The sequence below is a fragment of the Methylocystis bryophila genome (assembly GCF_027925445.1).
Taxonomy (GTDB): domain Bacteria; phylum Pseudomonadota; class Alphaproteobacteria; order Rhizobiales; family Beijerinckiaceae; genus Methylocystis; species Methylocystis bryophila.
Map to the genome: position 1 here is coordinate 57,672 of NZ_AP027149.1, position 455,797 is coordinate 513,468.

Annotated in this window: 411 protein-coding genes, 6 tRNA genes and 7 pseudogenes (2 of these 424 only partly in view); 215 read left to right on the top strand and 209 right to left on the bottom strand. The window is 62.2% G+C overall.

All coding sequences use genetic code 11. The features are described 5' to 3' along the window. Positions 1-638, bottom strand: partial view of a serine hydroxymethyltransferase gene (glyA, locus tag QMG80_RS00235; RefSeq protein ID WP_085770994.1) — the 5' portion only. It extends 628 nt beyond the left edge of the window; only the first 638 of its 1,266 coding nucleotides appear in the window; the start codon lies at positions 636-638; its stop codon lies off the left edge, out of view. Between the two features lie 228 nt (positions 639-866). On the opposite strand from glyA, the gene QMG80_RS00240 reads away from it, so the two are divergent. Then, complete coding sequence (locus tag QMG80_RS00240; protein WP_085773569.1) at positions 867-1,133, top strand: acyl carrier protein; 267 nt, start codon at positions 867-869, stop codon at positions 1,131-1,133. Positions 1,134-1,202: 69 nt separating this feature from the next. Here QMG80_RS00240 and QMG80_RS00245 read toward each other — a convergent pair whose 3' ends face one another. Beyond that, positions 1,203-2,306, bottom strand: coding sequence for a glycerophosphodiester phosphodiesterase family protein (locus QMG80_RS00245; protein WP_199769040.1), 1,104 nt, complete (start codon positions 2,304-2,306; stop codon positions 1,203-1,205). A 64-nt stretch (positions 2,307-2,370) separates the two neighbouring features. Then, positions 2,371-3,189: a bestrophin-like domain gene (locus QMG80_RS00250; protein WP_085770995.1), complete on the bottom strand. Its 819-nt coding sequence runs from the start codon at positions 3,187-3,189 to the stop codon at positions 2,371-2,373. A gap of 103 nt (positions 3,190-3,292) precedes the next feature. Between QMG80_RS00250 and QMG80_RS00255 the strand changes: the two genes are divergently transcribed. After that, the gene (locus tag QMG80_RS00255; RefSeq protein WP_085773571.1) at positions 3,293-3,769 is read left to right on the top strand and encodes a TOBE domain-containing protein; all 477 of its coding nucleotides are present in this window, start codon (positions 3,293-3,295) and stop codon (positions 3,767-3,769) included. Here QMG80_RS00255 and QMG80_RS00260 read toward each other — a convergent pair. Genes QMG80_RS00260 through QMG80_RS00270 form a run of 3 tightly spaced genes read right to left on the bottom strand, consistent with a single transcriptional unit; the run spans position 3,681 to position 5,610 of the window. Next, entirely contained in the window at positions 3,681-4,130 is a 450-nt protein-coding gene (locus QMG80_RS00260; RefSeq protein WP_085770996.1) for a winged helix-turn-helix domain-containing protein, read from the bottom strand. The genes QMG80_RS00255 and QMG80_RS00260 overlap by 89 nt on opposite strands. Next, positions 4,127-4,723, bottom strand: a complete 597-nt coding sequence (locus QMG80_RS00265) for a DUF2478 domain-containing protein (RefSeq protein ID WP_085770997.1) — start codon at positions 4,721-4,723, stop codon at positions 4,127-4,129. The genes QMG80_RS00260 and QMG80_RS00265 overlap by 4 nt, the downstream gene beginning before the upstream one ends. 17 nt (positions 4,724-4,740) lie before the next feature. Further along, a complete protein-coding gene (locus QMG80_RS00270) occupies positions 4,741-5,610 on the bottom strand; it encodes a xanthine dehydrogenase (protein ID WP_085770998.1) in 870 nt (289 codons plus the stop codon). A gap of 585 nt (positions 5,611-6,195) precedes the next feature. Here QMG80_RS00270 and QMG80_RS00275 point away from each other — a divergent pair. The 4 genes from QMG80_RS00275 (at position 6,196) to QMG80_RS00290 (ending at position 8,364) form a co-directional block, all read left to right on the top strand. After that, entirely contained in the window at positions 6,196-6,645 is a 450-nt protein-coding gene (locus tag QMG80_RS00275; protein WP_085770999.1) for a group III truncated hemoglobin, read from the top strand. Positions 6,646-6,693: 48 nt separating this feature from the next. After that, positions 6,694-6,921, top strand: a complete 228-nt coding sequence (gene nifW, locus QMG80_RS00280; RefSeq protein WP_085771000.1) for a nitrogenase-stabilizing/protective NifW family protein — start codon at positions 6,694-6,696, stop codon at positions 6,919-6,921. 138 nt (positions 6,922-7,059) lie between these two features. Then, positions 7,060-7,425, top strand: a complete 366-nt coding sequence (locus tag QMG80_RS00285) for a 2Fe-2S iron-sulfur cluster-binding protein (RefSeq protein WP_085771001.1) — start codon at positions 7,060-7,062, stop codon at positions 7,423-7,425. Positions 7,426-7,620: 195 nt separating this feature from the next. Next, positions 7,621-8,364 (top strand): class I SAM-dependent methyltransferase, encoded by a 744-nt coding sequence (locus QMG80_RS00290; RefSeq protein ID WP_245300119.1) that lies wholly within the window; start codon positions 7,621-7,623, stop codon positions 8,362-8,364. Between the two features lie 183 nt (positions 8,365-8,547). Here QMG80_RS00290 and QMG80_RS00295 read toward each other — a convergent pair whose 3' ends face one another. The 4 genes from QMG80_RS00295 to QMG80_RS00310 are packed head-to-tail and all read right to left on the bottom strand — an operon-like array spanning position 8,548 to position 10,171. After that, positions 8,548-8,988, bottom strand: coding sequence for a DUF1810 domain-containing protein (locus tag QMG80_RS00295; protein ID WP_085771002.1), 441 nt, complete (start codon positions 8,986-8,988; stop codon positions 8,548-8,550). Between the two features lie 19 nt (positions 8,989-9,007). Beyond that, positions 9,008-9,406 carry a hypothetical protein gene (locus QMG80_RS00300; protein ID WP_085771003.1) on the bottom strand — a complete coding sequence of 133 codons (399 nt, stop codon included), beginning with the start codon at positions 9,404-9,406 and terminating at the stop codon, positions 9,008-9,010. 23 nt (positions 9,407-9,429) lie between these two features. After that, positions 9,430-9,585 (bottom strand): hypothetical protein, encoded by a 156-nt coding sequence (locus tag QMG80_RS00305; RefSeq protein ID WP_158658648.1) that lies wholly within the window; start codon positions 9,583-9,585, stop codon positions 9,430-9,432. Between the two features lie 52 nt (positions 9,586-9,637). Then, positions 9,638-10,171, bottom strand: coding sequence for a PQQ-dependent catabolism-associated CXXCW motif protein (locus tag QMG80_RS00310; RefSeq protein WP_245300244.1), 534 nt, complete (start codon positions 10,169-10,171; stop codon positions 9,638-9,640). A 284-nt stretch (positions 10,172-10,455) separates the two neighbouring features. Between QMG80_RS00310 and QMG80_RS00315 the strand changes: the two genes are divergently transcribed. Further along, entirely contained in the window at positions 10,456-11,259 is an 804-nt protein-coding gene (locus tag QMG80_RS00315) for a lysophospholipid acyltransferase family protein (protein WP_342586573.1), read from the top strand. A gap of 43 nt (positions 11,260-11,302) precedes the next feature. Here QMG80_RS00315 and thpR read toward each other — a convergent pair whose 3' ends face one another. Continuing rightward, entirely contained in the window at positions 11,303-11,860 is a 558-nt protein-coding gene (gene thpR / locus QMG80_RS00320; protein ID WP_085771005.1) for an RNA 2',3'-cyclic phosphodiesterase, read from the bottom strand. A gap of 110 nt (positions 11,861-11,970) precedes the next feature. Further along, positions 11,971-12,753 carry an arylesterase gene (locus tag QMG80_RS00325; protein ID WP_085771006.1) on the bottom strand — a complete coding sequence of 261 codons (783 nt, stop codon included), beginning with the start codon at positions 12,751-12,753 and terminating at the stop codon, positions 11,971-11,973. Between QMG80_RS00325 and QMG80_RS00330 the strand changes: the two genes are divergently transcribed. Then, positions 12,728-13,417 carry an ABC transporter ATP-binding protein gene (locus tag QMG80_RS00330; protein ID WP_199769041.1) on the top strand — a complete coding sequence of 230 codons (690 nt, stop codon included), beginning with the start codon at positions 12,728-12,730 and terminating at the stop codon, positions 13,415-13,417. The two genes, QMG80_RS00325 and QMG80_RS00330, sit on opposite strands and share 26 nt — an antisense overlap. A 119-nt stretch (positions 13,418-13,536) precedes the next feature. Here QMG80_RS00330 and QMG80_RS00335 read toward each other — a convergent pair whose 3' ends face one another. Next, positions 13,537-14,298 (bottom strand): tRNA1(Val) (adenine(37)-N6)-methyltransferase, encoded by a 762-nt coding sequence (locus QMG80_RS00335; RefSeq protein WP_245300120.1) that lies wholly within the window; start codon positions 14,296-14,298, stop codon positions 13,537-13,539. Positions 14,299-14,399: 101 nt separating this feature from the next. Between QMG80_RS00335 and QMG80_RS00340 the strand changes: the two genes are divergently transcribed. Continuing rightward, entirely contained in the window at positions 14,400-15,440 is a 1,041-nt protein-coding gene (locus tag QMG80_RS00340; protein WP_425351457.1) for a polyprenyl synthetase family protein, read from the top strand. Between the two features lie 128 nt (positions 15,441-15,568). Beyond that, entirely contained in the window at positions 15,569-16,081 is a 513-nt protein-coding gene (locus QMG80_RS00345; protein WP_245300122.1) for a hypothetical protein, read from the top strand. 64 nt (positions 16,082-16,145) lie between these two features. Here the strand turns inward: QMG80_RS00345 and QMG80_RS00350 are convergent, their stop codons facing one another. Next, positions 16,146-17,363 carry a DUF2252 family protein gene (locus tag QMG80_RS00350; RefSeq protein WP_085771009.1) on the bottom strand — a complete coding sequence of 406 codons (1,218 nt, stop codon included), beginning with the start codon at positions 17,361-17,363 and terminating at the stop codon, positions 16,146-16,148. A 532-nt stretch (positions 17,364-17,895) separates the two neighbouring features. On the opposite strand from QMG80_RS00350, the gene QMG80_RS00355 reads away from it, so the two are divergent. The 9 genes from QMG80_RS00355 to QMG80_RS00385 all read left to right on the top strand — a co-directional run bounded on the left by QMG80_RS00355 (position 17,896) and on the right by QMG80_RS00385 (position 25,634). Then, a complete protein-coding gene (locus QMG80_RS00355; protein ID WP_085771010.1) occupies positions 17,896-18,153 on the top strand; it encodes a hypothetical protein in 258 nt (85 codons plus the stop codon). Further along, positions 18,150-19,589, top strand: coding sequence for an AAA family ATPase (locus QMG80_RS00360; protein ID WP_085771011.1), 1,440 nt, complete (start codon positions 18,150-18,152; stop codon positions 19,587-19,589). Before QMG80_RS00355 ends, QMG80_RS00360 begins: the two co-directional genes overlap by 4 nt. A 286-nt stretch (positions 19,590-19,875) precedes the next feature. Continuing rightward, entirely contained in the window at positions 19,876-20,214 is a 339-nt protein-coding gene (locus QMG80_RS00365; protein ID WP_085771013.1) for a hypothetical protein, read from the top strand. 214 nt (positions 20,215-20,428) lie between these two features. Next, positions 20,429-21,811 (top strand): terminase large subunit domain-containing protein, encoded by a 1,383-nt coding sequence (locus tag QMG80_RS00370; protein ID WP_245300123.1) that lies wholly within the window; start codon positions 20,429-20,431, stop codon positions 21,809-21,811. Then, positions 21,802-22,131, top strand: coding sequence for an HNH endonuclease (locus tag QMG80_RS21625; RefSeq protein WP_085771014.1), 330 nt, complete (start codon positions 21,802-21,804; stop codon positions 22,129-22,131). The genes QMG80_RS00370 and QMG80_RS21625 overlap by 10 nt, the downstream gene beginning before the upstream one ends. Further along, positions 22,131-23,387 (top strand): phage major capsid protein, encoded by a 1,257-nt coding sequence (locus tag QMG80_RS00375; protein WP_085771015.1) that lies wholly within the window; start codon positions 22,131-22,133, stop codon positions 23,385-23,387. The genes QMG80_RS21625 and QMG80_RS00375 overlap by 1 nt, the downstream gene beginning before the upstream one ends. After that, entirely contained in the window at positions 23,387-24,016 is a 630-nt protein-coding gene (locus QMG80_RS21630) for an HK97 family phage prohead protease (RefSeq protein ID WP_085771016.1), read from the top strand. The genes QMG80_RS00375 and QMG80_RS21630 overlap by 1 nt, the downstream gene beginning before the upstream one ends. Then, positions 24,016-24,570, top strand: a complete 555-nt coding sequence (locus QMG80_RS00380; RefSeq protein ID WP_158658650.1) for a hypothetical protein — start codon at positions 24,016-24,018, stop codon at positions 24,568-24,570. Before QMG80_RS21630 ends, QMG80_RS00380 begins: the two co-directional genes overlap by 1 nt. Next, the gene (locus tag QMG80_RS00385) at positions 24,570-25,634 is read left to right on the top strand and encodes a phage portal family protein (RefSeq protein ID WP_085771018.1); all 1,065 of its coding nucleotides are present in this window, start codon (positions 24,570-24,572) and stop codon (positions 25,632-25,634) included. The genes QMG80_RS00380 and QMG80_RS00385 overlap by 1 nt, the downstream gene beginning before the upstream one ends. Before the next feature lie 185 nt (positions 25,635-25,819). Here the strand turns inward: QMG80_RS00385 and QMG80_RS00390 are convergent, their stop codons facing one another. Further along, positions 25,820-26,038: a hypothetical protein gene (locus QMG80_RS00390; RefSeq protein WP_085771019.1), complete on the bottom strand. Its 219-nt coding sequence runs from the start codon at positions 26,036-26,038 to the stop codon at positions 25,820-25,822. 66 nt (positions 26,039-26,104) lie between these two features. On the opposite strand from QMG80_RS00390, the gene QMG80_RS00395 reads away from it, so the two are divergent. Together QMG80_RS00395 and QMG80_RS00400 are read left to right on the top strand one after the other, a co-directional pair. Further along, positions 26,105-26,659 carry a MerR family transcriptional regulator gene (locus tag QMG80_RS00395; protein WP_085771020.1) on the top strand — a complete coding sequence of 185 codons (555 nt, stop codon included), beginning with the start codon at positions 26,105-26,107 and terminating at the stop codon, positions 26,657-26,659. A 187-nt stretch (positions 26,660-26,846) separates the two neighbouring features. After that, entirely contained in the window at positions 26,847-27,935 is a 1,089-nt protein-coding gene (locus QMG80_RS00400; protein WP_085771022.1) for a tyrosine-type recombinase/integrase, read from the top strand. A 32-nt stretch (positions 27,936-27,967) separates the two neighbouring features. Here QMG80_RS00400 and QMG80_RS00405 read toward each other — a convergent pair. Both QMG80_RS00405 and recA read right to left on the bottom strand, forming a co-directional pair. Further along, positions 27,968-28,043: transfer RNA gene (locus QMG80_RS00405), tRNA-Trp, on the bottom strand. 92 nt (positions 28,044-28,135) lie between these two features. After that, positions 28,136-29,209, bottom strand: coding sequence for a recombinase RecA (gene recA / locus QMG80_RS00410; RefSeq protein ID WP_085773577.1), 1,074 nt, complete (start codon positions 29,207-29,209; stop codon positions 28,136-28,138). Between the two features lie 476 nt (positions 29,210-29,685). On the opposite strand from recA, the gene QMG80_RS00415 reads away from it, so the two are divergent. The 3 genes from QMG80_RS00415 (at position 29,686) to QMG80_RS00425 (ending at position 32,257) form a co-directional block, all read left to right on the top strand. Next, positions 29,686-30,753, top strand: coding sequence for a hypothetical protein (locus QMG80_RS00415; RefSeq protein WP_085771024.1), 1,068 nt, complete (start codon positions 29,686-29,688; stop codon positions 30,751-30,753). A gap of 98 nt (positions 30,754-30,851) precedes the next feature. Further along, positions 30,852-31,253: a response regulator gene (locus tag QMG80_RS00420; RefSeq protein ID WP_085771025.1), complete on the top strand. Its 402-nt coding sequence runs from the start codon at positions 30,852-30,854 to the stop codon at positions 31,251-31,253. A gap of 77 nt (positions 31,254-31,330) precedes the next feature. Next, positions 31,331-32,257, top strand: coding sequence for a DUF2865 domain-containing protein (locus tag QMG80_RS00425; RefSeq protein WP_085771026.1), 927 nt, complete (start codon positions 31,331-31,333; stop codon positions 32,255-32,257). Between the two features lie 6 nt (positions 32,258-32,263). On the opposite strand, the gene recO is transcribed toward QMG80_RS00425, so the two are convergent. Both recO and QMG80_RS00435 read right to left on the bottom strand, forming a co-directional pair. Then, on the bottom strand, positions 32,264-32,986 hold the full coding sequence (gene recO / locus QMG80_RS00430) for a DNA repair protein RecO (RefSeq protein WP_085771027.1): 723 nt from the start codon (positions 32,984-32,986) through the stop codon (positions 32,264-32,266). Positions 32,987-33,125: 139 nt separating this feature from the next. After that, positions 33,126-33,332 (bottom strand): DUF1737 domain-containing protein, encoded by a 207-nt coding sequence (locus tag QMG80_RS00435; protein ID WP_085773578.1) that lies wholly within the window; start codon positions 33,330-33,332, stop codon positions 33,126-33,128. A 202-nt stretch (positions 33,333-33,534) separates the two neighbouring features. Here QMG80_RS00435 and hspQ point away from each other — a divergent pair, with 202 nt between their 5' ends. Continuing rightward, positions 33,535-33,867 (top strand): heat shock protein HspQ, encoded by a 333-nt coding sequence (hspQ, locus tag QMG80_RS00440; RefSeq protein WP_085771028.1) that lies wholly within the window; start codon positions 33,535-33,537, stop codon positions 33,865-33,867. A 131-nt stretch (positions 33,868-33,998) separates the two neighbouring features. Next, positions 33,999-34,715 carry a glutathione S-transferase family protein gene (locus QMG80_RS00445; RefSeq protein WP_085771029.1) on the top strand — a complete coding sequence of 239 codons (717 nt, stop codon included), beginning with the start codon at positions 33,999-34,001 and terminating at the stop codon, positions 34,713-34,715. On the opposite strand, the gene QMG80_RS00450 is transcribed toward QMG80_RS00445, so the two are convergent. Continuing rightward, on the bottom strand, positions 34,682-35,545 hold the full coding sequence (locus tag QMG80_RS00450) for an alpha/beta hydrolase (RefSeq protein WP_085771030.1): 864 nt from the start codon (positions 35,543-35,545) through the stop codon (positions 34,682-34,684). The two genes, QMG80_RS00445 and QMG80_RS00450, sit on opposite strands and share 34 nt — an antisense overlap. A 218-nt stretch (positions 35,546-35,763) precedes the next feature. Here QMG80_RS00450 and QMG80_RS00455 point away from each other — a divergent pair, with 218 nt between their 5' ends. The 3 genes from QMG80_RS00455 (at position 35,764) to QMG80_RS00465 (ending at position 38,499) form a co-directional block, all read left to right on the top strand. Beyond that, a complete protein-coding gene (locus tag QMG80_RS00455; RefSeq protein ID WP_085773579.1) occupies positions 35,764-36,969 on the top strand; it encodes a glycosyltransferase family 4 protein in 1,206 nt (401 codons plus the stop codon). Between the two features lie 96 nt (positions 36,970-37,065). Next, positions 37,066-37,530 (top strand): GNAT family N-acetyltransferase, encoded by a 465-nt coding sequence (locus QMG80_RS00460; protein WP_085771031.1) that lies wholly within the window; start codon positions 37,066-37,068, stop codon positions 37,528-37,530. A 354-nt stretch (positions 37,531-37,884) separates the two neighbouring features. Beyond that, positions 37,885-38,499 carry a phosphatase PAP2 family protein gene (locus tag QMG80_RS00465; protein ID WP_085771032.1) on the top strand — a complete coding sequence of 205 codons (615 nt, stop codon included), beginning with the start codon at positions 37,885-37,887 and terminating at the stop codon, positions 38,497-38,499. Between the two features lie 145 nt (positions 38,500-38,644). On the opposite strand, the gene QMG80_RS00470 is transcribed toward QMG80_RS00465, so the two are convergent. Together QMG80_RS00470 and mutY are read right to left on the bottom strand one after the other, a co-directional pair. Further along, positions 38,645-38,911: an Imm74 family immunity protein gene (locus QMG80_RS00470; RefSeq protein WP_085771033.1), complete on the bottom strand. Its 267-nt coding sequence runs from the start codon at positions 38,909-38,911 to the stop codon at positions 38,645-38,647. Between the two features lie 70 nt (positions 38,912-38,981). Then, positions 38,982-40,136, bottom strand: a complete 1,155-nt coding sequence (mutY, locus tag QMG80_RS00475; protein ID WP_085771034.1) for an A/G-specific adenine glycosylase — start codon at positions 40,134-40,136, stop codon at positions 38,982-38,984. Here mutY and QMG80_RS00480 point away from each other — a divergent pair. The 3 genes from QMG80_RS00480 to bfr all read left to right on the top strand — a co-directional run bounded on the left by QMG80_RS00480 (position 40,135) and on the right by bfr (position 41,713). Then, positions 40,135-40,695 carry a DUF721 domain-containing protein gene (locus QMG80_RS00480; protein WP_085771035.1) on the top strand — a complete coding sequence of 187 codons (561 nt, stop codon included), beginning with the start codon at positions 40,135-40,137 and terminating at the stop codon, positions 40,693-40,695. The two genes, mutY and QMG80_RS00480, sit on opposite strands and share 2 nt — an antisense overlap. A gap of 275 nt (positions 40,696-40,970) precedes the next feature. Then, positions 40,971-41,198 (top strand): (2Fe-2S)-binding protein, encoded by a 228-nt coding sequence (locus QMG80_RS00485; RefSeq protein WP_085771036.1) that lies wholly within the window; start codon positions 40,971-40,973, stop codon positions 41,196-41,198. Positions 41,199-41,233: 35 nt separating this feature from the next. Next, the gene (gene bfr, locus QMG80_RS00490) at positions 41,234-41,713 is read left to right on the top strand and encodes a bacterioferritin (protein ID WP_085771037.1); all 480 of its coding nucleotides are present in this window, start codon (positions 41,234-41,236) and stop codon (positions 41,711-41,713) included. 145 nt (positions 41,714-41,858) lie between these two features. Here the strand turns inward: bfr and QMG80_RS00495 are convergent, their stop codons facing one another. Continuing rightward, on the bottom strand, positions 41,859-43,673 hold the full coding sequence (locus QMG80_RS00495) for a hypothetical protein (protein WP_085771038.1): 1,815 nt from the start codon (positions 43,671-43,673) through the stop codon (positions 41,859-41,861). A gap of 192 nt (positions 43,674-43,865) precedes the next feature. Here QMG80_RS00495 and QMG80_RS00500 point away from each other — a divergent pair, with 192 nt between their 5' ends. After that, the gene (locus QMG80_RS00500) at positions 43,866-44,483 is read left to right on the top strand and encodes a helix-turn-helix domain-containing protein (RefSeq protein ID WP_085771039.1); all 618 of its coding nucleotides are present in this window, start codon (positions 43,866-43,868) and stop codon (positions 44,481-44,483) included. Positions 44,484-44,563: 80 nt separating this feature from the next. On the opposite strand, the gene QMG80_RS00505 is transcribed toward QMG80_RS00500, so the two are convergent. Beyond that, positions 44,564-45,682, bottom strand: coding sequence for an aminotransferase (locus tag QMG80_RS00505; RefSeq protein WP_085771040.1), 1,119 nt, complete (start codon positions 45,680-45,682; stop codon positions 44,564-44,566). A 232-nt stretch (positions 45,683-45,914) separates the two neighbouring features. Between QMG80_RS00505 and QMG80_RS00510 the strand changes: the two genes are divergently transcribed. Then, complete coding sequence (locus tag QMG80_RS00510) at positions 45,915-46,955, top strand: sterol desaturase family protein (protein WP_085771041.1); 1,041 nt, start codon at positions 45,915-45,917, stop codon at positions 46,953-46,955. Between the two features lie 239 nt (positions 46,956-47,194). After that, the gene (locus QMG80_RS00515; protein ID WP_280950014.1) at positions 47,195-47,320 is read left to right on the top strand and encodes a hypothetical protein; all 126 of its coding nucleotides are present in this window, start codon (positions 47,195-47,197) and stop codon (positions 47,318-47,320) included. Positions 47,321-47,692: 372 nt separating this feature from the next. Here the strand turns inward: QMG80_RS00515 and QMG80_RS00520 are convergent, their stop codons facing one another. Continuing rightward, positions 47,693-48,271, bottom strand: a complete 579-nt coding sequence (locus QMG80_RS00520; protein WP_085771043.1) for a L,D-transpeptidase — start codon at positions 48,269-48,271, stop codon at positions 47,693-47,695. A gap of 154 nt (positions 48,272-48,425) precedes the next feature. On the opposite strand from QMG80_RS00520, the gene mepA reads away from it, so the two are divergent. Beyond that, entirely contained in the window at positions 48,426-49,334 is a 909-nt protein-coding gene (gene mepA / locus QMG80_RS00525; RefSeq protein ID WP_085771044.1) for a penicillin-insensitive murein endopeptidase, read from the top strand. Positions 49,335-49,342: 8 nt separating this feature from the next. Here the strand turns inward: mepA and QMG80_RS00530 are convergent, their stop codons facing one another. The 5 genes from QMG80_RS00530 to QMG80_RS00550 all read right to left on the bottom strand — a co-directional run bounded on the left by QMG80_RS00530 (position 49,343) and on the right by QMG80_RS00550 (position 54,175). Then, positions 49,343-49,654, bottom strand: a complete 312-nt coding sequence (locus QMG80_RS00530) for a type II toxin-antitoxin system RelE/ParE family toxin (protein WP_158658652.1) — start codon at positions 49,652-49,654, stop codon at positions 49,343-49,345. After that, positions 49,651-50,121, bottom strand: a complete 471-nt coding sequence (locus tag QMG80_RS00535) for a hypothetical protein (RefSeq protein ID WP_085771046.1) — start codon at positions 50,119-50,121, stop codon at positions 49,651-49,653. Before QMG80_RS00535 ends, QMG80_RS00530 begins: the two co-directional genes overlap by 4 nt. Before the next feature lie 100 nt (positions 50,122-50,221). Next, a complete protein-coding gene (locus tag QMG80_RS00540; protein WP_085771047.1) occupies positions 50,222-50,917 on the bottom strand; it encodes a fumarylacetoacetate hydrolase family protein in 696 nt (231 codons plus the stop codon). Positions 50,918-51,210: 293 nt separating this feature from the next. After that, positions 51,211-53,667 carry a TonB-dependent receptor gene (locus tag QMG80_RS00545; RefSeq protein WP_085771049.1) on the bottom strand — a complete coding sequence of 819 codons (2,457 nt, stop codon included), beginning with the start codon at positions 53,665-53,667 and terminating at the stop codon, positions 51,211-51,213. Between the two features lie 67 nt (positions 53,668-53,734). Next, positions 53,735-54,175 (bottom strand): hypothetical protein, encoded by a 441-nt coding sequence (locus QMG80_RS00550; protein ID WP_085771050.1) that lies wholly within the window; start codon positions 54,173-54,175, stop codon positions 53,735-53,737. Between the two features lie 329 nt (positions 54,176-54,504). Here QMG80_RS00550 and pheS point away from each other — a divergent pair, with 329 nt between their 5' ends. Further along, positions 54,505-55,587, top strand: a complete 1,083-nt coding sequence (pheS, locus tag QMG80_RS00555; protein ID WP_085771051.1) for a phenylalanine--tRNA ligase subunit alpha — start codon at positions 54,505-54,507, stop codon at positions 55,585-55,587. A gap of 270 nt (positions 55,588-55,857) precedes the next feature. On the opposite strand, the gene QMG80_RS00560 is transcribed toward pheS, so the two are convergent. Beyond that, positions 55,858-56,055, bottom strand: coding sequence for a hypothetical protein (locus QMG80_RS00560; RefSeq protein ID WP_085771052.1), 198 nt, complete (start codon positions 56,053-56,055; stop codon positions 55,858-55,860). Between the two features lie 177 nt (positions 56,056-56,232). On the opposite strand from QMG80_RS00560, the gene QMG80_RS00565 reads away from it, so the two are divergent. Continuing rightward, on the top strand, positions 56,233-56,475 hold the full coding sequence (locus tag QMG80_RS00565; protein ID WP_158658653.1) for a hypothetical protein: 243 nt from the start codon (positions 56,233-56,235) through the stop codon (positions 56,473-56,475). A 119-nt stretch (positions 56,476-56,594) separates the two neighbouring features. Here the strand turns inward: QMG80_RS00565 and QMG80_RS00570 are convergent, their stop codons facing one another. Next, positions 56,595-58,256: a hypothetical protein gene (locus QMG80_RS00570; RefSeq protein ID WP_085771054.1), complete on the bottom strand. Its 1,662-nt coding sequence runs from the start codon at positions 58,254-58,256 to the stop codon at positions 56,595-56,597. Between the two features lie 631 nt (positions 58,257-58,887). Between QMG80_RS00570 and QMG80_RS00575 the strand changes: the two genes are divergently transcribed. Then, positions 58,888-59,124, top strand: coding sequence for a hypothetical protein (locus QMG80_RS00575; protein WP_158658654.1), 237 nt, complete (start codon positions 58,888-58,890; stop codon positions 59,122-59,124). 95 nt (positions 59,125-59,219) lie between these two features. Here the strand turns inward: QMG80_RS00575 and QMG80_RS00580 are convergent, their stop codons facing one another. From QMG80_RS00580 to QMG80_RS00590, 3 genes are all read right to left on the bottom strand, one after another. Beyond that, complete coding sequence (locus tag QMG80_RS00580; RefSeq protein ID WP_085771055.1) at positions 59,220-60,998, bottom strand: OFA family MFS transporter; 1,779 nt, start codon at positions 60,996-60,998, stop codon at positions 59,220-59,222. 114 nt (positions 60,999-61,112) lie between these two features. Further along, positions 61,113-61,373, bottom strand: a complete 261-nt coding sequence (locus QMG80_RS00585) for a hypothetical protein (RefSeq protein WP_085771056.1) — start codon at positions 61,371-61,373, stop codon at positions 61,113-61,115. Between the two features lie 197 nt (positions 61,374-61,570). Continuing rightward, positions 61,571-63,493, bottom strand: a complete 1,923-nt coding sequence (locus QMG80_RS00590) for an OprO/OprP family phosphate-selective porin (protein WP_085773580.1) — start codon at positions 63,491-63,493, stop codon at positions 61,571-61,573. Positions 63,494-64,426: 933 nt separating this feature from the next. Between QMG80_RS00590 and QMG80_RS00595 the strand changes: the two genes are divergently transcribed. The 13 genes from QMG80_RS00595 to QMG80_RS00660 all read left to right on the top strand — a co-directional run bounded on the left by QMG80_RS00595 (position 64,427) and on the right by QMG80_RS00660 (position 84,567). Then, positions 64,427-67,306 carry an outer membrane protein gene (locus tag QMG80_RS00595; protein WP_158658655.1) on the top strand — a complete coding sequence of 960 codons (2,880 nt, stop codon included), beginning with the start codon at positions 64,427-64,429 and terminating at the stop codon, positions 67,304-67,306. Positions 67,307-67,701: 395 nt separating this feature from the next. Continuing rightward, on the top strand, positions 67,702-70,872 hold the full coding sequence (locus QMG80_RS00600) for an efflux RND transporter permease subunit (RefSeq protein ID WP_085771058.1): 3,171 nt from the start codon (positions 67,702-67,704) through the stop codon (positions 70,870-70,872). A gap of 16 nt (positions 70,873-70,888) precedes the next feature. After that, positions 70,889-72,067, top strand: a complete 1,179-nt coding sequence (locus QMG80_RS00605) for an efflux RND transporter periplasmic adaptor subunit (RefSeq protein WP_085771059.1) — start codon at positions 70,889-70,891, stop codon at positions 72,065-72,067. Further along, the gene (locus QMG80_RS00610; RefSeq protein ID WP_245300131.1) at positions 72,064-73,677 is read left to right on the top strand and encodes an efflux transporter outer membrane subunit; all 1,614 of its coding nucleotides are present in this window, start codon (positions 72,064-72,066) and stop codon (positions 73,675-73,677) included. Before QMG80_RS00605 ends, QMG80_RS00610 begins: the two co-directional genes overlap by 4 nt. Beyond that, positions 73,664-74,098, top strand: coding sequence for a hypothetical protein (locus QMG80_RS00615; RefSeq protein ID WP_158658656.1), 435 nt, complete (start codon positions 73,664-73,666; stop codon positions 74,096-74,098). The genes QMG80_RS00610 and QMG80_RS00615 overlap by 14 nt, the downstream gene beginning before the upstream one ends. A 937-nt stretch (positions 74,099-75,035) precedes the next feature. Then, positions 75,036-76,091 carry a zinc-binding metallopeptidase family protein gene (locus QMG80_RS00620; protein ID WP_085771061.1) on the top strand — a complete coding sequence of 352 codons (1,056 nt, stop codon included), beginning with the start codon at positions 75,036-75,038 and terminating at the stop codon, positions 76,089-76,091. Positions 76,092-76,230: 139 nt separating this feature from the next. Beyond that, positions 76,231-76,566 carry a hypothetical protein gene (locus QMG80_RS00625; RefSeq protein WP_158658657.1) on the top strand — a complete coding sequence of 112 codons (336 nt, stop codon included), beginning with the start codon at positions 76,231-76,233 and terminating at the stop codon, positions 76,564-76,566. A 325-nt stretch (positions 76,567-76,891) separates the two neighbouring features. Next, complete coding sequence (locus QMG80_RS00630; protein WP_245300133.1) at positions 76,892-77,737, top strand: hypothetical protein; 846 nt, start codon at positions 76,892-76,894, stop codon at positions 77,735-77,737. A gap of 262 nt (positions 77,738-77,999) precedes the next feature. Beyond that, positions 78,000-78,896 carry a ubiquinol oxidase subunit II gene (gene cyoA / locus QMG80_RS00635; protein ID WP_085771063.1) on the top strand — a complete coding sequence of 299 codons (897 nt, stop codon included), beginning with the start codon at positions 78,000-78,002 and terminating at the stop codon, positions 78,894-78,896. Between the two features lie 2 nt (positions 78,897-78,898). Continuing rightward, a complete protein-coding gene (gene cyoB, locus QMG80_RS00640; protein WP_085771064.1) occupies positions 78,899-80,911 on the top strand; it encodes a cytochrome o ubiquinol oxidase subunit I in 2,013 nt (670 codons plus the stop codon). Next, complete coding sequence (locus QMG80_RS00645) at positions 80,908-81,558, top strand: cytochrome (ubi)quinol oxidase subunit III (protein WP_085773583.1); 651 nt, start codon at positions 80,908-80,910, stop codon at positions 81,556-81,558. Before cyoB ends, QMG80_RS00645 begins: the two co-directional genes overlap by 4 nt. Next, positions 81,555-82,670, top strand: coding sequence for a cytochrome o ubiquinol oxidase subunit IV (gene cyoD, locus QMG80_RS21555; RefSeq protein WP_158658658.1), 1,116 nt, complete (start codon positions 81,555-81,557; stop codon positions 82,668-82,670). The genes QMG80_RS00645 and cyoD overlap by 4 nt, the downstream gene beginning before the upstream one ends. A gap of 109 nt (positions 82,671-82,779) precedes the next feature. After that, a complete protein-coding gene (locus QMG80_RS00660; RefSeq protein WP_085771065.1) occupies positions 82,780-84,567 on the top strand; it encodes a glycoside hydrolase family 15 protein in 1,788 nt (595 codons plus the stop codon). On the opposite strand, the gene pgl is transcribed toward QMG80_RS00660, so the two are convergent. The 10 genes from pgl to QMG80_RS00710 all read right to left on the bottom strand — a co-directional run bounded on the left by pgl (position 84,559) and on the right by QMG80_RS00710 (position 99,453). Further along, complete coding sequence (pgl, locus tag QMG80_RS00665) at positions 84,559-85,296, bottom strand: 6-phosphogluconolactonase (RefSeq protein ID WP_085773584.1); 738 nt, start codon at positions 85,294-85,296, stop codon at positions 84,559-84,561. The genes QMG80_RS00660 and pgl overlap by 9 nt on opposite strands. Positions 85,297-85,321: 25 nt before the next feature. After that, positions 85,322-86,137 carry a Cof-type HAD-IIB family hydrolase gene (locus tag QMG80_RS00670; RefSeq protein WP_085771066.1) on the bottom strand — a complete coding sequence of 272 codons (816 nt, stop codon included), beginning with the start codon at positions 86,135-86,137 and terminating at the stop codon, positions 85,322-85,324. After that, entirely contained in the window at positions 86,134-87,699 is a 1,566-nt protein-coding gene (zwf, locus tag QMG80_RS00675; RefSeq protein ID WP_085771067.1) for a glucose-6-phosphate dehydrogenase, read from the bottom strand. Before zwf ends, QMG80_RS00670 begins: the two co-directional genes overlap by 4 nt. A gap of 3 nt (positions 87,700-87,702) precedes the next feature. After that, entirely contained in the window at positions 87,703-88,710 is a 1,008-nt protein-coding gene (gene gnd / locus QMG80_RS00680) for a phosphogluconate dehydrogenase (NAD(+)-dependent, decarboxylating) (protein WP_085771068.1), read from the bottom strand. Between the two features lie 18 nt (positions 88,711-88,728). Next, on the bottom strand, positions 88,729-91,560 hold the full coding sequence (locus tag QMG80_RS00685) for a bifunctional transaldolase/phosoglucose isomerase (protein WP_085773585.1): 2,832 nt from the start codon (positions 91,558-91,560) through the stop codon (positions 88,729-88,731). Between the two features lie 69 nt (positions 91,561-91,629). Then, positions 91,630-93,681 (bottom strand): transketolase, encoded by a 2,052-nt coding sequence (gene tkt, locus QMG80_RS00690; protein ID WP_085771069.1) that lies wholly within the window; start codon positions 93,679-93,681, stop codon positions 91,630-91,632. Positions 93,682-93,886: 205 nt separating this feature from the next. Then, positions 93,887-94,351, bottom strand: a complete 465-nt coding sequence (locus tag QMG80_RS00695) for a hypothetical protein (RefSeq protein ID WP_085771070.1) — start codon at positions 94,349-94,351, stop codon at positions 93,887-93,889. Positions 94,352-94,525: 174 nt separating this feature from the next. After that, positions 94,526-97,063 (bottom strand): patatin-like phospholipase domain-containing protein, encoded by a 2,538-nt coding sequence (locus tag QMG80_RS00700; RefSeq protein ID WP_158658659.1) that lies wholly within the window; start codon positions 97,061-97,063, stop codon positions 94,526-94,528. 401 nt (positions 97,064-97,464) lie between these two features. After that, positions 97,465-98,163, bottom strand: coding sequence for a YoaK family protein (locus tag QMG80_RS00705; RefSeq protein ID WP_085771072.1), 699 nt, complete (start codon positions 98,161-98,163; stop codon positions 97,465-97,467). Positions 98,164-98,205: 42 nt separating this feature from the next. Further along, complete coding sequence (locus tag QMG80_RS00710) at positions 98,206-99,453, bottom strand: cupin domain-containing protein (RefSeq protein ID WP_085771073.1); 1,248 nt, start codon at positions 99,451-99,453, stop codon at positions 98,206-98,208. A gap of 269 nt (positions 99,454-99,722) precedes the next feature. On the opposite strand from QMG80_RS00710, the gene QMG80_RS00715 reads away from it, so the two are divergent. After that, positions 99,723-99,962: a hypothetical protein gene (locus QMG80_RS00715; RefSeq protein ID WP_085773586.1), complete on the top strand. Its 240-nt coding sequence runs from the start codon at positions 99,723-99,725 to the stop codon at positions 99,960-99,962. A gap of 530 nt (positions 99,963-100,492) precedes the next feature. Here QMG80_RS00715 and QMG80_RS00720 read toward each other — a convergent pair. Beyond that, complete coding sequence (locus QMG80_RS00720; RefSeq protein WP_085771075.1) at positions 100,493-101,611, bottom strand: PrnB family protein; 1,119 nt, start codon at positions 101,609-101,611, stop codon at positions 100,493-100,495. Positions 101,612-102,048: 437 nt separating this feature from the next. Here QMG80_RS00720 and QMG80_RS00725 point away from each other — a divergent pair, with 437 nt between their 5' ends. The 8 genes from QMG80_RS00725 to QMG80_RS00760 all read left to right on the top strand — a co-directional run bounded on the left by QMG80_RS00725 (position 102,049) and on the right by QMG80_RS00760 (position 113,022). Further along, positions 102,049-103,770 carry a DEAD/DEAH box helicase gene (locus QMG80_RS00725; RefSeq protein WP_085771076.1) on the top strand — a complete coding sequence of 574 codons (1,722 nt, stop codon included), beginning with the start codon at positions 102,049-102,051 and terminating at the stop codon, positions 103,768-103,770. Between the two features lie 226 nt (positions 103,771-103,996). Further along, the gene (locus QMG80_RS00730; RefSeq protein WP_245300135.1) at positions 103,997-105,013 is read left to right on the top strand and encodes a fatty acid desaturase; all 1,017 of its coding nucleotides are present in this window, start codon (positions 103,997-103,999) and stop codon (positions 105,011-105,013) included. Between the two features lie 289 nt (positions 105,014-105,302). Continuing rightward, complete coding sequence (locus tag QMG80_RS00735; protein WP_085771077.1) at positions 105,303-105,608, top strand: hypothetical protein; 306 nt, start codon at positions 105,303-105,305, stop codon at positions 105,606-105,608. Positions 105,609-105,915: 307 nt separating this feature from the next. Beyond that, positions 105,916-107,385 carry a Fe-S cluster assembly protein SufB gene (gene sufB, locus QMG80_RS00740; RefSeq protein ID WP_085770674.1) on the top strand — a complete coding sequence of 490 codons (1,470 nt, stop codon included), beginning with the start codon at positions 105,916-105,918 and terminating at the stop codon, positions 107,383-107,385. Positions 107,386-107,424: 39 nt separating this feature from the next. Continuing rightward, a complete protein-coding gene (gene sufC, locus QMG80_RS00745; RefSeq protein ID WP_085770675.1) occupies positions 107,425-108,174 on the top strand; it encodes a Fe-S cluster assembly ATPase SufC in 750 nt (249 codons plus the stop codon). Positions 108,175-108,176: 2 nt separating this feature from the next. Next, entirely contained in the window at positions 108,177-109,406 is a 1,230-nt protein-coding gene (gene sufD, locus QMG80_RS00750; RefSeq protein WP_085770676.1) for a Fe-S cluster assembly protein SufD, read from the top strand. Then, positions 109,403-110,656, top strand: coding sequence for a cysteine desulfurase (locus QMG80_RS00755; protein WP_085771078.1), 1,254 nt, complete (start codon positions 109,403-109,405; stop codon positions 110,654-110,656). Before sufD ends, QMG80_RS00755 begins: the two co-directional genes overlap by 4 nt. Before the next feature lie 281 nt (positions 110,657-110,937). Beyond that, positions 110,938-113,022, top strand: coding sequence for a thioredoxin domain-containing protein (locus tag QMG80_RS00760; RefSeq protein ID WP_085771079.1), 2,085 nt, complete (start codon positions 110,938-110,940; stop codon positions 113,020-113,022). A gap of 26 nt (positions 113,023-113,048) precedes the next feature. On the opposite strand, the gene QMG80_RS00765 is transcribed toward QMG80_RS00760, so the two are convergent. The 3 genes from QMG80_RS00765 to QMG80_RS00775 form a co-directional block, all read right to left on the bottom strand. Next, positions 113,049-113,444 carry a hypothetical protein gene (locus QMG80_RS00765; protein WP_085771080.1) on the bottom strand — a complete coding sequence of 132 codons (396 nt, stop codon included), beginning with the start codon at positions 113,442-113,444 and terminating at the stop codon, positions 113,049-113,051. A 72-nt stretch (positions 113,445-113,516) separates the two neighbouring features. Further along, positions 113,517-114,140 carry a cysteine dioxygenase family protein gene (locus QMG80_RS00770; protein WP_245300136.1) on the bottom strand — a complete coding sequence of 208 codons (624 nt, stop codon included), beginning with the start codon at positions 114,138-114,140 and terminating at the stop codon, positions 113,517-113,519. Beyond that, complete coding sequence (locus tag QMG80_RS00775) at positions 114,133-114,816, bottom strand: alpha/beta hydrolase (RefSeq protein ID WP_245300137.1); 684 nt, start codon at positions 114,814-114,816, stop codon at positions 114,133-114,135. Before QMG80_RS00775 ends, QMG80_RS00770 begins: the two co-directional genes overlap by 8 nt. A 184-nt stretch (positions 114,817-115,000) precedes the next feature. Here QMG80_RS00775 and QMG80_RS00780 point away from each other — a divergent pair, with 184 nt between their 5' ends. The 4 genes from QMG80_RS00780 to QMG80_RS00795 all read left to right on the top strand — a co-directional run bounded on the left by QMG80_RS00780 (position 115,001) and on the right by QMG80_RS00795 (position 117,532). Beyond that, on the top strand, positions 115,001-115,486 hold the full coding sequence (locus tag QMG80_RS00780) for a molecular chaperone DnaJ (protein ID WP_085773590.1): 486 nt from the start codon (positions 115,001-115,003) through the stop codon (positions 115,484-115,486). Between the two features lie 144 nt (positions 115,487-115,630). Continuing rightward, positions 115,631-116,596, top strand: a complete 966-nt coding sequence (locus QMG80_RS00785) for a PDR/VanB family oxidoreductase (protein WP_085771081.1) — start codon at positions 115,631-115,633, stop codon at positions 116,594-116,596. Positions 116,597-116,625: 29 nt separating this feature from the next. After that, on the top strand, positions 116,626-116,829 hold the full coding sequence (locus QMG80_RS00790) for a hypothetical protein (protein ID WP_085771082.1): 204 nt from the start codon (positions 116,626-116,628) through the stop codon (positions 116,827-116,829). A gap of 79 nt (positions 116,830-116,908) precedes the next feature. Next, positions 116,909-117,532, top strand: a complete 624-nt coding sequence (locus tag QMG80_RS00795) for a DUF938 domain-containing protein (RefSeq protein WP_085771083.1) — start codon at positions 116,909-116,911, stop codon at positions 117,530-117,532. 97 nt (positions 117,533-117,629) lie between these two features. On the opposite strand, the gene QMG80_RS00800 is transcribed toward QMG80_RS00795, so the two are convergent. From QMG80_RS00800 to QMG80_RS00810, 3 genes are read right to left on the bottom strand one after another with little or no spacing between them, the layout of a single operon-like run. Continuing rightward, the gene (locus QMG80_RS00800) at positions 117,630-118,079 is read right to left on the bottom strand and encodes a hypothetical protein (protein WP_085771084.1); all 450 of its coding nucleotides are present in this window, start codon (positions 118,077-118,079) and stop codon (positions 117,630-117,632) included. Continuing rightward, a complete protein-coding gene (locus QMG80_RS00805; protein ID WP_085771085.1) occupies positions 118,076-118,294 on the bottom strand; it encodes a type II toxin-antitoxin system HicB family antitoxin in 219 nt (72 codons plus the stop codon). The genes QMG80_RS00800 and QMG80_RS00805 overlap by 4 nt, the downstream gene beginning before the upstream one ends. Continuing rightward, entirely contained in the window at positions 118,294-118,533 is a 240-nt protein-coding gene (locus QMG80_RS00810) for a hypothetical protein (protein WP_085771086.1), read from the bottom strand. The genes QMG80_RS00805 and QMG80_RS00810 overlap by 1 nt, the downstream gene beginning before the upstream one ends. Before the next feature lie 99 nt (positions 118,534-118,632). On the opposite strand from QMG80_RS00810, the gene QMG80_RS00815 reads away from it, so the two are divergent. From QMG80_RS00815 to QMG80_RS00830, 4 genes are all read left to right on the top strand, one after another. Beyond that, positions 118,633-118,965 (top strand): Rieske 2Fe-2S domain-containing protein, encoded by a 333-nt coding sequence (locus QMG80_RS00815; protein ID WP_085773591.1) that lies wholly within the window; start codon positions 118,633-118,635, stop codon positions 118,963-118,965. Between the two features lie 158 nt (positions 118,966-119,123). Next, positions 119,124-119,438 (top strand): hypothetical protein, encoded by a 315-nt coding sequence (locus tag QMG80_RS00820; protein ID WP_085771087.1) that lies wholly within the window; start codon positions 119,124-119,126, stop codon positions 119,436-119,438. Positions 119,439-119,595: 157 nt separating this feature from the next. After that, positions 119,596-120,465 (top strand): xanthine dehydrogenase, encoded by an 870-nt coding sequence (locus QMG80_RS00825; protein ID WP_085771088.1) that lies wholly within the window; start codon positions 119,596-119,598, stop codon positions 120,463-120,465. Between the two features lie 134 nt (positions 120,466-120,599). Continuing rightward, a complete protein-coding gene (locus QMG80_RS00830; RefSeq protein ID WP_085771089.1) occupies positions 120,600-121,037 on the top strand; it encodes a group II truncated hemoglobin in 438 nt (145 codons plus the stop codon). Positions 121,038-121,506: 469 nt separating this feature from the next. Here QMG80_RS00830 and QMG80_RS00835 read toward each other — a convergent pair whose 3' ends face one another. The 10 genes from QMG80_RS00835 to nifH (QMG80_RS00880) form a co-directional block, all read right to left on the bottom strand. Continuing rightward, on the bottom strand, positions 121,507-121,800 hold the full coding sequence (locus QMG80_RS00835; RefSeq protein WP_085771091.1) for a ferredoxin family protein: 294 nt from the start codon (positions 121,798-121,800) through the stop codon (positions 121,507-121,509). Between the two features lie 41 nt (positions 121,801-121,841). Further along, positions 121,842-123,149 (bottom strand): FAD-dependent oxidoreductase, encoded by a 1,308-nt coding sequence (locus tag QMG80_RS00840; RefSeq protein WP_085771092.1) that lies wholly within the window; start codon positions 123,147-123,149, stop codon positions 121,842-121,844. 13 nt (positions 123,150-123,162) lie between these two features. Continuing rightward, positions 123,163-124,266 carry an electron transfer flavoprotein subunit alpha/FixB family protein gene (locus QMG80_RS00845; RefSeq protein WP_085771093.1) on the bottom strand — a complete coding sequence of 368 codons (1,104 nt, stop codon included), beginning with the start codon at positions 124,264-124,266 and terminating at the stop codon, positions 123,163-123,165. Between the two features lie 21 nt (positions 124,267-124,287). Beyond that, positions 124,288-125,130 (bottom strand): electron transfer flavoprotein subunit beta/FixA family protein, encoded by an 843-nt coding sequence (locus tag QMG80_RS00850; protein WP_085771094.1) that lies wholly within the window; start codon positions 125,128-125,130, stop codon positions 124,288-124,290. A gap of 28 nt (positions 125,131-125,158) precedes the next feature. After that, on the bottom strand, positions 125,159-125,488 hold the full coding sequence (nifW, locus tag QMG80_RS00855) for a nitrogenase stabilizing/protective protein NifW (protein WP_199769044.1): 330 nt from the start codon (positions 125,486-125,488) through the stop codon (positions 125,159-125,161). An 11-nt stretch (positions 125,489-125,499) separates the two neighbouring features. Continuing rightward, the gene (cysE, locus tag QMG80_RS00860; protein ID WP_085773592.1) at positions 125,500-126,288 is read right to left on the bottom strand and encodes a serine O-acetyltransferase; all 789 of its coding nucleotides are present in this window, start codon (positions 126,286-126,288) and stop codon (positions 125,500-125,502) included. Positions 126,289-126,296: 8 nt separating this feature from the next. Then, a complete protein-coding gene (gene nifV / locus QMG80_RS00865; protein WP_085771096.1) occupies positions 126,297-127,493 on the bottom strand; it encodes a homocitrate synthase in 1,197 nt (398 codons plus the stop codon). A 122-nt stretch (positions 127,494-127,615) separates the two neighbouring features. Beyond that, entirely contained in the window at positions 127,616-127,936 is a 321-nt protein-coding gene (locus tag QMG80_RS00870) for a HesB/IscA family protein (RefSeq protein ID WP_085771097.1), read from the bottom strand. A gap of 153 nt (positions 127,937-128,089) precedes the next feature. After that, positions 128,090-128,791 (bottom strand): nitrogen fixation protein NifQ, encoded by a 702-nt coding sequence (locus tag QMG80_RS00875; RefSeq protein WP_245300138.1) that lies wholly within the window; start codon positions 128,789-128,791, stop codon positions 128,090-128,092. Positions 128,792-128,967: 176 nt separating this feature from the next. Beyond that, a complete protein-coding gene (nifH, locus tag QMG80_RS00880) occupies positions 128,968-129,852 on the bottom strand; it encodes a nitrogenase iron protein (RefSeq protein WP_085771099.1) in 885 nt (294 codons plus the stop codon). Between the two features lie 439 nt (positions 129,853-130,291). Between nifH (QMG80_RS00880) and QMG80_RS00885 the strand changes: the two genes are divergently transcribed. Beyond that, positions 130,292-130,690, top strand: a complete 399-nt coding sequence (locus QMG80_RS00885; protein WP_158658660.1) for an ankyrin repeat domain-containing protein — start codon at positions 130,292-130,294, stop codon at positions 130,688-130,690. Positions 130,691-131,020: 330 nt separating this feature from the next. Here the strand turns inward: QMG80_RS00885 and QMG80_RS00890 are convergent, their stop codons facing one another. After that, a complete protein-coding gene (locus QMG80_RS00890) occupies positions 131,021-131,371 on the bottom strand; it encodes a (2Fe-2S) ferredoxin domain-containing protein (RefSeq protein WP_085771101.1) in 351 nt (116 codons plus the stop codon). Positions 131,372-131,739: 368 nt separating this feature from the next. Here QMG80_RS00890 and QMG80_RS00895 point away from each other — a divergent pair, with 368 nt between their 5' ends. Both QMG80_RS00895 and QMG80_RS00900 read left to right on the top strand, forming a co-directional pair. Beyond that, positions 131,740-132,126 (top strand): iron-sulfur cluster assembly protein, encoded by a 387-nt coding sequence (locus QMG80_RS00895; protein WP_245300139.1) that lies wholly within the window; start codon positions 131,740-131,742, stop codon positions 132,124-132,126. Between the two features lie 127 nt (positions 132,127-132,253). Next, positions 132,254-133,009, top strand: a complete 756-nt coding sequence (locus QMG80_RS00900; protein ID WP_085771102.1) for a dienelactone hydrolase family protein — start codon at positions 132,254-132,256, stop codon at positions 133,007-133,009. A 195-nt stretch (positions 133,010-133,204) separates the two neighbouring features. Here QMG80_RS00900 and QMG80_RS00905 read toward each other — a convergent pair whose 3' ends face one another. Both QMG80_RS00905 and QMG80_RS00910 read right to left on the bottom strand, forming a co-directional pair. After that, positions 133,205-133,957, bottom strand: coding sequence for a hypothetical protein (locus QMG80_RS00905; RefSeq protein WP_085771103.1), 753 nt, complete (start codon positions 133,955-133,957; stop codon positions 133,205-133,207). Between the two features lie 58 nt (positions 133,958-134,015). Continuing rightward, positions 134,016-134,438, bottom strand: a complete 423-nt coding sequence (locus QMG80_RS00910) for a Rieske (2Fe-2S) protein (protein WP_085771104.1) — start codon at positions 134,436-134,438, stop codon at positions 134,016-134,018. 146 nt (positions 134,439-134,584) lie between these two features. Between QMG80_RS00910 and QMG80_RS00915 the strand changes: the two genes are divergently transcribed. Next, the gene (locus QMG80_RS00915) at positions 134,585-134,908 is read left to right on the top strand and encodes a hypothetical protein (RefSeq protein WP_085771105.1); all 324 of its coding nucleotides are present in this window, start codon (positions 134,585-134,587) and stop codon (positions 134,906-134,908) included. A 212-nt stretch (positions 134,909-135,120) separates the two neighbouring features. Here the strand turns inward: QMG80_RS00915 and QMG80_RS00920 are convergent, their stop codons facing one another. Further along, positions 135,121-135,606, bottom strand: coding sequence for a hypothetical protein (locus tag QMG80_RS00920; RefSeq protein WP_085771106.1), 486 nt, complete (start codon positions 135,604-135,606; stop codon positions 135,121-135,123). Positions 135,607-135,778: 172 nt separating this feature from the next. On the opposite strand from QMG80_RS00920, the gene QMG80_RS00925 reads away from it, so the two are divergent. Both QMG80_RS00925 and QMG80_RS00930 read left to right on the top strand, forming a co-directional pair. Continuing rightward, positions 135,779-136,021: a hypothetical protein gene (locus QMG80_RS00925; protein WP_085771107.1), complete on the top strand. Its 243-nt coding sequence runs from the start codon at positions 135,779-135,781 to the stop codon at positions 136,019-136,021. 35 nt (positions 136,022-136,056) lie between these two features. Beyond that, positions 136,057-136,329: a hypothetical protein gene (locus QMG80_RS00930; RefSeq protein WP_085771109.1), complete on the top strand. Its 273-nt coding sequence runs from the start codon at positions 136,057-136,059 to the stop codon at positions 136,327-136,329. Positions 136,330-136,383: 54 nt separating this feature from the next. Here QMG80_RS00930 and QMG80_RS00935 read toward each other — a convergent pair whose 3' ends face one another. Further along, positions 136,384-136,551: a hypothetical protein gene (locus QMG80_RS00935; RefSeq protein ID WP_199769045.1), complete on the bottom strand. Its 168-nt coding sequence runs from the start codon at positions 136,549-136,551 to the stop codon at positions 136,384-136,386. 133 nt (positions 136,552-136,684) lie between these two features. After that, positions 136,685-137,128 (bottom strand): Rieske (2Fe-2S) protein, encoded by a 444-nt coding sequence (locus QMG80_RS00940; protein ID WP_085771110.1) that lies wholly within the window; start codon positions 137,126-137,128, stop codon positions 136,685-136,687. A gap of 220 nt (positions 137,129-137,348) precedes the next feature. Between QMG80_RS00940 and QMG80_RS00945 the strand changes: the two genes are divergently transcribed. Further along, positions 137,349-137,633, top strand: coding sequence for an aldehyde dehydrogenase (locus QMG80_RS00945; RefSeq protein ID WP_085771111.1), 285 nt, complete (start codon positions 137,349-137,351; stop codon positions 137,631-137,633). A gap of 55 nt (positions 137,634-137,688) precedes the next feature. Here the strand turns inward: QMG80_RS00945 and QMG80_RS00950 are convergent, their stop codons facing one another. The 13 genes from QMG80_RS00950 to QMG80_RS01010 all read right to left on the bottom strand — a co-directional run bounded on the left by QMG80_RS00950 (position 137,689) and on the right by QMG80_RS01010 (position 145,740). Further along, entirely contained in the window at positions 137,689-137,919 is a 231-nt protein-coding gene (locus QMG80_RS00950) for a hypothetical protein (RefSeq protein WP_085771112.1), read from the bottom strand. A gap of 14 nt (positions 137,920-137,933) precedes the next feature. After that, positions 137,934-138,242 carry a 2Fe-2S iron-sulfur cluster-binding protein gene (locus QMG80_RS00955; RefSeq protein WP_085771113.1) on the bottom strand — a complete coding sequence of 103 codons (309 nt, stop codon included), beginning with the start codon at positions 138,240-138,242 and terminating at the stop codon, positions 137,934-137,936. Between the two features lie 41 nt (positions 138,243-138,283). Beyond that, on the bottom strand, positions 138,284-139,471 hold the full coding sequence (locus QMG80_RS00960; RefSeq protein ID WP_245300141.1) for a DegT/DnrJ/EryC1/StrS family aminotransferase: 1,188 nt from the start codon (positions 139,469-139,471) through the stop codon (positions 138,284-138,286). A gap of 8 nt (positions 139,472-139,479) precedes the next feature. Further along, on the bottom strand, positions 139,480-139,743 hold the full coding sequence (locus tag QMG80_RS00965) for a DUF6129 family protein (protein WP_085771115.1): 264 nt from the start codon (positions 139,741-139,743) through the stop codon (positions 139,480-139,482). A 24-nt stretch (positions 139,744-139,767) separates the two neighbouring features. Further along, positions 139,768-140,136 (bottom strand): DUF3024 domain-containing protein, encoded by a 369-nt coding sequence (locus QMG80_RS00970; protein ID WP_085771116.1) that lies wholly within the window; start codon positions 140,134-140,136, stop codon positions 139,768-139,770. Continuing rightward, a complete protein-coding gene (locus QMG80_RS00975) occupies positions 140,133-140,381 on the bottom strand; it encodes a nitrogen fixation protein NifZ (protein WP_085771117.1) in 249 nt (82 codons plus the stop codon). Before QMG80_RS00975 ends, QMG80_RS00970 begins: the two co-directional genes overlap by 4 nt. Further along, positions 140,378-140,698 carry a nitrogen fixation protein NifZ gene (locus tag QMG80_RS00980; protein WP_085771118.1) on the bottom strand — a complete coding sequence of 107 codons (321 nt, stop codon included), beginning with the start codon at positions 140,696-140,698 and terminating at the stop codon, positions 140,378-140,380. The genes QMG80_RS00975 and QMG80_RS00980 overlap by 4 nt, the downstream gene beginning before the upstream one ends. 30 nt (positions 140,699-140,728) lie before the next feature. Further along, positions 140,729-142,240, bottom strand: coding sequence for a nitrogenase cofactor biosynthesis protein NifB (gene nifB / locus QMG80_RS00985; RefSeq protein WP_085773594.1), 1,512 nt, complete (start codon positions 142,238-142,240; stop codon positions 140,729-140,731). A gap of 502 nt (positions 142,241-142,742) precedes the next feature. After that, on the bottom strand, positions 142,743-143,609 hold the full coding sequence (locus QMG80_RS00990) for an SIR2 family NAD-dependent protein deacylase (protein WP_085771120.1): 867 nt from the start codon (positions 143,607-143,609) through the stop codon (positions 142,743-142,745). Between the two features lie 5 nt (positions 143,610-143,614). Next, positions 143,615-143,830, bottom strand: a complete 216-nt coding sequence (gene nifT / locus QMG80_RS00995; RefSeq protein ID WP_085771121.1) for a putative nitrogen fixation protein NifT — start codon at positions 143,828-143,830, stop codon at positions 143,615-143,617. A 36-nt stretch (positions 143,831-143,866) separates the two neighbouring features. Then, positions 143,867-145,054 (bottom strand): cysteine desulfurase NifS, encoded by a 1,188-nt coding sequence (nifS, locus tag QMG80_RS01000; protein WP_085771122.1) that lies wholly within the window; start codon positions 145,052-145,054, stop codon positions 143,867-143,869. A gap of 12 nt (positions 145,055-145,066) precedes the next feature. After that, positions 145,067-145,366: a NifU family protein gene (locus QMG80_RS01005; protein WP_085771123.1), complete on the bottom strand. Its 300-nt coding sequence runs from the start codon at positions 145,364-145,366 to the stop codon at positions 145,067-145,069. Positions 145,367-145,419: 53 nt separating this feature from the next. Then, on the bottom strand, positions 145,420-145,740 hold the full coding sequence (locus tag QMG80_RS01010) for a HesB/IscA family protein (protein ID WP_085771124.1): 321 nt from the start codon (positions 145,738-145,740) through the stop codon (positions 145,420-145,422). Positions 145,741-145,973: 233 nt separating this feature from the next. On the opposite strand from QMG80_RS01010, the gene QMG80_RS01015 reads away from it, so the two are divergent. After that, on the top strand, positions 145,974-146,564 hold the full coding sequence (locus tag QMG80_RS01015) for a hypothetical protein (RefSeq protein ID WP_085771125.1): 591 nt from the start codon (positions 145,974-145,976) through the stop codon (positions 146,562-146,564). A gap of 122 nt (positions 146,565-146,686) precedes the next feature. On the opposite strand, the gene QMG80_RS01020 is transcribed toward QMG80_RS01015, so the two are convergent. Both QMG80_RS01020 and QMG80_RS01025 read right to left on the bottom strand, forming a co-directional pair. Next, positions 146,687-147,127 (bottom strand): Rieske (2Fe-2S) protein, encoded by a 441-nt coding sequence (locus QMG80_RS01020; protein WP_085771126.1) that lies wholly within the window; start codon positions 147,125-147,127, stop codon positions 146,687-146,689. Continuing rightward, complete coding sequence (locus QMG80_RS01025) at positions 147,127-148,743, bottom strand: flavin monoamine oxidase family protein (RefSeq protein WP_085771127.1); 1,617 nt, start codon at positions 148,741-148,743, stop codon at positions 147,127-147,129. Before QMG80_RS01025 ends, QMG80_RS01020 begins: the two co-directional genes overlap by 1 nt. Before the next feature lie 152 nt (positions 148,744-148,895). Here QMG80_RS01025 and QMG80_RS01030 point away from each other — a divergent pair, with 152 nt between their 5' ends. The 4 genes from QMG80_RS01030 (at position 148,896) to QMG80_RS01045 (ending at position 150,867) form a co-directional block, all read left to right on the top strand. After that, a complete protein-coding gene (locus QMG80_RS01030; protein ID WP_085771128.1) occupies positions 148,896-149,348 on the top strand; it encodes a hypothetical protein in 453 nt (150 codons plus the stop codon). 69 nt (positions 149,349-149,417) lie between these two features. Next, a complete protein-coding gene (locus QMG80_RS01035; RefSeq protein WP_085771129.1) occupies positions 149,418-150,275 on the top strand; it encodes a sulfurtransferase in 858 nt (285 codons plus the stop codon). A 17-nt stretch (positions 150,276-150,292) separates the two neighbouring features. Then, on the top strand, positions 150,293-150,556 hold the full coding sequence (locus QMG80_RS01040; RefSeq protein ID WP_085771130.1) for a hypothetical protein: 264 nt from the start codon (positions 150,293-150,295) through the stop codon (positions 150,554-150,556). After that, complete coding sequence (locus QMG80_RS01045; protein ID WP_085771131.1) at positions 150,553-150,867, top strand: hypothetical protein; 315 nt, start codon at positions 150,553-150,555, stop codon at positions 150,865-150,867. Before QMG80_RS01040 ends, QMG80_RS01045 begins: the two co-directional genes overlap by 4 nt. A 316-nt stretch (positions 150,868-151,183) precedes the next feature. Here the strand turns inward: QMG80_RS01045 and fdxB are convergent, their stop codons facing one another. The 18 genes from fdxB to QMG80_RS01135 all read right to left on the bottom strand — a co-directional run bounded on the left by fdxB (position 151,184) and on the right by QMG80_RS01135 (position 167,942). Beyond that, on the bottom strand, positions 151,184-151,507 hold the full coding sequence (gene fdxB, locus QMG80_RS01050) for a ferredoxin III, nif-specific (RefSeq protein ID WP_085771132.1): 324 nt from the start codon (positions 151,505-151,507) through the stop codon (positions 151,184-151,186). Then, positions 151,507-151,707, bottom strand: a complete 201-nt coding sequence (locus QMG80_RS01055; RefSeq protein WP_085771133.1) for a CCE_0567 family metalloprotein — start codon at positions 151,705-151,707, stop codon at positions 151,507-151,509. Before QMG80_RS01055 ends, fdxB begins: the two co-directional genes overlap by 1 nt. Before the next feature lie 9 nt (positions 151,708-151,716). Continuing rightward, positions 151,717-152,187 carry a NifX-associated nitrogen fixation protein gene (locus tag QMG80_RS01060; protein WP_085771134.1) on the bottom strand — a complete coding sequence of 157 codons (471 nt, stop codon included), beginning with the start codon at positions 152,185-152,187 and terminating at the stop codon, positions 151,717-151,719. A gap of 9 nt (positions 152,188-152,196) precedes the next feature. Next, on the bottom strand, positions 152,197-152,592 hold the full coding sequence (nifX, locus tag QMG80_RS01065; RefSeq protein WP_085771135.1) for a nitrogen fixation protein NifX: 396 nt from the start codon (positions 152,590-152,592) through the stop codon (positions 152,197-152,199). A gap of 19 nt (positions 152,593-152,611) precedes the next feature. After that, positions 152,612-153,985: a nitrogenase iron-molybdenum cofactor biosynthesis protein NifN gene (nifN, locus tag QMG80_RS01070; RefSeq protein WP_085771136.1), complete on the bottom strand. Its 1,374-nt coding sequence runs from the start codon at positions 153,983-153,985 to the stop codon at positions 152,612-152,614. Positions 153,986-153,990: 5 nt separating this feature from the next. Next, positions 153,991-155,661 (bottom strand): nitrogenase iron-molybdenum cofactor biosynthesis protein NifE, encoded by a 1,671-nt coding sequence (gene nifE / locus QMG80_RS01075; protein WP_085771137.1) that lies wholly within the window; start codon positions 155,659-155,661, stop codon positions 153,991-153,993. An 85-nt stretch (positions 155,662-155,746) separates the two neighbouring features. Next, complete coding sequence (gene nifK / locus QMG80_RS01080; RefSeq protein WP_085771138.1) at positions 155,747-157,306, bottom strand: nitrogenase molybdenum-iron protein subunit beta; 1,560 nt, start codon at positions 157,304-157,306, stop codon at positions 155,747-155,749. 71 nt (positions 157,307-157,377) lie between these two features. Continuing rightward, positions 157,378-158,880 (bottom strand): nitrogenase molybdenum-iron protein alpha chain, encoded by a 1,503-nt coding sequence (gene nifD / locus QMG80_RS01085; protein ID WP_085771139.1) that lies wholly within the window; start codon positions 158,878-158,880, stop codon positions 157,378-157,380. Positions 158,881-158,947: 67 nt separating this feature from the next. Continuing rightward, the gene (gene nifH, locus QMG80_RS01090) at positions 158,948-159,832 is read right to left on the bottom strand and encodes a nitrogenase iron protein (protein ID WP_085771099.1); all 885 of its coding nucleotides are present in this window, start codon (positions 159,830-159,832) and stop codon (positions 158,948-158,950) included. A 286-nt stretch (positions 159,833-160,118) separates the two neighbouring features. After that, complete coding sequence (locus QMG80_RS01095) at positions 160,119-160,871, bottom strand: 4Fe4S-binding leucine-rich repeat protein (RefSeq protein WP_085771140.1); 753 nt, start codon at positions 160,869-160,871, stop codon at positions 160,119-160,121. Then, positions 160,864-161,397 carry a hypothetical protein gene (locus QMG80_RS01100; RefSeq protein ID WP_085771141.1) on the bottom strand — a complete coding sequence of 178 codons (534 nt, stop codon included), beginning with the start codon at positions 161,395-161,397 and terminating at the stop codon, positions 160,864-160,866. Before QMG80_RS01100 ends, QMG80_RS01095 begins: the two co-directional genes overlap by 8 nt. A 16-nt stretch (positions 161,398-161,413) precedes the next feature. Then, on the bottom strand, positions 161,414-161,755 hold the full coding sequence (locus tag QMG80_RS01105; RefSeq protein WP_085771142.1) for a HesB/IscA family protein: 342 nt from the start codon (positions 161,753-161,755) through the stop codon (positions 161,414-161,416). Positions 161,756-161,765: 10 nt separating this feature from the next. Then, positions 161,766-161,990: a 4Fe-4S binding protein gene (locus QMG80_RS01110; RefSeq protein ID WP_085771143.1), complete on the bottom strand. Its 225-nt coding sequence runs from the start codon at positions 161,988-161,990 to the stop codon at positions 161,766-161,768. Between the two features lie 53 nt (positions 161,991-162,043). Then, positions 162,044-163,555, bottom strand: a complete 1,512-nt coding sequence (gene nifB, locus QMG80_RS01115; RefSeq protein WP_085773594.1) for a nitrogenase cofactor biosynthesis protein NifB — start codon at positions 163,553-163,555, stop codon at positions 162,044-162,046. A gap of 615 nt (positions 163,556-164,170) precedes the next feature. Further along, entirely contained in the window at positions 164,171-164,365 is a 195-nt protein-coding gene (locus QMG80_RS01120) for a 4Fe-4S binding protein (RefSeq protein ID WP_085773595.1), read from the bottom strand. A 226-nt stretch (positions 164,366-164,591) separates the two neighbouring features. Next, positions 164,592-166,328, bottom strand: coding sequence for a nif-specific transcriptional activator NifA (nifA, locus tag QMG80_RS01125; RefSeq protein ID WP_085771144.1), 1,737 nt, complete (start codon positions 166,326-166,328; stop codon positions 164,592-164,594). 261 nt (positions 166,329-166,589) lie between these two features. Next, positions 166,590-167,075, bottom strand: a complete 486-nt coding sequence (locus tag QMG80_RS01130; protein WP_085771146.1) for a tetratricopeptide repeat protein — start codon at positions 167,073-167,075, stop codon at positions 166,590-166,592. Positions 167,076-167,261: 186 nt separating this feature from the next. Beyond that, positions 167,262-167,942 carry a flavin reductase family protein gene (locus QMG80_RS01135; RefSeq protein ID WP_085771147.1) on the bottom strand — a complete coding sequence of 227 codons (681 nt, stop codon included), beginning with the start codon at positions 167,940-167,942 and terminating at the stop codon, positions 167,262-167,264. A gap of 174 nt (positions 167,943-168,116) precedes the next feature. Between QMG80_RS01135 and ada the strand changes: the two genes are divergently transcribed. Further along, a complete protein-coding gene (gene ada / locus QMG80_RS01140; protein WP_085771148.1) occupies positions 168,117-169,217 on the top strand; it encodes a bifunctional DNA-binding transcriptional regulator/O6-methylguanine-DNA methyltransferase Ada in 1,101 nt (366 codons plus the stop codon). 48 nt (positions 169,218-169,265) lie between these two features. Here ada and QMG80_RS01145 read toward each other — a convergent pair whose 3' ends face one another. Continuing rightward, positions 169,266-170,150: a hydrogen peroxide-inducible genes activator gene (locus QMG80_RS01145; protein ID WP_085771149.1), complete on the bottom strand. Its 885-nt coding sequence runs from the start codon at positions 170,148-170,150 to the stop codon at positions 169,266-169,268. 189 nt (positions 170,151-170,339) lie between these two features. Here QMG80_RS01145 and katG point away from each other — a divergent pair, with 189 nt between their 5' ends. Continuing rightward, the gene (gene katG / locus QMG80_RS01150) at positions 170,340-172,532 is read left to right on the top strand and encodes a catalase/peroxidase HPI (protein WP_199769069.1); all 2,193 of its coding nucleotides are present in this window, start codon (positions 170,340-170,342) and stop codon (positions 172,530-172,532) included. A gap of 190 nt (positions 172,533-172,722) precedes the next feature. On the opposite strand, the gene QMG80_RS01155 is transcribed toward katG, so the two are convergent. Beyond that, positions 172,723-172,797, bottom strand: a tRNA-Gly gene (locus QMG80_RS01155). Between the two features lie 148 nt (positions 172,798-172,945). Here QMG80_RS01155 and hemW point away from each other — a divergent pair. Together hemW and QMG80_RS01165 are read left to right on the top strand one after the other, a co-directional pair. Further along, entirely contained in the window at positions 172,946-174,115 is a 1,170-nt protein-coding gene (gene hemW / locus QMG80_RS01160; RefSeq protein ID WP_085771150.1) for a radical SAM family heme chaperone HemW, read from the top strand. A gap of 57 nt (positions 174,116-174,172) precedes the next feature. Then, positions 174,173-174,249: transfer RNA gene (locus tag QMG80_RS01165), tRNA-Met, on the top strand. A gap of 156 nt (positions 174,250-174,405) precedes the next feature. Here the strand turns inward: QMG80_RS01165 and QMG80_RS01170 are convergent. The 3 genes from QMG80_RS01170 to QMG80_RS01180 all read right to left on the bottom strand — a co-directional run bounded on the left by QMG80_RS01170 (position 174,406) and on the right by QMG80_RS01180 (position 177,487). Next, a protein-coding gene (locus QMG80_RS01170) for an IS630 family transposase (RefSeq protein ID WP_425351460.1) occupies positions 174,406-175,348 on the bottom strand; the annotation gives its coding sequence in 2 pieces (ribosomal slippage) (positions 174,406-175,012 and positions 175,011-175,348; 945 coding nt in all). Between the two features lie 91 nt (positions 175,349-175,439). Further along, complete coding sequence (locus QMG80_RS01175; RefSeq protein ID WP_210190843.1) at positions 175,440-176,735, bottom strand: sensor histidine kinase; 1,296 nt, start codon at positions 176,733-176,735, stop codon at positions 175,440-175,442. A gap of 71 nt (positions 176,736-176,806) precedes the next feature. Next, positions 176,807-177,487: a response regulator transcription factor gene (locus QMG80_RS01180; protein WP_085771152.1), complete on the bottom strand. Its 681-nt coding sequence runs from the start codon at positions 177,485-177,487 to the stop codon at positions 176,807-176,809. A 700-nt stretch (positions 177,488-178,187) separates the two neighbouring features. Here QMG80_RS01180 and QMG80_RS01185 point away from each other — a divergent pair. The 8 genes from QMG80_RS01185 to QMG80_RS01220 all read left to right on the top strand — a co-directional run bounded on the left by QMG80_RS01185 (position 178,188) and on the right by QMG80_RS01220 (position 190,066). Next, entirely contained in the window at positions 178,188-183,734 is a 5,547-nt protein-coding gene (locus QMG80_RS01185) for a TonB-dependent siderophore receptor (RefSeq protein ID WP_085771154.1), read from the top strand. A 29-nt stretch (positions 183,735-183,763) separates the two neighbouring features. Continuing rightward, positions 183,764-185,029, top strand: a complete 1,266-nt coding sequence (locus QMG80_RS01190) for a PepSY-associated TM helix domain-containing protein (protein ID WP_085771155.1) — start codon at positions 183,764-183,766, stop codon at positions 185,027-185,029. A gap of 678 nt (positions 185,030-185,707) precedes the next feature. Continuing rightward, complete coding sequence (locus tag QMG80_RS01195; RefSeq protein WP_245300143.1) at positions 185,708-187,828, top strand: DUF3363 domain-containing protein; 2,121 nt, start codon at positions 185,708-185,710, stop codon at positions 187,826-187,828. 66 nt (positions 187,829-187,894) lie between these two features. Beyond that, positions 187,895-188,140, top strand: a complete 246-nt coding sequence (locus QMG80_RS01200) for a type II toxin-antitoxin system prevent-host-death family antitoxin (protein ID WP_085771156.1) — start codon at positions 187,895-187,897, stop codon at positions 188,138-188,140. Continuing rightward, a complete protein-coding gene (locus QMG80_RS01205) occupies positions 188,137-188,592 on the top strand; it encodes a PIN domain-containing protein (protein ID WP_085771157.1) in 456 nt (151 codons plus the stop codon). Before QMG80_RS01200 ends, QMG80_RS01205 begins: the two co-directional genes overlap by 4 nt. A 173-nt stretch (positions 188,593-188,765) precedes the next feature. Then, positions 188,766-188,996, top strand: coding sequence for a hypothetical protein (locus QMG80_RS01210; protein WP_085771158.1), 231 nt, complete (start codon positions 188,766-188,768; stop codon positions 188,994-188,996). Between the two features lie 172 nt (positions 188,997-189,168). Further along, a complete protein-coding gene (locus QMG80_RS01215) occupies positions 189,169-189,402 on the top strand; it encodes a recombinase family protein (protein WP_245300144.1) in 234 nt (77 codons plus the stop codon). A 79-nt stretch (positions 189,403-189,481) separates the two neighbouring features. After that, on the top strand, positions 189,482-190,066 hold the full coding sequence (locus QMG80_RS01220; RefSeq protein ID WP_085771159.1) for a hypothetical protein: 585 nt from the start codon (positions 189,482-189,484) through the stop codon (positions 190,064-190,066). Positions 190,067-190,274: 208 nt separating this feature from the next. Here the strand turns inward: QMG80_RS01220 and QMG80_RS01225 are convergent, their stop codons facing one another. Both QMG80_RS01225 and QMG80_RS01230 read right to left on the bottom strand, forming a co-directional pair. Further along, the gene (locus tag QMG80_RS01225; RefSeq protein WP_102938184.1) at positions 190,275-190,616 is read right to left on the bottom strand and encodes a zinc ribbon domain-containing protein YjdM; all 342 of its coding nucleotides are present in this window, start codon (positions 190,614-190,616) and stop codon (positions 190,275-190,277) included. Positions 190,617-191,129: 513 nt separating this feature from the next. Further along, the gene (locus QMG80_RS01230) at positions 191,130-191,666 is read right to left on the bottom strand and encodes an SRPBCC family protein (RefSeq protein ID WP_102938185.1); all 537 of its coding nucleotides are present in this window, start codon (positions 191,664-191,666) and stop codon (positions 191,130-191,132) included. Between the two features lie 235 nt (positions 191,667-191,901). On the opposite strand from QMG80_RS01230, the gene QMG80_RS01235 reads away from it, so the two are divergent. Next, positions 191,902-196,056: a chemotaxis protein CheB gene (locus tag QMG80_RS01235; protein WP_085771162.1), complete on the top strand. Its 4,155-nt coding sequence runs from the start codon at positions 191,902-191,904 to the stop codon at positions 196,054-196,056. A gap of 149 nt (positions 196,057-196,205) precedes the next feature. Here the strand turns inward: QMG80_RS01235 and rplT are convergent, their stop codons facing one another. Both rplT and rpmI read right to left on the bottom strand, forming a co-directional pair. Then, positions 196,206-196,580 carry a 50S ribosomal protein L20 gene (gene rplT / locus QMG80_RS01240; RefSeq protein ID WP_085771163.1) on the bottom strand — a complete coding sequence of 125 codons (375 nt, stop codon included), beginning with the start codon at positions 196,578-196,580 and terminating at the stop codon, positions 196,206-196,208. A 38-nt stretch (positions 196,581-196,618) separates the two neighbouring features. Then, positions 196,619-196,819, bottom strand: a complete 201-nt coding sequence (rpmI, locus tag QMG80_RS01245) for a 50S ribosomal protein L35 (RefSeq protein WP_085771164.1) — start codon at positions 196,817-196,819, stop codon at positions 196,619-196,621. 399 nt (positions 196,820-197,218) lie between these two features. On the opposite strand from rpmI, the gene QMG80_RS01250 reads away from it, so the two are divergent. Further along, complete coding sequence (locus QMG80_RS01250; protein ID WP_245300146.1) at positions 197,219-197,617, top strand: hypothetical protein; 399 nt, start codon at positions 197,219-197,221, stop codon at positions 197,615-197,617. A 198-nt stretch (positions 197,618-197,815) separates the two neighbouring features. Continuing rightward, the gene (serB, locus tag QMG80_RS01255; protein WP_085771165.1) at positions 197,816-198,730 is read left to right on the top strand and encodes a phosphoserine phosphatase SerB; all 915 of its coding nucleotides are present in this window, start codon (positions 197,816-197,818) and stop codon (positions 198,728-198,730) included. A 49-nt stretch (positions 198,731-198,779) separates the two neighbouring features. On the opposite strand, the gene QMG80_RS01260 is transcribed toward serB, so the two are convergent. The 4 genes from QMG80_RS01260 to QMG80_RS01275 all read right to left on the bottom strand — a co-directional run bounded on the left by QMG80_RS01260 (position 198,780) and on the right by QMG80_RS01275 (position 202,336). Continuing rightward, positions 198,780-199,166, bottom strand: a complete 387-nt coding sequence (locus tag QMG80_RS01260) for a type II toxin-antitoxin system VapC family toxin (RefSeq protein WP_085771166.1) — start codon at positions 199,164-199,166, stop codon at positions 198,780-198,782. 6 nt (positions 199,167-199,172) lie between these two features. Next, positions 199,173-199,403: a type II toxin-antitoxin system Phd/YefM family antitoxin gene (locus QMG80_RS01265; protein WP_085771167.1), complete on the bottom strand. Its 231-nt coding sequence runs from the start codon at positions 199,401-199,403 to the stop codon at positions 199,173-199,175. Between the two features lie 147 nt (positions 199,404-199,550). Continuing rightward, entirely contained in the window at positions 199,551-201,137 is a 1,587-nt protein-coding gene (gene serA / locus QMG80_RS01270; RefSeq protein WP_085773599.1) for a phosphoglycerate dehydrogenase, read from the bottom strand. Between the two features lie 26 nt (positions 201,138-201,163). Then, on the bottom strand, positions 201,164-202,336 hold the full coding sequence (locus tag QMG80_RS01275) for a phosphoserine transaminase (RefSeq protein ID WP_085771168.1): 1,173 nt from the start codon (positions 202,334-202,336) through the stop codon (positions 201,164-201,166). Between the two features lie 333 nt (positions 202,337-202,669). On the opposite strand from QMG80_RS01275, the gene QMG80_RS01280 reads away from it, so the two are divergent. Continuing rightward, a complete protein-coding gene (locus QMG80_RS01280) occupies positions 202,670-203,137 on the top strand; it encodes a DUF2147 domain-containing protein (protein WP_085771170.1) in 468 nt (155 codons plus the stop codon). A 62-nt stretch (positions 203,138-203,199) separates the two neighbouring features. On the opposite strand, the gene QMG80_RS01285 is transcribed toward QMG80_RS01280, so the two are convergent. Next, the gene (locus QMG80_RS01285; protein WP_085771171.1) at positions 203,200-203,637 is read right to left on the bottom strand and encodes an iron-sulfur cluster assembly scaffold protein; all 438 of its coding nucleotides are present in this window, start codon (positions 203,635-203,637) and stop codon (positions 203,200-203,202) included. A 210-nt stretch (positions 203,638-203,847) separates the two neighbouring features. Between QMG80_RS01285 and folE the strand changes: the two genes are divergently transcribed. Beyond that, positions 203,848-204,483, top strand: coding sequence for a GTP cyclohydrolase I FolE (gene folE, locus QMG80_RS01290; RefSeq protein ID WP_085771172.1), 636 nt, complete (start codon positions 203,848-203,850; stop codon positions 204,481-204,483). Positions 204,484-204,565: 82 nt separating this feature from the next. Continuing rightward, positions 204,566-204,642 (top strand) — tRNA-Met (locus QMG80_RS01295). Here QMG80_RS01295 and QMG80_RS01300 read toward each other — a convergent pair. Next, positions 204,599-206,221 (bottom strand): recombinase family protein, encoded by a 1,623-nt coding sequence (locus QMG80_RS01300; RefSeq protein ID WP_085773600.1) that lies wholly within the window; start codon positions 206,219-206,221, stop codon positions 204,599-204,601. The genes QMG80_RS01295 and QMG80_RS01300 overlap by 44 nt on opposite strands. A gap of 1,803 nt (positions 206,222-208,024) precedes the next feature. On the opposite strand from QMG80_RS01300, the gene QMG80_RS01305 reads away from it, so the two are divergent. Then, entirely contained in the window at positions 208,025-208,186 is a 162-nt protein-coding gene (locus QMG80_RS01305) for a hypothetical protein (RefSeq protein WP_158658661.1), read from the top strand. Positions 208,187-208,966: 780 nt separating this feature from the next. Beyond that, positions 208,967-210,352, top strand: coding sequence for a glycosyltransferase family 4 protein (locus QMG80_RS01310; protein ID WP_085771173.1), 1,386 nt, complete (start codon positions 208,967-208,969; stop codon positions 210,350-210,352). 12 nt (positions 210,353-210,364) lie between these two features. Here the strand turns inward: QMG80_RS01310 and QMG80_RS01315 are convergent, their stop codons facing one another. Beyond that, entirely contained in the window at positions 210,365-212,563 is a 2,199-nt protein-coding gene (locus tag QMG80_RS01315) for a glycosyltransferase family 2 protein (RefSeq protein ID WP_085771174.1), read from the bottom strand. Positions 212,564-212,689: 126 nt separating this feature from the next. Between QMG80_RS01315 and QMG80_RS01320 the strand changes: the two genes are divergently transcribed. The 3 genes from QMG80_RS01320 to QMG80_RS01330 are packed head-to-tail and all read left to right on the top strand — an operon-like array spanning position 212,690 to position 215,462. Then, positions 212,690-213,343, top strand: coding sequence for an ABC transporter ATP-binding protein (locus QMG80_RS01320; RefSeq protein ID WP_085771175.1), 654 nt, complete (start codon positions 212,690-212,692; stop codon positions 213,341-213,343). Positions 213,344-213,353: 10 nt separating this feature from the next. Further along, positions 213,354-214,628 (top strand): KpsE/RkpR family capsule polysaccharide export protein, encoded by a 1,275-nt coding sequence (locus QMG80_RS01325; RefSeq protein WP_085771176.1) that lies wholly within the window; start codon positions 213,354-213,356, stop codon positions 214,626-214,628. A gap of 27 nt (positions 214,629-214,655) precedes the next feature. Next, positions 214,656-215,462, top strand: a complete 807-nt coding sequence (locus QMG80_RS01330; RefSeq protein WP_085771177.1) for an ABC transporter permease — start codon at positions 214,656-214,658, stop codon at positions 215,460-215,462. 2 nt (positions 215,463-215,464) lie between these two features. Here QMG80_RS01330 and QMG80_RS01335 read toward each other — a convergent pair whose 3' ends face one another. The 9 genes from QMG80_RS01335 to QMG80_RS01375 all read right to left on the bottom strand — a co-directional run bounded on the left by QMG80_RS01335 (position 215,465) and on the right by QMG80_RS01375 (position 228,509). Next, complete coding sequence (locus QMG80_RS01335; protein ID WP_085771178.1) at positions 215,465-216,568, bottom strand: NAD(P)/FAD-dependent oxidoreductase; 1,104 nt, start codon at positions 216,566-216,568, stop codon at positions 215,465-215,467. A 59-nt stretch (positions 216,569-216,627) separates the two neighbouring features. Further along, positions 216,628-217,566 carry an NAD-dependent epimerase/dehydratase family protein gene (locus QMG80_RS01340; RefSeq protein ID WP_085771179.1) on the bottom strand — a complete coding sequence of 313 codons (939 nt, stop codon included), beginning with the start codon at positions 217,564-217,566 and terminating at the stop codon, positions 216,628-216,630. Beyond that, positions 217,563-218,129 carry a dTDP-4-dehydrorhamnose 3,5-epimerase gene (rfbC, locus tag QMG80_RS01345; RefSeq protein ID WP_085771180.1) on the bottom strand — a complete coding sequence of 189 codons (567 nt, stop codon included), beginning with the start codon at positions 218,127-218,129 and terminating at the stop codon, positions 217,563-217,565. The genes QMG80_RS01340 and rfbC overlap by 4 nt, the downstream gene beginning before the upstream one ends. 27 nt (positions 218,130-218,156) lie before the next feature. Further along, positions 218,157-219,203, bottom strand: coding sequence for an NAD-dependent epimerase/dehydratase family protein (locus QMG80_RS01350; RefSeq protein ID WP_085771181.1), 1,047 nt, complete (start codon positions 219,201-219,203; stop codon positions 218,157-218,159). Positions 219,204-219,212: 9 nt separating this feature from the next. Further along, positions 219,213-219,983: a glucose-1-phosphate cytidylyltransferase gene (gene rfbF / locus QMG80_RS01355; protein ID WP_085773601.1), complete on the bottom strand. Its 771-nt coding sequence runs from the start codon at positions 219,981-219,983 to the stop codon at positions 219,213-219,215. Positions 219,984-220,062: 79 nt separating this feature from the next. Then, positions 220,063-223,737 (bottom strand): rhamnosyltransferase WsaF family glycosyltransferase, encoded by a 3,675-nt coding sequence (locus QMG80_RS01360; RefSeq protein ID WP_085771182.1) that lies wholly within the window; start codon positions 223,735-223,737, stop codon positions 220,063-220,065. A 411-nt stretch (positions 223,738-224,148) separates the two neighbouring features. Then, the gene (locus tag QMG80_RS01365; protein WP_085771183.1) at positions 224,149-225,210 is read right to left on the bottom strand and encodes a class I SAM-dependent methyltransferase; all 1,062 of its coding nucleotides are present in this window, start codon (positions 225,208-225,210) and stop codon (positions 224,149-224,151) included. Positions 225,211-225,374: 164 nt separating this feature from the next. Beyond that, a complete protein-coding gene (locus QMG80_RS01370) occupies positions 225,375-226,043 on the bottom strand; it encodes a class I SAM-dependent methyltransferase (protein ID WP_085771184.1) in 669 nt (222 codons plus the stop codon). A gap of 261 nt (positions 226,044-226,304) precedes the next feature. Continuing rightward, a complete protein-coding gene (locus tag QMG80_RS01375) occupies positions 226,305-228,509 on the bottom strand; it encodes a hypothetical protein (RefSeq protein ID WP_158658662.1) in 2,205 nt (734 codons plus the stop codon). A gap of 326 nt (positions 228,510-228,835) precedes the next feature. On the opposite strand from QMG80_RS01375, the gene QMG80_RS01380 reads away from it, so the two are divergent. Both QMG80_RS01380 and QMG80_RS01385 read left to right on the top strand, forming a co-directional pair. Then, on the top strand, positions 228,836-229,813 hold the full coding sequence (locus QMG80_RS01380) for a sulfotransferase family 2 domain-containing protein (RefSeq protein WP_158658663.1): 978 nt from the start codon (positions 228,836-228,838) through the stop codon (positions 229,811-229,813). A gap of 188 nt (positions 229,814-230,001) precedes the next feature. After that, complete coding sequence (locus QMG80_RS01385) at positions 230,002-230,781, top strand: methyltransferase domain-containing protein (protein ID WP_158658664.1); 780 nt, start codon at positions 230,002-230,004, stop codon at positions 230,779-230,781. On the opposite strand, the gene QMG80_RS01390 is transcribed toward QMG80_RS01385, so the two are convergent. Further along, a complete protein-coding gene (locus tag QMG80_RS01390; protein ID WP_281926158.1) occupies positions 230,747-231,937 on the bottom strand; it encodes a hypothetical protein in 1,191 nt (396 codons plus the stop codon). The genes QMG80_RS01385 and QMG80_RS01390 overlap by 35 nt on opposite strands. Here QMG80_RS01390 and QMG80_RS01395 point away from each other — a divergent pair. Continuing rightward, positions 231,936-233,366, top strand: coding sequence for a glycosyltransferase (locus tag QMG80_RS01395; protein ID WP_281926159.1), 1,431 nt, complete (start codon positions 231,936-231,938; stop codon positions 233,364-233,366). The two genes, QMG80_RS01390 and QMG80_RS01395, sit on opposite strands and share 2 nt — an antisense overlap. 44 nt (positions 233,367-233,410) lie before the next feature. Here the strand turns inward: QMG80_RS01395 and QMG80_RS01400 are convergent, their stop codons facing one another. The 10 genes and pseudogenes from QMG80_RS01400 to QMG80_RS01450 form a co-directional block, all read right to left on the bottom strand. Next, entirely contained in the window at positions 233,411-234,730 is a 1,320-nt protein-coding gene (locus tag QMG80_RS01400; protein WP_085771190.1) for a KpsE/RkpR family capsule polysaccharide export protein, read from the bottom strand. A gap of 72 nt (positions 234,731-234,802) precedes the next feature. Beyond that, the gene (locus QMG80_RS01405) at positions 234,803-235,837 is read right to left on the bottom strand and encodes a hypothetical protein (RefSeq protein WP_085771191.1); all 1,035 of its coding nucleotides are present in this window, start codon (positions 235,835-235,837) and stop codon (positions 234,803-234,805) included. Between the two features lie 40 nt (positions 235,838-235,877). Next, on the bottom strand, positions 235,878-237,881 hold the full coding sequence (locus QMG80_RS01410) for a glycosyltransferase family 2 protein (protein WP_085771192.1): 2,004 nt from the start codon (positions 237,879-237,881) through the stop codon (positions 235,878-235,880). Between the two features lie 16 nt (positions 237,882-237,897). Next, complete coding sequence (locus QMG80_RS01415; protein WP_085771193.1) at positions 237,898-239,349, bottom strand: putative sugar O-methyltransferase; 1,452 nt, start codon at positions 239,347-239,349, stop codon at positions 237,898-237,900. Between the two features lie 51 nt (positions 239,350-239,400). Further along, positions 239,401-240,231: a class I SAM-dependent methyltransferase gene (locus QMG80_RS01420; protein ID WP_245300148.1), complete on the bottom strand. Its 831-nt coding sequence runs from the start codon at positions 240,229-240,231 to the stop codon at positions 239,401-239,403. A gap of 711 nt (positions 240,232-240,942) precedes the next feature. After that, positions 240,943-241,911, bottom strand: a complete 969-nt coding sequence (locus QMG80_RS01425) for an outer membrane protein (protein WP_085771195.1) — start codon at positions 241,909-241,911, stop codon at positions 240,943-240,945. Positions 241,912-242,651: 740 nt separating this feature from the next. Further along, complete coding sequence (locus tag QMG80_RS01430) at positions 242,652-243,518, bottom strand: alkaline phosphatase family protein (protein ID WP_085771197.1); 867 nt, start codon at positions 243,516-243,518, stop codon at positions 242,652-242,654. A gap of 408 nt (positions 243,519-243,926) precedes the next feature. Further along, complete coding sequence (locus tag QMG80_RS01440; RefSeq protein ID WP_199769101.1) at positions 243,927-246,338, bottom strand: hypothetical protein; 2,412 nt, start codon at positions 246,336-246,338, stop codon at positions 243,927-243,929. Between the two features lie 152 nt (positions 246,339-246,490). Continuing rightward, positions 246,491-246,702 (bottom strand): annotated as a pseudogene (locus QMG80_RS01445) (ISKra4-like element ISMet1 family transposase); the annotation flags it as partial. A gap of 248 nt (positions 246,703-246,950) precedes the next feature. Then, entirely contained in the window at positions 246,951-248,507 is a 1,557-nt protein-coding gene (locus QMG80_RS01450; RefSeq protein WP_158658667.1) for a sulfotransferase family protein, read from the bottom strand. Between the two features lie 633 nt (positions 248,508-249,140). Between QMG80_RS01450 and QMG80_RS01455 the strand changes: the two genes are divergently transcribed. The 12 genes from QMG80_RS01455 (at position 249,141) to QMG80_RS01510 (ending at position 261,333) form a co-directional block, all read left to right on the top strand. Continuing rightward, positions 249,141-250,085 carry a glycosyltransferase gene (locus QMG80_RS01455; RefSeq protein WP_158658668.1) on the top strand — a complete coding sequence of 315 codons (945 nt, stop codon included), beginning with the start codon at positions 249,141-249,143 and terminating at the stop codon, positions 250,083-250,085. 782 nt (positions 250,086-250,867) lie between these two features. Next, the gene (locus QMG80_RS01460; protein ID WP_085771202.1) at positions 250,868-251,440 is read left to right on the top strand and encodes a thermostable hemolysin; all 573 of its coding nucleotides are present in this window, start codon (positions 250,868-250,870) and stop codon (positions 251,438-251,440) included. Next, positions 251,433-252,887 carry an AMP-binding protein gene (locus QMG80_RS01465; protein WP_085771203.1) on the top strand — a complete coding sequence of 485 codons (1,455 nt, stop codon included), beginning with the start codon at positions 251,433-251,435 and terminating at the stop codon, positions 252,885-252,887. The genes QMG80_RS01460 and QMG80_RS01465 overlap by 8 nt, the downstream gene beginning before the upstream one ends. A 109-nt stretch (positions 252,888-252,996) precedes the next feature. Further along, positions 252,997-253,674, top strand: coding sequence for an iron-containing redox enzyme family protein (locus tag QMG80_RS01470; RefSeq protein WP_085771204.1), 678 nt, complete (start codon positions 252,997-252,999; stop codon positions 253,672-253,674). Next, positions 253,664-254,446 carry an SDR family NAD(P)-dependent oxidoreductase gene (locus QMG80_RS01475; RefSeq protein ID WP_085771205.1) on the top strand — a complete coding sequence of 261 codons (783 nt, stop codon included), beginning with the start codon at positions 253,664-253,666 and terminating at the stop codon, positions 254,444-254,446. Before QMG80_RS01470 ends, QMG80_RS01475 begins: the two co-directional genes overlap by 11 nt. Before the next feature lie 42 nt (positions 254,447-254,488). Beyond that, entirely contained in the window at positions 254,489-255,187 is a 699-nt protein-coding gene (locus tag QMG80_RS01480; protein WP_102938070.1) for a tetratricopeptide repeat protein, read from the top strand. A 7-nt stretch (positions 255,188-255,194) separates the two neighbouring features. Further along, the gene (locus QMG80_RS01485; protein ID WP_085771206.1) at positions 255,195-255,836 is read left to right on the top strand and encodes a class I SAM-dependent methyltransferase; all 642 of its coding nucleotides are present in this window, start codon (positions 255,195-255,197) and stop codon (positions 255,834-255,836) included. 115 nt (positions 255,837-255,951) lie between these two features. Continuing rightward, positions 255,952-257,310 (top strand): aspartate aminotransferase family protein, encoded by a 1,359-nt coding sequence (locus QMG80_RS01490; protein ID WP_085773604.1) that lies wholly within the window; start codon positions 255,952-255,954, stop codon positions 257,308-257,310. Positions 257,311-257,323: 13 nt separating this feature from the next. Beyond that, positions 257,324-258,388: a type III polyketide synthase gene (locus QMG80_RS01495; protein WP_102938071.1), complete on the top strand. Its 1,065-nt coding sequence runs from the start codon at positions 257,324-257,326 to the stop codon at positions 258,386-258,388. Between the two features lie 2 nt (positions 258,389-258,390). Next, the gene (locus QMG80_RS01500; protein WP_158658669.1) at positions 258,391-259,521 is read left to right on the top strand and encodes an NAD(P)/FAD-dependent oxidoreductase; all 1,131 of its coding nucleotides are present in this window, start codon (positions 258,391-258,393) and stop codon (positions 259,519-259,521) included. After that, complete coding sequence (locus QMG80_RS01505) at positions 259,518-260,648, top strand: ABC transporter permease (protein WP_085771209.1); 1,131 nt, start codon at positions 259,518-259,520, stop codon at positions 260,646-260,648. The genes QMG80_RS01500 and QMG80_RS01505 overlap by 4 nt, the downstream gene beginning before the upstream one ends. A 1-nt stretch (position 260,649) precedes the next feature. Continuing rightward, entirely contained in the window at positions 260,650-261,333 is a 684-nt protein-coding gene (locus tag QMG80_RS01510; RefSeq protein ID WP_085771210.1) for an ABC transporter ATP-binding protein, read from the top strand. 291 nt (positions 261,334-261,624) lie between these two features. Here QMG80_RS01510 and QMG80_RS01515 read toward each other — a convergent pair whose 3' ends face one another. Further along, the gene (locus tag QMG80_RS01515; protein ID WP_085771211.1) at positions 261,625-263,247 is read right to left on the bottom strand and encodes a substrate-binding domain-containing protein; all 1,623 of its coding nucleotides are present in this window, start codon (positions 263,245-263,247) and stop codon (positions 261,625-261,627) included. Between the two features lie 210 nt (positions 263,248-263,457). Between QMG80_RS01515 and QMG80_RS01520 the strand changes: the two genes are divergently transcribed. Further along, positions 263,458-264,150, top strand: a complete 693-nt coding sequence (locus QMG80_RS01520) for a hypothetical protein (protein WP_085771212.1) — start codon at positions 263,458-263,460, stop codon at positions 264,148-264,150. Between the two features lie 85 nt (positions 264,151-264,235). Here QMG80_RS01520 and QMG80_RS01525 read toward each other — a convergent pair whose 3' ends face one another. Beyond that, positions 264,236-265,417 carry an RAD23 family protein gene (locus tag QMG80_RS01525; RefSeq protein WP_085771213.1) on the bottom strand — a complete coding sequence of 394 codons (1,182 nt, stop codon included), beginning with the start codon at positions 265,415-265,417 and terminating at the stop codon, positions 264,236-264,238. A 161-nt stretch (positions 265,418-265,578) separates the two neighbouring features. On the opposite strand from QMG80_RS01525, the gene QMG80_RS01530 reads away from it, so the two are divergent. The 4 genes from QMG80_RS01530 (at position 265,579) to QMG80_RS01545 (ending at position 274,403) form a co-directional block, all read left to right on the top strand. Then, positions 265,579-267,282, top strand: a complete 1,704-nt coding sequence (locus QMG80_RS01530) for a S1 family peptidase (RefSeq protein WP_158658670.1) — start codon at positions 265,579-265,581, stop codon at positions 267,280-267,282. Positions 267,283-267,354: 72 nt separating this feature from the next. Next, a complete protein-coding gene (locus QMG80_RS01535; RefSeq protein WP_085771215.1) occupies positions 267,355-268,611 on the top strand; it encodes a hypothetical protein in 1,257 nt (418 codons plus the stop codon). Positions 268,612-268,689: 78 nt separating this feature from the next. Further along, complete coding sequence (locus tag QMG80_RS01540) at positions 268,690-271,791, top strand: virulence factor SrfB (RefSeq protein WP_085771216.1); 3,102 nt, start codon at positions 268,690-268,692, stop codon at positions 271,789-271,791. A gap of 14 nt (positions 271,792-271,805) precedes the next feature. Further along, complete coding sequence (locus tag QMG80_RS01545) at positions 271,806-274,403, top strand: virulence factor SrfC family protein (RefSeq protein WP_085771217.1); 2,598 nt, start codon at positions 271,806-271,808, stop codon at positions 274,401-274,403. Positions 274,404-274,497: 94 nt separating this feature from the next. On the opposite strand, the gene QMG80_RS01550 is transcribed toward QMG80_RS01545, so the two are convergent. Together QMG80_RS01550 and QMG80_RS01555 are read right to left on the bottom strand one after the other, a co-directional pair. Continuing rightward, entirely contained in the window at positions 274,498-277,014 is a 2,517-nt protein-coding gene (locus QMG80_RS01550) for a TonB-dependent siderophore receptor (RefSeq protein ID WP_158658671.1), read from the bottom strand. 77 nt (positions 277,015-277,091) lie between these two features. Next, positions 277,092-277,994, bottom strand: a complete 903-nt coding sequence (locus tag QMG80_RS01555; protein WP_342586574.1) for an outer membrane protein — start codon at positions 277,992-277,994, stop codon at positions 277,092-277,094. Positions 277,995-278,376: 382 nt separating this feature from the next. Here QMG80_RS01555 and QMG80_RS01560 point away from each other — a divergent pair, with 382 nt between their 5' ends. Continuing rightward, positions 278,377-279,054: a response regulator transcription factor gene (locus QMG80_RS01560; protein WP_085771219.1), complete on the top strand. Its 678-nt coding sequence runs from the start codon at positions 278,377-278,379 to the stop codon at positions 279,052-279,054. A 35-nt stretch (positions 279,055-279,089) separates the two neighbouring features. Continuing rightward, positions 279,090-280,580 carry a sensor histidine kinase gene (locus QMG80_RS01565; RefSeq protein ID WP_158658672.1) on the top strand — a complete coding sequence of 497 codons (1,491 nt, stop codon included), beginning with the start codon at positions 279,090-279,092 and terminating at the stop codon, positions 280,578-280,580. Between the two features lie 124 nt (positions 280,581-280,704). Here QMG80_RS01565 and QMG80_RS01570 read toward each other — a convergent pair whose 3' ends face one another. Further along, a complete protein-coding gene (locus tag QMG80_RS01570) occupies positions 280,705-282,075 on the bottom strand; it encodes a sensor histidine kinase (RefSeq protein ID WP_085771221.1) in 1,371 nt (456 codons plus the stop codon). Between the two features lie 2 nt (positions 282,076-282,077). Beyond that, positions 282,078-282,752 (bottom strand): response regulator transcription factor, encoded by a 675-nt coding sequence (locus QMG80_RS01575; protein ID WP_085771222.1) that lies wholly within the window; start codon positions 282,750-282,752, stop codon positions 282,078-282,080. Positions 282,753-283,041: 289 nt separating this feature from the next. Between QMG80_RS01575 and QMG80_RS01580 the strand changes: the two genes are divergently transcribed. The 3 genes from QMG80_RS01580 (at position 283,042) to QMG80_RS01590 (ending at position 287,153) form a co-directional block, all read left to right on the top strand. Next, positions 283,042-283,392, top strand: coding sequence for a hypothetical protein (locus QMG80_RS01580; protein ID WP_158658673.1), 351 nt, complete (start codon positions 283,042-283,044; stop codon positions 283,390-283,392). A 442-nt stretch (positions 283,393-283,834) separates the two neighbouring features. Then, positions 283,835-285,838, top strand: a complete 2,004-nt coding sequence (locus tag QMG80_RS01585) for a TonB-dependent siderophore receptor (RefSeq protein WP_245300149.1) — start codon at positions 283,835-283,837, stop codon at positions 285,836-285,838. Positions 285,839-285,899: 61 nt separating this feature from the next. After that, positions 285,900-287,153, top strand: coding sequence for a PepSY-associated TM helix domain-containing protein (locus tag QMG80_RS01590; protein ID WP_085771225.1), 1,254 nt, complete (start codon positions 285,900-285,902; stop codon positions 287,151-287,153). A 35-nt stretch (positions 287,154-287,188) separates the two neighbouring features. Here the strand turns inward: QMG80_RS01590 and QMG80_RS01595 are convergent, their stop codons facing one another. The 6 genes from QMG80_RS01595 to QMG80_RS01620 all read right to left on the bottom strand — a co-directional run bounded on the left by QMG80_RS01595 (position 287,189) and on the right by QMG80_RS01620 (position 292,864). Next, a complete protein-coding gene (locus tag QMG80_RS01595) occupies positions 287,189-287,806 on the bottom strand; it encodes a 2,3-bisphosphoglycerate-dependent phosphoglycerate mutase (protein ID WP_085771226.1) in 618 nt (205 codons plus the stop codon). 18 nt (positions 287,807-287,824) lie between these two features. After that, complete coding sequence (gene dapB / locus QMG80_RS01600) at positions 287,825-288,643, bottom strand: 4-hydroxy-tetrahydrodipicolinate reductase (protein ID WP_085773606.1); 819 nt, start codon at positions 288,641-288,643, stop codon at positions 287,825-287,827. Between the two features lie 150 nt (positions 288,644-288,793). Continuing rightward, positions 288,794-289,339, bottom strand: a complete 546-nt coding sequence (mog, locus tag QMG80_RS01605; protein ID WP_085771227.1) for a molybdopterin adenylyltransferase — start codon at positions 289,337-289,339, stop codon at positions 288,794-288,796. A gap of 590 nt (positions 289,340-289,929) precedes the next feature. Next, positions 289,930-290,400 (bottom strand): hypothetical protein, encoded by a 471-nt coding sequence (locus tag QMG80_RS01610; RefSeq protein WP_085771228.1) that lies wholly within the window; start codon positions 290,398-290,400, stop codon positions 289,930-289,932. 12 nt (positions 290,401-290,412) lie between these two features. Beyond that, positions 290,413-292,044, bottom strand: coding sequence for an OpgD/OpgG family glucan biosynthesis protein (locus QMG80_RS01615; protein WP_085771229.1), 1,632 nt, complete (start codon positions 292,042-292,044; stop codon positions 290,413-290,415). A gap of 244 nt (positions 292,045-292,288) precedes the next feature. Next, entirely contained in the window at positions 292,289-292,864 is a 576-nt protein-coding gene (locus QMG80_RS01620; RefSeq protein WP_085771230.1) for a hypothetical protein, read from the bottom strand. Between the two features lie 550 nt (positions 292,865-293,414). On the opposite strand from QMG80_RS01620, the gene QMG80_RS01625 reads away from it, so the two are divergent. Further along, positions 293,415-293,750 (top strand): MarR family winged helix-turn-helix transcriptional regulator, encoded by a 336-nt coding sequence (locus tag QMG80_RS01625; protein WP_245300151.1) that lies wholly within the window; start codon positions 293,415-293,417, stop codon positions 293,748-293,750. A 52-nt stretch (positions 293,751-293,802) separates the two neighbouring features. Further along, a complete protein-coding gene (fabD, locus tag QMG80_RS01630; protein WP_085771232.1) occupies positions 293,803-294,750 on the top strand; it encodes an ACP S-malonyltransferase in 948 nt (315 codons plus the stop codon). A 52-nt stretch (positions 294,751-294,802) separates the two neighbouring features. Here the strand turns inward: fabD and QMG80_RS01635 are convergent, their stop codons facing one another. Further along, positions 294,803-296,335, bottom strand: coding sequence for a sugar transferase (locus QMG80_RS01635; RefSeq protein ID WP_085771233.1), 1,533 nt, complete (start codon positions 296,333-296,335; stop codon positions 294,803-294,805). 370 nt (positions 296,336-296,705) lie between these two features. On the opposite strand from QMG80_RS01635, the gene QMG80_RS01640 reads away from it, so the two are divergent. After that, positions 296,706-297,521: a metallophosphoesterase family protein gene (locus QMG80_RS01640; protein ID WP_245300153.1), complete on the top strand. Its 816-nt coding sequence runs from the start codon at positions 296,706-296,708 to the stop codon at positions 297,519-297,521. 458 nt (positions 297,522-297,979) lie between these two features. Here QMG80_RS01640 and QMG80_RS01645 read toward each other — a convergent pair whose 3' ends face one another. After that, on the bottom strand, positions 297,980-300,022 hold the full coding sequence (locus QMG80_RS01645; protein WP_085771234.1) for a M23 family metallopeptidase: 2,043 nt from the start codon (positions 300,020-300,022) through the stop codon (positions 297,980-297,982). A 371-nt stretch (positions 300,023-300,393) separates the two neighbouring features. Here QMG80_RS01645 and QMG80_RS01650 point away from each other — a divergent pair, with 371 nt between their 5' ends. Continuing rightward, on the top strand, positions 300,394-300,654 hold the full coding sequence (locus QMG80_RS01650) for a con-10 family general stress protein (RefSeq protein WP_245300155.1): 261 nt from the start codon (positions 300,394-300,396) through the stop codon (positions 300,652-300,654). Positions 300,655-300,932: 278 nt separating this feature from the next. On the opposite strand, the pseudogene dinB reads toward QMG80_RS01650, so the two are convergent. Beyond that, positions 300,933-302,003: pseudogene (gene dinB, locus QMG80_RS01655) on the bottom strand (DNA polymerase IV); the annotation flags it as partial. A gap of 132 nt (positions 302,004-302,135) precedes the next feature. Continuing rightward, positions 302,136-303,473: a peptide-binding protein gene (locus QMG80_RS01660; protein ID WP_102938074.1), complete on the bottom strand. Its 1,338-nt coding sequence runs from the start codon at positions 303,471-303,473 to the stop codon at positions 302,136-302,138. 85 nt (positions 303,474-303,558) lie between these two features. Here QMG80_RS01660 and purD point away from each other — a divergent pair, with 85 nt between their 5' ends. From purD to QMG80_RS01680, 4 genes are all read left to right on the top strand, one after another. Continuing rightward, positions 303,559-304,857 carry a phosphoribosylamine--glycine ligase gene (gene purD / locus QMG80_RS01665; RefSeq protein ID WP_085771238.1) on the top strand — a complete coding sequence of 433 codons (1,299 nt, stop codon included), beginning with the start codon at positions 303,559-303,561 and terminating at the stop codon, positions 304,855-304,857. 114 nt (positions 304,858-304,971) lie between these two features. Further along, positions 304,972-305,712, top strand: a complete 741-nt coding sequence (locus tag QMG80_RS01670) for a RibD family protein (protein ID WP_085771239.1) — start codon at positions 304,972-304,974, stop codon at positions 305,710-305,712. A 10-nt stretch (positions 305,713-305,722) separates the two neighbouring features. Continuing rightward, the gene (locus tag QMG80_RS01675; RefSeq protein ID WP_158658674.1) at positions 305,723-306,274 is read left to right on the top strand and encodes a cytochrome b; all 552 of its coding nucleotides are present in this window, start codon (positions 305,723-305,725) and stop codon (positions 306,272-306,274) included. 337 nt (positions 306,275-306,611) lie between these two features. Next, positions 306,612-307,913, top strand: coding sequence for a phage tail protein (locus QMG80_RS01680; protein WP_199769046.1), 1,302 nt, complete (start codon positions 306,612-306,614; stop codon positions 307,911-307,913). Between the two features lie 108 nt (positions 307,914-308,021). Here the strand turns inward: QMG80_RS01680 and QMG80_RS01685 are convergent, their stop codons facing one another. The 4 genes from QMG80_RS01685 to QMG80_RS01700 all read right to left on the bottom strand — a co-directional run bounded on the left by QMG80_RS01685 (position 308,022) and on the right by QMG80_RS01700 (position 311,387). Continuing rightward, on the bottom strand, positions 308,022-308,861 hold the full coding sequence (locus tag QMG80_RS01685; protein WP_085771242.1) for an SAM-dependent methyltransferase: 840 nt from the start codon (positions 308,859-308,861) through the stop codon (positions 308,022-308,024). Continuing rightward, a complete protein-coding gene (locus tag QMG80_RS01690; RefSeq protein WP_085771243.1) occupies positions 308,858-309,916 on the bottom strand; it encodes a glycosyltransferase family 4 protein in 1,059 nt (352 codons plus the stop codon). Before QMG80_RS01690 ends, QMG80_RS01685 begins: the two co-directional genes overlap by 4 nt. Beyond that, positions 309,913-310,311 carry a 6-pyruvoyl trahydropterin synthase family protein gene (locus tag QMG80_RS01695; RefSeq protein ID WP_085773609.1) on the bottom strand — a complete coding sequence of 133 codons (399 nt, stop codon included), beginning with the start codon at positions 310,309-310,311 and terminating at the stop codon, positions 309,913-309,915. The genes QMG80_RS01690 and QMG80_RS01695 overlap by 4 nt, the downstream gene beginning before the upstream one ends. Positions 310,312-310,388: 77 nt before the next feature. Next, positions 310,389-311,387, bottom strand: coding sequence for a zinc-dependent alcohol dehydrogenase (locus QMG80_RS01700; protein ID WP_085771244.1), 999 nt, complete (start codon positions 311,385-311,387; stop codon positions 310,389-310,391). Positions 311,388-311,485: 98 nt separating this feature from the next. Between QMG80_RS01700 and mdoH the strand changes: the two genes are divergently transcribed. The 3 genes and pseudogenes from mdoH to QMG80_RS01715 all read left to right on the top strand — a co-directional run. Next, complete coding sequence (gene mdoH, locus QMG80_RS01705) at positions 311,486-313,276, top strand: glucans biosynthesis glucosyltransferase MdoH (RefSeq protein WP_085771245.1); 1,791 nt, start codon at positions 311,486-311,488, stop codon at positions 313,274-313,276. Positions 313,277-313,336: 60 nt separating this feature from the next. Continuing rightward, a complete protein-coding gene (gene fumC, locus QMG80_RS01710; RefSeq protein ID WP_085771246.1) occupies positions 313,337-314,761 on the top strand; it encodes a class II fumarate hydratase in 1,425 nt (474 codons plus the stop codon). Positions 314,762-314,788: 27 nt separating this feature from the next. Next, a pseudogene (locus tag QMG80_RS01715) lies at positions 314,789-316,426 on the top strand (NAD-dependent malic enzyme); the annotation flags it as partial. A 62-nt stretch (positions 316,427-316,488) separates the two neighbouring features. Here QMG80_RS01715 and QMG80_RS01720 read toward each other — a convergent pair. Both QMG80_RS01720 and QMG80_RS01725 read right to left on the bottom strand, forming a co-directional pair. Then, complete coding sequence (locus tag QMG80_RS01720; protein ID WP_085771248.1) at positions 316,489-316,848, bottom strand: YidB family protein; 360 nt, start codon at positions 316,846-316,848, stop codon at positions 316,489-316,491. A 385-nt stretch (positions 316,849-317,233) separates the two neighbouring features. Next, on the bottom strand, positions 317,234-317,851 hold the full coding sequence (locus QMG80_RS01725; RefSeq protein WP_085773610.1) for an aminotransferase class IV family protein: 618 nt from the start codon (positions 317,849-317,851) through the stop codon (positions 317,234-317,236). Between the two features lie 224 nt (positions 317,852-318,075). On the opposite strand from QMG80_RS01725, the gene yajC reads away from it, so the two are divergent. The 5 genes from yajC to QMG80_RS01750 are packed head-to-tail and all read left to right on the top strand — an operon-like array spanning position 318,076 to position 323,451. Then, positions 318,076-318,750: a preprotein translocase subunit YajC gene (gene yajC, locus QMG80_RS01730; RefSeq protein WP_085771249.1), complete on the top strand. Its 675-nt coding sequence runs from the start codon at positions 318,076-318,078 to the stop codon at positions 318,748-318,750. Between the two features lie 44 nt (positions 318,751-318,794). Then, a complete protein-coding gene (secD, locus tag QMG80_RS01735; RefSeq protein ID WP_085771250.1) occupies positions 318,795-320,381 on the top strand; it encodes a protein translocase subunit SecD in 1,587 nt (528 codons plus the stop codon). 11 nt (positions 320,382-320,392) lie between these two features. Next, the gene (gene secF, locus QMG80_RS01740) at positions 320,393-321,478 is read left to right on the top strand and encodes a protein translocase subunit SecF (protein WP_085771251.1); all 1,086 of its coding nucleotides are present in this window, start codon (positions 320,393-320,395) and stop codon (positions 321,476-321,478) included. Beyond that, positions 321,475-321,843, top strand: a complete 369-nt coding sequence (locus tag QMG80_RS01745) for an Mth938-like domain-containing protein (RefSeq protein WP_085771252.1) — start codon at positions 321,475-321,477, stop codon at positions 321,841-321,843. The genes secF and QMG80_RS01745 overlap by 4 nt, the downstream gene beginning before the upstream one ends. A gap of 9 nt (positions 321,844-321,852) precedes the next feature. After that, positions 321,853-323,451, top strand: a complete 1,599-nt coding sequence (locus tag QMG80_RS01750) for an adenylate/guanylate cyclase domain-containing protein (protein WP_085771253.1) — start codon at positions 321,853-321,855, stop codon at positions 323,449-323,451. 60 nt (positions 323,452-323,511) lie between these two features. On the opposite strand, the gene QMG80_RS01755 is transcribed toward QMG80_RS01750, so the two are convergent. From QMG80_RS01755 to QMG80_RS01785, 7 genes are all read right to left on the bottom strand, one after another. Next, on the bottom strand, positions 323,512-324,255 hold the full coding sequence (locus QMG80_RS01755; protein ID WP_085771254.1) for a methyltransferase family protein: 744 nt from the start codon (positions 324,253-324,255) through the stop codon (positions 323,512-323,514). 404 nt (positions 324,256-324,659) lie between these two features. After that, the gene (locus tag QMG80_RS01760) at positions 324,660-325,607 is read right to left on the bottom strand and encodes an outer membrane protein (RefSeq protein WP_085771255.1); all 948 of its coding nucleotides are present in this window, start codon (positions 325,605-325,607) and stop codon (positions 324,660-324,662) included. Between the two features lie 199 nt (positions 325,608-325,806). After that, the gene (locus tag QMG80_RS01765) at positions 325,807-326,361 is read right to left on the bottom strand and encodes a type VI secretion system tube protein Hcp (protein ID WP_158658675.1); all 555 of its coding nucleotides are present in this window, start codon (positions 326,359-326,361) and stop codon (positions 325,807-325,809) included. 805 nt (positions 326,362-327,166) lie between these two features. Then, entirely contained in the window at positions 327,167-327,565 is a 399-nt protein-coding gene (locus QMG80_RS01770; RefSeq protein WP_085771257.1) for a response regulator transcription factor, read from the bottom strand. Positions 327,566-328,085: 520 nt separating this feature from the next. Next, complete coding sequence (locus QMG80_RS01775; protein WP_245300157.1) at positions 328,086-329,096, bottom strand: sensor histidine kinase; 1,011 nt, start codon at positions 329,094-329,096, stop codon at positions 328,086-328,088. A 35-nt stretch (positions 329,097-329,131) separates the two neighbouring features. After that, on the bottom strand, positions 329,132-329,329 hold the full coding sequence (locus QMG80_RS01780; RefSeq protein WP_158658676.1) for a hypothetical protein: 198 nt from the start codon (positions 329,327-329,329) through the stop codon (positions 329,132-329,134). Positions 329,330-329,598: 269 nt separating this feature from the next. Continuing rightward, positions 329,599-330,300, bottom strand: a complete 702-nt coding sequence (locus QMG80_RS01785; RefSeq protein WP_085771259.1) for a VIT1/CCC1 transporter family protein — start codon at positions 330,298-330,300, stop codon at positions 329,599-329,601. Positions 330,301-330,622: 322 nt separating this feature from the next. On the opposite strand from QMG80_RS01785, the gene QMG80_RS01795 reads away from it, so the two are divergent. Next, positions 330,623-330,760, top strand: a complete 138-nt coding sequence (locus tag QMG80_RS01795) for a lmo0937 family membrane protein (RefSeq protein WP_158658677.1) — start codon at positions 330,623-330,625, stop codon at positions 330,758-330,760. A 122-nt stretch (positions 330,761-330,882) separates the two neighbouring features. Here QMG80_RS01795 and QMG80_RS01800 read toward each other — a convergent pair whose 3' ends face one another. The 4 genes from QMG80_RS01800 to cysG all read right to left on the bottom strand — a co-directional run bounded on the left by QMG80_RS01800 (position 330,883) and on the right by cysG (position 334,543). Beyond that, positions 330,883-331,320, bottom strand: a complete 438-nt coding sequence (locus QMG80_RS01800; protein WP_085771260.1) for a hypothetical protein — start codon at positions 331,318-331,320, stop codon at positions 330,883-330,885. 936 nt (positions 331,321-332,256) lie between these two features. Beyond that, positions 332,257-332,484, bottom strand: a complete 228-nt coding sequence (locus QMG80_RS01810) for a hypothetical protein (protein WP_085771262.1) — start codon at positions 332,482-332,484, stop codon at positions 332,257-332,259. 121 nt (positions 332,485-332,605) lie between these two features. Continuing rightward, entirely contained in the window at positions 332,606-332,827 is a 222-nt protein-coding gene (locus QMG80_RS01815; protein WP_085771263.1) for a hypothetical protein, read from the bottom strand. Between the two features lie 318 nt (positions 332,828-333,145). Beyond that, the gene (cysG, locus tag QMG80_RS01820) at positions 333,146-334,543 is read right to left on the bottom strand and encodes a siroheme synthase CysG (protein ID WP_085773612.1); all 1,398 of its coding nucleotides are present in this window, start codon (positions 334,541-334,543) and stop codon (positions 333,146-333,148) included. 429 nt (positions 334,544-334,972) lie between these two features. Here cysG and rpe point away from each other — a divergent pair, with 429 nt between their 5' ends. The 4 genes from rpe to QMG80_RS01840 all read left to right on the top strand — a co-directional run bounded on the left by rpe (position 334,973) and on the right by QMG80_RS01840 (position 338,080). After that, positions 334,973-335,668 (top strand): ribulose-phosphate 3-epimerase, encoded by a 696-nt coding sequence (rpe, locus tag QMG80_RS01825; protein WP_085771265.1) that lies wholly within the window; start codon positions 334,973-334,975, stop codon positions 335,666-335,668. Positions 335,669-335,781: 113 nt separating this feature from the next. Beyond that, a tRNA-Gln gene (locus QMG80_RS01830) sits at positions 335,782-335,856 on the top strand. Between the two features lie 79 nt (positions 335,857-335,935). Then, the gene (locus QMG80_RS01835; RefSeq protein WP_085771266.1) at positions 335,936-336,622 is read left to right on the top strand and encodes a malic enzyme-like NAD(P)-binding protein; all 687 of its coding nucleotides are present in this window, start codon (positions 335,936-335,938) and stop codon (positions 336,620-336,622) included. A gap of 378 nt (positions 336,623-337,000) precedes the next feature. Continuing rightward, positions 337,001-338,080, top strand: coding sequence for a DUF4158 domain-containing protein (locus QMG80_RS01840; RefSeq protein WP_085771267.1), 1,080 nt, complete (start codon positions 337,001-337,003; stop codon positions 338,078-338,080). Here the strand turns inward: QMG80_RS01840 and QMG80_RS01845 are convergent. The 6 genes from QMG80_RS01845 to hypF all read right to left on the bottom strand — a co-directional run bounded on the left by QMG80_RS01845 (position 338,077) and on the right by hypF (position 345,250). Continuing rightward, positions 338,077-338,499 (bottom strand): hypothetical protein, encoded by a 423-nt coding sequence (locus QMG80_RS01845; protein ID WP_085771268.1) that lies wholly within the window; start codon positions 338,497-338,499, stop codon positions 338,077-338,079. The genes QMG80_RS01840 and QMG80_RS01845 overlap by 4 nt on opposite strands. Positions 338,500-338,981: 482 nt before the next feature. After that, complete coding sequence (gene hypB, locus QMG80_RS01850) at positions 338,982-339,914, bottom strand: hydrogenase nickel incorporation protein HypB (RefSeq protein WP_085771269.1); 933 nt, start codon at positions 339,912-339,914, stop codon at positions 338,982-338,984. Between the two features lie 11 nt (positions 339,915-339,925). Further along, entirely contained in the window at positions 339,926-340,999 is a 1,074-nt protein-coding gene (gene hypE / locus QMG80_RS01855; RefSeq protein WP_085771270.1) for a hydrogenase expression/formation protein HypE, read from the bottom strand. After that, positions 340,996-342,126 (bottom strand): hydrogenase formation protein HypD, encoded by a 1,131-nt coding sequence (gene hypD / locus QMG80_RS01860; RefSeq protein WP_085771271.1) that lies wholly within the window; start codon positions 342,124-342,126, stop codon positions 340,996-340,998. Before hypD ends, hypE begins: the two co-directional genes overlap by 4 nt. Further along, positions 342,123-342,815: a D-sedoheptulose-7-phosphate isomerase gene (locus QMG80_RS01865; RefSeq protein ID WP_085771272.1), complete on the bottom strand. Its 693-nt coding sequence runs from the start codon at positions 342,813-342,815 to the stop codon at positions 342,123-342,125. Before QMG80_RS01865 ends, hypD begins: the two co-directional genes overlap by 4 nt. Before the next feature lie 20 nt (positions 342,816-342,835). Beyond that, positions 342,836-345,250, bottom strand: a complete 2,415-nt coding sequence (gene hypF, locus QMG80_RS01870; RefSeq protein ID WP_085771273.1) for a carbamoyltransferase HypF — start codon at positions 345,248-345,250, stop codon at positions 342,836-342,838. A 348-nt stretch (positions 345,251-345,598) separates the two neighbouring features. Here hypF and QMG80_RS01875 point away from each other — a divergent pair, with 348 nt between their 5' ends. The 10 genes and pseudogenes from QMG80_RS01875 to QMG80_RS01920 all read left to right on the top strand — a co-directional run bounded on the left by QMG80_RS01875 (position 345,599) and on the right by QMG80_RS01920 (position 354,232). Further along, a complete protein-coding gene (locus QMG80_RS01875) occupies positions 345,599-346,678 on the top strand; it encodes an NADH-quinone oxidoreductase subunit B family protein (protein ID WP_085771274.1) in 1,080 nt (359 codons plus the stop codon). A 10-nt stretch (positions 346,679-346,688) separates the two neighbouring features. Then, positions 346,689-348,491 carry a nickel-dependent hydrogenase large subunit gene (locus QMG80_RS01880; protein ID WP_085773613.1) on the top strand — a complete coding sequence of 601 codons (1,803 nt, stop codon included), beginning with the start codon at positions 346,689-346,691 and terminating at the stop codon, positions 348,489-348,491. Then, entirely contained in the window at positions 348,492-349,037 is a 546-nt protein-coding gene (locus QMG80_RS01885) for a NifU-related iron-sulfur-binding protein (RefSeq protein ID WP_085771275.1), read from the top strand. A gap of 10 nt (positions 349,038-349,047) precedes the next feature. Continuing rightward, positions 349,048-349,689, top strand: a complete 642-nt coding sequence (locus QMG80_RS01890) for a DUF5947 family protein (protein WP_085771276.1) — start codon at positions 349,048-349,050, stop codon at positions 349,687-349,689. Next, entirely contained in the window at positions 349,682-350,323 is a 642-nt protein-coding gene (locus QMG80_RS01895) for a DUF6084 family protein (RefSeq protein ID WP_085771277.1), read from the top strand. The genes QMG80_RS01890 and QMG80_RS01895 overlap by 8 nt, the downstream gene beginning before the upstream one ends. After that, complete coding sequence (locus tag QMG80_RS01900; protein WP_085771278.1) at positions 350,320-351,567, top strand: hypothetical protein; 1,248 nt, start codon at positions 350,320-350,322, stop codon at positions 351,565-351,567. Before QMG80_RS01895 ends, QMG80_RS01900 begins: the two co-directional genes overlap by 4 nt. Further along, positions 351,564-352,097: a hydrogenase maturation protease gene (locus tag QMG80_RS01905; RefSeq protein WP_085771279.1), complete on the top strand. Its 534-nt coding sequence runs from the start codon at positions 351,564-351,566 to the stop codon at positions 352,095-352,097. Before QMG80_RS01900 ends, QMG80_RS01905 begins: the two co-directional genes overlap by 4 nt. Positions 352,098-352,225: 128 nt before the next feature. Then, the gene (locus QMG80_RS01910; RefSeq protein WP_085771280.1) at positions 352,226-352,504 is read left to right on the top strand and encodes a HypC/HybG/HupF family hydrogenase formation chaperone; all 279 of its coding nucleotides are present in this window, start codon (positions 352,226-352,228) and stop codon (positions 352,502-352,504) included. Positions 352,505-352,725: 221 nt separating this feature from the next. Further along, complete coding sequence (locus QMG80_RS01915; protein ID WP_085771281.1) at positions 352,726-353,064, top strand: hydrogenase maturation nickel metallochaperone HypA/HybF; 339 nt, start codon at positions 352,726-352,728, stop codon at positions 353,062-353,064. A gap of 105 nt (positions 353,065-353,169) precedes the next feature. Next, positions 353,170-354,232: pseudogene (locus QMG80_RS01920) on the top strand (IS630 family transposase). A 17-nt stretch (positions 354,233-354,249) separates the two neighbouring features. Here QMG80_RS01920 and QMG80_RS21635 read toward each other — a convergent pair. Together QMG80_RS21635 and QMG80_RS01935 are read right to left on the bottom strand one after the other, a co-directional pair. Beyond that, positions 354,250-355,017: pseudogene (locus tag QMG80_RS21635) on the bottom strand (Tn3 family transposase); the annotation flags it as partial. A 44-nt stretch (positions 355,018-355,061) separates the two neighbouring features. Continuing rightward, entirely contained in the window at positions 355,062-355,574 is a 513-nt protein-coding gene (locus QMG80_RS01935) for a Tn3 family transposase (protein WP_158658679.1), read from the bottom strand. 1,686 nt (positions 355,575-357,260) lie between these two features. On the opposite strand from QMG80_RS01935, the gene QMG80_RS21640 reads away from it, so the two are divergent. The 9 genes from QMG80_RS21640 (at position 357,261) to QMG80_RS01980 (ending at position 366,517) form a co-directional block, all read left to right on the top strand. Continuing rightward, positions 357,261-357,596, top strand: a complete 336-nt coding sequence (locus QMG80_RS21640) for a transposase (RefSeq protein WP_158658680.1) — start codon at positions 357,261-357,263, stop codon at positions 357,594-357,596. Between the two features lie 242 nt (positions 357,597-357,838). Beyond that, a complete protein-coding gene (locus tag QMG80_RS01945) occupies positions 357,839-358,519 on the top strand; it encodes a DUF2760 domain-containing protein (RefSeq protein ID WP_281926160.1) in 681 nt (226 codons plus the stop codon). Next, positions 358,516-360,357, top strand: coding sequence for an Hsp70 family protein (locus QMG80_RS01950; protein ID WP_085771286.1), 1,842 nt, complete (start codon positions 358,516-358,518; stop codon positions 360,355-360,357). The genes QMG80_RS01945 and QMG80_RS01950 overlap by 4 nt, the downstream gene beginning before the upstream one ends. A gap of 64 nt (positions 360,358-360,421) precedes the next feature. Next, the gene (locus QMG80_RS01955; RefSeq protein WP_085771287.1) at positions 360,422-363,247 is read left to right on the top strand and encodes a hsp70 family protein; all 2,826 of its coding nucleotides are present in this window, start codon (positions 360,422-360,424) and stop codon (positions 363,245-363,247) included. A 516-nt stretch (positions 363,248-363,763) separates the two neighbouring features. Continuing rightward, positions 363,764-364,072 carry a hypothetical protein gene (locus QMG80_RS01960; protein ID WP_245300159.1) on the top strand — a complete coding sequence of 103 codons (309 nt, stop codon included), beginning with the start codon at positions 363,764-363,766 and terminating at the stop codon, positions 364,070-364,072. Continuing rightward, the gene (locus QMG80_RS01965) at positions 364,057-364,239 is read left to right on the top strand and encodes a DoxX family protein (protein ID WP_245300251.1); all 183 of its coding nucleotides are present in this window, start codon (positions 364,057-364,059) and stop codon (positions 364,237-364,239) included. Before QMG80_RS01960 ends, QMG80_RS01965 begins: the two co-directional genes overlap by 16 nt. Positions 364,240-364,271: 32 nt before the next feature. Further along, positions 364,272-364,841 carry a TlpA disulfide reductase family protein gene (locus QMG80_RS01970; protein ID WP_158658681.1) on the top strand — a complete coding sequence of 190 codons (570 nt, stop codon included), beginning with the start codon at positions 364,272-364,274 and terminating at the stop codon, positions 364,839-364,841. A 569-nt stretch (positions 364,842-365,410) separates the two neighbouring features. Further along, positions 365,411-365,791, top strand: coding sequence for a thioredoxin family protein (locus QMG80_RS01975; RefSeq protein WP_085771290.1), 381 nt, complete (start codon positions 365,411-365,413; stop codon positions 365,789-365,791). Positions 365,792-365,794: 3 nt separating this feature from the next. Further along, positions 365,795-366,517: a cytochrome c biogenesis CcdA family protein gene (locus QMG80_RS01980; RefSeq protein WP_085771291.1), complete on the top strand. Its 723-nt coding sequence runs from the start codon at positions 365,795-365,797 to the stop codon at positions 366,515-366,517. A gap of 229 nt (positions 366,518-366,746) precedes the next feature. Here QMG80_RS01980 and QMG80_RS01985 read toward each other — a convergent pair whose 3' ends face one another. The 3 genes and pseudogenes from QMG80_RS01985 to QMG80_RS01995 form a co-directional block, all read right to left on the bottom strand. Beyond that, positions 366,747-367,628 (bottom strand): slipin family protein, encoded by an 882-nt coding sequence (locus tag QMG80_RS01985; protein WP_245300161.1) that lies wholly within the window; start codon positions 367,626-367,628, stop codon positions 366,747-366,749. 648 nt (positions 367,629-368,276) lie between these two features. Beyond that, a pseudogene (locus QMG80_RS01990) lies at positions 368,277-368,810 on the bottom strand (peroxiredoxin). A gap of 264 nt (positions 368,811-369,074) precedes the next feature. Further along, positions 369,075-369,557, bottom strand: coding sequence for a hypothetical protein (locus tag QMG80_RS01995; protein ID WP_085771295.1), 483 nt, complete (start codon positions 369,555-369,557; stop codon positions 369,075-369,077). 682 nt (positions 369,558-370,239) lie between these two features. On the opposite strand from QMG80_RS01995, the gene QMG80_RS02000 reads away from it, so the two are divergent. Next, on the top strand, positions 370,240-370,710 hold the full coding sequence (locus QMG80_RS02000) for a hypothetical protein (RefSeq protein WP_085771296.1): 471 nt from the start codon (positions 370,240-370,242) through the stop codon (positions 370,708-370,710). A gap of 337 nt (positions 370,711-371,047) precedes the next feature. Then, positions 371,048-371,173, top strand: a complete 126-nt coding sequence (locus tag QMG80_RS02005) for a hypothetical protein (RefSeq protein ID WP_245300253.1) — start codon at positions 371,048-371,050, stop codon at positions 371,171-371,173. A 2-nt stretch (positions 371,174-371,175) separates the two neighbouring features. Here QMG80_RS02005 and QMG80_RS02010 read toward each other — a convergent pair whose 3' ends face one another. Beyond that, positions 371,176-371,535, bottom strand: a complete 360-nt coding sequence (locus QMG80_RS02010) for a hypothetical protein (RefSeq protein ID WP_158658683.1) — start codon at positions 371,533-371,535, stop codon at positions 371,176-371,178. Between the two features lie 147 nt (positions 371,536-371,682). Between QMG80_RS02010 and QMG80_RS02015 the strand changes: the two genes are divergently transcribed. Beyond that, entirely contained in the window at positions 371,683-372,786 is a 1,104-nt protein-coding gene (locus QMG80_RS02015) for an OpgC family protein (protein WP_085771298.1), read from the top strand. Continuing rightward, entirely contained in the window at positions 372,738-373,556 is an 819-nt protein-coding gene (locus QMG80_RS02020; protein WP_085771299.1) for an SGNH/GDSL hydrolase family protein, read from the top strand. Before QMG80_RS02015 ends, QMG80_RS02020 begins: the two co-directional genes overlap by 49 nt. A gap of 387 nt (positions 373,557-373,943) precedes the next feature. Here QMG80_RS02020 and QMG80_RS02025 read toward each other — a convergent pair whose 3' ends face one another. Beyond that, positions 373,944-374,123: a hypothetical protein gene (locus QMG80_RS02025; protein ID WP_085771300.1), complete on the bottom strand. Its 180-nt coding sequence runs from the start codon at positions 374,121-374,123 to the stop codon at positions 373,944-373,946. A gap of 37 nt (positions 374,124-374,160) precedes the next feature. Next, positions 374,161-375,132 (bottom strand): DUF4158 domain-containing protein, encoded by a 972-nt coding sequence (locus tag QMG80_RS02030; protein WP_085771301.1) that lies wholly within the window; start codon positions 375,130-375,132, stop codon positions 374,161-374,163. Positions 375,133-375,475: 343 nt separating this feature from the next. Here QMG80_RS02030 and QMG80_RS02035 point away from each other — a divergent pair, with 343 nt between their 5' ends. Beyond that, entirely contained in the window at positions 375,476-376,228 is a 753-nt protein-coding gene (locus tag QMG80_RS02035; protein WP_085771302.1) for a class I SAM-dependent methyltransferase, read from the top strand. Positions 376,229-376,325: 97 nt separating this feature from the next. Here QMG80_RS02035 and QMG80_RS02040 read toward each other — a convergent pair whose 3' ends face one another. Further along, on the bottom strand, positions 376,326-376,478 hold the full coding sequence (locus QMG80_RS02040; RefSeq protein ID WP_158658684.1) for a hypothetical protein: 153 nt from the start codon (positions 376,476-376,478) through the stop codon (positions 376,326-376,328). Positions 376,479-376,662: 184 nt separating this feature from the next. After that, the gene (locus QMG80_RS02045) at positions 376,663-377,679 is read right to left on the bottom strand and encodes a PAS domain-containing sensor histidine kinase (RefSeq protein WP_158658685.1); all 1,017 of its coding nucleotides are present in this window, start codon (positions 377,677-377,679) and stop codon (positions 376,663-376,665) included. Positions 377,680-377,942: 263 nt separating this feature from the next. Between QMG80_RS02045 and QMG80_RS02050 the strand changes: the two genes are divergently transcribed. Continuing rightward, complete coding sequence (locus QMG80_RS02050) at positions 377,943-378,758, top strand: response regulator (protein ID WP_085771305.1); 816 nt, start codon at positions 377,943-377,945, stop codon at positions 378,756-378,758. 92 nt (positions 378,759-378,850) lie between these two features. Here QMG80_RS02050 and QMG80_RS02055 read toward each other — a convergent pair whose 3' ends face one another. Together QMG80_RS02055 and rocD are read right to left on the bottom strand one after the other, a co-directional pair. Next, the gene (locus QMG80_RS02055; protein WP_085771306.1) at positions 378,851-379,324 is read right to left on the bottom strand and encodes a ferritin-like domain-containing protein; all 474 of its coding nucleotides are present in this window, start codon (positions 379,322-379,324) and stop codon (positions 378,851-378,853) included. A gap of 39 nt (positions 379,325-379,363) precedes the next feature. Beyond that, the gene (rocD, locus tag QMG80_RS02060; RefSeq protein ID WP_085771307.1) at positions 379,364-380,605 is read right to left on the bottom strand and encodes an ornithine--oxo-acid transaminase; all 1,242 of its coding nucleotides are present in this window, start codon (positions 380,603-380,605) and stop codon (positions 379,364-379,366) included. A 151-nt stretch (positions 380,606-380,756) separates the two neighbouring features. On the opposite strand from rocD, the gene amaB reads away from it, so the two are divergent. The 5 genes from amaB (at position 380,757) to QMG80_RS02085 (ending at position 386,671) form a co-directional block, all read left to right on the top strand. Then, entirely contained in the window at positions 380,757-382,289 is a 1,533-nt protein-coding gene (amaB, locus tag QMG80_RS02065) for an L-piperidine-6-carboxylate dehydrogenase (RefSeq protein ID WP_085771308.1), read from the top strand. Positions 382,290-382,394: 105 nt separating this feature from the next. Then, the gene (hglS, locus tag QMG80_RS02070) at positions 382,395-383,816 is read left to right on the top strand and encodes a 2-oxoadipate dioxygenase/decarboxylase HglS (RefSeq protein WP_085771309.1); all 1,422 of its coding nucleotides are present in this window, start codon (positions 382,395-382,397) and stop codon (positions 383,814-383,816) included. A 56-nt stretch (positions 383,817-383,872) separates the two neighbouring features. Continuing rightward, positions 383,873-384,862 (top strand): NAD-dependent epimerase/dehydratase family protein, encoded by a 990-nt coding sequence (locus QMG80_RS02075; protein WP_085771310.1) that lies wholly within the window; start codon positions 383,873-383,875, stop codon positions 384,860-384,862. Continuing rightward, positions 384,840-386,096: an aminotransferase class I/II-fold pyridoxal phosphate-dependent enzyme gene (locus QMG80_RS02080; RefSeq protein ID WP_085771311.1), complete on the top strand. Its 1,257-nt coding sequence runs from the start codon at positions 384,840-384,842 to the stop codon at positions 386,094-386,096. The genes QMG80_RS02075 and QMG80_RS02080 overlap by 23 nt, the downstream gene beginning before the upstream one ends. Positions 386,097-386,296: 200 nt before the next feature. Then, complete coding sequence (locus QMG80_RS02085) at positions 386,297-386,671, top strand: PRC-barrel domain-containing protein (RefSeq protein WP_085771312.1); 375 nt, start codon at positions 386,297-386,299, stop codon at positions 386,669-386,671. 69 nt (positions 386,672-386,740) lie between these two features. On the opposite strand, the gene QMG80_RS02090 is transcribed toward QMG80_RS02085, so the two are convergent. Further along, complete coding sequence (locus QMG80_RS02090) at positions 386,741-388,678, bottom strand: aconitate hydratase (RefSeq protein WP_085771313.1); 1,938 nt, start codon at positions 388,676-388,678, stop codon at positions 386,741-386,743. Positions 388,679-388,865: 187 nt separating this feature from the next. On the opposite strand from QMG80_RS02090, the gene QMG80_RS02095 reads away from it, so the two are divergent. Next, positions 388,866-389,162, top strand: coding sequence for a hypothetical protein (locus QMG80_RS02095; protein ID WP_085771314.1), 297 nt, complete (start codon positions 388,866-388,868; stop codon positions 389,160-389,162). Between the two features lie 75 nt (positions 389,163-389,237). On the opposite strand, the gene QMG80_RS02100 is transcribed toward QMG80_RS02095, so the two are convergent. Beyond that, a complete protein-coding gene (locus QMG80_RS02100; protein ID WP_085773614.1) occupies positions 389,238-389,756 on the bottom strand; it encodes a cupin domain-containing protein in 519 nt (172 codons plus the stop codon). Positions 389,757-389,990: 234 nt separating this feature from the next. Here QMG80_RS02100 and QMG80_RS02105 point away from each other — a divergent pair, with 234 nt between their 5' ends. From QMG80_RS02105 to QMG80_RS02115, 3 genes are all read left to right on the top strand, one after another. After that, positions 389,991-391,181: an NADH-quinone oxidoreductase subunit D gene (locus QMG80_RS02105; protein ID WP_085771315.1), complete on the top strand. Its 1,191-nt coding sequence runs from the start codon at positions 389,991-389,993 to the stop codon at positions 391,179-391,181. 153 nt (positions 391,182-391,334) lie between these two features. Then, a complete protein-coding gene (locus tag QMG80_RS02110) occupies positions 391,335-391,727 on the top strand; it encodes a DUF4383 domain-containing protein (RefSeq protein WP_085771316.1) in 393 nt (130 codons plus the stop codon). Between the two features lie 127 nt (positions 391,728-391,854). Beyond that, a complete protein-coding gene (locus QMG80_RS02115) occupies positions 391,855-392,880 on the top strand; it encodes a class I fructose-bisphosphate aldolase (protein WP_085773615.1) in 1,026 nt (341 codons plus the stop codon). Positions 392,881-392,930: 50 nt separating this feature from the next. Here QMG80_RS02115 and QMG80_RS02120 read toward each other — a convergent pair whose 3' ends face one another. After that, a complete protein-coding gene (locus QMG80_RS02120) occupies positions 392,931-394,088 on the bottom strand; it encodes a sensor histidine kinase (protein WP_245300255.1) in 1,158 nt (385 codons plus the stop codon). A gap of 120 nt (positions 394,089-394,208) precedes the next feature. On the opposite strand from QMG80_RS02120, the gene QMG80_RS02125 reads away from it, so the two are divergent. Next, on the top strand, positions 394,209-394,670 hold the full coding sequence (locus QMG80_RS02125) for a response regulator (RefSeq protein ID WP_085771318.1): 462 nt from the start codon (positions 394,209-394,211) through the stop codon (positions 394,668-394,670). A 54-nt stretch (positions 394,671-394,724) separates the two neighbouring features. Beyond that, entirely contained in the window at positions 394,725-396,257 is a 1,533-nt protein-coding gene (locus QMG80_RS02130; protein WP_085771319.1) for an MFS transporter, read from the top strand. Positions 396,258-396,355: 98 nt separating this feature from the next. Here QMG80_RS02130 and QMG80_RS02135 read toward each other — a convergent pair. Beyond that, positions 396,356-397,708 (bottom strand): annotated as a pseudogene (locus tag QMG80_RS02135) (alpha,alpha-trehalose-phosphate synthase (UDP-forming)); the annotation flags it as partial. 831 nt (positions 397,709-398,539) lie between these two features. Here QMG80_RS02135 and QMG80_RS02140 point away from each other — a divergent pair. Together QMG80_RS02140 and QMG80_RS02145 are read left to right on the top strand one after the other, a co-directional pair. Further along, positions 398,540-399,190, top strand: a complete 651-nt coding sequence (locus QMG80_RS02140) for a response regulator transcription factor (RefSeq protein WP_245300163.1) — start codon at positions 398,540-398,542, stop codon at positions 399,188-399,190. An 81-nt stretch (positions 399,191-399,271) separates the two neighbouring features. Beyond that, the gene (locus QMG80_RS02145; protein ID WP_085771320.1) at positions 399,272-402,952 is read left to right on the top strand and encodes a chemotaxis protein CheB; all 3,681 of its coding nucleotides are present in this window, start codon (positions 399,272-399,274) and stop codon (positions 402,950-402,952) included. 25 nt (positions 402,953-402,977) lie between these two features. Here the strand turns inward: QMG80_RS02145 and QMG80_RS02150 are convergent, their stop codons facing one another. The 4 genes from QMG80_RS02150 to QMG80_RS21645 form a co-directional block, all read right to left on the bottom strand. Then, positions 402,978-404,756 carry a glycoside hydrolase family 15 protein gene (locus tag QMG80_RS02150; protein WP_245300165.1) on the bottom strand — a complete coding sequence of 593 codons (1,779 nt, stop codon included), beginning with the start codon at positions 404,754-404,756 and terminating at the stop codon, positions 402,978-402,980. Beyond that, positions 404,753-405,496: a trehalose-phosphatase gene (gene otsB, locus QMG80_RS02155; protein WP_085771322.1), complete on the bottom strand. Its 744-nt coding sequence runs from the start codon at positions 405,494-405,496 to the stop codon at positions 404,753-404,755. Before otsB ends, QMG80_RS02150 begins: the two co-directional genes overlap by 4 nt. Positions 405,497-405,774: 278 nt before the next feature. Continuing rightward, a complete protein-coding gene (locus QMG80_RS02160; RefSeq protein WP_158658687.1) occupies positions 405,775-406,530 on the bottom strand; it encodes an SCO family protein in 756 nt (251 codons plus the stop codon). A gap of 80 nt (positions 406,531-406,610) precedes the next feature. Continuing rightward, complete coding sequence (locus QMG80_RS21645) at positions 406,611-406,979, bottom strand: zinc-finger domain-containing protein (RefSeq protein ID WP_085771324.1); 369 nt, start codon at positions 406,977-406,979, stop codon at positions 406,611-406,613. Positions 406,980-407,111: 132 nt separating this feature from the next. Between QMG80_RS21645 and QMG80_RS02170 the strand changes: the two genes are divergently transcribed. The 4 genes from QMG80_RS02170 (at position 407,112) to QMG80_RS02185 (ending at position 410,579) form a co-directional block, all read left to right on the top strand. Beyond that, the gene (locus QMG80_RS02170) at positions 407,112-407,303 is read left to right on the top strand and encodes a hypothetical protein (RefSeq protein WP_158658688.1); all 192 of its coding nucleotides are present in this window, start codon (positions 407,112-407,114) and stop codon (positions 407,301-407,303) included. A gap of 16 nt (positions 407,304-407,319) precedes the next feature. Then, the gene (locus QMG80_RS02175) at positions 407,320-407,580 is read left to right on the top strand and encodes a hypothetical protein (protein ID WP_245300167.1); all 261 of its coding nucleotides are present in this window, start codon (positions 407,320-407,322) and stop codon (positions 407,578-407,580) included. Between the two features lie 320 nt (positions 407,581-407,900). Then, positions 407,901-408,299, top strand: coding sequence for a phasin family protein (locus tag QMG80_RS02180; protein ID WP_158658689.1), 399 nt, complete (start codon positions 407,901-407,903; stop codon positions 408,297-408,299). 273 nt (positions 408,300-408,572) lie between these two features. Then, positions 408,573-410,579 carry a PAS domain-containing sensor histidine kinase gene (locus QMG80_RS02185; protein ID WP_158658690.1) on the top strand — a complete coding sequence of 669 codons (2,007 nt, stop codon included), beginning with the start codon at positions 408,573-408,575 and terminating at the stop codon, positions 410,577-410,579. Here the strand turns inward: QMG80_RS02185 and QMG80_RS02190 are convergent. After that, the gene (locus QMG80_RS02190) at positions 410,559-411,191 is read right to left on the bottom strand and encodes a response regulator transcription factor (protein WP_085771328.1); all 633 of its coding nucleotides are present in this window, start codon (positions 411,189-411,191) and stop codon (positions 410,559-410,561) included. The two genes, QMG80_RS02185 and QMG80_RS02190, sit on opposite strands and share 21 nt — an antisense overlap. Positions 411,192-411,617: 426 nt before the next feature. Then, positions 411,618-414,341, bottom strand: a complete 2,724-nt coding sequence (gene acnA / locus QMG80_RS02195) for an aconitate hydratase AcnA (RefSeq protein ID WP_085771329.1) — start codon at positions 414,339-414,341, stop codon at positions 411,618-411,620. A gap of 272 nt (positions 414,342-414,613) precedes the next feature. Here acnA and QMG80_RS02200 point away from each other — a divergent pair, with 272 nt between their 5' ends. Then, positions 414,614-415,417 (top strand): CDP-diacylglycerol diphosphatase, encoded by an 804-nt coding sequence (locus tag QMG80_RS02200; RefSeq protein WP_158658691.1) that lies wholly within the window; start codon positions 414,614-414,616, stop codon positions 415,415-415,417. 213 nt (positions 415,418-415,630) lie between these two features. Further along, positions 415,631-417,052 (top strand): oligosaccharide flippase family protein, encoded by a 1,422-nt coding sequence (locus QMG80_RS02205; RefSeq protein WP_085771331.1) that lies wholly within the window; start codon positions 415,631-415,633, stop codon positions 417,050-417,052. 53 nt (positions 417,053-417,105) lie between these two features. Here QMG80_RS02205 and QMG80_RS02210 read toward each other — a convergent pair whose 3' ends face one another. Beyond that, positions 417,106-418,089 (bottom strand): hypothetical protein, encoded by a 984-nt coding sequence (locus tag QMG80_RS02210; RefSeq protein ID WP_085771332.1) that lies wholly within the window; start codon positions 418,087-418,089, stop codon positions 417,106-417,108. Positions 418,090-418,408: 319 nt separating this feature from the next. Then, positions 418,409-419,626 (bottom strand): O-antigen ligase family protein, encoded by a 1,218-nt coding sequence (locus tag QMG80_RS02215; RefSeq protein WP_158658692.1) that lies wholly within the window; start codon positions 419,624-419,626, stop codon positions 418,409-418,411. 936 nt (positions 419,627-420,562) lie between these two features. Here QMG80_RS02215 and QMG80_RS02220 point away from each other — a divergent pair. The 7 genes from QMG80_RS02220 to QMG80_RS02250 all read left to right on the top strand — a co-directional run bounded on the left by QMG80_RS02220 (position 420,563) and on the right by QMG80_RS02250 (position 430,230). After that, positions 420,563-421,609: a polysaccharide biosynthesis/export family protein gene (locus QMG80_RS02220; RefSeq protein WP_245300170.1), complete on the top strand. Its 1,047-nt coding sequence runs from the start codon at positions 420,563-420,565 to the stop codon at positions 421,607-421,609. Positions 421,610-421,976: 367 nt separating this feature from the next. After that, positions 421,977-423,326, top strand: a complete 1,350-nt coding sequence (locus QMG80_RS02225) for an AMP-binding protein (RefSeq protein ID WP_102938189.1) — start codon at positions 421,977-421,979, stop codon at positions 423,324-423,326. Then, positions 423,319-424,044 (top strand): SDR family NAD(P)-dependent oxidoreductase, encoded by a 726-nt coding sequence (locus QMG80_RS02230; RefSeq protein ID WP_085771336.1) that lies wholly within the window; start codon positions 423,319-423,321, stop codon positions 424,042-424,044. Before QMG80_RS02225 ends, QMG80_RS02230 begins: the two co-directional genes overlap by 8 nt. 254 nt (positions 424,045-424,298) lie before the next feature. Continuing rightward, positions 424,299-425,615: an O-acetylhomoserine aminocarboxypropyltransferase/cysteine synthase family protein gene (locus tag QMG80_RS02235; RefSeq protein WP_085771337.1), complete on the top strand. Its 1,317-nt coding sequence runs from the start codon at positions 424,299-424,301 to the stop codon at positions 425,613-425,615. Further along, the gene (locus tag QMG80_RS02240; RefSeq protein WP_085771338.1) at positions 425,612-426,598 is read left to right on the top strand and encodes a homoserine O-acetyltransferase/O-succinyltransferase family protein; all 987 of its coding nucleotides are present in this window, start codon (positions 425,612-425,614) and stop codon (positions 426,596-426,598) included. Before QMG80_RS02235 ends, QMG80_RS02240 begins: the two co-directional genes overlap by 4 nt. 15 nt (positions 426,599-426,613) lie before the next feature. After that, positions 426,614-427,507, top strand: a complete 894-nt coding sequence (locus QMG80_RS02245) for a branched-chain amino acid aminotransferase (protein WP_085771339.1) — start codon at positions 426,614-426,616, stop codon at positions 427,505-427,507. A gap of 371 nt (positions 427,508-427,878) precedes the next feature. After that, positions 427,879-430,230 (top strand): GumC family protein, encoded by a 2,352-nt coding sequence (locus QMG80_RS02250; RefSeq protein WP_085771340.1) that lies wholly within the window; start codon positions 427,879-427,881, stop codon positions 430,228-430,230. A gap of 238 nt (positions 430,231-430,468) precedes the next feature. Here the strand turns inward: QMG80_RS02250 and QMG80_RS02255 are convergent. From QMG80_RS02255 to secA, 6 genes are all read right to left on the bottom strand, one after another. After that, positions 430,469-430,544 (bottom strand) — tRNA-Val (locus QMG80_RS02255). A gap of 115 nt (positions 430,545-430,659) precedes the next feature. Then, positions 430,660-431,034: an HU family DNA-binding protein gene (locus QMG80_RS02260; RefSeq protein ID WP_490722679.1), complete on the bottom strand. Its 375-nt coding sequence runs from the start codon at positions 431,032-431,034 to the stop codon at positions 430,660-430,662. A gap of 244 nt (positions 431,035-431,278) precedes the next feature. Continuing rightward, a complete protein-coding gene (gene lon / locus QMG80_RS02265; RefSeq protein WP_085771342.1) occupies positions 431,279-433,702 on the bottom strand; it encodes an endopeptidase La in 2,424 nt (807 codons plus the stop codon). Between the two features lie 248 nt (positions 433,703-433,950). Then, positions 433,951-435,216 (bottom strand): ATP-dependent Clp protease ATP-binding subunit ClpX, encoded by a 1,266-nt coding sequence (gene clpX / locus QMG80_RS02270; RefSeq protein ID WP_085771343.1) that lies wholly within the window; start codon positions 435,214-435,216, stop codon positions 433,951-433,953. Positions 435,217-435,651: 435 nt separating this feature from the next. Further along, complete coding sequence (locus tag QMG80_RS02275; RefSeq protein ID WP_085771345.1) at positions 435,652-436,878, bottom strand: 6-phosphofructokinase; 1,227 nt, start codon at positions 436,876-436,878, stop codon at positions 435,652-435,654. A 103-nt stretch (positions 436,879-436,981) separates the two neighbouring features. Then, positions 436,982-439,804, bottom strand: a complete 2,823-nt coding sequence (gene secA, locus QMG80_RS02280; RefSeq protein WP_085771346.1) for a preprotein translocase subunit SecA — start codon at positions 439,802-439,804, stop codon at positions 436,982-436,984. Positions 439,805-440,152: 348 nt separating this feature from the next. On the opposite strand from secA, the gene QMG80_RS02285 reads away from it, so the two are divergent. Genes QMG80_RS02285 through QMG80_RS02295 form a run of 3 tightly spaced genes read left to right on the top strand, consistent with a single transcriptional unit; the run spans position 440,153 to position 444,373 of the window. Continuing rightward, positions 440,153-440,887 (top strand): ABC transporter ATP-binding protein, encoded by a 735-nt coding sequence (locus QMG80_RS02285; protein ID WP_085773618.1) that lies wholly within the window; start codon positions 440,153-440,155, stop codon positions 440,885-440,887. Next, positions 440,884-443,337 (top strand): FtsX-like permease family protein, encoded by a 2,454-nt coding sequence (locus tag QMG80_RS02290; RefSeq protein ID WP_085771347.1) that lies wholly within the window; start codon positions 440,884-440,886, stop codon positions 443,335-443,337. The genes QMG80_RS02285 and QMG80_RS02290 overlap by 4 nt, the downstream gene beginning before the upstream one ends. After that, on the top strand, positions 443,327-444,373 hold the full coding sequence (locus tag QMG80_RS02295) for a lipocalin-like domain-containing protein (RefSeq protein ID WP_085771348.1): 1,047 nt from the start codon (positions 443,327-443,329) through the stop codon (positions 444,371-444,373). The genes QMG80_RS02290 and QMG80_RS02295 overlap by 11 nt, the downstream gene beginning before the upstream one ends. Positions 444,374-444,641: 268 nt before the next feature. Here the strand turns inward: QMG80_RS02295 and QMG80_RS02300 are convergent, their stop codons facing one another. Beyond that, positions 444,642-445,133 carry a peroxiredoxin gene (locus QMG80_RS02300; protein ID WP_085773619.1) on the bottom strand — a complete coding sequence of 164 codons (492 nt, stop codon included), beginning with the start codon at positions 445,131-445,133 and terminating at the stop codon, positions 444,642-444,644. Positions 445,134-445,286: 153 nt separating this feature from the next. On the opposite strand from QMG80_RS02300, the gene QMG80_RS02305 reads away from it, so the two are divergent. Then, positions 445,287-445,835 (top strand): hypothetical protein, encoded by a 549-nt coding sequence (locus QMG80_RS02305; RefSeq protein ID WP_085773620.1) that lies wholly within the window; start codon positions 445,287-445,289, stop codon positions 445,833-445,835. 184 nt (positions 445,836-446,019) lie between these two features. Next, positions 446,020-447,405, top strand: a complete 1,386-nt coding sequence (locus QMG80_RS02310) for a M20/M25/M40 family metallo-hydrolase (RefSeq protein WP_085771349.1) — start codon at positions 446,020-446,022, stop codon at positions 447,403-447,405. 78 nt (positions 447,406-447,483) lie between these two features. Here QMG80_RS02310 and QMG80_RS02315 read toward each other — a convergent pair whose 3' ends face one another. After that, a complete protein-coding gene (locus QMG80_RS02315; protein WP_085771350.1) occupies positions 447,484-448,068 on the bottom strand; it encodes a TMEM175 family protein in 585 nt (194 codons plus the stop codon). Between the two features lie 179 nt (positions 448,069-448,247). Between QMG80_RS02315 and QMG80_RS02320 the strand changes: the two genes are divergently transcribed. The 7 genes from QMG80_RS02320 to QMG80_RS02350 all read left to right on the top strand — a co-directional run bounded on the left by QMG80_RS02320 (position 448,248) and on the right by QMG80_RS02350 (position 452,510). Then, a complete protein-coding gene (locus QMG80_RS02320) occupies positions 448,248-448,712 on the top strand; it encodes a flavodoxin family protein (protein WP_085771351.1) in 465 nt (154 codons plus the stop codon). 164 nt (positions 448,713-448,876) lie between these two features. Continuing rightward, positions 448,877-449,194 (top strand): helix-turn-helix domain-containing protein, encoded by a 318-nt coding sequence (locus QMG80_RS02325; protein ID WP_085771352.1) that lies wholly within the window; start codon positions 448,877-448,879, stop codon positions 449,192-449,194. 6 nt (positions 449,195-449,200) lie between these two features. Continuing rightward, positions 449,201-449,575, top strand: coding sequence for a hypothetical protein (locus tag QMG80_RS02330; RefSeq protein WP_085771353.1), 375 nt, complete (start codon positions 449,201-449,203; stop codon positions 449,573-449,575). 33 nt (positions 449,576-449,608) lie between these two features. Then, complete coding sequence (locus tag QMG80_RS02335) at positions 449,609-451,123, top strand: hydrogenase large subunit (protein ID WP_085771354.1); 1,515 nt, start codon at positions 449,609-449,611, stop codon at positions 451,121-451,123. Positions 451,124-451,135: 12 nt separating this feature from the next. Beyond that, positions 451,136-451,645 carry an NADH-quinone oxidoreductase subunit B family protein gene (locus QMG80_RS02340; protein ID WP_085771355.1) on the top strand — a complete coding sequence of 170 codons (510 nt, stop codon included), beginning with the start codon at positions 451,136-451,138 and terminating at the stop codon, positions 451,643-451,645. 72 nt (positions 451,646-451,717) lie between these two features. Beyond that, the gene (locus QMG80_RS02345) at positions 451,718-452,278 is read left to right on the top strand and encodes an NADPH-dependent FMN reductase (RefSeq protein ID WP_245300171.1); all 561 of its coding nucleotides are present in this window, start codon (positions 451,718-451,720) and stop codon (positions 452,276-452,278) included. Between the two features lie 13 nt (positions 452,279-452,291). Then, positions 452,292-452,510, top strand: coding sequence for a hypothetical protein (locus QMG80_RS02350; protein ID WP_085771357.1), 219 nt, complete (start codon positions 452,292-452,294; stop codon positions 452,508-452,510). Positions 452,511-452,641: 131 nt separating this feature from the next. On the opposite strand, the gene QMG80_RS02355 is transcribed toward QMG80_RS02350, so the two are convergent. Further along, a complete protein-coding gene (locus QMG80_RS02355) occupies positions 452,642-452,821 on the bottom strand; it encodes a hypothetical protein (protein WP_085771358.1) in 180 nt (59 codons plus the stop codon). A gap of 242 nt (positions 452,822-453,063) precedes the next feature. Between QMG80_RS02355 and QMG80_RS02360 the strand changes: the two genes are divergently transcribed. After that, the gene (locus tag QMG80_RS02360; protein WP_085771359.1) at positions 453,064-453,282 is read left to right on the top strand and encodes a GCG_CRPN prefix-to-repeats domain-containing protein; all 219 of its coding nucleotides are present in this window, start codon (positions 453,064-453,066) and stop codon (positions 453,280-453,282) included. Positions 453,283-453,530: 248 nt separating this feature from the next. Further along, positions 453,531-455,797, top strand: the 5' portion of a protein-coding gene (leuS, locus tag QMG80_RS02365) for a leucine--tRNA ligase (protein WP_085771360.1). It continues 355 nt past the right edge of the window; 2,267 of the gene's 2,622 nt are visible here — the first part of the coding sequence; it begins with the start codon at positions 453,531-453,533; the stop codon falls past the right edge of the window.

A 455,797-nucleotide genomic window follows, 5' to 3' on the forward strand; every position in this document is an offset into this window, starting at 1 on the left:
ACGAGCCCCGCGAAATGCGCCATGTCGACGAGCAGCAGGGCGCCGACCTCATCGGCGATGGCGCGGAAACCCGCGAAGTCGATGATGCGCGGATAGGCGGAGCCGCCCGCGACGATCATCTTCGGCCGGCGCGCGAGAGCGAGATCGCGAACCTCGTCGAGATCGATCCGCTCCGTGTCGCGCCGCACGCCGTAGTTCACGATCTCATAGTCGCGGCCCGTGAGCGTCGCCTTGTGGCCGTGGCTGATATGACCGCCGGCCGCGACATCCATCGACAGCAAGACGTCCCCGAGCTTCAAGAGGCCAAAGAAGACGCCGGCGTTGGCGTTGGAGCCGGAGTGCGGTTGCACATTGGCGAAACGGCATCCAAACAGGCGCTTTGCCCGCTCAATGGCCAAAGACTCGATCTCGTCGGCAAATTGCGCGCCGCCGTAATAGCGCGCGAAAGGCGCGCCTTCGACGGTCTTGTTCGTGAGGATCGACCCCTGCGCCTCGAGCACGAGGCGCGAGACGATATTCTCCGAGGCGATCAGCTCGACGCCCTCTTGCTGCCGGCGCAATTCCCCGTCGATGGAGCGCGCGAGCTCGGGATCGGCTTCGAGGCCTAGGGAGAAATAGCCGTCGTGGAGGAGGGACATGGCGGGGTCGCTTGCGGCGGGCCTGGCTGGGCCGATGGCCGCAGTCTTAATGCAAAGCTATGCCGTGGCAATAGATAAGCGCAAGCATAGGCGCGGCCGAATACTGGATAGTTTCCAATTTTCCACGGGAATCTGGCGCGTGCGTTGCATGTGCGTTTGCGCACCGACGAAAAGGAGCCGCCCCGGCAGCCTCCCATCGTCACGCTGGAAATCAACGGAACCCGCACAATGATCGCCGCCATCCGTCGCTTGATCGATCAAGAAACGAAGCTCTCTTCGCCCGCGACCGAGATCGCGCCGCAGGCCGATCTTTACGCAATGGGCCTCGATTCCTTCGCGGCCGTCCGGCTGCTTCTCGCGATCGAGCGCGAGTTCAACGTCGAGATCCCCCGAGACTTGCTTAAGCGGGAAACCGTGCGGTCGATCGACGCGATCGTCGAAACGGTCCGGGCTCTGCGGCCCGCTTTCGCCGAGGCGTGGCGCAACGCCGCGTGACGGCCGGGCCCCGCGCGGCGGCGGCATCGGGGCGCGCTTCCCCATGTAGACTCAAAGCGGCTGTCGCCCTCACCCGTCGACCGCGCGCCGTCCAAGCGCCGGGTCATCGGTGAAAAAAGCGTCGACGCCCGCTTTCACAAAGCGCCGGATCTCCGCGACGCTTCCTTCCGGATTGCGCGCGTTTTCACCGGCGCCGTCGCGAAACTCTTTGGGAAGAAACTTGTTCTCGGGGCGGAAAGTCCATGTGCAGACCAGCAGGCCCGCTTCGTGCGCCCGTTCGATCAAGCCTGTCGGCGGCAGGAGCCGATCGTCCGGCCCCCAGGGGATGAGATCGCGCGCATAGGGCGCGACCCAATCCGCATATTGAGCGATTTCGGCCAAACCCTGCTTCGTTTGCAGGCGCTCGCCCCAGCTCCGCATGTCCTGCGCCGCGGCCCGGTCAGCGGGCGGCTCCGCGCTCTCGGTCAACTGCATCAGCTGGAAATTCGGGTCGCCGCCGAGCTGGCTGCGCAAGCGCTGCAGATTGCCGATCTCGAAACTCTGCACGATCACGCGCATGTTGCTCAACACTTTTCGCGGCGGTCGCAGCGCTTGCAGGAACCGCTCCTCCAACGGCAAGCCGATCGAGGCGAAATAGGTCGAATGCTTGAGCTCAGGGATGAGTCCGATAGGCCGGCCGCTCGTGGCGGTCTCGGCCGCGACAAAATCAACGATCTCGTCAAGGCTTACGATCTGAAAATCGCCGTCGTAGGAATGGCTTTCCGGCCGCAATGGAGCGCCGAGCCGCTCCTTTGCGCGCAGCGTCTTGAGTTCGGCGAAGGTGAAATCCTCGGTGAACCAGCCCTCGACCTCTTTGCCGTCGATCGTCTTCTTCGTGCGCCTCGCCGCAAATTCGGGGCGGTTGGCCACGTCTGTGGTGTCGGCGATGTTGTTCTCATGACGGGCGACCAGCACGCCGTCGCGCGTCGCGACCACATCGGGCTCGATGAAATCCGCCCCGTCGGCGATGGCTTTCGCATAGGACGCCAGCGTATGCTCCGGCCGAAGCGCGCAGGCTCCTCGGTGCCCCAACACCAGGGGGCGCTTCGGCCGACCCGATTCATTCCCTTTCACAGCCCGGCCCTCGGCGGGTCCCGCCGGCGCAACGCCGGCCAAAGCCATCGCTGCGCCCATTTTCAGCACGCCTCGTCGCGACAATTTCTTTGCCCTCTTCGCCTCGCCGGCTCGAGCCACTGGCTCATCGGCGCGGCTTCAGCGGACCGGGCAGCGACGGAGCGGAGGCGTCCTGGCTAAGATAGCGCTCCAACGCCTGTTGGGTATCGAGCATGGGCCGCTCGCTGATCGAGATGAAGCCTTCGGTCGGGCGGTCGAGGTCTTGGATCAGGAAAATGACGCCCGCGACGAGCACGCAGGCGACATAGGTCGGCAGACGCCAGCGCCGCCGGTCGAGCGCGCTGGCGTAGCCGGTCAGCCACAGCGCGGCGACCGCGACGCAATAGAGCCCCACGAAGACGATGTTCGGCACGCGGTTGCTTATGATCGTCAGACGTTTTTTCTGATTGTTGAAGGTCTCGTTCAGCGCCTGGATATACAGGCCTGTGGGGACCACGGCGTTGTCCTTGGCCGCCGCCGCCTGGGCTTTGCGCCACAGCGTCTCCTGGAGTTCTCTCGAGCGGCGAAGGGCCTGTGCGGCCGCGTCCAAATTCGGCTCGCTCTCGGCGAGACTGACGCGGATGCGCACATAATCCTTGAAAAGCTCGAGGCTTTCTTCGCCATAGGGAGCCGGCAGCAGGCGCGCCCGCAAAACCGCTGTTTCGATGGCGTTGGCTTCGTTCACCAGCGCCTCGCGGCGCGCTTCGAAGCGATTGAGCGCCATCGAGAAGGTGAAGCCGATGATCAGCGCCAGCAGGCCCAGCACTGAAGCCTCAAGAGTCGCGACATTCGCGCCTTTTTCCACCTTAGAGCCGATCAAATGCCCGGCTTCGATCGCCAGGAAGAACACCGCCAAGCTCCCGATGAAAATAATGGCCAGCGGGACTTGGGCGAGTTCGACCATCCTTCTCGGCCCTGAACTTTGTTTCGACGTCGCTTCACACTAGAGCATGTCCCTTTTGAGCGAAAGCGCGCGTTGGTCCGATTTTCGCTTGAGCGGTCGCGCCATGACCGCGCTTCGAAAAGTTTCTCACGGAAAAAACCTGCCTCTCGTCGCGCGGCTGGACGCGCGCGTCCTGCGTCATGACGAGGGCTACGGGCTTTCGACGCTGCATTTCGCCGACGGCGAGCTGCGCGCGCCTCTCGTCGACGCGCCGCTCGGCGCAGGCCTGCGCGTCAAGATTGACGCGCGTGACGTTTCGATCGCGCTGTCGCGGCCGATGGATGTCTCGATCCTCAATCGGCTGCCCGGTTCGATCGTGGGTCTCGTCCCTCTGCGCCTACCCTTCGTTCGCGTCGCGCTCAGTCTCGGCGCGACCGAGATCTACGCGCTCGTCACCGCCGAATCGGTCGATCGCCTCGCGCTCGAAGAAGGGCTGGGGGTCTGGGCGATGCTCAAGAGCCTTGCGATCGCCGAGGAACGGATTCCGGCTTCGCGGCTTCCGACGCCGCGTCGCTGGCGCGTCGTTCAAAATTCGGATTGAGCGCCGCCGCGATTTCCTCGAGCGCGAGTTTCGCCTGCGACCGCGCGCGGCGTTCGATAGAGGCGTAGAGCGCGACGAGCCGCTCGCCAAAGGGCGTCAGCTCCGCTCCCCCGCCGCGCCGTCCGGGATGCGTGGCGATGACCGGCTGCTCGAAGGCGCGATTCAGCGCGTCCACGATAAGCCAGCAGGTGCGATAAGAAAGTCCGGTGGCGCGGCTCGCCCCGAGGATCGAGCGCTGCTTGCGCACGGCCGCGATGACGCGCAGCTCATCCGGCGTCAGCCGTCCGCCATTCGAGAAATGAAGCGCGATCTCGAGCCGCGTCTCAGCGCGAGGCGCCGTCGGTTTCTGATCGCCGCTCACTGAACGCGCTCGGGCGATTGAAATAGCAGGCTCGCGCTTTCTTCCGATTCATGCCCGAGCCGGGGCGCCTGCTTCGCCCACCAGAGCTCGAGCGCGTCGCAGCTTGCGTCGACGAATTGAAAGAGCGGAGCCGCGAACCGCTCCCATTCTTCCGCCGCGGCCGGCGAAACAACGGTCAAAACCGGGATGTCCGCGCCGAGCGCCGCCCGAAACGCGTCAGCAAGGCCGCTACGCGCCGCCTCCAGCTTGCCGAACTTGCTCAGCACCACGAGATCCGCGCCATCCGAGATCGCGCTCTCGATCCTCCCGCAGGCGTGGATGAGCGCAGCGGGATCGATATTGCAGGCGGTAGAGCCTCGTCCAAGATCCTGCGAGATCGAGATCGTCTCTCCCGATTGAAGATCACGAACGCGGAAGCGCTTGCAAGCGCCGTCATGAGCGCAATCGGAGTCTTCCACGACGCCGGCGACGCGCAGGCCGGCCCGGGCGCGCCGACGCGCGAACTCGTCCAGGAGAGCCTGCATCGCCGTGCTCGGCGCGCCGCGCAGCGCGGCGATTCTCGGGGTCTCGGCGGCGAACTCGTCGGTCTGCATTCTCGCCTCCTTAAAAATCAATGCATGAGCGCAGGCGAAAGCAAGGCTTTGCGCCCACCCGCGCGCGCCGCGACGACCGCCTGCGCGGTCGCTTCGCCGATGGCGCGGCCGCGCTCATCCGTGCCGGTCCAGCAGGCCAAGCGCCCTCGCGGATCAATCTCGACGAGCTTGGCGCCTTCCGGCGCCTGCGCGCCGTCACGCGCCAACCCGCGCAGAAATCCGTCGATCGGCGCGACGAGGGGCGCGCCCCCTTGGCGTCCGACCGTCACGCCTTTGTAGATCCGATCGCCGATGTTGAGCGGCGTGCGCCAGACGCCTGCGCGCGGCGCGCGAAGAAATCGCTCCTCGCCGAGGCCGCCGAGCGCGCGTGGGATTCCATCGGCCGCCCAGGTGCGGCCGGCTTTGACGATTGCCCCGGGGCGCGCGGGATGGGTTTCGATCGCGACGTCGCAATTCTTGCCGACCGTGAAATTGGGTCCGAGGCCCACGGCGATCCCAGCGAGGCCGCGCAGGTCCGGCGTCACGCGGTCCTTCTGCATGCGCGCGTCAATGATCGCCTCCGCCCAGCGCAAGGGAATCAGGTCCGTCGCGTGTAGCGGCGTGACGGCGACGCAGCCGCGGCTTGCGAAGACGTCGAAGAGCTCCACCGCATTTTCCGCGCGACGGCCGACGATCCCGTCGAGTTGCGCGCAATCGTCGAAAAGCGCGTCATGAAAGGACATGCCGCGTCGGAGCACCGGCGGATGCGGATCGTAGCTCAACGCGACGTCGTAGCCCTCCCACAGAAGCCGAACGGCGACCGCAGACGCGATCTCATTCGTGCCGAGAACGATCGCAAACCCGCGACCGACGTTCCGCGGCGCGTTTCCCATCGTTGATCCGTGCATCGCCGCTCTCCTTTGCGTCGGGGTTCGAGGGCGCCACGCAAAGGCCGCGCCAGAGACGACAGATTTGCAGACTCTGTTTAATATTCAGATAGTTGCAGGGTAAGACGCGCGAGCGCGACAGGAGCGGAAGCTATATTGTTATAAATATAGCTGTGTGGCCTCAGCTATGCTGTCTGGAATATAACAAATGGTGTCGGCGCGCGGGGCGCGCGGCGCCTAGAGCGTGTCACGGAAAAGTGCGAAGCGGTTTTCCGGTCATGACATGCTCTAACTTTTTGACGTGGCGCGATTCCTTGTCGCTCGAACGATTCCGTTCGCGCGGGAAACGCGCGAGAGCGCGATACGACAAAGTGGGAACCGGTTTTTCGCGCCAAGCGCGCTCTAAAGCTTTGGAATCGATCACGTTATCTGCGTTTGAGCGATTCCGCTCAAACGCATCGTGATCTCGCGCGAAGCCGCTTTTTTCCGCGTGTTGCGCGCGGATCGCGCAGCTGGCGCCCGCCCTGCATAGCGGCGCGCATCGGCGTTGCGTCCCGCGCCTCGTTTCGGCGCCGCGCTCGCCCCAGCGTTAATGCGAGAGAGCCCATGACCTTCGACTTTCCGAGGATCGACGACGCGGCCGAGAGAGAGCGCATCGAGACGGCGATTGTGGCGTGTGTGCGCGACTTCTATAAGCGCGGCCTCGCCGATCCGATGCTCGGCCCGATTCTGGCGGGGGGCATTCCGGATCTCGAGCGTCACGTCACGACCGTCGTCGCCTTTTGGTCAAAGTCGCTGCTCCACACCGAGCGTTACGACGGCCATCCTTACACCGCTCACACGCATCTCCCCGTCGAACCCGAGCATTTCGCGCGTTGGCTCGAGCTCTTCACGCAAGCCGCGCGCGCCAATCTCCCGGAGACCCAGGCTGAGCAGGCGCTCGCCAAGGCGACGCATATGGCGCAATGCTTCCAGGCGGGGATGTTTCCCTTCACAGGCGCCGACGGACGTCCGAGCCGCACACCGGCCGAGACTTCCGCTCCGCTCAACCACTAGCGCGCATCCGCTTTCACGCCGCTCGCGCCTGCGAAGGAACTCCAAACCATGAGCATTTTCGACGATCTGCGGGGGCTGTCTTCGGCGGAGCTATTCTTGGAGGCGACCGGCGTCGCGGCCTGCGACACAAATCTCGCGCAATCCTATGCCGATTTCGTCGCCTCGACCTCGATCGAGCACGACCCCGCCATGGCGCGCGAGGACGCGGCGAGGGTTACGGAGGAGCCCCTCGTGCCGCTCCATCTGCTCATCCCCCCGGACAGCATAGCGCTCTGAGCCGCGCGCGCCGCTTCGGATGCGGCAAAGCGCCGCAAAGGCGGGCGCAACATTGCTTGGATTTCGGTTTGCTGGCCTAATCGGCCGGCGCCATCGCGGGAACAGCGCGCGCCTATTCAAATAAAGGTGAGGAAATCCATGCCTAACGTGACCTTCGAATCCCCGTTGCTGCACAAGAATCTCACGGTTTACGCCATCGCCGGCGATACCTCGACCGTGCTCTCGGTCGCCGAGGCCAATAAGGTGCCGATTCCCCATGATTGCCGCGACGGCGAGTGCGGCTCCTGCTTGATCGAAGTCGTGACGCTCACCGGCAAAACCATGGGATCGCTGCTCACCGAGAAGGAGAAGGCGCAATTGAAGTCGCTCGGAAAGATCACGCCTGAGGAGATCCGTCGAGCCGAGGTGGAGGACGTCGCGCCGCGCTTTCGCCTCGCCTGCCAATATGTGGTGCGCGACCAGGACATATTGGTGAAGTTCACGGGGGAGCCCGGCGGCGCGTAAGGAAGGCGTTTCGCCATCGAGGCCCGCGGCGATCGCGGGGTCGATGGTCTGTTTCGTCGACTTTCCGACCCTTCGCGTCTGCAAGATGCAGACGCGAAGGCGCGCTCGGGCTTGATCCGGGACGCCGCGATCAGGAGCAGAAGCAGCCGAACGACCAAGCGCATGGGCGCGTCCACAATCGCAAGGAGGATCGACTTGTCTGAGAACGCGTTCAGGAGATACGGCAGGCTCGCGTGGCCGCTCCTTCTTTGCTTCTGCTGCGCCGCGCGCGTCGCGGCGCAAACAGCGGCTCCGCCGCCCACGAGTGACATGCCGCCGTCCCACGCCATGCATCATCATGGGGAGGATGACGACGGCGCCTTCCATCATCGTTTTGAAGGCGCGGAGAACTGGGCGAAGGAGTTCGACAAGGCCGAACGCGACGAGTGGCAGAAGCCGCAAGCGGTGCTCGAGGCTCTAAGGATCGGCAAAGGCGCGATCGTCGCAGACATCGGCGCCGGCACGGGCTATTTCGCGACGCGGATCGCACGCCTCGCGCCGCAGGGCCGCGTCTATGCGGTCGACGTGGAGCCGGGCATGGCGCGCTATCTCGGCGAGAGAGCGAAGCGGGAGGGCCTTACGAATCTCATCCCGGTGCTGGCGCAAGGCGACAGCGCCCCGCTACCGGAGCCGGTCGACCTCGCCTTGGTCGTCGACACCTTCCACCACATTGGTCATCGCGTCGCCTATTTCGCGCGGCTCAAATCCTCGCTGAAGGATGACGGCCGATTGGCGATCGTCGATTTCAAAACGGATTCCCCGAGCGGCCCGCCGCCACAGTTCCGCATTCCGCCCGAGCAGGCCATAGAGGAGCTCATGGCCGCCGGCTACACGCTCGTGGAGACGGGCCCCTCCCTGCCGCGGCAATATATGCTGATCTTCCGCAAGAGCGCGCCTTAGTTCCGCGCATCTAGAGCCGCAGAAGCGTCCGTCATTGCGAGCGAAGCGAAGCAATCCAGGCGCGACAACAGGATTCTTTTGTCGGTTCTTGCCTTTGCAGCAGACGATATCGATCGCGCAGACCGCTCCTGGATTGCTTCGCTTCGCTCGCAATGACGACGGCAGGCGTCCCGCCCGGCGCAATCACTCTGCGAGGTCGCCGACCTTGCAGATCGTCGCCGCATCCATCACGCCGCCGCAACATCGGTCGATCGCCTCGCCGAAGACGGCCTCCTCCGGGGCGACCGCGAAAAAGAGCGTCACGCAGGAGCGGAATTTCATGTCGTCCGGAGAGCCGAAGATCTCGTTCAACGATCGTTGCGACGCAACGACCAGACGAACGCATTCGCGTAGACGTTCGCCCAGCACAGGATGCTCGAGATAGGCGCGCGCCTCGCCAGGCGAGCCGATCGCATATCGAACCGACCTGGCGCTGGAGCCGAGGCCCGCAATTTGGGGAAAGACGAACCACATCCAGTGCGTTCGCTTGCGTCCGGCGCGAAGCTCGGCGAGCGCGCCATCGATCACCGCCGCCTGCGCCGCGAGGAAGCGCGCAAGGTCGAAAGGATCGTCGCCCTGCCGCATGCGCCCCTCCCATCCGCGCTCACTCGCGAGCAAAGGCCTTGTAGCTCAGCACGCCGCCGGCGATCAGAAAGACCGCGCCGATCGCCGGCAGCACGACGTGCAGAGCCGGGGCGAAAGCAGCCCGCGTCATGACGCTGGTCAGCTGGATCGGGAAAACCATGCGGATGAAGCCCGCGACGACGCTGAGCCAGCCGAACAAAGTGATTAGCGTTGGCCAGCCGGCGGTCCAGCGATTATGGAAGCGGAGGATCGCGAGGCCGGGGACGAAGGCCGCGTAGCCGGCCAGCACGATGAGCATAGGGCTCTTGGAGAGCTCCTCGATCATGCCGGGCATCGCTTCGAGATTGAAGAGCACCATCAATGCGGTGGCGACGAGCGTCGGCCCCAGCAAAGCGGCGATGACTTTCGATGTCGTCAAGAGCGGCTCCCCTTCAGATCGGCTCAGTCCCGCGTGCGTCCCTTGTGGACCCGCCCCTTGCTGGCCGGCCGTTCCTTCTTTGACCTCGGAATCCGCTCGGGCTTCAGCGCGCGCAACGCATCAGCAGCGGCGGCGCGGCGCCGCTCGTCCTCGTGTTTTGCGGCTTCGGGCTTTCTCATCGGCAACGCCCGTCATGCATGACGCCTTCATATAGGGCTCAAATATAGGGCTTCAAAAACCCGGCTCCGGCGCACGGTCTTCGAGCGGGTGTCCGCCCTGCTCCCAGCCGTCGGTGCCCTCGGGATACCAGTAAACGTCGGCGTAGCCGAGCGCCAGGGCGCGCTTCGCCGCGTTCCAGGACATCCAGCAGTCCGCGAGGCAGTAGAAGACCAAGGACTTGTTCTTGTCGCCGGCTGTCGCCTTCTCCAGCCCCGTCTCGAAATAGCGCTGCGTCGACTCCGCCAGCGCGCCAAAGCCCGTGTTGACGAGCCAGAGGCTGCCGGGAATGTCGGCCCTCGGCTTGTCTCGCCAGACCGTCTTGGGCGGGAGATCGGCGGGCTTGGGTGGGCGCGGCAGGGCGTCGACGAATACGGCGGACTTGGCCTGCCACAGCTCGAAGGCCTGCTTCGTGTCGATGACATGCGCGCCTCTGAGCGTCGCAGGCGTCGGCGCGCGATAATCGTCGAGCCGGTAGCCCTCGGGCTCCATCGCTGTGGTTTCGGCCGCGAGCGCCGAGGAGCAGCAAGAGAAGGCGAGAAGCGCCAGAGCGCGAAGCGAAAAAGTGGAAACCGGCTTTTCGCGCGAATCGCGCTCTAAGACTTTGGGATCGATCACGTTATCTGCATTTGAGCGATTCCGCTCAAACGCAGCGTGATCTAGAGCGGCGCAAATAGAGGGTCGCGACATCGTCTTTCTCTCTTCCCGAAGGCGTTGGGCGGGCGCCCATTATCGTCGCCGGCCCTGCGGCCGCAAGCTGCTTGTCAGACGATTCCGTTCGAGCGGAAACCGCGCTAGAAGGGCGCCTCCCCCTCCTCTGGCTAGGCTCGTCAATGCTGTTGTTCCTGCGCTCGCTCGTCTTTCACTGCCTCTTCTACAGCTGCACGGTGCTGCTGATGCTCGTTTGGCTGCCGACACTCGTCACCGGGCCGCGTGGGATCGTCCAGGAGCTCGGGCGCCAATGGGGCCGCACCACGCTCTGGCTTTTGGAGAATATCTGCGGCCTGAAGCACGAGATCCGCGGGCTTGAGAACATTCCGAAGGGCGCTGTCATCGTCGCCGCTAAGCATCAATCGACGTGGGACACGTTCACGCTGCCGATCTTCTTTCCGGACTTCTCCTTCATTCTGAAACACGAGCTGGTCTATTTGCCGCTCTTCGGGTGGTATCTGCTGCGAGCCGAGCAGATCGCCATCGACCGCGCCAAGGGCCGCAAGGCCATGCCGCAGCTCATCGCCAAAGCCAAGGCGCTCTTCGCGCAAGGTCGCCAGCTCTTCATCTTTCCGGAAGGCACGCGCCGACCGGCGGGCGCGCCTCCGGCCTATAAATTCGGCGTCGCCTTGATCTATCAGGAGACCGGCGCCCAGGTCGTGCCAGTCGTGCTCAACGCGGGGCTATTCTGGCCGCGCCACGCGCTCCTGATCAGGCCGGGGGTCGCGGTCATGGAGTTCCTGCCGCCGATCGCGCCGGGGCTCGACGCCCGCGCCTTCTTCGCCGAACTGCAAGAGCGGCTGGAGGCGGGAACAGAAAAGCTCCTGCAGGAGGCGGCGGCGAAAGACTCTGCCATCGCGGCGATTATCGAGAAGAACCGGCTTGCGCCGGCGCCGGCGCCCGCCCCGCAGCGCGCGGAGGGGTGAGCCGCGGCGGGAGGACCTCCTGGCGACCGCGGAACTTCCCGTTCTAAGCCACCGCTTCCTCACGCCGCGCGGCGAAAGGATAGGCGGCCTCGACGACATAAGGCCCTCCGCCGACGGAATTCCTCGACGAATAGAGGACGAAGCGCGTCGGCGAAAATTTGAGCGACGGAAAATAGCCCCGCGCGCTCAGATAGTCCGCGACCGCCATCGGAGACGCGCCGCGCAGCCGCGCCAGCGTCACATGCGGCGTGAATTTGCGCGCCTCCGGAGCCGCGCCGAGCCGCCGCATCAGGCGCTCCTGTTCGGCCTGAAGCTCCACGATCGCCGGATCGGGCCGCGCTCTCACGACAATGGCGCGCGGCTTGTCGCCGCCGAAAGCGGAAAGCTCCCCGAGCGTCACGATCGGCGCGGCGCGGCGGACGGCGTAGAGCGCATGCTCGACGTCACGGGCCGTCCGGTCGTCGACGTCCCCGATGAATCGCAGCGTGAGATGGTAGTTTTCCACGTCGATCCAGCGGGCGCCGGAGAGTCCGCCGCGCAGTCGTGCGAGGCTCTCGCCGATTTCGGCCGGGATCTCCAAGGCTGTGAACAGTCTCGGCATGACTTTCCTCCCGCAGAAAACGTGATCGATTTTAGTATCTTAGCGCGCCCGAGGCGCGAAAACATCGCCGTTTCTCCGCATGCCCGCGCCAAAAGCGCGCCGCGCGCAGTTCAATGCGCTTTTTTGGCCCGCGCGATCATGATTTCGCGAAGGCTCTCCTCGACCGCGGGCGCGACTCCCGCCACAATCCGCCCGACGCCCTCGGCGGTGGGATGGAGCCCGTCTTTCTGCAAGAGCGCGGCGTCCTTATCGAGGCCGTCGAGAAAGAAAGGATAGAGCGGCAAGGACTGCGCGCGCGCGAGCCCCGGGTAGATCGCGTCGAACTGCGTCCGATAGGCGTCGCCGTAATTGCCGCTCGCCTTCATGCCGGCGAGCAAGATCGCGGCGCCCTTTTCCTTGATCGCGGCGAGCATTTTTTCGAGATTCTGGCGCGTGAGCTTCGGGTCGACGCCCCGCAGCATGTCATTGGCCCCGAGCTCGAGAATCACGAGATCCGGCTTCTCGCTGAGCGCGTAATCGAGCCGGGCGAGGCCATCGGCGGTCGTGTCGCCGGACACGCCGGCGTTGACGACGCGCACGGGAAAACCGTCCGCGACAAGGCGTCTCTCGAGCTGCGCCGGGAACGCCTGGGCGCTCGGCAATTGGAAGCCCGCGGTCAGGCTATCGCCGAAGGCCACGACCGTCAGGGTTTCGACGCATTTCCGGTCGAGGCCGAGAAAGGGCGGAGCGTCCGCGCACTCCGCCGCCGCGACGGCCGGGGGGAGCAGCACGCCGAGACAAAGGACGTAGGAGACGGCTTGGAAGGCGGCGCGCAAAGCGGCATAAGAGCGCGCGCTCCGTTTAAACGCCCAGATCGAGGCCCCGCAGGTGACGCTCTCCACGATTGAACTCATCGATGTCGACCTCACTCTCGGCGCCGGAGCCGCGCGGGTGCATGTGCTCAAGGCTCTGAGCCTTACAATACTCCAAGGAGAGACGATTGGTCTCGTCGGACCTTCGGGCTCGGGGAAATCCACACTTTTAATGGCGCTTGCGGGGTTGGAGCGTCCCGATTCCGGGATCGTGCGGATCGGCGGCCGCGACCTCGTGCAGATGGACGAAGATCAGCTCGCGCGCTTTCGCGGCGAGAACATAGGCGTGGTCTTCCAGTCTTTCCAGCTCATCCCGACCATGACGGCGCTCGAGAACGTCGCCGCGCCGTTGGAGCTCGCGAATCGCTCCGACGCTTTCGAGGTCGCAGCCGCCGAGCTCGCGGCTGTCGGGCTGGGGCATCGTCTGCGCCATTATCCGCGCCAGCTCTCGGGCGGCGAGCAGCAGCGCGTCGCGTTGGCGCGGGCGCTCGCCCCAGACCCGCTGATCCTCGCGGCGGACGAGCCCACCGGCAATCTCGACTCTGAGACCGGCGCGCAGATCATCGAGCTGATCTTCGCGCAGAAGGCGCGGCGCGGCGCGACGCTGATCCTCGCGACGCATGACCCGGCGCTCGCCGCCCGCTGCGACCGTGTGGCGCGGCTGCGCTCCGGGCGGATCGAAGCCGACGAGAAGCAAGAAGCCTGAGTCCTCAGAGCGCGATGCGTAAAAAGGGAAACCGGTTTTTTCGCGCGAATCGCGCTCTAAGTTTTTGGAATCGATCACATTATTTGCATTTGAGCGGTTCCGCTCAAACGCAGCGTGATCTATAACGGCGCGGGCCGCAGTCCGCGAAGGATCGCGTCGGCGAGCGGCGCATAGGCGCCGTCCGAATGATGCAAGATCAGGGGCGGCAGGATCGAGAGCGGGGCCTTCGAGCCCTTGACTCCACGGATCAGCACACGGGTCGCCGCGGCCCCGTCGCGCGGCGAGACGGGGAGAATCGCGACGCCGCCGAGCTTCGTTCCCATGGCCGCCAAGCATTCAGCGAGCGCCTCGGCGCGATGGATCATCGCGAAGCTTCCCCCGGGCGCGAGCAGCGCCAGCGCCGCGCGCGTCCAATCGGCGAGCGGGACCGCGGCGACATGCGCCAGGGCCCTGGCGGGATCTGGGGACGCGCGCACCCTGCCTTTCGCGTGGTGGGGAGGATTGGTGAGAACGACGTCCGCCTCCTCGTAGACGAGCCCCGAGGCGCGGCGATTCGCCGCGTCTACGAAATCCGCTTCGAAGACGCGCGCCCGCTCCTCCAGGCGATTGAGGCGAATGTTCTCGCGGGCGAGCGCCGCCGCCGCAGGCGCGATCTCCACAAGGCCGATCCGCGCCCTTGGAGCGAGCAGCGCGGCGGAGAGGCCGACGGCGCCCACGCCAGCGCCGAGATCGAGAATGAGACCCGAAACGGCCGCAGGCGTCGCGGCGGCCAGCAAGGCGGCGTCGAGGCCGACACGATGGCCGCGCTCGTCCTGCGCCAATTGTAGCCGCCCGCCCAGGAACCCGGAGATTCGCGTCGCCATGCGTTGAAGCAGTGTCATGGCCGGGGGCCCCTCGGCAAGCCGCTAAACCGGCGCATTCGGTTGAGCTTGCCGCCCGTAACGCAAACAATTAAGTTGCAGCTGCCGTCGAGTGGATGGTCATGAGGCAGGATGGGGGAGCAGTGGGTATCGTCATTTCGCTCGACGAGAGAGAAAAGAAAAGCGGCGCAAGCCTCGATAATCTATTGGCTTTGATCCGCCCCGATCTCGAGCGCACCAATCAGCTCATTATTCAGCGGATGGGCTCGGATGTGACGACCATCCCGGAGGTCGCCAATCATCTGATCTCTGCGGGCGGCAAGCGACTGCGCCCAATGCTTGTGCTCGCGACCGCCGGCATGTGCGGCTACAAAGGCGACGGACATCTGAAATTCGCCGCTGGCATTGAGTTTATGCACACGGCCACGCTGCTCCACGACGACGTCGTCGACGAGAGCGACATGCGCCGGGGCAAGATCGCCGCGCGCATGCTCTGGGGCAACGAGACCTGCGTGCTCGTCGGCGACTTCCTGCTCGGCCACGCGTTCAAGATGATGGTCGAGCCCGGCAATCTCCCTTGTCTCACCGTCGTTTCGAGCGCCGCGGCGGTCATCGCCGAAGGCGAGATCATGCAGCTCAACGCGGCCAAGGACACGCAGACGACGGAAGACGCCTACATGGAGGTGATTCGGCGCAAGACAGCAGAGCTGTTCGCCGCCGCCGCCGAGGTGGGAGTCATTCTCTCCGGCCGCCCGAAGGCCGACATCGCCGCCGCGCGCAGCTATGGGATGAATCTTGGCGTCGCCTTTCAGCTCATCGACGACGCGCTGGACTATGGCGGCTCCTCGGCGAAGCTCGGCAAGAATGTCGGAGACGATTTCCGCGAGGGCAAGATCACGCTGCCGGTCGTGCTGGCCTTCCGCCGCGGCACCGAGAGCGAGCGCGAGTTCTGGCGTCGAACGCTCGAGAAGGCGGAGATCAAGGACGGCGACGTCGAGATCGCCTGCGGCCTCATGAAGAAGCACAAGGCGCTCGACGACACGATCGAGCGCGCGAGCCATTACGCAGCGATCGCTCGCGACGCGATGGAGATTTTTCCGCCCTCGCCGTCGAAAAGCGCTCTGCTCGAGGTGCTCGATTTCTGCATCGAGCGGGTGCACTAGCGCGTTTCCCGCTCGAAGCCACCGCCCCCTAAGGAAGAGCGACGCCGACGAACGGGCCGGGCTTGCGAAGTTAACGGAGAGGCGACAAGCGGCGGTCGCTCAGGCCGCCGAACGCGGGAAGGGCGCGGATGGGCGAGGCGCCGTCGAAGACCGAGATCCTTGTGGCGCGAGCGGCCGTTCTGTTGCTGGTCACCTTCGCAGTGGTCGATATTCTTTACTACGGCCTTTCGACGCAGGAGCTGGACCGGCTTTGGCGTAACATCTCCGCCCGCCCCAGCGGTCCGATGACCTTCCGTTTCTTTCTGCAACCCGCAATGGCGATCATCGCAGCGGCGCGTGACGGCGCAAACGACGCGCGCCGAGGTCGCAGGCCCTATCTCGCCGCCATTCTGTTCGGCGGCGAGAAACGCGGGGCTCGCCTCTGGGAAGGCCTGCTCTCAACCGCCAGAATCCTGATCCTCGGCGTCGTCATGGACGTCGCCTATCAACTCGCCTTTCTCGATTCATTTTATCCAGGCGAGGCGGCAGTCATCGCGATATTGCTCGCGTTTCTCCCCTATGCGTTGCTGCGGGGACCGGCGGCGCGTTTGGCGCGACGTTTGATGGCGGGGCGCAGCCCATCCACAAACCCATTCCGGTGAAGAGCCCCAAAGGCGCTCAAGCGAGGAGCCGCGAGCGGCTGCTCGAGCTCATTCTGAGCCGTCCTTATGTGGTGGAAGCGGCGAGCGCATAGCGGCGGCAATGCTCGAGATAGGCGCGTTCATGCACCGCCAGCAGATCGACCACGCTGCGCCAGAGCCAGGTCGGCGCGTCGAGTGTGCGGGTGCGATTGCGACCAAGCTCCGCGCTCCAGGCGTCTCGGGTCGCGCGGTCCATCTGACGGGCATGCGCCTTTCCGACGACCGCGGCGAGATAGCCAGCGGCTTTGACAGCCTCGTCGACCTCGATGGCGTCGATCTCGAGCTTCAGGTCTTGCGGACGCAGCTCGCGCACGACGATAGGCGTTCCGTTGACGCGAGCCGCGCGCATGCGCTCGCCGAGATGCGGTGAAAGGGCGCGCGCGCCGGTGACGACGCGTTCCGCCGGGTCTTCCGGCGTCATCCTATCGTTTGCGATCGGCGCAGCTTCTTTTTGCGCTTCTTTGAGGTCGAGCAAGCAGAACGTAGGCGGCTTCTTGCGCCGGCTGCGGATCATCAGGAGCGCGGCATAGCGGAGCTTGCCGAGCGAGCTGCAGCCCTTCATCCAATAGGCGCAATCGATGACCTCCGCCGTGGCTCCGTCGTCACGGGTGCGCAACATGGTGACCAGGCGTTGGATATCCTCGCGCTCGAAGAGCGCGAAAATGTCCTGGCGCTCCTCAGCGGAGAGAGGCCAGAACCGCTTTCCCAAGGGAATGTTCGGCAAAGGATCGCGCAGTCGCTGGCGCGCAAGCGTCGCCCAGCTTGCAATCCGCGATTGACGGATCGCGAGCGTCACCGATTTCGGTCGCTCCATCTCCATGTTCTCGTCAAAGCCAGGTTCAAAGGCGCGTTCGTAACCGTCCATCATGGACTCGAGCATGCGGGCCGTCATGACGCCAGGCAGATTGGATCCTCGCGCCGCGGAGGCGAGGGAGAGACCGAGACGAATGAGGTCATGCGCAGGATTGCCGACGACCGTCTGATCAAGATCGCGGATTTGGATCTCGATCTTCTCGTTGGCGCCGGCGATCGGTCCGAGGTTGCCGACATGGCAGTCGCCGCAGATCCAGATGGGCGGCCCTTCCGGCAACTGGCGGCCCTGGATATTCGAAAGCCAGTCGTAAAACTGCTCGGTGGAGCCGCGCACGTAGCGGTGCGGGGAAGCCGCCATCTTGAGGCGGCGAACGGCGTCGAGGCGATTCAATCGCTCGTGCGGCTGTGGAATGTCGCTGACCCCACGCATGCGAAGCTCCCTACGCTTGTCGAGCTAGCGTCCCCGATTTCAAAGACAAGGCCGCGCTGGCCCTCAGGCCAGAGGGCGCTCGAACGGAACCCTTCGCAGCGACGATCTTCGAGGCGCAGCGCGTTACGAACTCGTATTTGCTTGCTCGAAGGCGGCTTTCGCTCAGGGTAGGGAGGGAGGCGCTAGGCCTTGGCGGAGAGAATATCCGCTCGGCTTATGCTGGCAGGAGTGGAGGGGGTATCCAAAACCCCTTTAGATCAGATACTTGCAATCGGCCCACCGTGGGAACTGCGCCCTTTGACTCCAAAGGGGTTTCCCATGCGCTGGCCCACCACGCTGAAGGCCTTCCTGAAAAAGAAATTGCCGCCCCGACTGGCATCGGAAGCGGCAACGCAAATAGGTTTGTTTTGGCGGCTGAAGCTTACTTCGCTTCCCCTCTCGATGCAACGCCCTTGCCGCATGTGCGGGCCGCCCATGAGCGCGATCGGCTGGCGCGCGAGCGCCTGGGCCTCGTCTGTTGGGGAGGTCGCCGATGAACGCGCCTCTCAATCACACGGTCATTTGCGAGCACGTGGCGTCCGAGGCCGAGCTTATCGCTCTGGACGGCATTGTCGAGTTTGCAAGCGTGTTGTGCATGCAGTCGACCGCGCTCTTGGCCGCAGCGGCGACGTCTGACGTGTTGGCGACAGGCGAGCGCCTGTTGACGTGTCATCGCGCGCTGACTGCCGCAATCGCGTGCTGGCGAGAAGCCGATCCTGCCCTCTCTTCGAACGAAGGGAGCGTCGCATGACCTTTCTCGAAAACGGGTTTAATCCCGGCTGGACGCAGGCGGAAAAGGATCGCTGGGCAGCGGAGGGAGCGGCCAAATACAAACCCCCAGCCAACAACGGCAGTTCTGCTCATAAAGCGAAATCGTCCGCAACGCTTATTCGCTGCGCCGACGTGAAAATCGAAGCCATTGACTGGCTTTGGCATGGCTGGCTCGCAAGGCGAAAGTTGCACGTCCTCGCCGGAGCGCCCGGAGGCGGCAAGTCGACGATCGCATATTCGGTGATCGCGATCATTACGAGCGCCGGGACTTTCCCCGACGGCTCGAGATGCGCGTCGGCGGGCAATGTCGTCATCTGGTCGAGCGAAGACGATCCTTCTGACACCATAAAGCCCCGGCTAGTCGCGATGGGAGCGGACGTTAAGCGCGTCTATTTCGTCAGGGGAGCGACCGAAGGCGGAAAAGCGCGCCCCTTCGATCCATCGAAGGACATGGATGCGCTTGCGACCGCAATTGCCGACATAGGCGGCGTTGTGCTCGTCATTATCGACTCTATCGCAGAGGCGGTGAGCGGTGACAGTCATAAGAACACCGAGGCGCGTCGCGGGCTTCAGCCGGTCGTCGACTTGGCGCAATCCGCCAATGCGGCCGTGCTTGGAATCGCTCACTTCACCAAGGGCACATTCGGCCGCTCGCCCATAGACCGCATCACGGGTTCGCTCGCGTTCGGCGCAATGGCGCGCGTCGTCCTGGTCGCGGCTAAGAATGATAGCGACGAAGGGCCTGCCCGCATTATCGCACGCGCCAAGAGCAACATTGGGCCGGATGGCGACGGCTTCGTCTACGACTTGGAACAGCGTCCTGTCCCCTCTCATGAAGGGATGTTCGCGTCGTGTGTCGCATGGGGCGAGGCTCTTGAAGGGTCGGCGCGCGAGCTACTGGCTCAAGTAGAGGGTGATGAGCCTACGAGCGACGGCGACGGCGAGGCCGTGAATAAGGCCAAGGAGTTCATTAGCGAGACCTTAGCCGCTGGGCCAAAGGCGGCGAAGGAGGTTGAGGCTGAAGCCAAGGGCGCGGGCCACTCGGAAAGAACCATCCGGCGCGCGAAGAAAGCGCTCGCTGTGGTTGCAATAAAGGGACGATCCGCGCCTTCCGGCGCGTGGACGTGGTCTCTGCCGGTGCTCGATCTCAAGCGACAAGGCGGCCAAGGCGGCCAACACGGCCAACGGGTGGCCACCTTCGATAAGCCCAACAAAACCGGGCGACACGCCGAAGGCGGCCAAGATGGCCAACTCTACGAGCAGAGGCCGTCTAGATCGTCCGCTCAGGGTAACTTGGCCGCCTTGGCCGCCTTCTCTGAAAGCCCTGAAGAACTGGGCAAAAATCTAGATGGCCAATGTTTGGCCACCTTGGCCACCTTGGCCACCTTCGACAGCCCGGAAGGGGGTCAGCTATGACCGGCCCGCATCAACTTCCGGCTGTATCGACCAAATTCCGCGTCGGAAAGAAGTTCGTTTGCGAGATGAGCTTCGGTCCGTCGGGGCTGGCCTGCGAATGGTCGCCGCGCGTTCCGGATCATCTCAGCAAGAAGGACCTTAGGACGTATCGCCAGCGGCGCGACATGCTCTTGGCTGAGGTCGCGGCCCTAATAGGCGCGCCTGTTGGCGTCGCAGATGGCAGAGGCTGCGGCTTCGTCATGAGCGTCATACGCCCCGAGGACGCGGCACAAGCGGAAGGCCGCGCATGACTATCGCTTCTTATGGCAGGCGCGCTGAAGGGCTCGTCACGAAATACGGCCAGCCCGCTATCCTGCGTCGCGTGACTACAGACTGGGGCGGACAGGTGACGGTCTCGGCTGACTACAGCGTCACGGCCTTGCAGATGGTCAAGCGTGACCAGCCTGACGCCAATGCGCCATCGCCCGCGCCTGAAGCCACGTTCTACTTGCTCTCGTCACTAGAGCCAGGACCACAGGACGTGCTCGTTATCGGCGCTGTCAGTTACGCGATCGTCGATGTGAAGGCGCTAGCGCCTGGCGTCGGCGCGCAAGTCTACGAATGCGTGGGGAGACGGCCCCGATGATGGTTCCAATAGTCAGCTCTTCTGGGTGGGGGGCAAACGGGGGGCGGGCGTTTCCTCTTTCTCTCCCAAATTCCGGGGGTTCTGAATGAGGCCGGCGTCAAAGGCTATTTCGTTCTTGCAGGGGCTCAAGATCCCTGAAGGGCCAAAGGCGGGGCGGCCTTTGCGCTTGGCTCCCTATCAAAAGAGCTTTGTCAAAGGGGCGCTTGCGCCGTCAATGAGCGCTGCTTGCCTGTCTGTTGGTCGCGGCAACGGCAAGAGCGCTCTTTCGTCCGGTTTGGCTCTTGCGGAGCTTGTTGGCGTCTTTGGAGACCAGCCTAAGCGCGAGGTCATTCTCGCGGCCAGGACGCGAGATCAGGGCCGCATCTGCTGGAGCTTTGCCGAGGGCCTATCGCGCTCGCTTCCCGAAGAGATGCAAGAGCAACTCATATTCCGGCGCGGCGCTCGCCTAGAGATCGAGTTTGCCGGCAACGGTGGCGGCATTCTCCGCGTTATTGCGGCTGACGGCCGGTCGGCGCTGGGCTCGGCTCCGACGCTCGCGATCTTGGACGAGCGCGGCCACTGGGAGCGCGACAAGGGCGATGCGCTAGAGCATGCGCTGTTGTCAGGATTGGGCAAGCGCGGCGGCCGAGCGCTGATTATCAGCACGTCTGCGGCGGATGACGCCCACCCCTTCTCCAAGTGGATCGATGATCCGCAAGAAGGCGTCTACCGGCAAGAGCATAGGCCTTCGCCCGGCCTTCCCGCTGACGATCTCGAAAGCCTCTTGCTGGCCAATCCTGGAAGCAAGGCTGGCATTGGTTCGAGCCAGGAGTGGCTACAGGCGCAGGCGCGGCGCGCGATCAAGCGCGGCGGCTCTGCGCTAACGACCTTCAGGCTTTACAATCGCAATGAGCGCGTTTCCGGCGAGACGCGCGACCTGTTGCTGACGGTCGACGAATGGGTGGGGTGCGAGACGGCGGACCTTCCTCCGCGACAGGGACAATGCGTCGTCGGGATTGATCTTGGCGGCTCCGCCAGCATGACGGCCGCGGCGTTCTACTGGCCCGCTTCCGGCCGGCTCGAGTGCTTGGGAACGTTCCCGTCGAAGCCGTCGCTTCTAGATCGCGGGCAGAATGACGGCGTTTCGGGCCGCTATGTCGAGATGCAGGAACGCGGCGAGCTTTCGACGCTCGGCGATCAGACCGTGCCTGTTGCACCCTGGCTTGTAGAGGTTATGCGCCATGTCGAAGATGAGCCGATCGCGGCGCTAACGGCCGATCGATACAAGCAGAGCGAGCTCGGCGAGGCGTTGCAGCGTGCGGGCGTTCGGGCTCCGATCGTCTGGCGTGGGCAAGGCTTCCGTGACGGCGGAGAAGACTGCGAGCGGTTCCGTAGGGCCTGTTTCGACGGTCGCGTGAAGGCGAAACCGTCGCTCCTGCTGCGCTCTGCTTTCGCGGACGCTGTGACGCTCCGCGACCCTGCAAACAATTTGAAGCTGGCGAAGGCGCGAAGCAATGGCCGCATTGATGCGGCTGCGGCCACCGTGCTTGCTGTCGCTGAAGGCGCACGCATTGCCGGCCGCCCGGCAAGACAAGCGAGGGCCGCGCTATGGGTTTGAGAAGCGACTATGCGCGCCACTCTGCGCGCGTCCTTCGTTCGAAGCAATGGCAGGCCGTTCGATTGCTGGCGAAGCGACGCGACGGCTTCAAATGCGTTCAATGCGGCTCTCGATATGGACTTGAGGTCGACCATATCAAGCCTGTGCGGACGCATCCTGAGGGGTCTTACGCCCTCGACAATCTTCAAACTCTATGCGGCCGCTGTCACGCGAGAAAGACGCGGATTGAGGTTGGCATGGGCGTTGAAAACCCCGCGCGTGAAGCGTGGAAAACAGCCGTTGCGGAATTGCAGCGGCATAAACCTGAAAGGCTAAATTGATGTTGGAATCTGTAAAAATCTCTCGCCGTCAGTCGGAAATCCGGCAATCGCTCGCCGGTCTCGTGGGCAAGCCCACCCCGGACGAAAGCGAAATGCGTTCGATCGTCGACCTTGACGCTGAGTTTCAGCGCAATGAGGTTCGTCTTCGCGGCGCGCTTATTGCCGAAGATACCGAGCGGCGCGACGCAAAGCGTGATCTTGAGACGCGCGGCGGCAATGAGTGGGACGATCTTGTCGGCAAATTCGAGCTTCGGCAGGTTGCGCTTGCTCTTGACGAAGGCCGCACGCTTAGCGGCGCGACAAACGAAGTTGTTTCGGAGTTGCGCAGCAAGGGCGGCTATCGCGGCGTTCCGGTTCCGTGGGGCGCTCTCGAAATGCGAACTGGCGAGACGATCGCGAGCGGCGTCGTTAAGCCGATCACGAAGGCTCCGATCATCGATCGCATTTTCGCGGCTTCCGTCGCCGGCCGCATGGGCGCGAACTTCATCAACATTGACACGGGCGAGCGCGATTATCCGGTCGCGACGGCGGGCTGCACTGCCGCGTGGGCCGCGACGGAAACCGGCGCTGTCGGCTCTCCGGCCGCTTATCAGACGACCGATAGGCCGTTGAAGCCGAACCAGACGCTTGGCGTTCAGATGAAATTGACGCGCAATGCGTTGAAGCAGGCGGGCGACGCGGTGGAGCAAGCCGTGAGGCGCGACATGAACGGCGCGATGGGCATTGCGATCGATCAGGCTGTGTTTTTGGGCACGGGAGCGAGCGGCCAGCCCGCTGGCGTGCTTATCGGTTCCTATTCGATCGCTTCGACCGCTGTCGGCGCTGCGGCGACGTGGAGCGCGTTCAGGGCGGCGGTTCAAGCTTTCATGATTGCCAACGCCGCGACCTCGCCCGGCGATGTGAAGCTGCTCATTCGTCCCGAGGTTTGGAACAAGATGGACGGGACGCTCCTCACGAATACTGGCGTCAGCGAGTGGGATCGGATGGTCAACAACATCGGACTTGAAAACATCGTCGGTTCGTCGAACGCGCTCGCCACCCCGACGGGCGCGCCGCTCGCATGCACGGCGCTACTGGCGACAAACGTCGGCGGCGTTCCTCCGATCTTCGTCGGAGCTTGGGGCTCGATCGACATGATCCGCGACCCGTATTCCGATGCGACGAGCGGCGGCTTGCGTCTCACGGCGCTCGCGACGCTGGACGTGACGGTCTCGCGGCCGGCGCAGCTGCAAATCCTGACCGGTGTTCAGGTCTGATGCTCTTTGCTGGTCTCGACGGCGAGCTCGAAATTCGCCGTGCAAAGGGCTCTCCCACGCGTTTGCGTGGGAGGTTCCCTTACGGAAAAAAAGCAGTTTTGTCGGATGGAGGACGACGTGGAAGGCCGCGAAAAGAGATCATTGCGCCAAAAGCTTTCTCTTTTCGCATTAATGATCCAAGCCAGGATATCCACCTTCTCGTGGGCCATAGTTACGATCGCCCTTTAGCGTCGCGCTCGGCTGGGACGTTGGACATTAAAGACAGCGCCGACGCGGTGGAATTTGTGGCGACCATTGCATCTGCGCTCGAAACTGCTTCTTGGGTTCAAGACGCTCTTAGCGCGCTTGACGCGGGCCTTATCGGCGGGATCAGCCCCGGCTTTCGGCTCCCGCCAGAGCGCGCCGTCAAGAAACCCGAGACGATCGAAGAAGAGCCTATCGATCCTGAGAATGGAATGCACGGCGCGATCATTCGCACCGTGAACGACGCGCTGCTTTACGAAATGTCGCTCGTAACGGTTCCGGCATACGACGAGACGCAGATTGAGGCGCGCAATTGGAATGCTCGCGCATGTGACGAAGCGCCCCATGCAGGAATGCGACGCGCTCTTGAACGATGGAGGGCTTGATGACCGCGACGATCAAGGAAAGCGAAGATGCTCCCGCGTCGTATCCGGGAATTTCGTATGCCGGGTTTTCAACCGAGGCGACAGCGATTGGTCCGGGACTCATTTGGGAGCGGATCGAACACTATACGCGGTGGCGCTTCTCGGCGCGCTCAGTCGTGTGGATTGTTGAGGGGTGCGGCGAATGGGCTCCGCCGCTTGCGCCTGCGACGGTGACCGCGACGGAGGTTTGGGAAAACGATGCATGGGCCGCGTTCACGCCAACGCCTGGGCCGCTTGGCGGCTATCGTTTCGATGGACATGGGCCTTATCGCATTACGGCGAATGTCGGGGGCGGGACTGTGCCAGCTGCGGTGCAGGAAGCGTTTCAGCGGCTTGCTGAATATTTCGCGGATGCGCGAGAGAGCGCTTCAACGCGCGGGACTGCCGGCGTTGTGAAGGCCGACGTGACCATCGGGCAGCTTTCGGAAATGACGACGCGCTCGCCGGCCTGGGTCGCGAAGGCGATGGAATTGAGCGGCGCGGGCGATCTTTTGCGGCCCTATAGGAGGACGTGATGCTTGATTGGTTCAAACGCAAAATTGGTTTGGAAAGGCGCAGTTATACCAGCGCCGGCTTCACGGCTGAAATCGTCGCGGCGCGCTCGCAATATCTGAGCGGCAAGAGCGGGCTCGGGGAACTGACAGCGACGGCGCAGAGTTGCGTTAGCTTGTGGGAAAATGGTTTTGCTCTTGCGGACGTTGTAGGGACAGACGTTCTAGATCGTCGAAAGATGGCGCTTATCGGCCGCGCTCTGGCGCTACGTGGCGAAGCTCTTTTCCTGATCCGCGACGGTGACCTCATCCCGTGCTCGGACTGGGACTTGCGCACGCGCGACGCGGAGCCTGTCGCATATCGGCTTTCTATTCCCGAGGCCGGCGGCGGGAGAACTGAAACCGCGCTCGCGGCCGAAGTGCTGCATTTTCGCATAGGGTGCAATCCTGCCACGCCTTACGCGGGCACGGCTCCGCTGCGTCGCGCGATGCTCACGGCGTCGATGCTGGACGCGATCGAAAGCGCGCTCGGGGAAGTGTTCGAGTATGCGCCGCTCGGCTCGCAGATTATTCCTTTTGCCGAAGCCGACGACGTGAAGCTTGAGGCGATGGGGCGCGGCTTCAGAGGGCGACGCGGGCGCGTGCTCTTGCGTGAGTCCGTCAACGTCTCTGCGGCTGGCGGCGCGGCTCCGAGCGTCGACTGGCGGCCTGTTTCAACGTCTCCGGACCTTTCCAGCTCGCAGGCTACAGAAGCGCTTGGGGCGGCCCGTGGCGCGATTTACGCTGCGTTCGGCGTATTGCCTAGCCTCTTCGTCGACGCGGCGCAGGGGCCGCTGGTGCGCGAGGCGCAGCGCCATCTTGCGGCGTGGACGCTCCAGCCGATCGGCGAGCTGATCGCCGAGGAGGCGTCGGAAAAGCTCGGGGGCGAAGTGAAGCTCGATTTGCTCCGACCTACGCAAGCGTTTGACAGCGGCGGCGCGGCGCGGGCGCTCGGCGCGCTGGTCACTGCGATGGCGGCGGCAAAGGAAGCGGGTTTGCCGCCCGAGGCGCTGGCGGGCGCGTTCCAGAAGCTCGACTGGGAGAGCTAGCGCCGTTTGCTAATTCCTTTGACAGACGGCGCAAGGGACCGCCTCTATTATCGCATGGTCAACCCAACTGAAGGAAAGACCATGCGTCTTCTCAAAGCTATCTCTGCCTGCGTGCTCGTCACGATCGCGCTGCATTCGTTTCGTGCAGGCCGTCGCCTCTTAGCGGATGTGTAGCAGAGGGACGCCTAGACATGCTTAGAGAGTTCTTCGACGTCCAGAATGACGTCCTCAGGGCGATCGTTGTCACGGCCTCGCTTGTAAATGAACGTGCGGCCTACGACAGTGTAGGGTCCATGGGTGTCGTACCAGAAGGTGTCACCAACGGCCGGCAATTCTTGGGTCGTCTCGAAATCGCCAACGAATTTCGGGCCGCTCTTGAGAATCTGGTTGACCTTTACAATCATCGATGCACCTTCCCTGACAGAACGTGAGGCTTGCCACGCTTCAGAAAGCGTGGTATATCTCACCTTATGACTATATCGCTACGCAACACCTATACGACCTTCACGGCCGGAGAAGCGGAGAAGATTACGGGCGTCTCCGCCACAACGCAAAGAGACTGGCGGCGTCGGGGCTTCCTCGACGCCCCCCAGGGGTGGGCGCGTTACGAACTTGTTGATTTGTGCGAATTGCTTGTCATGTCCGCTCTACAAGAGCGAGGTATTGGCCCCGCAACAAGCTGTAATATTTCTGCGGCTTCCGCGCTCGGTCTAAGTTTTTTCGTGTTGAGCTGGGTGGATGCTATTGACGATCGAACGAACGGGGAATTTGAGAAACTCGTTCGCCAACGCGGAGAGCCTCGCGGACGTTTCTTTGTGCAGCCATCAGAGACTGAGCCATCTAAATATATTATCGTTTGGGCGAGCGGTGAGGTTGAGTTTGTAAAGGATATTCTCAGGGCGTTCAGCGATCTGAGTTCGAGTCCGAAATATCATGGAGCTATTATTGTTTTGGACCTCGAAGCGCTCGCGGGGCTGCTTATTGAGCGCGCCGGGCGGCCATTCGTTTCGGTTGAGTTGCGATGAAAGGCCCCGTCCGATTCAAGCAAGGCGACGTTTCGAAAGCGCTGAAGGCTGCAAGCGCGGCTGGACATAGCGTCGAACGTTTCGAGATAGGCCCTGACGGTCGCATAATTGTTTTCATTGGCGAGCCGGAACAACCTGCGGAGAGTTCTATCGACAATGAACTGTCGCGCATTTTGGAGCGCCGCCCATGAAATGGCGTTACCTCAAGCGCGACGTGTCGCGACATGGGCAGGTCAGATGGTATTTTCGTCGCGGCTCAGAACCGAAGGTAAGGCTTCCCGATCATCCTGGCGCGTCAAAGCAAGCGGAAGCAGCCTATTTCGCTGCTCTTGACCGCAAGCCGATCGCGCCTTCGCCAATGGCCGATAAATGGCCGGCTGGTTCCTTTGGCGCTTTGGCGACGGCCTATCTCCGATCGTCGAAGTATCAAGCTTTGTCGCCTGTGACGATGGCGGGCTATCGACGCCAGCTTGACCGGCTTCGCGCCGACATAGGCCATTTGCCGTATCTAAGTTTCCGCCGTCGCCACATCGTCCAAATAATCGAGGCTAAGGCGAGCGCTCCCGGCGAGGCGAACAACGTCCTGAAGGCTCTACAGGCGCTTTTCACCTATGCCGTAAAGGCCGATCTTCTCGACCGCAGCCCGGCGGCTGGCGTTGAAAAATTGAAGGTGACCGGCCCTCGGGCCGGCGGCTCCGAAACGTGGTTTCCGGAACATGCGGAGAGGTTTCGCGCGCGCTGGCCTCTCAGCTCGCCGCAAAGGACGCTGTTCGAAATCTGCTGGAACACTGGCTTGCGCATTGGCGACGCCTTGCGTCTTGGGCCGCAGCATATTCGTGACGGCCGCGTGAGGATGAAGACGAGCAAGAGGGGCGTTGAGATTGACACGCTTGTTTTGCCTGAGCTCGCCGAAGCGCTCGCCGCAGCGCCGACGCCGCACCTGACCTACCTCGCGACGCAGGGCGGGCGCACGCGCTCGGCGAAAGCCGCATACACGTGGTTTTCGCAAGCGGCGCGGGCCGCAGGCATTCCGCCGAAGTTTACCTCGCATGGCTGTCGCAAGGGCTTGCTGACCGAAGCCGCAGAGCATGGCGCGAGCGAAGATCAACTCGCCGCGCTCGCCGGTCACGGCTCAACCAAGAGTGTTGCGGCATACACCAAGAAGGCGAGCCGCAGAGCGCTCTCCGACGCCGCGATGATGCATCGTCTTGAGAAGGGAGAAAACGGAACAGAGGCCGGCCCACCTTCAAAAAAAGTGGGCCAAAACGTTAAGTAAGCAGCTGAAAATAAAGGATCTTTAGTCATGAATGGCAGGAGTGGAGGGACTCGAACCCCCAGCCCCCGGTTTTGGAGACCGGTGCTCTACCAATTGAGCTACACTCCTGCGAGGCCTCGACAGGCTGGCTCTCCATGCCGCAATGACGGCCGAGATGCAAGGGCGACGTCGAAAGATCGGCGCGAAGGGCTAATCCCGGACTATTCTTCCGCCTCCCCGGCTCCGTCGTCGTCCTCGAGAATTTTCTCGGCGACGACGCCGGCGTTGGCGCGGATCGCCTGTTCGATTTTGGCGGCCGCCGCCGGGTTCTGCTTGAGGTAGTTCTTGGCGTTCTCGCGCCCCTGCCCCAGCCGCTGGCTATCGTAGGAAAACCAAGCGCCCGACTTATCCACGACGCCCGCCTTCACGCCGAGATCCACGAGCTCCCCGACCTTCGAGATGCCCTCGCCATACATGATGTCGAACTCGACCTGCTTGAACGGCGGCGCCACCTTGTTCTTGACGACCTTCACGCGCGTCTGATTGCCCACCGCCTCGTCGCGGTCCTTGATCGCCCCGATCCGGCGAATGTCGAGCCGCACCGAGGCGTAGAACTTCAGCGCATTGCCGCCCGTCGTCGTCTCCGGCGAGCCATACATCACGCCGATCTTCATGCGGATCTGATTGATGAAAATCACGAGCGTGTTCGAGCGAGAGATCGAGGCGGTGAGCTTGCGCAGGGCCTGGCTCATCAGCCGCGCTTGCAGGCCCGGCTGCACCTCGCCCATCTCCCCCTCGATTTCCGCGCGCGGCGTCAGCGCCGCAACCGAGTCCACGACCAGCACGTCGACCGCCCCCGAGCGCACCAGCGTGTCCGTGATCTCCAGCGCCTGCTCGCCCGTGTCGGGCTGCGAGATCAGCAGCTCGTCGAGCTGCACCCCGAGCTTCTTGGCGTAGATGGGATCGAGCGCATGCTCGGCGTCGACGAAGGCGCAAACGCCGCCCGCCTTCTGCGCCTCGGCGATCACATGCAGCGTCAGCGTCGTCTTGCCCGAAGACTCCGGCCCGTAGATCTCGACGATGCGCCCGCGCGGCAGGCCGCCGACGCCGAGCGCGATGTCGAGCCCCAGCGAGCCTGTGGAGACGGTCTCGATCTCGACCGGCTTCTGGTTCTTGCCGAGGCGCATGATCGAGCCTTTGCCGAAGGCGCGCTCGATCTGCGAGAGCGCGGCGTCGAGCGCCTTGGTCTTGTCCACGGAGGTTCCTTCCACAAGGCGGAGATTGGCTGGGCTCACGGCGAAAAATCCTTCTGACATGGAGAACGCGGGCGGCGCAACGGCGGGCGGAAATCGAAAAAAAGCCCGGACCGTCGAGCGCATTGTGCATGCTTTGTTCTTTTTGACAAGCTCAGATTCTACTTTCGTTCACGACTTTCTCTCTCGGATCGGGGAGAAAGAAGTTGCGGCCGCATTCGAGCTCCTCCGACCGCCCGATCGCGTGAGCCGCGGGCAAGGCGGGGTTTCCGGCGCGACGAAAAAACGACGCCGGACCGACAGAGAGCAAAGCGAGGCCATGCGTCGCGTTGACACAGATCGCGGCGCAGGCGAAAGGGAGTCTGAGGTTCCCGATTCGAACGGCCTCGCCAGCCCTTAGGGGAGGCATCTTTGACCATTAGTTCAAGGCCCCCCGGAAACCTCGCCGCAAAGCGAAGACCCATCGAAGCACGCCGCCGCGAGAACGAAGCTTCCCGTCCCGCGAAAAGGAGCGACGCATGACCTTCCGTTCGAAAAGTCTCCATCTGTTCCATTTGCAACCGAGCCGCGCCGCGCTGGCCCTCGGCGTGACCGCCGCTCTGTTCCTGACGGGCTGCGGCGATACGAAGGACAAGCCCGGAGAAAAGGCGGCGGCGCCGCAAATGCCGGCGGCCCCCACCATTGCGACCGTCGGCAATGACGAAATCAAAGCCTATGAGCTCGCCAATGAGATGCGCCTCGCGGGCGTGCCGCTAGGCAAGGATAAAGAGAAGCCCGACGATCAGATCACGAAGCGCTTCGTGCGAGAGCTCGTGCAGCGAAAATATCTCGTGCAAAAGGCGCTGGCGGAAAAGCTCGACCGGGATCCGGGCTTCCTCGTCGAGGCGCAGCGCCAGCGCGAGCAATTGCTCGCAAGCCTGTATCTGCAGAGAGCGGTCGCCGACACATCTCTCTCGGGCTCGCGGATCGAGGCCTATCAGGCCGACCACCCGATGATGTTCGCCAAGCGCCAAGTCATTGAGATTGAGCAGATCGTCTTTCCGCTGAACGCCTCCACAAAGCAGATTCCGGAGGCGGCCAAGGACGCCAAAACGCTCGATCAGGTGCTGCAACTGCTAAAGAGCCACAACGTCCCGTTCAACCGCGGCGAAAGCGAGCTCGGCAGCGGCGAGATGCCGCCCGAAGCCTTCGACATGATGCAGAAAAAGGCCGCGGACAATGTGTTCTTCACGGCGCGCGGCGGATCGGGCGTGTTCTTCGTGGTGAAGGAAATCAAGCCGCAGCCTCTCACCGGCGAGCCGGCGGCGCAGCTTGCCAAGCGCATGCTCCTCAATGAGGTCGCTCGCGAGAAGGCCACCGAGAAGCCGCCGGCCGATCTGAAAGTGCGTTACGAAGGGGATCTCGAGCGGATCATGGCTCTGCCTGACGTCGCGCCGAAAGCGCCGCCGGCCGCGGAAGCGTCGGCAGCCGCCAGCGAAGCCCCGGCGGCGACAGCGGCGAGCAAGACTGCGCCAGCGGCCGCCTCGCCCACCCCGCCCGCGGCCACAAGCGGCGACGGCAAGGGGAAGGCGCCCTTGAAAAAGTAAGGCGCGGCGCAACGCGTCTCGTTGTGCTCGAAGAGCGGCGCCGAGGCCGTTGACTCGACGCCGCAGGACCTTCGGGGGAGGAGTCCGAACGATCGGCCATGGCAGAACCCATCGACTCGAGCCCTTCGAATCCCCAGACCGTCGGTCTGCAAGGATTGCGAATTCTGATTGTCGAAGACAACCCCTACATTGCGATCGCGCTCGAGGAGATGCTCACCGAGCAAGGCCTCGTCATCGCCGGCGTCGCCGGCGCTCTCGATGACGCCCTGCTGCTCGCCGCCTCGACCGCCCTCGATATCGCGTTGCTCGACGTGAATGTTGGCGACCGGAAGATCGATCCGGTCGCAGAAACGCTCGTCGCGCGCGGAAAGCCGTTCGTATTCGCTACGGGCTGCGGTCGAGCGGGGCTGCCTGAGGCCTTTCTCGATCGTCCGGTGGTCGAGAAACCGTTCTACATCGAGGAGATCCTGCAGTCCCTGCAAAATGCGCTCGATTCTTGATCGCAGCTTGAAACCAATCGGACGCGCGATAAGAAAGCACTCATTGAAGGCCGGCTCGCAAAACTGGACCTTGGCCGATGCCCACGCGTTTCCCTCCGCTCTGCCTCGCGCCAGCGCGCGCCGGCCTCTCGCGCCTCTTTCGTGGTCGCCAAAGGCTGTCGCTCCGTCTCGCAGGCCTCCTGGCGCTGCTCGCTCTGCTGGCGTTTGACGCGCCTCACAGCCGCGCCTGGGCTTTCTTCTTCGACGACTTCGGCGGCTCCGATTCCGGCTATGGGGATTACGGCTATCCGCGCGGGGGAGGCGGCGAGCATTGGGCGCATCGGCGACACCCGCGCAGATCGCGCGCCGCACGCCTGGGCGAGGGTCATGGGCGCCATTGGCTCGGCGCTTGGACGGTGGCCTCAGACCCTCAGAACCTCTCCTCCGTCTTGCATAAATCCGCCTATTCGGCGGCGCTCCCTCCCGGGGCGGCGTTCTCCACGCCACTCTTCACAAGAACCATTTGCGTGCGCGCCTGCGACGGCTATTCCTTCGGCAGAGCCGCGGCCTACGCCGGCTACAACGCCGCGTCGCGCGAGGCCGTCTGCAACGCGGCCTGCCCGGACGCCGAGACGAAGCTTTTCGTCTTGCCTCCCGGCGTCGAGGACGTCGACAAGGCGAAAGAGGCCCACCGCGGCGAGTCTTACGCGCAGCTGCTTGCAAAGTTCAGAGAACGCGACGCCAAGCCGGCGAGCTGCGGCTGCCACGTCGCCTCGAGCTCGAAGAACGACGCGAAGGCGCTGCTCTCCGACCCGACCTTGCGCCAAGGCGACATGGTGGTCACCGAAGAGGGCGTGCAGGTCTTCCTGGGGCGCGGCGCGCTCCCACACCGGACAAGCGAATTCCTCTCGCTCGCCCGCACGAACGCCGTCTCGCCCGCCTATCGCGGCGCGCTGACCGCGATAGATAAGATGGTGAAGCTTCGCCCCGCCCGCGCGCATAGCGAGCTCGACCGCCGACCCTGAGGCGGATCAGGCGGTGACGGCTTTGACGTAGAGTTCCCGCGCATGCGGCATCGGCGCGCCGCGCGGATCGAAGACGTCGCGACGCAGAAAATGGCCCGTGAGGCGGAAGGCCGCGGCAAGCTCCTCGCCGCTCGGCGTCGAAGCGCAGGGCTCGCCGCGCAGAAAGGCCGGAAAGGCCAAGAGCTTTGCTCGCCAGGGCGAGCCGGCCTCTCGCGAGACGGCGCGGCCGCTCTTCGGCGACACATAGACGAGATCGTCGCGCGCGCCGGTGAGCGCGCAAGTCTCGAGGTCGAGACCGAAGCCCAAGGCGCTCAGCAAAGCGATCTCGAAATGGGCGAGAAGCGCCGGCGCGCGTTCCTTGACCACGAGCACATCGGCGATCGCGCGCGCCATCTCGCAGATTTCGGGATGCGGATCGCGTTCCGGCAAGAGGCGCAGCAGCGCGCAGAGATGCCCGACGCCATGCAGCGCATGGCCGTGATCGATAAGCGCCGCCGCGCGCGTGCGCACCGGCTCGACGACGAAGACGCCGAGTTGGTCGGGGAGGCGGGCGCGCCAGACGGCGTCGACGTCATTGCCGGGTTGAAGCGCGACGCGGATGGATTTGCTCGCGCCGCCGCGCACCAAGCCGAGATGACGGCCATGCGCGCGCGTCATCAATTCGATGAGCGCCGACGTCTCGCCATGACGGCGCGCGCCGATGACGAAGCCTTCGTCCCGCCACTGCATGGGGCCGCCTACGCGTCTAGCTCAGGATATTCTGGTCAAGCGGCATTTATATACAATCCCGCATCTCCTTGCCGCGTCATCTAGCGCGAATTCCGCATAAGCTGACAGAATTTTGCGATTCGCCGGAACGCAGCGTGATCTAGAGTTCCGAGAGCTTCAGCTCAGGCGAATATTCGCGGCCCTCCAAATCTTTGGTCACGGCCTGGCCGCAGATCACGCGTCCGTTGGCCGTGTCGAAAGTCAGCGTCGGCGAGCCGTAGAGAGACCATCCGTCGCTGAGCGCCTGGGTCACGCGATGGCAGAACGATGCGTCGTCGGGGCCGGTTAGATAGCGATAGACTGTCAGGGTCTTTTGCGCCTTGGACATGTTTCTCCTCGCGCGAATCTGCTCCTGGCGGAAGATTATACGGATCGCCCCGAAAGCGTAAGGCGCAGGAGGCCCGAGCTTGGCCAAAGCTTCCGCTCTTCACGCGTCGACGCCGTTGACGGGCCGGGGCCTTCGCGTTACCAATTTCTTGAAGAAGGGGCCATAATCCACGTCGAGCGCCATGCCGATACACAGCATCGCCAAATTTGGGATCGGGCAGGTCGTGCGTCACCGCCGCTATCCGTTCCGCGGCGTCATCTACGATGTCGATCCCGTGTTCTCCAACACGGAGGAATGGTGGCTGTCGATCCCCGAGGAAGTCAGGCCGCGCAAGGATCAGCCCTTCTATCATCTGTTCGCCGAAAACGCCGACACCGAATATGTGGCTTATGTTTCCGAGCAGAATCTCGTGATCGACACCTCGGGCGACCCCGTGCGCCATCCGCAGGTCGAGGAAACCTTCACCCGCGCCGATGACGGCGTCTATCGGGTGCGAACGGGCAGCCGCCATTAGTGTCTTGGAGCTCGGCTAACATCTGAGGCAGCCGCGTCATCGCGAGCGTGGCGAAGCGATCCAAAAGGTGAACCAGCGTCACCGCTCGCTCCTGCGGTCGTGGCAGCAACCAATGTCAGGGCGCCGCCGAAATGATCACGCTCTACTGCTTCGGTCGCGGACCCGGCCTGCCGGATTTCAGCCCTTTTGTCATCAAGACGATGCTGCTCCTGAAGCTCGCCGGCCTCGACTATGTCGAGGACCGCTCCGGCCTTCAGCGCGCCCCAAAGGGCAAGCTTCCCTATATCGACGATGACGGCGTGATCGTCGCGGATTCGACATTCATCCGTTGGCACATCGAGAAGACTCGCGGCATTGATCTCGACCGGGGGCTCACCGCGGAGCAGCGCGCGATCGCCTGGGCCGCCGAAAAGATGTGCGAGGACCATCTCTACTGGATCGGCGTGCGCGGGCGGTGGCTCGACGACGCCAATTTCGCGCGCGGTCCCGCGAGGTTTTTCGATCGGGCGCCGGCTTTTGCGCGCCCCCTTCTGCGCCATGTCGTGCGCGGCAGGATTCGCAAGGCGCTCTACGCCCAGGGAACGGGCCGTTACACGGACGAAGAAGTGACGCAACTCGGGATTCGCGACGGCGAGACGCTCGCGACGCTCCTCGGCGACAAGCCCTATTTCTTCGGCGAGGAGCCCTGCGGCGCCGACGCGACTTTTTTCGCTTTCATCGCAGCGACCCTCGCGCCGAACTGGGAGTCGCCTCTGCGCGCGGCGGCGGAGAAAGCGCCCAACCTCGTCGCCTATCGCGATCGGATCCTGAAGACCTATTTCCCCGATATCGCTGAAGCGCGTGCGTAGGCCGCTCCGCTCGAGGCCTCGGCTTCGAGACGCTCCAGCGTTTGAGCGAGCTGCTCCAGGTCTTCGGGACGCGAGAGCCGATGATCGCCCTCCGCCACGAGCGTCACGACGACCGGATCGGCGGCGAGCTTCTCGGCGACACGAAAGGCGTGACGCCAGGGCACGGCCTCATCCCGAACGCCTTGCAGAATGCGCACCGGCGCATATGAGCGCATCTGCCCGCCGAGCAGCAGATGCCGGCGGCCCTCCTCGAGCAAGCGCCGCGTCAAGGGCGGGCTTCCGTCGCGCCCCGCAGGCCTTATGATCTCGCCGCTCCCTTCGTCGAGTTCGCGCCTCTCCGCTTCGGAGAGGGTCGGAAGGATCAGCTCCTCGGTGAAATCGACGGCCGGCGCGATCAGCACAAGGCCGAGGAGACGCTTCGCCTCGCCGATCGCCTCGAGCCGCTGCGCCAGCCGCAGCGCGATCCAGCTCCCCATGGAGCTGCCGATCACGAGTTGAGGCCCTTGGGTCGAGGTCAGAAACAGCGCCAGACTTTGCTCGAGCCAATCGCCAAGCGAGCCGTCCTCGAAACGCCCGCCCGGAAGGTCGAAGGCGGATTCTCCATGACCGGAGTAGTCGAACCTCAGCAGCGCGCGGCCGCTCGCGGCGGCGCGAGCGTCCAAGAAGCTCGCCTTGCCGCCCTTCATGTCCGAGGCGAAGCCGCCGAGCCAGACATAGCCGGGACGCGATTTCCCGCCCTCCGGCGCCGGCCGACGCCGGCGCGCGATGCGCCAAGCGGCGGCGCCGTCGCGCGGGACCGTGACGAAGTCGAGCAAGGCTTCAGTCGTCATCTCGGCACTCTTCCTTAGGCGCGGGCGCGGCCGCCCCGCGCGGCGAGCAATCGCGCTTGATCGTAGGCGGCGCGCTCATAATTGGTTAAGCGTTTGGGAAGACAGTAGCGCCGGAGCGCGCCCATCGCGAGATGATCGCGTCTCACGCGGGCCCTGACCGGGCGCGTTCTCTCCCCCGGCGTGGCGCGCCCCTCGCCTTCCCTCCGCTCATGACGTCGATGTCCTCCGCCTTGTCCTACTTGTCGCCGCCCGAGCGTCGGATCGCCGGCCGAACCATCATGCAGATCATACCCGATCTGCAGTCGGGAGGCGCGGAGCGCACGACTGTCGACATCGCGCAGGCCCTGACCCAAGTCGGCGCCCGCTGCCTGGTCGCCTCGCGGGGCGGGCGCTTGGTGAGCGAGCTTCAAGGCAAGGGCGGCGTCTGGATGCCCTTCCCCGCGGCGACCAAGAATCCGCTCGCGATGGCCTTGAACTCCGTGCGCCTCGCCAGGCTGCTTCGCGACGAAGGCGTCGACATCGTCCATGCGCGTTCGCGCGCGCCCGCTTGGGTCGCCTATTACGCGGCGAAGCAGGCCGGCGTGCCTTTCGTCACCACCTATCACAGCGCCTATTCCGGAACCTCGCAGGTGAAGCGTCGCTATAACGCGATCATGGCTGCGGGGGACATGGTGATCGCCAATTCGGAATTCATCGCGCGCCGCATCGTGGAGCTGCATCCGGAAGCGACGGGTCGCATCGCCGTGATTCCCCGCGGAGTGGATCTGGACGATTTCGCTCCCCACGCCGTCGCGCCGCAGAGCGTGCAAAAGCTGCGCGCCGCTTGGAAAGCGGAGCCGCATTGCCGCATTGTCCTGCTCCCAGGACGGTTGACCGAACGCAAGGGTCAGCTCGTGCTCCTCGAAGCGGCGCAACTGCTCGTCTCGCGGGGGCTCGAGGACGTTCGTTTCGTGCTGGCTGGCGACTGCCGCAGCGAAGCGTTCAAGCGCGAGATCGAAGCGAAGATCCGCCGCCTCGGACTGAGGGATCGCGTCATTCTTCCGGGATATTGCGCCGACATGCCGGCCGCCTATCTTGCCGCAGCGGTCGTCGTCGTTCCCTCGACCGCGCCAGAGGCGTTCGGGCGCGTTGCGGTGGAAGCCGAGGCCATGGGCGCGCCCGTCATCGTATCGGATATCGGCGCCGCGTCGGAGGTCGTTCGCGCGCCCCCACAAACGCCGCCGCTGCACGCGACCGGCTGGCGAACCCCGCCGGGCGACGCGCGGGCCTTGGCGGACGCCATCGCGCAAGCCTTGTCGCTCACCGCCACCGCACGCCAGTCCCTGGCGCTCAGAGCGCGGGATTTCGCCCAGAGCCGATACTCGCTCGAAGGCATGTGCGCGGCGACCCTGGCGGTCTATGAGAGACTGCTGATCGATCGTTAGAGATGCGAAAAACTGGAAGCCGGTTTTTCGCACAAAATCGCGCTCGGAACTTTAGAAGCGACCGCGCATCCGCGGAACGCACGGACGCGGGAGAACATGAGCGTGGTGACGATCCGAGATGTCGCCCCCGGGGACAAGACGGCCTGGCTGACGCTATGGGGCGGCTATTGCGATTTCTACCGAGCCGAGATCCCCCCTGCCGTCACCGAGGCGAGCTGGAAAAGGCTCGTCGACCCGCGATCGGATTTCGTCGGGCGTGTCGCCGAGCTTGAAGGCGAGATTGTGGGTTTCGTCCTTTTGGTCATCCATCCATGTAGCTGGACCATTGCCCCCGTCTGCTACCTCGAAGACCTCTATGTTGCGCCAAAAGCGCGCGGGCTTAGCGTCGGCAGGGCGCTCATCGAGGACGTCCTCAGCCTCGCCCGCCAAAACGCGTGGGCGCGCGTCTATTGGCACACCGAAGCCGACAACGCCGCGGCGCGGCGGCTTTACGACCGCTTTGGCAAGGCGGATGGTTTTGTGCGCTACCAGCTTCGCCTCGACGACGCGTCTTCCGCTTGATGAGATAGGCGCCAGATCATAAAGCCGGGGCGAGTTCTCATCGCACAAGCCTATCAACTCCCGCGGAATTTGCGCGCGCGATGCAACCAAGGCGGAAGCGGCCTTTTCGCGCGGAGCGGGGGAATTCGCCCGGGTGGCCCCACGAGTCAGCGCGCCTTGTCGCAAGCTTGACCTCACAATGGCGCCCGAGGCGCCGACCCCGCGCAGATTTCCACAAGTTCACGCAGCGATCCGAAGCCCGGTTCTTGCGGCGGCGCAACATCACGTCATCGTCGTAAATATGTCATTTCCAGATTCATTGAGGCGACGCATAATCGAGACAAAGTTGCCGTAGCACTTGGCTAGCTTCCCCTTATGACGTTCTTGCCCCACTCCCTTTCGCCAGATGCGCGCTTTCCCCGCCTGGCGCGCCTCGGCGCCGCCGGCCCCGCGCTCTGCCGCTGCGCCGCCCGCTTCCTCGAGGCGGATCTCGAGCTCGTTCGAAAGCTGAACGCCGAAGGATCAGCGCTGCTGCGGCCCGCTGCGGTCGTGATCAGCAAGCTCGGCAACGGCTGGATTTATCTCTTTATCGCCGCCTTCGTTTTCGGAGAATTAGGCTGGAACGGCGGCAAGCTCATGGCCCTGCTGGCCGGGATCAACGCTGCGGCGCTGCATCTGCTCTATCCCGTGATCAAGCAGCGTTTCAAACGGCCGCGTCCTTTCGCGGTCGACCCGAGCCTGCCGTCCCTTTTGCGGACTCTCGACGAGCATTCCTTCCCCAGCGGTCACGCGATGACTCTCGTCGGCGTGCTGACGCCCATCGTCCTGTTATGGCCCGCCGCCTTCTTCTCGGCCGTCATCATGGCTTGCGGCATGGCCTGGTCGCGCATCGCGACCGGCCATCATTATCCGAGCGACGTGCTCGCTGGCGCCGGGCTCGGCATGGGCCTTGGTTACTGCCTCTCCTCGAGCATATTGGCCTTCCTTTGAAGTTGGGGCTCTTCCCCTTTTAGGCTTCCCCGCTGCAAGTCTTGCCTTGAGCGCGAGCCGCGCCCAGGCCCCGGTGGAAGCGATCATCGCGTGATTCCGCGCGATCGGAACGCGCTCTAAACTTATAGAAATCGTTCCCGTTTTCTCACTCGAAGGCGACAGCCAGCCCGCGCTTGTCGCATTCGCGTTCTATCGCCTCCAGAATTTTTGCAAGCTCGTCGAGCTCGACGAGGCGCTCTTCGTCGGGCGGATCCCAATGCTCAATCTCGTCGAGGCCGACGAGCAGATCCGCCTCGTCCTCCGCATCCTCCGGCGCCGGAGCGAAAGGGATCGTCAGAACACGACCCCAAGCGCGCACGCAAAAGGCGTGATCGCCGATTTCGACTGCGATTGAGCTTCCGCGTCGCGTCATTTAGTTTTCTCTCTTGATTGCCGCCAAAGCTTCTGCTGCGTCTCTCGGCGAGCCGTTGTCAGCGCGGACCTCATTTTGTGATTGGCTTCCGTCCGTCAGAAAGACCCGCATGGACCGCGACCTTGCGCATCAGGGTCGGCAAGCCCTGCTCGTCGAGCCTTGCGGTCGAGATCCAAAGGCCTTTCGCGCCGGCGCCCCCTTGCGCGACGTAAACGGCAAGCTCCAGCGAAAAATGCGTGAACACGTGATGCACCGCGCCGTCGAGACGCCGCCAGCGGGCCTTGATCGGCGCATGCGCGAGCTGCGCTTCGGGAGCCACGTCCTCCCCGAGCGGCGTCGTCGGAAAAGCGGTCATCGACCCGAGCAGCCCTGCGCTCGGTCGGCGCAGCAACAAGACTTCATCGTCCCTGAGCAGCACGAAGGCCGCGCCGCGGCGATGCGGCTTCGCGGTCTTCGCGCTCCTCATCGGATAATCCTCGGGCGCTCCGGCGCGGCGCGCTTCGCAAGCGGAGGACCAGGAGCAGCGGTCGCATTGGGGAGCGCGCGGCCGGCAAATCGTGGCGCCGAGATCCATCATCGCCTGCGCGAAGTCGCCGGCTCGCGCAGAGGGCAAGAGCAAGGCGGCGCGCCGCTCGACCTCGCGTTTCAGCGCCGGGCGCGGATCCGCCAGGGTGTAAAGGCGGGAGATCACGCGCTCGACATTGCCGTCCACGGCGACGCAGGGCTCCCCATAGGCGATGGCGGCGATCGCGGCGGCCGTATAGGCGCCGACGCCGGGCAGCTCGCGCAGCTCGGCCGCCCGACGCGGAAAACGCCCTCCGTGACGGCGCGCGACGGTTATCGCGCAGGCGTGCAGATTGCGGGCGCGCGCGTAATAGCCGAGCCCGGCCCAGGCGGCGAGCACATCCTCGATCGGCGCGGCAGCCAAGGATTCGACGGTCGGCCAGCGCGCCAGGAACTTGGCGAAATAGCCTTTCACCGTCGCGACCGTGGTCTGTTGCAGCATGATTTCGGAGAGCCACACCGCGTAAGGATCGGCGCATCGGCCCGGCAACGCCCGCCAGGGAAGATCGCGACGCTCGAGGTCCCACCAACGCAGGAGGCTGTCTCCGAGCGGCGTGTTCGTGGGAAGGCGAGAAATGTTGGGCTGACGCGTCAAGACCGGGTTCTCAAGAGATGCTCGCCTCGCGGCGGCGCAGGCCATATAACCTCCGGCCATGGCCATGCAGAAGCATACGCGATGGGAGACGCGCCGGCTCGCGGAGCTCGTCAACCGGGCGCTCGATCCGCTGATCGCCAAGCAAGGCTTTGGCGAAACGGCGCTGCTGACGCAATGGGAGACGGTCGTCGGCGCTCGGCTTGCGGCGATCTGCGAGCCGGAACGCCTCAAATGGCCGCCTCGCCCTAAAAACCCGCCGAAGGAAGCGCCGATTCAAGCCGCAACCCTCATGCTGCGGGTCGAGCCGGGTTTCGGCCTGGACGTACAGCACATGGCCGGCGCGCTGATCGACCGGATCAATGCGCATCTCGGCTGGCGCTGCGTCGCCAGGATCGCCATGCGGCAGGAACCGCTTCGCCGGGCTGCGCCAAAGCGACGCCCCGAAGCAACGCCTCGCGATCCCGATCTTCGCGCGCGCGCCGAGGCGGCGACCCAGGGAATCGCCGATGAGGCTTTGCGCCGGGCGCTGACAAAGCTTGGCGAACAAACATTCGCGCAAGCGGCTCCTCAGAGTGACAACAGCGCGAGCGAAGCCGTCCAGTCTGGAAGATTTCCAGCTCGCTAAGTCTTCGGGCCAGAAAGAAATCGACGGCGCGCACCCCTCAATCCTTTAAGGAACCGGTAAAAAGGGCAGCGTCAGCCATGGCCCTTCTTCTTGGGTCGACACAGATGAGTCGCAGAGCGGGCCTATGATCCGCTTCCATCGGCACGGCGATTGCTCCATCCTCTCGCAAACACAGCCGCGTCGGAAAAGCGACGAAAGGTTTGCACTTTTGGATGAGACCGCATAAACTGCTGAAAGAAAAGGCAGTTTATAAGGTTTCCAAACTAGGGCCTCCGATGATACTCTGCTCTTGCAACGTGCTCTCGGATCGCGAAATCCAGTCCGCGCTCGCCTCGGGCGGCCGGCGTAGCGTAGGCGGGCTGTTCCGCAGCCTTGGATGCGAAGCGAAATGTGGGCGCTGCGCGCGCAGCATTGCCGCCGCCATAGAAGGCTGCAGCAACGCCGCGGACGCCTGTAGCGACGCATGCCAGTCCTGCAGCGCCGAAGAGCGGGCGGCGGCCTGAGCCGCACGCAAGAGACATTTTAGGAGGAATGAAGCATGCGCGGCGACGCGAAGGTTCTCGACTATCTCAACCGCGGCCTTCGCGCCGAGCTCACGGCCGTCAATCAATATTGGCTTCACTTCCGGATCTTCGACAATTGGGGCTACCGAGAGCTCGCCAAAAAGTGGCGCGAAGAGTCCATCGAGGAGATGAAGCACGCCGACGAGTTCGTGAAGCGCATTCTCTTCCTTGAAGGCTTCCCGAACATGCAGACGCTCGATCCCCTGAAGATCGGCGAGAGCGTCGAGGAGATCATCAAGGCCGACCTCACCACCGAGATGGAGGCGCGCGCCATGTATATCGAGGCCGCCGCCTACTGCCTCTCCATCAACGACCGCGTCTCGGAGAGGCTGTTCCTCGACATCGTCAAGAGCGAGGAAGGCCACATCGACTTCCTCGAGACGCAGCAGGAGCTGATCAAGCAGCTCGGCGTCCAGCTCTATGCGCAGAGCCACATCGGCGAGCTCGAGTCCTGAGGGCTTCACGAGATTCGTTCTCGGAACGTGCAGCGCCCTTTTGACCTTCTCTCGCGCTGGGCCTAGGCGCGCTGCCTGGGCTCAGAGCGACCGACGATATGAGCACAATCAACAAACGGAACGGGCCGACTGGGCAGAAGCTGATTCACTTCTTGAATACGGCGTCAAACTCCTCGGCCGTTAATTCTCGCGAATGATCCCCGTAGTCGTAAAGGCGGGACAAGAGGTCATGTAACGTGGACGACTTCGGGCCAGGCGGAGGAGCCTGGTCCGCGAGCGGCATCCACTCCCGCGGCAAATAGAAATTCTCGGAAACCTCCTTCCCGCGCACCACCAAATAGAATGGCGCGGGTTCGTCGTTCGTCTTCAAGCTGAAGGGAAGGCGGTAGTGGGCTCGAATCCGCGCCCCCGAATACTGCAGAAGTTGCACGAACAAAGTCGCTGCGGAATTTCGTTTGCCGGCCTCCGCTTTGGAGACGTCGAAAATCTCGTCGAGAGTTAGCGCTTTTGTCAAAAGCCGTTTGCTGTCTTTCCTTGTGTCGGCGGGGTCCGAGAAGAAGTGCAAGACGGCCTCAAAGCGCGCATCAACCCAAGGCCTGTATTCGAACACGGCGGCGCCCGCCCCCTTTATCTCTGTCCAGCCGGGGAGCCCCGCCATGTCGATCGGCGAAGGAAGCCGAAGGAGCGCTATCGTCCCTCCGGTCAGGAGATAAGCGCGAGCGAATGGATTGTAGCTCGCATGGACCTGCTGTTTTTGGTCGAGCAACCAAACGCCGCCGACCGCAGCGACTTTCTCGGCGAGGGCAGAGCGAAATCTGGTCATCGCCTGATCGAGACTGTCGCTCGCGTGTTTCGCTTCCGCTTGAGTTGCTAGCCTCTCGATCGCGTTCGTAGCAATCAGCAGAGCTTGAACGCCCTGCGCCGGTGGCGTTTCCTTAGCCGCCCGTCTCTCCCTAGCAGGCCGAACCTCGGCGACCTTCTCGGGCAGCCGACCAAAAGTCGGCGAGCCGCGAAGCGGATCAACGTTGTAGCGATGATAAGCCTGCAAGTCGTCCAGCAGGCGGGGATCATGCCGGAGGCGGTCGTTGCTGATCCCCAGGTTCGCGACAACCACACCCTCCGTCGCGTCCCATTCGACATCCTTAGGGCCGGGAAATACGCGCTCCGACAAGGGAAGATATTGGTACCAGACCTGAACGTCGGCGGTGAAGCCCGGTCGCAACCGCGGAATTTCTATCGCAAATCGGTTCGGCGTCCATTTCTGGCTCTTGGCCGCTTCACCTTCCAGATTGACAGTTACGTCATAGACAGCGCCAGCGACGTTGATCTCCACAACGAAATTCTCTGCGTCGACAGGCTTATCATTTTTGATGCGAAGCGCGAGCACCCTGTTCGGCAGTGTTTGCTCAATCTCCTTTCGGCGCAATTCGAGCCGTTCAAGCGCATCCGCTGTCCGAGGCCCTGTCGTCGCGCGTACAGCGGCGAAATTTTCGGAGTTCTCGGTGAGAAGCATGCGCAGCCGCGCATATTCGACCGCGCCGGGGTCAACGCCTCGACCCGCGACTCTAAGTTTCTCCGTCCGCTGGGGCCATCGCTTGAGCTCGCTTTGGATTGGCTCCGCCTCCAAGGCGTGAATCAACTCCATAAACTCGGTGCGATCTTTGAAAACGCGGGGCGGCCATTGAGATGGGTGGTCGCTCGTTTGGGAGTAGTAGGGAAAAGCTGGAAACGGCTCGATGCCGCCCATCGCAGCGCCAATGGGATCATCGGCGGGATTAACCGCCTCGAGCACCGCAGCGTCATATACGATGCCGGGAGGAGGCGTCCACACGGAAAGCACGAACAACAAGCTGCCACCGGTAAATACAACGAGCACTATCGCCGTGATTATAAGCTTGGGCAGAAAGGGCATTGCAGCCGCCCAATCAATCACCTTTTTAAGTGCTTCCAAGAAATCCATTCATTCCTCCATTCTACCCAATTATTTACACGTCAGGCGCTTCTTGTTGCCGATGAATTACCTTTATCATTAGTAATAACCCCTTTTCGGGCTTCCATCTAGCCAAGATCGTGCTTCAGCGCCTTCTGCTCGTTCGCTATTCCGAACGGAAACCGCTATTCTACCGTCCGCGCAGGGTGGGGAGCGGCCCGGATGGGCGTCGAGGGACGGGAAAAGCAGAAGATCATGGAGGCTGGGGCGCTGGCGCTCTCGGGCCAGCTCGGGGCGACCGTGCAGCGGCTGCGCAAGGCTTACAATCTGTCGCTTTCCGAACTTTCACAGCAGTCCGGCGTCGCGAAGTCCATCATCAGCCAGATCGAGCGCAATGAGACCAATCCGACGCTCGCGACGATCTGGCGCCTCGCGCAGGCGCTCGACGTCTCCATCGAGCGCGTGCTGCAAAGCGCGGCGGACGAGCCTTTCTTGGAGAAGACCAGCAGGGCCGACACGCCGATCCTCGTCTCCGACGACGGCCGTTGCCGGCTCGCGATCATCGGCTGGATCAAGACCGTCGAATGGCTGCAGGTCTATGATTTCGCCGCCGAGCCCGGCGGCGCGCTCGAGTCGGAAGCGCATCAGCGCGGCGCGGTCGAGAGCCTCTCGCTCTCCGAGGGCGAGCTGACCGTCGAGGTCGGCGGCGCGGTCGAGACGGTCCGGGCGGGCGAGACGCTCCGCTATCGCTGCGACCGCGTGCATGTGATCCGCAATCTTGGCCAGGTCCCGGCGCGGGCGACGATGGTGTGCATCCTGAAGGCCGCGGCGATGGCGTGAGAGGCGGCGCCGGCGCCGCGCCGGCTCTGGGCGTCCGCGCGCGCGGCGACGCAAACCCTCCAGCCGACATCGCGTCTTCATCACGCGGAGCGCATGAACGCCGAGATCTTCGCGAGACTCGCGATGAGGACATCGCGGTTGTTGGCGTAGCCGATCCGCACATAGCCCTCGCCTTCGAGCGCGCTGCCCGGCACGAGCAGGACGCCGGTCTTTTGGAGGAGCGAGACGCAAAAATCGCGTGATGGCTTGTCGGCGCCGAGGCGCAGCCACGCTGTCGTGCCGGACTTCGGCTTCACATAGGAGAGCTGCGGCTCCTCGGCGATCCAGGCGTCGAGCAGCGCGAGATGGGCGCGCAGAATCTCGTGGTTGCGCTTCAAAATCGCGGCTTTGTTCTCGAGCGCGATCGCAGCCAGCAAATCGTTCAACATGCCGACGCTGATCGTGTTGTAGTCGCGATGGATCTGGATGCGGCGAAGCGTGTCGACAGGCGCGACGATCCATCCCAGGCGCAAGCCTGCGAGCGACCAGGTCTTGGACATGCCGCCCGTGCTGACGCCCTTCTCATAGACATCCGCGATGGACGCCGTGAAACCGTCGCCGTGTTGATCCGTTCCGCGATAGGCCTCGTCGCTCAAGACATAAGCGCCGCAGGAACGCGCCACTCGCGCGATCTCTTCGAGATGCGCGCGGTCCATCAGCGATCCGGTCGGGTTGTTGGGATTGGCGAAGGCGATGAGCCGTGTCGCCGGCGTGATCATTCCCCTCAGCTCGTCGAGGTCAGGCAGGAAAGCGTTTTCCTCACGCAAACGCAAAATATCGACCTTTGCGCCCATGCTCTCGGGGATAGAATAATGCTGCTGATAGGTCGGCAGGACGGATATGACGCGATCGCCGGGCTCGACGAGCGTTTCATAGACGAGCGCATTGGCGCCGATGCCGCCATGCGTGATCAGCACATTTTCGGCCTGCTGCTTCTCATACAAAGAAGCGACGTTGGCGCGCAGGCGCTCGGACCCGTCGATCGCGCCATAGGTGAGCTTCATCGGCAGAATTTCGCCGAGCAGCGCGTCTTCCTTTCCCGCGATTTTTATGAGCTCGCCGAGCGTGAGCGGCTCGACGCAGGTTTCCGCAAGGTTCAGCTCGCAATCGTTCTCATAGTGATAGAGCCAGCGTTCGACGCCGAATTCTCGAATGCGCATCAGCTCCACCTTCGCCTTGAGGCTGTTTTAGGCGGCCGGCCGCCGCGCGGCGACTATAGGCTTGAAGGAGAACCAGCGGAATGAGCCCTCCCTGCCGCGGACGGCCCCAGGGGCGACGGCTGGAAAAGGAGCAAGGGCGGTTGTATCCTCTGCCGAAGGGACGCGCCGGGGAAAGCCCCATGGCGCGAACAAGGGGGACGAAACCTCCGAACCCGGCATCGGAAACTTGCCAATGGAACTCCACGGCGCGATCCGCTTTTGGCTGAGCCCAATCGCCCATGAGCTCTTCTCACCCGGCTCCATTCTCTCGATCTATTCGCTGGCGACGACCTTTTGCATTGCGGTTTTGGCCTTGGCCTATCGTCACAAGGCGCGCCGGGGCCGCGCCAATCTGCGAGCTATCGCTCGCGCGACATTCAATTTGCGCTTGCTGCGGCATGCATCCTCTTACGCAGACGTGAAGCTCGTGATCGTGAGCGTCGTCATTGCGCCGCCGATCTTTGCTTCTCTCGTGCTATCCTCCAACGCCGTCTCCATGGCCGTTTCCTCCGTGTTGAGGAGCGTCTTCGGCCCGATCTGGTCTTTCTCAGGACATGACGCGGCCATGAGAGCCCTGTCGACGCTGGCTCTATTCCTCGCCTATGAGATTGGCTATTTCGTCGATCACTACTTAAAGCACCGCGTTCCGTTCTTATGGGCCTTGCATAAGGTGCACCACACGGCCGAGGTGCTCACGCCTTTGACGAATTATCGCAATCATCCGGTCGACAATCTGATTTTTGGCTATATGCTCTCGATATTCATCGGCGGCGCCTCCGGCGTGCTGGGCTGGATGTTCGATCGCAAGACCGACATCATTTCAGTCGATGGAAGAAACGTCATCTTCCTAATTTTTCTTTGGACCATCGGACATTTGCAGCATTCGCAGTTTTGGATCCCGTTTGGGGGAATCTGGGGGCGGCTCTTCATGAGCCCTGCCCATCATCAAATCCATCATTCGGACGACCCTCGGCACTTCAACCGCAACCTCGGCAGCGTGCTGGCGATCTGGGACTGGATGTTCGGCACGCTCGAAACGCCTTCGGTCGAAAATCCCCGACTCGCCTATGGCGTCAGGGAAGAGCGCCAGCAAGCGCACTCCTGGGTCGGACTGCTGGTCTCTCCGCTTGTCGAAGCCGGCTCGGCGCTCTCGCGCGCGCTCATCGCGATGAAGCGTTCCTTTCGGCGGCGCACCTCCACCCTGGCCGACGTCCATATTACGCCGCGAGTTTGAGATTGTGAGCCCTTCCGCTCGCAGTATTCCCTGCCGGGCGTCGGTGTCGTCTGTCGGAGATGCGTCGTCTGCCCGGAGCGCAAGAGCAGCACGCTGTGACAGGATGACGCGGCGCCTTTCTCAATCGCAACTTGTGTACGTCCGGCAAGCCATCTACTGATTGAAATGAGCTGCAACTTACATTGACACGCGTAAAGGCGGCTTACGTAACGGGCGTGTCTATCCGAAAGAGAGACAAAATGAGCAGCTCCAACACCGGCGCCGGCACTCTTGCCCGCATGAAGGGTCTTCTTTGGGTGGCCGGCGCGATCGGCGCAATTTTTGCCCTTATTGCGCTCGCGCCGATCATCTCGCACAACTTCTAGTTTCGCGCGCGAGCGCGCGCCGCTCGTCAAGCTGCAAGCGCAGGCCTTCCCGCCGAATCTGCTTGAGCCATATGAGCTACGCCACACAACGCCGCGCAACCTAGGCTGCGCGGCGTTGTGTTATTTTATGGGTCGATCGAATAAATGAGCGCGTCCATGCGTGAGCGCCATGCTCCCGCCGCCTCCTGAGCGCTTCGCGACCAAAAAACCAGCGACACCGATTTCATGCCTGCGCGTCCGCAAGGCGCGCCGGCGAAAAGCGAACGAGAATTCCGCATTTCGGTTTTGAGGAAATCTAACGCCGAGCGTCCTTCAAGGCGTTCGAACCGGCTGGAAGCCATGGGGCCGACGTCGGACTCTCCCGTCGGATCTTCACCACGGATTCCCCGTGAACCCCGTGAAGCCACCGGTCGGATCGGCCTGCCAGGCCCTGACGGAATGGGGAGCCCGGGCGCGTCGCGTGGGAGCATAGGCCAGCGCGCTATTGCCGGCGCGCGGGCCGTGCCGAAGCGCGGCGTGGCGGGCGCGGGAAGCCGGCGACGACCCGCCGATCGAGATGCTCGCGCCTTCGGCCTCGACCATTTGATAAAGCTGCGCGGCGTGCCCGGGAGAAAGGCGCACGCAACCATGCGATGCGGGGCGGCCGAGCTGGCCGACGGCGTTGGTGCCGTGGATCGCCCAGCCGCTACGAAAGAAGATCGCATGCGGCATCGGCGCGTTGTTATAGAGCGTCGAGTGGGTCATGCGCGTCATGTAGGTTGGCGAGAAGGTCCCCCTTGGGGTGACATAGCCGGCGCGCGCCGTCGAGACCGGCCAGGAATAGCTGCCGCTCGAGGACTCGACATGCATGGTCTGCGTCGACAAATCGATGTGGACGCGCACTTTCGCCTGCGCGACGGAGACGCCGAGCCAGGCGAAGACCATCGCGAGCAATATCCCCACACAACGCATGACTGAACTCCCTACATGCCATCGACGCCGCTTCCGCCTTGCTATAAAGGGCTGCTCCATTAAGGGACAATCGAAACGCTTCGTTAAGGTTGACAGGCAGGGCGAATCAGAGCCCTTTCGATCGCCTCGCGTCTCTTTGCGACAGGGCTCGCGCATGTTGGATCGCCACTGCTGGACGTTGATCGTCGCGGCTATTCTCTGCGGCCCGGCCATGGCGCAGGAGAAGGGCACGGTCGATCCAAAGCCCCTGCCACCGCTTGCAAACCCATCGGACCCGAAAACCCCGGCGAGAGAGTTCTTCGGCCGCGCCACGCAAGGTGCGCCGATGGATCCCGATCCGATCGGCTTTTATTCGCACGGCTGTCTCGCCGGCGGCGTCGAGCTGCCCGTCAACGGCCCGCACTGGCAGGTCATGCGCCTCTCGCGCCATCGCAACTGGGGTCATCCGGCGCTGATCGGGTTCATCGAGCGGTTCACGGCCGCGGCAAGCAGCGGCAGCGGCTGGCCGGGCGTCCTGATCGGCGACATGTCGCAGCCGCGCGGCGGGCCGATGATGGGCGGACACGCCTCGCATCAGATCGGCCTGGACGTCGACGTCTGGCTCACGCCCATGCCGCCGCGCGAGCTCACACCTCTTGAGCGCGAGGAAATGTCGGCGACCGAAATGGTGCGCGGGGACAGGCTCGACGTGATCCCCGGATGGACGGAGGGACACGTCGCCGTCGTCCGCGCCGCCGCCGAGGACCCGGCCGTGGAGCGGATCTTCATAAACGCCGCGATCAAGCGCGCCTTGTGCCGCGTCGCCGCGGGCCAGCCATGGATGCACAAGGTGCGGCCCTGGTACGGGCACGACTATCATTTCCACGTGCGCCTCCACTGTCCAAAGGACTCCGAAAGCTGCACGGACCAGGCGCCCGTTCCGCCAGGCGATGCATGCGACGCCTCGCTCGCCCATTGGTTCTCGCCTGAGATCCGGAATTGGAAGCCCTCGGGCAAGACCTGGCCGCCGATGACCATGTCAGGGCTGCCCGCGGAATGCCGCCAGGTGCTCAAGGCGAAATAGCGCGTGGATCAGGGCGCGAGGTTGCGCCATTCCTCGCCTTGTTCCGGCCAGGGCTGCTCCGCCTGGGCGACATGCACCGCCTCGAGACGCTCCGTCTCCTGATTGATGCGGTAGAAGAGCGAGAGCCGCGTCCCCCCGATCCGCAACTCGCGGAGTCCCGAGCCGACGGGACGTCCGATCGCGCGCCCGTCGCGTAGCGCCTCGGCGGCGGCGAGCAGCCGATCCGTCACCTCGATCGCGGCCCGGGGGCTCGCCAGCGCGATCTCATCCGCGTGGTTCAACAATTCATTGAAGGCTCGGCGCAACCAGCGCAGCTTCATGAGGCGGCCTCCTCGGCGAGAAAGGTCTCGCGCGCCGCGGCCCATTCCCGCTTCAAATCCTTGTGCGAAAGCCATTGAGCCGCGGGCGCGTCAGCCTCAAGAAGCGCCGCCTGCAGCGCTTGCGGCAGCGGGGTCTCCGACGCCGCGACTCGGTGCACGCGGCGCAAGGCCTCGGCGCGATCCGGCCGGCGCCGGGATGGCGCCGCCTTCGCCTCAAAATCCGCGGTCTCCACCTGAAAGCGGTCGATCTTGAGACCCCTCAGATAGGAAACGAGACTCTCGAAGCGCGCAAACAGCCGCGGCTCGCCGGACCGTTGCGCGCAGAGCCGAACCCCGGATTGCGCGCCGAAGCTCACCGCGAGAAGCCAGCCGCCACTCTGTCCGACCGCGCGAACCTCGGTCACGGCGCCCGCCCGCGCGAGCTGAGTCAAAGTCGCGTGATTGAGCTTTTGCTCGTCTTCGTCCATGTCGGCGCCGAATCTCCCTTCGGCAAGTTGTGCGATATGAGTAAATTCGCAGTTGACGTTATTATAAATTGCAAGGCGGTCAATTGCTCACTGACGAGCTTCATCCCGCAATCTGCACGCGCACGGGGCCAATACTCGCGATCTCGCCCTCCGCGACATCGCCCGGGCGGAGCGGGCCCACCCCTTCCGGCGTGCCGGTGAAGATCAGATCGCCGGCCGCGAGCCGCACATAGCGGGAGAGCTCCGCGATGATCCCGGCCGTGTCGAGGATCATATCCGACAAGTCGCCTTGCTGGCGGATCGCGCCATTGACGGCAAGCGCGATTCGTCCGCCGCGGGGATGACCGACCTGCGCTGCGGGCGCAATCGCGCCGAGCGGCGCCGATTGGTCGAAGCCTTTGGCGAGGTCCCAGGGCTTGCCCTCGTCGCGCGCCCTCTTTTGCAGATCGCGCCGCGTGAGATCGATCCCGGCGGCGTAACCGAAGACATGGTCCAGCGCCGTCTCCCTCGAGATCTCCGCCCCGCCCGAATGCAGCGCCGCGACAAGCTCGATCTCATAATGGAGATCGCCGGTCATCGACGCATAGGGGATCGTCGAGCCGCTTTCGACGACGGCGTCGGCGGGCTTGGAAAAGAAGAAGGGGCGCTCCTTCGCGGGATCCTTCCCCATTTCCCGCGCGTGGGCCGCATAGTTGAGGCCGACGCACCAAATGCGCCGCACCGGAAAGCGGCGCGATTGGCCTGCGACCGCGACGCTCGGGCGCGGGAGGGAGAACAGAAATTCGGCTTCCGTCATTGAACTCTCATTTGTGCGATTGAGCTCTGAAAACCTCGGCTCCGGCCCAAGCGCTAGGCTTAGGCCCGCGGGTCTTCAGTTTCTTGCGCGCGCTTGCGATCGCCGGCGCGAATTCCTTCGCGGAGGGCCGATATCCCTCCGCCGCCTTGGCGTGCTCAACGCTATAATGCCCTAATGAGGCCGGACTTCGCAATCGAGCGATAATCTTCTCAAAGCGAGCCGCAACTGCGCAATTTCAACCCAAGAAGTGGCCGGGTCGGGCGGCGCGATCGCCGCCCGACCGATTCGCGCGATCAGAATTTCACGCGCGTTGCGACATAGAAGGAGCGCCCCATGCCCGGGACCGCGATTCCCCAAGCGGGTCCGACGGGCAAGGGGCCGGACATTGTCGCGCCATAACCGACATAAGCTCCGCCCAGCGGCAAGTAGTAGAACGAGTTGAAGACGTTCTCCACGCCGAAATCGACGCGGATATTCTTCCACTCATACGTGCTGCGCAGATTGATCAGCGTGTAGCCGCCGGTCTTCACCTCGTTCCTGACTTGCTCCACACGGTTCTTGGCTCCGACGAGCTCGGCCTCCACCGCATTCGTCCAGCCCCATAGCGTCTGCTCGAGAGACAACTTGGAGTTGATGGGCATCATTTGGTACAGGCTCCCGCCGGTGACGGTGTTCTGCCCATTGACATAGCCAAGAATGCCCTTGGCGGTGAAATCGCCGAGGGGGGTGTCCTTCGCCAGGAGCGCGCGCGCCGACGCGTCCACGCCGAAAATCCGCGCGTTCTGATTGATGAACTGCAGAGAGACGAAGCCCGTCAGCCCTGTCAGATTGTTCATCGCGGAGGTTCCGCAGACCCAAGGCGGGCAGCGCTGGACGTCGATATAGTTGGAGATATAGGTGAAATAGGGCGTGACCTGAAGCGAGAGGCCTCGCGCCGGGTCGTGCCAGTCTGCGGTCGCGCTGGCCGTGTGAGCGATTTCCGGCTGCAGGTTCAGATTGCCCACATAGTAGTTCCCGTCTCCGAACCACCCGATCATCTCCATCGGCATGATCGCGGGCGACCAGGCGTAGCGCTCGTAGAGATTCGGCGAACGGGCTTTTTGCGAATAGCCGATCGTGTAGGTCTGCATGGCGTTCGGCGTGTAAACCGTCTGCGCGGTGAGATCCCAGTTCTGATCGATGCGGCTGCGATTCGCGGCGTTGAATTTCGTAGCCGGAAATAGCGGGCCGGAATCATAGCCGGGATTGTAGCCATGCACAGGATCCGTGCTCATAAAGACCGTGTCGTTGCGAACGCCCAGCTGAGTCATCCATTCGGGATTCCAGCGCGACTCGAGTTCCGCGAAGACGTCGATCCGGTTCCGTTGTCCGTTGTTGATGTTCTGGAACGACCACGGAGCCATCCCGCCCGTCTTGTAGCGGGGCGGAAGGATCGCCGGAGAGGGGGGCCACCATTCGTCGTAATGATATTGCTGAACCTCGCCCCCGACTTTCAGCTTATGCACGTCCGTGAGGACGATATCGGCCCTGAGCTTTCCGCCTGCGTTTTGCGCGGCCGTGTCCATCGGCATGCCCGGAGCGAGGATCGTCGTGAGCGATCCGTAGTAGTATTGTTTATCGGCGTTGAAATCCATGATGTGGCGGATCGCCTGATAATAGGCCTGAGCCTCCAGACTGCCCCAGTCATACACCCCTTGGTATAAGGCATTGCCGATGATGCTTCTATTCTCTGTCATGTCCATGCGCTGGTTTGGATAATTCTGGTATGGAATATGTTGCAAGCTGAAATCGACTTTCAGCGAGTGGTTCTCATGCTGGAATGCGGCCACGATATCGTGATTTTGCGCCTGATAAGAAGTCGAGCCGACCTCGTTGGCGTTCAACCACGGCGTAAACGCGCCCGTTATCGTGAACGGAAGCGTATTGTTGGTCCAAAGATAGGCCGGATGCCAGAGCTGGAAATTCCCGCCGGCCGTATAGTTTTGCGACCGCGCATAAGACCCCTTGTAGCTGAGGCTGAAATTCTGCGTGGCTGCGGTCGTCGACAGATTGCCGCCATAGGCGCTGCCGTTGCTGCGGAAATAGGAGCCGATCTCGCCCTTCGTCAGCAGCGGCTGAGCCGGGGAAGCGAAGGCCGGCGGCGCCGGATCGACGAGGATCGCCCCGCCGACGCTGTCTCCGCCGACGCTCACCGGAACAATGTTGTTGAAGACGCGGATATCGCCCACCTGAAATGGAGCGATGTAGGAGAGCGGCGGGTTCATGTGGTTTGCGCAGGCGGACAACACAGGCACGCCCCCGATCGTGACATGCAGCCGATCGTCGCCCAGGCCATCCAGAACCGGGAGGCCGGAAACGCCGCCATTATTGTAAACGGCCGCGCCCGGCACATCGCGCAGCAATTGGGCCGTATCGGAGGTCCGCGGCGCGACGGCTTCCACCTCCTCGTGGGTCACGATGGCGTTGCCGAGCGTGGTGATCACCTTTGGCGGGGCGACAGGGGCTTGTGGCGGCGCGACTGGGGCCTCTGGCGGAGCGACTGGGGCTGAGCTGCGTGGCGCCGGGGCCTCGGCAGTGCGTGCGCTTGGGGCCGGGGGACGACGATTGTTATGGGCGGCGGCGAGCGCCGGCCGGTGCCGGGCGGCTCCGATGTTGACTACGGGGAGCACAGTTTCCGCCTGCGCCGTCGCGGTCGACGCGAGCATGATGATCGCAAGGCTTGCGCCCCGCATGAGTTGGGAACGAGACATAGCTTTCTCCTGCGCCCCGAAGTTCGTGGCGTTCTGAGTTGAGTCGATGCGGTTGAGGGATTGGGACTCAGGAGAAAGAGGGAGGCGCCCGCGCGGAGAACGCCAATGTGCGTTGCCCCCGAGGCAGATCATGGTCTCGGCGCGAATAGGGCGCATCGGGGTCGCCCGTCCGCAGGCTGGCGACGAAGGCCGACCGCGCAGCCACCCCATCGGCGTCCTCGCCGATGGGTAGACAGCAGTCGTGCAAAGGATCGGCGCAGCGCTCGTGGCTGGCGCTATCGGTCTGAGAGGCGGAGCAATCACCGGCGAGATTCTGTTCGCCAGTCGACAAGCCGAGCTGCTCGGAGCCGGCCCGAATCGGCGCCGTCAGCGCGGACGCCGGCAGGAGCGCCGCCAGAAGCAGGAGGCGTAAGCCCCACATCAAGGCCGTCAAGCCGGTTCGAGATTCTTTGTCCACTGCCGCCGCCGATCTGCTCGCCCCGCGCTTGGCCTCCGCGGGTCTCTGCATTACTTGCGCTCTACAGAGGTGACGAGCTTTAGCTCCCATTTCGTTGCACAGAATCTCGAACGCCAGCAATGAAGCCGGACAGCTCTACGCAACGAAAGGGTCGTTAATGAGAAGAATAACAAGCTTCGACTGACTCTGCCTAGATTGAAAGCAGTCTCATTTTTAAATTCTTCACTTATGTGACATTTATGTCACCGCTGTCACAATGACCGGCCGCCCTGTTCTTACGCGCCGCGAGCCGATCAGCGCACGAGCTGTCCCTTCGCCTCGACAGGCCTGCGCGCGCGTGGCAGAAGCGCGCGCATCCGATTTTCACCGAGCGCAGCAGCATGACCGATCTCGCAAGCCTCCAGTCCGAGTTCATCGCCAGGGTCGAGGCCGCCGACTCCGAGGCGGCGCTCGAGGCCGTGCGGGTCGCGGCGCTCGGCAAGAAGGGGGCGATCTCGGAGCTCCTCTCGACGCTCGGCCGCATGGCGCCCGAGGAACGCAAGACGGAAGGCGCGAAGATCAACGCGCTCAAGGACGCGGTCGCAACCAGCATCGCCGAGCGCCGGACCGTGCTGGAGGCGCAGGCGCTCGAAGCGCGGCTCGCCGCGGAGCGACTCGATCCGACGCTGCCCGCGCCGCCGAGCGCCCAGGAGCGGGGCCGTGTGCACCCGGTCTCGCAGGTGATGGAGGAGCTCGCCGTCATCTTCGCCGACATGGGTTTCGCCGTCGCCGAAGGGCCGGACATCGAGACCGACGACTACAACTTCGTGAAGCTCAACGTGCCGGAGGGTCATCCGGCGCGCGAGATGCAGGACACTTTCTATTTCCCGCCCGGACCGAACGGCGAGCGCAAGCTGCTGCGCACCCACACGAGCCCCGTGCAGGTTCGCACCATGCTGACGCAGCCGCCGCCGCTGCGCGTGATTTGCCCCGGCCGCGTCTATCGCTGCGACTCGGACCGCACCCACACCCCGATGTTCCACCAGATCGAGGGCCTCGTCGTCGATGAATCGACGCATATGGGTCATCTCAAATGGGTTCTGGAGGAGTTCCTGAAGGCCTTTTTCGAGGTGAAGACGCTGGATCTGCGCTTCCGCCCTTCCTTCTTCCCCTTCACCGAGCCCTCCATGGAAGTCGACGTGCGCTGCCGGCGCGGAGCCGACGAGGTGCGAATCGGCGAGGGCGACGACTTCATGGAGATTTTGGGCTGCGGCATGGTGCATCCGAAGGTCTTGAAGAACTGCGGACTCGACCCCGACGTGCATCAGGGCTTCGCCTTCGGCGTCGGCCTCGACCGCCTCGCCATGCTGAAATACGGCATGCCGGACCTGCGGGCCTTTTTCGACGGCGACCTGCGCTGGCTGGAACATTATGGTTTTCGGACGCTCGACGTCCCGAGCCTCGCGGGGGGCTTGAGCGGTTGAGGCCGGCCGACTGCTAGCGCCCTCGCTCATCGGCTTCATGCAAAGCCCCCTCCCTATCCCTCCCCCCCGCTTTCACGGGGGAGGGATATGCCTCACAGCAATGACTCGAGTTCTATGACAAGGCGCCGAATCCGCTCCCTCTCCAGCGAAGCGGGGGAGGGTTGGGCAGGGGCAAGAGTCGCGTTCAGGCCGAACGACCGCTCGAGGCCCGCCGCGCGCAAAAGGCCGCGCCTGGGAAAGGCGCGGCCTCTGCCATGACGTTCGTAAATCTTACTTTGCGGCGGCGGCTTTTCGCGTCATCATCTCGATCGCCGTCACGGCTTCGGAGACGTTCAACCAGTTTTCCGCCTGCTCCTCGTTCTTGAACTCCTTGCCGAGATGGGCCGGGGTCTCCTGTCCCGGCAAATGAAGAAAACACGCCCATTTTCCGCTGGGTAATTGCTCGATGGTGACCTTGGGATCTGCCATTTCCTCACCTTGGATGCCGGCGCGTTGTCAGGATTGCGCCAATTCTCCGCGATGGGTTGCGAAAGCAATAATTTCGCCAGCGTGCGAATATGATGCATTTCGCGCGCTGTGGCGCGTTTGCCGCTCGAAGGGAATCGTTCGAGCGACAAAATCGCGCTAAATCAAAGGCTGGCAACAATGCGTCACCCAGGTTTCAGAGCGAGAATCGAGCAGGTCAAACGCGCCAGAAGCGGCCTGAAATTACTTCTTCTCGGCGGCGTTGCGGCCGTCGCGGGCTTTTCGTTGAGCGGGATGGTGACGGTCCCCGTCCGGAGCAATCCAGCGGCCTGGGCCTATCAATGGGCGGTCGTTCTCGTTTTGATTGGCCTCGCCGTATGGGTGGCGGCCAAGATCATCGGCTACCCGCCGTCGTCGGATTAGAGCCCACGGTTCGGCGCCTCGCGAACAAAGCGTCATTCCTCAAGTGCAGTCGCAAAAAAAACCGCCGGCCGCTGACTGCGGCCGGCGATCGCTACTCTTAAGCGCGCGAGGCGCCGTCGTCAGTCGAAGGGATAATAACGGAAGCTGGTCAGGATCATGCTGTCGTGGCCCGAGGACGCGCCGCCCAGATAGCTCCAGAAGCCGTCCTTCCAGGTGTAGGAATATTGCAGACCCGCTTTGATCTTGCCGGCCGGCCCGGCGTAGAAAGTATGCCAGATCCCGCCAGTCGCCTGACGAACGTCCTTGATGTTGCCGCTGCAGGCTGTTCCGGTGAACGGAGCCGGCGTGGCAGCGCCAGCGAACTCGTTCTCGGCGTTGCAGCCCCAGTTGGAGTAGTACGGGCTGCCGTAGCCGCCGACGACGAGCCTCGTAACTCCGCCGACGTTAGCGCCATAATATTGCGCGTTCTTGTTCTGGAACTCGCCGCCGTAGAAGCCGTAGATGTCGGTCTGGCTGGTCGGGTGCAGCGTCGCGCCGACGAGCAGGAAGCGCTCGGTGATCGGCAGAGGCGCGCCGCTGACGCTGATCGCCGCGTCGTTGAGCACGCCGTAGCGGCCGATGCCGCGACCCACGACGCCTTGCGCCTGCACGTCCAGGAGCTTCGGCACGACCTCGAGGATCACGCTGCCGCCGCCGCCACCGCCCCAGGCGTGCTGATTGCCCCAAAGGCTGCGATCGGTGAAGTCGCGGACGATGCCGAAGCCTTCGATATGGAGCTTACGATCGGGCAGGTAGGGCACATCCCAAGCCGCCTTGCCGATGAAATCGGGCATACGGTTGAAGCTATAGTTGTTCGCGGCGTTGAACAGGCCACCGCCAGCCGGAGCAGCGGTGACAAAAGGTCCTGCATAGCCTGCGGGCCACAAGGCGGAGGACGTCGTGACGCTCGAGAAGGGACCGCCCACCCAGCCAGGGTTGTTGCTGATCAAAGCGGGCGTCCCGGCCCAGGTCTGCGCCGAGCCTTCGGCCGAGAAGGCGACCCAGAATTCCTTGTTGAAGTCCTTGGAGATACGGACGCCCGGTTGACGCGACCAGAAGAAGCCGGGGAGGTATTGGGCGTCGATCGTCGGCGGAGTCAGGTAGCTATCGATTTTGGTGCCGACCGAGTTCGTCGTCGCGAGAGACCATGTCTGGCCAGCCGAAAAATGCAGGCCGTAAGTGTCATTGTCGACGTTCCACCAGAACTGGCGCATACGCAGATTGTAGGAGTTGCTCTGGTTCGAATTGGCCGTCTGGGCGGCGCCCAGGAAGTCGGTCTCGACATAGCCAGTGATATGGTTCAGCGGATCGAGGTCGCCCTTCACCTTGAGGGCGAGGCGCGACTGGCGCGCCGAGAAGCGGAACTCATCCGTATGGCCCGCTGGCTGGAAGCCGTAGGGAATGTTCTGGAACGGCGTGTTGATGTCGGCGCCGAGCCAGTTGCTGCGGCGAATGCTTTCCAGCGCGATGAAGCCGCCCGGAGTGATCGTGAGACCCTTGAAGTGGAACGAGTCTTCCCCCACCGGCTCAGGCGCCGGCCCCTTGACGAACAGAGTGGGCGCTTCGCCCGCTTTCGACCTGCGCGCCACGGCGTCCTGCTTGGCGACCTTCGCCTCGAGCGCTTTCACGCGGGCGAGCAGCGCCTGGATTTCCGCGCGATCGTCCGTCGCTTGCGCGGGCGCCACGGCCGCCATTCCGAAAGCGGCGATCAAGATCGCGCGCTGTGCAACTGAGAACTTCATGAGAGGTGCCTCCCTCGGTTGGTGATGCGCGCAAGAAACTGGCGCCGCGTGACGGTTGCGTGACAACTGAATGATTTGAGGGCTTAGGGATACCCCTTAGGCGCAAAAAACGAGAAGCGTGGCATTTTCGCCACAGTAACTGTGGCTAAATAGACACAGAGGAGCGCAACTCAAAGGCCAAGGAGACTGAACTTGACTGTTGCAAAAATGCCACACCTGCAAATGAAACAGCAATAGACTTTGCCCTTGTAAAGATTCCCTTAGCAATAGGCTGCTGCGCCTGGATGCAAGCGATTCGCATCAGCAGCCGGGGCCCCCGATCCGTGCTCACGAATGATTCGTAAGTTGCGCATCGCTGATCTGCGCCCACTGCCTCGCGCTCACCTTGGAGAGGGAGGAGGGTCGACTCCCGGGCGGAGCCTCCCGAAAGACAGTAAAGCCTAAGCTATTTCGTCATATAAATCATAAACAACAGAAATATCATGCAGATAACAGCAATCACTTGGTTTGGACAGACAGCGGTTTTCCGTATTAAATCTTTAAAATTACGTACGGCGGGTTGTTTCTCGAGCCAGGAATCACAGCTTGGGTCCGGAAGGAGGCAGCTTGGTCTCAGAAGGAGGTTGCCGTCATGTCAACAAATACACGCAGAACGGTCGCTGCAGCGCTTGCGCTGCTGGGAACCGTCGGGGTCGCTCCGGCCCATGCAGACTCCACGGCTTGCACGCGGTGGGACGAGAGCGATTCGATACGTTGCTTCGAGTGCATGCAGCGGGTTTGGACCGGTTACGACTGGACTATCGTGAACACCTGCCCGCGGCGCAGCACCGTGCCGCCCTATGCCTGGGGATACGGATACGTCCGTTAGAGCATGTCCGTCGGGACATGCTCTACGGAGAACTCGCGCCAAATCGAAAAGCTGGCGCGAGTTTCGATTTTTAGGGCTTTGAGCGGAACATCCGCTCAATGGAACATCGCCGCGGTCTTTTGTAGCGTGACCCACACGCCCCACGCCAAGGGCGCGCCCACGACGAGCCACGCCAGGCCCATGACGATGACGCCGCCCACACCCAATGCAGGCCTCGTCCCAGCGCGACCTGCGCGAACCGCCCTGCCCTGGCGCTCTTCTTCTTCGAAGTCCTCGAAGTCGGCGGGGCCGCCATCGTCTTCGCGCCTGACAGCCGCGACGGTCGTGTGCTTTTCGGCCGCCACCTCCTCGTCGGTCATGAAATATTTGGCGGCGACCGGGCGCACGAGGAGGTCGCAGATGAGGCCTATGACGAGAAGTCCGGCCAACACATACATCGTCTGGTCGTAGACGGCCGCCTTCGGCGCCCCGGCTGCAAGCTGGCGCTCGCGAAAGGAGGTGACGAGCCAGGGACCGACCACACCCGCGGTGGACCAGGCGGTGAGCAGGCGGCCGTGGATGGCGCCGACCATATGCGTGCCGAACAAGTCCGCCAGATAGGCCGGGATCGTGGCGAAGCCGCCCCCGTACATTGTCAGGATGACGCTGAAGGCGAGCACGAAGACCGCGAGCAGCCCCGCGCGCGCCGCCGCGGGAGCGAGCGCGTAAAGCACGCCGCCGAGCAGAAAGAAGACGGCGTAGGTCAGCTTTCGTCCGAGCCGGTCGGAGAAGCTCGCCCAACCGATGCGTCCGAAGATGTTGCACAAGGAGAGAAGACCGGTGAAGCCCGCGGCGATCGTCGCAATCTGCGTTTTTTGCGTTGCGCTGAGGCTGTCGAAACCGATGTCCAAGCCGAGAAGCCGGCCGCCGAAGACCTCCTGCAGCATGGGCGAGGCCATGCTCAGCACGCCAATGCCGGCGCTGACGTTCAAGCAGAGCACGCCCCAAAGCAGCCAGAACTGCGGGGTTTTCCACGAGGTCTCGAGATGCACGTGGCGATGCGTCACCATGGCGTTGGCGGCGGGCGCGGGCGGCGTCCAGCCCGCAGGGGTCCAGCCGTCGCGCGGCACCCGATAGCCGAAGGCGCCGCAGACCATGAAGACGAAATAGATCAACCCCAGGGCCAAGAAAGTTTGCCAGACGCCGACTTCGTTCGGCGTGGCGAGACGCCTGAAGACGGCGTCGAGGGGCGCAAGCGCCGCTGGCGCGGAGGGCGCGGCGCTCGTGAAATAGCCGATGAGATAATTGGCCAGCGGCGCGCCGATCATCGCGCCGCCGCCGAAACCCATGATGGCGAGCCCCGTCGCCATGCCGCGGCGGTCAGGGAACCATTTGATCAGCGTCGAGACCGGGGAGATGTAGCCGAGGCCGAGGCCAATCCCGCCGATCACGCCGGAGCCGAGCCAGATCAGCCAGAGCTGGTGCGCGTAGACGCCGAGCGCCGACATCAGGAGGCCGCCGCACCAGCAGAAGGCCGAGGCGAGGCCGGCCTTGCGCGGGCCGGCGGTCTCCAGCCAGTGACCGAACACGGCTGCGGAGGAGCCAAGGAAGACAATCGCGAAGGTGAAGGTCCAAGTGAGCGAGCTGATCTTCCAATCGCAATCTCTCGCGATCGCCTCGGCGAAAAGGCTCATGTCGGCCGGACAGGTCTTGGCGCTTGTAACGCCGATCGCCTTCGAGAGCGGCAGCCAAAACACGCTGAAGCCGTAAATCATGCCGATGCAGAGATGGATGGCCAAGGCCGCCGGCGGGACCAGCCAACGATTGAAGCTCGGTCCGGCGACCGTGCGTTCGCGGCTCAGGAAGCCCGGCTTCCCGGCGATCGACTGCAACATCTCAATGTCTCCGAAATTCGTGTGATGACTCGGCTTTAGCATAAATCCTGAAAATGGAGCCAACAAGCAGGCTGCCATCGAGACGGATAGATTTGGCCGGAGACTTCGAGGCTTTCAGCGGCAGCGCGCGTTCAGGCTCTCGGCGATGTTGGCGCCGTAATTGGTCGTCCCCTGCAATTGAACATGGAAAACTTCGCCGGGCTCGACTGAAAACGGCCCGCGAGGCCCAACCACGACAGACCTGCGAACCGGCGTCCAGGATCCGTCGGGGTTTTGGCGAAAGTCCGCGCAGGAGAGTGAGGCGGCCTGCGCGACCGTCCCTGTATAAAGCAGGCTCGCCGCCGCGAGCAGTAAAAAGGAAGTTCGTGATCGCATTGCCGCGCTCCCGCACCGCGCCCTTCCTCTCTGCATAACAAGCAGAGATCGAGAGTCATCGCCGAAGTATCTGCTCCCGCGACAGTGGATTTCAAGGAGCCGCCCCGGCCTCGCGCCAAGCCAAGAAGGGCGCCCCGGCCCTGCCGGAGCGCCCGCTCTCGTAATTGATTCTGGCCAGACATACGAAAACCCGCGACTCACCAATCGACTTGCGTGCGCAGGATGACGGTCGTCGGATGCACGCCATTGAGCCAGGGCTGGCTATAGGGCGCGCTGAGCGCCATCACGCGGGTGACGTTCAGCATGAAGCGTATGCCGTTCTCGGGATACCAATTGACGCCGACCGTCGCATCCTGCTGACGGCCGCCGAGCACGCCGGCGTTGTAAATGGCGAGCTTGTTCGTGCCAAAGCCCTTGCTGGTGATGGCTCCTATGGGGGCCAAGGCGTAGAGGGTGTTGTAATAATTGCCTTGGAACGGCCCGCTGTTCAGATCGACCTCGCTGAGGCGCCCGGTCAGCGCGACGGCGCCAATTCCACCCGCGCTGAGCGGATGCTTGATTGTCACTTGTCGGAAGCCGCCGGGGTTGGAGTTATTGTCGACCTGATAGGCGGAGGCCTTCGATTCTCCGGTCAGGAACCACATGGCGGAGAGGTAATAGCCGCTGAAATACATCGACGCGCCGCCCGGCGAGAACGGATAGGGGTAGAAGCTTTTGGCGGCAGGAGCCCAGTAGCTATTGGTCACCGAGGCCGCATAATTGGCCCGCAGGACCGCATAAGGGTCGCGGTTATATTGCGAGCCCATATATTCCGCCTGGAAGAATAGGGGGCCATAGGCGGCGGCGAGCTCCGCGCCGAAAGTCAGGACGCTCTTCAAGCAATGGCCGGCGATCGCAGTCTGCGAGATCTGCTGACCGAAAAGGGGCACATAGCCCGCGCTGGTCGAGGAGATCAGGCCGTTCGGATCGGCGGTCACACCGAGATTTCCGGTGGGAATGTTCGAGCAGGAGAGGTCCGGTGTGCCGAGCAGGTTCTCCTTGAGGACGTTGCTTTCGGACGCAGTGTTGGAGCCCAGCGCCAGGACCCGGTCGTCGTTGGCCGCGGTCGAGTCGTTCGGGCGGTGATAACGACCCGAGGCGCCGAAGTGCAGAAGCCTGTCCTCGCTCCAGATGGGCGCATAGGTCGCCCTTGCCGTGATGTCATAATATTGCCTGCCGCCCGTCGAGACCCAGTTCGCCTGGCTTCCGACGCCGACGGGCACGGCGGTCATCGCCGCCGGCTTCAGGGACGCGTCTTCGAGGCTCGTCGAGGAGACGGCAGTCTTGAAGGTCCAGTCGGAGCCGTGCGTCAGAAGCGCAAGGCCGACGTGACGCGAGGCCCCGAAAGTGTCGGACATCAGGGAACGCTCGACGAAGTCGATGTAGTTTTTGGATTCGCTGCGCTCCAGCCCATGCGGCAGGAAGAAGTTGCCGACCTGCACCTCGATCGGGTTCGGCAGGAAGGGCGGCTTGAAGCCTGGATAGATGAGCGCGAGATAGGCGTCGCGGATGCCGCCCGCCGCGCCGACGGTCGTCGCGTTGGAGCCGCCGACAAAGTCATATTGGAGCTTGTATTCCCAGATTCTGCGCAGGCGGCCCTCCACCTGCAGACGCGCCTGAGTGATGTTCGCGGTCTCGGACAGTCCCCGCTCCGGCTGCGTCGAAAGTCCGCCATCGACGTAGAAGCGGCCGCCGATGTGGAAGCTGTCGGCCTTGTCGAGCGACTGGACCGTCAGGCCGTGGCTGAGGTCGATCGTATAGGGGAAGGCGGTCGCAGCGATCGGCCCTTTCGTAATCGGATCATGCGCTGAAGCGCTTGTGGACGCCGGGGCGGCTGCGGGCTTGGTCGCCTTGGCGGCGACTTCCTTTATCTTGCGATCCTGCTGCGCTGACTTGTCCTGGTAGCGGTGAAGCTCATCCTTCAACGAGCGCACCTCGCCCATCGTCGCCTCGAGCTGCGCCTTGAGCGCGCGGATTTCCGCCGCGGTGTCCTCAGCCAGGGCCGCGCTGACGGGGAGCAGCGCCGTCGCGCCGAGCGCCGCGGCGGCCAATGTCGAACGTCTTCTTGTCTCTGGCTTCATGACGGGCGCCTCCACTGCGCTTTGCCTTGATCATCCCGCCGCGCGGCGGTTCCTGACGCCAGACAAAAGGCAAGACGGTCTTTTGTCAATTAACTTTATAAACTTTATCGTTTTTATTGTCATAATTCCAATCTCCTGTGTCTTGAACGCCACAGTTGGAGCCTAGCCAGGGCGCGCGCCGCTTCGGAAGCAAGGCGCCCGACCTTGACGAGCCTAAAAGCGAGGACAATTTGGCCTAAATTCCGGACGCGGAAGAGGGAAACCGGCAAAAAAGACTTCTGGTCGATCGCGACACGCCGCGTTAGCCCCCTACAAGCCGCGCCTCCTTCAAAGATCGCTCCTTCGGCAAGCGTCGATCCCTATGGCTTTCTTGCAACACCCTCCGAGAATTTTTCAAAAACGCGAAATTTGAGCTTTGCGGGAGTCCGAAAGCGACTATGTTCGGCGAACAGTAATGGATTTACAGCCTGCGCTCCGCCAGCCATTGGCGGAGCACAGCAATGCTTCGCGGGCGGCGTTCCGGCGCCACATCGCCTGTTGCTATGATTAAATGGCAAGTTTCAGAGAATTTACGCGCAATCAGCTCTCTGCAAAGTGATTTTGCAGAGAGCCGCGCGCTTTTGTTGCCAGAACGAGCTACTTGCACGCCAATTGAGAATATTGCCTAGTAAGTATGCAGTCAGCGTTGCTTTATTAACAGGGTATTATAAGAATAGCCGATCGTTGCATATATGTCACACACGCAGAAATACGTATTTGATACAGGATATGCCGTTGATCGAGCTGTGAATCGCTATATACTTTGAATGCGCGCTCTTCCGACACTAGGGAATGGTCTTAGCAAGCGAAGCGGATCCGGGGACTCGAAACCGCTTCGGGAGGCAGGACCGACAGGCAGTCCTCGAGCCCGGGCAGAGCGTAACGGAGCAGAGAATGAACAAGAGGTTTTCGCAGCGGTTCCGTCGTCTTGCGACGGTGAGCCTCCCGACGCTTCTGGCCGTCGGCGGTCTTGGCGCGACTCCCCTGCCAGCAGGCGCGGTGGATCTTTCCGGCTTGCTGGGAATGGGGACGCAAAGCGAGGAGCCGGCGACGAAGCCGCCGCCGCCGCCGCTCTCCGTGTTCGGGGACAGCATGCCCGAGCCCGGCCATGTGACGCTCTCGGTCATTCCGCACTTCGGCGAAAACGGCCATCTGCGGGTGGGCACGCAGAACGTCACCCAGCAGCAGGTCGCCTCGACCCTTCCCGGCTGGTACTGGGATCCGGCGGTGAACTACACGACGATGCCACAGGCGCAGTTCCTGGAATCACAGAGCGTGACGCTCGCCTATGGCATCATGAAGGATCTGTCGATCGTACTTCTGACCGGCACGCAGGAGAAGCACTCGCATCTTGTGGTCATGAACGCCGCGTCGGTGAACGGCAAGTCGATCGGCCAGTTCTTCACGCTCGACCCGCGCGGCACGAGCTATCCGGGCACCGACAGCCTGCTCGACACGCAGGCGGCGCTCATCTGGCGCGCCTATGAGGACAAGATCAACCGTGTGAAGCTCAATCTCGGCATGTCCTTCCCGACCGGCAGCAACCACAATATGGGCGGCGCCGTCCTGAATACTCAGGGAGGTTACGGCTTCCTTTACGGCGCCAACGGGGTCGGGAACCAAATCAATCAGGCCTTCTATGGCATGCAGACCGGCACCAACACCTTCGACGTGCTGCCGGGCGTCATGTATGCTGGCGCGATCCTCCCCTGGTCCTGGGGCGTCTCCTACCGCGCGCGTCTCCCGCTCACCACGAATCCGGAAGGCTACAAGTGGGGCAATTACCAGGAGGCGAACGGCTGGATCGGCTACACATGGTTCAAAGGCTTCACGACCACCTTCCGGTTGAATTACAGCGTTCAAAGCCAGATCTCCGGCGGCGATTTGTGGCTCATGGGCAAGCTGCCGAGCGCCAACCCCAATAACTACGGCGGCAAGGTGATCCAGGTCTTCGGCGGCGCCGACATTGACGGCGCGCTCCTGGGCGCTCCGGGCTTTTCGGTCGGCCTCGAGGCCGGCGTGCCCGTCTATCAGAACCTGAACGGCCCACAGCTCTCCAGAATCTGGCAGGCCGGCATGGCGCTGCGCTGGCGGGTCGGCGAGGAGCAAAAGGAAGAGAAGGTCTCGAAGGGCGGGATCTTCAAGGGGCCGGCGCCAGAGTCCACCAAGCCGCGCGCGCCGTGGGACGGCGTGTATGCGGGCGTGACCAGCGGCTACACCTTTGCGGCGAACACCGCCACCCACTTCACCTATGCGGGGTCCCCGGGCTCGCCGGGCTTCCTCAGCCTCTATGCGCAGGGGGCGCTTCCTGCGGAAGTCGATCTCAACAGCCAGGGCGTCATCGCCGGCGCAGAGGTCGGTTACAACCGGCAGCTCGCAGAGAAATATGTCGTCGGCCTCGAGGCGGATCTCTCGGGACTGGGCGTCGGCAACAGCAGCAAGGGCTCCTGGCAAGGAACGACGACGCCCGCCTATCTGCAGGCGGGCCGAAATCAGCACTTCTTCGGAACGGTGCGCGCCCGCGCGGGCTATCTCGCAACGCCCGAAGTGCTTGTCTACGCCACGGGCGGCTTGGCCTTCGGCGAGAACGACCTCAACGCGACCTATTTCGCTCCGACCCTGAAGCCCGCCCTTTACCTAGGCGGCAGCCAGTACGGACAGGTCGACATGTTTACCGGCTGGACCGCCGGCGCGGGCGTCGAGTGGCTGGTCAATCCCGCCTGGAGCCTGAAGGCCGAGTATCTCTACTACGACCTCGGCACGGTCAACACAGCGAACATCGGCCCGCTTTGGTACTCCATCACCAAGCCCGGATCCTGGTCGAACGCGGGCTACAGGGCCGACTTCAGCGGCAATGTCTTGCGCGTCGGCGTAAACTATCACTTCGGCAGAGATTCCGCCGATCCGGTGGCGCCCGGCGCGCCGCTTCTCGCCGCGGGTCTGCCCTCGACGAAAGGAGCGCCCGCGTCCGCGCCTCTGCCGCCTCAGTGGCACGGCCTCTACGCCGGCTTGAATGCGGGCGCCCGTATCGCCGGCGACGACGCGGTGAGCCACACGACCTACGCCACCGGCCCCGGCTTCGACGCCGGCACGGTCCTCGCCGGAACCTATCCCGTCAGGTTCTATAACGGCTCTGGCTTCATCGGCGGAGCGCAGGCCGGCTACAACTATCAGCTCGCTCTCGGCAAAGGCATGAAAGATCTGGTGCTGGGCGTCGAGACGGATATTCAGGGTCTCACAGCCTCGGACAGCGAATACGCCTCCAATCTGGCGTTGAGCTATCTGTCCCCCGGCGGCCACGTTTTCACGGGGACCAATTTCAACCGGAGCATCGACTACTTGGGCACGCTGCGCGGTCGTGTCGGCCTCGTGCTGAAACCGACTGTGCTCGCTTATGTGACCGGCGGCTTGGCCTATGGCGGCGTGAGCTTCAGCAGTCGGGGGATGAGCGACGTCATGACGGCGACGAGCGCCCTGGCGGGCGTCGGCTTTGGGGGCTCGAGCCTGTCGGACACGAAGGCCGGCTACGCGCTCGGCGGCGGCGTCGAGTGGGCGTTCCTGCCCAACTGGAGCCTCAAGGCCGAATATCTCTATTACAACCTCGGCACGTACACGAGCCACGCGCCGCATCTCGAGATGTTGCTGGCGACCGGAGCGGCCGCTTCGAACACTGCAGGAGTTGATAGCCTCACTTTCGACGGTCACGTGCTCCGCACCGGCGTGAACTATCACTTCAACGGCTTCGCGGCGGAGCCCGTGCTCGCCAAATACTGACCGAGGCCGCATCTCTCTCGAGGATCGGCTCACATACGACCGGGGGGGCGCGCGGCGTCCCCCGGTTCGTTTTCGAATTGGCGCGCGCAGCAGCGGGGCGCGGCCCTCCCCTCCCCGCTCCGCCGTTTAGACCACTCTTTTGTAGCTCGGCATGTCCGTCCGGATGCTGGCGGCGCTCGCGCGTTTCCCGCGCGAACGGAATCGTTCGCGCGGGAAACGCGCCAAGTCATAAGACAAGCATGTCATGACCGGAGTAACGCTTCGCACTTTTCCGTGACGTGCTCTAGGCTTTCACTAAACGAGAATTTAGTTCCGGATGTCGCGTCGGCAGGCTAGACCAGCCTTGCCCGCCATGGTTCGGGACGCGGTCGGACCGCCACGGAGTTCATCGCAGCATGATCGGCATTGTCCGGATCGCCCTACAACGTCCGTACACTTTCGTTGTCATGGCGATGCTGATCCTGATTTTCGGGGTCAAGGCGTGGTTCCAGACGCCGACCGATATTTTTCCCAACATCGGCATTCCCGTCATCAGCGTGGTGTGGACCTATAACGGCCTGCCGCCGGACGACATGTCGGGACGCATTGTCTATTTTTACGAGCGCACGCTGACGGCGCAGGTCAACGACATCGAGCACATCGAGTCGCAGTCCCTGCCGGGCTACGGGGTCGTCAAGGTCTACTTCCAGCCCAACGTCAAAATCGATTTCGCCATCGCGCAGGTGACGGCGGCCTCGCAGACGGTGCTCAAATTCCTGCCTGCCGGCGTGACCCCGCCCTATGTGCTGAGCTTCAATGCGTCGAGCGTGCCGGTGATCCAGCTCGCATTATCGAGCGACACGGCCTCCGACATCGAGCTCTTCGATTACGCGCAAAACTTCATCCGGCCGCAGCTTGCGACCGTAGCCGGCGCCGCCATCCCATCGCCCTATGGCGGTAAGGTGCGGCAGGTGCAGGTCGAGATCGATCCGGCGAAGCTGCGCCGATACGGCCTTTCGGCCCAAGACGTCGGCGCGGCGCTCGCGCAGCAGAACCTCATCACTCCCGTCGGCACGCAAAAGATCGGCGACTACGAATATATCGTCAATCTCAACGTGTCGCCCAGGGAGATCGCCGAGCTCAACGATCTGCCGATCAAGAGCGTCGGCGGAACCATCGTTTATATGCGCGATGTGGCCTATGCGCATGATTCGGCCCCGCCGCAGACCAATATCGTCCGCGTCAACGGACGCAACGCCGTGCTCATGACGATTCAGAAAATCGGCGCGGTCTCGACCCTTGACGTCATCGAGGGCGTCAAGACGCAATTGCCGAAGATCAAGGCCGGTCTGCCCGAGGGGCTCGATCTCGTCGCCGTCGGAGACCAGTCGCCCTTTGTTCAGGCCGCCGTCACGAGCGTGCTGCGCGAGGCCCTCATCGCCGCCACCTTGACCGGCCTCATGATCCTGCTCTTCCTCGGCAGTTGGCGCTCGACGGTCATCATCAGCATCTCGATTCCGCTGTCGATCCTGACCGCCATCGCCGTGCTTTCGGCCCTTGGCGAGAGCATCAACGTCATGACCCTGGGCGGCTTGGCGCTCGCGGTCGGAATCCTGGTGGACGACGCCACGGTGACGATCGAGAATATCGACCGTCATCTTGAAGACGGAGAGGAGATCGTCGAGGCGATCATGAACGGCGCCAGCGAGATCATGATCCCGGCGACCGTCTCCATCCTCGCCATCTCGATCGTGTTTCTCCCGACCTTCTCGCTGGGCGGCGTGGCGGGCTATCTTTTTCGTCCCATGTCCGAGGCCGTGATCATTTCTCTAATAGCTTCCTATGTGCTGACCTACACGGTGGTCCCCACGCTGGCTCGCCACCTCTTAGGCAAGCAGTTCGTCCACGGCGTGGAGTCGGAAGCGGTGGAGGCTTCCGAGCTGCAAAGCCCCAATCCCTTTGTCAGGTTTCAGCGCGGTTTCATGCATCGATTCGAGCGCGCGCGCGAGGGCTATCGCGAGCTTCTGGAGCGCGCGCTGACAAGGCCATGGCCCTTCGTCGTTGGCCTGCTCGGCGCCGTCGTGCTCTCCTTCGGTCTCGCGCCCTTCCTCGGCGAGAATTTTTTCCCGTCGGTCGAGTCGACACAGATCAAGCTGCATCTTCGCGCGCCCATCGGCACCCGCATCGAGAATGTTGCGATTCTTTGCGACGATGTAGACACCGCGATCCGGCGCCTCATTCCCGCTTCGGCGCTCGCCTCGATCGTCGACAACATCGGGCTGCCGATCAGCGGCATTAATCTCGCTTACAGCAATTCCGGCACGATCGGCGTCGTCGATGCAGATTTGTTGATCACGCTGAAGGAGGGCGAGGAAAGCCATACGCACGAGTATGTGCAGACCATGCGGGAGAAGCTGCCGCAGCTCTTCCCGGGCGCCACCTTCGCCTTCCTGCCCGCCGACATCGTCACGCAAATTCTGAATTTCGGGCTCCCTTCGCCAATCGACGTGCAGGTCATGGGCAATCAGAGAGAGGCCAATCGCGCTTTTGCGATGAAGCTCTACAAGGAGATCGCTAACGTGCCCGGCGTGGCCGACGCCCGCATTCAACAAGCCTTCAACGCGCCAACCTTGCAAGTGGACGTGAACCGCTCCTTCGCGATCGACGTGGGTCTCAATCAAAAAGACGTGGCGAACGCGATGCAAAACACGCTCGCCGGCAGTTTCCAGACCGCGCCGACCTTTTGGCTCAACCACAAGAACGGCGTGTCCTATCCGATCGTCGTGCAGGCGCCGCAATATTGGGTCGACACGATGCCCTCGCTCGTCAACATGCCGCTCACGTCCTCGGGGGAGTTCCAGGTCCTCGGCGGGATCGCCTCCATCTCACGTCAGCGAACGGACGCGGTCGTCTCGCATTACGACGTGCAGCCCGTCGTGGATATCTATGCGACAAACCACGCGCGCGATCTCGGCGCTGTCGCGAGCGACATCGACGCGATTCTCAAGAGCCACGCAAGCGAGGCGCCGCGCGGGTCGACCATCGTGCTGAGAGGGCAAGTGCTGACGATGACGAGCGCCTACATACAACTCTTCGGGGGCCTCGCGCTTGCCGTGATATTGATTTATCTGCTCATCGTCGTCAATTTCCAGTCGTGGCTCGACCCTTTTGTGATCGTTACGGCGCTGCCGACTGCGCTGGCCGGCATCGCCTGGATGCTATTCCTGAGCTTCACAACTCTGTCTGTGCCGGCGTTGCTCGGCGCCATCATGTGCATGGGCGTCGCGACCGCCAACAGCATTCTGGTCGTGAGCTTCGCCCGCGAGCAGCTCGCAGAAGGCGCCGACCCGCACCACGCCGCGCTCCAAGCCGGCTACATGCGATTCCGCCCTGTGCTCATGACGGCGCTCGCCATGATCCTCGGCATGCTGCCCATGGCGCTTAGCGCCGAGCAGAACGCGCCGCTTGGCCGCGCGGTCATCGGCGGACTATCCTGCGCCACAGTCGCCACGCTGTTTTTCGTGCCAGTCGTGTTCAAGCTCGTCCATTCGCGGAAAGCGCGGCTGGAAGAATCGTCGAGCGTCTGATGTTGAGGTGCATCCCATGACGACGACAGAAAAGCAGAGCGAGAAGACAGCGCCGCGCGGATCCCGGCGCCGCTTCGCCCTTGCCGCTCTCGTTGCGCTGGCGCTGGCGGCGGCAGGCATTTTCGTGCGCAGCAAAGACTTCAAAGAGCTCGCCGAAGCGACGAAGCAAGGCGCAATCCCGACGGTCGCGGTCGTCACGCCGCAGCCGGGGCCCGCCGTCGAGGAGATCATCCTGCCCGGCAACGTCCAATCCTTCTTCGACGCGCGCATTCGCGCGCGGGTGCAGGGCTTCGTCCGCGACTGGAAATACGATATCGGCGCCAGGGTAAAGGCCGGCGATGTGCTTGCGACCGTCGAGGCTCCCGAGCTCGACCAGCAGCTGCAGCAGGCGAAGGGCGAGTTCTCTCGGGAGGAGGCGGAGCTTGCGCTCGCGAAGCTCACCTCCAAACGCTGGTCGGCGCTGCGCGCTTCTACCGCCGTCTCGCAGCAGAGCGCCGACGAGAAGAGCGGCGACTACCAAGCCAAGCAGGCCGCGGTGGAGGCCGCGCGCGCCAATGTCGAACGACTCCGCGCGCTGACAAGCTATCTGCAGATCACGGCGCCTTTCGCCGGCGTGGTCACGGCCCGCAACGTCGATATCGGCGCGCTCGTGGGTCCCGACAGCAAGACGGAGCTTTTCTCCGTCGCCGACATCCATCAGGTCCGAATCTATGTCGGCGTGCCTCAGGCTTTCGCGGCGTCGATTCAACCCGCCATGACCGCCGAATTGAAGCTGGCGCAATTTCCCGCGCGGCTGTTCACGGCCAAGGTGCTGACGACCTCCAACGCCATCGCGGAAAACTCGCGCTCCCTGCTCGTCCAGCTTGTCGCCGATAATCCTGAAGGGCTGCTGCTGCCAGGATCTTATGCCGAGGTTCATTTCAAGCTGCCCGGACGCTCCGGCGTCAGGCGCATTCCCGCCTCTGGCGTCTTCTTTCAGAGGAACGCGCTGGCGGCCGCCACGGTGGGCGCCGACGGCAAGGTGACGATCAAGCCGATCACAATCGTGCGCGATCTCGGCGCAACAATCGAAATCTCCTCGGGGCCTTCGCTCGGCGACCGCGTGATCCTCAACCCGCTGCAGACCTTGAACGACGGCGACGTGGTGCGAATCGTCCCATCGCAGGCTGTCGCCAAGGCGGGGGCCAAGGAGTGAAACCCGCTGCGCAAGAGCCGACAGACGCGCCTGCTTCACGCGAGAAACCGTTCTCCACTTTTTCGCATCGCGCTCTAGCGCGCTTTCGCCGCCTTCTGTTTCTGGTCGTTCCTCTCCTGCTCTCCGGCTGCAATTTTGCTCCCTCCTACACGCCGCCGCCGGTCGAGGTTCCCGTCAAATATAAAGAGGGCGGAAAGGGAGGCGGCAGCTGGCAGGAAGCGCGTCCGCGCGACGATCTGCCCCGGGGCCCGTGGTGGCGCGCGCTCGGCGATCATCTGCTCGACGCGCTCGAGGAGCAGGTGGACGCCGCCAATCCCAATCTGGCGGCGGCGGTCGCCTCCTTCGCCCAGGCGCGAGCCTATTCGGCCAAGGCGACCTCCGCGCTGATGCCGCACGTCGATCTCAACAACAGCCTCACGGCCAACAAGGAATCGCAACACCGCCCCTTTCGCAAATCCAACAGGGCCTTCACCCCACAGGGTTATTTCAACGAGCTGACCGACAACCGGCCGCTCAACGAGCCGGACCATTACGGCAACAATCTGCTGACGCTTCAGTCGTCTTATGAAGTCGACCTATGGGGCCGCGTGCGCAACGCCGTCGACGCCAGCGTCGCCAACAGCGAAAGCGCCGCCGCCGAGCTCGAGTCCGTGCGCCTCAGCCTGCAGGCCGAGCTCGCTCGCGACTATGTCGCTCTGCGCGGTCTGGATTCAGAGATCAAGCTTCTCGAAGACACGGTGCGGGCCTATACGCAGGCCTTCGTCTTGGCGAAGACGCTCGTTAACGGGAAGATCGGCGCGCCGGCGGATGAGCCGCGGGCGCAAGCCCAGCTCGAATACACCCGCGCGCAATTGCTCGACATCAAATCGCGCCGGGCGCTTCTTGAACACGCGATCGCCTCGCTCATCGGCAAGCCGGCCTCGTCCTTCACGATCCCGCCAGCCTCGCTCTCCGTCTTCGCGCCGAAGATTCCGCCGGGGGTCCCGCTCGATCTTCTCGAACGCCGTCCCGACATCGCCGCTGTCGAACGCCAGGTCGCCGCCGCCAACGCCGAGATCGGCGTCGCCAAAGCGGCGTTCTTCCCGCGCGTGACGATCAACCTTATGGGGGGCACGCAGGACACCGGGCTGAGCCTGTTCAACTTCCGTAACAGTATCTGGACCCTGGGACCCGCGATCACGCTGCCGATCTTCGATGCAGGCCTGCGCGCCGCCGATCTCGCCCGCGCCGACGCCGCCTATCTCGAAATGGCCGCCCGTTATCGCGCCACTGTCCTTTTGGCCTATCAGGAGGTCGAGGACTCGCTTTCCAACTTGCACTGGCTCGCCGGGGAGCAGCGAAGCCTGGACTCGGCGTCGAACGCGGCGCAAAAGGTGCTGGATATCTCGCTCACGCTCTATCGCGACGGCGCGACCAATTATCTCGATGTCGTCATTGCGCAGACCACGCTGCTCGAGGCGCAACGCGCCGCGCTGGAGGTGCGGACGCGCAGGCTCGAGGCGAACGTCGCGCTGATCGTGGCGTTAGGCGGCGGCTGGTCTGTCGCGAGTCCAGCGCTCGCGGAGCGGGCCGTCGTCCAAGTCAACGAGCCGGCACATGACGGAAACTAGGCCCGAAAGATCCCGCTGCGGCGATTGCGCTCATTGGCAACGCGTGACCGCGCATGTCGGCGCGTGTCGGCTGCGGGCGCCGCCGCCGGGCGAAAATCGCGACGAGGTAGCGCATTGGGCGCAGACCTTTCATGAGGATTTTTGCGCAGAATGGCGCGCCTCCGACGGCACGCCTCCGTCGATGACGCTCTGCAAGCATTGCGCCTACTGGTCTTTCCGCAAGGGAGGCCTCACGCCCGTGGACCGGCGCGACCAGCTAGCCAAATGGTGGGAGCAGGCGGGCCATTGCCAGCGCCACGCTCCTCTGCCGTCGGACATCCCTGGCCACAGCGCCCACTGGCGGGCGACGAACCGCGAAGATGGCTGTTTCGAGGGGAAGCCCCGCGCTGCGCAGGCCCAGCCGCCGGGTCCCCAAAAATAATACTTCAAGCTTCGAAGTGGCGCGCGGCGCGACCTTCGTGTTAAAAGTTTCTACGACTAGAGCATGTCACGGAAAAGTGCGAAGCGGTTTTCCGGTCATGACATGCTCTAACTTTCTGACTTGGCGCGATTCCTTATCGCTCGAACGATTCCGTTCGAGCGGGAAACGCGCTAGCAACATATCTCAATGAAGTTCGCCAAGCTTTTACCGCGCCCATCACGTCGGAGGACTCGCCGAGCGGAAGCTTTCGGGCGGGCTGGGAGGCCTTCTTTGAATTCATGTGCGTCGCCGCCAACGACTTTGAGAATTAACGCAGGGCTCCCGCTGCAACCCTTCCCAAGTTTCGCACGGTTTTCTGTCGCCGCCGAAGGTGAGGGGGAACTTCGGTGACCACCCGCGTGTTCGGCGGCGGCCTTCTCATTGCTGCGAATTTGTTCGGCGCTCCTGCGACGGACGACCCCTCGTCGGGCTTCAATCATTGTGTGGCCCCCCGACCGCCCGACTGTGTCGATGCGCCTGCAACGTCCTACCCTACCGACGAATGCGAGCGCCGGGTCCGATCCTATGTTGCGAACGTGTTCCGCTATCGCGAATGTCTGGGAGCAGAGACCCAGCGCCAGGTTCGGCGCGCCAACGATACATTAGACAAATGGAAGCGCAGGCAATCCTACGAGCGACGATAGCGATGACGCGCTTAGGTCGCGATCACGCTCACGGGAACACGGCGACCATCGAATGACGTAAACTTTTGCCCCAGCAAAATGTTTCCGTTGCTGGCCCAGAGAGGGCGTCCGCAAAGAAGGAGACGTCTTTTTCTTCCTTGACCGAAGCCGGCCAAAACCGGGAACAAGTGAGCCGCCTGCGCGTTAGAAGGGGTCCTGCTTGCAGCGATGCTTGCGGCAAGGAATCACGACCCCGCGAAGCCAACGGCTGCCCCATGAAAAGCTTTCACTGCACATCCTGCTGGCAGACGATCGTCTTCGAGAACACGCGTTGCGAAAAATGCGGCCATCACTTGGGGTTCCTGCCGGAACGCCTGGAGATGACCGCGGTCGAGCCCCGGGGAGACCATTGGATCGCGGCAGCGAGCGGGGATGGCCGCTATCGATTTTGCAAGAACTGGGAATTGCATGGGTGCAATTGGCTCACCGAGCCCGGCGAGGACTTTTGTCTCGCCTGCCGGCACAACCGCACAATCCCCGATCTCTCAGATCCTCGCTGTCAGCTCATGTGGCAGAAGACAGAGCAAGCCAAGCGACGCCTTTTCTACAGCCTGATCAGGCTCGGATTGCCGATCGAAAACCCGCAGGAGCCGCTCGTCTTCGACTTCGTCGCCGACACCGGCGCGGGCTCGAAACCCACGATGGGCCACAGCAACGGGGTCATCACCATTACGGTCGAAGAAAGCGATGACGCGACCCGTGAGGGCCATCGCAACGCGATGGGCGAGCCTTATCGCACGCTGCTCGGACATTTTCGTCACGAGATCGGCCACTATTATTGGGACCGGCTCGTTCGGGACGGCGACCATATCGACGCCTTCCGCGAGATCTTTGGCGATGAAAGAATCGATTACACGACGGCTTTGAAAAGCCATTACGAGCGCAAAATCACCGACCCGGGCGAAGGCTTCATCAGCGCCTACGCCACGAGCCACCCGTGGGAGGACTTTGCGGAAACCTTCGCTCATTATCTCCATATCGTGGACACGCTCGAAACCGCCCGCGCAATGGGGGTTTCGTTGCGGCCGTTCAACAGAATGGAGCTCGCCGTCGCTTTCGACCCGTACCGCGCCGTTGATGTGAACGATCTCGTCGAGACTTGGCTGCACCTTGCCTTCGCCGTTAACAACTTGAACAGATCGATGGGGCAACCGGATCTCTATCCTTTCGTGCTTTCCCCCAAGGTCGCGCAAAAATTCGCATTCGTGATCAAGCTCGTGCAAGAAAGCGCACGCGCCGTGCATCAAGAAAGCGCATGCGCCGCGCACTGATACGTGCGACGCAACACCGTGGATTCCGGCTAGCGCAGAATAACAATTACGTCACGCTTGCTTTGTAAGCGGCGCGCGAGATCTCACCCTCTGCTTAATTCCCTGGCGCGCGGCTCCAGGGAAAGTCGAGGAGCAAATCATGATCAAATCGAAGGCGAGCGTTGCGATCGCGGCGGCCTTGCTCATCTCGAACGGCGTCGCGTTTGCCGCTGGCGGCGGCGGCGGCGGTGGCGCGGGAGCGGGCGGCGGCGCAGGCGCAGGCTCCGGAGCTGGCGCCGGCTCGGGTATCGGCTCGGGCGGCATGGGAACGGGAAACCAGGGAACAGGAGCGGGGCTCGGCTCAGGTTTCGGGAGCGGGACCCAAGGAACAGGGTCCGGTTCGAGTTTCGGTTCGAGCTCCAGCGACCCTGGGTCTTCAACCGGCGTCAATCGCAGTGGCGCGGTCGGTCAAGGCAATAGCTCTACTACCCCCTGAATGTGAGCGTCTACGATCGGGCGCGGCTTCGGCCGCGCTCGCTCTGTGCAGACTCTCTCGCAGCTCGCGGCGCGAAGACGCGTCGCGCAAATTTTTCCATGCGCAGGAACATTCGTTCACGCGGTCGCGTTTGAAGCTCGAATAGCGCGCGGCGCAAAACGAGCAGAGACACGGCTCCGCTCCGCCTGATCTCGCCTTTCAGTCTGGGAGAACGATCATGGACGGCATCATCTATCTCGTGGGGTTGGTGGTCATCATATTGGCCATTCTCTCGTTCCTCGGCTTTCGCTGATCGGCGCGCACAGGACAGAGAAAGGGCTTGCAAATGACCGACGTCGTCAATTCCCCAGCGCTGGCGCAGCCAGAGCGCGCCTATGCATCGCGAGCCCATGGGTTCGTCGATTGGCCCGCGATTTTTGCCGGCGCCATGGTAGCGGTGGCTGTTTCCTTTATCGCCGCGACATTCGGCTCGGCGATCGGCCTTTCTGCGACGTTGCCCTATAGGGGTCCGCAGCCCGTGCTCTTCTATGTGGCGCTCGGCATTTGGATGATCTTCGTGGCCGTATCGAGCTTTGCGGCCGGCGGTTATGTCGCGGGCCGATTGAGACGCCCGAGCGAAGGCGCCTCGCCGCATGCGCGCGACGTGCGCGACTGCCTGCACGGACTGGTCGTATGGGCGCTCGCAGCGGTGGCGGGGGCGCTTCTCGCCGCGGCCACGGTGGGCGCAATCGCGAAGACGGCCGCCGACAAAGGGCTTGCGCCGACAGATCGTTACGTCGATCTCTTGTTGCGCGGCGAAGGCGTCGCGGCGGCCAAGGGAGCCAATCCGGTCTCGGATGCGACGAGAAGCTTCGTCTCCCGCCTGGTGGCGGAGAATCCCAGCGGAGATTTCTCCAACGAAGACAAGTCCTACCTCTCGAGCGTCGTCACGGGCGCGGGCGCGCCGCCGGCCACAGCGGCCGATCGCGTGAACCGCGTCGCGTCCGAGATGAAGGCGGACGCGAACAAGGCGCGCAAGGTTGGCATTTATCTCGCTTTCCTCACCGCGGCGACTCTCGCCGTCGGCGCGGCGACCGCCTGGGGAGCCACGCGGCTGGGCGGAAGACACCGTGATCAGGACGTCGACCTCGGCCATCTTGTGCGAGCGCCGCGAGAGCGTTCACAGCGATAGGAGGACACAATGGGACGCAGCATTCTCCTCTGGATGCTCGGAGTTCCGCTCCCGATCATCATTCTGCTGGCTCTGATCCATCATTGAGGCTCCTGGGACCCTGGCGGGCGATCGCGCGGTGGGCTGCGTCGGACCGCCGCATTTTCGCTCACAGAAAAAATGTTAAGGAGGCGGTGTAGACAACGCCACGCTTAAGCCTAGATGGGCCCGAGACAGCCAACTTGGGCGCGGCTGTAGGATCGGCTTGAGGGAGACTGCGTGAATGATGCAGCCACATTTCCTGTCCCTTGCGCCTTCCACAACCAGAGCGAGCGCCGCTCTTTCAGAGCTCAACCAGGCATTGGTCTCCGGCGGCGTGCTCGAGCCACGCGGGCCGGTCGGCGCAGGCAATGCGCAGATTCTGCTCAACTCCCTGGCGATCATGTTGATGATCGTCGTCCCGACCCTTCTCGCCACGATCGCTTTCGCCTGGTGGTTTCGCGCCTCGAACAGCAGGGCGACCTATCGCCCCGACTGGACTTATTCCGGTCGCGTCGAGCTCATCGTCTGGGGCATTCCGCTCCTCGTGGTCTTGTTCCTGAGCGGCGTGATCTGGATCGGCTCGCATGACCTCGATCCCGCCCGTCCGCTCGCCGGAGAGCAGAAGCCGCTCGAGATCCAAGTCGTGTCGCTCGACTGGAAGTGGCTTTTCATTTATCCGGAGGAGGGCGTCGCCAGCGTCAACGAGATCGCCGTGCCGGCCGATCGACCCGTGCATTTCACGCTGACCTCGGCCACCGTCATGAACATGTTCTTCGTGCCGCAGCTCGGGAGCATGATCGCGACGATGAATGGCATGGTGACCGAGCTTCACCTCAAGGCGGATCGCCCCGGTTCCTATTACGGCCTGTCGGCCCAGTATAGCGGCGCCGGCTTTGCCGACATGCATTTCCTGCTGCGTGCGCTTCCACCTGAGTCTTTCGCCCAGTGGACGGCTGAGGCGAGAAAATCCGGGACCGCTCTGGACGAGAACGCCTATCTGGCGCTCGCGCGCGAGCGCGCAGCGTCCCCACCACGGCTCTACGGATCGATCGATCGCGCGCTTTTCGAAAAGGTCGCGGCGCGCCGACTTCAGAGCGACGCCAGCCTGCCGGCCGGGCATGCTGAACCGATGGAGTGACGATGTTCGGCAAGCTCACGATTAACGCTATTCCCTGGGATCAGCCCATTCCGCTCGTCGCCGGAGCCGTGGTCGTCCTCGCGCTGCTCGGCGTCCTCGCCTGGGTCGTTCTCAAGGGGCATTTTCCTTACATTTGGCGCGAATGGATCACGAGCGTCGATCATAAGCGCATCGGCATCATGTATGTTCTGCTCGGGCTCGTGATGCTGCTGCGCGGCTTCATCGACGCGATCATGATGCGCTCGCAGCAAGCCATGGCCTATCAGTCCCCCGGCTATCTGCCGCCTCATCACTACGATCAGATCTTCTCCGCCCACGGGACGATCATGATCTTCTTCGCGGCGATGCCGATCATCATCGGCCTGATGAACTTCGTCGTTCCGCTGCAGCTCGGCGTCCGCGACGTCGCTTTCCCGACGCTGAACTCGACGAGCTTCTGGTTCACCGCGACCGGCGCGCTTCTCGTCAACATCTCGCTTGTCGTGGGCGAATTCGCGAAAACGGGGTGGCTGCCCTATCCGCCCCTCTCCGAGCTTCCCTTTTCGCCGGGGGTGGGCGTCGACTATTACATCTGGGCGCTCCTGATCTCCGGCGTCGGCACGCTCATGACCGGCGTCAATTTCGTCACGACGATCCTCAAGATGCGCGCGCCCGGCATGAGCTACATGCGCATGTCCATGTTCTGCTGGACCGCGCTCGCCTCCAATCTTCTCATCGTGGCGGCTTTCCCGCTTCTGACCGCGACGCTGATCATGCTCGCGCTCGACCGCTATCTCGGCTTCCACTTCTTCGGCAACGAGGCCGGCGGCAACATGGCGCTTTTCATCAACCTGATCTGGGCCTGGGGACATCCGGAGGTCTACATCCTCGTGCTGCCGTCCTTCGGCATTTTCTCCGAGGTGATCTCGACATTCTCCGGCAAGCCCTTGTTCGGCTATCGCTCCATGGTCGCCGCAACTTTAGGGATCTGCATCATCTCCTTCATCGTGTGGCTGCACCATTTCTTCACGATGGGCGCCGGCGCCGACGTCAACGCTTTTTTCGGCATCGCGACGAGCGTCATCGCCATCGTGACGGGCGTGAAGGTCTTCAACTGGCTATTCACGATGTACGGCGGCCGCATTCGCTTCGACACGCCGATGCTCTGGTCGCTCGGGTTCCTGCTCACCTTCGTCATCGGCGGCATGACCGGCGTGCTGCTCGCTGTGCCGCCCGCCGATTTCCAGCTCCACAACAGCCTCTTCCTCGTGGCGCATTTTCACAACACCATCATCGGCGGCGTGGTGTTCGCGGCCTTCGCCGGCGTCGTCTACTGGTTTCCGAAAGCTTTCGGCTTTCGGCTGCACGAGGGCTGGGGCAAGGCGGCGTTCTGGTTCACGTTCATTGGTTTCTACGTGACGTTTCTCCCGCTTTACGCCGCGGGCCTGCTCGGCATGACGCGACGGCTGCAGCATTATGAGGTCGCGGAATGGCGGCCCTTCGTTTTGATCGCGGCCGTGGGCGTGGCGATCTCAGCCGTCGCGATGATCTGTCAAATTGCTCAACTCGTCTTGAGCATCCGCGACCGCGCCGAGCTTCGCGACGAGACCGGGGATCCTTGGGACGGGCGTTCTCTGGAGTGGTCGACGGCCTCGCCGCCGCCCGTGTTCAATTTCGCCTTTCTGCCGGACGTGAAAGACCAAGAGCCCTATTGGGCGATCAAGCAGCGCGCGATCGAGACGCAACAATTGTCGGCGGCGGGCGAGTATCGGGCGATCGAGATGCCAAAGAACAGCGCCACCGGCTTCGTCAGCGCCTTTTTTGCGACCATCACCGGCTTCGGGCTGATCTGGCATATCTGGTGGATGGTCATTCTGGGGCTCGTCCTCGCCTATGCCGGCTTCGTCGTCTTCGCCTGGCGCGATGAAGACGAATACGCGATCCCGGCGAGCGAGGTTAAGCGGATAGACGGCGAAAGGCGGCGCGCGCGCGAGGAATGGTTGAGGCGCAGGGCCAGCGCGGAGGAAAGGGCATGACGGCGACTGCGACAGCGACCTTGCCCCACGCGACGGGGCTCCACACCAGCGCCGAGGCGCCTGGTCATGGCGAGGGCGGTCCGGCGTCGACGCTCGTGATCGTCGCTTATGGCTTTTGGATTTTTCTCATCAGCGACATCGTCATGTTCTCCGCCTTCTTTGCGGCGCATGCGGTGTTGCAGACGGCGGTGGACGGCGGTCCCACAGGCCGCGAACTCTTTGACCTGCCCAGGGTCGCGATCGAGACGGCGTGCTTGCTCCTATCGAGCTTCACCTGCGGGCTCTCGGCCCTTGCCGCCGAGACGCGGCGCCTGGCCTGGACCCAGGCGGGGCTTCTCGTCACGGGCCTTCTGGGCGCCGCTTTTCTCTATTTGGAGTTCCACGAATTCGCGACAATGATCGCGGCTGACGCCGGCCCTCAACGCAGCGCCTTTCTGTCATCTTTCTTCGCGCTGGTTGGATGTCACGGCGCGCATGTGAGCGTCGGGCTCCTTTGGCTCGCAACAATGATGGCGCAGCTCTTCGTCAAGGGATTTCGCGCCGACATCCGGCGGCGGCTGCTCTGCTTCAACATGTTCTGGCACATGCTTGACATCGTCTGGGTCGCGATTTTCACGCTGGTCTATCTTGTCGGAGTCGCCCGATGACAGCAAATCATAAGGAGCTCTTGGCGCTCGACACAGCTCCCGGCGCCGAAGAGACGCGGGGCCAGGAGCTTTGGCAGGGCGCGCAGGGCTATTTTCTTGGCCTCGTCCTCTCCGCCCTGCTGACGGCCCTCGCATTTTTCTTCACGGGCTCCGACTGGTTGTGGGGCCCGAGCATACCGGTGGCGCTCAGTGTCCTCGCGGTTGCGCAGATCGGCGTGCATCTGGCGTTCTTCCTCCATCTGACGACGGCGCCGGACAGCGTGAACAATTCGCTGGCGCTTGCATTCGGCACGTTGATCGTGGCGCTCGTGATCGGCGGCACGCTCTGGATCATGTATCATATGAACCTGAACATGCCGCCGATGGCGCAAATGGAGCCGATGGCGCAAATGGCGCCGCCGGCGCCGGGCCAATCTCGCGCCGCGAGCGGCGTCATCGAAGCCGCGAGCCCGATACGCGTCGCAGCCAAGGTCTCCGGGCTCGTCCGATCCGTCGACTGCGAGGCCGGCGCGCATGTGCGACAGGGTCAGCTCTGCGCGACGATCGACGCGCCCGCCCTCAAGCAGGCGATGACGCAAAGCGAGAGCGCGCTGCGCACGACGCAGGCGCGTGTAGCGCAAGATCGGGCCGCGCTCGCCGCGGCCCAAGCTCGTAGCGCTCGGCGCCCGGCCGCGGGAGCGCGCGTCGACGCCTTGCGAGCGGCGCTCAGCCGCGATGAGCGCGACGCCGCGTCCGCTCAGCAGGAGCTCGACGCTGCGAAAGCGCGGCAGGATGACGCAAAGATCGTTGCGCCGACGGATGGCGTCGTGCTTGCGCGCAACATCCAGGCGGGCCAAGATGTCGACGCGGATGCAAAGCAGCTGCTCTTTTTGTTCGCGCCCGAGGAGGCCATAATCGCATTCAGGGTCTCCTCGCCTGCCTCTCTAGGGGCGCTTAAGCCGGGCGAGCGGGTGAGCTTCACGGTCGAAGAACTTCGGAAGCAGAGCTTCGATGGCGAGGTCCTCCGCATCGAGTCCGGGCACGGTGGCGGTCAAGTTGTCGTCAGAGCGAAAAACCCCGGCGCGGCGCTGAAGCCAGGCATGAAAGCGAGTCTCCAGACGCCTGCTGAGTGACCGGCTGTTTCAGCATGCTGCCGCCGGGTCGCGACCAGCGACCGCGCCCCGACCTCCACTTTCTTCAGCCGCGCTCTACGGTCTGTAGCATCGAAGTCGGGAGAGCGGCATGGCGACGCCCATCGAGGATTACGGCCTCATCGGCAATTGCGAAACCGCCGCGCTCGTGTCGAAGTCGGGCTCGATCGACTGGTTCTGCCCGCCTCGTTTCGATTCCGCCGCATGTTTCGCGGCGCTGCTGGGAACGCCGGAGAATGGCAGGTTCTTGATCACGCCCAAGGATTCGTCCGCGCGCGTCACGCGAAGATATCGCGACGGCACGCTCATCCTGGAGACGACATTCGAGACCAAAGACGGGATCGCGACTCTCATCGACTTCATGCCGAAATCCGGAGGCTGCGATATCGTCCGCCTCATCGTCGGCGAATCCGGACGCGTGGAGTTTCAAACTGAGCTCGTCATTCGCTTCGATTATGGCGTCAGCATTCCCTGGGTGAGGCAATTGGAGGACGAGCCCGGACTCTACGCCGTAGCCGGGCCCGACGGGCTCATATTGAGGAGCCCGGTCGCGCTCCAGGGCCAGGACATGCGCTCGAGCGGCGAGTTCACGGTCGCGGCGGAAGAAACCGTCTCCTTCGCGCTGAGCTATACGCGATCTTATGGAAGAACGCCGGCGCCTCTGAACCCCAAGCAGGCCCTCGCAGAGACGGAAGCATTCTGGCGCAAATGGCTCCATCCCTGTCCTTCCGTCGGCGACTGGGAGGAGGAAGTGAAGCGATCCTTGCTCACGCTCAAGGCGCTGAATTATGAGCCGACTGGGGGAATCGTCGCGGCGCCCACAACCTCTCTCCCGGAACGCCTCGGTGGCCAGCGTAATTGGGACTATCGCTATTGCTGGTTGCGCGACGCAGCCTTCACGCTCGGCGCGTTGATGAACCTGGGCTACTACGACGAGGCGAAGGCCTGGCGCGATTGGCTCTTGCGCGCGGTGGCCGGCAGCCCCGCGCAAATGCAAATTCTCTATGACGTCACGGGCGCCAAGCAGTTGCCTGAACGCGAGCTGACCTGGTTATCCGGTTACGGGGGTTCGCGCCCCGTCCGGATCGGCAATGCAGCCGTGGATCAGCGCCAGCTCGACGTCTATGGCGAGGTGCTGCACGCGATACATGAGGCGCGGCTCGGCGGCTTGACCACAACGCGCCATAGCGCGGCTGTCGGACGCGTGGTCCTCGAACATCTGGAGTCGATCTGGCGCGAGCCCGATGAAGGGATTTGGGAGGTGCGCGGCGAGCCGCAGCACTTCACGCATTCCAAGGTCATGGCTTGGGTCGCGTTCGATCGCGCGGCCGAGATCGCGGCGAGCAATGGCGATGCGGAGATCGCCGGCCGCTGGCGTCGAAACGCCGACGAGATTCGCGCGGAGGTTTGCGTCCGGGGCTACGACGAGAAGCTCGGCAGTTTCGTTCAGTTCTACGGGTCTCGACGTCTCGATGCGAGCCTGCTGCAAATTCCGCTCGTCGGCTTCCTGCCTCCCGACCACCCGCATGTGCGCGGCACGCTAGCGGCGGTCGAGCGCGTGCTCCTGGATGGCAGCGGGCTGGTGATGCGCTATGAGACCGAGAGCGGTGTCGACGGCCTGCCCCCCGGCGAGGGCGCGTTCCTGGCCTGCAGCTTCTGGCTCGTTGAGAATTACGTCCAGCAAGGGCGCTTCAGCGAGGCGAGCGCCCTGTTCCAAAATCTCCTCTCCATGCGCAACGACCTCGGACTACTCGCAGAGGAATATGATCCCCGAGCCCGGCGGCAGCTCGGCAATTTTCCGCAGGCCTTCAGTCACATCGGGCTCATCAACACCGCGGTCCGTTTCGCGCGCGCGAAACACGGGCAACAGCTACCCTAAAACCGTGCCCGCCGCCTCGACGTCCGCGAAGATGCGCAACGCGCCCTCGGCGCGCAGCCGCCCTGCGGGAATGCCGGCGTCGTCCGCGCGCAGGCGCTTCAACGCGCTCCGCTTTCCGGCGCCGGCGATCAGAAAGGCCGTTTCGAAAGAGCTTTCGAGCGCTGGATAGGTGAGGGTGATGCGCGCCTCACTCGCAACCCCCTCAACCGCTACCACCCAACCGCGAGGCTCTTCCAAGGCGGACGCGCCCGGCATCAACGAGGCAGTGTGGCCATTGTCACCCAGTCCCAAGATCATTGCGTCGAAGATCGGCCTCTGCGGGTCGAGTTCTTGTGCGCCGTAAAAGGACTTGAGTTCCGCTTCATAAGCCCCCGCCGCGGCCTGTGGCGACAGCCCGACCGTCGGAATTGGATGGATGTTGACATGCGGAATCGGCGCGCGTGAAAGAAGCGCCTTCTGCGCCATCAGATAATTGCTGCGCGGATCGTCGTGCGGCACGAAGCGCTCGTCGCCCCAAAACCAATGCGTCCGCGACCAGGGGAACTTATCGCGAAAGGGCGGTTCGGCGAGCAGCTCGTAAGTTCGCTTGGGTGTCGAGCCGCCAGCGAGCGCGATGGCGAGGCGCCCCTCTCTCGATCTGGCGAGATCCGTCAGCCAAGCCGCGGCGGACTGCGCCAACGTCTCATCGTCGAGCAGGATTTTCAGCTCCGCTTGCGACGGCTTCGTCATCTCCATGCCCTCCCATGGGCCTGCGTCACGCCGCCAGAAAATATTTCCGCATGGCCTTGGCGAAGCCCTCGCTTTGGTTGCTGTCCGTCACAGCGTCGGCCTGGGACTTCACCGCGTTGCTGGCGTTGCCCATGGCGATGGAAAAGCCGCTCTTCCTGAACATCAAGACGTCGTTTGGGCCATCGCCGATCGTCGCGATGTCCTTTGGCGAGATCCGAGACAGCTTCGCCAGCGTCTCCACGACGTCGCCCTTGTTGGCCTGCGGATGGGTCACGTCGAGATAATAGGCCTGAGATCGCGTTGCGCTCGCCTTGCCGTCAAGCGCTTCCTGCGCGGCCGTCTCGCAAGCGGCGACACGCGCGAAGTCGTCGGAGACGCCCACAATCTTGACCGTCTGAGCCAGATGCGCGTCGGAGAAACGCGCGACGACTTCCGGATCGAATTTGACGGTTCGCCGTTCGCGCGCGACATGCGGAGCGTCGGGGTCTCGAATAAGCCAAGAGCTTTCGGTGTAGAGCCAGGCGTCGAGCCCCTTGTCGAGGATGAGCCTCAACGCCTCGACGGCTGCCCCAGGGTCAAGCGTGCGCCGCTCGATGACCGAAAGATCCGGATGGACCAACACGCCGCCGTTAAAGCCGGCGATCGCGCCCGTGAGACACAGGGGCTCGATGAGCATCGACATGCCGCGTGGCGGACGCCCGCTGGTGATCGAGAGCTCCATGCCCGCCTCGTTGAGCTCTCTCGCCGCCGCCATCGCCTCTTGCGTCAGAATCTTGTCGTTCGTGACGAGCGTGCCGTCGACGTCGGCGAGCACGAGGCGAGGACGCGAATGTTTGGTCATCTCGCGACTTCCAGCTGCGGCGCCACCGCACGCCAGCGGCGTCCGTCTCGCTTCAGCAGCGCGTCCGCGGCGGCGGGACCGTCGCGGCCGGAGGGATAGTCGGGAAAGTCGGGCCGGGTCGAGCGCCAGGCGTCGAGCACCGGCTGCACGACGCGCCACGCCTCCTCCACCATATCGGCGCGCATGAATAGCGTCTGATCGCCGATCATGACGTCGCTGATCAGCGTCTCGTATCCGACATTGGGCTCCTTGGGGAACCAGTCCTCATAACGGAAGTCCATTCTGACGGCGGCGAGATCGACGACGGCGCCTGGCCGTTTGACGTCGAATTGCAGAGAGATCGCCTCCTTGGGCGCGATGCCGAGCACGAGCCAGTTGGGCGTGAGGCATTCCACCGGCGTGTGCTGGAAGGTGGCGGCGGGCGCTTGCTTGAAGCAGATCGCGACCTCGGTCGAGCGCTGCGACATGTGCTTGCCGGTACGGATGTAAAACGGCACGCCGGCCCAGCGCCAATTGTCGATCTCCAGCCGCATCGCGACATAGGTTTCGACATTGGAGGTCTGCGAGACCCGAGGTTCATCGCGATAGGCGCGCTTTTGCTGATTGAGGACCACGCCGGCGCCATATTGGCCGCGCACGGCGTCTTCCAGCCTTACGGGCGGCATGGCCATGAAGACCTCGGCCTTCTTGGCTCTGATCGACATCGCGTCAAAGCCCACCGGCGGCTCCATGGCGATCATCGACACGAGCGAGAAGACATGGTTCGGGACCATGTCCCGCAGCGCGCCGGTCGCCTCGTAGAAATTGCCGCGCCCCTCGACCCCGACCGTTTCGGCGACGGTTATCTGAATATGATCGATGCGATCCCTGTTCCAGATGGGCTCGAAGAAGCCGTTGGCGAAGCGCAGAGCCATGATGCTCTGCACCGTTTCCTTGCCGAGAAAATGGTCGATGCGGAAGATCTGCTCCTCGCGCAGGACGCGGAGGATGCGTTCGTTGAGGAGCTGTGCGGAAGCAAGGTCGTGGCCGAAGGGCTTCTCGATCACGACCCGACGCCAATAAGGCGGGGCGCCGTCGGCTCGAGGATGATCACGCGCAAGGCCCGCCGCCCCAAGCTCCTCGATGATCGTTTCGAAAAAGCGGTCGGCCACGGCAAGATAGAAGACGACATTGCGCGCCTCGAGCCTTTCCAGCTCGCTCGTCAATTGCTCATAGGTCTCCGCCCGGGTGACGTCGCCTTTGAGATAGATCATTTTCTCCGAGAGCTTGGCCCAAGCCCGCTCGTCGATGCCGGCCGCGCTGAACTCGGCGCGCGAGCCCACGAAGCGCTCGAGCGTAGCGTGCAGATTCTCGCGCCACTGCTGAGAGGAAAGGTCGCCGCGACTGACGCCGATCAGCGCGAATTCTTCCGGCAGACTGTTCGTGCGCGCGAGATTGTAGAGCGCCGGCGTGAGCAGCCGATGCGTCAGATCGCCTTCCGCGCCGAAGATCACCATGGCGCAGGGGTCAGGCCGCTTACGCGCCTGTCGCGGCATGCCGTCCCGACATCCGTCCTCAGTCATGATCTACTCCGCTGCGTCGCGAGACGAGGCGTCGGCCTCCTTCTTTTCGACATGTCCGCCGAATCCGAAGCGCATGGCGGAAAGCAGCCTGTCGCCGAAGCCGTGCCCGCGTCGCGACCGGAAGCGGGCATAGAGCGCGGAGGAGAGCACCTCCGCCGGCGTCGCCTGCTCGATCGCCGCTTCAATGGTCCAGCGGCCTTCGCCGGAATCCTCGACAAAGCCAGAGAAACCCTGGAGCTCCGGATCCTTGGCCAGCGCCGCGGCGGAGAGATCGAGAAGCCAGGAGGAAATCACGCTGCCGCGCCGCCAGACCTCCGCGATATCGGGAATGTTCAGAGCAAATCGCTCGTCCTCGGGAAGCTCGCTCGAGTCCTTGGTGCGCAGGATGTCGAAGCCTTCGGCGTAGGCCTGCATGAGGCCATATTCCACGCCATTGTGCACCATCTTCACGAAATGCCCAGCGCCGGCGGGACCCGCGTGGATGTAGCCGCGCTCGGCGCGCGTATCGGCCGAGTCTCGGCCCGGCGTGCGCGCGATCTCGCCGACGCCGGGCGCGAGCGCCGCAAAAAACGGATCGAGGCGCTCGACGGCGTTCTCGGGGCCGCCGATCATCATGCAGTAGCCGCGCTCGAGACCCCAGACGCCGCCGGAGGTCCCGCAATCCACATAAAGAACGCCTTTCTCCTTCAGCGCTTTCGCGCGGCGAATATCGTCCTTGTAAAAAGTATTGCCGCCGTCGATGATTGTGTCGTCCGCCTCGAGCAGCTCGCCCAGTCGTTGGACGGTTTCCTCCGTTATCTCTCCCGCCGGCAGCATGACCCAGACGGCGCGCGGCTTGTCCAGCGCCCTTACGAGCTCTGCAAGCGAATCCGCTTGCGTCGCGCCCTCCTGCGCTAGAGCCGCGCGCGCCTTTGCGTTGGAGTCGAAGACGAAGGCGCGGTGCCCCGCGCGCATGAGACGGCGGGCGATATTTCCGCCCATGCGGCCCAATCCGACGACGCCGATCTGCATAAAGTTTTCTCCTTGAAGCTAGCGCAGCGCAGCCTCCACTGCGCCGTAAAGATCTGCAAGGCCCGTTTGCGCGTCCTTGAGATGCACGCGGAGCGCGCGGCGTCCTCTCTCGACCATGGCGTCGAAATCGCCGCGCGCCTGCGCCGCCTCCACAACGCCGAAAGAATAGGCGTGGCCGGGAACGGCGATGTCTTTTGCTTCGTGGCAAGTGATCTGCAGAAAGACCCCCGAATTCGGGCCGCCCTTATAGGCCTGGCCCGTCGAGTGCTGAAAGCGAGGCCCGAAGCCGAGGCAAGAAGCTGAAAGCGTGCGTTCGTGGATCAGGGCCCGCAATTCGTTGAGCGCGCGGATGTGCGCCTCATTGCGTTCGAGATAGGCAAGCAGGGCGAAGTAATCGCCTCTCAGCGCGTCGGCTTGAGCGAGATGGCGGCGAAGATATCCCGTCAGCGTGTTGTGCCGGCCGAGCTTGGCCCCGTATTCTCCGTCGGAGTAGAGCGCGAGACCGTTCTCGCTGAAGAGCGGCTCCTGGTCGGGCAGCCGATGCGACTTTTCATATTCCTCGGTCAAGGCGCGCGTGTTCGCCTTGCTGGCCTCGACGTCGGGCTGGTCGAAGGCGTTGACGCCGAGCACCGCGCCGGCGACGACGGTCGCGATTTCAAATCGGAAGAACTCCTGACCCAAATTCCCGACATCCCGCACGAGAACGCGGGCGACCGGATGACCCGCCCGCCCCAACGCTTCGACGAGCTGTTGCTGGCGCATGTCCGCACGCCCTTCGAGCTCGATATAGACGAAGAAGCGATCCTGACCGTAGCGCTCGACCGCGGCAAGCGGCTCGTCCGCGATGGGGATCAAGCCTTTCCCCTGCTTGCCCGTGCTCTCGGCGAAAAGCTGCTCCAGCCAAGCCGCAATGGCCCCGAAAGCCGGCGATGCGATGATCGTGACCTTGTCGCGCGCGCGCCATCGCGTCGCCACGCCAATCGCGACGCCAAGTCGCACGCCGGGGTTCTGCGCCGGCGGCGCATCCGGACCACAGGAGCGCATCATGATCTTGGCGTTTACGAGCAGGCGCCGCACGTCGAGCCCCATCGCCGCCGCCGGCACGAGACCGAAGCGCGACAAGGCGGAGTAGCGGCCGCCAATGCTCGCGTCGCCGAAGAAGACGCGCGCGAAGCCCGCCTCACGGGCGCGCCTCTCCAGCGAGGACCCTCTGTCGGTTACGGCGATGAAACGCTCCCCGGCCCGGTCGCGTCCGCGGGAAGTGGCGATGCGATCAAAGAAATAGTCGAACAGAATGTTCGGCTCGAGCGTGCCGCCGGATTTCGATGACACGATCACAAGGGTCTTGTCGATGTCGAGCGCCCTTTCGGTCGCCTCGATCTGGGCGGGATCGGTGCTGTCGAGCACGTGGAGCTTCGGCCAGCCGGGCTGAGGCCCGAAGGTTTCGGCCATGACCTCCGGCGCCAGGCTCGAGCCGCCCATGCCGAGGAGCAGCGCGTCGGAGCACCCTAGCCGCTTCACTTGCGCGGCGAAATCTTCAAGCTCGGAGACGCGCTCGAGCTCGGCGTCGACGATGCGCAGCCAGCCGAGCCATTGGCTCTCGTCGGCGCCGCTCCAAAGCGAGGCGTCCCCCGCCCAGAGACGCCGGACATTGCCATCCTTGCGCCATCTCTCGAGCTCTTCCTCATAGCGCCTTTGCGCATCGCATGAATTCATGCCGAAGGCGAAGCTCGGCTGCGGGCCGTCAATCAGCCCCAATCGCCGCTGAGCGATTGCCGCGAGCAGCTTGTCGAAAGAGTCGGCGAAGAGCCGGACGCCCTCCTCCGTAAGAGCCTGCGTGACCTCGTCCAAGCTAACGCCATAGTCGGCGAGCGCCGCGAGGTCGGCCTGCGCTTGCGGCAAATCGCGCTCGATCGCATCCGGCGTGACGACGCCATGGTCGCGGAAGGCGTCCAGCGTCGCGGGCGGCAAGGTGTTGACCGTATCCCGTCCAATAAGCTCCTCGACGTAAATCGTATCCTTGTAAGCGGCGTTCTTCGTGCTCGTCGAAGCCCAGAGAAGGCGCTGGACCTTCGCTCCGGCGTCTGCGAGGCGCCGCCAGCGCGCTCCGGCGACAAGCGACTTGAACACCGCATAGGCGACCTTGGCGTTGGCGATCGCCGTCTTGCCCTTGAGCCGCAGCGCGCCCTCGTTCTTTGCGCCGTCCAGCAGCTTGTCCACGGCCGTGTCGATGCGGCTGACGAAGAAGCTCGCGACGCTCGCGACCTTTGAAACGTCGCCGCCCGCCCGCAGCAGATCCTCAAGGCCCGCCATGTAGGCGTCGGCGACCCGTTCATAGACGTCGACTGAAAACAGCAGCGTGATATTGACGTTGATCCCCTGCGCGATCAGCGCGCGAATCGCCGGCAGGCCGGCTTCCGTCGCCGGGACCTTGACCATCAGGTTCGGGCGCGCGACGGCTCGCCAAAGATGGAGCGCCTCGGCCATCGTGGCCTCGGTGTCGTTTGCAACGTAGGGCGAGCACTCCAGGCTGATGAATCCGTCCCTTCCTTGCGTGCGATCGTAGATAGGACGCAGGACATCGGCTGCATTCCGGATGTCCTCGATTGCGAGCGCCTCGTATATCTCCGATATGCTGTGATCGCCTTGCGACTGGACCGCCTTGAGCCCGGCGTCATATTCGTTGCTCTCGCCAATCGCCTTCTCGAAGATTGACGGATTGGAGGTTGCGCCTCTCAGGCTGTCGCGTTCCATGCGCATGCGCAGCTCGCCGCCTTCGACGAAGCTTCGCTTGAGGAAATCGATCCACACCGACTGGCCGCAGGCGTCCAGATCATTCAACGCATTCATGACGCGACCCTCGACATTTCTCCGTGCCTTCTCATCGCTCGAATAGTCCTGCTCGAACAAGCTTTAGAGCTAGAGCAAGGCTTCGACGCGCTTGCATACGTTCTCCACGCTGAAGCCGAACTCTCGCAGCGTGACCTCGCCTGGCGCCGACGCGCCGAAATGATCCAAGCCCAGGACGTCGCCGCGATCGCCGACATAGCGGCTCCAGCCTTGCGTGGCGCCGGCCTCGACGGCGAGCCGCGCGGGGACATCTCGCGGGAAGATCTCGTCGCGATAGGTCTTCGGCTGCGCCTCGAAGAGTTCCCAGCTCGGCATGGACACGGCGCGCGCGTGAATGCCGCGTTCCTCCAACTTCTTTTGGGCTTCGACGATCAGATTGACCTCGCTTCCGGAGGCGATCAGCACCGCATCCGTCTTGCCATTGGGCGCGTCGGCGAGGACATAGGCGCCGCGGCGTAGTCCCTCCGCGGGCGCGTAGCGGCTGCGATCGAGCGTCGGCGCCTTCTGACGCGATAGCGCCAGCGCCACCGGACGATTCTCGGCGGCGACCGCGACGCGCCAAGCCTCTGCTGTCTCATTGGCGTCTGCCGGCCTGATGACCGTGAGCCCGGGGATTGCGCGCAGGCTTGCAAGCTGCTCGACAGGCTGATGCGTCGGCCCGTCCTCGCCGAGCGCCACGCTGTCATGCGTGAAGACGAAGACGACATGCAGCTGCATGATCGACGCAAGTCGGATGGGCGGGCGCATATAGTCGGAGAAGATCAGAAAGGTCGCGCCGAAAGGCAAGGCGCCGCCATGCGCGGCCAGACCGTTGACCACGGCCCCCATCGCATGCTCGCGCACGCCGAACCAGATGTTCCGGCCGGCATAGCTCCAGGCTCCGTTCGTTTGATGCCCCGGCGGCGCGCTCTCCGGCTCGAAATCGCCAAGCCCCTTCAGAGCGGTGAAGGTCGAAGGATTGAGGTCGGCCGAGCCTCCGATGAGCGCCGGAAGCTTCGGCGCGATCGCATTCATGACCTTGCCGGCGGAGACGCGCGTGGCCTCGCCTTTGGCGTCGGCTTGAAATTCGGGGATGTCGCTGTCCCATCCGTCAGGGAGCTCTCCGCGCCACGCCTGTTGCAGAGATTCCGCCAGCTCCGCATATTTTTCTTCGTAACGCTCGAGCTCTCGGCTCCATTCCTCCTCGAGCTTGCAACCGCGCGCGATCGCTTCGCGCATGTGGCTTGCGACGTCTTGAGGCACGAGGAATGTGGGTTCGGTCGGCCAGCCGAGGTTCTGCTTGGTCAGGCGCACCTCGTCCGCGCCCAGCGGCGAGCCATGCGCCTCGAAACTGTCCTGCTTGTGCGGCGAGCCATAGCCGAGATGCGTGCGCACGCGGATCAAGGACGGACGGTCCGCCTCGTCACAGGCGGCGCGCAAGGCCGCGTCCAGCGCCGAAAGATCGTTGCCGTTCGCGACCTCCTGCACATGCCAGCCATAGGCGTCGAAGCGCTCGCCGCAATTTTCAGTAAAGGCCATGTCAGTGCCCGCGGAAAGCGTGACATGATTTTCGTCGTACAGGCAGATGAGCTTGCCCAATCGCAGATGACCGGCGAGCGAAGCGGCCTCGGCGGCGACGCCCTCCATCATGTCGCCGTCGCTCATGATCACAAAGGTGCGGTGGTCAATGACATCAAAGCCGGGGCGGTTGAAGCTCATTGCGAGATGGCGTTCCGCGATCGCGAAACCGACCGCATTGGCGAAGCCCTGGCCGAGCGGCCCGGTCGTAATTTCGACGCCGGGCGTCAGCCCGCGCTCAGGATGGCCCGGCGCCTTGCTGTCCCATTGCCGAAAGCGCTCGATTTCCTGGAGCGGCAGGTCATAACCGGTAAGATGCAAGAGCGAATAGAGAAGCGCCGAGCCGTGTCCCGCGGACAGCACAAAGCGATCGCGGTCGTTCCATTTCGGATTTTTCGGGTTGTGCTTGAGAAACCGAGACCACAGCACATAGGCCATGGGCGCGGCCCCCAGCGGTAAACCTGGATGTCCGCTGTCGGCCTTCTGCACCATGTCGACCGAGAGAAATCGTATCGCATTGATGCAGCGCTGGTCTAACGCAGCGTTTGAGTTGGAGAGCGTCATGACGTCGGTCCACGCGCGACAAGGACACGAGAAAATTAGGGTGGCGAGCCGACCCATCAAGCCGGCCTGCCGCGCGCTCGTCCTCGGCGTGGGGCCTTCCGCCGGCTAGAGCGCGACGCAAATAACAGCGGTCGGCGCGCTCTTCAGCCCCAGCGTCTTTATCGAATGGAGGCCGATAGCGGCGTGCAGAAAGACGCCAGTCGCTTCAGCGGAGGAGAACGAGCGGATCGCCGAGACCGGGAATCGGATGGGCCTGGGGGAACGGAGGGTGTATGGGCACGACATCGTTCGAGCCGCCGCTTACATATTCAAAGAAGGAGATTTTCTGCGCCGTCACGCTCGGATAGCAAGTGACAATATTCGCGCAGCTCACATGGATGAACAACTGCGCCCAGCCGTCGCCCGATGCGACCTTATCGATCGCGATCGCGGTTCCCTCGCTCTTTCCATAAGGCCCGAAAGTTTGGATGCGCCAGGCGTCGACCTTCTCGATCTTGTAGCAGGCGTTTTGCTCGACCCAGGCGATCGCTCTCGCCCATTTGCGGTCGCAGTCGGGTCCGACCCTGCAGGCGACCGAAGTCGGCGTGGCTCCGTCCTCGGCGGCGCTGCCGCAAGCGGCCAGCGCCAAGGAGATCAGAATCAAGCAAAGCCGCGCGAGGCGTTTCGTCATAGCAACGATCCACGTCAGTTCAGGCGCTCGGATGGCGCAGCCAACAGCAGGAGCGGACGGGCAGGACGTTGGCCTATCGACGGCGAAAGGTAAAGCCTGAAGCGCAAGCAGCGTCCGAGGAGGGCGACGAGGCGATCTCCCTGATTGTAGGTCAGAGGTCGAAATTAGAAGCGCCTAATGGCTTCGATCTGTGGTCTCCATCGCCTTGCCGAGCGAGACTTCGAGCTGCTCGAGCTCCTGTTTGTTGCCGCACTCGTGGAGAAGGGGGACAAAGGCTTCGCGTGTCGACTCCGACAACACCCAGCCCAGCGGCGCCTGGACAGGCAGCGGCGCGCCGTCTTTATGCGCCCTGCACATCGCCATATGGGCGAAGTAAGGCGCTTGCAATGTTGCGGTCACTGGAGTGGATTGCGTGACGAGCATCTCCTTCGAGTTGGCGAAGGTCTTGGCAAGGCGGGCTTGAGGGGATGGCGCGCCTGATGAATTCGTTACAGCAGGCTTCAGAAGGTCGTCGAACTCGGCGCAGATTTCCGCGGCGAGCTCGGCCGCGGCTCTGGTGCCATGCGCTTCTCGCACATGCACGAGCCCCTGAAACGGCGCGGAAAACTCGTTGATATAGGCGTTCTCGACTTGTACCGGATCAAGGGAGAGATAATTCGCTGGGTCGCCGACTCTTTTCGCGTCCGTCGAAGCCTCTCCTGGCGGGGTCGGCGGATGTTCACGCTCGGCGTTGCTCAGCAGGCATTTTCCGCCTTTCTGCGCCTCTTTGATGCGCACCAGCGTGCGGGTCTCGTCGAGCCCCGGATCGCTGCTTATCATGAGGATCACGAGCTTGACGCCGGGGGACTTGTCCTTGAGCGCCACACGCGCTGCGCGGGCGAGCTCGAGCGCCGAGAGCGCGCCGTAGTTTTCGAAATATCCGCCGTCGATGACGGAGCCGCTTCCGCGACCCAGATCGCCTGCGGGTGAAACATAGGTGAAGCGCGCGCTATTGTGCGCGGCCGTGCTCGCGCGAACATCGCTGCCCAACATGTGGAGCTCATCGAGACTATCAACGAAGACGTCGCGCTCGATTTTGACATGTCCGGCGATGATCCGCCTGCCCGTCTCCTCATGCGTGCCATTCAGCAAGAGGATCGGGCGCCATGTCTTCGACGTGGTCGCCCTGTCGGGAAAGAAGCTGAGGAAGGGCCGCGCCAGAAAGCCCTTGCTGGCGTGCTCGAAGCTTTGCTCGAGCGCCACGCCTCGGTCTCCTTGGCCAAAATCCGGCAGGATTTGCGACGGCGCGTCGACAAATATCCACGTCGCGAGCGCGGGCGCGAGAAAGTCGTCTGCGAGAAATTCAGTCGCGTGCGGCTTGAGGCCTTCGGCGCGCGCCGCGAGCGACGCCGAGTAGACCGCGGCGCCGACGCTGCCGCCCGATACGCCGCTGATCGCGAATAGATACGGCGACAGACCGCCAGAAGGTTCGAGATCTTTTTCTAATTTCTCGAGGACTGTCGCGGTCCAGTAGGCCGCGCGGATGCCGCCGCCGGCAGTCGCCACAATCACCATGGGAACGGGTTCGCCAGCGTGCAGCTCGCCGTATGCCGTCCGCGCCTGCTCATACCAAGCCTGCGCCGCCTCCTGGACAGTCATCCGGTCTTGGGGCGAGGCTACGAAAGAAAATTCCGGCGGCGTTCGGCTGACAACGCAGTTTTGGCCGTCGCACAGCCGCACTCGATGAAAAGGCCGTAGGACGGCGTTGGCCAAGCCCAGCACCAGCACGAAGGCGATCGTATAGCCGAGCACCACGCGCTTGTTGGCTCCGGCGCCGAAGATTTGCTTCTCTACGGCGAAGTCCACCGCGAGCTCGAAGAAATTGACGGCGGCGAGCACGGCTCCGAAGGCGAAATAAGCCACGACCATTGAGCCGAAGAACCGCCCAATATGCGTAGGGCTGAACCACACGGCCGCAGCGACGGCGACCGCCACCGCAAAAAGGCCGATGGTGAAGCTCACGATCTCCCGCCGTTCCCGCAGCTCATCCTCGTTGCGCATTTTCTCGGTGGCGATGGCGCCAATTGGCTTCTTTCGCCGAAGCCAACTAATCAGAAACAGAAACACGAACGCGGACCCGCTGATCGCGATGGTCGCCGGGACAAACCCATGCGGTACGGTGCGGCGGAATGCGATGATGACGAGGCCGCCAAGCAGCAAAGTCTCGCCGATCACAGCCCCCCATAGCAGCCAGCGCGCCAGCAGCGCCAAGTCGCGCTCTGATCTTTGCGAAAACATCAGATAGTCGACGGTCCAGACGATCGCCGTCGCAAGAATGATGGCGAGCGGCGCCGTCCAAGCAAGCCAGCGCAAAAGGTCATCGCCCCAGGCGGCCTCCGGCAGGGCCCAGGCCGCCAGAGATAGATTGATCGCCGCGAAAAGATGCGCGCAAACGCCGAGCAATCGTGGCGGCCAGTAAAGCCACCGCTCATCGCCTGTGGGATGCGGGAGCGCGCCGGAAGCGACCGCGCCGTTTAGGCCGAGACGCGCGGTATGCCAGTTGTTCGTCGCCCAATAGACGAGCGCGAGGAATAGGAAACCGATGCGCCAGGGTTGGTTTTCACCCATGAGGCTGACGCCGAGATCACGCCCTTGATCATTGACAAAGAGAAGCCAGGCGGCGGCAAGAACGAGGACGACGGGTCGCCACATGGCGCCGAGGGCCCTCAACAAGTCGTGCGCCTTCGATACCCCCCGCAACAGAAGGGCCAAGAAGGCGACAGCGCATAACCACGTGACGAAGGCGGCGTAAATTCCCGCAGCCGTCGGCGGCCAGATTTTGAAAGAGATCAGCGCGCTCCCGCAGAGAAGGAAAATTGCGAGCAGCGATCCCCAAAAAACTTTTCCAACTTGGCTAGACCGCGGCAATTCCGTCATGGCCACCCTCACGCATTTGAAATTGGCTCACCAAAGACTCCTCGAGCAAAAATTGAACGCCTCGCAGAAGTCTTAATGCGAAAACCGACCCGATAATGGACCCGGCCGGAAATCTACCCTCCCTCGATTCCGAGATTTTGGCAAGAGAGCGCAGCTCGGCGTCTAAAAGCCAAGCCCCGCTTTCACAACGGTGACCGCTACCGTCGCTCCGCCGCCCAGTGGAAGCCCGCAGCTCCGACAACGCAAGCGAAAGGCAAGACTGCGATCCAGGCCGGATAGGAGAAGAGCGCGCCGCATAAGCCGGCGCCAAGTCCATAAGTTAGAAACATTGCAATCTGCTGCTTGGTGGCGTGCAGCAGGGTATGTGGCGGCTGCAGCATCGCCTCGGTGGCGGTGGTCACGATCGAGGTCAGCGTGCTGGTGAAGACGACTGTGGAAATTCCGAACCGACCGACCAAGCGCGCGGCGACGCTTTGGATTCCCATTGCCGACGAAGCTGCGATAATGAGCCCGTAGAGGCCGGCGCCCGCAAGCGGCCGGTCGATGAACTGCCACGCCAGCGCGAATCCGGCGAGAAGACAGGCTTCGAAAGCAAGAAGCAGCCATACTGCGCGCGGCGTCGCAAGCTTCGAAAGCCAAAGCGTCACGCAGGCTGAGGCCAAGGCGGCGCCCGCGACAAACCCCGCAAATGCGGTAAAGGGGCGCGAGGCCTGCATCAAATGCCCCCCTCCGAGCGCAAGGCCGAGCAAGGCTGTATTGCCCGTCATGGCTGACGGAAAGACCTCACCAAGATTGAAAAAAGCGAGCGCGTCCATGCTGCCGGACGCAAAGCTGAGCAAAGCCAGCCCTGCGTCCGCCAACTCCGGGCGCTCCTGCGAGGAATCGAAGTCCGTCATGTTCGTTGCCTGCTGTTGCGCCCGGCTGCATGCGATCGCGCGTCACTCCGGCATGACGAGCGGCCTGTTGTTCGGGAATTTTGCAATTGTCGCCTGATCGATGTTCAGGGTCTCTGCGACCATCTCCGGCGGCGAATGCGTGAGCCAATCGGACAGCGAGATATCCGCGTAATAGGAGCTCCTGAACACCTCGATATATTGGAGATCCGTATCGCCGATATTCTTGACATAATGCCCATTGTTGCGCTTGACGTAGCCGATATCCCCGGGACTGAAGTTCAAAGTGACGGCGTTCGGACCCGTCTCGAACGCCGTGACTTGCGCCTTGCCTTTGATCCAATACGCCCATTCGTCGGCATTGGGATGCCAGTGCAGCTCGCGCAAGGCCCCGGGCCGAATCGTGACGAGCCCCACGGCGATCGTCTTGGACACATTGAAATTGTGGCTGTCCGCGACTCTGACCTCTCCGCCCTTTGTCTTTTTCACGGGCGCGGACGACGCGAGAGAATAGGTGAAGGGATAAGGAGGGAAATCGCCCGGTTTCTCCATCGCTTTCTTGACCGTGGCCAAGGCGGCCGGCGTCGGGCCCTGAAAGATGTAGCGATTGTGAAGCGGGATTTTCGAGAAGGCCTCGACGGGAACGCCGAAATTTTCCGCGAGAATTTCGGGAGGCGTGTGCGCGAGCCAATCCGTCACGAGAGTGGTGTTGAATTCGGTGGCCTTGCCGTCATCGAAGCAGATGACGAATTCGCACCCGTCGGGACCGAGCCCTTGCAGCGAATGCGGGAAGCCTGAGGGGAAATACCAGAGGTCGCCCTCTTTCACGTCCGAGACATAGGCGCGGCCGTGATCGTCGAGCACGGTGACTCGGCAGGATCCGTAGGTCACATAGGCCCATTCGGCCGCCAGATGCCAATGCAACTCCCTTATCCCGCCAGCAGTCAACCGCATATTGACGCCGGAGATGGTTTCGGAAATCGCGAAATCCGCCTGCGTCACCTGTCGCGCCCACCCCCCGTTTTGAATGCGCTTCGGCGCATTGTTGAACGAGGCCCAGAACTGAGGGAGGTCTCCGACGTCGGTCGCGGGCGGGGACTGCGCCGCCGGAAATTGGCTGGCTAACGTCTGGTTTTGCGGACCGGGATCGGTCGTGCTCGCGGGGTTTGTCGCGTTGATCGCGCCTTGCGGCGGTTCATCCGGATTGCCGAAAGATGCGGCCCGACCTGTCTTCGCCGCAGCGGCCATCGCGCCCGCGGCTCCTGCCGTAAGAACCTTCCGTCTCGAGATCATTGCCTGCTCCCTCCCAATAGCGACGCGCGGCTAGGCTGCAGCGCCAGAGCTAGGGCCCCGCCCACCATCGTCAAGGCTGCGGTGGCCCTTCGAAAGCGGAGCGAGTCAGCCGACGAGGCCCCGTTCTCGCGGTAGAATCTAGGGAACGATGCGGCGACGATCTACGAAACTGGCGTCGACGGTCGAGGCTAAGTTGGGAAATGGCGGGAACAGTAAGCTGCGATGCGAGTTTTAATTTCCACGATTCACCTCAGCCAAAGGCGCTGCACGTGAGAAGCTTGATCTTGTCAACGCCGGTGGTTGCGGGCTTGCTCGTCTCGGTCTCGCCTTCCATCGCCCAGGGTTGCTTGAAGGGCGCAATCATAGGCGGCGTCGCGGGACATTACGCGGGCCGCCACGGCCTTCTCGGCGCGACTGTCGGATGTCTGATCGGACGTCACGAAGCGTCGAAGGAGGAAAGCCGGAACCGCGATCATCGTCGCAATAATGCTCAACGGTATGCTGATTGAAGATGGCGTGACCGACAGCTGCGCCCGCCCCGATGGCGGGCGCCGCTACGACGCCCGTGAAAAGTTCGAGCGAGACTCGCAGCGCCGGTGTTGCTCAAAAATCTCCCGCGACAAACATATGGTCCGCGCCGTCATCGGCGAGCGCTGACCTCGCCTGCGCCGTGAGTTTTTAGCGCGGCGTGGCGATGCTGAGCAGAGGCGCCGCGGGCTTCACGCGTGCTGTCGGGCGCACGAGCGGGAAGCAACCAGCCGGCAGCGAAAGCGAAGGCGAAGGCGGCGGCTGTCACAAGCGAGAGAAAAGCGGTCCAGCGCAAGGCATAGTCGTTGTTCGAAGGGCATGACATTTCTGCGACCTCCAAAAAATCAATGCGATCTCAAACAGAGCGGCGGCTCGGCGTAGCGAGCGCTTTTCTATAGCATGGTAAACGCGGGTCCTGAAGATCAAAGTCAGCAGAAGCGTTCCAATCACAGCCGCCTCGAGCTCCGCGGCGGCCATTGGAACAGTCGAGTCCGCGCGCGCTCATGGGAGCTTAAATGCGGTGCGCCTCGGTTTCGGTGAGCATCTGTTGCAGCCATCGCATGTAGGGCGTCCCGCCGGTTCCCCGTGGATCGTCCATCCTTCGATTGATGTATTCCTGCGCCCAACTGAAATGCACACGGCGGAAGTCCGCCATCGCCTCCAATATCGCGTTGAACGGCTCCTTGCGCGCAGCCTTCCGGATGTCGGGCATGCCCTCGACCTCGTTGATGAGCGCGCGATGCTCCGCCGGCATGTAGTTGCGCATATCATCGAGGTGATCCGTGAGAACGGAGCGCTGGTGGGGGATTTTCATGAAGGCGATCAACGTCGGCATGATGCTGCTTTGCGCGCCCGTTTCGCCGCGAAATTGCATCGGCCCGCGATCGACCCCTTCATAGGCGACGTTTTCGAAAAATCGAATGTACGGGCGGAACGTCCTGTAGTACAGGGACGAATCCATATGCTCAGGAATGCGTTTGAGCACGTCGACCTGTCGTTGCACAGCATTTTGGATGCCCCACAGCTCGGCGTCGATATCTGCGTTCTCGTCATGCGCCAGCCGGCGATGAATCGAAGCGATCGCCCCGAGGATGTCCGCAGCGATCGCCTCGATCTCCACATGCACGAGGATAAACCAATGCTCGTCGTACATATGGACGAAGTTTTGAATTGTATCGATGTTCCCGAGCGCGATCGGAGCCTCCTTGCAAAAACGTTTCCAATTATAGAGCGCATAGCCGTCGTAGCTGAGGATCGGTGGGCGCCGCAGGCGCTTCGCCGCGTCAACCAAAGGTTCGGCGATGTTACGGGGAAGAATCGCAGCCGGCTCCTCGCCGACCTGATTGACATAGGCGGAGGCGAGGAAACCCACGCGCAGGTAGTAAAGCCGCAGCTGCGGCTGCGCCGGCTCGGACTCCGGGCCGTTCCACCTAGGAATCCGAAGCGCGCGCGCATAGGCCCGAAAGCCTTTGTCATAGAGCAGGCTCGGCAGATCGCGCCCGATCTCGTCGAGCGCCGCGTAGGGCGAATCGGGGGGAAACGCAGCGCGCGGATCGGTTTCCGGCAGGAAACCGCGCCGAGCATAGCTCGGCCTGAGAAGCTCGCTGTCTTGACTCGCGGCGCTCTGCAATGCTCAGCTCGCTGATTTCGAGCTCCTGACCTAGAGCCTGTCACGGAGAAGCGCGAAGCTTTGACTCGCTCCAAGTCTTGATTTGGAGCTTAGTCCTTTTCGCGTAAGAACACGCTCTAGCGGGAGGTCCTATCGCCTAGCGATATGGACAAATAACGCGGCGGCCCGCACCTTCCAGGGCAGGATCGGCTGTGGCGAACGCCGCATTCGCCATCCGCACGCCGAAAGGCTCGACCTCGGCTTTGGCGTCGCCTCGACGATTTCCATTCCGCCTGGCGGAACGTCGAATTCTTCGCCGAATCGCGGTCGCACCCAAGGATGGCGCGAGCGCCACAAGTGACGTAAGGTCCGCCCTCCTCCTTCCTTGGAGCTCGAGTTCCTTCGAACCCAAGGCGGCGCGGCGATAGCCGAGCCGCCGCCTACCCAGCGACTCTGCCGTGACCTTATTCCTGAACGCTAACCCCGCGCTCGCCAAAGCCCTGAACGAGCGCAACTACACTTCGCCGACGCCGGTCCAAGCCGCGATGTTGTCCGACCCGGCGCAGGCCGCGGACGTGCTCGTTTCGGCCCAGACGGGTTCGGGAAAGACCGTCGCATACGGCTTGGCGATGGCGTCCACGCTTCTCAACGAAGCCGAAAGCCTTCCCGTCGCCACGGCGCCCCTTGCGCTCATCATCGCGCCGACGCGCGAGCTCGCCTTGCAGGTCGCTCGCGAGCTGGATTGGCTTTACAAATATGCGTCGGCGCGAATCGTCGCATGCGTCGGCGGAATGGACGCTCGCCTCGAGCGTCGGGCCTTGTCGGCTGGCGCCCATATCGTCGTGGGAACACCCGGACGTCTGCGCGATCACATCGAGCGCGGCGGACTGGATACGACCCGCATCGCGGCCGTCGTTCTCGACGAGGCCGACGAGATGCTCGACTTGGGCTTTCGCGAGGACCTCGAATTCATTTTGGAGGCGACGCCCCGGGAGAGGCGCACGCTGTTGTTCTCGGCCACGATGCCGAGAGGCGTATCGGTTTTGGCCCGGCGCTATCAGCGCGACGCGAGACGGATCGACGTCGCTCGCGGAGAACGCGGCCACAGCGACATCGACTATCGCGCGGTCCGCATCGCGCCGAAAGAGACGGAGCTCGCGACCGTCAATCTCTTGCGTTATTTCGAGGCGCCGACGGCGATCGTGTTCTGCAACACGCGGGAGTCCGTTCGCCATCTACACGCCATGCTTCTCGAGCGCGGGTTCGCAGCCGTGCTGTTGTCGGGCGAGCTCAGTCAGCACGAACGCAACCACTCCATGCAGGCGTTGCGCGACGGGCGGGCGCGGGTCTGCATCGCGACTGACGTCGCAGCGCGCGGCATAGACCTGCCCAGCCTCGACCTCGTCATTCACGCCGATCTGCCGCATGACGCCGAGAGCTTGCAGCATCGCAGCGGCCGAACGGGGCGCGCGGGCCGCAAGGGCGTGAGCGCGCTGCTCATTCCGCCGGCGCGTCGCCACCGCGCCGAGCGGCTGCTTAGAGACGCCGGCGCCCACGCCCATTGGAGCGGGCCGCCCTCGGGCGAGGAAATTCGTGATCTCGATCAGACGCGCATGATGCGGGATCCGCTGCTGCTGGAGCCTCCCACGGAAGAGGATTTCGAGGCGGCGAAGCGGCTCCTTGCTGAGCGGACGCCCGAAGAGCTCGGCGCGATGCTCGTACGCCTCTACCGGACGCGCCTTCCCGCGACAGAGGTCGTCTTCGACCCGGGCCCGGAGTCCGAGCGTCAGGGGACGCGCGAGCCCCGGACGTTGAGCGTGAGCTCCGGCAAAGCGCGACGTCCGGCTCGTCTGGCAAGCGACGCCGCATGGTTTCGTCTCGACATCGGCCGGACGAAGAACGCCGATCCGAAATGGTTGCTGCCGATGCTCTGCCGAAAAGGAAACGTCACGAGACAAGACATCGGAACGATCGAAATCATGGAGCACGAAACGAGGGTTGAAATCGCAGAATCGGTGGCGGCGCAGTTCGCCGCCTGCATGCGCCGCCCGGGAGGCGACAATATTCGCATCGAGCGGCTGGGCGACAGCGTCAGACCCAAGAACGTCAAGGCGGGCGGCGCGGGCGCAGACGCAAGACGGAAGAAGAGCGCCGGCGATAACGCAAAATCGAAGCGATGAACGGGGCGATGCCATCGAGCGTCAGCGCTGCGCATCGGCGACAGCGGCTCCAGAACCCAGCGCTGAAGGTTGACACCGCCTCGCTCAAGGTGAATAGGCGTGTCGCGGCCTATAAATGCAGCCGAATGGCTACACGGGTGTTCCACTGACCCATCATCAACTAATCGTTCCGGTTGCCGGAGTCGATCCAAACGGCGCGCCGGACGCGAAAACACTGGCTCGGCGCATGGCTGAGCTGAGAGCTTGGGCCCGCGAGAAGGGCTATTACAGCGTGCCGCTGTGGGAGAAGGCGCTTCGGGGCCTGGAGCTCGTGGCGGCGCCGGCGCTCGCCTTCGTCCTTCTGGCTCAAGGCGGCGTCGCCGCGGCGCTTGGAGCGCTCATCCTTGGCCTGCATTACCCGCGCACGGCCTATCTCGGACATGACCTCGCTCACGGTCAGTGGGCTCCGCGCAACGAGACGAAGGCGCGCATCATGTTGCGGCTCGTGTCGCTGGGCCAGGGTTTCGGCTCGACATGGTGGGTCGAAAAGCATGAGCTGCACCACGCCTTTCCCAACGCCTGCCGCGTCGGAGAAGACGGAATCCGCGCGCCGATCGACGGCGACATCGACTCGCCCCCTTGGCTCGTCTGGGACAAATCATTAGCCCAATACAACGCCAAGGCGCGCCAAGCAGGGCTTGGGCGAGCGCTAACCTTCCTGTTGCCGCGCTTTCAGGTCTCGCTGTTTTTTCCAATCCTGTCGGTCGCCCGTTTCAATTGGAGCTGGCAAAGCATCGACGTCGCGGTGAAAAACAAGCAATGGACTGAAGCGACGTTGTGTGTCGCGCATTGGGTCGTCGGCTTTACCCTCGCCGGGCTGATAACGCCGGGCGCGGCCTGGACAGGTTGGCTCTGGTTTTTCGCGTCGCAGCTTCTCGGCGGATTCATCCTCGCGTTCGTCTTCGTGCTCAACCACACGGGCATGGAAGTCTATGAGGCGGCGGAGGCGAAGGGCTTCTATGACCGGCAAGCGCGCGCAACGCGCAACACGCCGAGCTCGCCACTTCACGATTGGCTCACGGGGGGCCTCAACAGCCAGATCGAGCACCACATGTTCCCGAGCCTATCCCGCCGGCGCTTGGCCCAAATGCGCGAGGCGACAAAGGCTGCGATGCTTGAAAGCGGCTACCCCTATGTGACGTTGGACAATCGCAACGCAATCCGCGCCGTGCTTTGCGCCCTCGGCGAAGCCGCGCGCGCATGACCTGAGGCTTTCCGGTCACGTTGCGGTCGAGGAGTCGAGTCCTCTCGCCCTCGGTCGACGGGTTACGCAGGCCCCATTGTAGTAAAGCCTGCAAAACTCTTGTCCGGAAAGCGGCATAAATCCTGCCTGCCCCGTGGGGAGTCGCCGTATTTTGAGCGCGCGGCCTCAACGCCTAGATCTCGTAACTGGAGCAAAAATTGCCTTGCCCCAGCGGTTGGCTATTGAGCGAGAGCCAAACCGAAGTAAGATGGCTGGGCAAAGGCAACCATAAAAAATTAGAGGGACAGGAATGATACGCGAGTTCAAGTACAAGGGCGAAACCTTTCGTGTGAACGCGCATGGCGTCGCGGGTTCCGAAGAGGTCTTCATCATCCATCTGGTGGACGATGAAGAAATGGGAGAAATCTCCATCGATCGGATGACCGAGGAAAATGACCGAAGCGCGCCGATCGATGCGATTTGCGTCATGTTGTGCGATAAGCTCATCGAGGCCGAGCATATCGACTGCTCCGAGCCGGGCGCCGGTTTCGTTTGGGCCGAAGGCAAGCGCCTGCGCGACGTGCTCCCCAGCAATGATACGGCCGCCGCTCACTGATTCTCGGCGGAGGAACCCTCGTTTCCGGCGACCTTCGTCCGCGAAGACCGCCGGAGGCGAGCTTTAGAACGCTGGATTGATCGTCGAAATTGAACAACGTCTCCTTCTGAGCCAGATGGATTTTTCGGGTGCGCGGCCCGGCTCCCCCCTTGTCGTCGTCAGATTGGACCTGGATCAAATCCAAGGACGGCGCCGTAATTGCTTGAGTAATCCACGGACCAGGCGCAGTTGGGTCAGCGTCTACACCGCGCATTCGGACGCGCCGGGCGGCGGCCCCGCTACGTGTTGTGACGAGGAGACGAAAAAGATGGCGGCTCTGAAGGAGACCGTGGACGTCGTCGAGTCGATAGACGTCGACGCCTATAAATACGGCTTCGTCACCGATATTGAGTCGGAGAAGGCGCCGAAAGGGCTGTCGGAAGAGATCGTCCGGTTTATTTCGGCGAAGAAGAACGAGCCGGAGTGGCTGACGGAGTGGCGTCTTGCGGCCTATCGCCGCTGGCTGACGATGGATGAGCCGCGCTGGGCGCGCGTCGAGCATCCGCCGATCGACTACCAGGATCTCTATTATTACTCGGCGCCGAAGTCGTCGCCGGGTCCGGCGACGCTCGAGGAGGTCGATCCCGAGCTGCTGCGCACTTATGAGAAGCTCGGGATTCCCTTGCGCGAGCAGGAGATTCTCGCGGGCGTCGAGACGCGCAAGGTCGCGGTCGACGCGGTCTTCGACAGCGTATCGGTGGCGACGACCTTCAAGGAGGAGCTGGCGAAGGCGGGGGTGATCTTCTGCCCGATCTCGGAGGCGGTGCGCGAGCATCCCGAGCTCGTGCGCAAATATCTCGGCTCGGTTGTGCCGGTCACCGACAATTTCTTCGCGACGCTCAACTCCGCCGTCTATTCGGACGGCTCCTTCGTCTATGTGCCGAAGGGCGTGCGCTGCCCGATGGAGCTGTCGACCTATTTCCGCATCAATGAGAAGAACACCGGTCAGTTCGAGCGCACGCTGATCGTCGCGGACGAAGGCTCCTATGTGAGCTATCTCGAAGGCTGCACGGCGCCCAAGCGCGACGAGAACCAGCTGCATGCGGCGGTCGTCGAGCTCGTCGCGCTCGACGACGCCGAGATCAAATATTCGACGGTGCAGAACTGGTATCCCGGCGACAGCGAGGGCAAGGGCGGCATCTATAATTTCGTGACGAAGCGCGGCGATTGCCGCGGCAAGAACTCGCATATCAGCTGGACGCAGGTGGAGACCGGCTCGGCGATCACCTGGAAATATCCGTCCTGCGTGCTGCGCGGCGATGGCTCGCAGGGCGAGTTCTACTCGATCGCGGTGTCGAACGGGCGCCAGCAGGTCGACAGCGGCACGAAGATGATCCACCTGGGGAAGAACACCAAGAGCCGGGTCATCTCCAAGGGCATATCGGCGGGGCGCTCGCAGAACACCTATCGCGGGCAGATCTCGGCGCATCGCAAGGCCGAAGGCGCGCGCAACTTCACCAATTGCGACAGCCTCTTGATCGGCGACCTCTGCGGCGCGCACACCGTTCCCTATATCGAAAGCAAGAACCCCAGCGCGCAAATCGAGCATGAGGCGACGACCTCGAAGATCAGCGAGGATCAGCTTTTTTACGCCATGCAGCGCGGGCTGTCGGCGGAAGAAGCGACGGCGCTGATCGTCAACGGCTTTGTGCGCGACGTGCTGCAGCAGCTGCCGATGGAGTTCGCGGTCGAGGCGCAAAAGCTCATCTCGATCTCGCTCGAAGGAAGCGTTGGGTGAGGCTCTCGCCTGCACCGTAAGGCCAAACTGGGATTTGACATGCTGGAAATCAAAAACCTCCACGTCTCGATCGGCGAGCGCAAGATTTTGGACGGATTGGACCTCACGGTGCATGACGGCGAGGTGGCCGCCATCATGGGTCCGAACGGCACGGGCAAGTCCACGCTGTCTTATGTCATCTCCGGACGCGAGGGCTATGAGGTCACGCAAGGCGAGATCCGGCTCGACGGCTTGAGCCTGCTCGAGCTTGCGCCTTGGGAGCGCGCGGCCAAGGGGGTTTTTCTGGCCTTTCAATATCCGGTCGAGATCCCGGGCGTCGCGACGATGACCTTCCTGAAGGCCGCGCTCAACGCGCAGCGACGCGCCCGCGGCGAGGAGGAGCTGCAGACCCCCGATCTCATGAAGCGCGTCAATGACGCCGCCGCCAAGCTTGGCGTGGGCAAGGAAATGCTGCGCCGTCCCTTGAACAGCGGCTTCTCGGGCGGCGAGAAGAAGCGCATGGACATTCTGCAGATGGCGCTGCTCGAGCCCTCGCTCGGCATATTGGACGAAACCGACTCCGGCCTCGACATTGACGCCTTGCGCGTCGTGTCGGAAGGCGTCAACGCGTTGCGCGACAAGAAGCGCAGCTTCCTCGTCATCACCCATTATCAGCGCCTGCTCGATTACATCAAACCGGACACGGTGCATGTGATGGCGAAGGGCCGCATCCAGCGCAGCGGCGGTCCGCAGCTCGCTCTCGAATTGGAGGAGAGCGGCTATAAGGATTACATCGGCGAGGCGGCGTGACCATGGCGAACCCAGCCCTTTCCGCGACCGAAGCCGCCTTCGCCTCCTTGTTCGAGCAGAAGAAGACCGCGGGCGCGCCGGATCTGCGCGAACGCAGCTGGCTCGCCTTCCTGCGCGACGGCTTGCCCAATCGGCGCCTCGAGAGCTGGCACTACACGGATCTGCGCGGCGCGCTGCGCGACTTTTCGCCCACAGCGACGGCGGGCCTCGTCGAGACCGAGACGCCGCCCGCGGGCGTGACGCGGCTCTCGCTCAGCGAAGCCCTGCAGCGACTCGACGAAGACGCGCTTGCGGCGCTGGCGCCCCGCATCGAGGATCCCGCCATCGCGCTCAATGGCGCGCTCATGACGGATGGCGTGGCGCTCATCATCCCGCCGGGGGCCGAGATCACGGCGCCGCTCTCGCTATTGCGCCGCTTCTCGGGCGCGGGGCTTTCGGTGACGCGCTCGCTCATCGTGGTCGGGGCGGGCGCGCGGGTTTCGATCGTCGAGCATGCGGCGGCCGGCGCGGAGACGGGCGGCTTCGAGAACGACCTTCTGATTTTGGCGCTCGGCGCGGGCGCGAAGGTCGAGCATTGTCTCATCAGCGAGGCGCGCGCGGACGGCGCGGCCAGCGTCATGAGCCTTGTCGCGACGCTCGCGGAAGACGCTTCGCTCGACTCCTTCAGCCTCATCGAGGGCGGCGGCTTGTTGCGCCGGCAGATCTTCGCCAAGCTCACAGGCGCGAAGGCGCGGGTGCGCTTCAACGGGGCCTCGCTGCTGCGCGGCGCGAGCTTTTCCGACACGACGCTCGTGGTCGAGCATCTGGCGCCGCAAGGCGAGAGCCGAGAGGCGTTCCGCTCGATCGTCGACGACACGGCGACGGGCGTGTTCCAGGGCAAGATCAGCGTGGCGCGCGAGGCGCAGAAGACGGACGGTTCGATGCAGTCGAAGGCGCTGCTGCTTTCGGACACGGCGACGATGAACAACAAGCCGGAGCTCGAGATTTTCGCCGACGACGTGGCCTGCGGCCATGGCGCGACCTGCGGGCGTCTCGACGCCGATCAGCTCTTCTATCTGACGGCGCGCGGCATCCCCAAGGCGCAGGCCGAGGCGCTGCTCATCGAAGGCTTCGCCAATGAGGCCTTCGCTCAATTGGAGCCGGAGCCGCTGCGCGAGGCGCTGGCGGCGCGCGTGTCGGCCTGGCTCGCCCCGCGCCGGATTCCGGCGGAAGCAAGCGGGAGCGCGCCATGAACATGCCCCTGGGCGCGGTCGCGGGCGCGCCGCTCTTCGACATTGCGGCCCTGCGCAAGGATTTTCCGATCCTTGCGGAAGAGCCTTACGGCAAGCCGCTCATCTATCTGGACAACGCCGCCTCGGCGCAAAAGCCGCGTCAGGTGATCGATCGGCTGACGCGCTTTTACGAGCATGAATACGCCAATGTGCATCGCGGCCTGCACTATCTCGCCAATGCGTCGACGGAGGCCTATGAGGGCGCGCGCGAGAGCGTGCGGCGCTTCCTCAATGCGGAGTCGACCGACGAGATCATTTTCACGCGAGGGGCGACGGAGGCCATCAATCTGGTCGCCGCGTCCTATGGCCTGGCGCATGTCGGCGAGGGCGACGAGATCATTCTGTCGGTGATGGAGCATCACTCCAACATCGTGCCCTGGCATTATCTGCGCGAGCGCAAAGGCGCGGTGCTGAAATGGATCGAGGTGGACGCGGACGGGCGCTTCGCGCTGGAAGACTTTGAGAAGCTCTTCACGGCGCGCACGAAGATCGTGGCGCTGACGCATATGTCGAATGTGGTGGCCTGGCCGACGCCGATCGCCGAGGTCACGCGCATCGCGCATGCGCATGGGGTTCCGGTTCTCGTCGACGGGTCGCAAGGCGCCGTGCATCTCGATGTGGACGTGCGGGCGCTGGACGTGGATTTTTACGTCGTCACCGGCCACAAGCTCTATGGCCCAACGGGCATTGGCGCGCTCTACGGCAAGCGGAAATGGCTCGAGAGCCTGCCGCCCTTCTGCGGCGGCGGCGAGATGATCGAGACCGTCACGCGCGAGAGCGTCACCTATAACACGCCGCCGCAGCGCTTCGAGGCCGGAACGCCGCCGATCGCGCAGGCGGTGGGGCTCGGCGCGGCGCTCGACTATATGGAGAGCGTCGGACGCGCCGCCATTCGCGCCCATGAGGCGGATCTGACGCATTATGCGCATGCGGTGCTCTCGAGCCTCGAGGGGATTCACATCTACGGGCGCGCGCCCGACAAGGGGCCCATCGTCGCCTTCAATCTCGACAACGCCCATGCGCATGACGTCGCCACGGTGATCGACCGCTCCGGCGTCGCCGTGCGCGCCGGCACCCATTGCGCCATGCCGCTCCTCGCCCAGTTCGGCCAGACCTCCAGTTGCCGCGCGTCCTTCGCGCTTTATAACACCCGCGCTGAGATAGATCGGCTGGCGGAGGTGCTCGTCAAAACGAAGGCCCTGTTCGCATAGAACATCGCGTGAGCGATCAGGATGCGCTCTGGAGCGTGGTGCGAAAAAGCAGATGCGGTTTTTCGCACACATTGCGCCTTGAACTTCTAAAACCGATCACGTTTTTTGCGTTTTGGCGACCGCGCCTGAGCGCAGCGTGATCTCGGCGCAAGCGGAAGGCTCATTCGTTCGAGGCGGGCCATGGCGGGCGCGCTCGACAGCACGCTCCTATGTCCTAGTATTAGGAGGGGCGATTTAGACGCTCCTCACCGGGCCCGGCGCCCTTTGACGAGCGACAAAACATGTCCGGCAACGAGCTTCATCGGGCCGCGAGCCCCTATCTGCTGCAACACGCCGATAATCCCGTGCATTGGCGCCTATGGGGTCCCGAGGCGCTGCAAGAGGCGCGCAGACTACGCAAGCCCATTCTGCTCTCGGTGGGCTATGCCGCCTGCCATTGGTGCCATGTCATGGCCCATGAGAGCTTCGAAGACCCCGACACCGCCGCGGTGATGAACGAGCTCTTCGTCAACATCAAGGTGGATCGGGAAGAGCGGCCAGATATCGATCATCTCTACATGACGGCGCTGCAGGCTTTGGGGCAGCGAGGCGGCTGGCCCCTGACGATGTTTCTGACGCCGGAAGGCGAGGCCTTTTGGGGCGGCACCTATTTTCCAAAGTCCGATCAATATGGACGTCCAGCCTTCGTTAGCGTTTTGCAACGCGTGGCGGAAGCCTTTCACAAAGAACCGGCAACGATTGTCCAGAACACAAAGGCGATACGCGAGCGACTGCAGGAGGCGGCCGCATCCGGCTCGGCGTCTCGTTCCTTTGCCTTCCCGCCCGCGCAGTTAATCGAACTCGCGACGCGCATCGCTCAGGCGATGGATCCGGTAGACGGCGGATTGAAAGGCGCGCCCAAATTCCCCAACACGCCGGTGTTGGAATTTCTTTGGCGCGCCGGCGCGCGCGGCGGCCCGTCCGTCTTTCGCGATCTCGTGGCGCTCACTTTGACGAAAATGTCGCAAGGCGGGATTTACGACCATCTCGGCGGCGGCTTCGCCCGCTATTCCACGGACGCGCGCTGGCTCGCCCCGCATTTCGAGAAAATGCTTTACGACAATGCGCTGCTCCTGGAGATGCTGGCGCTTTGTCACAAGCAGACGGGCGACGACCTGTTCCGTCGAAGGGTCGTTGAAACCGTCGAATGGCTTCGTCGCGAGATGACGGCGCCCGACGGCGCCTTTTGCGCGAGCCTCGATGCGGACAGCGAGGGGGCCGAAGGCCGATTCTATGTCTGGACTTTCGGAGAGATCGTCGCAGCGCTCGGCGAGGAAGACGCGCGCTTCCTCGGGGCCTTTTACGACGCGTCGCCCGAGGGCAATTGGCATGACGAGTCGCGCGGCGAGACTGTGATCATTCTCAATCGGCTCGGCTCTCCGGCGGCGACGCCCGAGGAGGAAGCTCGCCTCGCCGCGCTCTGCGAGAAATTGCGGCTCACCCGCGAGGGTCGCCCGCGTCCCGGGCTTGACGACAAGATCATGGCGGACTGGAACGGCCTCATGATCGCGGCGCTGGTGAAAGCCGCCCTCGCCTTCGAAGAGCCCGACTGGATCGTCATGGCGGCGCGCGCCTATGACTTCATCGTGGCCAAATGCGCGTTTCATGACGAGGAGGGCCGCCTGCGTTTAGCGCATAGCTGGCGCGCCGAGGCGCTCGTGAGCCCCGGCTTGGCTCTGGACCACGCGGCCATGATGGGCGCGGCGCTGGCGCTGCACGAAGCGCGAAACGCGCTGACAAATCCAGCGCCGCGGCGGGACTATCTTGCCGACGCCAAAGCCTGGGCCGAAGCGCTCGAGAGCTATCATCGAGATCCGCAGACGGGCCTTCTGTGCATGGCGGCGCGGGATGCGCGGGATTTGATCCTGCGGCTCTCTCCCACCGCTGACGACGCCATTCCCAATGCGCATGGGGTCTATCTTTCGGCGCTTGTTCGTCTCGCCGCCCAGACTGGCGAGGACAAATGGCGGGAGCGCGCCGACGCTCTCTTTGCAGCGCTGACGCCCGCCATAGAGGCGAATTTCTTCGGTCATCTCGCCTGTCTCAACGCGCTGGACTCGCGGCTCCGCGCCAAGACCATCGTCATGATCGGGCCTGAGCGGCAAAAGCTACTGGCGGCGGCGCTTCGCCTTCCCTATTTCGACCGGATCGTGGTGGATGCAGACGGCTCTCGGCCGCCCTCGGCTCTCGAGGCGGCGCAATGGAAGGCGGCAAAAGACAAGGCGGGAGCCGCTTTCGTTTGCGCCGGAGAAACCTGCTCCCTCCCGGTTTGGGATGAAGAAGGCCTCCGCGCCACGCTGGAAGCCTTCGACACGGCGACAGGGTGAGCCGCAACGCGGCTCTTGGATTCTTATCAGCCTTCCAAAAGACTTCTAGCCTTGGCCACGAGCTGCTTGACCGACAAGGCCTCCGTTCCCTGCACGACCGCGTCGAAATCATTGGCGAGGGCCGCGCAGAAAATCAGCGCAGCCGCCTCTTCGCGCGGGTCGCCGCCCCATTTTAAATTGAGCGCGACATTTCGCTCCCCGAGATTGAGCGCGGTCGAGACATCCTCTGCGACGTCGCCAAAACGCAAATCGAAGCCCGCGTCCTCCCCGTCGAGCGTGCACGGCAGATAGCCCGAGGTTTCGAAGGGAACGTAATCGCTATCGAGCTTCAGGGGCAGCTTGAGCGCGTCGATCGCCTGCTGGAGGGGCTTGCGCGCGGGGACGTTGTCGCGGGAAAGATAGGCAGACAAAGCTCGAGCCATGTGTTCTTCCTTATCATAAAGATGGCGACGGAGAGCTTACAGCCGTCACGGCAAACCCAGCCGGCGCGGTCTTCAATCCGCGATTTCGGTTTGAATGGAGAAGATGTCGTAGGGCGGCGCGCCCTCGCCATTGGCGTAACCGACCCCGGGGCCCTCGGCGGGCCCTTCCCCGGTCCATGCGCGACGGAGGAGCTTTCCGAGGTCGCCGCCGTACACGTGGAGAGTGATCGCGTTTTGCGCTTCCGCCGGATTGGATAGGATCATGGGTTGCGCGCCGCGCGAGCCGCGCGCTTCGACTTCTCCCGATCGCAGAACGCGCGCTTCCGCCTTTCCCTGCGCGTCAAGATCGTAGGGCTGTCGCGCGACGGCCCCCGATAACCCGCCGGCGATCTCCCAATGGGAGGATTGGTCGATCCACAGGCTGGCGCCAGGCGCCAGCACGGTCGCGACGACGGAGAAACGGTCGAGGACATCGCGGAAAAGCTGAAACTGCGCGCCCTCCCCCGGTTTCGCCTGAGCGAAGACCGCCGGAAACCAATCATCGCTGGCGACGAGGCGAGTCATCAGGTCGCGGCCGATGAGGAGAATCTCCCGCTCACTGTCCGTCAGCTCGACCATGGACTGAATGTCCCAGATAAATCTCTTGAGCAGAGCGGGTACGGCTCCGCGCTCGACCGTCCCTGTCGCGTCAACCATGCTCATGCTCGTCACTATGTTCGTCTTCCGTGTGAGCGCTCGATTTGTGGACGAGCTGGGCGGAGAGGAAATCGCCGGCAGCGATGACGCCGTCATCGTCCATTTCGTGACCGAGGCCCGGCCGGCGTAAGCTTTTGACCGGAACGCCCAGCGCCTTGAGGCGCTCCTTCGTCGCCGTCATCGCCGCGAAAGGCGCGGTGGCGTCGGCCTCGCCATGGATCATCAGCACCGGCGGCCGCACGCGAATCTCCTGGAACAGCGCATCGTCCTCCTCGATCGCGCCGGAGAAGGAGACGATGGCGGCTATCGGCTTGGGTCGGCGAAGCCCGACCTGCAACGCAAGCCGCGCGCCGTCAGAAAAACCGACGAGCGCCAGATGGCTCTCGGGAAGACGGCGCTGCGCCAACATGTCGTCGAGAAATTTGTCGAGGAGGGAGGCCGACACGTCGAGATCCCTCGAGCCGGAGGCGTCACTCCACCGCCTTCCGCCTGATGGCGAAACAAACGGGGCTTCGACCGCCAAAAATTCAGCCTTGGGCATGGTCGGCGCCCAATTGAGCGCGTGATTGATGATGGCCTCGCCGCGGCTATCGGGGCCGTGGAGCAAGACAACGAGATAGACCGCCTTGCCGCAGGACAAGGCCGCGATTTTCGGTCCTTCGACAATCCCCGTCACGCCGCGCCTATCCCTGAGAGCCCCGACCTTCCGCGGCGGCATGCAAGGCGTTTGCCGACCGCCCACCGCGTGCGGCGCGACATGATCCTGGCTTCCAGAATGCATGGCGAAATGCGGCCCGAACGTCGCGCCTCGTCGCGGCGGCCTCAAGGCCCAGATCCGGCCAGAGGATGGAAGCCGCCGTATGACGCTGAACGAGCAAGTCGTTGTCTGGAACGGCTCCATGGGCGTGCTCGACATGGCGATTATTGGCCGTATCGAGCATGGCGAGGGCGGCCGAATGGCCTATCTCGCGCCGCCCTACGAGGTTGTCGGCCCCTTCAGCCTCGATGAACTGGAGACGCAGGGCCGGATCGCTTTCGCCGCATGTCTCGTGATGTCGCGGCAAAAATGGCAGGAGGATCAGGTCGAGCTGCGCAAGGAGGCGATGGAGAAGCGCCGCGCGCTCTATGCGCAGTTCGAGGGCGTCACCAATCAGCGCGAGCATCGGGAGACGCTAGAGCTTCCGAAGGACGGCGCTCTCAAGCCCTCGGAGATCAACGCCGCCTTCCGCAAATTGGCAAAGAACGCGCATCCGGACGCCGGCGGCAGCGACGAGGATTATCACCGCATCGTCGAAGCGCGCGACGCGCTGCTGGAGATCTTCGCGAGCTCCTCGTCCGGCCGATGATCCAAGTTCGCACACCGTCAAGGCGCTGCTTGGCAGCCGCATCAATCAGGACAACCACAAAAAACAACGCCTTACTCAGATCGGCTTCGGTCCGCGAATTGCATCTACCCGCGCGTGCCTCGCATCTAGCGACCGGAGGATGAGATGTCGGAAGAAGCTTCGCGCTCGGTTATCGTGGCGAAGAAGAACCTCGAAGCCCATAACATGATGTCGTTCGAGCTCGTCGACGCGGAGGGCGGAGAACTGCCGCCCTTCTCCGCCGGGTCGCATGTCGACCTCACGATTCCCGGGGGCTTCGTGCGGCAATATTCGATCTGCAACCCCGCCTCGGAACGCAACCGTTATGTCATCGGCGTTTGGAAGGACGGGAATAGCCGCGGCGGCTCCGTCGCGCTGCACGACGCGGTGAACGTCGGCGACCGCCTAGAGATCAGTCTGCCCCGCAACCGTTTTCGCGTGCCGAAAAATGCGGCGCGAGCGATTCTCGTCGCGCGGGGGATCGGAGTGACGCCGATCCTGAGCATCGCCGACGATCTCAAGACGCGCGGCGTGCCTTTCGAGCTGCATTATGTCTATGCGCTCATGTCGCCCGATGCGTTTGCCGGCTTCATCGGCGCATCGAGCTTCGCCGAGAACACCAGCTATTATTTCGAGTCGAGCAAGGACAATCAGCTCCTCAACCCCGCCACCTTGTTTGCGGATCGTCCCGAGGACACGCAGCTCTTCATCTGCGGCGCGGATTGGTGGATGGATCCCATCGTCAACCTCGCCAAGCAGAAAGGCTGGAACGACGAGCGCATACACATCGAGCGCTTCACCGCCAAATTGGCGGCTCCGGTGCTCGACAAGGTCTTCAAGGTAAAGATCGCCAGCACGGGCGCGGTTTACGAAATCCCTGGAGACAAGACCATCACGGCCCTTCTCGAGGAGAAAGGCGTCAAGGTTCCGACCTCATGCGAGCAGGGCCTCTGCGGCACCTGCAAGATCAAAGTGCTCGAGGGCGAGATTGACCACCGTGACAAGCGTCTCACACCCGAGCAAAGAGCCGAGGGGTATTTGCTCGCTTGCGTCTCTCGCGGAAAGGGCGATCAGCTCGTCCTGGATCTCTGAGGACGTCTGAATATCGGGAGTGCTTCACGATGACGACGGAAGAACAGGTGTGGAGGACGGCCTGGATCCTCGCAGAACATTATGGGGAAGATGGCATCAGCGTCGCTGCGGATATGGCGAGGAGCTTCGAGTTCGGCGGAAAAAACGAGGAACGCGAGGTTTGGCTGTCTATCATGGACAAGGTTCGCGAACTCACCGCCGAGCATGACCCCAGCCCCGCGTTCCAACAATGAAGGGACTGCGGCGGCGATCTGAGCCCAGACCGGCGACCGACTCGGTCTGAAAGCGGTGAACGCCGAGCGAGATCCAGCCATGAATGATCCGCGTCAGCGGGCGCCTTCGGTCGAACGCAATCGCGAACCCATTTTGGAGCTCTTGCGCCGCATCTTGCCGGAGCGGGGCCTCGCGCTTGAAATCGCGAGCGGCTCCGGCGAGCATGTGATCTATTTTGCAAAATATTTTCCGCAGCTCGTCTTTCTTCCCTCCGATCCAGACGAGTCGGCGCGGACCAGCATTTCCGCATGGATCGACGCTTCCGGACTTCCCAATATCCTCGCTCCGATCACGCTCGACGCCGCCGCCTCGCCCTGGCCGATCGACAACGCCGAAGCGATCATCTGCATCAACATGGCGCATATTTCTCCCTGGTCCGCGACGGAAGGATTGTTCAAAGAGGCGGGACGCCTGCTCGACCTTGGCAAGCCGCTCTATCTCTATGGCCCCTATAAGCGCGGCGGCGCGCACACGGCCGAGAGCAATCAGGCCTTCGACGAGTGGCTGCGCGGAAAAAACCCGGAATGGGGCCTGCGAGACCTCGAGCGCATGACGGAATGCGCCATCCGCAACGGGTTCACAGAACCGGAAATCATCGAGATGCCCGCAAACAATTTGAGCCTGCTCTTCCGGCGCGATGCCGCGCGCAGCGAGATCGAGTGAGCTCGGCATGGCGTGCTTCCACGCGATCACGCTCTTAACTCTTAGAATCGATCACGTTGTCTGCTTTACGCGCGACAGCGCCCGAACGCAGCCTGATCTAGTCGCCGGTCCCGCCGGCAAGTCGCCGGCGCCATTTTTCCTCAAAGGCTTCCGCATGATTTTGTGAGGCGAAAGTCACTTCCGCGAACCATTCCGTCGTGCGCATTCCGTCATCCCATCGGCGATCGGCGCTGCGCCAAATCGTCGTCGGCCATTCCGGATTGCGCTGTGGAGGGTAGTGTCCGGCGAGAGAGGCGCGCCCGACCCGGTCGATCAACCAGCTTGCAATTTCCGGCTGAAAGGCGAGACCAAAGTTGAGGCCATGACGGCTTGCCCGGTTCGGCGCGCGGAAGATGCGCTGATCAATCCAGGCAAAGGATGGCGGCGCAGAGTCGCTGTGGTAGCAGCGTAGCGTGAGCAGCCGGAACCCTCGTGCTGTTATCTCTGCGGGAACCGGGTTTACGCATCCGGGCTCTTCGCGCAAAGCCGCGAAAGGCGACGCCGTCACTCCGGTCGTTCCGACGGAATCGGCGCCGGCCGATCGATGGCCTTGAAGGCGTCGAGACAGGCCGCCAGCGCGTTCTGCGCATCGGCCTCCGCCTCCGCCATGCTGTCGCCGACGCCGAGGCAGCCGGGGATGTCAGGAAAGCTCACGACCCAGTAGCCGCCGTCTTCGGAAGAAAGCTGCTCGATGTTGCTCGCATAGATATGCTGGGCGTTCATCAGTCGATCTCCTCCATCCGGTCGATCATTTCCAAGAAGGCTTTCACATGGACGGATCTGGGAGCGGCTTTCAACGGGATTGCGGCGCAGTAGAGCGTCGATGGATGCGTGAAGACGACATGCGTTCCGGTCGCCTTTCGAAACTTCATCGCGTATTGCGACGCGGTGATCTCGAAATCCGCGGGCGTCCAGGCGCCGCCCGGATTTTCGCGGAATGCTGCGATTCGCTTGTTGTGCATGAGCCGACATTCCAACAATGGCGCGGCGCCCATCTTGCGTCGCTTTCGTTGACGCTGTCGATGCAAGTTTATCGCCAGCCGCGTCAGCGCGAGGCCAGCATGTTCGAACGTGTCTGCAAGGAGGAAACCCTCATCGAGGGGGATATGCGCATCGTTGTCGCCGCTCAGCAGCTCGTCGTGCTCGCTTGGCCGGAAAACGGCGTCGTCAAAGCGTTCCAAGGAGTGTGCCCGCACACGAACGCGCCGCTCGCGGATGCGGAGTTTGACGGCGTCGAGCTCGTCTGTCCGATCCATCGGTGGTCATGGAACATGCTGACGGGAGAGCCCTCACATCCGCATGCGACGCCGCTCGCCGAATATCCCGTAAAGATCGAGGCCGGGATTATCTATGTCGACGCCGAAGGCGTGACGCCGATTTTCGCCGCGCCCTAGATCACGCTGCGTTCAGGCGGAATCGCATGAATGCAGAACGCGTGATCGATTCTGAAAGTTTAGAGCGCGTCGACCCGACCACATTCGCCCGATCCGTGAATAAACTTGTCCGGGCGAGCCTTGTAGCGCGGACTGCGGAAACTCGAAAGGAAAGCACGATGTCGATCGACCTGAATGGATCATGGACCGACGCGGATGTCGCGGAACTTCTACGCGTCGTCGAGGACGACAGGGACTGGCGCCTCGAAGTCACGCGCGCTGGCGTCGCCTCTCTTGCGGACAAAACGGCCCACCCGACCGATGCGGAATATGACGAAGGCCTTCACTGCCACTTCGAGACCTGGATGCAGGGAACCGACTTTGTCGGACCTTCTGCCGCGTCGGACAAAGTGTTGGTCGGCAAACTCGCCAAAGCGCTGCGGGAGAACTACCCGACGCTAAAGGCGGCAAAGTTCGTGTACGTGGATCTCTAGACCACGCTGCGTTCGGGCGGAGCCGCCCGAACGCAGTAAACACGTTTAATTGTGAAATATGAGAGCACGCTATCAGTGAGAACCCGGTTTCCCGTTTTTCTTCGAAGCGCGCTCTAAACGGCGCGTTTATTGCTTCGTCTATATAGCGGAGGCGAGCATGTCGAAACGAATGTTAGATAAGTTTCTCGAAGATCGGAGCGCTCCCTTTGTGCTGATCCTCGGCACGAACGAAATCGCCTCCGCCGTCGCCGTCCGTCTGCGGCGCGAGGGCGGCCGGGTGCTGATGTGCCATGACCCGTTCCCGCCGGTCATTCGACGGGGCATGGCGTTCTATGATGTGCTTTTCGACGACCAGGTCGAGATTGACGAAATTCCCGGGCGACGGGTGGGCTCGACACTGGAGATCGGCGAAGCCTTGGCGAGCGGCAGAGCCGTCGCCGTCACTGAGCTTCAGCTCTCCGACGTGATCCCCTTGCGAATCCCCGACATACTGATCGACGCGCGCATTCAGAAACATCGTGTCACCCCCGATCTACGCAAGACCGCCGGCCTCTCCATCGGATTAGGCCCCAATTTCACCGCCGGCTTCAATTGCGACATCGCCGTCGAGACACATCCCGCACACACCGGCGAGCTCCTCGCGACGGGCGCGACGCGGGCCTCGGACGGCGTGCCGCGCTATCTGGGCGGCGTGGGGCGCGAGCGCTTCGTTTATGCGGCGCGTTCCGGCGTGTGGCGAACTCCCCTCGACATTGGCGCGCGCGTCTTCAAGGGCTATGTGATGGGTCGTCTCGACGGCCTGCCGGTTCCTGCGCCGATGGACGGCCGACTGCGCGGGATCGCGCGCGATGACATCCTCGTCCCGCAGGGCGTGAAGCTGATCGAGATCGACCCGCGCGGAACTTCGGCGAGCTGGACCGGCACGGACGAGCGCGGGCGGGCCATCGCCGAGGCGACAGTGACGGCTATCAGGACAAATTTCATTCCCTCTGTAAAGAACGCGCGCATGGCGGTGACGCTCCATTGACGCGCGCGACGCATGGGGCTCAATTGCGAGGAAAGATAACATAAGACAAATCGTCGGCGACATGCGCATGGCACGGAGTTCGCGAGCGCGACGAGGTCGGCCGCCGTCATCAAGACAGGACTGAAAGGCAGTCAATGCCCGAAAACGCAAGCACGGCATTCGAGCGAATCGGCGGCCAGAAGGCCGTCGACGCACTAGTCGATGTCTTCTATCGCAACATGGAAAGCTTCCCTGAAGCGCGGGGAATCCGCGCGATGCATGCGGAAGATTTGGAACCTACCCGCGCCGCGCTGAAAACCTACCTGGCCGAATGGCTGGGCGGCCCCAGAGATTACTCGGCGAAAAAGGGACACCCGCGCATGCGCATGCGGCACGCGCATCTTCGCATCGGGCTCGCAGAACGTGACGCTTGGTTATCCTGCATGAACGCCGCCCTCGTCGAGACGATCGCCGACGAGCCCATGCGCCATCGTATCGGCGAAGACTTGGCGAAACTCGCAGACTGGATGAGGAACGATCCCGGCAATCCCCACGACAGCCGCCATGCGACTGCCGACTCGGCGAAAGTGTGATCTTCCGCGCAATTGGCCGATTGCGTCGTTAGAGCGCGATGCGAAAAAGCGCCAAGCGTTTTTCGCACAGCTCGATCTCGAGCCTGTCACGGAAAACTGCGATGCGGTTTTCCATGACAGGCGCTATGTTCTTGGTTTGGCGCGATTCCTTGTCACTCGAAGGATTCCGTTCGAGCGGGAAAGACACGAGCCGAGAGCTTGCGCTTTACGATCGCGTGATGGGTCCCGCCCCAAGAAGCCGATAAGTCGCGCGCGGGCAACGCCTCAGGCCTCGCTCACTGAACTCGTCCAACTCGGCTGCGACACAGGCTTTTCCTGAGCTGCTGCCGGTTGGTTTCTCAGCAGCTCAGGCTGGAGCGCCTTTGAATTCCCTGCTCCCGCTATGTCGCACGCTCTCGCGAGAGCGCCATTCGAGGGAGGCTCGCGCGCGGCGAGGCTAACCTTTGAATGGCTTACTTACCGCACAGGATCAGCCGAATTTGAACAGCACGCCGTAGCCGCCGCGCGGATAGTTCCATTCGATATCGCCACTGGGTTCGGCGATCACGCGACATGTGCCGCACTCGACGCAACCATCCGTCGCGATCTCTACCTGTCCCGTCGAGTTCATCTCGTAACAATGCGCCGGGCACAGCTTCAGAAGGCTCAGAAGCTGTGGCGAGGGCTTTGTATGGGGCCGCACCTTGATGTGGGCGCGACCCGCGTCGACGAGATAACGATTGAGATAGAGCTTGTCCTCCACCTTGCTCGCTGCCTGCGCCATCTCTCTGCTCCTTCTACCAATGACCGTTTAAGCTCACATTCTCATCGCCACGCGCGCGCCAAACTCCAAGCGTCACCGACGATGCCCTTCAGCGACCGCGCCGCCAGGAAGGACCGAAGCGTGCTCTTCTGCTTTTCCTTCTTCGTCACGCCGTCAACGCGCACGAATTCCTTCATGGCCTTCGACACGAGCTGCGGGTATGTGAGGAAGAAGTTCTGCGCGCGGATGTGCAAGAGCTCCGGCATGTCGCGGTATTTTTTCAGGTCCTTCATGACGAAGGAATCGTCCAGCATCTTCTTATAGAGCGCCAAATTTTCCGCGGTCATGGGATCGCGCCGGGACTTGATCTGAAAGATCGCCTCCGCCGCGATACGACCCGAGGTCATCGCCAGATTCGAGCCTTCGCGATGGATGGCGTTGTTAAGCTGCGCCGCATCGCCGACAACGACCCAGCCGTCGCCGTAAAGCTGCGGGATCGCATTATAGCCGCCCTCGGGAATGAGGTGCGCCGCATATTCCTTGACCTCCGAGCCCGCGATCAGCGCGCTAACGGAAGGATGCGACTTGAATTTCTCGAGCAGGCCGTAAGGCGTCTGACCGCTCTTCTCGAAATCGGACACGAGGCAGCCGATTCCAAGCGAGATGGACTCCTTGTTGGTGTAGATGAAGCCCATGCCGGTCATGCCCTCGGAGATCGTTCCGACCACCTCGATCACCGCGCCTTCATCACCGGTCAGATTGAAGCGCGCCTCGAGCGTCTCCTGCGGAAGGAAGTGCATTTCCTTCACCGCAAGCGCGACCTTGCTGGCATCGGGCCGCTCGCGGAGCCCCGCGCGCGTGCCGAGCAGACCGTTGACGCCCTCGGCGAGAACGACGACATCGGCGGCGACCTGCCCGTTCTTGCGATCGGTCTTGACTCCGATGACCTTGCCACGCGCGTCCTGGATCAGCTCCTTCACCGTCGTCTCGCAAAGGACGACCGCGCCAGCCTCCTGAACCCTCTTTGAGAACCACTTGTCGAACTGCGCGCGGATGATCGTATAGCGGTTCGGCTTCTCCTCGTTGAAGTCGTCCGAACGATAGTGCAGCCCCGTGTGGGAATTCTCGTCCACCATCCAGAAGCGCTGCTCGACCAAATGGCGCTCGAGCGGCGCATCTTCGCGGAAATCTGGAATGAGCTTTTCCAGCATGTCCGCATAAAGAATTGCGCCTTGGACATTCTTTGAGCCGGAGTATTCGCCGCGCTCCAGCTGGAGCACTTTGAGTCCTCTTTGAGCGAGGGTCAGCGCCGCCGCATTGCCGGCCATTCCGGCGCCGACCACGATCGCATCGAATCTTTCGTCGATCACGGGCTTGTCTCCTTTAGCTCGCCAAACGGTCGCGCGTGTGGGGCGACAAACGTTTGGAGAACGCTTCTGTGAGGGCAGGCAAAAGGCGTACCGCGTCACCGACGACGCCGAGATGGGCGAAATCGTAGATCGGGGCGTTTTTGTCGGTGTTTATCGCGAGAATGTAATCCGCGCCTTCGACGCCGACCCGATGTTGGATGGCGCCCGAAATGCCCGCGGCGATGTACAGTTTAGGACGGATCGTCTTGCCGGTCTGGCCAATTTGACGGTCAGAACTGACCCAACCCTTTTGTACCAACGGGCGAGAACAGCCGTATTCGGCTCCAATAACGCCAGCGAGCTGACGCACGAGCTGGAAGTTTTCCGGAGACCCCAATCCAAGCCCGCCCGCGACGACGACGTCGGCGAATGCGAGATTGGATTTTGAGGAATCCCTATCCGGCAAGAAAGCGAGCACCTTGGTCACGATGTCGTCCTCGACAAGGCCCAAGGGATGCTCAACCACCCGGCCGATCGGTTTCGTCACGCGATCGGGCATCGGCATCACACGCGGGCGGATCGTCGCCATCTGCGGCCGGTAGTTCAGCGTGAAGATCGTGCAGAGCAGCGAGCCGCCGAAAGTCGGACGGGTTGCCGCGAGAGAGCCCTCCGCGTCGACGTCGAGCGCCGTGCAATCCGCTGTCAGACCTGTGAGGAGCGTTGTCGCGACGGAGCCGGCGAGATCTCGGCCGAGCGTCGTCGCGCCGAGCAGCAGGATCTCAGGCTTGTAGGTGTTGACGAGGTCCGTCAGCGCCTTGGTGTAGCTTTCGTTGCGGTAGTCCTTCAGAATGTCGTCGGCGACGAAATAACAAAGATCCGCGCCATAACAGAAGGTCTCCCGCACAACCGCCTGCGTGTCATCGTTCTTGGCCCCCACGACAACCGCGGCCAGATCGACGCCCAGCTTGTCGGCAAGCACGCGTCCCGCCCCCATCAGCTCCCATGAAACGGGATGCGTGTGGCCGCGTTCTTGTTCGACAAACACCCAGACGTGCTTGTAGGCTTTGAGATGCTCGGGCAGCTCCTTTTTCGCCGATGCGCGACCGCCTGCCGCGGGAGTTTTTGTTGCCTCACTCATATCCACCTCCGGCTGCGATCATTAGTAGCCCCGCGCGAGCTTCTCGAGCTCGCTCTCCAACTTGGGTTGACGCTGGAACAGCGCTTCGACAAGGGACTCGCCTGGCTGCTCGCCGAGCTCGATCAGCTCGGCCTTTTGCGCGCGCGGCTGCGGCGCGAAAACCTTCTTGACGATGGTCGGCGATCCACGAAGCCCGCATTTGGTGATGTCCTCGACGCCGGCCTCCTGCGCGCTCCACTTCACGACCTTCGCGCGCGCGGCCTTCAACGCATCCGTCAAGGAACCGACACGGATCTCGTTCACGCCCTCGAGGATGGTGATCAAGCAAGGCAGGCGACTCTGCAACTGCTGCACGCCCCCTTCCGCGCGTCGCTCGACTTCGATCAGGCGCTTTTCGGCGTCGACGGAATTGATCTTTGAGACATAGGTCAGCTGAATGAGCCCCAGACGCTTGGCGACTCCAGGCCCGACCTGCGCCGTGTCGCCGTCGATGGTCTGCTTTCCGGTGAAGACGATATCGGGAGGCCCGAACTCCGCGCCAATCTTGCGCAGCGCCGTCGCGAGCGCATAGGTCGTTGCGAGCGTGTCGGCGCCGGCAAAAAAGCGGTCGGTCAGCAGGACCGCGCGGTCGACGCCGAAGCTGAGAGCCTTGCGCAGACTATCCTCCGCAGAAGGCGGACCCATGGTCAACACCGTCACTTCCCCGCCGAACTGGTCGCGCAAGCGCAGCGCTTCCTCGATCGCGAAGAGATCATAGGGATTGATGATCGTGGGAACGCCCTGCCGCATGATCGTGTTCGTCACGGGATGAACACGTATCTGCGCGGAGTCCGGCACTTGTTTCATACAAACGACGATGTGCATCGGCTGATCCTTGGCTCGCGAAGGTCGCTTACTTCTGGGCGCCGAGCTGCACGAGCGTCGGCTGTTGAGGAGGCTTCACCGCGTCTTTGTGGACCTTGAACAGGCGCTCGGCGATCGGCGAGGATTTTGTGAAATCCAGATAGGCCTGCTCGAGGAACATCCTGCATTTCTCGACCGCCTCTTCGTCTGAGAAGCTCGAGAAATCCTCTTTGAAGAGATATTCCCCCATGCGCCGCAATATGTGAAGGCGCGCCACGTTCACGATCTGGGGTTCGTAGTCAACCTTGAGCAGGGTGAAGAATTCCTCGGCGGAAGACGCTTTCTTGAGTTCGTCGATGATGCTCGGCGTGGAAGACATTCCTTGCTCCTTCAGATGATGCGCGGCGGCTCTGAGGCGCCCGCGGCGGCGCTCTGCGCCGGAAGAGAGTCGACGCGCCCCTTCACCTTATTTTGCAGGTGGGAAAGGCGCGCCTCCAAAAATTCGACCCGATCGGCGAGCGCGGCGAAGGCTTCCCCGACCGGGTCGGGGATGAGATGATGATTGAGGTTGATACGGCCGCCGAATGCGTAACGCGCGGCGTCGCGTTGCACGGTCTTGGCGGGAATGCCGACGACAGTGGCGTCGCGGGGAACACTCTCGATGACGACGGAATTGGCGCCGACGCGAGCATTGCGGCCAACCGTGATCGGTCCGAGAATCTTCGCGCCCGCGCCCACGATGACGCCATCCTCGAGCATGGGATGACGCCTGCCGGGAGACCAGGAGACGCCGCCTAACGTCACGCCGTGATAGATCGTGACATCGTCGCCCACGACGGCGGTCTCACCGATCACGACGCCGGCGCCGTGGTCGATGAAGAAGCGTCTTCCAATGCTCGCCCCGGGGTGAATGTCAATGTTGGTGAGAAAGCGGCAAAGCCAGGAAGTCAGCCGCGCTAAGAAACGCCATTCATGCGACCATAGCCAATTCGCCAGGCGGTGCCAGATGACGGCGTGAACGCCGGGATAGGTGAGCAGAGTCTCGAACTTTCCGCGCGCCGCGGGATCGCGCGTCGAAACGCAAGCGAGATCCTCGAGGATCGGTCGGGGGCGAGAGGCCGCATTCGCAGTCTCGGCCTTCCCCGAAACATGCGCTCTCTCTTGGGTAAGACCTGACATCGCCCGCTTCATAGCGTTCTCGCTTCCGACTGGCTGCGCACGTCGCGCCAGATGTCTTTCAGGGCCTCTTTGCTGACAGGCCCTTTATGGTTGAGCGCGCATGCGCGCACGCGCGCAAGGATCCTGCTGATCTCCTCAGTGTCCACAGGAAGACGCATATCCTCCAGCATCGCCGCGACGGCAGCCGAACCCGAGTGCTTTCCGATGACGATGCTGTGGGCTCTGCCCAAGGCGCAAGGATCGAGAGACTGATAGGTGAGCTTGTCCTTGAGCAGGCCGGCGACATGAATACCGGACTCATGCGTGAAGGCATGGTCGCCGACGATTGATTTATCGACCGGAATGGGTCGGCGCGCCGCCTCGGCGACGAGCTTGGCGATAGCCTGAAGCTCGGTCAGCCGCACGCCCGTATCGTATCGATAGAGCTGTGTTGCGGCCACGGCGACTTCTTCGAGCGGGGCATTGCCGGCGCGCTCGCCGAGCCCGATGACGGTTACGGAAGCGTGGGACGCGCCGCCCCTGACGCCGGCGAGGGTGTTGGCTGTGGCCAAGCCGAGATCATCATGACAATGGATCTCGATCTCCATGTCCGTTTCTCGGCGCAATTGCGAGATCAGCGCGAAGGAGGAGAAAGGATCGAGAACGCTGAGCGTGTCGGCGACACGGAAGCGACGCGCGCCCGCCGCGCGGGCGACGGCCATGAGTTCGATAAGGAACTCCGGCTCCGCCCGCGAGGAATCCTCGCCGCCGACGGCGACTTCCAAGCCTCGGCCACGCGCATATTCCACCACCCGCGCGGTCAGCTCCTTGGCTTGCGCGCGGTCGCCTCGCAGCTTCACCGCGATCTGTCGATCCGAGGCGGGCACGGAGAGATTGACCATCGAGACGCCGGCGGCGAGCGCCGCATCGACGTCCTCTTTTCGCATCCGGCACCAAGCGATGGCGCGAAGCGGCAATTCTGCCTCGACGATCGAACGAATGCTGGCGATCTCGTCCGCCCCCATCGCCGGCGTTCCGGCCTCGAGCTCGCGAACACCGGCCCGGGCGAGCGCGCTGGCGATCTCCACCTTCTCCGCGCGGGTGAAGGCCACGCCCGGCGCCTGCTCGCCGTCGCGCAGCGTCGTGTCATTCAACACAAGCTTTCGGACGGAAGCCGGTTCGCCGGGAGGATCGTCGACTGTCGAGCAGCGTGAGGAACGGGGCATGGTTACATCAGGCGCTGACTGGGCCTGCCTTATTGCGGTTGAGGTCGCAGCTCTTCCTTCAAAGCGCTCTCTCGGAACTGGCTGCTTCGCTCCGGGCGCCGTGGGGCTCTCGACCCGCGTCGTTAGTTGAAGGATTTCTGACAGCCGCATGTCGACGAGGCGTTCGGATTTTCGAAAGTGAATCCCTCGCCTTCCAAGCCTCGCTTGTAACCGAGCGTCATTCCCTGCAGCCACGGACTCGAGGCGGGATCAATGAGGATGCGAACACCCCCTGCTTCAACGATGATGTCGTCGGTTCGTTGTTCCCTGTCGAGATCGACGACATATTGATAGCCTGCGCAGCCGCCTTGCTTGACGAGTATCCTTAAGCCGCCCTCAAGCTGGCCTGCCTTTTCCATCGCGTCCTTGACGGCGGCGACGGCTGATTCCGAAACGAGGATCATGGTGAGAAGCCTTTAGGATGCGTTTCTTGATCGAAGAGAAGCAAGGCGCATGCCATCAGGCGCGACGCGACAAACGCCCAATCCTCGGGCGTGTCGCGTTATTTGACATTTAATGCTGGGATTTGTCAGAAACTTTACATGCGCCGCGTCGATTTAGACTCGCGACGCGGGGGAAGCCGGGTCTTCGCTGAGGCGGCTTGTTCCTTCTTCCGCGCCGAAGCAGCTGTTGTAGTCAGCACAATTCGTACAGACAGGGGTCGCACACATCACAAAGCCGTCATTCTCGCACATCAAACGATAGATAAAGCGTTTCCAGCGCATATTCTTGTCATTGCGCGCAGCGAGCGATCCGAAGTGACGGGCCATCAGCCGAGTCAGCTCACCTCGATTGCGCAAGCCGAGGTCTTCCCAGAGGTGGTTTGGCTCCAGGGCGCGCCTCGCGATCATCGCCGCGAACCACCGCCCTTTTTCGCTGCCGGGAACGACATGAGCGAGCAAAATATCTCGGATGAGCTCAACCTCCTCGGCGTCCGCCATTTCGGTCGCGACGACGTCGCTATCAGCATCGATCCCGCCACAGACCAGGAACGACGAGAATAGCGCGCTGAGGTCCGCCTCGCTCAGCCCGGTTCGTTCCGCCAGCGCCCCAGATTCGGAAGCGGCGACCGAGACGATACAGGCGAGGGCGTGAAGATCGAAAGCTTCATCCGACTCGATGCGTGCGGCTTTCGGAGGAACCCCGGTCAATTTTCGATAAGTTTCCGCGGGGCCTGAAACCGTCTGTGTGGCGCCGACGGAGAGCCCAAATTGCCGCGCTTCAGCGACTGGAGATTCCGGAACGACGCGTAGGTTCACGGCGAGACTCCTAGAACGCGTCCCCATCGCGCGGGGTCACGCGATCGAAATGGACCCGCTCCAAATCAAAAATTCAGAGCATGTCCCGAAAAATCGCTTCGCACTGCAGTTTTCCGGGAGATGCTCTCGTTGTTGTCGGTCTTCCCGTGTGGGAAGACCGACTTTTTGTTTCCGATTTACGCGATGGCGGAGAGTTCCGAGGCGGTCTTGCCGATCTGGCTCTCGTCGACGGCCTTCATGATGCCATGCTCCATGAGCATGTCTTCGAGCTCGTCCATGGTGATCGGGGTCGGGATGATGCCCTTGCCCTGGTTCGCATGCACCTTGTTCGCGAGATTGCGATAGTGACCCGCCTGCACCGAGTCCGGCGCATATTCGATCACCGTCATGCGGCGCAGCTCGGCGTGCTGAACGATATTGTCGCGCGGCACGAAGTAGATCAGCGTCGTGCCGAGCTTCTTCGCAAGAGCCTCAGCAAGCTCAAGCTCCTTGTCCGTCTGGCGCTCGTTGCAGACCAGCCCGCCCAGGCGCACGCCGCCGGAGTTGGCGTATTTCAGAATGCCCTTGGAGATGTTGTTGGCCGCATACATGGCCATCATCTCGCCGGACATGACGATGTAGATTTCCTGCGCCTTGTTCTCGCGGATCGGCATCGCGAAGCCGCCGCAGACAACGTCGCCGAGCACGTCGTAGGACACATAGTCGATGTCCTCGTAAGCGCCGTTCTCCTCGAGGAAGTTGATCGAGGTGATGACGCCGCGGCCGGCGCAGCCGACGCCCGGCTCCGGACCGCCCGACTCGACGCAGCGGATGTCGAGATAGCCGACCTTCATCACTTCTTCGATCTCAAGGTCCTCGACGCTGCCCGCCGAAGCCGCGAGGCTCAGGATGGTGTCCTGCGCCTTGGCGTGAAGGATCAGGCGCGTCGAATCCGCCTTCGGATCGCAGCCGACGATCAGGATGCGGTGACCCAGCTCCGCAAGCGCCGCCAATGTGTTCTGGGACGTCGTCGACTTGCCGATGCCCCCTTTGCCGTAAAACGCGATCTGCCGTAGTGACATATTCGTCTCCTGTGGTGTCCTTCGACCGACGCCTGCCTGCGGCGCGGCCGTTCCTGTATTTTGGGAAACTGATCGCGGGTTGCGGGAAGGAACACATCGCTCGGCGTGGCGTAGGCGTGCGCTCAGCCCTCACTCGCACGCCTTTCAAAGCAACGGCCATGCCAGACGTCGCACTCCTTTTAAGACATTGATATATCTGAGAGTTGTGAGAGAGGTCGGGTTTGTCGGGCCGGCGTCTTGCAGACTATTCCGACACTCACACACTACATACACAGACATTTGTAGTTTAGCTTGCGAACGCGCCATCGCCCTCTCAAGGGGTGGAACGACCTTTGCAGCGTCACGGGATCAGGTTTCGTCCATGACCGGGCCAGCGCGCGTCGCCCTCGATCCGCGGGACCGGGCAGCAACGGCGAAATTATATCGGAGACGTGAGGTCATGACGCCTCTCCTGGAAGCGAGCGCCAAAGGTCGCGTGGCGGAGCTGCGCGCTTTGATCGACGGGGGTGCCGATCTTGGCGTCACGACGGTGGACGGCAACAACGCCCTCTGGCTCGCCAGCGCGGCCGGAAGCCTAGAGGCGATCCAGATGCTCATCGACGCCGGCATAGAGGTCGATCATCGCAATCCCGACGGCGCAACGGCTCTCATCTACGCCGCTTCGGCGGGCAAGGCGGAGATCGTAGCCGTTCTATTGCGCCATGGAGCGGATCCGACGCTCGAGACGAGGGATGGTTTTTCCGCGCTCGACCTGGCCTCGACGGTCGAATGTCTGGCTTTGTTGCGCAAGGCTCATCGCGAGGTCCGCGCGTCTCGCTCCGCGGACGCGGCGCCTTAGAAGCTGTCACGGAATACGGCGAAGCGGTTTTCCGTTCAGACATGCTCTAAGTTTTTGATATGGCGCGAGCCGTCTTCGATCGCGTGATTCACCCGGACGCGCTCTAGGCGATTACAGAGACGAAATGCCCAGCGACCTCTCGACGATTGAGAGGCTCGCTACTGTTACGCGATCGATCTCGGGCGCGGGCGGCGCTGGAGGCGCGCGCCCAGGCCAGATCCTTCAGACCACGTTTCAGCTCCGGCGATCGCCCCCTTCGGCATTGTGTTCCGGCGCGCTTCCCGAACGGGAAGCGCGCGTGAGGCAGGAAGCCGCGAACAAGGGAGCGGATTACCTCGTCAGAATCATCACAAGACGGTCCACGCGTTTGCCGCCCTTGAGATGTGAAGAGTAGATCTCGTCAACGTCTTCCGGCGTCGTCGGTCGATACCAAATCCCCTCGGGATAGACCACCATCAAGGGGCCGGCGGAACAAAACCCCATGCAGCCGGCGGCAGTAAAGCCGATCTCGCCAGAACCGTCGGCCTCGACGAGCTTGCCGAGTCGATCCCAAAGCGGCTGCGCGCCATTGGCGCCGCAGCTGCCGCGCGGGTGCGTCGGCGGTCTCTGCGTGAAACACGCGAACACATGGCGCTTGTAAAGCTGGGGAACTTCGAATTCTTCCTCCGATGCGTCTGACATCGCGCATTCAACCTTTCGAACTGGGCCTAGGGCGTCAGAGCGAGTCTTTCGCAAAAGTGGATAGACTTTTGCGATCGCAACTTGCCCAACATTTTGGCTTCGCGCGATTTCATGTCGCCTGAACGATTCCGTTCCAGCTGTGAATCGCGCTAGGAGCGTGAGGAATTTCAGCGCCGAACAGCGGGCAGAAAATCCTCGATTTCCAATGAAGCAAATCCTGGTCCAGCGACTCCGATTGGCGCCCGATTTGCTCTGAGGCAAAGGAAGACGCAAGGCCGAGATTCGCGGCGCCTCTCTCCCGGCAGAGAGGGTCATTCGCGGTGGCGAGACGGCTCTTATCGTTCCGCCACGTTAGAGAGGAGATCACCTTGGAAGCGGAGACGACAACCGAAGCTGCTGTCACGACCGCCAGCACCCGTGAGAGCGACGCGTCGAGACCCGCGCCAGAGGCGGTGCACGCCGCGGTGGTCGCAGCGCTGCGCGAGGTCTTCGATCCCGAGATCCCCGTGAACATCTATGACCTCGGACTCGTCTACAAGATTGACATCATCAACCGATGTCATGTGGAAGTCGACATGACCTTGACGGCGCCGGGTTGTCCGGTGGCCGGAGAGATGATGAACATGACGAAGAGAGCCATTGACGGTGTTGAGTGCGTTGCGAGCTCCAAGGTAAACCTCGTGTTTGATCCACCGTGGAGTCAAGCCATGATGTCTGATGAAGCCAAATTGGACCTCGGCTTCTTCGGCGATTGATCGCGCTCCCGCGAGCGACGACCGCGAGCTTTTGTCATAGGCACGAAATTCGCAGACTCGTGTCAGGCGCGGTGGACACACAGACGCTTCTCTGGCGTGCCGCCGTATCATGACAAGAGGTTGCATCATGATCGAACTCACCTCAGGGGATGGACACAGTTTCTCGGCCTATCGCGCCGATCCTTCGGAGGCTCCCAAAGGAGCCGTCGTCGTGCTGCAGGATTTTTCTGGAGTGGGCGCGCACATCCAAAAGGAAGTCGACGCCTTCGCCGCGCGGGGTTATGTCGCTATCGCGCCCCTGCTCTTCCAGAGAGAACACAAGCAAGAATCCGTCAGCGAGAAGGAAGGCGTCGACATCGCCAAGGCCGTGACCGTCGACTCGGCGCTGCTCGATGTCCAAGCCGCCATCGACTCGGTCAAGAGCGCCGGCAAGGTAGCTGTCGTCGGCTATAGCTGGGGCGGTTATCTCGCCTATCAATCCGCGAACCACCTCAAGGATATCGCCTGCACCATCGCCTATTATGCTGCGGGTCTCACCGAGGGACGCACGGACAAGCGCAGAGTTCCGACACTCCTTCATTTTCCCGAGGACGATCCCAGCACGCCTCTCGACGGAATTGTCGCCTTTCGGGCATTGCGCCCGGATGTCAGCGCGTTCTCTTACCCGAAGGCCAAAAACGGCTTCAATTTCGAGACGGCCGAGACCTTTGACGCGACGGCGGCGGAACAGGCGAAAGAGCGCACGCTCTTCTGGATCTCCCAATTTGTCGAAGGCCAGCCTCCGGTCACTTTGAAAAACTCCGGCGCCTATGCGCAGGCGAAGACCGAAAAGAAGAAGAAAAAGGCGTCCGGCGACGACGACATGGGTCCGCCGATGGACTGAGCGCTCCCACGGCGCCGTCTACGCGAAGCCTGCCTTTGGTTGAATGACGCACGGAAGCAACCGCTTTCGCGCTTCCGTGCGATCCCTCATTTTGCAGACATCATGACAAAAGAGCCGGCGGGATGCTCACTTCCCCCGGCTCTCTTTTTTACTCTTACCGATCGCTCAAGCGAGTTTCGAGGCTGCGGCTTGCGCTCAGCCGCGTCGACCGAGCGAGCGCAGATAGCCCTGCATATCGTCGGCGAGCTCCATGTCCACCGCGGGAGCGGTCTTCAAGAGCAGATTGGCGATGAAAGACTCGTCATTGCGGGGATCCTCGAGCGCTTCGCGCAACACCGGAACATTGTCCTCAATGTGATGCAGAAAGGCGATGCCCTTCTCGGCTGTCTCGCTCCAGCGCTCCCGGTGCCATTTCGCCAAAGGATACATGATCTCGTGAACGAAATTGGACTTGCGCGCCTTTTCGAAGAATCGAAGCCCGGCGTTCCAGTTTTCCTTCGCGCGCAGCGGCGGCGGCGGAATGTCCTGCGTCAGCATTTTTTTCGCGGCCTGCCCAACGAAATCCTCGAGGCTGACCGGCGCGTCGATGTTGGCGCGGAAATACCAAAGCGCGTTGGCGCCGGGAAATTCCTTGCCATAGCTCTCGACGAGCGCCGTCTCCACCTTGTCGACCGCCGATTTGTCGGCCTTTAGCGCGGCTGTCATGCAGAAGGCGAAAACGGCGTCGTTGCCGACATCTTTGACCGTATCACTGCGAAGTCGGTCCTCGTCGAGCTTCGGCGTCACGCCATCGGCCGGTGGAACCGCCTCGCCGGCGCGTAGCGCCGTGATGTAGGAAGTGATCTCCAACCAACCCGTGAAATGGGCGACGAACGCCTCCGGATCGACATGAACGATTGCAAGATTGATCGGCTTCTTGCGCGCTTGCAATTCCGCCATGTCCGTCATGCGCTATACTCCTTAAGATCGTGAGGCGCGTTGCGCCCAAGCTCATGCTGATGACGGATTAATCGGAGGTGATCATGACTTCGGGCGCTTCGTCCGGATCGGAACCGTCATCCTCGGCGAGCTCCACTCCGGTCACGCAGACGTCGCCGTCATCGACGATGATCGTGATCGGCGTGAGCGATTTGCCTTGACAGGGGCCGATGAAGCACTTGCCGGTATCCAAGTCGAACTGCGCGCCATGGTGCCCGCAAGTGAGGAAATTTCCTTCCTCATCGAGAAAGGCGCCTGGGTTGTTGGTGTCGAGCTGCTCGCCTTTGTGCGGGCAGGCGTTCTCGAAGCCATAGAAATTATTACCCTTGCGCGTGATCAAGATCGGCCAGGGCTTGGGCTCGCCGGTCGACGTGATCCGCATGAGCAGAAATCCGGTCGCCTCTCCGTCCTCGATCTCGCCGTTCTGGCAGATTGCGTAAAGTTCGCTCATGGTATCCCGTCCTACTTCTCTGGGCGCCCTACGAGGGAACCCTCGCACCCGTCTCGCCCGTGCAAGCGGCAAGCCATCTCGCTCGAGCCTTACATGGTTTTTGCTACGGGGACCCAACATTCATACGGGTTGCAAGGGGAGGAGGCATGACTGTCATAAAGCATGACTTCGGATTGGCCGAGCGCTTGAACGAGCGCCGCTTCGCGCGGCTTTTGGAGCTCGATGCTCTGCACGAAGCCAATATTCGCGCCAACCCGCTTCCCTATCTGGAAAGAGCGAGCGAGCGCATCTTCCGTCTGAGAGAGACGCTTTTCGACGCGCTGCAGGCGGCAAAAGCCCCCACGCCCGAGCCGGAAGCGGAGAGCCGCCTCATCGCTGTGGATGAGGCGGAATTTTTGCGTCTGAAGGCCTGCCTCGCCATCGTCGAGAAAGGCTTCGCGGAGCACGGAAACTTCGACGACGCTCTTTAGAGCGCCCTGATCGCGCGGAATCACGCGTTCGAAAAGGACTAGGGTCCAAGTCAATAGCTTAGAGCATGTCCCGTCGGGAAAACTGCTTCCCGCTTGTCCGGGACATGCGCGAGATCACGATGCGCTTGAGCGGAAACGCTCAAACGCAGCGTGATCGATTCCATAGATTTAGAGCGCGATCGAGAATAGATTCGATCAGGCCAGGCTCGCGCTCAGGCGGCCTTCGCGGCCGAAGCAGGCGGCTCCCATTTGTAGATGGTCTGCTTGGACTCGCTCTCCAGCGGCGCGAAGCCGTTCTCTTTGAGCGCGTCAGCCAATCCTTGCTTATCGTCGGCCGACACGCTGGCGTAGATAGCCGCTCCTCGGGACACCAGGGTCTGGAGCAACAGGCTCAGCGCCTCTGCCCTCAGCGGGGACTGCGCAACCGCGACGATGCACACATTGAGCGTTTCCTTCTTGATCAGAGCCAAGTCGAGAAGGTCTCTTTGTGCGAGAAGCACGCCCAAGATCTTTTTATCCGGCCCGACCACGACCCCAGAACGCTCATCGCTCAGACATTGCATGACGCGAGTCAGGGCGAGCTCCTGCTCGGCGGCGCTCGACAGCGGTAGTGAAATGTCCGCCGCAACATCTCGCAGCAAGCCCCAGATTTCTTCAATGTCGTAAAGCGACGCCTCTCTGTGGACGAGTTCCGACACGGTGCTTCTCCTTCATTCTCCGCAATGTCGCATTTCCTGCGACTTCGCCCTGGACTAGCAATCGTCGTTCCGTATCCCGATCCGGCGACATCCGATTTGCGGCGCAAGCTTCGGATCTCTGGCAAAAATCTTGCTGCACAAAAAGGCGAGCTCATAACAGACGGGATGACCAATGCCATCGAACGGTTACTTCATCGATTGGGATGGAAACATGCGCAGCACCGGCGATCCGGGCGGCGGCTATGAATGCGAGGTGGACACTGTCGCGCGCTATGTCGCGATCATGGGTAAGGGCGGCGCGCTCATGCATGAGGCCACCTATTACAAGACCATCGAAGACGTGAGCAAAGCGGGCATCAAAGCGACGCTGGTTCCGGGATCGCATCCCTGGGGTCGGAAGGCAGACGGTTTCTGATCCCCGCTACGGCGCAAAGGAGGGTCGTTTACACCATGCTTCCCACGACCATTCTCATCGACGAACGTCCTCGCTGCGTCGTGCGTCCCAACGACACGAAGGATCTCAACCGGTTCATACGAAACGGCAAGGGCTTCCTGCTGGCGCAGCAGCCGGAGGGACGCATCTCCCATCGGCCGGCCAGCGATGAGGAATTGTCGCGATGGCGAGAGGCCCTTGCCCTTCACAAGGCTTGGGGGGGAGAGGACGAGGGCTTCTTCGGCGTTCCTCTCGTAGACGGGGCGTCCGCGCCTGCGAATAATAAGTGATCCGGTGAAGCCGGTTCGAGGGCGCCTCTGAGTGGCAGAGGCGCCCAACCGCCATTATTCGTCCATGCTCGGCGTCAGGATGACCTCCGGGGGCGCGCCAAGCCCCTGCCCGTCCATAAACTCTATCGCGCTTACGCGGGAAAGGCCGCCGTCGCTGTCCATCAACACGACAGCCTCCGGAGGCAACTCTGCGAGTTTCTTTACCAATTCCTCGACTGTCATGGTTTCGATTTCCTCACGAGCGGGAGATCTGTCGGCTAGATCACGCTGTGTTTAGGCGGCATCGCCTGAACACAGAAAACGACCGCAAAATTGTTTTGCGCTTTTCGCGACATGCGATTGGACCCCAGTGGCCTCACGGGTGAATCATGATTTCCATGGTGTCTTCGAATTCGTTATCGTCGGAGAAACGCGGTTCCTCTTCGCTGAGCTCGACGCCGCAGAGACACACTTCGTCGTCCATCACGACGATCGGTATCTGCTCCAGCGATTTGTCCTTGCATGAGCCTTTCACGCAGGCGCCGGATTCAACGTCGAATTCCGCCTTGTGTCTGCCGCAGCGCAAACGCGCGCCGTCACCGCTGAAGAAACCTCCCTCGCCGATGTTGAGCCAGGCGCCTTGATGCGGACAGATGTTCACATAGCCGAAAAACTGATCGGCTTTCGTGCGGACAACGAAAATCGAATAGGGCCGCGCCTCCCCCGTTTCCGTGACTTTCAGGAGGCTGAAGGCCTTTGCGGCGCCGGGTTCAATCTGCTGCGTCGAGCAGATCACATAGACATTGACGTCATCGTTCATCTTCTGGAGCCTCCCAAAGCCCTGCGCCCCGCGGCTCCAAGAGTCCGCTCGCGATACGAGGCTAAGTTTTAGTCGCAGATGCCACAGAGCTAGGCACAGGGAGTGTCGGCCCTTTGCGTCTCGACGTATATCGATGCATGATTCTTGCCGAATCCGTGCGGGCGTTCCCCGCTCGAAAGTTGCATGTCCCGAGCTGGGCGCCCTCTTAAAGGATCAATCGATGAGCAGCATGACGATCGTGGAAGAAGCCAACAGGGACGCCCTTACTCGGCTTGCGGGCTTCTATCTGTTTCTGGACACGCGCCTTTGGATGGAAGAGGGAAACATTCATCGGGAGGATGGACCCGCGATTGTATTCCCCGATGGGGCCCTTCGCTGGTTCGTACGCGGTCGGGAAGTCACGCGCGAAGTGAACACATTCTTTTACGAGAATAAATGGCCAATCAAGACGGGACTCGACTCAACTGAAAAGCTCGCGCTGTTTCAAGCGCGGTTCATAAATTAAGCGCGTAGCCCGCCGGGGCGAGCTACGCGTTTAGGGAACGTGTCTCCGGCGTGAATTAGGCTGCAGCGGCGCCGCTGACTTTGGCGACCAACGCGTCGATTTCAGCCTGCGCGAGGCGGAAGTGGCCGCGGCCGCCAGCCAATGCGCGATAAACGTCGGGCCCTACGGCCTCGCTTAACGCATTGAACCATTCTTGTGGGGTCAATGGCGCAGGTCTTTGGCTGATTTCCGCAACGCTGCCATCATTTGCGAAGCGGACGTGAATCGCCACCAAATTGTCTGTCATTTGATCCTCCGACGTCACAGGCCCGAAGAGAAGCCCAGAAGCTCTAGCTTGATGTTTTCCGTTCCCAGCACCTTCGTCTGACAAGCCAACCGGGATTTGGAGCCGACCCCGACAATCGTGTCGAGTTTCTCGTTCTCTTCGCGGCCGATCTTGCTCACGCCCTTGCGCCCTTCCTGCACGAAGATGTGACAAGAACCGCATTGAGCCTTACCTTCACATTTGTGATTGATCCCCTCTCCGGCGGAGAGGATGATCTCGAGCAAGGTCGCGCCTTCGGCGGCTTCGACCGACTTGCCCGAGGGCATGATTGTTACCGTGGCCATTTGTTAACTCCTTTTTGCTGAGCCGATTTTCCGGAGGGTTTTCAATAGATCGCGGCGCCCGCGCCGATGTTCACGGACGCGTCCTTCATCGTCGCGACGATGAACTCGATCTGGCCTTCCGTGAGATGCGTGTGGAAGGGCAACACGACGGCTCTGTCCGACACCTTTTCCGTGACGAGCAGAGCGCCGCGACGATAGCCGAAGTCGACATAGCGGCGCTGCGTGTGTAGCGGAACGCTATAGGCCGCAGCCTCGATCTTTTCGACCCGAAGATCATCAACAATCGAATCTCTGGAGGACCTGCTGAAGCGGGTGCCGAGATGCACGGCGTACAGGAACCAGTGGACCTCCGTCACGTCAGGCGCAATGAAGGGATCCTTGATCCCTTCAAAAGACTTGATGTGCTTGAAGTAGTAGTGCTCGATGAGCTTGCGCTTCTCCAGGATTTCGTCGAGCCGGTTGAGCTGCGACAGAGCGAGCGCCGCGTTGATGTCACTCATTCCCGCTTGATAAGGCGCGCTGGAGCTGACGACGACGGAGGCGCGCTCGTCGTGCCGATGCGCGCGCAGGCGCTTCACGGCCACGGCGACATCGATGTCGTCCGTGACGACGACGCCGCCCTCCCCGCAAACGAGAGGTCCCGGTTGCGAAAAATCGAAAACCGCGGACGCGCCAAAGGTGCCGACCAGCGCGTTTTTGTATTTGGAGCCGAGCGCTTCCGTCGAATCCTCGAGGAGCAGGATGCGCTTGCTCTTCGCGATCGCTTTCAGCTCATCCCAGGGAGCGGGATGGCCATTGGTGTTGCTGGCGAGAATCGCACGCGTGCGTTCGGTGATCGCAGCCTCGACCTTTGTCGCTGCGATCGTTCCCGACCAATAGTCGATATCGACGAACACGGGATGCGCGCCGCAGAGCGCGATGGCGTGCTGCGTTTCACGAAAGGAATGCGGAGAGGCGATCACTTCATCGCCGGGGCCGATCCCATGCGCGATCAAGGCCAGCAGCAAGCCAGACGTGCCGCTCGAGGTTGCGACTGCGTATTTTCTTCCGACATAAGCGGCGAACGCCGTTTCGAACGCCTCAACGACAGGGCCGCTTGACAAGCGACTCGTGCGCATGACGCTTTCCACCGCTGCGAGATCGTCGAGCGTTACATCCGGATCCGAGAGCGGGATAAAGGTGTCGGGAGCCGCGATCAGCTCCTCGCCCTCTTCATCGAGTTCATCCACGGCGGAGCTCATGAATATTTGGGCTTATAGGCGATTGCGAATCCGGTGGCCTCGGTCGGCTCCGTGGTGACGTGCACGCAGTGATCCTGGGCGTTCAGCAGATGCACGTCATAGGCGGCGTAGCTGCGAAACGGTTCCTCGATCACATCGGACGCGTCGCATTTCGTCCATTTCAAATGCGGGAATTTCTTGCGCAGCTCCAGGAAATCCAGAGGCTCGCTGGCTGATAGAAGCGACTCGATCGTCGCCAGCTCTTCAGTGGTCACGCCCATTTTCGTTCCTCTTTCACCGGTCCATCACTGCCAAAAGCGACGCTCGGGATCTTCGTTCAGATAATCGAGCAGCTCCGCCAACCGGTCGAAGGCCCGAGCGAACTCCCACACGCCGCTCGTGTGCTCCTTGCGAAGAAGGCGCCAATTTCTTGAGCGATCATCAAAAAGGAGCAAGGCGATGTCGACGACGCCGCCGTCAGGATCGATGTTGCGTGAACAGCAGGGGCTTTGAATCCTGTAACCATTCGCTGTCCGCAAGAGAATGGGTGAGACGTAGCGGTAGCGCTTTCTATTCTCCAGCGCTCGCTCGATCCTTCTAAAGTCGAATTCGTTTGGTTGCGACGGCTGACCCGCCTGTGCCTGCGGCGCGCCGAATGCCCTGATCGTGCTCATGGACTCTCGATAGGCTCGATCTCTTCCTCCAAGCACCCAACAACGCGTCCATTCGTGAATTCCACGAGGTAGAGCGGGGTGTTCGAATCTGTGTGCGCACCTGTTTGAACGATCTCGCCTTCACCGCCGGCGGCGACGAGCAGCGCCTCCGGTTCGACGTCGGGATAACCGCCATCATTGAACAGATCGACCGCCGCTTTTACGCGGCGGCCCCATTGATATTTGGGAAGTCTCGGTTCGATCATTGGCTTTTGGCTCCGGGAAGCGGGAGTTCATCCTCGTCATCGCGGGGATTGGCGGGCTCGAGTTCTTTGCGCTTCATGCCCACGCGATTGCCACTTTCTGTGAACTCCACACCATAGATGTAGAACTGCTGCAGAAAGGTGCCGATGCTCACGACATAACCGATCTCGCCTTTCTTCGCCAGAATGTCTCCGATTTCTTTTCCGGCGTAGGTGCCGTCATTGCGAATCGTGCGTTTCGCTTTCACCTTGTCGCCGAAGGCGAAGTAGGCCGGTTCCGTCAATTCGCACACGTCGCTGTCGCGTACGATATTGCTCATGGCTACTTCTCCTTCGGCTACAGCCTTCGCTTAAGCGGCGTTGATGAGGGCGCCCTGACGGATTTCCGCGTCGCCGCGGATCTCATGGACGATCTCTCCCGCGTTCACCTTGTCGAGATAGGCCTTGAACCAGGCGATCGCCGACTTCTCGATGAACTCATGCGCGAATTGATCCACAGGCTCGATGCCCGCCTTGATCAGATCGTTCTTCGGGCAGCCGCCGATCTTCGCGACAAACACCGCATGGCAGTCGTTGATCGCGCGGATCACCGTCTCCAGGCTGTCCTCGTCGCCATAGCCGCCCTGGCAGTAGAGGTCCACGCGCCGATGCCCGACAAATTTCGCGCCGGCCGTCGACAGCTCATACACCTGGAACTCCTTGGCGTGCCCAAAGTGCTCGTTGATCAGCCCCGAGCCCTTCGTCGCAACCGCAATCAACAGCTTGATGTCGCTGCTCTCACCCGCGAGGATCTTCAGCTCTTCCTGCTTCGCCGCGACCTTCGCAACGCGCTCTTCCTCGACCTTCTCCTGATAGGCCTTGCGACCCTCCAGATCATAGTCGACCTCCATCGCCATGATCTTGTCCGTCGTGAACTCGGCGCTGCGGTCCTCGCCCAGAAGACCCACCGCGTCCGCGCGGCACTGACGGCAGTGGCGCATCATGTTCATCTCGCCTTCGCAGCTGTCCTGCAAGGCTTTCAGCTCCTGCGCCGACGGGCCGCGCTGGCCCGTCAGACCAAACACCGTCCCATGCTCCGCCGCCGAGATCAGCGGCATGATGTTGTGCAGGAACGCGCCCCGCGACTTCACCGCTTTGTTCACCTCGATCAGGTGGCGGTCGTTGACCCCGGGGATCATCACCGAGTTCACCTTGCACAAAATGCCGCGCTCCGTGAGCATCTCGAGGCCCTGCAGCTGACGGTCCGTCAGCAGCTTCGCCGCCTCCACGCCCGTGTAGCGCTTGTGCTTCCAAAACACCCAAGGATAGATCCGCGCGCCGATCTCCGGATCGACCATGTTGATCGTGATCGTCACGTGATCGACGTTGAAGCCCGCGATCGTGTCGACATGGTCGGGAAGCGCCAGACCGTTCGTCGACAGGCACAGCTTGATGTCGGGCGCCGTGCGCGAGATCAGCTCGAAGGTCTTGAAGGTTTTCTCCGGATTGGCCAGCGGATCGCCCGGACCCGCAATGCCCAGCACGGTCATTTGCGGGATCGTCGAAGCGACGGCGAGCACCTTCTTGGCCGCCTGCTCGGGAGAAAGCTTCTCCGACACGACGCCCGGACGCGACTCATTGGCGCAATCATATTTGCGATTGCAGTAGTTGCACTGGATATTGCAGGCCGGCGCCACCGCCACATGCATACGCGCATAATGGTGATGCGCTTCCTCGCTGTAGCAGGGATGGTTCTTCACCTTCTCCCAGATCTCGGTGGGTAGGTCCCCCGAGCCCGCGCTCGAGCCGCAGCTCGCCTTCCCGCTCCCCCCAGACGTCCCGCAGCCCTTGTGCTCCGCGATCTGCTGCATGATCCCGTCCATCGCCGGTGCGGAAGCCTCACTCTCAAGACCTTCGAGCCCTTGCGTGTCCATGTCCAATCCCCTTACCTGCGCTTTGGCTGGACTGCGTCAGAAGCCGAATGGACGCCACGCCCGTGAAGCCAAAGCATTCGCTATGATCTGCGTGTCTCGTGGCAACATGCGTGCCAGCGGCGAGATCTAGCGAGGCTCGAGGCGCTCCGAGGGCCTGTCGGCCACCCTAATGATTTGATATTTTGTGTGTTTCTACCCGCGGAAAGGGAGCCTCTGCGCATCCCGGCCACCGCTCGGGCCGCCTCGCGCGCTGGAGGTCAACATGTCGAGAACTGCCACATGTCCAGCTGCACAATGTTCAGCAAATCGACGTTGCAAGCGCTGATCTTTCTCAAATCCTGTCGTCTGACTGATGTTCGCAATGCGAATACGATATGCAATTCATTTTTATAACGCTGGACGCCAAAAGATCTTGCGAGATTTCGGCGTCCAGGCCGTCGGTCTGCGGCGTCTAGGCGCCGATAAGGATCTCGCTGGCTCTCGGCAGCGAAACGGCGAGAGGAATGATGCCTTGGACGGTCAGGAACTTCAGCTCATTCTTGGTCAGAAGTTCCGGCGTGACAATCGCGTGATGCGTCGTCGTCGAGCGCTTGGTGATCTGCCGCGCATAGGTGCGCAACATCTGGTCGTGAAAGCGGCAGCCAATGAACAGGAAGCTGCGTTCGGCGCGACGGCTTTTCACGACATCCGGGATCGGCGTCTGGATGTCGATCTCTGTGAGCACCTCGACATAGTCGGCGTCCGAGATCAGATAGTTTTTCGCCGGCGCGACCGAGCCATGGGGCTTGTAAAGCAAGGTGCGCCAGGAGTCGGCTTGCGTCTTCGGGGCTTCGACGCCCTTGGCGTCATAGAAGCGGAACCATCGGTCCTCTCCGATCCCAGCGCGGGTGATGCCCTGAACCTCGCCCCAGTCGCTTCGGGAAGAGAGCGCGTCGCGCATGGCGGAATCGTACCAGCTGTCGACAATGACCGGCAAGCCCAGCTCAGCGAGATATCGATGCAAGGGCGTCGGCTCGACCTTTGGCGTGAAAGCCTCGGTCATGAGCGTCGAGACCGTGGAGCGATGCTTCATGCTCTCAATGTGCTGGGCACACGCCCAGACATTGCCCTTCGCACGCTTCGGCAAGGCGACTTTCGTCGCGAAAAAAGCAGCGAGAGCCTCGGGAGTCGTCGGCGCCGCCGCACCGGCGAGCTCCGCCAGCTCCGGACCCAGATAGGGAATGGTCGAGCCGGTCTTGAGCTCCGACGCGATCTCCAGGAGCCGCGCTTCAGCCTGCGCGCCCTCCAGGACAAGGTGATTGGTAAACGGAGCGTTCATTACGCCTACTCCTCTTCGCCGCGCTTGCGCGCATTGACGGTGATGGGGAGGGTCGTCTCCGCAGCCATCTCCGGCAGATCGAGCACCCAACCATTGGCGATGCGGATCCACCCGCCCCAAAGGCCTTCATGCTCGCTCTCGACGATGGGCTCCTCCAAGTCCTTCTTGGGAACGTAGATGGAGAGCCCCGTCTCGGGAGAACGGCGGATCATAATCTTCATATCTTTGTCTCCTTGGCCGCGAACTTTGAGCTGCGCTCACTGCGAGAGCGTCGGTTGCGGCGCCTGCGCCGCCGCCTGAGCGATACCACGCAATTTGGCGACGATGCCGGGTAGAATTTCCAAGACGCGATCGACATCCGCTTCGCAATTGTCGCGAGAAAGTGAAAAGCGGATCGCGCCATTCAATGCGCGGGCTGGAACATTCATCGCCCGCAAGACATGCGACGGCTCATTCGAACCCGCCGTGCATGCAGAACCCGTCGATGCGGCGACTTCTGCGCGATTGAGATGATTCAACACCGCCTCTCCTTCTATGTCGAAGAACGCAATGTTGGTCGTGTTGGGGAGCCGATTCTCTTTGTCGCCCGAGACCAGGCAATCACCGATCTCTTCCAATATCCTTCGCTCCAGGCGATCGCGCAATCCGCCGACCTTCGACGCCTCCTCGGCAAGCGAGGCGGCCATGATCTCTGCGGCCGCGCCGAAACCTATGATCCCCGGCGTGTTTTCCGTGCCGCCGCGGCGGGTTCTCTCTTGGTGGCCGCCCCGGATCAAGGGAGTGAATTTCGTGCCTTTTCGCACGTAGAGCGCCCCGATGCCCTTAGGACCGTGGATTTTGTGCGCCGACAAGGACAAGAAGTCGATCCGGGTGGATTTCAGCTCGATCGGCGTCTTGCCGGCGGCCTGGACCGCATCGGTATGGAAGAGCGCGCCGGCTTCATGGGCGAGATCGGCAAGCTCCTTCACGGGGAACAGCGTGCCTGTTTCATTGTTCGCCCACATGATCGAAACCAGGGCGGTCTTGGGCCCGAGGGCCTTCCGAAACGACTCCATGTCGAGCCGCCCGGTACCGTCGACGCCTATAATGTGGGCTTTGAGCCCGCGCGCCTGCTGCAGATGTTCGATTAGCGACAAAATCGCGGGATGCTCGACCGCGGAAACCACGATCTCATCACGCCCTTCAACCGCCGACAGCCCAGCCAGAATCGCCGCATTGTCGGCTTCCGTGCCGCCCGAGGTGAAGACAATCTCATGGTCATGCGCCGCCCCAAGCAGCGCCTGCACGCTACGCCGCGCCGCGCGCACCGCATTCGCGACCTCTGAGCCAAAGACGTGCGTCGAGGAAGCATTGCCGAATTCATCCGAAAAATACGGCAACATCTTCTCAACGACCCGTGCGTCGACGCGCGTGGTCGCATTGTTGTCGAGATAGACCCGGGTCACCTTCGGCCCCGTTCAGTGTCTGCCCGGAGTCATGGGCCTCGCCTGAGCTCCCGCGACCGGAACCAGCCGCACGAACTCGCCGAGCTTTTCTATGATGCGCGCCTGAATCCCCTCCAGAGTCGCGCTGCTCAGCTTGCAGAGCACGCAAGCGCCGCTCATCCGCACCATCACCTTGTTGCCGCAGATCTCGACGAACTCGCAGTCACCGCCGTCACGCCGCAAGTTTGGCCGGATCTCGTCGATGACCGCGCGAATCACCTGCTCCTTGTCGAGACTCTGCGCAACCGGCGCGGCTTCCGCATCCTGCAACATCTGCTAATCCTCGCTTTACTGTGAGTGCGCCTCGCGCGTCGGCGCCCTCGTCCTCATCCGAACGACTTGCCGCAAGAGCAGCTCGATTGCGCGTTGGGATTGTCGAAGGTGAAGCCCGAACCTTGCAGGGCGGCGACATAGTCGATCGTCGTCCCCTCGAGCAGCTCATGGCTACTGCCGTCGATGAAGAGCTTCACACCCTCCCGCTCGATGACCGTATCGTCAGGCTCGCCCTCGCGAACGAGGCCCATCTTGTATTGAAAACCAGCGCAACCACCCGCCTCGACCTTGATCCGAAGCCCGTCGACCGGTTCGGAGGAGCCGGAAATTGCAGTCTGCACCGCGCTCAAGGCGCTTTCTGTGAGATGTATCATGCCCTGCTTCCTTCGCCGCAATGCGTTTGCAGGAGAGCAAGCAAACCCTATGCCGAGCCGGGCAGGCCCTTAGGCCGAAATTTGGTCGCAGAGCGCGGATACATTGTTAGCTTCCTGACAGCTCTATAAATCCCGCCCGCATCGCGCGCTCGGCGGGCTTCTTGCATGCTTGGCAGATCGACCCGCCGGCGCTGTCCTGCGGGAGCGCCAAGACTGTAAGCGGAGAATGCTCTATGACACAGATTGAGAAGACTGCCCTCGCTCGGTTGGAGCGGGAAGGCCGCCTGCTCAACGCAGTTTTAAAGAGTCCGACGACCGTGCCGGGCCGATTTGGCTTTCGCGGCGACATCGCGCTCAAATTTCAAGCACAAGTCGCGGACGAAAAGCGGCCGCCGGAGTTCAGCATCGAGCAGGTGCTGACCTTCGCCAGGGAGAACGAGCCCACGCTCCCGATCCTCGCTGGCTATCTCCACAACTTCGCCTATCTCGAGACCGCGGCCGAAGTGTTGGGAGATCTGCTCTCGCCGACCGGCGTCTATTTCATGTTCTGCAACAATATCGACTTGCTCACGAAATTTCGCGTCAAGATCGGCGAGATCACCTTCAACATCCTGCCCTGCGACGAGTCGACGGTCTGGAAGGAGATGATGGATCTCAATTACGTCGACAAGAACGACATCAAGAAGCTCGACACCGCGGGTAAGCTCGACTACCTGCTCGATGCGGCGCTGAAGTTCAACGATTCCTTCGAGGTCATCGCCTATCAGCAAGGCGTCGAGCGTATGGAGCCGGTCAAGAACCGCAACGAGAACCGGCCGGTTTGAGCGAGGCGGCTCATTTCTGATCGCAGGTCTGTCCATGCTCTCAGTCTTTTTGGCGAGAGCCGCCGACACCCAGAAAACATGAGAGCGGAGGGGCGCCACAGGAGCCTCTCCGCTCGAAATTTTTAAGCGCCCTCTTCCTCGGCGTCCTCGTCTTCGTCTTCCGCGAGCGTGACGCCGACGATGCAAATGTCATTGTCGATCACCGTCACCGCCACAGGCGTGAGACTGTCCCCTAGGCAGGGGCCGTCGACGCAATTTCCCGTGCCGATTTCAAAGGCGGCGCCGTGCTTCCCGCACATCAGCCGAAGGCCGTTGGGATCGAAAAACTGATTTCGTTCCCAATCGAGATTGACGCCGTCATGCGGACATCGATTCAGATAGCCGAACACCTGCTTGCCCCATCGCACGATGAGGATCGACAAGGGCTTCTCTTCTCCATTCTCGTCGAGAACGAGCAGCTTGAATCCCCGGGCTCTCTTGCTCGGGATGTCGTTCAAGGAGCAGATGACATAAGGGATCGGGTCAGATTCAAAACCGGTTTCGCCAGAGGCCTCCGTGTCCATCATGTAGTCTTCTCCTGCGCTTGCTGTTCGGCCTTCTTTTGCAGCAGCAGCCGATTCGCCGAGAGCGAGAATTCTCGCCACGCCGCTGCAATGTCCTGCATGATCGCCGTCTTATACTCCCCCGAGGGACGATGCTCGGCGGGAAAGTTGGAGAGCGCGCAGGACGTCTGATTGAAGGCGACGACATCATCCATGATTGTCTGCATTAGATCGCCAAACGGCTTCTGAACGAGCGGCATGAGCTCGACCTTGCCGCGCTCCACGGCGACTGCCGCAAGATCGAAGGGCAGCTTCGCCAAAACTTCGAGCGCCTGCTGGAATATTTGCTCCATCGCGCCGAGAATCGCAAGCTGAGTCAGACCGTCGCGCTCTTGCGACGCAAGCGCGCGATTGAGACGGCGACGGTAATCCTCGAAGACGGCGTCGGACTGGAGATCGACCCAGCGGCCGAATCGCACCAGGCTCGCCTCATTGGGCGGAAGCCCTTCTGCAGACGGGTCCCCTGCCTCCTCCGGCAAGGTCTGCCGCAAGGCAAGGGCCGCCAGCGCACGATCGACTCGACGCGCCGCGTCCAGCGCTCCCTCCATGTAGCCAGCGTTGCGTGCTGCGGTCTCCGATCCAGCGAAGTAGAGCTTTTTGTCCCAAAGCGCGCGTCGGAGCATCGGATTGGCGACGTCCGCCGCATGATCCGAGGGCTCGCCCTCGCGATCGGCCATGCTGCAGGTCAGAGGCTCTTGAGCCCAATCCTTGTAATGCGTCGCAAGACACTCCACATCGGCACCGAATACTGCGCCGAGCTGGCTTGCCATTAAAATAGGCAAACCTACGTTGAAGCTCTCACGTAGGGCAGGACCAAGCGCCAGGAAGCCGCCAATCGCCACGAGCCCCATAGAGAGATCGCAGGCGTCAAAGATTTCGCCGAGGATCGCCTGCTCATGCGTCACATAGGCGGAGCCCGATAGTCCCCGCGCGCGCCAGAACGGCGCGGCGATCTCGAAGGCGGCCTTGGCCTGCGCCGCCATCCAGGTTTCGGCTCCTTGAAGAGCTTGATCCGTTGGCTCGTCGAGCGCTGGCTCGAATTTGACCGTCTCGCGCACCAGGCGCGGCGGCATCGCCATTACGACCTGTTTGGCGGAGACGGTGGTTGACGCGCCATCGACATCGAAGGTGAGCTCGACATAGTCCCCACGATCGCAAAGACGCGTGAGGCGACGCTGCAGCTTCACCACGCCCGAAGGAAGGCGGCGCGCCACCGTGTCGACAAGAGTCGACATGCCGCCATGCAGACGACGCGCGCCGTCGTACAGTCGTTGATCGTCGATGCTCTCGGCCTTCTTATCGGCTTCGCGCAGGTGCAGCACGGCTCCTTCGTCGTGCTGAGGATAGCTCGCAAGCTCGAGCTCCTTGACGAGCGCGGACATGAGCGGTTGTGTTTCCGGCCAAAACCAGCCGGCGCCGAGATCGAGCGCGCCGCCTGCACGTCCTGGCGTGCTGTAGATTCGTCCGCCAATGCGATCGCGGGCTTCGAAGATCTCGAAGCTTGCGCCGCGCTGATTCAATCGTCTCGCGAGCGCAAGCCCGCTGATGCCGCCTCCGACGATCGCCACGTCCAGCATGTTGTTGGCTGCTCCTCGATGATCGGGTGAATTGGTGTCAGCTTAAAAAGCAATTTGCGTGCAACGACAGTCCGCGATCGCCATACGAATTTCGAAATGTATGGCACGAATTTTGATGAACGACGGTGGAAGATCAACGCAAGGAGAAGCAAATGAATCTTGCCTCTGAATTCGCGAGTTGCTCCCTCGATGAGATTAAGGAGCTTCTAAGCGGCGGCACCCTGACCGTTTATTCCGTGGCTCGTCCCTTGACTGCGGACCTCCCCGTGGATCGCAGCGGAGTGCTCGCGACCTTCACCTTCGCCACCCCCGCCTTCGGGCCCGCGGAGGGCGAGTATGAGAGTCCGAATTTCGAAGCCAATCCTGTTGTCGGCGCGACCGTCGGCACGCCGGGTTTCTTGCGCGCGCGCAAGGCCGACGGCGCGACCGTCGCCGATTTTTCCGCCGGTCCTGGCGATCGCGAGGTCAAATTCACCGAGGTTTCCGTCTCTCACGGCGCCCCCGTGCGCATCGTGAAGTTGCGCTTCAAGCAAGGCGATTGGCCGGAACGCCCCGACTATTACGGCACCCACCCGCGCGCCGGCTATCCGCTGCCCGCCGCGTGAGTCGATCGCGACGCGCCGTTTGCTTCGGAAACGTCGACACGATGATCCTGAAGATGGAGCCTCTCATCCATGACTGAACGAGTTCCCAGCGCGCTTGTGAGCACGGAGTGGCTTTCCGCGCATCTCGGCGAGGGCGACATTCGCATCCTCGACTGCACCTGGCATCATCCAAGCACCAACCTCGACGGCCGCAACCAATATCGCGGCCGTCACCTGCCAGGTTCGGTGCATTTCGACATCGATCACATCGCCGACACAACATCCGATCTGCCTCACATGCTGCCGAACGCCGCCGATTTCGCCAAGAAGCTCGGACTGCTCGGCGTGAGCGATAGCGATCGCGTCATCGTCTATGATCGACTCTTTGGCGGTTCCGCGGCGGCGCGCGCCTGGTGGATGTTTCGCGTCTTCGGATGCGACAATGTCGCCATGCTCGACGGTGGTTTTGGCAAATGGACCGGCGAGAAGCTGCCCACCGAAATGTCGCCGGTTCGTCCGGAGCCAAAGACATTCACCGCAACATTCCGACCGGAGCTCGTTCGCACCTATGAGCAGATGAAGACCAATCTTGCGTCAGGTTCCGAACAGGTTGTCGATGCGCGCGGACCCGGTAAATTCGACGGAAGCCAACCAGACGTCTTTCCGTTCAAAAAGGTCGGTCACATTCCCAACGCCGTCAACGTGCCCTGGGCAGATCTCCTACATCCGGAGAAAGGGATATTTCTCGACCCGGAAGCGCTTGCGGCGCGCTTCCAGGCCGAGGGAGTCGATCTCGACAAGCCGATCGTGACCACCTGCGCATCGGGCATTACCTCATGCATGAACGCACTGGCCCTCTATCTTATCGGTCGGACAGAAGTCCCCGTCTATGATGGCGCCTGGGCCGAGTGGGAGCGCCTCGAAGACGCGCCGGCCGCGGCCGCTTGAGAAGACGAGCGACCGCCATGGCCGAAGACGATCAAACATTCACGCTGCTCGAGGATGGAGACGAGTTCGCTCTCTCCTCCGGACATGGGGGCTTCCGGCTTCGTAACAAGTCGGAGGGAACCTGCGCCGACTTGCAGGACGCCGACGCGGAGCGCTTTCGGGCGGATTATGAGGAACTCAGATCACGCAGCCCCGAATGGGGGCCCGATCAGGTTCTCGCGCAGCTTTGGGATCAGGGCGGTTACGGATGGTTAGCTAAGGAAGAAGGCGAGGCTACATGACTACGCTGGTAAAGGTCACTCAGGATGGACGTCGGCTGGAAGTCAAGGGATTTGGCATCTATCTCGACGGCGTGCTTGAGGGGGTCGAAGTTGCGGAAGTGGGTGCGCATCCTCTCAAATGGAAAATTCTGCATCTCATGCCTGAGGCGACTCATGTGGTCGGGCGAGTCGCACTCACGCGCGAGGAAGCCGACCTTGTCTTTAAGGCTCTCAAAGAGGCGCAAGATCAAATGCTCGCGGATCCGAAGGCGATCGCAGAGCGTTTCCGTATCGCCGCCATGTGGAAAGCCCGCGAGCAGGGCATCGAGTAAGGAAATCGGAGCGCCGCCTGCGCTCCATTCAAATGGCTAGAGGCGACCGTTCGGCGAGCGAATACCGGCGCGCAAGCGGTCTGGGCTATGTCGAGGCTGGCGTATCGGCTCGTCTTTCCGAAAACTAGGGCCGCACTCTCGATCGCGCTGCATTTAGGCGAAATCGCCCAACGCGAAAGACGTGATCCATTCCCAACATTTTGAGGGCGTCGCGATCGTGTGGCTCCGCGCGATCGATAAGGAGTAGCTCACAAGACTATAGAGCATAATGTGTCCGGAAAAGCGCTTCACACTTTTCCGGACACATTATCTAATCTTATGCTGCGATTTTGTCGGCGGAGACGTGCGTTTGACAATTCTTCGGGCAGACCCGGGCGCACGCGTTGCAGCCGATGCAGGCCCCGGCTTCCTCGACCTTCATAATCTTGCGATTCAGCTCGCCGTCAAAATCATTGTCATCGTCGTCATCTTCCGTGACGGCGCCGAGGATCTCGCCTTCGTCATTGACGCCATACAACGCCATCACCCCTTGCGGACAGACCTTGAAGCACCGACCGCAGCCGATGCAGGTCGAGGCGTCTATATCGGTAAGATATTGAGGAACATAGTCGCGGCCGTCGCGCGTTTTGAATTCGCTCATCACACAGTCTCCAATTCCTTCAGCTTCGCGCGCGCCGCTTCCAGCGCAGCAAAGGAGTCATGCGCTTTTTGCGCCACGCTCGGAATGGAGTTCCAATTGATGGGCAACTCCTCGGAGAGATCGTGCAGATCCATCTTCGCCTGCATGGCCTTCGCCGAAAGCTTCTTGATTTCGGCCTTCAGAGTGTCGATTTCGCTCATACGGCTGCCTCAGTAGTTCGCCACCGCGGGGAATTTCTCGATCATCTCGACCCCGGACTGGACGTATTTATCCCCCTCGGCGGCAAGCTTCTCGAAACTGTCGAAGCCAAATCGATGGACATCGCGGAGCTGCTTGTTCACGACGATGAGCCGCCCACCAATGAGCACCATGCGGCCGAAGCCCTCGTGGCTCATTTTGAGCATCGGCGAGATCATCACGCCGGTGGCCCGTTCGATCATGAGGCAGACAGCGTTGAAGAAGAGCTCGAGCCGCCAGATCGTCTCCGGATCCGGATCGCCGATAAGCGGCAGTGCGCGGCGAGCCTCCTTGTCGACGACATAGGGAGCGAGAATGTCGAGATCGCTCTTGCTCTCCCAGGCGCCATGGGTGTCCTGAGCGCGCCAGACCTTGATGAGCTCCTTCATGAAAGGAAGCTCTTTGACGGAATCCTTTTGGGCTTCCACGACTGTTGTTGACATGTTTTCTCCTTAGTCTTCGAAGTCCAGGACTCGCTCTTTTCCCTTGGTCAGCGCCTTACGCAGCCACGGTGGCGGCACGCCCCGCAGAACCTCCTCGAGTTTGGCGAGAAGGTCATCGATGTTCTCAGGTTGATTCACCTTCATCGGGTGAATGTTGTTGGCGACGACCCGCGCTGCGCCCGAGCCGCCAATCGCCGCCACGTAGAGAATGGCGCAGTCCTTGATCGCGTCGATCTTCGGCGCGAGCTTGTCCTCATTGCCGTCTTCCTTGAGATCGCCGTCGAATTCGATCGCCTCGAGGAAGGAATGCCCCTCCGGCCCGATCTCGTAGATGGCGATATTCTTCGCCCAACCAAAATGCGCGTCGACGCGCTTGAGGTCCTGAGTGGCGAATGCGACTTTCATAACGCCTCCGATCCTTTTGTCAGTGTGTAGGCGCGTGCGCGGCGCCGACACCGCCGCGCCAGCTTTCCGGCGTCGGCTGATGATTCTCTTCGTGGTCGGCCATCACCAGGTTGCTGACCTCGAAAATCAGGTCGCGCGCGCCCCGATAGCCTACAGTGAGCTGATGTCCGCCACCCAGTCGGTCGAACTTGGGTATGCCAATTCTGAAGAAGGGAATCTTCAGCCTCTCCGCGCCTTGTCGGCCATGCGAATGCGTGAAGAGCAGGTCGCAACCGCGCTCGCGCGAGAGCGTCTCCAAATCCTCCAGATCCCCGATGAGCACTTCTTCGGTCGCGACGCGCTCGAGCACAGGAGATTGCGTCGTCGTGACCGCAGCGAGAATTTGCGCGCCCATCTCCGTCATGAAGGATCCGACGTCGTAAAGAAGATCGGGCTCTGCGCCAATCGCGAGCTTGCGGCCGCCAATGTGGAAGTGACCGTCGAGCATGGCGTCGACAAGTTGACCGCGCTGCCGCCGATATTTCATGGGCGCCGGTCGGCCGCTGATCGCGGTGAGGAAGCTAATCAGATCGTCATTCGGCTCCAGCCCGCAGAGCCGTTCGAAGAGCCGAAACGGCACGCCGGTCTTTGCCGTCATGGCCTCTGCGGCCTGTCGCATTTGCGCGCCGACGGCGATCGTCCAGCCGGCGTTTCCCATCGTGGCGATCTCTTCGATCCCTACGCCGCCGATGGTGGTCGGGGTGAAGTCGTCGGGGATATGTCCATCGAGCGAGCCGCCGATATCCGGCAGGAAGGTCGGTTCGAGCCCAAAATCTTCGATGATCGTGCGCAGTTCGTCGAGGTCGCCCGGCGTGAGATGACAGCCCGGAAGGACATTGACTTTCGACAGGTCGCGCCGACTCGCACTCTTTGGCGCGTCGACGAGAACCTCGACCATGCGAGCGACCGTCTTGCCCCACCCGTCCTGGAAAGCGTCCTTGAAGTCCGGTGTGGAAACATAGACGATCGGCAGTTTGGCGACTTCGGCGTGCTTCTCTCGGATGAGCTTGATGTAGCCGTCGACGTCGTCGCCTTTGGTTTCGGTCACGCCCGTCGAGCAGATCCCGATAATCTCCGGCTTCGCGCGCTTATTGATATTTAGGATCGCCTGCTCGACATTCTCATAGCCGCCGAGCACGGTCGCAACCTCGCTCATAGCGGTCGTCTGCATCGGGATGCTCTCCTTGAAATGGCGCGTGAAGAGCACCAGTCCGAAAGATGTGCAGCCTTGCGAGCCATGCAGCAGCGGCATGGCGCCGCGCAGCCCCATGAAGGCGAGGGTCCCGCCAATAGGCTGGCTCATTTTAAGCGGATTGACGGAACAAGCCTTTTTGCTGAGCCTCACGGTCGCCATGCTGCTTACTCCGCTGCGATCGCATGCGAGGCGGGAAGCACCTCCGCAAGAATTTCTTCAATGCGGATCGAGCAGGCCCCGCAGCCTCCAGAGGCGTTGGTCAATTCTCGCACGGCCTCGACGGTTGTCGCGCCGTTGAGCTGAATCGCGTCTTCGATCACGCCAAGGGCCACGCTCTTGCAGTCGCAGATTTTCTTGGCGCGCCGAACCTCCTCGGCCTTGACCGGGTCCGCCGCGAGCGCCGCGGCTTCCGCCGCTGCAGCGGCAAGCGCACGCGCCTGCCAATTATCCGCCGGGTTTTCCCAAGGCGCGGGCTTGCGGACCTGGCCCCAGATCGGATTGTAAAGCGCCTTGTCGATCTCCTCGACAAGCTTCACCATGCCCACATAGCCCATATAGGCGTGATGCCGTTCCTGGTTGATGTCGAGCCAGGGCATGGAGGCCTTCAGCGCAATGAATTGCGAGCGGCCGCCCGAAAGCATGATGTCTGCGCGCGCATCCTTGAGCATCTTGTACATTTCGCGCGGCGTCATGTCGTCGATCATATGAGCGTCCTGGCCCATCAGCTCCTTGATACGCTCTTTGTCTTCCTTCGTGGACTTCTTCACAGAAGTGCCGACCAGCTCAAGACCAGCCTCCTGAAGCGCGGCGACGACCGACCAGGACTTCACGCCGCCGGTGATGAGCAGAACCTTCTTGCCTTCGAAGCGCGGCTTGAAGCGCGCGATCGCAGCCCAGGCCTTGGCTTCCTCGCGAGCGATAACGGCTTCAGTGCGCTCCATCAGATCCGCCGGCGCGCCGCGCTCGATGAGCATGCGCGCGATTTCGCGCAAGGAGTCGCTTGTATCCTCGATGCCGTAGAAGGACCCTTCGAAGAAAGGAATGCCGTATCGCTCCTCCATCTTGCGGGCGACGTTGATCATCGCCTTGGAGCACACCATCATCGCCGCCTTGGCGCGATGCGAATATGCGACCTCGCGGTATTTGCCGTCACCGGAGATGCAGGAGAGAATCCGGATGCCGATCTCGTCGAGAAGCGGCTTCACCTGCCAGAGCTCGCCGGAGAGATTATATTCCCCGATGATGTTGAGATCGTAAGGAGTGGTGTAGTCGGGCTCCTCCGTGCCAATCACATGTTGGAGCAGCGCCTCTCCCGCGAGCTTGTTGCCGAGATTCTTCGGGCCCACGAAGCCGGGTGAGTTGATCGGAATGACGGGCTTGCCAAATTTTTCGCGCGCGGCCTTGCACACGGCGTCGATGTCGTCGCCGATCATCGCGGGCACGCAGGTCTGATAAACGAAGACCGCCGGCGGATCGTATTTCTCGATGATCTCTCTTATGGATTTGAAGAGCCGCTTCTCTCCGCCGAACACGACGTCGGTCTCATTAATGTCCGTCGTGAAGCCGGTGCGCCACAGATTGGAGCCGGAAGAGGCGGCGCCGCGATTGTCCCACGAGTTCCCCTCGCATGCGATGGGGCCATGAACGAGATGGGCGACGTCTGTCAGCGGTTGCAGAGCGATCTTGGCTCCGTCGAAGGCGCATCCGCCAGCCGCGCCGCCGGGCTGCAATTGCTTGGTGCAGCCCTTCTTGCGCTCTGCCTCGGATTTGTTTGCATTTTTGCCGCAACCGGGCTCGTTGAAAACGTCCTGTATTGTGGCCGAGACCGAAGCCATGCGCCTCTCCTCTCTGGGATCGTCGTCCAACTGGCGAAGCAAGACCCGGACCGCTTCCGCCGAGGCGGAAGCGGTCCCTTTTTTATCAGCGAATGATATCGAAGCTATAGTCGCTCTTCGCCGGAACGTTGGTGTTGGCGTCGATCGATTCGAAGATGCGATCGAGGACCCAAACCAGCGTGTTCATCCCGCCCTGATAGCCCCACACCGGATAGCGGTGGTGATGATGGCGATCGAAGATCGGGAAGCCGATGCGGATGAGCGGCGTGCCCGTATCGCGCTCAAGATACTTGCCGTAGGTGTTGCCGATAAGGAAGTCGACCGGCTCCGTGAACAGCAGCGAGCGCATGTGCCACAGATCCTTGCCGGCATACACTTGGCAGTCCTTGCCGAAGGGCGAGCTGTCGAAAAGCGCCTGCACCTTTTGCGCCCACGCCTTGTTGCCATTCGTGGCAAGCACATGCGTCGGTTCGGCGCCGAGCTCGAGCAGGAAGCCCGCCAGGCCCAAGCAGAGGTCCGGATCGCCATAGATCGCGAACTTCTTGCCATGGATATGGGCGCTCGAGTCGGCCATGGCGTCGACCAGGCGTCCACGCTCCTTCTCGAGCTCGGCCGGGATCGGCTTGCCAGTCATCCGCGAGACCTCGAGCAGGAACTTGTCGGTCGCGGCCACGCCGATCGGATGATTGAAGGCGGCGACTTCCTGCCCATGCGCCTGGATCAAGGGCAGCGTCTTCTCGGTGCAATATTCCTGCATCGAGATCGTTCCCTTGGCGTTGAGCGCGGCGGCCGTCTCTTCGAGGGTTGTGCCGCCCGAATACATGCGGAACTCACCGTCGGTTGGCGTGTCGAGGACCTCGCTGTTGTCGGCAAGGATCGTCGCCTCTACGCCCATCAGGCTGAAGATGCGCTTGATCTCGCGAGTGTTGCCGACTGTGTAGCCGTCGAAACCGCCGATGAAGTTGATCTTCTCGTTCGGCTTGCGCTCCAGCTTATCCACGGTGCCGGCTTTGCCGTCCCAGAAGTGCTCGAGAACGCCCTTCAGGGCATTGTCGTAGCCGGTCACATGGCTGCCGACGAAAGCCGGGGTGTGCGCGAAGGGAACGTCGTATTCTCCGGGAACCGAGCCCTTTTCTTTCGACGTCTTGATGAAGGCGTTGAGGTCGTCGCCGATGACTTCGGCCATGCAGGTCGTGGAGACCGCGATCATCTTGGGCTTGTACATATTGTAGGTGTTGGCGAGCCCGTCGATCATGTTGTTGAGGCCGCCGAACACCGCGGCGTCTTCCGTCATCGAGGAGGAGACGCAGGAGGTCGGCTCCTTGAAGTGACGCGACAGATGGCTGCGATAATAGGCGACGCAGCCTTGCGATCCATGCACGAAGGGAATCGTCTCTTCGAAGCCGATCGCGGCAAAAACAGCGCCGAGCGGCTGGCAGGCCTTGGCCGGATTGACCACGAGCGCCTCGCGGGCGAAGTTCTTCTCTTTATATTCCGGCGTCTTCGCCCATTCGCGGATGCGCTCGACCTCAGCGGGGTCGCGCGGATTCTCGAACATCTTCTTCTTGTTCGCCAGCATCTGCTGGTATTCCGGCCCCCTGAAGAGGTCGAAGTGGTCGAGCACGTTTTCGGCATTCTGGGGCATTGTCGAAACCTTTATTTTCCGTGTTGAGAGGGGGCCCGGCGCCACATGTTTCAGGGCGCCGGGCGATGTCGTTATTCCGCGGCCTGCAGGAGCGGCGCAGGCTCGGACTTCCAAGGCGCCTTGGTCATTTTCCAAACCGGGGAGTTGATCGCCATGTCCATGTCACGCGCGAAGATCGCGAAGCCGTCATAGCCATGATACGGGCCCGAGTAGTCCCAGCTGTGCATCTGACGGAAGGGCACGCCCATCTTCTGGAAGACGTACTTCTCCTTGATGCCCGAGCCGACCAGATCGGGCTGGATCTTCTCGACGAACTTCTCGAACTCATAGCCCGTGACGTCGTCGTAGATGATCGTGCCGTCCTTGACGTAATGCTGAGCGGTGCGCTGATAGTCGTCGTTGTGGCCGAACTCGTAGCCGGTGCCGACGACCTCCATGCCGAGGTCCTCATAAGCGCCGATCACGTGACGCGGACGCAGACCGCCGACATAAAGCATGACCGTCTTGCCCTCGAGACGCGGGCGATATTTGGCGATGACCGCGTCCATCAACGGCTGATACTTGGCGATGACGCGCTCGGCGCCTTCCTTGATCTTGTCGTCGAAGAAGCTCGCGATCTTGCGCAGCGATTCCGCGATCTTGCTCGGCCCGAAGAAGTTGTACTCGCACCACGGAATACCGTACTTCTCTTCCATGTGGCGGGAGATGTAATTCATCGAGCGGTAGCAGTGCAGAACGTTGAGCTTCGCCTTCGGCGTCGCCTCGAGCTCGGCGAGCGAGCCGTCGCCCGACCACTGAGCGATCACGCGCAGGCCCATTTCCTCGAGCAGAATGCGCGAGGACCAAGCGTCGCCGCCGATGTTGTAGTCGCCGATGATGGCGACGTCATAGGGCGTGGGCTCGAAGCGCGGCGCCGCATTCGGATCCATCTTGTCGAAGACCCAGTCGCGGATCGCGTCATTGGCGATATGGTGGCCAAGCGACTGCGAGACGCCGCGGAAACCTTCGCAGCGCACCGGCACGATCGTCTTGCCGTCATATTCTTTCGACTTCGCCTTCGAGACGGCTTCGATGTCGTCGCCGATGAGGCCGATCGGGCACTCGGACTGCACCGTGATGCCGTTGTTCAGCGGGAACAGCTCCTGGATCTCGTCCATGATCTTGGCGAGCTTTTTGTCGCCGCCGAAGACGATGTCCTTCTCCTGGAAGTCCGAAGTGAACTGCATCGTGACGAAGGTGTCGATGCCCGTCGTGCCGATGTAGTAGTTGCGGCGCGCCGCCCAGGAATATTGGCCGCAGCCGACGGGGCCGTGGCTGATGTGGATCATGTCCTTGATCGGGCCCCACACGACGCCCTTCGAGCCGGCGTAAGCGCAGCCGCGGATCGTCATGACGCCGGGAATCGACTTGATGTTGGACTTGACGCCACAATCCTGCTTGCCGGCCTCATGCACGTTCAGGTGCTTGGCGCGACGCTTGGCGGTCTTTTCCGGGTAGACTTTCAGCACTTCTTCGATGAGCGCCTTATTGCGGGCTTTGATCTCCGCGACGCTCTGGCTGGGCGCGAGACTCATTATTATCTCCTTGGATTCTGGAGGGAAGAAACCGTCGAGCGGCACGAGCCGCTCGACGTCGGAAGCCTTACGCGATGGCGGAGAGTTCCGAGGCGGTCTTGCCGATCTGGCTCTCGTCGACGGCCTTCATGATGCCATGCTCCATGAGCATGTCTTCGAGCTCGTCCATGGTGATCGGGGTCGGGATGATGCCCTTGCCCTGGTTCGCATGCACCTTGTTCGCGAGATTGCGATAGTGACCCGCCTGCACCGAGTCCGGCGCATATTCGATCACCGTCATGCGGCGCAGCTCGGCGTGCTGAACGATATTGTCGCGCGGCACGAAGTAGATCAGCGTCGTGCCGAGCTTCTTCGCAAGAGCCTCAGCAAGCTCAAGCTCCTTGTCCGTCTGACGCTCGTTGCAGACCAGCCCGCCCAGGCGCACGCCGCCGGAGTTGGCGTATTTCAGAATGCCCTTGGAGATGTTGTTGGCCGCATACATGGCCATCATCTCGCCGGACATGACGATGTAAATCTCCTGCGCCTTGTTCTCGCGGATCGGCATCGCGAAGCCGCCGCAGACAACGTCGCCGAGCACGTCGTAGGACACATAGTCGATGTCCTCGTAAGCGCCGTTCTCCTCGAGGAAGTTGATCGAGGTGATGACGCCGCGGCCGGCGCAGCCGACGCCCGGCTCCGGACCGCCCGACTCGACGCAGCGGATGTCGAGATAGCCGACCTTCATCACTTCTTCGATCTCAAGGTCCTCGACGCTGCCCGCCGAAGCCGCGAGGCTCAGGATGGTGTCCTGCGCCTTGGCGTGAAGGATCAGGCGCGTCGAATCCGCCTTCGGATCGCAGCCGACGATCAGGATGCGGTGACCCAGCTCCGCAAGCGCCGCCAATGTGTTCTGGGACGTCGTCGACTTGCCGATGCCCCCTTTGCCGTAAAACGCGATCTGCCGTAGTGACATATTCGTCTCCTGTGCTGCGCTGCCGTAGGCCTTCCCGGTCGTGGGGCGCGGCCTCAATTCTGCGCTCGACCGGGAATTTTCCCTCCCTCGCGCGACAGCGCTGCTTGGGGCTCCGATCGTTTTGCAGGAAGATCAACGCAAGCCCTATGCCAGCCTGGGTTGGAATTATTCAAACGTAGAATCAATAACATACTGATTCGACCCCTTGGGCATTGCGATGTTTGAAAATTGACGTGGTTGGCGACATTGTTGCGCGGGCGGCTCGACGGGCGTCACGCCCGGGCGGTCAAGCCCTCGGTTCGCGCTTTGTCCGCTGGCGTGCGGTTTCAGCGACGATTGGGTCCACATCGTCGATCATGGCCTCGACCTCATCGACGGACATCCGAGACGCCACAAGGTGACGAACCCGCCAATCCGCGTCATCTCGGAGCGACAGCAATTGTTCGCTCGTCATGCGTTCGGCCGCCTCCAGCCTGACATCCGGGCAGTCGTCGAGGGCTACGCGGCCGAGCCATTGCGGATCGATGCGTTGCGCGACGATGCGCCGGACCTCGATCTCGGCGTCCTCGATCATGAGGATCAGGAGGGCGGGGTCGATCTTGCGGGCGACGACGATGCGGACGTAATAATCTTGGTCCTTCATCATCGGCATAAGATCCGCTCCATCGAGGAGCGTCGCGACACGGATCCGCACTTCGCGGTGAGGATCGTCGCGAAGCATAAGGCGATAGCGGTGCGGCAAGCGGCGCACGGCTTCCCAGCGCACGGTCTCGTCGGGATCGGACAGCAATGCCGGGAGCAAGAAGGCGTTTGCGGATTTCGCGGCGATGGCGCGCACTTCGAAATGAGGATGTGCGATATGCCCGTCGGCGAGCTCGGGATTCCAGTCAAAGAACCGATCGATGCGGCGGGCGTAACGGTCTTGAACACAGGCCTTGCGCAATTCGCAACGATTCGCGGCGAGGAGCTCCTTGTGGGGACAAGCGCTGCAGTCGACCTCTTCGTTACGCCAATCTCGGGCTTCCTCGATCTCACGCATCTTCGTCGATCCCAATTCGGTCAAGGATGCCAAGGAGCACTTTTGCTCCGATCTTGTCCGAAGGGTCGAGCTCGAGAAGTTTCATGACCGCGGCGCGACTTTCGTCGATCTCGCCGAGCCGCATTTGCAGATAGGCGTAACCCTTCAGCGTGAACAAGAAGAAGCGAGGGAGAATTTCTTCATAGTCGTCGAAGACGGCGTCACCGCGCGCGACTTTGCGCCAGTCTCGCGGCAATGCGTTCTCGCGAGCGGCTTTCCCGAGGCAGATATTGGCGATCTCGAGCGCTTCGCGTATGCGGCCCTTATAGAAATAAAAGCGGTAAAGACCGATCAGCACGGCCGCGTGGTCCGGCGCCCATTGCCGGGCTTGCATCAGATAGCGCTCGGCGGTCTCCGAGTCCGCATAGGATTGGCTTGCGAGTTCAAGATACTCTTCCGCCTCTGGAGGCAGGCCTTCACCAAGCAGCGCCCCGGCGAGAAATTCCTTCTCGCCGGGCCCGCCGTCCAATTCGCCGAATTCGTTCATTGAGACGACCTTGGTCCTAATGAACATGCGCTCCGAGCGTCACGGGGGCGCTGCTCTTGCACGAGCCCGTGTTCTTGGGGTCGTGGAAAACCAGTCCGCCGCTGGACGCAGAGTCGGCGAAGTCCATCGTGACGCCATCCAGCAGCAAGCGGCTTTCGGCGGGGAGAAAGAACTTCAGCCCCTCAACGATGAACTCCTGATCCCCCTGGCGGGGCTCCAACTCCACGTCGTATTCCGCGCTCAAGCCCGAGCAACCGCCCGGAGAGACCCGCAGCCGAAATCCGCCATTGGGATTGACGCTGAATTGAATCATGCGCCGAACGAATTTCTGCGCAGCGGGAGTGATTGCGAATTTCATGTAGGCCTCTTTACGCCGGGGGTTGATAACGAGGATAGGCGTTGTCGATCACGCAAGTGTCGTCAACTGGGCAGACCGCGGCGCATTGCGGCGCGTCGAAGTGGCCGATGCACTCGGTGCACTTCTTGGGATCGATCACGAAGGTCCCATTCTTTTCCGTAATGGCGACATTGGGACATTCCGGTTCGCACGCCGAACAGCTCGTGCATTGCGAGGCGATGATCTTCAAGGTCATTTCAGTCTTTCTCCTTGTGATGTTTGATCGGGCCCAAGCGGGATAGGCGTCGCTTAAGCGGCGTTGATGAGGGCGCCCTGACGGATTTCCGCGTCGCCGCGGATCTCATGGACGATCTCTCCCGCGTTCACCTTGTCGAGATAGGCCTTGAACCAGGCGATCGCCGACTTCTCGATGAACTCATGCGCGAATTGATCCACAGGCTCGATGCCCGCCTTGATCAGATCGTTCTTCGGGCATCCGCCGATCTTCGCGACAAACACCGCATGGCAGTCGTTGATCGCGCGGATCACCGTCTCCAGGCTGTCCTCGTCGCCATAGCCGCCCTGGCAGTAGAGGTCCACGCGCCGATGCCCGACAAACTTCGCGCCGGCCGTCGACAGCTCATACACCTGGAACTCCTTGGCGTGCCCAAAGTGCTCGTTGATCAGTCCCGAGCCCTTCGTCGCAACCGCAATCAACAGCTTGATGTCGCTGCTCTCGCCCGCGAGGATCTTCAGCTCTTCCTGCTTCGCCGCGACTTTCGCAACGCGCTCTTCCTCGACCTTCTCCTGATAGGCCTTGCGACCCTCCAGATCATAGTCGACCTCCATCGCCATGATCTTGTCCGTCGTGAACTCGGCGCTGCGGTCCTCGCCCAGAAGACCCACCGCGTCCGCGCGACACTGACGGCAGTGGCGCATCATGTTCATCTCGCCTTCGCAGCTGTCCTGCAAGGCTTTCAGCTCCTGCGCCGACGGGCCGCGCTGGCCCGTCAGACCAAACACCGTCCCATGCTCCGCCGCCGAGATCAGCGGCATGATGTTGTGCAGGAACGCGCCCCGCGACTTCACCGCTTTGTTCACCTCGATCAGATGCCGGTCGTTGACCCCGGGGATCATCACCGAGTTCACCTTGCACAAAATGCCCCGCTCCGTGAGCATCTCGAGGCCCTGCAGCTGACGGTCCGTCAGAAGCTTCGCGGCCTCCACGCCCGTGTAGCGCTTGTGCTTCCAAAACACCCAAGGATAGATCCGCGCGCCGATCTCCGGATCAACCATATTGATCGTGATCGTCACGTGATCGACGTTGAAGCCCGCGATCGTGTCGACATGGTCGGGAAGCGCCAGACCGTTCGTCGACAGGCACAGCTTGATGTCGGGCGCCGTGCGCGAGATCAGCTCGAAGGTCTTGAAGGTTTTCTCCGGATTGGCCAGCGGATCGCCCGGACCCGCAATGCCCAGCACGGTCATTTGCGGGATCGTCGAAGCGACGGCGAGCACCTTCTTGGCCGCCTGCTCGGGAGAAAGCTTCTCCGACACGACGCCCGGACGCGACTCATTGGCGCAATCATATTTGCGATTGCAGTAGTTGCACTGGATGTTGCAGGCCGGCGCCACCGCCACATGCATGCGCGCATAATGGTGATGCGCTTCCTCGCTGTAGCAGGGATGGTTCTTCACCTTCTCCCAGATCTCGGTGGGTAGATCCCCCGAGCCCGCGCTCGAGCCGCAGCTCGCCTTCCCGCTCCCCCCAGACGTCCCGCAGCCCTTGTGCTCCGCGATCTGCTGCATGATCCCGTCCATCGCCGGTGCGGAACCGACTGAGTCACGCGCTTCTATCGCCTCAACTTCTTGAAGGTCCATCGCCAGTTCCCCACTCTCCTGCCGGTCGCCGCTTCAAGAGCCGCGGCCGCTTAGGCAGGCAACAAGCGTGCCAATTGCTTTGACGCGATGATTTCCAATTTTTTGAGACGCTTATTGATGTGGGGGCGAAAGCGGTGTCGCGAGATCACACAATTGCGCGCCAGAAGCTCTGTAAGGATTTCAACACGCGCCACACACCACGGGCGTCGTTGGAGGCTAAGCGCCCGTGTCGGCTCTTGAGCCCCGCTCAGAGCCTTTTCTGCGCTCTCAATGGCTTGGTGAGCTTTGCGAGTCTTATGCGTCGCGGCGAAACAAAAGTTCCGGTCAACAACCTTAAATATCTTGCATCCTTTCGGCTGCGCCGAAACGCGATCCGCGCGTTGCCTTGCCTCATAGACGAAACAAGGCAACACACCGATATCGACGTCAATGATCAGAGCCGCGTCTTCGCGCGAGGCGATAAGCTCTCATTCCCTCGCGCCGCCACGGGTTTTCGGCTGCAAAAAGCCGCCCGCACCGTCGCCTCGGAACAGCCCTGCGATCTTACGACCGGAGCTAGACGGGAACGCAGGTGTTTTCCACCGGGCAGACCTCCGCGCACTTAGGCGTATCGAAGTGTCCCTCGCACTCGGTGCATTTCTTCGGATCGATGATGTACATGTCGTTCTTAAGGCGGATCGCTGCGTTCGGACATTCGAACTCGCAGGCTCCGCACACGGTGCATTGCGAAGCGACGATCTTATACGCCATGGCGGAGACTCCCTCGGTTAATTCAACTCCTGGCCCCGTCATTCAATTTGCATGCCAAAGGGGCGGACGCCATGAGGGTGTCCGACCCGGGTCCAATCCGAACGATTGCCGACGAATGTCCATCAATGATGTCCATTCTCTGACAGGCGCGAGCGGCGGGAGCGCCCTCCTGCGCTGACTCGCGCCGCAGCGTCTCGCGCGGCGTCGCCAAGTCCGGACACGCGGCTCAGAAGCGCTTGACCTCAATGTTGTATTTCTTCAACGCATAGTTCACTTGGCGTAGCGACAGTCCTAGCAGTCGCGCGGCCTTTGCCTGGACCCAGGCGGCCTTCTCCATGCCTTCGATAAGCCGCTCTTTCTCGATCATGCGACGAGCCGGCGCGAAGCCATTGCCCTCCGCGAACTCCCCGTCTTGCAAGGCCGACGTTAGCGCTTCCGGGGGAGAGCCCTTGACCTCGTCTGTCGCCGGCCTCGCCAACAGATCGGCCGGGGGATTCTGGCGCCCATGAAAGGCTCCACTGCCGCTGCTCGTCCACAAGAGGGCGGAAAGACATTTGCCCGACGCGCAAGCGAAATCCTTGTCGACGATCTTTTCCTCGCGCGCCAGGGTCGCGGTTCTGCGCACGCAGTTCTCCAGCTCGCGCACATTGCCGGGAAAATAGCAGCGTTGCAGGGTCTCAATCGCGCTTGTCGAGAAGACTTGGCTTCGCTTGTTCTCGGAGTTGAACTGCTCGAGGAAGTTTTGCGCCAAAAGCGCAACGTCGCCAGGGCGTTCGCGCAGCGGCGGCAGGAAGACGGGCACGACGCTGATGCGATAATAGAGATCGGCGCGGAACTCGCCTTTGGCTACGGCCTCCTCCAGATTGATGTTGGTTGCGAAAATCAGGCGCACGTCCACTTTCAGCGTGCGTGTCCCGCCGACGCGCTCGAACTCTCCTTCCTGAAGCACGCGCAGCAGCTTGGCCTGAAAAGCGCTGGAGATTTCGCCGATCTCGTCGAGCAGCAGCGTCCCGCCATGGGCGAGCTCAAATCGTCCAGCCCGTTGCGCGAGCGCGCCCGTGAAAGCGCCGCGTTCATGCCCAAACAGCTCGGATTCGAGCACGCTTTCCGGCAAGGCCGCGCAGTTCACCTTGATGAAGGGCTTGGGTCTGCGCAGCGAAAGCTCATGCACCGCCCGCGCGAACAGCTCCTTGCCTGTGCCACTCTCGCCGCGCAGCAAAACCGTGGAGTTGGATTTTGCGACCGCGGCGATCGTCTCGAGCACCTCGTGGATCGCCGCGCTTTCCCCGATGATGCCCGCGACCTCTGGCGCCGCTCGGCGCGGGGTCACGAAGGGCCGCGCGTCGAGCGCCTTTTCTAAGCTTGCCCGCTCGCTCAGCAAGCGCTGGCGGTCCATCGACAACATCCGATGGAGCTTGACCGTCTGCCCGACAAGATTGGCGATCATCGCGAGCAAACGAAGATCATTGTCGAAACTGTATCCGCGCTCCTGATCGAGGATCCTATGGACCGACAAGGAGCCGATGACTCGGGAGTCGCTCTTGATCGCCACTCCGACAAAGGAGACACGGCTTCCGAGGCGCTCCGTGATGACGTCCACGGCGTCGGCGAACAAGGGCTCGCTGCACACGTCTTGAATGACGATCGGCATGGCGGTCGCGACGAGGCGATCGAGAACCTTGCTCGGCAAGGTCTCTATGGCGCGTCGCTGGGTCGGATCGGCCCAGCCGGAGGAGGCGACGATCTCGGGATCGCCCTTCTGATCGAGCACGACGATCATGCCGAGGCGCATCTCCAGGAAGGAGCTCAACACGCCCACGACATTCGTGAGCGCTTGCTCGAGCCGCGCCGGGGCCGTCAAAATCTTGGAGATTTCATAGATGCCGAACAGCGCCGTCTCGGCCGAGGTCGCCCGCGGAAGAGAGAGCTGAGGCAGGCCATCCGCCTGTCGATCAGGGTTCATCGCACCACTCAAGGCCGCCCTCCCCCGCCAATGGCGCCGCCGCGGCGCCAACGAATTTTCGCTTTGCCGCTGCGAAAGGAGCGCGTCGAATTAGCTCCTGTGCGGCGAATGGCGCGTTCAAAACCGATGCAGCATCGGCTCGTCGCGCTTAAGCGCGCTGCGCAACCGGCCCTTCTGCGCGACTTGCCTTCCCGGCCGCAGGGCAACCCGAGACTGCCTGCAGGCTTCGAAATGTCGAGTCTCCAGCCCGAAAGCGCTTTTTCAAACGAGCCCATTGGCTAGTTCCCCTACGACCGTCCATCCGACGCTCCCCGTGGGGTCCTTTTTCGACAGGATATCCAGAAATTCCAACGCCGTTTCGCGGTTTCCCCGCCGCAGCTCAATGAAGCTGAGAGCCTTCAGCGTATAGAGAGCGAAGCGTCCCGGCCCGTCGCTGTCCAGATTGCCGTCCGGCCATTCACGGGGATCTTCCGACCAGGCGGCCTGCCGGACGGCTTCTTTCAAACCCGCGGTCGCGACCTCCGCCGCGACATCCAGACTGCCCATGTAGGTGTGGATTTTGTACAGACAGTAATAGGGAGCCAGCTCGCTGGGATTTTGCGACAACGCCTGCCGGAATAGGCGGTCTGCGGTCGCGCGGTCATGTCGATAGGCCGCGACGCCCTGCTGCAACAGATCGTCGATCTCCGGCGGCAAGGCGCCAAAGTTGATCCGTTCGGCCTGTGCGAAAACTTCTTTCACGCGCAGACCAAAGCAATTTTCTAGCCAGGAATATTGCCGGCGGGCGAGGACACAACGGACGGCTCGCGCAGCCCTCGGGCAAAGCGGCCATTCCGCCTGAAAACGGCGCGATCTCGCGCAGTTTCAGCAAGTGACGCGGTCAGCGCCTAATCGATGGCCGCCGCAGGGAGCCGCTGGCTGCGTCGTCATGAATCAGCCCAGCGCCAGCCGCGCACGATCGACGTCGGGGCTGCGGTACAATTCCTCAGGAATGTCGCCCAGGCGTGAGGCATGAACCTGACCCTCGGCAAGACCGTAGAATTTTTGGAAACTCATGATCAGCGGTCGCCATTTGTCGGGATCAATGCGATTTTTATGGCCCGCCATGAGAAGCTCCGAGGCGACATGGACGCGCTGGATGCGAACTTCGAAGGCTGTGAACGCGCCTTTCCCGGAGCGGTCCTCGCCTAGGCCATATTGCCCGGCCAGGACAGCCTCGAGTTGGATCGGACATTCCAGCGCCCTCGGCGGCGCAACGGTCAACGACGGAATTTGCGTCAGCCCGGCCGCCTCGAATTTTCTGGCTTCATGGCGATACCCTCTCGCTCGCTTGCCCGCCGGCGCCGGGTTTGAGCCTGTCAAACAGGCGAGGCGATTCACCGCTGCCACTTGATCCGTCGAGGGCAAATTCAGAACGCATTCTCCGGTTCTTGCCAGATTTTCCGTGGTCTTGGAGGAAGCGTCGAGACCGAGCATGCAGCGCCAGCCCAGCCACCAAGCGGAGGACATGGGCGCCAGGTTTGCGGCGCCATCTTCATTCTGTGTGCTGAGCAGCACAACGGTCGTGCCGAAGTAGAGGATCGCGGGTTCAATTGTAAGTTGCTGATCGAGCATGAGCGGACCTCGCTTGAGGAAGTCCGGCTTGAGTAGTCTGCGCCGATAGGCGCCGCACTCCGGTTCTTGCCTTCAAATCGGCTCGGGATTTGAAGGCAAGAACCGGAGCGCCACGAGAGTTGGATAAGATAGAACATCAGAAGGGTGACACAGAAAAAATCGAAGGAAACCGTGATGAACCTCCCCGGGTCCGCCGCGCTCACGCCCACGGAACGCGACCCGCGATGGGTGCGCGTCGCCGCGCGCGACGCCTCCGCCGATGGCAATTTCGTCTATGCGGTCAGGACGACCGGCGTCTATTGCCGCCCCTCATGCCCATCCCGTGGCGCCAAACCTCAGAACGTCCTTTTCTTTGGGACCGCTCCTGAAGCCGAGGCTGCGGGTTTTCGCGCCTGCCGACGGTGCCATCCCAACAGTCTCTCCCCCGGGCAAGCCAATGCGCAGATCGTGGCCGACGCATGCAGGCTCATCGAGAATTCGGTGAAGTTGCCGAAGCTCGACGCGCTTGCCGCCTCCGTTGGCATGAGCCCTTATCATTTTCACCGACAGTTCAAGGCGATCACCGGGCTCACCCCCCGGGGCTATGCCGAAGCGCACCGCGTCAAGAAAGTGAGATCGGAGCTTGCCGCTGAAGGCGCCTCGATCACGGACGCCATCTATGGCGCAGGCTACTCTTCCAACAGCCGCTTCTATGAGCAGTCCAACGCCGTCCTAGGCATGACGCCGAGCGCGTTCAAAAACGGCGGAAAAAATGTCGCCATCTATTTTGCGGTGGGTCAGTGCTCGCTCGGGGCGATTCTCGTCGCGCGCAGCGCTAAGGGCGTGTGCGCGATAAGTTTGGGAGACGATCCCGAAAACCTGGTGCGTGAACTCCAGGACCGTTTCCCAAAAGCCGATTTTATCGGCGGAGACGCTGACTTCGAAGATCTGGTGGCGCGGGTTATTGGCTTTGTCGAAGCGCCACAGACCGGGCTTGAGCTTCCGCTCAATGTTCGCGGGACGGCCTTTCAGCAGCGAGTTTGGAACGCGCTTCGCGAGATCCCAGCCGGCAAGACCGTCAGCTATGCCGAAGTCGCTGCGCGCGTCGGCGCGCCGACCGCCGCCCGAGCCGTCGCCCAGGCCTGCGCCGCCAATAAAGTCGCCGTCGCCATACCCTGCCATCGCGTCGTGCGCTCAGATGGCGCCCTGTCGGGCTATCGCTGGGGCGTGGAGCGAAAGCGCGCGCTCTTGGAAAAGGAGGCGCTGCATGAGACGGGCGCCATAGCCGAAACCTAACTCTAGATCGCGCTGCGTTCAGGCGGAATCGCCTGGACGCAGGAAACGCTAGAGCGCCGCGCTTCGCGACGCCGCGATCATCCGGCCGAGCGCGCGAAACTCCTCGTCGCGGCGCGAAGATTTGCGCCAGACGAGCCCGATGATTCGGCGCGGCTCTGGCGGCTCGATCCGCAGCAAGCGGACATTTCCTCGCGCCGTCTCGATCGGCAGGCTCATCTCCGGGAGCAGCGTGCAGCCCATGCCCGCAGCGACCATCTGAACCAACGTCGTCAGATTGGTCATGCCGAAGGTGTCGATGTTCAGCACATTGCGGCTCTCGCAATAGCTGAGCGCCTGATCACGCAGGCAATGGCCGTCCTCGAGCAGCAGCAGCCTTTGCACTTTCAGCGTCTCCGCGCTGACGGAGCCGGCTTCCTCCGGCGATCCGCTCAAAGGAGCGACGAGATAGAAGCGATCCTCGAAGAGCGGCATGGACTCGAGCTCCGGATCGACGGGCGTCGCCAGCATGACGAGGTCCAGCAGGCCGTCGTCCAGCTCGGCCAGCAATGTCGCCGTCTGCGCCTCGCGAAGATGCAAGGGCCGCAGAGCACCCGCGCCGCCGCCGAGCGCGTCGAACAAAGTCGGCAGAAGATAGGGCGCGACGGTCGGGATGATGCCGAGGCGAAGCGGACAGAAATTCTGATCCGCCATGGTCTCCAGCTCCGAAATATCGGCGAGGATTCGTCGGGCGGCCTTGGCGATCTCAATGCCGGTGGGCGTCAATATGACCAGTTTTCCGCGCCGCTCGACCAGCTGAGCGCCGAGCTCGGCCTCCAGCTCCTTGATCTGCATGGAGAGCGCCGGCTGTGTCACGGCGCAGAGATCGGCCGCTTTGCCGAAATGCTCGGTGCGAGCGAGGGCCTCGAAGTAGCGGAGCTGCTTGGTCGTTATCATCAGTTTTCCTGATCGACGACGAAGAAAATCGAATTTTACCTAATCGATTTCGCGCCCTATAGCAAGCTCAGCAGAGACGCTGACGAGGAGAAAGCAATGCCAAATACAACCGAAAAAAGGATGGCGAACGCCCCAGCTTCACGCTCCCGCGTGGAGTTACGGCGATTTCTGCGGACGACGGCCGCGGCGATGGCGATCGTCGTCGGCGCAACGATGACCGCCTCGGCCGAGGGCGCGCCGCATCCCAATCAATTCTGGTGGCCCGACCAGCTCGATCTCTCGCCGCTGCGCCGCAACGCTGCGGAATCGAACCCGCTCGGCAGGGATTTCGACTATGCGAAGGAGTTCCGGTCGCTCGATCTCGCCGCGGTGAAGAAGGACATAGAGGCCGTGCTGACGACCTCGCAGGACTGGTGGCCGTCGGACTACGGCAATTACGGGCCCTTTTTCATCCGCATGGCCTGGCACGGCGCGGGAACCTACCGCATCCACGACGGCCGCGGCGGCGCGGGCGGCGCGCAGCAGCGCTTCGAGCCGCTCAACAGCTGGCCGGACAACGCCAATCTCGACAAGGCGCGGCGTCTGCTGTGGCCGGTGAAAAAAAAATACGGCCAGAAGCTCTCCTGGGGAGATCTCATGGTGCTGACCGGCAATGTCGCCATGGAGAAGATGGGCTTTGCGACGTTCGGCTTCGGCGGCGGCCGCAGCGACGATTGGGAGCCCGATCTCGTCTATTGGGGCGCGTCCAAATTCATGGGCAATAATCGCGACAAGAGCGGCGCGCTGGAGAAGCCCTTGGGAGCCGTGCAAATGGGACTCATCTATGTCAATCCCGTGGGGCCGAATGGCGTGCCGGACCCGCTCGCCGCGGCCAAGGACATCAGAGAAGCCTTCGGCCGCATGGCCATGAACGACGAGGAGACCGTCGCGCTGATCGCCGGCGGCCATACTTTCGGCAAGGCGCATGGCGCGAAATCGCCGGCCAAATGCGTCGGTCCCGCGCCGGCGGGGGAGAAGACCGAGGCGCAGGGCCTCGGCTGGGCCAATCGCTGCGGCTCCGGCAAGGGCGCCGACACGATCACCAGCGGGCTGGAAGGCGCCTGGTCGGTCGATCCGGTCTCCTTCACCACGCAATATTTGGACAATCTCTTCGGCCATGAGTGGGTCAAGACCAAGAGCCCGGCCGGCGCGACGCAATGGAAGCCCAAGGACGCCGAAGACGTCGTCCCCGATGCGCACGAGCCGGGCAAGGCGCATCCCTTGATGATGTTCACCACCGATCTGGCGCTGAAATTCGATCCCGAATACGCCAAGATCGCCAGGCGCTTCCATGACGATCCGAATGCGTTCAAGCTGGCCTTCGCCAAGGCCTGGTTCAAGCTCACCCATCGCGACATGGGACCGCGCTCGCGCTATCTCGGCGCGCTGGTTCCGAAAGAGGAGCTGATCTGGCAGGACCCGGTTCCGCGCGCGGATTACAAACCGATCGAGGCGGCCGACGTCGGCGCGTTGAAGTCGAAAATCCTCGCCGCGGGCCTTTCCGACGCCGAGCTGGTCCGCACGGCCTGGGCTTCGGCCGCGTCCTTCCGCGGCACGGATAAGCGCGGCGGCGCCAATGGCGCGCGCATTCGCCTCGCGCCGGAGAAGGATTGGGCCGTCAACGACCCCGCCGAGCTGGCGAAGGTCCTGAAGGCGCTGGAGGAGGTGAAGGCCGGCTTCGACAAGGGCCGCGCCGACGGCAAGCGCGTGTCGATCGCCGATCTCATTGTGCTCGGCGGCTCCGCTGCAATCGAGGATGCGACGAAAACGGCGGGCTTCGCCCTCGAAGTTCCCTTCTCGCCGGGGCGGACGGATGCGACGCAGGCGCAGACCGACGTCCAATCCTTCTCGGTTCTCGAGCCCAAGGCCGACGGCTTCCGCGACTATTACGCCAAAGACGCAGCGAAGTCCGGCGCGGAAAAATCGCCGACCGAAGCGCTGGTCGAACGTGCGAGCCTGTTGGACCTCACCGTCCCTGAAATGACCGCTCTCGTCGGCGGCATGCGGGCGCTCGGCGCCAATGCGGGCAATTCGCGGCTCGGCCTCCTCACCGCGCGGCCGGGCGCGCTGAGCAACGACTTCTTCGTCAATCTGCTCGACATGTCGACGGAATGGAAAAAATCGGCCGAAGCAGAGGGCGTCTACGAAGGCCGCGACCGCAGGAGCGGCGAGCTCAAATGGACGGCGAGCGCCGTCGATCTGATCTTCGGCTCCAATTCCGAGCTGCGGGCCGTCGCAGAGGTCTACGCCTCCGACGATGCGAAAGAGAAGTTCGTGCGCGACTTCGTCGCCGCATGGGTCAAGGTGATGAATTTGGACCGCTTCGACTTGAGCAAATCCTGACGGTCCGGCTCTCTCCCCGCGCACAGCGCGGGGGGAGGGCTCCCGTGCAAGCCGGGCTCCGTCGCCAGCGCCCCCGATTCGGGCGGGTGGCGCCATAGATTACGCTTGGAAGAATAGAGAGTTCAGGCGCTCCAAGCAGAAATGGCCCCGAAGGGCCATTGTCATCTGCTTGACATTCGACGTGAATTTTTGGAGCGGGCGAAGGGATTCGAACCCTCGACCCCAACCTTGGCAAGGTTGTGCTCTACCCCTGAGCTACACCCGCATCCCTCGCGGCGGCCCATCGGGCCGGCGAGGCGCGCTTTATGACCCAAAGCTTTTGGGTTTGCAACAGCCCCGGCGCGCTTAATTCAAAATGGGCTGTTTCCGGGCGCGCGGCGTGATTTTTCCCCCGGGGCGTGGCATAAGGGCGCATGGTCGCGACGATTCGCAACGCATTCGATCCGGGCTTCGGCGTCTATGTTCATTGGCCGTTCTGCCTATCGAAGTGCCCCTATTGCGATTTTAACAGCCACGTGCGGCGCGGCGACGTCGACGAGGACCGCTTCGTCGAGGCCTTTCGCACGGAGATCGACCATCGGGCGCAGCTGGCCCCCGGCCGCGAGGTCCGCTCGGTGTTCTTTGGCGGCGGCACCCCTTCGCTGATGCTGCCCTCGACGGTTCGAGCGATTCTCGAGCACATCGCCAAGCGCTGGACGCTCGCCAAGGACGCCGAGATCACGCTCGAGGCCAATCCGACCAGCGTCGAGGCCTCGCGCTTCCAGAGCTTCAAAGCCGCCGGGGTCAATCGCGTCTCGCTGGGCCTGCAAGCCTTGAACGACATCGACCTCAAGGCCCTGGGGCGCCAGCACACGGTCGCCGAGGCGCTCGCCGCGCTCAATGTCGCCAATCGGATTTTCGAGCGCAGCTCCTTCGACCTCATCTATGCGCGCCCCGGCCAAACCGCAGCCAGCTGGAAGAAGGAGCTCGAGATCGCGCTCAGCTACGCGGGCGAGCACCTCTCGCTCTACCAGCTGACGATCGAGCCCGAGACCATGTTCGAGCGCATGTTCGAGGCCGGAAAGCTCAAGCTCCCGGACAATGACACGCAGCGCGCGCTTTGGGACGTGACGCAGGAGGCGACGATTCGCGCCGGGCTGCCGGCCTATGAGGTCTCCAATCACGCGCGGCCCGGGGCGGAGAGCCAGCACAATCTCATCTATTGGCGCTATGGCGAGTATGCGGGCGTCGGCCCCGGCGCGCATGGGCGAATCAACACGGCGCGCGGTCGTCGCGCCCAGGCGACCGAGCGCCACCCGGAGATGTGGCTGACCTGCGTCGAGACGGAAGGCCACGGCCTCGTCGAGGACGATATTTTGAGCGCCGAGCAGCAGGGCGACGAATTCCTGCTGATGGGCTTGCGGCTGCGCGAAGGGGTCGATCCACAGCGATTCTTCCTGATTTCCGGCCGAAAGCTCGCGCCCTCCCGCATTTCCGAGCTCGTCGGCGACGGTCTCGTCGAATTCACCCGCGACAATCGTTTGCGGGTTTCGAGCGAGGGCTTTCCGGTGCTCGACGCCGTCGTCGCGGATCTCGCCGCATAAAATTTTTGCGGCTCTTGCGTTTGGGCGGTCGAGCCCCTAGATAGAGCCCTCAACTGGCGCGGGGTGGAGCAGCCCGGTAGCTCGTCAGGCTCATAACCTGAAGGTCGTAGGTTCAAATCCTGCCCCCGCAACCAGTTCTGTCATAACTCGATCGCCGTCCCGATTTAATCTGGGGCGGCGTTTGCGTTTCGGCCCGCGAATTCAAGGGGCGAGAGACGAAAAGCCGGCTCCGTTTGGCGTTTCTCGGATCTATCCCGGATGGTCGGTCGCGCCCTTAGAGCGGGATGGGTTTAGGCAGAAACATATCCTGCGTTTGCGATGTATCTGGCGCCTTCCTCGGATTTGAACTCGTCGAGCAAGGCTCCGGCGCGCCGCCAAGTGGTTTCGACCGAGCGCTCTCCGGCTTTGCGCATAAAGTGCTTCAGCTTAGCGAACAGCTGCTCGATCGGATTGAGGTCGGGACTGTAGGGCGGCAGGAAGACGAGCCTCGCGCCGACGGCGCGGATGGCGTCGCGCACCGCCTTTCCCTTGTGGCTGCCCAAATTGTCGAGGATTACGACGTCGCCAGGCGACAAGGCGGGGGCCAGCAGCTCAACGACATATCTCTGGAAGGCGGTGCCGTTGATCGGCCCGTCGAGCACGAAAGGCGCGACGATGCCGTCGTGGCGCAAGGCGGCGACGAAGGTCAGCGTCTTCCAGTGGCCAAAGGGGGCGAAGGCCTTCAATCGGCTACCCAGCGGGGCCCAGCCGCGCAACGGCGCCATGTTGGTCTTGATCCAAGTCTCGTCGAGGAACACCAGCCGCCGCACGTCGATGCGGCCCTGATAAGCCTTCCATCGCCGCCGACGGCGCACGACGTCAGCGCGCGTCTGCTCGCTGGCAAACACGGTTTTTTTTGAAGCTCAGCCCTTCGTCATGGACGAAGGTCCAGACGGAGTGATAATCGACGCGAATTCCGCGTTCGGTGAGTTCCGCGACGAGCCCACGCAAGGTGAAAGGGCGTTCGCCCATCCGCGAGCGCAGCCAATCGGCGTTGGCTCCTGAGAGAACTCGCCGCTTGTGGCCTCCCATCTTGCCGGGCGCGACGCTCCCAGTCGTCCGCAACCGCTGTGACCACTTCGATACGCTTGAGGGGCTGATCGACAGGGCCGCCGCAATTTGGCGGATCGGCTCGCCAGCGGCGATCCGGGCCACCGCCCGCTCTCGAAGATCATTGGAAAGGGGTCGCGCCATTCATTCCGGCCTCCGTCTCCGGCAGCCAGTCTGAATCAGATTCCAGCCGATTCGGGAATCCCAAATCGATTCCGCTAAATCCCATCCCGCTCTAGGCGCGCGGGAACGCCACCTTGAAAGTGGCGCCGCGACCCGGCGCGCCCTCAATCCATATGCCTCCCCCAAGCTCGTTCATGACCTCCTTCGCGATCGCCAGACCCAATCCGGCTCCCGGGGTCTCTTCGCTCTTTCGCCAGAAGGGCTCGAATATCTTCTCGCGATCCTCGGGCCTTACGCCCTCCCCGTGATCGGCGACCGTCAAGACGGCGTCCTTGTCCAAGCAAAGATTGATGCATCCGCCTTCGGGCTCGACGCGGAGCGCATTGTCGATGAGATTTGACACGACGCTCTGGAGCGCGCTCTTCGCGCCCTTGACGACGACAGGCTCGTCCGGCGTTTCCAGCGCAATTTTCCTCTGGCTCGCCAAAACGAGCGGTGCGTAATCTCCCACCACGTCTTGGAGCAGATCGGTTAAATTGACATCGTCGTTCGGCGACGAATGAAGAGTTTTTAGACGCGTCACGGCCAGCAATTGCTCGACGATGTTTTGTAGCCGTTTGACGTCGCGGGAGATCTCGAGCTTGAGCGGCGAGCGTGGCAGCGTGTCGACCCGCGATTTCAGTATCGTGACGGGCGTGCGTAGCTCATGCGCGGAGTTTGCAAAAAAGCGCCGCTGCCTTTGGGCCGCCTCTTGCAAGCGCGACAGCGCCTCGTTGATCTTTTCGACGAAAGGCGTGATTTCTGTAGGAAGGTCCGCGCTCGAAATTCTCTGGTCCGGCGATAAAAGATCGATGCTGTCTGCGTCTTGCCCCGCAGCCCGCAGCGAGCTCAGGCTGTGGCGCAGGGAAAGCCAGCCGACGATCAACGAGATCGCCCATACGGGCGCTACAAATATGTAGCTACTTTCCATGTACCGATAGATTGTGCCAAGCAGGTCTGTCGGCCTGAATTTGAATCCGAAAACGACTATGTTGAAGCTTCCGTAGGGCGTCGTTTCCTGAGATAGCGCGGCTTGGAGGGAGCTGGAGTTCGAGCCGTCGAGCAAAAAGTCGAATCTACTTCGCGTTATGATGCCGCCAATCGAAGCGACCGCGACCGCGAGTCTTTGCGACGAACCCGGCAATGCGGCGCCGACGCCGGGAACGAACGCCGCGACTTCGAGCGTCGGCGTCCGCTGCAGCTCGTCCCGCAGCTCCGCGGTAGGATCTAGCACGGCGGCGCCATTCGGCCCCATTCGGATCGATCCGGAAACCAGATCGATGACGCGACTCTCGGCCAGATCGTTCAAATACAGCGTGTTGCCCTTCCAAAGGCCAACGATGGATAAAAGCAAAAATAGAACATACATCAAGAGATAAGCCGCCGATAAGCTAACAAACACATGAATAATCAGCCGCGCCGTCAGCGAACGAGGAGGCGTCATCGGTCGCCTTCGGTCAAAATATATCCCACCCCCCGCACCGGATGGATCGCGACTCCAGCGTTACATTCCAGCAAGTGACGCCGCAGCCGCGATACGAGCACGTCGAGGACATTGGATTGCAACGTCGAAGAGGCGGCCCCGTAAACGTCCTTCATCAGCTGTCGGCGCGGGGTGGTCCGGCGCACGTGACGAAGCAGCGTTTCGAGGAGCGTCAGCTCCAGTCCGGGAAGCAACAAGGGCTCTTCGCGGACCAGCGCCGTGCGCGTCGAGAAATCGAAGGACATAGCGCCGCATTTTACCGGAGGCGGATTTTCTCCCCCCGGCCGGCGCAGACAGGCGCGTATTCGCGCCATCAGCTCGTCAGGCTCGAACGGCTTGCTGAGATAATCATCGGCGCCAGCGTTGAGGCCTTCGATTTTTTCCGCGGTCGCGTCGAGGGCCGTCAGCATGATGACTCTCACTCCCGGTTGCCGCGCTCTGGCATCGGCCACCAGATGGAGCCCGTCGCCGTCGGGAAGGCGGCGATCGATAAGGACGAGAGGGAAAAGCTTATTTTGGATGGCGTCGCGGGCGTCGGACAAGCTTCCGGCGCGGTGGGGGATGAAGCCCGCCGTGAGAAGTTGACCGGAGACGAGCGAAGCGATGTTTGTGTCGTCTTCAACCACAAGAATGTTCATGCCGCGCCGCCGAACGCAGGAGGGAAAGGAGGTCAAAGCATGCGGCAGATGTGGCGCCAATGCAACAAGTGTGGCAGCCCTGCAACACGCCAAAAGTTTTAGCGCCGGATAGCCCATCTCATCTCCATCTCATCTTCGCTATGCTAGCAACATCATGCAGGAGGCTCGTCGCCCCCGCCGCGACAAAGATGCAGGCAGGTCACGAAAATGCACGCCGAAACGGGCGCCGGGATATGGATGCGCCGCCTCCTCGTGGGGCTGGCGGCGCTGTTCATGCTGGTCCAGGGCGCGCGCGCGGCGACGGAGCTCTCAGCCCATTCCGCCTTTGAGTTCGGACACCCGGCCATCGGCGGATCGACGTCGAAAACAAACTGCGATGCCTTCGGCGGCAGCGAAAACTCTCCGGCCCATCCAGCCGGCGACTGCCTGGCGTGCTGTCTCTTTTGCAGCAGCGGGCCGTGCCCTACGCCTCTGGTTCGAATCCCGGAGCCGGTTTCCTACGATTTCGCCTCGCTAGACTTAGCCTCCCCGCTCAAACACCCGGATTTTGAGGAGCTCAAGAAGCTCCGGCCCGATTGGGTTTCAGGCTCCGGATCGCCGCGCGCGCCTCCCCTCGTTTTCTGACCTTCGCGCACTGCATTCCCACTCCAATCCTCCAGTCAGAACGGCGGCCCGAGGGCCGCTTGGGGAGAAATTCGCCATGACCCGCAAAACGCTGCTTGGCGGCGCGTCGACTGTTACCCTCTCGCTCATCGCCCTCATCTCCAACGCCGTCGCGCAGCAGAGTCTGCCCTCGATCGACATCGGCAAGCCGAAGCAGGTGACGCGGACCGCGGCGAAAGCCAAGCCCGCGCCGCGCACCGGCGCGAGCCGCAGCGCCAGCGCGGGCCGCGGCAATTCTGCGCCTGTGGCGGGACCGGGAACGAGCGGGGTTGGCGAGGCGTCCGCGGCTGCTGCTCTGAACTATGGCGGCGCGGGGCCTCAGCAGAGCCCTTTCAACACGAGCTACACCTATGAGAACGCCTCGACCGGCACCAAGACCAGCACGCCGGTCATGGAGACGCCGGTCAATGTGCAATCGGTCACCCAACAGGTGCTCCGGGACAACCAGGTCAGGGACCTCGGACAGGCGCTGCGGTTTGTCAGCGGCGTGACAGTCTTGAATGTCGCTGGCAGCAACGGCAATCCCTATGACAACATCGTGATTCGCGGATTTTCCACGAATTTCATCTATCGCGACGGGTTCCGTCTCGACATCGGGTACGGGGCAGGTCAGGGATTTGGCTCGTCGGCCGCGCAGCAATTGGCCAATGTGCAGAGCGTCGAAGTGCTTAAGGGCGCCGCGGCCGTGCTCTATGGGCTGAGCGAGCCAGGCGGACTCGTCAACATCATCACCAAGCAACCGCTCGATCAGCCGTTCTATGCGGTTGACCAGCAGATCGGCTCGCTCGCCGAATACCGCACCACGTTCGACGCCACGGGGCCGCTGACCTCCGACAAGTCATGGCTCTATCGGATCAACATGTCCTATGAGAACAACGGAGCGCCTTACGGATCATTCGTTGACAACACGCATGCGGAAAACACCTTCGTCGCGCCTGTCGTCAAATGGAACATCGACAATGATAGCTGGGTGAAGCTCGAGGGACAGTACTATAGGAATAATTTTGCTGGCTACATCCAGAGCAATCCTCTATGGAACGGAAGCTTCATTTCACTTCCACGCAACACAAACTACAATGGGTTCTCTCCCCAGGTAAACAACAACATATTTGCCGCCTTGACGTGGCTCCATGACTTCAGCAAGGATTGGTCGATAAAGCAAATAATATATTTCAATCGATATGCAACTGAATCAACTATTCGTCGAACGACGAATCTAGATAATTTTGGCTTCCCATATGCGGCTAACGCCTTTCCTTGCTGTTCATTTGGATGGCCCGTGTATGATCGCAGAATGATTGAAGACCGCGCCTCCACCCAGACGCTTGCAACGGAGGTCAACCTCACCGGGCATGTCGACACCTGGGGTGTCGAGCATACACTACTATTCGGCGGAGATTTCTATAGCACACTGAATTGGGCTAGCGTTAATATTGGCACGATCAATTCGGCGAAAAGCATATTTTTTCCAAACAGCCCGGGGATGCCCTTTCTTGGGCCCCTCTCACCTTTCAATGAAGGCACGATCCCACAGGACACTGGGGGTCTCTATGTGCAGGATCAGATCAAGCTGCCTTACGATCTGTTTTTCATGGCGGGCGCGCGCTACCAATATTTCCGCCAAGGCGGGGGGGTCAACGGCTCCCCCAGCTTCGATACGAATCTATCCGCACTCACGCAAGCGCCCCAGCATGCGAATGCGCAGCAATATTTAACACCTCGTTTCGGGCTGTTGTGGCGTCCGTTTCCCTGGATCAGCGGCTACATCAGCTACGCCGAGGGTTTTTCGACCAATTCGGGCATCGTCTTTCCCAACAATCCTGCGCCGCCGACTGGGGCGCAGGACGCCGAAGCCGGTCTGAAATTCGAGTTCTTCGACGGCAAGCTCAGGGCGACCGTAGACTATTACAATCTGACGAAGACCAATGTCACCGAGCCGGATTTCAGTCCTCTACACCTTTGCGGCGGGGGGCCTGGCAGCTGTTCCATCGTGGTCGGAGATGCGCGCAGCAAGGGGCCGGAAGTCGATGTCCAGGGCGAGATCTACCCGGGATTGAACCTGATCCTCGCTTACACGAATCAGTCGACCGCCGTCACCAAGACCACTCTCACCGACCAATCGAACCTGCTCGGCCAACCCTTTCCCGGCATTCCGCGTAACGTTGCCACCGGCTCCGCGACCTATGAATTTCAAGACGGCAGTCTCAAGGGGCTGAAGCTCGGCGCGACCTATCATTACAATGGCGCGCAACGAGTCAATGACTTTACATTCCTGACACCGGGTCTCGGCTTTCTCATCCCGAGCCTCGCTGGCTATGGGACCGTCGACCTGCTCGCCGACTATCCCTTCAACTACGACGGCTGGAAGCTTGACGCCGGCATCAACATCCGCAACCTCTTCGACCGGACCTATTATCCGGGTGCCACTCTCAGCAGCCCTCTCGTCGGGCTTGGCGGCTCGATTGCCACGCGCAACATCGGCGACGCTTTCAGCGTACTTGGACACATCAGCGCGCAATGGCCGGGCTCGCCCCCCGCGCCGTCGAAGATCCCGGCCCCGGCCATGACCTGGATTCACGACTGGACCGGCCCCTATGCCGGCGCGCAGATCGGCATGGGCTTCGGCGACAATGACGGAAAATTCTCCTACGTCACGCCCGACGGCTTCGGCGGCTCGCCGTCCTTCGTCACTAACGCCTATGGCGTGCTGGCCGGCGCGCATCTCGGCTACAACAAGCAGCTCGATAATTGGGTTCTCGGCCTCGAGGGCTCGGTCGACGGCGGGAACCTGGACCTACATGAGCCGCTGGCATGGGACAACCCCGCCGGCGGTGGCGTTTGCCCGTTCCTCGTCCAATACACGACTGTCGGCTGCGGCGGGACGATCAACGCCCACATTCAAACCTTGTTTCAAGGCTCGCTGCGGGCGCGCGCCGGCTATGCGTGGAATCGCTTGCTCCTCTATGGAACAGGCGGTCTCGCCTTCGGCGATTTCAATGTCCAGTCCAACATCGGCGGACAGGACAACGTCGGCAACTTCTATTTCGCCGCCGCGAACGATCGTTCTCTGTGGCGTCTCGGCTGGACAGGCGGCGCGGGCGTCGAATATGCGATCACGCCGCGCTGGTCGGCGCGCGCGGAATATCGCTACAGCGATTTCGGCCATATCGCCGAGGCGCCGACGAGCTTCTCCACGACGGTCGGCGGTCCGGTGTTCTACCAGGGTGAGCGTCACGTCACGCAGAACCAGGTGCAGGTCGGCGCGAGCTACAAATTCGGCGGGACGGACCCGGAGATGTTTCCGCTTGTCTCGCCGATCGTGAAGGGCCCGGCCCTGGGCGATCTGCCCTCGCATAAGGGCGGTCCGCTTCTTCCGGCGGCTTACGCGGCCAATTGGACGGGCTTCTATCTCGGCGGTCAGGCGGGCTACGGCTGGGGCGACAATCACGGCGCCTATAACTACTCGACGCCCATCGGCTTCGTTGCCCCCATCGGCGTCGTCGGAGCGGGCGCCTTGTCGCATGACGCTCAAGGCGTGATCTTCGGCGCCCACGCCGGATACAACCGGCAATTCGAGAGCGATCTGGTGCTCGGCCTAGAGGCCTCCGTCGACGGCGCGACGCTGATGCGGCGCGAGACGGTGGGCGCCACCAACGCCAGCGCCGACCAGGCCGTGCTCACCTCGATGGTGCAGTCCGACATTCAGGGCTCGCTGCGCGGCCGCGCGGGCTACGCCTTCGGACGGCTGCTGCCCTATGTGACCGGCGGTCTCGCCGTCGGCCATTTCGGCACGCAGTCGGACCTTGCGGGCGGCGCATCCTCGACGCCCGGCGCTTATTTGCCGCCAACCTACGTCGGCTTCGCCACGCACGGCCTGGACTGGACGACGCGGCTAGGCTGGACGGTCGGCGGCGGCGCGGAATGGGCCGTCAGCGACCATTGGTCGATCCGCGGCGAATATCGCTATTCGGAGTTTGGCTCCGTCTCCGATACGCCGAATGTCGCGCTCCCCGCGACGCTCTATGGCGGCGCGCGGCGCCTCGATCAGGGCCAGGTGCAGTTCGGCGCGAGCTACAAATTCGGCGATCCGCTGCTCGCGCCCGTCGCCGCGCCGGTGCTCGCCGCCAAGGCGCCGCCCATCGACTGGACCGGCTACACATGGGTAGGCCTTTACGCTGGCGGACAGGTCGGCATGATCTGGGGCGCCAATAACGGCCACTATTATGTCGCGACGCCGGGGGGCCTCGGCGCATACGATCCGCTCACAAGGGACGCGCAGGTTGCGAACGTCGAGGGCCATGTCGGCTACAACTGGCAATACGATCATCTCGTTGCCGGCATCGAAGGCTCGCTGCTGGGGACGAACCTCGTCAAGAGCTCGCTGCTGCCCGTCTATGATCCCTCGAGCCTCTCGCCGGGCGGCACGCTGACGACGGCGGTGAAGTCCAACCTCCAGGGCTCGCTGCGCACGCGTCTCGGCTACGCCTGGGATCGACTGCTGCCCTATGTCACGGGCGGCGTCGCGCTCGGCGGCTTCACGCAGCAGAGCTATCTCTGGGGCGGCGACGCGCAGGGCCTGTTCAACGCCTCGAGCAGCCGCTCCTCGCTGCGTGCGGGCTGGACGCTCGGCGCCGGCGCCGAATGGGCGATGACGCGCAGCTGGGCGGTGCGCGGCGAATATCGCTACACCGATTTCGGAACCGTAGCCGACGCCTCGACGCTCGCCGCCCCGGCCAACACGCTGTTCACCGGCACGCGCCGTCTCGATCAAAATCTGCTCGAGTTCGGCGTGAGCTACAAATTCGGTGAAGAGGGGCAAGCGTCGGTCGTCGCCGCCGCCGATCTCCCGCATCTCAAAGACGCGCCGGTTGTGGTTCTGCCGCCGGGGTCGCCGTGGCGCGGCTTCTACGCCGGCGTGAACGCGGGCGGCGTCTTCGACGCGAAGAGCGGACAGGCCGCGACCGCGCTCTTCTGGGATCCGAGCCTGCCCTTCGGCTCGGGCGTCAACCCGAACCTCGCCTATATTCCCGGCGGCGCGAATGGCGCCGCAGGCGGCGCGCTCGGCGGCGGGCAGGTCGGCTACAACTATCAGTTCGGCTCCTCGGTCGTGATCGGCGCCGAGGCCGACATTGCGGTCACGAGCGTTTCCGGCGGCGGAAAGCCGAACGCCGCGCTCTATGCCTCGCCCTTCTCGGGCGGCGCGCTCGTGCAAGCGGCGCCGCTCAATGCGGCGCAGGCGAGCCTGCCTTATGTCGGGACGCTGCGCGGCCGCGCCGGCTATCTCGTGACGCCGACGCTGCTGCTGCACACCACCGCGGGCTTCGCTTACGACGGCGTGGACGCTTGGGGCGTCGCCAACACGCGCGCCGGCTGGACGGTCGGCGCCGGCGCGGAATGGATGTTTGCGCAGAGCTGGTCGGCGAAGCTCGAATATCTCTACGCCGACATCAGCGGCGGCGGGGTCTCGGGCGGCTGGAGCGGAAACACTGACGCCAACTTCCATCCGCAGATCAACATCCTGCGCGGCGGCCTGAACTACCACTTCAACAGCTTCGCGTCGGAAGCCATCGTCGCGAAATACTGACACGCGCGTTCAGCGGAGGGAGCGAAGCAATGCGGAACATCCTTGTCTGGGTTCATCGCTGGGCGGGGCTGACGATGACGGGCTTTCTCGTCATCCTCGGCCTCACTGGCAGCGTCCTGGCGTTTCACGAGCCGCTGGATCGCTGGCTCAACGCCGATCTCTTTTACGCGCCGACGAGAGAAGGGCCAACTCTCGACGTTTTCGAATTGCGCGAGAGGGCCGAGGCGCTCGAGCCACAGGCGCGCGTCGACTCTTTCGACTTGCGACGCGAGGAGGGACGATCTTTCTCCGTGTTCATTTCGCCGAGAAATGATCCCGCGACGGACAAGCCCCTCGTGCTTCCCTATAATCAACTGTTCCTCGATCCTTATACCGGCGCCAAGATCGGCTCGCGCGACACGCGAGAAATTTCCTTCGATCGGCGAGGGATTCTCAATTTCATCCTTCGTCTTCATACCGCCCTCGCGCTGCCACAAAGCTACGCGCTTTGGGGAAGCACGCTACTCGGGATCGTCGCGCTGACATGGACGATCGACTGCTTTTTCGGCTTCTATCTGACCCTGCCGCTCCACGTTAGTTCGGAGCATTCCTACGGCGCGCGCGGCCACTGGTGGAACCGTTGGAAGCCGGCCTGGCTCATACGTTGGAATGGCGGAGCCTATCGGCTGAATTTCGACATTCACCGGGCGTTCGGACTTTGGACCTGGGCGATGCTCTTCGTCTTCGCCTGGTCCGGCGTCTCCTTCAATCTCACGGGCGTCTATCTGCCGGTCATGCGGTCCGCCTTCGACATGGGAACGCTTTTCGATGAGCAGAGGTCGCTTTTGATGACGCCGCTCGAGACGCCCGGTCTCGGCTTTCGCGAAGCATACGCCCGCGGCCACGAATTGATGGCGCAGGAGGCCGCGCGCCGAGGCTTCACTGTCGATCGTGAAATCGCTCTCGGCCTCAACAGGGGAGACGGTCAATATGTTCTCGCCGTGCAGAGTTCGAAAGACTGGGTCGATTGGGGCACGACGGCGGTCTTCTTCGACGCCAACACGGGCGAATATGCCCGTTCAATGCTCTGGGCCGACGACAAGTCCGGAGAAGCCATCACGCACTGGCTGATGTTTCTTCACATGGCTGCCGTCTTCGGCCTGCCGATGAAGATCTTCGTCTGCGCCATGGGCTTCGTCATCACGGCGCTCTGCGTCACTGGAGCCTATATTTGGTGGAAGAAGCGGAGCGCCCGCCGATCGCGCCGAGAGAGGAGTGGGACGCCCATCCTGGAACAGAGCACGGTCGAGCTCTAAGGAGCGATGTTTCGTGGCCGCCTAGCAGTAGATTGTGCGAGCGCCTTCGGAGCCTTCGCACTTCGGCATGGACTTGGCGCTGCAACGCGCTCCGATTCGTGCAAGGAGGCGGGCCATTCGATGGTGAATTCTCTGCCCCTTCGCCGTCGCTCGGCTTGCAGGATTTCAGTGCTTCGGCAACGGCGCTTTTGCAAATCGGCGGCAGCAATTCGACCTCGGAACCTGCATTGGAACGGCTGCGGGGCGCGCAGTCCAAATGGCAAGATGGTCCGCTTGGAAGGTCGCCCGATGCGCAATGAAACTGCGAAAATCGCGGCGTTTTTTTCCCGATTTTTCGGCTCTCGATTGAGGCGATCAGCTTAGATTTTCTAGCATGGATTTTCGCGTAGCTACCGAAGTTAAGTGTGACCGCAAGATAAAGCGAACTGACGTTCGCCGCTCGCTGCGCTCGCAAGGGCTTGTCTGCACATTGTTTATTGCACCTCGGAATAGCACTCTCTCAGCACTGTGCGAGGTGCGTGTGGCGCGACCGCCGTCAAATTCGTTCATCATTTCAATTTGAGCCCAGCGCCGCAATGCGAGGTGCGTCATCCATCGCGCCGCTGCTTGCACGACATCATGCGCTATTTTTCGATTTCCTTCGACGCGTGATTTTCGACTGTTGCGACGCGCGAGTCCATGCCCGATCCTCTGGCCATGGCAGGCGACGACACCGAGGATTTCCGTATTCGACCGGAGCGCTCCTGCAGGGGAGGAATCCGCAGCGACGCGCGCCCACAATCGTTCGTGAAGCGCGTGGAGGCGGCCGTCAGGAAGGCGGCCGGCAATCCGAGTCGGATCGGCGGTTCGACCGGGAGGAAGAAGAGCGGGCGGTTCAACGCGCGAGGTCGGGGCGCGAAAGTAGCAGCGTCCTTGTCGGCCGAGAGCGGCGGATGGCGTCGCGACTCCGCCGGGAGGTTTCGAGCGCGCCGCGTCGTCGTCAAGGCCCGGGTGGTGAAGCTCAATCTCCAGGGGCGCGGAGGAGGCCATGGTCCAAAGCTGCGCGGCGTCGCGAGCCGAGCAGCCGACGCCCATTTGCGTTATCTCGAACGCGACGGCGTGACCCGCCAAGGAGAGAAGGGCCGCGCCTATTCGGCGATCGAGAACGAAGCGGACGGACGCGCCTTTCTTGAGCGCGGGCGCGGCGACCGGCATCAGTTCCGCTTTATCGTCGCGCCTGAGGACGCGGTCGAGATGGCCGACCTGCGTCGCTTCGCGCGCGACCTCATGCGGCAGATGGAGAAGGACCTCGACACGCGTCTCGACTGGATCGCAGTCGATCACCACAACACCGGCCATCCCCACAGTCACATCATCGTCCGGGGCGAGACCGACGACGGCAAAGTTCTCAACATCGCCGGCGACTACATCGCCCACGGCGTCCGCCATCGGGCGAGCGAACTCGTCACCCTGGAGTTGGGGCATCAGAGCGAGATCGAAGTCGCCCGAAAACTGGCGAACGAGGTCGACGCGGAGAGGTTGACCCGGCTCGACAGAATGCTCATTGCCGAGCAGCGGGACCAGGGCCTCGTCGACCTGCGTCCGGGCGAGGGAGCCGCCTATCCCATCCACGAGAATCGGCATCTTCTGATCAGCCGGGCGAAGCGTTTGGAGCGTTACGGCCTCGCCGACGAGACGGAGCCCGGCCGTTGGGTCTTCGCCGAGAGGGCCGAAGCGACCTTGAAGGCGCTCGGTGAACGGGGCGACATCATCAAGACCGTACATCGGGCGCTCGCCGAGCGCGGCCTCGCCGAGGCGCGGGATCCAAACTCATACTTCCTTCACGAGGACCGCTGCGGAGAGCCGATCATTGGCCGCGTCCTCGGCAAAGGACTGGCCGGTGACGAGATGGGCGAGCGGGTTCATTTGATCGTTGATGGCGTGGACGGCCGAGTCCATTACGTTGAATTCGCCGATTCCAGTCGCGTCGAGGACATTCGCCGGGACATGATCGTCGAAACGAAGCCGGTCATCGCCCAGCCGAGGGCGGCAGACCGCAATATCGGCATCGTCGCGCAAGGCGACGGCGGCATCTATCGCCCGAGCAGCCATCTCGCCCAAATCCGCGGCCGGTTCGAACGTCAAGGCAAGGACCCGGAAGCCTTCGTCCGCTTCCATGTCCGCCGGCTGGAGGCGCTCCGCCGGGCCGGGCATGTCGAGCGGCTCGACGCCGACAAATGGCGCGTCCCGGGTGAGATAACGGAGCGGGGAATGAGCTATGATCTCAACCGAGGCGGTGACGAGCTCGCCGTGCGTGTTCTCTCGACACTCGACCTCGAGGCCCAGATCGGCAGCGATGGTGCGACGTGGCTCGACCGCGAGCTCACCGCTCCCGCCCAAACGCCGATCGCGCAGGCCAATTTCGGTCGCGACGTAACGGCTGCAATGGAGCGGCGCAAACAGACCCTGATCGAGAAGGGCTACGCCGACCGTTCGGCGGACGGGCGATTTCGCGCGGGCGACGACATGCTCGCGCGGCTGGAGCGCGCCGAAGTCAGTCGAGTTGGCCGCGCGATGGCCGCCGAGCGCGGCCTCGCCTTCAAGGAAGTGAAGCCCGGAGATTACATCAGTGGCAAGCTGGTCGGCTCGACCCCGCTCGCTAGCGGGCGTTTCGCCATGATCGACGACGGTCTCGGCTTCAGCCTCGTCCCCTGGCAGCCGGTGCTCGATACGCGGCTCGACCAGCACATCACCGGCGTCATGCGCGGCGGCGGCGGGATCGACTGGAATTTCGGGAGGAAGCGCGGGCTGGGGTTGTAAAATCAGCTTGTGATTTCGTTTGAGGGCGAATAATATAGTCAATATAACTACAATGAGAGCTGCGCCATGGAAGAAGCCGTTTCAGCCGCCGAAGCCAACCGCAAGTTTTCGTTGATCCTGCGCGGGGTTCGGGAGGGCCATAGCTATGTTGTGACCAGCCATGGAAGACCTGTCGCGCGTATCGCGCCCGTCGCCAAACTCGAAGATGTGGCGAGGAGCGCGCGGACGGCGTTGCTTGCCCGCCTTGAAAAGCAGTCCATCGTCGAAACTGGGCGCTGGTCCCGGGATGAACTCTACGAGGATGATCGGTGAGGGTCGCCATCGACACCAATGTCCTCGCCTATGCCGAGGGCGTCAACGGAGCCGAGCGACGCGCCCCCTGTCTCGACCTCCTTCGTAGACTGCCGCAGGAATTGGTGGTTGTTCCGGTGCAGGTGCTTGGCGAGCTTTTCAACGTGCTGGTGCGTAAGGCTGGCAAATCGCGAAGCGACGCCCGTGACGCGTTGTTGAGTTGGAGAGACGCTTTCCCTGTCGTAGAGACCTCTCCAGTCGTCATGTTGGCGGCGTTCGATTTGGCGACCGATCATCAGCTCGGAATTTGGGATGCGGTCATCTTGTCGGCCGTTTCGCAGGCAGGCTGCCGCCTGCTGCTGTCCGAGGACCTTCAGGAGGGATTTACCTGGGGAGGCGTCACCGTCGTGAATCCCTTTGCTTCGCCACGCCACAATTTGCTGGAGGCGCTATTGAAATCTGACCCCGAATGATCGCTTAGCGCTTTCCACTCACGAACCTCATTGGGATCGCTCAAGGGAACATATAGAAACCGCAACGTGCAAGTCTTTTTGCGCCACAGCACGACGACAAATGATTTGGACTTCCATCATGGATCGTGTCGCCGCTTTATGCCTGCTTGACCTCAGCGAAAATGAGCCGCAGCATGGCAAACGACATCGAACTGGGCCTAGATGAGCTCGCTTCGGCCAACGACAACAAGAGTCCTGATGGCGAACCGGAGAATGAGACGCGGCAGAAAATCGACAAGGTTGCCCTAACCATCGCGCGCCTGGTCGGACGTTGCATTGCGCGGGAACATTACGAGGCGTCGCGCGCCGCCAACGACAACAAGCCTTGTGTCGATACCGCGGATTTTAAGGCTGGCGAGGAATAGCAGAACCGGAGACAAGCCGATGACCCGTGTTGTGCTCTACGCCCGCTATTCGTCCGACATTCAGAGCGGAAGCTCGATCGACGACCAGTTTCGGCTTTGCCGGGAATAAGCAAAGCGCGAGAAGTGGGAGATTGCTGGAGTCTATCATGACGCCGCCATTTCGGGCGCCAGCATGATCCTGCGTTCGGGCATTCAGTCGCTCCTGCAGGACGCCCAGCGCCACAGGTTCGATGTTGTGCTGGCTGAAGCGCTCGACCGCGTCAGTCGCGATCAGGCGGACGTCGCAACGCTGTTCAAGCACCTGCGCTTTGCGGACGTTCCCATCGTAACCTTGGCCGAAGGCGAGATCAGCGAGCTTCACGTCGGGCTCAAGGGGACAATGAACGCGCTGTTCCTGCGGCGGTAAATTCGGCCTCATCACACGTGATCGCTTCGGCTGCCTCAATCACCACCGGCGGGGGGCCTGCGACAATAACCGCACCATCTTGCGAAATCGGATCGAACGGCGCGTCTTATCTGGCCTCAATGAACGGCTCATTTCGGCCGATACTGTTGCCGAAGCCGTGCGCGCCTATCACGAGGAAGTGAATCGTCTCAATCACGACCGCCGCGCGCAGAACGAAGTCGACCGTCGCGCGCTCGACAAGATCGAGCGCGCCATATCTGCGATTCTCGGCGCCATTGAAGACGGCATGTACCAGCCGGCGATGAAAGCGCGCATGGAGGAATTGGAGACTCAGAAGACCGAAATCGCCTCGCGTATGGCTCAAGCTGATCCCATCCTGCCCGACGTTCATCCAAACGTCGCCAACATCTATCGGGCCAGGGTCGCTACCTTCACCGAAGCGTTAAGCAGTTCGGACGGCGGCAGGGAGGCCGCGGAAGCCATCCGCTCTTTGATTGGCGAAGTCGTTCTCACACCCGGCGAGAAGCGAGGGCAACTCAACGCCGAGCTACGCGGCGAGTTGATGGGGATTCTCGATCTCACCAGAAGCCCCAGTAATTCAACGGGATCGCAAATTACGACACATGAGGCCGCGCGCCCCCGCAACCAATTGAAAGCCCGTTAGAACAGAGATCCAGCTCTGCTCTAACGGGCTTTTTCATTTCTTCTGAAGCCTTGCCACACCACGGAAGCGATGCGTGGCCCTGCTCGCGGCCGCCGACGAGGTATTTTCGCGTCAAGCTCGCTTTTGCCAGCGCCACCGGCGTCCGCGCCGGCGAGCTGCGCGCCCTGTTTGAAGCGCGAACGCAGAGCAAGCCGGCGGCCCCAAGCAATCAAGCCTTCTTAACAAACTCTGATTTCAAATACATCGCGCCGATACCATCGATTTTGCAGGAGATATTGTGACCGTCCACAGCATCGTCGATCAAGCGGATATTCTTGACCTTGGCGCCGCTTTTCACGGTGGATGACGATCCCTTGACCTTCAAATCCTTTATCAAGGTTACGGTATCGCCCGACGCCAGTAGATTGCCATTAGCGTCGCGCACAGCTTTATCTTGCGATGGACTTTCTGGCGCGGCCTCGGCCTCTTTCCATTCATGCGTGCATTCCGGACAGATCCACAAGGCGCCGTCCTCATAAGCATATTCCGAACCGCATTTTGGACACTTCATGTCGTTCATTTCCTGTATTTTCAGAAGGGTTAGCCTTTTCCTACGCCATCCGCGGTTTAAACGAAACCATTGCCTTTAAAGTCTCTCAGCACGGGGGCGTGGCGAAGGCGCTTGCCAGCCGCGCCATCGCCGCCCAATCGCGTTCCACGCCAATTTGAGTCATTTATCGCTGTGCGAACATCCAAGATATTGAATTTATTGGTATATAAATAATGAGAAATGGACGGACCTGCCGAGATTGAAACTATTTCAGAAAATTCCATGGCGCAAAATTCTTTAGGTACGCTGATTTTACAGGGCTTTCTTCGATGCCCGCGCGGCCTCATAACCTGAAGGTCGTAGGTTTAAATCCTGCCCCACAACCAATCTGAAATACGAAAAAAGCGCCGAGGCCCAGCCCGGCGCCTCTTTTCGCAAAGCGAAGCGACCGTTGTGTTTGCGAAACATTTCGTTTTGCATGCGAAGGTGAGTCGCTGCGCACGCGAGCGCAGCGACTTGACGCGCCCCTTTTGCTCAGGCGGCGCGCTTCTCCTCGATGAGCGCCTTCAGATTGGCGAGGCCCCTCTCGAAATCCGCGCCGATCAGTCTGTCGCAGTCGACGAAAAGCGAGAAGAGCTTCGCCTGGAAATCGTTCTTGCCCTTCATGGTCCATACTAGCCTTGTGCCTGGGCCCTCGGGCTTTAGCTCGAAGGCGGCGGCGTGCGTCGCCCGCATCGGCCGCTGGAACTCGAGCTTGATGCGCAGCAGCTCGTCCTTCACGCATTCGAGGATCGTCATCCTGCCGGCGCCGACCTTGCGGTTGCCCGACCAGGCCATGCTCGCGCCGACTCCGCTGTTTGGCCCCTCGAACGTGCTCGTCGCATTGGGGTCGAGCTTCGCCCAGGGCGACCAGTCTCTCCATTCGTGAAAATCGACGAGCCGCGCGAAAACGGCTTCGGCCGGCGCGGCGATCACCGCGCTTCGCGCGACGCTAAACGTGTTAGGCTTCAGCGAGGCGAGCGCGACGACGCCCCCCAAGATCGCCACGATCAAAAGTCCCAGCAACGACATGCGATCATCCCCCTGTGGCGCCGCATAGCTCATGATGGCGCGGCCGGCGGCCTCGGCAAGATGGCGCCCGCCTGCGCTTGGCTCAAGCGGGACGGCGGGCCAATGAGAAGCGGCCGCGCCCGCTGAAGCCGCGCGTTCTGCGAATACGAAAAAACTAGCCGCTGGCCTGGAAGCCAGCTACGAAAAAAGGAACCTATGTAAATTCCTCAGCACAAATTCGCGTGAAGAACGTCCTATGACCGATTCAAGCGCCAACGATCCTCCCCTCACGCCAGTTTGCGCCATGGGGGCGTCGGCCGGCGGCGTCACGGCGCTACAAGCTTTCTTCTCTCAGATCGGCGACGACCTCGGTCTCGCCTATGTCGTCATCGTGCATCTTGCGCCGGATCAGCCGAGCGCGCTTGCGGAGATCTTGGCGACGCGCACGTCCATGCCGGTGCATACCGTCCAGGACTCGACGAAGCTCAAGGCGAATTGCGTTTACGTCATCCCTCCCGACCGCGAGCTCGTGATCAAGGGCGACGATCTGACGGCTCGTCCTTTCAGCGAGCCGCGCGGGCGGCGTACTCCCATTGACATGTTCTTTCGGTCCATCGCCCTCGCCAAAGGCGACGGCGTCGCCGTCGTCTTGAGCGGTTCGGGCTCCGACGGCGCGGTCGGCGTGCGCGCCATCAAGGAGGCCGGCGGCGTCATCTTCGTGCAGGACCCGAACGAGGCCGAGTATATGATGATGCCGCAATCCGCGATCGCGACCGGCGTCGTCGACTTCGTGGCGCCCATCTCGCGCCTCGTGGGGCAGATCGCGGACGTCATGCGCAGCAAGGAGGCGATGCGCGGCGTCGGCGAGGAGGAAGCCGAAAGAGAGCTGCGCCAGATCGTCAATTATCTGCGGCAGCGCACGGGCCACGATTTCTCGAGCTACAAGCGGGCGACGATCCTGCGCCGCGTCTCGCGGCGCATGCAGGTCACGCGGCAGGAGAGCCTCAACGCCTATTATCAATTCCTGCACGCCAACGCCGACGAAGCCAAGGAGCTGTTTTCCGATCTTCTGATTTCGGTCACCTCGTTCTTTCGCGACCGCGCCGCCTATGCGGCGCTCGCCGAGAAGGTCGTCGCGCCGATCTTCGACCAGCTCCAAGGCGATGCGCCCATTCGCATCTGGGTCGTCGGCTGCGCGACCGGCGAGGAAGCCTACAGTGTCGGCATGCTCTTCCTCGAGGAGGCGGCGAAGCGCGCCGTGCATCCGACCCTTCAGATCTTCGCGAGCGATCTCGACGAGGCCGCTCTCGCCGTGGCGCGGGAAGGCCGCTACCCGAAAGCCATCGAGACCGATATGAGCGAGGAGCGGTTGAAGCGCTTTTTCGTCGAGGAGGGCGGCGGCTATCGCGTCAAAAAGGAATTGCGCGACCTCGTGCTGTTTTCGCTCCACAGCGCGCTCAAGGACCCGCCTTTCATCAAGCTCGATCTGATCTCCTGCCGCAATTTTCTGATCTATCTTCAGCACGATTTACAGCGTCAGCTCTGCAGCCTGTTTCATTACGCGCTGAAGCCGACCGGCTCTCTGTTCTTGGGTTCGGCCGAGACGGTTGAATCGATCACGTCGCATTATCGCGTCGTGGACCGCGACGCGCGCATCTATGCGCCCCTGGCGCAGACCGAGAAGGTCGCGCCCATGCTCCCGCAGCTCTCGACCGATCATCGGCCGAGGGAGCTGGGGCCGAGGCATTACGTCCTTCCCGAGGCCGTGATCGCCGTCGGCCACGCGCATGCGACGGCGCTGGAGCAGCATGCGCCGCCCAACGTGCTGATCGACAGCTCTCAACGCATCCTGCATCTCTCGCCGAATGTGAGCCTTTACTTTCGCCCGATGGGGGGACCGTTCAGCAGCGACTTGACCGCCCAGGTGCGGCCGGAGCTGCGCGTCGATTTGAAGCTCGCCTTGCAACGCCTGTTCGAAAGCGGCCAGCCGACGCTGACGGCCCCGATCGCCGTCGACTTCAATGGCGACCGCCGACTGGTGTCGATGCATGTCGCGCCCTCGGCGCCGGCGGAACCCGGCGCGCAGGGAAACGCCCTCGTCTTGTTCATCGAGGCCGGCAAGACGCCCGAAAACGGCGAGGCGCCCCAGGACGACGACATCAATCGCGAGGAGGTTGTGCGGCTGCGCAAGGAGCTTTCCATCGCTCAGGATCGCGTGAGCGCCAGCCGCAAGGAGCACGAGCTCGCGACGCAGGAGCTGCGCGCCGCGAACGAGGAGCTGCAATCGATCAACGAGGAGTATCGCTCGACGGCGGAGGAGCTCGAGACAAGTAAGGAAGAGCTGCAGTCGATGAACGAGGAGCTCGGAACCGTCAACACCGAGCTCAAGAATAAACTTGAAATCATCTCCAGGGCGCACAACGATCTGCAGAACCTGATGGCGGCGACGGAGATCGGCACGCTGTTTCTCGACAACGATTTAAAAATCAGGCTGTTCACGCCGATCGTCGCTAATTACTTCAATATCACGCCCGGCGATATCGGCCGCCGCATCTCCGACTATACGAACCTGCTCGAATATTCCGAGCTGGAAAGCGATGTGGCTACGGTGCTCAAGACTCTAACGCCCATCGAGCGGGAAATTGCGTCGAAGAATCGTCGCTGGCTCATGATCGGCCTTCGGCCTTATCGCACGCTAGAGGCGCGCATCGAAGGCGTCGTGCTGACGCTGACCGATATCACCAGTCGCAAGACCGCGGAGGCGGAGCTCCACATGGAGTTGGAGGCGACCCGGCAGCTTCAGCAGCTCAGCACGAAGTTCATCCAGAGCGAGGACATTACCCAGCCCCTGAACGACGTGTTGAAAACCGCGATCGAGTTGGTCGGCGCCGATTTCGGCGCGATTCATCTTTACGACGACGCGAGCCAAAATCTGCGGATCGCCGCGCACAAAGGCTTTTCGGAGCGCTTCTTGGGCCGTCTCGCGTCGGCCGAGTCCTCCGACGCCTCGCACTATGGGCGCGTGCTGAAGACTCTTCAGCAGATCATGATCACGGATGTCGAACGGGATCCCGCCGGCGCTCCGATCTTGGAAGAGGCGCGCGCGGCGGGATTCAGGGCCGAGCTTTCGACGCCGCTGGTGGGTGCGCCGGGAAAAATCGTAGGCGTGCTCAGCATGCAGTTTCGAGAGCCGCACGAGCTCTCAAGACGCGATTCGCGGCTCATCGACATCGTGGCGCGCAACGCTGCGGACGCCATCAACGCCTACCAGTTGAAACAAAAGCTGCGCGAGGACGACCGCCGCAAGAACGAGTTCCTCGCCGTGCTCGCGCATGAGCTGCGCAATCCGCTGGCGACGACGAGCAACGCGATCCAGACGCTCACCCGCCTCAAGCTCGACGTCCCGGAGGCTCAAGAACTGCTCGCCATGGCTGCGCGCCAGATCGAGCAGCTGACCCGGCTCGTCAACGATCTCTTGGACATATCGCGCATCACGCAGGGAAGAATCGAGCTGCGTCCGCAGCTTCTCGATCTCAACAACGTCGTTCGCCGCGCCATGGAAGCCAATGAATCGGCCATCAACGACAAGCGGCACAAGCTGAATGTCTCCCTCTTTTCGAAGCCGCTTCGTGTTTATGGCGATCCCGTGCGTCTCGCGCAGGCGCTCGGCAATCTCATCTCCAACGCCGCAAAATACACACCGGAAGGCGGACAGATCGACATTGCGAGCGGCGAGAAGGACGGGAGCGCTTTTGTCAGCGTTCGCGACAATGGCGTTGGCGTTCCGCAAAACATGCTGTCGCAGATCTTCGAGCTTTTCGTTCAGGCCGAACAAGCTCCTCACGCCAAGCTGACCGGCGGCCTCGGCGTCGGCCTCGCGCTCGCGCGCAGCCTCGTGGCGCTTCATGGCGGAACGATAGAAGCGTTCAGCGACGGTCCCGGCAAGGGTTTCACGGTCGTCATTCGCCTGCCGCTTTCCACGGCCGACTCGCCTGCGCAAGGGACGACGGTCAAGCAGGAGCCGGTGTTATCCGCCTTTGCAAAGCGCGTTTTCGTCGTCGACGACAACGCCGATGTCGCCAACGCGCTCGTCTTGTTGCTCCGCAGCTTCGGGGCCGAGGCGCGCGCTGCTTACAGCGGCGCCGAGGCGCTCGCCAAGGTGAAAGAATTCAAGCCGGACATCGCCTTCATCGACCTCGGCATGCCGGGCATGGACGGATATGAGGTGGCGCGGGCGCTTCGCGCGACGCCCGAGGGAAAAGAGGCGATCCTCGTCGCGTTGAGCGGCTGGGGCGGTGACGAGCATCGCAAACGCGGGCTCGAGGCGGGCTTCGACCGCCACATCATCAAGCCGATCGACGCCAATGAATTGGCGGATCTGCTGGCTGCGCCCGGAAAGCCGAAGGCGTGAGTTCGGGGTTCTTCGACGCGCTTGCGTGAAGGCGTTCAAGCAAGCGCGCAGCGGCATGCGCGGATGCCCCCGGGTCATCGAGCCCTGGGGCCGGCCATGACGAGGACGAGGCTCGTCGCGCGGGCGAGCCTCGGCGGAGAGAGGGGGTCTTAGGCCGCCGCGGGCAGCGCGGGCAGCGCGGCCTTGGCCTTGGCGACGATCTCCGCGAAGGCCTGCGGCTGATGAATCGCGAGCTCGGAGAGCACCTTGCGATCGATCGTGACGCCAGCCTTGTTGAGCCCGTCGATGAAGCGCGAGTAGGTCAGCCCGAACTCGCGCACGGCGCCGTTGAGGCGCTGAATCCAGAGCGCGCGAATGCTGCGCTTCTTGGCCTTGCGGTCGCGGGTGGCGTATTGCATCGACCGATCGACGGCGGCCTTGGCGGCGCGGATCGTGTTCTTGCGGCGGCCGTAAAAGCCCTTGGCGGCATCCAGGGTTTTCTTGTGCTTGGCGTGGGAGGTGACGCCGCGTTTGACGCGAGCCATGACGATAATCCTTTCGTTGTGATTCTAGCGCGAAGCGATCAGCCGTTCGGCAGGAAGTATTTCTTGATGTTGTCGCCGTCCGTCTTGAAGAGGATCGACGTGCCGCGCAGATTGCGGATCTGCTTGTTGGTGCGCTTGATCATGCCATGGCGCTTGCCCTTCTGGGCGTAGACCACCTTACCGGTGCCGGTGATCTTGAAGCGCTTCTTGGCGCCGGATTTCGTCTTCAGCTTGGGCATTTTGCTCTCCTTGGGGCCCTGGGCCCTCTCGTCTCTCGCGCCGCGCCCCGGGGAACCCCGCGCTTGACGACAGCGAAAAAAACCGCCCCGGCAGCCCATCACTGGCCGGGCGGTTTGGAAGCGGGGCTTATCGCCGAGCGTCACAAAAAATGCAAGAGGAGCGGCTCTCGAGAATCGAAAAGGCCTAAAACTGAGCCTTGATTGACGGCGTCGACCCGCGAAGCTAGAAAGACTCTCGCATTTAGCTGCGACTTAGCGCACTTGGCCGCCGGAACGAAACTGTTCGAGATTTGGCGACTCGCGCTGCGTCCTCGGAGGCGCGGCGACAATTCTCCTCACGCAAAGAAGCCTGGGCGCGACTGAATCAGACAAAGAACGCTTCCACTGGGAGGAATGATAATGAAAAAGCTCGCCTTCGCCGCAACGACCGCGGCGCTGATGTGCTGCGGCCCCACCCTCGCCTTCGCCGCGGAGCAATGGCTCGTGACCGAAGAGAACCTGGGCGGCGTCAAGGGCGGCCAGGGCACTTGGGCCATCACGCGGGACGGAAATAAGCTCAAGGGAACTGCCGAGATCCAGGCCGACAACGGCTCGATGATGACCTATAAGGTCGAGGGCGAAGAGGCCGCGGGTGACAATTACACGATCACGATGAGCGATCGTTCCGACGGCAAGAAGGGCTGCGTCTGGAAGGGCCATCCGCCGTCGGGCGCCGGATCGCAGCAGCGAGGCATCGTCGGCTACGCCGAATGCGAGGGCACGAAAATGATCCTGCGCGCGAGCATCTTCGGCAAGTGACCGGAGGGCGGCGCGCGAGCGTCTCGCCGCGCCGTCCCCTGCTCGATAATTAGACGCCTAAAGCGGCCTTCGAGCGGATCGAGGCCGCTTTTCTTTTCTGTCTCGCGGGCTGAAACGCTGGGTCGGATGCGCGCGGCGCAAGACTCCTCCGGGCCAAACGGGTAGAAGCGCGCTCTGGACCCACGGTCAGAGCAAAGCATGCCCGAGATCATTCTCACGCTCGTCGCCGAAACGGCGGATGCGGCGTTGACCGCGAAGGCCGCAGCGGCGAGCGGCGACGCGTTGCGCGCGCTTGGCGCCAGGGCTGGCGAGCCGGATTGGCTCGCGCCAAATCAAGCCTGCGATCTCTTTTTTGAAGGCCCCGAGCCGGATGGCGTCGCGACCGCAGTCCGTCATTCGCTCGCAGAACGCCTCCCTCACGCGCGGCTCGATGTTTTCGTCCAGCGCGCCGAGGGCCGTCGCAAGCGCCTCATCGTGGCCGACCTCGAGTCGACAATAATCCAGAACGAGATGCTCGATGAGCTCGCCGAGCTGATTGGCGTTAAGGCCAAGGTCGCGGACATCACGAGACGCGCGATGAACGGCGAGATCGACTTCGTCGAGGCGCTCAAATCGCGCCTCGCTTTGTTCGCTGGCCTGCCCGAGGCCGAGCTCGCCAGAGCCGCCGCGAAGATCCGTCTGACGCCGGGAGCGCGCATGCTCGTTGCGACCGCCCGCGCACATGGCGCCGCCGTCGCGCTCGTGACGGGCGGTTTCGCCTATTTCGTGCGGCATGTTGAGGCGATGCTGACCTTCGACGCGGTAGTCGCCAATGACCTCGTCATCGAAGCGGGAAAACTCACGGGAGAGGTGCGCGAGCCAATCGTCACCAAGGAAGGCAAGGAGACGGCGTTGCGGCGCCTCGCCGCCGATCGCGACCTCCCGCTGTCCCTAACGCTCGCCGTCGGCGACGGCGCCAATGACGTGCCAATGCTCAAGGTCGCCGGCCTCGGCGTCGCCTTTCACGCAAAGCCGGCGGTCGTCGAGGCGGTCGACAATCGCATCGACTTCGGCGATCTGACGGGCCTGCTCTACGCCCAGGGGTTTCGCGCCGAGGAGTTTGTGCGCGAGTAGGACGGACGGTTGGAATGAATGGCTTTTCAATCGTCGTTCGAACGCGACTTCACCAAAGCCGACGGACGCCATAAGCGTCGAACGCCAGCTCGTTGGAAACGAGCGCCAGGCCCTCGAGCATGGCTTGTGCGATCAGCATTCGATCGAAGGGATCCCGGTGAGGTCCGGGCAAGGCGCCGGCTGCTTGTCCATGTCGGACGCTGATAGACAGGCCAATGAAACCCTGATCCGACATTACGCCGTGGAGGTCTGCGACGATCGCGGCGACGGCGGGCAGCTTCCCGATCCTGTGTTTTGTCGCGATTTCCCAAGCCGAGGCGGCGCTCACGAAGACCTCGTTCTCGGCGTCGGCGATGGCCGCCCGAGCGGAGGGAGAAAGCTGCTCGTCGCCGGCAAGCCACCACAAGAATGCATGCGTGTCGAGCAGCAGGCGCATTTGCGCTCACTCCCAGACGACGAGCTCTTGTTCCGGCAGCGGCTCGAAAAATTCGGGACCGACGATCACGGAGCCCTTATAGGCGCCGAAACGACGGCCGTTCCTTTTGGGATTGAATGGGACGAGCTTGGCGATGGGCTCCTTCCCGCGCGCGAGCACAATCTCCTCGCCAGCTTCAACGCGGGCGAGGAGTTGGGATAGCGTGGTTTTGGCCGTGTGGATCGTGACCGTTTCCATAGGCGTCTCCTAGCTAGGAATCTTAGCTAACTTCAGGCGGCCTGTCTATTTTTTTCTCGAGGGCTCTGCCCGGCGGCGATTTCTCTCGGTTAGAGGCAAGCGCCGCGATTCAGCTGAGAAAGATGCGACCGGGCGCTGGCGGGCTTGCTAAAACCTCAACGCCGCGGCGCGCTTCACGCCATTGAGTCTGCGGATTGCCGCCAGGGCCTCCTCCGGCACGTCGCCGTCGACGGCGACGATCGCCATCGCCGACCCCCCGGGACTGTCGCGCCCGAGCGCGAAGGTCGCGATGTTGATCTTGGCGTCGCCGAGAAGTCCGGCGAAGCGCCCGATGAAGCCGGGCCTGTCCTCATTGGACACGACGATCATCGACGGCGTGAATTCGGCTTCGACCGCGATGTCGCCCACGCGCACGATGCGCGGCTTGCCGTCGTGAAAGACGGTTCCGGCGACCCCGATCTCTCCTTGGCTCGTGACCGCGCGTAGCCTCATGAGCGATTCGTAATCGCCCTCCGCCTCGCGCGTGATCTCTTCCACGACCACGCCGCGATCCTTGGCGATCGCGGCCGCGCAGACGGGGTTCACGTCCTGCAGGATCGGCTTCAGCAGCCCGCTGAGCGCGGAGGCGGTGATCGCCTTTGTCTTGAGCTCCGCCACGCCGCCTTCATAGACGAGCGAGATCTTGTCGACGCCCGCGCTGGCGATCTGCCCGACGAGGAGGCCGAGCTTTTCCGCAAGCTCGACATAGGGCCGCAGCCGCGGCGCCTCCTCGGCGGAAATCGAGGGAAAATTCACCGCATTGGTTACAGCGCCGCGCGTCAAATAGTCGGACATCTGCTCGGCGACCTGCAGCGCGACCATTTCCTGCGCCTCGGTGGTCGAGGCGCCGAGATGGGGCGTGCAGACGACATTGGGGCGGCCAAAGAGCGGGTTCTCCGTCGCGGGCTCCGTCGCGAACACGTCGAGCGCCGCGCCGGCGACATGGCCGTCGTCGAGCGCCTTTCGCAACGCCTCCTCGTCCACGAGCCCGCCGCGCGCGCAATTGATGACGCGCACGCCCTTCTTGGTTTTGGCGAGATTTTCCCGCGAGAGGATGTTGCGCGTTTGCGCGGTGAGCGGCGTGTGCAGCGTCACGAAGTCGGCGCGGGCGAGCAGCTCGTCGAGCTCCACCTTTTCGACGCCCAAGGTCGCCGCTCGCTCTCCCGAGAGGAACGGATCGTATACGATGACGCGCATCTTGAGGCCGAGAGCGCGCGTCGCGACATTGGTCCCGATATTGCCGCAGCCGATGACTCCGAGCGTCTTGCCGGAGATCTCGACGCCCATGAAGCGGTTCTTCTCCCATTTGCCCGCCTGCGTCGAGGCGTCTGCGGCGGGGATTTCGCGCGCGAGCGCGAACATCAGGGCGATCGCGTGCTCGGCGGTCGTGACCGAATTGCCGAAGGGCGTGTTCATGACGATGACGCCGCGCGCCGTCGCGGCGGGAACGTCGACGTTATCGACGCCGATGCCGGCGCGGCCGATGACCTTCAGCCGTTTGGCGGCGCCAAGGATTTCGGCGGTCACCTTGGTCGCCGATCGGATCGCCAGGCCGTCGTAGCCGCCAATGGCCGCCGCCAGCTTTTCCGGGTGCTTCCCGAGCGTGGGCTGGAAATCGACGTCGACGCCGCGCATCGAAAAGATCTGCGCGGCGGCCGCGGAGAGCTGATCGGAAATAAGAACCCTCGGGCGCATGAGAAGACCCCGGTTGAGAAGCGAATCTACGCAGGCAAGATCGCGAGCGCCTGCTCGAAGGCCCAATCGATCCAATCCGTGAGCAGCGACACATCCGCGGGCTCGACGGTCGGCCCGCACCAGATGCGCAAGCCCGGCGGCGCGTCTCGATAGGCGCCGAAGTCGAACCCAGCGCCCTCCTTCTCGACGAGCGAGACAAGGGCCTTGGCCAGGCCTGAACGCGCTTTGGGGTCCATCGCGATGACTCTTGGGTCGGCGAATTCGAGACAGACGCTGGTGTTGGAGCGCGTTTGCGGCTGCTTCGCCAAGAAGGCGAAGGCCGGCTGGCGCAAGGTCCACTCGGCCACGACTGCGGCGTTGGCGTCGGCGCGCGCGCAAAGCGCGTCAAGCCCGCCGATCGAGCGCGCCCATTGTAGCGCGTCGAGATAGTCCTCGACGCATAGGAGCGACGGCGTGTTGATGGTCTCGCCGGCGAAGACGCCTTCGATGAGCTTGCTGCCTTTCGTCAGCCGAAAGATTTTCGGCAAGGGCCAGGGCGGGACATAGGACTCGAGACGCTCCACCGCGCGCGGCGAGAGAATGAGCATACCGTGCGCCGCTTCGCCGCCGAGACATTTTTGCCAGGAGAAGGTCGTCACATCGAGCTTGGCGAAATCGAGCGGCTGCGCGAAGGCGCCAGAGGTCGCGTCGCATATCGTGAGGCCCTTGCGATCGGCGGCGATGAACGCCGCGTTGGGAACGCGCACGCCGGAGGTCGTGCCGTTCCAGGCGAAGACGAGATCATGATCGCCATTCACTTGGGCGAGGTCCGGCAGCTCGCCGTAAGGCGCCGTCAAGACCCGGGCTTGCGGCAGCTTGAGCTGCTTTTGCACATCGGTCGCCCAGCCGCTGGAAAAGCTCTCGAAAGCCAGAACGTCGACGGGGCGCGGGCCGAGCATCGACCAGAGCGCCATTTCCACGGCGCCCGTATCGGAGGCCGGCACGATCCCGATGCGATAGTCGTCTGGCACGCGCAGAACTTCGCGCGTGAGCGCGATGGCGCGCTCGAGCTTTTCCTTGCCGGCCTTGGCCCGATGCGAGCGCCCGAGCGCCGCGGCGCTCAGATTTTGCGGCGACCAGCCCGGTCGTTTCGCGCAAGGGCCTGAGGAGAAGCTGGGATTCTTGGGGAGCCCGGCGGGCTTGGGATGCGAAAAACTCATGAGTGGCCTCGATTTGTTTTTTCGATATCCAAGAACCGGCTTAACAGAAGTTGGCTCTGGACGCATCGTTTGCAAAGCAATGGAACGCCCGCCGAGCCTGCGCTGACCGGCTCTGCGCAGACAAAGCCTCGGGCGGCCCGCAGGGAGAGAAATGGCCGCGGCGAGGGCGCCACGCAATTGTGGCGATTAGCCACGCAGGCGAATTTTCCGCTGAATCTCCGCGCTTTTAAGGGAAGGGAAACCAAGATCGTCGTCTAATCGCCTTTGAGAAGCCGAACATTCGCCCAGATGCGGAGCTAGAGTTTTCTAGTCATCAACGATCAGGAGCGGCCCATGAAAGCCATTTCCCATTCCTCGAGCCTCCTCATCGGCCTCGCGCTCGGCGCGATGGCGCTGGCCGGCGTGGCGCGCGCGGCCGATCCGATGGACCCGCGCGGCTTGTGGCTTCGCGAGGAAGGCGGCGTCAAATTCAGCTTCTATGACTGCGGCCAGGGGCTGCTCTGCGCCAAGGTAGTCGACGCGGAGAACGCGGAAGACAAGGCCGGCATCGGCACCGTCATCCTGCAAGGGGCGAAGAAGGTCGCGGCCAATGAATGGCGCGGCACACTCTACAATTCCGACGACAAGAAGACCTACGACGGCCGCATCACGGTGAAGTCGAAGGGCGCCGAGCTTTCGGTGCAGGGCTGCCTGATGGGCTTCCTCTGCGGCGGCGAAACCTGGAAGCGTCTGCCTTCGCCCGCCCATGCGGCCTCGACGCATAAGAACGCGCCGGCCGCCTCGCTCGTCGCGGCGGAATGATCCGAACGCGCTCCAACTTGCCGCATCGACGTTCAGGCGGCTGCGCCTGAACGCAGGGTGATCTAACGAGACGTGGCGCCTTCGATGACGTCGAGGGCGCCGACGACCGCGTCGAAGGGCAGCAGCGTCGAGGCATGCCGCGCCTTGTAGTCGCGAACCGGCTCCAGCGCCGCGAGATCCGCCCATCGACCCGCGGGCGGCGGACCGTTTTCCTTGAGCATTTGACGCATCGTCTCGCGCAGCGCCCGCAGCTCTTCGGGCGTGGCGCCAAGAATGTGGCGCGCGAGGATCGAGGCGCTCGCTTGGCCGAGCGCGCAGGCTTTCAGCTCCTGACCGAAATCGCTTACCCTACCCTGGTCCAGGCTCAGATCGACCGTGATCGTCGAGCCGCAAAGCCTGGAATGGGCCGTGGCGCTGCCTTGCGCATGGGCGAGGCGGCCCAGCCGAGGGATATCTGCCGCGAGCTCGAGGATGCGTTTGTTATAGACAGCGTCGATCATGGCATATCGAACGGGGGCTTATCTTGGCCGTCCTGAACCTCTATATAGGCGTATGACGCTCCTCGCGAAAGCGCGGAGTTTAGAACGAAAGCCGTAACCCTTCCCGCGCGATCGACGGCGCCGCTTCCCACGGCGCGCTTCAGCCGGCTCTTGGAACCGGTTTTGCTTGTCGGCCGGAGACACGGCTCTCTCACCCGTCGGAGGCTCCACATGGATGACGTGGTTAAGACCTTGATCGATAAACCGCTCGGTGCGCTGAAGCGCGAAATTGAAAAGCCCACGCGCGAGGAAGCGGAAGCGGCGGTGCGGGTCCTCCTGCGCTGGGCCGGCGACGACCCGGATCGCGAAGGCCTGCGCGAGACGCCGCGGCGCGTCGTGAAGGCCTATGAGGAGGTCTTCAGCGGCTATAATCAGGACCCGCGCGAGGTGCTGGAGCGCATCTTCGCGGAAGTCGAAGGCTATGACGATCTCGTCATGGTTCGCGACATTCCTTTCTTCTCGCACTGCGAGCATCACGTCACGCCCTTCATCGGCAAGGCGCATATCGCCTATTATCCGACGGGCGGCGTCGTCGGACTCTCGAAGCTCGCGCGCCTCGTCGACGTTTTCGCCAAGCGGCTGCAAACGCAGGAGGCCATGACGGCGCTGATCGCCAACACGCTGGAGCAGGAGCTCAACCCCCGCGGCGTCGCCGTGCTGGTCGAGGCTCAGCATCTGTGCATGTCGATGCGCGGCGTGCTGAAGCAGGGCTCCGAGACCGTGACCGTCCAGTTTTCCGGAGCCTTCCGCGACAATCCGGCCGAGCAGGCGCATTTTTACACGCTGCTGCGGGGCGCGAAGGGATGAGCCGATAGATCCGGGACGCGCGCTTGACACCCAAGAAGCGCGCCGCCTATACGTGGCGCCCTTGGCGCCAGAGCCTTGACGGGGCGGAGTAGCTCAGTTGGCCAGAGCAGGGGAATCATAATCCCTGTGTCGGGGGTTCGAATCCCTCCTCCGCTACCACACGTCCCCCCGACGCCGCGATGCGCATGTTGGGGTAGACTTTGGCCGCGCCCATGAGCATGGCCAATCGCCCCTGAAGCTCGAGCTTGAACCCCTCTTCGGCCGGCTTGACGACGACCTTCGCCACCAGCTCGCGGATTTTCTCCGCGGCCTCCTCATTGTCCGGCGTGACGCCCCGCCCGAAAACCTCGTTCAACTGTCCGACCAGCCGCTCGTAATGCTGGAGAGCTGCGGGATGCAGGGCGAGGACCTTCTCTGGCTCAGGCTGCGTCTCCAGTTCCGCGAGCAGCGCCACTTTTTGCTGGTGAGCCTCCTTCATCTGAGGCCCCAAGACTTCCGTTGGAACGCGCTCTTTCTCATAGTCGGACCACAGCCGATCGAGCGTGCGCTGCACCTCCGCGAGCCTGCTTTCTAACCTGCCGCGCTGTCTGACCTTCTCCGCCGCCAGTCGCAGACGCTCTTCTTGATAGCTCGCAACGAACTCTCTCAAGAGTTCCGGCGCCTTGAGGTGCTGTTGCAAACCGGTCAAGACGGCCTTTTCGATCTCGTCGAGATAGAAAATCTTTCGGTTGGCGCAGGTTCCGGCTTCCTTCATCGTCGAGCAATGAACTCGAACGCGGCCGTGATCGCGGTCCTTCATTGACATCCCGCCGCCGCAACAACCGCACTTCAACAGGCCGGAAAGCAGGAACTTGGCTTTGCGCACGCGTTCGGGCGGTTCGAACGACCGCTGTGCCTTGCGCTGTTGAGCAGCCTCGAACACGTCCTTGTCGACGATAGCCAGCCTTGGCGCGTGCGCGCGCTTCCACTCCTCTGGCGGATTTGACCGTGAGACTCGACGTCCGGTGTCGGGGTCCTTGATCATCCGAACTCGGTTCCACACGACAACGCCCGCATAAAGCTCGTTGAGAATGATCCCGTGGTGACGCTTCTTGTTGCCGTTGATCGTGGAGGGCGTCCAGTTCGAGCCGCGGGGCGGACTTACGCCTTCCCTGTTGAGCGCGTGCGCGATTTCCCGCGGGGTTTTGCCGTCGACGTAGTCGCGAAAGATACGGCGAATCACCCCAGCTTCGCTTTCGACGATTTCGAGCTCGCCGGGTTTGCCGGCGACAGGCCGATAGCCATAGGCTCGCCCGCCGGCATGGCGCCCATCCCGCACAACGCCTTGCATTCCACGTCGAACCTTGTGAGCCAGATCTGTCAAGAAAAGCGAGGCTAGCAGACCTCGCACGCCAATCTGAATTTGGTCGGCAGTCCCTTCGTGCACCGCCCGCAATTCGACACCCACAAAGTTAAGCCGCTTCCAAATCCCGGCAAGGTCCTCCTGGTCGCGGGACAGGCGATCAAGCGCTTCGACCACGATCACATCAAAGGCGCCGTCCCGAGCAGCCTCGAGAAGGCGCAACAACCCATCCCTCCCGTAAATCGACGCTCCGGACCGAGCTCGGTCGTGGAAAACGCCGACGACTTCGAGGTCATTGCGTTCGGCGTAGTTTCGGCAAACGGCCACTTGATCTTCGATGGAGCGTTCGTTCTGGAGCTCCGTCGAAAAACGGGCGTAAATCGCTGCGCGTTTCATCGGTGTGCCTCCGCAGTGTCGTCGCTTCGGCCTCCTGGGCTTTGCGATGATCCTCCCGCGCGGCGCTTCGCGCAAGCGCCTGAACGATTTCAAGAAGAGAAAATCGGATATCTGAATCGATCCCGATAGTTGCGGGAGGCCCGTCGCACTTACCCGATTTCAAAGTTCCCGAGGGTGTTCTTGATCGCGACATAATGACGATCATCGCAATCAAGATCTCAATCAGGAAGCAGCTGAAGCTTCGCATCGAGAAATCGGCGGCGCTGTCGTGCGATTCGGATTACTTTTTGAATTGAGATAACGCGTCGCGGCCGCGGTCTGACTCTGATCGACACGTTTTTCATTCGATCCGCAGTCAATCGTCCGCAACCGACCCTGACGGCTCATCAGCTTCCGATCCGCTCAGGACAGCCCAGCGCCGCGCTTCTGGTTCCACGCCGGTCCCGCGGTAACGCGCCGCAGGCTCCTCACGCCCATTGTGGATAAGCTGTGGGTAATTCGTGGATAGTATCGTGCTATTGGGAACCGCACCTATCGTGCTATCAGGGACCAAATCCTCGTGCTATTGGGAACCGAAAAGGGGTCTAACCCATTGCTCAGCAATCATTCACGCGCCTCCTAACTGTACTAACATAGAATCCTTCGGATTCTTTCTAACGGCCCGCCCCTGAAACGCAGCCTGTGGATAACCGCCTGCTTGGCCAACCCAGTCGCCGCGCTCACTACGAAAAATTTGCACTTCGCGAAATTTCTTCAGTTCCGTTGTCGTCATAAAGAAGGCTCAGCAATGAAGGCTGAGACGCTCCTGGGACTGATCGGGAACTCAGGGGACTTGAACGCACTCGCCTTCGAAGCTGAGTTGAGATAGCGACCAGCAAATCGATTGCGGCCCCCGCGCCGTCAGCTTCCCACAGGCGACCTTTCCGACTTCACCCGTCGGGGCGAGAACTGCCGTCGGTTGTCATCTGAAACGCCACACCCAGCGCGTCGTTTGGCCTCCGGAGCCGCTCGCAGACTGGCGCGACGAGCGCCGCTCATCGAGCGCGTGGCCGCAGTTCCTGGACAGAAGATCTGACCCAGAGGCCTCGACGAAATCGTCGTGGGGCGGACGCTCGAACGCGACCACTCGGGCCAGATTTTGATTCTGACCTTGTACGAGTCGTGCTTCGTCTTCGCGCGATATTCACTTCCGCGCCGCACGCCTGCGCTCCCTTTCTCCGCACGCCGTTCGTTCACTGCGCACCCAGAATGTCGTCAACGACGCGATGCGCAATTCGGTGAGCGCTTCCATATCTTCCTCTCAACCAGCGGCCCGCCGAAAGCGTCAGGGGACAGGATAATCTTGGTCTGAGGGGCGCTCGGAAAGCTACGACCGGAGACCATCGAGGGATGCTGGTCATGCGCGGCCTGCGGAGCTGTTCCTGCGCCCCGCGTGACATTTTTTTTCGCCGGCCAGCTCGTCTCGCAGACATGGTCGGGAGCTTTGATCGGGCAGCTTTCTTATCGCCGAGAAGCCCGGCTCCCGCCGCTACGGAGAACATTTTCGGCCGTCTGTTGCCCTTTCCAAGCCGTCGATAACGTCACCGGCGTGGTATCGCGGCGAGCCTCCGAGCTGCGGCCGAATAGGCCAACGGCTGCGCCAATCGACGTGCGCGCAGCGTCAATATTTTTCACCGCGCCCGCGCGAGAATCACCATCCGTCATGCTCGCCCGAGCTGCGATCGCCGACGCTCGAGCAGCAAAAAGAGCTGCGTCCCATCCCCTCTTCCCGCGCCTCCGGAAGACAAAACTTTCGGAGAGGGCATGCGCGCGATCCGCACGTCGAACGATGGAACAGCTGCGGTCATCCTGCTGTCCGCTAAACTTTTCATCCAGTTTTGGCGCCCGAAGCGCCGTGATGGCGATTTTCGCACTCTGGCGCTTGCTGGCGAAGTCTCTCGCGCCTTTGTGCGCGAGCGCAGATAAGGGAGCGCAAGCGACCGATTTAGGGCCAGATAAAAGGCACAGCCTGCGGCCTAGTTTGACGGTCGATTTGAGCTTACAGTTCAAGAGAATGCCGCAGCCTTTGATTTCAACGCACAGCCTGGCGCGATGCGCAAGCGCATGTTCGGAGGCACTAATTCTCACCTCGTGGCTTTGCGCCAACCCCCGGCGACCACGAGTCGGGTCGCTCCGTTTTGGGCGGCCGGGAAGGGAAAGGAGAACCGTTTCGCCCGACCTCACGCCGTGCAAGTGGCCTCCCTTTGCGTCAGTCGGTGAAGCGAATTGCGGCGGCCTCCCGAGCGAGTCCGCACCCCTCGCGGCCCACCGCGCGACCTCGACTCGCGGTCGCGCGTCATCGTCATCTAGCCGCGCGTTGCGACGCTCGTGAGGCGAGCAACTCCGAGTGAACGAGCCCGGTGTAGGCGCGCCCGCAATCCGGCGCGGCGACGCCTCGAGGCGCCCCAGGTCCGGAGCTGACCCGATGCCTCGGGATTTCCTCGCGGCGGCTTCCACGAGCGGCAGAGGGGCGCCCCCTAGCGTCCCCGCATTCGACGACCGGATGTCTCAAAGGACGACGCGCTCCCGCTCTTGGCGGCGGGCATTCTTCGCGTGAAATCCAGACAACCCGCGTCTTACTCGCGCAAACGATAGCTCTCTTTGCGCTCTGCTCGACCGTGAGCCGAAGCTGGTCGGCGCGCGGATCGTGCAGTAAACAATGTTCGAGTTGCTCATTGAGAGCTTCCCACGAGACCGCCGGCGTTGATGATCCCTTCACAGACCGATGCGCGCGGATCGGCGGGCGGCTCTACTCAGCCGGCGCCTGTCATCTATGACATCACGCGCCTCGTCACCCGGGCGCTGAACCCTTCGCCTAACGGCATCGATCGCATCGATTTCACGCTAGCTCGCCATCTCCTCTCTTCGCCCGACGAACGCAGAGGCGCGCTGATTTACACATGCCTTGGCCACAGGCTTGCCGGAGCCGATGCCGCCCTGCGAACCATTGGCGGCATTGAGGCGTGCTGGAACGAATTTATCGACCCGTGCGACGACGCAGTTTACGAATCCGTGGTCGGCGCGCTGCTGGGCGCCAACCCGCGCCGGGCGGCCGAGGGACGGGTAAAGCGCCGCTTCGACGCCAAGCTCTTCGCCCAGAACTGGCGAGCCCTACGCCAATGGGCTTTTTATCCAGGGGCTTCGCTCGCGAAGGTTCCCCAAGGCGCGATCTACGTCAACGCCAGCCAGTTCCTGCTTGACAAGCCGTGGTTCATTCATTGGCTCGACCAACGAAAAGACGTGAAGCCGGTGTTCTATGTGCATGATCTGCTGCCCATAGATTTTCCGGAATTTTTTTGGCCAGGAGAGCCCGAAAGGCACCTGCTGCGCATGCGCAACATCTGCCGCTATGGAGCCGGAGCCATCACGGGAACAGAGGTGGTCGCGCGCCGCCTACGCGTCTTCGCCGCCGAGAAGGGCCGCAATGACCTGCCGATCTGCACGGCGCGACCTCCCGTCTCACAAGCTTTCGCGACATTTGAGGCGGCGGATTTGCGCCTTGCCAAGGTCAGCTATTTCGTCGTCTGCGGGACGATCGAGCCCCGCAAGAACCATCTGATGCTGCTTAATGTCTGGAGGGAGCTGGCGACACGCGGTCCGGTCCCCAAGCTCGTGATCGTCGGCAAGCGCGGCTGGCTTTGCGACAACGCTCTCGACCTGCTCGATCGCAGCGAATCGCTCCGCCCCCACATCGTCGAAGTCGGCGGGCTCTCAACGCCGGGCCTGCGCCGCCTCCTCGCTGGCGCCTGCGCATTGCTGATGCCCTCATTTGGCGAAGGATTCGGCATCCCCGTCGCCGAGGCCATGGCCGCGGGCATTCCCGTCATCGCCTCCGACATCGATGTCTTCCGCGAGATCGGCGGGGACGCTCTCGACTATCTCGATCCGTTGGACGGCCTCGGCTGGCTTGAGGCAATCGAAGCCCATGCTGGACTGGGCTCAGCACGGCAACGGGAAGCGAAGCCTCCATTCTCGCAGGTCCAGCGCTCGCAAAAGCACGAGTTCCTGTCCGAGATCGACGCGTTCCTAGAGAAGGTCGCGAGCCGACCGGCGGATGGGAAAGAGCTGAAATCCAGCTTGCAGGATTGCTGAGGGCGCCGCGCTTCAAACCTTGAAGCTTCGAGGACCCGGCAGCGCGGCCGGAAGGATGTAACGCGGCCGGCTGTCGTCTCGGCCGTAAAATGGGTTGTAGGCGGGGTCGACATATTCTGAGAGCGAATATTTCCGACGCAGCGCGTCCTTCTCACGATTGAAGCGCTCGAGGTTTTCCTTTGTCTCATCGCTGCCGCGAGACGCCGACTCATGGTGACGCAGGGTCGCAAAAGGCGTCCACACCACGCGGAAGCCGGCGCGGCCGGCGCGCAGGCAGAAATCAATATCGTTGTAGGCGATGGCCCAAGTCTGCTCGTCGAATGCCCCGGCGGCGTCCGCGCACTGACGCGAGAGCAGCATGCAGGCCGCCGTGACCGCTGCAAAGGATTGGCGAACGGTCAGCCGGCCCATCGGTCCTGGGAATTTTGCCGGCATGCCGCAAAACCAGTGCCCCGCCACCGAGCCGAGGCCGACGATGACGCCGGCGTGCTGCAAACTGCCGTTGGGATAGAGAAGCCTCGCTCCGACAATTCCCGTCTCGGGATAGTCGAAGCAAGAGACCATCTCCTTCAACCAGGACGGATCGAGGACCTCGATGTCATTGTTGAGGAGGAGAAAATATTCCCCCTGCGCCAGGCGTAGGCCACGATTGATCTGCTTGGAGAAGTTGAAGGGCTCCGCTTCGATCTCGGCCCGGAACGCCGCGTGCGTCTTGCGCATCGTTTCATAGAGATCGAGGACCTTCTTGTCTGTCGTGCCGTTGTCCACGACGATGATTTCAAGGTCGGGATAATCGGTGCGCTTCACGAGATCGTCGAGCAGGCTCGAGATGAGCGGGAAAGCGTTGCGACTGGGAATGACCACCGAGACCCGCGGCCAGGCTCTCTCGAGGCCATCGAAGCGAACGCGATGCAGATTTGCGTCCAGGGCCGGGTCGACAGTGGCTGGCGCGCCGCCGACCGCATATCGTTCCGCGATGGCCCGGCGCGCGTTCTGCGTCGCTTTTTCCATGAACTTCGCCGAGAAGCTTTTTCCGTCGCGCCGCCAAACATAGGCGGGATAGGGAAGATGCAGAATTCGCCGCTCGGGGACCCCTGAAAGATAGCGCATGAGCAGGTCGTAATCCTGCGAACCCTCATAGCCTTGCCGCATACCCCCAATCTCGCGCAGTCGATCGCGGCGGTAGATCGAAAGATGATTGACGTAATTGACGCCGGAGAGCAGCACCGGATCGAAGGCGGGCTTGAGGAAATACTCCCGAGGCTCGAGCTTGGCGTCGGCCACGACCTCGTCAGTGTAGAGAAACTCGGCCTCCGGCTCCTGCTCCAGGGCGTCGATGATGCGGTCGACGGCAAAGGGCGTGAGCGCGTCGTCGTGATCGATGAGTGCAACCCATTTTCCTCGCGCGACGGAGAGCGCGGCATTGGTTGCCGCGGCAATGCCTTCATTGGCGGAGCGCCTGAGGATCGTCAGAAAGGGAATGTCTTTGTGAGCCTCGAGCCACTCGACTGTCGCCCCCGAGGACGAGCCGTCGTCGCAAAGGACGAGCTCCGCGGCGCCTTGCCGCTGGAAACGAAACGACCGCCACAGCTGTTCCAGATATTCGGCGGGAGGGTTGAAAACAGGACACAGGAAGGAAAGAAAGGGCGCATCGCCGCTCCAGGGCGCCTTTCCCGCATGCGCCGCGCTCGCCATCGCAATGACCTGCTCATAGTGCTCGGCGACGCTACGAAATTTCGTGGCGCGGGAACCGAGGTCCGCAAGCGGAGCGCTGCGTGGTGAGGCGGCAATCTCGCAGCTCGGCGCAATCGAGCCGCTTTGCGCTGCTCTACGCATGTGGCGCCCCACGAAGGAGCGGGCGGCCCCCTCGTTGAAGCCGATGAAGGCGCGAAACTCGAATCGCGAAGGATAGCTCGAGGGATCGAAGCGCACGCGTCTCACCCGCCGGAAGCTCTTGAGCGCGATGACGAATAAGCCGTGTTGCGTCGGGCGCAGCGCCAGCTCGTCGTCGCTGCAAATTCCTTCGCCCTCGTCGACGTAAATCCGCGGATCCATCACGCCGTCGGCGCTCGCCATCTCGATCAGAAGATAGGACGCGCGAAACCAGCTGGGCGCGAAAAAAAACTGCGGATCGTCGTCTTGGGCGCGCCATTTTGCGATGCCGTCTCGGCGCAGACCCCGACGGCGAATGGAAGGTATCGGAAAGAGCATGATCTCCAAACTCGCCTCTCGCGGCCCGCCCCGCCGCTGCGCCGGGGCGCACCTCGCGTCTCGCCTCAACGCGGCCGCATTCGCGCCCTAATGGCGTACGCGCGTGCTCTACCTGAAACGGCCGGGATGATCCAGCTCGACAACGTCTTCAAATTCTACAGGACGGAACGGCACACGAAGGTCGTGCTCGACCACGTGTCGATGATTTTCGACACGACCCACTCCTATGGCCTGCTCGGCGTCAACGGCGCCGGCAAATCCACGACTCTTCGCCTGATCTCCGGGACGGAGCTGCCGAATTCCGGCACGGTGCGTCGCTCGGTCCGCGTCTCCTGGCCGCTCGGTTTTGCCGGCGGCTTTCATCCGCAGATGTCGGGCCGCGAGAACGTCCACTTCGTGGCGCGGATTTATGGCGCCGACGTGCGCAAGACCGACGACTTCGTCGAAGAATTCTCCGAGCTCGGCGACTATCTCGAAGCGCCGGTGAAGACCTATTCCTCCGGCATGATGGCGCGGCTGGGCTTCGCGATGTCGATGGCCATCGAATTCGACGTCTATCTCATCGACGAGGTCACCGCCGTCGGCGACGCCCGCTTCCAGAAGCGCTGCCAGGAGGCCTTCGCGCAGCGTCGCAAGAACTCCGGCCTGATCCTGGTCTCCCACTCCATGCAGACGATCGCCGACTATTGCGACCGTGGCGGCGTTCTCGTCGACGGCCGCCTCATCATGTTTGACAATGTCGGGAAGGCGATCGAAACCTATAACAGGCTCAATCAATGAGCGCTTGCGCATGAACCACGCCGAAGAGCCTCGCGGTCCGCAGCCCTTCAGCCCCCTGGAGCGCACGCAGGCGATCTCCCGCGCGCTCAACGAGGCGGCGCGGCGCGCGCGCTTCTCGAGCCGCGCCCGAGGCTCCTACGAAAAGTCGAGCTTCTCCGCCCGTCGCGGCGCGCGGCTCATGCGGATCATCCGCTGGGTGCTCTTCGTTCTTCTCGTCGTGGTCCCCAACGTCGTCGCGCTCGCCTATTTCGGCCTCCTCGCCTCCGACCAATATGTCTCCGAGGCGCAATTCACGGTGAGCAGCGGCGCCATCCCCAAGATGGACGGCCTCGGCTCGGTCACGGGCGTTCCGCCCATGATGATCGTCCAGGACACGCAGATCGTGACGAATTTCATCGAAAGCCGGGCCATGGTCGAATCGCTGGAGCGAGACGTCGATCTTCGCGAATTATATGGTTCGGGCTCGATCGACTGGTGGGCGCGGTTCAACAAGAAGAAGCCGATCGAGAAATTCACGGACTATTGGGAGAAGATGGTCAAGACGTCGATTTCCTTCCCGGCGGGCATCGTCACATTGACCATTCGGGCTTTTACCGCCGCCGACGCGAAGCGCATCGCCGATGCGATCATCGCCAGATGCGAGACGCTCATCAACGGGCTCAACGACCGAATGCGACTGGACACGGTCTCGGCGGCCGAGACGGATCTCTTCCGCGCCGGCGAGAAGCTCAAGACGGCGCGGCTGCAAATGGAGCAGGCGCGCAACGCCGAGCAGCTCGTGGACGTGCGCCAGACCAGCGCCTCCCTCAGCCAGCTCCTCTCCGAGCGACAAACGGAGCTGTTGAAGGCGCAGTCGGAGTATCAGACTCAGCTCCAATATGTGCTGGAGTCCGCGCCGCAAATGCGCGTGTTGAAAACGCGCATGACCTCGCTGGAAGCGCAAATCCAGAAGATGAAGGCGCAGATCACCGAGCAGCAGGAGAAGAACGTCGAGGCGGTTGCGGAAAAGGCGCTTTCGGGAAAGATGACGAAATTCGCCAATCTCGACCTCGAGCAGGCGATCGCCGAGAAGCGCTACGCCGCCTCGGCGGCGACGCTGGAGGCGGCGCGCATGCTCGCGCAGCGCAAGATGCTCTATCTGCACCCGATCGTCGCGCCCGCCGAGCCGCAGGAGGCGCGCTACCCCAAGCGCTGGCTCAGCATCGGCATGACCCTCGTCGCCTCGCTCGTCGGCTATGGCGTGGTCGTCGGCATCGTGGGTTTCGTGCGGAACAATATGGCCTGAGGGCGGGGGAAGAGGAGACCATCGCGGATGTTGATCGAGCATGGGGAACGCTTCGGCCTGCGCGAAGGCGTGACGCGCCAGGGGCGGGTTCTGCACGCCGTCATGCTGCGAAACATCCGCACGCGCTTTTTCGGGCACGGGCTCGGCTATCTGGTGGCCCTCGCCTGGCCGCTGACCCATATTGTGATCTTGCTTGCGTTATGGAGCTTCGCCAGCCGCGCCCCGCCTTTCGGCGAGAGCGTCGTGCTCTTCCTCGCCACTGGCACGGTCCCCTTCATGGTCTTCTCCTATCTCTCGCGCTTCATGCAACTCTCCGTGATCATGACGCGGCCCCTGCTGGCCTTTCCGGAGGTCAAGGTTCTCGACGTGCTCTTCGCCTCCGCCGTGCTGGAGATTCTCTCCTCATGCTGCGTTGTTTTGATCCTGCTCGTGCTGGCCTGGTTTTTCGATATTCCCGTCATGCCGAGGGATATCGTCGAAGCCTTCTACGCCTTCGGCGCCGCCGTGCTGCTCGGTTTCGGAGTCGGCCTGCTGATGGGCGTCATCGCCCTGGCCGCGCCGGTGTGGATGACGATTTATGGGCTGCTGACGATCGTACTCTGGATGACCTCGGGGGTGATCTTCGTGCCGGATTTCCTGCCCGAGCCTATGCGCACCATGGCTTCCTACCACCCCGTCCTCCAGCTCGTCGAATGGATGCGCTCGGCCTATTACGAAGGCTATGGCGAGGGGCTGCTGGACCGGCGCTATGTGTTGGGAGTGGCGATCGGCTCGATATTTCTCGGGCTCGTAATCGAGCGTGCCACGCGCGGCCATGTTTTGGCTCTGCGCTAATCTTATCCGGGCAATGAAGCTACGACTTGCTCCGCAATCGCGAGTGAAGACGTAAGGCCTGGGCTCTCGATCCCAAAAAGGTTGACAAGCCCGCGGACGCCGTGACGCTCGGGGCCGTCGAGGCGAAAGTCCGCGGCGGAGTCAGCCGGGCCGGAAATTTTCGGACGGATGCCGGCATAGGCGGCAACGAGCGCGTCATCGCGCAGGCCAGGCCAGTAGCTGCGAATCGCCTCGCTGAAGCCCTCGCAGCGCCTCGGGTCGACGGCATAGTCGATCTCCTCGATCCACTCGACGTCCGGTCCGAAACGCACTTGCCCCGCGAGATCGAATGTCAGATGCACGCCAAGCCCATGACTGTGCGGCGCTGGATAGATGAGACGCCGGAAGGGCGAGCGGCCGGTAAGTGCGAAATAGTTGCCTTTGGCATAGCGCGTCTCAGGCACGAGCGCATGCTCTAATCCGACGATCGCTCTCGCGACTTTGGAGGCTTGCAAGCCCGCGCAATTGATCAGAGCCGCCGTCTTGAGCGTTGTCGGCTCCGCTCCGCCAGCCGATATGACAATTCCGTCGTCCTCGATTTTTGCGCTAAGGAAGGGCGTGTTGAAGGCGATCGCCGCCCCGTGATCTTCAGCATCCCCCCGCATCGCCAGCATGAAGCCGTGGCTGTCGAGAATGCCGGTCGACGGCGCGAAAAGCGCGCCCACGCAATGGAGAGCAGGCTCCATGGCAGTCGCCTCCGCCGCGCTGAGCCAAACGAGATCCTCTACGCCATTCGCTAAGCCTTTTTGGAATAGGGCTTCGACTGCAGGGCGCTCTTTCTCGTTGGTCGCAACGATCAGCTTTCCGCAACGCTGATAGCCGACGCCGTGCGCGTCGCAGAATTCGTAAAGCCGTCGGCGCCCCTCCACGCAGAGACGCGCTTTGAGACTGCCCTGCGGGTAATAGATGCCGGAGTGAATGACCTCGCTGTTGCGCGAGGAAGTCACGCTTCCGATCAGCCGCTCGGTCTCGAGCACGATGACGCTTCGACCGGTCAGCGCCAGCGCCCGCACGACCGCCAAGCCGATGACGCCGGCGCCAACCACGACTGCATCAACGTCCGACATTTTCGCCCTTTTTCCTCGCGCGTCAGGGCGCGGGATATGAGATTGAGCTCTCTAGAGCCTTACAGCGGCTTCAACTGTTCGGCGTAATAAGCCGCGACCTCGTCCCAGGCGGATGCTTCACTCCAGCCGAGGCGTTTGGAGTCGACCGGGTCCGTGTTGATGCGAACCAAAGGCTCGGAGAAATCGGCCTGCTCGCCAATCTTGACCGGGCAGGCGACGGAAGAGCGCCTGCCCACCTCAAAAGCAAAGCGCTGCGCAAAGGCGCCCTGGCTCTCGACATATTGGCTGGGGGCAAACCGGCTCGTTCGCCGTTCCTTGGCCGTGGTCAGCGCGAAGTCGGCGTAGGCCTTTGCCAGCAACGACACGTGAATGTTGTCGCGCACATAGAGCGGAGTGCGCACCTCCGGCGTTTCACCAGCGGCCCAGGTCTTAGCCAGATAGGCGCAAAAGCGCGGCTCCTCGAACGGACCGAAGGGATTGGGGATCACAAATTTCCCCAACGGAATCCGACCGATTTCGCACCAATAGCGGAAGACTTGCGCGGTCAGCGTCTTCGACAGGCCATAGGGCGAGAAGGCCCGACGCGGTTCAGTTCCCGCGCCCTCGTCCGCTTCGAAAACGCTGCCGGTAAGGATGACCGTCGCGCATGCGGCGGATTGGATCCGCTCGCTCAGAGATTTTAGTCCCCGGGTGTTTTCTTGAACCGCGAAATTCACGTCGAAGTCAGGGCTGCGATAGTTCGCGACCCTCGCCGCATGGTGGCAAAGCAGATCGCAGTCGCTCTGGTCGAACAATGCGAAGAATTCGGACGAGCCGAATTCGACCCCCGGCTTGACGACTGCGAAGTGCGCGAGATCCTTCGCGCGGGCTTGACGCACACCGGTATAGGACTCTGGAGCGGAGCGCAGCGGCGCTATCACCGTCGCGCCGCGCTCCGCGAGCGCCTTGGCGAACCAATAGCCGGTGAAGGAGCTGGCGCCGGTCAGAAGGATCTTCACTTGATCCCCCTGAGCCGCTCCACGCCATGGAATTCGCGATCGAAGCTCGGCCAGCCGCGATCTTTCTCTGAGATTTCCACCGGCTCGATCGGCCACTCGATGTTGAGCCAGGGATCATTGAAACGAACCCCGCGCTCAGTCTCCACGTTATAGAACTCGCTGACGAGGTAAAGCGCCTCGACGTTGTCGGTAAGCGTTAGGATTGCATGGGCGAAGCCGCGCGGAACATACATCATCAGGCGGTTGTCTTCGTTGAGCTCTGCGCCGAACCATTTGCCGAAAGTCGGCGAATCGGGTCGGAGATCAGCAATACAGTCCCACAGGGCGCCCTTGATGCAACGCACGACTTTAACTTCCGCCGACGGCGACAGCTGATAATGCATTCCGCGCAGCGTGCCCTTTTTGCCGCTCAACGAATTGTTGACCTGAACGAAATGGGTCGCCAATCCCTCGTCACCGAATTCTCGCTCGCAATAGAAGCGGGCGAAAAAGCCGCGTTCATCCCCTTTCCGCTCAAGCTCAATCAAGCGTGCATCATTCACCGGAGTCTTATGGAAAATCATAATTTTCGTCCCGATTGGATTTTGGTTTCAAATCCAGCGCAGGTCGGCGCTGAGACGGCCTTCAGCCATGTGCTTCTCCAGCACTCTCAGCCGGATGCGTTCCGACTGGCGGAAGTTGCGATCATCGAAGTTGATCACCCTCAAGCCATCACGCAATCCGGCGACAGCTGTATCGAGAGTCTGCAAAGGCTGGTGATTCGGCGCCAACTTCTTGAACAGACTGAAGTCGACCTTATACGAGCGCTTGTCCGGCGGCGCGTCGGCGTTGATCGACACGGTCGTGCCGGGCACCGATTCGGCGACGCTCTGAGCCAACTCCTTGACCTGAAAGTTCCAGCCGTCAGATCCGGCGTTCACCGCCAGGAACTGGCCTCCGCTTTCGGGCGAACGCGTGATCGCCCATTCGATCGCCCGCGCCATGTCACGCACCTCGATGAGCGGCCGCCAGGGCGTTCCGTCGCTCAACACCGTAATCTCGCCAGAGGACAACGCGCAGGCCACAAAATCGTTAAGCACGAGATCGAGGCGCAGCCGATCGGACATTCCGCAAGCGGTGGCGAAGCGCAAGGACGTCACCGTCAGACCTTTCAGATTGGCCTGTTTCAGCGACTCCTCGGTGGCGATCTTCGAGCGCGCATAGGCCGTCAGCGGGTTGAGCGCGTCACTCTCTCCGCGGGCGCGGCCATCGCCGGCGAAGCCATAAACGCTGCAGCTCGACGCGAAGACAAAATTCTTGACGCCGGCTTCGGCCGCCGCTTCCGCGATAGCGGCGCTGGCGCGATGATTGATCTCGTCGGTCACGGCCTCGAACCGGTTCCCCATCGGGTCGTTCGAAACCGCGGCCAGATGCACGACCGCGTCAAATCCCTCGAGATCGCCGGCGGTTATCGAACGCACGTCGCCAAACCGCTGCACATCCAAATGGCGTTCGGGAAGCTCGCTTGTGGTGGTAAGACAATGGGCGAAAAATCCGTCATCGTAGCCGGCGAGGTAGGCCGACCCTAGCACCTTGCGAAGATGACGCGCCAGCACAGGGCCGACATATCCCATATTGCCGGTGATTAGAACGCGCATAGTTCCCCCTTACCAAGTCTTCCAGGGAGCCTTTTCGGATTCCCAAAGCTCTTCCAAGTGGCGCTTGTCGCGCAACGTATCCATCGGCTGCCAGAAGCCATTGTGGTAATAAACGGACAACTGCCCCTCTTGCGCCAGCCGCTCGAGCGGCTCTCGTTCCCACACCGTCGCGTCGCCATCGATATAGTCGCCGACTTTTGGGCTCAGCACGAAGAACCCGCCGTTGATCCAACCGCCGTCTCCGACTGGCTTCTCGCGGAAGCCGAGCACCCGGGCGCCATCGGCCTCGAGCGCGCCGAATCGACCAGGTGGCTGGGTTGCGGTCACGGTGGCCAGGCGACCCTCGCGCTTGTGAAGCCCGATGACCGCCTCAATATCGACGTCGCCGACGCCGTCGCCATAGGTGAGGCAGAAGGCGGGATCGTCCTTCACATAAGGGAGAATCCGCTTGATGCGGCCGCCGATCATGGTCTCGGCGCCGGTATCGACCAGAGTGACCCGCCACGGCTCCGCCTTGGCGCTGTGAATCGTCTGACTATTGTCGCGCATATCGAAGGTGACGTCCGACATGTGCAGGAAGTAGTTGGAGAAAAACTCCTTGATCACATAACCCTTGTAGCCGAGGCAGATGATGAAGTCGTTCACGCCATGGGCGCTGTAGATCTTCATGATGTGCCAGAGGATCGGCATGCCTCCGATCTCGACCATGGGCTTGGGACGAGTCGAGGTTTCCTCAGACAGCCGCGTACCGAGGCCGCCGGCGAGAATGACGGATTTCATCGCGAACTTTGAACCGACGCCTATATTCATATCATTGGCACTCCTTCTTCGGTCCTCGACAATGGGAGTCGAGAGCGCGTTAGCGCACTAAGGGCGACCGGGGCCGGCCGACGCCTTCATCACCGGAGGCTTCAAGGTGCTTCGCCTCAGCAACGCCTGCAGCTCTGCCCCTCAAGCAAGCCACATTCAGCCCGAGTTGACGTCTGAGTTGATTTGCGCCGACCTTGTGCTCGATCGCAAACAGGCGGTCGCGCACATTCCATTGCCCGAGATGAGCGTCGGCGTCGCCTGCGATGTCGAAACCAAAATGCTCCATCCAAAAACGCCCCTCGATTGAGTACCATTCCTCCGATTTGCGAAGATCCCATTCGTGCGAGTGGTAGACGATGGCATCGTCCGCATATGCCTTCTGGAAGCCAAGCTGCAGAGCTTCCCATGCCCACACCATGTCTTCGCCCCAGTCGATCTCCGGATAGGGAAGCACCTTCCAGACTGCGCGGGACATGCACGAATTATTGTCGGAATAGAAAAGGCTTATCATCTGCCATTCCTGGCCGCCCGGGTAGATATGACGCGCCAAGGGGACGTCGAAGCCGTACACATCCGAGAGATTTCGGAAGTTGTCGAATCCATTCTTCATGTCTCTCTCGAGGAACGGCCCATGATTGGGATGAGGCCGGTGCCGACCAGTGACTCCAGCGACTCGAGGCCCTTTGCTGAAGCCAGCCACGAGGTTCGCAAGCCAGAATTCGTCGGCAGGCAAAGCGTCCGCGGTGGTAATTGCGACGTACTCGCCATCCGTGTTTCGGATGCCGAGGTTCCTAGCCCGGCCATGCTGGAATTCGTGCGGGGGCTGCTCAATGAAGCGGAAATTCGAGTGCTTCGCCGCTTCGCGTTTCAACAGATCTACGGTTCCATCGGTGGAGCCGTTGTCATGAACAAGAAAATCGAACTCGAAATCGGTTTTTTGTCCGAGAATCCGCTCCACGACCTTCTCAAAGAACGCGCCGCCATTCTTCACAGGCAGGAAGACAGAAGCCTTGCGGCATTTCGCGAGGTGCGGAGCGCAAATTTCCGCAACGTCTAAAGGTAGAAATTTCTTCTCTTGCAAACACTCGAAGATCGCCACCTCGGCAAGCCTCGCGCTTTCCTCCCATTTGTATTTTGCTGCCGCGGCTTGACCTTTGGCGGCAAGCGCCGCTCGGATTTCGGGCTTCTCAATCAACTGAGCGATGGCCTTTGCCACCGACGGCGGCGTGGGCTCCGTCATCAGAAGCTCGTCATCCTTGAAGACTGCGCGAATGCTGTCCACGTCGAGTTCGACGACAGGCAGCGCGCAAGCCATCATCTCCAGCGGGATCAAAGAATAGTTCGTTGCCGAAAAGACGACGCCGATGTCGCAGCGGCGATAGAGATCTCCTAGTTCTTCAGGGGACACAACTCCGTGGTAAGACGCTTCGAATCCGATCGCAGGCAATCTCTCCTCGCCGCCGAAAAAGTGAACATGAAAATGATAGCCCATTTGAGCCAGTTCTTCGAACGCTGCCAGACCCAAATCAACGGCCCGCCTTGCTGTATTCGCCCTGGCGTAGAAGGCGATGTGGGTCGTTTCATTCCTGCGCTTCCACTTTGGCGTGCTCGCTGCAAAATAGAATTTTTCGTCTGCCGCCAAATACCAAGCACGCGACCACATGCCATGGTCACTCGCCATCTTTGCCAGCCACGGACCTGCGCAGAGGGCGGCGAAGCCGAAGTGATACGTGCGTTCGACCGTTAGCTGAATTGCGCCTGCTGGATGGAATAACGACTCGTAATCCTGGATGAAATAGAAGCGTTCTTTGAATTTTGTCGCCGCCGCTACCGGATAGGCTGTCCAGCAGTCCGTTGCAATGAGAACATCTCCTGAAAGCTGCGCTAGGCTCTCGGGCAGAAATCGGACAAACACGCTGTCGCCAATTGGACGGTAGTTTTCTCGGATAACCTTCAAAGCGTCGACGGGCGCGCGATAGTTACTAGGATTTTGAATCCAAATTGTCTGGCGATGACCAAATCGTTCGAATTGTTCGACAAACCGAAAGATAGTCATGTGTCCTCCCGCCCCAACTCCGAAGGACGGGATGATCCAGTGAATATTCAAGCTATGAGCGTTGTAGAAAGGATGGCGCGGCGCGAGGGGCGCCTGCGTATTCTTCGAGATTCTGGGGGAGTCGCGCAACCATCGGGACGTGTGAGGCTCCAGATAGACAGGAAACTCTCGCGCCTCGGAACTGTAGTCGAGGAGCGGGCGTCGAGGGGTCGAAAAGCTACGTATCTTGAGACCAGCCGCTGATGGAACTGCAGCAAAAGCTCGCTCGAGAACGTGTGCCATTGTGCCTTCAATGCTCTCACCCGGCGCAAAAGCATCGTAGCCGTTCAAGTGTTCAACGAGCTTTGCATAAGCGGAGGATCGGAACCAAGCGAAGGAGCCTGCGGGAAATTCCCTGAGCGTCCGAACGTTGTAATTTGGGTAACCTAGCGCGCGACAAAGTGCGCTGAGCGTGTCCTCATTACCGTTCAGACCCACGAATTTCTTGATCTCGAAGAAATTGTCCGGAAAAACGAGCGCCACGCTTGGATCTTCGACGAAGACACCGAAGACTCTATCTAGCAGCTCCGGCATTCCGAGACACTGATCAAGTAGGTATCGGCGCCAAGCGTCACCGAAGTGAGTATGCTGGCTCCTCTTTGTGTGTATATGTAGCATGAAATCAGAAGTCTGCCAGAGATCAGCGCAAGCCTGAAATAGGGGGCCCACATCCCTGCCGACGCGATCCACAACTACTACATCGAAATCCCACCGGGGTTTCCGCGCCGCCACAAAATTTTCGACATATCTGCGGTCGCCTTCCGCGATCGTTGTGAAGCGGAGCTTGGCGTGCTCAGGAAGATTCGCCAGCGCTATCAGCAGTTCACCGATCAATTCCGGAAAGAACACGTGCACATGGACGCCGATTTTAAGACTCCGGTCTCGCCAATACCTCAGCTCAGAGGCTTCTCCGCAAAAAGGGTCTAGGACGATGCGATGTTCCGGGGTTGGCAGATTACCCGCTTCGCCGCCGTTAGCGCGAAAATGGTAGAGAGGGGCTTGATGGCCGGCCCTCAGCTCAGGGTGTCGTGAAAGGTAAAACGCCGTATCGAAATTTTCAGAAGGGTTTCGATCCTCACGCCAACCATAGGATAAGTAGTGATCGAGCGGATCGACGCCAGACAGCGCAACGTCCTGATAATGACTTAAGTAATAAGGCGAAGAAATCATCCTCCTTAGATCTGGGGTAATTGGGACGTCCGCCAAGTTACCCGCCTCGGCTTCCAACGAAATTACTGGCGTCGGGCTCGACGCGGTCTGGGCTGCCGCTGCGGGTAAGCCGGCCGTCGCAGGTTTGCCATCATCCCAAATCCTTCGTCCCTCCACTCGGCCATGGCGCAGAAAATGCTCCAAAGGATTTATGTCGGCTGCCGCAACATCCGGGTTCAATCTGAGATAGGCGGTCGTGCTGAAGCGCTCCGAGGGATCAAATCCGAGCTTCCAGCCCACGGAAAGATAATGCTCAATCGCTGCCGCTCCGCCCCAAACCTGGTACTTGGCCGCGTAAGCCGTCTCGTCGAACAAGCCGCTGGCTCGCACCATTTCAATGCGGGCGCTGAACTTGCGTGATCGAGGCAGAAAACGAGACATCAGTCGTAGGGAGAGATTGGGATTCGCCAAAATGGTCATACCCACAGGCCTCTAATTTTGGTTCTGCGAGGGCTTCAGTCCGGAAGGCTTCTCCGACTGCCATATTCATCGGATGATCGCCGGCGCGGATCTTGTTGGCAGATGCCGACTTTTGCGCGGCGGTCGTCGAAACCGCCCCCTCCTCGTTAAGCAAAACTACCTAGCCCAGCTAAATTTTTCGGTCGCATACCCTGTATGCAAAGTCAAGCCCGTGGTACCCGCGCAGTGACTCGCGCGCGCAAGGATTAGAGTTCGCGAGAAGTCCCAACCGATCACGTTAATACCGGCGCGGATCATATAACTGAGATAGTGGACACGCTCCTCACCATTGGCCGCCAAAGGCGTCAGAACCGCCCATGGCCGGCGACAGACTAAAGCGGCGGCGGTTTTGAAATAGAGCTAAGAACAATATTACAAGATCTTCCTGCCCTTGAAAATCACATTGGCTGAAATCGATTTCCGCCCAGTAGAGTGCATATCATCAAAAGCCTTTTTCACCAACTCGTTGCCAGAATGCAAGTTTCCAATCAAGTCACCGATCGTCAGGCTTTCAAAGATTTTGCGTCCACTTTCACTTAGCGCACCGTGAGCCCATTTCATAATGACCCCGAGAGAATGCGCAGCCTCAGCAAAGTCGTACTCGCCAGAGTAGGCGTCATCAAAGAGCGCGCGCATACCGAACTCCGTCGGATTGAAATAATGGCTAGGTAGACCGTGCGTAAAATGCATATTTGTTCCGTTGATGAATAGCCAACCATTCTTCCTTGTTACTCTCTTGATTTCACTCGCCAGCTTGAATGGATTTTTAACATGCTCGATGACATTGGGGCAGACGACAACGTCGAAAGCTTCATCAATGAAAGGCAGGTAATCATCGAAAGATACCACATCGATATTGGGGTAGCCTGTTATGTCCAGCTGGGCAACGTTATCGATCACGGGACTGATTCCAGCACCGACGACCAAGCCCATTTCTGCTCCATTCAACAACTCGGCAGCTGCATCACCATAAGCCCAAGTTGAGGTCGTGTGTGTTGACCAATTACCGTCGAGCGCGGATATAAAAAACTGCTCTGAGAGCTTACGGTAGGGTTGATCAATGATTCTATGAAGATTGCGCAACTTTGCCGGCCGTGTAAGATTTATTGTACGATGACCAAGAGATACGCTGCGCGCGCCGTCATGTATAAACACTTCAACGTAAGCATCCTCCTCCGCAAAGCTGTCGACGTTCACGGCATGCTGCCAACCAGTGAGACCAGAAGCCTCTGGTAACTGGGAAGCGAAATAAATATCGATGTCTTCCCTATAGGAAGTCGGCGTTATCTCATCGACCACCTTACCGTTAATATGGACAGTAACGCGCGGATGCTTTGCAAGAAGCCAGCCGACAATCGGCAACACGCCAGTGCGCGTAACCTTGTATCCACGCGTATTTTCCCGCGGATAGTCCCACGCACCGAGCAACGTCATAACTGGCCTCTCATTAAGTTTGATTTACATTCCTCGCGTCTGCCCGCTTCTCGCCTCAACATAGAACCGACTCACATGCTCAATAGATCGTTCTTCACGGGCGACGAGCCCACACCCGCGCGATCGCCAAAGCTCGACGAGCGAGAGCCAAGCAACGAATCACCTTATGTTGCCATCCTCTTCATGACCGTGATGCAGTCTATGTCTGCGGCGCCGCCCCAGGCGAAAGTTTCCTGCCTCAGGACATCGAATCCGTCGTGGACGGCTACATGTTTGAAGATCGGGGCCGACATGAAGTTCCGCCAGTGCGGATTTTGTTGGAAAGACCCTCCCGGATTTCCCGTAAAATTTGAATGGTGAACGAAGGCGAAACCACCCGGTCTAAGAACGCGAGCGAACTCGGCTATATAAGACAGGACAATCTCCAAATCGAAGTGAACCATTGCGTCGAAGCTGTAAACGAAAGTGTAAGCTTCGGAAGGGAGCGGATGAAGGTCGTACCCGTTGTTCAAGAATACAGCATAGCCCCCAAGGGGCACAAGATTTTGGTCGCAGTAAGCGATATTCTCAGCATTAACGTCAACCAGGGTAATGTTTCCGGCACCGACTTCTTTCAGCTTGCGTGCGTTTCGTCCACGCCCACAGGCGAAGTCAATAGTTTCCGATAGGTCTATCGGATAGGTACTCAAAATTGGTAAGATAATACTGCTCCAATGAGCGTCCATGTGGGCAGCAGCAGCCTCATGATAGGCCACAGCTACATTGTCACCCCAGTGGAATGCCTCCGTTTCTACGACTTTTGAAAGACGTTCGCTCAATTTATTTTTGTTCATAGTTTGTGCCCTCTAGGCGACTGCGCTGATCCCCGTAGATCTTGCTTTCTGGAGATGATACATGGCTTCTTGTCAGCGCGCAAATCCGCGGTCAGTGCACTGCAGCAAATAAATTTACAGCGTCGACCATAGCGGGTTGCCGCGCGTCGGAAGCCCCTCAATCGGTAGAACATGCACCGCATGGGAGCTGATGCCGGGACGTCACGCCACGAGCCGGACCAGACGAATTCCTGGAGCGGTGAAACCGTTTCGATTGCGACGTCACATTTCAATGACTGTAATGCCGAGGTCGTAGAGGTTGATCTTTCCGGCTGTCATCGCTCTTTGCCCGAGATCGAGCCAGTAGCTCTTTCCCACACTCAGGCCAGAGAGCCAGTAATTCAAAGTAAAAGGAATTTGCGTATTCGCCGACAAGTTCCTTACATTTATGGAAGTGGTCGAAGTTCCGGCAAGCTCCGCGCCGTTCCCGGGGATCTTTCCGCTGCCATAGAGGAGCTCCACGCCAAAGCCGTTTCCCGCTGTGTTGCTTCTCCCCTCGCCCGTCACCGTGATCAGGACATTACCGGTTTGCGTCGGCACAAAAGTCACACCAAGTCCCGTCATGGCACCGACCGTGCTCGTGGTGCCCGGAGGATTCGAGGGGCGAATGTTCAAACGTAGCGGAGTAGCGGGGGCGACTGCCACACCGGGAAGATCTCTAGGAGAATTTTGATGGACTCCGCTGAAGTTGCTCGAGCCGACACCAACGCCAACGTTGGGCTCTGAACCTTTACCGCAAAAGGCGGAGCACACCGACGATCTCCCAAGTTCGCGCCATTCAATCTCGGTGTCCTTGATAAATGTGATCGTGTCCCCGCTCTCGGGCGTCCAGTCCACGCCATTATTCAAAGCCAATTGCGCGCTCGCCGTAAGTGTCGAGTTGTTATCTAGGAAAGTGAGAATGGCAATCTGTCCGACCTGACCATTCAGGAAATCAGTAACAGTTGTCGGGCCAGACTGGAATAGACGAAATGTCTTACATGGCAAACCAGCCGAAAGGTTGGGCCTTGCCCCGGACACCGGGCACCATCCCCTGTCCAATCGAGTAATAATCGGAGAATTGTTTGTGAACTCCGTGGCATAATTTGGCTTATTGATCCAGCTAGTCACTGAACCAAACAGTAGGTTATTTGTAATTTTGTTGTACGTTTGCCCATTATGCTCCTCTATAAAGTAATCAACATTATACGCGCTATTTGCTTCAACCAGAGTTTGCTCAGTCGCAGGGCCCAATGAAACGGCGATTGCCGTGCCACCCGCTGAGTTCCCCTTAAAGCCAGAGCATGCGTTGTTAGATATAATATTCCCGATGCTCGTTCCAATACCTGGATTGTCTGCAATCACATAGCAGATGAAATCCTCGCTGCTTTCCGGGCGCTTCATGGCATAATTTGCATATATCTGTCCTTGTTGATAACCGGCAAATAAAACACAGTCTACGTAACATGAAAATGCGTTATTCTGCACAAAAAAGCTCGGCCAGTTTGCACCGTCGGGCGCATAGACGCCATGATTCACGCCAACATAATTACCGTTAATTACAACTGGCCCCTCAGAATCGTCCATAAACTGGGTACCAACGACGGAATCATACACTGTTACATGATCTTCTAAAAAACCATTGCTCCCCAAGCTTGCCCCCACGCCGGCGGCCTTGCCCCCATCAACCAACACACCTACACTCATTTGTGAAGTCGGAGACCAGCCCGAGCCTCTAAAGTTGGCATTTATACCATTTATATCCACATTTTGCGCAAGGCCTGCATCACAACCTGTGCAGTGAACACCGTATTTCCAATAATGTTGATGCGCACCATCGTTGACCCCATCGATCGAAATATCTCGGAACACACCACTATTAAATAACTGATGCGAACCCTCCGTGTAGTTCACCCAAATTGCGGCCGTCTCTATTTGATTCAACTGCACAGTCTGGATTTTAAGATTATCGAACTGCGTAAAATAGTTATGACTTTCCTGCATAACTACAAACCCGCCGCCTGGGGCGGTAAAACCTAATATCGACTGGCTTGCGCCAGCTCCTGAAACGCGCAAGCTCACGTTCGAGGCCTTCAAGGCGCAGGGTAATTTATAGGAGCCTCTTCCAAAGTGGATGGTTCCTCCATTTGGAATAGCCGTCAAAGCCGACGTCCACGCAGAGCAACTACTCCTGACTCCTGTGGGATCGGCGCCGTAAGCGTCAATCTGGACCTCAGGAAGATTGGCAAGGCGAGCGGGAGCGACATTTCCGCTGGAAACTGCTGCTGGAGCGCGTCCTTTTGCAGGTCCGACATTGGGCGGGCTGACAGGCTCTTGCACATCAGAATCTTCCGAGGTCGATGACAACAAATCTTTTGCCTGCCCCGGCGTCGTCACAAACACGGATGCGACAGCAAGAAAAACATTCAAAAGCGTGGCGCTTTTCATTCTCGACTTCCGAACTATCCGTTTGCAAATTTGCTCCGCGTCGCATTCGACTGGGGAACCGTTTCAGAGTCGCAAAAATAGCATACGCCTCCAACCCGGCAAAGGATTAATCATTCACTCCAAACCGTTGCGTGTCTTTCACTCCCGATTGCTCCGTGATAGAAAATGAGTGCCGGGGTTACAGTGATCGGATTTCGGAGACGTTGGTCAGATTACGAAAGCGCGGTGTGTAACCCCACAAGATATTTCCGCGGCCATCACCCGGGAACCGACGCCCCGATACCACTGGTCAAAATGGTGCTGCCGTCACCGAGAAGAGAAACGTGATGAACACTGAAGCGCACAACGACGACTTGGCCCCTGGCCGATTTCCACTCATTGTTTTCGTGCACGTGCCAAAAACTGGCGGGAGCACCGTAATTAACGTTCTAGATAGACTATCGCCACGCGGCCACGGTAATGCTCAGGTCTTGGATAATGTCGACATCATAAAGACTGCGCTGAACGCGGATTGGATATCAGGACATATCCCTCGATTTCATTTCTCAGCAAAGCTGGCTTGGCTACCGCTACACCATATGGAAGGCGAGGAAGCGATTACTATTTGCCGTCCCGTTGAATATTTTTCTATGGTGAGGGAGCCGCTATCCCAATTAATCTCGCACTTAAATTACAGCTTCGAACGAATCGCAAATCCTCCTGAATACTACGGATTTAATCAAAGAGAACGGATGTTAGATCTTGAAATTATATCGACTGATTTTTCAGATCCCATTGCCATCAAGAAGATCCTGCTAAAGCATTATGAGCAGTATTGCGTCTGTCAGTCGTATTACATTCTGGGGGACGATTTCGCGCATCTCTCCGATGAAGGCGTGCGCGACAGACTTCTGAGTTATACATATATCGGAACAACAATTGATCTACCAATATTATACGGCCAATTTGGATTCGCCAACATCCATGAGGATTTTTCATCAGTTGTAGAAAACAGGAGTCGGCCGTGGTTCAAAAAAGAAATATTCTTATCAGAAGAACTACGCGGATTTATTGATAAAATTCTGTATCATGAAATAAGACTGTATAAATTTGTCACTGAACTTAGCGCTTCTTATAGAAGCAGGAAACCATCTCGGCCCGCGTTTCCCATCGTCAACCCTGAAAATTTCAACGAAGCCAGTTATTGTTTAACGCATCGGGATGTTTTACAGGGAATCTCCGAAGGAGTTCTCTCCAGCGGTCGAGATCATTTTGAAAGATTCGGCGTCGCCGAAAAGCGGAGAATAGCGATATTTCCGGGTTGAAGTTAAGTGCGCGATGCCCTCACAATCGGTTCTCACCCTCGTCAAAAAGTTATTCACTTCGCTTTCCCATCGATCTGTGTCCAATCGGCGCAAGCTTCCTTGGATGAGAACCCGCCATGAACTAAGACCAGGTGATCTCAAACAAGGGCTCGCGCACTCCGACGCCAGCCGTAAATAGGGGCCGGATCATGCACGACACCGCCTATGAGATCGGCAGACATTTCTTTGAGATTTACGGCGCCGCGGGGCAAATCATCATCGAACTCGGGTCTTACAATGTCAACGGAAGTCTGCGCGACTTCTGTCCCGCCGGAGCGACTTACCTCGGCCTAGACGTGGAACTCGGTCCCGGTGTGGACATAAGAGTCGAGCCCGGCCGGGATTTGCCCCTGCGGGACGATTTCGCCGACATCGTCGTCTCGACCTCAGCTTTCGAGCACGATCCCGCTTTCTGGGACACTTTCCTGCAATTTGCGCGCGTGCTGAAGCCTGGCGGGGTCCTTTATTTGAACGCGCCCTCTAATGGCATGTTCCACCGTTATCCCATCGATTGCTGGCGCTTCTATCCGGACTGCGGGAAGGGTTTCGTCGCCTTGGCGCAAAAGCGCGGATACCCGTTGACACTGGTCGAGTCCTTCATCGCCGAGCGTCGCGGCGAGCATTGGAACGACTTCGTCGCCGTTTTCAAGAAGTCGAGCGCCGACGCCTGGCCCGCACGGTTTCTCTCGGACACCGTGCCCTGCAAGAACATCGTTCGGCTTGGCGTCGAGGGGATCGGCGCGCCGAGTGAATTGCCCGAGGACATGAGGATATTGGAAGCGCTGAGGGGAGAAAACGCCGAGCTGAAAGCCGCGCTTGAAGCGGCTGAGTTTCGTGCCTTGGAGGCCCAATTGAGAGCACGGCTCGCGGAGAAGGAAGAGACCATCGCCCAGCTCAGCGCGCGGCTGGCGGAATCGGTGCCGAGCTGAATTTGCGTCTCCACAGGACCAGCCACGGCGCGCGCGCGTCGAGGCGGGTTTGGATCGCCGCCAGCAGGCGGCGCGGCCAGGGGGCGCCGCTCCAGAAGATAACGCCGGCGATCTCGAGCTTTTGCGCCGCGAAGGGCGCTTCGCTCGGGGCGCCGTGAAAAGTCCGGTCCTCGGGAAGACGCATTAGCGCCACCTCCTCGGCCGGCATGGATATCTCCAGATCCTCCTCGGCGGCCGGCTGCGCGCGCACATAATGCAGCAGCATGACCTTCGGCAGCACCGCGCGGATATGCGACTGCGCGGTCTTGCGCAGGCTCCAGCCCCCCGCAGCGAGGCGATAGGCGCCGGCGGTCTCCGTCGTGCGCAGCATCAGCGCGACGAGGCGTCCGCTCCCCGGCCAGAGGCTCGAGCCGCCGCGCGAGACCTCGAGAAATTCGTCGCTGTAGACTGTGGAGACGATCTCCACCCGGCGGCAGGGCCCTTGCGTTCGCGCGGCGCGCGCGGGAACGAAGCGGAAGGACGGCGGCGCCGTCTCGCCCGCGCGCGGGACGGGGACGCGCGCGTCGCGCAGGACCGCCGCGAGATGCTCGGCGACGCGCATCGAGGCCTCCGCGTGGAGATGCAGCTTGTCGACGTAATCTTCGGCGCGCACGCCGCCAAGCGCCTCCTGCTGCGTCACGCAAGGGTAGAGCCTGTGGCGCTGGCTAAGCCGGCGATAGCAGGCGAGCGCGCGCCGCGCCGCCGCATCGACGCGCGCCGCCTCGCCCGGGCGGGGCTGCAGGCAGAGCAGGAGCAGCGGCAGGCGCTGCTCGCGGCAGAGCTCCGCGACGGCGCGCAGCGTGTCCTCGAGCAGGTCCATGCGCAGCCAGCCGGCGTCAAGCAGCACGGCGTCATTGAGCGCATATTCGAAGATGACGAGCTGCGGCGGCGCCGCGTCCTCGCCGAGGCGCATGAGCCGCATCAGCCCGTAGAGCGAGCCGACGGCGCCGAGAAAGCGGTTCGAGACCCGATGCTCGGGGAGACGCGCGGCGAGCTGCGCGGCCCAGCCGTAATGCAGGCCGGCGTTCGAGCCGCCGAGAAGCAGAATGTCCATCGAACTCCAGCGTTTTTGTCCAGCTTTGAGGAAAATCGCAAAAAGCGGCATTATTAGCGGCATGGCGATCTCCCTCGAGCCCAAGCGTCTTCCCCCCGGCAAGCGGGCGATCGTTTATGACGTCACGCATCTGACGACGCGGCTCACGGGCGTCACGACGACCGGCATCGACTGGGTCGACCGCGCCTATGCAAGACATTGGGCGGGGAGCGAGCGCCTCGCCTGCGGGCTGCATTACGGCCTGCTCGCCCCGCACTTGTTGGCCCCGGCCCGCGTGGCGGATTTATCGATGGGCCACGAGAGGAAATTCGCGGGCGCCGACGCCTCGATCTCCGATCTCGCGCGGCGGCAATTGAAGGCATGGCTGACAGGAGGGGGCGACTTTCCCATAGCCGCGCGGAGCCGGCGGGAGAGGGTCGTGGAATCCGCGGCGTCGCTCGCCGCGAAGACGCGCCTGCGGATTGCGCACCACCGCCATCTCGAGATCCCCGAGGGCGCCCTCTATCTCAATGTGGCGCAGCATGGCTTCGAATATCCGGGGCTGTTCCGGTGGCTGGACGCGCGGCCCGACGTGGCGCCCGTCTTTCTCGCGCATGATCTGCTGCCGCTGGATTTTCCCGAATATTTCCGCCCCGGCTACAAGGCACTGTTCCGGCGCCGTTTTGAGCTCATCGCGCGGCGCGCGCGGGCGATCGTCACGACCTGCGACGCCACGGCGGCGCGGCTGAAGGCGGAATTTCGGGCCTTGGATCGGCCTTGCCCGCCGATCCATGCCGAGCCTCTCGCTTCGCCGTTGGAGACAGCGGGAGGCTTAGATCACGCTGCGTTCAGGCAGAATCGCCTGAACGCAGAAAACGTGATCGATTCTAAAAGTTTAGAGCGCGATTCGTGCGAAAAACCGGTTTCCACTTTTTCGCATCGCGCTCTAGCGCTTCTCGACCCCGAACTCGCGAGCTTCCCCTATTTCGTCGCCATCGGGACATGGGAGCCGCGCAAGAACCATATCCTGCTGCTCAATGTCTGGCGCGAGCTGGTCGCCAGAGGCGGAGAACCGCCCAAGCTCATTTGCGTCGGGGGGCGCGGCTTCGGCGCTGGGCAGATGATCGAGGGCTTGGAGCGCTCGAATATCCTCGCGCCGCATGTTCGTCGCGTGCACGGGCTCTCGTCCGACGCCTTGCGGCAGCTTCTTGCAAATGCCCGCGCGCTGCTGGCGCCGAACTTTGCGGAAGGCTACGGCATACCGCTCGTCGAAGCGCTTACGGTCGGCGCCCCGGCGGTTTGCTCGGACATCCCGGTGTTTCGCGAGGTCACGCAGAACTGCGCGACCTTCCTTTCCCCGCTCGACGGCAAAGGCTGGCTTGCCGCAGTTCGAGAGCTCGCCGAAAGCGGCTCGTCCGCGAACGACAACGCGCGGCGGCTCGCGCACAGTTTCAAACCGCCGAACTGGACGGAGTATTTCGCCGGGGTCGAGGCCTTCCTTGACTCGCTGTAAGCGAAGCCGGCTCCCCGCTCAGACACAGGTCCCGAGATGCCAAATCACAGCCTGTGGTCCTCGACGGAGGCGATGACCATCATGACGATGGCCCAGACCACGGTGAGGGCGACAAAAGTCAGCAGCGAAAAGGCGAAGCGACGCGGGTAGCGTGATTCCTCCGGTAGGGAGGGAGGAACGAAAACGCTCAAATAAATGTTCTGGCGAGTGGCCCGCAGCTGCGCGCGATCGAGATCCGCCTGGGCCAGCGCGTAAAGCCGCTCCGCCAACTGCCGCTGGATCTCCAATTCCTCGAATTTGGCGATCGAGGCCGCGACCGTCTGGCCGGCCCCTCCGGGCTGGCTCGTGATTCTGGCCTTGAGCTCCTTGATATGCGCCTCCGCTGCGTCGAGGTTTTTCCGCAGCACCTGCACCGTCGGGGCGTCCTCGGACATTTCGCGAGTGGCGACGAACAACTCGCTCTCGAGTTTTTCTTTTTCCGTCAACAGCGGCAGGAGAAGCTTGCCGATCTCGCCCATGGCCTGACCGGGATCGATGATACCAGCCTTGTCGCGAAACTCATGCAGTTCGGCTAACGACTTCTGCACGGCTTCGAAAGCGCGGCGCACTTCCTTCTCGGCCATTGCGGTGGCGTCGCGACGCGCGCGCTCCGAGATGCGGTTGACCAGCGCCTCGCTCGTCTCGACCACGGCTCGACCGAGCGCCAACGCATCGTCTCGCCGAAAAGCCCGAAGCCTCACCGTGACGACGCCAGAAAGGGAGTCGACATAAGTATCGACCATGGAAAGCCAGTATTGCGTCAGCTCGTCGATCGACGCATCTCGCCTGAGCCGCGCCCAAAAATCCGCTTCCGGGCGGCGGAAGATCTCCCGCAGATTGAGCTTCGAGTTCATGTCGTCGACGATGGCGCGGCTGCGGATGTAGCTCGTGACGATGTAGGCGTTCTGCCCCGTGGCGGTGAAAGAGAACCCGGCCGATGAGGACGAAGATGACGCGTTCGCCGAGTCGGATGACGACTGCTCGGTCTCCACCGAGCGAACAGCAAACTTGCTTTCGACCGCGAATTGATCGGAGGCGAAGAAAGCAAAATAGAGGACGACCGCCAGCGACGGAACCAAAACGAAGCCGATGAAGCTCAGGAGCACCGGCGGCGCGCTGGCGAGCGTCGTCGGCAGCGTGCGCACGGGAGCTGCCCCCACGACCCGTTCGATGTTTTCGAGGATCAGCTTCGCCGCGACGGGCCCTGCAGCGGCGACGGGACGAAGCCAGCCGACATTGACGGGAAGGCGCGGCAGATTCCCCAAAGGCGCGCTTAGGGGCGCGAGTTCCTCTTCCTTGCGGTCTGGAGCTTTGAGCTCTCGCATCTTCTCAGAAGCCTATTATCGCGCGCGAGTCCAAAAGATGCTCAACTAGAGAGTCGCCGAACACAGAGGTCCTCAAATCGCGGTCTCAATCGCCTCGCGCACGGTCTGGTAGACTTCAAGATCCTGCTCGAGCAGCAGCTCCGCCTCGGGCACGAGCCGCAGACACTTAGCAAGATCCTGAACTTTTGAGAAGCTGTGCAGACTGGGCATCGCGCCGGTCGGAAGCTGCATAAGGGCTTCCAGCGCATCCAGAAACAGGTCCTCGTCCTCGCGCAATCCGATCAGCGAAAATGTGGAGAGAGATGCGAGCGCTCTGGCCACCGCGCCCTTTGGCGGCGGCTCGTCGAGCGAATCCCCTGCGAACTGTCGGGTCATAGGATTGGTAAGCACAGCAATGGCTTCTTTCGAGATCGCGTCAAAGGCGCGTAGCAAGCTCTTTTCATCCGGTTCGACGGCTTGAGAGAATTCGATCGCCGATCGATAAGTAATCACATCCCGCGGCCCCAGAACCTGTTTGGAGAGCTTGGGCACGTTCTTTAGCATCAAGAGCCGCTCCGCCAACTCCACATAAGGGTCCTGGATGAGCGCGATGCAGCGGAATCGATCATGAAGATGGTTCTCATAGGGCTTGAAAGCCACACGGCCGCTCAAGTAGATCGATGAGGCGTTATTGAGCTGCAGCATCTGCGTCGCCGTCTCGCGGCCGTGACGATCCACCCCTTTGTGAAAGAATTGGAACTTGTGCTCGGCATGCTCATCGAGCCGCCACAGAGGAAACAAGTGCGTCTCGAACCGAAAAATTTTCTCTTGTGTCACGTCGGCCGTTTGCCTGCGCCGGTAGATCAGGATGTCCGTGTCAGCATCATAAAGTTCAAGCCCACTGTTTTGGGCCAGGCTCGGCACCGTCGACTCATCGACCGTAAACCCGCATCGCCCGGTTCCATGCCTTCCGGCAGCGACAAGGGACGGACGTTCTTCCAGACAGGGAAATTCAGTCAGAACCGAGCCGGAATCGCGGACTCGCAGCGTCGGCGATTTAGTGAAATCGTCAGGAACCAGATAGCCGACAATCTGGTTTCCTCTGTCTGCTTCAATGTTGAAGAGCATAATCGAGGTGCTGCCTGGGACCCGCTGGCGCTACGAAGGCTCACCCCAACGCAGCTTGGCGAGCGAATAGCGACAGACCTGGGTGAAAATATGGATCGTCGCGGATGACGGCGCGCCAGCGCGCCCGAAAATAATCGCGCTCTTTGGCGTAGACGCTGAGCGGACGCGCCCCCGCCCCGCCCCGGGTCGCCGATTCCTTGTGGATGAGGCGCACCTGCGGCGTATAACAGTTCGTCCAACCCCTTTCGGCCAATCGCAGGCACAAATCTACATCATTGAATTCAATGGGTAAGTTCTCCTCATCGAAGCCCCCGACGGCCATGAATTTGCTCCGCTCGACGCCCAAGCAGGCCGCCGTGACGGCGCTAACTTCTTTCACGAAGCGGGTCCTATCCAGCCACGATGGCGCGTCCGGCGTCTGTAGGGCTTCGAAGTGCCCTGCGTCCTGGCCGATCCCCACGGCCACGCCGGCATGCTGAACCAGGCCATTGGGATAGAGCAGCAGGCAGCCGACGGCGCCCAAGCTTTCTTCGAGAGCAAGTTGGCTTAGCTGCTCGAGCCAGTCCGGCGTGAGGACGACGGTGTCATTGTTGAGGAAAACCAGGACGTCGCCTGAGCTTTGCCGGGCCGCCTCGTTGTTGAAGGCGGCGAAATTGAAAGGACCCGGCCGGCGGCGGAGCTGCACACGTCGATCTCTCGAGGCGCGATCCAAAATCGATAACGCCTTAGCCTGGCGCGTGTCATTGTCGATGATGACGAGCTCGAACCGCGAGTGGGTGGACAAGCCGAGCACGCTGTCGAGACATGGACCTAACAGATCCGCGCGATCTCGCGTAGGAAGCAGGATCGATATAGATGGCGGCTCGCGCATCGTGCGAACCGTCTCGATTGGCGCCGGCTCGCACAGTGTCTCTCTTGCCTCGCGCCTGCGCGTGAGGAGGCACCGCCGCAAATGCACGATCTCGTCCCGAGCAAGCTTCGGCGCTATCACCTGCGTGCAGCGCTGAAAATCTGCGGCGTTGAGCGGGACGAGCCCTGAGTCGAGCTCGCTCGCGCGAAGAAAAACGCTTCGGCCGAGATAAGGGCGCGCGGCGGCAAAGAGCGGGCTCCAGTTGGGCTTGAGCAAGGGCGTCGTCTCCTCGCCTTCGACCACCCACTCGTCACTGTAGAAGAGCTTTGCCCCTGGAAAGCGCGCCAACTCCTCCGTCACCAGCGCAAACGCGTGCGGCGCGAGCGCGTCGCCGGCTCGAAGCAGGAGCAGGAAGCTCTCTCCCTCGAGCAGCTTTTGTTTTCCATTCTCACTGACAAAACGGGTCACGAGAGGGTCATGACATGGCCCCAACGCCTCGGACCCGGCGATGACCACCCTGAAATTTTCATAGACCTGCGCGCGCAAGGACGCCATTGTGCGCGCGAGCGACTCCTCTGTGGCGTCCTGCGAATCGATCACAGCGAGATAGGCTGGGCCCCCTCGCCAATCCGTGCGCGCCGCGTCCAGCCCGGCGGGGTCCGCGCCGCGTTCCCGCTCCGCGCGCCACTCTCGAGAGCGCTCCAGCGGCTCGGCGCCGATGGCCCAGGCCACTGCGTTCTCTGCCTCGGCGAAATAGCCGAATGAAGCGGCGAGCAGGATATCGAACATCTTGCGCGGCCGCTTTGCCCAAACCATCGCAGCGATTTCCAGGAGTTTGAGCGGCCTGACGTTTTCGACGACGAAGTCGAATCGGCCGACTCTCACCGCGGGGCTGATCAGGACGCTCCTCAAATCCTTCGGCGCAGCCCCGCGCCAAATGCCGACGCCCGCAATGGGCCCAGGCAGGGTACGGTCTGTCTCGCCCGAGGCCGTCACAAATCGAAGGATCGGTCGCACAGGGTCATCGTAAATGCTTGACCGGTAAGTGATTTCTATGAACCAGCTCAACTCGAAACGCGCCAATGACTTGAACCGCAGCCAGGGTTCGGCGGATGTCGCAACCGTGCGGCCGTTCTCGATCACAATGCCGGCTTCGGGCTCAAGCTCGCATGGCAGGGTCGGATCAGGGATCATCGTTTCGGCCGATCGCCTAATGCGCGGCGCCGGGCGACGACGGGGCGCTCCACAGCTCCTCGACATAGCCCTGACGGATCCAACTGCGGAAGCGATAGCGTCGCGTGAAGCCGAATTCGGGCAGGAGCGCGCCGACGAGGGACTGGCGATCGTTAGGCCCGCGAATCTCTCGATTGCCCTCCTGATTTATGCTGAGCAAGAGCGGCGCCCAGAGCGGAATACGTCTGAAATAGTCTCGGCAGACCGCGTCGCCCATCTCCGGGAAGGAGTCGCAGTTGAGTGCAATGTCGGCGGAAAGCTCCAAGCGCTGCGATGCGCTCGGTGCGAAGACGAGAGAAATCCCGTCTCCCTCATCCTTCTCTGAAGCTCCGAGGGAAATGCTTGCTTCAGGAAGCGTCCTGCGCAGATAGAAATATTGCATTGCGCACACTGTGGGCAGGTCGATGATCGTGTAGCGCCGCACGCCGCGCAGCCACGCATATTGCGCGACCTTTCCAAATCCGCCGCCGATCTCGCAAATCGCTGGCTTTGACTGACCGCTCGCCTCTATCGCGCGGAGCGCGGCGTAGAGGGCTTGAATGTCTCGGCCATGAAGAACCTTATCGCGGATCGCCAGGCCATAGAGTCCGTCGAAGACATCCGGAAAGACGATCGCCTGTCCGAGCGCCGCCTCGATCTTGTCGACCAGGACGCTTTGGTCCGTGACCAAAGTCTCGCCAACGAGATCCTGCTCCGCGCATTCGGCGCGGGCGATACGCATGTATTGGACAAGCGAGGCGAGCATGTCATGGAAAGGGACGACCGCCGCCCGCCGGCCTTCCGGCGAGGCTGCGAGGAAGTCTCTATAAGCGCGGTCTCCCTGGGCGAGGCCCACAGATTCGGGAGATCTCTGCACGGCGACCAAGTGCTCGGCGAGGGGACGAGGATCGGAACCTTCAAGGCAAGCCAGGAGGGATCGGTGACGGTTCGCGACGATCTCGCCCCACATTGTTTTGCGATCGAGCAGAGCGCTTGCGGCTCTGTTCCCCATCGCCTCGCGCCATGCGCGCTGGAGCGCCCCGGCGATCTCGACGTCGAGAGCGTCAACGCTGCGCATTGATAAAGCTGGCCGCAGCAAGGGCAGACCGCGTGCGGCAGAGTTCATCAAATCGGGAAGCTGTCGACTGCCGCTGTCGATGAGCCAGAATTCGCTCTGCGCCACCTTGACCGCGATCGTCTCCTCGGGGAAATCTCCCGGCGGCAACGGGAAGTTGAAGCCGTGCCGGCCGTCTCCGATCCCGTTCGCCGCGAGATCCGCTCTAAAGAGGTCGGCTTTCGAAGAGCCGATCAGCGCGCCGGCCGAGTAGATTTCTACGCGCAAGCCGCAGTGAGGCCGCAGCCGGTCCCAAACCCAGCCGCGCACCTCTCCGCCGCCGCAGGAATCGACGTAGCCTCTGAATTCAGGCGGTTTCCTGCGGAAAAACGGCATGGAAGAGCTTCAGCGCCGATTTCTTGCCGCTCGTAGCGCGCCCGCTGGCGGCTATTTGCGCGCAAAGATGGAAATAGCCGGGCCAAAAAGATGCCCCGGTTCTTCATGAGCGGTTTGGATGTCATGAAAGCCCATCGCTTTCAATGCTTCGAAGAGATCCTCGTGGTCAAGCCAGCGATGCTCGTCCTGCATCCCCCCACAAAAGGCGGGATTGGCCTCGGCTTGCAAATAGGTGCGCCGATGGGCTTTGACCTTCACGCCGTGAAAGAGATGCTCTTCGACTTCCGGCGAAAAGACGACGCGACGCGGGTCGTCGGGCGGCATGTGCGTCTCCCAGACGAGATGCGTCCACATATACACTGCAGATGATTTTTGCGCGATGAGGTCCAGGAGACGCAGAGGGTCGCGCTGGTGGTATAGGACGCCCGAGGCGACGATCAGATCATAGGTCTTTTCGGAGTTCTCGAGCCATTTTACGAAGTCGCCGAGCCAGAAGCGGGATCGAGGGAGCCCGATAATCTCCTTGGCCACAAGACAACGCATGAAGGCCAATTGATTGGCCTCGACAGCGTCAACCTGCGCGCCCGCCCGATCCAACATGAAGGTGTGGCCGGCCTCGAGCGGCCCCAGTTCCAGCACCTCCCGCCCTTCGAGCGAGCCGTAGCATTGGATCGCCCAAGCGATACGCGGGTCCGCATAGGTGGCGAGCGCCCCGGCTTTCACCCCATGTTCGGGCGGCAGGCTCGTGCTCCATCCAGGGATCGCATCGACGGCGTTCTGATGTGAGGGCGCCAGGGGGACATATCGCTCGAAGATCGGCGGAGGCTTCTGCTTCTTCTCGCCGAATAATGCGCCCCACTTCTTGATCATCGGCGTCACCACGTCATGCGCTCTGTCGCGCGCCGAAGTGGGGAGAAACCGGAGCGATTGACAGGCTCGCCGTTTCGCCTTCTGCGTCCTGTGTCGGACTTTTTCACTATCTTGCCTTCGATAAGCGCGCGGCCTGAAGGCGCATTCATATGCAGCAATCCGACCTAATCCAGGTTCCCATACCTCAGGGACCGCTTTGGGTCCAGAACGCCGGCGAGTCCCCTAAGGACAATCTCTTCCACGAATTGGAAAGAGTCGCTGTGGGCCAAATTCTACTCGGAGCGCTCTCAGGCGGCCCCTCGCTGCGGACTCTATGCGCAGGGTATAGGCAAGGCGCGCCGGAAGCGCGCCAAATCGCTGATCGGTTTCATCTACTGCAGGATCTGCGCGAGCGGACTAAGCACCAGTTAAGCCGCTCCGACAAGGGCTTGGCGTGTCCCTCCTTGCCCTGAGCTGTGGGCGCAGACGTTGGCTTGATTGCTTGCAGCACGCCAGGGCGGTAAGTGATCGCGGAGGACCGCTATCTTAAGCGACTTGCTCATCAACCTTCGCGACAGGACATGTTTGAAAAGGTCCAGATTCTGAAAGCTGAGGGAAGGAACATTCGCGGCATCGCTTTGGAAATGGGCGTCAATTGGCGCACCGCCAGGAAGTGGGTGCACGCACCCAAAAAGAAGCCCGGCCCAAGGCCAGGCTTCTCGCTGGTCAGGCTGTTGCTGTCGATCAATATTTGGCGAGCACCGCCGCAGGTGCAAACCAGTTGAAGTGATAATTGACGCCGGCGCGGACGATGTTGCCGTTGAAGTGCGCCCGGGACTGCGAGGCGATGACGGCAGCAGATCCGCTGGCGGCTACCAAGGACCCACTGTTGTAAGCCAGCGCGCCGTTCCCCCAGGTCGTCGTCCCGAGGTCGTAGTAAAGATACTCGACCTTGGCGCTCCAGTTCGGCAGGAACATCCACTCGAGGCCGCCGCCCGCCGTCCAGCCGACGAGCGTGTTGGAATGAGATCCACTCGTCGCAGCGGCGGGTTGCACGCAAGCGCCGGGGACCGGGGTCGCGCTACAGTCATTGTTGAACTGCGCGATCGAGGTCGAGCCGCTCACGCCCCCGTAAGCGAGGCCGCCCGTGCCATAGACGAGCAAGATCGGCGAGACCAGGAAGCCGAGGCGACCGCGCACCGTGCCGATGTAATCGAGGCTACGGCTGCTGCTGATGCTGGTGGTGTGGACCTCAGAAGCGCCGACGAAGGGGAAGGGGCCGACCTCAGAGAACGCGCTGGCTGTGCTCTTGCTGGAAGCGACGCCCTGGATGTCCGCTTCAAGGCCGATAAGCCACGAGCTTCCGAAGCGGCCTGCGTCGAACTGGTAGTTATAGCCAATCTGGCCGCCACCGATGAAACCGCCGTTGCTTCCGGCGGGGAGGATGCCGGTTGCGCCAAAGGCCGCCATGCCCGCCCAGGAGACTCCGGTGGCAGGATTAGGGAAGTCGGCAATCGGGCTGGAGACGATAGTGATCGACTGGCTGTTGCTAAAGGTGCCGCCGGCGTTCAAACCGACGTAAAAGCCCGTCCATGTCGGGGGCGGCGGTGGCGGGATGATGGCCGGCCCCTTGTTGATGGGGAGGTCGGCTGCGAAGGCCGAAGCGGTCAGCGCCAGGCTGAGCGCGGTTGCGGAAAGGAGTATCTTTTTCATCCCCGTCTCCATCCTGAAGTTCAAGAAGAGCTCGACGCTGCGCTTGCGAAGTAACGATCGCTAAGCTGTCGCTTTTCAATTAGTACTGAAGGCGAACGAGCGTCAATAGAGCGCGCTTGCAACCGCCCATGAAATTGGCCTGCAGCGGCTTTTTTCCTTCAGGCGTGGCAAATGTGCAACACTTCACGCGGAGTACATGCCAAGTCGTGGGGTTTGTCGCGCTGATGACCGCATGGTCCGATCGGAAACCTGATAGAGCCGCCTGACGGCGTTTTCTCTAGAATGGCAACGCGCACGTCGAGGAAGGGCTGCAATTCCGACGAAGGTCGTTTTGAAATCGGCGACCGATCGTCGCGCTCCTCCATAGTCCTTGCCCGCGATCAATTTGAAATGCCGGCGTTCATCGCGCCGCCCACTGGCAGCAGTCCCGAAAGCAGCTTCGCAACCTTCACGAAGGGCGCGAGCGCGCCAAATTTGGTGACATAAGCGAACTCAGGGGCTATGCCGCCCCGAGCATCAACGTCAAGAAATTTCTCTGCTTCCCCGCGATTTCACGTCTTTGCGGCTCGGCGAACCGACGAACTCGAAGCGGCACATTGCAAAAGAGGGATCGAAACGTGAGGGATCGGTATCCGGTGCTGGACGAGGTCAATCCGCAACGCGCTCGGCAGTGGAAGCGTCGTAGACGAGATTCATTTCGACCGATCGCTTCACGGGTAAAATCCGCGTGGCCCATCAACTTAATTGCCTGTCTTAGCAATCGGCTTTCCTCGTATCCGGACTATTAATGGCACAGTCAACGTCATGGAATGGCTAACGCCATGTTCCCATAGGTTATCCTCTCCCCAACAATCTCCGTGGTCGGCACAAATGAGAATCGTCGCGCCGAAAAATGGCTCTAGAAGATCCTTGATCTCGCGGTCGATGTACTCACAACAAAGTCTCTGCCTCAAACGACAGTCATCGGCCCTGTTTGTTTTCCCATAGGGCTGGCATGGATTGTCGTTTCGCGACCAAGACGCCCCTTTGTGCCAATAGGGCACATGTGTTTCGCCAAGATTCAGGAAGCAAAATACTGGTTTGTCGTTTGCCGCCTCAATGCGTTGCCTCATCCAAGCGATCTGTTTCGCGCCATCCGTTCCGACATAGAAGTAATGCTCGAAATCGCAGGTCAAATTTCGTCCAGTTTCTGTCTGTGGGTCAAACCAGCCAACTGCGCCAGAGCCAATCGTCGTATAACCGAGACGTCGAAATCCGGCGATAACATTCGTCCCGGTCAAATCGAATTCGGGCTTGTTACCCGAATAGCCACCGCCTGCAAGCTTAAATATCTTGGCGAACTTGTTATCTAAGAACGGTTCCCCGCAACCGCCAATGCTCGGCGTGAAGCCGACGAACATCGCCGCATGCGAACCAAAGGTGAAATGACTCGGCGCGCTCGCTTTGTGAAGCGGCGCTATGGCTTTCATGTTTGGCGCGGACGCTGCAAGAAACGTATCGAATCTGCAAGAGTCCAGAGTGACAAACAGCACGCTATCCCGGTGAACGCTCATCAGGTCCTTACATGTCGCCAGCGGGGAGGCTGCGCCCAACAAAAACCCGATCATCCGGGATTTGCCGGATAGTCCCCGGTTCGGATGCACCTTTCCCCGAATTTTTCGCCGTGACAAGTTCTCGCGGTCACGGAGACTCCGCCGGAGCGCGGGGTCCCGAACGGCCGGCCTTCCAACCGGCTGTTTGGAAAGTGACGTAGCGGTCATGCCTGACGACCTTCGCCCCGATTTTTCAGCATTTCCTTGAGCCTCGTCACCGACCAATCTTTGAGCGGCCTCGGCATCGCGAGCGTGCCCGGGAAGTTGCCGGGGTGAAGCTCGAGCCGCACGGCGTTGGCGGCGAAGGAGCGATTGACAGCCGCGTCCGATTAATCGCCCGCGACCAATCTTTCTAAACGTCACTTCGTGTCCCGTGCAAAGGCCCCGGTTGGCGACCGGGGCCTGAGCGCATCGGCAACCGAACTATTGATTGGTGTTGCACAGCACGCTAGTTGTTTTGTTGCAACTTGCAGCGGTTGTGCAAGACTCCGCAGGTATCGTAGTCACCGTATATTGTGTTTGCGCGTGGGCAGCTACAATCGGCATCGAATATCCGTACACCCCAGCGCCAGCGGGGGGATTTAGCTTTTCGCAACACCACAGCTGGCTCGAAAATGGGTTAGAGGCGTTGCCCTTGCACCCGACGTAGGCGCTCGTTGCGGTCGTCCACATGGCGTTGGCGGGATTCTGAAAAAATGGGAACGCGTTATTCAGGCCCTGCGTGCTACCATCAGTAAGCATCGTAAATGTGTACATCTGTCCCTTCGGCGGACCCGAGGGATCTGTGTCGTTTTTGTTGTCCCAAAGATATATTGGGCAGTTCTGGGGATTCTGGGCGCTGATATCGAAAGAGGCAAAACCTGGAATTACCGGTCTTACTCGATCATACGGTTGTTGATCCGAGATTTTGCAAACGGCGTATTTGTAAAACCTCGGCGTAACGTTGGGATCATACCCGAGAGTGATATTGATGGGTGGGTTGCATTTATGTTGATTTTCCAGATTTACGGTGTCTCCGACGTCGACGATGAAGCCTTGGCCTTGCGCCTGGACGTTCCCCTGCGCGTCATCGACAGAGTAACCGTATGCGCAGGGTATGTTGAGATTAGGCGAAGCAGTATGAATGAGCTGCGCATAGGGATTGAATATGTAAGGAGGATTGCCGGGATAATACGGCTGGTTAGTGACTGGGTCGTAGGTGTAGTTCAGTTTATCGAACGCCGTCTTTACTTTGTTATAGTTTGAATAATCTCGCTTTGCGGGATCGCCACCATTCGGATTCGTTAGCGTTGGGCAGCCGGTGCCCACGCAGAAACCCGGAGTGTCCTGGAGTAGGTTAATTTTGGGCGCACATCCACTGCCCCCAGTCGCCTCGACCCATGATGTGAATCCGTAGAGGTGCCCAATCAGTAGGGCGTCGCTGATCGTGAGCGGCGTTCCGCTGCAGGTCCTATTGTTAAATAACGCCCGGTAGTTCGCGTAGTTTGCAAGCAGGAGCGCTTTTTGAGCGAGGAGCGCTGTACACCACGTGTTAATATCGTTGCCCGGCGTATAGGTTCCCTGGCATGAACCGTATCCACTGTATGTCCCTGCATAGTTTATCCAATTCGTATACAAGCCCTGTATGGGCGGCCAAGCCGCCAGAGAGGCGGGAGGCCCTTTCGCCCAATCCGTTGGACTTATCGCTGGGACAAGATCGCTCGGTGGGTTGGCGCCAGCCAATTGTTGAAAGATAACAAGCAGTGATGGGAACTTCAGATAAGTGAACGCCGGGGGACGAGTGTTGGCTGGTATATTTGAATAATTGTCATAATATTGCGGCCAACCGGCGACATTCGTTTTCTGGAAATACTTCAGGCCACTACTTCCGTCCGAGGGGCCCTTAAACGTGTCGATTGTCTGTGGCGCGCCCGTATAACCGACTTGATCATTAAGATACGGTCCCATTACCGCCGGCATCCAGACGTGGTTCACGTAGCTCACGTCGAAGTCGACGTTGCTCGTATCCAGCCACCATGCGATCCAATCGGTGGCGCCTCGGGGGGCGACGTTTACGTTTCGAGCACCCAGGGTATACTCGAGGAGCTGACTTCCACCATTAGCCGGCGAAGAGGCCGTGTCCTTGTAGATGGTCAACGGCTCACATGTGATCGCGGGTGGGGAAGGCTGGAACTTTGACTGAACGCCCACACACGTGGGCACAATCGGCGCTGGCGTGATGCCGGACGCGATCGTAAGCGGCTTCTGGGTAGATGCTAGCATCGCATTCGTCAGCGATGGCGGTTGCACTGCCGACGTCGTTCCCGGACTGGTGTAGACGAGAATGTTGCCGCCGCTCCACCAATCGATGAATGTGTCCGGTTTACCAAGACCTGTTCCCGGATTCGAGTTTATCGGATCTGACATCAGTTGGGTGTAGAGCGGAAGCGTTATAGACACGCCTGTGTGCGGCGGGATGCCGTTGGTTGGATTAATATAGATCCGGTAGGTGTTGTTCCTCGGGTAGGGCTTGGCGGCGAGCTGAGAATTCATGACGCTGAACCAGGCTTGCATCCATAGATCGTTATTGCCCTGGCCTGTCTCCAGCACGGGATAAATGTAGTGATTGGGATCGTCGTTGAAAATTTTGATCGTCATCACGCAGATCGTCGGGTCCGCGGGATATGATTTCGAATGCCCCGGACACGGCAACGGCCCGTAGGTCGGCAATTGCTGCGCCCGCACCGGAGAGGCGTCTCCAAGAGATAGCGCGAGGAAAGTCGCCAGCGCGAAAAAAAAGGTGCTGATAACTGTGGCGATCTCGCCCGTCTTCGGCATCGTATTGCTCGTCGCCATTGTGACCCCCCCCATATGCTCGCTCCCGCGTCGCTGGCACCTGCGCACCACATCCTCCGTTAGAAGGCCCTGGCTGGCAACCCTTAAGCTTGGATACCATCGTCGGGATACATCTGTCGATTTACATTTCAATGTCGGACTCACCGAGGACGAAGGCGGTTCGAACCACGCACGATCGCGCGCCTTCTCACCGAGCCGTTTCGCCTAATTTCATCTCGCGGTGACGCAAGGTCATGAACGAATCTATAGATGGGATCGGAAGGAATTCCGCCAGCATGTCCGCCGCCTTTCGATAGGGCATGAGGCTGCCCATGCGAGCCGATAATTCCATCAGCTCCGGCGTCTCTTGGTTAGGGCGGATATCGCACGTGATCTTCCAACGCATCGCCGTCCTCCTTGGAGTCGACATCTCCTGCATCGGAAATCGTTAACGGTCGTCGCAACCCAGTCAATTTATTGGTCCCCTTGGAGCAATGGTCAAATCGAGGGACAGATCAATCAATTAAAAATGCTCAAGCGGGTCATGTATGGTCGCGCGAACGCCGAATTGCTGCGGGCGCATATATTGCGTTTCCGGAGCACAAAAAGTGAGGCAGACCCAAATAAGTCGCGTTAGCTGCTTTTGTAGGATGTCAGCCGCTCCAACAGCAGACCCTCAAAACGTTTGCGCTCCTCCGCGGCTTCATGGGCCGCCCGCTCACGCTCAGCGCAGACCGCGGTTGACTGGGCCAACAGGCTGTCGCGCTCTTCGGTCAAAGCCACGACGGCGTGCTGCAAACTGTCACGCGCCGCGGAAATCTCGCCAAGCCGCACCGCAAGGTGGTCTCGCTCACCGGTCAAAGCCACGACAGCGTGCTGCAAACCGTCGCGCGAAGCGGAGATCTCGCCAAGCTGCGCCGCCAGGTGGTCTCGCTCGCCGGTGAGAGCCGCAACCGCGTGCTGCAAACCGTCACACGCAGCGGAGGTCTCGCCAAGCTGCGCCGCCAGGAGGTCTCGCTCACCGGTGAGAGCTGCGACCGCATGCTGCAAACCGTCCCGCGCAGCGGAGGTTTCGCCGAGCTGCGCCGCGAGGTGGTCTCGCTCGCCGGTCAGACCGGCAACGGTGTGCAGCAAGCCCTCGCGCGCGCGCGAGGCTTCAGCAAATTGGGCCGCGTGGCTGCCGGCAGCCGCCTGCGCTGCGACGACATTCTCTTCGAAATCGACCAAGACTCGGCCAAAAATCCGCGACGCCTTTTCGAACGCCGCGCGCGCATCGTCCAGCCTTTGCCGCGCGCCGATCGAGGCAGGATCGTCTGAGAGGGCGACCATCGCGCTGTAGACATCTTTAATCCAGTCGTTCACGTCGGGATGAACGGCAAGGGTCTCGGCATCCACGACATTGTGACGCAGACTGGGCGCCAGGAAGCGGTCGATGTCAGCAGCCGTCCTATCTGAGAGCCTTGGCCAGACGAGTTCCGTCCGCTCGCCGGCGCGGGCCATGGACAGCCGCCAGTCGGCAAGAAAGTCCGGCCAATGCAGAATATGACGCGGTGACTGGCGGGTCGCGGCCTCGGCGTCGAGCACGTGCCTCAGCCAAAGGAGCAGCCCCTTGCTCGTCGGAAAGCCGTCGCGGAGCCGGAGAGAGCTAGCGACCTCCAACGGCGAGCGCACCGGCACAATGACGTGGACAGCGTAGTCCGCGCGTTCTAACACGCGTGTCCAGAACGCCGTCATTCGGCAGATGCGCGGATCCTTGACCACGATGAGCCGCGCCGCGCCGAACTCTTCCTTGAGAGTCGCAACGGCCTTCTCCTCGAAGTCTTCGGCTTCAGCGCTCTGCAACCAGTCGGGGTTGAAGGCGCGCCAGTCATCCCAGGAAGAGCCCGCGGACGCCAGGATCGCGTCGTTGAGATGCATTAGCGCGTCGGATTCGAAGTGGCCGCGCTCGTTGGACGGATGTCCCTGCATTAGCGTCTTTGGCGCTTGCCCTCCGAGTTTCACTAATGTGCCGGCGAGGGAGGAGGTGCCGCTGCGGTGCATGCCGAGCACAACGACGGCTGTTCCGAGAGGACCACCGGTTTCCGGCTGTCGACCTAAAGGCGCCGGCGATTGTTGCGCCAAACCGGGTTCAACAACCCTCTCATCGCGCTGCGGAAAATCATTGGGCTGCGGGCCTTCCTCACTATTCACGGTCCTAAAACTCCTCCCTGAGGCCGTTGCGCCGCAACATTTCTATCATTCAAGGCTGTATCGGCAGAAAAAGTCATCGCGGCGCTCCTGCAGCAGCTCTTGACCCTAGCATTAACCAAGATTATTTGGGTAGGTCAAACTTCACATAAGCTATCATCTAGGCGGCAATCGATGAAGATCCTTTGCTTGGCGCTTACGGATGCGTCGATGCAATTCTCTCTCGGCCGCGCAGGGCGCAAACGCAAGGCGGGGCCACCGCCACAGGCGGCGCCGTGACGATCAACGTCTCGGGTTATTTCAAGACTCCAGTGACACAAGGCGGCAGCGTCAAGTGCACCAGCATCGTGTTCCTGGTTCCCAACAACAGCGGCGCCGTGTTCACCACTCCACTCGCGAGCCTCAATCGGAGACGGCGTCGGTCGTGGCGACCAACGCCAATGGAGGCGACACGAACAACGGTAGGGCTTTCATTTCTGCCACGTCTTCAAATGTCCCGATGGGCCCACCAGGCGCCCGAATTGCTCGCAGCAGTTTGATTTCTTACGCGTCGCGCGCTCCAGCGCTTTATGAGTCGCTTCCGAATCGTCGGGAGGCTCGATCGCGTCGCCATAGTATAACCAAGGAGTGCGATACGTGCGGCTTTCAGTTATTGTGATCAGCTACAACATGGCGCGAGAACTTCCGCGGACTCTTCAGAGCCTCTCTCCGGCGATGCAGCGCGGAATATGCGCCGAGGATTACGAGGTTCTCGTCATCGACAATGGTTCGAGCGCACCAATCGACGAGGACGCTTGCAACCTTATACTTCCCAATCTTGTTTTTTGCCGGTTGGAGAGCCCATCGCCGTCGCCGGTCCGGGCAATCAATATGGGCCTAAAGCGTGCTCGCGGCGACCTGATTGGAGTCTTCATTGACGGCGCGCGTATGGCCAGCCCGGGCATGCTGGCGAACGCACTCGCCGCAGCAAGCCTCAGCTCGCGGCCAGCGATCAGCACCCTGGCGTTTCATTTGGGCCCGCGGGTTCAGATGGAGAGCGTGCGCGAGGGATATGATCGAGACGCTGAGAACGCGCTGCTGCACGCCAGCAAATGGCAAGAAGATGGCTATCGCCTTTTCGATATCGCGGCCTTGGCGGGCTCATCGCGATGGGGCTGGTTTAGATGCCCTGCCGAAACCAACGCACTCTTTCTGAAGGGCGAACATTGGCGGGAGATCGGCGGCTACGACGAGGGCTTCGAGACGCCCGGAGGCGGGCTCGCCAATTTGGACGTCTGGGCGCGAATTTGTGCTGACCTTTCCTTCTCCGTCATCACGCTCTTAGGAGAGGCCACCTTCCATCAGGTGCATGGTGGCGTTGCCACTAATTCGCTCAATCCCCCGCAGGAAGCCTTTCACGCTGAATATGAGCGGCTGAGAGGCCGGCCATTCAGGCCTCCGAGCCGCGCTCTCACCTTTTTTGGAACGCCACCGCAGCAGGCTTTGCGCTGGATTGCGCACTCCGCCCAACTCGCGCAGGGAGAGGTTGCGCCAGACGCCAGCTTGCCGAATTTATGGCCCGCTACGCAATCACAAGAATAATTGTGCGCGCGGAGCTTCTCGGGACGCAGGCGTCAACACAATCGGGCGGTCGGGGAACCACACAAAGGTTGAGCCAATCGAGGGCTCCTCCTCGGCAGGAGGAGCGAATAGGTTGGCTTGCGGCGCTCCCCGAAATTGCCCCTCAGACCCGCCGCCCGGCGGCGCGTCAGCCCGTCGAGCGCGAGGGGTCGATCTCGATGAGGGCGAAAGGGCTTTCCTCGGTCTCCGTCACCTAGAAAATTCTGACCTCGACGAATCCCCGCCCGCTCATGAGGCGAATTCAAGCGAAAAAATAGCCTCGTTCTCCCGTCGGGGGGCCAGGCGGTAACGGGCCTCCGCTACCAGACCCGACGCGGGCCTGCCTGAGGGCGAGCCGAGGCCGCTCAAGGCCGGGAGAGCGGCCAGACCGCGGATTTTCTCGACTGCGAAGTGACGCCCCGCTCGAAGACCTTGTTCAGCGGACCGACCAACGGCTCGCGACGCCGGAGCATCGGGCGGTTACCGGCTTAGAACAGGTCCCGGAAAGGTGCGAAGCGGCTTTCCGGTCAGGACAGGCTCCCGGTTTTTGATTCGGGACGCGTTCTGGGCTGCGCATTGTCCCCGGCAGCGCCAGTTTTTGCGTCGGAGCTTCCTTCATCCAGACAAGCTTCTGACGCAGGCGAGCCACGGTCCGCCTCAGAAAGGCCGGACTTGAGCTGTTTGCTTCGATGAACGCGCGAATACGATAGCCTGCGGGAATCCAGCGCGCTAATCGATGAGATTCGCCGAGCGAAAGCCTCAACATGGCTACCCTGGTCATTCCCGAGCACCACCGCCTGCGCGGCAGCGCCGAACGTTTCATCCGCGAGGTCTATGAGCAGGAATATGGCGCAAGGCTTCGCGCCTTCCCCCGCAGACTTCTCGTGAAGCTAGGCCATCAAGGCGAGATTCTCTGCGCCGCAGGCCTTCGAACCTGCGACGAGGGTTTCTTTTCCGAGCGCTATCTCGACACCACGATCGAATCCGCGCTCACCCGCGTGCAAGGGCGATCCGTCGCGCGCGAGCGCATCTTCGAAACCTCGACATTCGCCAGCCGGTCGCCGCGCGCAGTTCCGCTTTTCATCGGCCAAATTATCGACTGGGGCGAGAACAGCGGTTTCGAGTGGAGCTTCTTCACGATCACACGCAGGCTTTCGACGCTTCTCGACCGGCTCGGCCTGGATCTCGCCCCGCTCGGTCGCGCGGATCCCGCCCGGATCGAAAACGCCGACTCATGGGGGAGCTACTACGAGCAGGAGCCGCGCGTTTATGCGGTGAACCGGGACTGTCAGATCGGGAACCTCGCTGCGCGGCGGCGGCAAGCCGTCAATGCGTGAGGTCTATGACGCGCTGCGGCGGCACGCCTCGAGCGACGGCACGAGGCTGATTTTCAGCGACTCCGCCAAGCGCCTCTCGCGGGAGCAGCTTCTCCTCGGCGTCGGCGCGCTTTTGCAGAGGCTGCCCGCCAGCGCGCAAACGATCGGCATCCTCGCCCCGAATGGCGTCGATTGGGCGGCCGCGCAATTCGCGGGCGTAGCGGGCGGCAAGACCATTGTGCCGCTCCCTCTCTTCTTCAGCGCCGAGCAGCTCGGCCACATCATCCGCGACGCTGGCGTCGAGCTCATCCTTTGTAGCGAGGAGCTGCGGTCGGCGGCGAGCGGCTGGGGCATAGCGACAGAGTCTATTATTGGCGACTTATCCGCCGAGCCGGCCGAATTCGTCGGAGGGTTCAGACAGATCATCTACACGTCGGGGAGCACCGGCCATCCCAAGGGCGTGCGGCTCGACGCAAGCCAGCTCGGCTGGTCGGCGCAAGCCGTGGCGGAAGCGAGCCAAGCGCGCGAGACGGATTCTTTTCTCTCGATCTTGCCTTTGCCGCTTCTCCTGGAGACGATATCGGCGATCTTTCTTCCCCTGCTCGTCGGCGGCCGTGCGCATTTCGCCGCGGAGAGCGCGCGCATCTTCGCAGGCGGCGGTCAGCTCGACCTCGTTGCCTTGTTCGAAGAGGCGCGGCCCAGCTGCACGGTGCTCGCGCCGCAACTCCTTGGCTTGTGGGTTCAACAGCTCTCAGGCGCCGGCCGGCGCGCGCCTCAGAGTCTGCGTTTCGTCGCGGTCGGCGGCGCCTCGACGCCTGCCCCGCTGATCGAGTCGGCCTGGAACGTCGGGATTCCCGTCTATGAGGGCTACGGACTCTCCGAATGCTGCTCCGTCGTCACGCTCAACCGCCCGGGCGAGATCAAGAAAGGCTCGGTGGGCCGTCCTCTGCGAGGGCTCGAGCTTTCAATCGACGACGGCGAGATTGTCGTCAAAGGCCCCTCGGTGATGGAAGGCTATCTCGGCGGCCTCAACCCAGGCGGAATCTGGCGCACGGGCGACCTCGGCTCGCTCGACGAGGCTGGCTATCTCACCGTTTTTGGCCGCAAGGACAATCTCATCGTCACCTCGCTGGGGCGCAATGTCAGCCCGGAATGGATCGAGACGATGCTGCTCGCCGATCGACGCATTGGCCTTTGCGTGGTGTGCGGTCATGGCGAGGCGCATCTCACCGCGCTCGTCGTTCCATCGGCCGCCGGCGCCGAGTGGTTCGCGGAGACCGGTCACGACGAGTGGCTCGCGCTGATCGCGCAATGTTGCGCCGGCGCCCCCTCCTATGCTGTGCCGCAAGCGATGGTCGTGATGCCGCCGCATGAATTAGCGAGACAGGGTTTGGTCACCGGAAACGGCCGGTTTCGCCGTCAGGAAGCCGCCGCTTTTTTGAAAGAGAGTCGAGGGGCCGTCGCTTGAGGCTCATGCGAAACTGGCAAGATCGGCCGCTGGACACGGGCTTGAGGGGTATGGCGATGCGATATGCCCCCCGTGTGCGGGCGCTTTGGGGCGGGGAGACAGGTCGAGAATGAGCTTTTATGGCGAGCTGCTCGCGCGCACCAAGACGGAGCGCGACGGATTCCAGTCCATACCCCTCATTCGGGCGGTCATGGGCGGCGGCGGCGGCGTGACGCGCGGCATGTATCTGGATTTTCTCACGCAGGCCTACCACCACGTGAAACATACTTTTCCGCTGCTCGCCTCGGCGGCGGCGCGAACGACCGACGTGTCTTATCAGAAGGCGTTGCTCGCTTATATGAACGAGGAGCGAGGCCATGACGCCTGGATCCTCGACGACATCCGCGCGATCGGCGGCGACGCCGAGGCGGTGCGCGACGGCCGCCCGGGCGCGGCCTGCGAGCTGATGGTCGCCTACAGCTATTACGCGATCGAGCACGTGAGCCCCTTCGCCATGCTTGGGAGCGTGCATGTGCTCGAAGGCGTGTCGGTCGCGCTCGCCCACGGAGCCGCGAACGCGATTCAGGCGACGCTCGGCGTGCGGCAGGAGGAGGGCTTCTCTTATCTGCGCTCGCATGGGACGCTCGACATCCAGCATGTCGCTTTTTTCCGGGAACTCGTGGACGGGTTCGCGGAAGAGGAGATACGTGAAATCGTCGTCCACAGCTCGAAGATGTTCTACAAGCTCTATGGCGACATTTTCCGCGAGCTTGGGAGTCGCCACGGAGTGACCGCCTATGCAGCTTAACGGAAAATTTGCGCTCGTCACCGGCGCCGGCTCCGGCATCGGCCGCGCCCTCGCCATCGAAGCCTCCAAGCGCGGCATGACGCTGGCCCTTTGCGGTCGCAGGCCGGACGCGCTCGCGGGAACGCTCGCGCTGCTCGACGCCTCGAAAGCCCATATCGTCATTCCCGCGGACCTCACCCGCGCCGAGGACCGCGCCACGATCGTCTCGCGACTCACGGAGGCCTGGGGCCGACTGGACGTGCTCGTCAACAATGCGGGCGTCGTCACGGGCGGCCCGCTGGAGAAGGAAACGGACGCAGCGCTCGAGCAAGTGGTCGCGACGAATGTCACCGCGCCCATCGCTCTGACCCGCGATCTTCTGCCCTTGCTGCTCGCTGCAAAGCCTTCGCTCGTCGTCAACATCGGCTCGATGTTCGGCGACATTCCCTACCCGCTCTTTGCGGCCTATTCCGCGACGAAATTCGCCTTGCGCGGCTTCTCCGAGGCGCTACGCCGGGAGTATCGCGAACGCGGGATCAGCGTGACCTACGCCGCGCCGCGCGCCACCAAAACCGAGGGCGTCGACGCTTTGGAAAAGCTCATCGCCGCGATGCAGCCCAAACTCGACGATCCCGCGACCGTCGCAGCCCAGATCTGGACCGCCGTCGAGAAGGGTGAAGCGAGCGTCTATCCCGGGCGCGCCGAGCGCCTCTTCGTCGTGCTGCAACGACTCTTTCCCGCCTTCATCGACTCCGCCGTCTGCAAGCAGATGGCCAAGCTGATCGCCAGCTGAGTCTTGCGTTCGGCAGACATCACGATCCCTGAGGAGACATCCATGTCGATCATCCGGTCTTTCTCCACGCGCGCGCGCGTCGCGGCCTTGCTGCTCTGCGTCGGCGGCGCGCCCGCCTGGGCGGCTCCCGCCACGAGCTACGACCCGGACGCGCTGAAGCTCGCGCTCTCCTGGGAGAAGATCAAATTCCAAATCGACGATCCCGCCGAGCAAATAAAGCAGATTGACGCGCTCGCCGAGCAGGCAGACGCCCTGGCCGCGCAGCACCCCGACAAGTCCGACATCGTGATCTGGGACGGCATCATCACCAGCGAGCGCGCGTCGCTCTACAATGAGCACGGCGGGCTCACCGGGCCGATAAAGGCGCTGCAATACGCCACCCGGGCGCGCGACACGCTCGAGCGCATGGAAAAGAAGGATCCCAAAGCGATGGACGCCGGCGCGCCGACGAGCCTCGGCGTGCTCTATTACCGCGTTCCCGCCTTCCCCATGGGTTTCGGCGACAAGGCCAAAGCGCGCAAGCTGCTCGAAGAGGCGGTGCGCAATGCGCCGAACGGCCTCGACGCCCATTACTTCTACGCCGACTTCCTGCAGGAGCAGGGCGACTACGCCAAATCCGCCGAGGTCTTGAAGCACGCCCTCACGCTGCCGACGCATCCCGAGCGCCCGATTTGGGACAAGAACCGCCGAATCGTGATCCAGGAGCTCCTGGAAAAGGTCGAGAGCAAAGCTGGCAAATAGGGCGCGCGTGAGCGACACCCTGTGGCGCGCGGTCGGCCGCCAGTTTCGGCGCCCGGCGGGCTTGGGCGGCCGGCTCATGGGCCATGTGATGGAATGGATCAATCGGGCGCCGAACCGCGAGGCGATCGCGGCGCTGGCGATCGCTCCCGCAGACGTGATCGTCGAGATCGGCTATGGACCGGGCTGCGCGATCGAGGCTCTTGCGGCAAGCGCGCCGCGAGGACGGGTCTATGGCATGGATCCTTCGCCAGCGATGCTGGCCTCCGCCTCGCGTCGCAATCGAGAGGCTGTCGCCTCAGGACGCGTGAACCTGTCGCAAGGCGATATTTGCGACCTGCGACTAGCGCCCGAGTCGGTCGACAAGATCCTCGCCGTCAACGTCGTTTATTTTCTCGATGAGGACGGCGGCGAGCTCAAAGAGGCGCGGCGGCTCTTAAAGCCGGGTGGCAGGATCGCGCTTTACGCCACCGACCAGTCGGTCATGCGGCGCTGGAAATTCGCGGGGCCCGAGACGCATCGGCTCTATGGGCGCGAGGAGCTGTTCGAGCTTCTTCTCCGCGCCGGGTTCGACCCCGGCGATATCGCGATCCGGCAGGTCGACGTTGCGTTCGGCGTCACGGGGCTCGTCGCTACGGCGACGAAGCAATGAAACCAGGACGTCGATCGCGTGATTCCCTGCGATGGGGACAGATGCTCTAGCGCCGGGATCTTTGAGCGATGGAGAGACGCGGCCGCTGAAGCGAGCGCGCGCTAACGAGGTTATGATGCTGCAAAAAGTCCAGAATGGCGTTGAGGGTTATGAGCGCTACGTCAATCCGCAATGGGCCCGCCTCCTCGACATCATGGAGATGAATGTCGAATATTCACGTTGCGAAGGCGCTGAATTGCACACGACCGAGGGTCGGCGAATCCTCGATTTCAATTCCGGCTATTGCGTTCACAACATCGGCCACAATCACCCGCGCCTCGTCGCGGCGCTAAAGCAGGAGCTGGACGCAGCGGGCCCGGCCATGCTGCAGAGCCACGTCTCGGGCCTGGCCGGCGAGCTCGCCCAACAGCTTTGCACGCGCGCCGGCGGCCGACTGGCCAAGGCTTTCTTCGCCTGCTCCGGAGCCGAGGGCGTCGAGACGGTCATCAAATTCGCCCGCGCCCATACGCGACGCGCCGGCATCCTCTATGCCGAGAACGGCTTCCACGGACTGACTTGCGGCGCGCTATCGTTGATGTCGAACGGCTTCTGGAAGGACGGCTTCGGACCGCTGTTGCCGGAAACGGAGTCGACGCCTTTTGGCGATCTCGCCGATCTCGAGGAAAAGCTCGCGACCAAGCGTTTTGCGGCCTTCGTTTTGGAGCCCATTCAGGGAGAAGCCGGCGTGCGCGCGCCGCCAGAAGGTTATCTCGAACAGGCGCAGGCGCTTTGCCGCCGCTACGGGACCTTGCTTGCGCTCGACGAGGTGCAGACGGGCTTTCACCGCACCGGTCCCTTTCTTGCCGCCCATCGCTTCGGCGTCGAGCCGGACATGGTCGTGCTCGCCAAGGCGATCAGCGGCGGACTGATACCCTGCAGCGCCGTGCTCATGACGGACGAGATCTGCCACTCCGTCTATAGTTCCTTGAAGCGCGCCTTCGTGCACACCACGACCTATAGCGAGAACGGGCTCGCGATGCGCGCCGGCCTCACCACGCTGGCCATATTGGAAGACGAAGAGCTCGGCGCGTGCGCCGAAGACAAAGGCGAGGCGCTTCGCGCCAAGCTCTCCGAAAAGCTCTCCGGCTATGAGATGGTCGAAGACATCCGCGGTTTCGGCCTGCTGAGCGCGATCGAGTTCCGGCCGCCGCGCTCGCTCCTGCTTCGCGCGCCATTCGAGTCCTTCAAGGCCATCCATCCCGGCATGTTCGGGCAAGTCGTCGTCATGCGCCTCTTCCGCGACCATGGCGTTTTGAGCCAGATCTGCGGCAATGACTTCCTCTCGCTGAAGGTTGCGCCGCCGCTCATCGTGAGCGATGCGCAGATCGACCAATATGTCGAAGCCATCGGGGCCGTCGTCGCTGACATGCATGCTTCGCCGAGCTTTTGGACCGAGCCGCTCGGCATCGCGCGCCGCGTCATCACCTCCATTTAGAAAGAGGCTGACGGTGAGAATCAGCGGCGTCGGAAGCGCCCTACCCGAGCATCGCTATCCCCAGGAGATGCTCACGCAGGCCTTGAGGGCTTATTGGGGCTCGCGGCTCGAGAAGCCGGAACAATTCGAGCGGCTGCACGCGCATATGCGGGTCGCCACGCGCCATCTCGCTTATCCGATGGCGCGATATCTGGACTTTCACAGCTTTGGCGACACCAACGCCGCCTGGCTTGAAGCCGCGCAGCAATTGGGCGAGCGCGCGATTGACGCGGCGCTCGATCACGCGGGGCTCGCGCGCCGCGATCTCAACGCCTTGATCGTCGTTTCCGTCACGGGCGTCGCCAGTCCCTCGCTCGACGCGCGCTTGATCAACAGAATGAACCTGCGGCCCGACATCAAGCGCACGCCGATCTTCGGCGTCGGCTGCGTCGGCGGCGCGCTCGGGCTTTCGCGAGCCGCCGATCACGTGCTCGCCTACCCGGACCAGACGGCGGCGGTTCTCGCGGTCGAGACCTGCTCGCTCACGCTCGACCGCAACGATCTTTCGACCGCGAATTTGATCGCAACGGGACTTTTCGGCGACGGCGCCGCGGCGGTCGTTGTCTCCGGCGCTCGCGCAAAGCGCGCCGATGCGCAAGACAGGGGACCGGAAATTATGGCCAGTCATTCCGTCTTCTATCCCGAGAGCGAGAAGATCATGGGCTGGGATATTTCGGAGAACGGCTTCAAGATCGTGCTCTCGCCGCAGCTCATGGACCTCATTCGCGCCAATCTCGGCCGCGACGTCGATGCGTTCCTCGCAGGCCGCGGACTTTCGCGCGCCGATATCGGCAATTGGGTGATCCATAATGGCGGCCCGCGCGTGCTCGAGGCGATGCAGGAGGCTCTCGGCCTCGATGAAGGCGACGCCGCGCTCTCCTGGTCGAGCCTCAACCGCATTGGCAATCTCTCCTCGGCGTCGGTTTTGATGGTGCTCGAGGACACGGTGAAAGATCATCGGCCGGAGCCTGGAACTCTTGGCGTCCTGCTTGCGATGGGCCCTGGCTTCTCCTCCGAGATGATCCTGTTGAAATGGTGAGCTTGACGAAAACGGATGTCATCGTCGTCGGCGGCGGCCCCGCAGGCCTCGCCGCTGCGCTGGCCGTCCGCTCTGCCGGGCTCGAAGTCTGCGTCGTCGACCTCGGCGCGCCGCCCATCGAAAAAGCCTGCGGCGAGGGGCTGATGCCGGACGGCGTCGCGGCGCTTCGCGCTCTTGGCGTCCCGCTCGACGGGAAGGGGTCGCCCTTTCGCGGCATTCGTTTCATCGACCGACACCATGTCGCCGAGGCCTCGTTTCCAGGGCAAGCCGGGGTCGGGCTCAGACGTAGCCAGTTGCATCAGATTCTCATAGCGCACGCCGAGGCCGCGGGCGTCGAGATGCTATGGCGGACGCGGGCGACGGCGATCGAAAGCGGCGGCCTGCGACTCGAGGAGCGCTTTCTGCCTTGTCGATGGATTATCGGCGCTGATGGCGTGAATTCACAAGTGAGACGCTGGACCGGCTTGGAGCCCTCAAAGCAGAGCCGCCGGCGCCTCGGTCTTCGCCGGCACTTTCGCGCCGAGCCTTGGACGGACTTCGTGGAGGTTCACTGGGCGAAGGGCGAGCAGGCCTATGTCACTCCCGTCGGGCGCGAGGAAATCTGTATCGCGCTTCTCGGCCGGACCGAGGAAGCGGGCTTCGAGAATCTCGAGCGGCGCTTCCCGCGCCTATGGGAGAGATTGAGGGACGCTGAGCCCGTGACCGCTCTGCGCGGCGCGCCGACGGGAACGATGCGCTTGCGGCGCGTGACGCGCGCCAATGTCGCGCTCATCGGCGACGCTTCGGCCGCGATCGACGCGATCAGCGGTGACGGTCTCTCGCTCGCTTTTCACCAGGCGGTGGCGCTGGGCGACGCGCTGCGCCAAAGAAAACTCGCGCTCTATGAAGCGCGCCATCGCGAGATCTGCCGCGCGCCCTTCCTGATCGCGCGCCTCCTTCTGTTGATGGACCGCCACGAGGCTTTGCGGCGTGTCGCCCTGCAGGCGCTGGCGTCGGGACCTGCGATCTTCAACGGGCTGCTCGCGACCCATGTCGGCTCGCGGCATCCGGCCGCCGCTTCCTTGGACATCGCCGCGCTTGGTCTGCGCCTGCTCGCTCAGGCGGCGGCGCGCGTCGGGAGCGCGACGCCATGATCTGGCTTGCGACGCGGCTCGCCTTCCACAACCGCGCGCGCCTCGTCGTGACGCTCTTTGGCGTCGTCTTCTCCACCTATTTGACGCTCACCGAAACCGCCCTCTACATCGGGATGATGGAAAACGCGACGTCCATCATCCGGCACGCGGGCGCTGATCTGTGGATCGCATCGAAAGGCGTCCAGAATTTCGACTTCGCCAAGCCGTTCCCGGATGAGCGGGCGAAGTCGCTGCAGGGGCGCAAGGAGTTCCTCTGGGCGAAGCCCATCAGCCTGAGCTGGGGCTTCCTCAAATTGCCTGACGGCGCGCAGGAGCTCGTCGAGATCATCGGCTACGATCCAGCGACGCCCGTGGGCGGTCCTTGGGAACTCACGAGCGGCGCCGCGGGCGATGTGGGCGGCGGCGACAAGATGATCATCGACGAAAGCGCCGAGCAGCGGCTCGGCGCTCTTCTGCTTGGCGGCTCTTGGGAGGTCAACGATCGGCCACTCAAACTCGTGGGTCTTTCGCGAGGCGCCAAGACCTTCACGACGGCGCCGATCGTTTTCACGTCCTACGATCTCGCGCAGGAGATGACGCCGGACATCTCGCGTCACGCAGCGGCGGCCTATATCGCGATCAAGCTGCGCGACCCCGCCGACGCCGAACGCGTCGCCTCCTCGCTTCGCCGCGAATTTCGGGATAATGAGATTCTGACGACCCCGGCTTTCGTCAATCGGACCATTCTTTACTGGACCTTGCAAACCGGGATGGGAGCAGCCTTTTGCCTCACCGCGCTGCTTGGCCTCGTCGTCGGCGCGGGAACGATCGGTCAGACCGTCTTCGCCAATACGATGGAGCACCTCGGCGAGTTTGCGACATTGAAGGCGATGGGCGCCTCCCCCGGTGATCTCAACACGATCATTCTGGCGCAGGCGGCGATCGATGCGACGGCGGGTTTCGCCATCGCGGCGCCGCTGGCGTTTTTGAGCCGGGCGCCCCTGGAAAGGATGGGCGTCACGCTGGCGATTGGCCCGCTTCTTCTCTTTGGCCTTTTCTGCGCGACGCTCGCCACGGCGCTCGGAGCGGCCTATTTCTCGATCCGCAGAGTGCAAAAGCTCGATCCCGCGACGATCTTCAGGAGCTGATTTGAAACCGCTGCTCGAAGCCCGCGCGCTGACCAAGCATTATGAGCAGGGAAGGATCTCCGTCGCCGCGGTCGAGGGCATCTCATTCTCATTGAGACCCGGTGAAGTCGCGCTGATCATCGGTCCGTCTGGCTCAGGGAAATCGACATTGCTCTCGATGCTCGGCTGCATCCTGCGGCCGACCTCCGGCGCCATCCTTCTCGCGGGACGGGAGATCAGCGCCCTCTCCGATCGTGACTTACCGCGAATTCGGCGCCGCTGTTTCGGCTTCGTGTTTCAGTCCTTTCACCTCTTCCCCTTTTTGACGGCGCGCGAGAATGTCGAGACAGCGTTGCGTCTCCGTAAGGTCCCAGCCGCCTCGCGGCGACGGCGGAGCATCGATCTATTGGAGGACTGCGGTCTCGAAGAACGAATGGAGTTTTATCCGGCGAGCCTCAGCGGCGGCGAGAAGCAACGCGTCGCCATCGCCCGCGCGCTGGCTGGCGACCCTTTCATTCTGCTCGCAGACGAGCCGACGGCCAGCCTCGACTCGGCGAATGGCGAGCTGATCTTCAAAATGTTGCGAAGCTTCGCAAAGGCCAAAGGCAAGGCGGTCGTGATGGCGAGCCACGATCCCAAGGCCCGCGGCTTCGCTGACAGCGTCTATAATCTCGTCGACGGACGCATCGCCGCGCTCGACGCCTGATTTTCAGCGTCTGCAAGAGCTCGAGGACACGGAGCGCATTTCCGCGAGGTTCCGTAATATCCCTATTGCGGCGCGGCCGACACCACGCCGCTCTATCTGATCCTTCGCCATTCCACTTGGAAGCGCAGCGGCGAGCGCGGACTCATCGAACGGCGCTCGCCAGGGCGAAGATGTCGATCAATACGGTCTCGGGAGCTTCTCGCGAGGAATGAGACAGGGTCCAGCGGATGGGCTTGAGCGAACGTCTCACGACGCCGACTGTGCTGGGCTCATCCTATCTTGATGATCGCGTCACTTCGACACGATCCAGACTTCGACGCGTCGATTCTTGGCGAGCGCCGGGTCTTTGACATCGGTCGCCGCCGCGGGGTTGCAGGCGACCGGCGCCAGATAGGACAGCGATTTCACATTGTTGCGAGGCAGCACGAAGCCTGCGTCGCGCAGTTTATTGGCGACGCTCTGGGCGCGCTGCTGGCCGAGCGCCGCATTGCCTGCCCAATTGCCGACGGAGTCGGCGAAGCCAATCAGATAGACGTTGCCGGGGTTCGTGTTCGACGCGCGCAGATAGCGCGCGAGCCGGTCGACGTCGCGCACCGCGCGCGTGTCGAGCTCGGAGCTACCGGATTTGAAACGAAACTCCATCGACGCGCGGCGCATTCTCTCCATTGCGTCCTTGAAGAAATGCAGCGGCGCCGAAGGCAGCTCCTTGCCCTCGCCGACTCCAGCCCGCGGGTTGTTGGCGACGGCCGCCGCGAAAGCGCGTTGGTCGGCGGGGTCTTGGAGCTCGACGGCAAGGTTGATGAAGCCTGCGTCCGAGATCACGCCTTGCGCCTCATCCGACATCGTGAAATTCAGGAGGTCCCGCGCCGTCGGCTCGCTCGGCGCGCCATGCGTATAGAGATACAGCCGACGCGCCAGCGGATATTCCTCGCTCTTGATCGAGAAACGCGAGGGCGCGCTGATCAGCCCGCAGTCCGACGAGATCTTCAGCGCGACATTGCTCGAGGTGACATAGGGAAGGGCGACGAAGCCGATGCCGCCAGGGTCTTTCGCCACGGCGTCGGACAAGAGCTCGCTCGACTCGAATTTTTGCGCGCTCGTCGACATTGTCGCATGGTTGGGCTCGAGAACGAGCGCTTTGAAGGTGTCGAATGTGCCGGACTTGTCGTCGCGGCGATAGAGCGTGATCGGCCGATCCGGTCCTCCGACGGCGCTCCAATTTGTGACGGCGCCCGAGAAGATTTGCGCAATCTGAGCGAGCGTGAGCGCGTTGACCGAGTTCTCCGGATTGACGATCACGGCGAGACCATCGAGCGCGAGAACATGCTCGTTCTCCGCGGCCGTCGGGTCCATATCGGAGAAACGCTGCTTGAGCTTGTTCTGCTCCTCGTCTTTGACCTTGCGCGACATCATGCCGATCAACGCCTGATCCGAGACAAGGCCGTCGACGGCCGTGCCCGAGCCATGCGCCTTGAAGTCGACGACCGCCTTCGTGTCCGCCCCCGAGCGGATCGTGATTTCCGACTCTTCCGGCTTGACGATGCGCGTCGCAGGCTCCGCGCCGGTCGTGTGGCGCGCATAAGCGTCAATCAGCATCGGCATCAGCCGCTCGCCGATCGTGTTCGAGCCCTGGACGCCGAAACGCGCGGAGTTCTTTCTGCTTCCGCCGCAGTTGCATGACTCGACGTTCACGCTGCAAACAGAGGAGTTCTCGTAACGTAGCGGCTGGGTTGCGCCCGGAACGTAAAGGAAGAAGGCGCCTTCGCGCTGCTCGAAACGCTCAGCGCCGACCTTCGAGCCGTCAGTGAGGCAGAAAACGGTCTTCGGAGCTTCAGCCGACGCCGTCGTCGAGGCGAGTAGAAAGACTCCGGCGATAAGCGGAAAAGCGCGCAGTGAGCGAAGGAAGTGGAACATGACGCGGCCTTTCCTCGGACGAGGCGAAGGAGGAGCATTTTCGTGCAGGCTACTTCAATTATTCGGGATCTGTGCGCCGCCAATGTTTACTTTTTGTGACATCGACGGCGAGACTGGACGTGACGTCAGGCGCTTATCAAACGCCGCGCAATGGCGTAAGAACTCGCAGGTTCGGGCGAGCGCGCCCTTTCCAAAAGATGGATTGCCTTCGTGCGCGTCGACATCCTTCTCTGGTTCCTTCTGGCGGCGTTGCTCTCCGTGTGCGGCGTGCTTACGCTTCGAGCCTGTGATCTCGGCTTCGCGCCGCTCTTTGGCGGCCGCTATTGCGTCGTCGCTGCGCAAGCGAACGACTTGGAAGCAGAACGGGCGCGCGCCCGCGATTTAGAAGAACGTGTGCGCGAGGCGGAATTGCGCATTGCGGAGAAGCCAGCCTGCGCACCGCCCGCGCAGATCAAAAAAAAGGACGAGACGCCGCCGACCTCTATCCCGCCAGAGGAGCAGCTGACGGTCCCAAAGAAGATTTCCGAGCTCAAGGGTTGTTGGGAATCCGTTCGCGGCGATCTCGATATCGTTTCAGATGACGAGGAGCGCCGCCTCATTGGCAAGGTCCGACAGTGCTACTGTTTCGGCGGACGCGGCGCCGGGGAGTTCAAGCTGAACTACAGTGACGGCGTCAAATGCCGAGCGCCCATCACGGCCGAGCTCGAGGGAGATACGCTCAAGATCCACCAGCCGGGTTTCCGTTGCGTCTGGAAAGGGCAGCATAGGGGGCTGGTTCCCACCGAGATCGTTTGCCGCAGCGCCGAGAACGAGGCTACGCCATGCGAGTATCAGGCTCTCGGCCGCTTGCGCACCAAGGGGGTTGAGCAATATCGGCGCGTGCCCCTCGGTCACTGCAACTGAGGCGGCGTCGGCGCGAGCAATCTCATTAGCTTCCGATGGCGCCTTTTCCTGCTTGTGAGAAGAAAGCCTCAGTCGACTTGCGGCGTCAGCGCTCTGCGCATCCCGTCGAGCGTTGCCCTTTGAGCTTGATGATCACCGACGAGCCGCATCCAGGATATGTCATGCGGATCTCGCCGGCTCCGCCGCCAACACTGCCAGTGGCCGAATAGCCGGCCCCGCCGGCGACGCTGGCGTCGACGCCGCCGTCGCTTTGGATCGACCCGCGCCACTGCCACGTCGCATTCTGCGCCTGGTGGCGCCAGGTGACCGAGCCCCCGCAGACCGTCACGAGCATGAAGGGATCGGCGCGGACTCCGCAAGCGGGGACCGCGGAGGCTGAAGCGCCATAGACTCCGTCCGCGAGCGCGGAGGCCGGCGGATTCACGTTTGAGTGGGGATGAGAGTCCTGCACCGGCTGACGTTGTTGGGCCAGGCATTCGGCTTTCGCCTGCGCCACGCGGGCGCGTGCTTCCCCGGCGCGCGGCGCGTTCGGAAACTTACTCAGATAGTCGGTGAAGCAGGCCTCCACGACGCAAGCCGCCGTGGTGCTTGCGCAGTCGAAGGCGTTGTTTGCGGTCGCGACGCTAAGATCGTCGCCCGGCTTGCAACCGACGCCGAACACGGCGCAGCGCAGCGGGGGAACCAAGGCTATGGCGGCGATAACGGTCGCGAGCGCCCCGACGCCAATGGCGATCGCGAGCATCGGGAGTTTTTTCCGCTCTCCGTCGTCATTGTGCTCAGCTTCCTCCCGAGGGGGCTCCGATCGCGGCTTTTCCGGTTGCACCGTCGCGGGTTCGGGCGCCTTCGTCGTGATCGGGGGCAGCGTGGACGCCTTCACGGGGGCGGCCGGCGGCGACACGAGAGGCGCGCCAGCACTCGAGATGATGTGCCTTCGCCCGCCTCCCGGCATCTTCGACAGGGATGGCGTGACAGCGCCCCAGAATCCGCTTTCGGAGAGCTCAGCGTCGTCGCTCATCACCTCGATCTGGTCGTCCTCGAGCAGATGATCGACCATTTCCGGCCCGACGCGATAGCCGGGACCTTTGGGAGTATCGACCCTTTCGGCGACGAAATAGTGAGGCGTGCGGGAAAACGAGCCTCCCGGCTCAAGATAGGAGCCCTGCCCGACCTGCAGCGATTTGATCGCCAGCCGCAACGACGGGCTTTCGACCGACTTGTCGAACAAGAGCACCGCGTGGCCCGGCTGGTCGCCGTCGAGAACGCGCACGTTTTTCCCCCGCCTTCTGTCGTGGCGATACACGACAGGTGATCGGCTGTCACCTCTCGAGAGCGACAAAAACTGTCACGATATCGTCATGCAGCTCTCGCTTGATCTGAGCTGGGAACGGGATTGGGGATTGCATGGGGCGCGACAACCGATTCTTCGTCATGAGCTCCGATTTGACCGGTCGCGTCGCGCTCGACGTGGGCGGGCGGCGGGCGATATCCGAGTACGACGGGCTCGTCGATCGCATCGAGAGACTCTGCGGGCGTGAGGCTGCAACGCTTTTCGCCGAGCCGGTGCTGCCGCGCGGGGGCGCCGAGCCGGCCACGGCGATCTCCTGGTACGGCCCTTTCGAGGGCCGCCCGACGACTCTCGACGCGATTGACGCCGTGGCGAAGAAGCCGACGGTCGATCGGCTGACGCAACGCCTCAACGCGCTCGCGCCGGCGCTCGGCGATCCCGAGTTCGCCCCCATGCTGGCGGCGGCGCTCGCCGTCGACTCGATCAAGGACGTCCTCGCCGTCGGCGGCGAGCCTCTGATCGTGAATTGGGGCCTGCTGCCGCAGGACGCGGCGCAGCAACCCGCGCGACGGCTCGCGCATTTTTCCGACACCCTCGGCCGCTACGCGCCAGCCTTGATCCCGCTCGTCGCGCAGACGCTCGGCCTGGCGCCGCCGCCCCCCACCGCGGCGCCCCCGCCTCCCTCTCCGCCGCCGCCTCCCTTTGCGCCGCCGAGGCGCGCTGCGCCCACAGCGCCGCGCGGCCTGCCGCCGCCGGGCTGGCGAACGCCGCTGGTCGCCGCCGCCATCGCAGGGGCCGTGCTGCTCGTCCTGCTCTTGCCCGGCGTGCTTCGCTATCCCGATCTCGGCGACCGCGCGGCTCGCGACGCCTTCGAAACCGAACGCCTCCGCAAGTCCAACGACTCTCTCGAAGCGCAGCTCAAAGCGCTCCGCAAGGCCCAGGAGGAGCGCAGCTGCCGCGCCGACGGCATGCTGCAGGTTCCCGGCCTCCCGCCAGGCGAATCGTCGCAACAGCCGCCGCAAATGGACGTTCTGCCGCGCCCGCCCGAAAAAGTGCCTCTGCCCCAGCGCTCCGGCGAGGCGCCTTCGGCGGCCAATCTCGCCGAAATGCTGGAGAAGGCCACCGTCTTCGTCTTTGTGATCACGAAGGATGGTTGGTCGAGCGGCAGCGGCTTCTTCATCAACGACCGGCAGGTGGTCACTAATCGACATGTGGTCGAGAACGCGGCCGACCCGTCCATCATCTTTCTCGCCAGCAAATCCTTCGGAGGCGTGCGGCGAGCGAGCGTCGTGGCCGAGACGCCGCCAAGGGTGAAAAACGCAGGCCCCCAGCCGGATTACGCCGTGCTGGAGTTGGCGGAGCCAATTCCGGGCGCCGTCGCGCTCAAGCTCGGCGCCACGCCGCCGAAACTCTCGACGGCCTATATCGCCGGTTATCCAGGATTTCTCGTCGAGACGGACGCCGCCTTCAGCAAATTTCTGCGCGAGCTGCGCGACGCGCTCAAGGCGGGTGACGACGATCGGGCGCTCGCCGCGAGGCGCTTTGACGTGCCTAGCGCTGATCTGCGCTATGGACGCATCAACAACACGATGTCCAGCGGAGCGGGCGAGACGCCGGTTATCGTACACGACATGCAGGTCGCGCATGGCAACAGCGGCGGACCGCTCGTCGACGCCTGCGGCCGGCTCGGCGGCGTCAACACGCTTTTCTTCGCCGACGAGCATCAGGTCGGCAATGTCGCGCTCGACGTCACGTCGCTCAAGACGTTTCTGACGGACAAACGCATCGGATTCGCAGGCGATGATACGCCCTGCGCCTCGGCTCCGCCCGCGAGCGCAGCCAGATGAGCGGGAGGCGGCTCGACACGGCGCTGGCGACGCGGCTCCCGGCTTTCCCATGCGCTCCGCGCGGGGGCGCTGATGTATAGCCTTTGCGTCGCCACGACCGACGACAGGGAAACGCCGATCGCGGACGACTGGCCGAACCTGACCTGGGACCGGCTCGTCGACGTGTTGCGCGCTGAGGTGTCTCCCGAGGCGGGGGCGCTGTTCGCAGAACCGATCGCCGATCCCGCGCGGGGCGTCACGCATTGGCACGTCTTGTCCCCAAACGAGCCCAAGCCCTTGCATGCGCTCGCGCCGCAAGAGCGGGAGGCGCTGCTTGCGCGCTTCGAAAAGATTGCCGCCGACATCCGCGCCTATGCGGAACGCCTCGCCGCGGCGGGCGGAGAGACGAATCTCCGCTTAGCCCATGCGCTGCATACGGCCGTCGTGACCAGCGATCAGAACGCGCAGCTATGGTCGCTCGGCGGAGCGCCGGTGCTCACGGGGTGGGGCCGGCGCCGCATCGCCACCACCGCCGCCGCGCCTGCAATCTTGACTCGCGACGCAGAACAAGCCGGGGCTTCCGGCGGCCCTTCGGAACGTTCCTTCATTCCGGGCCTGGCGCGAATCCCTTCGCCCTCGGGGTTGGCGCGCCGTCTGCAAGCGCCCGACTGGTCGAGCTGGCGCACAGATTGGCGCGATAGCGCTTGGCTGCTCTGGCTGCCCTTCTGGCTTCTGATCGGCGCCATACTCTACCATCTGCTTCCGGCTTGCGGGATGGACCTGCCTTTGCTGCGGGGACTGTCGCGCTGCGACGGCGCGGCTCGAGTGGACGACCTCGACGGTCGCAACGAAGCGCTGCGGCGCGCCGTCTTCGAGGAGCAGAAGCGCCTCGCCGCGCTCTGCGCGGAGACTCGGCCGCGCGCGCAAACGGACAATGTCGCGCCGCCGAACGTCGAGAAGACCAAGGCGCGGCTCGAGGACAACCAGCTGAAGGCCGGCCGCCTCGATATAACGCTCGCCTGGGACGGCCGCGAGGATCTCGACCTGCATGTGCGCTGCGGCGAGGGACATCTTTTCTTCAAGCAGAGGAATGCTTGCGGCGGCGTTCTCGACCATGACGCCAATGTCAGAGAACCCGTCTTGGACCGCCCGGTCGAGCACGCGACTTGGGAGAGCGATCCGCCGCCCGGCCTTTACAAAGTGTCCGTGGCGATGGCGTCGCGCAACGGCAACCCCGAGCGGCCCGTGCCCTTCACACTGCTCATGCGATCGGGCGGTAAGGAGCAAGTTTATCGTGGCGTCATGAACGGCCTCGAAGAAACCCCGGTGACGACCTTTGAGCGCCACTGAGAACCACTGTGTAGACTTTGCGTCGCGGAACGAAGCCCGTTTGAGCGTTCGCGGCCGCCGTGAAGGATTCTGGACGACATGACCCGGAACGCATTCCCCAATCCGCGCGGCGAAACGCTGAAGATCGCGCCGAACTCAGGCGTGCAGTTTCTCGTCTATGGATTCGACATCGAGGCGAGCGGGAGGTTTTCGCGCTCCTTCATCGAGCACAAGCGCACGGATCTGCGCGGCCCCGACGGAATGACGCCGATCGAGTTGCGCCCGAACTGGAACGACGACGACCCCGAGCTCGATCCCCCGCTCCCGCCCAAGGGCAATGATGACGTCTATGATATTTCGAAGCAGAAGGCGCTCGAGCCGTTTCTCGGGCAGTGGACGCCTATTCCCTATCTCGCCGTGCAGTCGGGGCGCGACCAGATCGGGCGCGAGCTGCTGCAGCCGGGTCCGACGAACTGGGCGCGCGTCCGCGTCGACCTCGCCGAACCCGCAAACGCGCCAGGCCACACCCATGTCGTGACGCTCGCCTTCGACACCGAGCTTCTGGAGCGTCGCGAAGGGCGCACCTATGTCGCGCCGAGCCCGCAGGACGCGCTCGCCGAGCATGAGTTCGTGTTCGCGTCGCTGTTTCGGGACGTCGCCGCCTTTCTGTCCGACTCCGCGCCCGGCGGCAACACGAACAATCAGGAATGGGTCGATCGCTGGATTGACGAGCTTTTCGTCGAGCTCAAAACGGCGCAGCGCGGCCGGCCGCCGCGGCCGGAGGAGCGGCAACCGCTCGAGCACGCCGCGCGCTACGTGGCTTTCCTTCAGCTCTTGGCGACGGCGATCTCGCCGCCGCGCATCAAGCTCATCGACACGCTTTCGGCGGATCCCGCGGTCAAGCCCGTCAACGTCGATCTTGTCCTCGACATCGGCAACAGCCGCACCTGCGGCATGCTGATCGAGAATTTTCCCAATCAGGACAAGATCGAGCTGGGCAACTCCTACGTGCTGCAGCTGCGCGACCTCGAACATCCGCAGCGCCTCTACGCCGAGCCCTTCGCGAGCGACGTTCAGCTCGCGCAGGCGCATTTCGGCAAAGAATATCTGTCGCGCTTTTCGTCGCGCACCCGCGCCTTCTTCTGGCCGAGCCTCGTGCGCGTCGGTCCCGAGGCGACACGCTACCGCCAGAGCGCCGAGGGCACCGAGGGCGCGAGCGGCATGTCGAGCCCCAAGCGCTATCTCTGCGACGTCGATCCTGTAAATCAGGATTGGCGGTTCCAGCCCGGCGACTATGGCGCGAAGCGCGAGCCGCCGACGATCGATCGCGCCGCCCGACGCTTCGTCAATTCCCGCGGCGATGTGCTGCGTCAACTCGCCGACGAGCGCTCGTTCTACCTCCGGCTTTCCAGCGCCGCAGACACGGCCGAGCTCGAGAAGCCCGCCGCGCGCCTGACCTTCGCGCGCTCGTCGTTCTTCACCTTCCTCGTCGCAGAGATTCTCGTCCAGACGCTTTCACTCATTAACAACCCGCAACTCAGGGCCAAGCGCGGGGAAAAGGACACGCCGCGCCGCTTGCGCCGCATCATTTTCACCTTGCCGACGGCGATGCCGGTTCGCGAGCAGCGCTTGCTGCGCAGCCGCGCCAGCGCGGCGGTGAAGCTCGTCTTTGACATGATGGGCTGGACCGAGTCGCCGCCGCCGGGTCTGATGGTGCCCGAGACGAGCGCCGCCTGGGACGAGGCGAGCTGCGCGCAAGTCGTTTACCTCTACAGCGAAATCGCTCAGAAATTTGGCGGCGCCATCTCGGACTTCATGCGGCTCGTGGGACGTCCCCGAGCCTACGCCCCGGCCGGCCGCTCGCCGGCGCCACAGGAGCAGCCGCAAGCATCCGTGCGCATCGCCAGCATCGACGTGGGCGGCGGCACGACAGATCTCATGATCACCACCTATTACGTCGAGGACAATCGCGCGATCGTTCCCTCGCAAACCTTCCGCGAAGGGTTTCGCATCGCGGGCGAGGACGTGCTGCAGGAGACCATCCAGCAGGCGCTGCTGCCGGCGATCGAGGCCGACCTTCGCGCGCGCGGGCTCTCGCGCGCGCGGGACTTCCTGGCCGATCGCTTCGGCGCCGACCGCGCCAATATGACGGAGCCCGAAAAGCATTTGCGACGGCAGCTGGTGCTGCGCGTCCTCAAGCCGGCGGCGCTCGCGCTGCTGGGCGAGTATGAAACGGTCGGCTCGGCCTGGGCCGGCTCCGGCGGCAAGGCGACGATCGCCGAGCTCGTGGCGCGCGCGACGCCCGAGGCGGCCGCGCTCGAAGGCCGCGTGCTCGATTATGTGGACGCCGCCGCAGCGAGCTGGGGCGCCGAGGACTTTCGTCTGGCGCAGGTCGAGATCGCCATTGACTTCAGTCGCGTCAAGAACGCCGTCGAGACGACTCTGGGCGGCGTCTTCGACAATATCGCAGAGGCCGTGAATCATTTCGACTGCGACGTGGTGCTGCTCTCCGGCCGCCCCTCGCGCCTGCCGGCGACGATCGATCTTTTCGTCAACAAGCTCGCCGTGGCGCCGGATCGCGTGCTGCCGCTCACGAATTACCCGACAGGCAATTGGTATCCGTTCGGCGGGCGCTCGCGCTTTCGGATTGAAGATCCGAAGACCGCGACGGTGGTCGGCTGCATGCTCTGCGCCCTCGCCGAAGGGCAGATTCTCAACTTCACGCTTTACACCAATCGCTTCGCCATGCGCTCCACGGCGAACTACATCGGCGTCATGGAGCGCAACGGCAAGATGCTTACGCGCAACGTGCTGTTCTCGGCGCCTGGGGGAGAGGCGCCAGCCGAGTCCCAGAGCGGAGAGGTGAGCTGGTATGCGCCAATGCTGCTCGGCGCGCGTCAGCTGCCGATCGAGCGCTGGGTGACGACGCCAATGTATCGCATCAAAATGCTCGCCGGCTCCTCGGGAAGGCTCATTCAAAGGCCGATTAAGATCACCTTGGAGCGCGAGCTGCCCGAAGAGCTCGCCGACTACGACAGTCGCGAGTTCTCCTTGCAGGAGGCGCGCAAGGAGGAGCTTCGCATCACCGAGGCCGTCGCCCAGGACGGCGCCGCGGTGAAGCGCTCGTTCAGCCTCGTCTTCGACACGCTCGGCAGCGAGCAAGGCTACTGGCTCGACACCGGCATACTGGGCGTCGCTTAAAGGGAGGAGGGACCATGGTCGACGCTGAGCTGGCCAAGGCCTGCGACTCCGCCGCGCAGGCGGCGACAGAGGCTTTGGACTGGATCAATCTCGCGAAGAACGAGAAGACTCTCGGCCACGAGCGCGCCTTTCTCGAGCGCACGATCCGCAACGAGGCCTATCGGCTCCGCCGACTCGCGCGCTCGCTCGACCGACCGATGTGCGTCGGCGTCTTCGGCCCGAGCCAGGCTGGCAAGTCCTATCTCGTCTCGGTGCTCGGCCGCAAAGGCGAGACGCTGATCGCGCTGTTTGACGATCCGAACCGGCCGGAAGTCGACTTCATCCGCGACATCAATCCCTTCGGCGAGAAGGAAGCGACCGGTCTCGTCACGCGATTCTCGATCAACCCGCCCAAGACTCCGCCAGGATTTCCCGTCGCGCTGCGCCTCCTGACGCAAACCGACGTGCTCAAGATTCTCTGCAACTCCTATTTCTTCGACGGCGACCTCGAGGCGGAGACCGCCCTCTCGCCCGATGACATCGGCAAGCACCTCGCGTCTTTCGACGCTCGCCTGCGCGGCGGCTACGCCGACGTGCTGCGCGAGGAGGACATTTGGGACGTCGAGGAATATTTCCAGCGCCAGCTGCGACGCGCCGAGGCTAAACTGTTCGCGCCGTTCTGGCCGCGTTTCGCCGCTCTGGCGCCCCGCCTCGAAATCTCCGACCGCGCGGAGCTGTTCTCGATCCTTTGGGGTGGACACCGAGAGCTAACGGAGCTGTTCCTCACGCTGCTCGAGAGCTTGAGCAAGCTCGGCTTCGCAGAAGACGCCTTTTGCGCGCTCGACGCGCTGACGCCCGCGGCGACGGGCATCCTCAACGTCGAGACGCTTGCCGGGCTCGGGGTTGCGAACGCCGAGACCATGGAGATTTCGGCCGGGGGAAAGACCCTTTCCCTGCCGCGCGCGGTCGTCACGGCGCTCGCGGCCGAGCTGCGCATGACGATGAAGGAAGCGCCCTGGCCTTTCTTCGACCACACGGACCTTTTGGATTTCCCCGGCTATCGCAGCCGCACGCCCACGAACCTCACAAAATACCTCCGCGAGGCGGGAAGCGGCGCGCTCAAGGAATTATTCCTGCGCGGCAAGGTCGACTATTTGTTTCAACGCTACACGGCCGAGCAGGAGCTGACCAGCATGCTGCTTTGCCTTCGGCCGAGCAACCTCGAGGTCGCGACGCTGCCGGCGATCATCGAGGAGTGGATCGGCGCGACGCATGGCGCGAGCCCCGAGGCTCGCAAAGGCAGACCGCAGCTGCTGTTCTTCATCTTGACCATGTTCGACCAGCATTTGTCCGAAACGGTCGTCAGCGCGGGAGAAGACGTCGACCCGGGGATTCGATTTCAGGCGCGTCTCGAGGCGTCGCTTTTGAAACCCTTCGCCAAAATGGCCGATTCCTGGCCGCGAAGATGGACGCCGGAGGAGCCTTTCAAGAACTGCTTCTGGATTCGCAACCCGAACTACAAAGCGGAAGGCGTGATCCAATACGAGGGGCGCCGGGAGGTCGGAGTCCTCCCGCAAAAGGTGGAGCGGATAGCTCAGCTGCGCGCGGCGCATGCAAGAGCGCCCGAAGTGATCGAGCACTTCCGCGATCCCGATCGCGCCTTTGACGAGGTCATGCGTCTCAACGACGGCGGCGTTTCCTATCTCGCTGCGGCGCTGGAGCAGGTGTGCAAGCCAGGCATGAAGGAGGCGCAAGCGCGAAACCGCATGAGCGACCTCAAGCAGCGCATGTTCGACACGCTCGCGCCGCATTATGTCCCGACGGACGCCGAACGTCGCGTGGCCGAACGGACCGTCGTCGCGGACGCCGTTCTCGACGACTTTGCGGAATGCGTCCAACGGCAAGCGTTCGGAACTTTCCTGCGCGGCATGTGCGTGGACCGCGGCGATCTGGTCGAGGCTTTCTACGAGGCGCGTCTGTCGGGGGCGCTGAGCGAGAGCGGAGCCGAGCCCTCCGGCGAGACGAAGCCGGCGGCGCCGCGCAAGCAGGAGTCGCTCAGCGCGATCATCAAAAGATTGGGAAAGCCCGAGCTGCAGCCGGCGGCGGCGCCCGTCAATCCGGCTGCAGCCGCCTCGCGCCCGCGCGCCGCGCGCTACGAGGGTCTGGCGCAGGCGGCGATGCAGCTCTGGTCTAAAAGCGTGCATGACGCCTGCGACGATCTCGCCTTCGCCGAGGCGACGGGCGTGCCGCCGAAGGCGCTGAAGGAGATTGCGACGGAGCTTCTCGCAACCGCCCGCCGGAAGGGACTAGAGGCGAGCCTCCGCGTCGCGATCTCCGACGCGACGCATATCGAGACGACCGAGCAGGCGGCGGCGAAGGCGACGATCATCGCCGAGCGCTTGATCAACCGCTTCGTGTCGACGCTCGGCGTCGACCAGGCTGCGCGCGACACGCGCTTCGACGCGTCGGGCATCGGCGAGCACCCGACCGACTTCCGACAAGAATTCTTCCTCACGTGGCTGAAGAGCTTTTATGACCAGACGATCGCCAACGCGCTCTCCTCGGATGGTCTTATCCTCGATCCCGAGCAGAACGCCAGGCTCGGTGAGATATTGAAAGGCTTCTCGGGGTGAGCGCGCCTCAACGGAATCATTGAGCGATAAGCAATCGTCGGCGACGCGCGGCGGGCAAGCCCTCGCCCGCGAGTCGCCGATGCGAGCGGCGTGATCAGAACGCGACCCTGATCAGTCCGCGGAAGGTGCGCGGCGCGCCGATCACGTTCAGATTGTTGAGGCCCCATCCCTGGCTGATGGTCGGAGCGGCAAATCCCGGTAGAAATCCAGGAATCCAACCGAAGCCTCCGTTCGTGAAATAGCTCGTGTCCAAGAGATTGTCGACGTTGAGCTGCGCCTTGATCTTGAGGCCGTTGTATTCGGTCTCGTAAGCGGCGAAGAGGCCCACCAGACCGTAGCTTGGCGTCGACGATCCATAGATGTAATTGCCGGAATTGTCGTAATGATAGAAAGGCAGCAGGCCTGTGTAGTCGTATCTCGCGCCGAATTTCAGTCCCCTAAGCGCGCCATCTCGGAACTCGTAATTAGAGGCGAGAGTCGCCTGATTTCGCGGCACATAGGGAAAGGGCGCGCCGACTGCCGGCGTAGCGCTGCTCGCGCCCGCGATGCCCTTCGTGACGATGACATCGGTGTTGGCGTAAGCGAGATTGACCTTCCAGCCAGGAAGCAGCTCGCCCTGAATGTCGAGTTCTGGTCCCTGCGAGCGGCCCTCGCCGACGAGCTCGACAAAGGTGGGCCTGTTGGGGATGCCGACCGGAATGTTAGTCTTGATCAGGTGGTAATAGTCGGCGCTGATCTGCAGCTTCTTGTCCAGAAGCTCGAATTTGACGCCCGCCTCCTCCTGCTGCCCCGCGCTCGGCGGTGGCGGCTGATTGGTGTTGATGACCAGACTGCCTGTATAATTCGGGCTGAGAGCTTCCACGTAATTGCCATAGAAACTCACCCATTCGAGCGGACGCCAGGTCAAGCCGGCGCGCGGAGTCACTCTTTGCGTCGTCGTTATGCCTTCGTTCGCCAAGGCGGGCACGGAAAGCGTGTCGAGCGAGCCGGGGATGGTGTTCGTGGCCTGGGAGCGGCTCGAGATATATTGGTAACGCGCCCCGGCGAGCACGTGAAAGCCATAGGGCAGATCGATCTGATCCTGAACATAGGCGCCGACATTGTCGGCCTGCTGGGCGCTCGCGAGGAGAGGAAAAAGGTTGGTCGCGAATGTCGGGAGCTGCGCGGGCGCGCCGAAGAGGCTCAGCGTTCCGAGGTTGAGCGGCGCCAAGAGCTCTCCCCGGAAATTGTATCGGTAATAGTCGCTGCCGAGCAGCAGGGTGTGCTTGAGCTCGCCGGTGTCGAAATGTCCGGTGATATCGACGACAGTGGCGTATTCCTCCTGTCGGTTTTTGACGGGTTGGCTATACTCCAGCAAGGACGTGTTCCCGGCGACGAAGGGCGAGCCGATGAAGCCGCATATCGGCGCCAAAGGCCCACTGATGCAGTCGCTGATTCCGATCGGGAGATTGGTGGCCTGAAAATAGTTCTCGCTTTGCAGGAAGGTTGTGGCTTTCACCGCCCAGCCATTGTCGAAATTGTGCGCGGCGGACAATTCCGAGAAAAGCGTCGGCTGACTCAGCGGCGACGGAGCGTTGTAGTTGTAGCCTCTTCCAAGCCAGAGCGGCGACACGCTGTTGAAAAACGGGATCACGTTATAGACTTGGTTCAGGCGATTTTCCTGATATTGTGTGTCAAACTTGACCCAAGTATTGTTGTCGACGTTCCATTTGAGAACGGGGTTGAACATCAGATTGCGCGTGTAGCCATAGGTCTGGAATGATCCGTCATTCTCATAGGACGCGGTGAGGCGGTAAAGCAGCTCCTTGTTCGCGGCGAGAGGACCGGTGGCGTCCATCGTGGTGCGATAGGCGGCCCAGCTGCCGATCTGCTGTTGGACCGAATAGGCGGGCGTCTCCAGCGGCTGCTTCATGTTGAGATTGACGATACCGCCGGGCTCCACGGCGCCATAGAGGATGGCGGCGGGGCCTTTCAACACCTCAACGCTTTCGACATTCGCAAATTCGACTCCGGCGACGCCGATATTGGTCGCGCCAAAATTGTCGATGCGGATGCCGTCGCGATAATAGGCGTTCGTGGAAAAGCCGCGGATCGTCACCTGTCCAAAGCTCGTGCCATTGCCGATGGCGCCGCCCCCGGTGACGCTGACGCCGCTCACGTCGCGCAGCGCCTGGTCGAGCGTGATGACCTGCTGATCCTCGAGCATTTGATGCGTGACGGTCTTGGTCGCAAGCGGCGTGTTCATGACCGGCGTGTTGACTTTGGTGCCGAGCGATTCGACGGGAGCGGAATAAGAGGTCGGATTGTTGCAGATCCCGTCCGCGCAAATCTGGCCATTCGCGCCCGGACCGATGTCGGTTCCATTGTTGTTCGCGAGCCCCAGGCCCGACCCTTCGCCCGCGACGGGCGCGGCGTTGGAGGCGCCGTTTGCATTCGAGGCATGGGAGACGCCTGAGCGCGGAGACGGCTTCGCCGCCGCGGTGCGCTTGATTGGTTTGGGCTTGCCGACCTGCAGGATGGGCAATTGCGTCTGCGCTCGCGCGGCGAAGGGAAGCAAGGACAGCGAAAGAACGACGGCGGAAACGCCGCAAGCGAACTCCTTGGGGGACATGGTGGCCTCTTGACGTCGCATCTGTAGAGTTGAGGGAGTGAATCGCGGCGCGGGTCGAAGCGCGCAGCGAAGGGCCATCAATATTTGGCGAGCACCGGCGCCGGGCCGAGCGGCTGAAAGTGATAGTTGACGCCGGCCCGCACGACATTGCCGTTTATGCGCGCGGAGGATTTGAAGTAATCGGAGTAGAGCATCGCGCCACTGCCGACGACGCCCCAGGCGATTGCGTTGGCGCTAACCGTGCCGAGGTCGTAGTAGAGATACTCGACCTTGGCGCTCCATCGCGGCATGAACATCCATTCGACGCCGCCGCCCGCCGCCCAGCCGATGCGCCCGTCGTTGTAATTCTCGGAAACCGCGGCAGTAGGGAAGTTGGCGAGCGAGGACAGGACGAAGACGCCGTTGTTGAAGTTCGCGCCGCCATAAGCGAGACCGGCTGTCCCGTAGAGCAACAGCGTCGGCGTGACGAGATAGCCGAAGCGTCCGCGCACCGTGCCGAGATAGCCCAGACTCTTGGAGAAGTTGGTCTGCACGCCGACGAAAGCGCCAGTCGTCCTCTCCGTCGCGGAGCCGAAAACCTTCACGTTTTGCGAGAGCGTCGTTCCCTGAATGTCGGTCTCGACGCCGGCCAGGAAGCTGCTGAATTGCCAATTATAGCCGATCTGCCCGCCGCCGATGACGCCCAAATTGCTGGCGTTGGACTCGCCCGGAATGGCGAGGGCGACAGCGTTGCCGAAAGCGCTCGGCCCCACGAGGCCGGCGCCGTTGGCGGCGTCATTGTAGAGCGGCGCCGAAACGATCTTGATTGACGAGCTCGCGTCGAAAATCCCGCCGAGATTGGCGCCGAAGTAGGCGCCCGTCCAGATCGCCGACGGCGGAAGCACAGGCGGCTCTTTGAGCGCCGGAAGGTCTGCTGCGACAGCGGGGCTGGCGAACAGCGCCAGCGTCAGAGTGGCCATTGAGATTTTTGTCCGCATCATCTTCATGTTCTCCTGGACGATGCGACACGAGTTCGCGGCGCCCGCTACAAGCAACAAGCCAGTAAAGCGTCGAACGGAGGCCTCACCATCCCGATGCGGCGAGAAACACTTTCTGATCTCGCAGCGATGGTGGCCTTCGGATTCGGATGAGGTTCCTTTCGACTGGACAAATGCTTATCAAGGCAACATCAGATGAAGATCATAATGGCGTCTGACGGGAGAATTCGCCGGCAAATAATAAAACCCTGTGACTTTTACGTCACACTTGGTCCTCGCGGGCCGGTCTTCGACGGAGAGACGTCGGCGCTTGATTTCCGGCGAGCCGAGTCCTATCCCTTGAGCCGCCTCATTAACGGGCGAACATAACTCCGGGCGGCGCCGGATGCGTGTGCTCATAGTCGAAGACCACTCGAAGCTGGCGCAGGAGCTCTCCGAGCAATTGTCGCGCGGCGGATACTCCTGCGACTGCGTCAATTCGCTCGATCATGCGCGCGAGATCGTGAGGCTCCAGGAGTATGGCGTCGCGCTGGTCGATCGGCGACTGCCGGACGGCGACGGCCTTTCACTGGTGGCCGCCATGCGCCGCACCCAGCCGAAGATGTGCATTCTCGTGTTGACCGCGATCGACGAGACGAATGAGATCGTCGCGTCGCTCGACGCCGGCGCCGACGACTATGTAACCAAGCCCTTCGAGCCTGACGAGCTCATGGCGCGCATCCGCGCCTCGCTACGCCGCGCCGCGGGCGCGATGCAGCCTTTGATGAAGCTCGCCAGATTGTGTTTTGATCCCGCGACTCGCGACTTCGCAATCGGTCAATCGATCGTGGTGCTGCAGAGGCGCGAGGCGATTCTTCTCGAGACCTTGATGCGACGAGCAGGGAGGGTGGTGCTGCGCGAGGCGCTGTTCGATGAGATTTGGGGAGAGAAGGAAGATCTGACGGCGCACAATCTCAACGGGCTTGTCTCTCAACTGCGTCTTCGCCTGAAGGAGCTGAACGCGGGGGTCGATATCCATGTGGCGCGTGGATTGGGTTATTTCCTCGCCGAGGAAAAGGCGTGAGGCGCAACCCTTCGCTGTCGGCAAGGCTCGGTTCGATGTTATTGCTCGTTCTGCTTCTCGGATCCGTTCCGACCTGGGGCTATTTCATTTGGAGCGGCTTCTATCGCGTAACATCCGGGGGCGAATTCAGATTCTCTGAGCTTTCCTATCCTCACCTCTTGTCGATGGTCCAGAAATCCATCCTGCTCGGGCAGGACGGCGCGTGGCGCTTCGAGCCGATCCCTGAGCTCAAGCAGCGATTGGCGCGGGATCGCGATCTGAACATTTCCGTCTGGGACGCCGACAAATGCGAGGAGCTGCCGGGCTTCTTGCCGGATTTCACAGGGTTCTCGATTTTGAAAATTCTGCCGCCTCCGATATGCGGTCGGCCGATCGAAGTACGCGCCGCGAATTTGCAAATACGCAACGATTCAGGCGCGCTCTTTTCCGCCATGGCGATGCGAAGAAAGACCGATATGGGTCCGGTGATCATCCTCGTGTGGGGCGGCGAGTACCGTTCGGATGATCTCGTCTATTTGTTCCTCGACTGGTTTTCGTCGATGCCGGGAGGTTGGCCGTCGCTGCCGATTTTCGCGCTCGCCGCCACGACTTCATGGTTTTTGCTACATCGTGGATTGTCGCCCTTGCGAGAGCTCGTCGCTCGGCTCGACGGCATAGATCTCGATTCCTCCAACGCTCTTCTTCCAGAGGAGAACGTTCCCGTCGAGGTCGTGCCGCTCGTCTCGGCGTTGAACGGCGCGTTGGCGCGTCTCGACGCTGGGATTGCGCAGCAGAAGCGCTTCGTGGCCAATGCGGCGCATGAATTGCGCACACCGATCGCCGCTCTGCGCGCGCGCCTCGACAATCCGCGCGATGAGGATTTGCGCAAAGATATGCGTCGCGGTCTGCGGCAGCTGCAAGCGATCAGCGAGCAGCTTCTCGCTTCGGCGAGGATTGCCGCAAGAGGGGCTGCGACCGAGGAAGGCGGCGAGAAGGTCGACTTGACCGAGGTCGTCCGCGACAAGGCCGCCGATTACGCGCCGCTCGCCGTGGAGAACGGCAGGCAGATCGAGTTCGAGGGATCGTTCGCACCGGTCAGGATCCGTGGAACGCGGCAGGCGGTGGGCAGCGTCGTCACAAACCTCATCGACAACGCGCTGCGCGCCGAACCGCTCGGCGGAGCCGTGGTGCTGCGGCTTTCGGCCGATGCGACGCTCGAGGTCGTCGACCATGGTGAAGGCGTCGCCCCGGAAGACCGCGCGCTGGTCTTCGAGCCGTTTTGGCGCAAGCGCGACGCTTACGACGGCGCGGGACTGGGCCTTAGCATCACCAAGGAACTTGTGGAGAAGCACGACGGCCGCATCTGGATCGAGGAAACCCCGGGCGGCGGAGCCACCTTCAAAGTTTCGTTTCCGCTGGAGGGCGAAGAGGAGGCCGACAAATCGGCCGCGCGTCACGCCGCTCGCGGCAGTAGCGGCGAGCAGCGGCAAAATTTCAAATTGCAGGAAAAAAGCGGCGAGGCGTCCCGTCGAGGGGATCGGCAGTGACGCTCCTGCGGCGCCCCGACTGAATTTCGCCTGACGAGACGAAAGTCTCCCTGGAGGCCCGGACGCCAAGTCAGGAAACCGACGCCTTGTGCGAAAATCATATCGCATCGCGCTCGACGCTCGCCTATTCCTGCGCGAAGCGCAGCTTGAACGTCGCCCCGCCGCCCGGGGTTTCCTCGACCCAGACCCGTCCGCCGAGCCTCTCCATCAACTCCTTCGCGATGGCGAGCCCGAGGCCCGCGCCGGATGACGCCTCGCTCTTGCGCCAGAAGGGCTCGAAAATGATCTCGCGGTCGGCCGCCGCGACGCCTTCGCCATGGTCGACGACCTCGACGACAGGACCCATGGTGACGCGCGTCAGGATCGTCCCGCCTTCCGGCTCGGCGCGCAGCGCATTGTCGATAATATTCGCGAGCACCGATTCGATCGCGCGGCGATTGCCTTTCGCCTGCGCCTTTGTCGGCGCGCCCTCGAATTCGAGATTGCGCCCGCATTTGATCGCGAGCGGCGTGCGGCCGGCGACGACGCTCCAAGCCAATTCATTGAGGTCAATGTCCTCGTTCGCGCAAACTTGTTTCTCGCAGAGCCGCGCCTCGATCAGGATCTGGTCGACGATCGCCTGCAATTGGCTCGCGTCGCGCTCCATCTCGCGCCTGAAGCCGGGCTCGAGCGGATTTTGCAGTCGCGCGCGCAAGATGGCGAGCGGCGTGCGCAGCTCATGAGCGGCGTTGGCGGTGTAGCGGCGCATCCGCCTGGCGCTCGCGTCCAGCCGCGCGAGCAGCGCGTTGATCGCCTCGACGAAAGGCTGGATCTCGCTCGGCGCATCGGCGGCCACGACGCCATCGCTGAGGGAGTCGAAATCGAGCGTCTCCATCTGACGCGCGGTGGCGCGAAGCGGCTCGAGCCCGCGCCTCACGGCGAACCAGGCCGTTCCTGTGGAGATGACGATAACCGAAAAAAGATAGGCGATATTCCATTTGAACTCATCGGCAATGAAGCCGAACACGATGTCGTCCCATCTGAATTTTTGCCGATAGGTCGCAATTTGCAGCCGCCCAAAGGGCGTTCGCACGAGCTCGAGATGCCCCAGCGGGGTCATCTGGTCGTCTCCCGGAAGAACGAAGTGCGAGTGAATCGAACTGATCGAAATAAGCCCAGCCTTCGCCAATAACTCCGCCAGCTCAGGCGAGGACCCCTGCAGAGGCTTTCGATCCCTGGCGAAGACGGCAAACTGCAGTCTTGGCGCGCGCGAGGTCTCGCGACGCAGCTCCTCATTTGGCAGAACCCGCAACTCCGAATCGTCTCCGCGCACCAAGGATGCGGAGACGAGCGCGCTGGTTCGGTCAAAGGCGAGCTCGTCGAGCGACCAGCCGAAATAGGCGACCTGGAGAAAATTGAGCCCGGCCGTGACGAGTGCGCCGACGAGAAAAGCAAAGAGCTGCGCGAGGACGAGGTAGAAGACGACGCGGCGCGCCAGCGAGAGCCCCCGCGGCACGCTCAGCTCTCGATCTCGGCGATCATATAGCCGACGCCGCGCGCTGAATGGACTTCCACGCCGGCGCCCAATTGCTGCAAGCGGCTGCGGACTCGGGCGACGAGCAAGGTCAATGCGTGCGGCTGAACCTCGTCGTCCAAGCCCCAGATCTCGGACATCAGAGTCTCGCGACGCACGATCACCCCTGCGCGGCGAAGGAGCGATTCAAGCAGCGCCAGCTCGCGATTGTGGAACAGAGCGGCCTTTCCCGCCACGGAGATGGTGCGGCCGGCGCCGTCAAACGCCAGCGCGCCGAGCGTCACCGGCGGCGTGGGCTCGCCGCTGCGCCGTGATGCGGCGCGAATGCGCGCCATCATCTCCTCGAGATCGAAGGGCTTGACGAGATAATCGTCAGCGCCGGCGTCGAGACCAGCGATGCGGTCGTCGACCGCCTCGAGCGCCGTCAGCATCAACACGCGGCAGTCCGGCAACTGCCGGCGAATCGTCGAGATGAGCGACAGTCCGTCGCCATCCGGCAGACGGCGGTCGAGAAGAGCGACGGAATAGGGATTGTCGACGAGCGCCTCGCGCGCTTCGCGCAGCGTCTCTACATGGTCCACGCAATAGCCGGCGCGCTTCAGCCGCCGCTCCAACTGATGCGCAAGACTCGCCTGATCCTCAACCAATAGTGTTCGCATGGCCGCCGCTCCACAGACGGAGAGCCATCGGCGGCAGGTGGCCCCAACCCCGATGGACTCTCTTTAAGCCACGCAGCTTGAGCCTCCGCGCGGAAAACTGCAAACGCTTCGCGCTTCTTGTGGCCAAAATGTCACAACCCAGACAAATTTGAATGCGCGCGCGCCGGGAGAGGCCCATGAGATTGTATCTGGGGCAGTAAGGTCGCGGGGAGCGAGAAGGTTTGAAACGATGACGCGGCGAGAGGGTTCACATCGAGCATCGAGGCTTCTGAGCCTCGTCGCGCGTTGCGTGGCCCTGCTGCTCACGCTGCAAGCCCTTGGCGTCTTCGCGCCGACCGGCCCCTTTCCGGCGCAGGCCGCGTCCGCAAAGCTCGGCGTTGCAGCGGCCGACACGACCTGTCGCACGCAGCAGACCGGGTCGCCGGGGCACGATCGGGACGGCTCCAGCCATTGCGCGGTCTGCTGTCTCCGTGACGACGACAACGGCTGGACCGACACGCCAATCCTCTCGGGCTCTTTCCGCATCGAGTTCGCGCCTCGACTCATACTGGCGCTTCTTGGTCACACTGAGCCGTCGGCGCTGAAGCGCGAAGCCCGCGCCGGCGCCGGGCGTGCGCGCGCGCCTCCCGCCCTCTCCTGACCCGACCCCGCGCGGCGAAGCCGCGTCGCAGCCCCCTCACCGGTCTCACGGCGCAAAACCGCCGTATCAGGAGCATTTCCCATGTCTTGCCTAAACCTAAGGCGCGGCGCGTCTGCGGCCGCCCTATGGATCGTCGCGCTCTCTTCGGTGGCGGAGGCCCAGCAGAGCCTGCCCACCCTGGACGTCGGCCTCGCCAAGCCTGTCCACGCCAAATCGACGGCCGCGCGCGCGCGGGGAGGGCGCTCCCGCACGCAAATCGCTTTGCCCGCGGACCCCGCCGCCGCTGCGCCGGGTCCTGCGTCGGCCGGACCCCCGTCGGGGGTCGCAGCGCTTCGATCCGCAGAAGGAGACAGGCTACACGCGCTCAACGACCTTCGGCGCGACGAAGACCAACACGAAAATCCTCGACACGCCCGCAGCCGTCGAGGTCGTCCCGCATGAGGTGATCCAGGACCAGCAGGATCTGACCATTTTGGAAGCGGTGCAGAATGTCTCGGGCGTGCAGGCGCAATCCGGCGCCTTCTACGATCAGTATCGCATCCGCGGCTTCAACAGCGGCTATGGCGCGACCTATCGAGACACGCTGAAGATGGAAGGCATCATCGGCGCGGAGGACCCAGCCTTCACGGATCGCGTCGAGGTCGTCAAAGGGCCGGCCTCCATGCTCTTTGGCCGCATCGAGCCGGGCGGCCTGATCAATATCGTTCCCAAGAAGCCGAGGGAAGAAGCGAGCCAAACGGCGCAGACTCAGGTCGGCAGTTGGGGCCTCTCGCGCTCGAGCGTAGACCTCACCGGCCCGGTCGACGAGGCCAAGACCGTTCTCTATCGTTTCATGGCCGTCTATGACCGCGCCGACTCCTTCACGGACTATGAGCATCACGACAATGGCGCGGCGGCGCTGTTCCTGACGTTCCTACCGACCCAGAATTTCGAGTCGAATGTTCAGTTCGAGCACTATGAAAAGAAATTGACCAATGCGGAGGGTCTCGGCGCCTTCCCGGTCAATCTGATGTCGGACGCGAACGGCAAGCCCTGGGTTATCCCCGGCTACAACGATCGTCCGACGCCCCTCCCCCGTAATTTCTCCGTCGGCGATCCCGTCATGTGGAACGAGTTCCCTTACGTGATCCATAGAACGTTGTTCTTCTACGACTGGACCTATCACTTCAACGACCAGTGGAAGATCACGAACCGGCTGCATTACATCGACGATCACGAGAATCAGGACGGCTTGGGCAATTGGGGCGGCTTCGACGGCACGTGGCTGACGCGCAAGTTCCTCAATAACCCCTTGAGCCGCGGCATTCTCTCCACCAATCTCGACCTGCATGGCGAGTTCGAGACCGGGCCGTTGAAACACAAAATCCTCGCCGGCCTCGACTGGTACAAATATCAGGACGACTGGGTCGGCGATTACGGGTTTAACCTGCCTTGGCCCGCTCTCAACGTCTGGTCCCCGTACACCAGCATCCCCTCGCCGCTCCTCCACTATCTCGCTGACACATCTCGCAACAACACGCTTTGGCGCTCACGCTGGCAAGATTTCGGCGCTTATGTTCAAAACGATGTCTCGTTCCTGGAAGACCGCGTGCATCTGCTGCTCGGCGGACGTTACGACGAAGCGCCGCAGCAGTACTCGAAGGATTACGGCTATAGCGGCGCCGACTGCTGGCCGAACTGCACGGGCTATCCTCTCAAGACTTACAGCGACCGCATACCCGTGTCGCCCCGCGTCGGCGCGCTCTTCAAGATGGACGACCGAACGTCGATTTACGGCTCCTATGTGCGCTCGACCGGATCCAACAACTCTTCCGTCACCGCCGACGGAAGAGCCGTGCCGCCGGAAAAGGCGAAGCAATGGGAAGTCGGCGTGAAGAGGGAATGGCTGGAAGGCAGGTTCCTGACCACTCTAGCGCTCTTCGACCTGACGAAGATGAACGTGCTGGAGCCGGACCCGAGCAATCCGATGTTCAGCATTCCCGTCGGCAAGGTCAACAGCCGCGGCGTCGAGTTCGACGCCTCCGGTCAAGTGACCGAAAACCTCAACATCATCGGCAGCTACACTTTCAATCCGGTCAAGGTCATCGACGACGGCGACAATGGCGGAGCCAACAGGCGCTTCGAGGGCGCGGCGCCGCATGTCGGCAACATCTGGGCAAAATGGGACACGGCCCCCAAGCAGCCTGAAGGGTTCGAGTTCGGCTTCGGCGTCTATGCGATGTCCTGGCGCTGGGGCGATCTCGCCAACACCTGGGTGATGCCGGGTTATGTCAAATTCGACATGATGGGCGGCTATCGCACGCTGATCGGCGGGCATAAGCTGACGGTGCAGCTCAATATCAAGAATTTGAGCGACACGCGCTACTGGGATCATGGCGACGCTTATCAATTCGCGTTCATGGGAAAGCCGCGCACTTTCATCGGGATGGTGAAGCTCGACTGGTGACGTTCACGAGACGACCGGCTCCGGCGGGCCGGTCGCTTCTCGCTTTCGAGGAGGCCGACGCATGTCTTCAAGCGCTTCACTCAACCTCGCGCCAGAGCAGAAACGGCGCGAACGCCTGAAGGCGCAACGGCGCCTGTGGCTCGACATCCATCTCTATATCGGCCTCGTTGCGGGCTCGATGCTCGTCGTCATCGGCCTGACGGGGAGTCTCCTCGTCTTCTGGCAGGAGATTGACGAATGGCTGGAGCCGGCGATGTTCACCTCGGCGCCGCCGCCGGAGGGCGAGGCGGCGTTCCGCCCGCTCTCCGAGATCCGCGCAACGCTTCAGGCCGCGCTGCCGGCGGGCGCGAAGGCGGGGGGCGTCGCCTATCCGCGCAATGAAAGCGGCTGCTACAAAATCTATTACGAAAACCCCGCGACAGGCGACACGCGTCGCCTCTGTATCGATCCGTACAACGCCAAGCTCCTCGGCGACAAAGTCTATTGGTCGAAGAAGGGCGTGCAGCATCACAGCCTGATGAGCTTCCTCTATCAATTGCACTGGTCGCTGCTGCTCTACGACATCGCCGGGGATAATGGAGTCGTGGTGGCAATCGCCGCGATCCTGCTCGTCGTGTCCACGCTGACCGGCGTCTATCTCTGGTGGCCGACGCCGGGCAAGTGGGTCAAGGCCCTGACGCTGAAACGCGGCGCGAAGGGCGAGCGGTTGAATTACGACCTGCATAAGCTCGGCGGCGTCTACACGGCGCTCGTCATGCTCGCCGTGCTGATCTCCGGCGTCTCGATGAATTTGCACGAGCAATTCGTCTCGATCGTCGACCGGGTCGCGCCGTTGAGCGCCGTGCAGAAGGATGAGGTCAAGTCCGGCGCCGCGAATGGGCGTCCGCGCATTTCCTTCGACGTGGCGGTCGACGCGGCAGCCCGAAACTTCCCGGAAGGACGGTTGGTCAACATCGGCTTTCCCGCCGACGAGTCGGGCGTCTACAGCATATGCCGGAACCAGATCGAAAAGCTTAGCCGCTTCATCGGCACGCGATGCGTGCTGATCGACCAATATTCGGCGGAGGTTTTGGGGATGCGGGACCCAGCCACGGGAACGGCCGGCGATGTCTTCATGCAGTGGCAGTGGCCGCTCCACTCGGGGCGCGCCTTCGGTTGGACAGGGCGGATTCTCGTGTGCCTGACCGGCCTCGCCTGCCCGCTTCTCTTCGTCACGGGCGTGATCCGCTGGCTGCAAAAGCGCCGATCGAAAAAGATTCACGCCGAGCGAGAGGCGAATCGCACTCCGGCGCCCTCGCGGGCGGCTCGCGGATAGCGAGCGCGCTCAGAATCGGGCCGCCGCAGCTCGCGTCACTTCAGCAGCTCCTTCGACGCAACGGTCGAATCCGCGTTGAGCGTGTAGATCAGCGGCACGCCGGTCGCGAGCTCGAGACCCGGGACCTCGTCCGGCGTCAGCTTATCCAGCACCATGGCCAGCGCGCGCAGCGAATTGCCATGGGCGGCGACGAGCACGCGCTCGCCGCGCAGCACCGGCGGCAGAATGTGCTGGCAGTAGAAGGGCAAGACCCGCGCGACCGTGTCCTTGAGGCTCTCGCCGCCCGGCGGCGGAATGTCGTAGGAACGTCGCCACAGGCGCACCTGCTCCTCGCCCCATTTCTCTCGCGCCTCGTCCTTGTTGAGGCCGGAGAGATCGCCGTAATGACGCTCGTTGAGGGCGCGGTCCTTGACCGTCCAGACATTTGACTGGCCGAGCTCCTTCAACATGAGGTCGAGGGTGCGTTGCGCGCGCAGCAGCGCCGACGTGAAGCCGATGCTGAAAAGAATGTCGCGCTCCCGCAATTGCCGGCCGGCGTGACGCGCCTCCTCGACGCCTTTCGGCGTCAGATCCGGATTCTTCCAACCGGTGAAGAGGTTCTTGGCGTTCCATTCGCTTTCGCCATGCCGGACGAGCACGAGGGTGCGGTTCATCGTCGTTCTTATCCTCGCTTAGGGTTCGCCGGAAAGGCCGAGCACGTCGGCCATGGAATAGAGCCCTGGCGGCTTGTCGCGCGTCCAGAGCGCCGCGGCGAGCGCTCCCCGCGCGAAAACGCCGCGGTCCTCGGCCCGGTGGGAAAGCTCGATCCGCTCGCCGGCGCCGGCAAAGATGACGCTGTGATCGCCGATGACCGTGCCGCCGCGGAGACTGGCGAAGCCGATGTCGCCCGTCTTGCGCGGCCCCGTGATGCCGTCGCGCCCGCGGGCGCTGTGGTCGGCGAGGTTGACGCCGCGACCCCGCGCGGCCGCCGCGCCCAGCAGCAAGGCCGTCCCTGACGGCGCGTCGACCTTCATCCGATGATGCATCTCGATGATTTCCGCATCCCAAGCGGGGCCGAGCGTGCGGGCGGCGCGCTCCACAAGCGCCGCGAGGAGATTGACGCCGAGGCTCATATTGCCGGAGCGAACGATCGCCGTCTTCTGCGCGCAGGCGGCGACGACCGCGAGATCCTCCTCCGAAAAACCCGTTGTGCCGAGGACATGGGCGATCCCTGTTGCTGCGGTCCGCTCGCACAGGGCGATGCTGGCTTGCGGCGTCGAGAAATCGACGAGGACGTCGCAGTCGGCGAGGGCTGCGCCGAGATCGGCGGAAATTAGGACGCCATTCGCCTCGGCGCCGACCATCTTTCCCGAGTCCATCCCGAGCATGGGCGAGGCGGGGCGCACCAGGGCGCCGGTCAGCCGAACGCCCAGGGTGTCGGGGATCGTCTGAACGAGCATCCGACCCATCCGGCCGGCTGCCCCCATCACGACCAACCGCAAATCGTTCATCCAATCGCCTCCAGCGAGATTCCCTTTTTGGGCGAGAGCGACGAACCGGCGTCCCGCGAAGAGCGCCTCTATACAGGGGCCTCCGGCCGCTGAGAAGTCGGCGGCCAAAGCCTACCCGTACAGGCAGCCTTCTCCCCGCCTGCCGACAATTTATTTCAGCTTTGGTCTAAAAGATTTGAGAACAGCAGGATCCGTGTCGATGAAGGCGGCGCCGATGAGATCGAGGCAATAGGGGATGGCGGGCATCACCGCGTTGAGGCAGAGCTCGATGGCCGCGGGCTTCCCCGGCAGATTGACGACAAGGCACTTGCCCCGGTGGGCGGCAAGCTGGCGCGAGAGGATGGCCGTCGGAACCTGCTCCAGCGAGACCTTGCGCATCAGCTCGCCAAAGCCCGGCAATTCGCGCGGCGCGGCGGCGAGCGTCGCCTCGGGCGTGAGATCGCGCGGCGCCGGCCCTGTGCCGCCGGTCGTCACGATGAGATCGCAGCCGACGGCGTCGGCCAGCTCGATCAATGTGTCGCGCACGCTCTCGAAGCCGTCGGGAATGACGCGCCGCTCGATCCGGAAAGGGGTGGTCAGCACCTTGCGGAAATAGGCCTCGATCGCCGGCCCGCTCTCATCCTCATAGATCCCGGCGCTGGCGCGGTCGGAGGCGGTGACGACGCCGATCACGGCGGCGGGCGGCGGAAGGGTCATGGAGCCTGCTGGGCGGAATTGGAGGAGAACCCTCCTTTACGCCGGGACTTGCGTCGGAGCCACCGCTTTCTCGCTTGAACGGCGATCGACGCCTCTCTCGAAGCGGCGCTTGCTGCGAGCGCCTTGGATCTTTCACCTCGAGCGCTGGTGTCGGGATATGGCTTAGAGTGAAAATTTAAGACCAACATTGTCGGCGCGCAAGCGTATGACCTCGCGCGCCGAGGAGCTTTAACCGCCGTGTGAGATCATCGGCGCCAAGACGACGAGCGAAACAAGAATTCCAATCCCGCCTACGAACCAAGCGAGTTGCTTCAAAATCTTCGCGGTGTCTCTCTTAGCCATTCTTCTTCTCCTGCGAGCATCCCCAGTCGTTGAAGGCGAAGCGCGGGGATGCGCGCGCAACCGCCTAATTCATGGCGCGCTAGAGCGGGCCACGAAGGATGAAGAGAAGGCAGCCAAGCGCTATCACCAGACAGATTTCCTGCATGTTCGCATGCACGAAAGGAATCCTTCTCCGTTCACGAAGCCTCTCGGCTTCGCGCTGGATGCGGCCACGTTCTCTGAAGCTTGCGGCGAGGAAAAGCTGAACTTTAGTAGCTGTTTCCGTCCTGGCCTTTCCAACGACCGCCGCTCTCGTCGAACCGAGTCTCGTCCTTGAACTCGATGACCTTTCCCGGTTCGATGTATTGCCGATCCGTGATCATCTTGTTTTGGATCGTGGTGGAATAATAGGTGCTCGCGGAGCAGCCGGATTTCACGGCGTTATCGGGACCCTCCGGCTTGCAATCGAGGTTTGCGCCCTTGGGAAACAAAACCTTCGCCGTGAAGTAAAATTCGACGCCGGCGTGTCCCGCGCCCTCGACATCGAGGCGCCAGAAGCGCGTCACGTCGAAGTTCTGAATTTGGGCGTCGGGATCGAACTTCTTATGGATCAAATTCTCGAAGACCTTGCGCGCATCGTCGTTCGTCGGCTCGCAGCCGAACAAGCAGAAGGCGCGCGCCGGCGCGGTCGCGAGAAAGAGGACCGATGCGATCGAAGCGACAAGCCTGAAGCTGTTCATGATGACAACCTTCTAATTTCGGATGGGCTGCTGAGAGAGTGTGGCTGCTTGTAGATCGGGCCCGTCCGGCCTGTCCGCCGCAAGCGTCTGTGGCGACGTCTGCAGGGCCGGCGCGGTCCAGGGGAACGTCCAGGTTTCCGTCAGGGACCGAGCGCCCGCGCGCAGATAGACGCGAAGGTCGCTCGTTGCCCCGGGCGCTACGGCGACGTCGAACATGGCGCGCAGGCCCTCGATATGCGGATTGGCGACGACGCTGGATCGCAGAATGACGCCCTTCGTCGCCGTCGCGACGGCCTCGACCTCGCTGGGATCCGTCAAGTAGTAGGCGAGGTCGCCTCTTGCGAAGTCAACCAGAAATCGGCACGCGCCCGGGCGCGCCTTTTCTGCGGAGCCCAGCGCGCGCGCGGGCGCCGTGAAGGTGTTCACGACCCGCCCGCTCGGCGACAAGCTCCGGTCGTCGAGAGAGGCCGTCAGGCGATAGGCGTAAGAGAAGGGCTGCAAAGGCGCCGGCGGAGTCTTCGGCGTCCAGCTCGCGACGATGTTGTCGTTGCTCTCGTCCGGCGTGGAGAGCTCGATCAGCTCCACCCGCCCAGCGCCCCAATCGCCTTTCGGCTCGACGAAATAGCTCGGACGCGACTCATAGGCGAGCTCCAAGTCCTGGTAGGATTCGAAGATGCGGTCGCGCTGCATGAGGCCGAAGCCTTTCACGCTCTTGTCGGTGAAGGAGGTCGTCCTTTCAGAAGAAGGGTTGGAAAGGGGACGCCAGATCCACTCATCAGCGCCCGTCAGCATGAGGAGACCGTCGGAATCGTGCAGCTCGTCGCGGAAACCGTCGCGCACGCGATGATCGTTTTCGCCGGTCAGATACATCGAGGTCAGCGGCGCGAGACCGAATTTGACGCCTGCGCGACGCGGGAAGAGCGTCGCCGCCACATCCAGCGTGGTTTGCTGGCCAGGCGCGACGTCGAAGCGATAGGCGCCTGTCGCCGCCTCTCCGTCGAGCAGAGCGTAAATTGTGGCGCGGCCTTCGCCCTCTTCAGAAACCTCAAGCCAAAATTCGCGGAAATATGGGAAACTCTCCTCGGAGGTTCCGGCTTCGACGCAGAGGGCTCGCGCGGAAAGCCCATACTGCTGTTCCCGTCCGAGAAAGCGAAAATAGCTTGCGCCGAGAAAGGAAATCAGCTCGTCGGATACACGCGGATCGTTGAGTGGATAATGCAGCCTGAGGCCCGCAAAACCCGTGTCGGACGGCAAGGGCTTGTTCAGCTTGACGCGTCCGTAATCGAAGCAACCCGGCGAGTAGAGCAGCGGCGTGACGATCCCCTTCTCGACGAGATTGATCGCGACCGCCCGCTTGTAAAGGAAGCCGAGGTGGAAGGTCTCGAGTCGATAGGATTTAGCTGCGTCAAGCGGAATTGCGCGATCCGGCCTGAAGCGAATGTCGCGCCAGGAGTCGAAATCCAGAGAGTCGATCCCCGGCGGAAGGCGCCGCAACGCCCCGTCGAAGGGCGTCAAAGCAAGTTCGCGCGCGCGTCGGACGACCTCGGCGAAATTGAACCGATGCACATTGTCCGCGACGGACGACGACGTCAGGGCGCGCGCCGTGATTGAGGGGCATAAGCCGCCGAGGAGAAGCGCGCGCATGACTCCGCGACGCGTAGATCCTGGCGTGGCTCGTCCGTTGTCTCGCATGTGTCGTATTCTGCTCGAGTCTTTGCGTTGGCGGAGCGGGGCGGCTTTGCTTGGCGACCTCAACGCGAGCGCAGGCTGAGGACGAATAAGGACTTCTCGGCGGATTGCGCGTGAGGGCGTGGAGCTGCGAGCGAACAGTTTTGCAAAAGGCTGGTCGCTTTCAGCGGGCTCGCTCGCTGGAAACCAAGAGGCTTCCTCAAGCGGCGGGCTTCGACTTCCCCTTGTGAAGCACGTGGCGGTACCAGAGCCCGAACGCGGCCACGCCGAGGACCGAGAAGAAGGCGTAGATGGTGAAATCCTTGCTTGCGGTCTCGCCGACCGCAAAGGGGAAACGCGAGACATAGACCTTGGAGCCGTCGTCGCTCTTGGCCGTGACCAAGCCGATGAAATTGCCTTTGTCCTTGAAATTATACTCGAAATTCAGGGTGCCTGTCTTGTACTTCTTCGGCGGCACATAGACTTCGGTGTTCGCTTCAAGGTTCTGATTGTCGTCCTTTTGGCCGACGTTGCGCAGCACGCGAATGTCGAGCGCCATGTCCCGCAGCTCGTCCTGCTGCGCGTCGAGCACGATGATGGTTGAGCCCACGTCGGGGATGTCGTCGCAGAACTGCTCGCGCGATTTCTGCGGCTGATAGCCGGTGAAGCTCATCGTGTCAGGCCCGATCTTCATGACGCACTGACCCTGGTCGATGCTCACGCCGCCATGCGCATGCGCCTGCCCGACGAAGGCTAAAGTTGCAAAAACCATCGCAGCTAGAAATTCCCGGCTCATGGGTCGCTTCCCTCCAATTTCATCCCGTTTGAGTTGCCCGTTCGCAGTCGTTCTTTTTTAGGGACGGTGAACTCATTCAAATCAGGCCGATAGGCGTTTTTACCCAGATTCGTTCATGTTGCAGGCGTGACCGCGCAAGAGCGCAACCAATGTCGCAACACGACGTTTATACGTCGTGTAACGACACAACGCAAGCGCTACACCTCTTTCCTATGAGGTCGGCGGCGAGCGGCGTTACCGGTTTCGTGACTCGCTGCCCCGCGCGAACGGGAATTTCGGCGATATCTCCTATTTGTGTCCCCGCAGGAGATACTTTAACGTCGTAAGGCGACAGACTCCCAACAGGAATAGGACCTGCAATCGAAGTGCGACGATCGAACAGGACAAAGACGGTGACCTCGTGAGTCAATCAAGGCCAGGAACAGCCTCCGCAAAAAGCGCTCGTCCGCGGCCGACGGACGCCGAACTTGCGGCTCTTGCGGAATTTCGCGCGACGCTTAGAAAATTTTTGGCCTTCAGCGAACAGGCTGCGGCGGCGCAAGGAGTCACGATGCAGTGGTACCAAGCGCTACTTGTCATCAAGACATTCAATTCCAATTCCCCCATTACTGTTGGCGAATTGGCCAACCAACTCATGATCCGCCATCATAGCGCCGCCGAGCTCGTTTCGCGCCTCGAGGCCGGGAAGCTTGTCCGGCGAGAGAGCGACAGTGACGATCGTCGCAAATCGCTGCTGGTGATCACGGCAGCCGGCGAGCGGCGCTTGGCGGATCTGGCGGCGGTGCATTTAGAGCATTTGCGCGCAGTCGAGGATTCGTTCTTGAAGCCCTTCAAAGTGCCCGCGACATCGCTCGGCTCGCCCGACGCTCTCCAAGCCGAGCCTTGACTCGCCGCGCCGTTTTCGCCACTGCGACGCGACATCAAGAAGAGAGGAATGAATGGCGACGGCCTATATTTTTCCGGGACAGGGCTCTCAAACGGTCGGCATGGGGAAGGCGCTCGCGGATCAATTCGCCCCGGCGCGCGAGGTTTTCGACACGGTGGACGCGGCGCTCGGCGAAAAGCTCAGCCAGATCATTTTCGCAGGACCGGAGGCCGAGCTGACGCTCACGGCCAATGCGCAGCCGGCGCTGATGGCCGTCTCGCTCGCAGCCCTGCGCGTCCTGGAAAGCGAAGCCGGGCTTGATCTCGCCAAAGCGGCGACATTCGTCGCCGGCCATTCGCTGGGCGAATATTCGGCGCTCTGCGCGGCGGGCGCGCTCACCATCGCGGACGCGGCCCGACTGCTGCGGCTACGCGGCGCGGCGATGCAGGCGGCGGTTCCCGTCGGCGAGGGCGCCATGGCCGCGCTGATCGGCGTCGAGCTCGAGGGCGCGAAGGCCATCGCCAAGGAGGCCGCAGACGCGGCCGGCGCGGTTTGTCAGGTCGCCAATGACAATGGCGGCGGGCAGGTCGTGCTTTCGGGCGCCAAACCCGCCGTGGAAAAGGCCATGGAGATTTCGAAGGCGCAGGGCGTCAAGCGCGCCGTGCCGCTGCCCGTCTCCGCGCCCTTCCATTGCGCGCTGATGCAGCCCGCCGCGGAGGCGATGCGCGAGGCCCTCGCGGGCGCGGCGATCGCGCGTCCCATCGTTCCCGTGGTCGCCAATGTGACGGCTGCCGCGGTCGAGGAGCCCGAGGACATCCGGCGGCTCCTCGTTGAGCAGGTCACCGGCACGGTGCGCTGGCGCGAATGCGTGCTCTACATGGCGGGCGCTGGCGTGACGAAATTCGTCGAATGCGGCGCCGGAAAAGTGCTCGCAGGCCTGTTGAAGCGGATCGACCCGAACGTGTCGGGGATCAGCGTCGGGCAGCCCGCCGACGTCGAGGCCTATCGCGGCTACGTGTAAATCGCGCTGCGTTCAGGCGGAGTCGACGCGAAGCGAGATCGCAGCCGAAATCCTATTCCGCCGCCGGACGCAGGTCGGCGCCGGGAAGCGCGTTCGTCGACGCCCCGGCTTCGGCGTGGAATATCTCTAGCCAGCGGACCGCCTCCTCCACCGCCGCGTGATTCATTTTCTCGCCGCCGGTGACGGAGAACAGCACCGTCCGGATCGCGATCTTCAAATCAAGCGCAAGCGAGGCGTGCTTGATATACCAGACGTCGAGCGCGTCCTTTTGCTCCGGCGTGACGAGGGTTCCGCCGTTGAGCTGCGCCCAGCCGGTGATCCCCGGGCGCACGGAAAGGCGCAGGCGGGGATCGGACGGCTGGTCTATGGGCAGCAGCGGTCGTGGCCCGATGAGCGACATGTCGCCGACGAGGACGTTCAGCAGCTGCGGAATCTCGTCCAAGCGTCCCGCCCGGACGGCGCGCCCCAGGCGCGAAAGGCGGTCCTCGGGGGCAAGCTTATTTCCCCTTCGATCGAAGGGCGCGTGATAGGTGCGGAATTTGTAAAGCAGGAACTTGCGGCCGTTGCGGCCGATGCGCTGCTGCCAGAACAGGATGGGCGCCCCGACGTCGTAGAGCACGAGACCGGCCGCGATCATCGCGAGCGGCGCGAGGGCGATCAGCAGGCTGGCCGAGGCGATGACGTCCATGACGCGCTTCAGCTTGAAATATTCGGCCAATTCGATCTCGCTGACCGGCGCGGGCTCCTCGACGAAAGGCTGCTCTTGCACGATCGGCTCCAGATTGAGCGCCGCGGCGACGCTCTTCAATTTCAAGCCGCGGGTCTGACATTGCTCGCCAAGGCGCTCAAGGGCCAGGGGAGGCAGCGCGGCGGCGTCGTCCGAGAGCCAGACTTCGTCGATTTCGACGCCGTGGACCTGGTATTCGTCGACGACCTCCTCCAGCTCCTCAACCCGGCCGACGATTTGCACCCCGCTCATCGCGCGGCCGTGAAAATTTATGCGCGGATCGAGCGCCGCGACAACCAGAGTCGTGCGCGGCCGTTGGCAGTTTACGAGCTTGATCGCCGCAGCGGCGAAGCGATCGGCGCCGATGAGCAGGACGCGCCGCACATGCCGGGGCATGAGGCTCGCCGCCTCCTCAGGCTCCTCGTTTCTGCTCGTCCCCGTGTGGAAGACCCTGGCCATGGTGCGCGCGAGGATCAAGCCCGAGCCGAGCACAAGGGCGTAGATCAGGGGCGTCGAGCGAGGCACGCCCTCCATCCGGGTCAGCACGAACAGCGTCATGCTGCTGGAGGCGACGGTCGTCGCCACGGCCCCGCAGACGGCGAGGACGTCATGAACCGAAAACAGATGGCTCATGCCGTCGCTGATGCGAAACACCAGGAAGGAGAGGAAGGCGAAAAACATGGTTGTAAAAGCATATTGATAGGCCGGGCCGAAATCCCCGAAAGCATCGCTCTCCTCGATGATGGAGAAATCGCGAAGCGCAAGCGCCAGGAAGGGGGCCGCTATCGCCCAGAGGACGTCGAAAGGAGCCAGTTTCGCGCGGTGCTTGGTCTTCGATGTTGGGGCGCGCAATCGCATGTCGGCATCCGATCCAATTCGTGGGCGCAGCTATCCGCTACCGGGGGGTGGGACAACCTCTTTTCTAACGCATAAAATTAGCGACCGTGTGGCGAGAACGCGACGCGTCCGGCGGGCGCAAAGGCGCTTAAAGCTTATGAAAACATGGGATTTTCCCCAAGAGACGCAACGCAGCCGCGGCGATCCCCGTCCGCGACCTTCGATTGCGGCGATTCGCTTCGAGGCGGAGAGCCGGTTGCGTCGGGTGGAAACCCGGTCTAGTAGGAAACGCTGAAGACAATATTTATTTTATAATTGGATGGGCCGCCGACTCCTCTGAACGAGAGGGGATGACGATGGGTTTCTACGAGAGAGGTCTCCGAGTCAATCCATGACGCTTCTGAGCTTCGCGCGCATGCTTTCTCCCGAGAAGCGAAAACCCGCCGCCCTCCCCGAGGGATTGCGCATCTATGCGATCGGCGACGTCCATGGGCGTCTCGACCTGCTGGACTCGCTCGCCCGCCGCATCGAAGCCGATCTCAGGGACGCGCCGGCGCTGGCCTTCACGATATTCCTCGGCGACTATGTCGATCGCGGGCCGAACTCCGCCGGGGTGGTGGATCGGCTGGCGCGCCGGGATTTCCCCACGGAATTCCTCGCCCTCAGAGGAAACCACGAAGAAGTCATGCTCAATTTTCTCCTCGAACCCGCCGTTCTCGAGAATTGGCGCAATTATGGCGGCCTGGAGACCTTGCATTCCTATGGAATTGACGTCCTGCCCGCCATGCGCGGCCTGGGTTACGAAGGCATGAGAGACAGCCTCCTGGAGCGCCTACCGCGCTCGCACGAGGAGTTTCTTCGCGAGACCGAATATTACACGACTTCCGGAGACTATTTCTTTTGCCACGCCGGCGTCCGGCCCGGCACGCCTCTCGATGAGCAGTCGCCGCGCGACCTGCTCTGGATCCGCGAGGAGTTTCTGGCCTTCCGGGGCAGCTGGGACAGGGTCATCGTGCATGGGCACACGCCCGTGGATCAGCCCGAGCTGCTTGCAAGCCGCATCAACGTCGACACGGGCGCTTTCGCGAGCTCGATCCTGACGGCTGTCGTTCTGGAGGGATCGGAGCGGCGCATCTTGTCGACGGCGCGAACCGCCGGGCGCTCCGCGGTCGAAGAGAAGCGCCAACCCCTCCCGCGCCCAGCCTGAGCCACCCTGCGCTCAATCCGAACCGGCTGAACGCCGAATACGCGATCGGCTCCAAAAGCTTAGATCGCGATTCACGCGAAAAACCCGTTCCCGTTTTTCGTGTCGCGCTCTCGCGGGACATCAGGGCTCGCGGGCTTCGAGCCCCATGCGCTGCGCCAAGGCCGCACTATCGGCCGCCGCGCCGCTCACCTCCCCTTCCACCAAGGCGCGCAGCCCACAGCTGGTGGCGCGGGCGACGTGGTGAAGATCGCTCAGATCTGGAACAGGAACCTCTATGCCTAAGGGCGCCGGGCTACGCCCTCATCGGCGTGCAGGCCGGGAAAAGCTGCCGAGTGGTTTCGAATGGGCAACCCGCAGGCCTTCTATCCCGGCAACGGCGCTTCGGTGTTTACAGGCGTGAAGCTTCGATTCTGACGTCGAGGCTTGCGAGTGCAGGCGTCACCCTCTCGCGGAGGTCCTCACTTGCGCGAGGCCTCTTTCAAATTGTTGGGCGCCTTGGCCATAAGGCCGTCGATGCGCTCGCGCTCGCGCTTGAACTCGCCGAGGAGCCTGCCGTCGAATTCGCGCGTGCGCGCGAGCTTGACGCGCATCGGGTCCACGAAATGACCGTTGACCATAACTTCGTAATGCAGATGCGGACCGGTCGAGAGGCCTGATGAGCCAAGAAAGCCGACGACCTGGCCCTGTTTGACGCGCGTGCCCTCGGCTACATGGCGCGCGAAGCCGGACAAGTGGTTGTAGGTCGTGATGTAGCCGTTGGCGTGCTGGACCTCGATGCGCCGCCCATAGCCCGAATCCCATTGCGCCTTGATGATGACGCCATTGCCGGCGGCGACGATGGGCGTGCCGATCGGGGCCGCCCAGTCCACGCCGGTGTGCATCTTGTAATAGCCGAGGATCGGGTGGCGACGCATGCCGAAACCGGACCGGGTCTCGCCCGTGGCGATCGGCTTGCGAATCAGGAATTTACGGCTCGAGCGGCCATTCTCGTCGTAGAAATCGACGATCCCATCGTCCTGCGTCTGGAAGCGATAGTAGCGCCAAGTTTCGCCGCGTGTCGTGAGAGAGGCGTAAAGCAACGTGTCGTGTCCGCCCTCCTCTCCCTCGTCATAGAAGAGATCGAGCGTGTCGCCGGGCTGCACGCCGCGCTGCAGATCGACATCATTCGCGAAAATCTGGATCAGCTCGGCGATGATCGGCCGCGGCGTCTCCTGCTTGAGCGCGGTTTCGTAAAGCGAGTTGTAAAGGCGCATGCCGCCCTGATCTTCGCTCTCGTCCTCCTCGTCTTCCGCGCCGCGCGCCGCTCGCTTCTTCTTGCCGGTGACGCCGGCTTCCGCCGTCGTCGGAACCAGCATGAAGCTTCCTCGATCGGTGGCGGCGACCATGGATTCGAGGGTGTCGTCGTTGTAGACAGAAACCCGCGCCAGCTTCATTTCCGCGGCCGCGCCCTCAAAATCCGCAAACAACAATTTCACCCGTTGCCCTTCGCGCACGGGCTCGCCGCGATGTCCTTTATAGGCTGCGACCACAGCGGCGATACGAGGCTTTGGGACGCCATTGGCTGCGAGCACATCGGCGAGCCCCTCGCCGCGCCTGGCGATGACGAGCTTTTCCTCCATCTGTGTCGGCTGAGCGGTGTCTCGCGGCGCCACGGTCACGTTCTCGGCGACCATGCGCACCTGTATCGCCGAGAAGGGGTCCGACAGCGTCGTCGGGGCGTCGCCGGGAGCCGCATAGGACAGCGCCAGCGGGCCAGCGGCGCGGCTCGTGCGCGACAGCAGCAATTGCCCGAGCAGTTGTGGCGGAACAGGGTTGCCCCCGCCGCCCGCGCCCGCGGCGACGGTGGATTTCGATTGCTCCACGACCTGCGCCTGCGCTTCCTCCGTGCTCAGCTCAGCGCTTTGTCGCTGGCCCGCAGGAAGGCTGAAATCGCGCGTGCTGAAGGAAACCTCCGCCTCGTCGGGCGCGATATCCGACTCGGTGAGATTCTCGGATCCGTGACGCGGATCGGCGTTCAACTTCAAGGGATTGAAGACGGGGACCTCGTCCGCGAACTGCGTCGAGGTCGGCGTCAAGGTCGTCGAAATATGAGTGAATTGCTTCGTGCGGATGACTTCCTTGTCGCCGGCCCTGACCGTTGTCGCGGTCTTGAACGACTGCTTGGCCGCGACCACGTCCACCGCGCGCAGCAATCGGTCGCCTTTCTTGGGATTGACCGTCTGTTGGCTTTCCCGCTCGTCCTTATGGGCGATCTGAGCTTTGGTCGGGGCCTCGGCGAAATGCGTCTGCTGATCGAGCGCGGAATAGGCGGCGGAGGCGATCAGCAGCCCGCCGGAGAAACCGGTCAGAACGGTGCCGAGGAGCCAGCGAATTGAGACGCGGCGTCGGTCGTCCTCACTGTGCTTGCGGCCGTCGGCCTCGATGGGCGGCTCTTCGCCGAGCGACACCCGAGCCAAGCCCGACGCCGGAAGACCCAGGCGCCCGCTGGTGAAGGCCGTCATCCGAGAACGCCGTGCGCGGCTGTTCGCGTTGCTCGATCGGCCTCGCGCCTCGAGGCTCCGCGGCGCGACGCCGATCCGATTCCATCGTTCATAAGCATTTTCGCGCCAACGCCTCTTACGGCTCTCGTCTCCAGAACTCGCTCGGACGAGGCCTTAGCATTATGGCTCAAATTTGGCTCTCGCGCGAGCTGCGCCGTAACGCCCGGGACATTTCGATCGACGGCTCGCCGCTGCGCTTTGCGCTCGGCCAGAAGCGTGAGGCGAGATAAACGTCAAAATCCACGTGGTTTCCACAGTTGCGGCTCGGAAGCGAAAGCGTTGTTATTTCCCATCGGCTTTTGACAGATGGAATCAGTGTCATGGAAAACGGGATGAAATGCAAACGCGGCTTCGCCTCGATGGACCCGGAGAAGCAACGCGAAATCGCCCGCTTGGGCGGGAAGAGCGTGCCGCCCGAAACGCGCAGCTTCTCCCAAAGTTCCGACCTCGCCGCCCGGGCGGGCCGAAAAGGCGGTCAATCCGTAGCTTCGGCCAATCGTTCGTTCTCGAAGGACCCCACGCTTGCCGCCAAAGCGGGAGCCAAAGGCGGCCGCGCATCGCACCAGGCGCGAGTTTTCAAGGCGGCCAAATAAGGCCGTCCGCGCCCTCGGTCGCTCGCTCATCGAACGGCGCGGCCGGAATCCCTGGCAAATTGATTGATTTCAGCGCCTATTCGACCAGGCCCTGATTGCGGCGGGGCAAGCGTCAGATCGAGAGCCAACTGCGAAGCTTCCGCTATTGACGCGGGGGCGTCGAAGGAGGAAAGCGTCAGGCCGAGCAGCCGGACGCCTTTCGGCGCGAGGACGACCGTAGAGCCTGTCCCGGAAAAGTGCGAAGCGGTTTTCCGGTCAGGACATGCTCTAAGCTTCTCACTTGGCGCGATTCCTAATCGCTCGAACGATTCCGTTCGAGCGGGAAACGCGCTAGCCAGCAGGTTGCAGACGACGGCTTCGAGTTCCTGTCGGTTCTGCAGCCGTGCGGCGCAGGTGCGGGCGCGCGTGATCTGGCGAAAATCCGCGAACTTCACCTTGAGCGTGATAGTTCGCGCCGCGAGTCCGGCGCTTTCGCTGGCGCGCCAGACTTTCTCGAGGATTGGCGCGAGCGCCGCCTGCGCCGCATCCAAGGTGAAGAGATCCTCGGCGAAGGTCCTCTCCGCCCCCAAGGATTTGCGGACGCGGTCGGGGCGCACCGGGCGCGCGTCAATCCCGCGCGCGATGGAATAAAAATAAGCGCCGGCCTTGCCGAAATGGCGCTCGAGGAACTCGAGGGACTGGGCGCGCAGATCCTTGCCCGTGGAGACCCCGAGCTTATTCATCTTGGCGCGGGTCACGGGGCCGATCCCGTGAAAACGGCCGATCTCGAGCGCCTCGACGAAGCCTGGCCCCATCTGCGGCGTGATGACGAAGAGCCCGTCGGGCTTACGATAATCCGAGGCGATCTTGGCGAGGAACTTGTTGTAGGAGACGCCCGCCGAAGCGGTGAGTCCGGTCTCGGCGCGGATCTTCGCGCGGATCTCCTCCGCGAGGCGCGTCGCCGAAGCGACGCCTTTGAGATTCTCGGTCACGTCGAGATAGGCCTCGTCGAGCGACAGGGGCTCGATGAGCGGCGTGTGCTCGGCGAAGATCGCCCGGATCTGCCGCGAGACTTGGCGATAGACCTCGAAACGCGGCGGCACGAACAGAAGCTGCGGACATTTCCGCCGCGCCGTGACGGAAGGCATGGCCGAGCGCACGCCGAACGCGCGCGCCTCATAGCTCGCCGCGGCGACCACGCCGCGACCGCCCGCGCCGCCCACCGCGACAGGCTTGCCGCGCAACGCGGGATTGTCGCGCTGCTCGACCGACGCATAGAAGGCGTCCATGTCGATATGAATGATCTTGCGCGGCCTTTCCCCTGCCGTATCGCAAGGCTCGTTGTCGGGCGATATCGACGATGCGCGCATGCGCAGGCCTCAGAGCGCGATCACGTTTTCCGCGTTCGGGCGCCCGCCTGAACGCAGCGTGATTCGGAGCATGTCACGGAAATGCGCCGAGCGGTATCCGGTCAGGACATGACCTGAGCTTTGATTGGAGCGTCAATGCATGTCGATGATGGGCAACTCCACCTCGCGCACCGCGCCGCCGCGCGAAAACGTCAGGCGCCGTTTATCCCCGGGTTTGCCGTGCAGCGCGGCGAGCACCGCGCCGCGCGGCGCGCCCGTGGCCGCAAGCTGGCCGACCGCGACGAGCTCGTCGCCGACCTCGACGCCTTCAGTCGGCGGCTGGTCTCCCGCCTTCGGCAGGCCGCCGACGATATAGCGGGCGTCCTTGCGAACGAGCGTCAGCGCCACGCTGTCGAGATCCCTTGTGTCGGGACCGGAAAGGGCGCGCCAATAGGAGATGCGGTTGGGGTAATCGAGCGTCAGCGCGTATCGTTCCAGCACATTGGCCCCGAGCCAGCCCACGACCGGGCCGGGCGCTGACTTTTGCCATTTGTCCCAAAAAAGGTCGCCCGTCAGAACGTCGACCCAGCCCGCCAGATAGGGCGCGGAGCCGAGCACGCCGACATCCTTGATCTCGAGCGCGCCGAGCCGGATCGACGGAATCCGCGCAACCGTGCCCCGCTTCTCGAAATTGAAGTCCAGCATGTTGTAGTTCGCCGCGCCCATGGCGCCATCGGCCCGGCGCCAGTCGGGATGCGCCGCAAGCCAGGGACTGAGCACGCTGCCGCGCATCCAGCTAAAGCCGCTGCCGGCGTCGATCACGAAGGGGTAGGAGCGCCCGTCGACGGAGACGTCGACGGCGGCGAGCCCCGTTTCCGGATTCAGCGCAAAAGGAACCTCCGTCCCTTGTGGCGGCCGACCCTCCGCCGATTCGAGCGACAGGGTGCGCGTCTGGTAGTTCAGCGTGAGCCGATAGTTGAGAAAGAGGCTTGCCGGCAGCATCGCCTCGACCTTGTGCGGACCGAAATATTGGGGAAAGGCGAAAAAGTCCGTGCTGTCGCCATCGTCGCGCACGCTTTTCGGGTTGGCTTCGATCTCGGCGGCGCCGATCAGAAGACGCATGGGCTGACCAGCGCCGATACCGAGCTCGGCATAAAGCCCCTTCGTGAGGATCGGCGCCTGCATGCCCATGTTGAACCAGGCGAGCGCGCGACGTGTCCCGCCATCGGGCGTGCGGAAGCTCGCGGCGACCAGGATCCGGCCGGCGTCGAGCTCGAAGCGCAGCGCGTTGGCCGGCAGCTTGTCAGCAGCGGGCGTGCGCGACTTGTCGGCGGAGGGCGTTCGCGGCTTGGCGGCGGCGGCGAGGACGACGAGACAGAGCAGCGTCACGAGCGGCGTTAGCAGCCGTCGGAATGAGGGCATCAGCACGTTTCTCCCCGAGAGGTCGGGCTCGCCGGATTTGTAGCGGCTTTGCGTTTTTTTTGCAGCCAAATGCGGCTCGGGCCGCCAAGTTGTTTTCGGGCCGCCCAAAATATATGCGTTGCGGCAGGATTCTACGAGGGCTCGGGGGGGAAGAATGAAGGCGTTGTTGATCGGGTCGGGCGGTCGCGAGCACGCCATCGCCAACGCGCTCCTCAAGAGCCCGAAACTCGATCGCCTTTTCGTCGCGCCCGGCAATCCGGGAACGACCGCTATCGCCGAGAACGTCGCGCTTAACCCCAAGGACCATCGCGCCGTTATCGACTTTTGCCGCCTGCATGACATCGGCCTCGTCGTCGTCGGGCCCGAGCAGCCGCTCGTCGAGGGCCTCGTGGATGCGCTGAACGAGGCGAATATCCTGGCCTTCGGCCCGAGCCGGCTCGCCGCGAGGCTCGAAGGCTCGAAGGGCTTCACAAAGGACCTTTGCCGCGCCGCAAATATTCCGACGGCGGACTATGCGCGCTTCGATGACGAGGAATCCGCGCTCGCCTATCTCGGCGCCAAGCGTGCGCCGATTGTCCTCAAGGCTGACGGGCTCGCCGCCGGCAAGGGCGTCGTCGTGGCTCAAACAGACGAGGAGGCCGCGGCGGCCTTGAGGGCGCTGTTTGCCATCGGGGTCGGCGCGAGCGTCGTCATCGAGGAATTCCTCGAAGGCGAGGAAGTCTCCTTCTTCGCACTCTGCGATGGAACGCGGGCGCTCCCCTTCTCCTCGGCGCAGGATCATAAGCGCGTCGGCGAGGGTGACACCGGCCCGAACACCGGCGGCATGGGAGCCTATTCTCCTGCGCGCGCGCTGACCGAGGCGCTCGAGGCGGAGGTCATGGCGCGCATCGTCGAACCGACGCTTCGAGCGATGCAGGCGATGGGGGCGCCTTATCGCGGCGTGCTCTACGCCGGATTGATGCTGACGAAAGAGGGGCCGAAGCTCATTGAATATAATTGCCGCTTCGGCGATCCCGAGGCGCAGGTCATCCTGCCGCGGCTGGAGGACGATCTTCTGGCGCTGATGCTGGCCTGCGCCCAAGGCGCCCTCCCCGCGCTGGCGCCGCGTTTCTCGTCGCGCGCCGCCTTGACCGTGGTTCTCGCCGCCGAAGGCTACCCCGGAACGCCCAAGACGGGGACGACGATCGAAGGCTTGGAAGACGCGGAAGCCTTGTCCGACGTCGTCGTGACCCACGCCGGAACGCGCCGCGACGGGACGCGTCTCGTGTCGGCGGGCGGCCGCGTTCTCAATGTGACCGGGCTCGCGGGCACGGTCACGCAGGCGCGCGCGCGCGCTTACGAGGCAGTGGATCGCATTCGCTGGCCCGAAGGCTTTTGCCGGCGCGACATCGGCTGGCGCGAAATCGCGCGCGAGGGCGGCGAGATCACGCAGCGTTCAGGCGGAATCGCCTGAAAGGGAAACGTGATCAATTCTTGAAGTTTAGAGCGCGTCGCTCTGCTCGCCTCTGTCGCCTGAGCGCGATATATATGTTGGCCAGGAACCTTTGGGGGCCGCGGAGGGCAAGGAATGCGGGTCGACACGATCGCGCTTGGAGGCGGCTGGCCGGGACCCGCTTCGCCGGCGACGGACGTCTTTGCGCCTTTTCGGGAGGCCTCGCCCGATCGACCCTTCGTCGTTGGCCAGCTCGGACAGTCGCTCGATGGCCGCATCGCGACGGTGAGCGGAGAGTCGCGCGGCATCAGCGGCGACTCCGCGCTTGTCCATCTGCATCGGATCAGGGCTCATGTCGATGCGGTGATCGTTGGCGCCGGCACCATTATCGCCGACGATCCACGCCTTTCGGTTCGCGCGGTTAAAGGCGTCAGTCCCGCGCGAGTCGTGATCGATCCCAGCGGAAGACTCGACGCGAGGGGCAATTGGCTCGCGGAGGACGGCGCGCGCCGCATCCTCGTCACGGGCGCGAGCGAGCCCGCCTGCGCCGCAGCGGAGATCATTCGTCTCGAAAGGCGCGAGGGACTCATTCCTCCCGCAGCGATCGTGGAGGCGCTGTTTGCGAGAGGCTTGACGCGCCTGTTGGTCGAAGGCGGCGCGCGGACGCTCGCGGCCTTCATCGAAGCGGGCCTTCTCGACCGCCTGCATTTGCTGGTGGCGCCGATGATCATCGGCTCGGGACGAAACGGCCTGGAGCTCTCGCCCATCGGAACGCTTGCGAGCGCGCTGAGACCGCGGGTCCAGACCCATCTCCTGGACGGCGGAGACGTCCTCTTCGACTGCGATTTTTCCTGTTGCCGTCAGCGCAGCTGCTGAGGAGGCCCCCTTGAGAGAAACGGGACGCGAATATTCATCGCTCGCGAAGGCGCTGCATTGGACGGCGGCCTTCATCGTCATTGGCCTCATTCCCGTCGGCTTGATCATGACCGATCTCAAGCCGGGTCCTCTTCAGGATCGCCTCTTCGTCCTTCACGAATCCTTCGGCGTCACCCTGCTCGCCCTGATGATCTTGCGCGCCGTGACGCGCTGGCGCTTGCGGCCTGCGCCCTATTACAACCTCACGCCCGTGGAGCGCCGCGCTTCGACGGCCGTTCATTACGCGCTCTATGCGCTGCTGCTCGTCACGCCCGTGATCGGCTGGCTCGGCTTGTCGGCCTTTGGTCTGGGTCCGTCGTTCTTCGGCGTCGCTGAGCTGCCGCGCCTCCTGGCCAAGAACAAGCCCTTGTCCGAGACACTGTTCGATATTCACGAGGCCTGCGCGTTTCTCATCGCCGGCCTCCTGGCGCTGCATGTCGCCGGCGCGTTGCGCCACGCCTTCGTCCTGCGCGACGATTTGATCTGGCGCATGCTGCCGGCCGCTTTCAGGAGGAAGGGCTGAGGGAAACGCGCATGAAGCCGAAAAGCGCGAAGCGGTTTTCCTGACAGGACAGGCTCCAAGTTTCCGATTTGGAGCTTATTCTCATCCAACCCGTATCGCCCAAAACACCCTACAGGGTCCTGAACTTGACATCGCCGCTGCGGCGCAGGGTCTGGCAAAATTCGAGCATATGTGGCAATTTGTAGGTGTATTAAAGCGAATTCCGCAAAAATTGAGAGACTTTTGCGATCAGAATTCGTTCCAGCTTCTTGATTCCGGTGCGACTTCCTATCGCTCAAAGGATTCCGTTGAGCGGAGAGGGCGCCAAGGCAGGCGGCGATATTATTGGAGCGGCGTCATGAAAAACATTCGTATCCTCTCTGCGACAGTCATCCTTCTCGCTTCTTCTCCAGCAGCCCTCGCGGGCTCCGCCCCAGTCGACAACTACCAGCCTTCGCTCGCCGTCACCGAGCTCGTGCAGCTTCAAGGCGCATACCCTGTTCGACCTCCGGTCGGAGGCGCACAGGGGGGCGTCATCGGCTTCGTGACTTCCTTCGCGGGAAACTTCTCGACCGCCGCAACGACGCTCGCGAACGGTGCGCTGCTGCCAATAAGCGCCTATCAACAGCCGTTTAGCATCATGGGGAATGCTTACGGCGGCGACGGCGTCCAAAGCTTCGCGCTCCCCAACCTGCAGGGGCGCACGATCGTCGGCGCGGGGCCCGACTTCTCGAGCCCACCGCTCGGCCTTCCCTCCGGCTCCGCGACGATCACGTTCAACGCGTCAAATCTGCCGAGCAATCCTGGCGGCGCGCAGCCTTTCGATAATCGCCAGCCCTCTCTGCCTTTGACGCCGCTGATCGCCGTCAACGGCGGCTTCCCCACGAGCGGCGGATCGAGCGCCTCCACGGGCTTCCTCGGTCAGGTCGCCTATTTTACCGGGAACTACACTCCCGGCGGCTGGGCGGTCGCCAACGGCCAAATCCTCTCCATCCAGCAGAACCCGGCGCTGTTCAGCTTGCTGGGGACAACTTATGGCGGAAATGGAACATCGACTTTCGCTCTGCCAAATCTCGTCGGTCGCAGCGCCGTCGGCGTCGGCGGGGGTGTCGCGCTCGGCCAGGTCTTCGGGGAACAGTCGACAGCGCTCCAAACCAGCAACCTTCCCGGCCATGGCGCCGTGCCGGTGAACAATGTCGGCCCCTCGCTCGGCTTGCATTACATCGTCTCGATCAACGGGATTTTCCCCAGCCCGAGCGGCAACGGTTTCGCCCCCGGCAACATCCCGACGATCGGTGAAATCTCGCTCTTTGCCGGCAATTTCGCGCCGAGCGGATGGGCCTTCGCCGACGGTCAGCTTCTCTCCATCGTGCAGGACCCGGCGCTATTTGCCGTCATCGGCACGCAATACGGCGGCAACGGTGTAACGAACTTCGCGTTGCCCAACCTCGACGGACGCACGATCATCGGCGCGGGCGTTGACGGCGTCGGCGATACCTTCCCGGTCGGAGACGTAATCGGCTCGAACACCTTCACCTTGAACGCTGATAATTTGCCGACGGTCGCCGCGCCTGGTCCCAAACCCGGCGAAGGCTGGTTGAGCCTGTTGTCCCTGGCGATTCTGATGGCGCTCTCCGGGTTGCGCCGCTCGGTAGCGTGACGAGAGGGCGCCGCCCAAGGCGCGATAAACCGCTTCGCACTTTTCCGTGACCTGCTCTAAGCGAACCACGTCCTTTTCGATCGCGTGTTCCACGCGATCGGGACGCGCTCAATTCCGCCTTTGCGCAAAAAGATCGACGTGACCAATCTCGCAGCTTTCCGCGCGGCAACGCGAGGCGCGCCAATCCGAGACGACCGGGGCCGGAACGCGGCCCGTTTCCGCCACGGCCTGCGCGGAGCCCTCGGCGAGGGCGCGGATGAGATCTTTCTCGGCAGGCCCGAGGCGCCAGGGACTTGGCGCCGTCTCTACGTCATAGCCCCGTCTTTCGAGCGCGTCCTGTAGCAGCGCGGCGGCGCCGGGTCCTGCCGCGGGGCCGAATCCTTTGTCTCGCCGTTGATCCGCGAGGAATGCCGCGAGCAATTCATCGTCCGCGCCGTGAGTGGGCGACCAGCGCTCGCGGCCGTCGTAAGACAAGACGGCGTAAAGCGGCAGACGGCGCTCCGCGAGCGCCGCGCAGAAATCTTCGATCCAGGGCGCCGAGACCAGGTCGAAGAAGGCGGCGCCGGTGACGAGGTCGAGGTCCGGCGCCAGAAGATTTCGATCGAAGCGCGCTAAATCGCTGCGATCGAAAACGATCTCCAGCCGTCTGTCCGCGCGGAGCAGCGTCAACGGCGTTTGGCGCTCGACGCGGTCCGCCCAAGCGATGAGCGCGGCGCGGGCGGCGTCCAGGAGCTGCGGATCATGGTCGACGAGCCGCCAGCGCTGGCGGGCAGGCAGATGAGGCGCCTGCGCTCTCAAATTGGAGCCCGTCCCGCAAGCGAGATCAAGAACTCCGACATGATCGAGATCGGCGAAACGCGCCGCGACGAGGTCAACCAGCCGGCGATTGCGCGCCGCATGATCGGCGCTCTCTCGCAGCGCAAGCCAGTCGGCGGAGAAGCCGCTCACGCGAGGCCCCTGCCGGAATTGTCCACCACGCGCGCGACGATGTCGGCCGTGTCCTCCCATCGGGGCAAGGCTTGCCCGGCGCGCCAGGAAGCTTCTGCTAGTCCCGCGCGCAGCGTCTTATCGCCGATCGCCCGCCGCAAGGCGCGCGTCAGCTCGGCCGCATCGCCCGGCGGAAGCTTGAGGGCCGCCGCATCGGGGACCGTCTCCGCGGCTGCGCCGCCTGTCGTCGCGACGATCGGCAAGCCGCGGACGAGCGCCTGCGCGAGCGCCATGCCATAGCCCTCATAGAGAGACGCGGAGACGAAGAGGTCGGCCTCGTCGAAAGCGCGGGCGAGCGGGTCCGGCCCGAGCTCGCCCATAAGCTCGATGCGCGACCCCAGGCGCTTCGCCTCGATGAGCGCGCGCAAGGCGGCTGTCGTGGCGGGCGAAGCCTCGGCGCTGCCGACGATGCGCAAGCGCCATTCGAGGTCGGCGAGTGGCGAGAGCGCCTCTATGAGCAGATCGAAAGCCTTGCGCGGAATGATCGCGCCGACGGCGAGCAGCGTCGGGGCGCCCGCGGAGCCCCGCGCGCGCGGGGCGGGATCGACGCCGGGGGGCGCGACGGCGATTTTTTCGGCGGTGACGGAAAATTCGCGCGTCAGCAGCGCCCCTGTATGGCGGCTCGTGACGATGACGCGCGCGGCGAAGGCGAGCGCGTGGGTTTCGCTCTCACGCAGTCGCGCCGCGCGCTCGGCGTCGAGGCCCGTCTCCAAGCAGAGCGGGTGGTGACAGAGCGCGATCAGCGGCGACGGGAGGCGTCTGAGCGCGGCCGCGGGAAAGGCGCCATAGGCGAGCCCGTCGATGAGAACCGCGTCGCCATCGCGATGCAGGCGCGCGATCGCTTCCAGGCTCTGAAGGACGTCGGCTTCGCGCGGGTCGGGAAAGCTTCCGGGCAGAGCGCAGTGGATCGCCTCGACACCGACGGCGGGGAGCGCGGCCAGCAGGCGGCGGTCATACTCATAACCGCCGCTGCGAGTCTCGAGCTCGCCCGGTATCGCGAAGATGAGACGCGTCACAGAGAGTCTTCAAACCAGGCGCGGGCCACATGTGATTCATGCAGCGTCACGCGGATGCGGGCGATGCCCTCGCCGCCGGGGCCGAGCGCGCCGGAACGCGCGGCCGCCGCCATCGCGTCGAAGATGTGGCGCGAGAGAAACTCCGTCGTCGTCTGCTTCCCCGCGAAGGCTTCGATCTCGTCGAGGTTGCGGTAGTTCAGCGGCTCCAAAACGCTCTTCAGCGCCGCATGGGCGCGGCCAATGTCGACGACGACGGCGTCTTCGGTCAGGCTTTCCCGAAAGAAGGCCACATCGACGACGAAGGTCGCACCGTGCAGCCGCTGCGCCGGCCCGAACAGCTCTCCGCGAAAACTATGGGCGATCATGATGTGGTCACGAACTTCGACGGCGTACACGGCGCTTCCCTCCAAGCTTTTGAGCGCGTTCAGCATGTTCTATTCAAGAATTCGCTCGCATTGGCGACAGGATTTTATCAATAGCGGATCAGCGTCGCGAGGCCCCGCGCGCCAGCTCCCAGCAGACGCGGCAGCTCTCGCGGCGTCGCTTCGAGGTCGACCTCCTCGCTAATCAACGCGTCGAGAAGCGGATCGGCGAGCAGCTCCAGGGCCTTGTCGAGGCGCCGCGCATATGTCCAGCGCGGGCGGCGCGACGGCGACAGCTGCCCGACTTGAGAGGAAATCAGCTGCAGGCGCTTGGCGTGAAAGGCGCCGCCCAGCGGCGTCGGCGTATCACCTTCGCCGTGCCAGCTCGTCTCGACGACTTTCGCCTCGAAGCCGGCCGAGGCGAGAGCGAGGGCAAGGCCTCCCGCCGTGGCGCTCGCATGGAAAACGACATCGGCTTCGACAGCCTCGGGCTCGAATTCCCCGGCGAGCTGAAAGCTTGCGCCGAAGGCCGTCGCGATGTCTTGGCGCGCCGCCTCCTTGTCGATGACGAGCGGCTCCGAGCCGGGCAGCCGTGCGGCGAGATAAGCGATGAGCAAGCCAAGGACGCCGGCGCCGACGATGACGATGCGGTCGCCCGGTCCCGCGCCCGAGTCCCAAAGCGCATTGAGGGCGGTCTCCATATTGGCGGCGAGCGGCGCGCGACGCAGCGGCGTTGCGCTGGGAACAGGGCGAAGCGCCGCGAGGGGGGCGACAAAACGGTCTTGATGCGGGTGAAGGCAGAAAACCTCCTTCCCGAGCCAGTCTGGCGGACCGGCTTCGACAACGCCGGCGGCGCAATAGCCGTATTTCACTGGAAAAGGGAAATCGCCTTGCTGGAACGGCCCGCGCATGCGCTGACGTTCCGAGACGGGAACCCGACCTTCAAAGATCAGCCGCTCGGTGCCTCGGCTGAGCGCGCTCCAGCGCGTCGCGACGCGCGCCTCCGCGGGTCCTGGCTGGGGAAGGGCCTCAAGACGCAAACCCGCGGATTGCGGCGCTTCATACCAGAGCGCGCGCGCGGTCGTCGCCTGGGCTGGGTCGGAATTCATGGACGCCGCGCTTTCCCGTTTTCGCCCGCGACGGGCGATCGCGAAAACAAATTACGCAGACGCTAGACTTTTTCCAACGCCTCAAATAGCAAATTCTTATGCATGGCCGCACTCCGCCCATGACGCCGGCGGGGTTGCAGAGCCTGGCCGAGCTCCAGCGCCGTCGCCTTTTCGTGGCGGCCCTGAGCGGGCTCGTCTATCTGACATGGCTTCTCTGGCTCGCCGCCATTCTCAACGCCGGCGGTTGGACCTTTCTGCGCGTCGCGATCCTCATCTCCTTCGCGATCGCCGCGCCCTGGAGCGTGCTCGGCGTCTGCAACGCGGCCCTAGGCCTTTGGCTGTTGCGGTTCGATCGCAACGGGCTCGCGGCGGCGGCTCCCTTCGCGGCAGCCGCTTTATCGAACGCGCCGCTCACGAGCCGAACCGCATTGCTGCTGACGCTTCGCAATGAAGATCCAAGCCGCGCTTTCCGACGTCTTCGCGCGATGCGGGCGAGCTTGGCTTCGGCGGGATTTGCAAGCCGCTTTGATTTCTTCGTGCTGAGCGACACGTCCGATTCTCGAATCGCCTCCGAAGAAGAAGCTGAGGTCCACCGTTGGCGCGATGAGGAGCCCGAGGACTCGGAGCGCCTCCACTATCGCCGCCGCGCGAGCAACGAAGGCTATAAGGCCGGAAACATCCGCGACTTCCTCGAGCGCTGGGGCGGCGCCTATGACTTCATGATCCCGCTCGACGCCGACAGCCTGATGGACGGCGAGACGATGATCAAGCTCGTTCAGATCGGCGAGGCGCATGAGCGCATCGGAATCTTGCAAACGCTCGTTCTCGGCGCGCCCTCGAACTCGGCCTTCGCGCGCATCTTCCAGTTCGGAATGCGCCAGGGCATGCGCAGCTACACGATGGGGGCGACATGGTGGGCTGGCGACTGCGGCCCTTTTTGGGGACATAATGCGCTCGTGCGCGTTGCGCCCTTCTCGCAACATTGCGTGCTGCCGAAGCTGGAAGGCGATCGGCACATCCTCTCGCATGATCAGATCGAGGCGGCGCTCATGCGTCGCGCGGGTTTCGAGGTCCGCGTCCTGCCGGTCGAATGCGGAAGCTTCGAGGAAAACCCGCCCACCCTCATCGACTTCCTGCGTCGCGAGCTCCGCTGGTGCCAGGGCAATATGCAATATGTGAGGCTGCTCGCCTTGCCAGACCTCGAGCCCATGAGCCGATTTCAGCTCGTCTGGGCGATCAGCATGTTCATCGGCGCGCCAGCCTCCACGGCCGTCATGGCTCTGGCGGCGCTGCTGCCAGCCGTCGAAGACGTTTCGGCCCTTCCGACGGGGTCGCTCAAGGCCCTTTATCTGACGTTCCTCTTTTTCCATCTCGCGCCGAAGATCGCTGGTCTCATCGATGCCGCGCTTGCCCGGGACGGGCTCTCACGCTACGGCGGCGCCGGGCGCTTTTGGATCGGCGCCGGAATCGAGATTGCGAGCTCATTCATCATCGGCGCGGTGACAAGCTTCAGCGAGACCCTCTTCCTAGCCGGCCTCGCCTTCGATCGCACGATCGGCTGGCCGGGCCAGGCGCGCGACGCGCGGGGTCTCGGCCTTCGCGAGACCACTGCCGCCCTGTGGCCGCATCTCGCCTTCGGCGCCGCAGTTCTCGGGGCTGCGGGAGCGCTGGCGCCGTCGCTGGCCTTGTGGTCGACGCCGCTCACGCTCGGTTATGTCGTCGCGATCCCATTTGCGCTCGCAACCGCCGAGCCTCGAGTCGGCGCCTGGCTTCGACGGAACGGGATCTGCGCGAGTCCGGAGGAAATCGCTGAGCCAGAGATTTTGCGCGATCTTCGGCGCAGCCCCGCGCCCAGATCACACTGTGCTAAGGCGGAATCGCCCCTCTAGTTAGATTGGACGCGCGTGACGAATAGCGTATGCTCGGCCCCCGGCCCGGTGGAGAGCCCAATGACGGATGTGCGGCGCGAAACCGACAGCCTTGGCGTCGTGGAGGTTCCCGCGGACAAGCTCTGGGGCGCGCAGACTCAGCGCTCGCTCGAGCACTTCAGCATCGGCGACGATCTGATTCCCCGCGAGATGATCACGGCCTACGCCATCCTGAAGAAGGCGGCCGCAGGCGCCAACCATGCCGACAAGCGGCTCGACGATCGCCGTTATCAACTGATCGTGCAGGCGTGCGACGAGATTTTGGCGGGACGCCATCATGAGATGTTTCCGCTGCATGTCTGGATGACCGGCAGCGGCACGCAGTTCAACATGAACGTCAATGAGGTGATTTCCAATCGCTGCTGCCAGATTGCTCAAACGCCGCTCGGAAGCCACGATCCCGTTCATCCGAACGACCACGTCAATATGGCCCAATCCTCCAACGATTCGTTTCCGTCCGCCATGTGCATTGCGGCCGCCGTCGGCGTGAATAGTCGTCTCATTCCCTCCGTCGCCGCTTTGCGCGACGCCATCGGCGAGAAGGCGCAGAGCTGGCAAGACATCGTCAAGATCGGCCGCACGCATATGCAGGACGCGACTCCGCTGACCTTGGGGCAGGAGTGGTCGGGATATGCCGGAATGCTCACCGACAATCTCGACCGCATCGACGCGGCGCTGACGGGCGTTTATCGGCTGGCGCTCGGCGGCACCGCCGTCGGCACGGGCATCAACTCGGCGCCGGGTTTTGCCGAGGCCGCCGCAGCGGAAATCGCCCGGTTGAGCGGCTTGCCCTTCGTCACCGCGCCGAACAAATTCGCCGTGCAGGGCGCGCATGATGCGCTGGTCCAACTATCCGGCACGCTGCGAACGCTGGCGGTGTCGCTCTATAAGATCGCGAACGACATTCGCCTGATGTCATGCGGACCGCGCGCCGGATTTGCGGAGCTGGATATCCCAGCGAATGAACCTGGCTCGTCGATCATGCCGGGCAAAGTCAACCCGACCCAATGCGAAGCGCTGACGATGATCGCCGTCCAGGTGATGGCGAATGATGTCGCCGTCGGTTTTGGAGGCGCGGGCGGCTACCTCGAAATGAACGTTTACAAGCCGCTCATGATTTTCAACATCTGCAAATCGATACGCATTCTCGCGGATGGCTGCGCAAATTTCCAGAAATTCCTGATCGACGGGACAAAGCCTAATCTGAAGAAGATTAACGAATATGTGGAGCGCTCCTTGATGCTGGTGACGGCCCTGTCTCCCGTCATCGGCTACGACAAAGCGTCCAAGATCGCGCATCATGCGATGGAGAAGGATCTTTCCTTGAAGGCGGCCGCCCTGGAGCTGGGTTTTGTCAGCGAGGCGGAATTCGATCGGGTCGTCGACCCGAAGAAGATGGTAAGACCCTATGTGGCCGGCTCCTCGACGGGCGAAAATTCGGCTTGAGCGCCGGCGGACCGCAAGCGGCAAAGGACAAGCGCGATGACAACGGCCAAGCGTGGCATGGACCTGCTTCACGACCCTGTGCTCAACAAGTCGACCGCCTTTAGCGAGGCCGAGAAGGAAGCTCTCGGCATTGTCGGTCTCACGCCTGACGTCAACGAAACGATGGATTTGCAGCTTCGGCGGGTCATGATGCAGCTCGGTCACAAGTCCACGGACCTCGACCGCTACATCTACTTGGTCAATCTGCTCGATCACAATGAAACGTTGTTCTATCGGACGATCATGTCCGATCCGGCGCGCTTCCTGCCCATCGTCTATGACCCCACGATTGGCGAAGCGTGCCTCAAGTTCGGACACATCTATCGTCAAACAAGAGGCATGTATCTCTCGATCTCGCGACGCGGCCGAGTGAAGGAGGTGCTCCGCAACTGGCCGCAAAAGGACATTCGCTTCATCTGCGTGACCGATGGCGGCCGTATTCTGGGTCTCGGCGATCTCGGCGCCAATGGCGCGGGCATCCCGATTGGCAAGCTGCAGCTCTACACGGCCTGCGCCGGCGTGCCGCCGCAATACCTCCTGCCGATGTATCTGGACGCCGGCACGAACAACCAAGAATATCTCAACGACCCTCTCTATCTCGGCATGCGCAAAGCGCGCCCGCCGACCGAGGAGCTGTTCTCCTTCGTCGACGAATTCGTCGAGGCCGTGCAGGAGGTCTTTCCGAAGTGCTGCATCCACTTCGAAGACTGGACCGGGGTCGACGCCATTCATCTGCTCGAGCGCTACCGCCAAAAATATTGCGTCTACAATGACGATGTGCAGGGCACCGCGGGCATCACGCTTGCCGGGATGATCAATGCGACAAAGATCAAGGGAACACGGCTCAAAGACGAAACATATCTGTTCCTGGGCGCCGGCTCGGCGGGCGTCGGCCTTGCGAACCTGCTGTGTTCCGCTTTGGTGGCGCAGGGCATGACGCTGCAGGACGCTCAGTCCCGAGTGCATATGTTCGACGTCAATGGATTACTGGAGTCGAGCCGGACCGACCTCGTCGATTTTCAAAAGCCCTACGCCCACAAGCACGCGCCCACGCGCGACTTCGTGGCGGCGGTGGAAAGCATAAAGCCTTCGACGATCATCGGGGTGAGCACCATCGGCGGGGCGTTCACGCAAGACGTGATTGAGGCGATGTCGCGCATCAATGAGCGCCCCGTGATCCTCGCGCTTTCAAATCCGACCGAGCACGCAGAGTGCACGCCTCAGCAGGCCTATATGTGGTCGAAGGGCAAGGCGATCTATGCGGCAGGCGTTCAGTTTCCGCCGGTCCACTTCAATGGCCAGACATTCTTGCCGGGGCAGGCGAATAATTTCTACATTTTCCCCGCGGTTGGGATGGCGATTTTCGCCACCCAGGCGTCGAGAGTGACCGATGAGATGTTCATTGAGGCCGCGGCAGCCGTGGCGGATCAGGTCGGACCGGATCTGTTGAAGCAAGGGATGCTTTATCCGCCGCAGGCGAATATTCTGGAGACGGAAATTCAAACCGCGGCGCGCGTGGCGCAGCTCGTGTTCGATTCGGGGCTGGCGCGAACGCCCCGGCCAAGCGACATGGTCGCCTTCATTCGCAGCCACGTCTACAAGCCTGAGTATCCCCTATTCGCGTAGCGACAGAGCCGGGGTGGAGGCCGCCGGCTATGACCGGCGGCGACATGTCGAATCCGCGTCGATCAGTAAGACGACTTTTTCGTTTCCTGATCCGTAGGAGGCACCTTGCCTTCCGGCGTCGCCTTGTCGATCGCGATCGGAAGATATTCCGCCAGGAGGTCGCGAGCCTTATCGAAGTCGACGCCCGTCGCCTGTGCGAGCTCCTTCAGCTTGCTGACTCCGACCGCTTGGCCGACCTCAATGGCGCTAATCGCCTCGTTCTTTCCGGTGGAGACCCAAGAGTCGACCTGACGACCGAAGCCTGAGGCCTGGAAGTTCTTGACGACGGCTTCAATGCCTCCCTGCTTTTCGATGTAGTCCTTGACGAGATTCAACGCCTCGGCGCCGATGACTCCACCGACGATCGCCTTCAGCCAGCTCATACTGTCCCCCGTGCATTTGGGCCACAACCTTAAGCGGCGCTCGGGCCGCAGGGAGATGATAGGGTCCGGGTTCCACCCTTACAATCCCTTGAGGCAATAGTTCCGGGTCAGAAAAGACAATCCGCTAGATCACGCTGCGTTCAGGCGAAATCGCCTGAACGCAGAAAACGTGATCGATTCTAAAAGTTTAGAGCGCGATTGGCGCGAAAAACCGGTTTCCACTTTTTCGCATCGCGCTCTAGCAGCGCTTGAGTCACCGGAGCATCACAGAATCGTCATCATGCGTGCGCCTTCGCCTCGCGAGCGCGCGGCAAAAGCCTGCGACGAGAGGGCGCCTTACGCGCAAACGATCCGCTCTCGCCTCGCAAAGCTGTGGGGCAATGGATCAAGCGAGCCTCGCCCTCACGAGGCCTCGCACCGAATTGCCCATGAAAAACGATTTGTCTTCGAAATCCTCGAGCGCAAGATAGTCCTCGCGGGCTTTGCCCTCGGCGAGGAGCCGCGCGCGCAGCGTTCCAGGCAGGAGCCCGCTCGCGAGGGGCGGCGTGAGCAGAAGCTCGCCTCGCTCGAGAAACACATTGGTTCGCGCGCCTTCGCAGACCTCATCGCGCTCGTTGAGGAAGAGCACTTCGTCGGCCCCCGAGCGGGACAGCTCTTCCTCATAGATTTCGCGCCGCGTGGTCTTGTGACGCAGCATCGGCTCCAGGGAAGAAAAGCGACGCTTGGCGAGGGCGACGCGCCAAAGGGTTTCCGCCGCGATCGGGTCAGTCGGCTCGACGCTGATCTCATGCGCGCCCTCCCGCGCCAAGGTCAGACGGATGCGCAGCCGCTGCGACGCGGCGGGCTGGACGACCGCTTCGAGCGCTGTTCTCAGGCGAGGCTCGTCGAAGGCGAAGCCAAGCGCTGAGGCCGAAGCGCCCAAGCGGCGAAAATGCTCGGGAAGGAGGAAGAAGCCTTCCTCTCTCGTCCAGAGCAGCGTCTCGATCAGGCAGAAGTCTTGCAAAACCGCCTCTCCGCTTTCCCGCGCGCTCGAAAAAAAGCTGTCGTCGCCACCCAAAAGATAGGCCGCAGGGCCAGCCGCGCAAACAGTTTAGAAGCCGAAGAGCGCCCCGCTCTTCGGCCCGCCATTGCTTTCGCAAGTCGAGCGGCTATATTCCGCGCCGCTTCGCGCCGACCCGGCCCACGCCGTGCGGAGCCTATTGGCGGGCCCTCCAGACGAGATGTGAAATGAAGCTGATATCGGACGCCATGGCTCAAACCGAACAGCCAGCCCCTTCCCCGGCCGAAGCTGCGCCTGGGTCGGCGGCGCCGGCTGCGCCCGCGCCGGCAGCGGAGTCTCCTGCGGCGACGCCTTCCGCGCCCGCCACGACCGTCAAGGCTGACCAAGCGGCGGCGCCCGCCACATCATCTGCTCCCCCGACCAAGACGGGGACCGCAACTCCCTCGGCGGCGCCCTCAGGTCAGCTGGAGATGCCGGGGTTTGCCGATCTTTTCGCGCAGATCGTCCCATTTCTCGTCATCATCGGCATCGTCTACATCATCGTTATCCGCCCGCAGCAACGCAAGCAGAAGGAAGCCGAATCCCAACTGCGCAATGTGCGCCGAGGCGACATCGTCGTCGTGAACGGCTTCATCGGCAGGGTGACCAAGGTCGTCGATGACGCCGAATTCGAGTTCGAACCGGGTCCGAACCTCAAGCTGCGCGCGCTGCTTTCAGCGATCAGCGAGGTCAGGTCGCGCGGCGAGCCGGTGAAGGAGGCGCCGCCGCTGGCCAAACCCGCGAAGGACGCGGCGCCAGGCGCGAAGCCCTCGAGGGCTGCGGCGCCGGCGGCGAAGGCCGTCAAGGACGCGGCGCCGGCGGCGAAACCCGCCAAGGACGCGCCGCCCGCCGCCGAGAGCTGACGCTTCCTCGCTCTTCATCTTTGTCATAAGCCCCAGAGCAAGCAATGCTGCGTTTCGCCACCTGGAAGATCGTCTCGATCATCGGCATGACCCTCGTGGCGCTCGCCGTCGTCATCCCGAGCATGCTCTCGCCCTCTCACTACGAGCAGCTCGCCTCTGTCTTGCCCCCTTGGCTGACGCCGCCGCAAATCGTGCTCGGCCTCGATCTCCAGGGCGGCTCCTATCTGATGCTCGAGGTCGATCGCAGCTCCGTGCTGCACACTCAGGCCGGCAATTTGCGCGATGACGTGCGCCGCTTGCTGCGAGAGGAGAAGATCGCGATCACCGGAGGCGTCGGCCAGACGGCGCGCGGCGTGCAGATCCGCGTGCCGGAGGCGGCCGATCGCGAGAAGCTCCTGCCGAAGCTCAAGGCCTTGAGCCGGCATTATTCCTCCGAGATGGGCGGCCCCCCGGCGCTTGACGTCGAGGATGCGGGCGACGGCGTCATTCGCATCAGCCTGACCGAAGCGGGGCTCAATCAGAAGGTGCGCGCCGCGGTCGACCAGTCGATCGAGGTCGTTCGTAAGCGCGTCGACGAGCTCGGCACGCGAGAGCCGAGCATTCAGCGCCAGGGCGACGACCGGATCATCGTGCAGGTGCCCGGCCTGCAAGACCCGCAACAATTGAAGGAGGTGCTCGGCCAGACCGCGAAGCTGGAGTTCCGGCTCGTCGCCGATCCCGGCCAGGCCGCGGGCGAGACCGAGGAGCTCGAGCAGACCGATCAGCCCGGCAAAATCTCCATCGAGAAGCAAGTCATGGTGCAGGGCGAGGATTTGACCGACGCGCAAATGAGCTTCGACCAGCGCGGCGGCGAGCCGGTCGTCAATTTCCGTTTCAACACACGCGGCGCGCTGAAGTTTGGCGAGGTCACGTCGAAGAACGTCGGGCGCCTGTTTGCGATCGTGCTCGACAATAAGGTGATCTCGGCGCCACGCATTCTCGGGCCCATCACCGGCGGCTCGGGTCAGATCACCGGCCGGTTCACCACCGAGCAAGCCAATAATCTCGCGATCCTGCTGCGCGCGGGCGCGCTGCCCGCCAAGCTCAACATCGTCGAAGAGCGCACGGTCGGTCCCGGCCTCGGTCAGGACTCGATCGACGCCGGCAAGCGGGCGGCTTACGTCGGCGCGGCGCTTGTCGTCGTCTACATGCTGATCACCTACGGAATCTTCGGCGTCTTCGCGAATTTCGCGCTCTTTGTGCATATCGCGATGATCTTCGCGGGCCTCGTGCTGCTGCGCTCGACGCTGACGCTGCCGGGCATCGCCGGGATCGTGCTGACGATCGGCATGGCGGTCGATTCGAACGTGCTGATCTACGAGCGCATTCGCGAGGAATCGCATGCCGGACGCTCGATTCTCGCCTCGCTCGACGCGGGCTTCAACCGCGCCTTCGCGACAATCATCGACTCCAATGTGACGATGTTCGTCGCCGCGGCGATCCTTTACTTTCTTGGCTCGGGTCCGGTGCGCGGCTTCGCCGTGTCGCTCGCGCTCGGCATTCTGACGACGGTCGTCACCGCCGTGACGATGACGCGCATGATGATCGCCCTCTGGTATCGCCGCGCGCGCCCGACGCGGCTGCCGATATAGGAGACGCACAGATGAAGCTCCTGCGTCTCGCTCCCGAGAACACCCATTTCGGCTTCATGCGGTTTCGCCGCGTGAGCTATCCGATGTCGGCGGCCCTTTCGATCGTCGCGGTGCTGCTGTTCGTCTTCATTCACTTGAACTTCGGCATCGATTTCGCGGGCGGCACCGTCATGGAGCTGCGCGCCAAGGGCGGCTCAGCCGAGGTCGGCACGCTGCGCGCCATCGCCGAGAAGCTGAAGCTCGGCGACGTGGAGGTGCAGGCCTTTGGCAATCCCGCCGACGCCACGCTTCGTTTTGGCTCGCAGCCCGGAGGCGACGCGGCGCAGCAGGCGGCGGTGGATCGCGTGCGCGCGGCGGTCGAAAGCGACTATGACGTGCGTCGCATCGAGGTCGTCGGCCCCCGTGTCTCGGGCGAGCTGGTGCAGTCGGGCACGCTCGGCGTCGTGCTGGCGATCATCGCCGTGCTCGGCTATCTGTGGTTCCGGTTCGAGTGGCAGTTTGCCGTGAGCGCTGTCATCGCGACGATGCACGATCTCCTGCTCACGTTCGGATTCTTCGCGCTGACGCAGCTCGAGTTCAACACCACCTCGATCGCCGCGATCCTCACCATCGTCGGCTACTCGCTGAACGAGACGGTCGTCGTGCTCGACCGCATCCGCGAGATGATGCGCAAATATAAGAAGATGCCGACCGCGCAGATCATCGACATGTCGATCAATGCGGTGCTGCCGCGCACGATCATGACGGCGACGACGGTTCTCCTTGCGTTGCTGTCGCTCGCGATCTTCGGCGGCCAAGTCATCCGCTCCTTCTCGCTTGCGATGATCTGGGGCCTTGTCGTCGCGACCTATTCCTCGGTGTTCATCTGCTCGCCGATGCTGATCTACCTCGGGCTCCGCAACGAGGGACGCGGCGAGGGGCGCGGCGAGGGAGCCATAGAGGGCGGAGGCGCGAACGCGGCGCTCCCTTCCGGCGCCGCAGACGAAGCCGGCCAGACGCTGCCTTCGCTGGCCGCCCCCGTCAAAGCGTCGACTCCGAAAAAGAGCGGCGGCAAAAGCGCGCCCAAGCGTTCGAAGTCCGGCGCCGCCAAGTCATGACGCAGGGCGCGGGCTTCGTTCCGGGACTGCACAAGATCGACGACTATGGAAATGGCGGCTTCCGCTTTGCCGGCATGTCGCATCGCGGCTCGGTGTTCGCGTCGCCCGCCGGGGTTCGCGCTTTGCCTTTGACGAGCGCCGAGGAGATCGACGCCGCGACGCTCGATCTTGCGATCGCCGAACATGTCGATCTCCTGATCGTGGGAACGGGCGAAACACTCAGACCGCTTTCCGCGGCCTTGCGCTCGAGGCTTCGGGCGGCGGGCGTCGGCTGCGAGACGATGGCGACCGGCGCCGCTGTTCGCGCCTACAACATGCTGGTGGAAGAATCGCGCCATCTGGCGGCGCTGCTGATCGCGGTTTGAGGAGAACGCATGGCGAGGGTTCCGGTCGGTCGCTCAGGCGCGGGCGGGCGCGTGTTCCTTCTTCTCGTTCCCTTGCTGCTCGTGGGCCTGCCCCTCGCCGTGTGGCTAGACCTCACGCGGCTGTCGGAAGCCATGCTGCTTCGGCAGGCCAGCGATCTGAATTCCATCATCTCGGGCGTGCGCGCATATTATGCGACAAATGTCGTCGGCCGCGTGCTCGCCGGGCCCGGACAAACGCGCGTGGCGCATAATTACGAGGCCGTTCCGGGAGCCATTCCGATCCCGGCGACATTGTCGCTAGAGCTCGGCAACATCATCGGCGGGAAACAACAGAATATCGCCTATCGCTTTGTTTCGGATTTCCCCTTTCAAAACCGGACTCCGCATGTGCTCGACGATTTCGAGAAGGGCGCGCTGTCGCAGTTCCGGTCCGGCGACACCCATCCGGTGACGGAGGCGTCGACGTCGTTTCTGACCGACCGCGTGCGCTTCATCTCTCCGGTCACCATGACCCCCGCATGCGTCGCCTGCCACAACAGCCATCCCGAGAGCCCCAAACGCGACTGGAAAGTCGGCGACGTGCGCGGCATTCAAGAGGTGACGATCAGCAGCCGCATCGCCACCAACATCTTCTCGTTCAAGTATCTCTTGGCTTATTTCGCCCTGGTCGCGACGACCGGATTTACGTTCATCGCCCTGCAGCTGCGCCAGTCCGCCTCCATTCGGGCCTTGAACCGCGAGCTCGAGACCGCGAATGAATTCCTCGCCTCGCTCTCGATGAAAATCTCGCATTATTTGTCGCCGCAAATCTACAAGAGTATTTTCAGCGGAGAGAAGGACGCGACAATTCATACTGAACGCAAGAATCTGACGATATTCTTCTCGGACATAAAAGACTTTACTTCCATCACTGAGCGATTGCAGCCGGAACAGATCACTGCATTGCTCAACGACTACTTCACAGAAATGTCAGGCATTGCCCTGAAATATTCTGGAACCATCGACAAATTCATCGGCGACGCCATGCTGATTTTCTTTGGCGATCCCGAGAGCAAGGGGGAAGCGGAAGACGCGCGGGCCTGCCTGCGAATGGCCGTGGAGATGCAACATCGACTGGCCCAGCTCAACACCAAGTGGCGCAATGCCGGCGTAGAGCAGCCTTTTCGCGTTCGCATGGGCATCAACACGGGCTACTGTAACGTCGGGAACTTCGGCAGCGCCGATCGAATGGACTACACCGTCATCGGCGCCGAGGCCAATCTCGCCGCGCGGCTGCAATCCGTGGCCGAACCCGGTCACATCGTCATCAGCTATGAGACCTTCGCCTTGGTGCGCTCCGTCGTCGTCGCCAGCCCCCTGCCCGCGATCACGATGAAAGGAATCAGCCGCGCCGTCATTCCCTATTCGGTGGAGGGCATGCTGAACGCAGATGGCGGGAAAGCGGAAATTTTCAGCGAGAACATGACGGGACTCGATCTCTATCTCAACCCGACCATGCTCGACACGCGCTCGGCCGAACATGTTCGGTCGCTATTGAAGAGCGCGCTCGCGGCTCTCGACAAAAGCGCCGCCGACGCCTCGCCCGCGCCCGCGACGCCGGAGGCGTGACGCGCTGCCTAGATCACGCTGCTTTCCGGGGTTCCGCCTGAACGCATCGCGCTCTAGAATTCAGTAAACGCCGGGCACAAAGCGCGCTGTATGCGCCATGTAATCTCTGTATTCGGGAAAGACTTGGACTAACATAGTTTCTTCGATTTTCATTCGTTGAAACGTGAATAGGCATTGCACTGCCAATAGCGATAGCGCCCAAGGCGACCAGTGCAGCACCGCTATCCCAACGATAGCAATGAGCTCGCCAACATAAAGGGGATGGCGGACGAGGGAATAGGGTCCCCGCGTCACGAGCCGCCGCGCCTCCGGAAGGATGCTGATCGAGCGTCCAAGCGCAAGCGCCGCCCAAATGGCGACAGTCATGCCGCCGATGATCGAGAGCAACGCGCCGAGGTAAAGGAAGGATGAAAGCTCTTGGAGCGGTAGCCACACGATTCCGACGCTGACAAATGTAGCGACCACAGCGACAAAGCGTGGATAGAACCCCGGCGCGCTATGCCGCGAGACGCGGCGCAATGCAAACAGGACAATCAAGACCGCGAGGAAAAGCAGTGTGCTCAGGTTCGAGACGATACTGAGGATGAGAGGCGCTCGGAGCACAGAGGGATCGGTTTGCAAGCAAAATTTGGCGAGCGCGATCTGTCGACCCAGATCTGGGAGGAACTGCGTCGCGGAATATACGCACCATGCGATGAAAGGGGCAGCCGCCAAAAAATCGTAGAGCTTGGTTCGGCGGAATTCGTTGAGCCGGCTCGCGAGCGAAGCGTCAGTGTCCGAGTCAGGCGTTGACACTCTCAGCATGGGGCGCCTCTGTAGGTAATGGCGTCGAAACAAGACGTCGGCGGGCTTTGCCGCACCTTGCGGAGAGGCGGCCTGTCTGCCTCAGCAGTCGCACAGCAATGAGCCAAGTTTTAGGCCATCCTTTTTCGCCACGCGGTCTCCAGGGCTCTATGCCACTTCAGGGCGCTATGGTGCGCTCGTCGAACTTCGGCCACTGGCCGGAAGGCTTGACGGGCGAGTGGGCGGAGGCGGTCTTCCGGGAGCGGGCCGAAGAACAGGAGCCGGCCGACGAAGAAGAACTGCGCCCTCGCGATCGAAAGAGCGCGACGGGGTCGACGCCTTCGTGACGCTCGCGCGGCGACGAGAGAAGCGTCTGCCGCCTCGAGCCCGAGAGTAAATCAGCCCTGCGTCCGATCGGCCGTCGATCAGTATTTGGCGACGACGACGGGCGGTGGCGGCGCATTGAAGTGATAATTCACTCCCAGACGCGCGACGTTGCCGCTGAACCGGCTGCTTGTCTCAGAGACATTGATTAGCTGTAGTCCCTGCGCGTCCCCGTGAATTTTGGCGTCAGCTTTATAACCGGCGTTGGTGTGCGCGGAACCGAGGTCGTAGTGCATGAATTCAGCTTTCACCGACCAGTTCGACAAGAACATCCACTCGACGCCGCCACCGGCCGCCCAACCGACCTGAGTTCCGTTCGTGGACGTATAGCCGGGTCCGACCGTCAGAAAATCGGGATGGACATTGACGCCAATTTGGGAGGCGTTCGTGCTCAGGCCTACGCCGCCAAAAGCCAAACCGCCAGTGGCGTATAAAAGGAGCGAAGGCCTTACGAGATAACCGAGTTGACCACGGACCGTGCCTAGATAACCCAGATTTTTGCTGACCAAGATGTCTGTCAAATACGCATGATGGAGCAGGTTCGAGCCGGTAATCGGAACATACGACCACTCGGGCGCTCCATTGCCGCTTTGGCCGGCGACGCCTTGAATATCGGCTTCGACGCCTCCTACCAGAACTTCAAGGAATTGTTGCTTGTAGCCGATTTGACCCCCGCCGAGAAAGCCAAGCCCGCCCGTCGCGGCGTGCGGTCCGGCCAGAGCCATAGCTGCAGTCGTGGAATAATCGACAGGCGCTGACGGATTCGGCGGCGGATTGAAAGGGTTGATGTAGGCCGGCCAGGAAGAGATAGAGGCGCTGTTGTTCTCGCTCCAAACGCCCCCGGCGTTCAGTCCAACATAAGCGCCGGTCCAAATCGCTGGAATCGGATTATCGACAACTGGAGTCTGTCGGGAGGGAAGATCAGCAGCAAGGGCGGCCGATGTTTGGAGCGCAACGAGCAGCGCGAAAAGTGAAAAAGTCTTAGGCATGGCTCATTGTCCTGCTTTTCGAATGACTACTCTAGCCGAATATGACTATAGGATCATGGTAAACTAAGGCTTAAGCATCGCCCGCGTCGCTCCCTTGGGTCAAAAGTGTTGAATTTTGTGACGAGCCGGGCCCATCGAGGCGAGGTAAGGTAGTGATCGGGGGTCTCGCCCCGCGCGGGGCGAGACCCAGCTTGCGCGCCTAAAAAGCCCGATTTGTGAGGCAGTCCCAGCCAAAGACAACCGGCGCGCCAGGCCTGCCGTCGGCCGTTGTCGGATAATATGTGTATTTGAACCTGTCGGCGTGAAGGACGATCGTTTCGTTGACGCCGTTGTCTTGGGGGTCGGACTGCGAAATGCTCGTCACCAACACATCCTGAAGATCAATCTTGTAATAGTCGTAGGGGGCGTTACCCGAGGTCGTCTCAAAAGTTATCGTGACGGGACCGGCGGTTTGCCGCCCCTTAAAGAGCAGGGCGAGAAATTGCGGCCCCGTCATGTCGAGGGGCTTGAGGATCGACACTTGACCGCAGACAGGCTTGCCTGCGCCCCCTCCTCCTCCAGAACTGGCGATCGTTACGTAGTCCGTCGTGCTAAAGCCCGTCAGAATAATCTCGCCCTCATGGCCTTTCTGCGTCGAAGCGCCAGGAAGGCCCGGAAACTTGAGAAAAATCTGCTGCGCCGCCGCTTCGGCGCCGGCGATTGAGGCGAGGGCGAGCGCCGCGCCCATGACAACGGCTAGCTTAAGCTTAATCATGTAGATTTCCTTTCGACCAAGGTTTTCGAGCGGTACGGATAGCAGGGCTCCAACACCAAACATCAAAAACCCTATGCCGAGGCGCTAATGTTTGCATGTCTTTATTTCGCGCCAGTCGGCCAAGACAAAAGCAGCGCTCGAGCTTTGGAACCAAGGAGTGTTTTTTGGCGCATCAACGCCCTTCGCGTGGGGGCTGCGATGCAGCGACGCTTACAGCTCAATCTGCTCCGACAAGTTCAGCGCCTCCTCGACCGCAACTCCGAGGTAGCGAACGGCGCTCTCAAGCTTCGTGTGGCCCAGCAGAAGCTGCACGGCTCACAGGTTCGGTTTCGCGCACAACATCAATTCACGCGCCGGTTCCTTGATCTTGAGCTGGCTCCTCGACATTTACGATCTCCTTGAAAATCGCCTGTCATCATCGTGACTGTCGCCGGTAACGCGATCCTTACGCAAGGAATCCGTCTATGACAGAACCGCGCAACAAAGTCGTTCAGGTCAGGCGCTTCGGCGATCCCGACGGGCTGCTCTGCGCTTATCGCTGCATAGCGGGTGTGCAGCGCGGCGTCGCCTGGCCACGCGATCGAGTGCGGCATCGGCGTCGGTCGCGAAGGCTTGGGTTTCGGGAGCCGATCAGTCGCAAAAGCGAATGGCGAGCCTCGCGCCCGCCGGCGGCCGCCCGCGGCGGCTCAATTCTGACCCGAAGCGGCCCTAGAATGTGTTCGGACGGCAGTGCAGAAATCAACACTTTCGGTGCGCGTCGCGATTTTACGTAATGGGATGTTATGCGGCTCCGATGCAGCCAGCGCTAACCGGAAAAGGCCGGGTTTTGATCGCCTCCATAGGCGTGAACCAACGCCGCGTGGATAGCGGCGAGGAGGTCGTCTAGATCGACCGGCTTTTGGAAGCAACGAAATGCGCCCTGTTCCTTGCTCGCTTGGTTGAGCCGAGCGTCCATGAATCCACTGATGACGATGGCGGGCATGCGCAGCTTGCTCATTTCACGCAAAAGCTCGAGTCCGCTCATTTCCGGTATCTTCAGGTCGGTGACGATGCAACCGACGTCGCTTTTCTGGATTGTGTTGAGGAACGCTTGGGCGGATTCATGGCTTTGAACGACGTAACCCTCTGCCCCTAAGAGGATCTGAAATGAAATTCGTATTATCGCATCGTCGTCGATGACATGTATTGTTTGGATGCAGCTCATGGCCTCGACCTAGTTTATACTAAAGCCCCTTGCGAAAGACCTATACGCTCAAAAAAATAATTCAATACGTATTGCTTTTCTGCAAATCGGCCATACACATTTTCGCTCATCAACTGTCTTGTCGGGCTGTTTTCTTCTCATGCGGCGGTCACAAAAACTCGGCGGGAGCCATTGCGACGACCACGACGCGTAGGCGTGGCGACACGCCTGGACACGCTCATGCCGCGCTGAGTCCTTTGGTGGTTTCCGGCTCGCGACGACGGCGACTCAGTGGCTAGGCAATGCGCAAAGTTGTTGCTTTCGAAGACGTGCAAACGACGCCGAGGCACTGAAAGGACCGGACATCATGGATACCCAGACACTTCTTATCATTGTCGTTGTTCTTCTCCTCGCGGGAGGAGGTTGGTATGGTCGGGGACGCTGGTCTTAAGCGCTTCCAACGCTGCGACCGAGAGAAGTGCGCCGCGAATAAGGCTGGCGCTGTTTTCGGCCTCAAGAACACCGACCCCCGACCTCGGTGTCAGGCAGGACGGGGGGTAAAGGTTGCGTGTGTGATTGCTACCGTGAGTCCGTGCTCGCTGCTCACAGTCTCGATTTGCGCCTTCACCTGGTTTGCGAGCGCTTTCACAAGGGTGCTACCAAGGCCATCACAAGACCCAGCACCATCGTGCGGCCGCCCGACGCCATTATCCGACACCATGAGCCGCCAATTGGCGCCAGAGGTCTCGTATTTGACGACAACTTCCGCGTCTCGACGATTTGTTGGGAATGCGTATTTCAGCGAGTTGATGACTAACTCCGTCAAGATTAGCCCTAGGCTTACCGCTTCCGACGAAGCCGCTGAAGCGTCGTCAAACTGGCAACGAATCGACACCCGCCATTCATCGTCGATCATCGAGTGCGCGAGGCCGTCGCAAATCGTCGTGAAATAGGGGGCGAGCTTGACCGTCTCAGTGCGCGCCGCGTCGTCGATGTGCCGTTGGATCGTCGCGACCGACATAACGCGCGCATAGGCATCCTCAAGATGTTTGCGCGTCTCTTCAGAAGCGGTAGCACGCGTCTTCATCATGAGAATATTTGCAATAATCTGTAAGCTATTAAAAATACGGTGCCGCATTTCGAGCAGCAAGACGCGTTTTTCTTCAAGCAGTTTCTGGGTGTTGACGAGAAGGTCTGCTTTTTCTTTTTCAATTAACCGGCGCTGCGTGACGTCGTGGAATGAAAGCAGAATAGCCTTGTCGGAATTCTGCGAGAAGAAGACTTCGCTGACGCCAACAATGAAGCTTCGATGCCCTATTCGTGGAAATAAGCTATTAATATCGAAACTCTCGGATATGGTGTGCTCCGTTAACGCGTTTTCTATTAGTTTGGCTAAGCCGACAACATTGAAATGGCCGCCCAGAATTTCATAAACTGAATGGCCGACGACATTTTCGGAGGTGACGTCAAAATCGCGGAGAAATGATCGGCTAGCTGTGGCTACGTTGAAAGCGCAGTCAAGCACTAACAAAGGATCGCGGACGGTGTCCACGATCGCCTGCGCGAGGCGCGCGGCATATTGCTTGTCTAAAGGTCGCGTTGTAATTTCGAAAAATCCTTCACGCCTTCGGCCGTCAGGCTATCGCCGGATCTTCTCACAAAATTGATGCGGGCAGCAACCGCCGTTTGGCGGCGTGCAAAATTCAAGATTTTGCATCGAAAAATCGAGGTCAATAAATCAATGGATTGGGCGATGCAGCCGTTATGTGCAAAATCTCGGCGCATGACCGCCTTTGGCGGGAACCGGAAGCCGGGGCACGCGCGCGTCGCGGCGGCAATGGGGGAGGAGCGGACGCGCTCCGGGAGAGGCTGGACGGGTGAACAGGGCGCATTCCTGACTCCAGCAGTGGCCCCGCTTCGGACATTAAACGCGAGCGCGCGCGCGTCGGGTTTAGACAACCAGAATATCGCGCCTCACCCCTTGAGGCCCATCCGCAATCCCCGCGCCGAGCGCTCCTGCCACACATGCGACGCTGCCTCCGCTGGCCAACTCTTCAGACAACCGCGCCGAAAAGTTTCCCGATCCCGGCGGTTAACGCCATCGCCAACGCGCCCCAAAATGTCACTCGGACCGTGGCGCGTAATGCATTTGCGCCGCCTGCTCTTGCCCCGATAGCGCCGAGGAGAGCCAGAAAACCGAGAGACGCAGCCGACACGATGGGGACAAGCCCACTCGCAGGCGATACGACCACCATGAGCAAGGGCATAGCGGCGCCCACTGAAAACGATGCGGCCGATGTCAGCGCGGCCTGCACGGGACGAGCCGCGGTGATTTCCGAAATGCCAAGTTCATCGCGCGCATGAGCGGTCAGGGCGTCTTTCGACATCAGTTGCTCGGCGACCTGCCGCGCAAGGACCTGATCGACACCACGGTTGACGTAAATGTCGGCAAGCTCATCAAGCTCAAACTTGCCATTCTCGTCCAACTCCTTGCGTTCGCGCGCCAGATCCGCCCGTTCGGTGTCGGATTGCGAACTGACGGACACATATTCGCCAGCGGCCATCGACATGGCGCCAGCCACCAGACCCGCCACCCCAGCGATCAAGATATTACTCTGAGCCGCTGACGCTGCAGCAACGCCAACGATCAAGCTTGCGGTCGAAACAATGCCATCATTCGCCCCGAGCACCGCCGCCCTCAGCCAGCCGATGCGGCTGACGAGATGGTCTTCGCTGTGTAGCCGAAGGCGACTCATTCTGCGTCCCTCTTGTTGGATCAGATCGGACCCTGCCAAATTAGAACGACAATGACGATCAGTATGAGACCGATCACTCCAACGCCGCCGTGTGCGTAACCATAGCCGTAGCGTCCGATGAAGTCGCCGAGCAAACCGAACCGCAGACGGAGCCGCCTCGCTTCAGGCTGGCCAATAACGCCAAAACGTCGCAGATCTAGGCTACAAGCATGGTCCATCCGACGAACGACGGCGAATGTCGTGTTCAGTTTCATAAGTTTGATGAAGAGTTGGCCGCGGCTTCCGAACACAGCGCCAGCCGGGCGCGCCAGGAGGAATCCAAATGCTCGAAACAATAGCCGTCATCCTCATCGTGCTCTGGCTGCTGGGCCTCGTCTCCTCGTCGACGATGGGAGGGTTCATTCACATTCTCTTGGTTGTCGCGATTATCCTGATCGTGCTGCGATTCATCCGCGGCTGACGTCTACGAACGGGCCTCTATCCCAATAGCTGGTTCAGTAGCGTCACGTTGGGAGCGGCTAAAATCGTGGGGTTCGACACCGTCCAGTACGCCGACAACCGCTATGAATATTACACCGTCGGTCAGCTCTCCCTCGAGCGGCGCGAGGCGTGAAGAGGGCCCGCGACGGCAGGGGCATTCAGAACTGACGACGATGATCCCCCCGCCTTCATGCGAGCCCTCAGCTCGACGGGAGCATGAGCGGAGACCCTGCGCGGAAAGGCGGGTCCCCGACTCGAATAGAGGCAGCGGACGGGCGCCATCCTGAGACGCTTCAAAAGCAACCGTCTCAACACGATGAGCAGATCCGCCGCTTCGCTCAATGCTCCCCGCCCGAGCGAATTGCGAGTGTCTGCGACGATCAGATCGCTCACAGCCTCCCATTCTCCGTCACGGTCAAGCAGATAATCGGCGTAAAGGAAATCATGCACCGCGTTTGGCGTCCTGCCCAGCATGATTTCATGCGGGCCGAGGCCGGAGAGGGCGGCGCACTGCGCCAGCGTGAGTTGTTTGGAGCACATCTTGGACGACCTCTGTCACGCGATGGAAGGGGCGAGAATTTCAGTTCCATCTCGTTTTGGCGCGCCCCTGTGTTCCTCCCGCGTGGACGCGCAAGGAGGGGGCGATCTTTCTAACGTCGGCGCAAACGCGGCTCACGAAGTCGATGCATTCCTGAGCGGTCTCGCCGGTCCCGGCGTCGCTTAGAACCAGCGACCCCGACCGTACCACCCGCCTCCGCCAAGGAGCAGAACAAGAACGAGGATGATGAGTAGTGTCTGCGTATCCATGATCATTGACCCCTTCAGTGTCTAGACGCAGTTTTCTCTTCCATCGAACGATTCGCGCCGCGCCGATGCTTCTTAGGTGGGAACGGCGCCCCGTCGGCGGCAGACTCGGAAACTACTCAAAGTCGAATTGAAGAGATGTGATTTAGAGACGCGACGTTACCGCACAATCTCACGCTCACCCCTCGATCCCCACCCGCAATCCCCGCGCCGAGCGCTCCTGCAACACATTGTGGCGGAAGCGAAGGAGCGCCGCCAGCTTTCCGCCCCCGTTCGTCGGCGTTCCGCCCGTCGCTTCGACGATTGCCGAGGTTTCGACGAGTCGGCGGAAATCCTGCTTATGCAGGCGCCGGCCGGGGAGCGCCGACAGTTGAAGCTCTCGGGCGTCAGCTCGAAGATTACGGGTCGGTGCTTTATCTTGGCGCGCAGCGGGCGCATGGCGGTCGCGAGAATGCGGCTGCGGTCGAGGAAGGCGGCGAGGGCCGGAACCTTGGCGCGCGCCGGGAGGCTTTCCTTCTTCGGCGAATGAATCCGGTATTGGCGCATCACTGCCCTTCGCGTGGGGGCCGCGGGGAGGGAGACAGCCTTCGGCATTCAACAAAATTCCGCGCAATCTTGATCGTTAGCATTCCCTCCCCCGCGTGAGCGGGGAAGGGACAGGGTTGCATAGGCTCAGATCGCGAGCACCGCGACGAGCAGCACGGCGCGCAGCGGAAAGCGGCCGGTCTTGGCGCATTGCACGAGTTCCGTCGCGACAGCGACGAGCGGCAGCTTCTCCGAGATGAGGTGATCGGCGGCCTCGATCAACAGCGGCGCAACCCGGCGCAGCGGGCGGCGCGCTTTGCGGGGCGCGGAACGATCAACGGGACGGGCGGCGGGGAGGCGAGCGACTTTGGTCATGGCTCGAATCCTTTCCGTGACTCGGGGGCGACGACGCCTGCAGAGAGCGCGAGCGACATCGCTCACCTCCCTCTCGGGCGGCCGTCGGAGATTTCGGATGAGGTTCGGTGGAGGTCTTCGTTTACGCCGCGAGGCGTAAGCGACCTGGCTGCTCAGGCTTCCGGGATTGGGCGTCCTCGGCGCTCCAGGCGCAGATAAGGCGTCCGGTTCCCGGGTCCCTGCGCCACTGGCAGAACAGCCGTCGACGGCGCGGCCGCGCGACGGCTCGGGGAGCCGAGAGGACGAGCGTAAAGGCGTTGTCGCGTCGCTTGGCGACGGGATGGTAGAGAGCGAGGGCGATCATGGCCCACCTCCAGACTTGGTTAATGCCAAGGTCCGGAAAGCGAGCTCGCCACGGCGAGCCTAGACGCTCGCCTCGATCGCAGCTTCGTTTTCCGCGCCTTGGACGGTTGCGCTGTGTTTTGGCGAGACGCTCGCGGCGAAAGCCGCGCAACGACTGCCAGAGCTGCTACTGCCCATGGTTCTCACGAAGGTTGGGAACCGAACGCAATGCGTTCGGATTTGCGCCGTTTGATCCTCGCGGCCGTCACAGTCAAGCAAAAAACGTCGCGACATAAAATTTTCACAAGCTTGGCTCGACGGCGCCGCACTGTCGTTGCGCTCAAGGACGCAGCGAAGCGCCGATGAGCAGAAGCGCCGGGCCCTCCACCTCTTGCCCCGCGACTTTTTCCGGCAGATCCGCCAGCGTTCCCGCGACGATGCGCTCATCCGGCGTCGAGGCGCGCTCGATGAGAAAAGCGGGCGTCGCGGGGTCGGCGCCCGACTCGATCAGCTTGCGCGCCAGCTCAGGCAAGGTGCGATTGCCCATATAGACCGCGGTCGTCGCCCGCGAGTCGGCGAGCGCGGCCCAGTCGAAGTCTTGCGGCAGAGCGCCGTCCTTGCTGTGGGCGGTGACGAATTGCACGCGCCGCGCCGTCTCCCTGTTCGTGAGCGAGACGCCGAGCGCGGCGGCGCCCGCGAGCGCGGCAGTGACGCCGGGCACGATCTCCACGTCGAGTCCCGCTTCGCGCATGGCGGCGATCTCTTCATTGGCGCGGCCGAAGATCATCGGATCGCCGCCCTTGAGCCGCACGACGTTCTTGCCTTCCTGCGCCAGCTTGACGAGCAGCGCGGATATTTCGCCCTGATCGACGGAAGGCGCGTAGCCGCGTTTGCCCACATTGATGCGTTGCGCTTCGCGCCGCGCGAAATCGAGAACGCTGGCCGGCACGAGATCATCGAAGAGAATGACGTCGGCGCCAGCGAGCATGCGCAGCCCTTTCAGCGTCAGAAGCTCGGGATCGCCCGGCCCGGCGCCGACGAGCACAACGCGCCCGCTCGAGGCGCCCTCCGCTGCGGCGCGCGTCTCCGCGGCCAGCGCGTCGCGATCCTCGGCGGTGGGTTCGCGCTCCAGCGCGAAAAAGGCGTAGCGCGTGAAGCGGCGCCAGAAGTCGCGCCGCGCGAGAAAGTCCAATCCGGAGGCCTTGACCCAGGGCCGCCAGGCTTTCGCCGCCGCCGCCCAAGCGGCGAAGCCCGCCGGGATCAGCGTTTCGATGCGTCCGCGCACCGCCTGCGCGAAGACTGGGGCCGCGCCGCCCGTGGAGACGCCAATCACGAGCGGAGAGCGATTGACGATCGCGCCCATCGAGAAATCGCTGAGATCAGGCCGATCCACGAGGCCGATCAAGGCCCCGGCGGCTCTCGCCGCCTCGCGCAGCGCCAGCGCCTCCTCATCCTTTTCCAGCACCCCGAAGACGAGCGCGGCGCCCGCGAGCGCCGGCTCTCCAGCGTGGAGGGCGACCTCGCCACGACGGCGCGCGAGCTCGAGCAGCTTCGCGCAGGGGGCATCGGCATAGACGTCAACCCGGGCGCCGCTCGCCGCGGCGAGATCGGCCTTCCAGGCCGCGGCTTCCGAGCCGCCGACGACGACGACGCGACGGCCCGCGAGCGAAAGAAAAATCGGCAGGCTTTCCAGCGGCTGCATGAAGTCGGCGTCGACTTCGTCGGGCTTGCGGCGCACTTCGTCTCCTGTCGGCTCTCGCTCGCGCGTCTCCCGCTCGAACGGAATCGTTCGAGCGATAAGGAATCGCGCTAAATCAAAAGGTTGGAGCATATCTTGACCGGAAAACCGCTTCGCGCTTTTCCGTGACAGGCTCTAAGCCGCTTTTGGCGGGTTTCGTTTTAGCCCTCCCGGTTGCCCCATCCCGCTGCGTCCGTCAAACCCAGGATGGCGGCAAGCGATCGGGACGCGCGCTTGGCTTCGCTTCGGGACGCGGGACGCTACATATCGCCTTGGCGGGCGCAGACACGCGTGACTTCGGGTTTGGCCCTGCAGTCCCCAAAGGGTCGTGTCCGCGCTGAAAGCCCGATCGCGTCACGGAAACGCACAAGCTCGGCGGCCTCGTGGCCGAGGGCGCCTGAGGCTGTTATACCGGCGCCTCCCCAAATCATGGAGGGACGCTTGCCCGGTCTTCTCATCGCACCCTCGATCCTGACGGCGGATTTCGCTCGGCTCGGGGAAGAGATTTCTGACGTGGTCGCCGCGGATGCGGACTGGATTCACCTCGATGTGATCGACGGCCATTTTGCGCCGAACATCACTTTCGGGCCGGCAATTATCAAATCATTGCGCAAAATTACTAAAAAACCGTTTGATACTCATCTAATGATTGCGCCAGCCGATCCTTTCCTCGCCGCCTTCGCCGAGGCGGGCGCCGATCACATCACGGTGCATGCGGAAGCCGGGCCGCATCTCCACCGCACGCTGCAAACGATCCGGGGACTCGGCAAGAAAGCCGGCGTGTCGCTCAACCCCGCGACGAGCGAACGAGCCCTGGATTACGTCCTGGACGAGGTGGACCTGGTGCTCGTGATGAGCGTCAATCCCGGCTTCGGGGGGCAAAGCTTCATCCCGGGGCAGCTCGAGAAGATCCGCCGCGTCCGCGAGATGATCGGCCGCCGGCCGATCCATCTGCAGGTCGACGGCGGTGTCTCGCCGAAGACCATCGCCGCGGTCGTCGAAGCGGGAGCCGATGTCGTTGTCGCGGGCTCGGCGGTCTTCGACGGCGGCGGCAGGGAGAGCTATCGGAAAAATATCGCGGCGCTGCGATCGGCGGCGGCCACGGCGGGCGCCATCGCAGTCTGAGAGCACGGGCGGAATCGGAAAGTTGGAGCGCGTTTTCCGCGAAAAACCGGCTTCCACTTTCTCGCGGCGCGCTCTAAGGGTATCGCCCGCGCCGGTTGCCGCCGACGCGGCGTTGGGGCGTCGCCAAGTGGTAAGGCAGCGGATTTTGATTCCGCCATACGGAGGTTCGAATCCTCCCGCCCCAGCCATGCTCTCGCGATTGACGCCTGGATGGTCAGCGAATTGAGCTGCTGCCCAGCTTAAGCCCTCCGACCAGCGCCTTCCGTCATGGCGATGAACGGCGCGCAAGCTCTCGTGAAGCTCCTCGAGAACCATGGCGTGACCCATGTGTTTGGTATTCCGGGGACGAAGATCGACAGCGTCTTCATCGCGCTGCTCGACTCGAAGATCGAGCTCGCGCTCTGCGCCGGCGTGCCGCCGCACATGATGCTTCCCATCACGCTCGATGTCGGAACCAACAAACACGAGCTTCTCGAGGACCCACTTTATCTGGGGTTGCGGCAGGAGCGCGTGCGCGACGCCGCTTATGACGAATGCATCGACGAGTTCGTGCAAGCGGCGCCGGAGCTCTTTCCAAGATGCGGTATCCAGTGGGAAGACTTCGCAAACATCGACGCGACGCCGATCCTCGGCCGCTGTCGCGACAAGGTTTGCACCTATAACGACGACATCCAGGGCACGGCGGCGATCGCGCTCGAAGGAGCCTGGCTCGCGCAGGGGCGGGCGCGCAACTGGCTCTTCGACGTCAATGGACTGATCACGGCCGCGCGCAGGGATCTCGCAGACTTTCAAAAGCCCTTCGCGCATGAACATCCGCCATTGACGTCCTTCGTCGAGGCGGTCGAGGCGCTTCGCCCGACTTGCATCATCGGCGTCAGCACCGCGCCAAAGCTCTTCAACCGCCAAGTGATCGAGGCCATGCATCGGCGCGCATATCCGCGCGATGAGCTATAAGCCCGGCTATCCGACGCAGCTCGATGTTTAGTCCCGGCGGCGCGACGAAGTCCTAAGCGACGACGACGTCCGCGAGACGCCGTAGCGCTGAAGGCTTCGAGGCGGCGGCGACTGTGTCAGTTGCGGGATCGTCGCCTGGAGCATCCTGCAGTAGAAGCAGCCTGGGATCACCGCTGCGCCTTTGCAATCGGCCAGCAGCTTGTTGAAAAATCGCTTTGTTGGGGTCATCGCAGAATCTTCCCAAAATCCTACGCTAAGGCGCTGATGGAGGCTTATTGGTATTTTGGCGATGGAGTTGCGTAGATACCAAGGCATTGAAAAATAGCGATAAGCCGGACTGCTGCGCGAACGACCGATCGTGCGCCAGGGGAGCCGGCGATGAAGAAGCATGAAATCCTCTCGCCGCAGGCCCGGGCGGCCCTATTCGATCCGCCCAACGATCCGGCTACAATTGTTCGGCACTATACGCTTTCGCGCGACGATCTGGCGCTTGTCCGTCGACGGCGGCGTGACGCCAATCGGCTTGGGTTCGCGGTGCATCTCGCCTACCAGCGTTTTCCAGGTCCAGTGCTCGGCATTGACGAGACTCCGCCCGCTGACGTTCGGTCATTCATTGCCGGTCAACTCGGCATCGAGCCGGGAATGTTTCACGAGTATGCTCGTCGAGAAGAAACGCGCTGGGAGCATCTCTGCGACATACAGTCATATCTGGGCGTCCGTCCGTTCAGCCGCGGTGATTATCGGTCCGTCGCAAAGATTGCGACGACCGAAGCGACTGGCACGGATCGCGGCGAGGCCATTGTTGCCGCCATGATCGAAGCGCTCCGAACTCGCGGCATTTTGTTGCCTGCGGCGACAATTCTGGAACGCATCGGTCTGGCGGCGCGTGCACGCGCCCGAAAGCAGGCTCATAAGAATCTCATCGAGGGATTAGAGCAGCGGACGGTCAATGAACTGCGAGCGTTGACCGCGGTCAGCGACAACAAAGATCGCACGAGGCTTGCGTGGTTACGTGACTGGCCGGAGGCGCCGACGCAGAAGAACCTGGTTGGCGTCGTCGAGCGCTTGGATTTCATCCGCAGCTTGGGTGTTGAACCAGATCGCGAGCAACGGATTCATCGTGCGCACTACAGAGCAATCGCCAGGGAAACGGCTATTCTCAGCGCCCAGCATCTTTCGCGGTTCGATACCCCGCGCCGACCGGCCACTCTGCTGGTGTTCGCCCGCGAGATGGAAGCGATCCTCACGGACGCGGCGCTGGTCATGTTTCGACAAGATGCTTGGCGGCGTGTACCGTCGTGCCGAACGCGCCGACGTGACGATCGGCTCGCTCATATCGCGCCGCTCGGCTGGGAGCACATCACCTTCAACGACGACTATGTCTGGCCGACCGAGCCGCTCCAAAACGCCTTCCGGCCTCTCAGGAACCCGCGATCCGAAATACTCGATGCGGCTTAGCGTAGGATTTTAGGAAGATTCTGCGATGACCCCAGGGCGGGCAGGATTTCTCCGATCTCACAGACGCCGTCCACGCCGATCAGATCTTCGGCGCGAGACAGGGTCTCCTCGATGAGCGCCGTGATCTGGCTCTGGTCGAGCCCGAGCTTGATGAGCTTGTCGGTGAGGTTGTCGATGTCGGCGGGACCCCGACCGATGAAGCTCGCGAGAAGCTCGGTGATTGGGGTAAGGCCGCCGGCGCCGGTCACTACGGCCACCACGACGGCTTCGTGGACCTGCGGCGTCTCGTCAACGAATTGCGCGATACGGCCCTGCGGGGCCTTGTCGCGTAAGAACAGCAGAACATGCCCGATGGCGGGCTTGGCGATCATCGGATCCAAGTGGGTGGCCGTGGCGAGACCGGTAATGAAGTCGTCCATGGCGGCGACCCTCCTTCCTTGAAACACCCCGGCTCAATATATCGTGGCGCGACATACAATCAAGAGGTGGACGAAAAGGGCTGGGCCCCAACCTCCCATCGCGAGGATCGAAGGAATGCCTCTTCTCGCCCGAATGAGAAGGCGCTAAAGGCCGACTATGAGGAAGTCGCGTTTGGCGTAGATTTTTGGGGAGGCTCAATTTTCGAGTTCTTCAAAAGCGTTTGCGAATTGCAGTCATCTGCCTGGCGATTGTCCGCCGTTCCGAAACGAGGACGGTGGCGCAAGAGGAAGCCCCGCCTGTATTAGGAATGCAGCACGGCGCCCGCGATGTAGGAGACGTATGGTCGAGCCGGGCCAGAACTCCTCCGCGCGCGCAGGCTTCCTCTGTAGCGGCTCTCGCAACACGAAGTGAGCCAGAACCCGTTTGATGGCTTACTTGGCGCGGATTTGGAAATTCACAAGCCAAGATCGCTCCTGACACCCTAGGCGCCTAACGACACTGAGGGCGCGCCACGTTCACTCAAGGTGAAGGCCCCATTACGCATGGCTGCCGCAGCTTTCAAGAGCCAGTCCAGCCAAGCCTCGAGTCCGTCTCCGGTCGTGGCGGAGATTTCGACCGCCTCGATCGCGGGATTGATCCTGCGCGCGTTCTCCAAGGCTCGAGGCCGGTCGAAGTCGACATAGGGGGCGAGATCAATCTTATTCAGCGCGACAAGCTGCGCCGCGCGGAACATATGCGGATATTTGAGCGGCTTGTCGTCACCCTCCGTGACCGAGAGAATGACGGCTTTGGCGCCCTCTCCTAGATCGAACAGGGCGGGGCAAACCAAATTGCCTACGTTCTCAATCAGCACGATCGAGCCGGCGGAAGGCCGCAGCTCCATTAGGCCGCGCGCGACCATCTCCGCGTCGAGATGGCAGCCCGCGCCAGTGTTCACCTGGACGGCCGGCGCGCCCGCCGCTTTTATCCTTTCGCCATCGAGCGAGGTCGCCTGGTCGCCTTCGATGACGAAGAGGGCAACCTTGTCCTTCAGCGCGAGTATCGTTCGCTCGACGAGCCTGGTCTTGCCGGCGCCGGGGGAACTCACGAGGTTTATCGCGAAAATCTCGCGGCCTGCGAGCCAAGCGCGATTTCTCGCGGCGATCGCGTCATTCTTGGCGAGAATCCGCGCCTGCAGGTCCAGCGTTTTATTGGCGCCGTCATGTGGGTGGTCTTGGTCGTGATCGTGACCATGCGCGTGCTCGTGATCGTGAGAATGCGCATCGCCATGCGCATGAGCGTGCACGGCGCCGTGGAAATGAGAATGCTCGCGACCGCCCTCAGTGCGCGCGTTCTTGAGATCGAACTCAGCCCCCGTCTGCAGATTGACGACCTTGGACTCCGCTTCTTCTCCGCAACCGCATGTCTTGCACATGGCCCACGCCCTCAACAGATCCGAGGCAGCTGCTCGCCGACGAGCATGTCGACGATGCGTCTACCGCCCAATATTGTGCGCATTACGACGCGCCCCGGCTCGCCCTCAACCGCTCTGCCGATCACGCAAGAGTCTTGTCCGAGCGGATGGTGACGCATCGCGCCGAGCGCCGCTTCGACCTCCTCTGGAGGCGCGATAATGACGATTTTTCCTTCGTTCGCCAGATAGAGTGGATCCAGTCCGAGGATCTCGCAAAATCCCTTGACCTCCGCACGGATCGGCGTCGCCGCCTCCTCGATTTCGAGCGCAATGTTCGAAGCCTCAGCGATTTCGTTGAGCACGGTGGCTACGCCACCGCGGGTCGCGTCGCGCATGAAGCGCACGCCGGGCGCAGCTTCGAGCAGGCGCGCAATCATATCATGCAGGCAGGCGCAATCGCTCTCGATCGGCGCATCGAGCATCATGTCCCCGCGCGCGCAGAGGATCGTTGCGCCATGATCGCCGAGCACGCCATTGACAAGCACGGCGTCGCCGACTTGCGTCTTCTCGACGCCGAGGTTGAGGCCTACGCGGATCACGCCCACTCCCGTCGTCGTCAGGAAAAGCTTGTCGCAGCCGCCACGTTGGACGACCTTCGTGTCGCCGGTGACGATTTTGACGCCGGCCTCTGCCGCCGCCGCGGCCATGGACGTTGCGGCGTCGCGCAGAAGCGTCACGGATACCCCCTCCTCGACGATCGCAGCGCAGGACAGATAGAAGGGAACGGCGCCGCCGACCGCGAGATCGTTGACCGTCCCGCATACGGCGAGCTTGCCGATGTCGCCGCCAGGGAAGAACAAAGGATCGACAACGAAGCTATCGGTGGTGAAGGCGAGGCGGTCGCCGCGTGCGGCGAGCTCGCAGAGATCGATCCGGGCCTGATCCTCCAACGGGCCCTGCGCGCCAGTCGTGAAGGCCCGGATGAACACGTCGTCGATGAGGTTCTTCATCGCCTTGCCGCCGCCGCCATGCGCAAGCGTCACTGTCGGCGCGAAGATCTCGCCGAGCGCGCGGGCGTTGACGAAAGTCGGAACGATGGCGCTCATTCCGCCGCCTCGCGCTTGGGGAAAACCCCATACTGGTAGTAGGCGGCGCAGGCCCCCTCGGAGGAGACCATGAGCGCGCCCAGCGGCGTATGCGGCGTGCAGGCGGTCCCAAACACCTTGCACTGCCACGGCTTGATCGCGCCCTTTAGCACCTCGCCGCATTGGCAGGATTTGGGGTCCGCGATTTTCAAATTGGGAACGGCAAATTTGCGCTCCGCGTCGAACCGCGCATATTCCTCGCGCAACCTCACGCCCGAGTGATCAATCGATCCAAGACCGCGCCACTCGAAGAATTCCCGCAGCTCATAGACGTGATCGACAGCCCTCAAGGCGGCGTCATTGCCCTGCTCAGGCGCGACGCGGGCGTATTGGTTCTCGATCTCGCATCGCGCTTCGACGAGCTGCTTCATCACCATCCAGATCGACTGAAGAATGTCGAGGGGCTCGAAGCCCGCGACAACCATGGGCTTCTTGTAGAACCTTGCCACGAACTCGTATGGCTTCACGCCGATCACCATCGAGACGTGTCCTGGCCCGAGAAAGCCGTCGAGCCTGATGTCTGGACTGTCCAGGATCGCCTTGATCGTCGGGACGATCGTGATGTGATTGCAGAAGACGCTGAAGTTCTGCACGCCGAGGCGCTCCGCCTGCAGAATCGTCAGCGCCGTCGAGGGCATCGTAGTTTCAAACCCCAGTCCGAAGAACACGACCTCGCGCTCTGGATGTCGCCGCGCGATCGTCAGGGCGTCCATCGGCGAATAGACCATGCGTACGTCGGCGCCATCGGCCTTCGCTTGCAGCAGGCTCTTCCTGGAGCCCGGAACGCGCATCGCGTCGCCGAAGGTTGTAAAAATCACCCCTTCGCGCTCTGCGATCGAGACACAATCGTCCACGCGGCCCATCGGCAGCACACAGACTGGACAGCCCGGGCCGTGCACCAGCTCGACGCTCTTTGGCAGCATGCCCTCGAGGCCGTAGCGGAAGATCGAGTGCGTATGGCCTCCGCAGACCTCCATGATGTGGATCGGGCGATCAGCCGGACGATCGAGCGCTTCGGCGATACGTTGGATCTCCTTGGCGAGCACCCGGGCCGTGTCGCCGTCGCGAAATTCTTCGACGTATTTCATTCCGTGATCCCCTCTCTCGCCGCAGAGCCGCGATGGCCAGCCAGCAGCGTGTGCGTCAGATCCCAGAGAATGTGATAGCAGGCGACATGGCATTCCTGGACGCGGTGGATCGAGGCGGAGGGAACGACGAGACAGTAATCAACGAGCCCGCTCGACTTCATCTTTCCCCCGTCGCCGCCGGCAAGGCCGAAAGTCGTGATGCGCATGTCTTTCGCCACGGCGAAGGCGGCGAGGAGATTTCCCGAGTTGCCGCTCGTGGAGACGCCCATGAGGCCGTCGCCGGGGCGACCCTGCGCAATGACTTGGCGCGCAAAGGCCTGATCGAAGCCGACATCGTTGCCGACGGCGGATATCGTCGCGATGTCGGCGACGAGATTGACGGCCGCAAGCGCGGGGCGCCCAGCGGTGATCGGATGCACGAACTCCACGGCGATATGCGCCGCGTCGCAGCTCGAACCGCCGTTGCCCATCGCAAAGAGCCGCCCCCCGTGGCGATAGATTTCCGCCAGGGCTCGCGCGGCCGCAACGATCGCGGCCCCCTGCTCTTCGAAGAATCGCTCGCTCGTCGCCCTCGAGTCCTTTGCCTTCTCCGTCACGGAGTTGAGCAGCGCCGCGTCTAGATCGCGACTCGGCAGAGAAGCGCCATAGAGGAAGGGATAAAGCGCTTCGAGAGGGTTTTGGCTGGACATTGATGCGCGCCCCTTGCCGTTCAGCTCTCGAGCAGGCGCGCGGCGCCGACCGCGGCTTGCCCTAAGGCTAGCCCGCCATCATTCGCGGGGACCTGCCTGTGTGTCAGCACGACGAAGCCGCAGCCCTCGAGCCGGCGTGTGAGCTCTTCGAGCAGGATCGAATTTTGCAGACAACCGCCGGAAAGCGCGACCGTGTCGAAGCGTCGGTCCGCCGCGCCCGACCGCGCCAGCCGTTGTGTCAGCGCGACCAGCGCCTCGGCCAAACCCTTATGGAAGCGCGCCGCCATGATGGCGCGTGGCGTCTCGCCGCGCAGATCCTCCAACGCCGCGGCCCACATCGGGGCGGAATCGATAAAGGCGGGGACATCATCTGATAGGGGCGCGCCCAGTGTGAAAGGATATCCGCACTCCGCATCGGAGGGCGAAGCTTCCTCCGCAGCCGCCTCGAGATAAGCGCCCGCCTGCCCCTCATAGACTTGTCGGTCACGACATAGTCCGAGGAGCGCGGCGAAGGCGTCGAAGAGCCTGCCGCAGGAGGATGCCAGCGGCGCATTGACGCCGCGCGCGAGCATCGCTTCGAGCATCGCGCAGGGCTTCGTGCGCAGAAAGTCGTCAAGCTCGAGCGCGTGCAGCTTCGATGCAAGGCTGGCTCGCCCGAACGCGGCGACGAGATGAGCGTAGAGGTTACGCCAGGGTTCGCGGATCGCGGCCGTCCCGCCCGGCATCGGCGTCGGCTTTAGCGCTCCAAGACGGACATAGTTTCGATAGTCCGCGAGCATGAGCTCTCCGCCCCAGATCGCCCCGTCGGCGCCCCAACCCAGACCGTCAAGCACAAGCCCGAGCACCGGAGCGCCGCGTAGCGAATAGAGGTTCTCGGCAAGGCAAGCGGCGATATGCGCATGATGATGCTGGACTTCAATCAGCGGCAGCGCCGCGCTGCTTCGGGACCGCGCGAGTCTGGATGAAAGATAGTCGGGATGCAGATCCGCGACGAGCGCTTGCGGCGCATGGTCGAAGAGCGCGGCATAAAGTGCGAGATTCTTGCGGTAGTCCTCGAAGGTGAGCGCATCTTCGAGATCGCCCTGATGCTGGGACAAAATCGCTTCGCCTCTCTTCAATAGGCAGAAGGTCGCCTTGAGATGGCCGCCGAAAGCAAGAAGCGGCGGCGCCTTCGAGAATTCTGGCGGGAGCGCGATGGGCGCGGGTGCGAATCCCCGCGCGCGACGCAAAATCCGCGGGGCGCCAGACATCATGCGGACGACCGAATCGTCAACGCGATTGGCGATCTCACGGTTGTGCGTCAGAGCATAGGCGGCGACGCCGCTCAATCGTTCTCGGGCTGTCTGATCGTCGATGATCTGCGGCTCATCGGAAAGGTTGCCGCTCGTCATGACCAAAGGGCCGCCGGCGCCCTGCAGCAGCAGACGATGCAGGGGCGTCGTGGGCAGCATGAAGCCCAGCCTGTTCAACCCCGGCGCGACGCTTTCCGGCAGGCGCTTGGGATTCTTCGCACGCAAGAGGACGATGGGCGCGCAAGCGCCGCTCAACAGCGCGGCCTCCGCATCGCTAATGTGGCAATAGTCGTGAACGACAGCAAGATCGCGCGCCATGAGCGCGAATGGCTTTGCGTCGCGATGTTTATGTCGACGCAGGGACTCTACCGCGCCGCCATTCCTGGCGTCGCACGCGAGCTGATAGCCCCCGAGACCCTTGATCGCGAGGATCGCGCCCTCGTTCAGGAGATCGCAAACCACGTCGAGCGCGTTGGCCTGGACAGGCGCCGCCGCTGCGACCCCCAGCCGCTCGAGCGCGAGTTGCGGGCCACAGGCCGGACAGGCGATCGGCTGGGCGTGAAAGCGGCGGTCCGCGGGATCGCGGTATTCCTGCCCGCATTCTTCGCACATGCCGAAGGTCGACATCGTCGTTCTGGCGCGGTCGTAGGGAACTCCTCTCACGATGCTGAGGCGCGGTCCGCAATTCGTGCAATTGGTGAATGGATAGCGAAAGCGTCTCGCCGCAGGGTCGGCAATCTCCGCCGCGCAGGCCGCGCATAAAGCCGCATCCGGCGCGACTTGCGTATCCGCCTCGCTCGCCACGCTTTCCGAGATGCGGAACTCTTCTGGCAAGTCCCCATCAAACGCGCGGCAGTCGATCCGATCAATGCGGCTGAGAGGCGGCTGGTCGCGTTCGAGGCGCGCGAGAAACTTCTTTAAATCTCGCGGTTGGCCGCCGGCGAGGATTAGCACGCCTTGCGAGTCATTGCGCACTTCTCCGACGAGACCGCATTCCCGCGCGAGACGCCAGGTATTTGGTCTGAATCCCACGCCTTGCACGCAGCCGCGCACGCGGATTTCAAGCGCCGTCTCGCAACGCGTCGATCGAAGATTATGACGCGCGTCGGCTTGAGCGCTCGACGGTCTGGCAAGCGATAGCAAGAATTCGATCCTCCGCTGCTGACTCCTTCGAGTCGAGCGAAAGGGCGCCGGCGATCGCAATTGCCTCGACGAGCCCAGTGAAAAGGTCAGCTAACGCTCGCTAGCCTTCGTTCAAGGGCTATTCCCGTTGTGATGTTCGCCTTAAGAGCAAAGCTCACGACGTATCCACCTATATCTTATTGCTTTCACCGAGCTAATACATGCGTGACCGACGTGCGCCGGCCTGAAGCGGTGCATTGTGATAGGCTTTACGTCGTACGAATTCGTCGCTGTCCCATGGAACTTATCCCTTTCCGCAGAGTTTGGTGGGTATCGTTTAGTTCGGCAAGCATAGGAAGGGTCTTTGCTATGCTCGACGCCATCCCCTATGGTCGTAAAACCCAATCCGCCCCGAAGATCGACGAAGTTCATATCCTCTGGATCACGGCAGGTCTCGGATGCGACGGCGACACCGTGTCGATCACGGCCGCAAGCCAGCCCAGCATCGAAGACGTTCTACTCGGCGCGGTGCCGGGGCTTCCCAAGGTGCATCTCCACAATCCCGTGCTCGCCTATGAAGTTGGCGAGGAGTTTTTAGATCCATTTCACAAGGCCGACCGCGGAGAGATTGAGAATTTCGTCCTTGTCGTCGAAGGGTCGATCCCCAACGAGCAGCTCAGCGGGGATGGCTACTGGGCCGCGATGGGCACTGACCCCGAGACGCAGCAACCCATCACGACGAACGAGTGGATCGACCGTCTTGCGCCGAAGGCGCTGGGAATCGTCGCCGCCGGCACTTGCGCCACCTTTGGCGGCATTCACGCGATGAAAGGCAATCCCACCGGCTGCATGGGCCTCGCCGATTATCTTGGGTGGGAGTGGAAGTCGAAAGCGGGTCTGCCGATCGTGAACGTGCCCGGCTGTCCGGTGCAGCCTGATAATTTCATGGAGACGCTGCTCTATCTCCTGCGTCAGCTCGCCGGCGCCGCGCCGATGATCCCGCTCGATCACGCGCTTCGTCCCAAATGGCTCTTCGGGATGACGGTGCATGAGGGGTGCGATCGCGCAGCCTTTTATGAGCAATCCAACTTCGCGACCGAATATGGGTCTCGGAAATGTCTCGTGAAGATCGGATGCTGGGGCCCCGTAGTACAGTGCAACGTGCCGAAACGGGGTTGGATCGGCGGCGTCGGCGGTTGCCCCAATGTTGGCGGCATCTGCATCGGCTGCACAATGCCAGGCTTTCCGGACAAGCTCATGCCGTTCATGGACGAGCCGCCGGGCGCGCGCATCTCCTCGACGCTCATTCAGCCCTACGGAGCTTTGATCCGCAATCTGCGTCGGCTCACGAACAGCACGCTGAACAAAGAGCCGAAGTGGCGCCACAACCGGCCGCAGCGCACGACTGGCTACAATCCCGAGAAACCGCAAGCGACTTATCCGCTTTAGGGGAATGATCATGGATCAGATAGCAGAAGCCGCGCGGGGCGGAAGCTCCACGCCCAACCTCGTGGAGATGAACTGGGATCCGATCACCCGTATCGTCGGCAGCCTCGGCATCTTCACCAAAATCGACTTCGACAATCGTCGCATCGCCGAATGCCACAGCACGTCGTCGATCTTCCGCGGCTACAGCATTTTCATGAAAGGCAAGGATCCGCGCGACGCGCATTTTATCACGAGCCGCATCTGCGGCATTTGCGGAGATAATCACGCAACCTGCTCGGTATACGCGCAGAACATGGCCTATGGCGTGAAGCCTCCGCCGCTCGCGGAGTGGATTATCAACCTTGGCGAGGCCGCCGAATATATGTTCGATCACAACATCTTTCAGGACAATCTGGTCGGCGTGGATTTTTGCGAGCAAATGGTCAAGGAGACCAATCCGAGTGTCTGGGAAAAGGCGCAAAGAACGCCGGCGCCGCACGCCTCCGACCACGGCTATCGCACGATCGCCGATATCATGACGGCGCTCAATCCATTCACCGGCGAGTTCTACCGTGAGACCCTGCATGTAAGCCGCTACACGCGCGAAATGTTTTCGCTAATGGAAGGACGCCACGTTCATCCTTCCACGCTCTACCCCGGCGGCGTCGGCACGACGCCGACGGTTCAGCTCTTCACCGACTATCTCGTGCGCCTCGTCAAATACGCCGAGTTCATGAAGAAATGCGTGCCGCTGCACGACGACCTCTTCGACTTCTTCTACGAAGCGCTGCCAGGCTATGAGGAAGTCGGACGCCGACGCATATTGCTGGGCTGCTGGGGGGCGTTCCAAGATCCGGACAAATGCGATTACGACTACAAGACAATGACTGACTGGGGCCGCGCGATGTTCGTGACGCCCGGCGTCATCGTCGACGATAAGCTCGTCACGACGGATCTCGTCGACATCAACTTGCAGATACGCATTCTACTCGGCCACAGCTATTACGAGGATTGGGAGAACAGCGAGACCTTCGTCAAGCAAGACCCCTTGGGCAATCCGGTCGATCAGCGGCACCCCTGGAACCAGACAACGATGCCGCGCCCTCAAAGGCGGGACTTCGGCGGCAAATATTCATGGGTCATGTGTCCGCGCTGGCTCGACAAGCGCACGGGCGATCATCTCGCGCTCGACACAGGCGGCGGCGCCATCGCGCGTCTGTGGAGCACGGCGCTCGCCGGTCTCGTCGACGTCGGCTACGTCAAAGCGACGGGGCGCAGCGTCAAGATCTATCTGCCTAAGACCGCCTTGAAGGGCGAGAAGGAATTCGAGTGGCGCATCCCACAGTGGAGCAACGCCATCGAGCGCGACCGCGCGCGGACCTACTTCCAGGCCTATTGCGCCGCGATCGCCTATTACTTCGTCGAAAAGGCGCTTGCGGAAGTGCAGGCCGGTCGCACCCGGACATGGACCGACTTCAAGGTGCCGGACGAGGCGATCGGCTGCGGCTTTCACGAGGCCGTGCGCGGCGTGCTCTCGCATCATCTCGTCATTCGCGGCGGCAAGATCGCGAACTATCATCCCTACCCGCCGACGCCGTGGAACGCGACGCCGCGCGACATTTACGGCACGCCGGGTCCTTATGAAGACGCCGTGCAGAACACGCCGATCTTTGAAGAGAATGGTCGCGATTCCTTCAAGGGGATCGACATCATGCGCGCGGTGCGAAGCTTCGACCCGTGCCTGCCCTGCGGCGTCCACATGTATGTCGGCGGCGGAAGGACCCTCGAGAAGGTGCACTCGCCGATGTTCGGCGTCTCGCGGGGAGCGCGCTGAATGGTTCGCGAGCGATCGCATGCGCTGAGACGTTGCCTAGAGCGCGTTGACGAGGCCAGGGAAAGGCTGGAGAGGACCGGCGACAACGAGACCGCAGTTGTGGCGCGGAATCTGCTCAGCGCCGTGATGGATCTCCATGGCCTGGCCCTCGTGAGAGCTCTGATCCTGGCGCAAAGCGGCGCTGCGGGCGACGATTTGGCGCAACGCTTCGTCGAGGACGATTACGTCGCCGCCGTCCTTCTTCTTCACGGTCTGCATCCAGAAGATCCGGAAACGCGTCTGCAGAAGAAGCTCTTCTCGATGCGCCCGCATTGGGGCGTGCGCGGCTTTCGCGTCGAACTCTTGGCGGTTGAGCGCGGCGCGGCGAAAGCCAAAGTTCATTGGGACGACGCTGCGGGAGAGACGGAGCGGAGCGGTATCCTACGCGAAATCGAGAGCGTGCTGACTGACGCCGCCCCGGATCTCGACCTCATTTCACTGGAAGAGGCCGACGCGGGATCGACTGACGCGCGTTCGCCAGCCTCGACGGTCATGGCGCAGCCATAGAGGAGGACCGATGGGCGAGCGCGCACGGGGCAATTGGGCGGCGAAACTGCAGCGCTTCGCGACTGCCGCGCCCGAGCGCGAAAGCGATCGTTGCGAGCTATGCGGCGCGCCGGTCATGGCCGAGCATGCGCATCTTCTGGACGTCGCCCACCGGCAGCTGCGCTGCGCTTGCGAGGCCTGCGTGCGCGCACTGGGCGAAAGCGCCGGCTTCCGGCGGCTCCGCCCCGACACGGAGCATTTAAGCGACTTCGAGTTGAGCGACGGGGTTTGGGAGGGGCTCCAGCTGCCGATTGATCTCGTCTTCTTCTATCAAAGCACGGCGGATGGCGGGCCGGTCGCGCTTTATCCTGGCCCCGCGGGAGCAATGACTTCGGCGTTGAGCCGTGACGCTTGGGCGCGACTCATGGAGGCGAATCCGCGGCTCGGCGAGTTCAGCCCTGACGTAGAGGCATTGCTCATCAATCGCACGAAGGGCTCCCGCCGATATTATCGCGTATCCATTGACCGCTGCTACGCGCTCGTCGGCATCATCCGCTCCGAGTGGAAAGGATTGTCCGGCGGCTCGGAGGTGTGGGGGTCGATCGAGCGGTTTTTTGCGACGCTCGACGCGCCGCCTGTTTCTGATCGGCAACGGAGCGCGATCCATGGTTGATTTGCGCTTCAAAATCGAGGGCGCAGAAGCCGAACGCTTTTCGGTTTCACCCCTTCTGATCTTTTTTCTACGAGTCGAAACGGAGCTACAGCGACGCGTCGACAGCATCATGCTGAATTGTCAGATCCGCATCGACGCGACGCGGCGCGCCTACAGCGCCGTAGAGCGTGAAAGGCTCGGCGAGCTATTTGGAGCGCCGGAGCGGTGGAGCGAGACCTTGCGCAGCCTCTTGTGGGCGCAGGTCAGCATCGTGGTTCCGCGTTTCGAGGGTGAAACGACTGTCCGGCTTGCCGCGCCTTGCACCTATGACTTCTGCGTCGCGAGCGCGAAATATTTTTATGGCGTGACGGACGGCGAGATTCCTCTCACCTTCCTTTTCAGCGGCTCACTTTTCTTCAAGGACGAGCCGGGGTCACTGCAGATCGAGCAGATCTCCTGGTCGACGGAGGCAAATTATCGAATGCCCGTCGAACTTTGGCGGGAAGCGATGGAAATGCACTATCCGAACGGCGTCCTGCTCCGTCTCGATGCGGAAGCCTTCGACCGGCTCTATCGCTTCAAGCGTCGCCGTGGCTTGCTCGGCTTTGAGGAGGCGCTCGCCACCTTGCTGGACACCGCGGAGGCCGAGACATGAAGGGGCTGGAGCGCGCAATGGGCGTCGCCGACGCTGTGCTTTTTGAGGGATATATCCTTTATCCCTATCGTCCAACGGCGATCAAGAATCAACAGCGCTGGACTTTCGGAGGCCTATTTCCCGAAAATGTTGCGGGAGAACCATCTCGCGCCGAGACGGAAATCCTGCTCGAAGGAGGAGAAAGCGCCGCAGTCGATATCTTCGTTCGGTTTCTCCACACCCAGCGTCGTCAAGTCTTCGGATCCGAGGGCGAGCCGACGCCATCGCTCGATATCGATGGAAAGCTCCATCTCACCTGGGACGAGGCCGTGCTGCGCGAGACGACGCTCGGCAATCTGCCATTACGCGAACTTATCCGCGCGCCTTGCAAAGAAAGCTTCCGCTTCCCAGCGCAGCAGACGACCCAGGAGCTGCATGTAGAGTCTGGAAAGACCATCGGCGCCGTGACGCGGAGCTGCGAAACCCTCAACTGCGCGCTCGAAGCGCGCGCGGAAGCCTTGCCGGAGGGCCTCTATCGACTTTGCGTCAGCCTCCGCAACACGACACCACTTGCGGAAGCCTACTCGCGCGCCGATGCGCTGCGGGCCGCGCTTCTTTCGACACACCTTGTCCTCGTTGCGCGAGGCGCTGAATTCGTTTCGCTTCTAGAACCGCCGGAGGAGCTGGCCGACGTAGCAGCAGCCTGCAAACAGAGCGGGCTTTGGCCCGTGCTCGCGGGCGCGCCCGGCGAACGAGACATCATACTGGCGTCGCCAATCATTCTTTACGACCATCCGAAAATCGCGCCGGAAAGCAGGGGCCAGTTCTTCGACTCGACCGAGATCGATGAGATGCTCGCTCTGCGCGTGCTAACCCTGACGGCGGAAGAAAAGCGGGAAATGGCGGCGACGGATTCGCGCACCCGTGAAATTCTCCAACGTTGCGAGGCGTTAACGCGCGAGGCGTTCGACGATATGCATGGGGCCTTCCGCCCTCCGGAGGCTGCTCGGGACGCGATTCGATTAGAGATCGGTGCGCGCGTGCTCCTCAATCCGACGAAGCGCAGCGATATTTTCGACATCGCGCTCAAAGGGCGCATAGGCGTGGTGCAGGCGATCGAGACCGATTTTGAAGATCGAGTGCATGTCGCCGTGACGCTGCCTGAGGATCCCGGCAACGAACTGGGTTTACGAGGATTTCCAGGCCACCGCTTCTTCTTCTCGCTTGAGGAGGTCACTTTGCTGGAGCCGGGAGGCGCGCCGTGAGCTGCATCCTGGTCGCCGGCGTCGGGAACATCTTTTGCGGCGACGACGCCTTTGGCGTCGAGGTCGTGGGGCGCTTGCTGCGCGAGCGTAGACTTCCTCCCGCCATCGACGTCGTCGATTTCGGCATCAGAGGACTAGATCTCGCCTATGCCCTTTCCGACGACTACGACTGTGTGATCGTCGCTGACGCCGCTGCGCGCGGGGAAAAGCCTGGGACAGTCTCGCTGCTAGAGACCGAGATCTCGCCGTCGCGCGCGGATGCATCGCCCGTCGTGTTCGACTCCGCGCACGGCCTCGACCCGGAGAAGGTTCTGAGTCTCGCCACGACGCTCGGAGCCAGTTGCAAACGTATCTTCTTCGTCGTTTGCGAGCCCTTCGATCTTGGCGGCGAAGACGGAGCGATGGGGTTGAGCGACGTCGTGGCTGGCGCCGTGGAACCAAGCGTCGAGCTCATCGAAAGACTGGTCTCCTCGCTTCTTCACGACGAGATCGGCAAAGACCCCGCGCTAAGCGATAGGAGCTTGTCATGAGCGCAACAGAGATCGTCCTGATTATCCTCGGCCTGATCGTCCTCGGATTGATTCTCTTCAACCTGCGCGACCTGATTCGCTATCTCAAGATCATGTCGATGTGAGCGCACGGGCGAAGGAGCTAATCAATGTGCCTCGGGATCCCCGGCCGAATCATTCGGATCGACGACCACGACGAATGGCTCGCGACCGTCGACATCTGCGGCGTGCGACGTCAAATCAACGTCGCCTGCGTCGTCGACGACGAGCATTCGATCGATTCCTGCGTCGGCCAATGGGTTCTCGTGCACGTGGGCTTCGCGATGAGCCGGATCGACGATGCGCAAGCGGCGGACACGCTGAAGATCTTGGCCCAGCTCGGAGAGATGCAGGCCGAGATGGAGAACTTGAGGGCGATGCAGAGCTAGCGCGCGCTGCTAAAAAGTGGAAACCGGTTTTTAGCACAATGCGGGCTCTAAACTTTAGGGTCGATCACGTTTTCTGCGTTCAGGCGATTTCCCTGAGCTCAGCTTGATCTAGCGCGCTTTCGGCTCGAACGGCGTCGTTCGAGCGATAGAAATCACGCTAGATCAAGAAATCCAAAAGTGACGGGCCAAGCGGCGCTGCAGATTTCACCAGGAACACTCCGATGCATGAGCTCGCCATTGCGCAGGCCGCCATAGAGCTGGCCGAGCAAGCGGCCCGAGGCCGGCGAGTCCGGCGCGTGACGATCGAAGTCGGCGAATTTTCTGGCGTCCTGCCCGAGGCTTTGTCCTTTTGCTTCGATCTCGCCGCACAAGGCACGCTCCTCGATGGGGCAGAGCTCGATCTTCGCAAGATTTCCGGTTTGGCGCGGTGTGAATCCTGCGCAGCGGAATTCGACGTCTCTTCGGAGCTGGCGACCTGCGCCTGCGGCGCGACTTGTTTAGTTTATCTGCACGGTCGCGAGCTAAATGTAAAAAGCATCGAGCTCTTCGAATGTGATTAGAATTCCTCGGCTTATACCAACCCGCGCCGAGACAGACTCACCGGGGGGCCGATTCCCGAATCGGTCAATTTGTGATTCGAGATGGCGAACCGACGGAGGTTCGTCATGGCGGCTGCAATTGGGTTGCGGAAAGACTTCGACGCGAAGGCTCTTCGGGGCCTGGCCAAACGCTCGAAAGACGGGCCGCAGGCGCGTCGTCTCCTGGCGCTGGCGGCGGTCTATGACGGCGCGGCGCGCAGCGAGGCGGCCGAGATCGGCGGGGTGACGCTGCAGGTCGTTCGCGACTGGGTGCTGCGCTTCAACGCGCATGGGCCGGAAGGTCTCGTGGATCGCATGGCTCCGGGGCAGCCCTCGTTGCTCAATGACGAGCAGCGCGCCGCTTTGGCGCGCATCGTCGAGGAAGGTCCGACGCCAGCGATCCACGGCGTCGTGCGCTGGCGCATCATCGACCTCTGCCAATGGCCGTTCGAGACGTTCCGCCTCAGCATCTCCGAGACGACGGTGAGCCGCGAGCTGCGCAAGATGGGCTATCGCAAGCTCTCCGCGCGTCCCCGTCACCATGCGCAGGCCGCCGGTGCGATCGAGGATTTTAAAAAAGCTTCCCGGACCGCCTGGAGGAGATCGCCCGCGAGCAAGGCGTCCCGGCGTGTGACCTAGAGATTTGGTTTTCCGACGAGGCGCGCATCGGTCAAAAGAACAAGATCACGCGGCGCTGGGCGAAGCGCGGCTCGCGACCATCCGCCCCCAAGGATTAGCGCACGGCCTCGACATACACCTTCGGCGCGATCCGCCCAGGGACGGCAAGGGCGCCGCGCTCATCCTTCCCAAATGCGACACCTATGCGATGAGCCTGCATCTTGCTGAAATCTCCAAGCACGTCGCGCCCGACGCTCATGCCGTGCTGATGCTCGATCAGGCCGGATGGCACATGACCGACAAGCTCGACGTGCCCGGCAACATCACCATCCTGCCGCTGCCCGCGAAATGCCCAGAGCTCAACCCGACCGAAAACGTCTGGCAGTTCATGCGCGACAACTACCTCTCCAACCGTGTCTTCAAATGCTATGACGACATCGTGGCTCACTGTTGCGACGCCTGGAACGAACTCACCGATCAACCCTGGCGCATCATGTCCATCGGCCTGCGCGATTGGGCCTATCGGTTCTAATCACCGCGAGGTGGTATTAGGTAGACCGTATTCCAAAGGATGACGGCCGAGACGACGAGATTGAGGCCAGAGGCTCGATATCGTTGATTTTCGAAAGTGCAGTCGCGGATTTCGCCAGGCGGTGAAAGAATACCGCTCTGGCGAGGGCGTTGCGCGCCTCACCCTTGTTGAGACCCGCGTTCGTCCGCCGCCTCAGAGCCGGATCGCTGATCCAGTCGAGGGTGAAGAGGGTGCGTTCGAGCCGTCCTGTCTCCCGAAGCGTCTTCGCAAGCGCATTCTGTTTAGGGTAGGCGGCGAGCCGGCGCATCAGGATCGACGGCGCAACCGTTCCAGCTTTCACCGACGCGGCAAGGCGCAACGTCTCATCCCAATTTTCACCAATGATGCGGAAGTCGATGGCGCCGCCGATCATCGATTCAAGCGATTGATATGTCGCGCGAGCATCAGCGATATAGAGGCGGCGGTCAGCAAGATCGCGAATGCGCGGCGCGAATCTAAATCCCGTGAGATGGCAGAGACCGAACACGTGCTCGACGGCGCTCGCCGTGTCCGTATAGTGCTCCCGAATGTCCAGAGAGCATTCGTGGTGAAGCAGGCCATCCAGAATATGCGCGGCCTCACTGGCGTTGGCGGCGATGACCTTGGTGTGAAACGGCGCATAGCGATCTGAGATATGCGTATAAAACTTGACGCCCGCTCCGAGCCATATTGGCGTTGTAATCGGCGCGGGCTTCGCCATGGCCGCCTGCCTTGAAAAACTGTCCATCCGACGATGACGCGCCGCCGTCACCCCAGACCCTTGTGAAGGGCTGCGCGTGTATTGCTTCGGTCAGGTCAGGCATGCCAGCGCCGCCTGATAGGTTTCGTCGCGTACATGCCATTCCGCGATCCAGAGCAATCTCGAATGGCTGAATATCTTCGAGCTTCGCGCCATTCGGGCGAGGCCGAGATTGGTCGCGTCGGCGAGCAGCGCTGTCATCAGTCCGATGCTTTCGTCGGGCGGCGCGCCGGTTCGAAGATGACCGAAGCGCCCGGCGCAGCGCGTCCAGCCATTGACTTCGGCGAGGAGCTCGGTAATCCGCAGGCGGGGCAGCATGCTGTAGAGCCGCCGCGCAACATCGTCTACTTCTTCGTTTTCGTTTTTGCGAATGGGGCTGATTGATAGCCCTTCTGCAGTGATCGCCGCCTCGACAAGCTTGCCAGCTGACGCGAGCGTATCGATTTCATTAAGCCGCGCCTCGAGTAAGACCGTTCGCTCGGTGCGCCGGTCCCCGAAGCAATCAGGGACAGCCAGCCCCAATTCGCTTTCTTGTCGCCGTGCGACAAAGGCCTCGGGCGGCAACAGAAAATCGCCGAAGGCGCGGAAGGCGCAGCTGCCTTCGACCCAAATGTCTCCGGACCGCAAGCCGTCGCGTAACGTCATCATGACCGCGACCTCATAAGCTCGATAATCGAATGTGGGGCCTCTTCCAACGAGCTTGCGCCATGTCGCTTTCAGAAACGCCGTCGAAGGACGTTGCGGGAGTTGCTTCGGCCGCGCCGCATAAAGTCCGAGGCCGTGATGTCCTGATGCGAACAAACAACGCCCGTGGGCGAAAGCAGATTCGTGCTGGTTTCCTTCCCGGGGCTCGCATCCCGCTGCGGGGTGCGCGGCGCGGAAGTTATCTCAAGTTTCTCTACGAGAAGTGCGCTCGGGCTATGTGCAGACCTTCACCTTGTCATTCTAGCCGCACGGAAATTAGGCAGACTTAAGGGGATTGTTGGCCGGCGCGCAGGTCTCGCGGCTCTGGCGCTCGCCGGCCTCTACGCCCGCGTGCGCCGCGACTGAGCGCGTCGCCCCAACGCTTCCGGCCGCCGCCCCAAAAGGGCGGCGGCGCGATCCCGGAAGGGGCCGCTGAAGGCGCAAAGCGCGGCAAAGTCCATAAATTCGCGAAAGCGTCGCGGCGTCGTTTCCGTATCTCGGGGCCGCCCCCGGCCCGGTTCCGGGCGCTGGCGTCGCGGGTCTCGCCGCGCTGGCGCTCGCCGGCCTCTATGCCCGCACCCGCCGCGCCTGAGCGCGCCGCCGCGTGCTCGCCTAACCTTTCCGGCCGCCGCCCCTCGGCGGCGGTTCGGTCTTGCGGGCGCTTTAGCTTTTTATCCGCCTCGACTGCTTGAGCGGTTGCCGTGCGGTGCTCATCAACTTCTTGCGCCGAATCGCGCTCGGCGCCACGTTCAAACTGCCCGAAAAATAAATGGACATTAATGCTTTAGCGCCAGAGGAGCGATTTCCGCTCAGGGTCAAACTCCGCCGCGAGGCTATTGTTCAATCGAGTCCGCTCCTCCCCACCCCACTTTGCCGCCTCGACACGCGCGCTCTCGCGCTTCGGGTTCGCGCGAGCTGCGATAGTCTTAATTCTCTCGTCGTCCGCCATCCTGTGTGCCGGCGGCGCTTTGCTCGACGGCCTGGCCGTATGAAAGACGGCAATTGAGAAGATGGTGGCATGCGGATGGGACTCCAGCCATCGAATCCTGGCTAAGGGGGATCGAGATGTCGTTGTCAGGAGCCATTTTGGCTGGGTCTTCGTCACTTTCCGTGCAGCTACGACGTTTCACGGCGAGAAGAGCATTGAAAACACGCAGTAATTCCGATCCGTCCCATCATTTTTGCGCGAAACATTTTTCTAGGAGGCATCACGCTAAAGCCTGCTGTGTTTTCATGATGTTAGGGGTCTCAAATGGTTTTTGGCTGCACGGAAAGTGACGAAGACCCTTTTGGCTTGAGAATTTGACGTGAAGAAATTCAGCGAATTAACGGAAAGCCAGTCTTTGAGAATATCCAGTCAATTCGACAATATCGGCCGCCAAAGCCAGCTAATTTGAAAAATTCGATCTTTCAACATTTTAGATCGAATCGCGAACAGCACCGGCGACACAGCCCATTCTTGCGGCCAAAGCGGCGTGACAAGCCATCAGACGTGAGAATATGGTCAGCCGATATTGTCACGTTTCATGGCTTTTTCAGCTCGGAATCGGATATTCTCAAGCCAACATGGCTCCCGACAGTCTTTGGTGCGATTCAAGCGCACGCTCCATCCCTCGCCGTTATGCGCAGACTGGCTATACGATTTCGTGGCCTTCTGCGGGCGCCGACCCCGGCGAGCTCAGCTCTTGGCTCGATGATGCGCGCCATTCCGGCATCCGCGCCCTACAGCAGTTCGCGCGGATGTTGAGCCGCGACATCGACGCCCTCAGGAACACCATCGCCGAACCGTGGAGCAGCGGCCAGACCGAAGGCGAAATCAACCGATTGAAAACACTCAAGCGAGCCATGTCCGGCCGCGCGGGCTTCGAATTGTTGCGGGCGCGAATGCTGCCAATCCAATAAATTCACCTCCACGGAAAGCGACGAAAAACCCCATTTACGTTCAACACGACAACCCGCCTCCGATGACGATGAGAAGCATGACTCAAGGTATGACGAACCCCTCCATGTGCGCCTTAGTAAACATTTTTGCGACACCGGCATACCGCAGGCGCGGCGGCGAGATTGTTGTCGGCCGGCGCCATTCCTATTATAGAGCCGATCGACCCCTCCCCCGCCCCGTTTCGTCCGGTCGAGAAGCGCCGTTGTCGTTTGAGCGTTTCCGGGAAGCCCTCAAAAAAGAAGTTCGAAAAGCAATGCGAAGCCTCAGCGTCATTCTCGCGCTTATTCTTCTCGCGCTCGCCGGTTTGGCGCTCGCACCGGACACGCTGCCAGCGCCCTACGCCGACCAAGCGCGCGCACTATTGCCGACGGCGATCGCCGGGATGGCTCTTTTGCTCCTAATCGCCCTTGTCGCCGAGCGCCTGAAACCCCCAGCGCCCGCGCGGACCACCCCCGAGCCGGCGCAGCTTCTCGCAACAAAGCCGGCGGAAGCCAAGGCGGACGCCGAAGTAGTGAACCTCCTTTCGATTTTTCAGGAAAAGGGCCGCCTGGTGGATTTCCTGATGGACGACATCGCGGGCTACAGCGATGCACAGGTCGGCGCTGCGGGGCGGGTTCTGCACCAAGGATGCAGAGCGGCTCTCCTGGAGCATTTCGGGATCGCTCCCATCCGCTCGGAAGGCGAAGGATCGAAAATCACCGTCCCCCCGCAACATGCCGCGGACGATTACCGCCTCGTCGGCAAAATCAGCGGGGAGCCCCCGTTCACTGGAACGCTCATCCACCACGGATGGCGGGCGGAATGGGTGAAGCTGCCGCGTTTAGTGACGACACACGTAGACCGGCTGCCGGTGATCGCCCCCGCCGAGGTTGAGGTTCGATGACACACCGGTTCAGTGTCGGGATCGACCTCGGCACGAGCAACAGCGCGATCGCGCTCTCGAGGATCGAGAGCGAGAGCACGCAAATCGTTGAGATCACCCAGGCGTTGGGACCCAATCGGGTCGGCGAGAAGCCCACTCTGCCTTCGGCTCTTTATCTTCCCCATCCCGACGAATTTCCCGAAGGGGCTTTCCCCCTGCCCTGGCGCACCGCCTGGCGGGGCGACCCGATCATCGGCCATTTCGCGCGCGACCACGGCGCGTTGGCGCCAGACCGCTTGATCACTTCCGCAAAATCCTGGCTGTCGAATCCGCATGTCGACCCCCGGCAGCGGGTTCTGCCGTGGAAGTCCGAAATCAAAGAAGAAAAACGCTCGGCCTTCGACTGTTCACGCATGTGCCTGGAGCACGTCAAAGAAAGTTTCCTGCACGCGATGGGCGCGGGGAATGGCGATATCGATCTCGCAGACGCGCAATTCGTGTTGACCGTCCCGGCCTCTTTCGACGAAGTCGCGAGAAGCCTGACGGCGGAAGCCGCGGAGGCGGCGGGCCTTGGGAAGGTCGTGCTGCTGGAGGAGCCGCTAGCCGCGTTCTACGCTTGGACGGCGCAGGCCGGCAAGGATTGGCGCGCGCAGGTCCGCCCCGGCGACATCGTGCTCGTATGCGACATCGGCGGCGGCACCGCCGATTTCACGCTGATCGCGATTTCGGAAAAGGAAGGCGTCCTCGACCTCGACCGCATCAGCGTCGGCGAGCACATCCTTCTTGGCGGCGACAACATGGATCTTGCGCTCGCCTATGCGCTGCGCGCCGGTCTCGAAGCGGAGGGGAAGTCGATCAGCGAGACGCAGTTTCTCGCGCTGATCCATTCCGCCGGCAAGGCGAAGGAGGCGATGCTCGAAGACGAAACCGTGTCCGAGTTTCCAATCGCCGTGCCGTCGAGGGGGTCGAGCCTCTTCGGCGGGACCGTCTCGACGAAACTCGATCGCGCGACGCTCGAACAGATCGCGCTCGACGGTTTCTTCGCCAGAACCGCGATCGAAGACTTGCCGCAGCAGACGCGGCGCGCGGGATTGCAAGAATTCGGGCTTCCTTACGCGAGCGATCCGGTTATCAGCAAGCATCTCGCCCGCTTCCTCACGCGCAGCCTGGAGAATGTGAAATCGAGCGCAGCGCTATCGTCCTTGATCGGCGCCGAGGCTCGCTCGAAGCCGTTTCTCGCGCCAACGGCCGTCTTGTTCAACGGCGGCGTCTTCAAGGCCGCGCCGATCCGCCGGCGCGTTCTCGATCTGCTGTCGGCGTGGAGCGACGGCGCGCAAGTGCGCGAGCTCGCCGGCTACCAGCCCGATCTCGCGGTGGCGAAAGGCGCGTCGATCTACGGACGCAATCGCGTCACCGGCAAGGGGCTGCGGATCAAGGCGGGCGCTTCGCGCTCCTACTATATTGGGCTCGAAAGCTCGATGCCGGCGGTGCCCGGCTTCAAACCGCCGCTCAAAGCCCTCTGCGTCGTGCCGCAGGGGATGGAGGAAGGCTCCGAAGTCCTGATCGAAGGGCGGGATCTCGCGCTCGTCACGGGGCAACCCGCGGAGTTCCGATTCTTTTCTTCCGAGGTGCGGAGCGGCGACGCGCCGGGAGAGATCATTCCCGACGCCGAACGCGAACTGCTCGAGATCAGCCTTCTCGAGGTCGATCTCGCGGCCGTCGAGGACATCCCCGCGGGTCAACCGGTCCCCGTGCAGATCAACGCCGCGGTCACGGAACTCGGAACGCTCGAATTATGGATGAAGCACGCCAAATCGGAGCGCCGCTGGAAGGTCGAATTCCAGGTCAGGACGGAATAGGCGCAAATAGCGCCGGTTGTCCGGCGCATGACCGCCCTCGAGTAGAGAGTTGCAAGGTTAGGCGATGACGCGGCCCAAATTCAGCATTGGCGTCGATCTCGGCACGAGCAATTCCGTCCTGGCCTATTCTTCCCTTTCAGGCGAACGACATTCCGAGGTTTTGGCGATTCCGCAATGGGACACGCCCGCGACGATGGTGGACGCCGTGACGATCCCCTCGTTCCTCTATTTGCCGGAGGAAGCGATCGCGGCGTTAATGCGGGCGCGCGACTTCGGCTCCGGCGCTTGGGCGGTCGGCCGGCTGGCGAAGCGCAAGGCGAGTGAAACGCCGGGGCGCGTCGTCCAGTCCGCGAAATCCTGGCTCTGCCACCACGCCGCCGACCGCACGGCGCCTTTTCTGCCGTGGCGCTCCGAAACGGTGGCGGAGCAGGACAAGATCTCGCCCGTCGCCGCCTCGGCGCTCATTCTCGCGCATCTGCGCGCGGCGTGGAACGACCGGTTTGCGGAGCAAGGGGCGGGCTTCGTGTTCAACGCCCAAAACATCACCATCACCGTGCCGGCCTCCTTCGACGCCGCGGCGCAACGGCTGACCCTCCTCGCGGCGCAGCAAGCCGGCTTTCCGGATAGCGTGCGCCTGCTGGAAGAGCCCCAGGCGGCGTTCTATGCGTGGCTGGAACGGAAGGGGGGCGCTGATCCCTGGAGCGCCTTGCCCGATCCGGGACTCGCCCCGCGTCACATATTGGTGATCGACATCGGCGGCGGCACGTCGGATTTCAGCCTGTTCGAGCTTCGTCGGCGCGCGGGCCGAAGCGAACCCGACATCACGCGGGTCGCCGTGAGCGACCATATCCTGCTCGGGGGCGACAACATCGATCTCGCGATCGCGCATTTGGCGGAAACGCGGCTCGCGACCACAGAAGCGGGACTTTCGGCCGCGCAATGGGATCATCTCATCGCTCAGTGCCGGTCCTTGAAAGAAAGAGCGCTCGGCGACCGGGAGGGCTCGCCAGAGGAGACTCTTACGGTCTCGATTCCAGGCCGCGGCTCGAGCGTCCTCGCGAGCACTTTGTCTGCGATAATCACGCGCGCGGAACTGGAGGACATGATCCTCACGGGTTTCTTCCCCGAGTGCAAATTGACCGACCGTCCGCGGCGCCTTTCCGGCGCGGTGAGGGAGTGGGGCCTTCCCTACGCCTCCGACAGCGCGATGACGCGGCATCTCGCCGCGTTTCTGCGCGGTCGTCCCGCTGTCGACGCCGTGCTGTTCAACGGCGGCTCGCTCCTCGCCCCGCGCCTGCGCGAGCGGCTTTGCGCGCAGATCGCCGCCTGGCAGGAGGGCCGGCCGCCGCTGACGCTGGAGAATGCGGAGCTCGACCTCGCCGTCGCGCGCGGTGCGGCCTATTCCGGCAGGCTGTTCTGGCAGGGAGAGCGCCGCATCGAGGCGGGCGCGGCGCGCGCGGTCTTTGTCGAAGCGCATGGGACGGCGCATGGCGACGACAAGGCGTCGCGCCGGCCGCTCATCTGTATTCTCCCGCACGGCGCTCCCGCCGGGGAAGAATTCGAGCTTTCCGATCTTGATCTTTATCTTCGCGTCAACACGCCGGTGCGGTTTCAGCTTTTTACCTCCACGCGTCACGACGAGACAAAAGCCGGCGACGTCATCGGGCTGACGGCGGACGAATTCTATGCCTTGCCGCCGCTCGAAACCGTTGCGACATCGGCGCGGGGCGTATCCGCGATCCCCGTCGCTTTGAACGCAAAGATCAACGAACTCGGCCTGCTTGCGCTCTCGTGCCGCAGCCTCGCCGCCGACGTCCCCGGCTCCTGGCCGCTCGAATTCAACCTCCGGCCGCACGAGCGCGACGTGGCTGCGGCTGCCGCGCCGGAAGCCGAGGCGCCGGCCGGTCTCGGCATCCCACCGGAGGCGCTAGCCGAGGCGAAACAACGGATCGCCGCCGCCTTCGCGAAGCCCCTCGGCAAGCGTGACAAGCTCACGGCGTCTCGGCTCATCGAGAGCCTGGAGAAGGTTCTCGGTCGCTCCAAGGGCGACTGGAGCGCCACCCTGATTCGCAATCTTTGGGCGAGTCTCGCGGCTAATCACAACGCCCGCGCTGTTTCCATCGAGCATGAGGAGACCTGGCTCATTCTCGCCGGTTTCCTCCTGAGGCCCGGCTTCGGTCTCGCCATGGACGAACACCGCATCGACGAGCTTTGGGCTATTTGCCGGGAGGGGCTGAGGTTTCCCGGCAAAAGAACGAAGCTTCAGGAATATGTGTTGTGGCGTCGGGTCGCCGGAGGCCTCACGCAGGAGCGGCAGGAGGCCCTGCTCGCCGCTGAAAGACAGAAAATCCTTCTGCAGAAGAACGCGCCCCCCGAGTTGATCCGCATGGTTGGGGCTTTCGAAAGGATCGGCCAGGAACTCAAGCGGGAGCTGATCGAGCGTTTCATTGATGCGGTCGCGGAGCTGGCGGCCGAGAAGAAGCATTGCGCGCCATATCTCTCGGCCTTGGGATTCCTCCTGTCTCGCACACCGTTTTACACCGGACCAGAAAACATCGCACCGCCGGCGCTTGTCGAAAAGGCATACGAGGCGTTGCGCCGGTTCGATTGGAAAGATCCGGAGTTCGTGGAGGCCCAGACGCTCTTTTTGCGCGCGGCCCGCGCTGTCGACGACCGGCGCCTAGATCCGCCGAACGCGCTGCGCTCGCAAATCGCCGACAAACTCGAGAAATGCGGCGTCCCTCCTGTCAGGACAGGCCGTATCCGGAGCGTGGAGCCGGTCCAGCGCGCGGAACGCTTGAGTTTCTATGGCGAGGCCGTTCCGCCCGGACTGATCCTGAGTGGATTTGAAAATATGATTTCCGACCGCACGGGATGTCCCCACTCCTGAAAGCCGATCCCGGTGTCAGGAGACATTTTGGCTGGGTCTGCGTCACTTTACGTGCACATGGCCGTTTCGAACGGAAGCATTCGCGCTCGCAGCAGCTCAATGCCTGCGCGACCATACATGGCGCGCTTTAGCGTTTTGAGACGGTTGAATTGCCCTTCGGCTTGGCCGCTGCTCCAATGTTCGCGGCACGGTCGCGGAAATGTGATCGACGAGACGGCCGGCCTATTCCCTGCCGGACGAAACGTGGGAGATGACGTGAGTTGGCCGTCAATGTATTTTTTGGGGCCAATTTGCGTCAGAGCATCGACATGCAAACCGCTTCATCGAAATCCTAATCAGTGGCTGCACTTTTGGGGAGGCCCTGAGCGCGGCAAGTCAGCGCGCGAAGGACTTCGACGTTGCGGCCATTCTTCGCACTCTTCTGGCCAGCGAAGCGCTCACGACCCTCAACATCTGAAATCGGTTGGCGCTTCGCCAGAAGCCTCGATCCCGACGAATTCTGGAGCTTGAGATTTCATGGACATAACGAAAAACATCGCCGCTTGGCTGGATGCGATTCCCTATTCCATAATCGCTCTCTTCCTTCGCGTCGTCGCAGCGCGTCCCTTCTTCGTCTCCGGCCAGACGAAGATCGAAGGACCGACAGTCGGTCGCGAAATCTTCGGGCTCGATTTGGCGGTCCAGATCCCGACCGCCATCCGGAGCGCGATATTCACCTTGTTCGCCGACGAATACAAATTGCCTTTCCTTTCGCCAAATGTCGCCGCCTATGTCACGCCGCCGCGGAGTTCGTGCTGCCTCTGTTGCTCGTGCTCGGGTTTTTGACGCGCCTTTCCGCGCTCGGTCTCCTTGCCATGACAATGGTCATACAAATTTTCGTCTACCCCGACGCATGGTGGACCGTTCACGCCTACTGGGTGGCGCTGTTGGTCGTCCTCATTGCGCGCGGCCCCGGCGCGATCTCGCTCGACTATTTGATCTTCCGGAAATGATCGCCTCTGAGGCGATCTCGCGGCGCTCCCTAATGGCTCTTCTCATCGGTGCGACAATGACGGCGCCATTCACGGCACGAAGCGAAGTGGAGGCGACGCCACCGCCATTGAGCTCAGCGACATCGCAGTTTATCGAACTGAGGCCCCTGGTCGAGGCGCCAGCCCTCAAGCTCGAACGGATCGACGGCAAGATGATCGGTCTCCGATCGCTCCGGGGAAAAGTGGTCCTACTGAGCTTCTGGGCGACGTGGTGCCCGCCGTGCCGCCGCGAACTGCCGCTGCTTGAGCGGCTTCAACAGATTCTCGGACCTCGGGATTTCGAAGTGGTTGCGGTTTCAGTCGATCGGGAGGGCAAGTCGGCGGTCACGGCGTTCCTCGAACGCGCTAGCGTCACACGCTTGCATCCATTCCTCGACCCCAATCGGAGCGTTGGCGTCACCAACACCGAAAATGGAACGTCACCTTTCGTTCTTTATGGAATGCCGATCAGTTACGTGATCGACCGCCAAGGACGGCCGGTAGGTTACATCACCGGCGAAGTTGATTGGACTGCTGACGAGGGACTCGCATTTTTGCGCCACTACATCGCCGATGAGAGGTAACTGGGGCGCCGCCGTTCAAGGAACGATCCGGTCGCTCACCACTGCAATTCCGTCTTCGGCGGTTGGATCGAGGCGCACGACATAGATCCCCTTGGAAGCGAAGCGCTGAGTGGGACCGAGGACGAGCGCCCCCTGTGTGCGCTGACCTTGAGAGACGCAACGCCTTTCCCTTGACGGACGCCGCTTCCTCCATGGACGGACCCTCAGCCTCGAGGAGCTCCAGACTCGCAACGCGATCTCGACGGCTTGAGCGCGACCGGACCGCCAAGCATTGGGAAGTCCGGCAATTGGCGCGAATTGAAAAACTACGCTTGAACGCAACCATTGGGCGTCCGAGAAATGCGGCGACCAAGGGCTTCGTGGGCTCGGGGAAACAGGCTTTGTGTGAGCTAACCGCAAAGGGCAAGATCGGCATGCCAATAGGCTCGATCGGGCAAACTCCGCGACGATCGGCGTGCAGAGGTTGCAAAACCTTTCGGGTGAGTCTGACAAGGCGCCAGCTGTAACTTTGTCGGCGTTGACACGAATATCGGTTGACGCATCAAATCCAGTGGAGAAGGACAAACCTGATGAAGATACGCGACCTGATCGCCGCCGCGCTCATTGCCGCCGTACTCCCGGCGCTCGCCGCCGAAAAGTCCGATTACAGCCGCAGCGGCTTTGCGCAAGCCCAGGACTCGGGCGCGCCCGTTCTGGTTGAGGTCTTCGCGCCGTGGTGCTCGGTCTGCCGCGCGCAGCAGCCGGTGCTCGAGAAGCTCGAAGCCGATCCGCAGTTCCAAAATCTAAAAGTGTTCCGCGTCGACTTCGACAAGCAGAAGGATGCGGTCCGCAGCTTCGGCGCCAAGAGCCAAAGCACGCTGATCATGTTCAAGGGCAAGAAGGAGACGGGCCGCAGTGTCGGCGACACGGATCCAAACTCCATCAGCGCGCTGATCGGCTCGGGTTACTGAGCGATGAATCTCGGCGCGGTCAGCCTCGCCGCCCTTGCGGGCGCGCTCTCCATTCTCTCGCCTTGCGTGCTGCCAATGCTGCCGCTGGCGTTCGGCGGCGCCGCGTCGCAAGGTCGAACGGCTCCGGTTCTACTCGCGCTTGGCGTCGCTTTCTCTTTCACGATGGTCAGCATTTTCGTCGCGACGATCGGCTTTTCCATCGGCTTGGACGGCGACGCTTTTCGTGGCGTCGCCGCAGCTCTGATCGTGGGTCTTGGCATCGTTCTGCTGTGGCCGCCGTTGCAAACGCGCGTCGTCGCCGGGTTAGGACCGCTCAGCGATCGCATCGACAGGGCTTTTCGTGGCGCTTCGGTGGTCAAGGCCCTTGGACCCTTGGGACTCGGCGCGACCATCGGGGCCGTCTGGAGCCCTTGTGCTGGGCCGACGCTGGGGGCGGCATCGCTAATGGCGTCGCGCGGCGAAAGTCTGGGGCAAGCTGCGCTGATCATGGCGGCCTTCGGGCTCGGAGCCGCCGCTCCATTGCTCGGACTGGGACTTCTCTCACGCGAAGTGTTTTCGCGGTGGCGCGACTCACTAATCGGTGCAGGGCTACGCGCGAGGCAAGCGATGGGCGTGTTCTTGATCGTGCTCGGCGGCTTGATTGTCTCTGGCCACGACAAGCAGCTCGAAGCCGCCCTTCTCGATGCGTCACCGGCATGGTTGTCGCATCTGACGACGCGGTTCTAAATCAGGTCTGACCGTCGATCTGATCCCCCCCCCAAAGAACGGGTCCACCTTGAAGTATGTCTTCGGACAGGAAAAGGAGGACCGTTATGCGGAGGAAGAGACCGACTCCCGAGGAGATCGTCGCGAAGCTGCGCCAGGTTGATGTCCTCGTGTCGAAGGGCAAGAGCGTCGCGAGTCCAGGATGCATCAAGCGGGCCCGCCGGCTTAAGAAGGGCCGGCAGTTATCCTGCTATGGCTTCACGGGGGGCGCGTCGGCCCCTGGACGAGGAGTCCCCTCCTGACCGCGTTCTTGACCCAATGTCGCAGTCAAGGCCGTGATTCCCGCTAAGCCGCCGAGTTGCATGGTTTCGACGGCCGTGCTCGGCACGATAACGATCGTCGCGTTGTTTTTCTTCAAACCCTCATAGAGCATGTTCATCGCCCGCAGATGGAAGGCAGTGGGATTATTCGCGTAAGTCTTTGCGGCGTCGCCAAATTTCTCGGCGACCTGACGTTCTGAATCGCCGAGAATTACGCGCGCCTGGCGCTCGCGCTCCGCTTGCGCCTGCATCGACATCGCATCCTCTAAGGCCGACGGGATCAGGACATCCTTCACTTCCACTGAAATTACATTGATACCCCAGGGCTCGGTTCGGACATCGATGATCTTCTGTAGCTCGTCGCTGATCTTTTCACGGCCCTCCAGCATGTCAGAAAGCATTGTCTTGCCGATGACGTCGCGAAGCGCGGTTTGAGAGGCCCAATTGATGGCGCTCGTGTAGTCGGCGACGTCGAGAGCGGCCTTCTTTGGGTCGATGACTTTCCAGAACAGCACCGCGTCAACATCCACTGGCACCGTGTCCTTGGTGAGCGTCTTCTCTGCCTTGAACGCACTCGTGATCACGCGGATGTCGATCCAATAGGCGATAACATCGATGATGGGAATGATGAGAAACAAGCCGGGGCCCCTAAGGGCGTGGAAACAGCCGAGCCGCAACACCACGGCCCGTTCCCACTGATCGGCAACCTTCACGGAATACGAGACTATGAAAGCGGCGAACGCGGAACCCGCAGCGATTGAGGCGCTTTTGCTGTAGTCGGGAAGCGCGAAGGCCGAAAAGGCGAACGCCAAGCCCGCGCCCAGAATGACAACGAAAATCAATATCGGCAGAGCACTGGAGTTTCTCATATCGATTCCACCCTCTCGCGCAACAGTCGGTTAGTAGAAATCGCTACCGCCGGCGCATCTCGATTGTCGCTGTATTGACGCCTCGATATTGAATTGAAAGATTGCCATCACATTTCCCCCAACGAAAAGGCGACCTCGGCAATTCAGATCATCTGATAAGTAGTTGTCTGCCTGACAACGGCAAGCACGATGGCTGTCGCGTTGCCTTTAATGTGCGTCGCCAGATAATTGGATCTGCCTCATTCTCTGTGGCCGAGCTGCTTTTAAGCTCAAGGATTCCTAACTTGAGCGCATGCAAGAGAAATTGGGATGGGTTCCCGGACCGGGCGTGCAGATTCTGGACGCCGAACAGGTTGACGGCAATTGGATCATTTCGGCGCGCCTTGAGCAGTCTGGCTCCTGTCACGGTTGCGGGAAGCCGTCGAGCTTTCGGCAAGGCTGGCATGAGCGTCGTCTTCAAGGACCTCCCCAGTTGCACGGAGCCAACGCACTTCGATGCCTCGGGCGCAGGGGAGGAGCGGACGCGTTGGAACGACGCGCGGGCGGCGCAGGTTGATCCTAACCAGACAACTTTAGCATCCGTGCCCGGAGTCAGTCGATGACATCGCTTGCGCTACGGTCCGGCGGAAACACCGGGTAAAAGACGTGCTCGATCCGATGCTGCGAAATGATCATCGTCAGCCGCTTGAGCAAACGCATGCCCGCGGTCTCAAAAGTCGGCAATCGCAATGCCTCGGTCAATTTGAGGTCACTGTCTGATAGCAACGCAAACGGAAGGTGCAGACGCTCCGCAGCTTCCATCTGATAGGCGGTCGTCTGCGTGGATAGGCCAAACAGGTGAGAAACCGAGAGTTGGCGCAATTCATCGAAATGGTCGCGAAAGGCGCACGATTGCGGAGTGCATCCGTGGGCGCCGGGATCATGTCCCATCCATCAGGAAGCGGTATGTCCGGTCCTCCCGTCATCGGATAGGCATAAACGACAATCATTCCGCCAAGTCGATCAGTGAACCCTCTGTCGACCGAAGCTGGACGGAAGGTATGGGTGAACCAACGATGTGCCGTGCGGCATTGTCGTCTGTGGGAGCCGGAATTTCGACCAGTCGACTGACAAGAGGTTGGTCATAGGTCCTACCGTTAGTTCCGAAACTCTATCATAGCGGGGGCGCCTTGCGTCGTGTAGTGGCGCCAACCCGAAGCGCGAGAACGCGCGATTCGAACGGTGCGCCGGTGACGCAGTTTGATCCCAAGCGTATGTTGGCTGCCGCAAGAGCGTTTTCCAAATGCGCGTTCGGACGCTCTTTTGCCGCAAGCGCGGCGATCAGGATCGCGCGGACATTAATCTCGGCGCGCGGTTGTTTGATCCAAATGAGCGACGGCTGCGGCGCCGTTATTTGCAATGCTCGTCAAGGTATTTCGTCTCAGCATTGTTCTTGATTGTAAGATCCTCGAAGGTCAACCCGCCTTGCTTTGTGCTTCCTGTCCAGGATCCATCTTCATTGCGCTTCCATTCGGAGCACCTCATATGGATGCGTCCTGGCGCGTCGTTGGCCTGCTGTGCAAGGGCGAATGATGGCCAGAGCGCTGCAACAGCTTTCTGCTTCACCAATGTCAGCCGAGGAGGACGCTCCACGGACCGGAGCCCGACTCCGCCCGCGGCCGCTGCGGAGATGACCGCGAGTTGGATTCCAGTCGCCGCAGGCTCTTCGAACAATTTCTCCGAGTTGGACGCATTTGAGATTCTCGAGCCGCTCATGGGCGCCGCCATTGCGGCTATTCCCATAAAGACAGCCAAAACTGGGATCGCCAAAGCTGTGCTTCTAAGGAACGCCATTTCTTCCTCCATCACATCAACGCTCACACATTGGCCCATCCGAACTCGAGCTTCATCTCCCCAACGACGTTAAAACGATTGGCGCGATCGATCGACAGAAGCTCAACAAAGAATTGACGCGGAGCCTGATAAATTCAATCTTGCGTGACGATATATTTTGCCGCGCATGCGGGAAGTCCCCATGCCTTTTGACGGCGGAAGGCGCTCAGGAGATGAAGGACTAAGCCGACGAGGGAGCCGCGCTGGAATCTCTTTGCGCCATCGTTCAGCTTGCTGTCTCCTCTGTCAGCCACGCGCGCGCTTCGCCGATTCGGAAGACCCCGGGGGACCACGCAAAGTCGTGGGGACCGCAAGTTCTCAATAGTTAGGCTCTAGGTATTTCTGACGGTTTTGTTCGCTTAGCCGCCTTCGAGATGGGGCCAGAAGCCAGCGCCACCCACAGTTTTGCGTGCTCTCATCGCCAGCGTCCCAGACGCAGGTCGAGCACGAGCGGCCTTCCCTGCACGGAAGGCGCAACCTTAGCAATCAGCTCCCCAGAAAGTGACGAAGACCCAACAAGATGTCCAAGCCCGCCGCAAACCGGCAATTTCCAACAATAAGATGTATCCCGACGGCCCGCTTCATTGTCTTGCCGGAACGCAACGTGATGGTGCTCAAAGCATGCACGCCGGCCGGCTTCGAAGCATTCCTATTACGCCGCTAGACAGAAGGGAACCGTTCAGTGCGCCTCCTGTTCGAAGAGATACGGCAACAAGGCTACACCGGCTCTTATAGCCATCTGGCGCGTTTTGTCGCGGCATGGAAAGATTCCGAGCGACCGCTGGATGTGATTGTCGAGGCGACAGTCGAGCCACCATCCTCAACATTGGCGGCGCCTGACTTTCACCCTTGTTTCAAGGCGCCGGCGATTGATCCGACGACGGGTCGCCGCATTTCGCCGCTGACCGCCGCCGCGCTTTGCATGAAGCCACGGGGACAAATGACGCCTCGTCAAATCTGCACCGTTGACGCGTTGAAAGCGGCGTCGAAGGAGTTTACGATAAAGCGTCAACTTGCCATGCGGTTTAGAGGCCTTTTTCACAGCGGCTCCCGGGAGAAGCTGAACGAGTGGCTATGGGACGCGCTCTCTTGTGGCATTTACACCATCCGACGTTTCGCAACGACGCTGCGTCACGACATAGACGCCGTGTAAAATGCCGTGATGGAGCCTTGGAGCAACGGACAGACAGAAGGACAGATCGATCGACTGAAGACGCTCAAGCGGTCTATGTATGGCCGCGCAAGCATCGAATTGCTTCGCGCACGGATGCTACCGTTGCAGGACTCCAACTTGCACCGAGAGTGAAGAAGAGCCAGCCAAGGTGCCTCCTGACAGACTGCGTCTCAAGGCCTGATACATGACCTCACCCGATCACACGGCCAAGCCGATCGAAACATCTTGCGCGAACGGGGGCATCCATACATGAGGAAGACCCCCTTCTCTGTATCTCGGCGCGACTCTCGGCGGCGCTTTCGCCGGTATCGCAGCCATTGCGCTCCCGAATGCTGGCGTGACGGTACCCTCTGCGGCCATCGTTGGGATGGCGGCGATGGTCGGCGCCGGGACGGGCGGGGTCATGACGGCCATCGTCGTGGTCTTCGACGCGCGACTATGACGTCATCGTACCGGTGATCGTCGCGGTGGCGGTAGCGGCCAACGTGAGGCGCGCGCAAGGAAAGGCATATAAATCTCTATTTGGTGAAACAGGCCAAGGACGTCATGGAACAAACCTTCGTGCTCGCAGAGGCGGGCACGATCCTGAAAAAAGCTGTCTTTGGGGAGAATGGCGAAGATCAGCGCGCCGTCGTCGTTGCCCGCGATGGCAAGATCGCTGGCCTCATTCCTCCGCGCTCGAAACTCTGGCTCCAGTCGCGCAACAACCCCGAGAAACTCGTAGACGAATTTGTGGAACCGCGTCTCCTCATTTGCCGTGAGTTTGATCTCCTGAGCCGAGCGCTCGCAAGGTGGAAACGACATAAGTGTGATGCGGCGATCGTCGTCTAGGGCCCAGGAACGCCTAGAGTCGACGACGTAGTGGGGGTCACCACTAAAAGGACGATTAGTGATACGGTTATCGAAAACTTCGATGATTAGATAAGCGGCTAAGAGGCGTGACGACGGACAATGCGGGCAGCAGACGAGATCGACTTTTGGCGCGGCTTCGCGCTCGTGACGATCTTCATCAATCATATACCGGGTGGTTTTTTTGAGCGCTTCACTTTCAAGAATCTATCTATCTCCGATTCCGCCGAATTATTCGTGTTTCTAGCCGGCTGGGCGCTTCGCAAGGTCGTCGACGGCCCTGGACGGAACCTTTCTACGCCCTGGCTGACGCTGAGGCTGACAGCTCGGACGCTGCAGGTCTATTTTGCGCAGCTCGTCATCACGGAGCTTGCCATTGCGGTGTTGGCAGGAACGGCGCTCGCTCTCGACGCCCCTTTCCTTCTCGATTGGCACAATGCGTCCGCGGTGTTCGAAGACCCCGTTCGCGCTCAAGTCGGTCTCGCTCTGCTTTCGTATCAGCTCGGCTATTTCGACATCCTTCCGCTTTATGTGGTTTTGACCGCCGTCGCGCCGGCGATCGCCTTTGTCAGCCGCCACGCATGGCCCATCCTCTTGCTCGTCTCCCTAATGACGTATCTCTTTGCGCTGGCAACGGGTGCGAACTTCCCAACCTGGCCCGTGGAAGACACTTGGTTTTTCAATCCTTTGTGCTGGCAGTTCATTTATGTGCTTGGCTTTCTGCTGGCCGGCTCGCGAGGGCTCGGCGCCCTATCGCGTCGGTGGCGGATGACGCTCAAATGGGCTGCGGTTGCGATCGTCGCCGCTGGTGCGGTCTGCACTGCAGTCGGCTTCTCGCCCGACCCCGTCTCTTTGCCGGCGGCTAAGTTGATGTTCATGTTTGACAAGACTTATCTCTCGCCATCCCGGCTCATCCACAGCCTCGCGCTGGCCGCGCTCTTCGGCGGCTCTTTTCCTGCCATCAATTCCCGACTGCCTCGTACGGGAGCCTTTCTTTCGTCCCTAGGCCGTAATTCCTTGAACGTCTTCTGTGTTGGATCGCTCCTGAGCTTGATCGGGCAGATTTTTCGTTTCATCTATGGCGGCTCAATCGTGACCGACGCTCTTATTGTCGTCCTAGGCGTCGGAGCGATGGGGGGCGTCGCGTGGGCATCGGAATGGCGCGAACACATAAAAGCCAGCTTGGCGCAACGCTCGCCCTTTTGATCGGCGGGACGCTGGCCGCGGCTTCGCCGTCGCGAGCCGAGGGGACGCCCGCGCCGGCGATCGTGATCGCGCCGCCGCCTTTCAATCCGGCGTGCGCCGTGCCGAACTCGGACATCGCAGCGCCCTCGACCCTGCCCGTCCTTGCTGCGGCCCTTAAGGAACGCAAGGCGGCACGGCTACTCGCCATCGGCTCGTCCTCCACCGCGGGCGTCGGCGCATCTTCCAGCGACAAGACCTACCCGGCTAGGCTCGAAGTCGTTTTGGAGAGCGCGCTCAACGGCGCCGATCTGCAGATCATCAATCGCGGCGCGTCGGGCGAGACGGCGGATGTCGCCGCCGAAAGGCTGCGCGGCGAGGTCGCACTGACTAAGCCCGATGTCGTTCTTTGGCAGCTTGGCACCAATGACGCGCTCGCTCGCGTTCCAGTCGCGCAGTTCGAGGACACGGTGCGCTCCGCCGTAGCTTGGCTGAAGGAAAACCGGATCGACGTCGTCCTTGTTGGAATGCAATATACGCCGCGTCTCGCCAGGGATCCCAACTACGCTTCAATCCGGGAGAGTCTGAAACGGATCGCCACGGAACAGAATGTCCTGTATGTCCGCCGCTATGACGCCATGCGCTACATCGAGCAGGCGCACGCCAACCTTGAATTGATGTCGAGGGACAATTTTCACCTCAACGACCTCGGCTATGAATGCATGGCGGAGCATGTGGCCCATGCGATGATCCTGAGCCTTTTCCCGGCTAAGCCGCGGAGGTCGACCGAATAGATCGGCGATCGATAGCCTTGCAAACAGGACGAAGGCTGTTGAAATCGGCAGTTGATTGTGGCGCCGGCAACCGTAGTTCACAAGGGCAAGCCCGTTGGGGCGCAACTCGGTTGTGAAAGTCACCGGTCGAAAAATGCCCCTCGGTAGCTTGCGATCATGGCATCGGCGATATTTTCATTGGTCGGCCTAGACCCAACAGTCGTGTCGCCAGGGGCCATTTGGTCTCAGGCGCCGGTTTTCATGTCTCCAAAACTCTGTAAAGCGTGGTCCTGTGTGTCAACGTACGTCTAAAAGGTAAGCGGTGTTCCGCCCACACCTTCATTTTGGAGCTGTGATCGGCGAGTCTGATTTCCTGATTTGGAGATCGGCTTGTGTCTAGACTTGATCTTACGCTTGACCCGAGGCCGCCTGCGGCGCGTATCTTTCTACGATTTCAGTCAGATTGTCTTCGCGCATGTTTGTGACCACAATTTCTGTTTCAGCGACGAGCGCTCTCAAGCGCTCCCAGCCGAGCGAACGTTCAACAACCGCCTCTTGATCCTCTCCCGATTCCTTCGCCGCCAACATGGCCTTCGCCATATGGAGAAGCGCGCGTGCAGATGCATCAAGCGCTTTTGCTCGATGAACAACATTTTCTCTGTCGGCGCGTTCGGCACGACGGTACACGCCGCCAAGCATCTTGTCGAAACATGACCAGCGCCGCGTCCGTGAGGATTGCTTCCATCTCGCGGGCGAACACCACCAGAGTGGCCAGTCGGCGCGGGGTATCGAACCGCGAAAGATGCTGGGCGCTGAGAATAGCCGTTTCCCTGGCGATTGCTCTATAGCGCGCACGATGAATCCGTTGCTCGCGATCTGGTTCAACACCCAAGCTGCGGATGAAATCCAAGCGCTCGACGACGCCAACCAGGTTCTTCTGCGTCGGCGCCTCCGGCCAGTCACGTAACCACGCAAGCCTCGTGCGATCTTTGTTGTCGCTGACCGCGGTCAACGCTCGCAGTTCATTGACCGTCCGCTGCTCTAATCCCTCGATGAGATTCTTATGAGCCTGCTTTCGGGCGCGTGCACGCGCCGCCAGACCGATGCGCTCCAGAATTGTCGCCGCAGGCAACAAAATGCCGCGAGTTCGGAGCGCTTCGATCATGGCGGCAACAATGGCCTCGCCGCGATCCATGCCAGTCGCTTCGGTCGTCGCAATCTTTGTGACGGACCGATAATCACCGCGGCTGAACGGACGGACGCCCAGATATGACTGTATGTCGCCGAGATGCTCCCAGCGCGTTTCTTCTCGACGAGCATACTCGTGAAACATTCCCGGCTCGATGCCGAGTTGACCGGCAATGAATGACAGAACGTCAGCGGGCGGAGTCTCGTCAATGCCGAGCACTCGACCTGGAAAACGCTGGTAGGCGAGACGCACCGCGAACCCAAGCCGATTGGCGTCACGCCGCCGTCGACGGACAAGCGCCAGATCGTCGGGCGAAAGCGTATAGTGCCGAACAATTGTCGCCGGATCGTTGGGCGGATCGAATAGGGCCGCCCGGGCCTGCGGCGAGAGGATTTCATGCTTCTTCATCGCCGGCTCCCCTGGCGCACGATCGGTCGTTCGCGCAGCAGTCCGGTTTATCGCTATTTTTCAATGCCTTGGTATCTGCTGAACTCCATCGCCAAAATACCAATAAGCCTCCATCAGCGCCTTAGCGTAGGATTTTGGGAAGATTCTGCGATGACCCCTTGTTCGCGGGACGTCACAGAATCGATGGGAGAACGCATCGGTATCGGAAGCGAACCTCGTTCACTTTTTTCAATAGCCTGCTAGAGCGCGCCTGCTGGCCCAGGCGTAGGTTTTCCTCTATAAGGCATAGACTGTTTTTACGTCTCCTCGGATCTGGAATAGCCCCGTCTAGGAGAAGTTTGCCATGACGATGAGCAATTTGAACGAAGCCGTATTTGCGTCGAGCGAGATTGTCGCCGCATATGCGAAAATGGATGGCTTGCACCGGTGCGAGCAGCATCTCTTCGCCAAATATTTACGGCCCGGCGCCACGATCCTCGATATTGGCGTCGGAGCGGGTCGCACGGCGCCCTACCTTGCGCCGGCAGCGGCGAGCTACATTGGGATCGACTATTCAGAGCCGATGATCGACGCGGCCCGCCGGCGCTTTCCAGCGTCGGACTTCCGCTGGGGTGACGCGGCGGATCTATCAGGCTTCGAGAACGAGCGTTTCGACCTTGTGTTGTTCTCGTTCAACGGCATGAGCTCGATCCCTTCCGACGAGTCGAGGCGGCGCGCGCTTCAGGAAGTGGCGCGCGTGCTCAAGCCAGGTGGAAACTTCATTTTCTCGGTCAGCAACGCCGAGTTTCTGATTTTTCTTCCTGAGTTGCGCGAGGCTACCCTCAAGCAGCGGATCTGGCGCTGCGTGATCTCGGCGACGAAGACGCTCGGTCTCCTGTGGCGACAGCTCAGAAGTGGAGTTTTCTTCAGAGGAGAAGGCTATCTCCCCGTGCCAGTCCATAAAGGCATGCGCCTTTACGCGGCCACACCAGCGATCATTTCCGCTGAGGCGGCGGCCGCAGGGTTATCTGTGGTCGAGAAGGTCGATTACGATTGTTATTTCGACTGCTCGCGATATGCGGTCGGCTCCTGGTGCTATGTGGCCGAGAAGCCGTGAATTGACGCTCCGAAGCCTCGTTAGCGCGTGAGAGAGAGAGCCCCTTCCGCGGACAGCGCCCACCCCTCCTCCAGGCGCCCGCAATGCGGTCGGCGCTTCATTTCTTCGCGTGAGATCGCCCCTCGGCTTCGGCCTTCTCCAAAGCTTCCCGCTCCGGGCCCTCCAAAGCCTTGGCTTGCTCCTCGTTGAAGCGTTTGGCGTCCGTCTGGTTGCCTTCGCCTTCGTTTCCTGTGGATGTGGTTTGGTTCATGGCTCTCTCCTTCACGGGCGGGATAACCGAGCGCGGCGCCCGATTGTTCCGAGGCGAGCGCGTTTCCCGCTCGAACGGAATCGTTCGAGCGATAAGGAAACGCGCCAAATCAAAATGTTGGAGCATGTCTTGACCGGAAAACCGCTTCGCACTTTTCCGTGACAGGCTCTAAGAGTCGGCGCATCTATGCCCTGACCACAAGGCTCGCCTTGAGGCCTCCGGCCTCGAACTCGAGCTTTGTGGGTCCGCCAAGCTGCATCGGCAAAATCTTTTCCAAGAGCTCCAATCCCAGGCCGCAGGACTTTGGCGGCGACGTCATCGGACCGCCGCTCTCCGTCCATTCGACGACGTGCTGGTTGTCGCTCGCGCCCTCCAACGGCCGCCACTGAATTCCGACATGACCTCGGCTTTGGCTCAAAGCGCCAAACTTTCGCGAATTCGTTTTGAGCTCATGTAACGCCAATCCCAGCGCCAACGCCACGTCCGAGCGCAAGGACAGCTCGCATCCCGACGTCTCGATCTGGCTGTGGCCCAGCGTTTCCGGCAAGGCTGCGGCCACGAGCTCGTCCATCGGAATGGCGGACCAGGAATTCTTGCTCAACATGATTTGCGTGCGGCTGAGAAGCGCCACTCTTCCTGAGAAAGCCTCGCGGAAATCCGGTTCGGGGGAAGGAAATCGGGCGCTCAAATTGGTGATCGATTGAATCATCGTCAGGGCGTTGTTCATGCGGTGATGCAATTCCATGTGCATAAGACGCTCCCGCGCCTGCGCCTGCTTCATCCCCTCGATATCCGTGATGCACACTACCGCGCCCGAAAGCTTACCTTCCTTGTCGTACAAGGGGCCGCCGTTGATCTTGATCCAGATGAAGGACCCGTCGCCGCGCATATAGCGGCACTCCATTGTTGGATTCTGCTCGCCCTGCAGCACTCGAGCCAAGGGATATTCATGGGCTTCAACCTGTTTCCCGCATTCGTGGAAGGCAATCCACTCCCCATAGGCTTGCGCGTCCTTGGAGTAGCGAACCGGATGGCCAAGCATCGTCTCGATCATACGGTTGCCAAAAATAATTCGCCCATCAGGAAGGGCAGCGAGCAAGACTCCTACCGGCAGGCAATCGAGAACCATCTTCAATCGACGCGCATGCTCCGGCGCTTCGATCAATTCCGTGAACATCCCCTCAAATCCCGACAGCGGCATCATGCTCTCCTCAGCAAGCTTTGAGCTCCGGGCTCCCGCTGACCGAGACGACGGCAGCTCAGCGCGCTCACATAACTCATTGCACGCGCGCTGCGCTCAGCGAATCTCAACGCGTCAAGCTTTCCCAAGGCGCGGTAGACGGTCGCTAACGTGGCCTTCGCTGTGGATTTCGCCTCGCGCCGCCATAAGTTACTGAGTATATATTGGCCCGTGTGGGCCCCACGACAAACCCCGCGCGGTCAGCAATGGGAGGATGGAGTTAGATGACGCTGTCCCAACAGATTGCTCCGTATCTCCCCTATTTGCGCAGATACGCGCGCGCGCTTGCCGGCTCGCAAAACGTCGGGGACGCGATCGTCGTTCAAACGCTGGAAGCGATCATCGAGGAGCCCGCTTCCTTTCCCAAGCAGCGTGGAGCTCGCGCCGGCCTGTATCGCGTATTCTCGACCCTTTGGTCGACGATTGCTGAAAGGTCGTTTCCGGCAGAGGAGGATCTTGAGAATTCAGGGACGACTTCCTCGGTGATGCAAAATGTCGCTCGCCTCACGCCGCGATCCCGGCAGGCGTTTCTTCTGAACCTGGTCGAGCGTTTCGCGCCGTCGGACATCGCCTTCATTCTCGACGTCGACATCGAGGCCGTGTCCGGTTTTCTGTCCAGCGCGGAAAAGGAAATCGCAGAATGCATCGCGACCGACGTTCTCATCATCGAGGACGAGGCGGTGATCGCGGCGGAATTATCGATGATCGTGCGAGAACTCGGGCACTCGATAATCGGCGTCGCCAGGACTCAGACGGAGGCGCAGAAGCTGACACGCTTAAGGCGACCGGGGCTTGTTCTCGCCGACATCCATCTTGCGGACGGGAGCTCAGGCATCGACGCCGTGAATGATATTCTTCAGCAGGGCGCCACCCCCATCATCTTCATCACCGCCTATCCGGAAAGACTGTTGACCGGCCAGAGACCGGAGCCGACCTTCTTGATTAGCAAACCCTACGACGTCGAAGCGGTGAAGGCCACGATCTGCCAAAGCCTGTTCTTCGATCAGAAGGCCTCCTCGCATTTGGCGGCGAATTCATAGGACTGGGCGACGCGCCGCGCCTTGGCGGGGCTTGCGCGCCGCCGCCCTTCCGCCCAAGGCTCCGTAAGGCCTTCTGCGCCGCCGCAGCCCCATCAGCGATCGGAAAACACGGCGACCTCGCCCGGCTTGCGCAGCATTTTGTTGACCTCGCCCTGGTGCATCTCTTCGAGATGAACCATCTTTCGCGCATATTCCTCCAGCATCACCGACACGCCTTCCACTTCCTTCAGAAGATCCTTGTAAAGCTGCAGAGCCAAGCCTTCGTGCGCCAGCGATTCACGCAGGATGTCGCCGATGTCGTGCTTGTGCGTCTCGAGCAGCGGACCGATCGCGAGCGAGGGATGGCCGCCGAGATGCGTGATGAGCTCGCCCGCGTCATGCGCATGCGCGAGAGATTCGTCGGCCTGTCCGCGAAGCCAGGAAATGATCGGCAAGCGATTGTAGCCAAACACCATCAGAGAATAATGCGTGTATCGCACCACGCCAGCCAATTCACTCTCCATGATGCGGTTGAGCAGGCCGATGATTTTCTCGTCGCCATGCGCCGAGGCTTCTTTTTTGCCCATGCCATTGCTCCGCTTCAAACTGCGCGTTCCCGTTGCGCCTCAAGGCTCGACCAGCACGCCGTCCGCAACGACAGACGGTTGAGCTCCCGCCCGCTCCAGCTCTCTCAGCACTTCCTCGAATCGGTCCAACGCCCAATCGAGATCCGCTTTCGAGATGACGAGAGGCGGCGCCAAACGGACGACGGTGTGATGCGTTGCGCTCGAGAGCACGCCCTTCTCCAGCAGACGCTCGCAAAAGGTGCGTGCGCTCGAGAAGCGAGGCTGAATTTCCGCGCCCGCCCACAGCCCCAATCCACGCACGTCAGCAAGCACAGGGCTTTTGATCGCGTGCAAGCGGTCGAACAAGTGAGCGCCCAGCGTTCGGCTGCGCTCCACGAGATTCTCCTCGCGAATGACGTTCAGCGCTTCGAGCCCCACGGCTGCGGCCAGAGCGTTGCCGCCGAAGGTCGAGCCATGCGATCCCGGCGTGAACACGTCCATGACCTCGCGCCGCGCGACGAAGGCGGAGACTGGCAACACCCCGCCGCCCAGCGCCTTGCCCAGCGTCACGCCATCGGGCAGCACATTTTCATGTTGGTAGGCGAACCAGGCGCCGGTGCGACCCAGGCCAGACTGGATCTCGTCGAGCAAGAGCAGGATGCGCGCCTCGTCGCAAAGGCGCCGCAGGCCGGCGAGCCAACCGCGTGGCGGCACGATGACGCCGGCCTCGCCTTGGATCGGCTCGACCAGAACCGCGACAGTCCGTTCGGAGATCGCCGCACGCGTCGCCTCGAGATCGCCGAAAGGAACTGCGCGGAAGCCCGGCGTGAACGGTCCGAAGCCATCGCGATATTCCTGCTCGGAGGAGAAGCTGATCACCGTCGTGGTGCGGCCGTGAAAATTGCCCTCGGCAACGATGATTTCGGGCGATGCGACGCCCTTGACCCTTTGGCCCCATCGGCGCGCCGCCTTGATCGCCGTTTCCACAGCTTCGGCGCCGCTGTTCATCGGAAGCGCAGCGTCCAGGCCGGTCAGCATGCACAAGGCTTCGAGGAAGGGCCCCAGCCGGTCGTTGTAATAAGCGCGCGACGGCACAGCGAGCCGATGCGCTTGCTCCGAGAGCTTGGCAAGGATGCGCGGATGCGCATGACCGAGGCTCACGGCCGAATAAGCGCTCATCATGTCGATGTAACGCCGTCCTGCGACATCCCAGAGATACGCGCCCGAGCCCCGAGTCAGCATGACCGGCAGCGGGTCGTAGTTCCTTGCGCAGCACGGGCTGTCAAAGCCTGAGAAACCCATGAAGGCTCCTCCCACTCTTTTCGCCCCTTAGCCTGAGTCTTATCTCAATTCGAGATACGCGTCTCTTAGTACGTGCACTGCATTATGTAAGTGTTGTTAGCGCGCGGTGAAGGCCGAGAGAATCTTTCCGCGCTGAGGTTGGGAGAACGCGATGGCGAGCTCTGAGGCGATCGGCGACGTCGCGCGCGAAGCGGGACAATGGCTGCAGGAGCTGGGCGTCGAGCCCTCGCTGTTCTCGGTCGGAGAGTTGAGGGCGCATTCGCCCATCACGGGCGAGGCGATCGGGCGCGTGAAGGTGAGCGGCGTCGCCGACGTCAAGGCGGCGATCGGCGCGGCCGACGACGCGTTCCGCTCATGGCGCAACGTTCCCGCTCCGCGCCGCGGAGAGCTCGTGCGTCTCCTTGGCGAAGAGCTGCGCGCGGCGAAACCGCATCTCGCCCGACTGGTGACTCTTGAGGCCGGAAAGATCGCCTCCGAGAGTCTCGGCGAAATTCAGGAGATGATCGACATCTGTGATTTTGCGGTGGGCCTCTCCCGTCAGCTGCACGGTCTGACGATCGCGACGGAGCGTCCGGGGCATCGGATGATGGAGACCTGGCATCCGCTTGGCGTCGTCGGCGTCATCACGAGCTTCAACTTTCCCGTGGCGGTGTGGGCCTGGAATGCGGCGCTCGCGCTGATATGCGGCGACGCGATCTTGTGGAAGCCCTCGGAAAAAACGCCGCTCACGGCCCTCGCGACACATACGCTGCTCATGCGCGCCTGTGCGCGCTTTGGCGAAGCGCCCGCAGGACTCGCGAGCGTGTTGATCGGCGGGAGAGACGTCGGCGCGTTCCTTGTTGAAGACGAGCGGGTCAAACTCGTTTCCGCCACTGGCTCTACGGCGATGGGACGGGCCGTCGCGCCGCGCCTTGCGCAGAGATTCGCGCGAGCGATCCTGGAGCTCGGCGGCAATAACGCAGCGATTGTCTGTCCCTCCGCGTCCTTGGACTTGGCCACGCGCGCCATCGCCTTCGCCGCGATGGGAACCGCGGGGCAGCGTTGCACGTCGCTGCGGCGCCTGATTGTGCACGAGGATATCCATGCGGCGCTGCTCGATCGCTTGCGCGCTGCTTACGCCTCCGCTCGCGTCGGCGATCCGCGCGAGAGCCAAACGCTCCTCGGACCGCTGATCGATGAGGCCGCCTATGCAGCGATGCGGGCGACGCTTGACGAGGCCCGAACGCTCGGCGGCGCCGTTACAGGGGGCGAGCGAGTCCTGGCCGAGCGCTTTCCGAACGCCTATTACGTGACGCCGGCGCTCGTGGAGCTTGCCGAGCAGGCGCGCGTGGCGCAGCGGGAGACTTTCGCGCCCATTCTCTTCGTCATGAAATATCGGAATCTCGATGAGGCGCTCGACATGCACAACAGCGTGGCGCACGGACTGGCCTCTTCGATTTTCACAAACGAGCTCTGCGAGGCCGAAAAATTTCTCTCCGCGGAAGGCTCGGATTGCGGCATCGCCAATGTGAACATCGGGCCTTCCGGCGCAGAAATCGGCGGCGCGTTCGGTGGTGAAAAGGACAGCGGCGGCGGACGCGAGGCCGGCTCCGACGCTTGGAAGGCCTATATGCGGCGTGCGACCAACACCATCAACTACTCGAAAGATCTGCCCTTGGCGCAGGGGGTCAGATTCGATCTCTGAGCAAACGCCGAACGAGCCGCCTGGCAAAGCGATCTCAACAAAGCGAGGCGCGGCCCTAGTTAGCCAGAAGGGAGCTATCAGGGATTACGGAGGCAGTGTCGCGCCATGGGCGCTCTCATTTCCGGCGATGCGATCCGGGCGAAATTTTTGGCGCGGCTGTCGGAGATGTGCAAAGCCGAAATGCCGCGTTATCGCGCCATGGCCGAGCTCGTCGCCCGCGTGAATGAAAAAGCTTTGGCCGCCCAGCCGGAGCTTGCAAAGCAGGAAGCGGTCCGCGAGGGCGCGGGCCTCGACGTCGAGCGCCACGGCGCCGTTCGAATCGGGACCGCGTCTGAGCTCGTCCTGCTTCGACGGCTCTTCGCCGTCATGGGCATGGCGCCCGTCGACTACTACGACTTGTCCGTCGCGGGCCTGCCCGTTCACTCGACCGCCTTTCGGCCTCTCACGCAAGCGGCTCTCCAACGCAGTCCTTTTCGCATGTTCGTTTCGCTTCTGCGCTTGGATTTGATTCCTGAACCCGAGCTGCGCGACGCGGCCGCGGCCCTTCTCGCGCAGCGACGCATCGTCACGCAGCGCGGCGTCGAGCTGCTCGATCAGTTCGAGAAAGCGGGCGGTTTCGACGAGCGAGAGGCGGCGGAATTCGTCAGCGAAGGGATCGAAACATTCCGCTGGCGGCCAGAGGCGACCGTCTCGCTCGACGTCTACCGCAAGCTGCATGCCGCGCATCCGCTCCTTGCCGACATCGCTTGTTTCAAGGGGCCGCACATTAATCACCTGGCCGCGCCGACACTCGACATAGACGCCGTCCAACGCGCCTTACGTACGCAAGCCTTCGATCCCAAGGCAAACATTGAGGGACCACCGCAGCGGCGCTGTCCGATATTGTTGCGCCAAACGAGCTTCAAAGCCCTGGCGGAGCCGGTCGACTTCCCGGCCTCGTCCGGCGGCTGCCAGGCGGTGCACACCGCGCGCTTTGGCGAGGTCGAGCAACGCGGAGCGGCGCTGACGAACGAGGGTCGAGCGCTTTACGATCGTCTCCTCGCCGCGGCCCGCGGGATCGGCTCTGGGGACTCAATGGACAATGAGCCAGAGCTCGATCGCCAATTCGCGGCCTTCCCGGACGATTACGCAGCGCTTTGGGCCAAAGGTCTGGCGCTTTTTCGATACCGGCCCACAGCCGAAGGCCTCCGTCGGCGCGGCGAGTTTCAGACGTCCGCCTCGGTCGAGAAGCTATTGGCCGAAGGAAGCCTCGCGATTGAGCCCATCCTTTACGAAGATTTTTTGCCGGTCAGCGCCGCGGGCATATTTCGCTCGAACCTCGCCGAGCGCCGGGAAACGAAATCTCTCGGCCGCGCCAGCCGTCAAAGCTTCGAAGAGGCTTTAGGCTGCGCCGTCATCGACCCGTTGTCGCTTTACATCGAAGACGAGGCCCATTCCCTAGCGGCGAGCCTGAAGGCGCTGGGCCTGCCTCGAGCTCTGCCGCGACACATCGAACCCGGGGGTTGGCGCGGGGAAGCGACGCCATAGTCTAAAGTTCCAAGGAACCATCGACGCCGTGTCCAGCGCGATTCTAGGACGGATGAATGCGACGACTCTTGGTCACCGGCGCGCGGGGTCAGATCGGCTCGGAGCTCGTGCCTGCGTTACGTTCACGCTATGGCGTCGAGCGCGTCATCGCATCCGATCTCGGGGCTGCAGTGTCGGAGGGCCCGTGGGAGCACTTGGATTGCACGGATCTAGAAGCGCTCCGCTCCGTGATGCTGCGACATGAGGTTGGCGAGATTTATCATCTCGCCGCCGTGCTCTCGGCGGTCGCCGAATCCGATCCAGGCAAGGCCTGGCGCCTTAATATGGCGTCGCTTGAGAATGTGCTCACTGCGGCGCGTGAATTGGCAAGCCGCGTCTTTTTCCCAAGCTCTATAGCCGTATTCGGGCCGTCGACGCCGCGCATCAACACACCGCAACTCGCCATCCAGCGGCCCGTCACGATCTATGGCGTGACCAAGGTGGCCGGGGAGCTTCTGTGCGACTACTATGCGACGCGCTTTGGCGTCGACGTGCGCGGGTTGCGGCTCCCCGGCCTCATTTCTTACGTCGCGCCGCCAGGCGGCGGCACAACCGATTACGCGGTGGAGATGCTTCGGGCGGCCGCGCGAGGGGAAGGCTATTCCTGCTTCCTCGCGCCGGAAACGCGTCTCGACATGATGTATATGCCGGACGCAGTGGCGGCGATCATCCAGCTCATGGAAGCGAGCGCGGCGCGGCTCAAGCATCGCACCGCATACAACGTCGCCGCGATGAGCGTCACGCCGGCGGAGCTCGCCGCAGAAATTCGCGAACGCCTGCCGCAATTCATCCTGGATTACTGCGTCGATCCGCTACGCCAATCCATTGCCGATTCCTGGCCGCAATCGCTCGACGTCAGCGCTGCGCGCGACGACTGGGGCTTTGCGCCGCGCTTCGGGCTCAGCGCAATGACGCAGGACATGCTTTGCCATCTCGCCGCGCAGGCCCAATCGGCGAAGGCGCGCCCGCCAGGGGGAACGAGCGATGCAGAACGAAAAACTGGGTAGAGCGCTCGCGGCGCGGCTTGACGAGCTGGCCCAATCGGGCCGGGCGAAGGGCAAGGAAACCGTCATTTGCGGGATCGCGCCCGCGCGCGGGGGCGAGGGTCCGCGCTATCTCGTCGAAGGAGGGGGCGATCGGCTCTTTCTGAGAATGAACGCCAATAATTATCTCGGCATGGCGTCGCGCGCCGAGGTCGTCGCGGCCGAAGCCGCGGCCGCAGCCCGCTTCGGCGTCGGACCCGGCGCGGTGCGCTTCATCGCGGGGACATGGTCGCCGCATGTCGATCTCGAGCGGCGGCTGGCGGCCTTCCATGCCCGCCCTGCGGCCATGTTGTTCTCCTCCGCTTATGCGGCCGTATTGGGGACCGTGGCGCCGCTGATAAGCGATGGCGCCGCGGTGATCAGCGACGAGCTCAACCACAACTGCATCATCAACGCCGTCGCGCTCGGGCGACCCGCGATGAAGCATGTCTACAAGCATCTCGATCTCGGCGAGCTCGAGCGCGCGCTCGAGCGGGCGGCGGCCAAGCATGCGCGAGCGATCGTGATCACGGACGGCGTGTTCAGCATGCGCGGCGATCACGCCCCTCTCGATCGCATCGTCGCCCTGACCCGAAAATACGACGACGCCTTTTCGGAGGGCGCCATCGTCGTGGTCGACGATTCGCATGGCGTCGGCGCTTTGGGAAAGAGCGGTCGCGGCGTCGAGGAGCATGTGAGCTCCGCTCCAGCCGATCTGCTGATCGCGACGCTAGGCAAGGCTTTCGGCGTCAACGGCGGCTACGTCGTTGGAGGGGATACGGTCATCCGCTATTTGCGCGAGACCTCGCCTCTCTATGTCTATTCCAATCCGATCGCTCCCGGAGAGGCCGCCGCCGCTCACGCCGCGGTCGAGATTTTGGACAGTCCGGAAGGCCTGGCTCTGCTCGAGCATTTGCGCGCCATGACGGCCCGCTTCAAGGCGGGCCTGCTCAAGCTCGGATGCGAGACGCTGCCGGGCGAGCACCCCGTGGCGCCTCTGCTGACGCGCGACTCGCAGCGCACGCTGGCCTTGACGGCCGAGCTGCGGAAAGGCGGCGTTCTCGCCACGGGCCTCGCCTATCCTGTCGTGCCCAAGGGACAAGAAGAGATTCGTTTCCAGATCAGCGCCGACCACACGCAGTCAGACATCGACTTCGCGCTCGCGGCTCTTTCAGCCGCACTCTCGGCGCTTGAAGGGGGGCTCTCGGCCGCCCCTTGACGGATGGAGCGCTCCCTCCAACCTGACGCGTTCTTGCAAGTGGCGAAGGGGCTGACCTCCCAATCCCCTGGCTCCTGCCCATTTAATATCGCAAGCGCAGGGCGCATTCTTCCTCGCGAAAGGAACGGTTGAGCATGCCGACGGGAGCTCGACTGACGCCCGAGCGATCGATCGACTCTCACCTGAAAAGGAGTTGAAGAATGGGGACCGCATATCCGAAGCTCGATCTGATCTCGAGCGAACATCTCGAAGGCGCCGCTGTCTATGATGCAAACGGCAAGCAGATCGGCAAGATCGATCGCCTCCTCATCGACAAGACCTCAGGCCAGGTGCGCTATGCGATCCTCGACTTTGGCGGCTTCATGGGATTGCGCCACCGCGCCCACGCGCTGCCCTGGGCGTCATTGTCGTATGACCGGCAGCACGATCGCTACAGCGCGGACGTCAGCGAGGAAGCGTTAGAGGCCGCGCCCGAGTTCACAGCCAGCGGCTTGATGAGTCGAGAGTGGGAATCGCTGGTTCATCAGCACTACAAGACTCCGCCTTATTGGGAAGGGGAAGGCGCCGCCGGCTGATCGACTCGCGCAATTTCGACTCGAATCGCCTTGTCGCCGGAAAATGCCGGCGGCAGGGCGCAGGCTGCGTCAAGCAGCGTGTCGACGCCGGCGATTGATCACGCCACCGTCCAAGATGGATTCGATTTGATCCGCCGTCAGATCATGCTGTGTTTCGATTCTGCGTCCGCCGCTCTCGATTATGATGGGCCCGCCTTCTTGAAGGCTGCGGCGCAAATGGGAGACGAGCAAGACGTCCCCGGCCGCCAGTCGTTCATAGTCGGCCGGGTCGACGAAGCGCAGCGGCAGCACGCCATAGTTGATCAAATTCTGTCGGTGAATGCGGGCAAAAGACTTGGCGAGCACGAGCCTGAGCCCGAGGCAGCGCGGCGCGGCAGCCGCATGCTCCCGAGATGAGCCCTGGCCGTAGTTTTTGCCGCCGACGACGGCGTGGCCTCTTGCGGCGTCACGACCGGCTCGCTCCGCATAGGTCGGATCGATGCGCGCGAAAGCGAATGTCGCGATCTTCTCCAAATTTGACCGATAGGGCAGCACCTTGGCGCCTGCAGGCATGATTTCGTCGGTCGAGACATTGTCGCCCATCTTCAGCAGGATCGGCAGATCGAGCGTGTCGGGAAGCGCGTCGAATTCGGGGAGAGAATGAATATTCCTTCCCTTTACGAGCTTCACCTCGCGCGCCTCTCTCAGCGGGCAGGGCTGCTCGAGAAGCATGAAGGAAGAGACAGGCGTCATCGGCTCAACGAGCCTCGGATAAGGCGTGGAAAGCGTCCTTGGATCCACGATCTTCCCGGCGAGCGCCGAAGCCGCGGCGGTTTCGGGAGAGCAGAGGAACACCGCGTCCTCCTCCGTCCCTGAGCGGCCCGGAAAATTGCGCGGCGTCGTGCGCAGCGAGTTGCGGCCGATCGCGGGGGCCTGGCCCATGCCGATGCAGCCATTGCATCCGGTTTGGTGGATGCGCGCGCCCGCGGCCAGAAGCGCCCCAAGCCGGCCGTCGGCGATGAGCGCTTGCAGCACTTGTCTCGAGGTGGGGTTGACATCAAAGGACACGTCCGGCGGGACTCTGTGGCCCCTGACGATCTCCGCCGCGATCGCGAAATCGCGCCATCCCGGATTTGCGGAGGAGCCGATATAGGACTGGGAGATTTCCAGGCCCGCAATCTCGCTGACCGGCACGACGTTTCCCGGGCTCGACGGCTTGGCGATGAGCGGTTCGAGCTTCGACAGATCGATAAGATCACACTCGTCGTAGTCGCATCCGGGATCGGCAGCGATGGCGCTCCAATCTTCCTCCCGGCCTTGCGCATTGAGATAGCGCCGCGTTGATTCATCGGAAGGAAATAGGGAGGTCGTCGCCCCCAATTCCGCGCCCATATTGGCGATCACATGGCGATCCATCGCGTCGAGCGCGCGCAAGCCCTGCCCGTGATATTCGATGATCCTGCCGACGCCGCCGGCGACGCCGCGCCGTCGTAACAACTCGAGGATGACGTCCTTGGCGCTGACCCAGGGCGGCAGCTCGCCAATCAGCTCCACGCCCAGAATCGCCGGCATGGCGATCGCGTAAGGCTCGCCCGCCATGGCGAGCGCGACATCCAGGCCGCCGGCGCCGATCGCGAGCATGCATAAGGCGCCCGCGGCCGGCGTGTGGCTGTCCGAGCCCAGCAAGCTCTTGCCGGGACGCCCGAAACGCTCCATGTGCACGACATGGCTGATTCCGTTGCCGGGCGGCGAATACCAGAGTCCAAACCTGCGGCAGGCGCTTTCTAGAAAAAGATGATCCTCAGCGTTGAGGTTGTCGACCTGCAACAGGTTGTGATCGACATATTGCACGCTGACCTCGGTCTTCACGCGATCGAGCTTCATGGCTTCGAGCGACAGCATCGCAAGCGTGCCCGTAGCATCCTGCGTGAGAGTTTGGTCGATGCGCAAGCCGATGGGCTCGCCGGGCGCGAGACTGCCGCGCACGAGATGAGCTTTGATGAGTTTCTGCGCGACGTTGAGGGCCATGTGCGCCGACCCGGCATTGGTGGGGCAATTCGATGCAACAAAGATAGAATTAGGCCCCTCGGCTGACAGAGACTTCGGAGATTTTATGTGAATGGCGCGATGGCGCCGCTCGCGCTCGTTGATTAGATAAGGAGACGCGCCGCCCCCTCGCGGTCGCCTTCTCTTTCTCAAACCGCATAGGTGCAGCATGAACACCGCCAATCTTCAACTTGAAGGCGTATACGCCGTGCTTGCCGCGCTGCTCGTGGCGGTCAGGGAGAAGGACGTCTTGAGCAACGACGAGCTGGATCGGATGTTGGCGGGAGTTGAAACGGCCCTCGCCTGCGACGTTCGTCGGCCAACGGAGTTGAGAGACGCCAATGTTGACGCGATCTGCTTTCCCGCCCGTTTCTTGAGACAGGCGCTGAAAGCAGCGGAAGAGGGCCATGCCTTCTCCTTCGCGAGATTCGCGTCGGAGGTCGGGCAGTCGAAAACGGACCGTTAGGACCGCGATCCCGTCCACGCTGGCGCGGACCCCCACTCTGGGCTCCGCGCGCGTCTCGTAGAGCGCACGGCGCGCTTATCGTGACCGTGAAGAATAGAGCTCGTTTTGTGTCGGCTCTGGAGCGCCGTTCAATCGCGGGTCGTCTTTGGGATTGACGTATTCAATATTCCAGGGACCGCTGCCGGAAATCTGAACAACCGAATCCTCGTTGACAAGGGCGTAGTGCACGACCCCGTGCGGCATCGAGGAGAAGCTGCCCGCAGGAAGCGTTTCCACAGAAGCGCGGTCAGCGGCCGGTCCAAGCCCTAGCCTCAGGCTCCCGGAAATCACCGTGAGGTTCTCTGACTGGTTGTGCATGTGCGGCGCGATCTTATAGCCCTTTGGCAATTTCAGGCGCAGCACGAACATGCCAGGCTTTTCTGGATCGCCGTGAAGCACCGCCACCTCCGCTCCCGAAGGCAGGCTGGGCGGAGTCGTCGCCCATTGGATCTCTTGCGGCAGGAAAACCTTGTGCGTGTCGATCGCGTCTGCAGCCTTCACGGGCGAAGAGCTGAGAAGCGGCCCGATCAAAGCTCCGATGAAGACGGCCTTCATTTGCATCTCCTTCGCCTGAGGCGCCTTCGGCGCGGTCCGCAACCCAACGCGCCGCGGCGACTATTTAGTTTCCTCGCGTGCGACATATAGAGCGCGAGTCATGTCGCGCCGTTCCCCGTTGGAGCGAATTTCCCTAGGAATGCCGCGTGTTTCGCGAGCTTGAGCGCCTGTTGTCCTGGGCCTGGCGATGGAAGCCCTGTCGCCACCGCCAGAGGCTCTTGGAGGAGACAAAAGATGGAAAGCTCGATGTTGAGAAATTTCGAGATCAATTTCGGCCCCGTGCATCCTGCGGCGCACGGGGTGCTTCGTCTCATTCTCGAGCTCGACGGGGAGGTCGTTCGGCGAGCGGATCCGCATGTCGGCTTTCTGCACCGCGGCACTGAAAAGCTGATCGAGGATAAGACCTATCTACAGGCCTTACCCTATTTCGACCGGCTCGATTATGTCGCGCCGATGAATCAGGAGCATGCGTTCTGCCTCGCGGCGGAAAAGCTCCTGCGACTGGACGTGCCAGCGCGGGCCCGGCTCATTCGCGTTCTCTATTGCGAGATTGGGCGACTGCTCTCGCATCTGCTTAACATCACGACGCAGGCTTCCGACGTCGGCGCGCTCTCGCCCAATCTTTGGGGATTCGAGCAGCGCGAGAAGCTCATGGTGTTCTATGAGCGCGCATCGGGAGCGCGATTGCACGCCAATTACTTTCGCATCGGCGGGGTTCACCAGGATCTTCCGCCCGAGCTCCTCGACGATATCGAAGCCTTTTGCGATCCTTTCCTTCAAGCTTGCGACGACCTGGAAGTTTTGCTCACGGACAACCGCATCTTCAAGCAGCGCAACGCGGACATCGGAACGATCCCTCTGGCGCAAGCATGGGCGTGGGGTTTCTCGGGCGTCATGATTCGCGCCTGCGGAGCCGCCTGGGATTTGCGTAAAGCGCAGCCTTACGAATGCTACGAAGATCTCGACTTCGACATTCCGGTAGGAAAGCATGGGGACTGCTACGATCGCTATTGCGTGCGCATGGCGGAGATGCGGCAGTCGGTTCGGATCATGCGGCAATGCCTTGCGAAGCTGCGGTCTTCGGAAGGAGCGGGGCCGGTCATGATCGAAAACCATAAGATCGCGCCGCCCACGCGACGCCAGATGAAGCGCTCGATGGAAGCCTTGATCGAGTCCTTCAAGCTATACACGGAAGGGTTTCGCGTGCCGGCTGGCGAAGTCTACGCCGCGGTCGAGGCGCCCAAAGGGGAATTCGGCGTCTACCTCGTCTCCGGAGGCGCCAATAAGCCATACCGCTGCAAAATCAGAGCGCCTTCCTTCGCGCATTTGCAAGCGATGGAGCGGCTTTCCCAAGGCCACATGCTCGCCGACGCGTCCGCGATCATAGGATCGCTCGACGTCGTTTTCGGCGAGATCGACCGTTGAGCCTGCGCTTCCTGCGCCGCGTACTTTCCACAGGTCGCGCGGTGGATCCCGAGGGATGGAAAACGCCGCCAGAGGCGCAATGTGCTGGATTGCGTCGGGGCTCACATCCAGGCGAGTGCGGACGGCGCAGCCGAATCCGACGGGAGCAACCGGATGATCGAGTCGCGCTGGAACGCCGACCTCTTGGCGCAATTCTTCGGCCTCCTCTTCTTGCTCTTGGGAGCGCTGGGCTTCACCCCGAACGCCTTCGTTTCGGTCGATGGCTTCTTTACGGTGAATGATCTGCAAAACTACGCGCATCTCGCCACGGGCGCTCTGTTCCTGGCCAGCGCGCTCCTAGGCGCGCCGATCACGACACTGCGTGGCGTCGCCCTTCTCTATGCGATCAGCGCGGTTGTGGGGTTCGCCTTTCCCGATGCGGACATGATCAAGGGCTTCGAGTTGAGCCTGGCCGATCGATGGCTGCACGCCGGCTTGGCCTTCGTGCTCCTTCTGGTGGGATTCCTGGCTCCGATAGAGGAAAGGCTGTCTTCCGCCCAAACGTAATCGCGGGCCGGCCTTCCCGCGTCGAGCGTCGGGGCCAATCGAGTTTGGATCGCGTTGCGTTTTGCGCATGAGGCGGCGTGATTTGGAAACTGTTGGGCGCGCGGAGAGCGACAAGGGCGAGACCATGATGGACAAAGATCATCTAGCTCGAACGGCGAAAGCTTTGGTGGCCGAGGGCAGAGGGATTTTTGCCGCCGACGAGAGCGGCGGAACGATTGCGAAGCGCTTTGCGGCCATTGGCGTCGGATCGACGGAGGAGACTCGTCGCGACTATCGCGAGCTGCTGTTTCGATCGAAGGACGCGCTAAGACAATATATATCCGGCGTCATTCTCTTTGACGAAACCATCAGGCAGTCGGCGAGCGATGGCGCGCCGCTCGTCAAGCTGATCGAGGCGGCAGGGGCGATTCCAGGCATAAAGGTGGACTTGGGCGCGAGGCCGCTCCCCAACTTCCCCGGAGAAACCATCACGGAAGGTCTCGACGGGCTGCACGACCGGCTCATGAATTATTACGGCTTGGGGGCGCGTTTCGCCAAATGGCGCGCCGTGATCGACATCAACCAGGATACAGGCGTTCCAACGGAATATGCAGTCGAAGCGAACGCACGGGCCCTGGCGCGATATGCGGCCCATTGCCAAGACGCGAATCTCGCGCCGATCGTCGAGCCTGAGGTCCTGATGGACGGGGATCACGACATTGAGCGTTGCGCCGAAGTCACCGAGTTCGTGCTCAATCGCGTCTTCGCCGCGCTCTACGAGGCCCGCGTTTTTCTCGAGGGAATGGCGCTCAAGCCCAACATGGTCGTTGCGGGCAAAAAATGCGCGCGCCGAGCGCCGCCCGAACAAGTCGCGGAAGCGACGCTGAGAGTCCTGCGGCGAACCGTTCCGATCGCGGTTCCCGGCGTCGCCTTCCTTTCCGGCGGGCAGTCGGATGTCGAGGCCACGGCAAATCTCGACGCCATCAATCGGATTCGCGGGCCCTGGGCCCTCACCTTCAGCTACGGCCGGGCCTTGCAAACCTCAGCGCTCAAGTGCTGGGCGGGAAAGCCCGAAAACGTCAAGGCCGCGCAAGCGGCGTTCACGCACCGCGCCCGGATGAACGCGCTGGCTTCGCAGGGCCGCTGGACGGAAAAGCAAGAGGAGGCAGCTTGACGTCGCCGCGTGCTGCTGCGCTCGGGCGGCGAGGAGAAGAGCGCGTCCTCCTACGCTTTATCGCCCGGGTCTTTGGCCCGCGGCTCCTCCTGTCGCGATCCGTTCGTGAGCCTTGGGATCGTAATGAAGAATGTCGCTCCCTTGCCGGGCTCGGACTCGATCGACAAGCTCCAGCCATGACGATCCGCGATCGACTTGCAAATGGCGAGCCCAATCCCGGTCCCCGGATATTTGGCGTTCGAATGCAGCCGCTTGAATGGCTCGAACACCATTGTGGCGTATTTCGTTTCAAACCCGATTCCGTTGTCGACGATTGAAATCCTGGCGCCGCCTTCTTCCAAGGGATCGACGAGGATAAGCACTTTGGCGGTCTCACCGGGCTTACGATATTTGATCGCGTTGGACACAATATTCTGCATCAGGCTAGCAAACTGCATCCGGTCGGCTTCAAATTTCAGATGCGGCGCGCGGTTGTCGATTTCAGAGCCGGTCTCGCTGATCAACTGCGACAAGTCCTCGAGGGCGAGATTGATTTCGTCTCTGAGGTCGAGCGCGTCGAATGTCACCACGTCGTTGATCGTCCTGGAATAGAACAAGAGATCGTCGACGAGTTCACGAGCTCGCAACGCCGATGAGCGAATCACATCCTTCGCGCGAGACATTTCGCCGCGATCGGACTTTTCGATCGCCTGGTCGAGAAAATCCGCAAAAGCCGCAATCTTGCGCAGAGGTTCTTGCAGGTCGTGCGAAGCGACATAGGCGAACTGCGCCAGGCGCTCGTTCGCCCGCTCCAATTCCGAGGCGCGGCGCGCGAGGGCGGCTTCGGCCTCCCGCCGCGCGCTGATGTCGAGCACCGTCGCAAGCACGAAAGTTTCGCTCACTGTCTCGATCGGCGTCAGTCCGATCTCAACCGGAAATTCCGTTCCTCCCCGCCTGACGGCGCGTAGATCGCGGCCGAGACCCATGGCGCGCTTGCTCGGATTGCGGAAAAAGTCACGATGCAGTTGGGTGTGGTGATTGCGCAGATTTTGGGGAATGAGCGAGTTTAGAGGCATTCCCACGAGCTCGGTCGCCTCGTAGCCGAACACGCGCACGGCTTCGGCGTTGGCGAAGCGGATGCGGCCTTCAACATCGGCTACAATAATCGCCGCCGGCGCTGCCTCGATCGTCAGACGAAACAGCTCGTCGTCCTCTTTGAGAAGGTCCACCGTCAACCCTTGTCCTCCTGCTTTCAGGTTCTAAGTGGGCGCTAAGTGAACGGTCAGCAAGCCGTTTCCAGCGTCGAGGGCGCTTCGCCGCTCGCGCGGTTGTGAGGAAAGAGGGATCATATGGCGCCAGCTCCGAGCGGGCAAAGGTTGTGTCGACTCCTGCTGGTCGAGGATGACGAGGATGACGTGTTTCTGTTGGAGCGCGCCATGGATTGTGTTCGTAACAAGCTGGAGATCGATATCGAGTGCGACCACGTCGAGAACGGACTCGAAGGACTCTATCAAGTGTCGAAGGAGGACCTCACGGATAAACTTCCCGACGCCATCGTTCTTGATCTCAACATGCCTCGTCTTGGCGGCGTCAAGTTCCTAAAAGCATTACGCCAGTCTTTTCTACTGAAGGATCTGCCAATTTTTGTGCTGACGACGACGACATCGATCGCAATTCATGAGGAGGCGATGCGCGCCGGCGCCGACAAGGTCTACGTCAAACCCAATGACGCCGAAGCTTTGGTGGCGATCGCGGGAGAGATCATCGCAGCCTGCTGCGTCGCTCAGACGAATCGCCTTCAAGCCAGCTGACGCCGTGGCCACCGGGAGCCGGAGCGGCGTGTAGCGGGACAGCCGGGGTGCGAGATGCCGCCGCTCGATCTAAACGATTCTGGCGATCCTGCTCCTCGGTCCCTCGGTCGGCTCCATGAGCCTGTCGGAAGCGAGCCGCGCCGGCGGGCGGAGGCGCAGGCGACGCTTGTTGAAACCAATGTGCCCGCGCGGCTCGACGCATTGCCGTGGAGCCGCTTTCACAGCCTGGTCGTTGTCGCTCTCGGCGTGACCTGGATTCTTGACGGGCTCGAGGTGACCTTGGCCGGAGCCGTGGCCGGGGTTCTTACGCAAAGCGTCGGGCTCGGCCTGACCGCCTCGGAAGTCGGTCTGGCGGGCGCCGCCTATCTTTGCGGAGCCGTCCTCGGCGCGCTCGCCTTCGGGTGGATGACCGACAGGCTCGGGCGACGAAAGCTGTTCTTCATCACCTTGGCCGTCTATCTCGCGGGGACGGCGGCGACGGGCGTGGCTTGGAGCGGCGGGAGCTACACGCTGTTTCGCTTCATCGTCGGGTGCGGCATCGGCGGCGAATACGCCGCGGTCAATTCAGCGATCCAGGAGCTCATACCGGCTCGACTGCGCGGCTGGACCGACCTCGTGATCAACGGGAGTTTTTGGTTGGGCGCGGCGGTGGGCGCGGGCGCGTCGATTTTTCTGCTCAACCCGGCGGTGATCCAGCCCTGGCTCGGTTGGCGATTGGCGTTCATGATCGGCGCCGCGCTCGGGCTGCTCATTCTTCTCCTACGCAGATGGATCCCGGAGAGCCCGCGCTGGCTGATGCTGCACGGCCACGCCAGCGAAGCCGAGGAGATTGTCGGCCAGATTGAAAGCCAGTCGTCTCGCCGGCTTTCGCCGGAGGAGCTCGATCGCCTCCCAAGGATCAAGCTGCGCAACCGCGGCTTCACGCCGCTCACCGAGATCTATCGCGCGATGTTCCGGCTTTACCCGCGCCGCACGATGGTCGGCCTCGCGCTCATGGCCTCTCAGGCCTTCCTCTACAACTCGGTGTTCTTCACCTATGCCTTGGTCTTGACCGACTTCTATGGCCTCGACGCCACTCAGCTTGGATGGCACCTGCTGGCCTTGGCCGCAGGCAATTTCTTAGGCCCCCTGTTGCTCGGGAGGTTATTCGACACCCTGGGGCGCCGGATCATGATCACCGCGACCTATGTCATTTCCGGCTTGCTGCTCCTCGGCGTCGGATATCTGTTTCAAAAGGGGCTTCTAACGGCGGAGCAGCAGACGATCGGCTGGATGGCCGTGTTCTTCTTCGCCTCGGCGGCCGCAAGCTCCGCCTATCTTACCGTCAGCGAGACCTTTCCACTCGAGATCCGCGCCATGGCGATCGCCGTTTTCTATGCGCTCGGAACACTCCTGGGCGGAGCCGTGAGCCCTTGGCTGTTGGGAACGCTGATCGGAACCGGAAACCGGGCGCGGGTTTTCGAGGGCTACGCTCTCGGCGCGGGGCTGATGATCGCCGCGGGCTTGATCGAATGGGCCTGGGGCATAGCGGCCGAGCGGAAAGCTCTTGAAGCGGTCTGCCGGCCGCTCGGCGCGGTCGACGATTGAGGCGCTGGAAGCGCCACCCAGGGCTGCATCACGTCGAATGTCGGGACGGGCGGGAGGCGTGAGGCGGCCAAGGGCAAGGCGGGCGCCTCGAGAGCTTGCAAGAAGCTGCTCATCCAATTGCGCGCGTCACGCTCGCGCACGCGAGCGAGCAGCGCGGCGTGCCGCTCGATCTTCTCCTGCTTCGGCATCAATATGGCGCGCTGCATGGCCTGCGCCACCTCATCCGCGTCATAGGGATTGACGACGAGCGCCTCTTCCAAGTCTTCGGCCGCGCCTGCGAAACGAGACAGCACCAGCACGCCAGGATTCTTCTCGTCCTGGGCGGCGATATACTCCTTCGCGACGAGATTCATGCCGTCGCGTAAGGGGGTCACCAGACCGATTTGACTGCCGCGATAGAGCGCCGCAAGAGTGTCCCGCGGAACATTGCGGTGCACGTAGCGAACTGGCGTCCAGTCGAAATCGCCAAACTGTCCGTTGATCTCGCCCGAGAGCGCTTCCAACTCATGGCGAATATCGGCGTAAGCCTTGACCTCCTCGCGCGACGGCGGCGCGATCTGCATCAAGGTGACGGCCTTACAGTTCTCCGGATGAAGCTCCAACAAGCGCTTGAAGGAACGGAACCTGTCCGGCAAACCCTTCGTGTAGTCGAGGCGATCCACCCCGATGATGTTGACGCGCGGCTCGCCGCGTCGATGCAGCCACTGGATCCGCCTTTCGGCCTCGGGATGCTGCGCCATTGCGGAGAAAGAATCGACGCAAACGCCGGCTGGAAACACGCTCGCCCTGACAACACGCCCCCCGACGCGCACGACGTCCGGCGTGAGCATTTCACCGCCCATCGCCTCGCACAGGAAGCGGCAAAAATTCGCCTGGTCGGTCCGCGTTTGAAAACCCACGACGTCATAGGCGAGCATCGCCTCCATGAGCCATTCGTGCTCAGGCACCGCTACGAGCATGTCCGGCGGCGGGAACGGAATGTGCAAGAAGAAGCCGATGCGATTTTCGATCTGGCGCGCGCGGAGCTCCGCGGCGAAGGGGATCAGATGATAGTCGTGAACCCAGATGAGATCGTCGAGGTTTAGGAGAGGAGCGAGCGCGTCGGCAAATCGACTGTTGACTCTTCTGTAGGCGTCGCGGTTTTCCGGAGTGAAACGCGCAAGATCCAGCCGGTAGTGATGCACCGGCCAAAGCGCTCCATTGCAAAAGCCCAGATAGTGCTCCTTATAGTCGCGCTCGGAGATCGGCATGGTGACAAAGGTGACCTTGCCGTCGCGTCGGCAGGCGACCCCGATGTCCGCCTCGGAGGCGACGATGTCGCCATTCCAGCCGAACCAGACGCCGCCGCGATCCCTCAAACTGTCGAGAATGCAAACCGCCAAGCCGCCCGAGGCGGGGCACCCCGGATCAGCGACCCGATTCGACACCACGACCAGCCGATTCATGTTCATTCTCCCAGACGGGCGACGGCGCCGTCTCGCTGATTCCCGCCGTACAACGGCTTGCGGGCGGCCGGCTCGGGCAGCTCCAGCGGGAGATCGCAATTCTGCGGGCTTCCGCCAAGCGGTCCAAGACGGCTCATCGGCTTGAAAGCGCGTCGACGGGAACGGCTTTGGTTGCGGCGGCGGCCCAATTCCTGAGATCCGGGTCGAAGCGCGACTTCGAACAGGCTCGCAAGCGCCGTCTCTGCGCCTGCCCCGGGGAAGTCGGAAAGAAATTGTCTCAACACCAGAAATGCATCGGCGGCGCGGTCAGGCGCTCCCATTTCGATCCAACGACGAATGTCGGCTACAATAAGTTTTCGAACAGCCTTAGGGCCTCTCCATAGGTTCAGAAGATAGCAAGATTGCAGCAGGTGCTGCCTAGCGTTCGGGCTGACGCCCAGGCATATTTCGCGCCCGGCGAGTCCTGCGAGTTTTGCGCACTCTCGGACGCTAATCACGATTCAGCCTTTCAGGGCGCCCCTTCCTTAATAGAATATTAATCTCAAGGAGTTTGCGCCATTGGGGTTTCTACCTACTCCGCTGCAATAAGACGGAGTCATGGGGCTGATTGTCGGGCCAGAGCAATTGTGTATTATGTACGTATATGTGTGAGCGGGCTGCTTGAGCGAGGCGGGAGTCTTTGCGCAGATAGTCCGGAAATTTAAGATTATGATGATAGCAAGCATAACAGAGGTTATGATGATAACGAGCACAACAGAAGAAGCTCGAGAACCCGAGGCCCCGCGTCGCTCAGCTGAGAAAGCTTTCGACGATGCAAAGCCTCGCGCGTCAGAAAGTTTGGCGACGGGGCGAGAGAGCGCCGACCGCAAGCAAATTGTGCATGTCATCGACGATGACGCCGCTGTTCTCGGTTCGGTGCGCTTCCTGTTGTCGATTGAGGGCTTTGAGGCGAAAACATATACTTCAGCCGAAGAATTCCTGGAGGCGGTCGGACCGAGCGACACAGGCATTGTCGTGACGGATGTGCGCCTGCCGGGCCTGAACGGCGTCGAGCTGATTGAAGGATTGAAGAAAAGGGGTCTGAACCTCCCGGTCATCGTTATAACGGCTTACGCCGATGTTGCGCTCGCCGTTTCTGCGATGAAGCAAGGGGCGATCGATCTTCTCGAAAAACCCTTCGACCCCGCAGCCTTGATCCTTACGATTCGGCAGGCTCTCGAGGGCGTGTCTGAAAAGGGGGAGAGCGTCGCCACAACGCAAGCGGTTCGCCGGAGCCTTTCGAGTCTGAGCGCGAGGGAAAAGGGAGTGCTTGAAGAGCTGATCAAAGGAAAAACTAACAAGGCGATCGCGGCGGAGCTGGGCATCAGCCAGCGGACCGTCGAAGTCCATCGCGCCAATATCATGAAGAAAACCGAGGCGGGAAGCCTTTCCGCGCTCGTGCGCATGGCCTTGATCGCCGAAAAGGACAGTCTTAACGGCAGCCCCTAGCAGACGCGCGCCGCCGCTGGCTCGCGAGATTTCATCCCCGTTTCTATCAAGAATAACTTCCTCTAGCGCCCCAGGCAGCAAATGGCCTCCAAGAGCGCCCAAGATCAAGCGCCTTCAGGACCCGACCCGAGCGACGGCGACCAGCCAGACAGTCGTTTTCCAACGGTTGGGATTGGCGCGTCGGCCGGCGGCGTCCAGGCCTTGCAGGAATTCTTCGATAACCTGCCGGAGGATGTCCTCGCCGCCTTTGTCGTCATCGTCCATCTCGATCCCAAGCGTCAGAGCGAATTATCGAACATAATCGCGGCGCACACGAAGCTGCCCGTGAGCCAAGTAACGGATCGCGTGCGGCTCGAGCCTCGGCATGTCTACGTCACTCCGCCCAATCGACAGCTTCTCATCGCCGAGCAACATCTTTCGACGGTCGAATTCATCGAGCCGCCCAGCCGGCGCGCGCCCATCGACCTGTTTTTCAGATCGCTTGCCGCTCAGCACGGCGACAAGCTCGCGATCATATTGTCGGGCGCCGGCTCGGATGGAACAGTCGGCGTCAAGGCGATCAAGGAGGCCGGCGGGATCATCCTCGTCCAGGATCCACAAGAGGCCGAATATGGGTCGATGCCCAGCAGCGCCATCGCGACTGGCGTCGTCGATCTCGTGCTTCCTGTGCGCGAGATCGCTCAGCGGCTGCCCGAGATGATCGCCCTGAGCGATCCGATTGCCGCAACGCAACCGACGGAAAACGATGAGGAGACGATGCAGCGCATCCTCTCCCATATTTACGTTCGCACCGGACATGATTTTTCAAAATACAAGAAGTCGATGATACTGCGTCGCCTCGCGCGCAGGATGCAAATGCAGCGCGCGCCGACGCTCGCAGCTTATCTCTCGATCCTCCGCGGAAGCGCGGAAGAGACTCAGGCCCTTTTCGCCGATCTTCTGATTTCGGTGACCACATTCTTCCGCGACAACGCCGTTTTCAAGATCTTGGCAGAGTCCTTCATCCCGCGACTATTCGACGAGAAAGGCGCCGCCGACGCGGTGCGCGTGTGGATTTCCGGCTGCGCAACGGGCGAGGAAGCCTATTCGATGGCCATCCTCCTGATGGAGGAGCGCGATCGTCGCGGCGCCCATCTAGAAATTCAGCTGTTCGCGTCCGACATCGACGAGGCCGCGCTCGCCTTCGCGCGAGAAGGTCGTTACCCGCTCGCAATTGGGGCCGACTTGAGCGACGAGCGGTTGCGGCGCTTTTTCACCAGGGAAAACGACTACTATCGCGTGCAGCAAGAGCTGCGCGACATCGTCTTGTTCTCGAAGCACAGCCTGCTCCGTGACCCGCCCTTCTCCCGGCTCGATCTCATCTCGTGCCGAAATTTGCTCATCTACCTCGACCGCGATCTTCAACGGCAAGCCTATCTCACATTTCATTTTGCATTGTCGCCCGGTGGTTATCTCCTTCTCGGCGCGTCCGAATGGGTCGACGGCTCCAGCGGCTTGTTCCGCATCGTCGATCGCGACGCGCGCATTTTCCAGCGCGCGCCCACGCCGGCATGCGGCGCGCGCGTGGTTCAGACGCTCGCGGCCGGCGCCGCCTCGGGACCACTCCCGCCACGCTCGTCCTTCGCCGCTACGCCTCGGAACGACGCAAGCGCGCATCGCGAGTCGCTCGAGCGCACCGCGCCGCCGAGCGCGATCGTCGACGAAGCCTTTCGAGTCATTCACCTCTCGGAGTCGGCAGGACGCTATCTGCAACCTTCCGCAGGCGCGCTCGCAAACGACATCACCGAGCTTGCGCGCGAGGAATTGCGATTCGACCTGCGAACCGCTCTGCATAGAGTCTTCTCGCGCGGGGAGGCCAGTCTCAGCCCGCCGATCGCCGTGCGTTTCAACGGCGCGCAGCAACGCGTGTATCTGCAAGTGAAGCCTGTTGTCCACGAGAACGCGCGCGCCGCTCGCACCGCAATTGTTTTCTTCTTCGAGGGCGAAGCGCTCGCGGACGAAACGGACAAGACGATCGGACACGAGGGGCCCGCGCCAGAAGAACAAATTCGCGCGCTTCAGCAGGAGCTCGGCTTCGCCCTGTCGCAGCTTCGCACGTCCAGGGAAGAATATGAGGGCGCCAACGAAGAGCTCCGCGCCGCCAACGAGGAGCTGCAATCGGTCAATGAGGAATATCGTTCGACTGCCGAGGAGCTCGAGACCAGCAAAGAGGAATTGCAATCGATCAATGAGGAGCTGCAGACCGTCAACAGCGAGCTGAAATCGAAGCTCGACAGCATCTCGCGCGCTCACAGCGACATTCAAAATCTGATGGCGGCGACGGACGTCGGAATCCTCTTTCTCGACAACCAGCTTCGCATAAAGCGCTTCACGCCGCGAGTCGCGGATCTCTTCAATATTGCAAGCGGCGATGAGGGGCGCTCGATCACGGACTTCACGAACAGCTTGAATTGCGAGGCCTTCCCCTCTGACGCCACGGAGGTTTTGAAGACTCTCATGTCGCGCGAGCGCGAGGTGTGCTGCCGCGACGGCGCCTGCTACCTCATGCGATTGCGGCCCTACCGCACCGTCGAGAACCGAATCGACGGGATCGTCGTCACTTTCGTGGACATCAGTGAGCGGCGCCACGCCGAAGAAGCCTTGCGCGATGGCGAGGCGCGCATTCGCGCCATCATCGACGGCGTCGCCGACTCGATCGTCACAATCGACGAACACGGCGTCATTCGGGCCGTAAATAAGTCGACTGGCGAGATGTTCGGCTACACACCCGAGGAACTTCTTGGAGCGAGCGTCGGCAAGCTCATGTCCGAGCCGCATCGGACGGAGCATGGCCGCTATATTCAAAACTATCTTCAAACCGGCGTCGCGAAGATCATCGGTTTCGGTCGGGAGGTCGAGGCGGCGCGCAAGGACGGAAGCAAATTCCCCGCCGAACTGCGCGTCTCTGAGATCCGCCACCACGACGAGCGCTTGTTCATCGGCTTTCTTCGCGATCTCAGCGAGAAGCGCATCCTCGAGGTTCGGCTACGACGACTGCATGGCGATCGCCTCACCTCCATGGCCGAGATGGCGACGGCGCTCGCGCATGAGCTCAATCAGCCGCTCTCGGCGGCCGCCAATTATATGCAGGCTGCGCTGCGCCTGCTGGAGCGCTGGCCGGAACGCCCGCCCTCGATTAGCGGGGCTTTGGAGCAAGCCGCCGCGCAGATGCTTCGCGCCGGGCGGATCGTCAGTCACTTGCATGACTTCATCTCGCGCGGCGATCCCGAGAAGATCACGCAGAGCTTGCATGCAATCATCCGTCAGACGAGCGAGCTCACCGGTCCTCTGATGAAGGAGCACAAAGTGGACTTGATATTGAATCTGGACGCCGCCCAGGATTGCGTTCTGGCGGACAAGGTGCAGATTCAGCAGGTCCTGGTCAATTTGATACGCAACGCCTGCGAGGCGATGAGCGCCACCCGGATCCGCAAATTGACGATCACGACGATGTTGAAGAACCAAACGCTGCAAATCGACGTGATCGACACGGGCGTGGGGCTTTCAAAGTCGGTCGATGCGGATTTTTTCGAGCCGTTCGCATCGACCAAAGCCAGTGGACTCGGGGTCGGCCTGTCGATTTCGCGATCGATCATAGAGGCGCATCAGGGGAAAATATGGGCGAGCGCCGCCGAGAGCGGCGGCGCCAAGTTTAGCTTCACCCTTCCGCTCGTGGAAACAAGCCACGTTGAAGGCCAGACGCCGGAACTTGCAGACCTTTGACGAGGGCGCGATGGCGGAATCTGCTCTATGTCGCCTTCTCCCAGGCGCGCGACAGCCGCATCGCGCAATTGATGATTCCGACCATTGAATAGGTCTGCGGATAATTGCCCCAGGATTCGCCAGTGTGAAGATCGCAATCTTCCGACATCATCCCAAGAGCGCTGCGGCAGGCGAGAAGCTGGTTGAAATGCTCCCGCGCCTCCTCGGTCCGACCCATGCGAGCCAGGGCGTCGATCCGCCAGAACGAACAGCTGTTGAAGGCCGTCGTCGGCGCGCCGAAGTCATCGGGGGCTTCATAGCGCATGAGGTGCGGACCGCGAGCCAGAGTCTTCTCGATTTGCTTAACAGTCGAGGCCATGCGCGAATCATTGGCGTCGATAAACCCCACTTCGATCATCAAGAGAGCGCTCGCATCGAGATACTCGCCCTCGAAAGACTCGACGAAGGCCTCTCGTTTTTCAGACCAGGACCGCTCGAGAATGACCCGCCTGACCTGATTGGCCTTCTCTCTCCAAGCCCCCGCCCGCTCCGGCTCGCCGACGTGATCCGCGATGATAGCCAGCCGGTCCAGCGCCGCCCAGCACATGACGCTGGAGCTGGTGTGAACGCGCGCGCGCGTACGCAGCTCCCACATGCCCGCGTCGGGCTTGTCATAAAGAGCGAGCGCTTTGCGCCCCATCGCCTCGAGACGGAGAAAATCCACCCGCGTCGGCGGCGACATCAGACGTCGATCCAGGAACGCCTGCGTGACGCCGAGAATGACATTGCCATAGCTGTCGTGTTGAAAATGCTCATAGGCTTGATTGCCCACGCGAACGGGGCCCATCCCGCAGTAGCCGGGCAAGGACTCCACGATCCTCTCGGGAAGCTCCGCCTCGAGTCCGACTCCATAGACGGGGTGAATGTCGTCATCATTGACGGAAGCGACGATGTTCATGAGCCAGCGGAAATAGTTCTCCATCTTGCGCATCGACGCAAGCCTGTTGAGCGCGCGAACGACAAAGTAGGCGTCGCGAATCCAGCAGTAGCGGTAGTCCCAATTCCTCTGCGTGTGCGGCGCCTCGGGAATGCTCGTCGTCAGTGCGGCGACGATCGCTCCTGTCTGCTCATAGGTGCATAATTTAAGCGTGATTGCGGCTCTGATGACGGCGTCCTGCCATTCCATGGGAGTCGCCAGTCGATGCGCCCAGTGGCGCCAATAGTCGCGCGTGCGCGTCTCGAAGTCCTGCGCTGTTTGCGTGACGCCCGAGCTCAAGGTCTCGTCGACGCCGAGGACCAGATCAATCGGCCCATGAAGATTGAACAAGGTTTCATCGCGCACATAGTCGACGGGCGCGTTGGTCGTTAGGCGCAAGGTCATGTTCGGCCCGACATAACGAATGTGGTGAGAGCCCGTCGTGAGCGTCGGCGGCGTCGCGCCGTAGTCGAAGCGCGGGCGCAGGAGAATGCGAATGCGGGGGCTCCCCGAAACCGGCGTGAGCCGACGCACGATGGTTTGCGGGAAAAAGAGTCGATCGCGCCACCAGAACCGCGGGGCGAAATCCCTGATTTGCACCGAGCCGTTCTTGCCGTGCAAGATCGTCTGGAGGATCGGCGTATTGCCGTCATAGGCCTGCTCGCTGCGAACGTGGTCTTCGAGTTCAATCGCGAACACGCCCGAGCCCTCCGCGCCTTTCGGCGCGCCGAGAAGGCTGTGAAAGACAGGGTCTCCGTCGAAACGGGGCACACAGCACCAAACGACTTTGGCGTCACGATCGAGGAGCGCGGCAAAGCTGCAATTCCCGATCACTCCAAGTTCTATCAAGGCGTCTGCTCCCCACGCGCATTCTCGATGAGGTCTCGCAACCAAGCCTCCAACTCCTGGACATTTTTGGCGCGAAATCGAGCGTCTGTTTCCTGCCCGCCGACCTTTATCGAGATGCCTCCATGACTGTTGACGGCAGCGAAGCCCGCTTCATCCGTGACGTCGTCTCCGGCGAAGATCGGAACCCGCCCTTGGAAGGGAGGCTCTCCAAGGAAGGCGTTGATCACGCTTCCTTTGTCGGCGCCCTTTTGGAGAATCTCGAACACCATTTTCCCATGAATCAAACGAAGATCTTTCCGTTGTCCGACAATCTCCTTCACGATCTGGCAGCAGCGGCGCTCGAGATCAGGCCGCAATCGATAGTGCACCGCAACTCCGCCCGGCTTCCTTTCGATGACGACCCCGGTCTCATCGCCCAAGATTTTCTCGAAGACGAAGCTGATGGGCGGCGCCTGCGCGGATGGCGCGGTGTGCAGCACGCCCGAGGCGTCTCGGCGCTCGAGGCCATGTACTCCTGCAGCGGGCAATTTCAACGGATGCAGCAAGCGGTCGATCGCAGAAAGCTCGCGTCCTGAAATCACCGCCAGGGCGCCACTGGACTCGTCATTGAGCGCCTCGAGCAACCGCAGCGTGGTGGGGTGCACGCGCACGGCGTCTGGGTGCTCGGCGATCTCTACGAGCGTGCCGTCGAGGTCCAGGAATATCGCATGTGTCTTGAGAGCGTCGATCGAAGGGAGCATGACTCCATTTCCCAGATTTCAGCCATCGCGTCGCGTGGCCCTTTCGCAATAATGCGAAAAATGAGAGCCTAAGCTCTCGCCGCGTTTCCGACTTAAGAGGATATTGGCGCATCCGCCTATTGTTTCAATGAAAAACTATTCCAACCACCGACTGACCTATCGGGATTGGCTTTGCGGTCGGCGTCAGAAACAACTGCTCGATGAGCGAGAGAGAGCGCTCATTTATAGGCGGCGAGCAAAGGATGAAGCGACTCTACCCTGTTGAGCCGGTCGAGGGCTCAGACTCGCCGCATGTCCTTTTGCAAAGCGCGAAACGCCAATAGGCCGAGCAAGCCCAGCGTCGCGGCCGCTCCCCACCGCAGGGCTTTCACAATCGCGAAACTATAATGGCCCGTCGTCGAATCGAAATCAAAGCACAACAACAGAATGGGGGAGACGGGTGGGACGATTTCGCCCGACGCGGCGCGCGCGGTCGCTCGGCGTATGTCCTCAGCGTTATAGCCGAGGTCAAGGAGATAACCGGAAACAACGCCTTTGGGCGTGACGAACACGACCCCGAGGGGATGGGCGAAAGCTTTTCGCCGTTCATCGAAGCGGTCATCGAAGCCGACGGCGGTTTTGAGCCGCCGCAGCGCCGTCTCCTCGCCCGTCAAGAACCGCCAATGCCGTTCCGCGCCAGGCGGGCCGAAATGCGCAAGATCCGCCGCCTTGGCCCCAGCGGCTGCAGTCGCGTCCTCCGAGGGATCGATGCTGATCGCGGCGAAGGTGTAATCGGCGCCTGCCGTCAATCCGCCGTCGCGCAGCACCGAGAGAAGCGTGGCGCGCGCCACGCTGCAAAGCTTCGGACAGTGAAAATAGCCTAAGATCAGGATGAGCGGCGGGCCGTCGAAAAGCTCGACGAGGCGGAGGGGAGCGCCATTTTCGTCGCGTAGCGTGATCTCGAGCGGAAGCCGCGCGCCGGGCGCTTGCCGATAGGCAATTCCGTCGAGTTCCGCCGACGAGACTCCGTGGGCGAGCGCCGGAACTGCGAGCAAGGACAGGACCAGCGCCAGGCCGATTGGGAGCGAAGGCCTCGCTCGCCTTCCCCGACGCGCGGGTTGCGCCGGCTGTAGGCTCATCGCGCGGCGCAGCCCGGCGAAGGCGCGCTCCTTTCCGCCGGCTGCGCGACCGGGCGCGGCGGGTCGACGACGGCGTGTTGCGTCATCCCGGTCTCGCGGAACGGCTCCGCCGCCTCGTAAATCGCCTCGAGCTCCGGCGTGTAAGCGCAGGCCGAGGGATCGCAAGTCTTCCCCAACCGCGCATCGAACAGGAACAGCGTCGCGCAATAGGGGCACCGCGCCTCGTCGGCCTCGCCCAGGTCGATGAAAACGTGCGGATGATCGAAAGGCGGCAACGCGCCAATGCACATGAGCTCCTTGACGCCGATGCGCACGCTTGCGGCTCCGGCTTGATTATGGACATGCAGCGGGCGGTAGCATTCCATGAGCGGCCTCCACTTCAGCTCGAGAGCCGATCGACTTGCGCGTCTCCAGCCTCGAGATCCTCGGCAAGTCCAATCGCGAAGGGGAACGCCTAAGAGAAAAAGCTCACATCAATATCGAGGAGCACGGCGTCCGTGGCGCATATGCGCCTGGCCTATCCCTCCTTTGGCCAGCCCTTTTATCTGGAAATCCTCTTCCGTTTGGCAAGCGTTGCGCGAGTTATCGGTTTCGACGCTGCTGCATTGCAATACGAGTTCATCACAATTCAAAAAGATCGGCGGACGAGCTATCACGTCACGGCTGGTGGAATTCTGGCGTCGTCGTGAAACGGGAGTCTGGGCGATGAGCAGCATCAAAGAGTGCGCAACCTTCACGCGGCTCGCGCCCGACGAGATGAACTTGGGAACCCAGCCGTCGGCCCGGCATCGCGCGCTGCTTTCGAGCTATCTCCTGAGCCTCTGGCGAGGTCCGAAAATCGTGCGAAGAATGATCGTCGCCGATATCGGCATATGGCTCGATCTCGGCCTGCCCGCGCAGGCTTCGGACTTGCTCCTCGTGCTACGACAGTTTTTGTCCGACTATCCCGAATCCAGATTCGAGTGAGCACTCCTGCGTCCCTCTGATCAGGAACTCGGGTGAAAGCGTGAAAGCGCGCCCGTAGCAAACCCTGTCAGGATGCTGGCCGGCTCACAGAGGCTCGCAGCCACTTTCGCCGAGATTTCATCCGCGCCTGGGTAGACGTACAATAATGTAATGTCGATGCGTACGAATAAATACCCAATTGACCCTGCTGACATCCTAAGGCTTATTTACCGAGCGCGTATATCTGCGAGGCAGGCACGACCTTGAGCGTTCGAACTACGCTTCTCCGTGATGCTTGCTTGGCGCGACAACGGCCACACCAGAAAGGATGTTTGATGTTCATGAGTCCTCAACAAATCGGGAACGCCGGCCTCACTCAGTTCGAGGCGGTCACGGCGGCTGCGACATCGGCGACTCAAGGTTTCTGGGCCATCACCACCGAGGCGACAGGCTATTCGCAGAAGAGCGTCGCGAACATTATTGCGCTTGGCGAAAAACTCTCGCGGGCGCGCAAGCTCGACGAGATCATCCAGCTCAACTCCGATTTCGCCAGGACGGCTTTTGATGATTTCACCACGGAAGTGACCAAGATCGGCAGCATCTACGCCGATATGGCGAACCAGACGATGCGCGTGGCCAAGGCAGGTTTCAACGCGCGTCCGTTGGAGGAGGCGCCGGTGAACCCCTTGAAGCCGGCTGCGTCGCGCAAGCAAGACACAGTCGCGGCGAATTCGATCTGAAGCGTCGCTGTGACGCCGCGGTCGGGTTCGGCGCCATCGAAACAAAGATGCGACGAGGTGGGCCGGCGCTAACGGCGGCCCGCTCAAGACCACGAGGATGGTCGAGACCGGCGCGCGGCTTGAGCGCGCGACGGCTTTCATTGAGGGGTAGAACCTGGCGCGGTAGAAACTTCGTAAACCGGCGCCGCATCGAGCCGGCTCGCGGGATTGGCTTGTCAAGCGACCCCGGGCGAGGTCATTCTCCAGCCGGGCGGCTCTGGCGGAGATCTTTCGATGCCTTATCCTTACGAGGCTCGGCGAATTTTCGAGCAGATTTTCTCTGCGCCGAATAGCACGCGCCGTCCTTCGGTCGCGGCGACATCGATCGCTCCCTCCCCCGTGCAATCGCTCTTTCAGCGCCTTGCGATCGGCGTCGGCGCCGCTGTCCTCGGCTTGGCTTTCCGTCTTGCGATTCAGGATTTTGTGGGGAATCGCATCGCCTATTTGACATTCTATCCCGTCGTCATGGGCGGCGCGCTCTTGGGCGGCTCCGTGTCGGGCCTCGTCGCCGCTCTGCTTTGCGCGGCCGTCGCGCAGCTCTGGCTCTTTCCCGTGACGCAGACAGGCGACTGGATCGAGCTCCCTATTTTTCTCGCCGGCGCAGCAGTCATTTCGGGCGCCAGCGAAGCGCTCCGCAACGCGATGTCACGCACGGACTCCGCCGAGGAGCGCGCCGACGTCGAAGATCGGTTTCGAATCGTCAATGAACGCCTCCGTCTTGCAATGTCCGCGGGGGCGATCGGCGCGTGGGACTTCGACACGGAGGGAAACGTCTTCGACGCGTGCCCGCAGATGCGCGAGATCTTCGGATTTGCATCCGACACGCTCGTGACGCGCGACGCCCTTTTCGACGCGGTGGTGGCCCAAGATAGATCCGCCGCGACGGAGGCATTCCGCGCCGCGCTCGATCCCATGCACGGCGGTCGCTATTTCGCGCAATATCGCATTCGCCGCGTCGACGATAATGCAGAGCGGTGGGTCGGTTCGCAGGCGCAGGCCCTATTCGTGGAAGGCAAGCCCGCTCGCCTGATCGGCGTGAGCCGCGACATCACGCACGAAAAAGGGGTCGAAGGGCTGTTGCATGAAAAGGCTCAACTCGCTGACCAGCTGAAGGAGAGCGAGCGGCGCTTGCGCGTTTTTTACGATTCGGGATTAGTTGGAGTCATGTGCTGGAATGTCGACGGCTCGATCACGGAAGCCAACGACAAATTTCTGGAGATGCTGGGCTACAGCCGGGAGGACCTGAGCGACGGTCGCATCGACTGGATCAAGATCACGCCCCCCGAGTTCCTTCCCCGTGAACAAGCCGCGATGGCGGAGGTCAGAGCGAGCGGCGCGACCAAAGAGCCGTTTGAACAAGAATATATTCGCCAGAATGGAGAACGGCTCCCCGTTTTGACCGCCGTCTCCACTCTCGACGGCGCGGGCGCGAAAGGCGTTGCTCTGGCGCTCGACATCTCTGACCGCAAACGGGCCGAGGCGGAGCTTCAGAAACTTCACATCCATCGCTTCGATCTGATGAAAAGCATGGCTGCGGGCTTCGCGCATGAAATTACGCAACCGCTGACGGCCGCCGGCGCCTATGCGGCGGCGGCAAGGCGTATGCTCTCTTCAGGCTCGACGGGGCGTGCGGCTGAAGTCGTCGCCGAAACCCTGGAGAAGACCGCGGGGGAAGTCACACGGGCAGGGAGAATCATCTCGCGGCTGCGAGAATTTATCTCCCATGGCGAAACAAACCTGCTCCCGGCCCATCTTCACGACCTGATCCGACAGGCGTTGGCGGACTCTGGCGTCGTCGCGGATGATAAATCTAAGGTTAAGCTTCAACTGAACGCTGCAAGAGACGAGGTGCTTGCGGACAAGGTGCAGCTGGCGCTCGTCCTCGTGAATCTCATTCGCAACGCCATGCAGGCCATGGCGACGTCTGCGAAAAGCGAGCTGATCATCGCAACCTCCTGCGACGATCAACAGATTCGAGTTGACGTCTCAGATAAGGGACAGGGCGTCTCTCCGGAGCTGAGAGATAGCCTATTTGAGCCCTTCACCACGACAAAAGCCGGCGGCATGGGCATCGGCTTGTCCATCTCCCGCGCGATTATCGAGGCGCACCACGGAAGTATATGGTCTAAGCCCAGCTTGGATTGTGGGACGATCGTTTCCTTTGCGCTTCCGCTTCTCGACACCGAGAACTGCGAGAGGATAGCGGCCCAGCAAACCGGCTTAGTCCGGAGCTCCCGATAGCTCCTCGGGCGGCACGACCAGGGCGAGCTGCACCAGTTCCGGCAGACTCTTCGCGTCCATTTTCATCATCAGCGTTCCACGATGAACCTCGACGGTCCGCATGCTGATGCCAAGATCATGCGCGATGAGCTTGTTCGAACGTCCCTTGAGCAATCCCGCGAGCACCTCCTTCTCGCGTTTCGTCAGCGTTGCAAATCTCTTGAGGATCGATTGTGTTTTTGCTCTGCGCTCCTCGTCGGCGTGCGTTTGCTGCAGCGCCTCGCGGATGGTTCTGAGCAACGCCTCATAATCGAACGGCTTTTCCAACAGCTCCACCGCGCCGAGCTTCATCGCTTGTACCGCCAGCGGAACATCAGCGTAGGCGGTGACAAGAATGACCGGCATCGAAACGCCTTGCGCTTTCATAGCTTGAATGAGTTCAAGGCCCGTCATCTCGGGCATCCTCATGTCGGTGACGACGCAACCACTCTCCTCTTCTTTCAAAGACTCGAGAAGCGAACGCGCCGAAGCATGCCGACGCACCGAAAATCCTTCCGTCGTCAGGAACAGCCCCAAGGCCTCGGTGACGCTTGGATCGTCATCAACGATGTAAATATTCCGGACGCGGCCCATTGGAGGTCCCCAATTACAATCAGCGCGGTCGCCGCCGCGAACGCAATGTAACAAATGCTCGGAAGCGCACCAACAAATAGCAGCGAGAGCTGGCTGATCCAGTTTCTGCCGCCGGAGCGCGGAGAAGCCGTTCGGCCATCGGGTCGTCAGGCTCAGTCATCGCAACACGAGGCGCCGCCCGCCTGATCCTTCGACCGAAAACCTAAACGCGGGCCGAATCGACGGAAATTCTCGGCAAGTTGATCTAAATCAAAAGGAGAAGGCGGGGCTCGACGCAGCATTTTCGATGCGCGCCGTCGTGTGACTGACGGCAACCCTCAGCCCGACGAGCATCCGCGCGCTCCGCCCCTTGAAACTTCGCCGTATTTCACTCCCGCGACGTCAAAAGCGACTCAGCGCCTAAGCCGCGCCAAAGCGCGGCTCTGCTCAGCTAAGCAAGCTCCGCAAAACGTAAGGCAAAATCCCGCCGTTTCGGAAATACTCCAACTCGTCCAGCGTATCGATGCGCGCGAGCAACGGCGCCTCGCGCCGCTTGCCGTCAGCATAGACGATCTTCGCGACGAGGATTTGTCGGGGCGTAAGACTCGCTCCTAAGCCCTCGATCGTCACCTGCTCCGCGCCCGAGAGCCCCAGCGACTGCCATGTCGTTCCCGGCTCGAAGGTCAGCGGCAGCACGCCCATGCCCACGAGGTTGGAGCGGTGGATGCGCTCGAAGCTTTGCGCGATGACGGCGCGGACGCCAAGCAGCGCCGTGCCTTTCGCCGCCCAGTCGCGGGACGAGCCATTGCCATATTCGGCGCCGGCGAAGATGACGAGCGGCGCGCCTTCCGCCTTGTATTTCATGGCGGCGTCGTAAATCGACAGGGTCTCGCCATCCGGGAAATGCTTGGTGTTTCCGCCCTCCGGCGCGTTGCCGGCGGCGTCGCTCAACATAAAGTTCTTGATGCGGATGTTGGCGAAGGCGCCGCGCATCATCACTTCGTGATTGCCTCGGCGCGTCCCATATTGGTTGAAGTCCTTGGGCTCGACGCCTTGGCTCTGCAACCATTTGCCGGCGGGAGACGCCGCCTTGATCGAGCCCGCCGGCGAAATATGGTCGGTCGTGATCTTATCGCCAAACAGCGCGAGGATTCGCGCCTCGAGGATGTCGCTAACGGACTTCGGCTCCTTCGTCAGCCCCGTGAAATAAGGGGGATTGCGCACATAGGTCGATTGGGCGTCCCAGCCGTAAGTCTCGCCTTTCGGCGTCTTGAGCTTCTTCCAGTGGGAGTCGCCGTCGAAGACTTCGCCATAGGCGTCGCGAAACATGCCGCGGGTCACATTTTTGGCGATGACCTCCTCGATCTCCGCATTGCTCGGCCAAATGTCGCGGAGATAAACTGGCTTGCCCTTCTTGTCGCTGCCCAAGGGCTCGCTCGAAAGATCGATCGCCACCGTGCCAGCGAGCGCGAAGGCGACGACGAGCGGCGGCGAGGCGAGATAATTCGCCTGCACATCGGCATTCACACGGCCCTCGAAATTGCGATTGCCGGAGAGCACCGACGCCGCGACGAGATCATGCGCCTGAATGGTCTTGGAGACGGGCGCCGGCAGCGGCCCGGAGTTGCCGATGCAGGTCGTGCAGCCAAAGCCGACGAGATTGAAGCCGAGCTTGTCGAGCGGCTTCTGCAGGCCCGCTTTCTCGAGATAGGCGGCGACGACTTGGCTTCCCGGCGCCAGTGAAGTCTTGACCCAGGGCTTTACCTTCAAGCCGCGCGCGACAGCATTGCGCGCCAGAAGGCCCGCGCCCACAAGCACGCCAGGATTGGAGGTGTTGGTGCAGGAGGTGATCGCGGCGATGACCACGTCGCCATGACCGAGCGTGAACGCTTCGTCTTCGACGGCATGGCGCGCTTCGACGCCGCCGGGCTTTCTATATTCGCCTTCCAGCGCCGAGAGAAAAGTCGACTTCATGTCTTCGAGCGCGACCCGTCCCTCGGGGCGCTTCGGCCCGGCGAGCGAGGGAACGACGCTGGAGAGGTCGAGCGTCACCACATCCGTGAATTCCGGCTCCGGCGCCTGCGCCGTGCGGAACATCCCCTGCGCCTTGGCGTAGGCCTCGACGAGCGCGACCCGCGCCGCCGACCGGCCTGAGGCTTTGAGATAGGCGAGCGTGACCTCATCGACGGGGAAGAAGCCGCAGGTCGCGCCATACTCGGGCGCCATATTGGCGATGGTCGCACGGTCGGCGAGCGAGAGATGCGCCAACCCATCGCCGAAAAACTCGACGAACTTGCCGACGACGCCCTTCTTGCGCAGTATTTGCGTGACCGTCAGCACGATGTCGGTCGCGGTCACGCCCTCGCGCGGCTCATTCTCGAGCTTGAAGCCGACGACTTCCGGCGCGAGCATCGTCTGGGGTTGGCCGAGCATGGCCGCCTCCGCCTCGATGCCGCCGACGCCCCAGCCGAGCACGGCGAGGCCATTGACCATGGTCGTATGGGAATCGGTGCCGACGAGCGTGTCGGGATAGGCCCATTCGATCGTCTCGGTCTTACCCTTGTGCTTGACGCGCTCTTTCTTCGTCCAAACCGTCTGGGCAAGATATTCGAGATTGACCTGATGGCAGATGCCCGCGCCGGGAGGCACGACGCGGAAATTGTCGAAGGCTTCCTGGCCCCACTTCAAGAAACGATAGCGCTCGCCATTGCGCTCATATTCGAGCGCGACATTGGCCTTCAGCGCGCGCGCCGTGCCGAATTGATCGACGATGACCGAGTGGTCGATGACGAGATCGACGGGGGCGAGCGGATTGATTTTCTGCGGATCGCCGCCCAGCGCGACGAAAGCGTCACGCATGGCGGCCAGATCGACGACGGCCGGAACGCCGGTGAAATCCTGCATCAAGACGCGCGCCGGGCGGAAGGCGATCTCGACCTCCGTCTTGCCCTTGTGCGTGAGCCAGCCCGCAAAGGCCTGGATCGTCTCCTTCGTGACGGCGCGGCCGTCCTCGTTGCGCAGCAAGTTCTCGAGCAGGCTCTTGAGGGAATAGGGAAGGCGCGCGACGTCTTTCAGCCCGTTCTTTTCGGCGACGGCCAGCGAATAATAGTCATAGGTCTTGGTTCCGACGGCGAGTTTTTTCCTGGCCTTGAAACTGTCGAGAGAAGCCATGCCGGCGGATCCTTCAGCGAAAAGTGGGGGCGCGGGCTCTTTCTAGGAAATTCCATGGCAAACACAAGGCGTTTCCCGACCCAGGCGGAAAGGAGCTTTCGCTAGAGCGCGATGCGAAAAAGCGGAGACCGGTTTTTCGCGCGATCGAGGCGCGGGCCTTTCGGAGAACCAAGGGGGCTGCGGTGTCGCCTGGGCCGGGGAATTTGGTTTTTCTGCAGAGGTCGATCCGCTATGGTCGCGCTGCGTCGCAGGAGCAAGGAATTGAAACGCCCTTGAAGACAAGTATTTCCGTCCCGGCTCCGGTCGGCGCGCCGGCCCGGCCCCTCCTGGCGCGCATCGCCTCCAGGCTCCTGCTCGCCGCCGGCCTCGGGGCGAGCGCCCTGGCGCCGCCTTGGGGGGCCAAAGCCCTCGACCTCTCTGACCGCGGCGCGCTCTGGCAGGTCGTGCATAAGCTCTGCCTCCCCATGCACGCGACGCTCGGGCTTCCGCTTCCCTGCCTTGCGGTCGACGACAAACGCGGCTTCGTCGTGATCCGCGCCCCCGGCGACGCGACGCGCATCATCATCGTGCCGACGGACCGGTTGGAAGGGATAGAGAGCCCAAGTCTGCTGCGTGAGGACGCCCCCAATTTTTGGGCTTACGCTTGGGATGAGCGCGAACGGGTCGCCTCGGCCGCCCCGCGGCCGCTGGGCTGGGACGACATCGGCATGGCGATCAATTCGCGCCACGCCCGAACGCAGGATCAGATGCACATCCATGTCGATTGTCTCGACGCACGGTTGAAGAAGGCGCTGGCGGGCGCGAAGCTTTCAACGCAGCGTTGGTCGACGCTCGATCTGAGGCCTTGGGGGCGCTACCGCGCCAAGCGTCTTCCTGAAACGGGGCTCGAGCGTAGCCCTTTCAAGATCGTCGCCGAGGAGATCCCCGGCGCCCGGTCAAGCATGGGCCTCCAGACCATCGCCGTCGCGGGTGTGACGGGCGCCCAGGGCGAACGTGGGTTCGCGCTGCTCGAGCAGGGGGCGGGCGGGTCTGCGGAGGAGTTGCTGGATCATCAGTGCCGGGCCGAGCGGGGCTGAGGCTGCGGTCGCCGTGCAAGCATTCCGCCGGAGCGGCGCGATCCAAGCCGGGCTGAGGAGCAGGAATCCTTGCTGCGCCGACCAGTTGGATTTGCCGAAATGCGGAAATGCTTGCGGCCGGCGCGCTTGACGCAATCGGGTTTCTTTGAAAGACAACAAATTGGACCAGGCGCCCAAGCGAAATTGGGACAGCATTAGATGAGGCCTACCTGAATGGCGCCCCTGCGATCCGGTCTTGTCAAAGGTTTACATTTGTTTTCGATTGGCGCTCTCGACCTCGGAACGCCTCTGGTGCGGATGATCTTCTTCTCGCACCTTCTGAGCCTCGAGGAGCTAGGCTTCGCTTCCGCACTTTCAGCCGTCTCCGCTTCGCTTGAGCAGATCACGGACTTAGCCATTTATCGGTTCGTCTTCTGTTCCTCCCGCGAGGATTTTGCGGAGGCGCTCGCCGGCGCTCACGCCCTCGGACTGCTTCGAGGCTGCGCGCTCGCGATGATCATGCTACTCGGAGCGCCAGCCTTGGCGCATGTCTTCGGGCGCGATCAGGATTGGGAGGCTTTCGCCTTCATGGGCCTTATTTCCCTGGTGCGCTCGCTGGAGCATCTCGAGACGCGCGTGGCGGAACGCGACTATCGTTACGACGGCCAGTTCAAAGTCAGTCTCGTGTCGCACCTCGGCAGCCTGGTGACGTTGATCGTTGTCGCGGTCATCTGGCGCGACCATAACGCGCTGCTCGCCTCGCTGTTCACTCAAAGCCTGCTCACCACCGTGATGAGCCATCGGCTGGCCACCCAGCCCTTCAAGATCAATTTTCGTACGCCTTATTTCCGACGCGCCTGGAAATTCGGCTATCCGCTCATGTTCAACGGCATAGGGTTAGCCGCGGTAAGCCAAGGCGACCGCCTCATCGTCGGCGCGCTGCTCGGCCTCCCGACGCTCGGCGTCTACTCCGTCTCGATGCTCGCCGCCACGCTCCCGATCGGCATCCTCTTCAAGGTGGTGGGAACCTTCGGCCTTGCCGCCTTGCACAACGCCAAGGTCGAGACCGGTCAGCTGGCCGCAAGGTTGCGGGCCTATGCGACGACGGTGCCTATCCTGGCTGGGATCTATGCTTGCGCATCGCTGATCGGCTTGAATCCCGCCATCCGCCTCGTCTTTGGGCAGACTTTCGTCGTCGACGATTGGGCGCTGGCGCTGCTGACGCTGAACGCGTTTTTCAGAATTGTGCGCATGGAGCCTTTCAACGGCTTGCTTTTGCATGAAGGGCGAACCGCCGCTCTGGCGCTCACGAACTTCGCCGGCTTTTCGGGAGTGGCGGCCAGCATGGTTCTTTGCTGGATTTTTCCGACGCTGCTCTCGCCGCTTGTCGGACGTCTCGGGGGCGAAGTCGCCAGCCTGGTCGCCGCCCTGCATGTCACGCGGGACGGCTTTCTGGCCGCGCGCCGTCATTTCCTTTGGACCTTCGGCTGTTCCCTTGTCGCGATCCTCGGGGCGATCGGAATCTTGCTCCCAATGGATGGGCAACCTCTTAAGCGCGTTGGGATACTGGCTTGCTTCTTTTTGGGTTACCTTATCTGGGCAGGACTTGCGCTTCCAAAATTGCTGAGCGAAGCGTTTCAGACGCGGGAAGTTTAGAGCGGCGCTTCCCCTCAAACACAGCGTGATCCAGCTGCTCAGCTCATGCGGCTCTATTCAAGGTTCTGTGATGGCGGAACGTAGAACTTGCCGCTTTTTGCCCGCGACAAAAACCTCTTGAACATCGATGGCGGCTTCCATGCCGCCACGCTTTCATCGCTCGCAAATAATTGATCTGTCCGCGTTTTTGCGAAAGGCGTGAATTCGTTCTTCGAATAATTATTGGCAATGTGATAAACCCAGCTCCAACGCGGCGTTGTCCTCGTAACGGGATTCACCGGAGAAACATAACGGTGCGCGAAGCCCGCAGGCGTGTTCTCGAAGCAAAGAGACATGGAGGCTCTCTCGGCGATCCCCCAATCGGGTCGAATCGCCACGCTGCGTTGACGATCGAAGGATGAACTGCTCACATATTCGGTAGCGAGCGCGCGATCCAATATAAACATCGCCATATGGGGGTAGTCTAGATTAACAAAAGTATAGTTGTCAATTTCGACACGCTGCCGGCCTTCAAAAGCGCTAACCCCTACCTGATCGAGAAGATAAAGATGGTCATCTGCATTATTATACTCAATGCGCTGGAATGATGGTATTAAACCATATCCTGCCAACTTCTCTCTGAAACCCACAAAATATAGAAAATTATCCATAGACAATACGATGTCGTCCTCAAGATAGATGAAATGCGTATAAGTTGAATCTTTGGACATAAAAGTCTCAGAAATAATCGATTTATGCGCCCATGGCAAAAACCAAGGGTTGGAGAGTTGGGTAAAACTCTTGAAAGAGAGTGTCTTCTTTGAAGGTTGACCGGAGGGAATCGGCTCAAGAAGCGGCTCGCACAAGGCTCTCATGCCCGTCAATTTCTCTTCATTGTCCACGTTCGTGACCACAACAATGTCCAGAACTTCGACGGGGTATTCCGATAGAGCGCGAATGACTCCAAATAAATATTCGAGACGCGCGGCCCTATAGTGAAAAGTTATGGATACGAGAATACGAAAAGGGTACAAATTCTCAAAGTTCGTGTTCGGCATTCGTATCCCCCCATCTCGAGTTGTGAAGCGCCGCTCAGGAGTTTTAGTGCTCGTTCAGCAGAGCCGCCGCAGAGCCCGCGCTCCGCAGACAAGCCTCAAATTCCCGACTTTAACAAGGCCGAGCGGCTCCGCCGCCTGCGAAACGCAGCACGCTTCGGGGCCGAAGGGAGCTGGCCGCTCCCCGACCAGGAAATTCGCAAAATTGACCGCGATCGGCGAGGGCGACGAGCGACGGCGTCACCTCCACGGTCCCAGTTCCGGCGGAGAATGAGCCCGACTGAGAAACCGACGACGCCAAAGGAGCTCGCCCCCACTTTCTTCACTCATCGTCTTCGATCCAAGGGTCCCGTGGCTCGGCCGCAAGCGCGCCCAAGTGGGCTCTGATCCCCGCCAGGAACATCGTCAAAACATAGACGGTTCCCCAATAGAAAACGGTGAAGCCGATAAAAATAGCAACTCCTAAAAGGACGCTCAACGTAAAGCTTAGCCGCCTTTCCTGCCTTGTCAGATTCAGATCCGTATCTTCTATGCCGACCGGCACCGAAGATGCGCCGACATAACAAAGAAAAATGAGCACCGAGCCCGGAATGCCATAGAGCATCGACGTCCGTAGCCACACAGAGTCGATTGTTTTTGCGAGCCCACAGGTGGCCGCCCACTCGTCGGAATCGCCTATTCCGAAAATCGGAGACGCCTTAACGAGGGCGCCGGCGCAGTCCCATTGGAGAAGGCGATACCAACCGGTCTGAGCGTCGAACGTCAAATGGCCAATAAGAAACCCCATCGGGTCGCTTGGGATGGTCACAATCAATGTCAAGGCGATCAGGGCGGCAATAGTCGCTGCAGTCCAGCGGAAAGGAACGTTTCGGGTGATTTTTTCATAAATTACGACGCCGAAACCGATTGAGGCTCCGAGAATTGGGGCCGACGATGCGGCGAGCACCATTCCGAGCGCGGAGCCGCCGATAGCGTAAAGGCGGGTCATCCCGCGCATCGTGGTCGCCATGAGCAGGCCGTAGAAACACGCCGTCCCCAATAAGATCGGGTGCTCCAAAGTGCTTAGCGCGCGAAATAGGAAACCGCGCATGTTATCGTAATCGTCACCTTCGGCAATACCGACATATCCCGTAATCTTTCCGATGGTTTCCTTCAAGAAAGCGCGTCTCGAGACCGTATCCAGAATTCCAAGAATGCCCACTGTGGCGATGGCGATGCAAAGAATCCGGACAAGAGCGACGGCCTGCCCCCTTTCCGAGAGAAACAGCCTCGCCGCCAGGTAGGGAACGCAAAACTCCAGGGCCGCGACACCGCTCGAGACCACCGAATGATCGAACCCGTCGATCACGCTCGGCGCGATGAGCATCCAAAGGCCCGTGAGCGGCACCAGCGCATCGGACCAGATGAACCGGTATTTTCCTTGGATCAACAGTTGAATGAAACGGAACGGGAGCGCCGGCGCAATGAGCAAGAAAAGGAGCCGGACGACGGTCATGCGGCGTTCGCCGAAGAAAAATGACGCCTCCTCGGGGATGAACATCGTCACCGCGATGAGAATGAGGACGAATGGCAGCCGAACCGAGGTCGCCCCGTGAGGGGCGGAATCGAGCGGCTCCTCTACCGGAGATCGAAACTCGGAACTCGGGGCTTCAACCATGAAGTCGTATCCGGGATCGCGGCGCGGCGCAGATTTGCGGCGTCCTTGTTTCCGCTCGCTCAGTCAGCCCAAAAGTTAGGTTGTGGCGGCGTCGGCGTCAAATCCAAGGACCGGCGCTCGGGCGACGCCTTCATGCGCCCGTAGCGGCTGATTGGGAATTGTCCAGCTCCCGCATTGTCCTGACGGCTCCGGGGAACGAACCGTAAAGACTCTTGGTCTAAAAATCGCCGGAATGGTCTCGTTCTCCTTCGCCTCGACCTGCGCAAGCGCGAGCTTGACGCAGTCCTTCGCGAAAGGCGGGCCAATGGGCGGTCGGTCCGGTGAGGAGACGACCAGCGCGGGCTCAGACCTCGAATGTCGAAACAGCCACTGGCCCTTTACTCGGAAACATTCCAAGATGCGGTGCTCCGTGAAACAAGAAACCCTTTCGAATCAGAAAACTCCAATAGATTTTGGTTGCCAGCGCGGCGGAATAAGGATATTTTTCCGACGCATGAAGGCGTCGTAGTCAGGGCGCGCTCTTTGCCCCGATCGATGGAGATCGCCTGATATGACTCGCACGGTGCCGTCTTCCCGTTCGCTCGGGGTCCCTGAATTGGTATCGCCTTGAGTTGGTTTGCGCCTATGAAGCCTGCGCATCTTCTTTGTTGCCTGGCGATTTGCGTTTCAATTGGCCTGAGCGGTTGCGAAATATTTCCCACCTCCGGTCCCGCAAACCTCGAAATACGCGGCGGGCAGAGGGATCCGGGAAGCCTGCCCTATGGGTTAGTCAAGGTGACGCCGGGAGTTATTGAGATCCTGGCGAAGGAAACGGTCAAATTGTCGGCGACGTTTGGGGATGAGCGTCCGCCTAAGGAGATTCGTTTCGGCATCGGCGACGTTGTGGGCGTGACGCTCTTCGAAGCCGGTTCAGGGGGACTCTTCATTCCGTCCGAAGCGGGCGTCCGCCCCGGAAACTTCGTCACTTTCCCCAATCAAAGCGTCGACGCCAACGGCTATATAACCATTCCCTATGCGCCGCCGATCCAGACGAAGGGACGAACGCCGCCGGAGGTGCAGCGGTCCATTGTCGAGGCCCTGAAGAATCGCGCGATCGAGCCGCAGGTTATCGTCACGCTGGTGGAACAGCGGACCTCGATGATCAGCGTGCTCGGCGACGTGAACAGTCCTGCTCGTTTCCCAGCAAACGCCGCCGGAGAGCATCTTCTCGATGCGATCACGCGCGCAGGAGGACCCAAGAGTCAGGGGTTCGACGAATGGGTGACGCTCGAGCGGGCGGGACGGCGCGCCACGGTTCCCTTTGGCGCGGTCGTTTATGAACCGGCCAACAACATCTATGTCCATCCCAACGACACCATATACATTTACCGCGAGCCGCAGACCTTCCTCGCGTTCGGCGCGCTCGGCTTCGGCGGCCAAGACAGCGGCGCCCAGAAGCCCTTCGACGCCTGGCACATAACGCTTGCCGAAGCGGTTGCGAAATCGGGAGGGCTCAAGAACGATCTGGCCGATCCTGGCGCCGTGTTCCTATACAGGGGCGAGACGCGCCGGGTGGCGGAAATGCTCGGCGTCGACTGTGCGGCGTTTGATGGCCCGATCATCCCCGTTGTTTATCTTGTTAACTTCCGTGATCCCGCGGGCTTTTTCTTCGCAAAGGAATTTGCGATGCGAAACAAGGACGTCATTTACGTTTCCAACTCGTTGTCGGTCGAGACCGCCAAGGCCATGACCTATTTTAGATTGGTTGTGGGGACAGTGAATGACCCGATCGTCGCCGCGCAAAATGCGCTCATCATTAAGAATCTCCTCAACACGACGACGAGCACCGTCGCAGCCGTGGCGGGCGGCGCATCCGCGTCGCCTTAGATCACGCTGAGTTCGGTCCGAATCGCCCGAACGCAGAAAACATGGTGGTATTGGAGCAAAGGGCGCATTGCCACAGCGCGGCGGCGCGACGACGAACGATCGTGTTGCTCTTGATCTCATACTTCGTTTAAGTTACCAAACGGGAAGCAAGTCGAGCAAAATGCGCAAATTTTGGCGCTGGGTTGTCGTTCATGGCTTCAAAGCTCGAGTCCTTGCGTTTCGCCATTATCGTGAAACTCTTTGAGGACGAGGCCAGACATCGACCCTTCGCTGCGTCGCAAGAGAGTCTATATTCCGGATAGCGTTGGCGATTGTGTGAGACTGTATGGAAGACCATCACGACTCAAATCCACCGGCGCTGCGAGACATGGTTTCTCGCGCGGCTTTCGGGACACAGGCGTCCCTGCGGGGACCGAAGGCCGCCGTGAGCTTCGCTGAAGCGGCCCAGATGACGCTATTCTCGGGGCGGGTGACGGACCTCGAGGACCGATGCGTCCTGATCGCCGCAAAGGATCAACTCAATGCGGGGCTGGCGCTCATTGAGCTCGACGGCTTTGCGTCCCGCATTGTGATCTGCCCGCCGGACTTTAGCGCCGATCAATTGGCCTCGGTCATCTCTTCGGCGGAGGTCGACGCCATTCTCTGCGATGAGGAGACCAGCGACGTCCCGGCTGGCACGCCGGTCTACCGTCTCGGCGTTCCCAGCCTGTCCGAGAGCCGGCCACAGCGGCGCGGAACGACAGAATGGGTGATGCCGACCTCGGGCACGACAGGCGCCCCCAAGCTCGTCGCCCATAGTCTCGCGCGTCTGCTCGGCGCCATTCGCAAAGGGCCGTCCACCGGCGAGCAGCCCGTATGGACAACCTTTTATGATATTCGGCGCTACGGCGGCCTTCAGATGTTTTTGCGCGCGGCGACCAGTGGCGCGACATTGGTTCTCTCCGATTCGGGCGACACCCTGGAAGCGCATGTCGGGCGTTGTCTGGCCGCGGGGGTGACGCATATTGCCGGTACTCCCTCCCATTGGCGGCGGCTGCTGATGAGCCCCTTCGTCGCTTCACTGCAGCCAAAATATGTGCGCCTGTCGGGCGAAATCGCCGACCGGGCCGTTTTGCAACGGCTTCAGGCCGCCTATCCCCACGCGCAAATCGTGCACGCCTACGCCTCGACCGAAGCGGGCGTCGTGTTTGAAGTGCACGACGTCATGGAGGGCTTTCCCCGCGAATTCCTCGGCGAGCGGGACGGCGTGGAACTGCGGGTCGTCGACGGCGTCATCCGCGTTCGTTCATCACGCAGCGCCATCGACTATATTGGTGCGGATGATCGCTGCTTGCGCGACGAGGAAGGATTTATCGATACGGACGACGCCGTCGAACTGCGCGCGGACCGCTTCCACTTCTTGGGGCGTCGCACGGGAGTGGTCAACATCGGCGGATTGAAAGTGCATCCTGAAGAAGTCGAGAGCGTGATCAACATGCACCCGCAAGTGCATATGTCGCTCGTCAAGGCGCGCAAAAATCCGATCATCGGCGATATCATCGTCGCCGAGGTGGTCTTGAAGGGCGACGCGCGAGAGAACGAAAATCATGACCTGCGAGACGAGATCCTCTCGATTTGCCGAGATCGACTCGACCGCCACAAGGTTCCCGCGGTCTTAAAATTCGTCGCATCTCTCAATGTAGTTCCGAGCGGAAAGTTGGAGCGTCGCAGTGCGTAACGTGATCGTTTCGGGAGGGAGCAGAGGCATCGGGCTGGCTATCGGCAGGCGGCTCGCGCAAGATGGCTATCGTGTCATCGCCATTGCGCGACGCGAGAGCGAGGAGCTGCGTGCGGAGATCCAACGCCTTGAGGGATCGCTCGCTTTCGTGCCCTTCGATTTTAACGACGTGCACGAAGTTCCAGCGCTGGTCATTCGTTTGAAGAAGGAGTTCGGCCCCCCTTACGGGCTGGTGAACAATGCGGCCCTAGGCACGGAAGGCGCTCTCGGGGTCATGCACAACGCGCAGATCGAGGAGCTGACGCGCGTAAACATGCTGGCGCCGATCCTGCTCACGAAATATGTGGCGCGCAATATTATGGCGGCGGGGGTCGGCGGACGTATCGTCAATATCGCCTCGATCATCGCTTCGACCGGCTACAGCGGTCTCTCGGTCTATGGCGCCACAAAGGCTGCGATGGTCGGTTTTACAAAATCACTGGCTCGCGAAGTGGGGAGGACCGGAATAACCGTCAACGCCGTCGCTCCGGGCTTCATCGCCACGGAAATGACGTCCATGCTCAACGCGGACGAAAAAGCGAAAATTGCTCGCCGCGCCGCGCTCAATCGCCTTGCGGAGGTCGATGACGTGGCGAACGCGGTCGGCTTCTTGTTTTCGGACAAGGCCAGTAATATCACCGGGACAACGATAACCGTGGACGCAGGCGCGACCGCGTAACTTGAGCTTCTTGCATATTTGGTTGCGCGCGCGGATGGCCGCCGTTTCAAAGGTCACGACGGCGCCAGGCTGCGCCGCGTCGTCTGGACTGGTCGCAGTATCCTTAGAGACACACTATCCTTATAGTGGAGGTCGGCGCCGTTCGCGCTTTTGGAGCCCGGCTCGAGCGGCAGGAAGGAACTCAGGCTTATAGGGTTCTACGACTCCAAGCGCGGCGACCGGCTTCCGGACAAAATTCTTGTAAGGAGAAATCCATGCGCGCCGAAACCATCGCCATACACGGAGGATTCGACGGGGATCCCGCGACAAAAGCCATCGCAGTGCCGATTTATCAGACGGTGGCCTATGAATTCGATAGCGCGGATCACGGCGCCGCGCTCTTCAACTTGGAAGCTGAAGGCTATCGGTACAGCCGCATCGCAAATCCAACGACATCCGTATTGGAACGGCGGATTGCGGCCCTTGAAGGCGGCGTTGGCGCCTTATGCGTCGCATCGGGCCAGGCGGCGCTGCATTACGCCTTCGCCAACCTCGCCGATGCCGGAGGCAACATCGTTTCCACGCCGACACTCTACGGCACGACGCATACCCTGCTCCAGCACGTGCTGCCGCGGCAAGGCGTCACGGCCCGCTTCGCGCCGACCGACGCGCCGCAGGACATAGCCGAAGCGATCGACGAAAACACGCGCGCCGTATTTTGTGAGAGCGTCGGCAATCCCGCGGGCAATATTTGCGACATCGCCGCTTTCGCTGAGAGCGCCCATGCGCGCGGGATTCCGCTGATCGTCGACAATACGGTTCCCACCCCAATATTGTTGCGGCCCATCGAGCACGGCGCGGATATCGTTGTCCACTCGTTGACGAAATTCATCGGCGGCCACGGAACCACTTTGGGCGGCGCGATCGTCGACAGCGGGCGCTTCCCCTGGGCGAAGCACCCCACGCGCTTCCCCATGTTCAACGAACCGGACGAGTCCTACCACGGCCTCGTCTACGTCGAACGTTTTGGCGATTCCGCCTACCTGGAGCGGGCTCGCAGCGTCTATCTGCGCACAACCGGGGCCGTGATGGCGCCGTTCTCCGCATTTTTGCTGCTGCAGGGTCTTGAAACTTTGGCTCTTCGAGTCGAACGCCACGTCGAAAACGCGCGCAAGGTCGCCGAGTTCCTCCATCAAGATCGACGCATCGCATGGGTCAATTATGCTGGTTTTCCCGACAACGCCTATTATGATCGCGTGAAGAAATATCTTGGAGGCCGCGCGCCCTCAGTCCTCACATTTGGCGTAGAAGGAGGGTTTGAGCGCACGAAGACCTTTTATGATTCGTTGAAGCTCCTCAAGCGCCTCGTCAATATCGGCGACGCCAAATCGCTCGCGACGCATCCGGCTTCGACCACGCATCGCCAAATGTCGCTCGAAGGGCTGAAGAGGGCGGGGGTTTCTCCCGATCTGATACGGCTTAGCGTCGGACTCGAGCATTACGAGGACATCATCGAGGATTTGGATCAGGCTCTCTCCGTGAGCGCGCCGGCGGGACAGGAAGGCGGCCCAGAAAGCGCGGCTGCGAAATGAGCTCCCCGGCCGTCGTAGAAGCCGTTGGCGGCGCGACAGTCGAAATCGCGCTGGTGAACAACATGCCCGAGAATGCGGCCGAGGCGACTGTGGGCCAGTTCGAGACCTTGCTTCGCCGCGCGGCGGGGCAAGGCATTACGTATCAATTGACCTGCTACGCCTTACCGCAGAGCGACGTCGCGCGGGGTTCGGCCTCGAGCACGCATGAAGAGATCGAGGCGCTCTATGCGCGCGGCGCCGATGCGCTCATCGTGACGGGAGCCGAACCGCGCGCTGAAAGATTGGCGGACGAGCCGTTTTGGGCGGATTTCTCGCGGCTCGTTCTTTGGGCCCGCACGCATACGCTGGGGAGCCTCTGGTCCTGCCTTGCGGCGCATGGAGCCGTGGAGCTCCTCGACGGTGTTTCGCGGCGAAGGCAAGATCAAAAAATCAGCGGCGTTTTCGCCTGCAGCGCGACGCCGGACGATTGGGCGACGCAGGGCGCTCCTGAGGAAATTCTCGTCCCTCACTCACGATACAATAGTCTTTCTCGGGAGGATTTGGCGGCCAATGGTTATGTTATTTCCTCATGGTCGCCAAGCGTAGGAGTCGACAGTTTTTGGCGTCGGGAACCGAGCCTTTTTCTCTTCACCCAAGGACACCCTGAATACACCGCAAACACGTTGGCAAGCGAGTTCAGACGCGATGCTTTGCGTTTTCTCAAAGGAACGAGCGCGGCTTTCCCTAAGTTGCCGGATAATTACTTTTCGGGGGCCGCCCAAGAGGAAATCGCTTTGTTAAGATCTAGCCCGGAAGTGCTCGATCCTTTCAGCTTTCTCGAGAGGTTCGACAGGATCCTCGAACAGAATCCGCCGACGGCCAACTGGTTCAACGACGCAGAGCGTCTTTATGGCAATTGGCTGCGCCTGATCGTGGCCGAACGAAACGAAGAGCCTATCGGGACCATGGCCCGAAAAGCTGCTTTCTCTCGATGTAAGACGTAAAGGGCAAGGATTGCGATGAACGCCGTCAACACGACTCCTTCAGCGCCAACGCGAACCTGGAGCTTCTTCGAGGGGGCTTGGCGCGAAGGCAACCAACCGATCCTCGGGGTGCGCAGTCATGGGGCTTGGCTCGGCTCCGTCGTGTTCGACGGCGCGCGCGCTTTTGAGGGAGTCACACCAGATCTGGACAAGCATTTGGCGCGCGTAAATTGGTCAGCGGCCAATATGTCGCTCGACCCGGTGGTGACGCTGGAGCGTTGGAGAGAACTCGTTGCGGAAGGTCTTTCCCGATTCGCGCCCGACGCGCAGCTTTACATTCGCCCCATGTATTGGGCGGAGCAAGGCTATGGAGGCGGCGTGCGATTCGATCCCGCCTCGACCAATTGGTGCCTGTCGATCTATGAGGCGCCGATGCCCGCGCCGCGCGGCGGCGCTGTAACTCTGTCGCCTTTTCGCAGGCCCACGCTTGAAATGGCGCCGGTCAACGCCAAAGCGAGCTGCCATTACGCCAATGGCGCACGCGCGCTGATCGAGGCGGCCGGCCGCGGCTTCGACAACTGCCTCATGCTCGACGCCCTCGGCAATGTCGCGGAATTCGCCAATTCCAACGCGTTCATGGCCAAGGACGGCGTCGTGTTCACGCCGGCGCCAAACGGGACGTTTCTGGACGGCGTGACGCGCCAACGCGTCATCGGCTTGTTGCGCGCCGCTGGCGTTACGGTCGTGGAGACGTTACTGAGCTACCGCGACTTTGCGACCGCGGACGAGATATTCTCGACCGGCAATTTTCAGAAAGTCGCGCCGATGACTCGCATAGACGAGCGCGCCTTGCAGGCTGGACCGCTTTATCAGACAGCGCGAGCGCTTTACTGGCGCTTTGCGCATGACCCGGAATCGGCGCCCCGATGAAATATCGGGATTTGGCCGCTTCAACATTTTCGCAAACATGGGCCACCGCCCGCGCTTCCAACAATGCGTCGCGCGCAGGAGCAACCGCGCGCGATGACCTCGTCACGTTTCGCTCCCTCAAGAGCGACTGGCCATGGCGCGGCAAGAGGTGACGGCGGAGCCTCGTCCACTTGCTTTCCGCCCGCCGGCGGCGGAATGGAGAGGTTTTTTTATTTTTCAATCACTTATCAGTCAGCAATGAATTGCCCTGACAAAAAGCGGTGATTATAGTAATGCTTTCCAAGCGGGAAAACAAAACACCGCCTCGCAATGGGTTGGCTCTTCCTGACGCTTAGAGTCAACGGTTCGCCTGCCAGAGGTCTCGACCCGATATGTTGAAGAATTTGGAGCGCGCCGCGACACGTCAGCCGAAGGTCCCGGAAACGAACGCGATGGAGTCGCTGGGGTCCGCCCTTAGATTGCTGCGGCGTCAACTATGGGTCGTCATCTCCACGACATTCCTTCTCAGCTCTCTGGGCGTCGTCTATGTTTTGATCACGCCGCCGACTTACACGGCAAAAGGATTATTGGTCACGGATTCGAAGCGGCTGCAACTCACCCAGTCTTTTGGCGAGGCCACAATCGATCCTTTGGAACTCGAGACTGAAGTCGAGGTCCTCAAGTCTGATAATGTCTTGTTGCCGGTCGTGAAAGAGCTTCGACTGACCGAGCACCCTGGATTCGAAGAGACGATCGGGCTTCGCGCGAAACTATTTGGATCCCGCGGGCCGATTCCCGAATCCGCGCGCGAAGAGCACGCGGTTCAGGTGCTTCTCGATTCACTGACGGCGACCCGGCTCCCGAGGACGCGCATCATTGAAATCAGCTACAAAAGTCGAGAGCCGGCTTTTGCCGCTCAGGTCGTGAACGCGGTCGCCAATTCGTTCATTCGCGAGCAGTTCGAATCCCGGGCGCAAGGGGCGGGTCAAGCCAGCGCTTGGCTGGAGACCCGGGTTAAAGAATTGGGCGAGGAGGCGTCACGCGCAGAACAGGCAGTCGTCAAATTCAAGAGAGACAATAACATTGTCGATACCGGCGGTAAGTTGACGGCCGAGCAACAATTGGGCGAGATCAACACCAAGCTCGTCAACGCCCGCGCCGAGACAGCCGATGCGCGCGCCAAGCTCTCCCGCATTGATGCGACGCTCGCTCGCAACCGGAGCGACTCCACTCTCAATGCGACCGTAGCCGACGCTCTGAAAAATGAGGTCGTAAACAATTTGCGCTCACAATATTTTGTTCTAGCCAACCGTGAGGCTGACTATTCAGCTCGATACGGCAAAGATCATTTGGCTGTAATTAAATTGCGTACTCAGATGCGGGGAATTCGGAACTCGATCCTCGATGAGCTCCAGCGACTCGCTGAGGTTTACAAGAGCGATCTTGAGATCGCCAAGCACAAGGAGGATCAACTCGAGAAAGAATATTCAGCCGCCGTGTTGAATACGCAAAAGACGAGCCAGTCGCAGGTCAAATTGCGGGAACTGGAAGGCGCCGCCCGCACCAACCGCGCGTTGTATGATAATTTTCTCGCACGATATCTTGAGCAAGTGCAGCAGCAATCCATGAAGATCGGCGACGTCCGACTGATCTCGCCGGCCACACAGCCCCAGAAACCAAGCAATAAGAAGATTTTGCCGATAGCTCTTGCGAGTTTCGGGGGATTGGCCTTGGGCCTTGCGATCGCGGTTCTGCGAGACATGACGGACCGTGTTTTCCGCACCGGCCAACAGGTCGAGAAATCGTTGAGAACGAAATGCATTGCTTTGGTCCCGGCATTGGAGACCGATGCGGCGAGCCGCGCCGGGGACAGAGCTGAAGGCGGAGGCGCAGCGCGCAGGGCGGGCGGCGACGCGTCGCCGGGTAGGAACGCGGGCGGCTCCAAAGGCCCGAGAAACGTCGTCTCGAGGCGGCGAAGCCCTGCAACAGCAATCATCGATGCGCCTTTCTCTCGGTTTGCCGATGAGTTCCACTCGATCAAGCTGGCCGCGGATCTCTACGGTTCAGCCGGATCCAGCAAGGTCATCGGCGTAACTTCCGCGCTGCCGGGTGAAGGCAAATCGACGATTGCGGTCAATCTGGCGAGGCTCATCGCTCGAACGGGCTCTCGCACAGCTCTGGTCGACTGCGACTTCAGAAAACCTGAGCTTAGCAAGCTGCTTGCGCCAGGGGCCGACCTCGGCGTGTCCGAGGTGGTCGGCGGCGTCGCTTCGCTTGGCGAGGCGCTCTGGAAAGACGATCTCTCAGAATTGGTGTTCCTTCCTGCGGGCGCTCGGGCGGGCCTCGTGCATCCGAATGAAATTCTCGCGTCTGATGCAGCGCCAAAACTTTTCGAGAACCTGCGCCAGCTTTACAATTGGGTGATCGTTGATCTCCCCTCGATTGGCCCTGTTCCAGACGTTCAATCGACGATCCGGTTTGTCGACTCCTATCTCCTCGTCGTCGAATGGGGTCGAACCGACCCCTCCACTGTTGAGCACGCGCTCGACAGGGCAAAGGGGGTTGATGATTGTCTGCTTGGGGCTTTGCTCAATAAGGTGGATATGAGTCGCCTTCCCAGTTACGACCCCAATTACGTTCTTAAGTTGGATAAAAGACCTGAGGACGAAAGCCTTCATCGCTTCCGACGCTTTTGGCCGCCGGCCTCGTGGAGCTGGCTGAACGCGCATCGAAAGAATTCTTGAGCGGCGGGGCGCCGCCCAGGCCTGAATGATCCCCGGGGCCGCGCCACGCCCCCGGCGCTCTGTGACCCATGAGGGGCTGCTAAGCCGCCTCGTCTCTGTGTCGCCGACGCGCACGCACCAGCAGGCGCTCGAAGGCAAGCCGCCGGAGCAGCCACACGGCCCGTTCCCTATCTTGCCTTCCCACGCCCGCCTCTTTCTGGATGAGGGCGCCGAGGGTGTGAACAGTTTGCCGATTTTTTGGTGGGCGGTGACGGGCTCGAACCGCCGACCCTCTCGGTGTAAACGAGATGCTCTACCAGCTGAGCTAACCGCCCCACGCGCCAAAGGACTTAAGCGATGGCGCGGGGTGGACGCAAGAGCCGGAGTAGCGCACGGCGAGGCGCCGAGAGCGGAGCCCTCGGCTCCTTGTCAGCTGCCCGAGCGTCGGCTTTACTTTTTGTTTAGCGCCGCTTTCAGTGTCGCGCCGGATTTGAACCGGGCGCTCTTGGAGGCCGGGATCTTGATCTCCTCCCCCGTCGCCGGATTGCGGCCCTTGCCGGCAGCGCGCTTTTTGACCGAAAAGGTCCCGAAACCGACAAGGCGCACGTCCTCGCCCTTCTTGAGCGCCTTGGTGATGCCTTCGATCACCGCGTCCAGCGCCGCCGCCGCAGCGGCCTTCGACATGTCCGTCGCTTCGGCCACGTGCTCGACGAGTTCCAACTTATTGACCATGGGCTGTTCCTTCTGCTCCGCGCCGTACGAAGCCGCTGAGGCCTCCTGCTTCGCTTCCGGCAGAGAAATCGAATCGGCCGGCGACGGCGACACCGCGACGGTGACCTCGAATCTGAGAGAATGCAAGGGCTGCGGCGATTTTTGGCTCTAAAAAGCCCCAAATCCCGGGGGATTATTGCGCCACGGCGTGAAATAACCAGAAAATCCGTGGCTCGGAACCACATGGATGAATCGGAAGCCGCCTGCGCAGGCCCCCAGAACAAAAGCGCCTCGCCCCAGGAAGGGCGAGGCGCAAAAGCTTCAGAAGCGGAGTCGCGCGCAGGGGCGCGCGCTCAACTCAATGGGCGCGAACGCCCGTCGTTTCTTCGTCCCCGCCATGAGTCGAGAGCGTCGCCGGCGGTTCGTGCCACACGATTGGCGTGGGTTGCGAGACGAGCGCGTGCTTGAGGACCTCCTCCATCCGAGAGACCGGCACGATCTCGAGGCTGTTTTTGACCGCGTCGGGAATCTCGGCGAGATCCTTGGCGTTCTCCTCGGGGATGAGCACCTTCGTCAGCCCGCCGCGCAGCGCTGCGAGCAGCTTCTCCTTCAAGCCGCCGATCGGCAGCACCCGTCCACGCAACGTGATCTCGCCGGTCATCGCGATCTCGCGGCGGACCGGGATTCCGGTCATGACCGAAATGATCGCGGTGGCCATGGCGACGCCCGCGGAAGGTCCGTCCTTGGGCGTCGCGCCTTCCGGCACGTGCACATGGATGTCGCGTCTGTCGAACAACGGCGGCTCGATGCCGAAGTCGACCGCGCGCGAGCGAACATAAGAGGCCGCTGCGGAGATTGACTCCTTCATGACATCACGCAGATTGCCCGTCACCGTCATGCGCCCTTTGCCAGGCATCATGACACCTTCGATCGTGAGCAGCTCGCCGCCGACCTCCGTCCAGGCGAGGCCCGTGACGGCGCCGACCTGATCCTCGAGCTCCGCCTCGCCGTAACGATATTTCGGCACGCCGAGAAAATCGGAGATGTTGGCGTCGGTGACGACGACTTCCTTGCGCTCCGGATTGAGCAGGATCTCCTTCACCGCCTTGCGGGCGAGGTTGGAGATTTCGCGCTCCAGATTACGCACGCCCGCTTCGCGCGTGTAACGCCGAATGAGCGTCTTCAGCGCAGCATCTTCGATGCTCCATTCTTTGGGTTGGAGCCCGTGCTTCTTGATCGCATTGGGGATGAGATGCCGACGCGCGATCTCTGCCTTTTCGTCCTCGGTGTAGCCCGCGATGCGGATGATCTCCATGCGGTCCATCAGCGGCGCAGGGATGTTCAGCGTATTGGCCGTCGTGACGAACATCACGCCCGAGAGGTCGTAATCGACCTCGAGATAATGATCGTTGAACGCGGCGTTCTGCTCGGGATCCAGGACCTCCAGCAGCGCCGAGGACGGATCGCCGCGGAAATCCATCCCCATCTTGTCGATCTCGTCGAGCAGGAAGAGCGGATTGGCGGTCTTGGCCTTACGCATCGACTGGATGATCTTGCCGGGCATCGAGCCGATATAGGTTCGACGATGGCCGCGAATCTCCGCTTCGTCGCGCACGCCGCCAAGTGACATGCGCACGAACTCGCGCCCGGTCGCACGCGCGATCGACTTGCCGAGCGAGGTCTTGCCGACGCCGGGAGGACCGACGAGGCAGAGGATCGGGCCAGCCAGCTTGTTGGCCCGGGTCTGCACGGCGAGATATTCGACGATGCGCTCTTTGACCTTCGCCAATCCGAAGTGATCGGCGTCGAGCACTTCCTCCGCAGCCGCGAGGTCCTTTTTGACCTTGGAGCGCTTGCCCCACGGGATCGACAGCAGCCAGTCGAGATAGTTGCGCACGACCGTCGCTTCGGCCGACATCGGCGACATCTGGCGCAGCTTCTTCAATTCCGCCGTCGCCTTGTCGCGCGCCTCCTTCGAGAGCTTGGTGTTCTTGATCCGCTCTTCGAGCTCGCCGAGATCGTCCTTGCCGTCCTCGTCGCCCAGCTCCTTCTGGATCGCCTTCATCTGCTCGTTGAGATAATATTCGCGCTGCGTCTTCTCCATCTGGCGCTTGACGCGGGTGCGAATCCGCTTCTCGACCTGCAGCACGGAGATTTCACTCTCCATGAGGGCGAGGCACTTCTCGAGGCGGCGCGCGACGTTGACCGTCTCGAGCACGTCCTGCTTATCGGCGATCTTCACCGAAACCTGCGAGGCCACCGTGTCCGCGAGCTTCGAATAATCCTCGATCTGCGTGACAGTGCTCAGGATTTCCGAGGAGACGCGCTTGTTGAGCTTCACATAGCTCTCGAATTCCGAGACGACAGAACGGCCGAGCGCTTCGATTTCGACGGGAGACTCGAGCTCGTCGGCCAAAACCTCGGCGTCCGCCTCGTAGAACTCATCCGTTCTCGTGTAGCGGCGCACCTTGGCGCGGCTCTGGCCTTCAACCAGAACCTTCACCGTGCCGTCGGGAAGTTTCAGCAACTGCAGCACATTCGCCAATGTGCCGATTGAATAGATTGCGTCTGTCGACGGATCGTCGTCCCCCGCGTTCTTTTGGGTCGCGAGGAGGATGGGTCGCTCGCCTTTCGCGACTTCCTCAAGCGCGCGGATAGATTTTTCGCGCGCCACAAAGAGCGGCACGATCATGTTGGGAAACACGACGATGTCGCGCAATGGCAGAACCGGAAAGCCTTCGATCGTCCCGGGCGCGACCGCCCCGCGCTTCTCGTTCGTCATCTCTTGATCCCTAACCTTTCCATTCGATGCTTCACACCGTCTGTGGCAAAAGAATGCAATCCTGGCGCCGGAGCAAAGGATGCTCTCTGCATTCGGCTAGCGCCGAAGGAAAGCGCAGCAGGAACTCTTGTACGAAGATTGGGCCCCGTGGACGCCGTTTCAAGACGCAGCTGTCCGACCGCGCCAAATCAACGCGCCACGCAAAACGAACGGCGGTATTTCGCTAACAGGGAAGCGGCGCCCGAATATCAGGCGGACGCGCCCGCTTTTTCGCTGCGCTCCGCATAGATGTAAAGCGGACGCGCCTTGCCTTCGACCACCTCGGGACCGATGACGACCTGCTCGACCCCTTCAAGGCCCGGCAAGTCGAACATCGTATCGAGCAGAATGCCTTCCATGATCGAGCGCAGCCCGCGGGCGCCGGTGCGTCGCTCTATCGCCTTGCGGGCGACAGTTGTCAGCGCCTCGTCCTGGAAGGTGAGCTCGGTGTTCTCCATCTCGAAAAGGCGCTGATACTGCTTGACCAGCGCGTTCTTCGGCTCGGTCAGGATGCGCTTCAGCGCCGCCTCGTCGAGATCTTCGAGCGTCGCGATCACCGGCAGACGGCCGACGAATTCCGGGATGAGGCCGAACTTCAACAGGTCCTCGGGCTGAACCTGGCGGAAGATGTCGCCGGTGCGCCGTTCATCCGGCGCCTGAACGCTGGCGCCGAATCCGATCGACGTGTTGCGTCCGCGCGACGAGATGATCTTCTCGAGTCCCGCAAAGGCGCCGCCGCATATGAACAGGATGTTCGTCGTGTCGACCTGCAGAAACTCCTGCTGCGGGTGCTTTCGCCCGCCCTGCGGAGGCACCGAGGCGACAGTGCCCTCCATGATCTTGAGCAGCGCCTGCTGGACGCCTTCGCCCGACACGTCGCGGGTGATCGACGGATTGTCGGACTTTCGCGAGATCTTGTCGATCTCGTCGACGTAGACGATCCCGCGCTGGGCGCGCTCGACATTGTAGTCGGAGGCCTGCAGGAGCTTGAGGATGATGTTCTCCACATCCTCGCCCACATAGCCCGCCTCGGTGAGAGTCGTCGCGTCGGCCATTGTGAACGGCACGTCGAGAATGCGCGCCAGCGTCTGCGCCAGCATCGTCTTGCCGACGCCGGTGGGTCCAATCAGCAGGATGTTGGATTTGGCGAGCTCGACGTCGCTGTGCTTGGTCGCGTGGTTGAGACGCTTGTAATGATTATGCACCGCAACCGACAACACGCGCTTGGCCTGCGCCTGGCCGATGACATAGTCGTCCAGCACCTTGCAAATTTCACGCGGGGTGGGAATGCCGTCACGCTGCTTGACCAGCGCTGTCTTGTTCTCTTCACGAATGATGTCCATGCAGAGCTCGACACATTCGTCGCAAATGAACACGGTCGGCCCTGCGATGAGCTTGCGCACTTCGTGCTGGCTCTTGCCGCAAAACGAGCAGTAGAGCGTGTTCTTAGAGTCGGTGGAGCCGACTTTGCTCATCTTCCTATCTCCTGGTGACCGATCGCGGTCTCCGAATGCATCATCCGAGCCACGCGCCCTTCGCCCGCAACGCCAGAGGCCCGGATCGCCCCGCGCCCTTCGCCCGCTCGGCGCGCGGGATCCCCGCGCAAGCGTCGCAGACGAGCGCTCGGGGGCCCGCGGCGAACCGAAGGCGTCTCGCGCTCGCCCTGACCGCAGAAAGAGCAGGAAGGCGGCTTCGGCAGTCGTCCGAACATCCCTCCCATCCGTTCCTCCGATCGAATCCGAGCGGCCGATTATGGTTATCTGTTCCCCGCTAACAAAGTGTGCAAGGGGGCTGCCAGACCTTGGCCAGACCCCAGCGCCCTCGTCCGGGAACGACGATCCTTCACTTTAAATGCCCTGGCAGGGATTGCAACTCAGCCGCGCAAAAAGAGAAAAAGAAAGGCAGCCGGCTCAAGCTGAGCTTTTTACCAGCTTCTGAACGGGCGCGAGCCGCAGCCGGAAGGCGTCCGGCATGCCGCTGCCGAGCAGCGGCCGCAGATAGAATCGGTAGGCGTCGGTCACATCCGAGCCGCAAGGCGCGATGAACTCGTCCGGCATCACGCGCGTTTTTGCGGCGATCTCCTCCAGCGGAGTCAACCGATAGTCGGCGGAATAGAACCCGGTGCGGTGGATCGTGACGGAGCCGTCGCGGTCGCCCCAGATCGCGTATTGCGCCGCCTTTTCACCGACCTCGCGCGCCTCGCGCTGGTCGACGTCCGAGACGCAGCCGACGAAGCTTCGCTGCAAATAGCCGAAAGTGTCGGCCCGCACGCGCTTGAAGCCGAGCTTCTCACGCACGAGGTCCGTGAGCTCGTCGGCCAGCGCGCCGCCGCCCAGATGCACGTTGCCGTGGTCGTCGCGCTCGACGCGCTTCGCCAGCTTTTCGGCAATCGGCGTGTGATTCTCGTCGCACACGCCTTCCGAGACGGCGACAACGCAGCGCCCGAGACGCTCCATCGTCGCTTTGACGCCCGCCAGGAATTTGTCGACGATGAAAGGTCGCTCCGGCATGTAGATCAGATGCGGGCCATCGTCCGGGAATTTCTTTCCAAGCGCCGAAGCGGCGGTCAGAAAGCCGGCGTGCCGGCCCATGACGACCCCGATATAGACGCCCGGCAGCGCCCAATTGTCGAGATTGGCGCCGGCGAAGGCCTGCGCGACGAATCGCGCCGCCGAAGGGAAGCCCGGCGTATGGTCGTTGACCATGAGGTCGTTGTCGATCGTCTTCGGAATATGGATCGCGCGCAGCGGATAGCCGGCCGCCTTGGCCTGCTGCGAGACGATGCGCACCGTGTCGGAGCTGTCATTGCCGCCGATATAAAAAAAGCAGCCGATGCCATGCGCCTTGAGGACCTTGAAGATCTCTTGGCAGTATTTCAGGTCGGGCTTGTCGCGCGTGGAGCCCAGCGCCGATGACGGCGTGCCGGCGACGAGCTCGAGATTATGCGTCGTCTCCTGGGTGAGATCGGCGAATTCCTCGTTGACGATCCCGCGCACGCCATGGAACGCGCCGTAGATGCGCGAGACCTCTTGAAACTTGCGCGACTCGAGCACGGCGCCGACGAGCGATTGATTGATCACGGCGGTCGGTCCGCCGCCCTGAGCGACGAGCACCTTTGAAAAGTCGATGGCGGACAATCTGACCTCCGAGAGGATCGAAGTGGGATCGGGCAGCGGGCAGTAGGCAATCGGCAGTCGAACCCTGTCCCGACTGCCTACTGCCGACGTGCCATTACCGCTCCTAAACCAGCACCCCGTGACAGTGCTTATACTTCTTGCCCGAGCCACAGGGGCAGGGCTCGTTGCGCCCGACCTTGCCCCAGGTCGCGGGGTTTTGCGGATCGCGCTCGGGACCGGCCGGACGCGCCGCCGCAAGCGACGCGAAGTCTGTCGCATCGATTCGCGCGTTGAGCTCTGCGAGCGCCGTCTGCTCCCCAACGGGCTCGGCAAGCCCCAAGGGCGCCGGATGCGTCATCTGCATCGGCGGCAGCTCCATCGGCGCCGAGGGCGGCGCCTCGAAGGTCACGTCGATGCGCATGAGCTGCTCGGTCACGCGCTCGTCCCAATGCGCCATCAGCGACTTGAAGAGATCGAGAGCCTCGGCCTTGTATTCGTTCAAGGGATCGCGCTGCGCCATGCCGCGCCAGCCGATGACCTGGCGCAGATGATCGAGCGCCACCAAGTGATCCCGCCACAAAAGATCGAGCGATTGCAGCACGAATTGCTTCTCCAGCATGCGCTGCAGCTTCGGCGTGTTCCTCTCGACGCGCGCCGCATAGGCTTCCTCCGCGCCGGCGTGGAGCCGTTCCACGATCTCCTCGTCGGCGATGCCCTCCTCCGCCGCCCAGGCGGCGACCGGCACGTCGAGATTGAGCTTGGCCTTCACCTCGCGGTCGAGGCCTTCGACGTCCCAGGCGTCGGCGTAGGCGTCGTGGGGAATATGGCGCGCGACCAAGGCGTGAATCACGTCCTCGCGCATTTCGGCGACCGTCTCCTCAACGCTCTCCTCATTCATGATCTCGCGGCGGCGCTCGAAGATCACTTTGCGCTGATCGTTCATCACATTGTCGAACTTCAGCACATTCTTGCGCATGTCGAAGTTGCGCGCCTCGACCTTCTGCTGCGCCTTCTCCAGCGCCTTGTTGATCCAGGGATGGACGATCGCTTCGCCCTCCTGCAGCCCGAGCTTGACGAGCATGGCGTCGAGCCGCTCGGAGCCGAAGATGCGCATCAGATCGTCTTGCAGCGACAGATAGAATTTCGAGCGGCCGGGATCGCCCTGGCGGCCGGAGCGGCCGCGCAGCTGATTGTCGATGCGCCGGCTTTCGTGACGCTCGGTGCCCATGATGTAGAGGCCGCCGGCGGCGATCGCCTGCTCCTTGAAGCGCGCAACCTCGGCGCGGATCTCGGCCTCCTTGGCGGCGCGCTCTTCGCCCTCCAGGGCGGCGCATTCCTGCTCGACGCGCATCTCGACGTTGCCGCCGAGCTGAATGTCGGTGCCGCGGCCGGCCATGTTGGTTGCGACGGTGATCGCGCCTGGGACGCCGGCTTCGGCGACGATATAGGCCTCGAGCTCATGAAAGCGGGCGTTCAGCACCGCGAAGAGCTTCGACGGCTTGCCGGAGCGCGCGGCCTCATAGAGCTTGGGGATCCCCTTCTTGTCCTCGAAGTCGATCTGCTTGTAGCCGCGCTTCGCCAGATATTGCGCAAGCTGCTCGGACTTTTCGATCGAGGTCGTGCCGACGAGCAGCGGCTGCAGCCGCGCGCTCGCCTCCTCGATCTCCGAGGTGATCGCCGCAAGCTTCTCCTCGGCGGTGCGATAGACTTCGTCGTCCTCGTCCTTGCGCTGCAAGATGCGGTTCGTCGGGATCTCGACGACGTCGAGCTTGTAGATTTCCGCGAACTCCAGCGACTCGGTCGACGCCGTGCCGGTCATGCCGGCAAGCTTCCCGTAGAGGCGGAAATAGTTTTGGAAGGTGATCGTCGCGAGCGTCACATTCTCAGGCTGGACCTGCACATGCTCCTTGGCCTCGAGCGCCTGGTGCAGGCCTTCCGAATAACGGCGTCCGGGCATCATGCGGCCGGTGAACTCGTCGATGATGACGACCTCGCCCTTGCGGACGATGTAGTCCTTGTCCTTCTGGAAGAGCTTGTGGGCGCGCAACGCCTGATTGATATGATGGATGATCGTGACGTTTTGCGCCTCATAGAGCGCGCCCTCGACGAGCACGCCGGCCTCGGTGAGGACCTGCTCCATATGCTCGTTGCCGGCGTCGGTCAGATTGACCGTGCGCTGCTTCTCGTCGAGCTCGAAGTCCTCGGGACGGAGCGTTGGAATGAACGTGTCGATCGTGTTGTAAAGATCGGACTTGTCGTCGACCGGACCCGAGATGATAAGCGGCGTGCGCGCCTCGTCGATCAGAATGGAGTCGACCTCGTCGACGATCGCGAAGTTGTGACCGCGCTGGACCATGTGCGCGAGCTCATATTTCATATTGTCGCGCAGATAATCGAAGCCGTATTCGTTGTTCGTGCCGTAGGTGATGTCGCAGGCGTAGGCGTTGGCGCGCTCCTCGTCGGAGAGGTCGTGGACGATCACGCCGACGCTCATCCCGAGGAATCTGTATACCTTCCCCATCCAATCGGCGTCGCGCTTGGCGAGATAGTCGTTGACCGTGACGACATGCACGCCGTCGCCCGTCAGCGCGTTGAGATAGACGGCGAGGGTCGCGACGAGCGTCTTGCCTTCGCCGGTGCGCATCTCGGCGATCGCGCCCTCGTGCAGCACCATGCCGCCGATGAGCTGCACATCGAAGTGTCGCTGACCGAGCGTGCGCTTGGCCGCCTCGCGCACGGTGGCGAAGGCCGGCACGAGCAGCTCGTCGAGCGTCTTGCCGGCGGCGAGCTGGTCGCGGAATTCCTGGGTGCGGGCGCGCAGCTCCTCGTCGGAGAGCTTCTCGATCTCCGGCTCCAGCGCGTTGATCGCCTTGACGCGGGGCTGATAGGTCTTGAGCCGCCGTTCGTTGGCCGTGCCGAAAATCTTCTTCGCGAGCCCGCCGATCATAGATGTGTCCTTGATAAAAGCCGTCGTCCCCGGCTTCGAGGGTCGCGCAAGAGCCGACGCTTTCTAAGCGCCTATTTTCGGCCGGAGAGATAAGAGGGGGGGCAGGGGATGTCAATGTAACGGGCAGGAACGCCGGAGAGGGCCTAATTCTCGTGCTTTACGGGAATTTTCCAGCTCGAGGCGCAAAGGCCATGGCGCCTTCGCCGATCGTTTTTCTTTGCGTCTTGCCTCATCAATGGCGAGGGGCGCAATCTGCTCCCTCTCCCCGCCTGCGGGGAGAGGGCGGGGTGAGGGGCTTGCAGTGTCTGCTCAAATGCCGTGGGGATCAAAGCGTTCGAAGGCGTGACAATGATCCAGGATAAAATCCCCGGCCCCTCACCCCAGCCCTCTCCCCGCAGGCGGGGAGAGGGAATTCCCGCCCCCCTCCTCGAGGCGCGCGGAGTCGTCAAATCCTACGTGACCCCGCAAGGGCGGCTGCAAATCCTCAAAGGCGTCGACCTTTCGCTTGGACCGGGCGAGACGCTGGCGTTGATGGGAGAATCGGGGAGCGGCAAGAGCACGCTGCTCAATCTCGCCGCCGGGCTCGACGCCGCCGACGCCGGCGAGATACGGCTCTGCGGCGCGAGGCTCGGAGAGCTTGGGGAAGCCGAGCGCGCAAGACTGCGGCGAGAGAACACCGGGCTCGTCTTCCAGCGCTTCAACCTCATCGCGAGCCTCACCGTCGCCCAAAACCTGAGTTTTCAGGCGCGGCTCTGCGGCCGGCTCGACGCCGCCTGGCAGGCGGAGCTGACCGAGCGCCTCGGACTGGCCAGGCTTGCGGCGCGCTATCCGGAGGCGCTCTCCGGCGGCCAGCAGCAGCGCGTCGCGATCGGGCGGGCGCTGGCGGCCCAGCCCAAGCTGATCCTTGCGGACGAGCCCACCGGCAATCTCGATGAAGCCTCGGGCGACGAGGCCCTGGCGTTGATGCTCGACCTCGTCGCGGCCTCGGGCGCGGCGCTGTTGATGGTGACGCATAGCGCGAGGCTCGCCGGCCGCCTGGCGCGGCGCGCGCGGCTCGAGCATGGCGTGATGGCGCCGGCATGAGGCGGCTCCTCTATGCGCTGCTGGCGCTGCTTTCCCATTGGCGCCGCCATCCCGGCAATTTCGCCGCGCTTTTCGTGGGCCTGGCGCTGGCGACGGCGCTTTTCGCGGGCGTCGAGGCGCTCAACGCCAAGGCGCGCGCGAGCTACGCCGAGGCCGCCTCGCTCGTCGACGAAGCCTCGACGCGAAGCCTCGTCGCGCCGCATGGCGGGCTGTTCCCGCAGGAGCTTTACGTCCGACTGCGCCGCGCCGGCTGGAAGGTCTCACCCGTGCTCGAAGGGACGCTGCGCGTAGGCGACAGCGCCTTCACGCTGCTCGGCGTCGATCCGATCACGGCGCCGAGCGACACGCGGCTGCGGACGCTCGCCGAAAGCGCCGGGACGGAGCGCTTCCTCAAAGGCCCCGGCGTCACGCTGCTCGCTGAGAGCACGCTCCACGCGCTGTCCGCGCGGGAGGGCGACCGCCCGCAAACAGAGCGGAGCGCGCGCCTACCGCCCCTCGTTGCAAGCCCCTCCGCGCCGCCGGGCTATCTGATCGTCGACATTGGCGTCGCGCAGGAACTGCTCGACCGGCCGGGACTTCTCTCCCGCCTGGTTATGGAGGCCGGGGCCGAGCGAGGAGCGCCGCCGCTCGCGTCCGTCGTCGGCGAGGCGCTGCGGCTCCAGGAGCGCGAGGAGACGCCCGGCCTCGAAAAGCTCACGGAGTCGTTCCACCTCAATCTCTCGGCCTTCGGCGCGCTCGCCTTTCTCGTCGGGCTTTTCATCGCCTATGCCGCGAACAGCCTCGCCTTCGCCCAGCGCCTGCCGACGATCCGGACGCTGCGCGCCATCGGCGTCTCGGCGCGCGCGCTGAGCCTCGCGCTGCTTTTCGAAGCTTTGCTGTTCGGCCTCGTCGCTGGGGCCTTGGGCCTGGCGCTCGGCCGCCTTATCGCCGCGGCGCTCCTGCCGGACGTCGCGGCGAGCTTAGAGAGCCTCTACGGCGCCCATCTCGACCGCGCTCTGCCCCTCGAGCCCCGCTGGGCCGCGCTCGCGCTCGGCGTCGCCCTTCTCGGCGCTGTCGCAGCGGCCTCGAGCGGCCTCCTCCGCACGCTACGCCTGCCCGTCAACGAGACCGCCCGGCCGCAGGCGCGTCCGATCGACGTTCCCCTCCGCGCGCTGGCGGGCCTTCTCGCCCTCGCCGCCGCCCTAGCGACGCTGTCGCTTTTCGAAAGCCTCGCCGCCGCCTTTGCGGTGGTCGGTCTCCTCGCGCTGGGCGCGATTCTGCTCTTTCCGGCGCTCGTCGCCGGCGCCATGCGGCTCGGCGAAGCTTTCGCGCGCGGGCCGCTTGCGCAATGGTTTTGGGCGGAATGCCGCGCCGAAACGCCGGTGCTCGCCTTGGCGCTTGGCGCGCTGCTCCTGGCGCTCGCGACGAATATCGGCGTCGGCGCGATGGTCGAGGGTTTTCGCGACAGCTTCGTCTCCTGGCTCGACGAGCGCCTCGTCGCGGAAGCCTATCTCGAAGCCGCGAGCGACGCGGACGCGGCGCGGATTGCGCAATTCCTCGCGACCCGCGCGGAGGTTCAAGAAATCCTGCCGACGGCGCGCACGCCCTCCCTGCTCGCCGGCTGGCCCGTCGAGGTCTTCGGGCTCAAGCCCAGCGAGACCTATCGCGCGCATTTCCCGACGCTCGCCGCGAAGCCCGACGCCTGGGAGCGCATCGCCTCGGGCCAAGCGGCGCTCGCAAGCGAGCAGCTCGCGCGCCGCCTCAAGCTCGAACTCGGCGCGACGATCGAGCTGCCGACGCCGCAAGGTGCATGGCCTCTCGAAATCGTCGGAATCTATCCCGACTACGGCAATCCCGAAGGGCAGATCCGCGTCGATCTCGACGCGCTTGCAGGCCACTGGCCACAGCTCAAGCGCGTCGCGATGAGCCTGCGCGTCGCGCCGCAAGCCGCCCCAAACCTCCTCGCCGAACTACGCTCGCGCTTCGGCCCCGCGCTCACACGGGCGATGGATCAGGCGAACGTCAAAGCGCTGTCGCTGCGCATCTTCGACCATACTTTCGCGGTGACGGCTGCGCTTGGCGCGCTGACGCTCTTCGTGTCGAGCGTCGCGCTCTTCGCGAGCTTGGCGACGCTTTCCAATATGCGACTTTTGCAACTTGCGCCGCTTTTTGCAATCGGCGTCACGCGCGGGCGCCTCGCGCTCTTCGAGCTTGCGCGCGTGCTGGCGCTCGCCTGCGCGACCGCGCTCTGCGCTTTGCCGCTCGGCCTTGCGATGGCGTGGGTTCTCGTCGCCGAGATCAATGTGCGCGCCTTCGGCTGGCGGCTGCCCTATCATGTCTTTCCGGGGCAATGGATGCAGATGCTGGCTCTCGCCCTCCTCGCGGCGCTTTTCTCCGCGGCGCTCCCGGCGCTGCGTCTCGCGAGAACGCCGCCCGCCGCCTTGCTGAAAGCCTTTGAAGATGACGCTTGATCGCCGCCGCGCTTTGGCCGCGCTGCTGCTTCTCGCCTCTCCCAAGGTCCGCGCCGAGGGCTACGCAGGGCTCGGAGACAAAGCGGAGGGCTTCGAGCCGGCGCTGCCCGGGAGAAAGCTCGTCTTTCCGCAGGATCACGGCGCGCATCCCGGCTTTCGTATCGAGTGGTGGTATCTGACCGCCAATCTTACGGGCGAGGACGGCGCGCGCTATGGCGCCCAATGGACACTGTTTCGCATCGCCTTGCAGCCGGGGGCAGAGGGACAAGGCTGGGCCGACCGCAACGTCTATATGGGCCATGCGGCGGCGACGAGCGCTTCGGATCATGTCTTCGCCTCGACCCTCGCGCGCGGCGGCGTGGGGCAGGCGGGGGTGTCTGCCGCGCCCTTTGAAGCCTTCATCGACGATTGGAGTTTCTCTCAAAGCGACGGGCTCTGGCGCATCGAGGCCAAAGCGCCAGACTTCGCCTATCGGCTCAATCTTTTAGCGGATGGCCCGCTCGTTCTGCACGGCGATCAGGGCTTCAGCCGCAAGTCCGACCAGGGGCAGGCGTCTTACTATTACAGCCAGCCGTTCTTTCGCGTTGTTGAGGGCGTGATCACGCTACGCGGCCGCGAGGCGAAGGTGACGGGCCGCGCTTGGATGGATCACGAATGGGCGAGCCAGCCGATGAGCCCCGATCAGAAAGGCTGGGACTGGTTCGCGCTGCATCTCGCGGATGGCCACAAGCTGATGCTGTTTCGCTATCGCGGCGCGACGAACCATCTGGCCGGCACTTGGATCGAGCCCGACGGCGCAACGCGCGCGCTGTCCTCAGACGAGATTGCGCTCACGCCTCTGGAGGACACCGCCATTGGCGATCGCAAGCTGCCGACGCGCTGGCGCGCAACGGTCAAGAGCCTTGGCCTTGATCTTGAGACGACGCCGCTCAACCCGCGCGCTTTGAACGGCTCACGCAATCCCTATTGGGAAGGACCGATCAGCTTTCGCGGCAGCCATGAGGGCGAGGGGTATTTGGAGATGACAGGGTATTGAGAAGGGAAGCGATGCGGCGCACGCTGCGCTTCCATCGAAGCAGCTCGCATTACGCCTTGCATCTTATGGCGGCGAGCATGGCGAGCGGTCGGCCTTTGTCAATGATGCGCGAAGCGCACCGCCTTCGGCGGCGGCCTTACAGGCCGTCATTGACAAAGACCGATCCGTCTCGCCGAAAATGCTCCGCCAAGAGATGTAAGGTTTACCGAAGCTGTCGGCTCTGAGTGCGGCGCCAGCTTACAGACTGCGCTCGACTGGCCGCGCCTGCTCACACGTTCAAATGCTTCAACGCCGCTTCGGCGCTGGAGACGGTCGCCTTGCTGGAATCGTCCTCGACATGGATCCACAGCACGACGCCGTCGCCGATAAGCGCGGCATAGCGTTTCGAGCGCAGGCCCAGCCCATAGGCCGTGAGGTCGAGGTCCGTGCCCGTGGCCTTGGCGAATTCGCCCGAGCCGTCGGCGAGCGCGTCGACCTTGCCTTTGGCGCCGGTCGAATCGAGCCAGGCGTCCAGGACGAAGCAGTCGTTCACCGCGACGACGGCGATGGCGCCGACGCCCTTCTTCTTGATTTCATCGGCCTTTTCGACATAGCCCGGCAGATGGGTCTTATGGCAGGTCGGGGTGAAGGCGCCCGGCACCGAGAAAAGCAACACCTTGCGGTTCTTGAAATAGTCCGACGCCTTCACCGTCTCGGGGCCCTGCGCGCCCATGATCGTGAAGGTCGCCTCGGGAATTCTGTCTCCGGCCTTAAGGGGCATGCGTTTCTCCTTGCGTGAAAATTTTACGAGCATCCCGCGCCCGCCCGCTCCTTAACATGAGACGCCCAGCGGCGCGATCAAGCTCGAGGGCTGTTGCTTGCATTGCGCGCGAGGGGCTTTAGATTCGCCGCCGTGCTCGAAACGGAGGGAGCGATGACGGCCAGCAGTGGGAGTCGCGAGGCGGTAGGGGTCTTCGCCGATGCGGCGAGCCTGCAAAGCGCTGTTGATGAGCTGCTCGCCGAAGGCTTTCCAAGCGACGCGCTGAGCCTCCTGGCTTCGGAGGAGAGCGTGGAAGCCAAGCTTGGTCACAAATATCAGAGAGTCTCCGAGCTCGAGGACGACCCTGCCGCGCCCCGCGCCCATTATGCGCCGGTCGAAGAAGCCGAACGCGCCACAATCGGCGCGCTTGGGCTGCTCGGCGCGCTTGGGGCCACGGGGGTCGTCGCCGCATCCGGCGGAGCGCTCGCCCTCGCGCTCTTGGCGGCGGGGGTCGGAGCAGGGGCGGGGGGACTGCTCGGTGAGCTGCTCGCAAAATTCCTCGGGGCGGAGCATGCTGAAAGCGTCACGCAGCAGATCGCCCATGGCGGACTGCTGCTCTGGGTCCGCTGCGCCGATCCCACGCAAGAACTGAGCGCGCAGGAGATATTGGAAAGACATTCGGGCAAGGACGTGCATGTCCACACGCTGCCGGCGGCGGCGTGATCCCGCACCCTCGTCCCGGGGAGCCGCCTCGTCCTGAGGGGCCGCGAAGCGGCCGTCTCGAAGGACGAGCCATCCCTCGAGACGCGGCCTGCGGGAACTCCCCGGGCTGAGGGCGCTGGTCGGCGCCGGCGAGGGCGACGCCCTCCCGAATCATGCTGTATAGAGGGGAACGAAAGGGCCCCGCATGGCAAATCTCGCTTCCGTTCTTTCCACCATCGACGCCAATATCGACGCCTCCAAGGGGAGGCTCGTCGAACTGCTCCGCATCCCGTCGGTCTCGACGGACCCGGCCTATACGAAGGAGTGCGAGCGCGCCGCCGGCTGGCTCGTCGCGGCGCTCGAAGGTCTCGGCTATTTCGCCGAGTCGCGCGCGACCCCCGGCCATCCGATTGTCGTCGGCCACGCCAAGGCGAAGCGACCTGACGCGCCGCATGTGCTGTTCTATGGCCATTACGACGTGCAGCCCGCCGATCCGCTGGAGCTTTGGGAGACGTCGCCCTTCGATCCGCATGTGAGACGCGGCAAGGACGGCGAGGAAATCGTGGCGCGCGGCGCCTCCGACGACAAGGGCCAGCTCATGACCTTCGTCGAGGCCTGCCGCGCTTATGAGGCGAATGGCGGCCTGCCTTGCAACGTCACTTTCCTCTTCGAGGGCGAGGAGGAGACGGGGTCACCTTCGCTGCCGGGCTTCCTCGCGAAGCACCGGCAGGAGCTCTCCGAGCCCTCGCTCGCGCTCGTCTGCGACACTTCCATGTGGAACGCCAAGACGCCGGCGATCACCGTGATGCTGCGCGGCCTTGCGCATGAAGAGGTGGTGCTGACGGCGGCGAGCCACGATCTCCATTCCGGCATGTTCGGCGGCCCCATCGTCAATCCGATCCATGTGCTGAGCAAGATCATCGGCAATCTGCACGACGCCGAGGGCCGCGTGACGCTGCCGGGCTTTTATGAGGGCGTGCCAGAGATTCCCGCGGATGTGGCGGCGCAGTGGCGCGGGCTCGACTTCGACGAGACGGCCTTCCTCTCGGCCCTCGGCCTCACGACGGTCGCGGGCGAGCGCGGACGCGGCGCTTTGGAGCAGATCTGGGCGCGCCCGACCTGCGAGGTGAACGGCGTCTATGGCGGCTATATGGGCAAGGGCACGAAGACTGTGCTGCCCGCCAAGGCCGGCGCCAAATTCTCGTTCCGCCTCGTCGGTACGCAGGACCCGGAGAAGGTGCTCGAGAGCCTGCGCGCCTTCGTGCGCGCGCGTCTTCCCGCCGATGTGAAGGCGGAGTTTTCGTCGCATGGCGCGTCTGGGGCGCTCAGCCTTCCCTTCAGCTCGCCCGAGCTTTCGCGCGCCCGAGCAGCGCTCGCCGAGGAATGGGGCGTCGACGCGGCGCTCGTCGGCTGCGGCGGCTCGATCCCCATCGTCGGCGCTTTCAAGGAAACGCTCGGCATGGACGCGCTCATGATCGGCTTCGCGCTCGACGATGACCGCATCCATTCGCCCAATGAGAAATATTCGCTGACCTCGTTCCACAAGGGCGCGCGCAGCTGGGCGCGCGTGCTTGCGGCGCTGGCGGGGTGATGGGGCTTCTTGACGCGGGAAAGTCTTTGTAGCCTTCGATCTCACGGGCGCGTGCGAGCTTAATGGACTCGTTCGCGCTTACTCTCCACCGGCCGTGAGCCGCCCTTCGATGCGCCGGTCGGGGATGAACCACATCACCGCGACGAGCGCATAGAGGACGACGGCGGCGTAGGGAGAGACGAGGCTAGCCGCAATGCCGGCGAGATAGAACGCAATCGAGATCAGCGCTTTCCAGTCCTTGCCGATCGCCTCAACGACCTTGGGGGCGAGCGCGCCGGCGGCGATAAGCAGGCGAGACAGCAGGAAATAAGCAATAGCCGGCGCGAGCAGCGTCACGCCGTAAAGCGCCGCGGGAGCGCTCGCGAAATGCGTTTCGCTGAGCCAGGCGGTCGAGAAGGGGACAAGCGAGAGGCAGAACAAGAGCGTCGTGTTGGCCCAGAGAATCGCGCCGGTGACGAAGCGCGCCGCATGCAGCAGATGATGGTGGTTGTTCCAATAAATCGCCACATAAGCGAAGCTCAGCGCATAGGCGAGGAACGTCGGCGCGAGCGGTTGCAGCGCCTCCCAGCTCGCGTCATGCGGGGCCTTTAGCTCCAGCACCATGATCGTGATGATGATGGCGAGCACGCCGTCACTGAAGGCCGTCAATCTTTCCGTGCGCATTTAAGCTCGCAGACTCCCTCGCCCCGCTTGCGGGGAGAGGGCTGGGGAGAGGGGCCGTAAGATCGTCAGCTCGACGTGCAAAAACCGTATGCAACAGAGATAGGCCGGCTTGCGCAAAGGCGCCAAGCCCCTCACCCTAACCCTCTCCCCGTTCAAAACGGGGAGAGGGAATCCGCTTCATGCCCAAACGCCTGCTCATCGTCGCCCATGCGCCGTCGCCCAACATTGAGCGGCTGCGCGACGCCGCGCTCGCCGGCGCGCGGGCTCCCGAGATCGAGGACGTCGAGGCGCAAGCGTTGAGCCCCTTCGACGCCAGACCGGAGCATGTGCTCGCCGCTCAGGCGATCCTCCTCGGCACGCCCGAGAACCTTGGCTATATGAGCGGCGCGCTGAAGGATTTCTTCGACCGCTGCTACTATCCGCTGCTCGAGAAGACCGAGGGGCTTCCCTATGCCCTCTTCATCCGCGCCGGCAGCGACGGCACGGGAACGCGGCGCGCGGTCGAAAGCATCGCGACGGGCTTGCGCTGGCGCAGCGTCCATGAGCCGCTGATCTGCCGCGGCCCCTGGCGCGAGGAATTCGTCGAGGAGGCTCGCGACCTCGGCATGTTCGTGGCCGCCGGCCTAGACGCGGGGATTTTTTGACGCGCTCCGCGCCGGTCCCAAGCCCCCGCCGCATCCCGTTACACGCGTCTTCGCGCCGGTCCGCCGGACTAAGCCGAAAGCCCAATTTACAGCCTTGCGCGGCCACAGCTCACATTGTATGCATCAATTCTAATGCATCTACACCAAGAAATGATGTTTCAGACATGATCACCGCTGCGCAGCTCCGCGCGGCGCGCGCGCTCGTGGGACTGGATCAGCGCAAGCTCGCTGAGCTTTCCGGCCTATCGCTGCCGACGATCCAACGGATGGAGACCAGCGAGGACCTCATCCGCGGCAATGTAGACTCCCTGACCAAGCTCATCGCCGCGCTCGAAAGCGTCGGCATAGAGCTGATCGGCGAAGGAGCCGTCAGCCAGGGGGAGGGGCGCGGAGTTCGTTTGCGAAAACTGATGGGCCTTCGGCGCGAGCGCGCGGAATCGGACGAACGCGCCGATAGCGCGCCGATGCGCGAGGGGAGCTAGACCCCGATGCCCCTGACCATCGCCTTGCTGTGCGTCGCGGCGCCGCTCGCGGTCGGGGGGCTCGCCATAACGCTGCATCGACGAAACCCCACCTTCGCGCGCCAGCCGCAGCGCGTCATCCCCCTCATCTTCGGGCTGCTCATGGCTTTTGGCTCGCTGCTCCTACGTTTGATCGGTATGGCCTTCGGCGAACCGATCGTCCGCGCCGAGAAGATCAAGACGTCCGTCCGTCCCCTTATTCGCGCATCTGGCTCTCGTGCTGCTCGCGGGGCCTTATCTTCCGCCGCATCTCGTGAGCTGGTTTCAAAACGTCGCGCGGTTGCCGGGATAGGCGCGATTTCCAAAAAGTGGGAACCGGTTTTTGAAAAAAATCCCGCCTAAGCAGAAGACTCTAAATGCAGGAGCCCCAAGGACATGATGTCGTTGCGCGAGACCATGCGAAGCGGGCGGCAGGCCGGGCCGTCGACGCCGTGGGCGCGTCACGTCGTCGATCAGACGGGGTGGCTGCGGGCGATCCGCGAGATCAGCAAGGGCCAGGGCGATCTCCTGAGTCTTTGGAGCGACGGAGCCGAGGTTCACATGGCGATCCTCGACCATGAGTCCCGAGAGATCGGCATCGTGAGCTTTGAATGCCCGGAAGGACGCTTCCCATCCGTCGCTCATTTGCATCCGCCAGCGATGCGATTGGAGCGGACGATCCAGGACATCTACGGACTCGTCGCCCAGAGCCTGCCCGACGCGCGTCCCTGGCTCGACCACGGGCGCTGGGGCCTGCGGCGACCTGGACGCGATCCGCAAAGCTCGGAGCCGACCGGGGCGGCCTATGAATTCTTGAGCGCCGAGGGCGCTCCGCTGCATCAGATTCCGGTCGGTCCGGTCCACGCTGGCGTCATCGAGCCGGGCCATTTCCGTTTCTCGGCCAACGGCGAGCTCGTCGTTCGCCTCGAGGAGCGCTTGGGCTACGTCCACAAGGGGATTGAACAGCTAATGGCCGGCGCGTCGCTCGAGAGAGCGACGCGTCTCGCGGGCCGCGTGTCGGGCGACAGCACGGTCGCCTATTCGCTCGCCTTCGCGCAGGCGGTGGAGTCCGCGCTGGGCGTCGAGATTCCGCGCCGGGCGGTGTGGCTGCGCGCGCAGATGGCGGAGCTCGAGCGGCTCGCCAACCACATTGGCGACATCGGCGCGATCTGCAACGACGCCTCTTTCTCGCTCATGCACGCTCATTGCGGCGTCCTGCGCGAGCGCATCCTGAGAGCCGCCAATGCATGTTTCGGCCACAGGCTGATGATGGACAAAATCGTTCCGGGCGGCGTCGCCTCCGACTTGAGCGGAGAAGGCTATGTCGCGCTTCTCGCGCTTTTGCCCTATGCGAAGAAGCTCATTCCAAATCTCGTTCGGCTCTATGGCGACACGACCTCGCTGCAAGACCGCACGGTCGGCGCCGGAAAGCTGCGCGCGGAGCTCGCGCGCCAATACGCCTGCGGCGGTTACATCGGTCGCGCTTCGGGCCGCGCCTTCGACGCGCGCCGCTTCCCCGGCTACGCGCCTTATTCGGAATTGCCCTTCGAGCTCGGAGCCTCGGAAGACGAAGACGTCGACGCGCGCGTGTGGGTGCGCTTCGATGAGATCAGGGCGTCTCTGCCGCTCATCGAGAAGATTCTCGATCGCCTGCCGGACGGAGAGATCAGAACAGAGATTCCTCATCCGCCGGAAACCCGGGAAGGCGCAGCGCTCGTCGAAGGTTTTCGCGGCGATATTTTCGTCTGGGCTCGGCTCGACCCCTCGGGCGCGGTGGCGCGATGCCATTTGCGCGACCCGTCCTGGTTCCAATGGCCCCTGCTCGAGGCGGCGATCGAGGGCAATATCGTCGCGGACTTCCCGCTTATCAACAAATCCTTCAACTGCTCCTACTCGGGGCAGGACCTTTAGGCGGGCGCGATCATGCGCAAGTTTCTCTTCCAAGGCCTGCTCCGATGGCCGCTCACGGAAAGGGCGCCGTCCCCCGACGCGTCACTCCGCGAAGAGCTCGGCGCGTCTCTCGCGCGAGCGGCGCGTCGACGACTGGGCCGCAGCCTCTCGATCCGGCAGGTCGACGCAGGCTCCTGCAATGGTTGCGAGCTCGAGATTCACGCGCTGAGCAACGCGTTCTACGATCTTGAGCGATTTGGTCTGCGCTTCGTCGCTTCGCCCCGACACGCCGATGTCCTGCTGGTCACCGGCCCGGTCACCAAGAACATGCGCGAGGCTCTGGAGCGGACCTATGCCGCGACGCCCGATCCCAAATGGGTCGTCGCGGTCGGAGACTGCGCCTTTGACGGCGGCGTCTTCGCCGGCAGCTACGCCTGCGTCGGCGCCGTCTCAGAGGTGCTCCCGGTCGATCTCCACATTCGCGGCTGCCCGCCCGATCCCGTGGCCTTGCTCAAAGGGCTTCTGGCGCTCGTCGAAGCCTGACCTCGCCCGTTGCGCGTCGGTCGAAACTCTGATTCCCTCACCACGATTCGGGGGCTGCGGATGGACGATGGCTTGTCGAGAGAAACGACCGCGCGGCCGCGCCTCGTCCTGATTTCCGGCAGCCTGCGAGGCGGCTCCGTCAACAGCGCGGTGATCTCCACCGCCGCAGCCCTGGCCCCCAGCGAGGTCGGGACTCTGATCTATCGTCGCATGGCGGACTTGCCGCACTTCAACCCCGACGACGATCGCGAGCCGCTCCCCGAGCCCGTGTCCGATCTGCGCCGGACCTTGAATGACGCTTGCGCCGTCTTGGTCTCGACGCCCGAATACGCCGGATCGCTGCCCGGAAGCTTCAAGAATCTGCTGGACTGGACGGTCGGCGGCGCGAGCCTCTATGAGCGCCCCGTCGGCTGGATCAACCCTTCCGCCCTTGGCGGCTCGGAAGACACCTATCGCGCGCTGCGCATCGTGCTGGAGCGCGCCGGCGCCGAGATTGTCGCGGGCGCCTGCAAGGATATCCCCACGCCTCGGGACGCCATCGGCGCTGACGGCCTCATCTCCTGCGCAGAAATCCGGGCCGAGATCCAAAGCGTGGTAGCGGCGCTCGCCGAACGCGTCCTCGCCAAGAGATGAAGGGAAGCGATCCATGGACGCCCTGACCGCCTTCGGGCTTTTCTCCGTGACGGCGATGCTCTTGACCTATGCGCTGGAGGCGCGCAGCCGCTGGTTTATCCTCGGTTTCGCGGCCGCCTGCGCGCTCGGCTCGATCTATGGCTTTCTGCAGGGCGCCTGGCCCTTCGGCCTCGTCGAGGCGATCTGGTCGCTTGTCGCCCTGCAAAGATGGCGGAAGGCGAAGTTTGGATGAGGCGAGGAGATCGCCTGCGTCAAAAGCCGTGACCCAAATCATCGATGTCGTGCGCGGCCCAACCTCCTCTCCCGCGAAGCGGGGGAGGGTTGGGGAGGGGGCGGCTCGCGAGAGGACTCAGTCTCCCGTCGTCACCAGCGCCAGCGGCGACGACGACGCGCGCGCCAGCGATACCACCAGACGTTCTCGATCTCCTCGTTGAGCACGAGCTTTTCCGGGAGCGGGAGGCTCGGCGCGGCGACCGCGGCGCCGGAGGCCGCAAGTGCTGCGGCGGCGAGCCCTGCGCCAGTCAGGAAGGATCTTCGGTTCATTCTACATTCCCCCGGTTGCCCTCGTCCCCGCTTTGGAGACTACGCATTTTCCGAAGCGGAAACGCGGCTACGGCCGGAAAGTTCCGTGGACGGGCGCCGTGCGCCGCCTAACGGGATCGCAACCCGCTGACGCGGGCCTATTTAGGTTAAGGCCCGATGGGCCCGGGCCGGCGTAGGCGCCGCTATTCTCCCATGTTAGCATAAGCATAGCCGTTCATGAGAATGGCAAAAAGGGGGTGGTCATGAAAAAACTGTTTGCTGCGCTGCTCGGCGCCACAATTCTTTCGGCCGCGGTATTTTCGGCGGCGACGCCGGCTTTCGCGCTGGGGGGCTGCGGGCCGAACGGCCATCGCAATGCGTGGGGCTATTGCGTCTTCGGAGGTCAAAACCAGGCTTGGTGCCTCAGAAGGACGGGGCATCCGGCCGTTCGCATGCCCAACGGCACGCTGCGTTGCTTCTGATGAGACGCGTCCTTTTTGGCGCGCTCTGACTCCTGCGTGAGCTCGACCGGCTGATTCAAGTCGAGCTCATTGCAAGCGGCGCTCCGCAGTCCGCGCTGTTTGTCTTGGTCTCTTTCTCGCTTTGGCTTTCAAAGACGCGCTGCCGATCCGCGCGGCGCCTCGCCGGCAAATCCCGCCGCCGCCTTTGACAACCCGGCCCCCGCCCTGCATTACAGCCGCAACCCCACAATCAGACCCGCGGCGCTCCGATGAGACCCGATCGCTATAATTTCGCCGTCGCCGAACCCCGGTGGCGCAAGGCCTGGGACGAGGCGCGGACCTTCGAGGCCGGCAAGCATCCGGAAAAACCCAAATACTATGTGCTCGAGATGTTCCCCTATCCGTCGGGGCGCATCCACATGGGCCATGTGCGCAATTATTCGATGGGCGACGTCATCGCCCGCTTCATGCGCGCCAGAGGCTTCGACGTTCTGCATCCCATGGGCTGGGACGCCTTCGGCCTGCCCGCCGAGAACGCCGCCATGGCGGGGAAACGCCATCCTGCGGAATGGACCTACGCCAATATCGCGACGATGAAGGCGCAGCTGAAATCGCTCGGCCTCTCGCTCGACTGGACGCGCGAGATCGCGACCTGCGATCCGCAATATTACGGCCGCCAGCAGCAGCTCTTCCTGGATTTCCTCAAGGCGGGGATCGTCGACAGAAAGCAGTCCAAGGTGAACTGGGACCCGGTCGACAACACGGTGCTCGCCAATGAGCAGGTCATCGACGGGCGCGGCTGGCGCTCGGGCGCGCTCGTCGAGCAGCGCGAGCTGACGCAGTGGTTCTTCAAGATCACCGATTACGCCGAGGAACTGCTCTCGGGTCTCGACACGCTCGAGCGCTGGCCCGAAAAAGTGCGGCTCATGCAGCATAATTGGATCGGCCGCTCGGAGGGTCTGCTGCTGCGCTTTGCGCTTGCCGCCCCGCTCGGCGAGGCGCGCGAGGTCGAGGTCTTCACGACGCGCCCCGATACGCTTTTCGGCGCGAAATTCGTCGCCATCGCCGCCGACCATCCGCTGGCCAGGGCCGCCGCCGAGAAGGACGAGAGGCTTTCCGCCTTCATCGAGGAGTGCCGCCACATCGGCACCTCGGTCGCGGCGATCGAGACCGCCGAGAAGAAGGGCTACGACACCGGACTGAGGGCCATCCACCCCTTCGATCCCAACTGGACGCTGCCCGTCTATGTCGCGAATTTCGTGCTCATGGACTATGGCACGGGCGCGATCTTCGGCTGCCCGGCGCATGATCAGCGCGACCTCGATTTCTCCAACGCCTATGGGCTCGGCGCGACGCCCGTCGTCTGCCCCGAGGGGACGGACCCCGCGGAGATCAAGATTAGCGACACGGCCATCGACGGCGACGGGCGGCTCATCAATTCGCGCTTCCTCGACGGCAAGACCGTCGCGGAGGCCAAGGAGGAGGTGGCGCGGCGCCTCGAGACGACCGCGCTCTTCGGGTCAGCCCAGGGCCAGCGCAAGGTCAATTACAAGCTGCGCGACTGGGGCGTCTCGCGCCAACGCTATTGGGGTTGCCCGATCCCGATCATCCATTGCGACGCCTGCGGGGCCGTGCCGGTCCCCACGCAGGACCTGCCGGTAAGGCTCCCCGAGGATGTCTCCTTCGATCAGCCGGGCAATCCGCTCGATCGCCATCCGAGCTGGAAGCACGTCGCCTGCCCGCAATGCGGCAAGCCCGCGCGGCGCGAGACCGACACGATGGACACTTTCGTTGATTCGTCTTGGTATTTCGCGCGCTTCACCGATCCGCACAATCAGGAGGCGCCCGCCTCGAAGGAGGCGACCGCGCGCTGGCTGCCGGTCGATCAATATATCGGCGGCATCGAGCACGCGATTTTGCATCTGCTCTATTCGCGCTTCTTCGCGCGGGCGATGCGTGATTCCGGCCATGGCGCCCTGGCCGAGCCCTTCGCCGGCCTCTTCACGCAGGGCATGGTCGTCCATGAGACCTACAAGGGCCCGGACGGCTGGGTTTCGCCGGCCGACATCAGGATCGAGGCGGGGCCCGACGGGCGGCGCGCCTTCCTGATCGAGGACAGCTCCGAGATCGTGATTGGTCCGATCGAGAAGATGTCGAAGTCGAAGAAGAACACGGTCGACCCTGACGACATCATCGAAAGCTATGGCGCCGACACGGCCCGGCTCTTCGTCCTCTCCGACAGCCCGCCCGACCGCGACGTGATCTGGTCGGACGAGGGCGCGCAGGGGGCCTGGCGTTTCGTGCAGCGCCTGTGGCGGCTCACCGGCGAGCTCGGCCGAGTCGCCGCGCCGGCCGGGACCGTCGCGCCCGCGCAATTTTCGCCAGAGGCCACGGCGCTCCGCCAGGCGACCCACCGCGCCATCGCTCAGGTCACGGAAAACGTCGAACGGCTGCGCTTCAACAGCGCCATCGCCCGCATCCGCGAATTCGCCAATGAGCTGACCGCGGCGCTCGACGCCGTGACCGAGGCGGGCGT

Bases quoted from the DNA above. Each gene is read 5' to 3' on its own strand.
- QMG80_RS00240 (WP_085773569.1), top strand. From the start codon at position 867: ATGATCGCCGCCATCCGTCGCTTGATCGATCAAGAAACGAAGCTCTCT.
- QMG80_RS00245 (WP_199769040.1), bottom strand. From the start codon at position 2,306: ATGGGCGCAGCGATGGCTTTGGCCGGCGTTGCGCCGGCGGGACCCGCC.
- QMG80_RS00250 (WP_085770995.1), bottom strand. From the start codon at position 3,189: ATGGTCGAACTCGCCCAAGTCCCGCTGGCCATTATTTTCATCGGGAGC.
- QMG80_RS00255 (WP_085773571.1), top strand. From the start codon at position 3,293: ATGACCGCGCTTCGAAAAGTTTCTCACGGAAAAAACCTGCCTCTCGTC.
- QMG80_RS00265 (WP_085770997.1), bottom strand. From the start codon at position 4,723: ATGCAGACCGACGAGTTCGCCGCCGAGACCCCGAGAATCGCCGCGCTG.
- QMG80_RS00270 (WP_085770998.1), bottom strand. From the start codon at position 5,610: ATGCACGGATCAACGATGGGAAACGCGCCGCGGAACGTCGGTCGCGGG.
- QMG80_RS00275 (WP_085770999.1), top strand. From the start codon at position 6,196: ATGACCTTCGACTTTCCGAGGATCGACGACGCGGCCGAGAGAGAGCGC.
- nifW (WP_085771000.1), top strand. From the start codon at position 6,694: ATGAGCATTTTCGACGATCTGCGGGGGCTGTCTTCGGCGGAGCTATTC.
- QMG80_RS00285 (WP_085771001.1), top strand. From the start codon at position 7,060: ATGCCTAACGTGACCTTCGAATCCCCGTTGCTGCACAAGAATCTCACG.
- QMG80_RS00295 (WP_085771002.1), bottom strand. From the start codon at position 8,988: ATGCGGCAGGGCGACGATCCTTTCGACCTTGCGCGCTTCCTCGCGGCG.
- QMG80_RS00305 (WP_158658648.1), bottom strand. From the start codon at position 9,585: ATGAGAAAGCCCGAAGCCGCAAAACACGAGGACGAGCGGCGCCGCGCC.
- QMG80_RS00315 (WP_342586573.1), top strand. From the start codon at position 10,456: ATGCTGTTGTTCCTGCGCTCGCTCGTCTTTCACTGCCTCTTCTACAGC.
- thpR (WP_085771005.1), bottom strand. From the start codon at position 11,860: ATGCCGAGACTGTTCACAGCCTTGGAGATCCCGGCCGAAATCGGCGAG.
- QMG80_RS00325 (WP_085771006.1), bottom strand. From the start codon at position 12,753: ATGAGTTCAATCGTGGAGAGCGTCACCTGCGGGGCCTCGATCTGGGCG.
- QMG80_RS00335 (WP_245300120.1), bottom strand. From the start codon at position 14,298: ATGACACTGCTTCAACGCATGGCGACGCGAATCTCCGGGTTCCTGGGC.
- QMG80_RS00340 (WP_425351457.1), top strand. From the start codon at position 14,400: ATGAGGCAGGATGGGGGAGCAGTGGGTATCGTCATTTCGCTCGACGAG.
- QMG80_RS00345 (WP_245300122.1), top strand. From the start codon at position 15,569: ATGGGCGAGGCGCCGTCGAAGACCGAGATCCTTGTGGCGCGAGCGGCC.
- QMG80_RS00350 (WP_085771009.1), bottom strand. From the start codon at position 17,363: ATGCGTGGGGTCAGCGACATTCCACAGCCGCACGAGCGATTGAATCGC.
- QMG80_RS00355 (WP_085771010.1), top strand. From the start codon at position 17,896: ATGAACGCGCCTCTCAATCACACGGTCATTTGCGAGCACGTGGCGTCC.
- QMG80_RS00360 (WP_085771011.1), top strand. From the start codon at position 18,150: ATGACCTTTCTCGAAAACGGGTTTAATCCCGGCTGGACGCAGGCGGAA.
- QMG80_RS00365 (WP_085771013.1), top strand. From the start codon at position 19,876: ATGACTATCGCTTCTTATGGCAGGCGCGCTGAAGGGCTCGTCACGAAA.
- QMG80_RS00370 (WP_245300123.1), top strand. From the start codon at position 20,429: ATGAGCGCTGCTTGCCTGTCTGTTGGTCGCGGCAACGGCAAGAGCGCT.
- QMG80_RS21625 (WP_085771014.1), top strand. From the start codon at position 21,802: ATGGGTTTGAGAAGCGACTATGCGCGCCACTCTGCGCGCGTCCTTCGT.
- QMG80_RS00375 (WP_085771015.1), top strand. From the start codon at position 22,131: ATGTTGGAATCTGTAAAAATCTCTCGCCGTCAGTCGGAAATCCGGCAA.
- QMG80_RS21630 (WP_085771016.1), top strand. From the start codon at position 23,387: ATGCTCTTTGCTGGTCTCGACGGCGAGCTCGAAATTCGCCGTGCAAAG.
- QMG80_RS00380 (WP_158658650.1), top strand. From the start codon at position 24,016: ATGACCGCGACGATCAAGGAAAGCGAAGATGCTCCCGCGTCGTATCCG.
- QMG80_RS00385 (WP_085771018.1), top strand. From the start codon at position 24,570: ATGCTTGATTGGTTCAAACGCAAAATTGGTTTGGAAAGGCGCAGTTAT.
- QMG80_RS00390 (WP_085771019.1), bottom strand. From the start codon at position 26,038: ATGATTGTAAAGGTCAACCAGATTCTCAAGAGCGGCCCGAAATTCGTT.
- QMG80_RS00395 (WP_085771020.1), top strand. From the start codon at position 26,105: ATGACTATATCGCTACGCAACACCTATACGACCTTCACGGCCGGAGAA.
- QMG80_RS00400 (WP_085771022.1), top strand. From the start codon at position 26,847: ATGAAATGGCGTTACCTCAAGCGCGACGTGTCGCGACATGGGCAGGTC.
- QMG80_RS00415 (WP_085771024.1), top strand. From the start codon at position 29,686: ATGACCTTCCGTTCGAAAAGTCTCCATCTGTTCCATTTGCAACCGAGC.
- QMG80_RS00420 (WP_085771025.1), top strand. From the start codon at position 30,852: ATGGCAGAACCCATCGACTCGAGCCCTTCGAATCCCCAGACCGTCGGT.
- QMG80_RS00425 (WP_085771026.1), top strand. From the start codon at position 31,331: ATGCCCACGCGTTTCCCTCCGCTCTGCCTCGCGCCAGCGCGCGCCGGC.
- recO (WP_085771027.1), bottom strand. From the start codon at position 32,986: ATGCAGTGGCGGGACGAAGGCTTCGTCATCGGCGCGCGCCGTCATGGC.
- hspQ (WP_085771028.1), top strand. From the start codon at position 33,535: ATGCCGATACACAGCATCGCCAAATTTGGGATCGGGCAGGTCGTGCGT.
- QMG80_RS00445 (WP_085771029.1), top strand. From the start codon at position 33,999: ATGATCACGCTCTACTGCTTCGGTCGCGGACCCGGCCTGCCGGATTTC.
- QMG80_RS00450 (WP_085771030.1), bottom strand. From the start codon at position 35,545: ATGACGACTGAAGCCTTGCTCGACTTCGTCACGGTCCCGCGCGACGGC.
- QMG80_RS00455 (WP_085773579.1), top strand. From the start codon at position 35,764: ATGTCCTCCGCCTTGTCCTACTTGTCGCCGCCCGAGCGTCGGATCGCC.
- QMG80_RS00460 (WP_085771031.1), top strand. From the start codon at position 37,066: ATGAGCGTGGTGACGATCCGAGATGTCGCCCCCGGGGACAAGACGGCC.
- QMG80_RS00465 (WP_085771032.1), top strand. From the start codon at position 37,885: ATGACGTTCTTGCCCCACTCCCTTTCGCCAGATGCGCGCTTTCCCCGC.
- QMG80_RS00470 (WP_085771033.1), bottom strand. From the start codon at position 38,911: ATGACGCGACGCGGAAGCTCAATCGCAGTCGAAATCGGCGATCACGCC.
- QMG80_RS00480 (WP_085771035.1), top strand. From the start codon at position 40,135: ATGCAGAAGCATACGCGATGGGAGACGCGCCGGCTCGCGGAGCTCGTC.
- mutY (WP_085771034.1), bottom strand. From the start codon at position 40,136: ATGGCCATGGCCGGAGGTTATATGGCCTGCGCCGCCGCGAGGCGAGCA.
- QMG80_RS00485 (WP_085771036.1), top strand. From the start codon at position 40,971: ATGATACTCTGCTCTTGCAACGTGCTCTCGGATCGCGAAATCCAGTCC.
- bfr (WP_085771037.1), top strand. From the start codon at position 41,234: ATGCGCGGCGACGCGAAGGTTCTCGACTATCTCAACCGCGGCCTTCGC.
- QMG80_RS00495 (WP_085771038.1), bottom strand. From the start codon at position 43,673: ATGGATTTCTTGGAAGCACTTAAAAAGGTGATTGATTGGGCGGCTGCA.
- QMG80_RS00500 (WP_085771039.1), top strand. From the start codon at position 43,866: ATGGGCGTCGAGGGACGGGAAAAGCAGAAGATCATGGAGGCTGGGGCG.
- QMG80_RS00505 (WP_085771040.1), bottom strand. From the start codon at position 45,682: ATGCGCATTCGAGAATTCGGCGTCGAACGCTGGCTCTATCACTATGAG.
- QMG80_RS00510 (WP_085771041.1), top strand. From the start codon at position 45,915: ATGGAACTCCACGGCGCGATCCGCTTTTGGCTGAGCCCAATCGCCCAT.
- QMG80_RS00515 (WP_280950014.1), top strand. From the start codon at position 47,195: ATGAGCAGCTCCAACACCGGCGCCGGCACTCTTGCCCGCATGAAGGGT.
- QMG80_RS00520 (WP_085771043.1), bottom strand. From the start codon at position 48,271: ATGCGTTGTGTGGGGATATTGCTCGCGATGGTCTTCGCCTGGCTCGGC.
- mepA (WP_085771044.1), top strand. From the start codon at position 48,426: ATGTTGGATCGCCACTGCTGGACGTTGATCGTCGCGGCTATTCTCTGC.
- QMG80_RS00530 (WP_158658652.1), bottom strand. From the start codon at position 49,654: ATGAAGCTGCGCTGGTTGCGCCGAGCCTTCAATGAATTGTTGAACCAC.
- QMG80_RS00535 (WP_085771046.1), bottom strand. From the start codon at position 50,121: ATGGACGAAGACGAGCAAAAGCTCAATCACGCGACTTTGACTCAGCTC.
- QMG80_RS00540 (WP_085771047.1), bottom strand. From the start codon at position 50,917: ATGACGGAAGCCGAATTTCTGTTCTCCCTCCCGCGCCCGAGCGTCGCG.
- QMG80_RS00545 (WP_085771049.1), bottom strand. From the start codon at position 53,667: ATGTCTCGTTCCCAACTCATGCGGGGCGCAAGCCTTGCGATCATCATG.
- QMG80_RS00550 (WP_085771050.1), bottom strand. From the start codon at position 54,175: ATGCAGAGACCCGCGGAGGCCAAGCGCGGGGCGAGCAGATCGGCGGCG.
- pheS (WP_085771051.1), top strand. From the start codon at position 54,505: ATGACCGATCTCGCAAGCCTCCAGTCCGAGTTCATCGCCAGGGTCGAG.
- QMG80_RS00560 (WP_085771052.1), bottom strand. From the start codon at position 56,055: ATGGCAGATCCCAAGGTCACCATCGAGCAATTACCCAGCGGAAAATGG.
- QMG80_RS00565 (WP_158658653.1), top strand. From the start codon at position 56,233: ATGCGTCACCCAGGTTTCAGAGCGAGAATCGAGCAGGTCAAACGCGCC.
- QMG80_RS00570 (WP_085771054.1), bottom strand. From the start codon at position 58,256: ATGAAGTTCTCAGTTGCACAGCGCGCGATCTTGATCGCCGCTTTCGGA.
- QMG80_RS00575 (WP_158658654.1), top strand. From the start codon at position 58,888: ATGTCAACAAATACACGCAGAACGGTCGCTGCAGCGCTTGCGCTGCTG.
- QMG80_RS00580 (WP_085771055.1), bottom strand. From the start codon at position 60,998: ATGTTGCAGTCGATCGCCGGGAAGCCGGGCTTCCTGAGCCGCGAACGC.
- QMG80_RS00585 (WP_085771056.1), bottom strand. From the start codon at position 61,373: ATGCGATCACGAACTTCCTTTTTACTGCTCGCGGCGGCGAGCCTGCTT.
- QMG80_RS00590 (WP_085773580.1), bottom strand. From the start codon at position 63,493: ATGAAGCCAGAGACAAGAAGACGTTCGACATTGGCCGCCGCGGCGCTC.
- QMG80_RS00595 (WP_158658655.1), top strand. From the start codon at position 64,427: ATGAACAAGAGGTTTTCGCAGCGGTTCCGTCGTCTTGCGACGGTGAGC.
- QMG80_RS00600 (WP_085771058.1), top strand. From the start codon at position 67,702: ATGATCGGCATTGTCCGGATCGCCCTACAACGTCCGTACACTTTCGTT.
- QMG80_RS00605 (WP_085771059.1), top strand. From the start codon at position 70,889: ATGACGACGACAGAAAAGCAGAGCGAGAAGACAGCGCCGCGCGGATCC.
- QMG80_RS00615 (WP_158658656.1), top strand. From the start codon at position 73,664: ATGACGGAAACTAGGCCCGAAAGATCCCGCTGCGGCGATTGCGCTCAT.
- QMG80_RS00620 (WP_085771061.1), top strand. From the start codon at position 75,036: ATGAAAAGCTTTCACTGCACATCCTGCTGGCAGACGATCGTCTTCGAG.
- QMG80_RS00625 (WP_158658657.1), top strand. From the start codon at position 76,231: ATGATCAAATCGAAGGCGAGCGTTGCGATCGCGGCGGCCTTGCTCATC.
- QMG80_RS00630 (WP_245300133.1), top strand. From the start codon at position 76,892: ATGACCGACGTCGTCAATTCCCCAGCGCTGGCGCAGCCAGAGCGCGCC.
- cyoA (WP_085771063.1), top strand. From the start codon at position 78,000: ATGATGCAGCCACATTTCCTGTCCCTTGCGCCTTCCACAACCAGAGCG.
- cyoB (WP_085771064.1), top strand. From the start codon at position 78,899: ATGTTCGGCAAGCTCACGATTAACGCTATTCCCTGGGATCAGCCCATT.
- QMG80_RS00645 (WP_085773583.1), top strand. From the start codon at position 80,908: ATGACGGCGACTGCGACAGCGACCTTGCCCCACGCGACGGGGCTCCAC.
- cyoD (WP_158658658.1), top strand. From the start codon at position 81,555: ATGACAGCAAATCATAAGGAGCTCTTGGCGCTCGACACAGCTCCCGGC.
- QMG80_RS00660 (WP_085771065.1), top strand. From the start codon at position 82,780: ATGGCGACGCCCATCGAGGATTACGGCCTCATCGGCAATTGCGAAACC.
- pgl (WP_085773584.1), bottom strand. From the start codon at position 85,296: ATGACGAAGCCGTCGCAAGCGGAGCTGAAAATCCTGCTCGACGATGAG.
- QMG80_RS00670 (WP_085771066.1), bottom strand. From the start codon at position 86,137: ATGACCAAACATTCGCGTCCTCGCCTCGTGCTCGCCGACGTCGACGGC.
- zwf (WP_085771067.1), bottom strand. From the start codon at position 87,699: ATGACTGAGGACGGATGTCGGGACGGCATGCCGCGACAGGCGCGTAAG.
- gnd (WP_085771068.1), bottom strand. From the start codon at position 88,710: ATGCAGATCGGCGTCGTCGGATTGGGCCGCATGGGCGGAAATATCGCC.
- QMG80_RS00685 (WP_085773585.1), bottom strand. From the start codon at position 91,560: ATGAATGCGTTGAATGATCTGGACGCCTGCGGCCAGTCGGTGTGGATC.
- tkt (WP_085771069.1), bottom strand. From the start codon at position 93,681: ATGACGCTCTCCAACTCAAACGCTGCGTTAGACCAGCGCTGCATCAAT.
- QMG80_RS00695 (WP_085771070.1), bottom strand. From the start codon at position 94,351: ATGACGAAACGCCTCGCGCGGCTTTGCTTGATTCTGATCTCCTTGGCG.
- QMG80_RS00705 (WP_085771072.1), bottom strand. From the start codon at position 98,163: ATGACGGACTTCGATTCCTCGCAGGAGCGCCCGGAGTTGGCGGACGCA.
- QMG80_RS00710 (WP_085771073.1), bottom strand. From the start codon at position 99,453: ATGATCTCGAGACGGAAGGTTCTTACGGCAGGAGCCGCGGGCGCGATG.
- QMG80_RS00730 (WP_245300135.1), top strand. From the start codon at position 103,997: ATGGCTGAGCTGAGAGCTTGGGCCCGCGAGAAGGGCTATTACAGCGTG.
- QMG80_RS00735 (WP_085771077.1), top strand. From the start codon at position 105,303: ATGATACGCGAGTTCAAGTACAAGGGCGAAACCTTTCGTGTGAACGCG.
- sufB (WP_085770674.1), top strand. From the start codon at position 105,916: ATGGCGGCTCTGAAGGAGACCGTGGACGTCGTCGAGTCGATAGACGTC.
- sufC (WP_085770675.1), top strand. From the start codon at position 107,425: ATGCTGGAAATCAAAAACCTCCACGTCTCGATCGGCGAGCGCAAGATT.
- sufD (WP_085770676.1), top strand. From the start codon at position 108,177: ATGGCGAACCCAGCCCTTTCCGCGACCGAAGCCGCCTTCGCCTCCTTG.
- QMG80_RS00755 (WP_085771078.1), top strand. From the start codon at position 109,403: ATGAACATGCCCCTGGGCGCGGTCGCGGGCGCGCCGCTCTTCGACATT.
- QMG80_RS00760 (WP_085771079.1), top strand. From the start codon at position 110,938: ATGTCCGGCAACGAGCTTCATCGGGCCGCGAGCCCCTATCTGCTGCAA.
- QMG80_RS00765 (WP_085771080.1), bottom strand. From the start codon at position 113,444: ATGGCTCGAGCTTTGTCTGCCTATCTTTCCCGCGACAACGTCCCCGCG.
- QMG80_RS00770 (WP_245300136.1), bottom strand. From the start codon at position 114,140: ATGGTTGACGCGACAGGGACGGTCGAGCGCGGAGCCGTACCCGCTCTG.
- QMG80_RS00780 (WP_085773590.1), top strand. From the start codon at position 115,001: ATGACGCTGAACGAGCAAGTCGTTGTCTGGAACGGCTCCATGGGCGTG.
- QMG80_RS00785 (WP_085771081.1), top strand. From the start codon at position 115,631: ATGTCGGAAGAAGCTTCGCGCTCGGTTATCGTGGCGAAGAAGAACCTC.
- QMG80_RS00790 (WP_085771082.1), top strand. From the start codon at position 116,626: ATGACGACGGAAGAACAGGTGTGGAGGACGGCCTGGATCCTCGCAGAA.
- QMG80_RS00795 (WP_085771083.1), top strand. From the start codon at position 116,909: ATGAATGATCCGCGTCAGCGGGCGCCTTCGGTCGAACGCAATCGCGAA.
- QMG80_RS00805 (WP_085771085.1), bottom strand. From the start codon at position 118,294: ATGAACGCCCAGCATATCTATGCGAGCAACATCGAGCAGCTTTCTTCC.
- QMG80_RS00810 (WP_085771086.1), bottom strand. From the start codon at position 118,533: ATGCACAACAAGCGAATCGCAGCATTCCGCGAAAATCCGGGCGGCGCC.
- QMG80_RS00815 (WP_085773591.1), top strand. From the start codon at position 118,633: ATGTTCGAACGTGTCTGCAAGGAGGAAACCCTCATCGAGGGGGATATG.
- QMG80_RS00820 (WP_085771087.1), top strand. From the start codon at position 119,124: ATGTCGATCGACCTGAATGGATCATGGACCGACGCGGATGTCGCGGAA.
- QMG80_RS00825 (WP_085771088.1), top strand. From the start codon at position 119,596: ATGTCGAAACGAATGTTAGATAAGTTTCTCGAAGATCGGAGCGCTCCC.
- QMG80_RS00830 (WP_085771089.1), top strand. From the start codon at position 120,600: ATGCCCGAAAACGCAAGCACGGCATTCGAGCGAATCGGCGGCCAGAAG.
- QMG80_RS00835 (WP_085771091.1), bottom strand. From the start codon at position 121,800: ATGGCGCAGGCAGCGAGCAAGGTGGAGGACAAGCTCTATCTCAATCGT.
- QMG80_RS00845 (WP_085771093.1), bottom strand. From the start codon at position 124,266: ATGAGTGAGGCAACAAAAACTCCCGCGGCAGGCGGTCGCGCATCGGCG.
- QMG80_RS00850 (WP_085771094.1), bottom strand. From the start codon at position 125,130: ATGCACATCGTCGTTTGTATGAAACAAGTGCCGGACTCCGCGCAGATA.
- nifW (WP_199769044.1), bottom strand. From the start codon at position 125,488: ATGTCTTCCACGCCGAGCATCATCGACGAACTCAAGAAAGCGTCTTCC.
- cysE (WP_085773592.1), bottom strand. From the start codon at position 126,288: ATGTCAGGTCTTACCCAAGAGAGAGCGCATGTTTCGGGGAAGGCCGAG.
- nifV (WP_085771096.1), bottom strand. From the start codon at position 127,493: ATGCCCCGTTCCTCACGCTGCTCGACAGTCGACGATCCTCCCGGCGAA.
- QMG80_RS00870 (WP_085771097.1), bottom strand. From the start codon at position 127,936: ATGATCCTCGTTTCGGAATCAGCCGTCGCCGCCGTCAAGGACGCGATG.
- nifH (WP_085771099.1), bottom strand. From the start codon at position 129,852: ATGTCACTACGGCAGATCGCGTTTTACGGCAAAGGGGGCATCGGCAAG.
- QMG80_RS00885 (WP_158658660.1), top strand. From the start codon at position 130,292: ATGACGCCTCTCCTGGAAGCGAGCGCCAAAGGTCGCGTGGCGGAGCTG.
- QMG80_RS00890 (WP_085771101.1), bottom strand. From the start codon at position 131,371: ATGTCAGACGCATCGGAGGAAGAATTCGAAGTTCCCCAGCTTTACAAG.
- QMG80_RS00900 (WP_085771102.1), top strand. From the start codon at position 132,254: ATGATCGAACTCACCTCAGGGGATGGACACAGTTTCTCGGCCTATCGC.
- QMG80_RS00905 (WP_085771103.1), bottom strand. From the start codon at position 133,957: ATGACGGACATGGCGGAATTGCAAGCGCGCAAGAAGCCGATCAATCTT.
- QMG80_RS00910 (WP_085771104.1), bottom strand. From the start codon at position 134,438: ATGAGCGAACTTTACGCAATCTGCCAGAACGGCGAGATCGAGGACGGA.
- QMG80_RS00915 (WP_085771105.1), top strand. From the start codon at position 134,585: ATGACTGTCATAAAGCATGACTTCGGATTGGCCGAGCGCTTGAACGAG.
- QMG80_RS00925 (WP_085771107.1), top strand. From the start codon at position 135,779: ATGCCATCGAACGGTTACTTCATCGATTGGGATGGAAACATGCGCAGC.
- QMG80_RS00930 (WP_085771109.1), top strand. From the start codon at position 136,057: ATGCTTCCCACGACCATTCTCATCGACGAACGTCCTCGCTGCGTCGTG.
- QMG80_RS00935 (WP_199769045.1), bottom strand. From the start codon at position 136,551: ATGACAGTCGAGGAATTGGTAAAGAAACTCGCAGAGTTGCCTCCGGAG.
- QMG80_RS00940 (WP_085771110.1), bottom strand. From the start codon at position 137,128: ATGAACGATGACGTCAATGTCTATGTGATCTGCTCGACGCAGCAGATT.
- QMG80_RS00945 (WP_085771111.1), top strand. From the start codon at position 137,349: ATGAGCAGCATGACGATCGTGGAAGAAGCCAACAGGGACGCCCTTACT.
- QMG80_RS00950 (WP_085771112.1), bottom strand. From the start codon at position 137,919: ATGACAGACAATTTGGTGGCGATTCACGTCCGCTTCGCAAATGATGGC.
- QMG80_RS00955 (WP_085771113.1), bottom strand. From the start codon at position 138,242: ATGGCCACGGTAACAATCATGCCCTCGGGCAAGTCGGTCGAAGCCGCC.
- QMG80_RS00965 (WP_085771115.1), bottom strand. From the start codon at position 139,743: ATGGGCGTGACCACTGAAGAGCTGGCGACGATCGAGTCGCTTCTATCA.
- QMG80_RS00970 (WP_085771116.1), bottom strand. From the start codon at position 140,136: ATGAGCACGATCAGGGCATTCGGCGCGCCGCAGGCACAGGCGGGTCAG.
- QMG80_RS00975 (WP_085771117.1), bottom strand. From the start codon at position 140,381: ATGATCGAACCGAGACTTCCCAAATATCAATGGGGCCGCCGCGTAAAA.
- QMG80_RS00980 (WP_085771118.1), bottom strand. From the start codon at position 140,698: ATGAGCAATATCGTACGCGACAGCGACGTGTGCGAATTGACGGAACCG.
- nifB (WP_085773594.1), bottom strand. From the start codon at position 142,240: ATGGACGGGATCATGCAGCAGATCGCGGAGCACAAGGGCTGCGGGACG.
- QMG80_RS00990 (WP_085771120.1), bottom strand. From the start codon at position 143,609: ATGAACGCTCCGTTTACCAATCACCTTGTCCTGGAGGGCGCGCAGGCT.
- nifT (WP_085771121.1), bottom strand. From the start codon at position 143,830: ATGAAGATTATGATCCGCCGTTCTCCCGAGACGGGGCTCTCCATCTAC.
- QMG80_RS01005 (WP_085771123.1), bottom strand. From the start codon at position 145,366: ATGTTGCAGGATGCGGAAGCCGCGCCGGTTGCGCAGAGTCTCGACAAG.
- QMG80_RS01010 (WP_085771124.1), bottom strand. From the start codon at position 145,740: ATGATACATCTCACAGAAAGCGCCTTGAGCGCGGTGCAGACTGCAATT.
- QMG80_RS01015 (WP_085771125.1), top strand. From the start codon at position 145,974: ATGACACAGATTGAGAAGACTGCCCTCGCTCGGTTGGAGCGGGAAGGC.
- QMG80_RS01020 (WP_085771126.1), bottom strand. From the start codon at position 147,127: ATGGACACGGAGGCCTCTGGCGAAACCGGTTTTGAATCTGACCCGATC.
- QMG80_RS01025 (WP_085771127.1), bottom strand. From the start codon at position 148,743: ATGCTGGACGTGGCGATCGTCGGAGGCGGCATCAGCGGGCTTGCGCTC.
- QMG80_RS01030 (WP_085771128.1), top strand. From the start codon at position 148,896: ATGAATCTTGCCTCTGAATTCGCGAGTTGCTCCCTCGATGAGATTAAG.
- QMG80_RS01035 (WP_085771129.1), top strand. From the start codon at position 149,418: ATGACTGAACGAGTTCCCAGCGCGCTTGTGAGCACGGAGTGGCTTTCC.
- QMG80_RS01040 (WP_085771130.1), top strand. From the start codon at position 150,293: ATGGCCGAAGACGATCAAACATTCACGCTGCTCGAGGATGGAGACGAG.
- QMG80_RS01045 (WP_085771131.1), top strand. From the start codon at position 150,553: ATGACTACGCTGGTAAAGGTCACTCAGGATGGACGTCGGCTGGAAGTC.
- fdxB (WP_085771132.1), bottom strand. From the start codon at position 151,507: ATGAGCGAATTCAAAACGCGCGACGGCCGCGACTATGTTCCTCAATAT.
- QMG80_RS01055 (WP_085771133.1), bottom strand. From the start codon at position 151,707: ATGAGCGAAATCGACACTCTGAAGGCCGAAATCAAGAAGCTTTCGGCG.
- QMG80_RS01060 (WP_085771134.1), bottom strand. From the start codon at position 152,187: ATGTCAACAACAGTCGTGGAAGCCCAAAAGGATTCCGTCAAAGAGCTT.
- nifX (WP_085771135.1), bottom strand. From the start codon at position 152,592: ATGAAAGTCGCATTCGCCACTCAGGACCTCAAGCGCGTCGACGCGCAT.
- nifN (WP_085771136.1), bottom strand. From the start codon at position 153,985: ATGGCGACCGTGAGGCTCAGCAAAAAGGCTTGTTCCGTCAATCCGCTT.
- nifE (WP_085771137.1), bottom strand. From the start codon at position 155,661: ATGGCTTCGGTCTCGGCCACAATACAGGACGTTTTCAACGAGCCCGGT.
- nifK (WP_085771138.1), bottom strand. From the start codon at position 157,306: ATGCCCCAGAATGCCGAAAACGTGCTCGACCACTTCGACCTCTTCAGG.
- nifD (WP_085771139.1), bottom strand. From the start codon at position 158,880: ATGAGTCTCGCGCCCAGCCAGAGCGTCGCGGAGATCAAAGCCCGCAAT.
- nifH (WP_085771099.1), bottom strand. From the start codon at position 159,832: ATGTCACTACGGCAGATCGCGTTTTACGGCAAAGGGGGCATCGGCAAG.
- QMG80_RS01095 (WP_085771140.1), bottom strand. From the start codon at position 160,871: ATGCGTGAGATCGAGGAAGCCCGAGATTGGCGTAACGAAGAGGTCGAC.
- QMG80_RS01100 (WP_085771141.1), bottom strand. From the start codon at position 161,397: ATGAACGAATTCGGCGAATTGGACGGCGGGCCCGGCGAGAAGGAATTT.
- QMG80_RS01105 (WP_085771142.1), bottom strand. From the start codon at position 161,755: ATGAAATTCGCAATCACTCCCGCTGCGCAGAAATTCGTTCGGCGCATG.
- QMG80_RS01110 (WP_085771143.1), bottom strand. From the start codon at position 161,990: ATGACCTTGAAGATCATCGCCTCGCAATGCACGAGCTGTTCGGCGTGC.
- nifB (WP_085773594.1), bottom strand. From the start codon at position 163,555: ATGGACGGGATCATGCAGCAGATCGCGGAGCACAAGGGCTGCGGGACG.
- QMG80_RS01120 (WP_085773595.1), bottom strand. From the start codon at position 164,365: ATGGCGTATAAGATCGTCGCTTCGCAATGCACCGTGTGCGGAGCCTGC.
- nifA (WP_085771144.1), bottom strand. From the start codon at position 166,328: ATGAACCCTGATCGACAGGCGGATGGCCTGCCTCAGCTCTCTCTTCCG.
- QMG80_RS01135 (WP_085771147.1), bottom strand. From the start codon at position 167,942: ATGCTCGATCAGCAACTTACAATTGAACCCGCGATCCTCTACTTCGGC.
- ada (WP_085771148.1), top strand. From the start codon at position 168,117: ATGAACCTCCCCGGGTCCGCCGCGCTCACGCCCACGGAACGCGACCCG.
- QMG80_RS01145 (WP_085771149.1), bottom strand. From the start codon at position 170,150: ATGATAACGACCAAGCAGCTCCGCTACTTCGAGGCCCTCGCTCGCACC.
- katG (WP_199769069.1), top strand. From the start codon at position 170,340: ATGGCGATCGTCGTCGGCGCAACGATGACCGCCTCGGCCGAGGGCGCG.
- hemW (WP_085771150.1), top strand. From the start codon at position 172,946: ATGGTCGCGACGATTCGCAACGCATTCGATCCGGGCTTCGGCGTCTAT.
- QMG80_RS01175 (WP_210190843.1), bottom strand. From the start codon at position 176,735: ATGTATGTTCTATTTTTGCTTTTATCCATCGTTGGCCTTTGGAAGGGC.
- QMG80_RS01180 (WP_085771152.1), bottom strand. From the start codon at position 177,487: ATGAACATTCTTGTGGTTGAAGACGACACAAACATCGCTTCGCTCGTC.
- QMG80_RS01185 (WP_085771154.1), top strand. From the start codon at position 178,188: ATGACCCGCAAAACGCTGCTTGGCGGCGCGTCGACTGTTACCCTCTCG.
- QMG80_RS01190 (WP_085771155.1), top strand. From the start codon at position 183,764: ATGCGGAACATCCTTGTCTGGGTTCATCGCTGGGCGGGGCTGACGATG.
- QMG80_RS01195 (WP_245300143.1), top strand. From the start codon at position 185,708: ATGCCCGATCCTCTGGCCATGGCAGGCGACGACACCGAGGATTTCCGT.
- QMG80_RS01200 (WP_085771156.1), top strand. From the start codon at position 187,895: ATGGAAGAAGCCGTTTCAGCCGCCGAAGCCAACCGCAAGTTTTCGTTG.
- QMG80_RS01210 (WP_085771158.1), top strand. From the start codon at position 188,766: ATGGCAAACGACATCGAACTGGGCCTAGATGAGCTCGCTTCGGCCAAC.
- QMG80_RS01215 (WP_245300144.1), top strand. From the start codon at position 189,169: ATGATCCTGCGTTCGGGCATTCAGTCGCTCCTGCAGGACGCCCAGCGC.
- QMG80_RS01225 (WP_102938184.1), bottom strand. From the start codon at position 190,616: ATGAAGTGTCCAAAATGCGGTTCGGAATATGCTTATGAGGACGGCGCC.
- QMG80_RS01230 (WP_102938185.1), bottom strand. From the start codon at position 191,666: ATGTCGTTGCTGGGACTTTTGATCGTGGCGATCTTGGGGGGCGTCGTC.
- QMG80_RS01235 (WP_085771162.1), top strand. From the start codon at position 191,902: ATGACCGATTCAAGCGCCAACGATCCTCCCCTCACGCCAGTTTGCGCC.
- rplT (WP_085771163.1), bottom strand. From the start codon at position 196,580: ATGGCTCGCGTCAAACGCGGCGTCACCTCCCACGCCAAGCACAAGAAA.
- rpmI (WP_085771164.1), bottom strand. From the start codon at position 196,819: ATGCCCAAGCTGAAGACGAAATCCGGCGCCAAGAAGCGCTTCAAGATC.
- QMG80_RS01250 (WP_245300146.1), top strand. From the start codon at position 197,219: ATGAAAAAGCTCGCCTTCGCCGCAACGACCGCGGCGCTGATGTGCTGC.
- serB (WP_085771165.1), top strand. From the start codon at position 197,816: ATGCCCGAGATCATTCTCACGCTCGTCGCCGAAACGGCGGATGCGGCG.
- QMG80_RS01260 (WP_085771166.1), bottom strand. From the start codon at position 199,166: ATGCGCCTGCTGCTCGACACGCATGCATTCTTGTGGTGGCTTGCCGGC.
- QMG80_RS01265 (WP_085771167.1), bottom strand. From the start codon at position 199,403: ATGGAAACGGTCACGATCCACACGGCCAAAACCACGCTATCCCAACTC.
- serA (WP_085773599.1), bottom strand. From the start codon at position 201,137: ATGCGCCCGAGGGTTCTTATTTCCGATCAGCTCTCCGCGGCCGCCGCG.
- QMG80_RS01275 (WP_085771168.1), bottom strand. From the start codon at position 202,336: ATGAGTTTTTCGCATCCCAAGCCCGCCGGGCTCCCCAAGAATCCCAGC.
- QMG80_RS01280 (WP_085771170.1), top strand. From the start codon at position 202,670: ATGAAAGCCATTTCCCATTCCTCGAGCCTCCTCATCGGCCTCGCGCTC.
- QMG80_RS01285 (WP_085771171.1), bottom strand. From the start codon at position 203,637: ATGATCGACGCTGTCTATAACAAACGCATCCTCGAGCTCGCGGCAGAT.
- folE (WP_085771172.1), top strand. From the start codon at position 203,848: ATGGATGACGTGGTTAAGACCTTGATCGATAAACCGCTCGGTGCGCTG.
- QMG80_RS01300 (WP_085773600.1), bottom strand. From the start codon at position 206,221: ATGAAACGCGCAGCGATTTACGCCCGTTTTTCGACGGAGCTCCAGAAC.
- QMG80_RS01305 (WP_158658661.1), top strand. From the start codon at position 208,025: ATGCGCGCGATCCGCACGTCGAACGATGGAACAGCTGCGGTCATCCTG.
- QMG80_RS01310 (WP_085771173.1), top strand. From the start codon at position 208,967: ATGATCCCTTCACAGACCGATGCGCGCGGATCGGCGGGCGGCTCTACT.
- QMG80_RS01315 (WP_085771174.1), bottom strand. From the start codon at position 212,563: ATGCTCTTTCCGATACCTTCCATTCGCCGTCGGGGTCTGCGCCGAGAC.
- QMG80_RS01320 (WP_085771175.1), top strand. From the start codon at position 212,690: ATGATCCAGCTCGACAACGTCTTCAAATTCTACAGGACGGAACGGCAC.
- QMG80_RS01325 (WP_085771176.1), top strand. From the start codon at position 213,354: ATGAACCACGCCGAAGAGCCTCGCGGTCCGCAGCCCTTCAGCCCCCTG.
- QMG80_RS01330 (WP_085771177.1), top strand. From the start codon at position 214,656: ATGTTGATCGAGCATGGGGAACGCTTCGGCCTGCGCGAAGGCGTGACG.
- QMG80_RS01335 (WP_085771178.1), bottom strand. From the start codon at position 216,568: ATGTCGGACGTTGATGCAGTCGTGGTTGGCGCCGGCGTCATCGGCTTG.
- rfbC (WP_085771180.1), bottom strand. From the start codon at position 218,129: ATGATTTTCCATAAGACTCCGGTGAATGATGCACGCTTGATTGAGCTT.
- QMG80_RS01350 (WP_085771181.1), bottom strand. From the start codon at position 219,203: ATGCGCGTTCTAATCACCGGCAATATGGGATATGTCGGCCCTGTGCTG.
- rfbF (WP_085773601.1), bottom strand. From the start codon at position 219,983: ATGAAATCCGTCATTCTCGCCGGCGGCCTCGGTACGCGGCTGTCTGAG.
- QMG80_RS01360 (WP_085771182.1), bottom strand. From the start codon at position 223,737: ATGACCATTTTGGCGAATCCCAATCTCTCCCTACGACTGATGTCTCGT.
- QMG80_RS01365 (WP_085771183.1), bottom strand. From the start codon at position 225,210: ATGACGTTGCTCGGTGCGTGGGACTATCCGCGGGAAAATACGCGTGGA.
- QMG80_RS01370 (WP_085771184.1), bottom strand. From the start codon at position 226,043: ATGAACAAAAATAAATTGAGCGAACGTCTTTCAAAAGTCGTAGAAACG.
- QMG80_RS01375 (WP_158658662.1), bottom strand. From the start codon at position 228,509: ATGAAAAGCGCCACGCTTTTGAATGTTTTTCTTGCTGTCGCATCCGTG.
- QMG80_RS01380 (WP_158658663.1), top strand. From the start codon at position 228,836: ATGAACACTGAAGCGCACAACGACGACTTGGCCCCTGGCCGATTTCCA.
- QMG80_RS01385 (WP_158658664.1), top strand. From the start codon at position 230,002: ATGCACGACACCGCCTATGAGATCGGCAGACATTTCTTTGAGATTTAC.
- QMG80_RS01395 (WP_281926159.1), top strand. From the start codon at position 231,936: ATGGCGATCTCCCTCGAGCCCAAGCGTCTTCCCCCCGGCAAGCGGGCG.
- QMG80_RS01390 (WP_281926158.1), bottom strand. From the start codon at position 231,937: ATGCCGCTAATAATGCCGCTTTTTGCGATTTTCCTCAAAGCTGGACAA.
- QMG80_RS01400 (WP_085771190.1), bottom strand. From the start codon at position 234,730: ATGCGAGAGCTCAAAGCTCCAGACCGCAAGGAAGAGGAACTCGCGCCC.
- QMG80_RS01405 (WP_085771191.1), bottom strand. From the start codon at position 235,837: ATGCTCTTCAACATTGAAGCAGACAGAGGAAACCAGATTGTCGGCTAT.
- QMG80_RS01410 (WP_085771192.1), bottom strand. From the start codon at position 237,881: ATGATCCCTGATCCGACCCTGCCATGCGAGCTTGAGCCCGAAGCCGGC.
- QMG80_RS01415 (WP_085771193.1), bottom strand. From the start codon at position 239,349: ATGCCGTTTTTCCGCAGGAAACCGCCTGAATTCAGAGGCTACGTCGAT.
- QMG80_RS01425 (WP_085771195.1), bottom strand. From the start codon at position 241,911: ATGAAAAAGATACTCCTTTCCGCAACCGCGCTCAGCCTGGCGCTGACC.
- QMG80_RS01430 (WP_085771197.1), bottom strand. From the start codon at position 243,518: ATGATCGGGTTTTTGTTGGGCGCAGCCTCCCCGCTGGCGACATGTAAG.
- QMG80_RS01440 (WP_199769101.1), bottom strand. From the start codon at position 246,338: ATGGCGACGAGCAATACGATGCCGAAGACGGGCGAGATCGCCACAGTT.
- QMG80_RS01460 (WP_085771202.1), top strand. From the start codon at position 250,868: ATGGCTACCCTGGTCATTCCCGAGCACCACCGCCTGCGCGGCAGCGCC.
- QMG80_RS01465 (WP_085771203.1), top strand. From the start codon at position 251,433: ATGCGTGAGGTCTATGACGCGCTGCGGCGGCACGCCTCGAGCGACGGC.
- QMG80_RS01470 (WP_085771204.1), top strand. From the start codon at position 252,997: ATGAGCTTTTATGGCGAGCTGCTCGCGCGCACCAAGACGGAGCGCGAC.
- QMG80_RS01475 (WP_085771205.1), top strand. From the start codon at position 253,664: ATGCAGCTTAACGGAAAATTTGCGCTCGTCACCGGCGCCGGCTCCGGC.
- QMG80_RS01480 (WP_102938070.1), top strand. From the start codon at position 254,489: ATGTCGATCATCCGGTCTTTCTCCACGCGCGCGCGCGTCGCGGCCTTG.
- QMG80_RS01490 (WP_085773604.1), top strand. From the start codon at position 255,952: ATGCTGCAAAAAGTCCAGAATGGCGTTGAGGGTTATGAGCGCTACGTC.
- QMG80_RS01505 (WP_085771209.1), top strand. From the start codon at position 259,518: ATGATCTGGCTTGCGACGCGGCTCGCCTTCCACAACCGCGCGCGCCTC.
- QMG80_RS01515 (WP_085771211.1), bottom strand. From the start codon at position 263,247: ATGTTCCACTTCCTTCGCTCACTGCGCGCTTTTCCGCTTATCGCCGGA.
- QMG80_RS01530 (WP_158658670.1), top strand. From the start codon at position 265,579: ATGAGCTCCGATTTGACCGGTCGCGTCGCGCTCGACGTGGGCGGGCGG.
- QMG80_RS01535 (WP_085771215.1), top strand. From the start codon at position 267,355: ATGTATAGCCTTTGCGTCGCCACGACCGACGACAGGGAAACGCCGATC.
- QMG80_RS01540 (WP_085771216.1), top strand. From the start codon at position 268,690: ATGACCCGGAACGCATTCCCCAATCCGCGCGGCGAAACGCTGAAGATC.
- QMG80_RS01545 (WP_085771217.1), top strand. From the start codon at position 271,806: ATGGTCGACGCTGAGCTGGCCAAGGCCTGCGACTCCGCCGCGCAGGCG.
- QMG80_RS01550 (WP_158658671.1), bottom strand. From the start codon at position 277,014: ATGTCCCCCAAGGAGTTCGCTTGCGGCGTTTCCGCCGTCGTTCTTTCG.
- QMG80_RS01555 (WP_342586574.1), bottom strand. From the start codon at position 277,994: ATGATGCGGACAAAAATCTCAATGGCCACTCTGACGCTGGCGCTGTTC.
- QMG80_RS01560 (WP_085771219.1), top strand. From the start codon at position 278,377: ATGCGTGTGCTCATAGTCGAAGACCACTCGAAGCTGGCGCAGGAGCTC.
- QMG80_RS01565 (WP_158658672.1), top strand. From the start codon at position 279,090: ATGTTATTGCTCGTTCTGCTTCTCGGATCCGTTCCGACCTGGGGCTAT.
- QMG80_RS01575 (WP_085771222.1), bottom strand. From the start codon at position 282,752: ATGCGAACACTATTGGTTGAGGATCAGGCGAGTCTTGCGCATCAGTTG.
- QMG80_RS01590 (WP_085771225.1), top strand. From the start codon at position 285,900: ATGTCTTCAAGCGCTTCACTCAACCTCGCGCCAGAGCAGAAACGGCGC.
- QMG80_RS01595 (WP_085771226.1), bottom strand. From the start codon at position 287,806: ATGAACCGCACCCTCGTGCTCGTCCGGCATGGCGAAAGCGAATGGAAC.
- dapB (WP_085773606.1), bottom strand. From the start codon at position 288,643: ATGAACGATTTGCGGTTGGTCGTGATGGGGGCAGCCGGCCGGATGGGT.
- mog (WP_085771227.1), bottom strand. From the start codon at position 289,339: ATGACCCTTCCGCCGCCCGCCGCCGTGATCGGCGTCGTCACCGCCTCC.
- QMG80_RS01610 (WP_085771228.1), bottom strand. From the start codon at position 290,400: ATGAACAGCTTCAGGCTTGTCGCTTCGATCGCATCGGTCCTCTTTCTC.
- QMG80_RS01615 (WP_085771229.1), bottom strand. From the start codon at position 292,044: ATGCGCGCGCTTCTCCTCGGCGGCTTATGCCCCTCAATCACGGCGCGC.
- QMG80_RS01620 (WP_085771230.1), bottom strand. From the start codon at position 292,864: ATGAGCCGGGAATTTCTAGCTGCGATGGTTTTTGCAACTTTAGCCTTC.
- QMG80_RS01625 (WP_245300151.1), top strand. From the start codon at position 293,415: ATGCAGTGGTACCAAGCGCTACTTGTCATCAAGACATTCAATTCCAAT.
- fabD (WP_085771232.1), top strand. From the start codon at position 293,803: ATGGCGACGGCCTATATTTTTCCGGGACAGGGCTCTCAAACGGTCGGC.
- QMG80_RS01635 (WP_085771233.1), bottom strand. From the start codon at position 296,335: ATGCGATTGCGCGCCCCAACATCGAAGACCAAGCACCGCGCGAAACTG.
- QMG80_RS01640 (WP_245300153.1), top strand. From the start codon at position 296,706: ATGACGCTTCTGAGCTTCGCGCGCATGCTTTCTCCCGAGAAGCGAAAA.
- QMG80_RS01645 (WP_085771234.1), bottom strand. From the start codon at position 300,022: ATGACGGCCTTCACCAGCGGGCGCCTGGGTCTTCCGGCGTCGGGCTTG.
- QMG80_RS01650 (WP_245300155.1), top strand. From the start codon at position 300,394: ATGAAATGCAAACGCGGCTTCGCCTCGATGGACCCGGAGAAGCAACGC.
- purD (WP_085771238.1), top strand. From the start codon at position 303,559: ATGAAGGCGTTGTTGATCGGGTCGGGCGGTCGCGAGCACGCCATCGCC.
- QMG80_RS01670 (WP_085771239.1), top strand. From the start codon at position 304,972: ATGCGGGTCGACACGATCGCGCTTGGAGGCGGCTGGCCGGGACCCGCT.
- QMG80_RS01680 (WP_199769046.1), top strand. From the start codon at position 306,612: ATGAAAAACATTCGTATCCTCTCTGCGACAGTCATCCTTCTCGCTTCT.
- QMG80_RS01700 (WP_085771244.1), bottom strand. From the start codon at position 311,387: ATGAATTCCGACCCAGCCCAGGCGACGACCGCGCGCGCGCTCTGGTAT.
- mdoH (WP_085771245.1), top strand. From the start codon at position 311,486: ATGCATGGCCGCACTCCGCCCATGACGCCGGCGGGGTTGCAGAGCCTG.
- fumC (WP_085771246.1), top strand. From the start codon at position 313,337: ATGACGGATGTGCGGCGCGAAACCGACAGCCTTGGCGTCGTGGAGGTT.
- QMG80_RS01720 (WP_085771248.1), bottom strand. From the start codon at position 316,848: ATGAGCTGGCTGAAGGCGATCGTCGGTGGAGTCATCGGCGCCGAGGCG.
- yajC (WP_085771249.1), top strand. From the start codon at position 318,076: ATGAAGCTGATATCGGACGCCATGGCTCAAACCGAACAGCCAGCCCCT.
- secD (WP_085771250.1), top strand. From the start codon at position 318,795: ATGCTGCGTTTCGCCACCTGGAAGATCGTCTCGATCATCGGCATGACC.
- secF (WP_085771251.1), top strand. From the start codon at position 320,393: ATGAAGCTCCTGCGTCTCGCTCCCGAGAACACCCATTTCGGCTTCATG.
- QMG80_RS01745 (WP_085771252.1), top strand. From the start codon at position 321,475: ATGACGCAGGGCGCGGGCTTCGTTCCGGGACTGCACAAGATCGACGAC.
- QMG80_RS01750 (WP_085771253.1), top strand. From the start codon at position 321,853: ATGGCGAGGGTTCCGGTCGGTCGCTCAGGCGCGGGCGGGCGCGTGTTC.
- QMG80_RS01755 (WP_085771254.1), bottom strand. From the start codon at position 324,255: ATGCTGAGAGTGTCAACGCCTGACTCGGACACTGACGCTTCGCTCGCG.
- QMG80_RS01760 (WP_085771255.1), bottom strand. From the start codon at position 325,607: ATGCCTAAGACTTTTTCACTTTTCGCGCTGCTCGTTGCGCTCCAAACA.
- QMG80_RS01765 (WP_158658675.1), bottom strand. From the start codon at position 326,361: ATGATTAAGCTTAAGCTAGCCGTTGTCATGGGCGCGGCGCTCGCCCTC.
- QMG80_RS01770 (WP_085771257.1), bottom strand. From the start codon at position 327,565: ATGAGCTGCATCCAAACAATACATGTCATCGACGACGATGCGATAATA.
- QMG80_RS01780 (WP_158658676.1), bottom strand. From the start codon at position 329,329: ATGCGCCGAGATTTTGCACATAACGGCTGCATCGCCCAATCCATTGAT.
- QMG80_RS01785 (WP_085771259.1), bottom strand. From the start codon at position 330,300: ATGAGTCGCCTTCGGCTACACAGCGAAGACCATCTCGTCAGCCGCATC.
- QMG80_RS01795 (WP_158658677.1), top strand. From the start codon at position 330,623: ATGCTCGAAACAATAGCCGTCATCCTCATCGTGCTCTGGCTGCTGGGC.
- QMG80_RS01800 (WP_085771260.1), bottom strand. From the start codon at position 331,320: ATGTGCTCCAAACAACTCACGCTGGCGCAGTGCGCCGCCCTCTCCGGC.
- QMG80_RS01810 (WP_085771262.1), bottom strand. From the start codon at position 332,484: ATGACCAAAGTCGCTCGCCTCCCCGCCGCCCGTCCCGTTGATCGTTCC.
- QMG80_RS01815 (WP_085771263.1), bottom strand. From the start codon at position 332,827: ATGATCGCCCTCGCTCTCTACCATCCCGTCGCCAAGCGACGCGACAAC.
- rpe (WP_085771265.1), top strand. From the start codon at position 334,973: ATGGAGGGACGCTTGCCCGGTCTTCTCATCGCACCCTCGATCCTGACG.
- QMG80_RS01835 (WP_085771266.1), top strand. From the start codon at position 335,936: ATGGCGATGAACGGCGCGCAAGCTCTCGTGAAGCTCCTCGAGAACCAT.
- QMG80_RS01840 (WP_085771267.1), top strand. From the start codon at position 337,001: ATGAAGAAGCATGAAATCCTCTCGCCGCAGGCCCGGGCGGCCCTATTC.
- QMG80_RS01845 (WP_085771268.1), bottom strand. From the start codon at position 338,499: ATGGACGACTTCATTACCGGTCTCGCCACGGCCACCCACTTGGATCCG.
- hypB (WP_085771269.1), bottom strand. From the start codon at position 339,914: ATGTGCAAGACATGCGGTTGCGGAGAAGAAGCGGAGTCCAAGGTCGTC.
- hypE (WP_085771270.1), bottom strand. From the start codon at position 340,999: ATGAGCGCCATCGTTCCGACTTTCGTCAACGCCCGCGCGCTCGGCGAG.
- hypD (WP_085771271.1), bottom strand. From the start codon at position 342,126: ATGAAATACGTCGAAGAATTTCGCGACGGCGACACGGCCCGGGTGCTC.
- QMG80_RS01865 (WP_085771272.1), bottom strand. From the start codon at position 342,815: ATGTCCAGCCAAAACCCTCTCGAAGCGCTTTATCCCTTCCTCTATGGC.
- QMG80_RS01875 (WP_085771274.1), top strand. From the start codon at position 345,599: ATGCTCGACGCCATCCCCTATGGTCGTAAAACCCAATCCGCCCCGAAG.
- QMG80_RS01880 (WP_085773613.1), top strand. From the start codon at position 346,689: ATGGATCAGATAGCAGAAGCCGCGCGGGGCGGAAGCTCCACGCCCAAC.
- QMG80_RS01885 (WP_085771275.1), top strand. From the start codon at position 348,492: ATGGTTCGCGAGCGATCGCATGCGCTGAGACGTTGCCTAGAGCGCGTT.
- QMG80_RS01890 (WP_085771276.1), top strand. From the start codon at position 349,048: ATGGGCGAGCGCGCACGGGGCAATTGGGCGGCGAAACTGCAGCGCTTC.
- QMG80_RS01895 (WP_085771277.1), top strand. From the start codon at position 349,682: ATGGTTGATTTGCGCTTCAAAATCGAGGGCGCAGAAGCCGAACGCTTT.
- QMG80_RS01900 (WP_085771278.1), top strand. From the start codon at position 350,320: ATGAAGGGGCTGGAGCGCGCAATGGGCGTCGCCGACGCTGTGCTTTTT.
- QMG80_RS01910 (WP_085771280.1), top strand. From the start codon at position 352,226: ATGTGCCTCGGGATCCCCGGCCGAATCATTCGGATCGACGACCACGAC.
- QMG80_RS01915 (WP_085771281.1), top strand. From the start codon at position 352,726: ATGCATGAGCTCGCCATTGCGCAGGCCGCCATAGAGCTGGCCGAGCAA.
- QMG80_RS21640 (WP_158658680.1), top strand. From the start codon at position 357,261: ATGGCTCCCGACAGTCTTTGGTGCGATTCAAGCGCACGCTCCATCCCT.
- QMG80_RS01950 (WP_085771286.1), top strand. From the start codon at position 358,516: ATGACACACCGGTTCAGTGTCGGGATCGACCTCGGCACGAGCAACAGC.
- QMG80_RS01955 (WP_085771287.1), top strand. From the start codon at position 360,422: ATGACGCGGCCCAAATTCAGCATTGGCGTCGATCTCGGCACGAGCAAT.
- QMG80_RS01960 (WP_245300159.1), top strand. From the start codon at position 363,764: ATGGACATAACGAAAAACATCGCCGCTTGGCTGGATGCGATTCCCTAT.
- QMG80_RS01970 (WP_158658681.1), top strand. From the start codon at position 364,272: ATGGCTCTTCTCATCGGTGCGACAATGACGGCGCCATTCACGGCACGA.
- QMG80_RS01975 (WP_085771290.1), top strand. From the start codon at position 365,411: ATGAAGATACGCGACCTGATCGCCGCCGCGCTCATTGCCGCCGTACTC.
- QMG80_RS01980 (WP_085771291.1), top strand. From the start codon at position 365,795: ATGAATCTCGGCGCGGTCAGCCTCGCCGCCCTTGCGGGCGCGCTCTCC.
- QMG80_RS01995 (WP_085771295.1), bottom strand. From the start codon at position 369,557: ATGGGCCAATGTGTGAGCGTTGATGTGATGGAGGAAGAAATGGCGTTC.
- QMG80_RS02010 (WP_158658683.1), bottom strand. From the start codon at position 371,535: ATGTCGTTTCCACCTTGCGAGCGCTCGGCTCAGGAGATCAAACTCACG.
- QMG80_RS02015 (WP_085771298.1), top strand. From the start codon at position 371,683: ATGCGGGCAGCAGACGAGATCGACTTTTGGCGCGGCTTCGCGCTCGTG.
- QMG80_RS02020 (WP_085771299.1), top strand. From the start codon at position 372,738: ATGGCGCGAACACATAAAAGCCAGCTTGGCGCAACGCTCGCCCTTTTG.
- QMG80_RS02025 (WP_085771300.1), bottom strand. From the start codon at position 374,123: ATGTTGGCGGCGAAGGAATCGGGAGAGGATCAAGAGGCGGTTGTTGAA.
- QMG80_RS02030 (WP_085771301.1), bottom strand. From the start codon at position 375,132: ATGAAGAAGCATGAAATCCTCTCGCCGCAGGCCCGGGCGGCCCTATTC.
- QMG80_RS02035 (WP_085771302.1), top strand. From the start codon at position 375,476: ATGACGATGAGCAATTTGAACGAAGCCGTATTTGCGTCGAGCGAGATT.
- QMG80_RS02040 (WP_158658684.1), bottom strand. From the start codon at position 376,478: ATGAACCAAACCACATCCACAGGAAACGAAGGCGAAGGCAACCAGACG.
- QMG80_RS02045 (WP_158658685.1), bottom strand. From the start codon at position 377,679: ATGCCGCTGTCGGGATTTGAGGGGATGTTCACGGAATTGATCGAAGCG.
- QMG80_RS02050 (WP_085771305.1), top strand. From the start codon at position 377,943: ATGACGCTGTCCCAACAGATTGCTCCGTATCTCCCCTATTTGCGCAGA.
- QMG80_RS02055 (WP_085771306.1), bottom strand. From the start codon at position 379,324: ATGGGCAAAAAAGAAGCCTCGGCGCATGGCGACGAGAAAATCATCGGC.
- rocD (WP_085771307.1), bottom strand. From the start codon at position 380,605: ATGGGTTTCTCAGGCTTTGACAGCCCGTGCTGCGCAAGGAACTACGAC.
- amaB (WP_085771308.1), top strand. From the start codon at position 380,757: ATGGCGAGCTCTGAGGCGATCGGCGACGTCGCGCGCGAAGCGGGACAA.
- hglS (WP_085771309.1), top strand. From the start codon at position 382,395: ATGGGCGCTCTCATTTCCGGCGATGCGATCCGGGCGAAATTTTTGGCG.
- QMG80_RS02075 (WP_085771310.1), top strand. From the start codon at position 383,873: ATGCGACGACTCTTGGTCACCGGCGCGCGGGGTCAGATCGGCTCGGAG.
- QMG80_RS02080 (WP_085771311.1), top strand. From the start codon at position 384,840: ATGCAGAACGAAAAACTGGGTAGAGCGCTCGCGGCGCGGCTTGACGAG.
- QMG80_RS02085 (WP_085771312.1), top strand. From the start codon at position 386,297: ATGGGGACCGCATATCCGAAGCTCGATCTGATCTCGAGCGAACATCTC.
- QMG80_RS02090 (WP_085771313.1), bottom strand. From the start codon at position 388,678: ATGGCCCTCAACGTCGCGCAGAAACTCATCAAAGCTCATCTCGTGCGC.
- QMG80_RS02095 (WP_085771314.1), top strand. From the start codon at position 388,866: ATGAACACCGCCAATCTTCAACTTGAAGGCGTATACGCCGTGCTTGCC.
- QMG80_RS02100 (WP_085773614.1), bottom strand. From the start codon at position 389,756: ATGAAGGCCGTCTTCATCGGAGCTTTGATCGGGCCGCTTCTCAGCTCT.
- QMG80_RS02105 (WP_085771315.1), top strand. From the start codon at position 389,991: ATGGAAAGCTCGATGTTGAGAAATTTCGAGATCAATTTCGGCCCCGTG.
- QMG80_RS02110 (WP_085771316.1), top strand. From the start codon at position 391,335: ATGATCGAGTCGCGCTGGAACGCCGACCTCTTGGCGCAATTCTTCGGC.
- QMG80_RS02115 (WP_085773615.1), top strand. From the start codon at position 391,855: ATGGACAAAGATCATCTAGCTCGAACGGCGAAAGCTTTGGTGGCCGAG.
- QMG80_RS02125 (WP_085771318.1), top strand. From the start codon at position 394,209: ATGGCGCCAGCTCCGAGCGGGCAAAGGTTGTGTCGACTCCTGCTGGTC.
- QMG80_RS02130 (WP_085771319.1), top strand. From the start codon at position 394,725: ATGCCGCCGCTCGATCTAAACGATTCTGGCGATCCTGCTCCTCGGTCC.
- QMG80_RS02145 (WP_085771320.1), top strand. From the start codon at position 399,272: ATGGCCTCCAAGAGCGCCCAAGATCAAGCGCCTTCAGGACCCGACCCG.
- otsB (WP_085771322.1), bottom strand. From the start codon at position 405,496: ATGCTCCCTTCGATCGACGCTCTCAAGACACATGCGATATTCCTGGAC.
- QMG80_RS21645 (WP_085771324.1), bottom strand. From the start codon at position 406,979: ATGGAATGCTACCGCCCGCTGCATGTCCATAATCAAGCCGGAGCCGCA.
- QMG80_RS02175 (WP_245300167.1), top strand. From the start codon at position 407,320: ATGAGCAGCATCAAAGAGTGCGCAACCTTCACGCGGCTCGCGCCCGAC.
- QMG80_RS02180 (WP_158658689.1), top strand. From the start codon at position 407,901: ATGAGTCCTCAACAAATCGGGAACGCCGGCCTCACTCAGTTCGAGGCG.
- QMG80_RS02185 (WP_158658690.1), top strand. From the start codon at position 408,573: ATGCCTTATCCTTACGAGGCTCGGCGAATTTTCGAGCAGATTTTCTCT.
- QMG80_RS02190 (WP_085771328.1), bottom strand. From the start codon at position 411,191: ATGGGCCGCGTCCGGAATATTTACATCGTTGATGACGATCCAAGCGTC.
- acnA (WP_085771329.1), bottom strand. From the start codon at position 414,341: ATGGCTTCTCTCGACAGTTTCAAGGCCAGGAAAAAACTCGCCGTCGGA.
- QMG80_RS02205 (WP_085771331.1), top strand. From the start codon at position 415,631: ATGGCGCCCCTGCGATCCGGTCTTGTCAAAGGTTTACATTTGTTTTCG.
- QMG80_RS02210 (WP_085771332.1), bottom strand. From the start codon at position 418,089: ATGCCGAACACGAACTTTGAGAATTTGTACCCTTTTCGTATTCTCGTA.
- QMG80_RS02215 (WP_158658692.1), bottom strand. From the start codon at position 419,626: ATGTTCATCCCCGAGGAGGCGTCATTTTTCTTCGGCGAACGCCGCATG.
- QMG80_RS02225 (WP_102938189.1), top strand. From the start codon at position 421,977: ATGGTTTCTCGCGCGGCTTTCGGGACACAGGCGTCCCTGCGGGGACCG.
- QMG80_RS02235 (WP_085771337.1), top strand. From the start codon at position 424,299: ATGCGCGCCGAAACCATCGCCATACACGGAGGATTCGACGGGGATCCC.
- QMG80_RS02240 (WP_085771338.1), top strand. From the start codon at position 425,612: ATGAGCTCCCCGGCCGTCGTAGAAGCCGTTGGCGGCGCGACAGTCGAA.
- QMG80_RS02245 (WP_085771339.1), top strand. From the start codon at position 426,614: ATGAACGCCGTCAACACGACTCCTTCAGCGCCAACGCGAACCTGGAGC.
- QMG80_RS02250 (WP_085771340.1), top strand. From the start codon at position 427,879: ATGTTGAAGAATTTGGAGCGCGCCGCGACACGTCAGCCGAAGGTCCCG.
- lon (WP_085771342.1), bottom strand. From the start codon at position 433,702: ATGACGAACGAGAAGCGCGGGGCGGTCGCGCCCGGGACGATCGAAGGC.
- clpX (WP_085771343.1), bottom strand. From the start codon at position 435,216: ATGAGCAAAGTCGGCTCCACCGACTCTAAGAACACGCTCTACTGCTCG.
- secA (WP_085771346.1), bottom strand. From the start codon at position 439,804: ATGATCGGCGGGCTCGCGAAGAAGATTTTCGGCACGGCCAACGAACGG.
- QMG80_RS02285 (WP_085773618.1), top strand. From the start codon at position 440,153: ATGATCCAGGATAAAATCCCCGGCCCCTCACCCCAGCCCTCTCCCCGC.
- QMG80_RS02290 (WP_085771347.1), top strand. From the start codon at position 440,884: ATGAGGCGGCTCCTCTATGCGCTGCTGGCGCTGCTTTCCCATTGGCGC.
- QMG80_RS02295 (WP_085771348.1), top strand. From the start codon at position 443,327: ATGACGCTTGATCGCCGCCGCGCTTTGGCCGCGCTGCTGCTTCTCGCC.
- QMG80_RS02300 (WP_085773619.1), bottom strand. From the start codon at position 445,133: ATGCCCCTTAAGGCCGGAGACAGAATTCCCGAGGCGACCTTCACGATC.
- QMG80_RS02305 (WP_085773620.1), top strand. From the start codon at position 445,287: ATGACGGCCAGCAGTGGGAGTCGCGAGGCGGTAGGGGTCTTCGCCGAT.
- QMG80_RS02310 (WP_085771349.1), top strand. From the start codon at position 446,020: ATGGCAAATCTCGCTTCCGTTCTTTCCACCATCGACGCCAATATCGAC.
- QMG80_RS02315 (WP_085771350.1), bottom strand. From the start codon at position 448,068: ATGCGCACGGAAAGATTGACGGCCTTCAGTGACGGCGTGCTCGCCATC.
- QMG80_RS02320 (WP_085771351.1), top strand. From the start codon at position 448,248: ATGCCCAAACGCCTGCTCATCGTCGCCCATGCGCCGTCGCCCAACATT.
- QMG80_RS02325 (WP_085771352.1), top strand. From the start codon at position 448,877: ATGATCACCGCTGCGCAGCTCCGCGCGGCGCGCGCGCTCGTGGGACTG.
- QMG80_RS02330 (WP_085771353.1), top strand. From the start codon at position 449,201: ATGCCCCTGACCATCGCCTTGCTGTGCGTCGCGGCGCCGCTCGCGGTC.
- QMG80_RS02335 (WP_085771354.1), top strand. From the start codon at position 449,609: ATGATGTCGTTGCGCGAGACCATGCGAAGCGGGCGGCAGGCCGGGCCG.
- QMG80_RS02340 (WP_085771355.1), top strand. From the start codon at position 451,136: ATGCGCAAGTTTCTCTTCCAAGGCCTGCTCCGATGGCCGCTCACGGAA.
- QMG80_RS02350 (WP_085771357.1), top strand. From the start codon at position 452,292: ATGGACGCCCTGACCGCCTTCGGGCTTTTCTCCGTGACGGCGATGCTC.
- QMG80_RS02355 (WP_085771358.1), bottom strand. From the start codon at position 452,821: ATGAACCGAAGATCCTTCCTGACTGGCGCAGGGCTCGCCGCCGCAGCA.
- QMG80_RS02360 (WP_085771359.1), top strand. From the start codon at position 453,064: ATGAAAAAACTGTTTGCTGCGCTGCTCGGCGCCACAATTCTTTCGGCC.